This window comes from Mycobacterium sp. TKK-01-0059 (genome assembly GCF_000709305.1).
Taxonomy (GTDB): Bacteria; Actinomycetota; Actinomycetes; order Mycobacteriales; family Mycobacteriaceae; genus Mycobacterium; species Mycobacterium intracellulare.
On sequence record NZ_KL446993.1, the window covers coordinates 1,747,984 to 2,209,356 of the forward strand.

General features: G+C 66.7%; 428 protein-coding genes, 7 tRNA genes, 8 pseudogenes and 8 riboswitches (2 of these 451 cut by a window edge). Of the genes and pseudogenes, 225 read left to right on the plus strand and 218 right to left on the minus strand.

Annotated elements, in window-relative coordinates:
* The 3 genes from K883_RS08540 to eno all read left to right on the plus strand — a co-directional run.
* Nucleotides 1–683, plus strand: partial view of a DUF1214 domain-containing protein gene (locus tag K883_RS08540; protein ID WP_020823957.1) — the 3' portion only. The gene continues 412 nt to the left of window position 1, outside the view; only the last 683 of its 1,095 coding nucleotides appear in the window; its start codon lies beyond the left edge, outside the window; its stop codon occupies nt 681–683.
* Nucleotides 683–1,855 (plus strand): sulfotransferase family protein, encoded by a 1,173-nt coding sequence (locus K883_RS08545; RefSeq protein WP_036454212.1) that lies wholly within the window; start codon nt 683–685, stop codon nt 1,853–1,855. The genes K883_RS08540 and K883_RS08545 overlap by 1 nt, the downstream gene beginning before the upstream one ends.
* A 370-nt stretch (nt 1,856–2,225) precedes the next feature.
* Nucleotides 2,226–3,497: a phosphopyruvate hydratase gene (gene eno, locus K883_RS08550; RefSeq protein ID WP_020823959.1), complete on the plus strand. Its 1,272-nt coding sequence runs from the start codon at nt 2,226–2,228 to the stop codon at nt 3,495–3,497.
* 24 nt (nt 3,498–3,521) lie between these two features.
* Here the strand turns inward: eno and K883_RS08555 are convergent, their stop codons facing one another.
* The 8 genes from K883_RS08555 to K883_RS08585 form a co-directional block, all read right to left on the minus strand.
* Nucleotides 3,522–5,555, minus strand: a complete 2,034-nt coding sequence (locus K883_RS08555) for a proton-conducting transporter transmembrane domain-containing protein (protein WP_020823960.1) — start codon at nt 5,553–5,555, stop codon at nt 3,522–3,524.
* Nucleotides 5,549–6,349 (minus strand): NADH-quinone oxidoreductase subunit B family protein, encoded by an 801-nt coding sequence (locus tag K883_RS08560; protein ID WP_036454214.1) that lies wholly within the window; start codon nt 6,347–6,349, stop codon nt 5,549–5,551. Before K883_RS08560 ends, K883_RS08555 begins: the two co-directional genes overlap by 7 nt.
* A complete protein-coding gene (locus K883_RS08565) occupies nt 6,350–7,870 on the minus strand; it encodes a hydrogenase large subunit (protein ID WP_020823962.1) in 1,521 nt (506 codons plus the stop codon). It lies immediately after the preceding gene.
* Complete coding sequence (locus K883_RS08570) at nt 7,867–9,378, minus strand: proton-conducting transporter transmembrane domain-containing protein (protein WP_020823963.1); 1,512 nt, start codon at nt 9,376–9,378, stop codon at nt 7,867–7,869. The genes K883_RS08565 and K883_RS08570 overlap by 4 nt, the downstream gene beginning before the upstream one ends.
* A gap of 3 nt (nt 9,379–9,381) precedes the next feature.
* Complete coding sequence (locus K883_RS08575) at nt 9,382–10,065, minus strand: hypothetical protein (RefSeq protein ID WP_020823964.1); 684 nt, start codon at nt 10,063–10,065, stop codon at nt 9,382–9,384.
* Nucleotides 10,065–11,024 carry a respiratory chain complex I subunit 1 family protein gene (locus K883_RS08580; RefSeq protein ID WP_020823965.1) on the minus strand — a complete coding sequence of 320 codons (960 nt, stop codon included), beginning with the start codon at nt 11,022–11,024 and terminating at the stop codon, nt 10,065–10,067. Before K883_RS08580 ends, K883_RS08575 begins: the two co-directional genes overlap by 1 nt.
* A complete protein-coding gene (locus K883_RS26565; protein ID WP_020823966.1) occupies nt 11,024–11,479 on the minus strand; it encodes an NUDIX hydrolase in 456 nt (151 codons plus the stop codon). The genes K883_RS08580 and K883_RS26565 overlap by 1 nt, the downstream gene beginning before the upstream one ends.
* Nucleotides 11,480–11,540: 61 nt before the next feature.
* Nucleotides 11,541–11,615, minus strand: a riboswitch (Fluoride riboswitch).
* The gene (locus K883_RS08585) at nt 11,615–12,463 is read right to left on the minus strand and encodes a metallophosphoesterase family protein (protein WP_036454218.1); all 849 of its coding nucleotides are present in this window, start codon (nt 12,461–12,463) and stop codon (nt 11,615–11,617) included. Its footprint overlaps the riboswitch before it by 1 nt.
* Nucleotides 12,464–12,715: 252 nt before the next feature.
* Nucleotides 12,716–12,788: riboswitch (Fluoride riboswitch) on the plus strand.
* Nucleotides 12,789–12,817: 29 nt separating this feature from the next.
* Here K883_RS08585 and K883_RS26570 point away from each other — a divergent pair.
* The 3 genes from K883_RS26570 to K883_RS08600 all read left to right on the plus strand — a co-directional run bounded on the left by K883_RS26570 (nt 12,818) and on the right by K883_RS08600 (nt 17,130).
* Entirely contained in the window at nt 12,818–13,255 is a 438-nt protein-coding gene (locus K883_RS26570) for a universal stress protein (protein WP_080687384.1), read from the plus strand.
* Between the two features lie 715 nt (nt 13,256–13,970).
* Nucleotides 13,971–14,031: riboswitch (Fluoride riboswitch) on the plus strand.
* 31 nt (nt 14,032–14,062) lie between these two features.
* On the plus strand, nt 14,063–15,598 hold the full coding sequence (locus tag K883_RS08595; RefSeq protein ID WP_020823970.1) for a MutS-related protein: 1,536 nt from the start codon (nt 14,063–14,065) through the stop codon (nt 15,596–15,598).
* 59 nt (nt 15,599–15,657) lie between these two features.
* Nucleotides 15,658–17,130 (plus strand): MutS-related protein, encoded by a 1,473-nt coding sequence (locus K883_RS08600; RefSeq protein ID WP_020823971.1) that lies wholly within the window; start codon nt 15,658–15,660, stop codon nt 17,128–17,130.
* Nucleotides 17,131–17,140: 10 nt separating this feature from the next.
* Here K883_RS08600 and K883_RS08605 read toward each other — a convergent pair whose 3' ends face one another.
* The 4 genes and pseudogenes from K883_RS08605 to K883_RS26580 form a co-directional block, all read right to left on the minus strand.
* Nucleotides 17,141–18,382, minus strand: coding sequence for an MFS transporter (locus K883_RS08605; RefSeq protein ID WP_020823972.1), 1,242 nt, complete (start codon nt 18,380–18,382; stop codon nt 17,141–17,143).
* A complete protein-coding gene (locus tag K883_RS27470; protein ID WP_020823973.1) occupies nt 18,379–18,540 on the minus strand; it encodes a hypothetical protein in 162 nt (53 codons plus the stop codon). The genes K883_RS08605 and K883_RS27470 overlap by 4 nt, the downstream gene beginning before the upstream one ends.
* 82 nt (nt 18,541–18,622) lie before the next feature.
* Complete coding sequence (locus K883_RS08610) at nt 18,623–19,309, minus strand: PhzF family phenazine biosynthesis protein (protein WP_020823974.1); 687 nt, start codon at nt 19,307–19,309, stop codon at nt 18,623–18,625.
* Nucleotides 19,310–19,411: 102 nt separating this feature from the next.
* Nucleotides 19,412–19,605, minus strand: a pseudogene (locus K883_RS26580) (sodium-dependent bicarbonate transport family permease); the annotation flags it as partial.
* Nucleotides 19,606–20,536: 931 nt separating this feature from the next.
* A riboswitch (Fluoride riboswitch) is annotated at nt 20,537–20,601 on the plus strand.
* A gap of 464 nt (nt 20,602–21,065) precedes the next feature.
* Here K883_RS26580 and K883_RS08615 point away from each other — a divergent pair.
* A complete protein-coding gene (locus tag K883_RS08615; protein ID WP_051701149.1) occupies nt 21,066–22,058 on the plus strand; it encodes an ABC transporter ATP-binding protein in 993 nt (330 codons plus the stop codon).
* Nucleotides 22,059–22,121: 63 nt separating this feature from the next.
* Here the strand turns inward: K883_RS08615 and K883_RS28530 are convergent.
* From K883_RS28530 to K883_RS08625, 4 genes and pseudogenes are all read right to left on the minus strand, one after another.
* A pseudogene (locus tag K883_RS28530) lies at nt 22,122–22,310 on the minus strand (hypothetical protein); the annotation flags it as partial.
* A gap of 66 nt (nt 22,311–22,376) precedes the next feature.
* Nucleotides 22,377–23,024: an NUDIX domain-containing protein gene (locus tag K883_RS26585; RefSeq protein ID WP_225337465.1), complete on the minus strand. Its 648-nt coding sequence runs from the start codon at nt 23,022–23,024 to the stop codon at nt 22,377–22,379.
* Entirely contained in the window at nt 23,017–23,814 is a 798-nt protein-coding gene (locus tag K883_RS08620; RefSeq protein ID WP_020823977.1) for a galactan export ABC transporter ATP-binding subunit Wzt/RfbE, read from the minus strand. The genes K883_RS26585 and K883_RS08620 overlap by 8 nt, the downstream gene beginning before the upstream one ends.
* A gap of 377 nt (nt 23,815–24,191) precedes the next feature.
* Entirely contained in the window at nt 24,192–24,434 is a 243-nt protein-coding gene (locus K883_RS08625) for a hypothetical protein (protein ID WP_020823978.1), read from the minus strand.
* A gap of 957 nt (nt 24,435–25,391) precedes the next feature.
* Nucleotides 25,392–25,468, plus strand: a riboswitch (Fluoride riboswitch).
* 23 nt (nt 25,469–25,491) lie between these two features.
* On the opposite strand from K883_RS08625, the gene ettA reads away from it, so the two are divergent.
* The 4 genes from ettA (at nt 25,492) to K883_RS08640 (ending at nt 29,175) form a co-directional block, all read left to right on the plus strand.
* Nucleotides 25,492–27,168: an energy-dependent translational throttle protein EttA gene (gene ettA, locus K883_RS08630; RefSeq protein WP_179945088.1), complete on the plus strand. Its 1,677-nt coding sequence runs from the start codon at nt 25,492–25,494 to the stop codon at nt 27,166–27,168.
* Nucleotides 27,169–27,770: 602 nt separating this feature from the next.
* Nucleotides 27,771–28,031 carry a DUF2795 domain-containing protein gene (locus K883_RS26595; protein ID WP_080687388.1) on the plus strand — a complete coding sequence of 87 codons (261 nt, stop codon included), beginning with the start codon at nt 27,771–27,773 and terminating at the stop codon, nt 28,029–28,031.
* 305 nt (nt 28,032–28,336) lie between these two features.
* Nucleotides 28,337–28,621, plus strand: coding sequence for a DUF211 domain-containing protein (locus tag K883_RS08635; protein ID WP_020823981.1), 285 nt, complete (start codon nt 28,337–28,339; stop codon nt 28,619–28,621).
* A gap of 56 nt (nt 28,622–28,677) precedes the next feature.
* Nucleotides 28,678–29,175 (plus strand): hypothetical protein, encoded by a 498-nt coding sequence (locus tag K883_RS08640; RefSeq protein ID WP_036454227.1) that lies wholly within the window; start codon nt 28,678–28,680, stop codon nt 29,173–29,175.
* A 367-nt stretch (nt 29,176–29,542) separates the two neighbouring features.
* Here the strand turns inward: K883_RS08640 and K883_RS08645 are convergent, their stop codons facing one another.
* The 5 genes from K883_RS08645 to K883_RS08665 form a co-directional block, all read right to left on the minus strand.
* Entirely contained in the window at nt 29,543–30,520 is a 978-nt protein-coding gene (locus K883_RS08645) for an HPP family protein (RefSeq protein ID WP_225337466.1), read from the minus strand.
* Nucleotides 30,521–30,610: 90 nt separating this feature from the next.
* Entirely contained in the window at nt 30,611–30,928 is a 318-nt protein-coding gene (locus tag K883_RS08650; RefSeq protein WP_036454229.1) for a DUF6955 family protein, read from the minus strand.
* A gap of 4 nt (nt 30,929–30,932) precedes the next feature.
* Nucleotides 30,933–32,189, minus strand: a complete 1,257-nt coding sequence (gene sat / locus K883_RS08655) for a sulfate adenylyltransferase (protein WP_036454231.1) — start codon at nt 32,187–32,189, stop codon at nt 30,933–30,935.
* A gap of 961 nt (nt 32,190–33,150) precedes the next feature.
* Nucleotides 33,151–34,224, minus strand: coding sequence for a DUF190 domain-containing protein (locus K883_RS08660; RefSeq protein WP_036455347.1), 1,074 nt, complete (start codon nt 34,222–34,224; stop codon nt 33,151–33,153).
* Between the two features lie 1,055 nt (nt 34,225–35,279).
* Nucleotides 35,280–35,768, minus strand: coding sequence for an inorganic diphosphatase (locus K883_RS08665; protein WP_020823986.1), 489 nt, complete (start codon nt 35,766–35,768; stop codon nt 35,280–35,282).
* A gap of 667 nt (nt 35,769–36,435) precedes the next feature.
* A riboswitch (Fluoride riboswitch) is annotated at nt 36,436–36,497 on the minus strand.
* 875 nt (nt 36,498–37,372) lie between these two features.
* Between K883_RS08665 and K883_RS08670 the strand changes: the two genes are divergently transcribed.
* From K883_RS08670 to K883_RS08710, 10 genes are all read left to right on the plus strand, one after another.
* On the plus strand, nt 37,373–38,824 hold the full coding sequence (locus tag K883_RS08670) for an MFS transporter (RefSeq protein WP_020823988.1): 1,452 nt from the start codon (nt 37,373–37,375) through the stop codon (nt 38,822–38,824).
* A gap of 87 nt (nt 38,825–38,911) precedes the next feature.
* On the plus strand, nt 38,912–39,685 hold the full coding sequence (gene cysQ / locus K883_RS08675; RefSeq protein ID WP_020823989.1) for a 3'(2'),5'-bisphosphate nucleotidase CysQ: 774 nt from the start codon (nt 38,912–38,914) through the stop codon (nt 39,683–39,685).
* A gap of 389 nt (nt 39,686–40,074) precedes the next feature.
* Nucleotides 40,075–40,773 (plus strand): adenylyl-sulfate kinase, encoded by a 699-nt coding sequence (gene cysC, locus K883_RS26600; protein WP_020823990.1) that lies wholly within the window; start codon nt 40,075–40,077, stop codon nt 40,771–40,773.
* 67 nt (nt 40,774–40,840) lie between these two features.
* Nucleotides 40,841–41,767, plus strand: a complete 927-nt coding sequence (locus tag K883_RS08685) for a sulfotransferase domain-containing protein (RefSeq protein WP_020823991.1) — start codon at nt 40,841–40,843, stop codon at nt 41,765–41,767.
* 207 nt (nt 41,768–41,974) lie between these two features.
* On the plus strand, nt 41,975–43,207 hold the full coding sequence (locus tag K883_RS08690) for a PPE family protein (RefSeq protein WP_036455349.1): 1,233 nt from the start codon (nt 41,975–41,977) through the stop codon (nt 43,205–43,207).
* A 503-nt stretch (nt 43,208–43,710) separates the two neighbouring features.
* Complete coding sequence (locus tag K883_RS08695; RefSeq protein WP_020823994.1) at nt 43,711–45,093, plus strand: PPE family protein; 1,383 nt, start codon at nt 43,711–43,713, stop codon at nt 45,091–45,093.
* A 90-nt stretch (nt 45,094–45,183) separates the two neighbouring features.
* On the plus strand, nt 45,184–45,756 hold the full coding sequence (locus K883_RS08700) for a histidine phosphatase family protein (RefSeq protein WP_036454236.1): 573 nt from the start codon (nt 45,184–45,186) through the stop codon (nt 45,754–45,756).
* Between the two features lie 68 nt (nt 45,757–45,824).
* Nucleotides 45,825–46,259 carry a universal stress protein gene (locus K883_RS26605; protein ID WP_080687305.1) on the plus strand — a complete coding sequence of 145 codons (435 nt, stop codon included), beginning with the start codon at nt 45,825–45,827 and terminating at the stop codon, nt 46,257–46,259.
* 789 nt (nt 46,260–47,048) lie between these two features.
* A complete protein-coding gene (locus tag K883_RS08705; RefSeq protein ID WP_036455351.1) occupies nt 47,049–48,266 on the plus strand; it encodes a PPE family protein in 1,218 nt (405 codons plus the stop codon).
* A gap of 87 nt (nt 48,267–48,353) precedes the next feature.
* A complete protein-coding gene (locus K883_RS08710; protein ID WP_036454238.1) occupies nt 48,354–49,520 on the plus strand; it encodes a PPE family protein in 1,167 nt (388 codons plus the stop codon).
* A gap of 93 nt (nt 49,521–49,613) precedes the next feature.
* On the opposite strand, the gene K883_RS26610 is transcribed toward K883_RS08710, so the two are convergent.
* Nucleotides 49,614–50,771 carry a PPE family protein gene (locus K883_RS26610; RefSeq protein WP_081914355.1) on the minus strand — a complete coding sequence of 386 codons (1,158 nt, stop codon included), beginning with the start codon at nt 50,769–50,771 and terminating at the stop codon, nt 49,614–49,616.
* 164 nt (nt 50,772–50,935) lie between these two features.
* The gene (locus K883_RS26615; RefSeq protein ID WP_156035627.1) at nt 50,936–52,084 is read right to left on the minus strand and encodes a PPE family protein; all 1,149 of its coding nucleotides are present in this window, start codon (nt 52,082–52,084) and stop codon (nt 50,936–50,938) included.
* Between the two features lie 500 nt (nt 52,085–52,584).
* Nucleotides 52,585–52,647, minus strand: a riboswitch (Fluoride riboswitch).
* 234 nt (nt 52,648–52,881) lie between these two features.
* Nucleotides 52,882–52,945, plus strand: a riboswitch (Fluoride riboswitch).
* A gap of 308 nt (nt 52,946–53,253) precedes the next feature.
* Between K883_RS26615 and K883_RS08720 the strand changes: the two genes are divergently transcribed.
* From K883_RS08720 to K883_RS08745, 6 genes are all read left to right on the plus strand, one after another.
* The gene (locus K883_RS08720) at nt 53,254–53,553 is read left to right on the plus strand and encodes a PE family protein (protein ID WP_003876474.1); all 300 of its coding nucleotides are present in this window, start codon (nt 53,254–53,256) and stop codon (nt 53,551–53,553) included.
* 87 nt (nt 53,554–53,640) lie between these two features.
* A complete protein-coding gene (locus K883_RS08725) occupies nt 53,641–53,937 on the plus strand; it encodes a WXG100 family type VII secretion target (protein ID WP_036454244.1) in 297 nt (98 codons plus the stop codon).
* Nucleotides 53,938–53,978: 41 nt separating this feature from the next.
* Nucleotides 53,979–54,263 (plus strand): WXG100 family type VII secretion target, encoded by a 285-nt coding sequence (locus K883_RS08730; protein WP_020824001.1) that lies wholly within the window; start codon nt 53,979–53,981, stop codon nt 54,261–54,263.
* 564 nt (nt 54,264–54,827) lie between these two features.
* Nucleotides 54,828–56,951: an AAA family ATPase gene (locus K883_RS08735; protein WP_036454246.1), complete on the plus strand. Its 2,124-nt coding sequence runs from the start codon at nt 54,828–54,830 to the stop codon at nt 56,949–56,951.
* A gap of 1,392 nt (nt 56,952–58,343) precedes the next feature.
* Nucleotides 58,344–59,423, plus strand: a complete 1,080-nt coding sequence (locus K883_RS08740; protein ID WP_020824004.1) for a DUF190 domain-containing protein — start codon at nt 58,344–58,346, stop codon at nt 59,421–59,423.
* A 500-nt stretch (nt 59,424–59,923) separates the two neighbouring features.
* Nucleotides 59,924–60,628 carry an LmeA family phospholipid-binding protein gene (locus K883_RS08745; protein ID WP_020824005.1) on the plus strand — a complete coding sequence of 235 codons (705 nt, stop codon included), beginning with the start codon at nt 59,924–59,926 and terminating at the stop codon, nt 60,626–60,628.
* A 34-nt stretch (nt 60,629–60,662) separates the two neighbouring features.
* Here the strand turns inward: K883_RS08745 and K883_RS08750 are convergent, their stop codons facing one another.
* Nucleotides 60,663–61,556, minus strand: a complete 894-nt coding sequence (locus tag K883_RS08750; RefSeq protein WP_020824006.1) for a fructose bisphosphate aldolase — start codon at nt 61,554–61,556, stop codon at nt 60,663–60,665.
* A 608-nt stretch (nt 61,557–62,164) separates the two neighbouring features.
* On the opposite strand from K883_RS08750, the gene K883_RS08755 reads away from it, so the two are divergent.
* A complete protein-coding gene (locus K883_RS08755) occupies nt 62,165–62,542 on the plus strand; it encodes an STAS domain-containing protein (protein WP_009953136.1) in 378 nt (125 codons plus the stop codon).
* 60 nt (nt 62,543–62,602) lie between these two features.
* A complete protein-coding gene (locus K883_RS08760; RefSeq protein WP_051197844.1) occupies nt 62,603–63,046 on the plus strand; it encodes an ATP-binding protein in 444 nt (147 codons plus the stop codon).
* A gap of 4 nt (nt 63,047–63,050) precedes the next feature.
* Here the strand turns inward: K883_RS08760 and K883_RS08765 are convergent, their stop codons facing one another.
* Entirely contained in the window at nt 63,051–64,130 is a 1,080-nt protein-coding gene (locus tag K883_RS08765; RefSeq protein WP_020824008.1) for a phosphotransferase family protein, read from the minus strand.
* Nucleotides 64,127–65,263: an Rv3169 family protein gene (locus K883_RS08770; RefSeq protein WP_179945089.1), complete on the minus strand. Its 1,137-nt coding sequence runs from the start codon at nt 65,261–65,263 to the stop codon at nt 64,127–64,129. The genes K883_RS08765 and K883_RS08770 overlap by 4 nt, the downstream gene beginning before the upstream one ends.
* A gap of 121 nt (nt 65,264–65,384) precedes the next feature.
* Between K883_RS08770 and K883_RS08775 the strand changes: the two genes are divergently transcribed.
* The 5 genes from K883_RS08775 (at nt 65,385) to K883_RS08795 (ending at nt 70,926) form a co-directional block, all read left to right on the plus strand.
* Nucleotides 65,385–66,005: a TetR/AcrR family transcriptional regulator gene (locus K883_RS08775; protein ID WP_020824010.1), complete on the plus strand. Its 621-nt coding sequence runs from the start codon at nt 65,385–65,387 to the stop codon at nt 66,003–66,005.
* A 102-nt stretch (nt 66,006–66,107) separates the two neighbouring features.
* Complete coding sequence (locus K883_RS08780; protein ID WP_036455361.1) at nt 66,108–67,253, plus strand: phosphotransferase; 1,146 nt, start codon at nt 66,108–66,110, stop codon at nt 67,251–67,253.
* 126 nt (nt 67,254–67,379) lie between these two features.
* Nucleotides 67,380–69,140, plus strand: coding sequence for an N-acyl-D-amino-acid deacylase family protein (locus K883_RS08785; RefSeq protein WP_036454251.1), 1,761 nt, complete (start codon nt 67,380–67,382; stop codon nt 69,138–69,140).
* Between the two features lie 12 nt (nt 69,141–69,152).
* Nucleotides 69,153–70,481, plus strand: a complete 1,329-nt coding sequence (locus K883_RS08790; protein ID WP_036454253.1) for an aromatic ring-hydroxylating oxygenase subunit alpha — start codon at nt 69,153–69,155, stop codon at nt 70,479–70,481.
* 184 nt (nt 70,482–70,665) lie between these two features.
* On the plus strand, nt 70,666–70,926 hold the full coding sequence (locus tag K883_RS08795) for a hypothetical protein (RefSeq protein ID WP_014381536.1): 261 nt from the start codon (nt 70,666–70,668) through the stop codon (nt 70,924–70,926).
* Nucleotides 70,927–70,930: 4 nt separating this feature from the next.
* On the opposite strand, the gene K883_RS08800 is transcribed toward K883_RS08795, so the two are convergent.
* On the minus strand, nt 70,931–71,587 hold the full coding sequence (locus K883_RS08800) for a response regulator (protein WP_036454255.1): 657 nt from the start codon (nt 71,585–71,587) through the stop codon (nt 70,931–70,933).
* A complete protein-coding gene (locus K883_RS08805; RefSeq protein ID WP_036454256.1) occupies nt 71,584–72,801 on the minus strand; it encodes a sensor histidine kinase in 1,218 nt (405 codons plus the stop codon). Before K883_RS08805 ends, K883_RS08800 begins: the two co-directional genes overlap by 4 nt.
* 133 nt (nt 72,802–72,934) lie before the next feature.
* Between K883_RS08805 and K883_RS08810 the strand changes: the two genes are divergently transcribed.
* Both K883_RS08810 and K883_RS08815 read left to right on the plus strand, forming a co-directional pair.
* Nucleotides 72,935–73,315, plus strand: coding sequence for a hypothetical protein (locus K883_RS08810; protein ID WP_036454258.1), 381 nt, complete (start codon nt 72,935–72,937; stop codon nt 73,313–73,315).
* Nucleotides 73,308–76,163 (plus strand): MMPL/RND family transporter, encoded by a 2,856-nt coding sequence (locus K883_RS08815; protein WP_036454260.1) that lies wholly within the window; start codon nt 73,308–73,310, stop codon nt 76,161–76,163. Before K883_RS08810 ends, K883_RS08815 begins: the two co-directional genes overlap by 8 nt.
* Here K883_RS08815 and K883_RS08820 read toward each other — a convergent pair.
* From K883_RS08820 to K883_RS08870, 13 genes are all read right to left on the minus strand, one after another.
* Nucleotides 76,144–80,358 carry a type VII secretion protein EccC gene (locus K883_RS08820; protein WP_036454263.1) on the minus strand — a complete coding sequence of 1,405 codons (4,215 nt, stop codon included), beginning with the start codon at nt 80,356–80,358 and terminating at the stop codon, nt 76,144–76,146. The genes K883_RS08815 and K883_RS08820 overlap by 20 nt on opposite strands.
* A gap of 3 nt (nt 80,359–80,361) precedes the next feature.
* Entirely contained in the window at nt 80,362–81,849 is a 1,488-nt protein-coding gene (eccB, locus tag K883_RS08825; protein ID WP_036454265.1) for a type VII secretion protein EccB, read from the minus strand.
* 2 nt (nt 81,850–81,851) lie between these two features.
* Complete coding sequence (locus tag K883_RS08830) at nt 81,852–82,688, minus strand: transglycosylase SLT domain-containing protein (RefSeq protein WP_081914356.1); 837 nt, start codon at nt 82,686–82,688, stop codon at nt 81,852–81,854.
* A gap of 273 nt (nt 82,689–82,961) precedes the next feature.
* Nucleotides 82,962–83,747: a hypothetical protein gene (locus K883_RS08835; RefSeq protein ID WP_036454271.1), complete on the minus strand. Its 786-nt coding sequence runs from the start codon at nt 83,745–83,747 to the stop codon at nt 82,962–82,964.
* A 211-nt stretch (nt 83,748–83,958) separates the two neighbouring features.
* A complete protein-coding gene (locus tag K883_RS28175) occupies nt 83,959–84,825 on the minus strand; it encodes a DUF5631 domain-containing protein (protein ID WP_240619083.1) in 867 nt (288 codons plus the stop codon).
* A gap of 1,276 nt (nt 84,826–86,101) precedes the next feature.
* Entirely contained in the window at nt 86,102–86,455 is a 354-nt protein-coding gene (locus tag K883_RS28535) for a hypothetical protein (protein ID WP_369798863.1), read from the minus strand.
* Nucleotides 86,456–87,308: 853 nt separating this feature from the next.
* Nucleotides 87,309–87,863, minus strand: a complete 555-nt coding sequence (locus K883_RS26630) for a hypothetical protein (RefSeq protein ID WP_081914359.1) — start codon at nt 87,861–87,863, stop codon at nt 87,309–87,311.
* A gap of 134 nt (nt 87,864–87,997) precedes the next feature.
* Complete coding sequence (locus tag K883_RS27475) at nt 87,998–88,261, minus strand: hypothetical protein (protein ID WP_131820941.1); 264 nt, start codon at nt 88,259–88,261, stop codon at nt 87,998–88,000.
* A 414-nt stretch (nt 88,262–88,675) separates the two neighbouring features.
* A complete protein-coding gene (locus K883_RS28540; RefSeq protein ID WP_081914360.1) occupies nt 88,676–89,236 on the minus strand; it encodes a hypothetical protein in 561 nt (186 codons plus the stop codon).
* A 9-nt stretch (nt 89,237–89,245) separates the two neighbouring features.
* A complete protein-coding gene (locus tag K883_RS08855; protein WP_036454275.1) occupies nt 89,246–89,575 on the minus strand; it encodes a DUF2563 family protein in 330 nt (109 codons plus the stop codon).
* Between the two features lie 119 nt (nt 89,576–89,694).
* Nucleotides 89,695–91,674 carry a putative alpha/beta hydrolase gene (locus K883_RS08860; protein WP_036455372.1) on the minus strand — a complete coding sequence of 660 codons (1,980 nt, stop codon included), beginning with the start codon at nt 91,672–91,674 and terminating at the stop codon, nt 89,695–89,697.
* A 39-nt stretch (nt 91,675–91,713) separates the two neighbouring features.
* Entirely contained in the window at nt 91,714–92,223 is a 510-nt protein-coding gene (locus K883_RS08865) for a hypothetical protein (RefSeq protein ID WP_036454278.1), read from the minus strand.
* A gap of 24 nt (nt 92,224–92,247) precedes the next feature.
* On the minus strand, nt 92,248–93,690 hold the full coding sequence (locus K883_RS08870; RefSeq protein ID WP_020824028.1) for a CCA tRNA nucleotidyltransferase: 1,443 nt from the start codon (nt 93,688–93,690) through the stop codon (nt 92,248–92,250).
* Nucleotides 93,691–93,910: 220 nt separating this feature from the next.
* Here K883_RS08870 and K883_RS08875 point away from each other — a divergent pair, with 220 nt between their 5' ends.
* The 10 genes from K883_RS08875 to K883_RS08920 all read left to right on the plus strand — a co-directional run bounded on the left by K883_RS08875 (nt 93,911) and on the right by K883_RS08920 (nt 105,640).
* Entirely contained in the window at nt 93,911–94,153 is a 243-nt protein-coding gene (locus K883_RS08875; RefSeq protein WP_036455374.1) for a hypothetical protein, read from the plus strand.
* A 65-nt stretch (nt 94,154–94,218) separates the two neighbouring features.
* Complete coding sequence (locus K883_RS08880) at nt 94,219–94,461, plus strand: hypothetical protein (protein ID WP_020188382.1); 243 nt, start codon at nt 94,219–94,221, stop codon at nt 94,459–94,461.
* Between the two features lie 94 nt (nt 94,462–94,555).
* On the plus strand, nt 94,556–95,290 hold the full coding sequence (locus K883_RS08885; RefSeq protein WP_036454280.1) for an NUDIX hydrolase: 735 nt from the start codon (nt 94,556–94,558) through the stop codon (nt 95,288–95,290).
* Nucleotides 95,287–97,689: a hypothetical protein gene (locus K883_RS08890; RefSeq protein ID WP_036454282.1), complete on the plus strand. Its 2,403-nt coding sequence runs from the start codon at nt 95,287–95,289 to the stop codon at nt 97,687–97,689. The genes K883_RS08885 and K883_RS08890 overlap by 4 nt, the downstream gene beginning before the upstream one ends.
* A gap of 65 nt (nt 97,690–97,754) precedes the next feature.
* Entirely contained in the window at nt 97,755–101,324 is a 3,570-nt protein-coding gene (locus K883_RS08895) for a murein biosynthesis integral membrane protein MurJ (RefSeq protein ID WP_036455376.1), read from the plus strand.
* 78 nt (nt 101,325–101,402) lie between these two features.
* Nucleotides 101,403–101,990 carry an RNA polymerase sigma factor SigM gene (gene sigM / locus K883_RS08900; protein WP_036454285.1) on the plus strand — a complete coding sequence of 196 codons (588 nt, stop codon included), beginning with the start codon at nt 101,403–101,405 and terminating at the stop codon, nt 101,988–101,990.
* A 60-nt stretch (nt 101,991–102,050) separates the two neighbouring features.
* Nucleotides 102,051–102,821, plus strand: a complete 771-nt coding sequence (locus K883_RS08905) for an anti-sigma factor (RefSeq protein ID WP_020824035.1) — start codon at nt 102,051–102,053, stop codon at nt 102,819–102,821.
* A gap of 103 nt (nt 102,822–102,924) precedes the next feature.
* Nucleotides 102,925–103,935: a thioredoxin-disulfide reductase gene (gene trxB, locus K883_RS08910; RefSeq protein WP_020824036.1), complete on the plus strand. Its 1,011-nt coding sequence runs from the start codon at nt 102,925–102,927 to the stop codon at nt 103,933–103,935.
* A complete protein-coding gene (gene trxA, locus K883_RS08915) occupies nt 103,932–104,285 on the plus strand; it encodes a thioredoxin (RefSeq protein WP_008262471.1) in 354 nt (117 codons plus the stop codon). The genes trxB and trxA overlap by 4 nt, the downstream gene beginning before the upstream one ends.
* Before the next feature lie 131 nt (nt 104,286–104,416).
* Complete coding sequence (locus K883_RS08920) at nt 104,417–105,640, plus strand: N-acetylmuramoyl-L-alanine amidase (protein ID WP_008262474.1); 1,224 nt, start codon at nt 104,417–104,419, stop codon at nt 105,638–105,640.
* Between the two features lie 4 nt (nt 105,641–105,644).
* On the opposite strand, the gene K883_RS08925 is transcribed toward K883_RS08920, so the two are convergent.
* The 9 genes from K883_RS08925 to rpmH all read right to left on the minus strand — a co-directional run bounded on the left by K883_RS08925 (nt 105,645) and on the right by rpmH (nt 112,085).
* Entirely contained in the window at nt 105,645–106,397 is a 753-nt protein-coding gene (locus K883_RS08925; protein ID WP_014381551.1) for a hypothetical protein, read from the minus strand.
* Between the two features lie 263 nt (nt 106,398–106,660).
* On the minus strand, nt 106,661–107,656 hold the full coding sequence (locus K883_RS08930; protein ID WP_036454288.1) for a ParB/RepB/Spo0J family partition protein: 996 nt from the start codon (nt 107,654–107,656) through the stop codon (nt 106,661–106,663).
* A gap of 23 nt (nt 107,657–107,679) precedes the next feature.
* Nucleotides 107,680–108,672 carry a ParA family protein gene (locus tag K883_RS08935; protein ID WP_369798864.1) on the minus strand — a complete coding sequence of 331 codons (993 nt, stop codon included), beginning with the start codon at nt 108,670–108,672 and terminating at the stop codon, nt 107,680–107,682.
* Nucleotides 108,669–109,409: a 16S rRNA (guanine(527)-N(7))-methyltransferase RsmG gene (rsmG, locus tag K883_RS08940; protein ID WP_020824039.1), complete on the minus strand. Its 741-nt coding sequence runs from the start codon at nt 109,407–109,409 to the stop codon at nt 108,669–108,671. The genes K883_RS08935 and rsmG overlap by 4 nt, the downstream gene beginning before the upstream one ends.
* 77 nt (nt 109,410–109,486) lie before the next feature.
* Nucleotides 109,487–110,053, minus strand: coding sequence for a Jag family protein (locus K883_RS08945; protein ID WP_009952226.1), 567 nt, complete (start codon nt 110,051–110,053; stop codon nt 109,487–109,489).
* A gap of 81 nt (nt 110,054–110,134) precedes the next feature.
* Nucleotides 110,135–111,232 (minus strand): membrane protein insertase YidC, encoded by a 1,098-nt coding sequence (yidC, locus tag K883_RS08950; protein ID WP_014381554.1) that lies wholly within the window; start codon nt 111,230–111,232, stop codon nt 110,135–110,137.
* Nucleotides 111,213–111,563, minus strand: coding sequence for a membrane protein insertion efficiency factor YidD (gene yidD, locus K883_RS26640; protein WP_009952229.1), 351 nt, complete (start codon nt 111,561–111,563; stop codon nt 111,213–111,215). Before yidD ends, yidC begins: the two co-directional genes overlap by 20 nt.
* On the minus strand, nt 111,560–111,919 hold the full coding sequence (gene rnpA / locus K883_RS08960) for a ribonuclease P protein component (RefSeq protein WP_026071092.1): 360 nt from the start codon (nt 111,917–111,919) through the stop codon (nt 111,560–111,562). Before rnpA ends, yidD begins: the two co-directional genes overlap by 4 nt.
* 22 nt (nt 111,920–111,941) lie before the next feature.
* On the minus strand, nt 111,942–112,085 hold the full coding sequence (gene rpmH, locus K883_RS26645) for a 50S ribosomal protein L34 (protein ID WP_003874369.1): 144 nt from the start codon (nt 112,083–112,085) through the stop codon (nt 111,942–111,944).
* Nucleotides 112,086–112,685: 600 nt separating this feature from the next.
* On the opposite strand from rpmH, the gene dnaA reads away from it, so the two are divergent.
* From dnaA to K883_RS09005, 9 genes are all read left to right on the plus strand, one after another.
* Nucleotides 112,686–114,221, plus strand: coding sequence for a chromosomal replication initiator protein DnaA (gene dnaA, locus K883_RS08965; RefSeq protein WP_036454291.1), 1,536 nt, complete (start codon nt 112,686–112,688; stop codon nt 114,219–114,221).
* 535 nt (nt 114,222–114,756) lie between these two features.
* Nucleotides 114,757–115,956: a DNA polymerase III subunit beta gene (gene dnaN / locus K883_RS08970; RefSeq protein WP_036454294.1), complete on the plus strand. Its 1,200-nt coding sequence runs from the start codon at nt 114,757–114,759 to the stop codon at nt 115,954–115,956.
* Nucleotides 115,957–117,114: a DNA replication/repair protein RecF gene (recF, locus tag K883_RS08975; RefSeq protein ID WP_008262508.1), complete on the plus strand. Its 1,158-nt coding sequence runs from the start codon at nt 115,957–115,959 to the stop codon at nt 117,112–117,114. It begins immediately after the preceding gene.
* On the plus strand, nt 117,111–117,674 hold the full coding sequence (locus tag K883_RS08980) for a DUF721 family protein (protein ID WP_008262510.1): 564 nt from the start codon (nt 117,111–117,113) through the stop codon (nt 117,672–117,674). The genes recF and K883_RS08980 overlap by 4 nt, the downstream gene beginning before the upstream one ends.
* 257 nt (nt 117,675–117,931) lie before the next feature.
* Nucleotides 117,932–119,965, plus strand: a complete 2,034-nt coding sequence (gyrB, locus tag K883_RS08985) for a DNA topoisomerase (ATP-hydrolyzing) subunit B (RefSeq protein ID WP_009954877.1) — start codon at nt 117,932–117,934, stop codon at nt 119,963–119,965.
* 51 nt (nt 119,966–120,016) lie between these two features.
* On the plus strand, nt 120,017–122,533 hold the full coding sequence (gene gyrA / locus K883_RS08990) for a DNA gyrase subunit A (RefSeq protein ID WP_020821255.1): 2,517 nt from the start codon (nt 120,017–120,019) through the stop codon (nt 122,531–122,533).
* 146 nt (nt 122,534–122,679) lie between these two features.
* Entirely contained in the window at nt 122,680–123,555 is an 876-nt protein-coding gene (locus K883_RS08995) for a DUF3566 domain-containing protein (protein ID WP_020821256.1), read from the plus strand.
* An 81-nt stretch (nt 123,556–123,636) separates the two neighbouring features.
* Nucleotides 123,637–123,710, plus strand: a tRNA-Ile gene (locus K883_RS09000).
* Between the two features lie 148 nt (nt 123,711–123,858).
* A tRNA-Ala gene (locus K883_RS09005) sits at nt 123,859–123,931 on the plus strand.
* Nucleotides 123,932–123,947: 16 nt separating this feature from the next.
* Here K883_RS09005 and K883_RS09010 read toward each other — a convergent pair.
* Complete coding sequence (locus K883_RS09010; RefSeq protein WP_020821257.1) at nt 123,948–124,502, minus strand: TetR/AcrR family transcriptional regulator; 555 nt, start codon at nt 124,500–124,502, stop codon at nt 123,948–123,950.
* Between the two features lie 196 nt (nt 124,503–124,698).
* On the opposite strand from K883_RS09010, the gene K883_RS09015 reads away from it, so the two are divergent.
* Nucleotides 124,699–125,913, plus strand: a complete 1,215-nt coding sequence (locus K883_RS09015) for a cytochrome P450 (protein ID WP_036454299.1) — start codon at nt 124,699–124,701, stop codon at nt 125,911–125,913.
* 2 nt (nt 125,914–125,915) lie between these two features.
* On the opposite strand, the gene cwsA is transcribed toward K883_RS09015, so the two are convergent.
* On the minus strand, nt 125,916–126,350 hold the full coding sequence (gene cwsA / locus K883_RS09020; protein WP_036454301.1) for a cell wall synthesis protein CwsA: 435 nt from the start codon (nt 126,348–126,350) through the stop codon (nt 125,916–125,918).
* A gap of 160 nt (nt 126,351–126,510) precedes the next feature.
* Between cwsA and K883_RS09025 the strand changes: the two genes are divergently transcribed.
* A complete protein-coding gene (locus K883_RS09025) occupies nt 126,511–127,059 on the plus strand; it encodes a peptidylprolyl isomerase (RefSeq protein ID WP_008262529.1) in 549 nt (182 codons plus the stop codon).
* A 22-nt stretch (nt 127,060–127,081) separates the two neighbouring features.
* On the opposite strand, the gene K883_RS26650 is transcribed toward K883_RS09025, so the two are convergent.
* Nucleotides 127,082–127,507, minus strand: coding sequence for a PH domain-containing protein (locus K883_RS26650; RefSeq protein WP_081656300.1), 426 nt, complete (start codon nt 127,505–127,507; stop codon nt 127,082–127,084).
* A 155-nt stretch (nt 127,508–127,662) separates the two neighbouring features.
* On the minus strand, nt 127,663–127,944 hold the full coding sequence (gene crgA / locus K883_RS09035) for a cell division protein CrgA (protein ID WP_003872098.1): 282 nt from the start codon (nt 127,942–127,944) through the stop codon (nt 127,663–127,665).
* A gap of 129 nt (nt 127,945–128,073) precedes the next feature.
* Here crgA and K883_RS09040 point away from each other — a divergent pair, with 129 nt between their 5' ends.
* Together K883_RS09040 and K883_RS09045 are read left to right on the plus strand one after the other, a co-directional pair.
* Nucleotides 128,074–128,817, plus strand: a complete 744-nt coding sequence (locus K883_RS09040) for a DUF881 domain-containing protein (protein ID WP_020821260.1) — start codon at nt 128,074–128,076, stop codon at nt 128,815–128,817.
* Nucleotides 128,818–128,861: 44 nt separating this feature from the next.
* The gene (locus K883_RS09045; RefSeq protein ID WP_020821261.1) at nt 128,862–129,548 is read left to right on the plus strand and encodes an aminodeoxychorismate/anthranilate synthase component II; all 687 of its coding nucleotides are present in this window, start codon (nt 128,862–128,864) and stop codon (nt 129,546–129,548) included.
* On the opposite strand, the gene pknB is transcribed toward K883_RS09045, so the two are convergent.
* The 7 genes from pknB to K883_RS09080 form a co-directional block, all read right to left on the minus strand.
* Nucleotides 129,526–131,406, minus strand: coding sequence for a Stk1 family PASTA domain-containing Ser/Thr kinase (gene pknB, locus K883_RS09050; RefSeq protein ID WP_008262551.1), 1,881 nt, complete (start codon nt 131,404–131,406; stop codon nt 129,526–129,528). The two genes, K883_RS09045 and pknB, sit on opposite strands and share 23 nt — an antisense overlap.
* Complete coding sequence (locus tag K883_RS09055) at nt 131,403–132,674, minus strand: serine/threonine-protein kinase (RefSeq protein WP_036429717.1); 1,272 nt, start codon at nt 132,672–132,674, stop codon at nt 131,403–131,405. Before K883_RS09055 ends, pknB begins: the two co-directional genes overlap by 4 nt.
* The gene (gene pbpA / locus K883_RS09060; RefSeq protein ID WP_008262554.1) at nt 132,671–134,149 is read right to left on the minus strand and encodes a D,D-transpeptidase PbpA; all 1,479 of its coding nucleotides are present in this window, start codon (nt 134,147–134,149) and stop codon (nt 132,671–132,673) included. The genes K883_RS09055 and pbpA overlap by 4 nt, the downstream gene beginning before the upstream one ends.
* The gene (locus K883_RS09065; protein WP_008262556.1) at nt 134,146–135,555 is read right to left on the minus strand and encodes an FtsW/RodA/SpoVE family cell cycle protein; all 1,410 of its coding nucleotides are present in this window, start codon (nt 135,553–135,555) and stop codon (nt 134,146–134,148) included. The genes pbpA and K883_RS09065 overlap by 4 nt, the downstream gene beginning before the upstream one ends.
* On the minus strand, nt 135,552–137,057 hold the full coding sequence (locus tag K883_RS09070; protein WP_020821262.1) for a PP2C family protein-serine/threonine phosphatase: 1,506 nt from the start codon (nt 137,055–137,057) through the stop codon (nt 135,552–135,554). Before K883_RS09070 ends, K883_RS09065 begins: the two co-directional genes overlap by 4 nt.
* Nucleotides 137,058–137,121: 64 nt before the next feature.
* Complete coding sequence (locus K883_RS09075; RefSeq protein ID WP_007771646.1) at nt 137,122–137,589, minus strand: FHA domain-containing protein FhaB/FipA; 468 nt, start codon at nt 137,587–137,589, stop codon at nt 137,122–137,124.
* Between the two features lie 124 nt (nt 137,590–137,713).
* Nucleotides 137,714–139,324: a DUF3662 and FHA domain-containing protein gene (locus tag K883_RS09080; RefSeq protein WP_008262561.1), complete on the minus strand. Its 1,611-nt coding sequence runs from the start codon at nt 139,322–139,324 to the stop codon at nt 137,714–137,716.
* 251 nt (nt 139,325–139,575) lie between these two features.
* Between K883_RS09080 and K883_RS09085 the strand changes: the two genes are divergently transcribed.
* Nucleotides 139,576–139,658, plus strand: a tRNA-Leu gene (locus K883_RS09085).
* Nucleotides 139,659–139,734: 76 nt separating this feature from the next.
* Here K883_RS09085 and K883_RS09090 read toward each other — a convergent pair.
* Nucleotides 139,735–140,093, minus strand: a pseudogene (locus K883_RS09090) (nuclear transport factor 2 family protein).
* Nucleotides 140,094–140,158: 65 nt separating this feature from the next.
* Nucleotides 140,159–140,617 (minus strand): DinB family protein, encoded by a 459-nt coding sequence (locus K883_RS09095; protein WP_036429866.1) that lies wholly within the window; start codon nt 140,615–140,617, stop codon nt 140,159–140,161.
* Nucleotides 140,618–140,881: 264 nt separating this feature from the next.
* Here K883_RS09095 and K883_RS09100 point away from each other — a divergent pair, with 264 nt between their 5' ends.
* On the plus strand, nt 140,882–141,145 hold the full coding sequence (locus K883_RS09100; protein WP_050989361.1) for an acyl carrier protein: 264 nt from the start codon (nt 140,882–140,884) through the stop codon (nt 141,143–141,145).
* Nucleotides 141,142–142,701, plus strand: a complete 1,560-nt coding sequence (gene mbtM / locus K883_RS09105; RefSeq protein ID WP_020821265.1) for a long-chain-fatty acid--ACP ligase MbtM — start codon at nt 141,142–141,144, stop codon at nt 142,699–142,701. The genes K883_RS09100 and mbtM overlap by 4 nt, the downstream gene beginning before the upstream one ends.
* A 12-nt stretch (nt 142,702–142,713) precedes the next feature.
* Here mbtM and K883_RS09110 read toward each other — a convergent pair whose 3' ends face one another.
* A complete protein-coding gene (locus tag K883_RS09110; protein ID WP_008262570.1) occupies nt 142,714–143,301 on the minus strand; it encodes a GNAT family N-acetyltransferase in 588 nt (195 codons plus the stop codon).
* Between the two features lie 297 nt (nt 143,302–143,598).
* Here K883_RS09110 and K883_RS09115 point away from each other — a divergent pair, with 297 nt between their 5' ends.
* The gene (locus K883_RS09115; RefSeq protein WP_020821266.1) at nt 143,599–145,521 is read left to right on the plus strand and encodes a TNT domain-containing protein; all 1,923 of its coding nucleotides are present in this window, start codon (nt 143,599–143,601) and stop codon (nt 145,519–145,521) included.
* Nucleotides 145,521–145,997: a hypothetical protein gene (locus K883_RS28180; protein ID WP_231504819.1), complete on the plus strand. Its 477-nt coding sequence runs from the start codon at nt 145,521–145,523 to the stop codon at nt 145,995–145,997. The genes K883_RS09115 and K883_RS28180 overlap by 1 nt, the downstream gene beginning before the upstream one ends.
* Nucleotides 145,998–146,029: 32 nt before the next feature.
* Here the strand turns inward: K883_RS28180 and K883_RS09125 are convergent, their stop codons facing one another.
* From K883_RS09125 to K883_RS09140, 4 genes are all read right to left on the minus strand, one after another.
* Nucleotides 146,030–146,359 carry a GNAT family N-acetyltransferase gene (locus tag K883_RS09125; protein ID WP_008262573.1) on the minus strand — a complete coding sequence of 110 codons (330 nt, stop codon included), beginning with the start codon at nt 146,357–146,359 and terminating at the stop codon, nt 146,030–146,032.
* A complete protein-coding gene (locus tag K883_RS09130) occupies nt 146,346–147,341 on the minus strand; it encodes a pirin family protein (RefSeq protein WP_020821268.1) in 996 nt (331 codons plus the stop codon). The genes K883_RS09125 and K883_RS09130 overlap by 14 nt, the downstream gene beginning before the upstream one ends.
* 61 nt (nt 147,342–147,402) lie before the next feature.
* Complete coding sequence (locus tag K883_RS09135) at nt 147,403–148,785, minus strand: acyl-CoA dehydrogenase family protein (protein ID WP_020821269.1); 1,383 nt, start codon at nt 148,783–148,785, stop codon at nt 147,403–147,405.
* Between the two features lie 95 nt (nt 148,786–148,880).
* On the minus strand, nt 148,881–149,297 hold the full coding sequence (locus tag K883_RS09140; RefSeq protein WP_036454304.1) for a WhiB family transcriptional regulator: 417 nt from the start codon (nt 149,295–149,297) through the stop codon (nt 148,881–148,883).
* Between the two features lie 144 nt (nt 149,298–149,441).
* Here K883_RS09140 and K883_RS09145 point away from each other — a divergent pair, with 144 nt between their 5' ends.
* From K883_RS09145 to K883_RS09170, 6 genes are all read left to right on the plus strand, one after another.
* Nucleotides 149,442–150,230 carry a helix-turn-helix domain-containing protein gene (locus tag K883_RS09145; protein WP_036455380.1) on the plus strand — a complete coding sequence of 263 codons (789 nt, stop codon included), beginning with the start codon at nt 149,442–149,444 and terminating at the stop codon, nt 150,228–150,230.
* Nucleotides 150,227–151,045, plus strand: coding sequence for a C40 family peptidase (locus K883_RS09150; protein WP_020821272.1), 819 nt, complete (start codon nt 150,227–150,229; stop codon nt 151,043–151,045). The genes K883_RS09145 and K883_RS09150 overlap by 4 nt, the downstream gene beginning before the upstream one ends.
* A gap of 48 nt (nt 151,046–151,093) precedes the next feature.
* Nucleotides 151,094–151,456 carry a DUF4226 domain-containing protein gene (locus K883_RS09155; RefSeq protein ID WP_020821273.1) on the plus strand — a complete coding sequence of 121 codons (363 nt, stop codon included), beginning with the start codon at nt 151,094–151,096 and terminating at the stop codon, nt 151,454–151,456.
* Between the two features lie 130 nt (nt 151,457–151,586).
* A complete protein-coding gene (locus tag K883_RS09160; protein WP_020821274.1) occupies nt 151,587–153,044 on the plus strand; it encodes a DUF4226 domain-containing protein in 1,458 nt (485 codons plus the stop codon).
* Between the two features lie 50 nt (nt 153,045–153,094).
* Nucleotides 153,095–153,412, plus strand: a complete 318-nt coding sequence (locus tag K883_RS09165; protein WP_008262603.1) for an ESX-1 secretion-associated protein — start codon at nt 153,095–153,097, stop codon at nt 153,410–153,412.
* Nucleotides 153,409–153,720 (plus strand): DUF2694 family protein, encoded by a 312-nt coding sequence (locus K883_RS09170; protein ID WP_020821275.1) that lies wholly within the window; start codon nt 153,409–153,411, stop codon nt 153,718–153,720. Before K883_RS09165 ends, K883_RS09170 begins: the two co-directional genes overlap by 4 nt.
* 33 nt (nt 153,721–153,753) lie before the next feature.
* Here K883_RS09170 and K883_RS27870 read toward each other — a convergent pair whose 3' ends face one another.
* Nucleotides 153,754–153,897 (minus strand): hypothetical protein, encoded by a 144-nt coding sequence (locus K883_RS27870; RefSeq protein WP_014378759.1) that lies wholly within the window; start codon nt 153,895–153,897, stop codon nt 153,754–153,756.
* An 82-nt stretch (nt 153,898–153,979) separates the two neighbouring features.
* Between K883_RS27870 and K883_RS09175 the strand changes: the two genes are divergently transcribed.
* Together K883_RS09175 and K883_RS09180 are read left to right on the plus strand one after the other, a co-directional pair.
* Nucleotides 153,980–155,734: a DUF5631 domain-containing protein gene (locus tag K883_RS09175; RefSeq protein WP_020821276.1), complete on the plus strand. Its 1,755-nt coding sequence runs from the start codon at nt 153,980–153,982 to the stop codon at nt 155,732–155,734.
* Nucleotides 155,735–155,785: 51 nt separating this feature from the next.
* Nucleotides 155,786–156,112 (plus strand): DUF2710 family protein, encoded by a 327-nt coding sequence (locus K883_RS09180; RefSeq protein WP_172417549.1) that lies wholly within the window; start codon nt 155,786–155,788, stop codon nt 156,110–156,112.
* 259 nt (nt 156,113–156,371) lie between these two features.
* Here the strand turns inward: K883_RS09180 and K883_RS09185 are convergent, their stop codons facing one another.
* Nucleotides 156,372–157,145 (minus strand): TIGR03084 family metal-binding protein, encoded by a 774-nt coding sequence (locus K883_RS09185; RefSeq protein ID WP_036454307.1) that lies wholly within the window; start codon nt 157,143–157,145, stop codon nt 156,372–156,374.
* Between the two features lie 50 nt (nt 157,146–157,195).
* Nucleotides 157,196–158,482: an MFS transporter gene (locus K883_RS09190; RefSeq protein ID WP_020821278.1), complete on the minus strand. Its 1,287-nt coding sequence runs from the start codon at nt 158,480–158,482 to the stop codon at nt 157,196–157,198.
* A 145-nt stretch (nt 158,483–158,627) separates the two neighbouring features.
* On the opposite strand from K883_RS09190, the gene K883_RS09195 reads away from it, so the two are divergent.
* A complete protein-coding gene (locus K883_RS09195; RefSeq protein ID WP_008262619.1) occupies nt 158,628–159,233 on the plus strand; it encodes a YqgE/AlgH family protein in 606 nt (201 codons plus the stop codon).
* Between the two features lie 18 nt (nt 159,234–159,251).
* Here the strand turns inward: K883_RS09195 and K883_RS09200 are convergent, their stop codons facing one another.
* Both K883_RS09200 and K883_RS09205 read right to left on the minus strand, forming a co-directional pair.
* Complete coding sequence (locus tag K883_RS09200; protein ID WP_008262622.1) at nt 159,252–159,593, minus strand: hypothetical protein; 342 nt, start codon at nt 159,591–159,593, stop codon at nt 159,252–159,254.
* A 66-nt stretch (nt 159,594–159,659) separates the two neighbouring features.
* Nucleotides 159,660–160,844, minus strand: a complete 1,185-nt coding sequence (locus K883_RS09205) for an LpqN/LpqT family lipoprotein (RefSeq protein ID WP_036454309.1) — start codon at nt 160,842–160,844, stop codon at nt 159,660–159,662.
* A 184-nt stretch (nt 160,845–161,028) separates the two neighbouring features.
* Here K883_RS09205 and leuS point away from each other — a divergent pair, with 184 nt between their 5' ends.
* Nucleotides 161,029–163,932 (plus strand): leucine--tRNA ligase, encoded by a 2,904-nt coding sequence (gene leuS, locus K883_RS09210; protein WP_020821280.1) that lies wholly within the window; start codon nt 161,029–161,031, stop codon nt 163,930–163,932.
* Nucleotides 163,933–163,937: 5 nt separating this feature from the next.
* Here leuS and K883_RS09215 read toward each other — a convergent pair whose 3' ends face one another.
* The 7 genes from K883_RS09215 to K883_RS09245 all read right to left on the minus strand — a co-directional run bounded on the left by K883_RS09215 (nt 163,938) and on the right by K883_RS09245 (nt 170,707).
* Nucleotides 163,938–164,609 (minus strand): SDR family oxidoreductase, encoded by a 672-nt coding sequence (locus tag K883_RS09215; protein WP_008262630.1) that lies wholly within the window; start codon nt 164,607–164,609, stop codon nt 163,938–163,940.
* 58 nt (nt 164,610–164,667) lie between these two features.
* Nucleotides 164,668–165,171, minus strand: coding sequence for a MarR family winged helix-turn-helix transcriptional regulator (locus tag K883_RS09220; RefSeq protein WP_008262632.1), 504 nt, complete (start codon nt 165,169–165,171; stop codon nt 164,668–164,670).
* A gap of 65 nt (nt 165,172–165,236) precedes the next feature.
* Nucleotides 165,237–165,986, minus strand: coding sequence for an amino acid ABC transporter ATP-binding protein (locus tag K883_RS09225; protein WP_008262634.1), 750 nt, complete (start codon nt 165,984–165,986; stop codon nt 165,237–165,239).
* Nucleotides 165,983–167,800 (minus strand): ABC transporter substrate-binding protein/permease, encoded by a 1,818-nt coding sequence (locus K883_RS09230; RefSeq protein WP_008262636.1) that lies wholly within the window; start codon nt 167,798–167,800, stop codon nt 165,983–165,985. Before K883_RS09230 ends, K883_RS09225 begins: the two co-directional genes overlap by 4 nt.
* A 50-nt stretch (nt 167,801–167,850) precedes the next feature.
* Nucleotides 167,851–168,591 (minus strand): GntR family transcriptional regulator, encoded by a 741-nt coding sequence (locus tag K883_RS09235; RefSeq protein WP_014710756.1) that lies wholly within the window; start codon nt 168,589–168,591, stop codon nt 167,851–167,853.
* A gap of 120 nt (nt 168,592–168,711) precedes the next feature.
* Nucleotides 168,712–169,497, minus strand: a complete 786-nt coding sequence (locus K883_RS09240; RefSeq protein ID WP_020821284.1) for an LLM class F420-dependent oxidoreductase — start codon at nt 169,495–169,497, stop codon at nt 168,712–168,714.
* Nucleotides 169,498–169,516: 19 nt separating this feature from the next.
* On the minus strand, nt 169,517–170,707 hold the full coding sequence (locus tag K883_RS09245) for an NADH:flavin oxidoreductase (protein WP_036454311.1): 1,191 nt from the start codon (nt 170,705–170,707) through the stop codon (nt 169,517–169,519).
* 50 nt (nt 170,708–170,757) lie between these two features.
* Between K883_RS09245 and K883_RS09250 the strand changes: the two genes are divergently transcribed.
* Nucleotides 170,758–171,771, plus strand: a complete 1,014-nt coding sequence (locus K883_RS09250; protein WP_036454313.1) for an NAD-dependent epimerase/dehydratase family protein — start codon at nt 170,758–170,760, stop codon at nt 171,769–171,771.
* On the opposite strand, the gene K883_RS09255 is transcribed toward K883_RS09250, so the two are convergent.
* From K883_RS09255 to K883_RS09295, 9 genes are all read right to left on the minus strand, one after another.
* Complete coding sequence (locus K883_RS09255; RefSeq protein WP_036454316.1) at nt 171,712–172,317, minus strand: TetR/AcrR family transcriptional regulator; 606 nt, start codon at nt 172,315–172,317, stop codon at nt 171,712–171,714. The genes K883_RS09250 and K883_RS09255 overlap by 60 nt on opposite strands.
* 6 nt (nt 172,318–172,323) lie before the next feature.
* The gene (locus K883_RS09260) at nt 172,324–173,244 is read right to left on the minus strand and encodes an alpha/beta fold hydrolase (RefSeq protein WP_020821287.1); all 921 of its coding nucleotides are present in this window, start codon (nt 173,242–173,244) and stop codon (nt 172,324–172,326) included.
* Between the two features lie 15 nt (nt 173,245–173,259).
* The gene (locus tag K883_RS09265) at nt 173,260–174,468 is read right to left on the minus strand and encodes a DUF1214 domain-containing protein (protein WP_020821288.1); all 1,209 of its coding nucleotides are present in this window, start codon (nt 174,466–174,468) and stop codon (nt 173,260–173,262) included.
* A 2-nt stretch (nt 174,469–174,470) separates the two neighbouring features.
* Nucleotides 174,471–175,274 (minus strand): sugar phosphate isomerase/epimerase family protein, encoded by an 804-nt coding sequence (locus K883_RS09270; RefSeq protein ID WP_020821289.1) that lies wholly within the window; start codon nt 175,272–175,274, stop codon nt 174,471–174,473.
* 1 nt (nt 175,275) lies between these two features.
* On the minus strand, nt 175,276–176,445 hold the full coding sequence (locus tag K883_RS09275) for a sulfotransferase family protein (RefSeq protein ID WP_020821290.1): 1,170 nt from the start codon (nt 176,443–176,445) through the stop codon (nt 175,276–175,278).
* Complete coding sequence (locus K883_RS09280) at nt 176,442–177,569, minus strand: LLM class flavin-dependent oxidoreductase (RefSeq protein WP_036454317.1); 1,128 nt, start codon at nt 177,567–177,569, stop codon at nt 176,442–176,444. Before K883_RS09280 ends, K883_RS09275 begins: the two co-directional genes overlap by 4 nt.
* Nucleotides 177,570–177,759: 190 nt before the next feature.
* Nucleotides 177,760–178,854, minus strand: a complete 1,095-nt coding sequence (locus tag K883_RS09285; protein WP_008262662.1) for an inositol-3-phosphate synthase — start codon at nt 178,852–178,854, stop codon at nt 177,760–177,762.
* 56 nt (nt 178,855–178,910) lie between these two features.
* A complete protein-coding gene (locus K883_RS09290; protein ID WP_008262664.1) occupies nt 178,911–179,453 on the minus strand; it encodes a PadR family transcriptional regulator in 543 nt (180 codons plus the stop codon).
* A gap of 158 nt (nt 179,454–179,611) precedes the next feature.
* A complete protein-coding gene (locus tag K883_RS09295; protein ID WP_008262667.1) occupies nt 179,612–180,490 on the minus strand; it encodes a DUF1707 SHOCT-like domain-containing protein in 879 nt (292 codons plus the stop codon).
* Nucleotides 180,491–180,610: 120 nt separating this feature from the next.
* On the opposite strand from K883_RS09295, the gene K883_RS09300 reads away from it, so the two are divergent.
* From K883_RS09300 to K883_RS09340, 9 genes are all read left to right on the plus strand, one after another.
* On the plus strand, nt 180,611–181,045 hold the full coding sequence (locus K883_RS09300; RefSeq protein ID WP_036389608.1) for a DUF5318 family protein: 435 nt from the start codon (nt 180,611–180,613) through the stop codon (nt 181,043–181,045).
* Entirely contained in the window at nt 181,042–183,639 is a 2,598-nt protein-coding gene (locus K883_RS09305; protein ID WP_136244689.1) for a transglycosylase domain-containing protein, read from the plus strand. Before K883_RS09300 ends, K883_RS09305 begins: the two co-directional genes overlap by 4 nt.
* Nucleotides 183,636–185,282 (plus strand): glycosyltransferase family 87 protein, encoded by a 1,647-nt coding sequence (locus tag K883_RS09310; RefSeq protein ID WP_008262687.1) that lies wholly within the window; start codon nt 183,636–183,638, stop codon nt 185,280–185,282. The genes K883_RS09305 and K883_RS09310 overlap by 4 nt, the downstream gene beginning before the upstream one ends.
* 1 nt (nt 185,283) lies before the next feature.
* Nucleotides 185,284–185,925 (plus strand): DJ-1/PfpI family protein, encoded by a 642-nt coding sequence (locus tag K883_RS09315; protein WP_008262689.1) that lies wholly within the window; start codon nt 185,284–185,286, stop codon nt 185,923–185,925.
* Between the two features lie 133 nt (nt 185,926–186,058).
* On the plus strand, nt 186,059–186,349 hold the full coding sequence (gene rpsF / locus K883_RS09320) for a 30S ribosomal protein S6 (protein WP_007771721.1): 291 nt from the start codon (nt 186,059–186,061) through the stop codon (nt 186,347–186,349).
* Between the two features lie 117 nt (nt 186,350–186,466).
* Nucleotides 186,467–186,985, plus strand: coding sequence for a single-stranded DNA-binding protein (locus tag K883_RS09325; RefSeq protein ID WP_008262692.1), 519 nt, complete (start codon nt 186,467–186,469; stop codon nt 186,983–186,985).
* Between the two features lie 36 nt (nt 186,986–187,021).
* Nucleotides 187,022–187,276 (plus strand): 30S ribosomal protein S18, encoded by a 255-nt coding sequence (rpsR, locus tag K883_RS09330; protein ID WP_003874730.1) that lies wholly within the window; start codon nt 187,022–187,024, stop codon nt 187,274–187,276.
* A 30-nt stretch (nt 187,277–187,306) separates the two neighbouring features.
* Nucleotides 187,307–187,765, plus strand: a complete 459-nt coding sequence (gene rplI, locus K883_RS09335) for a 50S ribosomal protein L9 (RefSeq protein ID WP_008262694.1) — start codon at nt 187,307–187,309, stop codon at nt 187,763–187,765.
* A gap of 529 nt (nt 187,766–188,294) precedes the next feature.
* Nucleotides 188,295–191,381 (plus strand): replicative DNA helicase, encoded by a 3,087-nt coding sequence (locus K883_RS09340; protein WP_008262695.1) that lies wholly within the window; start codon nt 188,295–188,297, stop codon nt 191,379–191,381.
* A 27-nt stretch (nt 191,382–191,408) separates the two neighbouring features.
* Here the strand turns inward: K883_RS09340 and K883_RS09345 are convergent, their stop codons facing one another.
* From K883_RS09345 to K883_RS09355, 3 genes are read right to left on the minus strand one after another with little or no spacing between them, the layout of a single operon-like run.
* A complete protein-coding gene (locus tag K883_RS09345) occupies nt 191,409–192,098 on the minus strand; it encodes a TetR/AcrR family transcriptional regulator (RefSeq protein ID WP_008262697.1) in 690 nt (229 codons plus the stop codon).
* Between the two features lie 5 nt (nt 192,099–192,103).
* Nucleotides 192,104–194,989 carry an MMPL/RND family transporter gene (locus K883_RS09350; protein ID WP_008262699.1) on the minus strand — a complete coding sequence of 962 codons (2,886 nt, stop codon included), beginning with the start codon at nt 194,987–194,989 and terminating at the stop codon, nt 192,104–192,106.
* On the minus strand, nt 194,986–195,408 hold the full coding sequence (locus K883_RS09355; protein WP_014381581.1) for an MmpS family transport accessory protein: 423 nt from the start codon (nt 195,406–195,408) through the stop codon (nt 194,986–194,988). The genes K883_RS09350 and K883_RS09355 overlap by 4 nt, the downstream gene beginning before the upstream one ends.
* A 450-nt stretch (nt 195,409–195,858) precedes the next feature.
* Between K883_RS09355 and K883_RS09360 the strand changes: the two genes are divergently transcribed.
* Entirely contained in the window at nt 195,859–196,062 is a 204-nt protein-coding gene (locus K883_RS09360) for a cold-shock protein (RefSeq protein ID WP_008262707.1), read from the plus strand.
* Between the two features lie 411 nt (nt 196,063–196,473).
* On the opposite strand, the gene K883_RS09365 is transcribed toward K883_RS09360, so the two are convergent.
* Both K883_RS09365 and K883_RS09370 read right to left on the minus strand, forming a co-directional pair.
* Nucleotides 196,474–197,103, minus strand: a complete 630-nt coding sequence (locus tag K883_RS09365; RefSeq protein WP_008262709.1) for a hypothetical protein — start codon at nt 197,101–197,103, stop codon at nt 196,474–196,476.
* Nucleotides 197,104–197,187: 84 nt separating this feature from the next.
* Nucleotides 197,188–198,102 carry an MBL fold metallo-hydrolase gene (locus K883_RS09370; protein ID WP_008262710.1) on the minus strand — a complete coding sequence of 305 codons (915 nt, stop codon included), beginning with the start codon at nt 198,100–198,102 and terminating at the stop codon, nt 197,188–197,190.
* Nucleotides 198,103–198,393: 291 nt separating this feature from the next.
* Here K883_RS09370 and K883_RS09375 point away from each other — a divergent pair, with 291 nt between their 5' ends.
* Nucleotides 198,394–198,951: a nuclear transport factor 2 family protein gene (locus K883_RS09375; RefSeq protein ID WP_008262711.1), complete on the plus strand. Its 558-nt coding sequence runs from the start codon at nt 198,394–198,396 to the stop codon at nt 198,949–198,951.
* A complete protein-coding gene (locus K883_RS09380; protein WP_008262712.1) occupies nt 198,945–199,730 on the plus strand; it encodes an SDR family oxidoreductase in 786 nt (261 codons plus the stop codon). The genes K883_RS09375 and K883_RS09380 overlap by 7 nt, the downstream gene beginning before the upstream one ends.
* Nucleotides 199,731–199,741: 11 nt before the next feature.
* Here K883_RS09380 and K883_RS09385 read toward each other — a convergent pair whose 3' ends face one another.
* On the minus strand, nt 199,742–200,938 hold the full coding sequence (locus K883_RS09385) for a cytochrome P450 (protein WP_008262713.1): 1,197 nt from the start codon (nt 200,936–200,938) through the stop codon (nt 199,742–199,744).
* A 98-nt stretch (nt 200,939–201,036) separates the two neighbouring features.
* Between K883_RS09385 and K883_RS09390 the strand changes: the two genes are divergently transcribed.
* Nucleotides 201,037–201,894, plus strand: a complete 858-nt coding sequence (locus K883_RS09390; RefSeq protein WP_008262716.1) for a TIGR03619 family F420-dependent LLM class oxidoreductase — start codon at nt 201,037–201,039, stop codon at nt 201,892–201,894.
* A 7-nt stretch (nt 201,895–201,901) separates the two neighbouring features.
* Here K883_RS09390 and K883_RS09395 read toward each other — a convergent pair whose 3' ends face one another.
* Together K883_RS09395 and K883_RS09400 are read right to left on the minus strand one after the other, a co-directional pair.
* Nucleotides 201,902–202,330: a VOC family protein gene (locus K883_RS09395; RefSeq protein WP_008262718.1), complete on the minus strand. Its 429-nt coding sequence runs from the start codon at nt 202,328–202,330 to the stop codon at nt 201,902–201,904.
* A gap of 18 nt (nt 202,331–202,348) precedes the next feature.
* Complete coding sequence (locus tag K883_RS09400; RefSeq protein ID WP_008262720.1) at nt 202,349–203,119, minus strand: SDR family NAD(P)-dependent oxidoreductase; 771 nt, start codon at nt 203,117–203,119, stop codon at nt 202,349–202,351.
* A gap of 128 nt (nt 203,120–203,247) precedes the next feature.
* On the opposite strand from K883_RS09400, the gene K883_RS09405 reads away from it, so the two are divergent.
* The 7 genes from K883_RS09405 (at nt 203,248) to K883_RS09435 (ending at nt 209,986) form a co-directional block, all read left to right on the plus strand.
* The gene (locus K883_RS09405; protein WP_008262722.1) at nt 203,248–203,934 is read left to right on the plus strand and encodes a nitroreductase family protein; all 687 of its coding nucleotides are present in this window, start codon (nt 203,248–203,250) and stop codon (nt 203,932–203,934) included.
* Nucleotides 203,935–204,040: 106 nt separating this feature from the next.
* Entirely contained in the window at nt 204,041–204,784 is a 744-nt protein-coding gene (locus K883_RS09410) for an SDR family NAD(P)-dependent oxidoreductase (RefSeq protein ID WP_008262724.1), read from the plus strand.
* Between the two features lie 36 nt (nt 204,785–204,820).
* Complete coding sequence (locus K883_RS09415) at nt 204,821–205,054, plus strand: ferredoxin (protein WP_008262726.1); 234 nt, start codon at nt 204,821–204,823, stop codon at nt 205,052–205,054.
* Nucleotides 205,051–206,409 (plus strand): cytochrome P450, encoded by a 1,359-nt coding sequence (locus K883_RS09420; protein WP_008262728.1) that lies wholly within the window; start codon nt 205,051–205,053, stop codon nt 206,407–206,409. Before K883_RS09415 ends, K883_RS09420 begins: the two co-directional genes overlap by 4 nt.
* A gap of 39 nt (nt 206,410–206,448) precedes the next feature.
* Nucleotides 206,449–207,636: a cytochrome P450 gene (locus K883_RS09425; protein WP_008262729.1), complete on the plus strand. Its 1,188-nt coding sequence runs from the start codon at nt 206,449–206,451 to the stop codon at nt 207,634–207,636.
* 22 nt (nt 207,637–207,658) lie between these two features.
* Entirely contained in the window at nt 207,659–208,522 is an 864-nt protein-coding gene (locus tag K883_RS09430; RefSeq protein WP_008262731.1) for an SDR family NAD(P)-dependent oxidoreductase, read from the plus strand.
* Nucleotides 208,523–208,609: 87 nt separating this feature from the next.
* Nucleotides 208,610–209,986, plus strand: coding sequence for an LLM class flavin-dependent oxidoreductase (locus tag K883_RS09435; RefSeq protein WP_008262739.1), 1,377 nt, complete (start codon nt 208,610–208,612; stop codon nt 209,984–209,986).
* A 94-nt stretch (nt 209,987–210,080) separates the two neighbouring features.
* Here K883_RS09435 and K883_RS09440 read toward each other — a convergent pair whose 3' ends face one another.
* The 4 genes from K883_RS09440 to K883_RS26660 form a co-directional block, all read right to left on the minus strand.
* Complete coding sequence (locus tag K883_RS09440; RefSeq protein ID WP_008262740.1) at nt 210,081–210,923, minus strand: TauD/TfdA dioxygenase family protein; 843 nt, start codon at nt 210,921–210,923, stop codon at nt 210,081–210,083.
* Between the two features lie 112 nt (nt 210,924–211,035).
* Nucleotides 211,036–211,617 (minus strand): TetR family transcriptional regulator, encoded by a 582-nt coding sequence (locus K883_RS09445; protein WP_008262742.1) that lies wholly within the window; start codon nt 211,615–211,617, stop codon nt 211,036–211,038.
* Between the two features lie 19 nt (nt 211,618–211,636).
* On the minus strand, nt 211,637–212,266 hold the full coding sequence (locus K883_RS09450; RefSeq protein WP_008262744.1) for a TetR/AcrR family transcriptional regulator: 630 nt from the start codon (nt 212,264–212,266) through the stop codon (nt 211,637–211,639).
* Nucleotides 212,267–212,392: 126 nt separating this feature from the next.
* Nucleotides 212,393–212,575 (minus strand): hypothetical protein, encoded by a 183-nt coding sequence (locus K883_RS26660; RefSeq protein WP_008262746.1) that lies wholly within the window; start codon nt 212,573–212,575, stop codon nt 212,393–212,395.
* On the opposite strand from K883_RS26660, the gene K883_RS09455 reads away from it, so the two are divergent.
* From K883_RS09455 to K883_RS09480, 7 genes are all read left to right on the plus strand, one after another.
* Nucleotides 212,574–212,996: an Hsp20/alpha crystallin family protein gene (locus tag K883_RS09455; protein WP_008262748.1), complete on the plus strand. Its 423-nt coding sequence runs from the start codon at nt 212,574–212,576 to the stop codon at nt 212,994–212,996. The two genes, K883_RS26660 and K883_RS09455, sit on opposite strands and share 2 nt — an antisense overlap.
* A gap of 572 nt (nt 212,997–213,568) precedes the next feature.
* Nucleotides 213,569–213,766, plus strand: a complete 198-nt coding sequence (locus K883_RS09460; RefSeq protein WP_008262749.1) for a hypothetical protein — start codon at nt 213,569–213,571, stop codon at nt 213,764–213,766.
* A 132-nt stretch (nt 213,767–213,898) separates the two neighbouring features.
* Nucleotides 213,899–214,174, plus strand: coding sequence for a hypothetical protein (locus K883_RS09465; RefSeq protein WP_008262750.1), 276 nt, complete (start codon nt 213,899–213,901; stop codon nt 214,172–214,174).
* A 57-nt stretch (nt 214,175–214,231) separates the two neighbouring features.
* Nucleotides 214,232–214,972: an SDR family NAD(P)-dependent oxidoreductase gene (locus tag K883_RS09470; protein WP_008262751.1), complete on the plus strand. Its 741-nt coding sequence runs from the start codon at nt 214,232–214,234 to the stop codon at nt 214,970–214,972.
* Nucleotides 214,973–215,071: 99 nt separating this feature from the next.
* Complete coding sequence (locus K883_RS09475) at nt 215,072–216,505, plus strand: FAD-binding oxidoreductase (RefSeq protein WP_008262753.1); 1,434 nt, start codon at nt 215,072–215,074, stop codon at nt 216,503–216,505.
* Between the two features lie 127 nt (nt 216,506–216,632).
* On the plus strand, nt 216,633–216,761 hold the full coding sequence (locus K883_RS28185) for a hypothetical protein (RefSeq protein WP_008262754.1): 129 nt from the start codon (nt 216,633–216,635) through the stop codon (nt 216,759–216,761).
* A 128-nt stretch (nt 216,762–216,889) separates the two neighbouring features.
* The gene (locus tag K883_RS09480; protein WP_008262755.1) at nt 216,890–217,567 is read left to right on the plus strand and encodes a Crp/Fnr family transcriptional regulator; all 678 of its coding nucleotides are present in this window, start codon (nt 216,890–216,892) and stop codon (nt 217,565–217,567) included.
* Here the strand turns inward: K883_RS09480 and K883_RS09485 are convergent.
* Nucleotides 217,564–218,319, minus strand: coding sequence for an alpha/beta fold hydrolase (locus K883_RS09485; protein ID WP_008262756.1), 756 nt, complete (start codon nt 218,317–218,319; stop codon nt 217,564–217,566). The genes K883_RS09480 and K883_RS09485 overlap by 4 nt on opposite strands.
* Nucleotides 218,320–218,828: 509 nt before the next feature.
* Between K883_RS09485 and K883_RS09490 the strand changes: the two genes are divergently transcribed.
* From K883_RS09490 to K883_RS09505, 4 genes and pseudogenes are all read left to right on the plus strand, one after another.
* Nucleotides 218,829–220,217 carry an FAD-dependent oxidoreductase gene (locus tag K883_RS09490; RefSeq protein WP_020821300.1) on the plus strand — a complete coding sequence of 463 codons (1,389 nt, stop codon included), beginning with the start codon at nt 218,829–218,831 and terminating at the stop codon, nt 220,215–220,217.
* Nucleotides 220,214–220,645, plus strand: a complete 432-nt coding sequence (locus K883_RS09495; RefSeq protein WP_008262765.1) for an SgcJ/EcaC family oxidoreductase — start codon at nt 220,214–220,216, stop codon at nt 220,643–220,645. The genes K883_RS09490 and K883_RS09495 overlap by 4 nt, the downstream gene beginning before the upstream one ends.
* A 55-nt stretch (nt 220,646–220,700) precedes the next feature.
* On the plus strand, nt 220,701–221,285 hold the full coding sequence (locus K883_RS09500) for an arsinothricin resistance N-acetyltransferase ArsN1 family B (protein WP_036429872.1): 585 nt from the start codon (nt 220,701–220,703) through the stop codon (nt 221,283–221,285).
* Nucleotides 221,282–222,236, plus strand: a pseudogene (locus tag K883_RS09505) (dipeptidase). Before K883_RS09500 ends, K883_RS09505 begins: the two are co-directional and overlap by 4 nt.
* 21 nt (nt 222,237–222,257) lie before the next feature.
* On the opposite strand, the gene K883_RS09510 reads toward K883_RS09505, so the two are convergent.
* Nucleotides 222,258–222,896: a hypothetical protein gene (locus K883_RS09510; RefSeq protein WP_036429732.1), complete on the minus strand. Its 639-nt coding sequence runs from the start codon at nt 222,894–222,896 to the stop codon at nt 222,258–222,260.
* On the minus strand, nt 222,896–223,507 hold the full coding sequence (locus tag K883_RS09515) for a hypothetical protein (protein WP_036429876.1): 612 nt from the start codon (nt 223,505–223,507) through the stop codon (nt 222,896–222,898). The genes K883_RS09510 and K883_RS09515 overlap by 1 nt, the downstream gene beginning before the upstream one ends.
* 328 nt (nt 223,508–223,835) lie before the next feature.
* Between K883_RS09515 and K883_RS09520 the strand changes: the two genes are divergently transcribed.
* The 13 genes from K883_RS09520 to K883_RS09580 all read left to right on the plus strand — a co-directional run bounded on the left by K883_RS09520 (nt 223,836) and on the right by K883_RS09580 (nt 236,556).
* Nucleotides 223,836–224,705 (plus strand): MlaE family ABC transporter permease, encoded by an 870-nt coding sequence (locus K883_RS09520; protein WP_008262772.1) that lies wholly within the window; start codon nt 223,836–223,838, stop codon nt 224,703–224,705.
* Nucleotide 224,706: 1 nt separating this feature from the next.
* Entirely contained in the window at nt 224,707–225,564 is an 858-nt protein-coding gene (locus tag K883_RS09525) for an ABC transporter permease (protein WP_009952080.1), read from the plus strand.
* A complete protein-coding gene (locus K883_RS09530; RefSeq protein ID WP_014378793.1) occupies nt 225,565–227,136 on the plus strand; it encodes an MlaD family protein in 1,572 nt (523 codons plus the stop codon). It abuts the gene before it with no gap.
* Nucleotides 227,133–228,212, plus strand: a complete 1,080-nt coding sequence (locus K883_RS09535; RefSeq protein WP_014378794.1) for an MlaD family protein — start codon at nt 227,133–227,135, stop codon at nt 228,210–228,212. The genes K883_RS09530 and K883_RS09535 overlap by 4 nt, the downstream gene beginning before the upstream one ends.
* Nucleotides 228,205–229,251, plus strand: coding sequence for an MCE family protein (locus K883_RS09540; protein ID WP_009955638.1), 1,047 nt, complete (start codon nt 228,205–228,207; stop codon nt 229,249–229,251). Before K883_RS09535 ends, K883_RS09540 begins: the two co-directional genes overlap by 8 nt.
* Nucleotides 229,248–230,363: an MCE family protein gene (locus K883_RS09545; RefSeq protein ID WP_014378795.1), complete on the plus strand. Its 1,116-nt coding sequence runs from the start codon at nt 229,248–229,250 to the stop codon at nt 230,361–230,363. Before K883_RS09540 ends, K883_RS09545 begins: the two co-directional genes overlap by 4 nt.
* 2 nt (nt 230,364–230,365) lie before the next feature.
* The gene (locus K883_RS09550) at nt 230,366–231,598 is read left to right on the plus strand and encodes an MlaD family protein (RefSeq protein ID WP_014378796.1); all 1,233 of its coding nucleotides are present in this window, start codon (nt 230,366–230,368) and stop codon (nt 231,596–231,598) included.
* Nucleotides 231,595–232,845, plus strand: a complete 1,251-nt coding sequence (locus K883_RS09555) for an MlaD family protein (RefSeq protein WP_014381598.1) — start codon at nt 231,595–231,597, stop codon at nt 232,843–232,845. Before K883_RS09550 ends, K883_RS09555 begins: the two co-directional genes overlap by 4 nt.
* Nucleotides 232,846–232,876: 31 nt before the next feature.
* On the plus strand, nt 232,877–233,470 hold the full coding sequence (locus K883_RS09560; protein WP_014710779.1) for a hypothetical protein: 594 nt from the start codon (nt 232,877–232,879) through the stop codon (nt 233,468–233,470).
* A gap of 12 nt (nt 233,471–233,482) precedes the next feature.
* Nucleotides 233,483–234,286 carry a mannan-binding protein gene (locus tag K883_RS09565; RefSeq protein WP_020821304.1) on the plus strand — a complete coding sequence of 268 codons (804 nt, stop codon included), beginning with the start codon at nt 233,483–233,485 and terminating at the stop codon, nt 234,284–234,286.
* A 129-nt stretch (nt 234,287–234,415) separates the two neighbouring features.
* A complete protein-coding gene (locus tag K883_RS09570; protein ID WP_008262788.1) occupies nt 234,416–235,675 on the plus strand; it encodes a TetR/AcrR family transcriptional regulator in 1,260 nt (419 codons plus the stop codon).
* A gap of 271 nt (nt 235,676–235,946) precedes the next feature.
* A complete protein-coding gene (locus tag K883_RS09575) occupies nt 235,947–236,171 on the plus strand; it encodes a hypothetical protein (RefSeq protein WP_008262789.1) in 225 nt (74 codons plus the stop codon).
* 13 nt (nt 236,172–236,184) lie between these two features.
* The gene (locus K883_RS09580; protein WP_008262790.1) at nt 236,185–236,556 is read left to right on the plus strand and encodes a hypothetical protein; all 372 of its coding nucleotides are present in this window, start codon (nt 236,185–236,187) and stop codon (nt 236,554–236,556) included.
* Between the two features lie 53 nt (nt 236,557–236,609).
* On the opposite strand, the gene K883_RS27875 is transcribed toward K883_RS09580, so the two are convergent.
* The 3 genes from K883_RS27875 to K883_RS09590 form a co-directional block, all read right to left on the minus strand.
* The gene (locus tag K883_RS27875; protein ID WP_008262791.1) at nt 236,610–236,777 is read right to left on the minus strand and encodes a hypothetical protein; all 168 of its coding nucleotides are present in this window, start codon (nt 236,775–236,777) and stop codon (nt 236,610–236,612) included.
* Nucleotides 236,778–236,844: 67 nt separating this feature from the next.
* The gene (locus tag K883_RS09585) at nt 236,845–237,630 is read right to left on the minus strand and encodes a hypothetical protein (protein WP_008262792.1); all 786 of its coding nucleotides are present in this window, start codon (nt 237,628–237,630) and stop codon (nt 236,845–236,847) included.
* The gene (locus K883_RS09590) at nt 237,627–238,052 is read right to left on the minus strand and encodes a hypothetical protein (protein WP_008262793.1); all 426 of its coding nucleotides are present in this window, start codon (nt 238,050–238,052) and stop codon (nt 237,627–237,629) included. Before K883_RS09590 ends, K883_RS09585 begins: the two co-directional genes overlap by 4 nt.
* A gap of 71 nt (nt 238,053–238,123) precedes the next feature.
* On the opposite strand from K883_RS09590, the gene K883_RS09595 reads away from it, so the two are divergent.
* From K883_RS09595 to K883_RS09605, 3 genes are read left to right on the plus strand one after another with little or no spacing between them, the layout of a single operon-like run.
* On the plus strand, nt 238,124–238,669 hold the full coding sequence (locus K883_RS09595) for a hypothetical protein (protein ID WP_008262794.1): 546 nt from the start codon (nt 238,124–238,126) through the stop codon (nt 238,667–238,669).
* Entirely contained in the window at nt 238,666–238,974 is a 309-nt protein-coding gene (locus K883_RS09600) for a PE family protein (protein WP_008262795.1), read from the plus strand. Before K883_RS09595 ends, K883_RS09600 begins: the two co-directional genes overlap by 4 nt.
* 2 nt (nt 238,975–238,976) lie before the next feature.
* Complete coding sequence (locus K883_RS09605; protein ID WP_369798871.1) at nt 238,977–240,584, plus strand: PPE domain-containing protein; 1,608 nt, start codon at nt 238,977–238,979, stop codon at nt 240,582–240,584.
* Between the two features lie 9 nt (nt 240,585–240,593).
* On the opposite strand, the gene K883_RS09610 is transcribed toward K883_RS09605, so the two are convergent.
* Both K883_RS09610 and K883_RS09615 read right to left on the minus strand, forming a co-directional pair.
* Nucleotides 240,594–241,283, minus strand: coding sequence for a class I SAM-dependent methyltransferase (locus K883_RS09610; protein WP_014378803.1), 690 nt, complete (start codon nt 241,281–241,283; stop codon nt 240,594–240,596).
* 86 nt (nt 241,284–241,369) lie between these two features.
* A complete protein-coding gene (locus K883_RS09615) occupies nt 241,370–242,269 on the minus strand; it encodes a class I SAM-dependent methyltransferase (RefSeq protein ID WP_008262811.1) in 900 nt (299 codons plus the stop codon).
* A 103-nt stretch (nt 242,270–242,372) separates the two neighbouring features.
* Here K883_RS09615 and K883_RS09620 point away from each other — a divergent pair, with 103 nt between their 5' ends.
* Complete coding sequence (locus K883_RS09620) at nt 242,373–242,795, plus strand: nitroreductase family deazaflavin-dependent oxidoreductase (RefSeq protein WP_008262818.1); 423 nt, start codon at nt 242,373–242,375, stop codon at nt 242,793–242,795.
* Between the two features lie 279 nt (nt 242,796–243,074).
* Nucleotides 243,075–244,622, plus strand: a complete 1,548-nt coding sequence (locus tag K883_RS09625; RefSeq protein WP_008262821.1) for a SulP family inorganic anion transporter — start codon at nt 243,075–243,077, stop codon at nt 244,620–244,622.
* A 9-nt stretch (nt 244,623–244,631) separates the two neighbouring features.
* Here the strand turns inward: K883_RS09625 and K883_RS09630 are convergent, their stop codons facing one another.
* Nucleotides 244,632–245,489 carry an LLM class F420-dependent oxidoreductase gene (locus K883_RS09630; protein WP_008262823.1) on the minus strand — a complete coding sequence of 286 codons (858 nt, stop codon included), beginning with the start codon at nt 245,487–245,489 and terminating at the stop codon, nt 244,632–244,634.
* A gap of 84 nt (nt 245,490–245,573) precedes the next feature.
* Between K883_RS09630 and K883_RS09635 the strand changes: the two genes are divergently transcribed.
* Both K883_RS09635 and K883_RS09640 read left to right on the plus strand, forming a co-directional pair.
* On the plus strand, nt 245,574–246,545 hold the full coding sequence (locus K883_RS09635) for a 2-hydroxyacid dehydrogenase (RefSeq protein WP_020821307.1): 972 nt from the start codon (nt 245,574–245,576) through the stop codon (nt 246,543–246,545).
* A gap of 141 nt (nt 246,546–246,686) precedes the next feature.
* On the plus strand, nt 246,687–247,106 hold the full coding sequence (locus tag K883_RS09640) for an ATP-binding protein (protein ID WP_008262834.1): 420 nt from the start codon (nt 246,687–246,689) through the stop codon (nt 247,104–247,106).
* 20 nt (nt 247,107–247,126) lie between these two features.
* On the opposite strand, the gene K883_RS09645 is transcribed toward K883_RS09640, so the two are convergent.
* The 4 genes from K883_RS09645 to K883_RS09660 form a co-directional block, all read right to left on the minus strand.
* A complete protein-coding gene (locus K883_RS09645) occupies nt 247,127–248,344 on the minus strand; it encodes a cytochrome P450 (RefSeq protein ID WP_008262836.1) in 1,218 nt (405 codons plus the stop codon).
* Nucleotides 248,345–248,422: 78 nt separating this feature from the next.
* Entirely contained in the window at nt 248,423–250,096 is a 1,674-nt protein-coding gene (locus K883_RS09650; protein WP_008262842.1) for a nitric oxide reductase activation protein NorD, read from the minus strand.
* Complete coding sequence (locus tag K883_RS09655; protein ID WP_008262844.1) at nt 250,096–250,914, minus strand: CbbQ/NirQ/NorQ/GpvN family protein; 819 nt, start codon at nt 250,912–250,914, stop codon at nt 250,096–250,098. The genes K883_RS09650 and K883_RS09655 overlap by 1 nt, the downstream gene beginning before the upstream one ends.
* Nucleotides 250,915–252,093, minus strand: a complete 1,179-nt coding sequence (locus tag K883_RS09660) for a spirocyclase AveC family protein (protein WP_157884953.1) — start codon at nt 252,091–252,093, stop codon at nt 250,915–250,917.
* 104 nt (nt 252,094–252,197) lie between these two features.
* Between K883_RS09660 and K883_RS09665 the strand changes: the two genes are divergently transcribed.
* Nucleotides 252,198–252,800, plus strand: a complete 603-nt coding sequence (locus K883_RS09665; RefSeq protein ID WP_008262849.1) for a TetR/AcrR family transcriptional regulator — start codon at nt 252,198–252,200, stop codon at nt 252,798–252,800.
* A 35-nt stretch (nt 252,801–252,835) separates the two neighbouring features.
* On the opposite strand, the gene K883_RS09670 is transcribed toward K883_RS09665, so the two are convergent.
* The 3 genes from K883_RS09670 to K883_RS09680 form a co-directional block, all read right to left on the minus strand.
* Nucleotides 252,836–254,191 carry a WS/DGAT/MGAT family O-acyltransferase gene (locus K883_RS09670; protein WP_008262850.1) on the minus strand — a complete coding sequence of 452 codons (1,356 nt, stop codon included), beginning with the start codon at nt 254,189–254,191 and terminating at the stop codon, nt 252,836–252,838.
* A gap of 109 nt (nt 254,192–254,300) precedes the next feature.
* Nucleotides 254,301–255,629: an MFS transporter gene (locus tag K883_RS09675; RefSeq protein WP_008262852.1), complete on the minus strand. Its 1,329-nt coding sequence runs from the start codon at nt 255,627–255,629 to the stop codon at nt 254,301–254,303.
* A 289-nt stretch (nt 255,630–255,918) separates the two neighbouring features.
* The gene (locus tag K883_RS09680; RefSeq protein ID WP_008262854.1) at nt 255,919–256,491 is read right to left on the minus strand and encodes a hemerythrin domain-containing protein; all 573 of its coding nucleotides are present in this window, start codon (nt 256,489–256,491) and stop codon (nt 255,919–255,921) included.
* 341 nt (nt 256,492–256,832) lie between these two features.
* Here K883_RS09680 and K883_RS09685 point away from each other — a divergent pair, with 341 nt between their 5' ends.
* The 3 genes from K883_RS09685 (at nt 256,833) to K883_RS09695 (ending at nt 258,779) form a co-directional block, all read left to right on the plus strand.
* Nucleotides 256,833–257,717 carry a cyclopropane mycolic acid synthase family methyltransferase gene (locus K883_RS09685; protein WP_008262860.1) on the plus strand — a complete coding sequence of 295 codons (885 nt, stop codon included), beginning with the start codon at nt 256,833–256,835 and terminating at the stop codon, nt 257,715–257,717.
* 83 nt (nt 257,718–257,800) lie between these two features.
* Nucleotides 257,801–258,355, plus strand: coding sequence for a hypothetical protein (locus tag K883_RS09690; protein WP_008262862.1), 555 nt, complete (start codon nt 257,801–257,803; stop codon nt 258,353–258,355).
* A 70-nt stretch (nt 258,356–258,425) separates the two neighbouring features.
* The gene (locus tag K883_RS09695; protein ID WP_008262864.1) at nt 258,426–258,779 is read left to right on the plus strand and encodes a VOC family protein; all 354 of its coding nucleotides are present in this window, start codon (nt 258,426–258,428) and stop codon (nt 258,777–258,779) included.
* A 7-nt stretch (nt 258,780–258,786) separates the two neighbouring features.
* Here K883_RS09695 and K883_RS09700 read toward each other — a convergent pair whose 3' ends face one another.
* Together K883_RS09700 and K883_RS09705 are read right to left on the minus strand one after the other, a co-directional pair.
* Entirely contained in the window at nt 258,787–259,053 is a 267-nt protein-coding gene (locus K883_RS09700; RefSeq protein WP_008262866.1) for a YdeI/OmpD-associated family protein, read from the minus strand.
* A complete protein-coding gene (locus K883_RS09705) occupies nt 259,050–259,943 on the minus strand; it encodes an SCO6745 family protein (protein WP_008262867.1) in 894 nt (297 codons plus the stop codon). The genes K883_RS09700 and K883_RS09705 overlap by 4 nt, the downstream gene beginning before the upstream one ends.
* A 72-nt stretch (nt 259,944–260,015) precedes the next feature.
* Between K883_RS09705 and K883_RS09710 the strand changes: the two genes are divergently transcribed.
* A complete protein-coding gene (locus K883_RS09710) occupies nt 260,016–260,735 on the plus strand; it encodes an NUDIX hydrolase (RefSeq protein WP_008262868.1) in 720 nt (239 codons plus the stop codon).
* A 32-nt stretch (nt 260,736–260,767) separates the two neighbouring features.
* Here K883_RS09710 and K883_RS09715 read toward each other — a convergent pair whose 3' ends face one another.
* Entirely contained in the window at nt 260,768–261,523 is a 756-nt protein-coding gene (locus K883_RS09715) for a haloacid dehalogenase type II (protein ID WP_008262869.1), read from the minus strand.
* Nucleotides 261,524–261,614: 91 nt separating this feature from the next.
* On the opposite strand from K883_RS09715, the gene K883_RS09720 reads away from it, so the two are divergent.
* Complete coding sequence (locus K883_RS09720) at nt 261,615–262,523, plus strand: SAM-dependent methyltransferase (RefSeq protein ID WP_008262871.1); 909 nt, start codon at nt 261,615–261,617, stop codon at nt 262,521–262,523.
* Here K883_RS09720 and K883_RS09725 read toward each other — a convergent pair.
* Nucleotides 262,483–263,055: a PadR family transcriptional regulator gene (locus K883_RS09725; protein ID WP_008262872.1), complete on the minus strand. Its 573-nt coding sequence runs from the start codon at nt 263,053–263,055 to the stop codon at nt 262,483–262,485. The genes K883_RS09720 and K883_RS09725 overlap by 41 nt on opposite strands.
* Before the next feature lie 120 nt (nt 263,056–263,175).
* Between K883_RS09725 and K883_RS09730 the strand changes: the two genes are divergently transcribed.
* Nucleotides 263,176–263,598, plus strand: coding sequence for a nuclear transport factor 2 family protein (locus tag K883_RS09730; protein WP_008262873.1), 423 nt, complete (start codon nt 263,176–263,178; stop codon nt 263,596–263,598).
* Nucleotides 263,599–263,609: 11 nt separating this feature from the next.
* On the plus strand, nt 263,610–264,647 hold the full coding sequence (locus tag K883_RS09735; protein WP_008262874.1) for an LLM class F420-dependent oxidoreductase: 1,038 nt from the start codon (nt 263,610–263,612) through the stop codon (nt 264,645–264,647).
* A gap of 19 nt (nt 264,648–264,666) precedes the next feature.
* Here the strand turns inward: K883_RS09735 and K883_RS28545 are convergent.
* Nucleotides 264,667–265,813, minus strand: a pseudogene (locus K883_RS28545) (MFS transporter).
* Between K883_RS28545 and K883_RS28200 the strand changes: the two are divergent.
* Both K883_RS28200 and K883_RS09745 read left to right on the plus strand, forming a co-directional pair.
* Nucleotides 265,695–265,997: a hypothetical protein gene (locus tag K883_RS28200; RefSeq protein WP_231504915.1), complete on the plus strand. Its 303-nt coding sequence runs from the start codon at nt 265,695–265,697 to the stop codon at nt 265,995–265,997. The pseudogene K883_RS28545 and the gene K883_RS28200 sit on opposite strands and share 119 nt — an antisense overlap.
* 63 nt (nt 265,998–266,060) lie before the next feature.
* Nucleotides 266,061–266,339: a hypothetical protein gene (locus K883_RS09745; RefSeq protein WP_008262877.1), complete on the plus strand. Its 279-nt coding sequence runs from the start codon at nt 266,061–266,063 to the stop codon at nt 266,337–266,339.
* Between the two features lie 50 nt (nt 266,340–266,389).
* On the opposite strand, the gene K883_RS09750 is transcribed toward K883_RS09745, so the two are convergent.
* The 4 genes from K883_RS09750 to K883_RS09765 all read right to left on the minus strand — a co-directional run bounded on the left by K883_RS09750 (nt 266,390) and on the right by K883_RS09765 (nt 270,499).
* Nucleotides 266,390–267,337: an NAD(P)/FAD-dependent oxidoreductase gene (locus tag K883_RS09750; RefSeq protein ID WP_036429742.1), complete on the minus strand. Its 948-nt coding sequence runs from the start codon at nt 267,335–267,337 to the stop codon at nt 266,390–266,392.
* Nucleotides 267,338–267,354: 17 nt separating this feature from the next.
* Entirely contained in the window at nt 267,355–268,572 is a 1,218-nt protein-coding gene (locus tag K883_RS09755) for a GNAT family N-acetyltransferase (protein ID WP_008262880.1), read from the minus strand.
* 68 nt (nt 268,573–268,640) lie between these two features.
* On the minus strand, nt 268,641–269,852 hold the full coding sequence (locus K883_RS09760; RefSeq protein WP_008262881.1) for an acyl-CoA dehydrogenase family protein: 1,212 nt from the start codon (nt 269,850–269,852) through the stop codon (nt 268,641–268,643).
* Entirely contained in the window at nt 269,849–270,499 is a 651-nt protein-coding gene (locus K883_RS09765; RefSeq protein ID WP_008262882.1) for a TetR/AcrR family transcriptional regulator, read from the minus strand. The genes K883_RS09760 and K883_RS09765 overlap by 4 nt, the downstream gene beginning before the upstream one ends.
* A gap of 230 nt (nt 270,500–270,729) precedes the next feature.
* On the opposite strand from K883_RS09765, the gene K883_RS09770 reads away from it, so the two are divergent.
* The 11 genes from K883_RS09770 to eccA2 all read left to right on the plus strand — a co-directional run bounded on the left by K883_RS09770 (nt 270,730) and on the right by eccA2 (nt 283,572).
* Nucleotides 270,730–272,058 carry a sensor histidine kinase gene (locus K883_RS09770; RefSeq protein ID WP_008262884.1) on the plus strand — a complete coding sequence of 443 codons (1,329 nt, stop codon included), beginning with the start codon at nt 270,730–270,732 and terminating at the stop codon, nt 272,056–272,058.
* A 403-nt stretch (nt 272,059–272,461) separates the two neighbouring features.
* Entirely contained in the window at nt 272,462–272,767 is a 306-nt protein-coding gene (locus K883_RS09775) for a PE domain-containing protein (protein ID WP_008262885.1), read from the plus strand.
* Nucleotides 272,768–272,797: 30 nt separating this feature from the next.
* The gene (locus K883_RS09780) at nt 272,798–273,970 is read left to right on the plus strand and encodes a PPE family protein (protein WP_008262886.1); all 1,173 of its coding nucleotides are present in this window, start codon (nt 272,798–272,800) and stop codon (nt 273,968–273,970) included.
* A 101-nt stretch (nt 273,971–274,071) separates the two neighbouring features.
* Entirely contained in the window at nt 274,072–274,386 is a 315-nt protein-coding gene (locus tag K883_RS09785) for a WXG100 family type VII secretion target (protein ID WP_008262887.1), read from the plus strand.
* Nucleotides 274,387–274,437: 51 nt separating this feature from the next.
* Entirely contained in the window at nt 274,438–274,725 is a 288-nt protein-coding gene (locus tag K883_RS09790) for a WXG100 family type VII secretion target (RefSeq protein WP_008262888.1), read from the plus strand.
* Nucleotides 274,726–274,840: 115 nt separating this feature from the next.
* On the plus strand, nt 274,841–275,671 hold the full coding sequence (locus K883_RS09795) for an ESX secretion-associated protein EspG (protein WP_008262889.1): 831 nt from the start codon (nt 274,841–274,843) through the stop codon (nt 275,669–275,671).
* Nucleotides 275,672–275,795: 124 nt separating this feature from the next.
* Nucleotides 275,796–276,821, plus strand: coding sequence for a MinD/ParA family ATP-binding protein (locus K883_RS09800; RefSeq protein WP_008262890.1), 1,026 nt, complete (start codon nt 275,796–275,798; stop codon nt 276,819–276,821).
* Nucleotides 276,818–278,347, plus strand: coding sequence for a type VII secretion integral membrane protein EccD (gene eccD, locus K883_RS09805; RefSeq protein WP_008262892.1), 1,530 nt, complete (start codon nt 276,818–276,820; stop codon nt 278,345–278,347). Before K883_RS09800 ends, eccD begins: the two co-directional genes overlap by 4 nt.
* Nucleotides 278,332–279,990: a type VII secretion system ESX-2 serine protease mycosin MycP2 gene (gene mycP2 / locus K883_RS09810; protein WP_014381603.1), complete on the plus strand. Its 1,659-nt coding sequence runs from the start codon at nt 278,332–278,334 to the stop codon at nt 279,988–279,990. The genes eccD and mycP2 overlap by 16 nt, the downstream gene beginning before the upstream one ends.
* Nucleotides 279,987–281,609, plus strand: a complete 1,623-nt coding sequence (eccE, locus tag K883_RS09815; RefSeq protein WP_020821312.1) for a type VII secretion protein EccE — start codon at nt 279,987–279,989, stop codon at nt 281,607–281,609. Before mycP2 ends, eccE begins: the two co-directional genes overlap by 4 nt.
* A gap of 112 nt (nt 281,610–281,721) precedes the next feature.
* Nucleotides 281,722–283,572, plus strand: a complete 1,851-nt coding sequence (gene eccA2 / locus K883_RS09820) for a type VII secretion system ESX-2 AAA family ATPase EccA2 (protein WP_170320649.1) — start codon at nt 281,722–281,724, stop codon at nt 283,570–283,572.
* Nucleotides 283,573–283,581: 9 nt separating this feature from the next.
* Here eccA2 and K883_RS09825 read toward each other — a convergent pair whose 3' ends face one another.
* Nucleotides 283,582–284,022 (minus strand): nitroreductase family deazaflavin-dependent oxidoreductase, encoded by a 441-nt coding sequence (locus K883_RS09825; RefSeq protein ID WP_008262900.1) that lies wholly within the window; start codon nt 284,020–284,022, stop codon nt 283,582–283,584.
* Nucleotide 284,023: 1 nt separating this feature from the next.
* A complete protein-coding gene (locus K883_RS09830; RefSeq protein WP_020821314.1) occupies nt 284,024–284,875 on the minus strand; it encodes an NAD(P)H-binding protein in 852 nt (283 codons plus the stop codon).
* 110 nt (nt 284,876–284,985) lie between these two features.
* Here K883_RS09830 and sigI point away from each other — a divergent pair, with 110 nt between their 5' ends.
* On the plus strand, nt 284,986–285,864 hold the full coding sequence (gene sigI / locus K883_RS09835; RefSeq protein ID WP_020821315.1) for an RNA polymerase sigma factor SigI: 879 nt from the start codon (nt 284,986–284,988) through the stop codon (nt 285,862–285,864).
* On the opposite strand, the gene K883_RS09840 is transcribed toward sigI, so the two are convergent.
* Together K883_RS09840 and K883_RS27880 are read right to left on the minus strand one after the other, a co-directional pair.
* Entirely contained in the window at nt 285,861–287,033 is a 1,173-nt protein-coding gene (locus K883_RS09840; protein ID WP_236626370.1) for a MinD/ParA family ATP-binding protein, read from the minus strand. The genes sigI and K883_RS09840 overlap by 4 nt on opposite strands.
* A gap of 105 nt (nt 287,034–287,138) precedes the next feature.
* Nucleotides 287,139–287,384, minus strand: coding sequence for a hypothetical protein (locus K883_RS27880; RefSeq protein WP_179945053.1), 246 nt, complete (start codon nt 287,382–287,384; stop codon nt 287,139–287,141).
* 273 nt (nt 287,385–287,657) lie between these two features.
* Here K883_RS27880 and gltB point away from each other — a divergent pair, with 273 nt between their 5' ends.
* Both gltB and K883_RS09850 read left to right on the plus strand, forming a co-directional pair.
* On the plus strand, nt 287,658–292,241 hold the full coding sequence (gene gltB, locus K883_RS09845; RefSeq protein WP_036454321.1) for a glutamate synthase large subunit: 4,584 nt from the start codon (nt 287,658–287,660) through the stop codon (nt 292,239–292,241).
* The gene (locus K883_RS09850) at nt 292,234–293,709 is read left to right on the plus strand and encodes a glutamate synthase subunit beta (RefSeq protein ID WP_020821318.1); all 1,476 of its coding nucleotides are present in this window, start codon (nt 292,234–292,236) and stop codon (nt 293,707–293,709) included. Before gltB ends, K883_RS09850 begins: the two co-directional genes overlap by 8 nt.
* 394 nt (nt 293,710–294,103) lie before the next feature.
* Here K883_RS09850 and K883_RS09855 read toward each other — a convergent pair whose 3' ends face one another.
* Complete coding sequence (locus K883_RS09855) at nt 294,104–294,955, minus strand: LLM class F420-dependent oxidoreductase (RefSeq protein ID WP_020821320.1); 852 nt, start codon at nt 294,953–294,955, stop codon at nt 294,104–294,106.
* 51 nt (nt 294,956–295,006) lie between these two features.
* Here K883_RS09855 and K883_RS09860 point away from each other — a divergent pair, with 51 nt between their 5' ends.
* Both K883_RS09860 and K883_RS09865 read left to right on the plus strand, forming a co-directional pair.
* Nucleotides 295,007–295,447: a hypothetical protein gene (locus K883_RS09860; RefSeq protein ID WP_008262917.1), complete on the plus strand. Its 441-nt coding sequence runs from the start codon at nt 295,007–295,009 to the stop codon at nt 295,445–295,447.
* A gap of 31 nt (nt 295,448–295,478) precedes the next feature.
* Complete coding sequence (locus tag K883_RS09865; RefSeq protein WP_009956993.1) at nt 295,479–296,486, plus strand: PHP domain-containing protein; 1,008 nt, start codon at nt 295,479–295,481, stop codon at nt 296,484–296,486.
* Between the two features lie 8 nt (nt 296,487–296,494).
* Here the strand turns inward: K883_RS09865 and K883_RS09870 are convergent, their stop codons facing one another.
* From K883_RS09870 to K883_RS09880, 3 genes are all read right to left on the minus strand, one after another.
* Complete coding sequence (locus K883_RS09870) at nt 296,495–297,250, minus strand: YoaK family protein (RefSeq protein ID WP_036454323.1); 756 nt, start codon at nt 297,248–297,250, stop codon at nt 296,495–296,497.
* A gap of 159 nt (nt 297,251–297,409) precedes the next feature.
* Complete coding sequence (gene dinB, locus K883_RS09875) at nt 297,410–298,636, minus strand: DNA polymerase IV (RefSeq protein ID WP_020821323.1); 1,227 nt, start codon at nt 298,634–298,636, stop codon at nt 297,410–297,412.
* A gap of 30 nt (nt 298,637–298,666) precedes the next feature.
* Nucleotides 298,667–299,305, minus strand: a complete 639-nt coding sequence (locus tag K883_RS09880; RefSeq protein WP_020821324.1) for a TetR/AcrR family transcriptional regulator — start codon at nt 299,303–299,305, stop codon at nt 298,667–298,669.
* A 76-nt stretch (nt 299,306–299,381) separates the two neighbouring features.
* On the opposite strand from K883_RS09880, the gene K883_RS09885 reads away from it, so the two are divergent.
* On the plus strand, nt 299,382–300,851 hold the full coding sequence (locus tag K883_RS09885) for a flavin-containing monooxygenase (RefSeq protein WP_036454326.1): 1,470 nt from the start codon (nt 299,382–299,384) through the stop codon (nt 300,849–300,851).
* Here the strand turns inward: K883_RS09885 and rraA are convergent.
* The 9 genes from rraA to K883_RS27885 form a co-directional block, all read right to left on the minus strand.
* Nucleotides 300,848–301,333 carry a ribonuclease E activity regulator RraA gene (gene rraA, locus K883_RS09890; protein WP_008262937.1) on the minus strand — a complete coding sequence of 162 codons (486 nt, stop codon included), beginning with the start codon at nt 301,331–301,333 and terminating at the stop codon, nt 300,848–300,850. The two genes, K883_RS09885 and rraA, sit on opposite strands and share 4 nt — an antisense overlap.
* A gap of 25 nt (nt 301,334–301,358) precedes the next feature.
* Nucleotides 301,359–301,799, minus strand: coding sequence for an Rv3852 family protein (locus K883_RS09895; RefSeq protein WP_008262940.1), 441 nt, complete (start codon nt 301,797–301,799; stop codon nt 301,359–301,361).
* Nucleotides 301,800–301,887: 88 nt separating this feature from the next.
* A complete protein-coding gene (locus K883_RS09900; protein WP_020821326.1) occupies nt 301,888–302,382 on the minus strand; it encodes a copper resistance CopC family protein in 495 nt (164 codons plus the stop codon).
* On the minus strand, nt 302,379–303,047 hold the full coding sequence (locus K883_RS09905) for a YcnI family copper-binding membrane protein (RefSeq protein ID WP_020821327.1): 669 nt from the start codon (nt 303,045–303,047) through the stop codon (nt 302,379–302,381). The genes K883_RS09900 and K883_RS09905 overlap by 4 nt, the downstream gene beginning before the upstream one ends.
* 28 nt (nt 303,048–303,075) lie before the next feature.
* On the minus strand, nt 303,076–303,732 hold the full coding sequence (locus K883_RS09910; protein WP_036454328.1) for a DUF6474 family protein: 657 nt from the start codon (nt 303,730–303,732) through the stop codon (nt 303,076–303,078).
* Between the two features lie 120 nt (nt 303,733–303,852).
* Nucleotides 303,853–304,251, minus strand: coding sequence for a secretion protein EspR (locus K883_RS09915; protein ID WP_008262950.1), 399 nt, complete (start codon nt 304,249–304,251; stop codon nt 303,853–303,855).
* Nucleotides 304,252–304,836: 585 nt separating this feature from the next.
* A complete protein-coding gene (locus tag K883_RS09920; protein ID WP_008262953.1) occupies nt 304,837–305,370 on the minus strand; it encodes a hypothetical protein in 534 nt (177 codons plus the stop codon).
* Nucleotides 305,371–305,565: 195 nt separating this feature from the next.
* Entirely contained in the window at nt 305,566–306,189 is a 624-nt protein-coding gene (locus K883_RS09925; protein ID WP_007771867.1) for a superoxide dismutase, read from the minus strand.
* Between the two features lie 145 nt (nt 306,190–306,334).
* Nucleotides 306,335–306,490 carry a hypothetical protein gene (locus K883_RS27885; protein ID WP_008262955.1) on the minus strand — a complete coding sequence of 52 codons (156 nt, stop codon included), beginning with the start codon at nt 306,488–306,490 and terminating at the stop codon, nt 306,335–306,337.
* A gap of 466 nt (nt 306,491–306,956) precedes the next feature.
* Between K883_RS27885 and K883_RS09930 the strand changes: the two genes are divergently transcribed.
* A complete protein-coding gene (locus tag K883_RS09930; protein ID WP_193375013.1) occupies nt 306,957–307,994 on the plus strand; it encodes a DUF4328 domain-containing protein in 1,038 nt (345 codons plus the stop codon).
* A gap of 4 nt (nt 307,995–307,998) precedes the next feature.
* Nucleotides 307,999–308,823: a glycerophosphodiester phosphodiesterase gene (locus K883_RS09935; protein ID WP_014710805.1), complete on the plus strand. Its 825-nt coding sequence runs from the start codon at nt 307,999–308,001 to the stop codon at nt 308,821–308,823.
* Between the two features lie 9 nt (nt 308,824–308,832).
* Here K883_RS09935 and K883_RS09940 read toward each other — a convergent pair whose 3' ends face one another.
* Together K883_RS09940 and K883_RS09945 are read right to left on the minus strand one after the other, a co-directional pair.
* The gene (locus tag K883_RS09940) at nt 308,833–310,017 is read right to left on the minus strand and encodes an LCP family protein (RefSeq protein ID WP_020821330.1); all 1,185 of its coding nucleotides are present in this window, start codon (nt 310,015–310,017) and stop codon (nt 308,833–308,835) included.
* A gap of 44 nt (nt 310,018–310,061) precedes the next feature.
* Entirely contained in the window at nt 310,062–310,850 is a 789-nt protein-coding gene (locus tag K883_RS09945) for a DUF2470 domain-containing protein (protein ID WP_008262966.1), read from the minus strand.
* 90 nt (nt 310,851–310,940) lie between these two features.
* On the opposite strand from K883_RS09945, the gene pheA reads away from it, so the two are divergent.
* A complete protein-coding gene (gene pheA, locus K883_RS09950) occupies nt 310,941–311,891 on the plus strand; it encodes a prephenate dehydratase (RefSeq protein WP_020821331.1) in 951 nt (316 codons plus the stop codon).
* The gene (locus K883_RS09955; protein ID WP_008262970.1) at nt 311,888–312,574 is read left to right on the plus strand and encodes a histidine phosphatase family protein; all 687 of its coding nucleotides are present in this window, start codon (nt 311,888–311,890) and stop codon (nt 312,572–312,574) included. The genes pheA and K883_RS09955 overlap by 4 nt, the downstream gene beginning before the upstream one ends.
* A 7-nt stretch (nt 312,575–312,581) precedes the next feature.
* Here K883_RS09955 and K883_RS09960 read toward each other — a convergent pair whose 3' ends face one another.
* The 3 genes and pseudogenes from K883_RS09960 to K883_RS09970 form a co-directional block, all read right to left on the minus strand.
* Nucleotides 312,582–312,773, minus strand: coding sequence for a hypothetical protein (locus K883_RS09960; RefSeq protein WP_009956962.1), 192 nt, complete (start codon nt 312,771–312,773; stop codon nt 312,582–312,584).
* Nucleotides 312,770–313,172 (minus strand): annotated as a pseudogene (locus K883_RS09965) (metallopeptidase family protein). Before K883_RS09965 ends, K883_RS09960 begins: the two are co-directional and overlap by 4 nt.
* 4 nt (nt 313,173–313,176) lie before the next feature.
* Nucleotides 313,177–314,547: a septum formation family protein gene (locus K883_RS09970; RefSeq protein ID WP_020821332.1), complete on the minus strand. Its 1,371-nt coding sequence runs from the start codon at nt 314,545–314,547 to the stop codon at nt 313,177–313,179.
* A gap of 112 nt (nt 314,548–314,659) precedes the next feature.
* On the opposite strand from K883_RS09970, the gene serS reads away from it, so the two are divergent.
* A complete protein-coding gene (gene serS / locus K883_RS09975) occupies nt 314,660–315,919 on the plus strand; it encodes a serine--tRNA ligase (RefSeq protein WP_020821333.1) in 1,260 nt (419 codons plus the stop codon).
* On the opposite strand, the gene K883_RS09980 is transcribed toward serS, so the two are convergent.
* Complete coding sequence (locus tag K883_RS09980; RefSeq protein ID WP_014381609.1) at nt 315,920–316,666, minus strand: AraC family transcriptional regulator; 747 nt, start codon at nt 316,664–316,666, stop codon at nt 315,920–315,922.
* A 55-nt stretch (nt 316,667–316,721) separates the two neighbouring features.
* Between K883_RS09980 and K883_RS09985 the strand changes: the two genes are divergently transcribed.
* A complete protein-coding gene (locus K883_RS09985) occupies nt 316,722–317,291 on the plus strand; it encodes a class I SAM-dependent methyltransferase (protein ID WP_020821334.1) in 570 nt (189 codons plus the stop codon).
* On the opposite strand, the gene K883_RS09990 is transcribed toward K883_RS09985, so the two are convergent.
* Nucleotides 317,288–317,785 (minus strand): DUF2834 domain-containing protein, encoded by a 498-nt coding sequence (locus K883_RS09990; RefSeq protein ID WP_036454333.1) that lies wholly within the window; start codon nt 317,783–317,785, stop codon nt 317,288–317,290. The genes K883_RS09985 and K883_RS09990 overlap by 4 nt on opposite strands.
* 88 nt (nt 317,786–317,873) lie before the next feature.
* Between K883_RS09990 and K883_RS09995 the strand changes: the two genes are divergently transcribed.
* Nucleotides 317,874–318,512 (plus strand): TetR/AcrR family transcriptional regulator, encoded by a 639-nt coding sequence (locus K883_RS09995; protein ID WP_014381611.1) that lies wholly within the window; start codon nt 317,874–317,876, stop codon nt 318,510–318,512.
* 49 nt (nt 318,513–318,561) lie between these two features.
* Nucleotides 318,562–320,133, plus strand: a complete 1,572-nt coding sequence (locus K883_RS10000; protein ID WP_020821336.1) for a phytoene desaturase family protein — start codon at nt 318,562–318,564, stop codon at nt 320,131–320,133.
* Here the strand turns inward: K883_RS10000 and K883_RS10005 are convergent.
* Nucleotides 320,130–320,480: a hypothetical protein gene (locus K883_RS10005; protein ID WP_020821337.1), complete on the minus strand. Its 351-nt coding sequence runs from the start codon at nt 320,478–320,480 to the stop codon at nt 320,130–320,132. The two genes, K883_RS10000 and K883_RS10005, sit on opposite strands and share 4 nt — an antisense overlap.
* Complete coding sequence (locus K883_RS10010; RefSeq protein ID WP_020821338.1) at nt 320,477–322,027, minus strand: MBL fold metallo-hydrolase; 1,551 nt, start codon at nt 322,025–322,027, stop codon at nt 320,477–320,479. The genes K883_RS10005 and K883_RS10010 overlap by 4 nt, the downstream gene beginning before the upstream one ends.
* Nucleotides 322,028–322,157: 130 nt before the next feature.
* Between K883_RS10010 and K883_RS10015 the strand changes: the two genes are divergently transcribed.
* The 4 genes from K883_RS10015 to K883_RS10030 are packed head-to-tail and all read left to right on the plus strand — an operon-like array spanning nt 322,158 to nt 325,331.
* Nucleotides 322,158–322,928, plus strand: coding sequence for a lysophospholipid acyltransferase family protein (locus K883_RS10015; RefSeq protein ID WP_008262996.1), 771 nt, complete (start codon nt 322,158–322,160; stop codon nt 322,926–322,928).
* Nucleotides 322,929–322,931: 3 nt separating this feature from the next.
* On the plus strand, nt 322,932–323,699 hold the full coding sequence (locus K883_RS10020) for a lysophospholipid acyltransferase family protein (RefSeq protein WP_020821339.1): 768 nt from the start codon (nt 322,932–322,934) through the stop codon (nt 323,697–323,699).
* 14 nt (nt 323,700–323,713) lie between these two features.
* Complete coding sequence (locus tag K883_RS10025; RefSeq protein ID WP_014378849.1) at nt 323,714–324,499, plus strand: lysophospholipid acyltransferase family protein; 786 nt, start codon at nt 323,714–323,716, stop codon at nt 324,497–324,499.
* A gap of 19 nt (nt 324,500–324,518) precedes the next feature.
* On the plus strand, nt 324,519–325,331 hold the full coding sequence (locus K883_RS10030) for a Cof-type HAD-IIB family hydrolase (RefSeq protein ID WP_020821340.1): 813 nt from the start codon (nt 324,519–324,521) through the stop codon (nt 325,329–325,331).
* Nucleotides 325,332–325,337: 6 nt separating this feature from the next.
* Here the strand turns inward: K883_RS10030 and K883_RS10035 are convergent, their stop codons facing one another.
* Nucleotides 325,338–326,984, minus strand: coding sequence for an LGFP repeat-containing protein (locus K883_RS10035; protein ID WP_179945054.1), 1,647 nt, complete (start codon nt 326,982–326,984; stop codon nt 325,338–325,340).
* A gap of 132 nt (nt 326,985–327,116) precedes the next feature.
* Complete coding sequence (locus K883_RS27490) at nt 327,117–328,148, minus strand: PirG (RefSeq protein ID WP_179945055.1); 1,032 nt, start codon at nt 328,146–328,148, stop codon at nt 327,117–327,119.
* 275 nt (nt 328,149–328,423) lie between these two features.
* On the opposite strand from K883_RS27490, the gene glf reads away from it, so the two are divergent.
* From glf to K883_RS10095, 11 genes are all read left to right on the plus strand, one after another.
* Nucleotides 328,424–329,614, plus strand: coding sequence for a UDP-galactopyranose mutase (glf, locus tag K883_RS10045; RefSeq protein ID WP_020821344.1), 1,191 nt, complete (start codon nt 328,424–328,426; stop codon nt 329,612–329,614).
* 49 nt (nt 329,615–329,663) lie between these two features.
* Nucleotides 329,664–331,550 (plus strand): glycosyltransferase, encoded by a 1,887-nt coding sequence (locus tag K883_RS10050; protein ID WP_020821345.1) that lies wholly within the window; start codon nt 329,664–329,666, stop codon nt 331,548–331,550.
* On the plus strand, nt 331,543–332,091 hold the full coding sequence (locus tag K883_RS10055; RefSeq protein ID WP_179945056.1) for a phosphatase PAP2 family protein: 549 nt from the start codon (nt 331,543–331,545) through the stop codon (nt 332,089–332,091). The genes K883_RS10050 and K883_RS10055 overlap by 8 nt, the downstream gene beginning before the upstream one ends.
* Entirely contained in the window at nt 332,088–333,014 is a 927-nt protein-coding gene (locus tag K883_RS10060; protein WP_020821347.1) for a decaprenyl-phosphate phosphoribosyltransferase, read from the plus strand. Before K883_RS10055 ends, K883_RS10060 begins: the two co-directional genes overlap by 4 nt.
* Nucleotides 333,001–334,971 carry a terminal beta-(1->2)-arabinofuranosyltransferase gene (gene aftB / locus K883_RS10065; protein ID WP_269769385.1) on the plus strand — a complete coding sequence of 657 codons (1,971 nt, stop codon included), beginning with the start codon at nt 333,001–333,003 and terminating at the stop codon, nt 334,969–334,971. The genes K883_RS10060 and aftB overlap by 14 nt, the downstream gene beginning before the upstream one ends.
* A 391-nt stretch (nt 334,972–335,362) precedes the next feature.
* On the plus strand, nt 335,363–336,406 hold the full coding sequence (gene ag85A, locus K883_RS10070; RefSeq protein ID WP_020188359.1) for a diacylglycerol acyltransferase/mycolyltransferase Ag85A: 1,044 nt from the start codon (nt 335,363–335,365) through the stop codon (nt 336,404–336,406).
* Between the two features lie 162 nt (nt 336,407–336,568).
* On the plus strand, nt 336,569–337,471 hold the full coding sequence (locus tag K883_RS10075; protein ID WP_036455384.1) for an esterase family protein: 903 nt from the start codon (nt 336,569–336,571) through the stop codon (nt 337,469–337,471).
* Nucleotides 337,472–337,603: 132 nt separating this feature from the next.
* Nucleotides 337,604–338,614, plus strand: coding sequence for a carboxylesterase Culp6 (locus K883_RS10080; RefSeq protein WP_008263025.1), 1,011 nt, complete (start codon nt 337,604–337,606; stop codon nt 338,612–338,614).
* 306 nt (nt 338,615–338,920) lie between these two features.
* The gene (gene fadD32 / locus K883_RS10085; RefSeq protein ID WP_008263031.1) at nt 338,921–340,819 is read left to right on the plus strand and encodes a long-chain-fatty-acid--AMP ligase FadD32; all 1,899 of its coding nucleotides are present in this window, start codon (nt 338,921–338,923) and stop codon (nt 340,817–340,819) included.
* Between the two features lie 11 nt (nt 340,820–340,830).
* Complete coding sequence (gene pks13, locus K883_RS10090) at nt 340,831–346,152, plus strand: polyketide synthase Pks13 (protein WP_008263033.1); 5,322 nt, start codon at nt 340,831–340,833, stop codon at nt 346,150–346,152.
* 8 nt (nt 346,153–346,160) lie between these two features.
* Nucleotides 346,161–347,726 (plus strand): acyl-CoA carboxylase subunit beta, encoded by a 1,566-nt coding sequence (locus K883_RS10095; protein ID WP_014378854.1) that lies wholly within the window; start codon nt 346,161–346,163, stop codon nt 347,724–347,726.
* Here the strand turns inward: K883_RS10095 and K883_RS10100 are convergent.
* From K883_RS10100 to K883_RS10175, 16 genes are all read right to left on the minus strand, one after another.
* Nucleotides 347,723–349,507 (minus strand): acyl-CoA dehydrogenase family protein, encoded by a 1,785-nt coding sequence (locus K883_RS10100; protein ID WP_036454343.1) that lies wholly within the window; start codon nt 349,505–349,507, stop codon nt 347,723–347,725. The genes K883_RS10095 and K883_RS10100 overlap by 4 nt on opposite strands.
* A gap of 10 nt (nt 349,508–349,517) precedes the next feature.
* Nucleotides 349,518–350,177: a Crp/Fnr family transcriptional regulator gene (locus K883_RS10105; RefSeq protein WP_036454345.1), complete on the minus strand. Its 660-nt coding sequence runs from the start codon at nt 350,175–350,177 to the stop codon at nt 349,518–349,520.
* Between the two features lie 7 nt (nt 350,178–350,184).
* Nucleotides 350,185–350,643, minus strand: coding sequence for an FHA domain-containing protein (locus K883_RS10110; RefSeq protein ID WP_036454347.1), 459 nt, complete (start codon nt 350,641–350,643; stop codon nt 350,185–350,187).
* 18 nt (nt 350,644–350,661) lie between these two features.
* Nucleotides 350,662–351,177 (minus strand): hypothetical protein, encoded by a 516-nt coding sequence (locus K883_RS10115; RefSeq protein WP_008263050.1) that lies wholly within the window; start codon nt 351,175–351,177, stop codon nt 350,662–350,664.
* 183 nt (nt 351,178–351,360) lie between these two features.
* Nucleotides 351,361–354,570, minus strand: coding sequence for an arabinosyltransferase EmbB (embB, locus tag K883_RS10120; RefSeq protein ID WP_026071071.1), 3,210 nt, complete (start codon nt 354,568–354,570; stop codon nt 351,361–351,363).
* Complete coding sequence (locus K883_RS10125; protein WP_009956772.1) at nt 354,567–357,893, minus strand: arabinosyltransferase domain-containing protein; 3,327 nt, start codon at nt 357,891–357,893, stop codon at nt 354,567–354,569. The genes embB and K883_RS10125 overlap by 4 nt, the downstream gene beginning before the upstream one ends.
* 65 nt (nt 357,894–357,958) lie before the next feature.
* Nucleotides 357,959–358,582 carry a maleylpyruvate isomerase family mycothiol-dependent enzyme gene (locus K883_RS10130; RefSeq protein ID WP_014378861.1) on the minus strand — a complete coding sequence of 208 codons (624 nt, stop codon included), beginning with the start codon at nt 358,580–358,582 and terminating at the stop codon, nt 357,959–357,961.
* Nucleotides 358,579–359,067, minus strand: a complete 489-nt coding sequence (locus K883_RS10135; protein ID WP_014378862.1) for an SRPBCC family protein — start codon at nt 359,065–359,067, stop codon at nt 358,579–358,581. Before K883_RS10135 ends, K883_RS10130 begins: the two co-directional genes overlap by 4 nt.
* A complete protein-coding gene (locus K883_RS10140) occupies nt 359,064–359,387 on the minus strand; it encodes an ArsR/SmtB family transcription factor (RefSeq protein ID WP_009956770.1) in 324 nt (107 codons plus the stop codon). Before K883_RS10140 ends, K883_RS10135 begins: the two co-directional genes overlap by 4 nt.
* Nucleotides 359,388–359,440: 53 nt before the next feature.
* The gene (locus K883_RS10145) at nt 359,441–362,719 is read right to left on the minus strand and encodes an arabinosyltransferase domain-containing protein (RefSeq protein ID WP_085981082.1); all 3,279 of its coding nucleotides are present in this window, start codon (nt 362,717–362,719) and stop codon (nt 359,441–359,443) included.
* 6 nt (nt 362,720–362,725) lie between these two features.
* On the minus strand, nt 362,726–364,606 hold the full coding sequence (locus K883_RS10150; protein WP_008263063.1) for a galactan 5-O-arabinofuranosyltransferase: 1,881 nt from the start codon (nt 364,604–364,606) through the stop codon (nt 362,726–362,728).
* A gap of 2 nt (nt 364,607–364,608) precedes the next feature.
* Nucleotides 364,609–365,373: a decaprenylphospho-beta-D-erythro-pentofuranosid-2-ulose 2-reductase gene (locus K883_RS10155; protein WP_008263064.1), complete on the minus strand. Its 765-nt coding sequence runs from the start codon at nt 365,371–365,373 to the stop codon at nt 364,609–364,611.
* A gap of 11 nt (nt 365,374–365,384) precedes the next feature.
* Nucleotides 365,385–366,776: an FAD-binding oxidoreductase gene (locus K883_RS10160; RefSeq protein ID WP_036454349.1), complete on the minus strand. Its 1,392-nt coding sequence runs from the start codon at nt 366,774–366,776 to the stop codon at nt 365,385–365,387.
* A gap of 91 nt (nt 366,777–366,867) precedes the next feature.
* Nucleotides 366,868–367,290: a GtrA family protein gene (locus K883_RS10165; protein WP_009956764.1), complete on the minus strand. Its 423-nt coding sequence runs from the start codon at nt 367,288–367,290 to the stop codon at nt 366,868–366,870.
* Between the two features lie 42 nt (nt 367,291–367,332).
* Complete coding sequence (locus K883_RS10170) at nt 367,333–367,812, minus strand: GreA/GreB family elongation factor (protein ID WP_008263067.1); 480 nt, start codon at nt 367,810–367,812, stop codon at nt 367,333–367,335.
* Between the two features lie 91 nt (nt 367,813–367,903).
* On the minus strand, nt 367,904–368,188 hold the full coding sequence (locus K883_RS10175; RefSeq protein WP_369798876.1) for a hypothetical protein: 285 nt from the start codon (nt 368,186–368,188) through the stop codon (nt 367,904–367,906).
* A gap of 255 nt (nt 368,189–368,443) precedes the next feature.
* Here K883_RS10175 and K883_RS27495 point away from each other — a divergent pair, with 255 nt between their 5' ends.
* The 5 genes from K883_RS27495 to K883_RS10190 all read left to right on the plus strand — a co-directional run bounded on the left by K883_RS27495 (nt 368,444) and on the right by K883_RS10190 (nt 373,905).
* Nucleotides 368,444–368,617 carry a hypothetical protein gene (locus K883_RS27495; RefSeq protein ID WP_156035629.1) on the plus strand — a complete coding sequence of 58 codons (174 nt, stop codon included), beginning with the start codon at nt 368,444–368,446 and terminating at the stop codon, nt 368,615–368,617.
* Between the two features lie 12 nt (nt 368,618–368,629).
* Nucleotides 368,630–369,841, plus strand: a complete 1,212-nt coding sequence (locus tag K883_RS26695; protein ID WP_156035631.1) for a transposase — start codon at nt 368,630–368,632, stop codon at nt 369,839–369,841.
* A complete protein-coding gene (locus tag K883_RS10180) occupies nt 369,816–370,424 on the plus strand; it encodes a TetR/AcrR family transcriptional regulator (RefSeq protein ID WP_036455386.1) in 609 nt (202 codons plus the stop codon). The genes K883_RS26695 and K883_RS10180 overlap by 26 nt, the downstream gene beginning before the upstream one ends.
* 182 nt (nt 370,425–370,606) lie before the next feature.
* Nucleotides 370,607–371,011 carry an MmpS family transport accessory protein gene (locus K883_RS10185; protein ID WP_020822383.1) on the plus strand — a complete coding sequence of 135 codons (405 nt, stop codon included), beginning with the start codon at nt 370,607–370,609 and terminating at the stop codon, nt 371,009–371,011.
* Nucleotides 371,008–373,905 (plus strand): MMPL/RND family transporter, encoded by a 2,898-nt coding sequence (locus tag K883_RS10190; protein WP_036454352.1) that lies wholly within the window; start codon nt 371,008–371,010, stop codon nt 373,903–373,905. Before K883_RS10185 ends, K883_RS10190 begins: the two co-directional genes overlap by 4 nt.
* 333 nt (nt 373,906–374,238) lie before the next feature.
* Here K883_RS10190 and K883_RS10195 read toward each other — a convergent pair whose 3' ends face one another.
* From K883_RS10195 to K883_RS10205, 3 genes are all read right to left on the minus strand, one after another.
* On the minus strand, nt 374,239–374,757 hold the full coding sequence (locus tag K883_RS10195; protein ID WP_369798878.1) for a twin-arginine translocation pathway signal: 519 nt from the start codon (nt 374,755–374,757) through the stop codon (nt 374,239–374,241).
* A gap of 119 nt (nt 374,758–374,876) precedes the next feature.
* Nucleotides 374,877–375,596 (minus strand): creatininase family protein, encoded by a 720-nt coding sequence (locus K883_RS10200; protein WP_036454354.1) that lies wholly within the window; start codon nt 375,594–375,596, stop codon nt 374,877–374,879.
* On the minus strand, nt 375,593–376,741 hold the full coding sequence (locus tag K883_RS10205; RefSeq protein WP_240619081.1) for a hypothetical protein: 1,149 nt from the start codon (nt 376,739–376,741) through the stop codon (nt 375,593–375,595). Before K883_RS10205 ends, K883_RS10200 begins: the two co-directional genes overlap by 4 nt.
* Nucleotides 376,742–376,959: 218 nt before the next feature.
* Between K883_RS10205 and K883_RS10210 the strand changes: the two genes are divergently transcribed.
* From K883_RS10210 to K883_RS10220, 3 genes are all read left to right on the plus strand, one after another.
* Complete coding sequence (locus K883_RS10210) at nt 376,960–377,301, plus strand: SCO3933 family regulatory protein (RefSeq protein WP_036454356.1); 342 nt, start codon at nt 376,960–376,962, stop codon at nt 377,299–377,301.
* Between the two features lie 97 nt (nt 377,302–377,398).
* Entirely contained in the window at nt 377,399–378,847 is a 1,449-nt protein-coding gene (locus K883_RS10215) for an FtsK/SpoIIIE domain-containing protein (RefSeq protein WP_036454358.1), read from the plus strand.
* A gap of 26 nt (nt 378,848–378,873) precedes the next feature.
* Complete coding sequence (locus K883_RS10220; RefSeq protein ID WP_036455391.1) at nt 378,874–380,463, plus strand: replication initiator; 1,590 nt, start codon at nt 378,874–378,876, stop codon at nt 380,461–380,463.
* 193 nt (nt 380,464–380,656) lie between these two features.
* Here K883_RS10220 and K883_RS10225 read toward each other — a convergent pair whose 3' ends face one another.
* The 7 genes from K883_RS10225 to K883_RS10255 all read right to left on the minus strand — a co-directional run bounded on the left by K883_RS10225 (nt 380,657) and on the right by K883_RS10255 (nt 388,361).
* Nucleotides 380,657–382,096: a recombinase family protein gene (locus K883_RS10225; RefSeq protein ID WP_051701151.1), complete on the minus strand. Its 1,440-nt coding sequence runs from the start codon at nt 382,094–382,096 to the stop codon at nt 380,657–380,659.
* 15 nt (nt 382,097–382,111) lie between these two features.
* Nucleotides 382,112–383,203, minus strand: coding sequence for an HNH endonuclease signature motif containing protein (locus K883_RS10230; RefSeq protein ID WP_036455393.1), 1,092 nt, complete (start codon nt 383,201–383,203; stop codon nt 382,112–382,114).
* A gap of 41 nt (nt 383,204–383,244) precedes the next feature.
* Entirely contained in the window at nt 383,245–384,075 is an 831-nt protein-coding gene (locus tag K883_RS10235) for a galactan export ABC transporter permease subunit Wzm/RfbD (RefSeq protein WP_036454360.1), read from the minus strand.
* A gap of 49 nt (nt 384,076–384,124) precedes the next feature.
* Nucleotides 384,125–385,042 (minus strand): galactofuranosyltransferase GlfT1, encoded by a 918-nt coding sequence (locus K883_RS10240; RefSeq protein ID WP_036454362.1) that lies wholly within the window; start codon nt 385,040–385,042, stop codon nt 384,125–384,127.
* Nucleotides 385,039–385,836 carry a galactan export ABC transporter ATP-binding subunit Wzt/RfbE gene (locus K883_RS10245; protein ID WP_008263074.1) on the minus strand — a complete coding sequence of 266 codons (798 nt, stop codon included), beginning with the start codon at nt 385,834–385,836 and terminating at the stop codon, nt 385,039–385,041. Before K883_RS10245 ends, K883_RS10240 begins: the two co-directional genes overlap by 4 nt.
* A 20-nt stretch (nt 385,837–385,856) precedes the next feature.
* On the minus strand, nt 385,857–386,309 hold the full coding sequence (locus K883_RS10250; RefSeq protein ID WP_225336822.1) for a bacterial proteasome activator family protein: 453 nt from the start codon (nt 386,307–386,309) through the stop codon (nt 385,857–385,859).
* A 78-nt stretch (nt 386,310–386,387) separates the two neighbouring features.
* Nucleotides 386,388–388,361, minus strand: coding sequence for a DUF6541 family protein (locus K883_RS10255; RefSeq protein WP_036454366.1), 1,974 nt, complete (start codon nt 388,359–388,361; stop codon nt 386,388–386,390).
* A 129-nt stretch (nt 388,362–388,490) separates the two neighbouring features.
* On the opposite strand from K883_RS10255, the gene K883_RS10260 reads away from it, so the two are divergent.
* A complete protein-coding gene (locus tag K883_RS10260) occupies nt 388,491–389,687 on the plus strand; it encodes a cysteine desulfurase-like protein (protein WP_014378869.1) in 1,197 nt (398 codons plus the stop codon).
* Here the strand turns inward: K883_RS10260 and K883_RS10265 are convergent.
* Complete coding sequence (locus K883_RS10265) at nt 389,684–390,661, minus strand: NAD(P)H-quinone oxidoreductase (protein WP_036455394.1); 978 nt, start codon at nt 390,659–390,661, stop codon at nt 389,684–389,686. The two genes, K883_RS10260 and K883_RS10265, sit on opposite strands and share 4 nt — an antisense overlap.
* A gap of 37 nt (nt 390,662–390,698) precedes the next feature.
* Between K883_RS10265 and K883_RS10270 the strand changes: the two genes are divergently transcribed.
* Nucleotides 390,699–390,785 (plus strand) — tRNA-Ser (locus K883_RS10270).
* A 17-nt stretch (nt 390,786–390,802) separates the two neighbouring features.
* On the opposite strand, the gene K883_RS10275 is transcribed toward K883_RS10270, so the two are convergent.
* From K883_RS10275 to K883_RS10290, 4 genes are read right to left on the minus strand one after another with little or no spacing between them, the layout of a single operon-like run.
* On the minus strand, nt 390,803–391,909 hold the full coding sequence (locus K883_RS10275) for an Rv2629 family ribosome hibernation factor (protein WP_036454369.1): 1,107 nt from the start codon (nt 391,907–391,909) through the stop codon (nt 390,803–390,805).
* A gap of 39 nt (nt 391,910–391,948) precedes the next feature.
* Complete coding sequence (locus tag K883_RS10280; protein ID WP_008263089.1) at nt 391,949–392,137, minus strand: hypothetical protein; 189 nt, start codon at nt 392,135–392,137, stop codon at nt 391,949–391,951.
* Nucleotides 392,138–392,165: 28 nt separating this feature from the next.
* Nucleotides 392,166–393,404: a lipase LipE gene (gene lipE / locus K883_RS10285; RefSeq protein WP_036454370.1), complete on the minus strand. Its 1,239-nt coding sequence runs from the start codon at nt 393,402–393,404 to the stop codon at nt 392,166–392,168.
* Between the two features lie 25 nt (nt 393,405–393,429).
* Nucleotides 393,430–394,254, minus strand: coding sequence for a crotonase/enoyl-CoA hydratase family protein (locus K883_RS10290; protein ID WP_014381625.1), 825 nt, complete (start codon nt 394,252–394,254; stop codon nt 393,430–393,432).
* Nucleotides 394,255–394,277: 23 nt separating this feature from the next.
* Between K883_RS10290 and K883_RS10295 the strand changes: the two genes are divergently transcribed.
* Nucleotides 394,278–394,862, plus strand: a complete 585-nt coding sequence (locus K883_RS10295; RefSeq protein WP_081914363.1) for a TIGR03086 family metal-binding protein — start codon at nt 394,278–394,280, stop codon at nt 394,860–394,862.
* Between the two features lie 81 nt (nt 394,863–394,943).
* Here the strand turns inward: K883_RS10295 and K883_RS10300 are convergent.
* From K883_RS10300 to hisC, 5 genes and pseudogenes are all read right to left on the minus strand, one after another.
* Nucleotides 394,944–395,486 (minus strand): annotated as a pseudogene (locus tag K883_RS10300) (IS30 family transposase); the annotation flags it as partial.
* A 68-nt stretch (nt 395,487–395,554) separates the two neighbouring features.
* Complete coding sequence (locus tag K883_RS10305; RefSeq protein ID WP_008258297.1) at nt 395,555–396,787, minus strand: IS256-like element ISMysp7 family transposase; 1,233 nt, start codon at nt 396,785–396,787, stop codon at nt 395,555–395,557.
* A gap of 77 nt (nt 396,788–396,864) precedes the next feature.
* The gene (locus K883_RS10310) at nt 396,865–397,605 is read right to left on the minus strand and encodes a helix-turn-helix domain-containing protein (protein WP_255358929.1); all 741 of its coding nucleotides are present in this window, start codon (nt 397,603–397,605) and stop codon (nt 396,865–396,867) included.
* A 113-nt stretch (nt 397,606–397,718) separates the two neighbouring features.
* A complete protein-coding gene (locus tag K883_RS10315; RefSeq protein WP_036454374.1) occupies nt 397,719–398,192 on the minus strand; it encodes a DUF4334 domain-containing protein in 474 nt (157 codons plus the stop codon).
* 9 nt (nt 398,193–398,201) lie between these two features.
* Nucleotides 398,202–399,269 carry a histidinol-phosphate transaminase gene (hisC, locus tag K883_RS10320; RefSeq protein WP_036454376.1) on the minus strand — a complete coding sequence of 356 codons (1,068 nt, stop codon included), beginning with the start codon at nt 399,267–399,269 and terminating at the stop codon, nt 398,202–398,204.
* Nucleotides 399,270–399,353: 84 nt separating this feature from the next.
* Between hisC and K883_RS10325 the strand changes: the two genes are divergently transcribed.
* From K883_RS10325 to K883_RS10335, 3 genes are all read left to right on the plus strand, one after another.
* Nucleotides 399,354–399,442, plus strand: a tRNA-Ser gene (locus K883_RS10325).
* Nucleotides 399,443–399,484: 42 nt separating this feature from the next.
* Nucleotides 399,485–399,557, plus strand: a tRNA-Arg gene (locus K883_RS10330).
* A gap of 113 nt (nt 399,558–399,670) precedes the next feature.
* A complete protein-coding gene (locus tag K883_RS10335; protein ID WP_036429757.1) occupies nt 399,671–400,858 on the plus strand; it encodes an IS481 family transposase in 1,188 nt (395 codons plus the stop codon).
* A 363-nt stretch (nt 400,859–401,221) separates the two neighbouring features.
* Here the strand turns inward: K883_RS10335 and K883_RS10340 are convergent, their stop codons facing one another.
* From K883_RS10340 to K883_RS10350, 3 genes are read right to left on the minus strand one after another with little or no spacing between them, the layout of a single operon-like run.
* Nucleotides 401,222–401,713: a hypothetical protein gene (locus K883_RS10340; RefSeq protein WP_036454378.1), complete on the minus strand. Its 492-nt coding sequence runs from the start codon at nt 401,711–401,713 to the stop codon at nt 401,222–401,224.
* Nucleotides 401,714–401,731: 18 nt separating this feature from the next.
* Nucleotides 401,732–402,730: a phosphotransferase family protein gene (locus K883_RS10345; protein WP_009956749.1), complete on the minus strand. Its 999-nt coding sequence runs from the start codon at nt 402,728–402,730 to the stop codon at nt 401,732–401,734.
* Between the two features lie 39 nt (nt 402,731–402,769).
* Nucleotides 402,770–403,129, minus strand: coding sequence for a nuclear transport factor 2 family protein (locus K883_RS10350; protein ID WP_036454380.1), 360 nt, complete (start codon nt 403,127–403,129; stop codon nt 402,770–402,772).
* Nucleotides 403,130–403,254: 125 nt separating this feature from the next.
* Here K883_RS10350 and K883_RS10355 point away from each other — a divergent pair, with 125 nt between their 5' ends.
* From K883_RS10355 to K883_RS10370, 5 genes are all read left to right on the plus strand, one after another.
* Nucleotides 403,255–404,199 (plus strand): class I SAM-dependent methyltransferase, encoded by a 945-nt coding sequence (locus K883_RS10355; protein WP_036454382.1) that lies wholly within the window; start codon nt 403,255–403,257, stop codon nt 404,197–404,199.
* A gap of 278 nt (nt 404,200–404,477) precedes the next feature.
* Nucleotides 404,478–404,717 (plus strand): hypothetical protein, encoded by a 240-nt coding sequence (locus K883_RS10360; protein ID WP_008263104.1) that lies wholly within the window; start codon nt 404,478–404,480, stop codon nt 404,715–404,717.
* Between the two features lie 22 nt (nt 404,718–404,739).
* Complete coding sequence (locus tag K883_RS27500) at nt 404,740–404,895, plus strand: DUF6131 family protein (RefSeq protein ID WP_008263106.1); 156 nt, start codon at nt 404,740–404,742, stop codon at nt 404,893–404,895.
* 153 nt (nt 404,896–405,048) lie between these two features.
* Nucleotides 405,049–405,753 carry a two-component system response regulator TcrX gene (tcrX, locus tag K883_RS10365; protein ID WP_036454385.1) on the plus strand — a complete coding sequence of 235 codons (705 nt, stop codon included), beginning with the start codon at nt 405,049–405,051 and terminating at the stop codon, nt 405,751–405,753.
* Nucleotides 405,731–407,251: a sensor histidine kinase gene (locus K883_RS10370; RefSeq protein ID WP_036454387.1), complete on the plus strand. Its 1,521-nt coding sequence runs from the start codon at nt 405,731–405,733 to the stop codon at nt 407,249–407,251. Before tcrX ends, K883_RS10370 begins: the two co-directional genes overlap by 23 nt.
* Here the strand turns inward: K883_RS10370 and K883_RS10375 are convergent.
* Nucleotides 407,248–407,739, minus strand: coding sequence for a lipoprotein LpqH (locus K883_RS10375; protein ID WP_036454389.1), 492 nt, complete (start codon nt 407,737–407,739; stop codon nt 407,248–407,250). The two genes, K883_RS10370 and K883_RS10375, sit on opposite strands and share 4 nt — an antisense overlap.
* Nucleotides 407,740–407,865: 126 nt before the next feature.
* On the opposite strand from K883_RS10375, the gene K883_RS10380 reads away from it, so the two are divergent.
* Entirely contained in the window at nt 407,866–409,782 is a 1,917-nt protein-coding gene (locus tag K883_RS10380; RefSeq protein WP_051701152.1) for an alkyl/aryl-sulfatase, read from the plus strand.
* A gap of 7 nt (nt 409,783–409,789) precedes the next feature.
* Here the strand turns inward: K883_RS10380 and K883_RS10385 are convergent, their stop codons facing one another.
* The 6 genes from K883_RS10385 to K883_RS10410 form a co-directional block, all read right to left on the minus strand.
* The gene (locus K883_RS10385) at nt 409,790–410,758 is read right to left on the minus strand and encodes an NADPH:quinone oxidoreductase family protein (protein WP_020821363.1); all 969 of its coding nucleotides are present in this window, start codon (nt 410,756–410,758) and stop codon (nt 409,790–409,792) included.
* The gene (locus K883_RS10390; RefSeq protein ID WP_020821364.1) at nt 410,758–411,381 is read right to left on the minus strand and encodes a TetR/AcrR family transcriptional regulator; all 624 of its coding nucleotides are present in this window, start codon (nt 411,379–411,381) and stop codon (nt 410,758–410,760) included. The genes K883_RS10385 and K883_RS10390 overlap by 1 nt, the downstream gene beginning before the upstream one ends.
* Nucleotides 411,362–412,645: an acyl-CoA dehydrogenase family protein gene (locus K883_RS10395; protein WP_020821365.1), complete on the minus strand. Its 1,284-nt coding sequence runs from the start codon at nt 412,643–412,645 to the stop codon at nt 411,362–411,364. Before K883_RS10395 ends, K883_RS10390 begins: the two co-directional genes overlap by 20 nt.
* Before the next feature lie 71 nt (nt 412,646–412,716).
* Complete coding sequence (locus tag K883_RS10400; RefSeq protein ID WP_020821366.1) at nt 412,717–413,481, minus strand: SDR family NAD(P)-dependent oxidoreductase; 765 nt, start codon at nt 413,479–413,481, stop codon at nt 412,717–412,719.
* Nucleotides 413,482–413,491: 10 nt separating this feature from the next.
* Nucleotides 413,492–414,544: a phosphotransferase family protein gene (locus tag K883_RS10405; protein ID WP_020821367.1), complete on the minus strand. Its 1,053-nt coding sequence runs from the start codon at nt 414,542–414,544 to the stop codon at nt 413,492–413,494.
* 57 nt (nt 414,545–414,601) lie between these two features.
* Nucleotides 414,602–415,264 carry a class I SAM-dependent methyltransferase gene (locus K883_RS10410; protein WP_020821368.1) on the minus strand — a complete coding sequence of 221 codons (663 nt, stop codon included), beginning with the start codon at nt 415,262–415,264 and terminating at the stop codon, nt 414,602–414,604.
* A 77-nt stretch (nt 415,265–415,341) separates the two neighbouring features.
* On the opposite strand from K883_RS10410, the gene K883_RS10415 reads away from it, so the two are divergent.
* Together K883_RS10415 and K883_RS10420 are read left to right on the plus strand one after the other, a co-directional pair.
* Complete coding sequence (locus K883_RS10415; RefSeq protein WP_014381638.1) at nt 415,342–415,980, plus strand: histidine phosphatase family protein; 639 nt, start codon at nt 415,342–415,344, stop codon at nt 415,978–415,980.
* 63 nt (nt 415,981–416,043) lie between these two features.
* Nucleotides 416,044–417,096, plus strand: coding sequence for a phosphotransferase family protein (locus K883_RS10420; protein ID WP_009956732.1), 1,053 nt, complete (start codon nt 416,044–416,046; stop codon nt 417,094–417,096).
* Here K883_RS10420 and K883_RS10425 read toward each other — a convergent pair.
* Nucleotides 417,093–417,443, minus strand: a complete 351-nt coding sequence (locus tag K883_RS10425; RefSeq protein ID WP_008263131.1) for a LapA family protein — start codon at nt 417,441–417,443, stop codon at nt 417,093–417,095. The genes K883_RS10420 and K883_RS10425 overlap by 4 nt on opposite strands.
* A 99-nt stretch (nt 417,444–417,542) precedes the next feature.
* Here K883_RS10425 and K883_RS10430 point away from each other — a divergent pair, with 99 nt between their 5' ends.
* From K883_RS10430 to K883_RS10450, 5 genes are read left to right on the plus strand one after another with little or no spacing between them, the layout of a single operon-like run.
* Nucleotides 417,543–418,490: an ABC transporter substrate-binding protein gene (locus tag K883_RS10430; protein ID WP_020821369.1), complete on the plus strand. Its 948-nt coding sequence runs from the start codon at nt 417,543–417,545 to the stop codon at nt 418,488–418,490.
* Between the two features lies 1 nt (nt 418,491).
* Nucleotides 418,492–419,586, plus strand: a complete 1,095-nt coding sequence (locus K883_RS10435) for an ABC transporter ATP-binding protein (protein ID WP_020821370.1) — start codon at nt 418,492–418,494, stop codon at nt 419,584–419,586.
* On the plus strand, nt 419,586–420,272 hold the full coding sequence (locus tag K883_RS10440) for an ABC transporter permease (RefSeq protein WP_008263134.1): 687 nt from the start codon (nt 419,586–419,588) through the stop codon (nt 420,270–420,272). Before K883_RS10435 ends, K883_RS10440 begins: the two co-directional genes overlap by 1 nt.
* Complete coding sequence (locus K883_RS10445; RefSeq protein WP_020821371.1) at nt 420,269–420,985, plus strand: ABC transporter permease; 717 nt, start codon at nt 420,269–420,271, stop codon at nt 420,983–420,985. Before K883_RS10440 ends, K883_RS10445 begins: the two co-directional genes overlap by 4 nt.
* Nucleotides 420,986–421,585, plus strand: coding sequence for a putative glycolipid-binding domain-containing protein (locus K883_RS10450; RefSeq protein ID WP_036454391.1), 600 nt, complete (start codon nt 420,986–420,988; stop codon nt 421,583–421,585). It abuts the gene before it with no gap.
* On the opposite strand, the gene K883_RS10455 is transcribed toward K883_RS10450, so the two are convergent.
* Entirely contained in the window at nt 421,548–422,492 is a 945-nt protein-coding gene (locus K883_RS10455; RefSeq protein ID WP_081656305.1) for a prephenate dehydrogenase, read from the minus strand. The genes K883_RS10450 and K883_RS10455 overlap by 38 nt on opposite strands.
* A 129-nt stretch (nt 422,493–422,621) precedes the next feature.
* Here K883_RS10455 and K883_RS10460 point away from each other — a divergent pair, with 129 nt between their 5' ends.
* From K883_RS10460 to K883_RS10485, 6 genes are all read left to right on the plus strand, one after another.
* On the plus strand, nt 422,622–423,146 hold the full coding sequence (locus K883_RS10460; RefSeq protein ID WP_026071065.1) for a tRNA adenosine deaminase-associated protein: 525 nt from the start codon (nt 422,622–422,624) through the stop codon (nt 423,144–423,146).
* A gap of 106 nt (nt 423,147–423,252) precedes the next feature.
* A complete protein-coding gene (locus tag K883_RS10465; RefSeq protein WP_020821374.1) occupies nt 423,253–423,711 on the plus strand; it encodes a nucleoside deaminase in 459 nt (152 codons plus the stop codon).
* A 29-nt stretch (nt 423,712–423,740) separates the two neighbouring features.
* Nucleotides 423,741–423,830, plus strand: a tRNA-Ser gene (locus K883_RS10470).
* A gap of 119 nt (nt 423,831–423,949) precedes the next feature.
* Nucleotides 423,950–424,954: a glycoside hydrolase family 6 protein gene (locus tag K883_RS10475; RefSeq protein ID WP_020821375.1), complete on the plus strand. Its 1,005-nt coding sequence runs from the start codon at nt 423,950–423,952 to the stop codon at nt 424,952–424,954.
* A 131-nt stretch (nt 424,955–425,085) separates the two neighbouring features.
* Nucleotides 425,086–425,559: a CAP domain-containing protein gene (locus K883_RS10480; protein WP_179945091.1), complete on the plus strand. Its 474-nt coding sequence runs from the start codon at nt 425,086–425,088 to the stop codon at nt 425,557–425,559.
* Between the two features lie 304 nt (nt 425,560–425,863).
* The gene (locus K883_RS10485; protein ID WP_020821377.1) at nt 425,864–427,069 is read left to right on the plus strand and encodes a hypothetical protein; all 1,206 of its coding nucleotides are present in this window, start codon (nt 425,864–425,866) and stop codon (nt 427,067–427,069) included.
* 682 nt (nt 427,070–427,751) lie between these two features.
* On the opposite strand, the gene K883_RS28205 is transcribed toward K883_RS10485, so the two are convergent.
* The 4 genes from K883_RS28205 to K883_RS10500 all read right to left on the minus strand — a co-directional run bounded on the left by K883_RS28205 (nt 427,752) and on the right by K883_RS10500 (nt 431,255).
* The gene (locus K883_RS28205) at nt 427,752–428,012 is read right to left on the minus strand and encodes a hypothetical protein (protein WP_236626371.1); all 261 of its coding nucleotides are present in this window, start codon (nt 428,010–428,012) and stop codon (nt 427,752–427,754) included.
* A gap of 34 nt (nt 428,013–428,046) precedes the next feature.
* Nucleotides 428,047–429,240: a putative alpha/beta hydrolase gene (locus tag K883_RS26245; protein ID WP_020821378.1), complete on the minus strand. Its 1,194-nt coding sequence runs from the start codon at nt 429,238–429,240 to the stop codon at nt 428,047–428,049.
* Between the two features lie 138 nt (nt 429,241–429,378).
* Nucleotides 429,379–430,512: a cellulase family glycosylhydrolase gene (locus tag K883_RS10495; protein ID WP_009956722.1), complete on the minus strand. Its 1,134-nt coding sequence runs from the start codon at nt 430,510–430,512 to the stop codon at nt 429,379–429,381.
* A gap of 257 nt (nt 430,513–430,769) precedes the next feature.
* Nucleotides 430,770–431,255 carry an NINE protein gene (locus K883_RS10500; protein WP_036454392.1) on the minus strand — a complete coding sequence of 162 codons (486 nt, stop codon included), beginning with the start codon at nt 431,253–431,255 and terminating at the stop codon, nt 430,770–430,772.
* A 137-nt stretch (nt 431,256–431,392) separates the two neighbouring features.
* Here K883_RS10500 and K883_RS10505 point away from each other — a divergent pair, with 137 nt between their 5' ends.
* From K883_RS10505 to K883_RS10520, 4 genes and pseudogenes are all read left to right on the plus strand, one after another.
* Nucleotides 431,393–431,779 carry a DUF2237 family protein gene (locus K883_RS10505; protein ID WP_008263157.1) on the plus strand — a complete coding sequence of 129 codons (387 nt, stop codon included), beginning with the start codon at nt 431,393–431,395 and terminating at the stop codon, nt 431,777–431,779.
* A gap of 100 nt (nt 431,780–431,879) precedes the next feature.
* On the plus strand, nt 431,880–433,151 hold the full coding sequence (locus K883_RS10510; protein WP_036454395.1) for a sulfotransferase family protein: 1,272 nt from the start codon (nt 431,880–431,882) through the stop codon (nt 433,149–433,151).
* 13 nt (nt 433,152–433,164) lie between these two features.
* Nucleotides 433,165–434,403, plus strand: a pseudogene (locus K883_RS10515) (MBL fold metallo-hydrolase).
* Between the two features lies 1 nt (nt 434,404).
* Nucleotides 434,405–435,355 (plus strand): LLM class flavin-dependent oxidoreductase, encoded by a 951-nt coding sequence (locus K883_RS10520; RefSeq protein WP_036454397.1) that lies wholly within the window; start codon nt 434,405–434,407, stop codon nt 435,353–435,355.
* Here K883_RS10520 and K883_RS10525 read toward each other — a convergent pair.
* Nucleotides 435,352–436,011 carry a GntR family transcriptional regulator gene (locus K883_RS10525; RefSeq protein ID WP_008263165.1) on the minus strand — a complete coding sequence of 220 codons (660 nt, stop codon included), beginning with the start codon at nt 436,009–436,011 and terminating at the stop codon, nt 435,352–435,354. The genes K883_RS10520 and K883_RS10525 overlap by 4 nt on opposite strands.
* A gap of 67 nt (nt 436,012–436,078) precedes the next feature.
* Between K883_RS10525 and K883_RS10530 the strand changes: the two genes are divergently transcribed.
* Genes K883_RS10530 through K883_RS10540 form a run of 3 tightly spaced genes read left to right on the plus strand, consistent with a single transcriptional unit; the run spans nt 436,079 to nt 439,557 of the window.
* Nucleotides 436,079–437,443 carry an LLM class flavin-dependent oxidoreductase gene (locus tag K883_RS10530; protein ID WP_014381651.1) on the plus strand — a complete coding sequence of 455 codons (1,365 nt, stop codon included), beginning with the start codon at nt 436,079–436,081 and terminating at the stop codon, nt 437,441–437,443.
* Nucleotides 437,436–438,620 carry a CaiB/BaiF CoA transferase family protein gene (locus K883_RS10535; protein WP_036454399.1) on the plus strand — a complete coding sequence of 395 codons (1,185 nt, stop codon included), beginning with the start codon at nt 437,436–437,438 and terminating at the stop codon, nt 438,618–438,620. The genes K883_RS10530 and K883_RS10535 overlap by 8 nt, the downstream gene beginning before the upstream one ends.
* Before the next feature lie 25 nt (nt 438,621–438,645).
* The gene (locus K883_RS10540; RefSeq protein WP_036454401.1) at nt 438,646–439,557 is read left to right on the plus strand and encodes an HpcH/HpaI aldolase/citrate lyase family protein; all 912 of its coding nucleotides are present in this window, start codon (nt 438,646–438,648) and stop codon (nt 439,555–439,557) included.
* Between the two features lie 10 nt (nt 439,558–439,567).
* On the opposite strand, the gene K883_RS10545 is transcribed toward K883_RS10540, so the two are convergent.
* The 4 genes from K883_RS10545 to prpD are packed head-to-tail and all read right to left on the minus strand — an operon-like array spanning nt 439,568 to nt 446,503.
* Nucleotides 439,568–442,951: a pyruvate carboxylase gene (locus K883_RS10545; protein WP_036454403.1), complete on the minus strand. Its 3,384-nt coding sequence runs from the start codon at nt 442,949–442,951 to the stop codon at nt 439,568–439,570.
* Nucleotides 442,952–442,956: 5 nt separating this feature from the next.
* Nucleotides 442,957–444,084, minus strand: a complete 1,128-nt coding sequence (locus tag K883_RS10550; RefSeq protein WP_036454405.1) for a bifunctional 2-methylcitrate synthase/citrate synthase — start codon at nt 444,082–444,084, stop codon at nt 442,957–442,959.
* Complete coding sequence (gene prpB / locus K883_RS10555) at nt 444,081–444,998, minus strand: methylisocitrate lyase (protein WP_036454406.1); 918 nt, start codon at nt 444,996–444,998, stop codon at nt 444,081–444,083. Before prpB ends, K883_RS10550 begins: the two co-directional genes overlap by 4 nt.
* A complete protein-coding gene (gene prpD / locus K883_RS10560) occupies nt 444,998–446,503 on the minus strand; it encodes a 2-methylcitrate dehydratase PrpD (RefSeq protein ID WP_036454408.1) in 1,506 nt (501 codons plus the stop codon). The genes prpB and prpD overlap by 1 nt, the downstream gene beginning before the upstream one ends.
* Nucleotides 446,504–446,622: 119 nt before the next feature.
* Between prpD and K883_RS10565 the strand changes: the two genes are divergently transcribed.
* Nucleotides 446,623–448,047, plus strand: a complete 1,425-nt coding sequence (locus K883_RS10565; protein ID WP_036455405.1) for a short-chain fatty acyl-CoA regulator family protein — start codon at nt 446,623–446,625, stop codon at nt 448,045–448,047.
* On the opposite strand, the gene K883_RS10570 is transcribed toward K883_RS10565, so the two are convergent.
* The gene (locus tag K883_RS10570; protein ID WP_036454410.1) at nt 448,037–448,915 is read right to left on the minus strand and encodes a PfkB family carbohydrate kinase; all 879 of its coding nucleotides are present in this window, start codon (nt 448,913–448,915) and stop codon (nt 448,037–448,039) included. The genes K883_RS10565 and K883_RS10570 overlap by 11 nt on opposite strands.
* A 54-nt stretch (nt 448,916–448,969) precedes the next feature.
* Here K883_RS10570 and K883_RS10575 point away from each other — a divergent pair, with 54 nt between their 5' ends.
* Entirely contained in the window at nt 448,970–449,959 is a 990-nt protein-coding gene (locus K883_RS10575; RefSeq protein WP_020821391.1) for a D-2-hydroxyacid dehydrogenase family protein, read from the plus strand.
* Nucleotides 449,960–449,963: 4 nt separating this feature from the next.
* Here K883_RS10575 and K883_RS10580 read toward each other — a convergent pair whose 3' ends face one another.
* The 4 genes from K883_RS10580 to K883_RS10595 are packed head-to-tail and all read right to left on the minus strand — an operon-like array spanning nt 449,964 to nt 452,912.
* Complete coding sequence (locus K883_RS10580; protein WP_036454414.1) at nt 449,964–450,572, minus strand: TetR/AcrR family transcriptional regulator; 609 nt, start codon at nt 450,570–450,572, stop codon at nt 449,964–449,966.
* Nucleotides 450,569–451,342, minus strand: coding sequence for an SDR family NAD(P)-dependent oxidoreductase (locus tag K883_RS10585; protein ID WP_036454417.1), 774 nt, complete (start codon nt 451,340–451,342; stop codon nt 450,569–450,571). The genes K883_RS10580 and K883_RS10585 overlap by 4 nt, the downstream gene beginning before the upstream one ends.
* The gene (locus K883_RS10590; protein WP_036454420.1) at nt 451,339–451,830 is read right to left on the minus strand and encodes a VOC family protein; all 492 of its coding nucleotides are present in this window, start codon (nt 451,828–451,830) and stop codon (nt 451,339–451,341) included. Before K883_RS10590 ends, K883_RS10585 begins: the two co-directional genes overlap by 4 nt.
* Nucleotides 451,827–452,912, minus strand: a complete 1,086-nt coding sequence (locus tag K883_RS10595) for an NAD(P)H-dependent amine dehydrogenase family protein (RefSeq protein ID WP_036455407.1) — start codon at nt 452,910–452,912, stop codon at nt 451,827–451,829. Before K883_RS10595 ends, K883_RS10590 begins: the two co-directional genes overlap by 4 nt.
* 114 nt (nt 452,913–453,026) lie before the next feature.
* On the opposite strand from K883_RS10595, the gene K883_RS10600 reads away from it, so the two are divergent.
* The 5 genes from K883_RS10600 (at nt 453,027) to K883_RS10620 (ending at nt 458,079) form a co-directional block, all read left to right on the plus strand.
* Nucleotides 453,027–453,884: an SDR family NAD(P)-dependent oxidoreductase gene (locus K883_RS10600; protein ID WP_036455409.1), complete on the plus strand. Its 858-nt coding sequence runs from the start codon at nt 453,027–453,029 to the stop codon at nt 453,882–453,884.
* 162 nt (nt 453,885–454,046) lie between these two features.
* Nucleotides 454,047–455,402, plus strand: coding sequence for a WS/DGAT/MGAT family O-acyltransferase (locus tag K883_RS10605; RefSeq protein WP_036454425.1), 1,356 nt, complete (start codon nt 454,047–454,049; stop codon nt 455,400–455,402).
* 6 nt (nt 455,403–455,408) lie between these two features.
* A complete protein-coding gene (locus tag K883_RS10610) occupies nt 455,409–455,894 on the plus strand; it encodes an NUDIX hydrolase (RefSeq protein ID WP_020821397.1) in 486 nt (161 codons plus the stop codon).
* Nucleotide 455,895: 1 nt separating this feature from the next.
* Nucleotides 455,896–456,801 carry a haloalkane dehalogenase gene (locus K883_RS10615; protein ID WP_020821398.1) on the plus strand — a complete coding sequence of 302 codons (906 nt, stop codon included), beginning with the start codon at nt 455,896–455,898 and terminating at the stop codon, nt 456,799–456,801.
* 42 nt (nt 456,802–456,843) lie between these two features.
* Complete coding sequence (locus K883_RS10620; protein WP_020821399.1) at nt 456,844–458,079, plus strand: cytochrome P450; 1,236 nt, start codon at nt 456,844–456,846, stop codon at nt 458,077–458,079.
* A gap of 16 nt (nt 458,080–458,095) precedes the next feature.
* On the opposite strand, the gene K883_RS10625 is transcribed toward K883_RS10620, so the two are convergent.
* A complete protein-coding gene (locus K883_RS10625) occupies nt 458,096–458,461 on the minus strand; it encodes a hypothetical protein (protein WP_020821400.1) in 366 nt (121 codons plus the stop codon).
* Nucleotides 458,462–458,609: 148 nt separating this feature from the next.
* Here K883_RS10625 and K883_RS10630 point away from each other — a divergent pair, with 148 nt between their 5' ends.
* Together K883_RS10630 and K883_RS10635 are read left to right on the plus strand one after the other, a co-directional pair.
* A complete protein-coding gene (locus K883_RS10630; protein WP_036454428.1) occupies nt 458,610–459,869 on the plus strand; it encodes an HNH endonuclease signature motif containing protein in 1,260 nt (419 codons plus the stop codon).
* A gap of 326 nt (nt 459,870–460,195) precedes the next feature.
* Entirely contained in the window at nt 460,196–460,657 is a 462-nt protein-coding gene (locus K883_RS10635) for a DUF2834 domain-containing protein (RefSeq protein WP_036454431.1), read from the plus strand.
* A 221-nt stretch (nt 460,658–460,878) separates the two neighbouring features.
* Here the strand turns inward: K883_RS10635 and K883_RS10640 are convergent, their stop codons facing one another.
* Nucleotides 460,879–461,373, minus strand: the final stretch of a protein-coding gene (locus K883_RS10640) for an ATP-dependent DNA ligase (RefSeq protein ID WP_036454433.1). The gene runs 576 nt beyond the window's last position; only the last 495 of its 1,071 coding nucleotides appear in the window; its start codon lies beyond the right edge, outside the window; its stop codon occupies nt 460,879–460,881.

The window sequence follows — 461,373 nt, forward strand, 5'->3', positions numbered from 1 at the left end:
TCCTAAACTCCGGCAACTTCGCGCTGGTGCTCTCCGCCGACGAACCGCCCGACCTGGCCGGCGCGCAGTGGGTGAAGATCCCCGCCGACGCGTCGTCGGTGGTCGTGCGCGAGTACATCGGCGACCGGGCCGACGAGGAATTGGCCGCGCTGCGCATCGAGGCGCTGGACCCGGGCCCGCTGACGACGCTGACCGACGAGGAACTCGCCGACCAGTTCACCGCGATGGCATGGTCCCTGATGAAACTCACGACCCTGCACCGCACCATCAAGCCCGAACTCCTGCAGACCCCGAACACGTTGTTGACGGCCCAGGCCGCCGATCTGGGCGCGGCCGACACCACGCCCGACAACCTCTACATGATGGGGACCTTCCGGCTCGAGCCCGGCCAGTCCCTCGTTCTCGACATCGCGCCGCCCGACACGCGGTACTGGAACGTCACCCTGGAAAGCATCTGGCACGAATGCCTGGAGCCGCGCCGCCGGCACAGCTCGGTGACGAATCGCGGTGTGCGGCCCGACGCCGACGGGCGCGTGCAAATCGCGATCTCCGCCGAGGACCTCGGGTTTGGCCACTGGCTCGACACCGGCGGCCGGCACCGCGGCTTCATCGTCCTGCGTTGGCTGGACAATCCGAGCCCACCCGACGTGACGGTATCGGTGCGCCAAGGACAGGAGCGGTGATGACACTGCAGGACCGATTCGCCCCGGAACGGCTGATCGCCGCCGCCTGCGAGGAAGCCGGCAGCGACGACTTCGGCGCCGAGGGCTGGCGCCCCGGGCTGCACCGCGTCACCGACGGGTTGATCAACGATGCGCGGCTATCCGACATCGGCGTCGAGATCGCCCACCTCGACATCATGCGCGCACTGAAGAACCGCCTCGGCGTAATCGCCTGGCGCAAACAACATCCCGAGATCGCCGAGCAGAAGATCACGGCGCCCATATTCATCGTCGGACAGCCGCGCACCGGGACCACGATCCTCTACGACCTGCTCGCCCAGGATCCCGCGCTGCGCGCCCCGCTGACCTGGGAGGTCGACGAGCCCTGTCCGGTCCCGCAACCCGACACCTACCGCGACGATCCGCGCATCGCCCAAATCCAGGCCAGCATCGACATGTCCGAACAGATCATGCCCGGCTTCTTGGCTTTTCATCCGATGGGCGCCCTGGTCGGGCAGGAGTGCGTGCGCATCACCGCGGCCGAGTTCGTCAGCATGATCTTCTCGGTGCAGTACCGACTACCCGGCTACTATCGCTGGCTGCTGTATGAGGCCGACCACGCGGGGGCGTATCGCTTCCATCGAATCTTCCTGCAGCACTTGCAGTCCGGCGTGCCCGGCCAGTGGTTGCTGAAGTCGCCCGCGCACCTGTGGCAGCTGGATGCGCTCCTGGCCGAATACCCGGACGCGCTGATCGTGCAGACACACCGCGATCCGGTCAATGTCATCTCGTCGATCGCCGCGCTCACCCATCACCTGCGCCAGATGTGCAGCGACGAATCCAGCATCACCGAGTGCGCGGACCAATCCTACGAGGAGATCGTCGTCGGCCTGGAGCGCGAGATGGCGTTGCGCGACAGCGGCGCCGTGCCCGCGGGGCGGGTCATCGACGTGCAGTTCGCGGACTTCATGACCGATCCGTGGACCACGATCAAAGACATTTACCAGCGGCTGGACCGCGAGCTGCGTCCCGACACCGAGCAGCGGATGCGCGATTTCCTCGCCTCCCATCCCTCCGACGGCGGGCACAGCCGCTACACCTGGTCGGACACCGGGCTCGTCGCCGGCGAGGTCCGCGAGCGGGTACGCGCGTATCAGGACCGCTACGGGGTGCCTTCCGAACCGCTGCGGTGAGGTAGCCCGCTATAACGGTATCGACAGCGCGGGGTGCTTGCAGGACACTGGTCGCAATGCCTCACTGCTCGTAAAGTTCGAGCATCATCTCGGCCAGAAAGCGGTCACGCTACGTCGCCGCTCGTCACAATCGGCGCCAAGTTTGAGGGGATCCTCCTCCATCGCTTCTTGCCGTTGTCGGGCAAGAGTTTTCGAGACATCAATCAAGGTATGTCTAGTTGCGTTTTGGGTATGCTATAAAGGGCGAACGCAACATGGCGGTGGGGCTCGCCACAAAAGCGCGTCGAGATCGACAGCCAACGGTCCCTGCGAACACATCGATATTCGGATGGTCGATCGCCCCAGCCGAATGTGACGCGGAGGAAGAAACGTGGCCATTCAATTTTCGTCGATATCTGCACTCGAAATACTCGATTCCCGTGGCCGGCCAACGCTTTCGGTGACCGCGACGCTGACCGATGGCCGAAGCGTAGGTGCGGGTGTTCCGGCTGGGGCGTCGACCGGCAGCCGAGAGGCCGTCGAATTGCGCGATCATGATGAGCGCTACGACGGTTTGGGTGTGCGCCATGCGGTGGCCAATGTCAACGGGCCGATCGCTGAATTGCTGACAAACCGACTGTTCACCGCGGTGGAGCAGATTGACCAGGAGCTGCAAGCGCTGGATGGCACACCCGATAAGTCTCGATTGGGGGCCAATGCGATTGTTGGTGTCTCGATGGCTGCCGCTCGGGCTTTCGCTCTTGAGTCTGGACAATCGCTGTGGCAGTGGCTGACTCGCGCCGGTGTACATCCTAGGCTGCCGGTTCCTCACTTCAACGTCATCAATGGTGGTGCTCATGCGGTCAATGACCTCGACTTCCAGGAATTCATGATCGCCCCGATCGGGGCGCCGTCGTTTTCAGAAGCATTGCGCGCCGGCGCCGAGATCTATCGCCAACTGCGTTCGACTCTGACCGATCGCGGCTTGGCAACCGGGCTGGGGGATGAGGGCGGTTTTGCTCCCGAGATCAGTTGTCCCGAAGATGTTTTGGCGTTGCTGACCCAGGCGATTGGCGACGCCGGTTACATCGCAGGTGGGGGTGGTGTCGCGATAGCGCTCGACCCGGCCGCGAACGGCTTTTATCGTGACGGTCGCTATCAAATCGACGGCCAGACGTTGTCTAGCGAGGATCTCATCGATCGCTACGCCGCCATGGTCGATCGTTACCCGATATGGAGCATCGAGGACGGAATGGACGAACGCGACGTCGGAGGTTGGCGGAAGTTGACGAGCGCGCTGCGAGGTAAGGTGCAATTGGTCGGCGACGACAATTTGGTGACCAACCCAGATTTGATCGCCTTTGCTGTGCGCGCGGGCATCGGCAACGCTGCGCTGATCAAGGTCAACCAGATTGGAACAGTGTCGGAAACCCTTGAGGCGCTTGCTCTGTGTCGGGAAGCAGGGTATGGCGCGATGATTTCTCACCGTTCCGGAGAAACCGGCGATTCGTTCATCGCCGACCTTGCGGTGGCATCGGGGAGCGGTCAGATCAAATCGGGAGCCCCTGCCCGAGGGGAACGCGTCGCGAAATACAACCGGCTCCTCGAAATCGAAGCGGCGGCCAAAGAGTTGCCGTTCGGGTTGCCCCCGCCCATCGTCTGACCCTACCGGTCTGACGGATCTGAATCATGATGTCGCGATCACGACGGCGAGAACGGCCAGGACTGCGATGAGCATATAAGCCATGTACGCATCCAGGCGACCGGACTGAAGCTTTTTCGCGGTGCGTGACACGCCGAGAACGCCGCGGGTCAACGGCCGGTAAAAGTAACGCTCGACGACGTCGACGACATCGATGCGGTAGGTATATCGGTGCGGCGAATCCTGGTGGTTATGGGGCTCTTCCTCGGCCTCCAAGAGGGCCGTTCGGGTCAGCAGGACGGTAGCCAGCACGTTGCGCACCGGGTTGGCATAACCGGAGGACGTGTAGCCGACGCCACGGTCGACCCCCGGTGAAGCCGAGGACCACGGTGTGACGGTACGAGCCCGGAACGGGTTGCGGCCGGCGAATACTGCGGCACAGCCCGCGATGAACGCGGCCATCGCGGGCAGCACGATCCATAGCCACGAGGGCGACAACGCGGAAAACTTCGCGAAAACAGGCTGCAAGACCCACGGCTCGGCGTTAGCGCCAGCGGCCTGATCTCCTACGATTGGCCACAGGCCGCGTGCGATCAAGCCCACCTCCAGTGGCGCAACCGCCGCGGCTCCCAGGCAGCCGGTTACCAGCACAGCTATACCGAACCGGTAGGGCCACTGGCGATCCACGCGCGCGGCCATGGGAATCAGTTGGGGCTCATCGATGCGAGCCGGGCCAAATGCGGTGAGCGCGACGACCCGCACGAAGGTCACTCCAGCGATACCGATGGTCAACGCGATCAACGCGCCAGTGACGGCGGTGGACAGTTGCATTGCCAGACTGGTGACTCTGAACTGTTGCATCAGCGACTCGAGGGTGAACCATTCGGAGGCGAAGCCCGCGGTCAGCGGTAGTCCGGCCAGTGTCAGCGAGCCGATCACCAGTCCGGTGCCCGCCCAGGGCAGCCGACGCACGATTCCGCCGAGTCGGTCGAGCGCGGTGGTGGCGGTGGCGTGTTCGATCGTCGATGCGGAGACGAACATCAGTGTCTTGCCTAATGCATGGGCCATCACCTGGGCGGTGCCGGCGATGAGTCCCGTTGCCACCAGCTTGGGTTCGCTGGCAGCAGCACCCACGAGCGCCACGCCGTACCCGGCGGTGATCATGCCGGCGTTTTCCACACTAGACCACGAGATCAAGGTGGCCAGATCGGGATTGACCGCGGCGTGGGCGATACCGAGAATGGCGGTGACGCCGCCGATGACGAGCACGCCGCAGACCAACCAAACCGGTGGAGCACCAAAGACATTGAGGGCACGCCACATACCGTAGAAGCCGACGTTGACGGCAGCGCCAGCGATCAGCGCGCGGGCGGGGCCAGGCGCTGCGGAATATCCCCGCGGCATCCAAATGTGGGCCGGCACTAAACCGACTTTGATGCCGAACCCCAAGAGCAGCAGCGCATAAGAGGCTTGGCCTGCGGCACTGTGAGAGTCGATTGCGCCGGCGGTGAAGGCGAAGGTGTGGGTGTGCGCAGTCAGCAGTAAAGCGCCCATCAACAGCGCCGCGCCGCTGGCCTTACCGAATATCACGGTGATGACGGAGCCGCGTGCCCTGCCGGGGAGGTCGCGGTCGTATCCCGATACCAGGTAGAACGCGACGGTCAGGAGCTCCCATCCGAAGAGCAGAACAAACAGGTTGTCGGCCGCGAGAATGATCGCGACAGCGGCCAATGTGGCGGCGATGGCGGCCGGTAGGCGTGGACGGAGTCGGTTAGCCGATGCGGCCGCGGCGATCAGGGCCGGGACGGCGACCCCGAATGACACGATGAGGAACAGCCCTGATAACGCGTCTACGCGCAGTGCAGCCGGACCAAATCCCGCCAATCCGCCGAGGCCGATTCGTTGCGGATGACCGGCCACCGCCCAGGCACCGGCGGTAACCATGATCGCGGCGCCAGCCGTGTTCGCGGTCCACGCCGCAGCGTCTAAACGCCGTTGCGTGACGCGACGGAGGCGGCGTGTTGTGCATGCGCTGATCCACGCCGCCGCAGCCAGTAGCGCCAGTCCAGCGATCAACATGACGTGCTCCGGGCGGGGACCAGAGGAGCGCGGCCCAAAGCCAACAGGATGCCGTGCAGGATGCTAAACGGAGAGGCCGGCGCACCGGGTATCCACACGTCGACGGGCACTACATCGGAGATCCCGACGCCGCCCGTGTATCCGCCGCCGATCAATCCTCCACTGACAGCGTCGGTTCCGACAGCGATCACGACCGTTGGCGCCGGCATGGCTTCGAACGTACGTCGCAGTGGCTCAATCATTCCTGCCGCCCCTATTCCGGTGACCAACAGGATGTCGGCGTGGCGAGGACTGGCGGTGAAGAAGATTCCCAGCCGGTGCAGGTCGTAGACCGGATTGGTCAGGGCCTGAATTTCCCATTCGTCGCTGCCGTCCGAACCTGTGTCGATGTGGCGCAGATGCACCGAACGGCGTAGGCGGCGCACGCGCTTGGCCAAAGCCACCCGCAGCTCCACGAGCGCCTCATCACTCCCGTCAACGTCTTTGACGACGAGGGTTTCTCGGGACAATCGTGCGATGGCCGCTCCGGAGTCCCAGGCAAACCACTGGGGGGCCACTTCCACGCAGCGTCCACACAGGATGCAGCGTCCGCGGTCCAGCTCTGGTTGCGGCTCAATCGATATAGCAGCGGTTGGGCAGACCTCAGCGGCCGCGGCTGCAGGCAAACTAGAACGGGTGTCCGGGTTTGCGGTGACCCGCACTGCTGCAGGGGATCGATCGAAGTAGTCATCGGCGTGTTTGGGCCAGCGGCTGGTGATGATGCCGTCACGGAGCCCTCGGAATACCCACGGCATCTACATCGCCACCCCGGCGTAGCACAACCCGAAACTGGCTTCGATAAACGGGAAGTCGGTGAAGATGTCACCGCCGAACACATCGTGGAAGAGCAGCATGTTATGCAGGGAGGCCGAGCGGGCAAAGCACCGCCGGATCATGCCCTCACGGACCTCCAAGCCGTAGAGCACCTCGCCCTGGGCCGCTTCGGCCCACCCGAGTGCGAAACCGTCGACTGCCTCGACCGGCGCCAGGATCGCCGTCTCGGCGATCGGCGAGAGCCGATCGCAGGCGCGACGGATCAGCTCGGCGGCGATGTCGATCTCGCCCCACCGGACCCGCAGCCGAGCCAGCGCATCACCGCGATCGTCGACGACGGCGCCGTCGACAACGGGGAGTTCTGCGTAGCCGTCGTAAGGGCGTTTGCGTGCATCGTCGTCACAGGCAGACGCGCGGCCTACTGGACCCAGCGCCCCATGCGATACCGCCAACGAAGGGTCCAGACGCCCGGTTCCGCGCAGCCGGTCGAGGAACGAAGCGTCCACCATCAGTGCGTCGCGGTCACGACGGATCTTTTGTACGACCGCCGCCAGTCGGGTGGAGAGCTCGGCCGGTTTCAGCCCGGGCGGGGCGCTGATTCCGCCGACCCGCACGACCGAGCGACCAAATCGATTGCCGCACAGGGCAGAGACCAAGCGCATAGTGCTTTCTTTGTGCCACCCGAACCGGGCCAGAGGGACAGCGAGTCCTGCGGCGTCACATAGCCGCGTAACCACGTCGAGATGGTTGGCGATGCGCTCGAGTTCGGCGTGGATCACCCGAACCAGTCGCGCACGCCGTGGCGGAGTTGCGCCGGTGAGGTCTTCGACTGCATGGGCGAAAGCGAGCGCATGCGCCACTGACGAGATTCCTTCGACGCGTTCGGCGACCAGGATCCCGTCGGCAACGGGCAACGTTTCGAACCGCTTTGCGATTCCGCGGTGCTTATAGTGTGGCCGGATGTTGAGGTGGGGTATGTCCTCCCCGGGCGTCTCGATGAGAAATTCGATGGATTCGAAAACCCCCGATCGCACTGGACCTAACGGCAAGGTGAAGATGCCGCCGCCGCCGACATCGACCGGTCCACGTGGTTCGGCGGCGCTGGAACGGACGTGGTGATCCAGCGCGGCGTGGTTGATGTAGCCAGGCCGCGGTGATGGCTGCCCGGGTTGGCGGGCCAACAGCAGAGGGTCGAGCCTGGGGTGCCCGATGGGCACTATGCCGGACAGGTCGTGCAGAGCCCGCTCGTACCAAAACGCGGCCGGCACATCGGGGGTCAGTGACGGGTACGACATCGCGCCCTCGGAGTCCGGGGTCAACCGGGTGCGAAGGCAGCTGACCCGGGCACCACCAACCAGCAGAGCATGCAATTGTGCGGTCTGCACATCGTGGGAGGCGTACACGGCGGCAAAGCGACAGCCAGCGTGCACGTGTTCGATGACGTCGGCCCGCCAGCGTTCCAGCGGCAGGTCGACGGCGTCCGTCGTCGCCGCCGAGGTCATCGGCCACCAGCCGCGAGTTCGCTGGCGCCATGGTTGAGCAGGTCGACCAAGTCGGCTGGGGGTGCAAGCCCGAGCATCAGCAGGACGAGGACTCCTGCGACAACGGGGGTGACCATCCACCGACTGGGTTCACCCGGGATCTGTGGCGATTCGGCAGCGGCCGGGTCGACGGGGTGAGGGCGGAAAAGGATTCGGGTCGTTGCGAGGGTCAAGCCGAGAAATGCCAGGGTGACCAGACAGACGAGCACGGCTGCTGCGGCATTGCGGGCGTGGGCAAATCCACCCGAGACGATCTGGAATTCGCTGCGAAACAAGCCGAAAGGCGGCATCGCCGATAGCGCCAGGACAGCGACCAAGAACAGCGGGCCCGACCAGGGCAAGACGCCGATGCCGTCCGCCATTCGTGCTAGTTCCTTGGTGCCGAATTTGCGCACCAGCACGCCCGCACCCATGAACGCGTTGCCCTTAGCCGCGGCGTGGGCCAGCACGTGGAGCAGCACGCCGGACAGGGCAATCGGTGCGCCGAAGCTCATGCCGATCGCAAGGATGCCCATGTGCTCGACACTCGAATATGCAAGTAGCCGTTTGATATCCCGCTGCTCGAGCAGATAAAGCGCAGCCAAAAGCAGCGAGAGCACTCCGAAGACCAACAGCACCATTTGAGGGAAGCGGGGTCCTAATGCGGCCACTGTGATCTGGTAATAGCGCAGGATCGCATAAAAACTCACAGCCAGAAGCGATCCCGACAGTAGCGCCGAGACCGGTGTGGGAGCCTCCGCGTGCGCATCGGGAAGCCAGGTGTGCACGGGGAAAAATCCCACTTTGGTGCCGTAGCCCACCACCGCGAGCACGAACGCTAACCGTACCGGTGTGTGGGGTGATTGGCCGGCCGCGGCAATCATGGGGTCGAACGCCAAGTCATACGACTGACCCAGTACCTGCGCGCCTGCGTAATACATGAAGATCGTTGCCAGCAGCGCGATCCCAAGCCCCGAGGAGGCGATCAGCACGTACTTCCATGCAGCCTCCGTCGCCCCTTCGGTGTCGTCCAATGCGACCAATAGCGCCGAAATGACCGTGGTGATCTCGATTGCGATCCATAACAGCGCAAGCCCATTGACCAACGGCGCACAGATCATCGACCATGCGAAGGCGTTGAGGCCCATGTAGAAGCGGGCACTGTGGCGAGCAAACCGGGCTTGCTGATCGACTGATTGTGTGCGGACCACGCGCTCTTCATCGGCGAGGTAGCCGACGGAATAGATCCCGACTGCGGCGTAAAGGAAGCAAGTGCCGAGAAGAAAGATCAGTGACAGTGAGTCGGCCCTCAGGTAGCGCAATGCCGTGATCGTGTGGCCGACGCCGGCCGGTATCAGTGCGACGGCCAGGATAAAGGCGGCAACACCGGTTAACGCCGTCACCGTGGCCGCGACGCGATGCGGTGCGCGCAGGCACACCAGTGTCGTAATCAGCGGCAAGATGACCAGCAGCACAACGACAATCGACATGGACTATCCCCGCAACCGGTCGAGTGTCTGGGTAGAAAGCGACTGTGTTCGGCGGTGATGGGTACGCATCAGGACCCCGAAAACCACCACGGCGACAAGTAGGTCGAACAAGAATGCAACTTCGAGGATGAGCGGCATCCCGGCAGCCACTACCAGGCTGGCCAACGAGACACCGTTTTCCAGTGAGAAGAAGCCGATTGCCTGGCTGACGACGTCGCGGCGGACGATCATCAGGATGAAGGCCACCAAGATCACGGCCACCGACAGACTGAGCGCGGCGGTGGGCAGCACGGGGGAATGGATTCCGAGCACGCCGACGGCGAAAAATCCGAAGGCCGCCACGGCAATCGAGATCAGCACCTCGTTGGCGACCCCGAGTGCGCCGCTGCCGGCGATTTCTTGGTTGGCCTCCCGCAGAAGTCCTACCACTAGCAGCGGTACCACGATGACTTTCAGTAGCAGCGAAAGTACCGCCAACGCATAGAGTTCGGGGACGTCGCGCCCGAACGCAACGACAGCGGCCAAGACGCTGACGGCCAGTGATTGGCCAGCGTACAGGCGCACCTGGCCCCGCAGTAGTGCGGCGCGCAGCATCCCGAACTCAAGCAGCAAGACGATCAGCGCGACGGTATTCGCGACGCCTTCGTATACTGTCGGGACCGACTCCGTTGCTGCGAGCACGAGCATCAGCCGCCTCCCAAGTAAAGCGTAAATAGTGCCAGGATCGCCAACAGTAAGGCTGCAGAAACGAATTCGGTGATTTTGAACAGCCGTAGCTTGGCGTAGCTGTTATCGATCACCGCGACCAGGCAGCCCAAGAGTGCCGCCTTAGCCAGCAATGCGAGGATTGCCAGTCCGACTGCGGCTGGGCTCGTGGTGGAGGCCATCCCCCAGGGGGCGACAAAGACATTGAGCAAAATCACATACAGGACGAATTGCTTGGCTGCGGCACCCCAATGCAGCAGGGCAAGATCCGGCCCAGAGTGCTCAAAGGAGCGTCCTGTCTCGATCATTCCGAATTCCGTTGTACCGGTGTGTGTTTCGACAGGGATCCGTGCTGTCTCGTACAGGATCACCATGAAGAGCGCGGCTGAAGCCAACAGGTGAGCGGGTCGCACGATCTGGTCGGGGCCGCTGCGCACGGTGGCTCCCAGGACGTAGGGAAGATCGGTGGTGGTGATCAGCGCCACCGTGAACACCACAAGCAACACCACCGGTTCGGTAATCGCCGCAAACGTCTTGGCGCGACTGGATGCAAGCTGCGCGTAGGCATCGCCGGTTTCGGCGGCAGCGACGGCAACCAGGAAGCTGGCGAATGCCAGGACCAGGCCCCCGCCTTGGATATCACCCATATAGCCCAGCGGCAACGCGTAACTGGTGAGCACGGGAATCAGCATGGGAACAGTGAGATAGCAGGCGAAGGATGCCAGGGGCGCCAGCCGGAAAAACGGGCCGGCGCCGCGCGGCACCAACGTCTCTTTCCCGAAGAATTTCCGCAGGTCGAAATACGGCTGCAGAATCCGTGGTCCGCGACGGCCTTGCAAACGCGCTTCGAACCAAGCAATGAAGCCGCTGATGCCTGGTGCACCGCCGGCAACAGTGAGGACCTGTAACCCTTGAATGACCGGTAGCGGCAGACTCGTCATTAGGTAACCGGTCCTGGCCGCCACAGATTGCCCAAGTATCGGGCGTGTCGACCGTCCCCCCGGGATAGGTCCCGAAGGAAGCCGGCGATGGGTGGGTGCAGTGCTACACCCTTCAGATCTTCCCACGACACCCACGTCGGCGTCCGGCCCGGCTCGCCCCCTGTCGGCGCATCGGAATCGAACTGGCCTGCAACAAAGACCAATTCGACGATTCGTCGGCGGCTGTGCGGATCGTTGACTTCCAGTACCAGCGCGCAGCCCAGGGGTTCAATATCCAGGCCGGTTTCTTCGCGGGTTTCTCGCCGCACACATGAGCCCATGCTCTCGTGCGCGCGCGGCCGGCCGCCCGGCAGCACCCAATCCCCGTCGTCACGCTGCAACAGCAGTACCGCGTCCTTACGGAGGATTGCCATGGCGCAACGCAATTCGACAAGGGATTCGTCGGCCGATTTCATCGCGACGCCGAACGTATCGGGCTTGCGCGACTCAAGACACAAGCCACCTGCGACTCCTTCAAAGGTTGCAGGTGCCATCAGCCTTGCGGCGGTTCGAAAGCAACGCTTTCTGGCGGACTCCATCGCCGATGTCAGTTAACCAACGGCGATTCGGTTGGTCAAGTCAGAATGGGCTGGTCGCGTGCTGTTCGGAGTACTGAGTCGGTGAGCGCCGAGCTGCGCCAGATTGACCACCACCATGTTGTTGTCGATCGGATCACCGTTTTTGCCCAGACCATCAACGACGGTGCGATATCCATTACCCTGCAGCACCGCTTGGTAGCGGTGGTGGAAGTGCCCGTGCCACAATCGCGCCGGACGGACCATGTCGACGACGGACCGTAACCGTACTCGGTACAGCTCGGAGCGCTGCAGCTCCTGAGCCGGGAATCCGAACCGGTCGCGTGACGCGCCCGGAACGGTGATTCCGGCCGGACAGTCGTGGCAAAACATCACATCGACAGTCCCGGAGATTCCGGCGTCGCGAGCTTGCCGAGCTGTGATGCATTCCTGCGCCCACCACGATCGTCCGGGCTTGCGCAGAAAGCGGTCGATGGAGTACGCGCCGCCGAGCGCCAGACATCTGGTCCCGGCCCACTGCCAGCGAAATCCCCGCGGCAAATGGACGACGTGTTCGCGCAGCTGACGGAGGCCGTCAGCGCCAACGGGCCAGCTGTACAGCCGGTCGAAGTTCTCGTGATTGCCATCGATGAATCCCAAGACGATGCCGCAGCGATCCGCCGCGCGGTCAAGCGAATCCAAGAAGTGGTCGGTGAAGTTGTAGCCGAAGTCCCCGAGGTGAAGCAGCACTGTGGCATTACGCCTGGCGGCGTGCTCTATGGCTCCCACCGCGTAGTCGGTGTCGGCGTGCCAGTCACCGGCGATCGCGATCCGCGACGGCGGAGACAGGATCGAATGCGATAGCACTTGCCCAGGGTGTGGCATTGGTACGGGTAATGATGACCGGTTCATGATCGGCTCCTGGGTCCATTGGCGCCGCGCAACGTGTCTGAACGCGCTACGCGAACGGCACTGGTCAACTCCCAGGGACCGTTGGCAACCGCCAGGCTCTCCTAGCGCCCAGGTACGGTGGCAAATTTGACGGGCCCCACCGCCTGTCCTCTCGAAGGCTACGCGCCTGTTCCGAACCAGGTCAATCGTATTGGCGCTGGCCTCTACCGGGGCCAAACGGCTAGCCTGATCGTTGGCGATGGATCTCCGCCTGGGCTGTGCCCGAACCGCCAACTCGGCTGATGGCTCCTGTTCATTTGGGCATACACGGGGCGAGGGGTTCGCGCTATGGCATTGGTCGTCGGGTATGACCGCCACCCCGCTAGCCGGGCCGCAGTGCTCTTCGCTAGTGAATTGGCCGGCGCCCTGAACGTACCTGTTCACGTTGTCCATGTAGTCGACATTTCCGACGGCGCCATTTCCGGATCATCGGGTCAGTCGGCTGACGCCCTCAAACGAAAGCTCGACACCGAACGTCAGCATGTCGGCGAAGCTCTCAACGCGGCCCATGTGGAGTGGGAATATCACCTTCTCAACGGTGATCCGGTTAAGGCTCTTCTCAAGACCGCAGATGATTGCGCCGCGACCTTGATTGTGGTGGGCCGCCCCCAGCACGGAATCGGTCCCACCCTAAGCCACATCGTGACCGGCACCGTGACGCGAAACCTCTTGCGTCATAGCACCCGGCCAGTCGCCGTGGTTCCTGGGTTTGCGGACAGCTCGTGAAAGCAGCTGACCTTCCGCATGGGAGGCGTCCGTGCCGAGAAAGCAGACCGCGCGTCGCACCTACGCAGCTAGATTTCTCACTGGACCGTTGAAGTCAGCGCACGGCGACTTGCAAGCAGCCGGGCCGAGTCGACCGAGTTGGCGTGGGATCGCTACAACGTTGTCGCCGAATGACTCTGGCCTGTAGCAGGCTTGTGGTTGAGGTAGGTCATCAGAACGTCTTCCGCACGATGGTATTGCAGTGAATCCACCCACAGTCGCCGAGTCGGATGCCGCCGCAAATTGCGACTCAGCGTTCCGCCCGGGGTTGCCACATACCCGCCGATGCCTGCATCCGCGAGTCGATCCAGCACAGGGCCGACGTCGCTAGCGTCAAGGTCGGCCAACTCTGCCCAATACGCTGCAAAAATCTCATTGTCGATACCGCCCGGCGGTAGCCAAAACATGACGTTGTACCGCGCCGGATTCCCCATCCCGCGGCATGGAGAACTCATCGACATTTCCTTAGCTTTGAGATGGGCATTGCATCCTCGCTGGTAGCTACCCAGGAGCCATTGGCGACAATCCGCGATTCGGCGAGCTCCACCGCCGCATCTCCCATCATCACCCGCAGAAGATGAGTACGCCAGGGCTCTTGTGCGACACGACGAACCCCACAACAATCGCCGTCAGACAGCTCGCTGCGCCAGCTGCGCAGGTGATCTCGGGGTAACATGGACAACACGGCGATGAAGCTCGCCACAACTGCCGCGCCGGCTGATGGCTTCTACCATGGACGACTTACGGTAGAAGGCGGGTGAGCGCAAGATGGCCATCTTCACCAGCATCCTTGACCCCGGAGTGGATGACCGCGGCAGTAGCTCGCCACCCTCACCAGACTTCCTCGCCGACCTTCATCTCGACCAGATCTTCGCCGCGGTGACGGCTGGGTATGGCGACAGTGAGATCGCGAGTACTTTCTGTGCACCCCTCCATGACCTGCGGGCTGTGCAGTACCGCCAGCAAGTGTTCCGTGACCTCGAGGACGAGCACACACGGTCATCGATACAAAACTTCGTCGACGGCATCCGTGCCATGCGCGGTCGACTTACCGTGGCGAGGAACGCGTGGCACCGCCTGCAACGACAGGGTTGGCTAATCGCTGCGATCGAGATTTATTGCCGCACAATAGAACTGCTAGGCAATAATGTCGCCGACATGAGAATGCGTTCGCCGGGCTTGCGCAACTTCGCTGAGCACGTTACGGGCTACATCAATGGCGAGGCTTTCAAGACGCTGGCCGCCGAGACCCAAACGATGCGAGACCATCTGCGCAGAGTGCGATACATGGTGCACATTGAGGGCCTTCAAGTTCATGTCCAAAAGTTCAACGAACAAAGTGATTACAGTACGGCCATCGCTGAAACGTTTGAACGTTTCGCGACGGAGGTCAGCAAGGACTACCGTGTCGCGCTTCCGGAATTCAACGATATGAACCATATCGAGGAGCAGATTCTCGAATGCGTCGCTAGACTTCATCCGGAAGCCTTTAGGCTTCTCGATAGCTTCTGCCACAATCACGAACACTTTATAGAACCGATTGTTGCGAGATTTGAGCACGAGATCCACTTCTATCTCTCATATCTGATGTTCATCGGCCGTTTCAGGACGCTGGGACTCGCGTTTTGTTATCCGGACATGACCGACGATCCCGGCGTGATGAATGTTGGCGACGCTTTCGACCTTGCGCTGGCCATCAGTATGGTCCAGGAACAAAATCGCCCTGTCACCAACGACTTCTATCTGTCGGGATCCGAACGCACCTTCGTCGTTACCGGCCCAAACCAGGGGGGCAAAACGACGTTCGCCCGGACGATCGGCCAGTGCGCTTACCTCGCGTCGATTGGCTGTCCGATACCTGCCAGCGTCGCCCGCCTGACCTTGCCCGACCAGATCTTTACCCACTTCGAGCGACAAGAAGATCTCTCGACGCTGCATGGAAAACTCGATGACGAGCTGGTGCGCATTCATGACATTCTCTCGCGCGCGACCGATACCAGCATCCTAGTCATGAACGAAAGCTTCTCGTCGACCACCGTCAACGATGCCTTGTTAATTGGTCGAGAGGTGCTCGAACGAATCGTCACACTGGGTTGCATCGCGGTCTATGTCAGTTTCCTCGACGAACTTTCCACACTGGATCCGATGTGCGTCAGCATGGTTGGTGAAGTCGCTCGAGATGACCCGACCCAGCGGACCTTTAAGTTCACTCGCCGTCCCGCTGACGGCCTGGCATATGCTGCTGCGCTCGCCAACAAATACGGCTTGAGCTACGACGCACTGGGGCGGAGGATCAGCCAATGAGAGTCCGGCTCCTAGACCCGGTTCACGACCCCGATCTATTACCGCGGCTGCCTTGGCGCTTGCAGGACCTCGTCGATGAGGACCTCGAACTGCGGCGCGTTTACAACGCCATGGCCGGCGGCGACGACTTTTTACTCGAGACAGCGAAAAAAATTGTGCCGCTTTCGGTTACCGATCCTGACGTCATAGTCTACCGCCAACAAGTCCTGGCGGATTGTCTCGCCAACCGCGCGGTAGTGCAGCATATGTACGACATCGCGGTCGACGGCGTCCAGGTCCGGCGCAAGGTGTTCCTCGGGGGATTAATGTCCCGGGACCCGCAAGCCATACTGCGCCGCTCCGTCCGTGTCCTCGAACTATTAGTAGGCAACCTTCGACAGCTGCGGGCAGTATGCAGCGAACAAGGCCATGGTTTCAGCTCGGTCGGGTTTCGACAGTTGCTTGACATGATCAGCACTCAGGTCTGCGACGAGTACCTCAAGCAGCTCGATGCAGACCTTCGCGAGCTGCATCTCCCGCGAGGGGTAATGCTCAGCGCTTCACTGAGTCTGGGCAACAAGGGCACAGATTATCTTCTTCATCAGCCGCCCGCGCGCAACTGGTGGGACAGATTGACCGGAAACCACAGTGGCAGCTGTGGATTCGTCGTTGATGACCGCGACGAGGCCGGCGCGAAGGCGCTCACCGAATTGGCCGGTCGTGCCATCAACGACGTCGCCAACACGGTCACACGATCCGCGGACCACGTCGAGGGCTTCTTCGGCCGCTTACGCACCGAACTCGGCTTCTATTTAGCATGTACCAACCTCTACGAACAACTCACGAAAGCAGACGCACCCACCTGCTTTCCGACCCCCATACCAGTAGGCCTGCCTCAGTTCTCTTGCCGTGATCTGCGCGATGTGGGCTTGTGCCTTACCGGCACAAGTCCAGTCGTCGGAAACGACATCGATGCTGCCGGGAGGACGTTGATCGTGATAACGGGGGCTAATGAAGGCGGTAAGTCGACCTGCTTACGCAGCATGGGTGTCGCGCAGGTGATGATGCAAGCTGGCATGTTTGTTGCCGCGGCCTCGTTTCATGCCAACGTCCGCGACGGTGTCTTCACACACTTCAAACGCGAAGAAGACGACACCAACGTCCGCGGCAAGCTCGAAGAAGAACTTGCTCGCATGAGTGACATCGCCGACGTGGTTGGCTCGACATCATTGTTGTTGTGCAATGAGTCCTTTGCCTCGACCAATGAGAGGGAGGGGTCTCAGATCGCACGCGATGTAATACGAGCCATGGTGGAAAACGGGGTCAAAATCGTGTTTGTGACTCATTTGTACGGCCTCGCGCGTCACCTCAGTTCGCAAGGCGATCCGAGCTATCTCTTCTTGCGGGCCCAACGTCGCGACGACGGCTTACGAACGTTCCGATTAAAGCCGGGACACCCGGAGCCCACCAGCTATGGTCAGGACTCATTTCGGCGGGTCTTCGGCAACGTCCCACAACGTGAGGCCATCTCCGAAATCGTGGGATCCGATTGACCGATGGACATTATCGTCGCGACGGGCGCAACCTACCGGCAACGAAGACAGCGGCTACCATCCACACGGCCGCATATGCGAAGGCAGCTTGCGCGCTGACTGCCGTGTAAAGGATCCCGGCCACGACCGTCGCCACCAAGTCGCCCATCGCTTGAACAGCACCCAACACGCCGAACCCGGAGCCGCGCAAGTGATCTGGAAGACGCTGGGAGACAACCGCCGACTGGGTTGGCTCGGCCAGCCCGATACCGGCTCCGGCCAACGAAAAGCCCACCGCCACGATGAGCGCGCTGTGCGACCCAGCAGCGAACAGTACGTAAGAAATGACGTAAAGACCCGCGCCCGTGGCAAAGACTACGCGTGGCCCGGCCCGGTCATACCATCTGCCAGCCACCAGCGAAGCGACCGTGGCCACGATGTTGTGCGCGGCATAAATCAGAATTGCCAGCGACGCTGCCGCGGTGATCGCGCGTTGCGGCGAGCTCAACAATTGCGTTGCGCGAAGGATCAACAGCGTGGTCGCGAGGTTCCCAAACTCGAATACTGCCACTGGTAACAGTGCACGCAGCATGCCGGCGTCGCGCAATGCGGCGAACTCGAAGCGCCGCGCGACGGAGCGGCTGTCGGCCGGGGTTGCTCGACGAGCTCGTCGTGCGGCCACGGTGATCGCCACTGCGGCAAACAAACCGGGGATGGCGGCGAGGAAAAGCGCCGGTCGCACGCCGAGCCAGGCCACCAGCGCCGCGGCCAACAATGGGCCTGCGACGGCGCCGAGGTTGTCACCCGCCCGTTCAAGCCCAAATGCGCGACCGTGGGCCGACTCTGGGCTCAGTGAAGCCAACAGCGCGTCGCGTGCCGGGGATCGCAAGCCGCGAGACAGCCAAGCGAAGGCGCGCAGGATGCCGGCTTGCCACACCGTCATGGCCGCGCCGATCGCGCCCGTCGCCAAGGCGGTACCGAGATAGCCGCCCGAGGCAGTCCGTCCCCGTTTGTCGGGGTCATTGGCTAGTGGACCGCCGACCAACTTCATGACGCCGATTAATGCGTCGCTGATTCCGTCGATGACGCCGAGCGCGGCCGCCGAGGCGCCGAGGGTACCGGTCAGGAAGGCGGGTAACACCGATGTCGTGATCTCGTGGCCGGTATCGGAGAAGAAGCTGGTCGCCCCCACAGCACCGACTCCGGCAGTGAGCCACGTTTCGCGAGATTCTCCGTTCGGTTTGCGACAGTCGTCGCTGAAGTCGGCGCTCATGCGTTGCGGGCGTGTAGGTTTCCGGCCTGGAAGCCGTCGGCCCCGCGCACATGGCTGCTCTCGAGCTGTGCGGCCCGCCACGGCCGGCGCTGGACGCTTGTCGACGCTGTCGACGGCTCGTCACTGTTGTTCAACGTCAGTCCTATTCGTCGAATCATGCTCTTAATGGTGCCTTCGCACAGAGCGAGTGGATGACGCATGCGAACCTCTTTCATCTCCGTAGATCAGGGCCTGGCCCGGTTAGGCAAAATGAGCGATACCTGAGCAAAGGACACGACCACCCAGGCATACCCAGCCGGTGGCGCTCCATTCGGTATGGATTACGGATCCTTTGCCCTGCGTAATGGTCAGATCTCGGCTTAGGTGCTCGCTGATGCGTATTGCCGCCGCGCCTGTGGCTTCGTCCTCCCGCACGCCAAGCTCTGGCGCAAACGATCGCGAGCGCACATGCCCCGCGTCCCGGTTGATCCATGCCCATACGTAGTGCGGGAAGTCATCGAGATAGTCACTGGGGTCAGCGTCGACGACATCCTGCGGCGACATCAGGTGGTGCATCACGAATTCAGGAGTCCAGTCCGCGAAAGCCCGGATGATAGTTAGCTTGGCGGTGTACTCGACTTCGACAACGCCGACCGGCAGCTGCAGGCTCCGGACGGGCGTGCCGCGGTCTCGCAGCCACCACGCCGCCCCCAGGGCGGGATGGCCGACGAATGGCGATTCCACGGCAGGGGTGAAGATGTGGGCCGCTGCCGTGGGCTTTCCCGGCGCCGGCAGGTGAACGAAAATTGTTTCGCTGTAACCGAGTTGAGCAGCGATGCGCTGGCGGTCAGATGCTGGGACTGCTGCAGCGTCGATTACGCCGAGCAGGTTACCGAATCTGCCATTGCTATCAGTGAAAACCCGCAGCACGGTCACGTCGACAGCCATCAGGCCTCCGCTCCTTGGCCGCTGACGTCCTGCGTCGCCGGGCAGGGTCGAGCGGTGAGTTCCGGGTCTGTCATGACAATCTCTTCGACATGGCGGTTTGGGTTACGGGCTGTATTGCCCAAGGATTCTGACAATTTCAACGTAGAGCGGGATCCCGATGGTGACGTTGTAGCAAAACGTCAGGCCGAGCGACGCGGCTAGGGGCTCAGACTGGCCTCGGGGATGGCCAATCGGTGGACAGCGGGGACGGCGATGTAAGCGGCCGCAGCGCATCGCACCGCGAGTAGCACAAAGGTTGAAGTTGTGCCAGAACTCGTCAAGCATCGACGGCTCCTCTAGAGGATGCTCCGAGCTGGCTCACCGTCGGTGGCGCGCAGGGGCTGTAATCAAGTCGCGTCGCTGCGAGTCGCCTGGCATGTGGCACGGTTGCCATCGGCCGTTGTTTGCGGCTTCCCCAAAGAGGACACCCGCGGCACGCCCGGTTTGCCGGGCGGATCACGCACGAGGGCCTAGGGATTCCACCTGGGCCCTCCGTGGACCACACAGTGCCGGCATAGAGCGTCAGCAAGTGTCGTGATTCTCGAGGAGCCCATGAAACCCGGTACGACAGAGGACGTTTGGGCAACGGAGCCTGCCTAACGACCTGGGTACGGCCGGTACAAGGTCTAGGGGCTGCGTTTGGAGAACATCGCCGGCGGTGCGACACCACAGCAGCGGCCACGGAACTAGTGGCTGGGGCTACAGCGCGATTTGGTCGATGACCGCCATCGGGTGCGCGACCCGCCGAAACACAACGCTGCATATGACGAACTCCTACCCATCCGGGTGGGTCGCGCATCGACAACCCACGGGTAGGAGCCATTAGCACTATCGGGTCGGTGAAATCTGACCGCAAACAGCGCGTAGAGCGAGCCCCATCGCTTTATTGCATGTCTTCTTGACATTACACAACTACCGACCTAGAAAACACCTGGCTCTCCTGTTTGCTGAACTGCCACCTGCCTTGACGTCGCCCCTGATCAGGCAGGTGACTAGCCGGAGACCCGCGCCCTGACCTCCGGATGAGTGTCTGGTGAGGTTGAGCTGCGGCCGGCACGGCTCGCCGCATTAGTTTCAGCCGTGTTCGGACCGATACCTCGATGCTGGTGGCGGGGCCCGCACGGGAGGCATTCGATGTTGGCTCAGCACCGGTGTTGCTGCTAGCGTTGGAAGCGACCGCTTTTCGAATCGGTGGCCGGCGATGAGGCTCGCCGTTACGCACGCCACTCGGCGTTGATGGCTTCTACCCGTAGTTCAGTTGGACGGCAGACCTGCCCTCCAACACAACTGGGGAGGAGCTGCGCGTGGATGCCGAATCACCGAATCTCGCTTTGCCTAATCGCCCCGGCCACGTTGCCGACCGTGAGAGCTTCCTCGCCACCAAGAGCCGCATCGCCTCGCGACAGCTAGCTCGGGATCCCTCTAACGGGTCCTCGTCAAGTCCCGCTGTGCAGCAGAGCAGTCAACCTCATCTGCGACGGTGCGCGCGCAGCGCAACACGGCTCGCGCTGGATGGGCCTGTTTGTCTCGGTCCTGTAACTCCTGCGGGAAGGTGTCGAGCAGTGTTGGGAGCGAGTGGCGCGAACGTGCCGAGCAGCCACGGCCGCCAGGCGGTGCGTGGTGTCTCGACATGTTTCCAATACGTGGGAAGCCGTACGCCCTTGCCAAAGTGGCGACGCGGCCGTCAACGGTGTTGTCGAGTTGGGAGTTGGGGGCTATGGGCATCGCAGTGAATGTTGAGGGCCTGACTAAATCATTTGGTAGTCATCGAATTTGGGAAGATATCACGCTGTCGTTGCCAGCTGGGGAGGTCAGCGCCTTGCTGGGCCCGTCCGGCACGGGGAAGTCAGTGTTTTTGAAGGCCCTGGTAGGGCTGATTCACCCAGAACAGGGCAGGATTGTCATCGATGGCACCGACATCGTCGCCTGTTCAGGCAAGCAGCTCTATGAAATCCGTACTTTGTTCGGGGTGATGTTTCAGGACGGTGCGTTGTTCGGGTCTATGACGTTGTATGACAACACGGCCTTTCCGTTGCGCGAACATACCAAAAAGAAGGAAAGCGAGATCCGCAGGATCGCCATGGAGAAGCTGGAAATGGTTGGCCTTAGCGGCGATGAGGGTAAGTTCCCGGGCGAGATTTCCGGCGGCATGCGCAAACGGGCAAGTTTGGCGCGTGCTTTGGTGCTTGAGCCTCAGATCATCCTCGTCGATGAGCCAGACTCGGGTCTGGATCCAGTCCGCACGGCTTATCTGAGCCAGTTGCTCATCGATATCAACGCCCAAATCGACTGCACGCTTTTGATTGTCACTCACAACGTCAACATCGCCCGGACGATGCCCGATAACATCGGCATGCTATTTCACCGTAAGTTGGTCATGTTTGGGCCTCGTGAAGTGCTGTTGACCAGCGACGATCCAGTAGTGCGGCAATTCCTCAACGGCCGCCGGGTCGGTCCGATCGGGATGTCAGAAGAGAAGGACGCCGCGACCCTGGCCCAGGAGCAAGCTATGGTTGATGCTGGCCATCCTGATGGCGGTGTTGATGAAATCGAGGGTGTGCCAGAGCAAATCAACGCTACGCCGGGCATGCCGGAACGCAAAGCCGTCGCGCGCCATCGCGCCCGGGTGCATGAGATCCTCGATACACTGCCGGCCAAGGCGCAGAAAGCCATACGCGATGGGCTTGATTTCAGCGACTTTTCGCCTTAGCGGCGCGTATTCCGCGGTCTTCCGTCGCTTCCAGCGCGGTTCGTTCTCTGCTTCGAGTGTGGATCACTGGTGACCGTACATCGTGGGTCGCGTGGGCTTCGGCCGACCGGCGAGCAGCGCGCCGATGAAGTCTCGTCCCGTTGGACGGTCAGCAGGCCGGGTAAACGTCATGTCACTGTCGCCCCGTGCTGGCCGCTTGTCCGCGAGCACTTGATTGATCCCCATCCGGTTGGCCGCGAAGGCCAGCGCCGAGCTTTTCGAGATCGCGTGGTCACATCAACGTGGATGGTCATCTTTCTCTCCTCCCTGAGCGCCTAGCTATGCGGGCCAGGTCCAGGCGAAGCCGTCCCATGCATGGAGATCGAGTGTCGTTGGGGTTGGCGCAGCGATGCAATTCGAGAGGTGTTGGGGCAGTGTATCCTGGCCCCGCTCGAGCAATGTTTGCGTGAGATTTATTGCCGCTGTCGCGATCTGGCCTTCATCAGCATGGGTTAGCCGTGACGGCAACGCCTCGAGCGGTACCCACGCAACATCGGTGACTTCGTGGTCGTCGCCTATCGCCACTGCAGCTTCGCGAAACCGCAGCAGGTAATGGTGGACCGTCTTGTGCAACCATGGCAACCGCTGCGCGGAACCAGTAGTCCACGCTGCCCAGGGGGCCATCACGTCACCGCGAATGCCGGTTTCTTCGGCTATCTCGCGAACTGCGGTCTGGTCGGGGCGCTCACCTATTTCAACGTGGCCCTTGGGTAACAACCACAGGGTGCGGCCGCGCCGACCAACCCGACCGATGATCACCCCGAATTGGCGACTGGTGCCAGTGCCGTGGGCAGGCAGCCCGCCCGCAGAGAACTCGCGCACCGTGGGCAACTGCTTCGATGTGACGCCGAAATCGCGGGCACCACTACGGCGGTTCCTTCGGCGTTGCCTTCCTGACCGGAGTGGCTGTTCGTCCGACTTATTCATTCGGGGTGACCTCCGCACTGCTGCGAGCGACATGGCGTGCAGCTTGTACGCCCTCATACGCCTCGATCACATCCCGTAGCTTTCCGGTCATCCTAATTTTGCCGTGGTCTATCCATATGGCGGTTTTGCAAAGCCGGGCGAGGAAGTCATTGGAGTGGCTGGCGAACACCAGGATCCCCGACCTGGCTACCAGCTGCTGCAACCGAACCAATGCCTTGTGGAGGAAGTCGATATCGACCGAACCTATTGCCTCGTCGAGCAGCAGAATTTGCGGGTCAATGCTCGTGACCACTCCCATCGCCAGCCGCACTCGCATGCCGGTGGAGTAGGTGCGCAGTGGCATCGACAGGTAATCGCCGAGCTCGGTAAACGCGGCGATCTCATCGACTTTGGATCGCATTGCCTCGCGGGTTTCGCCGAGGAACAATCCCCGGATGATGATGTTCTCATAGCCTGAGATTTCAGGATCCATACCGATCCCGAGATCGAAGATTGGCGCGACCCGGCCCCGGACGATGGCGGAGCCGCGCGTTGGTTCGTAGATGCCCGACAGCAGTCGCAGCAGCGTGGACTTCCCGGCGCCGTTGTGTCCGACCAGGCCAACTCGGTCCCCCATATGCAGCGAAAGGGTGATGTCACGCAGCGCTTCGATGACGGGCACGCTGGCCGGAATGTCTCCAATGGCCCGGCTCGCACTGCCCAGGAACGCCTTTTTCAGCGACCGTCTTTTCGCGTCGAAAGTGGGGAACTCAACCCACGCATTGTGGATCTCAACATTTACCGGCGACATCGAGTGTGCTTCTCCGGCCAGCGGGCGCCGGCTACCTAGCCGCTTCGATACGGACATGACTCCCTCTGCTGAGGCCGAACGCTCTGTTGTTTAAGGGTGCTTGTGCCATAACGCAGGCCGGCTGTTCTCGATCAGACTCTTTGTGGCGAGATGCGCTTGTGGAAATGAGGCGGATGTTGTCAACTGCAAACCGGATCGCCAATAATGGTCGCGGCGGCCGTGGCCGGTCTTGCGTCCGTCTGTTTCGAGGTCGTGAGCAGCTTGAAAGCCTTCTTCCGCTGCGCCACATTGGTTCTCCGCATCCTGCATCATCTCCGCAATAGCCGCCCAGGGTGCGGTGCAGTCGGACAACGAGGGGGACCATTAGCAGCGCCAGATCATGACTCAAGCGTGATGTGGAATCCAAATAGCGCCACTCCCTCCTCGTCGATGAATACACCTTTAGCTGCGATTACCTCCTCTCCCGCCATCGAGCAGCGCCGCATCGTCACCGTCAAATGGTCGACGGCCGCAGAGCCACTGGCGGCCGCGCACGCAGCCTCGTAGCTGTTGTAGACCGAGACGGTGTCTGCGCGGCCCGAACACGTATCTCCGAAATTCGTAACGGTCAGTACGTACATTTCCGGCCCCAATCTCCTCGGCGAGAGGACCTACGCCATGGTGCCGCCGCGGGTCAGCGTAGTAACTACTGCTCGAAACTATTGCAGGACAACATATTCCCGGGCACATCGGCGTCCTAGCCGATCCGAGAAGTATCTGGGCCGAGCAGATCAAGAAGCCGTGCGCAGGGCCATTGGGCTCGGCGGCGCACCGTCTCGTCAAAGGTCTCATCGAGCGTGAGTCGATAGTCGTCTGGCTCGCTCCAACGCCCACATCCGGCATAGAGGGGCGCGCGCTACTAGGGGGTTGCCCCCATGGTGCACAGCCGGGTCTTTTTCCAGACCGAAACTGACGCAGGGCGCGCCATAGCAGCAACACTTCGATCTTGCTGACGGCCGCCATTAGCGTGTCCCTCTGCGCGAATGGACGCGTTCATCCCTGTCGTCGTCAGGGCGCTGCTGCGTGGCGAGGATCGTGATGTTATTGCTCAGCACCCGTGGACCTCCGACGTGAGGGCGTCGATGGCTGTGCGGAAGGCTCCGCAGTCGGCGACCGGGCCCCGCCGTCCGATTCCCGTAGCGACCCATCGGCTGCCCTTGCGCCGAACTCGACCCACCACGACACCGTCGACAGCGACTATCCGGATGATCGAGCTTTCGGGGAACAGCCGGGTCCACACAAGTGAGGATGTTTGCGCTAACCTCTGCGCGGCACGCTCCTCGTAGACTCGCCACTTTTCCCGGTAGAGAACGCGCTCGGCGACCCTAACCACCTCGACATCAGGGGCATTACGCGTATCCATGGCTCCTCCCTCGCCTCGAAACGCAGACTGGGTCTGCGAGCGACACCTAATGCGGGGTAGAAGCCATCAGCGCCGGACGGCGCGAAATAGGCGGAGCCTCATCGCCGACCGCGAACCGAAGTTGCGGCTGGTTTCGACGCTAGCAGAAGCTCGGCGCGACGAGCTAGGCTTAGTGCAGAAATTTGGCGGTGGAACTCGCCACCTAACCGCGGCCATATGTATCGAGCGGTCGCCGATGGTTCCTGCAGACGAATCGCGATTCGTGGCGGGAGGCAATTGTGCGGTGGATCTACCAACTGGAGCGGGCGCGGGTGGTGCGCGGCGACAAGGTGATTCTCGAGGACGTCACCCTCTCATTTCTGCCGGGTGCGAAGATCGGTGTCGTTGGCCCCAACGGAGCGGGCAAATCGACACTGTTACAGGTGATGGCTGGCCTCAAGCAACCCTCAAACGGAGACGGCCGATTGGCGCCAGACGTCTCGGTCGGGCTGCTGGCGCAAGAGCCCGTGTTAGACGAGACCCAGAATGTGCTGGACAACATCCGGGCGGCCGTCGCCGACACCGACGCCTTGTTGGCTCACTTTGGCGAAATCACCGCCGCGCTGGCCGACGAAGCCAGCGACGAACTCATGGCCGAAATGGGTTGCCTGCAAGAACAACTAGACCACCGCAATGCGTGGGATCTCGACGCTCGTCTCGAGCAGGCCATGGACGCGCTACGCTGCCCTCAGCCAGACGCCGACATCCAACAGCTATCTGGCGGGGAACGGCGCCGCGTGGCGTTGTGCCGCTTGTTGTTACAGCAGCCCGACCTATTGCTCCTCGATGAGCCGACCAATCATCTCGACGCCGAAAGCGTCCAATGGCTCGAACAACACCTGGCTGCCTATCCAGGCACGGTCGTTGCCGTTACCCATGACCGTTACTTTCTCAACAATCTCGCCGAATGGATCCTCGAGCTTGACCGCGGCCATACCTACCCCTATCAGGGCAACTACGCGACCTACCTGGACACCAAAGCCGCGCGGCTCCAGGTGGAAGGCCGCAAGGACGCCAAGCGGCTGCGTCAGCTACGGGGCGAACTGGAATGGGTGCGCTCCGGCGCTAAGGCGCGTCAGGCGAAAAGCGGTGCGCGGCTGCGCCGCTACGAAGAGATGGCGGCCGAGGCAGCCAAGGCCCAACGGCTGGACTTCGAGGAGATTCACATCCCACCGGGTCCACGGCTGGGCAGCACGGTTATCGAGATCGACCACCTGAGCAAAGGGTTCGCTGACCGCAAGTTGTTTGATGACTTCTCGTTCACGTTGCCACGCAATGGGATTGTCGGTGTCATCGGCCCCAACGGTGTCGGTAAGACCACATTGTTTCAGATGCTCACCGGCAATGAGGAACCCGACAGCGGCACCATCCGCATCGGCGAGACTGTACGAATCTCCTACGTGGACCAAAACCGTGCTCACATCGATCCGGGTCAGACCGCCTGGGAAGTCGTCTCAGGCGGCGATGATGTGCTGCAAATCGGATCGGTACAAGTACCGTCGCGTGCCTACATCGCCGCTTTCGGCTTCAAGGGCGCCGATCAACAAAAGCCCGCGCGCTTCTTCTCGGGTGGCGAACGCAACCGACTCAACCTGGCACTCACCCTCAAGCAGGGTGGCAATGTGCTGCTGCTGGACGAGCCAACCAACGACCTCGATACCGAGACCCTCGCCTCGCTGGAGAATGCCATCGCCGAATTCCCCGGCTGCGTCGTCGTCACCGCGCATGACCGCTGGTTCCTCGACCGTATTGCCACCCACATACTCGCCTGGGAAGGTACTGACGCGTCCCCGCCCCAATGGTATTGGTTCGAGGGAAACTACGCCGGCTATGAACAGCACAAAGTCGTAAGGGCCGGGCCCGAAGCAGCCCGCCCATACCGTCTCACCCACCGTCGGCTCACCCGCGACTGATCGAAAGAGCCCCAGATGTCAGACCTCAATGTGCACAATCACTACCGAATTATGACGCGTCAGGACGTCGCGGACGAGCTACGTCGGTTAGCTACCAAACTCGACTCGCAGGGTCACCTTCCCTACGCCGGGGGCGCTGTAGCCGTGCCCAGCCGGGTCGAACGGGAATTTATCATCGACCAGCATGGTCACGGTTCTACATGCATATTCGAGTACCGTATTAAGTGGCCCGGCGCGTGATAACTAGCTATACATGCGAAATTATTTCCCGCCCAACGTGTTCTGAACAGGCTCCGCAGATCTCCCCCATCTCCGTCGCGAATAATTTTGCAGCAGCCGAGTTGATCGGCACCCGCTCGCGCAGAGGCCGTCAAGCTACCTGTCGGCATGTCGCGCACACCACAGGCCCAGATAGCGTGGGTGCGCCACCGCGCATTCGTCGTAAGCTTGGCAAAGCGTGATGACGGTGGATCTCGCAGTCACACAGGAGACTATTGGCACCGTAGTCCCGCTGGCGCTCCCCCGGCTACACGGCTTGACTGTAGCGGAAGAGCTGGGCGTTACCGATGGTTAACGATCGCTTCAATCCGGAAGGCCAATAAATGATTGCATCCACCACCGAAGCTCGACTTCGCACGTGTTTGAGTGGTATCCGGTTTCCCGCCAACCGAAACGATTTGCTGGCCGCAGCGATCGCAAATGGCTGCGACGAGGAGACCGCAGATGCCTTGCGTGACATTTCCCCCTTAACATATGCGAACTTGAAGCAAGTACTCGCCTCAATCACCGTCATCGACGACCCGAGTGATGCGCGCGCACCGCGCCCTCCTGACCGCGAAGACGCAGATGACACGCGTGACTAGTCATCAGCACGCCAGGAGACGAGCGTGAACGGATCGCAGGTCGATCTCGCGATGAAGCCACGCTCTGCAAATACGTTGGCGCCTAGGGTTACTCGCTGGCAGCACGTAGCTTCGTGGGTGTTCCTGCTATCGATGTTGGAGTTCCTACCGCGCCGGCGATCCCCCGCAGGAGCTGCGGACTCATGTTTGGAACCAAAGACGCGCGCGGTGCCGCGGGGTCGGCCTCACGCTGATTCGACCACATCGGAGCTTGGTGAGGAGCAGACAATTTTCTTGCAACAGGGCAGACCGGCAGAGGAGTCACGATGAACATTCGCCGCATGCAGTTGGACGTCGATAAAGCAATCACTAGGCCAGATCTGCTGGAGCTGGCCGCGGCGATCAATGACGTTTCCGGCGTTGAGGCGCTCAACATCACCGTGGCAGAAATTGATCTGGAGACAGTCGGCCTTGAGGTCACGGTCGAAGGCAAATCCATTGATGCGGCGCAATTGATAAGGCAGATCGAAAAGGCTGGTGCGGCGGTGCACAGTATCGATGAGCTTGTTGTGGGCGATCGGATCATCGAACGGGTACCTCGAACCCGATGAAAGTTTTGCGGCTTCGGGCGACGCGCCTTCGCCGCTCGGGAAGGTTTGTTTTCGCTATGGCGCTTGGCGTGTCGGATGGAATCCTGAATGCGCTTACCCTGGCGGCAGCATCGGTGCTCCATGGCGTCGGTCTGGGCCTGCGCTTGAGCGCCCGAGTTGGGGTTGTCGCCCTTGTTACCGCGATTGTCACCCTCTTCATCGCGGAATACACCCAGAACCGATTGGAGTTGCTACGCGCCGAACGACAGCTGATGTTTACTCAGTCGGGTCGTCTGGCCGCCACAAGCCTTGGTAGAGCGGTCTTTCGCGACTCGATTGCCGCGGCACTGGTGGCAGGAGCGTCCAGCTTTGCGGGCGCGGCTCTCCCGCTATTCATTGGTACGTTGCTCCCACGGCTGTCCTGGATTGCCCTGGTCGCTTCGGCCGCTGCTCTCGCTCTTCTGGGCGTGGTCTTGGGATCTCATGTAGGCGGCCGCCGGATCGTATGGGCGGCCGCCCTCGCCGTTGCCGGCGTCGTCGTGACGATTATTGGTATGCAGCTGGACCTTGTGTGACGAAGCATTACTGCCGGCCTACTGCGGCTGCGGCCGTTAGACCACGGTGTGCAGTCGGCATCGACGGCGGCCGCACAATACTCGAGGGCATGGCGGCCTTGCCCGGTGTGCACGACGATAGTTCCAGATGCGATCGAGATTGCTTATTGGTCGTCGAAACATGTTACACAGCTTGCTCTCTCACCCCGATTGCCGCTCACAGTTCGCATCCGTCCGCGACCGCGAGCGCCGCGGCGAGGTCGGCACCATCCATCCATTCGAAACTGCCCGGCGTCAGTTCCGTCACCCAGCGCGACGTCGGCCAGATTCCTGCAGACCCCTTTGGGTTGGCTCAATTTTCGTGCAGACCAACCTGACTGCGGCCAAGCTATTGGAAACTCCCTCCTTCTGATTTTGTCGGGAAATCACGGCCAAGGTGGCCGGCGAACACGCGTTGGTATAGCTGGTACATGATGGTTAGCGCCGCGGCACCGATAGCCACAGAGATCGGATACTTGATACTGGGAGGGCCGATGACGAGCGGAAGAAGTCCGATCGCTAACGCGGGCGGCATGCGAAGCCGTAGCAGCCAAAGCGCGATAACACCGGATGCAAGTCCGCATCCAGCCGCTACACCACCGCTTCCAAACAGGCGCACGGCAACCCATCCGGTGGTCGCTGTCAGCAGGCACGCCACGGGGAGCGCCAGAGGCTTCCCGGCCCACGGACACGTGGTGGGATGGGCGAACATCTCGTAGGCCATAACGATGAGCGGAGGGAACAGCATAAGTCGTAAGTCCCAGGCCGCGGCACAGAAGGCCGTTGCCGTCACGAACGCGAAGAACGGCAGGGGCCACGTATGCCCGCTCGGGAGCGTCTCGAGAACATCATCCGGGTTCGCGTCGGGCGCCTGCTGCCCGTACTGTCGACGACAATACCGTTGCCAGATCACAAGAATGGCAACCAAGACGAAGAGGCTCAGCGCGATTGAGGCGGGATAGAGCCAACTCTTCACCTCCAGGTAGAGCGGTAGCGCCCCCGCCGCCAGCGCCGGGGCGATGTTCGACTTGAGCAGCGTGAGAAGTAGTAGGCACGAGGTGACGACGAGCAGAATCGCCAGCACACCGTAAGGCAAGGCGCGGGTAATCAACATCCCAGCAATGGCGCCCAAAACCGGCGTCACGATAAGGCGTAACGGCTGAGCCGCCCACTTGCCCCACGGCCGGGTCAACACGTCATGCGAGAGGGCCGCAAGGCCGGGAAAGAAGAAATAATGCCAACCGTGACATCGGGCCGCCGTCACGATATAGATCAGTATTACTGCCTCCATGACGAGACGGCCGCGGAGTGGCAAGCCTTTACCCACGATGAAGTATGGGACTTAACAGCGCGCCGCCGGACTCTGCGCTGGAACAAACGTCCCGCGACAACGCCACGTCGCTCGCGTTTACACGGATCAGGATTGCGCTTCCTGAAGAAAGCGGTCCACCACATCGGGACCGGTCGAATGCATCTTGATGGAGAGGTCTAAGAGTCTGTCTTTCACCTTCTTGGGAAGCAACTCAATAGATTTGGTAGTAGCGGAATCGTACTTGGCTCCCGGGAACCGCTGCAGCACGACGTTCTTCTGCTCCTCAGTTGCATAGATCTCCAGCAGTTTCATGCCGGCAAAAGCTTCCGTTGCAGAGTCGGCCATTCCTGCATCTGCCAGTGCATTTAAGCGTTCTTCGTTGATCCACACATTGACTTTGATTCTTTCTGGTGTGCTACTCATGGATTTAGTCCCCTAATTGGTTCAGTGTAAATACTGGCCGCCGAGTCTTGAGATACTCTTCCGTAACGAATGGTGAACCTTTGCCGTACCTGGCAGCACACTCCATGACAACGCCAAATACTTCATGCCGCATAACCTTTTGAGTCGGCTTTACTTCGTCCGTCAGAATGCTTCGTATGAGGCTGCCGCTGAAACTTTGTGCTTGGGAGTCATGGCCGCAGAGCGTAGAGTTGGTCACTTCCAAGCATTTCGGGCAGTACCAGTTCTCCCTCAGAAACACCGGTTTGATGCTCAACTCGGACCTGTGCTGACTTAGTAGGTTCTGCGCATCGTACGGCTTGTAGAAGTCGCCCACACCGGCGTGGTCGCGGCCGAACATGTGGTGGGTGCATCCGAGATTTGTCCTCAGAATCGCATGGAAGATCGCCTCTCGCGGACCTGCGTAGCGCATATCCCAGAGCGTGAAAGAAACCTGATGGACGTTGTCGCGGAAATACCCGCTCGTTCTCAGCACGTTTTGTGCCAAAAGTATCGCCTCGTCGATGTAGTCTCCGACACGCTTCTGGCCGATGATCGCATTGACCAGCACACCCGTACTCAAATCGCTAACGGGCATGTCTTCGTTGGCCGCGAACCAGGCTTGCTTCATCAAGGCTTCGTGGCCGGTATGTGGAACGTTTCGCGTTTGATGTGCAACCAGGTTCTTCCAGTGCTTCTGGCTCAACATATCCATGTGCTGTCTAGGGGTGAGCCAAAAGCTTTTGAACGGATCGCTGAAGGTCGGCTCGTTGATGAGGGTGATGTCGCCACCGATGAACCGATCCTTGTACGCGAACGCTTTTTTGACGCCCGGGTGACGAGGATCGATTGTGCCGTACGTCTTTTCGGCCATGCGCGTGAGGTCGTATTCGTAGATCTCAGTGACATCAAGGACAGCCATAGGTGCGCCCAGATATTCCAGGACGATGCTGCCTCCAACTGTTATGTTCAACTTTTCGATGGCGTCGGTAGGCATGTCGAGGACGATGGGTATGCTCCACAACGTTCCATCTGGAAGGCGCATTTTGTCTAAGGTTCCATCGACCTCGTGTCGACCCATGAACCCTGTCAGCGGAGTGAAGAAGCCGTATGCAAGGCTGATCACCTCGTGCGCGGTTGCCTTCGAAATGGGCACCCGCGGCATGCCTTCAATCCGAGCAGCGCCATTTGCTGTGGAAACTCGTTCCACGATCTGCTTTCCGTTATGACCCGTGTAATCCATGCCATCACCTTGTTTCTCGCATTGTGCTTTCCATTGCCAGCATCCTCGCGTCGCCTGCTGCGTCAGGGAACGCCGCCGACGTGACCCGGACCCAGTGATGCCGTTCGCTGTCGTCAGGGTCCAGCGCGCGACCGCGCTCCTTGCAGACCGATGGAATCGGCTTGTACACCCCCCCCCCCCCTTGGCCCCGCCGCAACGGGCGAACAATGCGACGAAGCCGACGGTGTAACCGCACATGGTCAGCGTCGCCACGGGCCTGCCGCGACTTCGGATGCGCTCCAGGCCGCCACGTCTTCTAGATCCCGCACCACGATGCGGTGGGAACACGACAACCGGTACCTCCCTCTCCACGTGAGTCTGCAGGACGGTCGAATTATCCTTATCCCCAACGCGAGAGACTTCTGCTCGGCTGAACGACAATTCAGCACTTACCGGTCCAAGTCGATCGGCATGCGGTTTGATTCGGGGGCACTGTCGTCAGGGTCGGCCAATCTATGGCTGCTCATGGCGTACAGGCCATCAAGCTGGAAGAAATCAATAGACGAAATCTCAACGGCCACTTACTGTCCTCCGCGTCACAGTCGGCCATGCAAAACCTAGCCGAGTACTGATCTGTTCCGCAGGGACCGTTGGCCGTCGAGAGTGACGGGCAGTTTTGGCGAGCCCCACCGCCATCGTGCGCTGACAACCTCGGTTAGACCACGGCAGCAACGCACCTTTACACCATCGCCCTCAGTTAACCTGAATTTTTCCCGTAACACAAGCTAAGATGGTCAACTTAGGGAAATTTTTGGTGGAGCCATTCATACGTCTAGCTGTCTGTGCATCCCATAGCGACCGTCACGTAAGCCCTTGTTGCGCTCGGATTTCCATACTCTGCGAGGCATGCCCCCTCGGTGCCCGCTGAGATCAGAATGTGTGCAGTTGGCGCCGGCTCAACCAGACGATCGTTCGCGGGCTGCTAGTACCGGTGACTTGCCAGAGGCGGTCTACCGTGATCGTCGTCGTCAGAAGCTAGCGCGGGCACCATCTCGCTAGTAACCAGCCCTTCGTTGCGTGTCAGTTCGTCGATCACGTCGAAGGACTCGGCGATGTTGGCCGGTGTGTCGACGACGATGGTGACAACGGGAACGTGACGGGCCAGCGAGAGCAGCTTGTCACCGTGGGGTTGGTGGTCTCCATGGAAACCCCAGATGCCGCGTAGGACGGTCGCCCCATCCGGCGACTTGCGCTGTCGAAGGCGCTGGACAATGGCGCGGTGAATTGACACGCGGCCGTAGCGGGCAGATTCAGAGGTGTAGATCATCAGCTTCTGAAATAGAGGCAGGCCGTGTTCGTCTACTCCGGGCAAAGCGTGGGGACGTTCCAGTAGTTCACCGTCGCGCTTGCATAAGCGAACTCTTTCCAGGGTGAACAAGGGTCGCCGAAGCAGGCCGCCCAGTTCGGGCAGCACCTGGCCAATGCGCTCACCGGACCCAACGGCAATGATCATCATCGGGACATCGGCATTGCGGCCAAAAAAATGCGCACGCTCACGTTGACCATGAGCGATGCCGTCGACGCCTAAAAATACCGATGCGCCGGCGAGGCGACGCCGATACATCAAGTCGCAGATCGCTGTGTAGGCAGGCACTCCGTAGACTTGTTCCTTGCGGCCAACATAGATCGTCAGTTTGACGGCTTCGTGTAGCTCATCGGGTAGGTCCACCGGCCGGATGTCCTCGCGAAGCAGCCGTGCACGTTCGAGGGTGATTAAGCCGCGCTGTTTGATGGCCAATACAGGGTCGAGCAGCGCTTCGATCTTGGTTCTGGTGTCGACCGCGGTGATGGCGACGGGCGGGTCTTCGGACAACGTAAGGGATTGATCGCTTCTGTAGTGGCGCCCCGTACCGAAACCCGCAATGCCTCGTAGCACAACGCTGCTAGCGATGCTGTGCTGCTCGTACAGGCCGAGCAATACGTCGGAGACAAACGCGTCGCCAGTCCGGCGGCGCTCGGCTAGATACGCGGTCAGCTTGAGGCAATCCTCGTCCATCAATGACTCCTTTGGATTGGCCGTGTATTGGTGGGGATCAAAGGATGGCGAAGTTTGGTCGATGCCGGGAGTCAGCGCGACGCCAGATCCCGCTGCGGCGGTGGTAATTCCATCGCCAAACCCAACGCTCGGCACTGTTGCATTCGCCACTCACGAGTGAACCGTTGAGAGCCAGAGCCAACGGCGAACGGTAGCCACGCTCAGCAAACCTGAGCGCCCCACCGACGCCAGCCCAGGGCAGCCGTTGCGCAACGGCACTCAGGACCGAGCTCTGTTGTTGCCATGGCGCGTTCAAGGGCTGAGCCGCCAGAACCGTGGCTGCCTTGCGCATCGCGGAGGCCATCAACACGCTGTGCCGGCCACCGGCGCGGCTGCGATTGGCTTTCGTTGCCCTGCTGCAGCAGCTACTAAGGCTGCATCGAAGTCGGCAATGCTTATGCTCGCGTTTGCCGCACTGAACCACGAGATCAACCGCACCAGAAGTGGATTAAGTGTTGTGTGGTCGACGAGGATCTCGGTAGCGCAGCCGAGAATCGATGCCACGCACATCAGCCGGATGGCGGGAGTGCCAAAGTCGCTCGGAGTACGCCACATTTCGTCGAAATCAATGCCCGCCCGGGCCGCTGCTATCAGCGCATGGGGACGGAGCGCAGAGGGACAGCCTGCGTTCGCCCAAATGTGTTGGAACCCCGGTTCACTCTCAATGCCAGGGCCCAAGAGCAATGCGACATCACGAGGCTGGCCAACTGGGCTTCGGTGATTCATCATGCCGGCGGCGTAGCGACAAGTGGCGGTCGGTTCTAAAGGCAACAATGGGCTATACCTCCAGATTTGCCGGATACACCTGTGGCAGCCGATCGGGCTGTCGGGCCAGTCGGTTATCCACTGAGTAGCAGGCGCGATCGCGCTCTCGGCTGGGCCTCGTGGCCGCAATACTATGTGCCACAGTCAGTTCCGATGAAGAACGCGAAGACACGAGGCCATGGCTGCGGTTGAACCCGACAAGGGCAACGCTCTCGGAACGCCTCGCTTCGGCGCCTAACGAAATTAAAATGTCAGTGACCGTCTGCGCGAAATCGCTCCAATGATCGTTTTACTTCGACTTCTGCCGCTTGCCTATCAGTCCAGTTGCCCGCGTTGACGAACTTCCCCGGCTCAAGGTCTTTGTAATGAATGAAGAAGTGTTCGATGGTCTCCAACTCGTACGATGGTACGTCCTTGATGTCATCGACCTGATTCCATCGCGGGTCCCTGGCCGGCACGCAGAGCACTTTGTCATCACCACCAGCCTCATCGACCATCCGGAACATACCGACCGGCCGGACTGTAATCATCACGCCCGGAAATACCGGCTCCGGAAGCAGAACGAGCGCATCCAGAGGGTCCCCATCCTCACCAAGACTATTTTCGATGTAGCCGTAATCTGCGGGATAACCCATCGACGTGTACAGGTAGCGGTCAAGTCGGATGCGACCGGTGTTGTGGTCCGCCTGGTACTTGTTCCGCTGCCCTTTGGGGATTTCGATGGTGACGTCAAATTCCATGGCACTGCTCCTTACTGTTTTTTGGCCGATCGCGCGGTCAGGGCGTTCGATCATTTGCTGTGACTGGCCGTGGATGGCCACTTATCGACCTCAGGCCAGCGCACCCGACGTATCGGAGGTCGGTGGTGGTGGAACGAACGGGCGTCCGGTCGTGACCATAACCAGGTCGTATTCCTGGCGCGAGAAATCACGATTCGCCTCCGTGGCACCTTCCACCGCACGCGACGATTCCTCTGCTGCGGCTGCATTGCTACGGCACCATAAGAGGCTCAGGCGATTACACACGCTGCGAGCCCTCGCGATAGAGATTCGATCTGACCCGGCTTGCAACGGCGGGCGCCGCCGGTCGGATGCTGCCCCGCGGTCGGGACCATCGACGAATTGGACTGCACGCCCCCGCCTAACCGAGGTGCCGCGACCCGACGAGCACGTCGGTGCAGCTGAACGGTGGCCGCCCTTTCCCGCCGTCGCATCTGTATGCACACCGCAGCTACTAGCGGGGTGCGCCCTATCGTCGGGCCGGGATCTCGACGATAAGGCCGTGACGAGCCGGAGATCCCAAGCAGCACAATGTATTACGGGTTTAGCAGCCATCTCGCGAGACGTCATGAGTCATCGCGCGAACAGAGATACATGCTTATGGCGACGCGCTTCAACTGCGACTCCTTTGTTCGCAGGGGCCATCAGCCGTGTCGGCGGTTTAGGGCGGGCTCCATCGCCTGTGTCAGTCAACCAAGAGTAATTCAGTTGGGTCAAGGGCGATCTCAGTCACCGACAGGAGAGGGCTCGCGCGAGTGCTCGCGCTCTAAACGTGCATACGTCGGGCGACTGGCAGGCGGCGGCCCCTATACCTGCCCGAGTCGATCTGGATGAGCGGTCGCAGAAAGCTGGCAACTTGCTGTGCGTCAGCGCTGTGGTGCTGTCACCCGATCGCGGTTCGCGCTAGTGTCAAGGGATAAGATCATGTAAGTTTTAATTGTGTTAGCGTGACGTTAACGCACTATGGCGGTGGGGCTCGCCACAACCGTCCGTCGCGTCAGCGATGGCCAACGGTCCCTGCGGAACAGAACCAGTACTCAGCTGGCTAAACATGCAGCTGAAGCTGACGCGGAGGACCATAAGTGGCCGTTGATATTTCGTGCGCCCCTGCGATTCGATGTTGTCGCGGCGGTGCTTCTTGGCGCAAAGTGTCGGCGTCTGGCGCCCCAGGCAGAGCAAGCCCAGCGGCGCATACCGCTTGCACGGCGAATTTGCAAGTCACCACTCTTGAGACGCATGTAGGTGTCGGCGAGCCTTTCGCCACTGTGCACCCCTTTTGGCGGACCAGGACGGCCCGCGCATCGTCGAAGGCTAGCCGGCGGCCTCGCTGGCTGGCTTCGCCAATGCCCATGTGCGTGGGCGTCATCTCCTGGCCGCCCCTAAGGTGCAGAGCACCAGCCGTCGCAAACGGCAGTCCAGGCTTGGATGAAAGCGCCGAGAGATTTCTGCTGTTTCGAGCATCGGTATCTGAATAGCCAACGCGCCCAACGCAAGTAGCTGACTCCCAAGCTGGCTAATAGTCGGTAGAAGGCCACACCAACGTCTCACCGAAAGGTAAGTGATACATGGTGCGTACGCGCATCGCCAATTGGAATCCCGAGGACACTGCAGCTTGGAACGGCGGCAACCGTGCCATCGCTCGTCGAAACCTGGCTTGGCTGGTGGTGAATGTCCATGTCGCCTTTTCCATTTGGTATCTGTGGTCGGTGATGGTGCTGTTCATGCCGCAGTCTGTCTATGGCTTCTCGACTGGCGACAAGCTGCTGATTGATGCCATCGCTTCTCTGGTAGGCGCGTTGGTGCGGATACCTTATGCGATGGCGGCCAACTGGTTTGGCGGACGCACGTGGACAACCATGTCATCGCTGGTGCTGTTGATCCCGACCGCCGGCGCTATGGTGCTGTTGGCACACCCGGGCCTGCCGTTGTGGCCATATCTGGTGTGCGCGGCATTAACGGGGCTGGGTGGCGGAAGCTATTCGGCGTCGTTGGCCAAGGTCGATGGCTTATATCCGCAGCGGCTCAAGGGTTCAACGCTGGGACTGACCGGTGGAATTGCCAATCTAGGATCGGCATCCATCCAGGCGGTCGGGTTGGTGGTGCTTGCCACTGTCGGCCACCAGGCGCCCTATTGGGTCTGCGCTATCTACTTGGTACTGCTCGCCTTCGCCGGTGTCGGCGCGGCGCTGTTTATGGATGACGTCACTGCACACCGCGCCGGACTGTCGATCGCCAACCTTCGGGCCATCCTTTCGGTACCCGACACGTGGATACTCTCGTTCTTTTACATGTGCGCGTCAGGATCCTTCCTTGGATTCGCGTTTGCTTTCGGGCAGGTGTTGCAGCACGACTTCACAGCCGCCGGGGAAGGTCAGGCACAGGCATCGTTACACGCAGCCCAGATCGCGTTCATTGGACCATTATTGGGATCGCTGGCGCGGATCGTAGGCGGCAAACTCAGCGATCGTTTCGGTGGGGGTCGCGTCGTCCTCGGTGTCTTCGCCGGGGCCATCGTGGCGGGTGGGTTATTGGTTGCGATCAGCACTCACAACGACCTCACTGGTGGGAGCGACGGGTCTTTCACCACGCTGACGATGGTTGGTTACGTCATCGGTTTTATCGCGCTCTTCACCTTCTGCGGTGCGGGCAAGGGGCCGGTATACCAGCTGATCCCGTCGGTGTTTGAGGCTCGTAGCCATACGCAGGGACTAAACGACGACGACCGCCGCGACTGGGCACGGGTCAGATCGTCGTCGTTGATCGGGTTCGCCGGCGCATTCGGCGCGCTCGGAGGGGTCGGAATCAACGTTGCTCTCCGACAGTCCTACGACACAACCGGGACTGCGACCCCCGCCTACTGGATCTTTTTGTTGTGCTACATAGCTGCTGCGATCTTGTCCTGGTCGCGCTATGTGCGCCCGGGCGGTCCGCTTTCCTCCGCTGGAAAAGTTGCCGAGGGCCAGATGGCACAGCCCGATCAAGACATGACTCCGTCCGGCAGTTGGGGAAGGACGTGAGCCATTCCTGGAGCCAATAACAACCGACACGTAATCCAGCCGCACGAAGCTGTGAAATAGAGACGACCGGAGGGAGTAGTCGAGCCTGTGAACGGAAACCCCATTGAGTACCTCGAAGAAGTCACCGCGATAGCGGTCGAGGCCGGCCGACTTACTCTCACGCATCGCCATGACCCGCGCATGACAGAAAAGGGCGATCACCCTGGTGACGCATCACCGTTGACCGTTGCCGATTTGGCGTCAAATCAATACATAGCCGAGCGCCTCGCAATACTAGATCCACGGGTCCCGATCATCTCTGAAGAAACCAAGCCCGCCGACTATGAGACCCGAAAGGCGTGGCCACGCTTTTGGCTAGTGGATCCTTTGGATGGAACCAAAGAATTTGTGAAAGGCAGTGACGAGTTCACCGTCAACATCGCGCTTATCGACAACGGCGAGCCGACCATCGGCGTCATCTATGTGCCCGCGCGAGATTTGCTCTACTATGCCGAAAAGGGACGTGGTAGCTGGAAGCGGCAGGGTACGGAGCCGCCCGTTCAAATATTCTCCACGCTTCCCGATCTGAGTAAAGGGCTTACCGTCGTGGAGAGTAAGTCACACCCTTCAGCGGAACTAGAGAACTACTTAAAGGCGTTCTCGATCAAAGAACGGATTACCGCGGGCAGTTCGCTGAAGTTCTGCCTGGTCGCAGAGGGCCTCGCCGACATCTATCCGCGAATGAACCCCACGATGGAATGGGATGTGGCGGCGGGCGATTGTATCTACCGGAATTCCGGGAGGGACCGACAACGGTCGTCCTCATTGACATACAACAAGCCCACGCTTAAAAACCACCGTTTTGTCATCGGGTTCGGCTAGCCGAACCTACCTTGGCGACGGCCACAAATCGTCCCGAAGACAGGAATCTCACAGAGATACGGACTGGTGATTACTATGATGAAGAGAACAACGTTTGTACCGAAGTCAATAAGAACAGCTTGGAAAAAGCACTCTTCCCATGTAAATGGCTTTCAGGGGTTAATAACCTACGACGGCTGTAACACCGGCGCCCACGGTCCTGACTTCTCTCACGCCTGGCGCATGAAGTCTCATGCTGCCATGGCCGAGTGCGGCTTCGTGGCTCCTCGTCATAGGACACTGGTCGCCCACGTTCTTTATCGAGTCCCGCCAGTTCTTGGTTTCGGAACGTCACTTCCCGTCAGCAAAAGCACACATCGGACTATCCATATTGCTCACGGAGTTTCTATATGAGCTCAAATATCACGTGGCACGACACCACGGTTTCTCGCCGCCAACGCGAGACCCTCAACGGCCACCGCGGGTGTGTCCTTTGGTTTACCGGCCTCAGTGCAAGCGGTAAGAGCACCGTAGCCAATCTCGTCGACCAAAAGCTGTATATGCGAAAGATCCACAGCTACCTCCTCGATGGCGATAACGTCCGATACGGCCTCAACGCCGGCCCTGAAACCTTGGAAGAGCGCCACGGCAGGGAATTCGCCAAGCGTTTCGGTTTAGGGTTTTCCGCCGAAGACCGCGAAGAGAATATCCGCCGAATTGGCTCCGTTGCAAAATTGTTTTGCGATGCCGGGGTAATAGCTTTAACCGCCTTTATCAGCCCCTATCGCCGTGACCGCGACGCCGTACGCGCCACTCTCGAGCAAGGCGACTTTGTAGAGATATTCGTTGACACTCCGATCGAAGTATGCGAGCAACGCGACCCCAAAGGCCTCTACAAAAAATCCCGCGCCGGGCAAATCAAGGCGTTCACCGGAATCGACGATCCATACGAGTTGCCGCCGAAGCCTGAATTGCATCTCGACGGTCAGAACCACGACGCCGATGCACTGGCTAATGACGTAACTTCCTACCTGGAAAAGGTGGGGATCATTCCTGACTTCCGCGATAGAGAAAGTTATTGGAAAGGACGCGGTTTGTTTAGTCGATAAGCGCGATTGATCCAGCGCATATTTAAGCAGAAATCCACATTCGATACTACATAGAAGGGCGGACGACGTGGCGAAGCAGTTACTTTCCCCGACCAGAATACAGCGCGACTACCTGAACAACTCCTTGGTGTGGGAAGACTTCCTGGCTCAAGGCGGCTTTACGGATGGGGACATCGTAGTGGCCGACCCATTTAAGGCCGGCACCACGTGGACCCAGCGCATCCTGCAGCAAATACTTAGTAATGGCGAAGAGCACGACGCTGGGCTCTCGGATACCTCGCCGTGGCTCGACTCGAGCTGGGGCAATCATGCGGAAATGCTCAATGTGCTCAAAGAGCAGCGCGCGACCGGGCACCGACGCGTCATCAAATCGCACTTGCCCGCGGATGCACTTCCAATCGGCTCCGAAGCCCGCTACGTATTCGTCGGCCGCAATGGCAAGGACCTGGGGATCAGCTTCCATAATTATCTCTACAATTTCTCTGAATCAACAATGGCTGATATCAATCGCATCCACGCCGAATGGTCCGGTGACCCTACTCCTTTGGTGATTCCCGAAGATATGCGGCAGTTCTTTGACTTGTGGCTAGACACAAATGGGTACCAGTGCTGCGACTTGCTCGACATCATGGCGTCCTGGTGGAAGCTCAAGGACGAGCCGAACGTGCTGTTGGTCCACTACCAGAACCTCAAAGATGATCTGCCAGGCCAGATCACGCGGATTGCGGAGTTCCTTTCCGTTGATCCTAAATCGTTGCGCATGGATGCCATCGTCAAACACTGCTCCTTCGAGTACATGAGCGGTCGCGCGGAGAAGATGGCTCCGTTTGGTGGCGAACACATGTCCAACGCAAAAGCCTTCTTCCACAAAGGTCCCAAGCGTGATTTCCGCACCGAACTGACTTTCGAGCAGATCCAGCGCTTCGATCGCGTGGCCCTCGAAAAGCTTGGCCCGGAATGCGCCAAGTGGTTGGAGACAGGCGGAAATGTTTGAACCCGTCGGCCGCAACTGGCGCCTCCGGTGTCCTGGCACATGACCTAGCCGCTGTTTCCGTTGCGGCAGTGCTGATACGGAATTGAAAACGCCAGGCGTAAAAGCCATTCGGTCGAGCAGGGAGGGGCAGGGGCCACGACTACAGCCTCTTTGAGAGGCAGTGCGAAGCAAGTTGCGGCGGCGTGAGGAAAGGGGGCTTCGATGGCAATCGATTTCGGAATGTTGCCGCCGGAAATCAACTCCGGCCGTATGTACACGGGCGCTGGCCCGGGGCCTCTGCTAGCCGTCGCGGCAACTTGGGACGCGTTGGCTGCGGAGCTGCACTCTGCGGCAGCGGTGTATTCGTCGGCGATCTCGGGTCTGCTTACCCTGTGGCAAGGGACAGCGGCGTTGACGATGGCGACTGCGGCCGCACCATACGGAGCCTGGATGAGCGCTACCGCGGCGCGTGCTGAGCAGACAGCCACTCAAGCCAAGGTGGCTGCCGCAGCCTTCGAAACTGCTTTTGCGGCAACAGTTCCGCCATCGGTCATCGCTGCCAACCGTGCGCAGTTGCTGACTCTGGTCGCGACGAACTTCTTCGGTCAAAACACACCGGCAATCATGGCCACTCAGGCGGACTACGGCGAGATGTGGGCTCAGGATGCCGCAGCGATGTATGGCTATGCCGGCTCCTCGGCAGCTGCCTCACAGCTCGCGCCGTTCAGGCCGCCGCCGCAGATCACCAATCCAGGTGGGAGTGCATCGCAAGCCGCTGCGGTTGGCCGCGCCACCGGAACGGTCTCCGGGGCGCACGCGCAGACCTTGCCGCAATTGATGACTGCGACGCATTCCTCGTTGCAGAGCCTTGCGAATCCGCTCTCTGCCGCGGTGCCTTCGGCAGACCCTCCGTCCCCGTCTTCGCTCGCCTCTTCCCTGAGCAACCTCAATAGTTTCATCACCGGGCCGCTGTCCCCGTTGTCGCTCTTCTCCATCGGGGGCACTCCTGAGCTCTTAGGCGCCCAGTGCTACCTGCTTCCTCAGGCGGGAGTGAATTTGACCAGCGCCGCGGACAAACTGGCGGCAACCCCCGCGGCGAGCGGCGCGGGATTGGTCGTCTCACCGACACCTGCGCTGGGTACCGGGGTATCGGCGGGACTGGGCCGCGCGGGATTCGTCGGGGGTTTGTCGGTGCCCCAAGGCTGGGCGGCAGCCGCCCCTGCTGTCAAACCGGTGGCTGCGGTGTTCGCCGAAACCAGCCCCGCGGGCTCTGCGGTGGCGGCAGCGGCGCCCGGCGAGGGAACACTATTCGGCAACATGGCCTTGTCAAGTTTGGCCGGGCGGGCAATCGCCGGTAGCGGTAGTACTCCTGCGCGGTCAGCGGGCACCGGCCTGGGCCCGGCTGCCGCTGAGGCCAGCGGTCCGGTCAATATCTTTATCGTCCCGGCGGCCCCGCAATGACCGCCATTGCCTGCATCGCCTCATGTTCCTCTCAGGCTTTCAGGCCGGCCAACTGCCCGATAGTGCAACAACTTTCACTAGCCCGATGAGGAGTCTGCACATGTCGCCCACACCAGAACATAAAATGCCAACGACGGCGGCAGGTGAGTCTGGACCGGCCGCTTCGTTCGCTAGCGCGCATGGCAAGTCTGGGTCGGTCCCGCCGCTGCAGGTGTATTCGACAGCAGAGCTTGTGATGTCGAGGCTGACCGCGCTGCGGTTGGACACTTATGCGCAGGCCCTGCGCGCACTCAGTCCGCCAACCGTTGTCGCCCCGCCCGCGCGCGACGAGGTGTCGGCACTTACCGCGCTCAGTTCGGCGCCTATGCCCAGATGTTGCAGAATGTCAGCACTCGCATCGCCGCGACCCATGAACAACTGATGAAATACCTTGCAAATACGGTAGATCCGGATGCGATCGAGGATCCTGGCGATTCGACGTCGAGCAGCTAGGAAACAGTGCAATGTATTACGCGTTATTGCCGCCGGAGATCAACTCGAGTCGTATGTACGCCGGGGCCGGCTCGGGGCCACTGTTGAGCGCGGCCGAAGCTTGGGGTGCGCTGGCTGCCCAACTGCACGCAACCGCACAGGCCTACTCCTCGGTAATTTCCGCATTGACCACGACGTGGCGAGGCCCCTCGTCGATATCGATGGCTGCCGCGGTCGCACCGTATGTGTCATGGATCAGCAGCACGGCCGGCCAAGCTGAGCAGACTGCTGCGCAGGCCAGCGCGGCGGCCGCGGCCTTCGAGGCAGCGTTCGCCGCAACCGTACCGCCGATGGTGGTCGCTGAGAATCGTAGTGAGCTGGCATCCTTGGTGGCCACCAACGTCTTTGGGCAAAATGCCCTGGCGATTGCGGCCAATGAAGCCCAATACAGCCGGATGTGGGCGCAAGACGTCTCGGCGATGTCGACCTACGCCGGCCAGTCCGCAGCCGCCAGTACGGTAACGCCATTCACCGAGCCGACAACGACCACTGATCCCGGCGGCGTGCTCGCGCAGGTCCGGGCTGCGAACACCGGGGTCGCGTCGGTCGCCTCCAGTGTGCGATCGGAATTATCACAGCCCTTCAGTGCGGTACCCAGGGCCCTGCAGAGCTTCGCCTCGACTCCCACGAATCCGTTGCCAAACCTGCTGACAACCCTGCAGGACTTCGCCGGGTCACAGAGCCTGAGCTCGATCGCCTCGGACCTCGAATTCGGCCCCAAACTGATCCTCGTGGCGAACTCCGTCTTGGTCAACACGATCATGGGCATCGTGATCCAGACAGCTCACCTCAACGGATTGGCGGCCGCGGGCGCTGAAGCCGGAGGAGCGGCGGCGGGCCTTGCATCGAGCGGCCCTCTGATCGGCGCGTCCGGGCTCGGTGGCGCGGTCGTAGCAAATGCTGGTCAAGCCGGCTTGGTGGGAGCGATGTCGGTCCCACCAAGCTGGGCAACGGCCACCCCTGCGATCCGAACTGTCGCCGCAGTACTTTCCGGCGCGATGCAGGGGCCAGTACCGGCCGGCGCTGTGAGCGAAGGGACCCTCCTGAGCGGGATCGCGGCAGCGGGCATGGCCGGAGGCGCTGTGGGAGCAGCCGCTCCGAGTGCTTTCGGCGGTGCCGGTGCCCGGTTTCGTTCCACGTCGCTCAAAGACGGGTCACCTAAAAGAGGTGAGTCGGCAGAAAATCTACAGCGCCTGGTGGGTGAAATGGCCGACAAGCCAGACAACGTCCAACACTGGCATACCGATACCGCGGGGCTGCAAAGCCTTGTCGCGAAGTTGAAGAAAATGCCCGGCATCCACGCAGTGCACCTGACCGACGGTGATGCAAATATGCCGTTACCGCACATCGGCTAGGAGAATTCCCATGCCCTCACGCGTGAGCGCCCAAGTCATCGACCCCCATCCGAAGAGCGGTCCCCGACTTCCCGAGTTTGGAGGCAAGTAATGAACGTTCACAGCGTGACTCGCGTCTATTTGACCCGGCACGGTCGTACCGCACTAAACGCGGATGGACGACTTCGTGGACTCAGTGACCCGCCACTAGATGAGGTCGGGATTGCTGAGGTGGCAAGGCTCGCAGACGCCCTGGCGGCCCACCACCCGCAGGCGGTGATCTCAAGTCCGCTGCAGCGGGCCGTCGCGACGGCGCAGGCGATCGGCCGCGCTGCGGTCGCGCCAGTCACCATCGACGCCCGGCTGATTGACCGCGACTACGGTCCCATGACCGGGGTTAGCCGTGCGGACGTAGAGCGCCGTTACGGCAGCGTTGATTTCGCGCCGGGTGTGGAAGGCAGAACCGCACTGGCTGAGCGTGCCCGCCGCGCCTTCTTCGAGTTAACATCCGAATTTGCCTCGGGACCAATTGTTCTGGTTTCTCACGATGCCTTCAACACCGCGCTATTGGGACAGCTCGATCCGACGCTTGGCCAAATCGGCCAGCGTACCGCGTGCTGGAATGAGCTCAGCCTGGTCGACGGAGCATGGCGCGTAGATGCTTACGACGTTGTAGCCCAATGATTCCTGTACACGCACGGCTAGTAGTCGACGTTAGCCACGTTGGCCGGCCCGAATAGGAAGGCCCTGTGATGGCCAGATCTGAGCCGGTCATTGTCGTCGGGGTCGACGGCTCTCAGGCCAGCGAGGACGCGCTGCGTTGGGCGGCCGGCCAAGCCCAACTCACTGGCGGTGAACTGCACGCGGTGATCACTTGGCAAACACCATCCGCTTATGGGTATTACGTCGATTACTCTGATGCCGACGCGGCCTCAGACGCGCAAAAGATCTTGAAAACCGCGGTTACCTGCACGCTGGGCAAGTCACAGTCAGTGTCACCCACTCTCCGCGTGGTCAAAGGTCAACCAGCGGACGTACTTATCGAGGCGTCTCGGTCAGCCGACTTGCTTGTCGTAGGTAGTCGGGGGCGTGGCGCGTTCACCGGAATGCTGCTGGGCTCAGTCAGTCAACACTGTGTGCAACACGCCCTCTGTCCCGTCGTGGTCATCCGTACCGCTGGTGAATAAAGAACGCGGGGCCCGAAGGCGTGCTTTCCCTGACGTTCTACACGACATCCGCACTGATCAACTGACCATCGCGTCCGAAACCTCAACCATCGCAGGGGAGAGCACGCTGACATACTGACTGAGCTCGCGCTGTTGAGCATCAAGCTTCCGGTTGCAATCGCGATGGCGCACAGCGGGCTCGCCCGCAACCATCGCCCGTTGTCGAGATTCGCGGTCTCGAGAGTCTGGATCCGGACCTGCGTGGACTATCTCGCTGTGACACCCGGTGGCGCGAGGGCGGCGGCCACAAACCTTCTGTGCATCAGCCGGATACGGTTGTCATACCTTGTCTCTTTGGGTATAAATAGTAGAAAGGTAAGTGAAGTTGCGTAGCTAGTCGCAAGCGACCTAGTTATGCGCAACGGCGGTGGGGCCCGCCATAATTGCTCGTCGTTAGTGGGCGGCCAACGGTCCCTGCGGAACACATGTAGTACTTGGTTTGCCGTGTGCAGCCAAGCGTGACGCAGGAGGAGCCGTCTCGTGGCTATACGTTGTGCCTACATATCTGCTCGCAAACTCAGTTATTTCTGTGCTGGGCCGACTCGTGTGATGTCGTCGCCTCAAGCTGTCGTCAGCGGGTGCGCTCATATGCATCGAGGCATTGCTGGGTAGTTGTCAGAAGCTGTCGTTGCCAGCCATGACTACGAGCGCCAGAGATTTAAAGCCTTTGGGAGACCGCGTCTTTGATGTCGGTCCGGTCTACTCGCGGTGGCGCCTTCTCAGTGGTCGGCTGATGAAGGGTGAATGCTGATGCTGGATTATGGGGCGCTAGCGCCAGAGATTAATTCGGTCAGGATGTATTCAGGTCCGGGTTCGGGGCCGATGGTGGCCGCCGCCACGGCGTGGGACACCTTGGCTAATGAGTTGGAGACGGTCTCCCGTGGCTACTCGTCGATCATCACCCAATTGCAGGGTGGAAGCTGGTCTGGCGGTGCCTCTGTTGCGATGGCGAGCGCGGCGGCACCGTATGTCGCGTGGATGGCAACAGCAGGGGTGCAGGCAGAGGAGGCAGCCAGTCAGGCTCGGGCGGCGGCGATCGCTTATGAGACCGCCTTCGCCGCCACAGTGCCGCCGGGGTTGGTAGCAGCTAATCGCACCCTGCTGGCTCAGCTAATCGCAACCAACATTCTTGGGCAGAACACCGCGATGATCGGGACGACCGAAGCCTCTTATCAAGAAATGTGGGCCCAGGATGCTGCTGCGATGTATGGCTACGCCGCATCCTCGTCGGGAGCGACCAGGCTGACCCAATTCAACCAGCCTCCGCAGACCACTACCTCCTCCGGGCCGTCCGCGCAAGCCGCGGCAGTAGCCCAGGCAACTGGCACCTCGGCGGCCGGGAAGTCTCAGACCACTCTTTCTCAGTTCATGTCGGCGGTGCCAAAACAGTTGCAAAGCCTCGCCACAACTGGGTCTTCGGGTTCGTCGTCTTCGTCGGCGCTCACGGGTTTTAGCGACTTCAACACGGTGACCTCCCCGATCAATCTCGGCGATGGCATTAGCCGCACGATCACATCGGGGGGAAGCTTTGGCACCGGGCTGTTCCGGTCGAATCTGCAGGATGCCGCGGCGTCGGCCGCCGACGCTTCCAAGGCCGCCGACGCCGCCCGCGCGGCCGAAGGTGCCGCGAACGCGGCCCGGGGCGCCACAGCGTCCGCAGTGACACGCGGTCCGGTGCTGGCCGGTCTCGGTAGTGGGACATCGGTGGGGGGGTTGTCGGTGCCACAGAGTTGGGCGGCGACGAATCCGGCGGTTACCACTATTGCTGAGACGCACTGGTTGTCGGATGCGGAGCTCGAGGGGGGGCCGTCGTGGCATGAGGCCGGCCCGGCTGCCGGCGTGTGGAACGGTGCGCCTGCAGCGGGCGCCGGCGCCGCTTCGGGCCTCGTGTCGCGGCCCATGGTCAACAACGTGCTGCGTGTGACGCCACGGCAGTTCAAGATGCCCCGTCCTTCGTCCGGCGGATAGCTACCCGGACCCCTCTTCAGTGCAGCAGCACCGTCAGCAACTGCTGGGTTACGGGTGACGGTCGGACCAGCGTTGAAAGGATTGCCGATGTTTGATTTTGGGGCGCTACCGCCCGAGATCAACTCGGCCAGAATGTATTCCGGTCCGGGCTCGGCACCGATGATCGCGACCGCATCGGCGTGGGACGCGCTGGCCGCACAACTGGAACTATACGCGGCTGGGTATTCGTCGACGCTCGCAGAGCTGCAGGGCCAGTGGATGGGGGATTCGTCAATGGCGATGGCAAGCGCGGTTGCACCCTATATGGACTGGGCAACGACGACCGCGGTGCAGGCGGAGCAAGCCGCTGGCCAGGCCCGCGCGGCGGTGGTGGCCTACGAAACGGCATTCGCCATGACGGTGCCTCCCCCTGTAATCGCCGCCAACCGTACGCAGCTCGCGATTCTTGTCGCCACAAACTTCTTCGGACAGAACACACCGGCGATCGCGGCCAACGAGACTGAATACGCCGAAATGTGGGCCCAGGACGCGACCGCCATGTACGGATATGCCGCGTCCTCGTCGGCTGCGTCCAGGCTGACTCCCTTCACTGAACCGCCGCAGACCACGAACACGGGCGGTGAATCATCCCAAGCAGCAGCGGTAACCCAACTCGCGAGTAGCCCTACCGGACAGGCACAGGTGAACCTGTCGCAGCTGATGTCGAGTCTGCCGCAGCAGCTGCACACCCTTGCAGTGGGAGGGGCCGGGAACGCCTCGGCGGCGGACCCTTCGCCGGGGGCGACGTCAATAGTCAACGCTTTCAGCGTGTTCAACACCCTGGTCACCAATCCGGCGCAACCCTTCTGGTCGACGACCTACTCCGTGCTTTCCGCGGGACAATTCGGTACTGGACTTAATTTGGCGAACATGCAGGCGGCCAAGGCCGCCGCCAAGGCGGCCGCTTCTACAGCTGATGCGCTGACTCCCGTTGCCCCCCGTGGTCAGGTGCTGGCAAGTATGGGCCAGGCGACGCCGGTGGGGCGATTGTCGGTCCCGCAGACTTGGGCGACGAGCCCGGCTGCCAGTGCCCTCAATGAGCCAATCCCACTGTCGGGCACAGACTTTAAACTAGCCCCAGTCCAGGGGAGCACAGCGGCCAACGAGCTAGGTCCGATGCCAATGGTGCGCTCTGCAAGTCAACAAACGGGCGCCCCCGTGTTGCGCAACGGACGTCGGGTCTTCACGATGCCGCGTCCCGCCCACGGCGGATAGACATCATCGGCTGCCGGCGTTAAGCATTCTGACTCGGTTGGACCGCCGCGACCAGAGTGGTCTCTCTGAGGCAATCGCTCCCCGTCGTTGCGGTCAACCAGCGGCCGGCGAGCGGGGAACGACGCTGGGCGTGCGCTTCTTGGCAGCGGCATTGCTGACGGCTCGCCCGGCAAGCGTGCCGAGCAGCGACTCTCCGAACAGGGTCGCTGGCATGGCGCCCGGAGCAGCCGTGGCGGCTGGTGCGCTGGCTGCCGCCAGCGCCGCGGGGGTAGCCGTCACCGGAGTTGCTGTGGCCGACCATGTTTGAGGCACCGACAATCCTCCCGCTAGTGTGGCGCGGCCCATGGCAGCTGAAACGTTTGGGCCGCCAGGCCCTGCTGCTGTGGGCGCAAGCGGTCCGACCGGTTCGCCAAGGAACGGCCCTATGCCTTGAGCGGTATCGCGTTCGGCCGCGATGGCAATGGCGTGGTTCGTGGTACCTATGGAGCTTCCGGAGAATGACGAGCTGGTTACCGACGCGGATGCGCTACCGGCGTCCACCGAGTTGCCGAAAACGTCGGCGGGGGTGAAACCTAAGGGGTTGGCCGCCGCGCTGGGATCAGGGGAATCCTGCGCCACCGCGTTGTGTACCTGCGAAAGGGCTTGCGAGCTCGTTGACTGGGCCTGGGCCGCGGGTGTGCCCGAGGCTTGATTGACTGCGGCGGCTTGCCTTGCTTGCCCGTCGGGATTGGTAGTTCTCGGCGGATCGCCAAACGGCGTGAGCTGCGCTGCGCTCGCCGACGAACCTGCATAGTTGTACATCGCTTCGGCGTCCTGAGCCCACATCGCATCGTAGTCGGCTTCGGTGGCCGCGATCGCCGGGCTGTTTTGCCCGAAATAGTTGGTCCGAACCAGCGACGCCAATTGGGTTCGGTTATATGCGATCAGGGCCGGCGGCACGGTAGTCGAGAAAGCGGTCTGATACGCGGCCGCCGCCGTTCGGGCCTGGGTGGCGCTCTGCTCGGCCTGAACCGCGGCGCTGTGCATCCATGCAACATACGGGGCGACCGCGTCACTCATCACGGCCGACGACGGGCCCTGCCACCCGCCAACCGTCAGGATGCCGATGACCGAACGGTACGCGGAGGCTGACGAGTTCAATTCGGTTGCCAGGTTGTCCCAGGCGTCGGCGGCGGCCAACATGGAGGCCGAGCCCGGACCCGAATACATTTTGGACGAGTTGACTTCTGGGGGAAGCGCGCCGTAATCCATTTGGGTAAGCCCTTTCTTACTCGTATATCGATGGTTCGAGTGTTGAGCGATCGTTCATGAGCTGTGCCCTCGCGGGACGCCAACGTGTCGAACTCCCGCACCTGCCATGCAGAAGGATGGTGACGTCCGAATTCACCAAAGGTCTGTACATTTCGTCTTCCTCCTTATCCGGCGGCCGGTGAACGCACGATGATGGGACGACTCTTCTGGCGCCGCGCATCAGCCCCCTCCTCCCGAGAAAGTGTTCCCAGCAGCGCCTGGCTGAACGAATTTCCAGTAGCTTGCGGCACATTCGCGACGGTGCCGGTGGTGGGAACGGGGCTATCCGGTAATGCCAGCGCAACGTGGCGGACATCGGGCGCCGCTGTGGTCCATGCCGAAGGGACCGACAACGAACCTACCGGGGCCGCGCGGCCCAGCGCCGCTGACACCATCGATATGCCAGGTCGGGTGCCGGATCCTGCTGCTCCCCTGCTTCCGGGCGGCGAGGCGGCATCACGGGCATCTTGAAATGCCAGACGCTCGTCAACGATGGCGATCCCGCGCCCTGACGTGGCGGCGCTGCTATATCCCAACGCCATATTGACAAACCGTGGGGGAGTGAGTGCGGCGATGACCAAGGCCTGTGGGGTCACTAGCGGGTCCGATGCCGCCGCAGGCGCGAAGAGCTGCGCCGGCGCAGTTGACGCCTGCGAGCTCAGCTGGACCAGCGTCATAGGTTGAGGTACCGCGGAGTCGCTGACAGCTTGTGCGGCGGCTTCGGATTGGGCGGTCAATCCAGAGCGATTCGTAGTCGGCCCTGGCGGGTGAAATGGCACTAAAACTCTTGCTGCGGACGATGTTTCGGCGTAGTCGTACATAGCCACCGCATCTTGGACCCACATCTCCGCGTACTGCGCCTCGGTGGCTGCGATCGCAGGGGAGTTTTGCCCGAAGAAGTTGGTTGCAACCAAGGTCATCAACAGGCTGCGGTTCGCGGCGATCACAGATGGGGGCACCGTCATCACGAAAGCGAGTTCGTAGGCGGCCGCAGCTTCTTTGGCCTGAGAAGCGGTCCGCTCGGCTTGCTGCGCCGTATCGTGTAGCCACGCGATGTAGGGTGCCGCTGCCGCCGCCATTGACACAGACGACGGGCCCCGCCATTGGCCACCAGTCAGTTCGGTGACAATCGACCAGTAGCTCGTAGCTACCAAGGACAACTCGACTGCGAGCGTGTCCCAGGTCACCGCGGCAGCCAACATCGATGCCGAACCAGGGCCGGAATACATTCTGGCAGAGTTGATTTCTGGTGGGAGAGCTCCAAAATCCAGCACTGGCGGTCGCTTCAGATCACGAGGGCGGTGGCAGCGGCGTCCCCTGCCGAATTGACTTGACTTGGGTCGCCTGCCGCCGTGGACGGCACTCTGCACGGACTAGGGACAGACGGCGTCGCAGGTGTTCTCGATATGCGTCAAGGAGGGCGGGCGATTGGTCGTATAGGAAGGCGTGCACGGTCGACCGGTTACATGCCTTTGCTCGCCGCTCCCCGGGACCGAGTGATGACCGGACCGCCAAAAGCACCGGGCCGTCGTGGCGCTTTCGCTGCACAGCTGTGGTCCGAGTGCACGCTGCCCCTTTCGTGGCGGCGTGCTCACCACGGTTGAGGACTACTGATTCATCGAACGCAGCGGACGTATTAGGTCCCCCGTGCACGCGAAGGCGTCCGGCGGGGCCTGACGGTTGCGCACGGCCCCGGTGAAACTCGTCGGCATTACTCCCGGTGAGAATCAGGTTGTGCGTCACCGAGCCAGCCCCGCCTTCTACCCCAACACAGTTACGGGTAGAAGCCATCAGCCGGTGCCGGCGGTCAAAGGCGAGCCTCATCGCCTAAACGCGATGTTAACTGCGGCATAACGTTTAGTGCAACGAGGCGCATGCAATTGGTCAACGTGCTTGTGCGGGTGTGAAGAGAGACCACGGTAGCCTTCAGTCGCGGCGAATCCCGCCTGCAATCCGCTGGCAAATCAGCCTGCCCTGCCTGCGAAGGCAACACTCGCGGGTCCACGGTAGCCGTGGCATTTTCTGGCCGCCGGCATGCTGCGCTGCTATCATTGGCGAAGCCCGCAGTTACTTGGCGGCTGGCGATGAGGCTCGCCACGATCGCGCCCCCCGGCGCTAATGGCTTCTACCCCGCACGAAAGCAATCGTCGACGCAGCTATGCGTCGAAGCGAGGGAGGGGCAGCCCATGGTCCATGGTTTCTCAATCGGGTCGGCAATGACTGACTCTGTTTCTGGCACGACCGGCCGATTCGCGCTATTAACAGCCTTAGATCGCAGCGAAATTGCCCCGACTTGGGGCTTCAGCAAGCATGGGACGCAAGGGCACCGAATATTCCAGCCTGCCGCTCGGCGGCTTCCGGGTTGCGATGAACGTCGCGGGTCGCTTCCCGCTTACGGCACTTCGGAATCAATGATTCAAATTAATTTGGGAGGGAAACAATCATGTCGTTTGTGACCACACAGCCGGAGGCTTTGGCCGCGGCGGCCGGGAACCTGCAGGCTATCGGGTCGACCTTGAGCGCCCAGAACGCGGCCGCTGCAGCCCCAACGACGGGGGTGGTACCCGCTGCCGCCGACGAGGTGTCGGCATTGACGGCGGCTCAGTTCGCCGCGCACGCGCAGATGTACCAGGCGGTGAGCGCCCAGGCTGCGGCCATCCACGAGGCGTTCGTGAACACCCTGTCCACCAGCTCCGGTTCGTACGCTGCGACCGAGGCAGCCAACGCCGCCGCGGCACTCTAGGGGACGGGCGGTCAGGCTCGGGTAAACGATCCGGCCACCGTCTTAAACCACACCAACCACTCATTACGTACTAAGGAGACAGCCGACATGGCAACACGTTTTATGACCGACCCGCACGAGATGCGGGCGATGGCGGGCCGTTTCGAGGTCCACGCCCAGACCGTCGAGGACGAGGCCCGCAAGATGTGGGCGTCGTCGATGAACATCGCCGGCGCGGGCTGGAGCGGCCAGGCGCAGGCGACGTCGTATGACACCATGGGCCAGGTCAACCAGGCCTTCCGCAACATCGTCAACATGCTCCACTCGGTGCGCGACGGGCTGATCCGCGACGCGAACAACTACGAGCAGCAAGAGCAGGCCTCGCAGCAGATCCTCAGCAGCTAGCCCAGACCTGCTGCTGCCCAATACTTTTAAGGAGCCAAGCAATGAGCATCAATTACCAGTTCGGCGACGTAGACGCCCACGGTGCCCTGATCCGCGCCCAGGCCGCGTCCTTGGAGGCCGAGCACCAGGCCATCGTTCGCGATGTGCTTGCTGCCGGAGACTTCTGGGGCGGTGCCGGTTCGGTCGCGTGCCAGGAGTTCATCACCCAGTTGGGTCGCAACTTCCAGGTGATCTACGAGCAGGCCAACTCCCACGGACAGAAGGTTCAGTCCGCGGGCAACAACATGGCCAGCACCGACAGCGCCGTCGGGTCCAGCTGGGCCTGACACCGAGACCACAGGCGCGGCAGCACACCACCCGTCGGTGTGCTGCCGCGTCTTGCGGTAACCATCTCGAACGAGTCTTGCCCCACTCTGTATGGGGCAGCGTGCAGTGGCCCTGGCTCGGTTGGCGATGAGGTTCTACCACATCACGGCAAGGCGGCTGGGAAGTTGATGGAGGTCCTCTCGAAGGCGCAATGCTGAGAAAATATGGTGACCGTACCGGTAAACCGCCGCCCTATTCCCAAGTTAGAGAAGGTGAATCGGGTGCGACGCAACAAGGCGGCTCCGCTAATCGGTCAATAAGCGTCGACTTTCAAATTGCGCTGCCACGCGGCACTGGGGAATACCACATTTCCATGGTCGCTTGCAAGCGCGGTGCGGAACAAGCCGCGTCGGCGATGTCGGTCACGGTGTAGCCGCCCAGGGCACGTAGCGGTCCGACTGTCTGGCGGGTCAGCGCTTCCAACAGCACATCTTCCCTTCCAAATACAGCCTCCGTCTGTTCTTGTGGATGTACGCAAGGCACCCACGGAGTGGTGCCTTTCTGGAAGATAGGCGCTCGTGCGGATGAACGACACCTCGACTAAGGATCTGGTGATTGAGATCCGCGACTGCAACAGCATCACCGATGCGAGAATCGCGCTGCGACAATCCGCCCTGAATATCAAGTACGGCGCCAACGGCGTCGGAAAGAGCACGATCGCCCGGGCGCTCCAGCTGCTTACCGGCGGCGACGGCTCGCTTGATCCTCTGGTGCCGTTCAAGTACCGAGGGGTCAATGGTGCTCCGCCCCCTAGGGTGGTCGGCGCCGATGCGATCGAGAAGGTGCTTGTCTTCGACGAAGACTATGTTTTGCAGTTCGTCTTTCAGCCCGATGAGGTGCTTAAGGACAGCTTCGAGGTTTTCATCAACACCGACGAGTACAAGCACGGCCTCGCTCAAATCGACGCCCTTTTCCAAGCGCTCAATGACACCTTTTCCCAGCAGGATGAGTTCGACGCTGCATTAGATGCCTTCAAATCGCTGCGCGATGCGTTCGGTGTGACCAAGACGGGGGCGATCGCCAAGACCAGCCGAGGGTTCAAAGCCCTAGGGATGGGCGGGAAGATGGCTCATATCCCTGAACCGCTCCAAGGCTACAAACAGTTCCTCGAAAGCGAGGACCCGGCCACCTGGATCACATGGCAGGCCAAGGGGAAGGCCTTCCTCGACCGCTCGGAAAACTGCCCGTTCTGCTCCAGCCCGAGTCTGAACAAGCAGATTGCAATGCAAGTCTCCGAAGAGTACGAGTCTGCCGCAGTCAAGAATCTGAGCGCACTCCGCCAGGTGATCGACCAACTCGGCGATTACTTTGAGGAAAGCAAGCGCGAACTTCTGAAGGGGCTACTCACCTCCCTCGGCGAGCTGTCGCCGGAGCAAAGTAACTTCCTCGCCAATCTCCGCGCACAGGTGCAGACCTTCCTAGGAAAGTTGACAGACTTGCGCGCGCTCTCCTTCCACACGCTCCGAGACGCCGCCGACGTCAACGAGTTTCTTCTGAACCTCAAGATCGACCTACCTCTACTCGATGCGTTCAACTCCGAGAAGACCGCCTCCGTCGTCGGCCTGATCAACGACAAGCTCGACGAAGTCGCAGGGCGGATCAACGAACTACGCGCCGAGCTCGGGAAACAAAACAGCCGGGTATCCAACCTCATCAAGGTGAACCAAGACGCCGTCAACGAGTTCCTACGCTCAGCCGGCTATCGGTACACCGTGAAGATCGAGAACACCGAGGACTCGTACCGGATGATCGTGGAGCATCAGGACTCCCCCGGGCACCTCGAATCCGCGAACCGCCACCTGAGCTACGGCGAGAAGAACGCGTTCGCATTGGTGCTCTTTATGCACCACGTCCGGAAGGAACGGCCGGACCTCGTCGTGCTAGACGACCCGGTATCCAGCTTCGACAAGACGAAAAAGTACGCCATCCTCCACCAGCTGTTCCACGGGAAGAACAGCATCCGTGAATTCACGACGCTGCTTCTGACTCACGACATCGAACCGGTGATCGACATCGTGCTCAACCCCACGGCCGGGCAGTTCACCATGATGAAGCCAGTGGCGCACTTTCTTGAGAGCCAGGCAGGTACGGTGCGCGAGTCCGTCATCGAGAAGCACCACATCTCGACCTTCTCGCAAGTCTGTGCGGCGAACATCAAAGCGTCTTCGGACGATGTCATCAAGTGCATCTACCTCCGGCGGCTCTATGAAGTGCACGGCGATCGCGGCAGCGAATACCAGATCTTGTCGAGCCTGCTCCATGCCCGCGACGTTGCTGGGACGAAGGGGCCGGACGGTGAATTCACCCCGCTATCGGCGGAACAGTTCGCCGCTGGCATGCAGAAAATACAGGAGCAGATCCCGGCGCTCGACTACGACAAGGTCGTGCAGGAACTCAAGGACCCCGCAGTCGTGAAAGCGAAGTTCGACGCAACGGATGTCGGGTACGAGAAGGTTCAACTGTTCCGTGTTCTTCTCGCCGACGAGAACTGGGCGAAGAACGGAGACAAAGCGTTCCAAAAGTTCGTGAACGAGTCATACCACATCGAGAACGAGTACGTGATGCAGCTGAATCCACGCCAGTTTGATGCGGTACCTGAGCACATGATTAAAGCGTGCGAAGCCCGCCTGACTGAAGCTGTCGGCTAACAAACTCTCAAACGGTCGCGCGAGAGCTAACCGATTTTGATTGGGGCCAACAGGATATCCTCACTCTCGTTTCATGAGATTCGAGACCCCGCCTGTGGTTAACGTCGGTTACAGCTCCACCCGCTGGTCAATACACTCTCAGTTCTGCAGGCGCCGTTCGCTGGTGTCTGGTCGCGAAGGGGTCCAAAGCCTTCCGGGCACAGCTTGGATAAATCCTGGATCAATCCGGGACGGCTGTTTCACGTAGCGGCCTATGGCTGGGCTGCGACCTCCGCGTGGTGCTGGGTGGTGTTGTAACTGAAGTTAAGAAGCTTGGCGGTTAGCGGTTAGGGCGGCGCAGTGCGGAGGGTGCTGCTGATCGGTGATCCGAACCGGCTTGTTCACGCGAATCTTGTGCGGTGGTGTGTGTACTCAGCCAGCTAGCTGAAAACTTGATCACTTATCTCTTCTTCGGCTTGTCGCGCGCCAAGCACACTCCTCAGGTGGGTGGCCGCGATGTCGTTACCGGCGTTGTCGAAGGCCTGATGCCAGCAGGTGCCTTCACTCTGGCGAGTGCTTCCACGTCAGGATGCTTGCAGGCCGTTCAGTGTGGCACACCACATCGACGATCGGGCCATGCCTTGTGGGGGATGCGCGGCGTCGATCTCATCGTGGCGGTCAGACCAGCTCGGAGGGCGCTTGGGCACAGGTTCTGCGACGGTAGAAATCGCCTTTGGCTTTCGCAACGTCCACGGCGAATCTTACCCATCAGAGCACCCAGAACAGCTGTGCGACAGTGCTTTTCCGCTAGCCCGGCCGGAAGTGTCACCGTAACGGAACGTGGCTACAACAGGCCCCTGCTCTGCCACGCTATCCATTTGACCGTAGGATCGGTGCGGCCGCCGACGGAACAGGGCGACATCGACGTCCTCCGGGAGCGCGGCGGACTGTCCGCAGTCGCCACGCCAGATGTCTAACGCATTGGCCGACGGCACAGTTGAAGCTGAATACCTGACCCTGTGTACGTGCTGCTCATCGACTCTGTTGCTTAACGAATCGATCTGGATGAGTACAAAGAACGAGTTTTGAACGCCCGCCCTGGCGACACTTTTTCGATGTTTAGACATCTTCGGCTTACCCATAGATCCGTATTAGGCCGCGGCCTGAAGCGCAAATCGATTGAGGGGGAATAGTATCCGAACTCCTAGGCCTCGATGGGCTATCCCGCCAGTAGAAGGTGTTCTGCGCACAATGATGCAAGGCATCACTGTTGATCTCCGAGGGACCTAAATACCCTAGGCTGGTAGGTTATGTATTGTCGGCGGCGGGCCGGGTGACGTGTTGAAAAGGCTCAGCTGAATTCGACTCTGATCGGCATGAAAGCTTCTGTGTCGCAACGATTGAGGAGCGGTGGTGGACGAAGACTGCTTGAAGCTCACCACGTATTTGTCCGAACGCCGGCGCACCCACGACGGCTTTGTCTCCGACGTGCTGCTCGGCCTGTACGAGCGCCACCGCATCGCTTGTAGCGTGGTGCTGCGCGGTATCAGCGGCTTCGGCACCATGCGCCGTTTTCGCACCGATCAGTCGTTGACGTTGTCCGAGGATCCGCCCGTGGCGATCATCGCGACCGACACGAGAACGAAAATCGAGCCGTTACTGGATCCGGTGCTGTCCATCAAACAACGAGGCCTGGCGACCTTGGAGCGCGCACGGCTGTTGCGCGAGGACATCGCGGCCGCAGAGCTTCCCGACGATTTGCGTGAATCGGTCAAGTTGACGATTTTCGTAGGGCGCAAAGAGCGCGTCTACGGGGTGCCGGCCTACATCGCCATCTGCGATTTGATGTATCGCCGCCGAATCGCCGGTGCGTCGGTGCTTTTGGGCGTCGACGGCGTCGCCCACGGGCAACGCCAACGTGCTCACTTCCTCAGCCGCAATGCCGACGTCCCGATGATAATCGTCGCCGTCGGGTCCGGTGAGCACATCGGTCGCGTGTTACCGGAGCTTGGGGGATTACTGCACCGGCCGATGTTCACTCTCGAACGGGTCCGCGTCTGCAAGCGCGACGGTGAGTTACTGGAGCGACCGCATGCCCTGCCGGGGACGGATGAACATGGCTTGCCGCTATGGCAGAAGCTGACGATCTACACCTCCGAATCGGCACACCACGGCGGTATGCCGATTCACCGCGCGATCGTCCAGCGGCTGCGCCAGGCCAAAACCGTCGGCGGGGCCACCGTGCTGCGCGGCGTGTGGGGTTTTCACGGTGACCACCAGCCCCATGGTGACAAGCTGCTCTCGCTGACGCGCCGCGTGCCCATCGTCACCATCGTGATCGACACCCCGGCCAACATCGCCGAATCCTTCGCCGTCATCGACGAATTGACGAACACCGAGGGACTAGTCACCAGCGAAATGGTGCCCGCGCTGGTGTCGGACGAAGGCGATAACGGGGAGGGGCCGCCGCGCATGGCCCAGCACCGCTACTAGCTCTTGGTGTGCGGCGACGCCTTTTAGGACGCCGCCTGATAACTAGCCGGTAATCCCAGCGGCCGCGATCGCGAAGGAGCACCGGTAGACCGCTGCGAACGCCTTCAGCTTGATGCGGCACCATTGCGCTGGTGACGACTCCGCAAGGGCCCTCGCGCGGCGACTCGCCGGAATGGAATCGCCCCTCCAAGCCCCCTGGCCCCGGTAGGGGGCCGGTACCCCCAAGGCCGCGGCCTGTGCCTCCTGGTCCTCCGACTCCGCAGATTCCTCAGGGCGGTCGACCATACCCACCAAGGCCTTCCCCCCGCCCACCGGCGCCGCAGCCGCATTGGCCAGGCCAGTCGCCGGCCCCGCGGCAGGGCCCTTCCGGCCCGCCGCCAAGGCAGCCGGCGCAGGCCGCCGCTCGGCTGTCCACTCAGCCGCCGCCGAACGAGGCTCCGGCGCGAACCCGACGCCGCTTGTTGGGAAACGGGCGGTCGAAAGCTCTGGTCCTGGGCGTCGTGCTGGTCGTCGTCCTGGCCGTCGTGGTCGGTGCTGAACTAGTCGTCCGCCACCTGGCCGGCAGCAAGCTGGCAAGCGCAGTGGCGTGCGAGGTACAGGACAGCGTTAGCGTGTCGTTTGCCCCTATGCCACCGATGCTCTGGCAGTACACCAGCAGCAACTACCCCGACATCTCTGTGCAGACTGCCGGCAATCAGGTGCGCGGAGCCAAGGGCATGAAAGTCCACATCGATATCAAGGACCTCCGCCTCAGCGACACCAACAACTCCAAGGGCACCATCGGCGCGCTGAACGGCACCATCGCCTGGTCATCCGACGGCATCAAGGCATCAATCCAGGACGCCATCCCGGTACTGGGCAGTTTTGTGACCAGCAAAGTCACCACCAACACCGGCGACGGAACCATCCAATTGAAGGGTTTCCTCGACAGCGCCACCCTCAAGCCCCAGATCGCGAACAACGGCCTGTCGCTGCAGGTGGTCAGCTTGACCGCGCTGGGCTCAACCATGTCGACGGATACGGTGCAGAAGGACCTCGACAGTTTCACGTCCAAAGCCACCCAGAACTATCCGTTGGACATCCACGCCGACAGCGTCAAGGTCACCGATAGCGGCGTGGAAGCTGCGTTTTCCTCCAGTAACGCGACCATCCCGGCGGCATCGTCGTCGGCACAGACCGGTCAGAACTGCTTCAGCGGACTCTGATTCGGCCCACCCCGTCGAGCGGGGCCAAGCTGACTCAGCCGGCGACCGAGGCGTCGTAGATCGACTGGATCGCCTTGTCCAGCGTGGTGTTGAACTGCTCGTCGGACTGGTCGGCCGAAAGCCCCTCGGTGAGCGCGCGGCTGAAGCTGGCGATCAGGCCGGTGTTCTTGGCCAGCAGCTCGTTGGCCTCCTCGCGCGAGTAGCCACCGGAGAGCGCGACCACCCGCATCACCTTCGGATGCTCGATCAGCGGACGGTAGAAGTTGGCCTCGGTGGGCAGGCTCAACTTGAGCATCACGCGCTGCCCCTCGGGCACGCCGTCGAGTTGCTTGGTGATCTCGTCGCGCAGGATGCTCTCGGCCTCGGCTTTGTCCGAGATCGAGATGGTGACCTCGGGCTCGATGATCGGCACCAGCCCGTGCGAGAGCACCTGGCGTGCCACCTCGAACTGCTGCGCGACCACGGCGGCGATGCCCTCGGCGTTGGCGCCGCCGATCACCGACCGCTCCTTGGTTCCGAACACGCCCTTGCCCACGGCCCGCTCCAGCAGGTCGTCCAGCCCCGGCATGGGCTTCATCAGCTGGACGTCGTTGGAGGCGTCCGCCAGCCCCTTGTCGATCTTGAGGATCGGCACCACGCCCTTGGTCTCCCAAAGGTAGGTGGTCGACGGCTTGCCCTCGATCTCACGGTCCATGGTCTGTTCGAACAGGATCGCCGCCAGCACCCGGTCACCGGTGAACGACGGGGCGGTGATGATCCGCGAACGCATCTCGTGGATGAGGTCGAACATCTCCTTGTCGGAGGAGTACGCGCTGTCCTCGATGCCGTACAGGCGCAGCGCCTTCGGCGTCGAGCCGCCGCTTTGGTCGAGCGCCGCGATGAATCCCTTGCCCGACGTCATCCGGTCCGCTTGCTGCTGGTTCGACATTGAACTCTTCACTCCCTCGTAATGGGCGCACCAGCCGAGGAGGCCGCGCGCTCAAGCCTGAATCGTGCCGATCATATTCGGCCAGCCCCAACCGGACGAGACAGGCCGTCGGTCCGGTCCGACCCCGGGCCTGGGCCGGCTGCCCCGATGCCGGCGGCCGTCCAGCCGGCCCGCCAGAAAACGAACACCTGGGATCGGTGCCCGCGCAGTCGTCGCATCGCCTGGCACCCACCGGCGCGATCACCGGGCGCCACGGGCCGCCGCCCCGCCGAATTGCGCAGGTCGCGCCGCGCGGACCGCGGACGAAACGGGCGGGGGCACGCCAGGCCCTGCCGACAGCATCCGCAGTTTGTCCCGTCGCCCCGCGCCGAGCAGGAACCTCATCTCGACGCGGCAAATCGTTCAGCATTTGAAGGCGCGATTGGTGCGTGTCCTACCATTGACCAAACACTTGTAGCTGTATCTGCACTTAGCAGGGCAGATCGACGGGGCGCACCCTCGGTAGGCAAGCGTGTTCCCGAGGGGTTGAATCAGCAGCCCCCGGATATGGCAGTGGCTGTACGAGAGCTAGCAGTGTCCCGCACGGGACCGAATGTGAGTGATGGACCATGGGCGAACAATCCGGCGATGTCGTCGATCCAACCGCTTTTGAAGTGGGCAAACACCAGGTAGATCAGGCGGTCGTGCTTACCGTCTCGGGTGAGGTGGACATGCTCAGCTCCCCGCAGCTGGCCGACGCCATCCAGACTGCGCTGGCCACCAAACCCGCGGCACTGATCGTCGATCTGTCGAAGGTCGGCTTCTTGGCATCGGCCGGCATGACCGTGCTGGTGACCGCGCAGGCCGAGGTCGAGCCGCCGACGAAGTTCGCGGTCGTCGCCAACGGCTCGGCCACGAGCAGGCCCATCAAGCTGATGGGGATTGACAGCGTGCTCGCGCTGTACAGCAGCCTGGACGGCGCGTTGAGCGGCATCGCTGGGGAATGAGCCCCGGCACGAGTGAGGACACACCTGGGGACGATGGGTCGCTCGGATCAGCCTCATAACCTGTCGCGCGTCGATGACCGCACCCTTTTCGTGCGCTCGCGCGTGGCGGCTGACGCGCGCAGCGCCGCCCGCATCCGCGCCGAATTCGGGGCGTGGCTGAACGGCCATTTCTCCCTGTGCGCCGACCGCTCCAGCGATCTGCTCCTGGCGGTCTACGAAGCGATCGCCAATGCCGCGGAGTTCGCGTATGTCGACGCGGCGCAGCGCGGGACCGTGGATGTGCGAGCTTCCTACGACGGCGACGCCGACGCCCTCGCCGTGACCGTCGGCGATCGGGGTCGTTGGCGGCAGAAGGTCCCGGCGCAACACCACCAGCAGATGCGCGGCCGCGGCATCCCGTTGATGGAGGCCCTCGCCGACGAAGTGGCCATCGACCGGACTCCGCAGGGCACCCGCGTCACCCTGGTATGGACCGGCCTGACGCGGTCCGCCTGCAACGCCTGAACGCCTACCCGGCCAGCACCTGCGCGATGCGGTCGTCGCGCGGCAGCACCGGCCCGTCGTCGAGGGGTTCGTCGATGCCCAGGTCGGTGAGCCCGGCTTTGGTCATCAGCGAGGTGCCGTAGGCGGCGAGCACGAGTTTTTGATCGTCGCTGTGGCCGTCCTCGACGAGCATCGCGCCTATTAGGCAGATGACGGCCATCTTGAAGGCGTTGAAGGCCCGGTACCAGGCTCGGTTGGCGACGCTGATCCCGCTGGCCGACTCGTAGTGCGCCAGCATGGCCTCGATGGGCAGGGCCGCGGGGTGGCTGTTGATCCCGACCGGCTGCATCCACAGCATCTCGAGCCAGCCGATGTCGGTGAGCGGGTCACCGACGGTCGTCATCTCCCAATCGAAGACGGCGCTCACCTCACCGGCGGTGAAGGCGAAGTTTCCCGGCTTCGCGTCGCCGTGCACCAGCGAAACCGTGGGGCACGGGTCCGGCTTGCCGGCGAGCAAGGCCCCATGAAGGCGCTCCAGGGCGGGCAGGCGGTCGCGCTTGACCCGGTTCATCTCCGCGGCCCAGTGGCCCAGTTCGCGCTCCAGGTGGTCGGCGCCGTCGTCCAGGGTGGCCAGCCCGGTCCTGGTGAGGTCGACGGTGTGGATGGCGGCAAGTTGTTCGACCAGGCTCTGGCACATCCGGACCACCGTGTGGTCGGCCGCACCGGTGGGTGGCTCCATTTCGTACACGTCGCCGGCGACGTGTCCCATCACGAAGAACGGCCGGCCGAGGACCTCGCCGGTCGGCTCGAGCCACAGCGCCGGCGGGACGCGGACCGGCGTGCCGGCCAGGGCGCGCAGGATGGCGAACTGGCGCGCGAGGTCGTAGGGCTCCAGCAGCGCGGGTGGCCGGGGCCGCAGCCGCAACACCACGTCGCGCCGGTCGTCGCGGCCGGCGCGCCGGGTGACGACGCTGAGCGTCATCATCTCGGCCGAGTGCCCGAAGCTCACCCGGTCGATGCCCTCGAGGCAGACGTCGTCGGCGTCGGGCACCTGGGTGCGCACCCAATCGGTCAACCGCCGTTCCCGATCGACGTCCAGGGTCATCGCCGCACCCCGTCGCTGTCCTCCTGCAAGCGATCGACCGGGGTCTTGTCCTGGGTGAAGGCGGACATGTCCATCGCGGTCCAGTTGGGGTAGCGGGCATAGCCCCGCCCGCCGAGCAGCAATTCGAAGATGCCCCAACCGGTCTCGCCGTCCCGCTCGAATCGCATCAGCTGGTCGAGCGCCATCGATTTGCTCTCGGTCTCGGACAGCTGGTCGGGATCGCTACTGTCCCAAGCGAAATGGATGAAATAGGCGCCCCCACCGAGGTCTTCGTATTGGCAGTGCGCCATCGGCAGGCCGTAGTAGGCGTTGACCTGCTGGTGGGGTGCCTCGGCGATCACGCGATGGGCGTGGCCGTCTTCATCGGTGAACACGAGAGCGGCGCCGGTGGGTCGCTTGCGGTCTCCGTCGAATTCGACGTCGTGCTCGATCTTGACGAATCGTTTCGACAGCCTCCCATCCGCGTAGGTGATGCCGCCGTCGACGTAATTAACTGTGCCGTCGGCCGATTCGATGATCCACGCTTCGATGGCATGGTCGTCGAAGCCGGCGTCGAGCCACAACCAGAAGTCGATCTTGTCCGAGACCCGCACGCCGAAGGTGCGGTCGCGGCCACCGTGAAAGCCGTCGACGCTGATACGTTCCCCATCGATCGTCACCCAGCCGCTCCATCTCCCGGGTTCTTTCATGTGGTACATGTCGGCGAGCAGCTCGCCGTTTTTGCCGCGCACCTTCATGGGCAACAGCTCCCACATCGGCGCGGTGGGTTCGTAGTAGAGCTCCCACTCGATTCCGGAGTTGTTGGGCTCGACGTCCAGCCGCCACTTCTTCAGCGGCTCGACGCAGGTCCAGCGCATCGGTCCGGCGCTCAGGTCGCCGCGGTCGCCGCCGGTGACGGGCCGCCCGGACAGCAGGTCCCAGTGCCGGCCGTCGGCGAGGCTGACCTTGACGTAGCCCAGCCCGGTGCCGGTGTTCGGGTTGTTGCCGTAGCCGCTGGCCAGCAGCAGGGTGCCGTCCGGTGACGCGGCGAAGAAATAGCAGCGATCCGACCACGTCGGGTCGGCATTGTGCACCTGGTCGAACGTGCTGGGGAGCTGATGGGTGAACGATTCGTCGGCGGCGGAATACGCCATCATTCGGCCTTTCTGGCGAGGTTTGTCGTTGCGCTGCAAGGCGTTTCGGCGAAGGACTGCGGCCGGGCCGATTTGGCATCCGATACCGAAGCAGCACAACGCATCCCGTAACATCGCCGCCATGGAACCGAGCCGTCGGTGGGGCGACGACCGCGCGATCCTCGACGACGAGGAGGCCCGTAGGCGGATCCTGGATGCCGCCGGGCGCTGCATCGTCCGGCGCGGCAACACCCAGTTCCGCATGGGCGAAGTCGCCGACGAGGCCGGGGTGTCGCGCTCGACGGTGTACCGCTACTTTCCCGGTCGCGACGACGTCCTGCTGGGGCTGATGCTGGCGCGGATCGACACCGCGCTCGGCGAGTTGGTGCGCTCGCTGCCCGCGCCCGACGACCCCGTTCGGTCGGTGCCCGAGATGGTGCTGGCAAGGGTCGAATCGGTGGACGGCAACCCGCTGAACGAAGCGCTGTTCGCGGCCGAGAGCACCGCGGTGGCCTCGGCGCTCGAGAAGGGTTCCGAACCGATCGTCGAACTGCTGTTGCAGCATTACGGGCCGTTGCTCGACCGTTGGAAGGCGGCCGGGCTGCTCTACCCGGATGTCGATTTCCGCTCGATCGTCCAGTGGCTGCACGCCGCGACCCTGTTCCTGCTGGCGCCCTCGTGGCGCTACCGCCCCGCGGCCGACAAACGCGAATTCGTCGAACAGCTCGTGGTGAGGGCCCTGGTTCCACAGATCAGACAATAATCGTATATTGTCTGATGTCCAGACGTTCGATTGGTTTTCTCCGACGGCGTTGGTGTCGCTGGCGCGGCGCCGACGTCGGGTTGAGAGCCGGGATGGATGGACATGAAAAACCCTGTGGGACACGCGTTTTCCTTCGTCGGCCTGGCTGCGCACCTGGGCCGGGGCGCGGGTCGGGTGGCGACAGACGCGGTGGTGGGTGGCCGGTTCGGCTTGCCTCGGTCGGCCGACGAGATCACTCCCGCGGTCCTGTCCCGCGTCATGGGAACCACCGTCCGGTCGGTGCGCGTGCTGAGCAGGGACGCGGGCACGTCCTCGCGCGCGCGGCTGGTGCTGACCGGCAAGAACGTCCCGGAGTCGGTGTTCGTCAAGGTCGCGGCGCAGACCGCCGCCACCCGCCTGATGGGTGAGCTCGGCCGGCTCGGGCACACCGAGGTGCGTTTCTACCGCCAGCTCGCGCCGCAGGTCATCGGCGTTCCCTACTGCTACGGCGCGGCCTTCGACCCGTGGACGGGCCGGTACCTGCTGGTGCTGGAGGATCTCCCGGCAGAGTCGTGCGAGTTCCCCGACACCTTGCACCCGCTGTCGACCGACCAGGCCGGCCTCATCGTCGAACTGCTCGCCGAACTGCACGCCACGTTCTGGGACCGGCTGCCGCGCGACGGGCGCGGGCCGCTGGGCTGGCTGTACACGCCGTCCGGCGACGTGACGTCGTTGTTGACCGGCTCGCTGATGCACACCTCGATCAAGCGCCTTGCCGAGCGCGCTTCTTCAGTCGACGTCCCCGTCGACGCGGGGGCGTTCATCGCCGACAACTACCGTGCCGTCGCCGCGCTCATCGACACTCCGCCGCACACCGTCATGCACGGCGACGCCCATCCCGGCAACATGTACTTCCACGGCGGCAAGGCCGGGCTGCTGGACTGGCAGGCGGTGCGGCGCGGGCACCCCAGCCGCGAGCTCGCCTACACCCTGATCACCAGCCTGACCCCGGAGGACCGGCGGGCCAGCCAACGCGAGCTGCTCGACGACTACCGGCGGGCGCTGGTGGCGGCGGGCGGCCCCGAGCTGGATCGCGACGACCTGTGGCTGCGGTTCCGCCAGGGCGCGCTGTACGCCTATGTCGCCCCGCTGATCACCACCGGGATGGGCGGCATGCAGGTCGACGACATCGCCATGGAAGGCCTGCGCCGGGGCGTCGCCGCGCTCGACGATCTGGAAACCGTCGCCGCGCTGAAGAGTTGTTTGTAGGGCTTGCGAATTCGGCCGAAGCTATTGCCTTCGCCACGCCACGAGTTACGCTACCTACCGTAGCGAAATGCTGTGCGCCTTCCGCTCAGCCCTCCGAGACAGCCCGCGGCGGCGAAGAGGAGTCTCATGTTCGACCTGAAGATCACCGGTGGAACCATCGTCGACGGCACGGGCGCCGAGCGCTACCGCGCCGACATCGGCATCAAGGACGGCAAGATCGTCGACGTCGTCCGCCGCTCCGCCGACGGCCCCGAGATGGGCGGGGAGGCGGCCGAAACCATCGACGCCACAGGGCATGTGGTGGCCCCCGGCTTCGTCGACATCCACACGCACTACGACGGTCAGGTGACCTGGGACGGCCTGCTGGAGCCGTCCAGCGGCCACGGCGTCACGACGATCGTGACCGGCAACTGCGGCGTCGGCTTCGCCCCGGTGCGGCCCGGCACCGAGCAGTGGCTGATCGAACTGATGGAGGGTGTCGAAGACATCCCCGGCACCGCGCTGACCGAGGGCATCACCTGGGGCTGGGAAACCTACCCCGAGTACCTCGACGCGATCGACAAGCACAAGTTCTCCGTCGACGTGGGCAGCCAGGTCGCGCACGGCGCGATTCGCGCCTACGCGATGGGCGAGCGGGGGGCGCGCAACGAGCCCGCGACCCCCGACGACATCGAGGCAATGGGTCGGCTGGTTCGCGAGGCGATCGAGGCCGGCGCGCTCGGCTTCTCGACGTCACGCACGATGGGGCACCGCGCGATGGACGGCGAGCCCGTACCCGGCACGTTCGCCGCCGAGGAAGAACTGTTCGGCCTCGGCCGCGCCATGGCCGCCGGCGGCCGGGCAGTGTTCGAGCTGGCCCCGCAGGGCGCCGCGGGTGAAGACATCATCGGCCCCAAGAAGGAACTCGAGTGGATGCGGCGGCTGAGCGGCGAGATCGACCGCCCGGTGTCGTTTGCGCTGATCCAGGTGGACGCTGACCCGAACCTGTGGCGCGAGATGCTCGACCTGTCCGCGGACGCGCACGCCGCGGGCGCGCGCCTGTATCCGCAGATCGCGGCGCGCCCGTTCGGCATGATGATCGGTTTCCAGGGCCACCACGGCTTCAGCCACCGGCCCACCTACCGCCGGTTGAAGGCCGAGTGCAGCCGCGAGGAGCTCGCGCGGCGGCTCGCCGATCCCGCGGTGAAGGCGGCGATCCTGTCCGAGGACGACCTGCCGGTGGACCCGACCCTGTTGTTCGACGGGATGTTCGCTTTGGTGCAGCACTCGCTGGGGCGGCTCTACTCGCTGGGTAACCCGCCCGACTACGAACCCACCCCGGACCGAACCGTCGCCGCGATCGCCCAGGCCCGCGGTGAGGACCCGCTGTCCACGCTGTACGACCTCATGCTCGAGGCCGACGCGACCAACATGCTGATGCTGCCGCTGTTCAACTACGCCGACGGAAACTGCGACGCGATCCGCGAGATGATGCTGCACCCCGCCGGCGTGCTCGGACTGTCCGACGGCGGCGCGCACTGCGGGATGATCTGCGACGCTTCCTATCCGACGTTCCTGCTGACGCACTGGGCGCGGGATCGTAAGCGGGGCGAGAAGCTGTCGCTCGAATACGTGATCCGCAAACAGTCCCGCGACACCGCCCATCTGTTCGGCCTCACCGATCGCGGCACCATCGAGCCCGGCAAGAAGGCCGACATCAACGTCATCGACATGGACGCGCTGAGGCTGCACCCGGCGGCGATGGCGTTCGACCTGCCGGCCGGGGGAAACCGGATCCTGCAGGGCGCCAGCGGTTATGCGGCGACCATCGTCAGCGGGACCGTCACCCGCCGCAAGGACGCCGACACCGGGGCCCGCCCCGGACGCCTGGTTCGCGGAGCCCGCTGAGAGCTCCGAACCATGGCAACGGCGCGCACCCGCTCGCACGTCCAGCAGGATGCGATCGGCGCCCCGCCCGAAAAGCCGACGCTGGTGCCGGCCGAGCGGTACTACTCCCCCGCCTTCGCCGCACTCGAGGTGGAGCGGATGTGGCCGAGGGTGTGGCAGCTCGCGTGCATGGTCGACCACATCGCGGCGCCCGGTGACTATTTCGACTACCGCTGCGGGCCGTACGGGGTGCTGATCGTCCGCGACGACGACGGGGAGATCCGCGCGTTCCAGAACGTGTGCCGGCATCGCGGCAATTCGTTGTGCACGGGCTCGGGTTCGGGCCTGCGCGAACTCAAGTGCGGCTATCACGGGTGGACCTGGGACCTGGCCGGCGCGCTGAAACGGGTGCCGAACCGCAAGGGCTTCGGTTCGCTGCGCATGTCCGACTTTCCGCTGATACCGGCCCGGGTAGAGACGTGGGCGGGACTCGTCTTCGTCAACCTCGACCTCGACGCGATGCCCCTGATCGACTACCTGGAGGCGGTGCCCGACGACATCGCCTGGTGCCGGCTGGGGGACTTCCGCTGCTACGCCACGCTCACGGTCGACGTCGACGCCAATTGGAAGACGATCGCGGACGGCTACAGCGAGACCTACCACATCCAGACCCTGCATCCCGAGCTGCTGCGTTGCGTCGACGACATCCATGCGCCGCAACGGATTTGGGGCCATACCGGCAAGTCGGATCAGCCCTACGGCGTGCCGAGCCCTCGCCTGGGCGGCGCGCTGAGCGACGAAGAGGTGTGGGACGCCTACGTCTACACGCAGGGAGCGCTGATGGGCGCGGCCGAGGGCACCCCCTTTCCCGCCGAGGAACGCCGGCCCGGGCAGACGGTGGCCGACCTGATCGCCGAGCGAACCCGGGCCTTCGCCGCGGGTCGCGGCGTCGATCTCGACTGGGCCGACACCGACCGAATGACCCGATTGCACCAGTACAACGTGTTTCCCAACATGACCTTGTTAGCCAACGCCGACCACCTGACCGTCATGTGTTCGCGCCCCGGCGCCGACCCCGATAAGGGCGAGCTGGTGATGTTCTTGACGACCCGGATGCCGCCGGGCGCGCCGCGCGCCAAGCCGGCCGATGTGCGCATGGCCGCCGACGCGGCCGAGCCGGGCATCGTGCTCACCCAGGACATCGCGGTGCTCCCCGGCCTGCAGCGCGGCATGCACCAGCCCGGCTTCACTCACTTGGTGTTGTCCAGCGAGGAACGCCGCGTGATCAACATGCACCGCAACCTGGAGCGCTACCTCGACCTGCCGACCGCCCAGCAAATGAGCGGCGGCGGAGCGAAATGATCTCTCGCAACATAATTCGTGTACACAGGGCGAAAGTGCCCTCGGGCGATTTAGAATCCCGCTTGTGATGACCCCGTCTTACCCCTGGGGGGACGATCGAGGGCAACTTGCGCGGCAGCTACGGCTGCCGTATCACACACTCCGCCGGAGACGGGAGCGACGTCTGTGCCACAGTTTCGCGCGGGTGGGCGTCCGCACGGCGCCGGAGCGGCTGCGGGCCATGCTCGAGGGCGCGCCGCTGGCCGCTCACGAAATGATCAACCTGAATTTTGCGTTGATCGCGATCCGGCTCGACCGCGAGTCGCGTGCCGCGAGGTACAAGCGGCTCCGGCAACGCGGCGCCCGTTCGCTGATGTTCGCGGGCCTGGTCATGGTGGTGCTCAACTTCCTGGTGTGCATGGCCTACCTCCTGCTGAACCTCGCGGAGCCGACGGCGCCGCTGTAGCTCCTCAGCGCGGGGCGACGATGCCGTTGTCGTACGCATAGACGATCGCGGCCGCGCGATCTCGCAGGTCGAGCTTGCCGAAGATCCGCCCGATGTGGCTCTTGACGGTGACGCCGGAAATGCAGAGTTCGCCGGCGATTTCGGTATTGGACAGGCCCTGGCCGATCAATGTCAGGACGTCGAGCTCGCGGGTCGTCAGCTCGGCGATCGCCGCACCGCGCGGGCCGGGAGCCGCCTTGCGGTACGTGGTGAGCACCCGCGAGGTCACCGCGGGATCCAGGTAACTGTCTCCCCTGGCGACCGCGCGCACCGCGCGGATCAGCTCCTCGGCCGAGGAGTCTTTGAGTACGAAACCGGCCGCCCCGGCGCGCAGCGCCCCCGACAGCAGCTCGTCCTCGTTGAAGGTGGTGAGCGCAAGCACCGGCGGCCTGCCGCCCAGCCTGCGGGTCGCCTCGATGCCGTCGACGCGGCGCATCCGCAGATCCATCACGACCACGTCGGGCCGATGCTCGGCCACCGCGGCGGGCACCTCGTCACCGTCGGCACACTCCGCGACGATGACGAAACCGTCCTTACGGCGCAGGATTCGGCGTAGGCCCGAACGCACCAGGTCTTGGTCGTCCACGAGAAGGACGGTGATCTCGGGCGCCGGGTCGGTCACAGCTTGCACCACCGCGGGCGCCAGGTGGTGTCGCCTTCGTGCAGCGGGATCTCGGCGCGCACCGACCACCCGTCCCGGGTCGGGCCGACGTCGAGGGCGCCGCCGAGCAGGTCGACGCGCTGGCGCATGCCGCGCAAGCCACGCCCCTCCGCCGATTTCGCGGCCACCACGGCGGCCGGGAGCAGATTGCTGACCGCGAGCCGTGCCGACGCCGGCGAAATGTCGAGCACCACACTGGCTTTCGACTCCGGCGCGTGCTTGGCGATGTTGGCCAGCGACTCCTGGGTGATGCGGTAGAGCGCGAGACCCACCGCGGCCGAGACGTGGTCTGTGGGCCCTTCGACGCACAGCGTGACGGCCAGGCCCGCTTGCTGAAAGCCCGCGACGAGCGCCGGGACGTCGTCGATGCCGGGTTCGGGCGTGGTCTGCGCCGTTTTGGTCGGCCAGTTGTCGAGCAGGCCGACGGTGCGGCGGATGTCGGCCATCGCCTGCCGGCCGAGCTTCTCGGCCTGCTCCAGCGCATCGACCGCGTCATCGACGTCGCGATCCTGCTGCAGCGCGCGGCGCGCGCCCGTCACGTGCAACAGGGTGATGCTGAGCGAATGCGCGATGACGTCGTGCACTTCGCGCGCGATGCGGCGGCGTTCGTCGGCGGCGGCGTGCTCGGCCAATGCCTCTTGTGCCGCGATCTGTTCGGCCAGCAGCAGCCGCTGAGTGCGCATCAGGTAGCCGAGCAGCCAGGCCACCGCGATGAATCCCAGGTACAGCACTATCGCATCCAGGCGGTGCAGCGCTGACGCCGCGAGCAACAGCGCCGCCGCCGAGGCGGTCGCCAGCAAGCCGCCGGCAACCGACGCCAATGTCGCGACGACCAAGACCATCAGGACCAGCAACGCCGGGGCGAAATCGGCGTGAATGGGCGTGGACGTACCAAACAGTGTCAATGCGGTCGAGGCCGACCAGGTGGCCCACAACGGGCCCGGGGTCATCTTCATGTTGAAGACCAAGAACGCGAACGAGGGTGACAAAGCCAGGGCGAACGCAGTCAGCGCCACGGGCAGGTCGGAGGCGGGCCGCTGCAGCGTCCCGATCACGCCGCCCAGCACAAGGGCGAGATCGACCGAGATCAGCGCCGCCCAGGTGATGCCGACGGGAATCAGCTCGCCTCGTCGGCGAAGCAGTTCCCGCAGGTGATCCACTGCGGCGCGCAACATCGTCCAATCCTAGAAGAGCCCCCTGCCTCCTCACATCATGCTAAGGTCGGCACCCGCCTCCTCCCGTGGTAGGAGACAAAGACTGCACTTCGGCACGACGCGCAGCCAGGGCCCGCATTCCTAACGTCGAGTCATGACATGGACACTGCTGCACGACCGCATGGCCTTCATGGCCGAAGTGATCAGGGCCGCCGACACGGACCCGCAGGCGGCACTTGCGTTGATCGACAACTCATCCGAGGTGCCCGAGCTGTTCGGCGACGAGGAAGGCCTGATGCTGTCGCTCGGCCAGCGCTGGATCACCATGCTGGTGGCCAAGCTGGACCAGGCGGCCTACGAGGGCGCGTCGGCCGAACAGGTGCGGGCCGATCTCGAAGCCGCCGAGCCCGGCCTGCACGCTCTGGTGAAGATCGGCTCGCGCCGGTCGATCCGGGTGCGGTCACTGTCTCGCGGCGAACACGTGGCGGTGGGCCTCTTCGGCGGCCCGACCGGCGATCGGCAGACCGTTGCATGACCGCACCGGATTGCTCGCGCGACTGACCGGTCGGTACGCGGTTCTGGTCGTCGGTCTATGGGTGCTGGCGGCCGCCGCCGCCAATCTGGCGGTCCCCCAACTGGAGCGAATCGTCGACTCCCACGCCCGCTCCTTCATGCCCCCCGAGGCACCGAGCGCGGTGGCCGCCGCCCGGGCGGCCCAGCTGTTCAACCAGACGCCCAGCAACAACTTCGTTTACGTTGTGCTGGAACGCAATCAGCGGCTGGCCCCGGGCGACCGCCAGTTCTATGATGCGCTGACGACGAAGCTGGGTTCCGATCACCGTCACGTGTATGCGGTGACCGATCTCTGGTCGCAACCCGCGACGGCCGCCGGCGCGCAGAGCTCCGACGGTCGGGCCGTCAGCGTGATGGTGCGGCTCGCAGGAATGCTCGGCACCTCCCAGGCGCGCGACTCGGTGAATTCCGTGCGCGCCGCCATCCAGAACCTCTCGCCGCCGGCCGGCCTCGAAGTCCATGTCACGGGTCCCGGCGCCACGATCGTCGACGAGTTCTCCGCGATCGACCGGCAGATGCTCGGAATCACCGCCGCCACCATCGCTCTCATCCTGCTGTTGTTGCTGCTCGTGTACCGCTCGCCGGTGGCCGCCGCGATTCCGCTGATCTCGGTCGGGCTCGCCCTCGCGCTGGCTCGCGCGATCGTCGCCGCGCTGGGACAGGCCAATATCGTTGAGGTGTCGTTATTTTCGGTGGCGCTCATGGCAGCGATGACGCTGGGCGCCGGCACCGACTACGCGATCTTCCTGGTCGGACGCTATCACGAAGGCCGTCGCCACGGCGTCGCGCCGGAACAGGCGCTGACGCAGGCCTACCGTTCTGTCGCGCCCGTAATCATCGGATCGGCGCTGACCGTGTCGGTGGCACTGGCGTGCCTGGTATTCACGAAGGTGGGTGCGTTCCGTAGCGCCGGATTGCCCTGTTCCATCGGGATTCTGACAACCATGGTCGCCGCCCTGACCCTGACGCCCGCGCTGATGGGTCTGGCGATACGCCGCGGGTATCTGGAACCGCGGGCGTCGAAGACCGCGCGGCGCTGGCGCCGCGTCGGCACGGCCGTCGCGCGCTGGCCGGCGCCGATTTTGGTGACCGCGTTGGGGTTGACCCTGTTGGTCGCGCTGCCGTTGACCGGCATGCGGGTCGGCTTCAACGAACCCGCCGCCACACCGCCGGACACCGACTCCAACCGCGGCTACGCCAGCGCAGACCGGCATTTCGCGCCGAACGCGCTGTTGCCGGACGTCATCGCGATCCAGGCCGACCATGATCTGCGCAACCCGGCGGGACTGATCGCCATCGAGCGGATCACCCGCCACATCATGGCCGTACCGGGTGTGCGGGCGGTCCAGTCCGCCAGCCGCCCCGACGGCAAGGTGCCCGAACAGGCCACGCTCAGCTATCAGGCGGGCGTGCTGGGCCGTCAGTTCGGCGACACCATGGACTCGCTGACGCGTCGCCTGCAGCGGGTCTCCGAACTGGACGGCGCGTTGGCGCAGACGCAGGCCGCGGTCGATGATCTCGGCAATGGGTTGCGCGGCGGCAGTGCGGGGTTGGCCGACATGTCGGGGGCCGCCGAAGACATGCGCGCCGGCATGGACGGCTTGCAGCGCAATGTCACGACGGTGTCGGGCTATCTCGACCCGCTGCGCGACATCGTCGGGCGGACCCCCGACTGCGCCGCCAATCCGATCTGCTCGACGGTGGACCGGGTGCTGCAGCCCGTCGACAGCCTGGTGCAGACCTCCGCGCGGCTCGATGCCGGAGCGACGGAACTGACCAGCGGCTCGAGCACCGCCGCCGCGGCGATGGCCGGCCTGCCGCAAAGTGTGTCAGCAATGAAAGGCGCTTTGGGACAAGCGCGTTCGGCCACCCATGACCTGCTCAGGCTCACCGATACGCTCGGGCCGCAGATGCGTCAGTTGACCGACTACATGAACGAGATCGCCACGCAATTTCAGGGCAGCGCCGCGGCGGATTTCTACATGCCGCAGCGCGCGCTGACCGACCCGCGCTACACCGCCGTCCTGGACCATTTGATCTCCGAGAATGGCCGCGCCGCTTACCTCCTCGTCTACGGCGACGGGTCGGAGTGGGGCGCCGACGGCGCCAACCGGGCGGACCAGGTTCGCGCCGCCATCAAGGAGGCCACCAAGGAGGGCACCCTGACGCCGGTCGAGGTCGACCTCGCCGGGGTCGGGCCGGTGACTTCCGATCTGCAGCGCTTCGTCGCCGGCGACACCACCCTGCTGGTCGGCGCCGCGCTGGTGCTCATCTTCTTGATCGTCACCGCGATGCTGCGCAGCCCCGTCGCCGGACTCGTCGTCGTCGGCACCGTCGTGTTGTCCTACGCGTCGGCCGTTGGCGCCAGCGTGCTGATTTGGCAACACCTGTTTCGTCATGACCTGCACTGGGCCGTAGCACCTTTCGCGTTCATCGCGCTGGTTGCCGTCGGCGCGGACTACAACCTGTTGCTGGCGTTGCGCATCAAGCAGGAAGCGGCCGCAGGTCTCAAGACCGGCATCATCCGCGCCTTCGGCGGCACCGGCGGCGTGGTCACCGTTGCCGGTATCGTCTTCGGGCTGACCATGATGGCCCTGCTGACCAGCAGCGTGCTCAGCATCGCCCAGATCGGCATGACCGTCGCCGTCGGTCTGCTGCTGGACACCCTGGTGGTGCGGGCGTTCGTCGTGCCATCCGTCGTGGCCCTGCTGGGCCGGTGGTTCTGGTGGCCGAGTCCACTTCCCCGCCGCGTCGTGGCGCCGACGGTGAAAACGCCTGAGCCGCAGCTGGTTACTGCTGCGGCGGTATGACCGACGACGGGAGTCCGACCAAAACGCCTTCGACGTCGCCGTCGGCGCTCACCAGCAGGCCGCGTCCCGGCGGTAGCGCCTGGGCACGCACGTTGCGGTTGATCCGGTTCTGCGGGTCGTTATCCATATAAAGCTGGGCGACTTTCGCCGAGTTCTGGAACCTGATCCATGGATCCATTTGCAGCGTGGCCCAGTTCGCACTGTTGCGGGTGGTGAACACGTGCAGGCCGATCTGGCGGGCGCGCTCCATCAGCTTCCACAACGCGGCACCCACCGGCGGCTTGGGCGGGTAACTCTGATCCGGGCGCAGGTCTCCGATGTCGTCGATGAGCACGAAATGCCTTGGCCCTTCCCACGGCTTGAGCGCGCGCAGCTCCTCCTGGCTCAGGCCCTTGGGGGGGAGCCGGGGCAGCAGCACCTGCTGCGCCAAGGCGGTGATCACCTCGTCGATCTCGTCCTGGTCGTAGGCGTAGGCGCGCACGTAGCCCGGCCCGTGCAGATCGCGCAGGCCGTGCGGGGCGGTCTTGGGGTCGATCAGGGTCAGCTGCGCTTCCTCGGGGCTGAAGCGGTTCATGATCGCCTCGCCAATTGAGACCAGCGACAGGGTCTTTCCGCAGCCCTGCCGGCCCAGGATCATCACGCCCGGGCTTTCGCGCAGCTTGATCGGCACCGGCCCGAGTTCGTGGCGCTCTCCGATGGCAAACGAGATCGACAGATGGTCGCCGGTCGGGTGGGCGGCCTCGTATTCCAGGATCGCCTTGAGTTCCACCCGCTGCGGCAGCCGCTGCAGGGTTGCGTGCTTGGTGACGCCGGCGACGTCCGCGATGCGGGCTCCGACGTCGACGATGCTGACCATCGCGCCGGTGGCCGGGTCGGTCAAGGCCGGCACGCCGACGCGCAGCTCGTGCAGGCTGTCGGTCAGACCGAAGCCGGGGCGGTTCAGTGTCCGGCGGGCCGCGTCGCGCGACTCGAGCGACGAGTGCCCCATCTGGCTTTCGCTCGGGTCGGCCAGGCGCAATTGGATTCGCGCCGTGGCGTTTTGCAGCAGGCTTTGCCGTTGCCCGTGAATCCAGCCGCCGGCGCTGCACATGACGTGCACCCCGTACTCGGGACCCCGGCTGCTCAACGAGATGATGCGGTCACCCAGAACAGTGTCCTTCGAATACAGGTCGTCGTAGTCGTCCACCACCACGAAGACATCGCCGAACGGGTCGTTCGCGTCGGTGCCGCCCAGCCCGTCGCTGCCGGGCGCGAACCGGCGCTCGCGGAACCCGTCGAGGTCGATCTTGAGCCGCCGGAACGAATCTTCGCGGGCATCGATCAGCGCGTCCATGCTGCTCAAAATGCGTTCGATGCCCTCGGCGTCCTTCGGTGACACGATGTCGGTGACGTGCGGCAGCGACGCGGCTTGGGCGAGGGTCGCCCCGCCGATGCAGAAGAACGTGACGCGGGCGGGGCTGTACATCGTTGCCGCCGAACACATCAGCGTCATCAAGGTGGTCGTCTTGCCGCGCTGCTTGGCGCCGACCACGATCACGTTGCTGCGCAGCGCGTCGACCGCGTGCACCACCTGCTTGGACTCTTCGGGGATGTCCATGACACCCACCGGGAACATCAGGCCCGGGTTTTGCCCGTAGTCGACGTGCCAGGGCTTGCCCCGGTAACCCGCGACCAGAACGTCGATTGGCTCCGGATCCTCCAGGGGCTCCAGCCACGGCCGGCGCGGCGAGCGGTGCGGCACGTTGTGCAACGACTCCCGCAGCACGTCCACGATCTTCTTCCGCTTGAAACCGTCGTCGTAGTACAGGAATTCGTCGGGCTCGGCGTCCACGGCGGCGGCGGCTTCCAACGCCGTGGCGTCCGCGGCGTCCAACGGCTGGAACTGCCAGTTGTACAGGCGGGGCTTGGTCAGCGTCATGTCGACCGTCTCGGCGACTTCCTTGGTCTTCGGCACCACGAACGGGGCGGAGAGGTAGAAGCAGCGGAACGGCTCCAGATCGCGCGGCCCCACCTTCAGCAGGCCGAAGCCGTTCTCCTTCGACGGCAGGTGGTAGGCGGCGTCCGAGCCGATCACCTCGCGGCTGTCGTCGCCGGACTCGGCGCGCAGCGCGATGCGGAAGGCGATGTTGGACTTGACCTTTTGCAGCGAGGACAGGTCCAGGCGCTGGCCGCCCAGCATGAAGAACACGTTGGCGCCGCGGCCTTCCTGACCGATGTGGATGATGAGGTTGATCCACTTCTCGTGGTTGGCGAACAGCTCCAGGTACTCGTCGACGATGACGAGCAGCACCGGTACCGGGGGCAGGTCGCGTCCGGCGAGGCGGATCTCCTCGTAGTCGTTCGCGTCGCGGGCGCCCACCGAGGTGAAAAGCTCGTAGCGCTGCTTGATCTCACCGTCGATGACCCGACGCATCCGCTCGGCCAGGTGGCGCTCGTCCTTGCCGAGGTTGGACAGCGCGGCCACCACGTGGGGGATGCCCAGGATGTCCTGGGCCGCCGACTCGAACTTCATGTCGACGAAGATCACGTTGAACGTCTCCGGGGAGTGGGTCAGCGCGATGCCGTAAACCAGCGACAAGAAGAACTCCGACTTGCCCGACCCGCTGGTGCCGATCACCACCGAGTGGAAACCGAAGCCGCCGAAGTCCTTGGCGCGGATGGTGATGTTCTGTAGCTCACCGTTGGGTTTGGCGCCGACCGGAACCTCGCACCAGCGCTCGTCGCCGCGGCCGCGCCGCTCGGCCCATAGCCGGTCGACGTCCAGGTCGCGCGGGTCGCTGATCCCCAGGGCGCGCAGCAATTCGGTTGCGCCGCTGACGGAATCGGCGATCTCGCTGCGGCTGGTCGGTGACCAGCGTGCCATCGCGCGCGCGTAGCGGTAGGCGCGGTGCACCGACAGCTGGTCGGCGTGCGCGAAGAACTTGTTGCGCACGCGCAGCAGGGGCGCGGGGCGGCCGTCTTCCCCGTCGGAGTCCGAACCGTTGCGGTGCAGGGCGACTTCGCCGTTGACCGAACCGTTGGGTGAGCTGTGCCGCTCGCTGAGCTCGAACACCTGGTCGGTGGCGAAGCCCACGCCGGTGCCCACGCGTGAGGCGATGCGCAGCAGCGTGATTCCCGCCTTGCCGACCTGGCCGACGACGCTCTCCCAGGCGTCGGGGCTGCCGGTGTTGTCATCGACGATCACCAGGTGCGGTCCCAAATCGACGGCGTCCGTGGCGGTTTCCAGGGCCGAGCCCATGGCGGTGGGGCTGGCCGCGGCCAGCGGAGTCCAGGCGCCGCGCTTGCCCTTCATGTGCAGCTCGGCGCCCAGCGTCTCTTCCAATTCCTCCGGCGTGGCGAAGACCAGGCGCCGAAAACCGCACGCGTCGAATAGCTCGTCGTGCAAGTTATGCGGCAGCCACACGATCCACGACCACACCTCGGGGTTGCGGGTCACCACCATCAGCTTGACGTCGCGCGGGTTGTGAAACACCGCCAGCGAGCACAACACGGAGCGCATCAGTGACCGCAGCCGGTCCAGGTCCTCGCCCACGAAGCTGAATCCCGGCGCCGACCGCAGGTTCACCACCTTGGCGATGTCGCGAATCTTGCGCTGCTCCAAGATGAAATCGCGCAGCGCCTGCCCGGTGACGGGTTCGAGCTCCTCGTCGGACGCGATGTCGGGCCAGGTCACCGACAGCACCGAGTCCGGGGCGTGCTGGACCCCTGTGCCGAGCCGCACCTCCAGGAAGTCCGCGTCGGCGCGGCCGCGTTCCCACATGCGTGGGCCGCCGATGATGGCGCCCAAGCCGCGCGGGTCGGAGTGCACGGAGTTCTGCCACTCGCGTTGCGCGCACACGGCGGTCTGGATTTCGTCGCGGTTGCTGTCGAGGTCGCGAAGGTAGCGTCGACGGCCCTTTTCCATTTCGCCCCAGGTGATCTTGCGGGCTCGGCCGAAGCGCCCGGAGAACGCCAGCATGCTGAAGGCGCCGATGCCCATCAGTGGGAAGAAGCCGGTGGTCAGGCTGCGGACGCCGGAGACATAGAGCATGACGATGGTGCCGATGAGCGCGACGATCAGCGCCGGCACACCGATCATCACCCAGATGTTGCGGGGCTCGCGTTCCGGCAGCGCGATGGGCGCGCTGGGTGCTACCCGAACCGGTTTCGGCGGCTCGATCTTGACGCGGTTGATGGGGAACGCTTTCTTGGACATTCTCTAGCCTCCCGGCTTCGCCGATGTCGTCACCACAGCCACCTTGCCCAGCGCCGGCACAGTGTCGCGCGCCAAAAGCGCTGCCTCCCTGGACAGCGCGGGACCCGCAGCGAAAGTCCGCAGCAGCGGCCAGGGCGCCTGGACCGCCGAGCCCGGGTCAAGCCCGAGCGCCCGCAGCGTGGTCTCGTCGTTCGCGATCCCGAACCGAACCCCGTTGTCGGACACCCAGAACAGCGATTCGCGCGAGTCCGAGGTGACCACGCCGCTGGTCGATGTCACGAAGTTCGCCGCGCCCGGCAACACCAGCACCTGGTTGGCGACCACCGATGCCGGGTCGTTGTCGTCACGCACCAAATGGACGATGCGGTTGTCCAGGTAAGAGGGTGTCGGCAGACCGCGCCCGTTATAGACCACGACGCGCGCCCGCGGATCCGTCGACGCCTTCTCCCAGCCGACGCAGGTGGTCGGATCAGCCGCCGTGTCAATGAAATTCAGACGCTTGGTCGGGTAGTAGTCGACGGCCAGCGACGTCACCTCGGGGATGTTGACCAGCACGTCGGGGGTCACCACGCGCGGCGCCGTCGACCCGTAGGAGTTGGCGCTGCGCAACAGGTCGGCCACGAAGCTGGTGATCTTTTGCACGCCCTCGGGCAGCAAGACGTAGAACTGCTTGCCGCCGCTGGCGGTTTGGGCCTGCAGCACCGCGCCCACCTGTGATCCCGAGACCCATGTCGACGGGGTCCCCGCCAGGGGCACTTGCGGGACGCCGAGCGGTTCGGTCGCCGGCAGCGCGTCATACAGGGCCCGCGAAATCTCAACCGGCAGCGTCACTCCCGGGTCGAGTCCCAGGCTCAGCGTGACCGCCCGGTTGACCGGATCGATCTGGGAGCGTTTGCCGCCCCAGATCACATAGGTGTTGCCCTCGAACGTGACCAGCAGCCCGGCGTCGTCGCGTAGCGGAGTGGCGCGGTCGTAGGCGTCGAGCTGGCCGGCGATCGAGGTCACCACCGGTCTTTCCGGGCTGCGCGGGCGTCCCGCTGTGTCGCACACCGCCCAGGCCGAGGTGGCGCCCCGATGGACCGGCATCGCCGCCGGCGCGCCGGGGATACCGACCAGCGGCCCGGTCGGATACTTCGCTATCTCAGCGGGTTTCACCCACGTCGGCTGGTTCGCCGTTCCTGTCGCCAGTCGCGCGGACGTCAAATTCAGCGCCGGGTAGAGCCGACCATCGATCTTGGCGTAGAGCGCTCCGGAGTCGCGGTCGCCGATGATCGCCGAATCACCCACGATGCCAGTGGGTTTCAGCACGTTCAGCAGAAGCATCCAGCCCGACGCGATGGCCACGAGGAGTACGGACAGCACCAGCGCGGCCGTCTGCTTGCGGTCGTCGTGTTTCATGCGGACCGAGAACCGGGTGGTCGCCGCCCGCAGCCGCCGGTTGTAGAACAGGTGCCCGGAGTTCTGGTCGCGATTAGACAAACTCAGCGGCATGCTCAGTACCCCTTGGGTGATCGGCGAGGATCGGCCTGCTGAATCCGATCGGCGAGATTCGACGCGTCAACCGCAACCCCGTAGCGGCCCATCGCGTAGTTGATGAACGCGCACGCCTGCGCGACGAGGTTGTGAATGTCGCGCGAGGTCCCCGGCTGGTGGTAGGCCGCGAACGTGGGCGCGATGAATTGAAAGGCGCCCTTGCTGGGGGTTCCCCGCGCCGCGTTGGAATCCCAGTTGTTGATCGCGTTTGCGTTGTAGTTGGACTCGCGGCGGGCGACCAGGTCCATCCCGCGTTCCCAGCGGGCGCGCGCCGCCGGGTCATGAATGCCTTTGATATCCAGCGCTTTACGGATGGCCGCCAAGACCGCCTGGCGCCCGCTGGCGTGATTTCCGTGCATCGACCGCCTCTGCGGGTAGTGCAGGCGTCGTAGTCGCCGCGCGAGCAGCTTTGCGCGCCGTCGTGCTTCGATGACGTGGCGGTGTTGGGTCCGCAGCCGTGTCGCCATGCGCGCCATGGCTTCCCGCCGTCCCATCGGCGTATCGGCGGCCGGGGTTACGTCCGATTCGGCGGCTTCGAGCACCGCGCGCGTCGCCGCCCGAGCGTGCGCGTGATCGGCGCGCGCCGCCGCGATGATGTCCCCCACCGTCCGGTCGGCGTGGCTTGAGTGGTTCAGCAGTTTTATCGAGGCGCCCGAGCGTGCGGACGCCGTTTTCGGTAGCCCTGCGGCGTGGCGCGCTATCGCGTGTGTCTGCTCCGCCACGTCACCGATGTGCGGGCTGCTCGGGGTGCCCGCGAACAGATTATGGGCGCGGACCAATGCCGCGACCGCTTGCATTCTCAGGGGATCGGTCATCGACGTCCCCGCCCCAATCCACCTGTGCGCCGCCACGGCGCCGCATCCTTGCCGGACACTCGAGCTAGTACTCCCACACCCTCCTGGCCGCGGATTCCGCGGTCGCTGCAGACGTACCTCATAGCATGCACGTATCGACAGTTCCGCTGTCAATAACGGGCAACCCAATATGACTTGGGGCCGGCCGGCCGCGATTACGTAGCGACCCTACTGCCGGACGGACTACCGAACCACTCACCTATCGGTCGGTTGGGACTAGTCCTTCGGCTCGTCCTCGGACGGCATGATCACGATCCGGCGATTGGGCCTGTTGGTAACCACCGTCGGCTTAGCCTCGCCGGATTTGCTGCCCGGGGCGCTCGGCGGGACCGTCAGGCGGCCCTTGACCGGCTGGCCGTTGGGCACGCCCGGGGCGGTCACCCGCTTTTCGACCGGCTTGTCCTTGTTGCCGCCTTCGCCACCGGCGCCCATCGCACCTGGCGGCATCATTGGCATGCCGGTCATTCCCGTCTGTCCGGGCATGGCGGGCATGCCGCCGGTTGCCGGCATTATCGGGGCCTTCGCGCCGGCCGGTGTCGTCGGTGGCGACGATGTCGGCACGGGCGGCGGACCCAGTGAGCTGGCCGGAACCGTGCCGCCTCCACCGAGGCCGGCGCCGCCACCGGAACCGCCGCCGAGTCCGGCGCCGCCGGATCCGACACTGTCGACCAGGTGCGCGCTGTCGGCGAGGGAGGCTGCGCCGTGCGCGCCCTGTACCGCGCTCATCAGCGGCTGGAGGGCGCTCTGGCCGGCCTGCATCGCCTGCTGGGGAAGCTGGGTCATCGGCCCCATGACGCCGCCCATAGCGCCGCCCATGGCGCCCGTCACGCTGGACAGCATTTGCTGAATCATCTGCATCTCTTGCTGCCCGTTTGCCTCGTTGGCCGGGAATTTGGCAGCGGCATCGGCGGCGTGCGCGCGGCGGTCCGCGTCGGCCGCTTCGGCATCTGCGGCGTCTTGCGGGACGCCGGCGTTGCCGGCTGCTCCGATTGCCCCTTGCATACCGCCGACCGGCGATGGGTCGCCCGGCGCAGCAGGACCCGGCCTCGGAATCGACGCCGGGGGTCCGCCGACTAGGCCGTTGGTAGAGAACGGGTCACTTCTGATTCCACCGCCCACGTCTCACCTCCACCCCATTAGGCAGTTTCGATTACTCGTACCGTCATTTTGGCATAAGACGCCCGGAACGGTATTCACCCGAGATTGAGGGGCGCTACGAACCGCCGCGGTGGCTGATCGCCTCAAACCAGGCCAGGTGGTAATTCGTAAGGTATTCGTGCCCATCGATCAACGCCTCAATCGCCGCTAAGAGCATCCAATCCCCGACGGCCGCTGGATCGTGATGAGGATATGCGGCCAGCACCGAGTGCTGAAGGTCGGCGACGCATTCGCGCAGCATCTCGATTTCGCTTTCCAGCACACCTGTCTTTCGCACCGCGGGCGCCGCGACGGCTTGCGCAATTCGCGGTAGTCCGTCGCGTCGGCGCACCGCTTCAACCAGGGTGGGCCCGAGTTCGTCGACTTGGGGCGCGGCCGAGCGCGCCGGCCGGTCGCCGCTGAGCGCGGGTTCGTCGGAACCCGGTTCTGCGACATAGGTGTTGGCGTGGTGGGCGGCCGCAACCGTGATGGCGCCGAGCAGGTCGACGACGTTGGCGTCATGGCGCCGCGCCGACGGCTCGAGCAGGGTTACGTGGGCGGGCAACCGGATGTGGGGCGGAATCCACCCGCCTGCGAGGTCGGTGACGAGCAGCGTGGTGGTGCCGTCGTCGCGGAGCCCGGCCGCCCACGACAGGCGCGGCTCCTGGCGGGCGACCGCATCGACGAGCCGCTGGAGGCGCTGTTGTTCGGCAGCCCTTGCGGATGTCGCGCCGGCGGTCGCGCCCGTTGCCGCGGACGCTGCCGATGCGCTGGCCATCGCTGACGAGCCCGTGCCGGCCTGCGCGGCGGCTGCCCCGGATGCCGTGCGCTCCACCGGCGAGACCAGCGGTCCGCCCGCCGACGGGGACGACGCCGGCGACGGTGCTACCGGCGCGCCCGAGATCGGACCAGCCGGGGCGGACGGCACGGACGGCGGTGCCACGACGGGCGGACGTAGGTCAGAGCCGTAGGCGGGCAACGATCCTGATGGGATGGAGGACCCGCCAACTGGCGCCGCGGACGACGACCACGAACTACCGGTCATGACCGCAGGCGTTACCGAAGTGGCTCCGCCAGTTGTCATTGGCGCGGGCGCCGCGGGTGGCTGCGCGTCGACGGGAGGCGTTCCCGCGACGAACGCTCCGGCGCTAGGCACGGTCGGCGCAACTGCCGGTACACCCTGCGCGGTTTGCGGCGCCCCGCCATCGAACGCGTTCAGCGGCCCGGCCGAAAGTGCTTGCCCCCCAGGGCCTGTCGATTGGCCCGTGGCGAAGCCGGACGTGAAGGATTGGGCCAGGTTGGGCTGACCGCCTTGGCCGATACCGGCTGGCGACATGGACATACCGCCGCCGCTCTGCACGCCTGGCATCCCTGGCGATACTGTTCCGCCGCCGCCAGGCATGTGAACACCTGCTGACGATGGCGGAGCGGTACCGACCGGAAGGCTGGAGCGAACACCGTCACTACTTATTGGCGCTGCCGGTGCGCCGCCGGTCGAACCCGTGTGTAATCCACTTCCACCGCCACGTATCCCCCCACTACCAGCCGCCGATGGTGCATGCGCCGGTGAACCCCCAGATGGGGGCACTCCTCCATCGCCGCGCACCCCGCTGGCACCAGCACCGCCTGTTACCGAATTCAGGTCATGTTCACCGATCGGGTTCGGCGGCGAGGCGTCACTGACGTTGAAGCCGTTTGCACGTGCCCAGCTCCGAGCATCACCGCCAATACCATCAATATCGAGGATCTTTTGTGTCGCCGCCATCATCTTGTCGACCGAGTCCCGACTGGCGTTTCCGGCATCGGCGTTGCAGCGCACCTGCACAGCTTGTATTTCCGCTAGCTTCTCCGGAAGCGGCTTCTTCGATGCGAGGATGTCGTTGATCTCTTTGTTACCCGCATTCGCTATGTCCGACAACCGGCTTCGGGCATAATCGGTCGCGTCGGCAGCCGAATTGAAAGCCGCAGCTTTTGTCTGATACTTCTCAGCGAGATCCAGGTGAAACTTTTCGCCCCGCTGAAACCGGTCTATAAGGTCGTCCGCTGTGTGACCCTGATTGTGAGCCGCGAATAACGTCCACTGAGTGCGCAGGGTCTGGGAATAGAGTTGTTGCTCCGCACACGCTTCGCTCCAATATTGGGCACCGGCCCGTAGAGCCGTCGACGGTGCCGGCCACCAAGGCCCAATCAGCGCCGCTGTCCATGTGCCTGGCGGAAGGTCAACCCACACCACATACCTTTTTCATTGCTGCGTCCTTGGCGTTCACGTCGGCGACAGCATCCTGAAACTCGGAATCCGTCGCAACCCCCTCGCTGCTCTTCGCCGTGTCCGTCAGGTATGCCGTAGCTAGCGCCTCGGCGGCGCTGCGGTGCTCGTCGTCCAGGGCAGGATTGTTGGATGCGTTGTAAAGCATGATCGCGGAATTCGTAAGGGCAATGCGCGCAAACGACTTATCGCTGCCATTCGTATCAACTTGTACGGCCCTGGCGGCCAACCTGTAGGTCTCGCAAAGCCGCTGGCGTGCCGTTGCAGTTTCGGTAGCGGCACGTGTCGACGCCGTCGGAGTGGTCACCGACGATTGCGTAGGCGCCGGCCGTGTTAGCGCCACAATCAGTGCACCGACAGCCATTACGGCGGTCACCGCCACGGCAATCGGCAGCCATGGGCGCGGTCGTGGTGCCTGCTGCCCGAGGTGCGGTGGTGACCAATTTCCCGCAGCCGGCGGGGCTGTAGGGATCTCGCCAAACTCCGAAGGCAGGTCTCCCGCCATACAGTCCTCCTCTGGTCCGCAAAGTCCCATATGCGACAGCTTGCAAGTTGTCCTGGCGCGGGTTTACCCCTTTAATAGTGGAGCAGGCGACGACGCGCCAGGCAATTCACTATGCCTAGGTTCGCCCTGATTCAGAGGCAACCGGAGGCGTACAGCACATCTTTGTCGGCGGGGATCACCCTTCGCCGCATATCCATCTCATAGCTGCGTCCTCGCAGTGGCATCATCGTTAAGGACGGCCCCCCTACTGCATCTGTGACGACGCCTTACAGTGAGCGTCGATACCGTGCCGTAGGCGGCCCCATCTACGCGCGGCAACATCGCAGTTGGGCGACGAGACCCCGGTTGCTGGGCGCTGTAGGCCACCGCGACGGCGTTTTCCCCGCAACCAAGAAGTGCGTTGTTGCGACTCTGCGGCTCCTATCATGCAGAGCGGCCTCGTAGGTGTCACACAACCGTCGTTGCGGAGGACGATGCCGACATCGCTAACAGTTGTTCTTCCTGTAACGCTTCGTCGGCAGGCACACAGCGTCTTTTGGGGCGGCCCCTGTTCCAATTGCAGATTTCGCATCTCAACGGTTCCGGTCAACGGAGAACCGATACCTGATCTAATCCGCCTTTCGTATTCGCGAAGCGGCGGCGACCCACGCGACGTTCAGCCGCCACCGCATACTCGCTTCATCGCCGCATCTTTCGCGTTTATGTCGTCGAGTGCGGCTTGGAACTGTGCATCGGTCGCGACATCCCTATTTCCCATAGCCGTTCCTTTGCGATAAGACGCGGCTAGCGCGCGGGCAGGCTCGCGATATGTTGCGTCGAGCGCTGGATCGGCGGCCGCGTTATCGAGCATCGCCGCAGCGTTGGTAAGCGCGATGCGACCCAGAGCGACGTCGTGGCCGTTCGTATCGACCTGCACGGCCTGCGCTCCTAGCCTGTACGTATCGCATAGTCGTTGTTCGGCTGCCGAGGTCTCGGCAGCACTCGGGGTCGGCGCAGTGGTCGTAGCAGCTGGTTGCGTAGCTGTCGGCCGTGTCAGAGCCACCATCAGTGCAACAATCGCAACTATGGTGGCAACTCCGGCCAAAAGCATTGCTAGCCATGCCCGCTGACGTGGTCGTGGCTGAGCGGGAAACACGGGTGCCCACGGCGCCGAACTGGGCGGCCCCCCGATTGACCCGCCCCCGGGAGTGGGAGGCAAATCCGCCGCCATAAGCCCTCCTCATAGTTGTCAGCAGCGATCCGAAGGCGGCAGCGCTGCTGACTACGCCATCCGCTTAACTAGTGGACCAGCGAATCGAGCAGCAGGCAATCACCATGCTTCGGCGCGGTCGAAATTACCCGCCGTTACATATTCACTTCGTGACCCCCGTCCTTAGCGTTGACATCGTCGATCTCCGACCGAAACACGGGATCGTAGCGCCACACTGCGCTCCCCATGGCCGTGGCTTTGGTGTAGGCCGCTGCCAACGTAAGTGCGGCGTCTCGATCGCCGGACGGCATCGCCGAAGCTGAACTAACTGCCTGTTGCGGCAGCACTGCCGCATTTGCACTAACGGCATCAGCGAACGCGCGATCATCGGTGTTTGTGTCGATGTCGACCGAAAGCACGGCCAGCCCATACGTGTAACACGACTTCAGATTCGCAGCCGCAGCTTCCTCCGCGGTATAGGTAGGCGACATCGACGTGCTGGAGAAAGCTGCGGATGAGCTGCTCGCGGGGCGCGTAGCGCGGCAAAGAGGGCTGCCGCACCCGGTAAGACGGCGACCGCAACCAACGCGATCGCTAACCATGCCGTGGACGGGGCGGTTGCTGCATTGGAAAAGGCGGTGTCCACTGCATTGAGCTCGGCCGCGGGCCGGTTATTGCGCCACCCTCAGCAGGTGAAGGCAAATCCGCCGCCATACACCCTCATTAGTTGTCAAGTAGCTACCCAAGTCAGAGGTCCACATAACCGGTGGACAATTCGCCAAACTAGTGGACCCGCCAATCGGGTAACCAGCAATAACTAGCGCTTTGCACAATTAACCGCCCCCACACACCTTTTGCATCGCGGCATCATTGGCATTGGCATTGCTCAGCGCTGACTGCCATACCGGATCATCGCTTCCCGTTGCCAAGCTAGTTGTGGCTACGACATTGCTGTATGACCCCGCTACGGCGAGCGCAGCCGCGCGGTCGCCGGTTGTGATCGCCGGATTCGCGTTAACTGCGTGTTCCAGTGTTACCGCTCCGTTTAACGTCGCGAGGTTTGCACGGTCCGAGTTCTTGCCATTTGTCTCAATCTGCACCGCCCGCGCAACGCGCTTGTAAGCATCACACAACTTTTGGTGCCCCGCGGCGACTTCGGCAGCACTGTAGATAGACGCGGACGTGGTAGGCGCCGAACCAGACGCCGGCGAGCGGGTCGTAACCACAACCAGTGCAGCGACGGCCACAACCGTCGCGACTATCGCCATAACAAATGCGCCCACAGCGAGTGCCGGCCAGAACCGGGAGCGCTGCGGTGGCGGTGGCGGATAGCCCGGCGCCCACTGCCCGAAAGGCGGGCCCGCAACCGGATTAGAGGGGTGCTCTTCCGCCACGCGCCTTCCTCAGGCGTTCAGCGCCGACGGGCCCGAACTCGGCCGCACCGCCTTCAGCTCTTCAGCGTTGTGCTGATCCATATTGGTGAACCCGTTAGCCGCGTGGTGTGCCTTCGTCCCGACACTGGTGAGCGTCTCGCTGTGGCCCTGCAGGTTTTTCACGTGCTGCCCGTGCGCGGTGGTTACGGCGTTGTGGAAGGAGTTGGCCGCTTCGAAGTCACCGAACATCCCCGATTCCAGGGTTCCGCCGGCGAGGTGATCTGCCCCTTCTTGGGCGTGCCCACCAGCGCGGTGGGACTGGTTGCCTCCCGAGTGCAATTGCTCCGTATTGACGAACATTGGCACTCCTTCCAAACTTCGACCGGCATGGCCTAAAGGCCTTTTGAGCAGCCTAAAAGCGAGCCGGTCAGTGGTCAATTCACCGGGTGTCGGTCCGGCGAATCGCAGCCTCCATCGCCCTAAAAGCCATGCCCGTTGGTGACGGCCCGCCCGGGGCGATCCCATTCCGGGTCGACGGCGATGGGCATCTGAATATCGACGCGGGGTAGCGAGACCGTCCCCCACGGCAGCTGGACCTGGCGAGGGATCGCGATCCGCGCCTGGGCTCGATCGGCCGCCAGCATGCCTTCGGCCGCCAACCGATCGCCGTGCCCGGTGACGATTTGCGTCATGTTGTGCAGCGCTTCGCTGCCCACGTCGTAATAGTGCGCGTGGTCGGTGAACCATGGCGTGAGGCTGTGCGAGCCGGCGACTTCGGCGCGGAAGCGCACCGCTCCGAAAGCCTCGTGGGCCGGGTCGGCGCCCAGCCCGGCCCACGGCCCTAGCGGTCCCCCGAGCGTCTTGTTCAGCCCGTTCGGCAGCCCGTTACCTGACTCCCCGATCCAGCTGATCGCATCGGTCGACGCGGCGCCAACATAGACCCTGCCGCCGTCAAGGTGTAAGTCCGCGGCATGGTGCGCCAAATCGGTTCCCGGGCAACCGGTTAGCACGGCATCATTGGCGCGCATACCGCTGTTGACAAAGGCATCGGCTACGGTCGTGGATCCGTAGGAATGCCCGAGGACGGTGACATGGCTCGGTGTTGACGCCTCGTGGGTTGCCGCCAGGCCGTTGACATCGGCGGCCAGCAGCGCCCCCGCCTGCCGTGCCCTCCATGGAGTGCCGACCTGCTCCAGTTCGGCCGGCTCGGTGAGGGTTCGCTGCCAATGCGGATGGTCGAATTCCGGTGCGTCATAGCCCATCCACGCCAACACCGCGGTGGTGTGCAAGGGGTCGGCCTTCGCCGCCTGCTCGTAGAGATTGATGGCGTCGTCGGGCCCGTCGGACATCCACCCTCCCCTAACGCTGCTATTGGTCCCCGGAACCATGACGGCCGTGTTCCGGGACTTGTCCGGGTTGCCGATCGCGATCGCCGCCCTGCCCTTGCCGCCGAACGCCAGCGGGTCATAGGCCCACAACATGATCGGGAGCCCGTGCTGGGGCGCGGATCCCTCGTCGCGCTGGAGAAAGTCGTTGGCCTTCACCGCGTTCTGGTACCTGGTGATGTCGGTGACGCATAGGCCATACTCTGCGGGGTTGGCGAACACATCGGCATCCCGGTTGTTGAGCGCGTTGTCTCGAAGCGCGTCCGGGACCATCCCGCGCCGACGGACGGCATCTTCGACCCGGCGCAAGTCGTCGTTCATCGCCGCCTGGTTCACCGAGTCCCGCACGTCGGCCGGAATCCCGTTGAGGTTGCCCAATTCGGGCGGATGCTGATCGGTCAAAAGCCGCTTCTGGTTGGCGCTCAACGAGTCCCACCACCGTTTGACGCGATCCGCGCTGGCGTCCGATGGCGGAATCAACAGTTCGTCGACACCACTGATCTCGGCCGGGTCGGCTCCGTCTGTTCGCAGACGGTCCAGCGCGGCGCGGAGCGTCGACGCATACCGATCGCGAATCTGGCCGAGCGCGAACACGATCGCCCTCGTCTCGTCGACGGCCTCCCCGCGCAGACCGTCGACGCCGCAGTGGTTCCCATCGGCAAGGGCTTCGCAAATCTCGTCGTCGATGTCTTCGAGGTCGTAATCCAGCGCGACGATGTACCCCGCGGCCTCCCGTTGGGCTTCGGCCAGCGTTGCGGCAATCACCTCCAAATCGATTGCGATCTTCGGTAATTGCGCGGCTTGCAGACCGAGCGACCGGAACACGCGTTGCACCTCATCGGAGTCATTGATGGGACGCTCGCCGTTCCGGTGATTCCACGCCGCGTCGAACCGTCGGCGGGCTGCCTCGAACGCGGCGGCGGCCTCGCTAGTGCTGGTCCCGGCGGCACGGAAGGCCCGCGCTAGATCGGAGATCCGTGCGGGGCGGCCGGCCTGCAGGCCGGCGTTGAGCGACCACGGATCACCGCCGGCCTCGGCGACGAGAAACGGGATGCTGATGTGGCGGAGTTCCATCGCGACGGCCATTGAAGCGAAATCGCTACGCCAGCAACCTCATAGGGAGCTCGCGCCGTCGGCGAGACCGTCGCCGTCGCTGTCGGTCAGCCGGACGTTCCACTTGCCGTCGCCGTCGGTGTCGACGTATCCGGTCACACCGGCGTCGTCGGAGCGCAGCACCCGATCGGCCAGCCCGTCACCGTCGGTATCGAGGAGCCGGTCATCCGCACGCCCGTGGCCGTCGAGATCGACCAGCGGGCCGCCGGTGTGCTCGACACCGTCGAGGCCGAACCAGCGCAGTTGCCCGCCACGGTCCATCGCCACCGCCCACGTCCCGGATCCATCGTCGGTGAAGTAGGCCTCGGGCGTGCCGTCGTTGTCGACGTCGAGCACGGCGTGATCGACGAGGCCGTCGCCGTCGAGATCGGCGAGCGCGTCGTCGCGCAGCCCGTCATGGTCGAAGTCCATCCCGATCGATTCGAAGCGGCCGTCACCGTCGAGGTCGAGGTCGGGTTGGCCGTGCCAGATCGCCGCCGCGCCATTATCACCAGCCAAGCAGTAGTCCACGACTAGTCGGACGCAACCCCGCCGCTAAGCGTTCCCCCGAGATCGCCACCACGCCAACAGTTCCGCGGTGGCCTCGTCGGTGTCCAACGGGCCGCGCTCGAGGCGCAGCTCCTTCAAGAACCGCCATGCCTCGCCGACCTGGGGACCCGCGGGGATGCCGAGCAGTTCCATGATCTGGTTGCCGTCCAGGTCGGGGCGCACCCGCGCCAAATCCTCCTGGGCGGCCAGCTCGGCGATCCGCGTCTCGAGCCGGTCGTAGCTGGACTGCAGCCGCGCGGCCCGCCGCTTGTTGCGGGTCGTGCAGTCGGCGCGCACCAGCTTGTGCAGCCGCGGCAGCAACGGGCCGGCGTCAGTGACGTAGCGCCGCACCGCAGAATCGGTCCACTTGCCATCGCCGTAGCCGTGGAACCGCAGATGCAGATACACCAGCTGCGAGATGTCCTCTACCATCTGCTTGGAATACTTCAAGGCGCGCAACCGCTTTCGGACCATCTTGGCGCCGACAACCTCGTGGTGGTGAAAGCTCACCCCGCCGTTGGCTTCGTGGCGCCGCGTGGCCGGCTTGCCGATGTCGTGCAGCAGCGCGGCCCAGCGCAGCACCAGATCCGGTCCATCGTCTTCGAGGGCGATCGCCTGGCGCAGCACGGTCAGCGAGTGCTGGTAGACGTCCTTGTGCTGGTGGTGTTCGTCGATGGCCATCTGCATGCCACCGATCTCGGGGAGTACCACCTCACCCATGCCGGTTTGGACCAGCAGATCGATCCCGGCCGTTGGGTCGTCGCCGAGCACCAGTTTGTCCAACTCGGCGGCTACCCGTTCGGCGCTGATCCGGCCCAGCTGCGAAGCCATCTGTTCGATCGCTGCGCGCACCCGCGGCGCGACGGTGAAGCCGAGCTGGGAGACGAACCGCGCCGCCCTCAGCATCCGCAACGGATCGTCGCCGAAGGACACCTCGGGTGCGGCCGGGGTATCCAGCACCCTCTCGCGCAGCGCCGCCAAACCGCCTAGCGGATCGAGGAATTCGCCCGGACCCTCCGGCGTGATACGCACGGCCATCGCGTTGGCCGTGAAGTCGCGGCGCACCAGATCGTCCTCGAGGCGATCGCCGTACTGCACGTCGGGGTTTCGCGACACCTGGTCGTAGGTGTCGGCGCGGAACGTGGTGATCTCCAAGCGATGGTCGCCCTTGCCGACCCCGACCGTGCCGAATTGGATGCCGGTGTCCCACAGGTTGTCGGCCCATCGCCGCAGGATGTTTTGCACCTGCTCGGGGCGCGCGTCGGTGGTGAAGTCGAGGTCGGGACTCAACCTGCCCAGCAAGGCATCCCGCACCGAACCGCCGACGAGGTAGAGCTGGTGGCCCGCGGCCTCGAACGCGGAGCCCAGCTCGGCCAGCATGGGCGCATGCCGATTGAGCGCGACCGCGGCGGCGGTCAACAGTTCGGCATCCTGGGCGGCGTCAGGCACGTTCGATCAGCCTAGTCGGCTGGAAACGAAAAGCCCGTGTGAGGAGCCTCGCACCCGCGACGTGGCACCAAAGTGCGCATCAAACCTGAATTGACCGGCCATTGCGCGTCAGTAGTCTCACGAAGCTATGGCGTCGTCTGTCCGGCCGAAAGGTTTCGATGCCCCCGTTTGGCGCACGGCGACGCTGTCCGCGCCGTTCATGGTTCAAGCGGTGCTGGCAGTGTTGCTCATCGCTATGTGGCTGCTGGGCAAGTGGCCGTTCGAAACGCATAGTGCGTACGCCGGTGAACGCGCGTGGATGCTGACCGCCACCGCCATCACAACCCTGACGTCGCTCTTGGTCAGCGCCGCACTGCTCAGGTCGCGGTCGCCGCGCAATCGCGGCCTCGGTCTCAGCCTCGCGAGCTGTTCAGTCGTTGTACTGGCGGGCGGCACGATTTTCGCCTATATGGTGCTGCGCTGATGACCGATAACGAAACAATGCACACATCGATGGGCCTATACGGTCCGCTGACTTTTGCAGTAGCCATGGTCCACGTTTTCGCGGTCGACCTTGCCACCTGGCTGTTCGTTCTGCCGATGTGGCCCTTCGTATTTATCGTTCTTCCAATAACGCTGGCGTACATCGGCGTCAGCGCGCTGGTTGCTAGGGCACCAGGTCGATGGGGCCAGGTTGGCCGCGGAATGATGATTGGCAGCCTGTCCGGACCACTCTCACTCTTGGTCTTCATTCCCGCTTTCATCATCGCCGGGGCGATAGGCCCGCTCTGACGCGACGGAACCGTTGCGGCTACTGCGCCATCGCACACCCACCCAGCGGCGAGTATGTCCAGGAGAGCATGCCGTGCCAGCTACTATCGCTTGGGTGTCGGACGGCGAACAAGGCAAACCACGTCGGCGCCGGGGACGGCGCCGCGGTCGTGGCGCTGCAGCTTCGTCCGAGAAGCAGACCAGCGGTCAAGTAAACGGCGATTCGACAGCGACCAAACCGCGCCGATCGCGCGGGTCCCGCCGCGGGCCGGAGCGGTTGCGCACGGTCCACGAGACATCCGCGGGCGGGCTGGTCATCGACGGGCTCGACGGACCGCGCGACTCGCAGGTGGCCGCCCTGATCGGTCGCATCGACCGGCGCGGACGGATGTTGTGGTCGCTGCCCAAGGGCCACATCGAACTCGGTGAGACGGCCGAACAGACAGCCATTAGAGAAGTAGCCGAAGAAACCGGCATCAAGGGCAGCGTGCTGGCCGCGCTTGGGCGCATCGACTACTGGTTCGTCACCGACGGCCGCCGCGTGCACAAGACCGTGCACCACTACTTAATGCGCTTCTCCGGCGGCGAGCTCTCCGACGAGGACCTTGAAGTCGCCGAAGTGGCCTGGGTGCCCATGCAAGAACTGCCGTCGCGGCTGGCCTACGCCGACGAACGCCGCCTGGCCCGCGTCGCCGACGAACTGATCGACAAGCTGCAAAGCGACGGCCCGTCCGCGCTTCCCCCGCTGCCGCCCAGCGCGCCGCGGCGCCGCCCGCAGACGCATTCGCGGACCCGGCATTCTGACAAACCGGCCACGGGCCGGAAGAACGGCCACGGACCGGGGCCGTGACGGCGCCGCTTCTCCGTCGGGCCGGCCTGCTGCGCATCGCGGCCGTGCTTGGCATCGTGGCCGGACTCGCGGTACTCGCCGGCCCGGTGGTTCCACCCGCGGCCGCGGGCGAGCCGGGGGTGACGCCGTTCGTGCGGGTTCGCATCGACCAGGTCACCCCGGACGTGGTCACCACGACCAGTCCACCAGTTGTGACGGTCAGCGGCATGGTGATCAACATCGGCGACCGCCCCGTTCGCGACGTCATGGTCCGCCTCGAGCACGCCGGCGCGGTCACCACGTCCGCGGGCTTGCGCACCACTCTGGACGGCGACACCGACCGGTACGAGGCGGCCGCCGATTTCCTCACCGTGGCGCCCGAACTGCAGCGCGGGCAAAAGGTCGGCTTCACCCTGTCGGCCCCGCTCCGCGCGCTGACCAAACCGTCGCTGGGAGCCGAAAAACCCGGCATCTACCCGGTTTTGGTCAACGTCAACGGCACGCCCGACTACGGCGCTCCCGCCCGGCTGGACAACGCGCGCTTCCTGTTGCCCGTCGTCGGGGTGCCCCCCGACCGCGCCGACGACGTGGGCTCCGCCGTCGCGCCCGATACCTCCAAACCCGTGGGGATCACCATGCTGTGGCCGCTGGCCGATCGGCCACGGCTGGCCCCCGGCGTGCCCGGGGGAACCATCCCGGTCCGGCTGGTCGACGACGACCTGGCCACCTCGCTGGCCAGCGGTGGGCGGCTCGACATCCTGTTGTCGGCGGCCGAGGTCGCGACCAGTCACGACGTCGACCCCGACGGCGCCGTCGGTCGCGCGCTGTGTTTGGCGATCGACCCCGACCTGCTGGTCACCGTCAACGCGATGACCGCGGGTTACGTCGTGTCCAATTCGCCCGACGGCCCGGGTCAAATTCCGGGCACCCCGACCCACGCCGGCACGGGACAGGCCACCGCGGCCGAATGGCTGAACCGCCTGCGCGCGCTCGCGCGCCGGACCTGCGTGGCCCCGCTGCCCTATGCGCAAACCGACCTGGACGCCTTGCAGCGCGTCAACGATCCAGGTCTCACCGCCACGGCCACCACCACCGGCAACAGCATCGTCGACAAAATCCTGGACGTCTCGTCAGTCGGCGGCGCCACGCTGGTGCCCGACGCCCCGCTGACCAACCGCGCGGTCGCGCTGCTCGGCGCCAACGAGGGCACGGTCGCGATCGCCCCCGCCGACCTTTCGGCCGCCGACGCGCAGGGCTCCTCGGAGACCGCCGTCGCCACCGCGCCCCGGCGATTGTCCCCACAGGTCGCGGTCGCGCCGTTCGATCCGGCCGTCGGGGCGGCGCTGGCGGGCGCGGGATCTAGCCCCGAGGTGCCCACCTACCTGGACCCGTCCCTGACGGTCCGGCTGGCGCACGATTCGGTGACCGCGCGCCGCCAGGACGCCTTGGGCTCGATCTTCTGGCACGCGCTCCGGCCCGACGACGCGCCGCGCACCCAGATCCTGGTCCCGCCGGCCACGTGGAACCTGCAGGCCGACGACGCGCAGGTCATGCTCACCGCGCTGAGCACCTCCATCCGCTCCGGTCTGGCCGTGCCGCGCCCCCTGCCGGCGGTAATCGCCGACGCCTCGTCGCGCACCGAACCCCCCGAGGAAGCCGGCGCCTACGCCTCCGCGCGCGGGCAGTTCAACGACGACGTCACCGCCGCGATCGCCGGCCAGGTCGGCCGGCTGTCGGGATTGACGTCCGCACTGATGACCGACGACCGCACAGGGCTGACCGGCGTCCAATACACGGCGCCGCTGCGCGAGGACATGCTGCGCGCGCTGAGCCAGTCCGAACCGCCCGACTCCCGCAACGGGTTGGCGCAAGAGCGCCTGGCCGTGGTCGGTAAGACGATCAACGACCTGTTCGGGGCCGTCACGATCGTCAACCCGGGTGGCTCGTACACGCTGGCCACCGAGCACAGCCCGCTGCCGTTGGCGCTACACAACGGCCTGAGTGTTCCGATCCGGGTGCGGGTGCACGTGGACGCCCCGCCGGGGATGAACGTCACCGACGTCGGTCAGATCGAACTGCCACCCGGCTACCTCCCGCTGCGTATTCCGATCGAGGTGAACTTCACCCAACGCGTCGCCGTCGACGTGACCTTGCGGACGTCGGACGGTCTGCGGCTGGGCGAGCCGGTGCGGCTGTCCGTGCATTCCAACGCCTATGGCAAGGTCCTGTTCGCGATCACGCTGTCGGCCGCGGCGGTGCTGGTCCTGCTGGCGGGCCGGCGGCTGTGGCACCGCTTCCGCGGCCAGCCCGATCCCGCCGACCTGGATCGCCCCGACCCACCCCACGCCCGGCACGTGGCCGAATCCGGCGCCACGCACGACGATGCCGACCAACGGGTCGAACAAGAGCACCGAGTATGACCTCCGCCTACCGGCAGGCCCCCTCGCACCACCACCGCCCGCCACAGCCGCCGCGCCGTTCCCCGATGCAGGGCTCGCCGCCGACCGGGCCGCTGCCGCCCGTGCCCGCCGGGATCGATCGTCGACGCCCGGAACTGTCGGACGCCGCGCTGGTGTCGCGGTCCTGGGCGATGGCCTTCGCGACATTGATCAGCCGGCTCACCGGCTTCGCCCGGGTGGTGCTGCTCGCCGCGATCCTGGGCGCCGCGTTGTCCAGCGCGTTCTCGGTGGCCAATCAGCTGCCCAACCTGGTGGCGGCGCTCGTCCTGGAGGCGACGTTCACCGCGATCTTCGTGCCGGTGCTCGCGCGCGCCGAGCAGGGCGACCCCGACGGCGGGGCTGCGTTCGTGCGGCGCCTGGTCACGCTGACGACCGCGCTGCTGGTCTTCGCCACCGCGGTCTCGGTGCTGGCCGCCCCGCTGCTGGTGCGGCTGATGCTGGGCCGCGACCCGCAAGTCAACGAGCCGCTGACCGTCGCCTTCGCCTACCTGCTTCTCCCCCAGGTCCTCGCCTACGGACTCACCTCGGTGTTCATGGCGATCCTCAACACCCGCAACGTGTTTGGGCCCACCGCGTGGGCGCCCGTCGTCAACAACGTCGTGGCGCTGGCCACCCTGGCGATCTATGCGGCCGTCCCCGGTGAGCTGTCGGTCGATCCCGTGCGGATGGGCAACGCCAAGCTGCTGGTGCTCGCCATCGGCACCACGCTCGGCGTCTTCGCGCAAACCGGGATGCTGCTGGTCGCGCTGCGCCGGCAACGCGTCGACCTGCGCCCGCTGTGGGGCATCGACGCACGCCTCAAACGGTTCGGCACCATGGCCGCCGCGATGGTGCTCTACGTGCTGATCAGCCAGCTCGGCCTGGTGGTCGGCAACCAGATCGCCAGCACCGCAGCGGCGTCCGGGCCCGCGATCTACAACTACACGTGGATGGTCCTGATGCTGCCGTTCGGCATGATCGGGGTGACGGTGTTGACGGTGGTGATGCCGCGGCTGAGCCGCAACGCAGCCGCCGACGACACCAAAGCCGTGCTCGCCGACCTGTCGCTGGCCACCCGGCTGACGTTGATCACGCTGATCCCGATCGTGGCCTTCATGACCGTCGGCGGCCCGGCGATGGGCAGCGCGCTCTTCGCCTACGGTCATTTCGGGAACGTCGACGCGGGATACCTGGGCGCGGCGATCGCGCTCTCGGCCTTCACGCTCATCCCGTACGGCCTGGTGCTCTTGCAGCTGCGGGTGTTCTACGCGCGCGAACAGCCCTGGACGCCGATCGTGATCATCCTCGTCATCACCGCGGTCAAAATCCTCGGCTCGGTGCTGGCGCCCCACCTCACCGACGACCCCAAGCTGGTCGCCGGTTTCCTGGGGATGGCCAACGGCGTCGGCTTCCTCGCCGGCGCTCTCGTCGGCTACCTGTTGCTGCGACGCGCGCTGTTGCCCGCGGGCGGCCACCTGATCGGCGTCGCCGAGGTGCGCACGATCCTGGTGACGCTCACCGCATCGATGCTGGCCGGGTTGATCGCGCACGTCGCGGATCGGCTGTTCGGGCTCGACGGGCTGACCGACCACGGCGGCGCCGGCTCGTTGCTTCGCCTGTTGGTGCTGGGGCTCATCATGCTGCCGATCACGGCCACGGTCATGCTGCGCGCGCAGGTCCCCGAAGCGCAGGCCGCGTTGGACGCCGTGCGGTTCCGCATCACCGGCCGGGGGCCGCGGCCCCGCAGACCGAAGCCAGCGGATCGATCGTCTCACCGGCGCCCGGTCACGTACCCTGAGCAGAGGAATTCGTCCCCGCCTGGGGTCAATGCGGTCCAGGAGCCGATCCGGCGCAGGCCTCCGGAGCGGGCAAACCGAGCCCGGCTAGCGAAAGGACCGGAGGTGACCGACCGCCCGATGGAGAGCCCCGCATCCAGCGCCGGGCCCGGCACAGGGTCAGGGACTTCGCGGCCGGTCGCCGACGACTTCCAGCCCGACATCCCCGCCGACGAGCCGCAACGCTCGACGCCCCGCCCGCCCGAACCCGCCAACGGCGACATCGGCGGCGAATCCCGGCGCGGGCCGGCCTCTTTCGACGCGCCGCGCGAGCGCGCCGCGGACTCACCGGGCGACGACGTCCACCTGGTGCCCGGCGCCCGGATCGCCGGCGGCCGCTATCGGTTGCTGGTGTTCCACGGCGGCGCCCCACCGCTGCAGTTCTGGCAGGCGCTGGACACCGCGCTGGACCGGCAGGTGGCGCTGACGTTCGTCGACCCGGACGGCGCACTGCCCGACGAGGTGCTGCAGGAGATCCTGTCCCGCACGCTGCGGCTCAGCCGCATCGACAAACCCGGCATCGCCCGCGTGCTCGACGTGGTGCACACCGGCTCCGGCGGCCTCGTGGTCTCCGAGTGGATCCGGGGCGGCTCGTTGCAGGAGGTCGCCGACACCGCACCGTCACCGGTGGGCGCCGTGCGGGCCATGCAATCGCTGGCCGCCGCCGCCGACGCGGCCCACCGCGCCGGCGTCGCGCTGTCGATCGACCACCCCAGCCGGGTGCGGGTCAGCATCGAAGGCGACGTCGTGCTGGCCTACCCGGCGACCATGCCCGACGCCAACCCCCAAGACGACATCCGCGGCATCGGCGCCGCGCTCTATGCCCTGCTGGTCAACCGGTGGCCCTTGCGGGAGAGCGGGGTGCGCAGCGGGCTCGCGCCGGCCGAACGCGACTCCTCGGGCAATCCCGTCGAACCCATGGCCGTCGACCGCGACATCCCGTTCCAGATCTCCGCGGTCGCCGTCCGGGCGGTCCAGGAGGACGGCGGAATCCGCAGCGCCTCAACGCTTTTGAACCTCCTCCAGCAGGCCACCGCGGTCGCCGACCGCACCGAGGTGCTCGGCCCGATCGACGATTCGCCCTCGCCGTCGACGGCGCTCATCTCACCCGGTCAGGAGCAGGCGACCTTCGCGCGGCGGCGGCGCAACGTGCTCATCGGCGCGGGCGCCGGCCTGGCCGTCATCGTGGTGGCCCTGCTGGTGCTGGCGTCGGTGGTGAGCAAGATCTTCGGCAATGTCGGCGGTGGCCTGAACAAGGACGAACTCGGGCTGAACGGCCCCTCGGCGTCCGCGTCGGCGTCATCGTCGACCACCACGTCCGCGGCCGCGGGCAGCGTCGTGAAACCCACCCGGGCGAGCGTCTACTCCCCCGACGGCGAGGTCGACAACCCGGGCACCGCCGGACAGGCGATCGACGGCGACCCCTCCACCGCGTGGGCCACCGAGGTGTACACCGACGCCGTCCCCTTCCCCAGCTTCAAGCAGGGCGAGGGCCTGATCCTGCAACTGCCCAACCCCACCGTCGTCGGCCAGGTCACCATCGACACGCCCAGCTCGGGGACCAAGGTCGAGATCCGCGCCGCCTCCTCGTCGGCGCCGGCCTCCCTCAACGACACCAAGCTGCTGGCTCAGGCCTTCACGCTCAAGCCCGGCCACAACGTCATCCCGGTCCGAGCCGGTTCGCCGACGTCGAATCTGCTGGTCTGGATCTCCACGCTGGGAACCACGAACGGCAAGAGCCAGGCCGGCTTTTTCGAGATCACGGTGCAGGCCGCGTCCTGATCCGCCCGCGTTCCACACACTCACACGACCGATCCTGAGTGAAGTGCCGCCCGATACCGGATTAGTTAATGTCCGCCCGTGGGCTTCGGGGGAAACGTCAAGCGGGACCGCAGTGACGCCGAGCTGCTGGCGGCCCATGTGGCCGGTGACCGCTACGCATTCAGCGAGCTCTTCCTGCGTCACCAGCGCCACCTGCACCGGCTTGCCCGGCTCACCACTCGCACCCCCGAGGACGCCGAAGACGCGCTGCAAGACGCCATGCTCTCCGCGCACCGCGGCGCCGGCGCGTTCCGGCACGACGCCGCCGTCGGCAGCTGGCTGCACCGCATCGTGGTCAACGCCTGCCTGGACCGGCTACGCCGCACCAAGGCCCACCCGACCGTTCCGCTGGAGGACGTCTACCCGGTCGCCGATCGGACCGCCCAGGTCGAGACGACGATGGCGGTGCAGCGGGCCTTGATGCGCCTTCCCGTCGAGCAACGGGCCGCGGTGGTGGCCGTCGATATGCAGGGCTACTCGGTCGCCGACACCGCCAGGCTGCTCGGCGTCGCCGAAGGCACGGTCAAGAGCCGGTGTGCTCGCGGCCGCGGCCGCCTCGCGGAACTACTCGGCTACCTCAACGCCGGCGCCCACGCCGCACCGGAGGGCGCCGCCGGCCAGGCCTGACCGGTCGCCGCGCGGGCCCATCCGTGGCCATCCGCCGGCGCATGACGGACACTGGGTCCGATGGATGCGGCGGACAACGACGGGGCGGATCACCGCAGCGCGGAATCGGACCCGCCGCTGACCGTCGAACTGCTCGCCGATCTGCAGGCCGGCGCGCTCGACGACGAGGCCGCCGCCCGGGTCCGCCGGCAGGTCCGTGCCGACCCCCAGGCCGCGGGCGTGCTCGCCGCGCTGAACCGTGTCCGCCGCGACGTCGCCGCCGTCGGCGCCGACCCCGGCTGCGCGCCGGACCCGCCCCCGCGGGTCGCCGCCCGGATCTCGGCGGCTTTGCGATCGGCGGAGCCCCCACCCGGGCGGGCCGCCCACTCCGCCCGCCCGCGTCTGCGCCCGGCGCGCCTCATCGCGGCGGCCGCCGGTCTGTGTGCCGCGCTGGCCGCGATCGGCTTCGGCACGGTCGCGCTCCTGCACGCCCCCCAACCCGCCCCGAGCACCCCGGACGACGTCCAGCACATCACGGTGTCGACGCCGCCGATGGAGGTCCCGCTCTCCCCGGACGAAATCCTCGGCCTGCTCGGCCGCGCACCCGACTTCGGCTCGTCCGGCGGCACGCTCAGCGACCCCGCCCGCCGCGCCTCCTGCCTCACCGGCCTCGGCTATCCGGCCGCCACACAGGTACTGGGCGCGCGCCCGGTCGAGATCAACGCCCGCCCCGGCATCGTTCTGGTGATACCCGGCGACAGCCCGCACGTCCTGGCCGTCTACGTCGTGTCACCGAACTGCAGCGCCGCCGATACCGGGCTATTGGCCAATACCCAGGTGCCGCGCCCCTAATGTGGTGCCATGCGCGGCGCCCCCGCTATCGCGAACACCCGGGAACAGCCGTGCCTACGCTGACGTTTATACGGGTCCAGAGACGATTGCTCGAAAGGTTTTCATGACCGCCGACACTGTGCATGACGTGATCATTATTGGTTCGGGTCCTGCGGGGTATACCGCGGCGTTGTATGCGGCGCGGGCGCAGTTGGCGCCGGTGGTGTTTGAGGGGACGTCGTTTGGTGGGGCGTTGATGACGACGACCGAGGTGGAGAATTATCCGGGTTTTCGTGACGCGATCATGGGTCCGGAGTTGATGGATCAGATGCGTGAGCAGGCGCTGCGCTTTGGTGCCGATCTGCGGATGGAAGACGTCGAATCGGTCGCGCTGCAGGGTCCGGTGAAGTCGGTGACCACCAGCGAGGGTGAGACGGTGCGCGCGCGGGCGGTGATCTTGGCGATGGGGGCCGCGGCCCGGTATTTGGGGGTGCCGGGTGAGCAGGAGTTGTTGGGTCGTGGGGTGTCCTCGTGTGCGACCTGTGATGGGTTCTTTTTCAAGGATCACGACATCGCGGTGATCGGTGGTGGGGATTCGGCGATGGAGGAGGCCACGTTTTTGACCCGGTTTGCCCGCAGTGTGACGGTGGTGCATCGCCGCGAGGAATTTCGGGCGTCGCGGATCATGTTGGAGCGGGCCCGGGCCAACGACAAGATCACCTTTGTGACCAATCAGGCGGTTGAGGCGGTGGAGGGTGCTGAGACGGTGACGGGGTTGCGGTTGCGTGACACGGTCAGCGGTGAGGAGTCGACGCTGGCGGTGAGCGGGGTGTTCGTGGCGATTGGGCATGACCCGCGTTCGGAGTTGGTGCGCGAGGTGCTCGAGACCGACCCCGACGGGTATGTGTTGGTGCGTGGGCGTACTACCAGTACCTCGATCGAGGGGGTGTTTGCCGCCGGGGATCTGGTGGATCGCACCTACCGCCAGGCCGTGACCGCCGCGGGCAGCGGCTGCGCGGCCGCCATCGACGCCGAACGCTGGCTCGCCGACCACGAGGAGTCCAGCGCCGCCGCCCAGGGCGACGCAACCGAATTACCGGGCAGTACCGACACATTGATTGGAGCACGACAATGACCGATGCCGAAAAGGCCGGGGCCACAATAGAAGTCTCGGACGCATCATTTTCGACCGAGGTATTGTCCAGCAATAAGCCTGTGCTGGTGGACTTTTGGGCCACATGGTGCGGACCCTGCAAAATGGTGGCGCCGGTCCTCGAGGAGATCGCGGGCGAGCGCAGCGATCACCTCACCGTCGCCAAGCTCGACGTGGACGCCAACCCCGAAACCGCCCAGAACTTCCAGGTCGTTTCCATCCCCACCATGATCTTGTTCAAGGATGGCCAACCGGTGAAGCGCATCGTCGGCGCCAAGGGCAAGGCGGCGCTGCTGCGCGAGCTTTCTGACGCGGTCCCCGGCCTCAGCTAATCGCCTTCGATCGTCGCACCACACCCCGGCGCATAGCCTGGGGTTTTCTGGAATTCGCGAACCGTCTGCGACAATACGGTTAGCTGTTGCCCATCTATGAGCGTGTCAGTTTGTCCCGGAGGGCCCTTGGTATGTCGAGTCCGCGCCGCGAATACGGCGACGCGCTGCGCTGTGGTGACCGCAGCGCCGCTGTGACCGAGATCCGGGCCACCCTCGCCTCATTGGGGATGCTGGACGGCTCCGACGACGAGGATCTCACTACCGGCCGGCACGTGGCCCTGGAACTCTTCGACGCCGAACTTGACCAGGCAGTTCGCGCTTTCCAACAGCATCGCGGGCTGCTCGTGGACGGCATCGTCGGCGAGGCCACCTACCGCGCGCTCAAGGAGGCGTCGTACCGACTGGGCGCGCGCACGTTGTATCACCAATTCGGCGCTCCCCTCTTCGGTGACGACGTCGCCACGCTGCAGGCACGGCTGCAGGATCTCGGTTTTTACACCGGCCTGGTCGACGGCTATTTCGGGTTGCAGACACACAACGCTTTGATGTCGTATCAGCGTGAGTACGGGCTGTCGGCCGACGGTATCTGCGGCCCGGAAACGTTGCGCTCCTTGTACTTTCTGAGTTCACGGGTCACCGGCGGATCGCCCCACGCGCTTCGCGAAGAAGAACTGGTGCGCCGTTCGGGCCCCAAGCTGTCGGGCAAGCGCATCATCATCGATCCGGGCCGCGGCGGTGCGGATCACGGCCTGATCGTGCACGGTGCGTCCGGTCCGGTCAGCGAAGCGGATGTGTTGTGGGACTTGGCGAGTCGACTTGAGGGCCGGATGACCGCCATCGGGATGGAGACCTTTCTGTCCCGTCCGGTCAACAGCAGCCCCTCGGACGCCGAGCGTGCGGCCACCGCCAACAATGTCGGCGCCGACCTGATGATCAGCCTGCGCTGCGAAAGTCAGCTCAGCGCCGCGGCCAACGGGGTGGCATCCTTTCACTTCGGCAACTCCCATGGTTCGGTGTCCACCATCGGCCGCAATCTGGCCGACTTCATTCAGCGAGAAGTGGTGGCACGCACCGGTTTACGGGATTGCCGCACGCACGGCCGGACGTGGGATCTGCTGCGTCTGACCCGCATGCCGACGGTCCAGGTCGACATCGGATACATCACCAACCCGCGCGACCGCGCCATGCTGGTCTCTACCCAGACCCGCGATGCCATCGCCGAGGGAATCCTCGCCGCGGTCAAGCGGCTCTACCTGCTGGGCAAGAACGATCGGCCCACGGGCACATTCACTTTCGCTGAGCTACTGGCCCACGAATTGTCAGTGGAGCGCACCAGCCAGCTGGGCGGTTCGTAGCCGCTCAACCACCCAGGGTGGTTCCCAACGCATTCCCCGCCGTGGAGCCGGCCCCGACCGGCTGCTCCAGATGCGCGCTTTCCAGCAGACGTTCCAGGGCCGCCTCGACTTCGGCCTTCCATCCCAGGCCCTTGTCGAGCTCGAGCCGCAGTCGCGGGAAATACGTATGTGGTGCCACCACAACGAATCCCGCGTCTTTCAAGAATTCCGCGTCCATCACACAGCGCTCTACCGAGCAATCGCCGACGGCTTCCAACACCGCCCGCACATCGGGACCCACCAGTCGCGGATCCTGTAATTCCGACGCCGCCGGGGTGCGGCCGAACGCCTCGAGCGCCCGCACGCCGCGTCGCACCAACTCGTCGATGACCCGGGCGATCAAGCCGTGCGGCAGGTCGTCGGCGGCGGGGCCGGGTTCGATGCCCATCGACGTCAGCATCACCGCGTCCGCGGACACCGGGCCGGTCGGAAATCGTTGCGCCCGCGGCACCGCCCGCGGCGGCGCGTAGAACACATAGCCCAGGCACGGCGGCTCGGCCTGGCTTCGCTCGTCGGGTATCGCGGTCGCCACCTGACCGCACGAGCCCCACTCCAGCATGACCATGGACAGCCACGCTTCTTTTTCGAATTCGGGGTCGGTGAGGTGATCCTGGTTGCCGAGGGTCGCCGGATCGACTTCCCAGAACACGCACCGGCGCGCGTGCTTGGGAAGCTGCTCGAAGGCCTCGAGCCGCAGCGGCATGATTCGAGCGGACACTAGCCTCCTGCTCCTGTGCGGTACGGCAGCCATCTGCACCGACAACCCCTCCAGGATAGGAGAGGTGGTCGTGATCGGGCCAGCTTTAGCCCGGCCACACGCGTCGGGGCGTCCGAACCGCCGCCATAACGCGGTCGCGGACCGTCGATCATCGAAAGTCGTTGCTACCCATGCTGTTTCGCCAAACCGTGGCATCGGGGGGCAAAAATTTCTCGCCGCGTCGGCCCCAGTGTCACAGTGACGTAATTACACCGTGTCCTAGCTCAGGCCTTCGGCGGGGACATGACGTCGATGATCCGCTGGAGGTCGTCCACCGACCCGAACTCGACGACGATCTTGCCCTTGCGTTTGCCCAGGCTGACCGTCACTCGGGTATCGAAGACGGTCGAGAGCCGGTCGGCGACATCTTGCAGGCCGGGCATCTGGATCGGCTTGCGCCGCGGGGGCGTCGGCGCGGTCGCGCCGGACCGGTTGGCCAGCGTGACCGCCTCCTCCGTGGCCCGCACCGACAATCCCTCCGCGACGATGCGGGTGGCCAGCTCCTCTTGGGCCTCGGGACCGGCCTCGAGAGACAGCAGTGCGCGGGCATGACCGGCGGACAGGACCCCGGCGGCCACACGCCGCTGCACCGCGATCGGCAGCTTGAGCAACCGGATCATGTTGGTGATCAACGGCCGCGACCGCCCGATGCGGGCCGCCAGTTCATCGTGGGTGACCCCGAACTCGTCGAGCAGCTGCTGGTAGGCGGCCGCCTCTTCCAAGGGGTTCAGCTGCACGCGGTGGATGTTTTCCAACAGGGCGTCGCGCAGCAGATCGTCGTCGCCGGTCTCGCGCACGATCGCGGGGATGGTCGCCAGCCCGGCCTCCTGGGCCGCCCGCCAGCGCCGCTCCCCCATCACGATCTGGTAGCGCGCACCGCTGGCCGAATCCTTGACGGCCCGCACCACGATCGGCTGCAAGAGCCCGAACTCGCGGATGGAGTGCACCAGTTCCGCCAGCGCTTCCTCGTCGAAGACCTGACGGGGCTGACGGGGGTTGCGCTCGATATCGGCCGGCGCGATCTCGCGGTAGACCGCCCCCATGGAAGCGGTTGCCGACGCGTCCTGCGGCGCCGGTCCGCCGATCAAGACGTCGGCGGCCGCGTCCCCCATCCGGGGGCCGAGGGTCGCCGGACCGGAATCACCTTCCGCGGGACCGGTCGGAATTAGCGAAGCCAGGCCCCGGCCGAGGCCACCCTTTTTGCGTAACGGCTGCGTCATGGTCGTCCCTTCACGGATGGTGGTCAATCGCGCTCGGCGAGTTCGCGGCTCGCGTCGAGGTAGCTCATCGCCCCGCGGGAACCGGGGTCGTAATCGATGATGGTCATGCTGTAGCCCGGCGCCTCGGAAACCTTCACGCTGCGCGGAATCACCGTCCGCAGCACCTTGGCCCCGAAGTAGCGGCGCACCTCCTCGGCGACCTGGTCCGCCAGCTTGGTGCGGCCGTCGTACATGGTCAGCACCACGGTGCTCACCTCGAGCTTCGGGTTGAGGTGGGCCTTGACCATCTCGATGTTGCGCATCAGCTGCGAGACGCCCTCGAGGGCGTAGTACTCGCACTGGATAGGGATCATGACTTCCGGCGCCGCGACGAGCGCGTTGATGGTCAGCAGGCCGAGCGACGGCGGGCAATCGATGAAGACGCAATCGAAGTCGAGGCTGTCGAGGTCGGCCAAAGCGGTACGCAACCGATTCTCGCGCGCAACCATGCTCACCAATTCGATCTCGGCGCCCGCCAGGTCGATGGTCGCGGGGATGCAGAACAGCCGGTCGTTGTGCGGGCTCTGCCGCAGGGCATCGTGGACGGAGACCTCACCCAACAACACCTCGTACGACGACGGCGTCCCCGACTTCCGGTCGGTGATGCCCAGCGCCGTGCTCGCGTTGCCCTGGGGGTCGAGGTCGATGACGAGGGTCTTGAGGCCTTGGAGCGCGAGGGCCGCGGCGAGGTTGACCGCCGTGGTCGTCTTGCCCACGCCGCCCTTCTGGTTCGCGACGGTGAAGACGCGGCGCCGGGCCGGCCGGCGCAGCGGCGGATACGTGGTGTGCAGGACCCGCATCGCCCGTTCGGCGGCCGCGCCGATCGGGGTGTCGTATTCGGCGCTTGTTTCACGTGAAACATTCGGCTGTGCGGCCGGTGCGGCCGCCGGCTCGGCCGGGGGCGCCGGCGTGGGAGCCGCCTGCGGGGCGGCCTCGGGCGGCTGTGCGGTCACCGGCCTGTCTTCTGGAAAAGTCATCGCGTTCGGGCCTTCCCGGTCCGTGCCGACTTGCGGTGCGGCGGCTGCCCGCGTCGCGCTGAAACTACGGTTGCGGGGGGACGCAAATAGTTCGCGCCACATGTCACCACCCTGACATCAGCGGCGCCCGATGCTGCCATCACACGCCGGAATTGTTCAACTTCCTCGGACGCCCGCTCCCCCTTGATGGCCAGCATCCGACCGTCTGGGCGTAGCAACGGCATGCTCCACTTCGTCAGTTTGTCCAACGCCGCAACCGCTCGTGAGACCGCCGCATCCCTCGACCCGAACCGGTCACGCACCCCCGGATCTTCCGCGCGGCCGCGGACCACCTCGACGGCTAACCCTAGTTCGTCGACAACCTCGTTGAGAAATTCGCTGCGTCGCAGGAGCGGTTCGAGCAACACGACCTCGAGATCGGGCCGTGCGATCGCCAGCGGTATCCCGGGCAAGCCCGCCCCGCTGCCGATGTCGATGACGCGCTCGCCCGTGCCGAGGAGTTCGGCGACCGCGGCGCTATTCAATATGTGGCGGTCCCATATCCGGTCGACTTCCCGCGGCCCCAGCAGCCCGCGCTCCACGCCCGCACCCGCCAGGAGCGTGGCGTACCGCTGCGCGATTCCGAGGTGCTCGCCGAAGGCGGCGGCCGCCGAATCAGGAGCGGCGCCCATGCCCGGGTGCGAGCCCGCGCACTCCCCCGCGGCTTCGGCCGGGCCGCCATGTTTCACGTGAAACATCCTCGAGTTGGCGCGTGCACTTTCAACCTTCGGCCGCCCTCCGCACGAGACGAACTACACCGCTGTAACTCTGGGCGTCAGTCGTGCAGCACGACCACGCGGCGCGACGGCTCGACGCCCTCGCTCTCGCTGTGGACTCCGGGAACCGCCGCGACGGCGTCGTGCACGATCTTCCGTTCGAAAGGTGTCATCGGTGCCAGCTCTTCGCGCTCCCCCGACTCGAGCACCCGCCGCGCCACCTTGTCGCCCAGCGCCGCCAACTCTTCGCGCCGGCGCCGGCGCCAACTCGCGATGTCGAGCATCAACCGACTCCGCACGCCGGTCTTCTGGTGCACCGCCAACCGGGTGAGCTCCTGAAGCGCGTCGAGCACCTCGCCGCCGCGGCCGACCAACTTGTTCAAGTCGTCGCCGCCATCGATGCTCACCACGGCCCGGCTCCCCTCGACGTCCAGGTCGATGTCGCCGTCGAAGTCCAAGAGGTCCAACAACTCCTCGAGGTAGTCGCCGGCGATCTCGCCCTCGGCGACCAACCGCTCCTCCAGGTCGTCGCCCTCCTCGGCGTCACCCTGGACGGTGTCCTCGGCCGCCGCTTGGGTCTCGAGGTCCGTGTCCACGTCGCGCTCGGTGGTGTCGGCGTCTGTCATGTCTTTCTCTCCCTCATCCATGGGTCTGAGCCCGGTTGGGGCCGCCCTGCCCAGGGTCGCCCCGGTAGCTTGTCCGCCGTATCAGCGTTTGCGTTTCTTCGGTCGCGCGCCCGGCCGCGGGGTGCGATTGCTCGGAGTGTCGGTGGCTTCGGGCGCCTGCCCGTCGGCGTCATCGGACTCCGCCTCCGCCGAACCGGACCCCTCGGTATCCCCACCGGCCTTCGCCGAACCGTTCCCGCCCGGCGCTGCCGCCTTCGGTGTGCGCTTCGGCTTCGCTCCGGGAGCCGGCGCGTTGGCCGCCCGGCGCGCGATCGCTTCCTGCTTCTTGGCTTCGTCTTCTTTTTCGATCATCCCGAAGACGTAGTGCTGCTGCCCGAAGGTCCAGATGTTGTTGGCGAACCAGTACAGGATGATCGCCAGCGGAAGGAACGGCCCACCGACCACCACGCCGAGCGGAAACACATACAGCGCAAGCTTGTTCATCATCGCGGTCTGCGGGTTGGCCGCCGCCTCCGGGCTCTGCCTCGCCACCGACGCCCGACTGTTGAAGTACGTCGCCACCCCGGCCAGGATCATCACCGGCAGCCCCACGGCGATCACGGCCGGCCGGCTGAAAACGGTGAACGCGTCCAGGCCCGTGCGCTGCGTCATGAACGCGCCGATCGGTGCGCCGAACAAGTTGGCGTCCAGGAAATGCGCGACGTCCGTCGGGGTGAAGACGTAGTTTCCGGTGAGCCGGTTCTCGGCCACCGACAGGTGCGGCTGCCCGAACCCACCGGTGGTTCGGTTGAACGAGCGCAACACGTGATACAGACCGATGAACACCGGGATCTGCGCCAGCATCGGCAGGCAGCCGAGAATCGGGTTGAAGCCGTGTTCGCGCTGCAGCTTCTGCATCTCGAGCGCCATGCGCTGCCGGTCCTTGCCGTACTTCTTCTGCAGCGCCTTGATCTGCGGTTGCAACTCCTGCATCTGGCGCGTGGTCCGGATCTGTCGCACGAAGGGCTTGTAGAGCAACGCGCGCAGGCTAAAGACCAAGAACATCACCGACAGCGCCCAGGCGAAGAAGTTCGACGGCCCCAGCATGGAGGCGAACAACTTGTACCAAACCCACATGATCCACGACACCGGGTAGTAGACGAAGTCGAGGCTGAAAACGTCAAACGACAAAAGACTCACTCTCCCCTCGCGTCGCTCGGACCACCCGAGCGTCGCTGGCGTCTTGGCAATCCCCTTGGCAGCCGGGGCGATCCGGTATCGGATCCCATCCGCCCTCGTGCCATGGTCCGCACTTGGCGAGCCTGACCGCAGCCAACCAGCTCCCCCGGATCAACCCGTACTCGTTCAGCGCATCGACCGCGTACTGGCTGCAGGTCGGAACGAAGCGACAGGTCGCCGGGCGCAGCGGCGACACCATATGCCGATAGAGCTGGATGAGGAAAATCAATCCCCGCGCCACGGACCGTCCAACGGTGTGGGTCAACGCACCCACCGCAGAGCGTCCGGTCACGGTGCGATCCCCGTCGCCGGCATCCGTCGCAAACACCGCCGCAGTTCCTGTTCCAACCGGGCCGACGACGCGGTCCGGCTACTGGGCAGCGCCCGGATCACCAGCCGGTCGGAATCCTGAAGGTCACCGAGAATCGTGCGGGCCACATGTCGCAGCCGGCGGGCGACCCGGTGACGTTCCACCGCCGACCCGACGGGCTTGCCGACAACGAGTCCGACGTGGGGCGCCGTCGCGTCGCCGCCGTCGGTTTCGCGCCGGAAGTGCACGACAATGTCGGGCTGTGCCATGCGGATCCCGTGCTTCACCGTCGCGTCAAACTCAATTGACCGCGTCATGCGGTTGCGTGCGGGAAGCACCGCCGAAAGACCTGACCCGCGATCAGGCAGATAGCGCGCGGCGGCCCTTGCGACGCCGACCGGACACGATCGCGCGTCCGGCACGAGTGCGCATCCGCAAGCGGAAGCCATGCACGCGGGCTCGGCGCCGGTTATTCGGCTGGAAGGTCCGCTTGCCCTTGGCCACGACGTTCTCCTCGTTGTTTGCCATCCGGCCGCTCAGACGGTTCGCTTCGGGCTCGTCTGCGGTCCGACCGGAGGTGGTCTTGCTGCTGCTGGCCGGCGCGGTCCCCGGGTGGTTCCGGGTCGCAGCCGTATCGCCGACTTTCGGGCGACTGTTTGAGGGTACTGACGAGCCCTCGCCTGGTCAAACCTGGCCTGCCGCAACGCCGCCGCGCGGACCCGGCGCAAGATTTTCCGTTCCGGTCACACTCGGGTCCGGGGTGACTACGATAACGACCCGAACCAAGGCCCCACTCACCCTAAACGACCCGATTGGAATGCAGCGGAACGGTTGGCAGCCGCACGGAAAACTGTTAGCTTCTGCCAAAGTCGTTTTAGACTGAAACAGCTCGACAACGAAGCGAGGATGGTGGATCGACTAGCTGCCTAGACAACCTTTTTGGGTTTTCTTCCAGCGCGGAGATCGCGAGCCGTCGCCGGTAGGTTGTGGCTTGCAGACGACCACCCTGTCCACACCTGTGTATAACTATGTGGACAGCCGTTTCGTCGCCAAGCGTGAGTTGTACTTCGACCCGGGACGTTCGAGAACCAGGGAGATGCGTCGTTGACCGATGACCCCGGTTCAGGCTTCACGACAGTGTGGAATGCGGTCGTTTCCGAGCTCAACGGTGACCCCACCGCGGACGGCGTAGCCGCCAACCGCACGACCTTGGTCACTCCCCTCACCCCGCAGCAACGGGCGTGGCTGAATTTGGTCCGGCCGCTGACGATCGTCGAGGGATTTGCCCTGCTGTCGGTCCCGAGCAGCTTCGTGCAAAACGAGATCGAACGGCATCTGCGGGCTCCGATCACCGATGCGCTCAGCCGCCGCCTCGGACAACAGATCCAGCTGGGAGTCCGCATCGCTCCCCCACCCGACGATGTCGAGGACGCCCTGATCCCGCCGGCGGAGCCGTTCCCGGGATCCGACGGCTCCTTTCCCGGCGATGACGCCGCGCTCGACACCGACGAGCCGTTGGAAAACGGCGAGGCCGTCGACGGCGCCCAGCCGGGCTGGCCGAATTACTTCACCGAGCGGCCGCACGCCATCGACCCCGCCGTCGCCGCCGGCACGAGCCTCAACCGCCGCTACACGTTCGACACGTTCGTCATCGGCGCCTCCAACCGGTTCGCCCATGCCGCGGCCCTGGCGATCGCCGAGGCCCCGGCCCGCGCATACAACCCCCTCTTCATCTGGGGCGAATCCGGTCTCGGCAAGACCCACTTGCTGCACGCCGCCGGCAATTACGCCCAGCGCCTGTTCCCGGGGATGCGGGTCAAGTACGTCTCCACCGAAGAATTCACCAACGACTTCATCAACTCGCTGCGCGACGACCGCAAGGTGGCCTTCAAGCGCAGCTATCGCGACGTCGACGTGCTGCTCGTCGATGACATTCAGTTCATCGAGGGCAAGGAAGGTATCCAGGAGGAGTTCTTCCACACCTTCAACACGCTGCATAACGCCAACAAGCAGATCGTCATCTCCTCGGACCGGCCGCCCAAGCAGCTCGCCACCCTGGAAGACCGGCTGCGAACACGGTTCGAATGGGGTCTGATCACCGACGTGCAGCCGCCGGAGCTGGAAACCCGGATCGCCATCCTGCGCAAGAAAGCTCAAATGGAGCGGCTCGCGGTCCCCGACGACGTCCTCGAACTCATCGCCAGCAGCATCGAGCGCAACATCCGCGAGCTCGAGGGCGCCCTGATCCGGGTGACCGCCTTCGCCTCGCTGAACAAGACCCCGATCGACAAGGCGCTGGCCGAAATCGTGCTCCGCGATTTGATCGCCGACGCGAGCACCATGCAGATCAGTGCGGCCACCATCATGGCCGCCACCGCCGAATACTTCGACACCACCGTGGAGGAACTCCGCGGCCCCGGCAAGACGCGGGCGCTCGCCCAGTCACGCCAGATCGCGATGTACCTGTGCCGTGAGCTCACCGATCTGTCGCTGCCCAAGATCGGGCAGGCCTTCGGCCGCGACCACACCACGGTCATGTACGCGCAACGCAAGATCCTGTCCGAAATGGCCGAGCGGCGTGAGGTTTTTGATCACGTCAAGGAGCTCACCACCCGCATCCGGCAGCGCTCCAAGCGCTGAATCCCGGGTTTTCGGCGCCCCTGCGCGCAATTTTTTCGAGAAACTTCTCGCGCGTCCGTCACATCCGCAACACCTAGGGCATGTGCGCAGCCCTGTGCACACAGCCTTCAAACTCCGGTGCAGTACCGGGCGTTCCGTGCACACCCGTCGTTCGTCCCCACTGGACCAACACCCGACTCACAGGCGACGCCGCGACGATCCACATCCCGATCGTCGCGCTAGCTGGGCCGGGGCGACGCTGTCCCCAGAATGCACAGGCCTTAATACTGTTACTGAGATCTCTACATCGGTTCTTCTTTGCAATACAGGCCTGGGGACGTTCGGTGCACACCCCTCGCCGAGGCCGTCCTCAGATCGTTTTGTCGGCCTTCGCGATTAGCTTTCAAGATGGCCCCGGAGGATCTACGGTTGTTCTTCGACTGCCGTTACGGTCGTCGTCGGCGCGTTGCGTCGCCGGCGCTCGTGGCGGGGCCCCGTGCTAGCGGGGGGAGGCTAGCCACAATGGATTCGAAAACGCTGAAGGTGAAGGGACGCTATGGACGCGGCGACGACAACGGCTGGCCTCAGCGACTTGAAGTTTCGTTTGGTGCGGGAGTCTTTCGCCGACGCGGTGTCGTGGGTGGCGAAGAACCTGCCGTCCAGACCCGCGGTGCCGATCCTGTCCGGCGTGCTGCTGTCCGGGACCGATGACGGCCTGACGATCTCCGGATTCGATTACGAGGTATCCGCGGAAGCTCAGGTCGCGGCCGAAATCGCTTCTCCCGGAAGCGTTTTGGTCTCCGGACGGCTCTTGTCAGACATCGTTCGGGCGTTGCCGAACAAGCCGATCGACTTCTACGTCGACGGTAACCGGGTGGCGCTGAACTGCGGAAATGCCAGGTTCTCGTTGCCGACGATGGCGGTCGAGGATTACCCGACACTGCCGGCCCTCCCGGACGAGACCGGGACGCTGCCCGCCGATCTGTTCGCCGAGGCGATCAGCCAGGTGGCCATCGCGGCCGGGCGCGACGACACGTTGCCCATGTTGACCGGGATCCGGGTTGAGATTTCGGGCGACACGGTGGTGCTGGCCGCCACCGACAGGTTCCGGTTGGCGGTTCGCGAGCTGACCTGGTCGGCGGCCTCGCCGGACATCGAAGCCGCGGTCCTGGTGCCGGCCAAGACGCTGGCCGAAGCCGCCCGGGCCGGCACCGACGGCGCTGAGGTTCGGTTGTCGTTGGGCGCGGGTGCCGGCGTCGGAAAGGACGGGTTGCTCGGCATCAGCGGGAACGGCAAGCGCAGCACCACGCGCCTGCTCGATGCGGAATTCCCGAAGTTCCGCCAGCTGCTGCCGGCCGAGCACACGGCCGTCGCGACGATCAACGTGGCGGAGTTGACCGAGGCCATCAAGTTGGTCGCGCTGGTCGCCGACCGCGGGGCGCAGGTGCGGATGGAATTCAGCGAGGGATCGCTGCGGCTGTCCGCGGGGGCCGACGACGTCGGCCGGGCCGAAGAAGACCTGGCGATCGATTTCGCCGGCGAACCGCTGACCATCGCCTTCAATCCGACGTACTTGACCGACGGACTGGGTTCGGTGCATTCCGAGCGGGTGTCGTTTGGTTTCACGACTCCGGGCAAGCCGGCGTTGCTGCGCCCGGCGCTGGACGACGACAGCCACCCGACCGGGCCGGGACCGTTCAGCGCCCTGCCGACCGATTACGTCTACCTGTTGATGCCTGTCCGGTTGCCTGGCTAGGTGTACGTCCGGCATTTAGGACTGCGCGACTTCCGGTCCTGGGCACACGCCGACCTCGAATTGCAACCCGGTCGGACGGTCTTCATCGGTTCCAACGGGTTTGGGAAGACGAATCTCCTTGAGGCGCTGTGGTATTCGAGCACTCTGGGTTCACACCGGGTGGGAACTGATGCGCCGTTGATCCGGGCCGGCGCCGCCCGGGCGGTCGTTTCCACGATCGTGGTCAACGACGGCAGGGAATGCGCCGTAGATCTGGAAATCGCTGCGGGGCGGGCGAATAAGGCGCGGCTGAATCGCTCACCGGTGCGCAGCACCCGCGAGGTCATCGGGGTCTTACGCGCGGTGTTGTTCGCCCCCGAGGACTTGGCGCTGGTGCGCGGCGACCCGTCGGAGCGACGCCGCTACCTCGACGACCTGGCGACGCTGCGCCGGCCGGCCGTGGCGGCGGTGCGCGCCGACTACGAGAGAGTGCTGCGGCAGCGGACCGCGCTGTTGAAATCCCTGTCTGGCGCGCGGTACCGGGGCGATCACGGGGCGCTGGACACGCTCGACGTGTGGGACAGTCGCCTCGCCGAACATGGGGCCCAATTGATGTCCGCCCGTATCGATTTGGTGAACCAGCTGACGCCCGAGGTGGAGAAGGCCTATCAACTGCTGGCCCCGGGATCACGTGCCGCGTCGATCAGCTACCGTTCCAGCCTGGGCGCCGACGCCGCGGCGGACATCGCCGGCGGGGACCGCGAATTCCTCGAGGCCGCTCTGTTGGCCGCTTTGGCGGAGCGCCGCGGTGCGGAGCTGGAGCGCGGCATGTGTTTGGTCGGTCCGCACCGGGACGACCTGGAGCTGTGGCTCGGCGATCAGCCGGCGAAAGGCTTTGCCAGCCATGGGGAATCGTGGTCGTTCGCGTTGGCGCTGCGACTCGCCGCCTACGAGCTGCTGCGCGCCGACGAAAGCGACCCCGTATTGTTGCTCGACGACGTCTTCGCCGAACTCGACGCGACCCGGCGCTGCGCCCTGGCAACCGTGGCCGAATCGGCCGAGCAGGTGCTGGTCACCGCCGCGGTCGTCGAGGACATCCCGGCGGGCTGGGACGCCCGACGGGTCTACGTCGACCTGCATGACAGCGACTCCGGCCGGGTATCGGAGATGCGCGCATGACCGGCACGGGAGAGGGTCCGGGCCGCGACCCCGGCGGGCCGTCGGGCGAGATGAGCGGGATCGACTTGGTCAGGCGCACCCTCGAGGAGGCCCGGGCGGCGGCGCGCGCGCAGGGGAAGGACCCCGGCCGCGGCCGCGCCGTATCGCCTTCCCCGCGCCGGGTGGCGGGCCAGCGGCGAAGCTGGTCGGGGCCCGGGCCGGACGGGCGCGACCCGCAACCGCTGGGCAGATTGGCGCGCGACCTGGCGAAAAAGCGGGGCTGGTCCGCGCAAGTCGCCGAGGGCACCGTGCTGGGCAACTGGACATCGGTGGTCGGCCACCAGATCGCCGACCACGCCGTCCCGACCGCCCTCAAGGACGGCGTGCTGAGCGTCTCCGCGGAATCGACGGCGTGGGCCACGCAGTTGCGGATGATTCAGGCGCAGTTGTTGGCGAAGATCGCCGCCGCGGTCGGCAACGGGGTGGTGACGTCGCTGAAGATCACCGGGCCGGCCGCGCCGTCGTGGCGCAAGGGGCCGCGCCACATCGCCGGGAGAGGCCCGCGGGACACTTACGGTTAGCGCCGTTCGGGGCGCCGCCCGATCCCCGGGCAGACGTTTATCCACAGGCCGCTCAAATCGGCCACAATCCCGTAGACACCCTTGATGCACGTCGGGACGCGGCCAGAATAAAGAAATCGTCCGCACGGCGCGGTTAGCTGGGTAGAAACGCGGCTAGAAAATCGGTGCGGACGGGGGATCACGCTAGACTAGCCGCATGCGACTGTTGCGGTGATGAGGAACCGCCCGCATGAAACCCCAAGGAGAGCATTCCGACCGTGGCTGCCCAGAAGAAGAAGGCGCAAGACGATTACGGCGCTTCAGCGATCACCGTGCTCGAAGGCCTCGAAGCCGTCCGCAAACGCCCCGGCATGTACATCGGGTCCACCGGCGAGCGTGGTCTGCACCACCTCATCTGGGAGGTGGTCGACAACTCCGTCGACGAGGCGATGGCCGGCTATGCCAACAAGGTCGACGTGCGGATACTCGACGACGGCAGCGTCGAGGTCGCCGACAACGGGCGCGGCATCCCGGTCGCGATGCACGCGACCGGCGCCCCCACCGTCGACGTCGTGATGACCCAACTTCACGCCGGCGGCAAGTTCGGCGGTGAGAACAGCGGTTACAACGTCAGCGGTGGCCTGCACGGCGTCGGCGTCTCGGTGGTCAACGCGCTGTCGACCCGGCTCGAGGTGGACATCGCCCGCGATGGCTACGAATGGTCGCAGTTCTACGACCACGCCGTACCCGGAACGCTCAAACAGGGTGAGGCCACCAAGCGGACGGGCACCACGATCAGGTTCTGGGCCGACCCCGACATCTTCGAGACCACCGAGTACGACTTCGAGACGGTGGCGCGCCGGCTGCAGGAAATGGCGTTCCTCAACAAGGGGTTGACCATCAACCTCACCGACGAGCGGGTGAGCAACGAGGAGGTTGTCGACGAGGTCGTCAGCGACACCGCCGACGCACCCAAGTCCGCCCAGGAAAAGGCGGCGGAATCGACTGCGCCACATAAGGTTAAGCACCGCACCTTCCACTACCCCGGCGGTCTGGTCGACTTCGTCAAGCACATCAACCGCACCAAGAGCCCGATCCAGCAGAGCATCATCGACTTCGACGGCAAAGGCCCCGGCCACGAGGTCGAGATCGCGATGCAGTGGAACGGCGGCTACTCGGAATCCGTGCACACCTTCGCCAACACCATCAACACCCACGAGGGCGGCACCCACGAAGAGGGTTTCCGCAGCGCGCTGACGTCGGTGGTGAACAAGTACGCCAAAGACAAGAAGCTGCTGAAAGACAAGGACCCGAACCTCACCGGCGACGACATTCGCGAAGGCCTGGCCGCGGTGATCTCGGTCAAGGTCAGCGAACCGCAGTTCGAGGGCCAGACCAAGACCAAGCTGGGCAACACCGAAGTGAAGTCGTTCGTGCAGAAGGTCTGCAACGAACAGCTCACCCACTGGTTCGAGGCCAACCCCGCGGACGCCAAGGTGGTGGTCAACAAGGCGGTGTCGTCGGCGCAGGCCCGGATCGCGGCGCGCAAGGCGCGAGAGTTGGTGCGCCGCAAGAGCGCGACCGATCTGGGCGGGCTGCCCGGCAAGCTCGCCGATTGCCGCTCGACGGATCCGCGCAAGTCGGAACTGTATGTGGTGGAGGGTGATTCGGCTGGCGGCTCGGCGAAAAGCGGCCGCGACTCGATGTTCCAGGCCATCCTGCCGCTGCGCGGCAAGATCATCAACGTCGAGAAGGCCCGCATCGACCGGGTGTTGAAGAACACCGAGGTGCAGGCCATCATCACCGCCCTGGGCACCGGCATCCACGACGAGTTCGACATCACCAAGCTGCGCTATCACAAGATCGTGCTGATGGCCGACGCCGACGTCGACGGCCAGCACATCTCGACGCTGTTGTTGACGCTGCTCTTCCGCTTCATGCGCCCCCTGATCGAAAACGGCCACGTGTTCTTGGCGCAACCGCCGCTGTACAAGCTGAAGTGGCAGCGCAGCGACCCCGAATTCGCCTACTCCGACCGCGAGCGCGACGGTTTGTTGGAGGCGGGGCAGAAGGCCGGCAAGAAGATCAACAAGGACGACGGCATTCAGCGCTACAAGGGTCTCGGTGAGATGGATGCGAAGGAATTGTGGGAAACCACAATGGATCCAACCGTCCGGGTGTTGCGCCAAGTGACGCTGGACGACGCCGCGGCCGCCGACGAGCTGTTCTCGATCCTGATGGGCGAGGACGTCGACGCGCGCCGCAGCTTTATTACCCGTAACGCCAAGGACGTTCGCTTCTTAGATGTCTAAGACGGCTGAGCGATTCAGACCTGCCACCGTTGACCGACCAACGAGGAATACATGACTGACACCACGCTGCCGCCAGGTGACGACTCCGTCGACCGGATCCAGCCGGTCGACATTCAGCAGGAGATGCAGCGCAGCTACATCGATTACGCGATGAGCGTCATCGTCGGCCGCGCGCTGCCCGAGGTGCGCGACGGCCTCAAGCCGGTGCACCGCCGGGTGCTCTATGCGATGTATGACTCCGGCTTCCGCCCGGACCGCAGCCACGCGAAGTCGGCACGGTCGGTCGCCGAGACGATGGGTAACTACCACCCGCATGGCGACGCCTCGATCTACGACACCCTGGTGCGCATGGCGCAGCCGTGGTCGCTGCGCTATCCCCTGGTCGACGGGCAGGGCAACTTCGGTTCGCCGGGCAACGACCCACCAGCGGCGATGCGCTACACCGAGGCGCGGCTGACCCCGCTCGCGATGGAAATGTTGCGCGAAATCGATGAGGAGACAGTCGATTTCATCCCCAACTACGACGGCCGGGTGCAGGAGCCGACCGTCCTGCCCAGCCGGTTCCCGAACCTGCTCGCCAACGGTTCGGGCGGCATCGCGGTCGGGATGGCGACCAACATCCCGCCGCACAACCTGCGCGAGCTGGCCGAGGCCGTCTACTGGTGCCTGGACAACCACGAGGCCGACGAGGAGGCAACCCTCACCGCGGTCTGCGAGCGGGTCAAGGGCCCGGACTTCCCCACCCACGGCCTGATCGTCGGCTCGCAGGGCATTCACGACGCGTACACCACGGGTCGCGGCTCGATCCGGATGCGCGGAGTCGTTGAGGTGGAAGAGGATTCACGCGGACGCACCTCGTTGGTCATCACCGAGCTGCCGTACCAGGTGAACCACGACAACTTCATCACCTCGATCGCCGAGCAGGTCCGCGACGGCAAGCTCGCCGGCATCTCCAACATCGAGGACCAGTCCAGCGACCGGGTCGGCTTGCGCATCGTCGTGGAGATCAAGCGCGACGCCGTTGCCAAAGTGGTGCTGAACAACCTCTACAAGCACACCCAGCTGCAGACCAGCTTCGGCGCGAACATGTTGGCCATCGTCGACGGGGTACCGCGCACTTTGCGCCTCGACCAGATGATCCGCCACTACGTCAATCACCAACTCGACGTGATCGTCCGGCGCACCACCTACCGGCTGCGCAAGGCCAACGAACGCGCGCACATCTTGCGCGGACTGGTCAAGGCGCTCGACGCGCTCGACGAGGTCATCGCCTTGATCCGCGCGTCGGAGACCGTGGACATCGCCAGGGCCGGCCTGATCGAGCTGCTCGAAATCGACGAAATCCAGGCCCAGGCGATCCTGGACATGCAGCTGCGCCGACTGGCCGCCCTGGAGCGCCAGCGCATCATCGACGACCTGGCCAAGATCGAAGCCGAGATCGCCGACCTCGAGGACATCCTCGCCAAGCCCGAGCGGCAGCGCGCCATCGTGCACGACGAGCTGTCCGAGATCGTCGACAAGCACGGCGACGAGCGGCGCACCCGGATCATCGCCGCCGATGGGGACGTCAACGACGAGGACCTGATCGCCCGCGAGGACGTCGTCGTCACCATCACCGAGACCGGCTACGCCAAGCGCACCAAAACCGACCTGTACCGCAGCCAGAAACGCGGCGGCAAGGGCGTCCAGGGTGCGGGGCTCAAGCAGGACGACATCGTGCGGCACTTCTTCGTGTGCTCAACGCACGACTGGATCCTGTTCTTCACCACGCAGGGGCGGGTCTACCGGGCCAAGGCCTACGAGCTGCCGGAGGCGTCGCGCACCGCGCGCGGTCAGCATGTCGCCAACCTGCTGGCGTTCCAGCCCGAGGAGCGAATCGCCCAGGTCATCCAGATCCGCGGCTACGAGGATGCGCCGTACCTGGTGCTGGCCACCCGCAACGGCCTGGTGAAGAAGACCAAGCTGACCGATTTCGACTCGAACCGGTCGGGCGGAATCGTGGCGGTCAACCTGCGCGACGGCGACGAGCTGGTCGGTGCGGTGCTCTGCTCCGCCGAGGATGACTTGCTTCTGGTGTCGGCCAACGGCCAGTCCATCCGGTTCTCGGCGACCGACGAAGCGCTGCGCCCGATGGGCCGCGCCACCTCCGGCGTGCAGGGCATGCGCTTCAATGCCGACGATTATCTGTTGTCGCTCAACGTCGTTCGTGAAGGCACCTACCTGTTGGTGGCGACCTCCGGCGGGTACGCCAAGCGCACCGCGATCGAGGAGTATCCGGTGCAGGGCCGCGGCGGCAAGGGCGTCTTGACGGTGATGTATGACCGTCGGCGCGGCAGGCTGGTCGGCGCGTTGATCGTCGACGAGGACAGCGAGCTGTACGCGATCACCTCGGGCGGGGGCGTCATCCGGACCGCGGCCGGCCAGGTCCGCAAGGCGGGACGGCAGACCAAGGGCGTGCGGCTGATGAACCTGGGTGAAGAAAACACGCTGTTGGCCATCGCTCGCAATGCCGAAGCAAACGCGGACGAAGCCGTCGAGGAAGTCGAGGGCGCCGAGTCGGAGAGCTAGTCGGAATTAAGCCACTAGACTCAGCCCGATGACGATGCGGGCCGCGGCGCGGCCCGAGGAGGAACGGGGCATTTAGACTCAGCCCGATCAGACATGACGCGACTGCACCGCCTGCGCGGCCGGGGTAGCAGACCTAAGGAGTCGGGGTGACTTCACCGAACGAGCCGGGCGCCCCCAAAAAGGGAGACGTTCCCAACGGGGATGGTGCGGCCGAGCGCGCCGGGGTGCGCCGCGCGGCGCCATCCGCGCAGGGTGGCCGGCCCCAGGAGCCCGGGGACGGACCGCCGTGGCAGCGTGGCGGAACCCGGCCCCAGCAGCCGCCGCCCCGCCAGAACGAGCCCCCCACCGAGAAGCGACCGGCCAGCGGGGTCGAGGCGAGGCTGAACCGTTTCATCTCCGGCACCGCGGCACCCGGGGCCGGCGCCGCGGCGCATGCGAAAGACGCCGACGCGGCACCAGCCCGCGAAGGATCGCCCGCTGAGGCCTACGCCAGCGAGTTGCCGGACCTGTCCGGCCCGCTACCGCGCGGCCCACACCGCAAGCCCGCACCCGAACAGCGGACGCCGGAGAGTCCGTCGGGAGCCGGCCGGCCTTCGACCACGGAAAGCCGGGAGGCTCGGGAGAACCGCGACCGCGTGCAGGTGTCACGGCGGACGCGAGGACCCGTCCGGGCCAGCATGCAGATCCGCCGGATCGACCCGTGGAGCACGTTGAAGGTGTCGCTGCTGTTGTCGGTGGCGTTGTTCTTCGTGTGGATGATCGCCGTCGCGTTCCTCTACCTCGTGCTCGGCGGCATGGGCGTGTGGTCGAAGTTGAACAGCAACGTCGGTGACTTGCTGAACAACACCAGCGGCAGCAGCGGCGAACTGGTATCCAGCGGCACGATTTTCGGCGGCGCCGTCCTGATCGGCCTGGTCAACATCGTGCTGCTGACCGCGATGGCGACCATCGCCGCGTTCGTCTACAACCTGACCACCGATCTGATCGGCGGCATCGAAGTGACGCTGGCGGATCGCGACTAGCCGATGGCCGGCTCTGGTGCTGCGTTTTTGGGAGACGGGCGGCTCGTGCGGTAATCTCGTCGCTCGGCCGTACGCGAGTACGGGCCTATAGCTCAGGCGGTTAGAGCGCTTCGCTGATAACGAAGAGGTCGGAGGTTCGAGTCCTCCTAGGCCCACAACCATGTGCCCGTCAAGACGTTGCGTACGACTCGCACTGCCACTGGCACTGATCGCCGTATCGGCAGCGGTGGCGTGGTCACGACGTGGAGTCGAGGTCTGGCACGTGGCTGTGGATGACCCCGGTCAACCACCCAGTCACGATGAGGGGCCTTAGCTCAGTTGGTAGAGCACCGCCTTTGCAAGGCGGGTGTCAGGGGTTCGATTCCCCTAGGCTCCACAAGCCAATTCCTCTGTCACGCACAGCCTGCGTACGACGACCCGAGGAAGCGTTCCACCAAGGCGCGCTCGCCTGCCGGGTCCTTGAGCGGCCAGCCCCACAGCGCCAGGAAAACACGAATTAGCCACTGCGCGGCCAGCGGGTCATCGTTGTCGGGCCCCAGCATCTCGGCGGCCAAGGCGGTCACCGCGGGCGAGTTGATGACCCAGTCGCTGACCGGGGCCGCGTGAATCGAGCGCATGAGCTGAGCGAGCGGATCGGAGCGCAGGCGTTCCAACGCCATGATCGTGGCCGTCACGACCCGCTCGCGACCAGTGAGGTCCTTGATCGCTTCCCGGGTCTTATCGATGATGCGCGCGGCTTGCATACGGATCACGGCGTCGCGGATGGTCGCCTTGCCGCCGGCATGCCGGTATATCGTCGCCGGCGAGCAGTGCACCCGGGCCGCCAACGCCTCGATCGTGAAACCGTCATATCCGTGGCGCGCGATGAGGTCGGCGGCCGCGCTGTAAATCCGTTCGGTGGCTTCGCTACCACGATCGCGGCCCACCAACCAGTCGTCGCGCGTCATCCACCCATGCTCCCCCACTCTGCGTGGCGCAAGAAATCATTTCGCAGCATGAGAATTTTGAGGCTTCTCTTCTCACGGATACCGCCTGTTCGTGCCGGGTCGACGAAGTCGTCCGCCGGGGAACCCGGCCGCGACGGCTCCTCAACTTCTCGGCATCCCGTTGACGCTGCGACCAGCGGCATCGAGCCTGAGACGCATGGCGGTGCTCGACAGCGCGATCAGGTTCTTCGGCCGAGACGCGATACAGGATCCTTACCCCCTGTATGACCGGATGCGGGCCGAGGCGCCGGTGCACCGGATCGGCGACTCCGTGTTCTACGCCGTGTGCGGCTGGCAGGCGGTCCAGGAGGCCGTGGATCGGGTCGAGGATTTTTCGTCGAACCTCACGGCGACGATGGTCTTCCACGAGGACGGCACCGTCGCCCCGCTCGACATGGGACCTCCGGGAGGTCCGATGCATGCATTGGCCACCGCCGATGACCCCGTGCATGCGATGCATCGCAAACTTTTGTTGCCTCACCTGTCGGCCAAGCGCGTCCGGATCATCGAGGAATTCGCGATCCAGACCGCCGACCGTCTCTGGGAAGAAAACCTGCGCGACGGCCAGATCGAATGGATGAGCGCGATCGCCAACCGGTTGCCGATGATGGTGGTCTGCAAACTCCTGGGCCTCCCCGACGACGACGCCGACACACTCATCCGGCTGGGGTACGCCACGACCACGCTGCTCGACGGGATTGTCACGCCCGAACAGGTCGAGCAGGCCGGACTGGCCGCGATGCAGCTGTCCGGCTATGTGATGGAGCATTTCGAAAAGGCCCGCGGCAAACCAGATTCCGGGCTGATAGGCGACCTGGCAGCGCGCTACGCATCGGGTGAACTCGAGCAACTGCCGGCGCTGGGAATCATGCTCACGCTCTTCAGCGCGGCTGGCGAGTCAACGGCTTCGCTGCTGGGCAGCGCGGCGTGGATTCTGGCCGACCGTCCGGCGATCCAACGTCAACTGCGCGAAAAGCCGGAATTGCTAAGCGCTTTCATCGAAGAGACACTTCGCTTCGAAGCGCCGTTTCGGGGACATTACCGGCACGTGTGGCGCGACACCACGCTCGGCGGCGTCGACGTGCCGGCCGACTCCCACCTGCTGTTGATGTGGGGAGCCGCTAACCGCGACCCCGCGCACTTTGACGCGCCACACGAATTCCGCCTCGACCGCGCCGGCGGCAAAAGTCACATGAGCTTCGGCAAGGGCGTGCATTTCTGCGTGGGTGCCGCACTGGCCCGCTTGGAGGCCCACATCGTGTTGCGGACGCTGCTCGAGCGCACAACCTGGATCGACGCCGCCGAGGTCGGAGAATGGTTGCCCAGCATCCTGGTTCGGCGCCGCGAACGATTGCGCCTCAGCGTGCGGTGAACCTACGGGCGCGGCTGTACCTCGACACTGGGCGGGCGCGACTGCGGCTCCTGAGGTTTCGCCCGCACCGAGCGCCGGACGATGCTGAACGCCACGGCGCCACCGGCGAGGACCGCGACGGCCGCCGCCGCAATGATCAACGGTCGCTTGCCACGACGCTGCGCTCGCCGCGCGCCCTGCAGTGCCTGGGGCAGGTTGGTGACCACTTCCTGCGCGGCGGCCAGCTCCTGGGCGAGGGCCTCTTGGGCCGCCGCGATGTCGGCGGCCAAGCGCCCCTCCCGATACCGGCGACGCAGCTGCGCCGCGGTCGACTGCGCCGACTGGACGCTGAGGCCGACGACCCCGCGGGTGACGTCCACCGGCCCCCTCGCCGAATAGGTCAGGCCGCGGGCCAGTCGCTCCCGGGGGGTCAGTCGGGACTCCGTCTTCGCGCTCATCTGCCGCCCTTCTGTTCCGCCGGCGACGCCTGTCGTGAAGCCGGCCCCGATACCTGAACAGACTGCCAGCATAGGGACGTCGGCGGCGCGGGTGCGCGTTCGCGGGGTTTTCGCCGGCGGGTCGGATGGGTGGCACCGCGTGCGGGCGCGCTCACCCGTAGTGGCAGACTCTCATGCCGTGACTAACAGCCCCTTTCAGACTGCTACCGCCACGCTCCACACCAACCGCGGCGACATCAAGGTCGCCCTGTTCGGAAACCACGCGCCCAAGACCGTCGCCAACTTCGTCGGCCTGGCGCAGGGGACCAAGGAGTACTCGACCCAGAACGCATCGGGAGGCTCGTCCGGCCCGTTCTACGATGGCGCGGTCTTTCACCGGGTGATCCGGGGCTTCATGATCCAGGGCGGCGACCCGACCGGCACGGGCCGCGGTGGCCCGGGGTACAAGTTCGCCGACGAGTTCCACCCCGAACTGCAATTCGACAAGCCCTACCTGCTGGCGATGGCGAACGCGGGCCCGGGCACCAACGGCTCGCAGTTCTTCATCACGGTCGACAAGACGCCGCACCTGAACCGGCGCCACACGATCTTCGGCGAGGTGACCGACCCGGATTCCCAGCAGGTGGTCGACGCGATCGCCACGACGAGCACCGACGGCAACGACCGCCCCTCCGAGCCGGTCGTCATCGAGTCGATCACCATCTCGTAACCGACCCGCCCGCGCGGGGCGTTCAGGGCTGCGAACGGCCCGCGTAGCCGGCTGCGGTGAGCGCGTCCAGCACGTCCAGCGGGTCGGTCCCAAGGTCCCAGCGGGAGAACAGCACCAGGCCGCCATCGGCGGTCTCGACCTCCAGCAGCCGCACTTTGCGTCCGTAACGGCGGAACTCGATGATGCGGATGATCTTGATGTCGGATTGCTGCAATAGCTGCGTCCGGAACCAGCCGCGCAACGCCAGGCCGTCGGGCGTGATTGCCAGTTTCGGGCGCGCGCGCCACGACATCCCCGCAAACAACAGCAGACCCCCCGCGGCAACGCCCGCCAGAACCCGCCCCGGCGGGTCTGTGATTAGGGTCACACTGGCGATAGCCAACAAGACGCCCGCGGCTCCACAACCTGCGATTCCGGTCGCGTGTGGCTCCCATTGAGTTTGCTGCATGCGGTCTTTAGCCCCTCCCACCACTGCCGATGCAGTTATCCACAATCTCTATCAACAGTGGGGATAAATCACACGCGTGTGATTGGGTGGTCGGAAAGTTGCTGGCGCAATGACAAATCAGCCCGAAAATGAATTCATTCCGTCGGTCGCGCTGCTCAGTGCCAGCGCATCGTGAGCAACAAACCGGTGATCATGAAAGCGAACGCGATGGCGTAGTTCCAGGGGCCCAGTTGCGCCATCCAGTTCAACGCGGTCGGCGCCTGGGATCCGACGGCGGCCAACTGAAACACCATCAGCCAGACGAGCCCGATCAGCATGAGGCCGATGAACAGCGCGACAAACCACACGCTGGACGGTCCGACCTTGACCTTCACCGGGGTGCGGCTGACCGCGCTGACGGTGAAGTCGTTCTTCTTGCGGACCTTGGACTTGGGCATGATTACCTCGCGGATTACCTCAACGACACGGTGAGCGGGACGGGGTGCAACGATGAACACGGCAGCTGCACCCATAGCTTGGCTACGAGACTAACGCACCTGGGGCGGTGACCAGGAAATGGAGACTCGATGATCCAGACGCGCCAGTCGCCATGGCGCTTCGGCGTCCCGGTGGTGTGCGCGCTGGCGGGATTGCTGCTCGCCGCCACGCACGGGGTATCCGGCGGCGCCGAGATCCGGGGCAGCGACGCCCCGCGGCTGGTGGACCTGGTCCGTGAGACCCAGTCGTCGGTGAACCGCCTCAACGCCGAACGCGAGGAACTCGCGAAGAAGATCGACACGGCGCACGGGCGCTCTTCGGACGCCGCGCTGGCCGCGATGCTGCGGCGCTCCGCGCAGCTCGCCGGTCAGGCGGACATGAACCCGGTGCACGGCCCGGGCCTGGTGGTCACCCTCGAGGACGCGCAGCGCGACGCCAACGGCCGGTTCCCGCGCGACGCGTCACCCGACGACCTGGTGGTGCACCAGCAAGACATCCAGGCCGTGCTCAACGCGCTGTGGAGCGCGGGCGCCGAGGCGGTCCAGATGCAAGACCAGCGGCTCATCGCCACCTCGGTGCCCCGCTGCGTGGGCAATACGCTGCTGCTCAACGGGCGCACCTACAGCCCGCCGTACACCATCACCGCGATCGGCAACTCCGCGGCCATGCAAGCCGCCCTCGCCGCCGCTCCCCTGGTGGTCCTCTACAAGCAGTACGTGGTCCGGTTCGGCCTCGGCTACCGCGAAGAGGTCAAATCCGACGTGCAGGTCGTCGGGCACTTCGAGCCCGACCGGCTGCATTACGCGCAGCCCAACGGCCCGATCGCCTACTGACGCCGCCCGACCGGTGGCGCGCCCTCGGGCGGTAACCTGGCACGATGCGGATCCTGGTTGTCGACAACTACGACAGCTTCGTGTTCAACCTGGTGCAGTACCTCGGGCAGCTGGGTGTGGACGCGGACGTCTGGCGCAATGACGACAACCGGCTCTCCGACGAGACCGCGGCCGCCCGGCAGTTCGACGGCGTGCTGCTCAGTCCGGGGCCGGGCACCCCGGAGCGCGCGGGCGCTTCCATCGGGATGGTTCGCGCCTGTGCCGCCGAGCAGACCCCGCTGCTCGGGGTCTGCCTGGGGCACCAAGCCATCGGCGTGGCCTTCGGCGCCACCGTCGACCGCGCCCCCGAACTGCTGCACGGCAAGACCAGCAGCGTTCACCACACCAATGTCGGTGTGTTGCAAGGGCTTCCGGATCCCTTCACGGCGACCCGCTACCACTCGCTGACCATCCTGCCCGAATCGCTGCCGCCGGTTCTCGAGGTCACCGCCCACACCGACAGCGGCGTGATCATGGGGGTGCGCCACACCGAACTGCCGATTCACGGCGTGCAGTTCCACCCGGAGTCGATCCTGACCGAGGGCGGCCATCGCATGCTGGCGAACTGGCTGGCCGTGTGCGGGTTGGTGCGCAACGACACGCTGGTGCGCCGGCTCGAGAATGACGTGCACGCCGCGGTGCGGCCGTATTTCCCGGCCGACCCGGCGGCTACTGACCGAACTTCAGCGTGATGATCCCGTCCCGGTTCACCCCGGAGCCCGCCGGCGGGTTCTGATACACCACCCGGTGGGACTGGGAGCCACCGGCGTCGACGTCGGCGCCCTTGTCGAGGATGCCCGTCCAGCCCAGCGCCCGCAGCCGCGGTTCGGCGTCCGTCCAGAACATGCCGGACAGGTCGGGCATGACGAACTGATTGCCCTTGGACACCTGCAGCTCGATGACCGAGTCCACCGGAACCATCTGTCCCTTGGGCGGATTGGTCCCGATCACTTCACCGGCCGGCCGGGGGCTGTCCACCTGCACCTGGGTCACCTTGCTGAACCCGTAGACGGTGAGGTTGCGTTGCGCGATGTCCACGGTCTGGCCCGCGATGTCGGGAACCTGCTTGGTCTCCGGCCCGGAGCCGACGATGACGGTGATGACGTTGGTGATCGCCGACGTCTGGTTGGCCGGCGGGTTGGTCCCGATCACCTTGCCCAGCAGCTCCGGTGTCGACGGCGAATTGGCCTGCTTGAACTTGGTGAATCCCGCGGCTTTGAGCTTGGTGACCGCGTCGGAGTAACTCAACGAGGACACGTCGGGCACCTCGCGTTGCTCCGGGCCGGTGGAGACGTTGACGGTGATCTCGTCGCCGGCGCTCACCGACGCGTTGGCGCCGGGGTCGGTGCCGATGACGTGGTCGGGCGGAACGATCGAATCCGGCTTTTGCAGCGTGCGCGTTTTGAAGCCGCGGTTTTGCAGCGCCGCGATGGCGTCGGCGGACACCTGCCCGCGCACGTCGGGCACCTGAACGTCACGAGCCCCGCCACCGAAGGTGTTGAACGCGATCACCACAACGATCGTCAGGACGGCCAGTGCCGCCACCGCGACGATCCAGCGACCGACCGACCCGACGGTGCGGTCCTCGCCCGCGTCGGCGAGAACCTGGCGAGGCAGCGGATCGGTCCGGGGCGGGCCGGCGCTGCCGGGGCTCGACGACAGCATCGAGCTTCGGTCGGCGTCGGTGAAAACCTTGGGCGCTTCGGGCTTTTCGCCGTTGTGCACCCGGACCAGATCGGCGCGCATCTCCGCCGCGGTCTGATAGCGGTTTTCCGGATTCTTGGCCAGCGCCTTGAGCACGACGGCGTCGAGATCGGGCGAGATGCCCTCGTGGCGCTGCGACGGCGGCACGGGGTCCTCGCGGACATGTTGGTAGGCAACCGCGACCGGCGAGTCTCCGACGAAAGGTGGTTCGCCCGTGAGGATTTCGTAAAGGACGCACCCCAACGAATACACATCGGAGCGGGCGTCGACGGCGTCGCCGCGGGCTTGCTCGGGCGAGAGGTACTGCGCGGTTCCGATCACCGCGGCGGTCTGGGTGACGCTGTTGCCGCTGTCGGCGATCGCGCGGGCGATCCCGAAATCCATCACCTTGACCGCATTGGTGGTGCTGATCATGATGTTGGCCGGCTTGACGTCGCGGTGGATGATGCCGTTCTGATGACTGAAGTTCAGCGCCTGGCACGCGTCGGCGATGATCTCGATCGCCCGCCGCGGCGGCAGCGGCCCGTCCGTGTGCACGATGTCGCGCAGGGTGACGCCGTCGACGTACTCCATGACGATGTAGGGCAGCGGCCCGGTGGGGGTCTCGGCCTCGCCGGTGTCGTAGACGGCGACGATGGACGGGTGATTCAGCGCGGCGGCGTTTTGCGCCTCCCGCCGAAAGCGTAGGTAGAAGCTGGGATCGCGGGCCAGATCCGCGCGCAGCACCTTGACCGCGACGTCGCGATGCAGGCGGAGGTCGCGGGCCAGGTGAACCTCGGACATCCCCCCGAAACCGAGGATCTCCCCGAGCTCATAACGATCGGACAGGTGCTGCGGGGTGGTCATTGCGATGTCCCGTGTCCCGCCGGCCCACCGCGGAATCCCGACATCCCTATCGTGCCGTCATCCGGCCACTCGAGACGCATGCCTGCCGAACCGCTCGGGGTGTTGGTCGGCGGGGGCGCCGATGCCGGCGGGGTGCCGGTGTCGGTGACCGTCGGGGGCTGTTGCTGCTGATCCCCCCGGGAATTGATGACGATGAGCACCGCGATGATGATCGCCAGCGCGCCGAGTACCCCGGCGGCCCAGAGCAGCGCGCGCTGCCCCGACGAGAAGGTGCGCCGGGCCGGGGGCGGGCGGTGCCCGCCGGTGGTCGGGCGGGATCGACGCGGCGCCGCGCTGCGCGGGGACACCGCCGCCGCCCGGGTCGTCGGGCTGGACGGTATCGCCGCCGGCGAGGCCCGGCCCGGAGGCGGTGACTGGCTGGGGCGGGGCGGACGGCGACCGGCGCGCACCGCCGCGACGGCGTCGGCGAACGGTCCCCCGCTGCGGTACCGCATCGCCGGGTTCTTGACCAGCGTGATCTCGATGAGTTCTCGCACGTTGGGCGGCAGCTCCGCAGGCAGCGGCGGCGGGGGTTCCTTGATGTGCTTCATCGCCACGGTCAGGGCGCCGTCACCGGTGAACGGCCGCTTGCCCGAAACAACCTCGTAGCCAACAACTCCCAGCGAGTACACGTCACTGGACGGGGTGGCGTCGTGCCCGAGCGCCTGTTCGGGCGCGATGTATTGGGCGGTGCCCATGACCATGCCGGTCTGGGTCACCGGCGCGGCGTCGACGGCCTTGGCGATGCCGAAGTCGGTGATCTTCACCTGGCCGGTCGGGGTGATCAGGATGTTGCCCGGCTTGACGTCGCGGTGGACCAGCCCGGCGGCGTGCGCGACCTGCAGCGCGCGACCGGTCTGCTCGAGCATGTCCAGGGCGTGCCGCAGCGAGAGCCGGCCGGTGCGTTTGAGCACCGAGTTCAGAGGCTCGCCGTTGACCAGCTCCATCACCAGGTAGGCGGTGCGGCCCTCCCCGTCCAGCTGGCTCTCGCCGTAATCGTGGACCGCCGCGATCCCGGGGTGATTGAGCATCGCCGTGGTCCGCGCCTCAGCGCGGAAGCGCTCGATGAACTCGGGGTCTTGGGAGAACTCCTGCTTGAGCACCTTGACCGCGACGCGTCGGCCCAGGCGGCTGTCCACGGCCTCCCAGACCTGACCCATGCCGCCGGTGGCGATCAGGCGCTGCAGGCGGTATCTGCCAGACAGCGTCACACCAACTCGCGGGCTCATGGTCCTCCCTGTAGCGCGGCCTGGATCACAGCCCGTCCGATCGGCGCGGCGAGTGCACCCCCCGTCGCGGACAGGCGGTCGGCGCCATTCTCCACCAACACCGCCACGGCGACTTTCGGGGTCTGTGCGGGCGCGAAAGCGATGTACCACGCGTGCGGCGGTGTGTGCCGCGGATCGGTGCCATGTTCTGCGGTACCCGTCTTGGATGCGATCTGCACGCCGGGAATGGCCCCTTTCTGCTGTGCGACCTTCTCGGCGCCGACCATCAGCTCTGTTAGCTTAGCGGCGACCTGCGGCGACACGGCGCGCCGCTGCTCATACGGTGCCGTGGTGCTGATCGTGGTCAGGTCCGGCCCCTTGAGGCTGTCGATCAGGTACGGCTGCATCGTCACCCCGCCGTTCGCGATGGTCGCGGCGATCTCGGCGTTCTGCAGGGGCGTCAGCGCGACATCCTTTTGCCCGATGCTCGACATGCCCAGGGCGGCTGCGTCCGGGATGATCCCGATGGTCGACTCCGCGACCTGAAGCGGGATGACGCTCGGGGTGCTGTCCAGGCCGAATGAGCGCGCCATGCCACGCAGCGCGTCGGACCCGGTGAGCATGCCGAGTTGGACGAACGCGGTGTTGCAGGACAGGGCGAAGGCCTGCTGCAAGGACACGGTCGGCTCGTTGCCACACGACTGTCCACCGTAGTTCTCCAGCGTCGCGGTGCTGTTCGGCAGCGGAATCGACGGCGCGGCGGTCAGCTGCTCGGTGTCGGAGGCGCCGGCCTGCAGCGCGGCCGCGGTGGTGATCACCTTGAAGGTGGAGCCGGGCGGGTAGGTCTCCGAGATGGCACGGTTGGTCATCGGGTTGTCGGGATCGTCGCGCAGCAGCTGCCAGGCCTTGGCCTGCACCTCGGGATCGTGCGACGACAGCAGGTTGGGGTCGTAGGACGGCGACGACACCATCGCCAAGATCTTGCCGGTGGACGGTTCGAGGGCGACCACGGCGCCTTTGCACGGCGGACCGCCGCAGCCCTGCTGCATCCCGTCCCAGGCGGCCTGCTGGACGCGCGGCTTGATCGTGGTGTCGACGTTGGCCCCCCGCGGGTCGCGGCCGGTGAAGAAGTCGGCCAGCCGGCGCCCGAACAGCCGCTCGTCGGAGCCGTTCAACAGCGGGTCCTCGGCGCGTTCCAGGCCGGTGCTGGAATAGCGCAGCGAGTAGAACCCGGTGACCGGCGCGTACGTCGCGGGGTTGGGGTAGACCCTTAAGAAGCGGAAGCGGTTATCGGTGGCGACGGAGTAGGCCAACAGCTGTCCGCCCGCCACGATCTGGCCGCGCTGGCGCGAATACTCGTCGAGCAGGACGCGCTGGTTGCGCGGGTCGGCGCGCAGCGAGTCGGCGGCGAAGACCTGCGTCATCGTGGCGTTGATCAACAGCAGCACGATCAACGCCATCACGGTCACCGAGATCCGGCGCAGGGAGGCGTTCATACTTTCTCGATCACCTCGGTGCCGGCCGCCGCGATCGGCGGCTCATGGCGCGCGGGGGCGCGCAGGGGACGACGGGCGCTGTGCGAGATGCGCGCCAGGATGGCCAACAGCACGTAGTTCGCCAGCAACGACGAACCGCCATAGGACATCCACGGGGTGGTCAACCCGGTCAGCGGAATGAGTTGCGTTACCCCGCCGACGACGATGAACAACTGTAGGGCCAGCGTCGACGCCAGGCCCGCCGCCAGCAGCTTGCCGAAGCTGTCCCGGGTGGCGATCGCCGTGCGCATGCCCCGCACGATGACGATGGTGTAGAGCATCAAGATGCTCGCCAGGCCCACCAATCCCAACTCTTCGCCGAACGCCGCGATGATGAAGTCGGTCGACGCGGCGGGCACGGTGTCGGGCTGACCGTTGCCGAGCCCGGTGCCGAAAATCCCGCCGGTGGCAAAGCTGAAGAGCGACTGCACAATCTGATAGCCGCTGCCGTCGGGGTCGGAGAACGGGTCCCACCACATCTGCACCCGGACCCGGACGTGGCTGAAAATGAAATACGCGACAACGCTTCCCGCGACGAACAGGACCAGACCGATCCCCACCCAGCTGAACCGCTGGGTGGCGAGGTAGACCACCACCAAAAACGATGTGTACAGCAATAGCGAAGTGCCAAGGTCTTTTTCGAAGGCCATCACGCCGACCGAGATCACCCAGGCCGCCAGCAGGGGCGCGAGGTCACGGGGGCGGGGCAGGGTCAAGCCCATGAAGTGCTTGCCGACGCTTGTGAACAGGCCGCGTTTGGCGATCAGCACCGCGGAGAAGAAGATCAGGAGCAGGATTTTGGAGAACTCAGCGGGCTGAATTGAGAAGCCGGGCAAGCGAATCCAGATCTTGGCGCCGTTCTGTTCGGACAGCGAGGCCGGCAACAGGGCGGGAATCACCAGCAAGACCAGACCGACGAGTCCGCAGATGTAACCGTAGCGCGCGAGCTGGCGATGGTCTTTCAAGAAGGTGACCACCAGGGCAAAGGTCACCACCCCGACCAGGGTCCACAGCATCTGCTGGGTTGCGCTGGGGTGGTGACGGCCGCTGAGCTGATTGGTGACCAGATCGAGCCGGTGGATCATCACCAGGCCAAGCCCGTTGAGTAGAGCCACGATTGGCAACAGCAGCGGATCGGTATACGGCGCGAAGCGCCGGATCGCCATGTGCGCCGATCCGAAGACGACGAGAAACACCAGCCCGTAGTTGATCGCGTCCCAGTGCAGATCGCGGGTTTGATTCGCCTCGACGATCAGCAGCGCGGCGACGGTGATCAGCGAGGCGAAGCCCAGCAGCAACAGCTCGGCATTGCGCCGGGTAGGCAGAGGAGGTGTGACCGCGACCGGCGGTTGAAGCTGTGTCGTCATGCCACCGTCCGGCAATCGATGCCCGGTTGGGGTGGGGGCCCGGGGAGAGCGGTCACCGTTTGCGAGGTGGTCGTCGGACCTGCCGGTGATGGGGTCGCGGGGCCGTTGGAGGCGCTTGTGCTGGGTGGGGGGCTGGCGCTGGTGGAACTGGTGGTCGGGGGTGATGGCGTTGCGGTGGTGCTGGATTGGGGTGTACCGCCGGTGGACGGGGATCCGGGCGGAGAGGTGGCGCGCGGCGGCGGACAGATCGGCAGCAGGTATTCGGCCAGCAACTGGCGCAGCTGCGATTCCGCTTGGTCCAGGCTGCCGCCCGGCAGTCCGGTTTGGACCTGGACCTGTCCGGGACGGCGCAGATCTTGCAGGGTCATGAGCTGGCAATTGGGATGGCCGGATTGTCCGTAGCTGACCAGGGACAGTTCGTTGCGCGCGTTGAGGCAGCCGACCAGGTAAGGCCGTTGCAACGGGACGCCCAGCAGCGTTCCCTGGATGCCCCGGACGATGGAGACCCTGCCGTTGTATTCGGCGACGTAATAGTTGCGCTGGATGACCCACCACCCCACGGTGAGGCCCGCGATGACCAGCAGCACCGCCAGCGCGGCGACGACGACCATCCGTCGCCGGGACCACCGCGGCCGGTGTGGCGTTTCGGGTTGCGGCGCAACACGTTTGGCCGCCTCGTCGCGCGGCCTGATCGCCGAGGCCCGCCCGGCCGAGGTGTTGGGCAGCGTCATTTGATCCTCGTCACCCGAGACCGCGCCGGCCAGAATCGGTTGGGTCTGCCCGTAGTCGTAGTCGACGACGTCGGCGACCACGACGGTGACGTTGTCCGGCCCGCCGCCACGCAGCGCCAACTCGATGAGGCGATAGGCGGCCTCGGCGACGTCGGGAATCTGCAATGCCTCGAGGATGGTCTCGTCGCTGACCGGGTCCGACAGCCCGTCGGAACACAGCAGATAACGGTCGCCGGCGCGCGCTTCTCGCATGGTCAGCGTCGGCTCGACCTCGTGGCCGGTGAGCGCCCGCATGATCAGCGACCGCTGCGGGTGGCTGTGCGCCTCTTCCCGGGTGATGCGGCCCTCGTCGACCAGGGTCTGAACGAAGGTGTCGTCCTTGGTGATCTGGCTCAGTTCGCCGTCGCGCAGCAGGTAGCCCCGCGAATCGCCGATGTGTACCAATCCAATTCGGTCGCCCGCGAACAGGATCGCGGTAAGAGTGGTGCCCATCCCCTCGAGTTCGGGCTCCGCCTCTACCTGCGCTGCGATGGCCGCGTTGCCGGAGCGCACCGCGTTGTCGAGCTTGGCCAGCAGGTCGCCGCCCGGCTCGTCGTCATCGAGGTGGGCCAGCGCGGCGATCACCAACTGGGACGCCACCTCGCCGGCCGCATGGCCGCCCATGCCGTCGGCCAGGGCCAGCAGCCGGGCGCCGGCATAGACAGAGTCTTCGTTGTTGGCGCGCACCAGGCCACGGTCGCTCCGGGCGGCGTATCGCAGGACCAGGGTCACGGGCGCCACTCCTCGATCCCGGCTGGAAAATCTGCCGAGCCGGCATCATTGTCATTGGCGCGGGTCACGGGCGTAACTCGATCGCCGTTTTACCGATTCGAATCGGCGTTCCTATCGGGACTCGTACCGCTGTCGTCACTTTCGCCCTGTCAAGGTAAGTACCGTTGGTCGATCCTAGATCCTCGACGTACCACTCCGAGCCGCGCTGAGACAGCCGGGCGTGCCGGGTTGAGGCGTAGTCGTCGGTGAGCACCAGGGTGGAGTCGTCGGCCCGTCCGATCAGCACCGGCTGGCCGCTCAGCGTGATGCGCCCCCCCGCCAGCGCGCCTTCGGTCACCACCAGATAGCGGGCCGCGTGCCGGCGCTGCCGCGACGGAAGCAGCGTGCTGCGCAGCGCCAGCCCGCGACGCACCATGACGGCACCGGTCGGGGCGTAGATATCGGTCCGCAGGATTCGCAGCACGGACCAGATGAATACCCAGAGCAACATCAAAAATCCGGCGCGCGTCAGCTGCAGTACCAATCCCTGCATCTGGCGTCCTTTCCGTCCTAGCGTCGTGTCCCCGGCGCCCGTGACTCCGCGCACATCGGCTACGTCACGATACTTGGACGGTGGTCGACACGGGGCGAAGCACGGCAGCGTTGAGCCCAGCGACTTAGTGGATCCGGACGATGATTTCCGAATGGCCCAAACGGATGACGTCGCCGTCGGCCAACTGCCACTCCTGGACCGGCGCGTTGTTCACGGTGGTGCCGTTGGTGGAGTTCAGGTCCGACAGCAGGGCGACCTGCCCGTCCCAGCGGATCTCCAGGTGGCGCCGTGACACGCCCGTATCGGGCAGCCGGAACTGCGCGTCTTGCCCGCGGCCGATGATGTTGGAGCCATCGCGCAACTGATAGGTGCGGCCGCTGCCGTCGTCGAGCTGAAGGGTGATCGTGGTGCCCGTCGCGCCGTAGCCGCCCGGCCCGTATCCGCCGTAGCCGCCCGCCTGTTGGCCGTAGTCGGCGGGCTGGCCGTACTCCGCCTGCTGGCCGTAGTCGGGCTGCTGACCGTAGTCGTACTCGGGGCTGGCGGCCTCGGGGTATCCCCCGCCCTGGCCGCCGTACGTCGTGCCCTGCGCGTGCTCGGCGTACTGGGTGTATTCGGGCGAGCCGTAATCCTGGCGGGCGTATCCCCCGCCCTGTTGGTAACCCTGGTCGTACCCACCACCCTGCTCGGGGTAGGCGGGGCGTTGTTCCGGCGGGGCGTAGCCGCCCTCGTCCTGGCGGGCCGGTCCGCGACCGTAGTCGGCGTAGCCGCCACCGTAGCCCTGCGGGCCACCGCCGGGCTGGCCGGCGGGAGGGCCGTAACCGCCCTGGCGGTATCCCTGCTCGTAGCCTTGCCCACCGCCATACCCGCCCGGCGCGGGCGGGCGCTGCTCATACGACTGCGGGTAGCCGCTCTGCCCCTGGTCGGGGTAGCCGCGCTGGTCCTGGTAGCCCTGCTGCGGCGGGTAGCCGCCGTGCCCCTGGTCGGGGTAGCCAGCCTGTCCCTGGTAACCGCCCTGGTCTTGGTAGCCCTGTTGCGGCGGGTAGCCGCCTTGCTCCGGGTAGCCGCCCTGCTCGGGCTGGCGCGGCGGGTAGCCCTGCTGAGGTGGGTAGCCGCCCTGCTCAGGCGGATATCCCCCGCGGGGGTCGGGTGCACCCTGCGGGTCCGGGCCACCGCGCGCGTCGTCCTGGGGACGCCGGTAGCGGTCGTCGTAATACTCGTCGCCGGGCCGCCCCGGCCCCTGATCCCCGCGGTAGCTCGAATTGTCAGTCATTGGTGCTACTCCTCGTTCATCGCCGAACGCGTTATTTGATTGTGGCCGGACGGCGTCTTTGACCGTCGGGCGGGGCTGGACATCGGGGTTGACAGCACCACGGGCGCGGTACTGGCCGGTACGCAGGTTCGACGACTGCTCGAACCGGACGACCACCTCACCATACGTTTGCCACCCCTGTTCGTGGATGTAGTCAGCCAAGTACCTCGCGAAAGAGCTCGACGTGAGATCGGGATCGGTGCTCACCTTTCCGAAGTCGTGCATACCGAGGGTAATGATGTATTCGTTGGGGGCCAAAAGGCGATTTCCGTGAAGCTTCTGAACTCCGTCGCGGGCCTCGCGGCACAACAGGGCTTCTACCTCTTGCGGGACGATCGATCCGCCGAACACCCGGGCGAAGGCGTTGTCCACCGACGCCTCGAGTTTGCGCTCGATCCGCGCGGCCAGCCCCCGTTGGCTACTCATGTCCTACCGTTCGCCTGCACTTGCAGAAGGTATTGCCGGTGCGCGGCAAACGAATCGCCCGCGTGCTGGTTCACTCCCGCATGGTATCGGCACATCGCAACGGCGCGGCACTGTCGAAACAGTGAGAACTGGGTCCCCGCAGATCAGGGGTGCGCCTGCGGCGAGGGCAGGGCGCCGGACGGGATCCAGGCCCGCTGCGGCGGTTCGGGAATCGGGCCATTACAGTGGTATGGTCCATCGGTTGTTTTTCCGGGCGAGTGGCGGAATGGCAGACGCGCTGGCTTCAGGTGCCAGTGTCCTTCGGGACGTGGGGGTTCAAGTCCCCCTTCGCCCACATTGAGCGGTGCTACGCAAAGTCACGACCTCGCAAGGGGTCGTGGCTTTCGTGTTTGGGGAGATCGGGACTCGGGCTATGAGCAGTCGCTGCGATACGTCCCATGGCCCTCGACGATCGCGTCGCCGTCGAAGATCAGGACCTCGTTGACGAGGTCGCCGTTCTGGTTGCGGTAGGCGATCACGATTGTGTTGACGCCTTGGTAGACGCCTTCGACGGTGAACCGGAGATCCGGAATGCGTTCGAGGGTGGCGATCCAGTACCGACGTAGCGCCGCCTTGCCGCGGACCACCCCCTGCGTTTCCGGCAGGAGGTTGGCGGCCACGGGCGATGTGAACACACGTCGTCATGGAAGTCGTCGAGGACGGCGTCGACGTTGTGGGCGTTCCAGTGTTGCGCCCATCGTTTCGAAAAGGCGTCCGCGTCGACGTTCATGGCCGGCACTGTAACGCAGGTGAATTGGGCCGCCGAGCGGCTTTGATGCGCATCGTGTGTGGCGGTCACAGTTGGCGGCGAATGTCGAGAAGGTGGTGCTGGAGTTCGTGCACGGTGTGTACTGCGACCCAGCGCAGCGACCGCTCGTGGGTCTCCGGATAGTGGTAAATCACCGTTCGGTCCCAGTCATCGTCGGATAGCCGAGCGAGGACATTGCTGAATAGTGCTGCCGCGTCGGCAAGTTGACGAGCGACCTCGGCCGGATCCTGTTCGCTGTACCCGTCGTGTTCGGCGCGCTCGTCGCGCCCCATGGACGCACAATCATGGCCGTTCGCGCGCCGTGCTGCGAGCACGCGCTCGCGTTGCACCAGCAGCACGTCTCGCACATGGCATGCGTACTCCAGCGGTGACCACACGTCGGGACACGAGCGGGACCGCACGCCGATCTCGTTGTTAGACAGAAGTACAACGGCTTCGGACGCCAACGCCCGGATGTCGTGGCCCGCTGATGTGGCTCGGCGCAGGTCATAGGCGAAACCGCACCCCGCGCAAGGTTCTGTCACAGCACCATCATTTCAGCGGGCTCAACACGAAGCTGGTTGGCCATTCGCAACCGATCACGCGGCGTTCAAAGTCCTTGTGCCTGCGGGACAATCGTCGGCGCGGGCAAGCCGCAGCTGGCCGACGTCAACGGGCAGCCCATCGCTGTCGGCCTCGACGGTGAGACAACCCACACAATAACCACTGAGGGTAGCCTTACCTAAATCAGCGCGGTATGGTCGCGGCTCATGACCTCCTCCAATCCCCCTGTGCCCAGCACCGTCGACGATCAGTTGGTCAGCGTCCTTCGGGATGACCTGGACCTCAAATTCGAATCCGTCACTGCCGCAACGCGTCTGATAGACGACCTGGGAATGGACTCCGTCGCCTTTGCCGCCGGCCTGGTTGCCATCGAAGAACGGTTCGGAACGCAATTGAGCGAGGAAGACCTGTTGACCTGCACGACCGTCGGTGACTTGCAGGCCGCGATCGGAGTCGGAGTCGACGCATGAACGTTCTCGCGGCCGCCATACGCGATGCGATGACGCGATCGCCCCATGACTTGGTCGTCCTGGACAAAGAAGCCGACAAATGGATCGCCCGCCCCTGGCCCGAGGTCCACGGGATGGCCGAAAGCATCGCAACGCATCTGCTCCAGCAGGACCGCCTCGGTGCCGTGGGAATTGTCGGTGAACCGACCGTCGAGCTGGTCGCCGCCATACAGGGCGCGTGGCTGGCGGGTGCCGCCGTATCAATTCTGCCCCGTCCCAGGCGCGGTGCCGACCCGGCCGAGTGGGCGCACAGCACCCTGAGTCGGTTCAGCGGAATCGGAGTCAGCACGGTATTCAGTCACGGTGCGACCCTGCGCACGCTCGGCGATGCGGAGTCGACGCTGTCTGTCTCCAGCCTTGCCGAGGCCGCTCGCACCCCGGCGTCGAATGACCTTCAAAGTCACTACGATTCGAACGCCGCGATCCTCCAGGGTACTGCCGGCTCGACCGGTGATCCGCGCACTGCCGTCTTGTCGCCGGAGGCCGTGCTGAACAATATGCGCGGCCTCATCGAGCGGCTACAACTCGACGGCTCCGACCGGGCGTGTTCGTGGCTGCCGATCTACCACGACATGGGCTTGGCCTTCCTGTTGACCGCCGTCCTGAGCGGGATGCCGCTTTGGCAGGCGCCGACGGGCGCGTTCTCTGCGGCACCGCTTCGCTGGGCGGATTGGCTTTCGGCCAGCGCGGCAACCTTCACCGCCGGACCCAATTTCGGGTACTCCATGCTCGGTCGCTACTCCGGCCGGGTTTCGGATGTGGACCTGGGGGCGCTGCGGATTGCCATCAATGGCGGCGAACCCGTTGATTGCGAGGGGTTTCAGCGATTCGCCGACGCGATGGCTCCGTTCGGATTGCGGGCGTCGGCGGCGACGCCGGCGTATGGGATGGCCGAGTCAACCTGCGCCGTGACGATGCCCGCCTGCGGGCAGGGGTTGCGCATCGATGAGCGGACGGAATCGGATGTGCGGCAACGCTATGCGCTGTTGGGGCGCCCCATCCCCGGTATGGAGCTACGCATTAGCCCGACGCATCGATCAACGGATGATGGTGTTGGGGAAGTCGAGATCCGCGGCTCATCGATGATGACGAAATATTTCGGCGACCCCGCCACAGGATCCGATCACGGTGCGGAATGGTTCCGCACCGGAGACATCGGTTATCTGGTCGACGGTGAGCTGGTTATCTGCGGTCGGTCCAAAGAGGTCATCACGATCGCCGGCCGCAACATCTTTCCCACCGAAATCGAGCAGGTGGCCGCGCAGGTGGATGGGGTGCGACACGGTGGCGTGGTTGCGGTCGGTTCGAAATCCGGTGCCGCCCAGTCGCGGTTGCTCATCGCCGCCGAATTCGTGGGGCAGAATCACGACGTGACCCGCAGCGCTGTCATCAAGCGGGTCATCTCGGTGTGCGGGGTGACTCCGGCCGATGTCGTCTTGATGCCACCAGGCTCATTACCGCGTACGTCGTCGGGCAAGCTCAGACGGCTGGAGGTCCGCAGCCAACTACAGGGCTGAGCGCGAACGCCGTTACGGCGCTGGCCGATTCAGGGCGTAGAGCGCCATCCTGCGGTTCGGCATGTCGTGTTCGCCGAGGAATTCACAGCGCAGGAACTCGCAGAGCCGCCGCACCATCACATTGCGGTGGTCGGGGTCAAACATGATTCGTTGGCACGCCGGGTCGGCGGCCAGGATGCTGGCGATCACCTTCCGGAGGATCAGCGGGCCCAGCCCCCGGTTCACGAGCTCCTCGTCTGCGATCGCCCCGTGCAGGCCAAGGTCGTGTGGCCGGCTGTCGTAGCAGCGGGCGATGGAATCCTTGGCAGCACGGTAGATCTCCATGTACGCGCGGTCGACACCATTGATGCTGAGGATCAGCGGTCGCGAGTAGGCGCCATCGACCTGCGCGCGCAAGTGGTTACGCCAACGCGCGACCGGCCAGTCGTACTCCCACGTGGTGACCAAGTGGGGCCGGTTCATCCACTCGGCAACCAATTCCGCGTCCGCTCCGTCGGGATCGGCGACGCGAATTCGGCTCGGCGGCAGCAGTTCAGGTACGGGAGGCGCCGGCACCTGCCGGACGCTGTCGGTGATGTCGGTGAGTTCACGAGCGAGCACAGCCCCGGGGGCGCCTGTCACGAGAGCGCCCTCGTCCCCGGGGCCGTTCTCACCGCGGTACGCGTAACGCCGATATGCACTGAGCCGCTCCTTCTAACGGTTGCGAGGTCAGGTTCATCGTTTCATGTGTAACTCAAGGCTTCCAGCGGTAAGTGACTAGCGAGGCGTTTCGATCGGTCGTGAATTGACGAGCGCGTTTGCGCCAGTAGCCTTATGAGCTAGCTCAGGGAGGGTTGGAATGCGCGCAATGCAATCACTAGGACCGGAGTTTATTGCTGCGCGGCGACCAGCGGTGCTGTGGGACTTCCGTATATAGATGAGCAGGCGCTGATCGCCGAGGCCGGTGGTGACCCCTGGGCGATCAACGCCAGCCTGCAGGCGGGTAGCCCACTGGAGATTTCCAATCTGGCCGGAGCCTTTCACCGCGCGGGCCGATGCACGGCGGAGGCCGAGAACGCTTTCCAGCAAGCACGCGCACGCTTCGAGGCCGCCTGGAACCACCACGACGGCGGCGGTCATCCCATCAACGATTCCGACGAAGTTCAGCGCGTCACGAAATCCCTAGGGGCGCAGTCGTTACAGCTGCCCAAAATCGCTGCGGACCTGGAAAACATCGCCGCGTCGCTGGCCGATGCGCAAAAGGCCGGGGCCGCGCGCATCGCCACCTTAGAAGCCCAGTTGAAGAACATCTCGGACATGGTCAGCCAGGCCGTCTCCATCTTGCAAAACGACAAAAGCCTCAGCGCAGGGGAAAAGGACGCGCTGCATGCCCTCATCAACACTTGTGAGGACGACGCGCTGCGTGACACCAAAGCTGCGCTCGCAGCCCTGCAATCGATCCGCAACAGATACGCCGATGGCCTTCAGAAATCGCTGGATAACCTTCACGCCGAAGGGTACGACGGCGCCCCGCTGCATGGTGTCGACGCTGACGGCGTGGCCCCACCGTCTCCCGCCCAGGAGGCCGCATTGGCTGGCATTCGCCAAGCCACCAACCAGGCCGTCGTGGACCAAATGGCCAAGGTGCGCGCCGCGCAGGAGGCGCTCAGTAAAGCCGCGGCCGACCTGTATACCCATGGCCCGGGTTCGCCGGAAGGCGACGCGGCCAGCGCCAAACTGCCCAAGCTCAAGGCGGACCTCGCGCGTGCCCTCGACGACCTGGGCAAGATCCCCGACTACAACAGCATTGACCCCGCGTCCGTAAGCGTTTCCCCCGACGGGCATTTCACGTTCACCTACAAGGTCAACGGGCAGCCGGTGCAGGCTTACGGCCAGCTCAAGAACGGCACGGGCGAGTTCTTCGACCAAGCCACTGGCACGTACTACACCTTCAACGGCGGCAAATTGACCGGCATGCGCACACCGGATCCCGGGAAAGTGGAAGCGACTGCCGAACCCCTCTTTACGGCCGTCACCCTGGCGACCGGGGCGCCAGCGCTCAAGGCGGGTGGCGAGGCGGCCTTTCAGGGCCTGAAGATGCTTTTCAGCCGCGAGATGTTGGAAGGTGTGACGGCTGACAACGTGTTCCCCCGCGCACTCGCCGGGGCCGAGGCACGCGTCCAAGCCGCAGAACAGAACCTGGCTTCCCATGCACCGCTGCCCGGAGACCCGGTCCCGGGCACACACCCTCTCGAGCCGCCGCTGGTCGAACACACGCCGCCCGCCCCGCACGGCGACGTACCCGTCGAACATGCGCCGGCCGGGCCTCACGTAGGGGCCTTACCTGATAGCCCGGCGCCGGTACCGCCTGACGCTCCGCCGCCTCCACCCCTGTCTTCGGACCACCCGCGGTTCGACGGATACCATCCGGTCGACCCTGGCCCGGAGTTCACCAACGCCGACGGCAGCTTGCGATATCCCGACGACACGCTGGCCACCAAACCGTACGCAGTGCCCGGCACCATCGTTCCGGACGTCCATCTGCCCGAGGGGACGGTGATCGGCCGTTTCGGCTACCCCGTCGGCGGATACCTAGCGCCCGAAGGAACCCCGTTTGCCGAATTGGCACTCCCACCAGGTAGTGCCGGCAAACCTTTCTTCCAATACGTTGTGGATGACCCATCTCGCCTTCCGCCGGGCTGGCACATCGAACAATCGGAAGTGGCGCCATGGTTCCATCAGCCCGGCGGAGGCCAGCAGTACCGCATCATCAACGAAGATGGGGAGACAGGCGATGTCACGGAATTGCTCAAGTGGGGATACTTAAAAAGGATTAACTGATGGTCGATTTCTCTCGCTTATCAGCCAATTGGTACCGCTGGGCGCCCGGATTAGGTGGAGGCGATATATATGTCACCACCGAATGCCAAGACTGTCTGATTTCCTTCAGGACCGACGACTATTCTGTTCATCTTCGTGTCGACGGGCATTGGTGGGTAGTGGACACAGTTAACGATCGCGGGCAACGGCGCGACGCTGTCGCCAAGCTATCGAGTTTTCAGCTCGCAGAAAAATACCTCATCTGGGACTGGGCTACGACTGCGCGCTCCGACCTCGCATCCGGGTCGCTCGGCGCCGACCTTGCCAAACAAGGATTTGCGTCGAATGTAGCGGTATCCAAAGTCGAGACCAAATATGAAATCTGCTCTAATGACGATTGCGCGGTCTTATCTGCGGTGAATGCCACCATTTTCAGTCACCTCATGGGAAGGTCCGTGGACGAGATCGAAAAGATGGTCACCGCGACGTCCGGATGACCGCCGGGCTCGTCGAGCCTTCAGCTCTTCCCCTAAGACCGCACCCACTGTGTGATTTCCGGAGTGACCGGGTCCGTGATGTCATCGAACTCGGGATGCTTCTTGAGCACGGTGCCGATCATCGAGCACACCGGAACAATGCGCTTGCCCTCATCGCGCGCCTCGTTGAGCGCCTCCTCGACGAGGATCGTCGCCAGGCCACGTCCGCCGTAGGCCGGATCGATTTCGGTGTGGTAGAAGACGCGTTGCTCGCCGCGGTCGGCGAAATCGGCGAGCCCCACCGTCTTGCCTTCGACGGCGATCGTGTACTTGCCGTCCTCAAGGGTGACCGTGGTTTCCGCGCCGGTCTTATCGGTTGTCATTTGTGCTTTCCTTTCGTCGGGGTATCGGTCGAGGCCGCAGCCGAGCGGTCGGCAGCGGCGGGGCGGGCAGTCGGGCGAGCGCTCCGCGGTACCCGTGCACGGCGCCGAAGCGGTCGTCGCCGTCCTCCCACAGTCGGCGGTAGTTGACGATGTCCTCGTGGCTTCGTCCGACGAAGTTCCACCACATCACCAACTCTTCGGTGAACGGCGTGCCGCCGAGCAACAACATCCGCGCGGGCCGCTCCCCCACGTTGCGTAGGTGCAGCTGCGTGCGGCCGGGACTTAGGTAGGCCAGGTCGGCGGTCGCCAGGGACGTCCCATCGACCTGGGCGGTGCCCGAATCGCAGAGCACTCCGTGCTCGAAGGTGGGATCCACGTCGATATCGAAACCTGCGTCGGCGTCGAGGTCGAGTTGGGCGCCCAGCAACGGACTGAATGTCTTTGTGGGCGAACGACTCCCGGCCAGCTCGCCGAGGAACACGCGCGCCTGGGCGCCCGGTAGCGAGACCACGGGGGGTGCGTAGTGGGCAAAGTCTCGCGACGTGTGGCGGGCGGCAGCGGGAAGCGCCACCCAGAGCTGGACGCCGTGCAGGACCGGCCCTGCGTCAACCGACACCTCGGAGTGGCAAATGCCGGCACCGGCGGTCATCAGATTCAGCTCGCCGGGCCGAACGACCGCACGAACGCCGGCGCTGTCACGGTGCTCCACTTCCCCACTGAACAACCAACTCACGGTTTGTAGTCCCGTATGCGGGTGCGGCGGCACATCCATCCTCGCCGCGACGGGACCGTAGTGGTCGATGAAACACCACGCACCGATCAGCGAACGCTCGCGTTGCGGCAACGTGCGTTGCACCCGGATCGCCCTGGGGCCGCCCAAGGGAACCTCCCGCGGATGCAGCACCTCCACCCTGGGCGAGGCGTCCCGGCGTTGCGAAGCGGCGCAGGCGACTTCGGCCGGCGCGGCTTCCAGGTTGCTCATCGCCCATCCTCCGTCGCAGCCTCGCCAACGGCGCCGTCATCCGCGACCGTACCCGGCCATCTCACTTGCCCGGTGGCCGCAGCACCTTCATGGCCAGCCGCATGACGGGCTCGGGCACCCGATCCTGCATGGACAGGGCGGTGTCGGCGACGCGGGACCGCAACGGCGTACCCCGCCCGAAGACCCGATTCAGCGGTCCCCCGGACGGCTCGAGGACCACATGCAGCGGCGGGGTGCCGACGGCGGCGCCCAGGGCGTTGGAGATGACCATCCGCTGGATCTCGCTGGTTCCTTCAAAAATGGTGTACAGCTTGGCATCCCGATACCACTTCTCAACCGGGTGATCGGTGATATAGCCCCAGCCGCCCATGGTTTGGATCGCGCGCTCGGTGGCCTTGACCGCTACCTCGCTGGCGGCCATCTTCGACATCGAGCCCTCACCCCGTTCGAAGGGGACGTTGTTGGCCGCCATCCAGGAGGCGCGCCAGGTGAGCAGCCGAGCCGCGTCGATCTGAGTGGCCAGTTCCGCGAGCGGGAACGCGATGCCCTGGTTGTCGATGATGGGTGCGCCGAACGCCTCCCGCTCGGTGGCATACGCCGTCGCGTACTCCAACGCCGCCCGGGCGATCCCGATGGCTTGGGCGGCGACCATGGGTCGCGTCTGCTCGAAGGTTCCCAATGTCGCTGAACCGGAGCGCTTTCCACCCGCCACGACTTCTCGCGCCTTGGCGAGTTTGTGTTCGAGTTTTTCCTCCCCGCCGAGCAAGTTGGCGCGCGGCACGCGCACACCTTCGAAGAGCAGCTCGGCGGTGTGGGAGGCGCGGCAGCCCAGCTTGTCGAGCTTTCGCAGCAGTTTCAGCCCGGGCCTGCCGCCCGGCACCACGAACAGCGCCTGACCCCGATGGCCGAGATCCTCGTCGACCACCGCGTTGACCACGTGCACATTGGCGATCCCGCCGTTGCCGATCCACATCTTGTGGCCGTCGATGATCCAGTCATCACCGTCACGACGTGCACGCGTGCGCAGGTTGCGTACATCGCTGCCGCCTTCGGGCTCGGAGATCGCCAGCGCGGCGAGCTTGAGATCGCCTGGCGTGCCGAAACATTCGGGTGCCCACTCCAGCATCTGTTCCGGGGAGGCGGCCTGGCCGATCGCCGAGAGCGCCAGGGCCGGCATGACGATAGCTAGCCCGATCCCGGCGCACCCCCAGAACAGTTCCTCCATGAACATGGGCAGGGAGATACCGGTCGGATCGCCGATCAGGTCGCGATAGAACAGCGGGCTATAGAAACCTTGCTGGGCCGCCTCCTCGAGCACCGGCCAGGGGAACTCCTGGCGCTGGTCATAGTCGAGGGCTACCGGGCGTATTACGGATTCGGCGAACTCATGCGTGCGTCGGGCCAGATCATGTTGTGCGGCCGTCGGGGTCAGGTCGAACGTCATGGGCGCGCCTTTAAGGTCGACAGACTGGTCTTGCCGACCCCGACTACCCCATTGATCGGTTCAACAAACTGCCGAGCTGGGATTTCGACGGAAGGTCAGGCGGCCGTACGAGGCCCGACCTGGGCCAGCGGCAGATGCAACACGACCGCGGCCACCGGGACCGCCTCGTGTTCGTGCCGCGCCAGCAGCGCCGCGTTCTCGGGCAGCTGCCGGGAGTTGATTTCCCCGGACGCGATACGCCGCAGGACGTCGTGGGCGTGCGTGAGCTGGTCACGCTTGCGGTACTGGCCGCCCGGCAGCTTCACGCCTGCCCACACGCCGTACTCCTCGCGGTGCGCGATGGCGTGCTGGGCGCAGCGGCGCTGTTGCGCCAGTGGGCAGCGCCGCAGGCATTGCAGGCGCGCCTCGGTGGCCGACCGTTCGTATGCGCGCGCCTTCGCCGCGCCGTCACCACCGTCGTCGTCGGGGTAGCCAAACCAAAGCTCCGGATTGGCTGCGCACGGGTGTCCCATGTCGGTCTCCTTGTCGAGCGTGAAACGTAGGCAAAAGCGTATATGTCGAGACGGGTTCAACGCAAGAGAAACATCGACAAAAACGTATATCCGCATATCCGAGACCCTGGCTGTGTACTATCCGGCCTATGGCCGGAGCGTGTGGTGAGCCGTGAGTCGGCCGGCGCGGCGATCCGCGCGTTGCGAGAATCGCGGGATTGGTCACTAGCCGACCTCGCCGCCGCGACCGGGGTCAGCATCATGGGGCTCAGCTTTTTGGAACGGGGCGCCCGCAAACCGCACAAAAGCACAGTTCAGAAGATCGAAAACGGGCTCGGCCTGCCGCCGGGCACCTACTCCCGGCTGTTGGTGGCCGCCGATCCGGATGCCGAATTGGTGCGCCTGATGGCCGCGCCGGCGACCGCGATGGCGGCGCGGCGCACCGGACCCGTGGTCGTCGACCGCCACAGCGACACCGAAGTGCTGGAAGGTTATGCCGAAGCCCAGCTCGACGCCCTCAAATCCGTCATCGATCGGCTGCCTGCGACAACATCAAACGAATATGAGACGTATATTCTGTCTGTGATCGCTCAGTGCGTGAAGGCGGAGATGCTCGCCGCCAGCTCCTGGCGGGTGGCCGTGAGCGCGGGCGCGGATTCGACCGACCGGCTGATGGAGCATCTGCAGGCCCTCGAGGCGACGCGCACGGCCCTGCTGAAGCGGATGCCCGGCAGCCTTAGCGCGCGTTTCGACCGGGCCTGCGCGCAGTCCTCGTTGCCGGAGACGATCATCGCCGCGCTGGTCGGCGTCGACGTCGACGAGATGTGGGACATCCGCAATCGCGGGGTCATTTCGCCGGGCGCCCTCCCCCGCGTGCGCGCCTTCACCGAGGCGGTCGAGACGGCGGGCCAAGAACAACAGGGAAGCCACGACGGCGCCGAGGGGGCACAGTGAGCCGTAGCGAAGTCGAGGCGTTGAGCCGCGCGCATCAACTCTTCGCCGGCAGCACGACGCCTGCGTCCCTGGACGCCGACACCGGGCACTATCGCAGCCTGTTGCGCCGCGCCGCCCGACTGAACGACGGATTGGCCCACGGCGGCTACCAGCTCGCGGTGGACCACGGTCGCCAACGCCTCTCGTCGGCGGCCGGGACCGACGCCGCCGTCACCGACGTGCTCGCCGGAGCCCACCGAGACCGCGCGCAGGCGCGCGACCTGACCCAAAACGTCCTCGACGCGGCCCGCGCCGATGCCAACACGCTCCCGTCGACCCCGTTGGCGCAGCGAGAGGCGATGCGCCGCCGCGTGGCGCGACTGCGCACGCAACGGGCCCACGTCGTATCGGCGAGGTTGCGTGCGCGACGGCACCACGCGGCGCTGCTGGCCCTTCGGTATCGGCTGCGGCATGGGCGCGGCCTCGGGTTGCCGCCGAACGATCGGGCCGCGGTCGCGGTGCGGGCGGCGTTGTCGCGGCTGGGCCGCCCCTACGTCTGGGGCGCCAGCGGCCCGGAGGCGTTCGACTGCTCCGGGCTCGTTCAGTGGAGCTACGCGCGGGCCGGTATTCACTTGGACCGCACCACATATCAGCAGATCAACGACGGCATTCCGGTTCCGCGTGCGCAGGTGCGACCGGGAGATCTGGTCTTTCCGCACGCCGGTCACGTCCAGATCGCTATCGGCAACAACCTGGTTGTCGAGGCGCCGTACTCAGGGGCGTCGGTGCGAATAAGCCGACTGGGCAACAACGTTGCGATCCGCCGACCGTTATGACACGCCAACTTCGCCCGGCGATACGGGCACGACGAGAAGGGTGAGCCGATGCCGGAACAACCCGGGCACTCGTTAGAGGCCGTCGAAGCACGGCGATCGACGCTGGCGAGCCAGCACGGCGCCGCGTCCGAAGCCGACCTTGTGCTGACCGACGTGCTGAACACCGCTCACAGCGCAGCGCGCGAAAGCGTCCGGCGACTGGACGCCATCGCCGAACAGATCGACCACGCGGTCGTCCAGCAAGCGAACCTCGCCGTGGATACACCCATGGGAGCGCGAGAGTTTCACAAGTTCCTGCTGGACAAGCAGCGCGAGATCGCCGCAGTCGTCGCCGGGGCGCGCGAACTCGCTCAGGCGAAAAGGGCTGCGTTGGAGAACCTTCGGGCGCAGTACACCACGGGCCGCAGTTAACCGGAACTAGTCCACAACCATGCTGCTCAGTGAATTGTCGGCAGGAACGCCCCCCACTACTGTCGCCGGACATGGAGGGGTCGCGTCACTTTCCGCAGCGAGTGCCGCTGCAGCGCCGGCTGCGCGGCTGATGTCGGCGTACGACGACCTGCTGGCCACGGTCAAGTCCGTCCGAGACCGCACCGGCGATCCCAACGCGTGGCAGACGGGATTGGCGCCGACCGAAGTCTCCGCTGTGATCACGCCGACCACCCGCACCGACCAACTCGAGGCAATCGCAGCCAAGATCCGCCGACAGCACGCGGACGTTTTCGGCGCCGTGCCCGCGAGCGGCCCGCCGACGGGTCGATCCCTGGCGGGAACCGCGACACCGCCGGACCGGGAATCGGGTGCGGCGGCGGACGCCATCGCCAGCGCCGAAGCCGCTCTCGCACAGCAGAATTCCGCGAGTTCGCAACTGGACATGCAAGTGGTGTCGGCCATCCTGAACGCGCACCTGAGTGCGGTCGACGGCAGAGAAGCGCTCACCAAGTTGCAGCACGAAACCGAAGCCGCGGTGCTGATGAGATCGGACCTGGACACTCCGGCGGGAGCGCGCGATTTCCAACGTTTCCTGATCGGCAAGCTCAGGGACATTCGCGCGGTGGTCCTGAACGCCAGCCTGGACGACACGTCGAAGTCGGCGCTGATGGCCGCCTGGACGTCGCTCTACGACGCGTCCAAGAATGAACCGAACCGGCCGGGGGAACACGCGCCGGCGGCGTCCGTTGGTGATGCGCCCGCGCTCGGTTCGGCCGCCGAATCGAGCGATACCGACGCCGAATGGGATCCGCTGCTGGACTCGCTGTTGGCCGATGATGACGGACTGTGGCCCGAAGACGCTCCGGCGCCAGATCCGGCGGCGGGCGCCCCGATCCCAACGGCGACGGAAACGCCGATGGCGCCCCCGATGCCCAACTTCGGTGGTGGGCCACTTCCGGGCCTGGGCACCATGCCCGCCTCCACGGCGGGATGGGAAGCGCCCGGCGGCCTTCCCTTTTCGGGCGGCGACGCGGACGATCCGGCGCTGCAGGACCTGGCCGCCGAAGAACTACCGGATGCCCAAGAGGAAGACCCCAGCGCGCACGACGCCTCGGACAACCCCGACGAGAACAACGACCCACAGGACGCGTCATCCGATGAGCCAGCGGCTGGCCCTACGCCGGTGACCCTGCCCGACGGCGAGACAGTGACCGCCGCCAGCCCACAGTTGGCAGCGGCGATCCAGGCCGCCGTCGGCGGCACGCCGATCGCGGAAGCCTTCCAACAACAGGGAATTACCATTCCCCCACCGGGGACGGCGGTCGCCAACCCAATCGATGCCCTACGGGTGGGCCCGGGCGACATCGGTATGTTCACGGACCGTCACGCCCTTGCCCTGGGCCCTGGCAAGGCGCTTCTCGATGGCCAAATTCAGCACATCGCCACCGTGAGCGGACCGAACTTTCTAGGCTGGGAGCATCCGCCGGCGGCGGCCGCGCCCGCGACCACGCCGACTAAGCCTGAACCACCGACACCTACCCGGCCGGCAACCTCGTCGACCACCTGAGAAAAATGAACTCGCCGGCACGTACGGCGGTCGTCAACAGGAGACAGCGGATGGCAGATTCGATACATGTGGTGCCCGCGCACTTACGTCAGGCCGCCGCGCATCATCAGGACACGTCGGAGTACTTACGCACCGTTCCGTCGTCGCACGCCGCGATCCAGGAGAGCCTCGATTCGCTCGGGCCGATCTTTAGTGAGCTTCGCGATGCCGGCCGCGAGCTGCTCGAGCTGCGACGGCAGTGCTATGAGCAGCAGGCCGCTGACCACGCGGATTTGGCCGACCAATTGACCGTATCGGCGACGATGTGGGAACAGCACGAGCAGGAGGCTGCACGCAAGTTCGGCGACGTCGTCGACCGCGGTCGATGACCGACGCGAATCCCGCTTTCGACACCGTTCACCCGAGTGGGCACATCCTGGTCCGCTCTTGCCGCGGCGGATACATGCACAGCGTCGCGCTGAGCGAAGAGGCGATGGAAACCGACGCCGAGACTTTGGCGCAGGGCATCGTGCTCACCGCGGATGTGTCGTGCCTCAAGGCGTTGCTGGAGATCCGCGACGAGATTGTCGCGGCAGGGCACACCCCTTCCGCCGAGGTTCCGACCCCCCGGGACCTCGACGCCGCCATCGAGAAGTTGCTGGCGCACAAACTGCGCCGCCGCGATGGCGGACGCTAGCCGTCCTGCACGAATCTCACATGCGACGCGGGCCTAGCGCAGCCACGGCTTAGCTGCGCTGGGATCGGGAGCGATCCCCGTGGGCGGCTCGACGGGATTGGGGCCGAACAACTCTCGCGCGCGGGCGAGTAGGGCGCGCACCTCGTCGAGTTGCTGCTGCAGTGCAGATTCAGCCATGGCCCCACGCTACCCAGGCCGTTGCGGGCGCACAATTCACTGACCGCACAAGTCGAACGCCCGCTGCCGGTACGCTTAGCTGGTGGCGATCTTCGGTCGGATGACGGCGCGTCAGCGCCTCCGGAGGGCTACCCGGGAGTCGCTGGCGATTCCGGCTTTCAGCTCTCCGATCGACTGCACCCCTTGGGTGACAGGCGGGCTGTGGCCTGCCGAATTGTCGACGGTCACCGCCGAAACCGCAACTCTCGCAGAGTATCTCAAGGCCGACCTGCAGCGAATCGCCAACGGCGCCAACGACCAACTCAAGATGCTCAAGCGGGCGGGCATGACCGACCCGGCGCGGCAGGCGGCCGAGGCGCGAGTCATCGAGGAGGCCCGCGGCCGCGCCGTGCGCCGAGTCGAATCGACGATCCGCTATCTGCATACGGTGCAGAGCGGTGCGCAGCGCCCCGCCGCAGCCCCGCCCACCCTCGAGGGTCCGGGCGCTGACCTGGAAAGGACGCAGGTGCTGCCCGCGGTCCGCGAGCTCGACGACGTCGCCGAGCCACCCCCGCCGCCGCCGAGATGGCGTCCCCGCCCGGCCGAACCAGTCGAACCAGCCGAACCGGTCGAACCGGAGGCGGGCGAACCAGCCCAACCGGTCGAACCGGAGGCGGGCGAACCGGAAGCCGCCCGCGCTGAGGAGCCGGCCGCGGCCCCCGATGTGTCCCATCTCGAGGAGACTCAGGTCATCCCGGTCGTCTCCGAAGCGGAGCCGGTCGTCGAGACGCCCGTGGACCGCGAGGCCGAGCCGGTCGAGGAGCCCGTCGCAACCGGCCGCCACCATGCGGTGGTGGACGAGCCCGCTACCGGCGACGAGCCGGCGGCCGAGCCGGAGCCCACCCCCGGCGAGGACGAGCCGGCCGATGTCGCCGACGCGTCGCACCTCGAGGAGACGCAGGTCATTCCGGTAGTCACCGACGCGGAGCCCCCGTTCGCGGCGCCGGCCGATCGCGCGCCGGCGCCCGTCGAGGAACCCGTCGAACCCGTCGAGGGCGGGCGCCACCACGCGCCCGCGGAGGAACCGGCGGAGGACACCCGCGACGAGCCGGCCGCGGTGAGCGAGGAAGTTCCCGTCGAGCCGGCCGCGGTGAGCCAGGAAGCCCCGGCCGAGGAGGCCGAACCCGTCGTAGCCGCGCCGACCGCCATCGAAAAACCGGTGACCCCAACGGGTTTCGACAACGCCCGGCTGAACCGGCTGCTTGAGTTCGTGGTCCGGCAAGAGCCACGGCTGAGTTGGGCGATCGGGGATCGCGCCGACGGGACCACGGTCTTGGTCACCGACCTCGCCCACGGCTGGATCCCGTCTGGCATCAGCCTTCCCGCAGGCGTGCGGCTGTTGGAACCCGAGCGACGCGGCGGCAGGGTCGCCGCACTGATCGGCGACACGACACGCGTCGTCACTTACGCTCCCGGTGATTCGTTGCGCCGCTCGGCCGACTTCGCCGCGACACGGTCGTCGGTGGACCCGCGCCAGCTGCCGGCCATCGATGACCTGGCAAGGGTGCTCAGCCAGGTCACCCGCGCGCACGCCGAACTGCCCAAGATCGTGACGCGGCTGGCCGATGCCGCGGCCGCGGGCACGTTTGTCGTCGATCAGGAGGTCGACGTGCTACGCGTGCACCTCGACACGGCGCGCTATCAGCTGCTGGTTCAGTATCCGAACGTCAATCCGGGATTGCTGCTCAAATGCATGCTGATGGCCGCCACCGAAGGCATTGCCAGCGGCGACACGGTGTCGGCGAACTATCACCTCGCGTGGTATCGCATGCTCGCCGCGTCGACGCCCGGCGGTTGAGTCGAGAACCCATCGCGTATGAATTGACGCTGGTCGGAGGGGTCGACGATACTGTTCCTCGTGTCGGGTTCGGGCAGTCGCGCGAATCTCAGCGATAAGGATCTCGTCGAATCGGTTCTTCGGGAACTGAGCGAAGCGGCCGACAAGTGGGAAGCCCTTGTGGCGCAGGCCGAGGCGGTGACCTACAGCGTCGACCTGGGCGACGTGTACGCCGTGGCGAATTCCGACGGTCGCCTGCTGAAACTGACCCTCCATCCCGGTGTGATGACCGGGTACGGCCACGGCGAGTTGGCCGACAGGCTGAACCTCGCGATCACGGCGCTGCGAGAAGAGGCCGAGGCCGAAAACCGGGCGAGTTACGGCGGCCCCCTGCACTGACGGCGCTTACGCGCTCATCGCGCGGGCTCGGTTGACGGGCCCGCCGCGTTGGTCATACCGGTCGCATACGCTTCTCCGGGAAGGGACATGCCTGGTGCCCACCTCGTAGCGACACCGTGCGTTCGACGGGCCGGCGGCACCGCGCTGGATTTTGTCGCTGTGAGGCGGGCAAAGGACGGGTGCCGACTCCGAGCGACGCATGAGACAGAAGTGGCGCTCCGCGTGACCGGCACCCGCGGCTCCCGCCGAAATCGCGCGCTCATCGCCCGGCGCCGGGAGGTCCCGCGAAAGCCTGCGCGATCTCCAGCCAGCGCCGCGCGTCGGCGCCTTGGGCCGTGATGTCCAGGGCGCTCAGCGGGCGCCGCTGGGTGACCAGGTAGCAGAAATCCTCCGCGGAGCCGCTGACCCGTTGCTCAGCCCCCGGCGGTCCCCAGGACCAAATGTCACCGCCGGGTCCGCGCAGTTCGACCAGGAACGGTTCGGCCGGGGGCGCGAGATTGTTGACGGCGAAGGCGAAGTCGCGAGTGCGGACCCCCAGATGAGCGATCGACCGTAGGCGGTCGGTCGCGGGCCGCGTGACGCCGAGCGCGTCGGCGACGTCGAGACCGTGCGCCCACGTCTCCATCAACCGCGCGGTGGCCATCGAGGCCGCACTCATCGGTGGGCCGAACCACGGGAGTTTGCGGCCGGCGGTGACCCCGAGCAGCTCCTCGTGCAGCCGGTTTCGCGTGGCGCGCCAGTCGGCGAGCAGCTCGGCCGGCGCCAGGGCCGCAAGTTCTTCGGCACCCTTGTCGACGAAGCCCGTCGGGTCGGCGGCCGCACCCGCGAGCACGTCGGCGAATCCAGGCTCGTCGGTCACCGCGATCAGGGCGACGCGGTCGGTCCACAACAGGTGTCCGATCTGGTGCGCGATGGTCCAGCCGGGCGCGGGCGTCGGGTCGGCCCAGCGCTCGGGCTGCAACGGCGCGACCAGGGCGTCGAGCGCCTCGCTCTCGGCGCGCAGGTCCTCGACCATCGGTGCGGGGCCGGTCATCGCTGCGCTCCCCTGCCGGCGGCGGCCGTCGGACACCTCACGTCGTCACCCTAGCGATCGTTCGCCTGCTCGCCGCGGCGACCGATGAAGCTGTGCACCGCGAGGCCGGCCAGGTAGAGCACCGAGCCGAACAGTGCGAACGCGGGCGCGTGTCCGTCGCCGGGGATCAACATTCCGGCGACCGTGATCGCGACGATGAACGCCACCCAAAACAGCGCGTCCTGCACGGCGAACACATGCCCGCGAAGGGCGTCGTCGACATCCATCTGGATCGCCGTGTCAGCGCAGAGTTTGACCACCTGACCGGTGACGCCGAGGAGAAAGCCACACGCCACCATGACGGGGACCAGCAGCTGGGCGCCGGCGATCTCGATGATCGCCGAGGCCGCCAACGCGCCGTTTGCCGTGGCATAGCGCCCCCAGCGCCGGATCGCGGGCGGTGTCAGCAGGTTGGCCAGGAAGGCGCCCAAGCCCGCCGCGCCGAAGAACAGCAGCGCGGTGCCGAATCCCCCGCCATCGGCGTCGGGCATGTGATGGACCAGCAACAGGACCAGCAGCGAGTTGATGCCGACCACCATCCGGTGCGAGGCCAGCCCGGACAGCGTGGCGCCGACCGTCGGGCGTTGCGCCACCGTGCGCGCGCCGTGCAGCCAGCCGGTGACCACCGCGTAGATGACCGGGCCGTGGATCGCGCGCCGGGTGTCGTCGGGGCCCAGCGCCCCCGCACCGAACCGCCACGACAACAGCAACGCGATCGCCACGGGAATCGCCGTGATGAAGACGATGGCCGAGGCGCCCTTGTCGCCGGCGCCGAAGACGAACCGCGGCACCAGCATGAAGTTTGCGCCGACGAACGCCGCGATGGCACCGACCGCGGTGGCCACCGAGTTCATCGTCACCACCTGCTCGCGCGGCACCACGTGCGGCAGCGACGCGGACAGCCCGGACCCGACGAATCGGGCTAAGCCGTTGGCGAACAACGCGCCCAGCAGCAGGGGCAGGTCGCCCGCCCGGACCGCCAGGATCGTGCCGATGGCGGCGATGAGGATCAGGCGGCCCGCGTTGGCTCCGACGAGCACGAGCCGGCGGTCCCACCGATCCATCAGTGCGCCGGCGAACGGCCCTAGCAGCGAGTAGGGCAGAAACAGGACCGTGAAGGCGCGCGCGATGGAAAGCGGATCGGCCGCGCGATCCGGGTTGAACAGCAGCGCTCCGGCCAGCGCCGCCTGAAACAGTCCGTCACCGAACTGGCTTGCCATGCGCACCTGCAGCAGCCGCCAGAAGTCTGGCAAACCGCGCACGGACCGCCAGATTTCGACGGGTGCGCTGGACTGCATCCGGGTTGGGATCACCGAAACCGACTTCCGCGATTGGGGCTGGCAAACTCGTGCGCTCAGAGCTGTCCCAACAACAGTACAAATCGCCGTGGCCCGCGGTCTCGATTGCCCTGGGCGACGATCGGCCGGATGCGATGATGGTGGGGTGCCGCCGCCGGAGGATCCAGAGGACTATGTCGCACCCGCCGCGCAACGGGTGCGCGCGGGCACTTTGCTGCTCGCCAACACGGACCTTCTCGAACCGACGTTTCGGCGCAGCGTGATCTACATCGTCGAGCACAACGACGGCGGCACGCTGGGTGTGGTGCTCAACCGCGCCAGCGAAACCGCGGTGTACAACGTGCTGCCCCAGTGGACCAACCTGGCGGCGAAGCCGAAGACGATGTTCATCGGGGGCCCGGTGAAGCGTGACGCCGCGCTGTGTCTGGCGACGTTGCGGGTCGGCGCCGATCCGCACGACGTGCCGGGCTTGCGGCATGTGGACGGCCGGGTGGTGATGGTCGATTTGGACGCCGACCCCGACGCGATCGCACCGCTGGTGGAGGGCGTGCGGATCTTCGCCGGGTACTCCGGCTGGACAATCGGTCAACTCGAAGGCGAGATCGAACGCGACGACTGGATTGTCTTGTCCGCCTTGCCATCCGACGTTCTCGTCGGGCCGAGGTCAGATTTGTGGGGTCACGTCCTGCGCCGGCAGCCGTTGCCGCTGTCGCTGCTCGCGACCCACCCGATCGACATCAGCCGAAACTAGGCCTCCCCAGCTAGAAGGTCAGTGGCACGACTGCGTGCAGCCGGCGCAGCTGCCCGCGCACGCGGGCGCCGCCGCTTCCTGGCGCAGCGCGAAACGCGCGCTCTGCCAGGAGCCCGCGGCCAGCGTCCCCAGCGCCCCCGCGACACACACGATCAGCACCACCAGTGCGGTGTGCGGGACCGCGGCCAGCGCCACCACACCACCGGCGCCCAGCATCACCGCGGCCGCCAACTGGGTGGGTGCCATGGCGCGCAACGCGAGCGCCGTGGCGCCGAAATTCCGATTGTGCGCAAGCGACCAGGTGCCGAACCCCGCCGAGGCCACCGCCGCACACATGCACAGCACGCCCGCAATCAGCATGGGCCCGCAATACGAGCCGGGTTGGCCGCCCGCTCATCCGGCTCTGCGGGGTGGGTGCCGCCGGGCTCAGTGCTGGAGGAACGAAAAGTTCGGCAGCGGCGGCAAGCCGGGCACCATGGCCAGCAGGCTGGGCGTGTGCTGCTGGTTGGGCAGCGGAGTCTGCGCGGGGAGCCGGGCCGGGGCCGCGGGTGTCGTCTGGGCGAGCGGCACCAACGGGGCCGTGGCGGGGGCTGGGGCGACCGGGGCAATCGGAGCCGCCGGGGCGACCGGGGCCGCTGGGGTGGCCGGGGCAGCCGGAGCCGGGGCGACCGGAGCGGCCGGGGCGGTGGCGGGTGCCGGAGCGACGGGTGGCTGGGCGGGTCGCCCGACCGGGGAGGCGGCCGGGGCCTGCGCCGGCGCCGGGGCGGCCCCACCGGGGGCGGCGACCCGGAAACCGTTGATGATGGCGTCGGTCGCCGGGGCGTCGGCGACGCTGACCGCGCGGTCGGTGGTCACCGCGAGCGAGACGAGGTATTTGTCGGGTCCCGACGTGGCGATGACGTGGCGCCGGGACGTGTTCAGCGTCAGGTCCCCGTCGCGGTAGGTGCCCTCGACGATGGACGACGGGAAGCCACCGAAGTCGGCCATCGAGGCATTGGTGGGCTGCCACGCCGGCAGTTTCTGGCTGTCGACGTAGCCGTGGGTGATCGCCTCTTTCGGATCGAAATCCCCGAGCAGCTTGTACACCACCACCTGGGCGTTGGAGGAATAGATGCTGCTGCCGCGCCGATCGGCGATGACCGCGAACGCGTCGGGCACGTTCGGGTCGGGCACCTGGGTCCAGCGGGCGGGCACCGGCAGCGTGATGTCGAGCGCCTTGAAGTTCTGCGGCTTCTGCGCCTCGAGCTTGACGCCCTTCGACTGCAGGAATTCACGAATCGTGCCGGAGGTCGCGGGAACGGGAGCCGGGGCCGCAGCCGGGGCCGGAGCGGCAGCCGGGGCGGCCGCGGCGGGTGCCGTCGTTCCTGGAGTCCCGGCGGTGGCCGGCGGCGCCAGGGGAGTGGCCGCCTGCGGCGCGGCGAGGTATCTGCTCGGAGGCACCAGCTCGGGCCCGAGGTTCTGCGGCGCCTGCGCGGGGACGGCGGGAACCGGTGCCGGCGCCGGGGGCAACGGGTCCGCCGATGCGGTGCCGCTCGCAACAACCGCCAAACCCATCAGGCCGGCGACTATGCCGCCGAGAAGTGCCCGGTGGACGGGGACGATGTCTATCATCTGCGTCGGTCCTTCCCATGGCTCAAATACCAGAAGCCGTCGATAGTGGCCGACTGTAACTAGAGGTCAAAGGCGGTGAACAGGCCCGAAATACACCTGGGATGAACCCCTGATCGGCGCGCAACGGAACCGAGACCAACCTGTGGCCGGCGAACGGCCGTGTCGGCCCTTATACCCTGTTCAGGTGACCGAATCCCCGACCACTTCGACAGGCAGCGGCCCTGGCGCCGCCCAGCCGGACACCGACGCGCCGCCGCATCGTTACACCGCGGCGCTGGCGGGCCGGATCGAGGGCGCGTGGCAGGACAACTGGGCGAAGCTGGGGACGTTCAATGTGCCCAACCCGGTCGGATCGCTGGCGCCGGCAGACGGGTCTTCGGTCCCCGACGACAAGTTGTTCGTGCAGGACATGTTCCCCTACCCGTCGGGGGAGGGGCTGCACGTCGGCCACCCGCTGGGCTACATCGCGACGGATGTGTACGCCCGCTATTTCCGGATGACGGGCCGTAACGTGCTGCACGCGTTGGGGTTTGACGCGTTCGGGCTGCCCGCCGAGCAGTACGCCGTGCAAACCGGCACCCACCCGCGCACCCGCACCGAGGCCAACGTCGTCAATTTCCGGCGCCAGCTGGGCCGCCTGGGGCTGGGCCACGACAGCCGACGCAGCTTCTCGACCACCGACGTCGAGTTCTACAAGTGGACGCAGTGGATCTTCCTGCAGATCTACAACGCCTGGTTCGACACCGCCGCCAACAAGGCGCGTCCCATCGCCGAGCTGGTCGCCGAATTCGATTCCGGGGCGCGCCGGCTCGAGGACGGGCGGGACTGGGCCGCTCTGTCGGCGGGGGAGCGGGCCGACGTGGTCGATAGTCACCGGCTGGTCTACCGGGCCGACTCGATGGTGAACTGGTGCCCCGGGTTGGGCACCGTGCTGGCCAACGAAGAGGTGACCGCCGACGGCCGCAGCGACCGCGGCAACTTCCCGGTGTTCCGGAAGCGGTTGCGGCAGTGGATGATGCGGATCACCGCCTATTCCGACCGGCTGCTCGACGACCTCGAACTGCTGGACTGGCCGGAGCCGGTCAAGGCCATGCAGCGCAACTGGATCGGCCGGTCCACCGGCGCGAAGGCGCTGTTCGCGGCGACCAGGGCAGATGGCGAGGCGGTCGACATCGAGGTGTTCACCACCCGGCCCGACACGCTGTTCGGCGCCACCTATCTGGTGCTGGCCCCCGAGCACGACCTGGTCGACGAGCTGGTCGCCGCCGCCTGGCCCGACGGGACCGACCCGCGTTGGACGTATCGCGCCGCGACGCCCGGCGAAGCCGTCGCCGCCTACCGCAAGGCCATCGCCTCGAAGTCGGACCTCGAGCGCCAGGAGAGCAAGGCGAAGACCGGCGTCTTTTTGGGCAGCTACGCCACCAACCCCACCAACGGCAAACCCGTGCCGATCTTCATCGCCGACTACGTCCTGGCCGGGTACGGCACCGGGGCCATCATGGCCGTCCCCGGCCACGACCAGCGGGACTGGGACTTCGCCCACGAGTTCGGCCTGCCCATCGTGGAAGTCATTGCCGGCGGGGATATTTCGGAAGCCGCCTATGCCGGTGACGGGGTGCTGGTCAACTCCGGTTACCTCGACGGCCTGGACGTGGCTGCCGCCAAGGAAAAGATCACCGCCCGCCTGGAGTCCGAAGGCCGGGGCCGGGCCCGCATCGAATTCAAGTTGCGCGACTGGCTTTTCGCCCGCCAGCGGTACTGGGGTGAACCGTTCCCGATCGTCTACGACAGCGACGGGCGCGCGCACGCACTCGACGAAGCCGCCCTGCCGGTCGAGCTGCCCGACGTGCCGGACTACTCGCCCGTGCTGTTCGACCCCGACGACGCCGACAGCGAGCCCTCGCCGCCGCTGGCCAAAGCCACCGAATGGGTGCACGTCGAGCTGGATCTCGGCGACGGCCTCAAGCCCTACACCCGCGACACCAACGTGATGCCGCAGTGGGCCGGCAGCTCCTGGTACGAACTGCGCTACACCGACCCGCACAACTCGGAACGGTTCTGCGCCAAGGAGAATGAGGCCTACTGGATGGGCCCGCGGCCGGCCGAGCACGGACCGCAGGATCCCGGCGGAGTCGACCTGTACGTCGGCGGCGCCGAACACGCCGTGCTGCACCTGCTCTATGCGCGGTTCTGGCACAAGGTTCTCTACGACCTGGGACACGTCAGTTCGCGGGAGCCCTACCGCCGGCTGGTCAACCAGGGCTACATCCAGGCCTTCGCCTACACGGACGCCCGAGGGTCGTACGTGCCGGCCGAAGAGGTGGTCGAGCGGGACGGCCGTTTCGTCTACCCGGGACCCGGAGGAGAGGTCGAAGTCTTTCAGGAGTTCGGCAAAATCGGTAAGAGCCTCAAGAATTCGATCTCGCCCGACGAGATCTGCGACGACTACGGCGCCGACACGCTGCGGGTCTACGAGATGTCGATGGGTCCGCTGGAGGCCTCCCGGCCCTGGGCGACCAAGGACGTCGTCGGGGCCCACCGATTCCTGCAGCGCGTGTGGCGGCTGGTGGTCGACGAACAGACCGGTGAGACGCGGGTGCTCGACGGGCAGGAGCTCGCCACCGGCACCCTGCGGATGCTGCACCGCACAATCGCCGGAGTCGCGGAAGACTATGCCGCACTGCGCAATAACACGGCCGCGGCCAAGCTGATCGAATACACCAACCACCTCACCAAGGAGCACCGTGAGGCGGTGCCCCGCGCGGCGGTCGAGCCGCTGGTGTTGATGCTGGCGCCCCTGGCTCCGCACCTGGCCGAGGAATTGTGGTTGCGGCTGGGTCACACCACCTCGCTGGCGCACGGGCCGTTCCCGGTGGCCGACCCCGCGTACCTCGTCGACGACACGGTGGAATACCCGGTGCAGGTGAACGGCAAGGTCCGTGGACGCGTGACGGTGGCAGCCGACGCCGACCAGGACACGTTGAAGGCCGCCGCGCTGGCCGACGAGAAGGTTCAGGCGTTCCTGGCGGGCACGAACCCGCGCAAGGTGATCGTGGTGCCCGGCCGGCTGGTCAACCTGGTCGTGTAACGCCGCTACCGACCGGCCGGCCGAAGCATCACCTCGTGGACGTGCCCGTCGGGTGGGGTGGCCACCACGTTGGCGACCGCGGCCGCAACGGTTTCCGGCTTCAAGAACTTGGCGGGATCGTAGCTTCCGCCTTCGAATTCGATGAGTTCGCGTTGCATGTCGGTGTCGGTGCGGCCCGGATAGACCGTGGTGACGCGCAAGTCCGGCTCGTCGTTGCGCAGGGAGTCCGCGAAGGCGCGGACGGCGAACTTGCTGGCCGAATAGGAGGCCATGCCGGGCGAGACGTTGCGGCCCGCTCCGGAGTTGATGAAGATGACCTGGCCACGGGCGCGTCGCAGCGCGGGCAACAGCGCCAGCGTGAGTTCCACCGGCCCAAAGACGTTGACGGCGAAGGTGGCACGCCACTCGTCGACGTGGGAATCGGCGACATTCCCGGGGATCGACAGTCCCGCGTTGTGCACGAGCACGTCGAGTTCGTCCACGATTTCGCAGGCGGCCTCGATGTCGCCCCCGTCGGTCAGGTCCAGTGGAAAGGTGGTGGCATCGAGTCGCTCCGCGACCCCGTCGAGGCGATCGGATGGACGGCCGGCCAGCAGCAGGGTGTGCGTCGGCGCCAGCGCCGTCGCGATCGCCGTACCGATCCCGCGTCCGGCGCCGGTGATGAGTGCAGTGGGCATGTGGGAAAGTCTACCCAGACCGGAACGGCAGGCGAAAAGCGTTGAACGCCAGCAGCTTTCAGGCTTCCTGGCGGGCGGGCGGCACCCCGGCCGGCCCGGATGTGGGATCGCCGGAGGCCAACCGCTCCAGCGGTGCCAGCGCCTTCATCAGGGTGTCGAGGTCGTCGGTGGGGAGCTGGCTGAGCATCGCGGCCAGGGCCGCGCGGCGGTTGGCCAGCGACTCACCGTGGACGGCTCGCCCGCGCGGGGTGATGTCGACCAGGACCGCCCGCAGGTCGGACGGGTCGCGGGAACGCTTGACCAACCCCACCTTCTCGAGCCGCCGGATCGCCACGGTCGTGGTGGGGGTCCGCACCCGTTCGTGTGCCGCCAGATCGGTCATCCGGATCGGCCCCTGATCGAGCAGGGTGACCAGGATCGACAGCTGCGCGAGGGTAAGTTCCCCGGCGGCGGCCCCGCTGGGGTCCCCACGCCGGAGCATGGCAAACAATTTGGACAGCGCACGGTGCAAACCTTCGGCGAGCTCGGCAACCTCGGCCGGGTTCGATTCGCTGTCTGCCATAAATCGGGAGTCTAACCCGTTATCAGATGCTTACAAGGTAGCTATTGCCCATTAGGCGGTGGGGATCAAAGCACTTGGGACAAAAACCGCTGCAGCCGTTCGGTCTCGGCGGCTTCGAATATCTGCTCGGGCGGACCCGATTCCACGACCTTGCCGTGATCCATGAAAACCACCGCGTCGGATGCCGACCGGGCGAAACCCATTTCGTGGGTTACGACAACCATTGTCATGCCGTCGGCACCGAGGTCGGCAATGAGTTCCAGGATTCCCTTGACCATTTCGGGATCCAGCGCCGAGGTCGCCTCGTCGAAAAACATCACCTGCGGCGACATCGCCAGGGCGCGGGCGATCGCCACGCGCTGCTGTTGGCCTCCCGATAGCATGCCGGGGCGGGAACCGGCCTTGTGTTTCAGGCCAACTCGGTCCAGCTGCGTCAGCGCCAGATCGCGCGCCCGGTCGGCGGGCAGACGCCGCAACTTGCGCGGTGCCAGGGCCACGTTGTCCAGTACGGTGCGATGCGGGAACAGATTGAAATGCTGGAACACCATGCCGATCCGCTGGCGTAGCTGATCGGGATCGTCTTTCAACACCGACCTGCCGTCGAGCAGGATGTCGCCGCTGTCCGGCTCATGCAAGCGGTTGAGCGTGCGCAGCAGCGTCGACTTGCCCGAGCCGGACGGCCCGATGACCGCCACCGTGCTGCCCGCGGGGACGTCGATATCGACGCCGCGAAGCACCGCGGTGCCGTCCAGTGTTTTGTGAATACCGTTGCACGCCAAAGAGACTGGCGAACGGGCGACGACGCTGGAACTCACGTGATCTCCTGGCCGAACGTCGAGGTGAGCATGTCGGGCCGGTCCTCGGGGTCGACCGCGGCGCGACCGCGGCGCAGCCGAGCGTCGATGTAGTTCACCAAATGCGTTAACGGCACAGTCAATATCAGGTAGAAGGCGCCGGCGGCGACGAGCGGCGACAGGTTGCCGGTCTGCGCGTTGAGGTCGCGGCCCACCTGGAACAGCTCCCGCTGGTCGGCGACCAGGCCCAGGAAGTACACCAGCGCAGAGGCTTTCAGCAATGCGATGAATTGATTGACCAGCGCCGGCAGCACCCGTCGCACGCCCTGGGGCACCACCACCAACCGCATCGCCACCGGATAGCTGAACCCCAGCGCGCGGGACGCTTCCAACTGGCCGGGATCGACGCTCTGGATCCCCGAGCGCAGGATTTCGCCGATGTAGGCGGCGGCCATCATCCCCAACGCGGCAACGCCGATCGGATACGGGTTGTTGTTGGTCAGCCCGCCCACTATCGGCCCGACACCGAGCCCGATGATCAGGATGATCACCACTTCCGGGAGCCCCCGGAAAACGTCGGTGTACACGCGCGCCGGCCAGCGCAGCCACCGCGACTGTGATATCCCGGCGATGGCCAGCAGCATGCCCAGCGTCAGCCCGATCGCGCTGGCGCTGCTGGTCAGGATCAACGTGTTGGGCAGCCCCGTGCTGAACAGAGCGGGAATGGCCTGCCGGTACATCTCCCAGTCGAAGAACGAGTCACGCAACTGCGCAAGCGTCGACTTGGGCGCGGCCGGGCCCACGTTCTTGTGGTGTTGACTCGCCGCGATGGCGGCGAAATCCGGCAGGACCGGCGGGGGCGCGGCCAGCGATCCGGGCTTCCAGCCCGGCGGCAGGGTGCGGGGAACCCACTGCGAGTACAGGTTTGACCAGGTGCCGTCGGCGATCACGGCGTCGAGCCCGGAATTCAGTGCGTCCACCAAAGGCTTGTTGTCCTTGGCCACCGCGTACGCCACGAAGCCCTCGTTGCTGAAGGCGTGCGCCACGATCACCGCCGGATCGCCCCGCTGGATCGTGCTGGCCGCCTCCCCGGCCGGCGCCACCCACGCGTCGATCTGGCGCGTCTTGAGGCTGGCATACACCGTGGCGAAGTCGGGGTACTTCACCGGCTGCAAATGCAGATTGTCGACGACGTAGGACTCTTCGACGGTGCCCTGCACGACGCCGATGCGCTGCCGCGCGGTCAGATTGCTGAAGTCTTTTATGGCGGAGCCGGGGGGCACCACCAGCGAGTAGTAGCCGAAGTCGTAGCCGTTGGTGAAGGCGACGGTCCGGCGGCGCTCCTCGGTGGCCTTGATCGACGAGGACCCGACGTCGAAGCGGTGCGTCGCCACCTGTGCGAGCAGCCCGGCGAAATCCGTGCCGACGAAACGGACTTGAAGACCGAGCTTGCGGGCGATCGCCCGCAGCAGCTGGTTGTCGAACCCGCTGTACTGGCCGGTGGGGGTGATGCAGATGTGGGGCGGAGCGCCCGAGAGGGTGCCGACGGTCAACACCCCCGGCGTGCCCAAACCCAGGGTGTCGACGTTCACCGAACTCAACGGCTCGACGCCGGGCGTGGTGTGCTCGTCGGGCCGGCCCATGGCGCCACTATGGGCCAGTTCCTCCGGTAACACGGCCGCGCTCTTCGGGCCGGCGGGCGCGCATTGGTTCCGATCGGCCGCCGCGGGACCGGCCAGCGTGATCGACGTCGACCCCCACACCACCAGCAATGTCGAGGCCAATGCGAACAGCTTGGCAAGGCGCGTGGCGCGCCGGCGCACGGGCAAACTCATCACTGCCACCGTATCGACCCGGCGGCGGCACGGCCCGGACAGCGCCGGTTCTACAGCGCCAACGACGCTTCGGCCGAGATCGCCTCGCCGCCGGTAATCACTTGAAGGGGGCCGGCAGCCACGCGTCCGATGTCGTCGGACGGCGTGAAGACCCTGCGCCGAACCAGCTCGGCAAGCATGGTCTGGGCCATCAGGTAGGAGCGGTCGACGCAGGCCGCCCGCGCGGCGTCGGGATCGCGGCGGTGTATCGCGGAGTTCTCGTCCTCGTAGAACGGCAGTATTTCCTCGCGTCCGCCCTGATAGGTCGTCCAGAACAGGCGGGGGATGAGGTTTTGCGAGGCGCGGATCGTCGCGTGCAGCCGCGGCCCGGCGTACTCGTCGTTGACGGTGCGCCGATATTCGGCGGCGATATCGCTGAACGCGCGCGCATCCTTGGCGGCGCGCAGCGAGCGCATGAGGGTGTCGAGCTGCCCCAGGATCCGCGGGGTGGGACTGGTCGCCGCGCGTGCGGACGCGATCCCGTTGAGCAGCCCGTCCAGTTCGTGGTGCTCGAGGACGGTGGCTTCATCGAAACGCTCGACAAAGGCGCCGCGGTGGTACCGGGTGGACACAATGCCGTCGTGCTCGAGTTGGACCAGTGCCTCCTGAATGGGGACCCGACTGACTCCCAAGCCCAGCGCAATTTCGTTGCGGTCGACGCGGTCCCCGCTGCGCAGCTTGCCGGTCAACAACAGGTGGAGGATGTGCGAAACAACCAGGTCCTTTTCTTTGACCCCGTATTTCTTCGGCATCTTTTTGTCGAATCTCTTTCGCGCCGGTTCGGCCATCTGGCGCTGAGAGTTTCTCACGAATTGACGCGCGCGTTCACGAGTTTGGCGAATGAACCCGGAGCAAAGCCGGCGGCCACCCATTCAGCGGTTATTGCGCCACTTGCATAACGCTTCGGCGTCGCTCAGGTCGTAACCCGGGCCGTCGCATCCCACGGTCAGCAGTGTGACGCCGAGGCCGACCAGCGTTTCGGCGTTCGCCAGCAGTTCGCCGCCGTTTTTCACGGCCGCCGAGCGTTCGATGCCGGCCGGATCGCGACCGACGTCGGCGCAGTGGCGCGCCAGGACCTCCGACTTGGCCGGGAACTCGTCGGCGGCGGTGAAGCTGTGCCAGATGTGCGCGTGTTCGGCGACCAGTCGCAGCGTCTTGCGTTCGCCCCCGCCGCCGATCAGGATCGGGATCTCCCGGGTGGGCGCCGGGTTCAGCTTGGCCAGCCGGTTTTTGATCCGGGGGAGCGCGGTCGCCAGGTCGTCGAGGCGACTGCCGGCGGTGCCGAATTCGTAGCCGTACTCGTCGTAGTCCTTTTGCTTCCACCCCGAACCGATGCCGAGGATCAGTCGCCCGTCGGAGATGTGGTCGACGGTGCGGGCCATATCGGCGAGCAGTTCCGGGTTGCGGTAGGAGTTACATGTCACCAGCGCACCAATCTGAATGCGCGACGTCTGCTCGGCCCAAGCCCCGAGCATCGTCCAGCATTCGAAATGCGCGCCGTCCGGATCGCCGTAGAGCGGGAAGAAGTGGTCCCAGTTGAAGGCGATGTCCACGCCGATGTCCTCGCACCGGCGCACGGCGTCGCGGATCTGACCGTACTGCGGAGCGTGTTGGGGTTGTAGCTGCACACCGATACGAACAGGAAGCTCAGAAGTCATGGCTCCACCGTAGGCCCCGTCAGGCCACCGGCGCCGCCTCGATCCGTTCGCGCACCACGCAATGCGTTCCGCTGTACACGGTGGGCATGCATTTCATGCAGTGGATGCACAACCCTTCGGTGGCGGAACCCTCTCGAAAACGGTTGACCAGGAAGGGATCTCGTAGCAGTGCGCGGGCCATGGCGACGAACTCGAACCCCTCGGCCAGGGCGTCTTCGACCGTGTCGAGCCGGTTGATGCCGCCGAGAAGGATCAAGGGCATCGACATCGCCGCGCGGAACTGGCGCGCAAGTGCTGAGAAGAACGCCTCTTCGAACGGATAGGCCCGGAACAGCCGCCGGCCCATCACGCGCAGACCCAGGCCGACCGGGCGGGGTTGGGAGGCGATGAATTCGTCCATGGGGACGTCGCCGCGAAAGTAGTACATCGGGTTGAGTAGCGAGCTGCCGCCGGTCAACTGCAACGCGTCGAGGTGCCCGTCGGACTCCAGCAGCCGCGCCGTGGGGATGCTGTCGTTGAGCCAGAAGCCGCCCCGCACCCCGTCGTCCATGTTGAACTTGGCGGTGACGGCAACGGAGTCACCGACGGTGGCCCGGACCCGTTCGGCGACGCGACGGGCCAGTTCGGCGCGGCGCACGGTGTCGCCGCCGTAGCGGTCGGTGCGCCTGTTCAGATTCGGGCTGAAGAACGAACTGAGCAAATAGCCATGGCCCATGTGGATTTCGAGCGCGTCGAATCCGGCGTCGACCGCGTTTTGGGCCGCTGTCCCGAAGCCGTCGACGACCGCGTCGAGTTGTTCGGCGGTGGCCGCGCGAACCAGTCCCATGGCCGGCGCGCTCACCCGGGTGGACGGCGCCAGCGTCGGCGTCCGGTTCGACAGCGTGTTGGCGACCAGCCCGGCGTGGCCGATCTGGGCGCACACGAGCGCACCCGCAGCATGCACGGCCTCGGTCAGCCGGCGCAGCTGGGGCACGCGGTCGCGGTCCAGCACGACGGTGTCGCGGTGAACGCGGCCGCCCGGGGAGATCGCGCAGTAGGCCACGGTCGTCATCGCGGCCCCGCCGCGCGCGACCTCGGTGTGGAAGTCGATCAGCGCGTCGCTGACGGTGCCGCGCGGCATCACGCCCTCGAACGTCGCCGCCTTGATGAAGCGGTTCTTCAGGGTGAGGGGACCCAGCCGCAGCGGGCTGAATGCCAGTTTCGATACCATTGGCACCGAAATATAGCACGACGGGCTGATCACAGAGCGGAGAACCACGCATGCGCGTAGCGGTGACGGGCGGAACCGGATATCTCGGCGCGCATACGGTGCGCGCATTGATCCAGGCCGGTCACGAGGTGAAGCTGTTGGCCGCCCCCACCGACCCCACCGCCGTCCTCGACCGGCTACGAACGCTCGGTCCCGTGACGGTATTGACTGGTGACGTGAGGTCCGCCGCGACCGTCGAGGAACTCCTCGCCGGAGCCGACGCCCTATTGCACGCCGCCGGCGTCGTGGGCACCGACGAACGCCGCGCGCAGTTGATGTGGGACGTCAATGCCTATGCGACGGAAGCGATCCTGACCCGCGCGGTCGCCCTCGCGCTCGACCCGGTGGTGTTGGTCAGCAGCTACAGCGCGCTGTTCCCGCCGCCCGACGGCGTCATTTCGCCCGACTCGCCCACGGCGTGCGGCCGCAGCGCGTACGCGAAGACCAAGGGGTACGCCGACCGGGTCGCGCGGCGGTTGCAGGAGACCGGCGCGCCCGTGGTGGTGACGTACCCCTCGAGCGTCGTGGGACCGGCCTTCGGCACCGCCCCCGGCGTCACCGAACAAGGGTGGGCGCCGATCGTGCGGTGGGCGGTGGCACCGAAGGTTCGCGGCGGCATGCAGATGGTCGACGTCCGTGACGTCGCCGACGTGCATGCGCGGATCATGCGGGCCGGCCGCGGCCCGCGCCGCTATGTGTGCGGTGGGCAGCTAGTCACCTTCGACGAGATGATCGACGCGCTCGAAGAGGGGCTGGGCCGGCGGGTGCGGCGCGTGCGGCTATCGCCGGGCGCGTTGCGCGGTATCGGCCGCCTGGCCGACGTCGCCGGCCGATACATCGCGCTCGGCGACGGCCTCAGTTACGAAGCGGCGCTGCTGCTGACGGCCGCAACCCCCACCGACGACAGCAAGACCGTGGGCGACCTCGGAATCACGTGGCGATCCCCGAAAGCCGCGATCGTCGAGTCACTGCGGGTGGGACGCGGCGACGGCCGTGATCAACAGCTGCGCGATCCGGTTTCGTAGGGTCTCGGAGTCGTCCTCGACGGCGACCGTCGTGACGAACAGCGCGGCCCCCGCCGCCATCGCCAGGGTTGCCCGGCCGTCGACGTCGGCTCGGCGGCGCTTGGCGGGCGTCGTCGCCTGCACGTCGTCGGCGAAAAGCTGCACGGCCGGCCCGCTGAACCTTGCCCACAGGTCCCGGCGTAAGTCGTCGTTTTCGCCGAGGGCCAGCAGCAGACCCGGGACCGCGGCCCGCACGTCGGGCCTGGCGAACAGCTCGTGACTTCCGCGCACCACCCAGTCGATCCAGCCGGTCAGATCGGTACCGGAAAACGGTGCCAGATCAGGGGTTTCACCGAGGATGGCGTGCAGCACCAGTTCCGCCTTGGACGACCAGCGACGGTTGAGGCTGGATCGCCCGACGCCGGTCCGCGCCGCCACGAGGCGCATGCTCAACCCGTCCCACCCGACCTCGACCAGCAGGTCACGGGTCACCGACAGCACGCGCTCGTCGATCGAGGTGTCACGCGGCCGCCCGGAGGCCCTGGCGCTGCGGTCGTGGTCGGTCATGACGGCTCAGGGTGCGTCGAGCACCCCGCGCAGCAGGTCGATCAGCGCGAGGGGTTGGTCGCTCTGCACGGAGTGCCCCGAGTTCTCGACCACGTGGGCGGCGCGGAAATGCCTTGCGCGACGGGCGAGTTCGGCCGCGTCATCGTCGCTGACGAAGCCCGAACTGCCACCGCGCACGAGCGTCACGGGTGCGGACAACGCGTCGACGTCGTCCCACAGGCCGGAGAAGTCGGGGAAGGTGCGGATGGCGTCGTAGCGCCACGTCCAGCTGCCGTTGTCGAGCTTGCGGGAGTTGTGGAACACCCCGCGGCGCAGCGCCTTCACCTCGCGGTGCGGCGCGGCGGCGATCGTCAGGTCCAGCATGGCCTGGAAGCTGGGGAACTCCCGTTCGCCGTGCATCAGCGCGACCGTGCCCTGCTGCTCCTTGGTCATCTCGGAATGGCGTTGCAGCGCCGAGGGGGTGACGTCGATCAGCACGAGTTCCTTGACCAACTCGGGTGCCACCGCGCCCAGCCGGATCGCGGTCAGCCCGCCGAGCGACATGCCGACGACGAGGTCGGCCGACGGCGCGTGCTCGCGCAGGATTGGCAGCAAGGTGTCGGCGTTGAGCCGCGGCGAATAGTCGCCGTCCTCGCGCCAGGCGGAGTGGCCGTGGCCGGGAAGGTCGACCGCCAGCGCGGGCTCACCGAGGCCGACGATGACCGTGTCCCAGGTATGCGCGTTCTGTCCGCCGCCGTGGATGAACACGATGCGCGGCGCAGCGCCGCCCCAGCGCAGCGCGCTGACCTTGCCTTCACCCGTGCCCGATTCGACGCGTTCGACGTCGGGCAGCGGGCCGGACACCCCGGCCTGCTCGGCGTTCTCATGCAACAGCGCGAATTCAGGTAGCTGCGCCAGTTCGTCCTCAGATACGTCGGTCACGATCATTGACCCTAGACCGCTCTAGAGGACATAGCGGCGGCGAATGCCGCGGAAGCGTTCCCACATCTGGGCGGCGCGTTCTTCGGCGCTCACCATGGCGGTTCCTTCGGGGAGCGCGCCGCGCAGCGCGTCATACTTGACCACCCGGGTGTCCAGGGCGGCGGGTTGGCCCTCGAGCATGTGCCGATAGGTCAGGTTGCCGCGTTCGAAGCCCTGGGTGTCCAGCCAGTTGTGCACGCCGGGATCACGGTGAGCCATCACCAGCCGGATGCGTCCGTCGCGGTCGATCCTGGTGCGGCTCGGCGTGTAGCTGACCGGGCGGTACAGGTAGTCCATGCTGTTGAAGAAGACGCCCATGTTGGTGAACATCCACAACCCGTCGTGAGCGTCGAATTCGACGATCAGCGCCTCGTCGGCGGCCAGCTCCCAATACATGTTGGTGGCGGCTCGGCCGCGCTTGGTGTCGGCGTCGGTCGCCCCGGCGCCGGGAAACCTGTTCGGGTGGTCGGCGTCGACGCCGCCGTATTGGAATGGGAACTCGGGCCAATCCGACATCAGGCCGGTGACGAAATCGCCGGCCCACCGCATCGCCTCGACCATGTCGGCGGGTGTGGGCAGTGGTTTGGGGCCGGCCATGTCGACTCGCTCGATGCGTAGCTGCGCGGGGAGCTCGTCCCAGCGGTCAAACCCTTGGCGGATGAACAGCTTTCGTGAGTCCGGTGTGGTGGGCAGCCAGTTCGGCCCGCGCTCCGGACCGCCGATGTAGAGCTCGAACGCCCCGTCTGCGCCGGTGCGGAGCTGATGGCCGAGCAGGTTGGCTTCCGGTGTGTCACCGAAGGGTTCGTGCAGCACGCCGGGTCCGGGGGTGCGTCGGCCCTGCACGGTGACGTTGAAGAACCGCGCGGTGCCGCGGGTGCCGGTGAGCCGGTAGGTCGAGTGCCCGTCGATCCAGGCCTGCTGATAGGTGAAGTCGGCGCAGTCACCGCCGAGCTTGCGGGTGGGGCCGCTGAAGGTGTGCAGCGCGGGGTAGCCGGTGTCGCGAGTTTCGAGGGCCAGATCGAAGGCCTGGCCGAGGTTTTGGGTGAGGAACCGGTAGGCGTCGACGCGATGACTGCCCGACGTGGGGTTGGGGTCCTTGAAGACGCGCTCGCCCGCGCGCCGCAGCCGCTCGCAGAATTCGGCCCACGCCGCCTGCAGGGCCGTGTCGTCCGGACCGTCACCGAAGGCCATGCTCACGCCCCCAGCCTGGCCAGCATCGCGCCGACGACATCGCATGCGCGCCGGGACGATTCGAGCCTGCCCTCGCGGTCGATGCGCGGCCCGATGAGCTCCAGGTCGAAGCCGTGCTTGTAGCCGCCGGCGAGCACCCGGGCCACGAACGTTTCGATGGGGATGGCGCCGTCGCCGGGGACCGCCCGGTTCGGCAGCGCCCGGTCGCCGAGCACGTAGTCGCTCAGCTGGATGAGCGCCGTGCGCGGTAGCGCCCGCTGCACCTGGGCATCGAAATCGCCTTCGGCCCAGCAGTGAAACACGTCGATGCACACCTGTAAGTCGCACATCTCCGCCAGGGCGACGGTGTCTCGCAGGGTGTGGGCGAGGTGGATGTCGGCGTACAGGCTGGACGCGTTCTCGATCGCCAGCGCCACTCCGGCGGCCTTCGCGCGCGCGGCGCACGGCGCGACCATCTCGCAGAAGCGCTCGGCGCCCTGGTTCCAGGTCAGCTCGCCGCGTCCGCCGGTGAGCATGTAGACCGTGTGCGCGCCCACCTCGGCCGCCGCGTCGATGACGGCGGACAGCGCATCCCGGGCGGCGTGGGCGTCGGAGGTCAGGCAGCCCTCGGCGAAGAGGTGGTACACCGCCTCCACGGTATAGTTGTTGTGCCGCACCAGGTTTGACAACTCCGGGTCGAGCAGCTGGCCGTCCAGGATGCTCAGCCGGGATACGCCGAGCGCCGCCCAGTGCTCGTGCAGCTCGGCCAGCGAAGCGCCGTAGAAGGTGACGTTGTGGACGGACAGACGGTGGTGTGCGCCCGTCATGTCAGCCCCGGTTTTCGATCGCGACGCCGAACCGGTCGCGGAAGGGCTTGAATTCGGCGTGCAGGGCGTCGAGGTCTTCTCCGATGTCGGTGAGCAGTTGCGTGGAGTAGTGGAACTTGCCGTAGCGGTCGCCGCGATTGTCGGCCAGGTACGCGCGCATCGCCGCCTCGGCCTCGGCGGTCAGTTCGCGACCGCAGAACGTGTAGTAACGCCGCACGGCGCCAACGTGATCGGTGATGAAGTCGGCGTAGCGGAGGTGCAGGATGCGGGGATCATCGACCAGCGGGTTGCTCATGGTGTTGGCGACGCCGGCCCGCGTCAACTCCAGATGCATCTTGGCCAAGGCGTGCAGGTCGACGGGGCCGACCATGCCTTCGGCGATGTCGGCCATCATCATGGTGCGTGAGGCGGCGACCTGCACGGGGTCGCGGTGCAACCAGACCATCCGCGCGTCGGGATAGGTGTCGAACAGCTCCTTGAGCCGGAATCCGTGAAAGCCCTTCAGCACCCAATACTTTCGCGGCCTGCGGTATTGCAGCTGTTGCAGCATGGCCTTGTGTAGCCGGTACTGTGCGGCTGGGTCGGTGGCCAGGCCGCCGACCAGTGACTGCATGGGCACCCGCCACCACGCGGTGGGTGTCATGACGCGGAAGTCGAATGCCCAGGTGCGTTCGTCCTCGGGCAGGCCGTCGCCCAGCATGTCGTTGTAGGGATGGCTGCGCAGCCATTTGGGCATCTTCGCGTTGATCTCGCGCCAGTCGGCGTCGGCGCGTGCCCGGCGCTCGTCGCTGGGTCCCGCAAGTCCCGGCGGCGGGGACGGATACATCACCTCCCAGAACCGTAGCGCCCGAGCGTCCGGGTCGACCGACATCAGGGCGTGCATCAGCGTTGTCCCCGAGCGGGGTTCGCCCGTGACGAACATCGGCGAATCGATCACTTCCTCGGCGATCGGGTATCGGTTGCGGTCTTCGATGAGTTCGAGCCGCGAGGTCAGCAGCCATCGACATACCTGCGCGGCTTCGAATCTGCCGTCGGCGTCCAGGCCGAGGCCGTTGAGATGGTCGACGGCGACGGCGAAGCGCTCCGGCAATGTCGGGTCGCCGTAGTCGTGCAGTCCGGTTTCGGCCGCGGCGGCGGCGAGCAACTCCGTGGCGTCCAAAAGCGTTGTCACGACGGGTCTCCGCAGAGCCGCATGAGTTCGTCCTCGGCGGCACGGACGTTCGCCGCCGAGGTCTGCGCGTAGGCCAATCCGGCCATGGCGCCGTAGTCGAGGATCTTGGGTACGCGCAGGCCGGCGTCCACATAGGTCTTGACGATTCTGGCGACCTCTTTCGGTGTCCCGTGGGGCACGACGGACAGCACCATCTCGGGCCGCACCTTGCCGAGGAACTCGACGATGCGGTCTCGGTTGAGGATCGCGGGGTCGATGTCCTGAAAGCCACGCCAACCGTCGCCCATGGGGTGTTCGAAACCGAAGTCGCGCAACGTCTTCGCGGACACCTGCAGCAGAAACGCCTTGACCAGGGGAGCCTGCAGGATCTCGGCGAGGGCCGCGTCGTCCTCGCCGATCAGGCACACCTGGATGAACGACGGTGTGATCGCCATCGGGTCCCGGCCGGAGCGTTCCGCTGATGTCCTCACCGCGGTGAGCATCTCGGCGTAGTGCTCGGGAGTCCAGGCGCCCGCCGGCCACCACCCGTCGGCGTGCCTGCCGGCGATGTCGAGCATCCGCGGGCCGCTGGCGCCGATCCAGATCTGCGGAGGCCGGCCCTCGTAGGGTTCGGTGTCCAGTCGGGCGTGGTGCAGCGAGTAGAACTGGCCGTCGAAATCGACCGGGCCGTCGCTGCGCCAGAGCAGCCGGATCACCGTCAATGCCTCCTCGAAACGGCTGACCGGACGGGAGAAGTCGAAGCCGTAGGGCAGCGTGTTTTCGCTCTCGCCGCTGCCCAGGCCGAGGATGAAGCGCCCCTTGGCGAGGTGATCGATGGTCAGCGCCGTCTGTGCGAGCATCACGGGATGGCGGCGCACGGTGTCGACCACGGCGCTGACGATCGGCACCCGCTCGGTCAGCACGGCCGCCGCGGCCGCGACCGCGAGCCCGTCGAGGTGACGGTGCGGCGATGGGGACGCGGTAGCCAGGTCGGTGAACTCGGGAGTCCAGATCGAGTCGGGCCAGAAGCTGACCATGTGGTCGGGCAGCCAAATCGAGTGGTAGCGGCCGCTGTCGAGTTCGCCGAGCCGCGACAGGTCGAGGGGCAGCGTCGTGCGGAGGAACGCCGCGGGTTGAACGGTCATCGAGAGATGATGCTAAGCACCCGCACAGCGTTGTGTCGATGAATCGGCTATTGCGCCCTCAACCCCGGCCGAAGTGGGCCCTCAACCCCGGCCGAAGTACGCCCTCAACCCCGGCCGAACGTCGAGTTGTTGGGCGCCTGCACGGCGTGTCGCCGCAACAACTCGACGTTCGCGGAGCAAGAAAGGAGCGTTAGCCCGAAATGAACTCTTCGAGCTGGGTGCGCGCGATGTCGTCGGGCAGCTGCTGCGGCGGGCTCTTCATCAGGTAGGCCGACGCCGGGATCACCGGGCCGCCGATGCCGCGGTCCTTGGCGATCTTGGCGGCGCGCACCGCGTCGATGATGACGCCGGCGGAGTTCGGCGAGTCCCAGACCTCGAGCTTGTACTCCAGGTTCAGCGGCACGTCACCGAAGGCCCGGCCCTCGAGCCGGACGTAGGCCCACTTGCGGTCGTCGAGCCAGCCGACGTGATCGGACGGGCCGATGTGCACGTCTTTGGTCTTGAACTCGCGCTGCAGGTTGGAGGTCACGGCCTGCGTCTTGGAGATCTTCTTGGACTCCAGCCGCTCGCGCTCGAGCATGTTGAGGAAGTCCATGTTGCCGCCGACGTTGAGCTGCATGGTGCGGTCCAGCTGCACGCCGCGGTCCTCGAACAGCTTGGCCATCACGCGGTGGGTGATGGTCGCGCCGACCTGGCTCTTGATGTCGTCGCCCACGATCGGCACACCGGCGTCGGCGAACTTCTTGGCCCACACCGGGTCCGAGGCGATGAACACCGGCAGCGCGTTGACGAACGCCACGCCGGCGTCGATGGCGCACTGGGCGTAGAACTTGTCGGCCTCCTCCGAGCCCACCGGCAGGTAGGACACCAGCACGTCGACGTTGGCCTCGCGCAGCGCTTTGACCACGTCGACGGGGTCGGCGTCGGACACCTCGATGGTGTCGGCGTAGTACTTGCCGATGCCGTCCAGCGTCGGGCCGCGCTGCACCGTCACGTTGGTGGGGGGCACGTCGGCGATCTTGATGGTGTTGTTCTCCGAGGCGAAGATGGCCTCGGACAGGTCGAACCCGACCTTCTTGGCGTCCACGTCGAACGCGGCGACGAACTTCACGTCGCGCACGTGGTACTGGCCGAACTTCACGTGCATCAAGCCGGGCACGGTGCTGTTCTCGTCGGCGTCGTAGTAGTACTGCACGCCCTGAACCAGCGAAGACGCGCAGTTACCGACGCCGACAATGGCGACTCGTACCTCCGTCGACGCAAGCGGCGCGTTCTGCTCACTCATATGGGCGTTCTCCTAACCTCTGACCTCTGACTGGGATGCTGGGTTCGTGCGGGGGATTATGTTTGCTCGGAGAGGCCGGGCATAGCCCGCTCCGCAGCAATGAGCTCGTTGAGCCACTTGACTTCGCGCTCACTGGACTCGAGCCCCAATTGATGAAGCTGGCGGGTGTAGCGGTCGAACGAGCTACTGGCCCGCGCCACGGCTTCACGCAGGCCCTCCCGCCGTTCCTCGACCTGACGGCGGCGGCCTTCCAGAATGCGCATCCGCGCCTCTGCCGGAGTCCGGTTGAAGAAGGCCAGGTGTACCCCGAAGCCGTCGTCGGTGTAGTTGTGCGGACCGGTGTCGGCCACCAGCTCACCGAAACGCCGACGGCCCTCGTCGGTCAACTGGTAAACGCGCCGGGCCCGCCGGACAGGCGTCCCGGCCGGCGCGGCGTCCTCGGCGATCAACCCTTCGCCCTGCATGCGACGCAGGGCCGGGTAGAGCGAACCGTACGAAAACGCCCGGAACGCGCCGAGTAAACCGGTCAGCCGTTTGCGCAACTCGTAGCCGTGCATGGGCGACTCGATGAGGAGACCCAGGATGGCAAGCTCCAGCACGATTCACCCCCTCACAAGACGGTTTGCATGGCTAGTTACGACGGTCCGACGCCTCGCGCAATCGTATCGTCCCGATATATTAGCCACAACACCACTCGGTGTTGGTTTGCAATTCGTCACAGCCCACGAGGGGGTCGAGTTACGCCGGGGGACAGGCGTTACGTGGGCAAACTCATCTGTTTGACGGTGCCGTCACCGCCGAATGCGATGTAGCCGCCGCCGTAGTCACTGGAGACATAGAGCGACAGCGTCAGCGCCCCGGGTGTGGTCGGGTCTTTTGCCGGCTCGACGATCAGGTACGTCGATTTCACGTCGGACGGCTTCATGCGCAGGGTCTGCGGGGCGCCGCGCATGATGCCCACCGCCGCGTTGACGTCGAATTTGCTCAGGTCGACCGGCGCCGGACCGTCCGAGGAACTCTTGGCCGAGCTGGTCGGATCGCCCCATCCGCCCCGGTAGGTGTAGGCGAGGATCCGCCGGTCGTCGGAGGGGTCCGGGCGGTCCAACGCCGCATACGTCGGGTAGATCACCAGCCGGTAGCCCATGGTGTCGCCGAACCGTTTGCGCATCTGCTCGAGCAATCCCGTGAGCCCGCCGACCGAGTGCAGTTGCGTCGGCGGCGTCAGGACCACGGCGGCGACGCCGTCGGGCTTCGCTCCCGGGTCCGTGGTGAAGTCCAGCGGCGAGCGGGTGTTGCCGTAGAGGCCCCATCCGATGCCCATGCCCAGCAGGACCGAGACGACGAAGGCGGCGGCCGGTGTGGCCCACCCGCCCAGCCGCGATCGCCGGGGCCGCGAGTCGAGGGCGGGCAGTTCCCGCCCGGTGTTGGATTGCAGATCGCGCACCAGAGCCTGCAGGTCGCCCAGCGTCACCGCCTTGGTGGCCGCGCTGACCCTTTCCCGATGCTCCTCGGCGGAGACCTCGCCGTCGCTCAGCGCGTTGTCGAGGATCGTGCAGGTGTCCTGACGGTCGCTGTCCCTGGCGCGGGTGGACGCCGTCAACCCGCCGGCCAGCGGTGTCCCGAGCCATTTCGCCACGGGATGATCGTAGAAGTCCGGCTCGGGTTGGGCGCAGAAATCGACACCGAGCACCGCGGCAGGCCCGCCACAGTTTTGGTTGCGTATCACTGGTCGGGATGGCGTCGTACTCTGGTGGGCGTGCGACTGCAGCGACAAGTGGTGGATTACGCGCTTCGGCGGCGCTCACTGCTGGCCCAGGTGTATTCGGGCCGGACGGGCGTGTCCGAGGTGTGTGACGCGAACCCGTATCTGCTGCGCGCCGCCAAGTTTCACGGGAAACCGAGCCAGGTCATGTGCCCGATCTGCCGCAAGGAGCAGCTGACCCTGGTCTCGTGGGTGTTCGGCGAACACCTGGGCCCGGTCTCGGGCTCGGCGCGGACCGCCGAGGAGTTGGTGATGCTGGCCACCCGCTTCGAGGAGTTCGCGGTCCACGTGGTGGAGGTGTGCCGCACGTGCAGCTGGAACCACCTCGTCAAGTCATACGTGCTCGGCGCGGCGCGCCCGGCATCTCCTCCCAGGGGCAGCGGGCGCTCGCGGGCGGCGCGCAACGGCGCCCGCACGGCCACTGAATGAGCTCGAATGACGAAGGACGGCACAGCCAGTCGTCCGGTGACGAACGTGGGCCAGGGGCCGAGCGGGTGGGCAACCGCGACAACGACGACCGTCCGCAGGATCCCGGACAGCGCAATGCGCCGCGACCGTCCAACCGCCGCCGGCAGGGGCCGCCCGACGATCGCCTGACCACGATCCTGCCGGCGGTCAGAGACGACCGGGCGCCGCGGCGCTCCGACCCGATCGACGAAGTCAAAGCCGCCTTGGCCGGCCCGCCGTCGGCGCCCTTGCGCCGTGACGCGATCGACGAGGTCAAGGCCGCCTTGGACAGCCGCGGGCCGGCGTCGGGCCGGCAGCAGCGCGCCGGCTCCGGAGGTCGCCCACCCGGCGGACCTCCTCCGCCGCCGCGGCCTGGGCGGCCCGGCGGATCCGACGGGCCGGGCAGGCGGGCGGCCGGGCCGTGGCGCGACTGGGCCTGGACCCAGCAGATCAACTGGCTGTGGGTGCGCCGCGCCGCCTACCTGTGTGCGGCCGTGCTGGTGCTGTTACCGATCGTCACCTTCGCGATGGCGTACTTCATCGTCGACATTCCCAAGCCGGGGGACCTTCGCACCAACCAGGTGTCGACCATCCTGGCCAGCGACGGCTCGGAGATCGCCAAAATCATTCCGCCGGAAGGTAATCGGGTCGACGTCAACCTCAACCAAGTGCCCGTGCACGTCCGCCAGGCGGTGATCGCCGCCGAAGACCGCAACTTTTATTCCAACCCCGGCTTCGACTTCAGCGGCTTCGCACGGGCGGTGAACAACAACCTCTTCGGCAGCGGGGACCTGCAGGGTGGATCGACGATCACCCAGCAATACGTGAAGAACGCCCTCGTCGGGTCGGCGCAGCACGGCATCAGCGGCCTGATGCGCAAGGCCAAGGAGTTGGTCATCGCCACCAAGATGTCGGGGGAGTGGTCGAAAGACGAAGTGCTGCAGTCCTATCTGAACATCATCTACTTCGGGCGCGGCGCGTACGGCATCTCCGCGGCATCGAAGGCCTACTTCGACAAGCCGGTCGAGCAGCTCACCGTATCGGAGGGGGCACTGCTGGCGGCCCTCATTCGGCGGCCCTCCACCCTGGACCCGGCCGTCGACCCCAAGGGCGCCCTGGCGCGGTGGAACTGGGTGCTCGACGGCATGGTGGAGACCAAGGCGCTGTCGTCGAACGACCGTGCCGCGCAGGTGTTCCCGCAGACCGTGCCGCCCGATCAGGCGCGCGCACAGAACCAGACGACCGGGCCCAACGGGCTCATCGAGCGCCAGGTGACCCGAGAACTGATGGATCTGTTCAACATCGACGAACGGACGCTGAACACCCAGGGGCTTCAGGTCACCACCACCATCGACCCCAAGGCCCAGCAGGCCGCCGAGAAGGCCGTGTCGAAATACCTCGACGGCCAAGACCCCGACATGCGCACGGCGGTGGTGTCGGTCGATCCGCACGACGGCTCGATCCGCGCCTACTACGGCGGCAGCGACGCCAACGGCTTCGACTTCGCTCAGGCCGGATTGCAGACTGGGTCCTCGTTCAAGGTGTTCTGCCTGATCGCCGCGCTCGAGCAGGGGATCGGCCTGGGTTATCAGGTGGACAGTTCGCCGTTGACCGTCGACGGCATCAAGATCACGAACGTCGAGGGCGAAAGCTGCGGGACGTGCAACATCGCCCAGGCGCTCAAGCAATCGTTGAACACCTCGTATTACCGGCTGATGCTCAAGCTCAAGGGCGGACCGCAGGCCGTGGCCGACGCCGCGCACCGGGCCGGCGTCGCGACCAGCTTCCCCGGCGTCCCCCACACCCTGTCCGAGGACGGCAAGGGCGGACCACCGAACAACGGAATCGTGCTGGGCCAGTATCAAACCCGGGTGATCGACATGGCCTCGGCGTATGCCACGCTAGCCGCCTCCGGCGTCTATCATCGGCCGCATTTCGTGCAGAAGGTGGTCAATTCCGACGGCCAGGTGCTGTTCGATGCGAGCAAGTCCGAGGACAACGGCGAGCAGCGCATCCCCAAGGCCGTCGCCGACAACGTCACCGCCGCCATGGCACCGATCGCCAGCTACTCGCGCGGCCACGCGCTGGCCGGCGGCAGGCCATCGGCGGCCAAGACCGGCACCACGCAGCTGGGTGACACCAACTCGGACAAGGACGCCTGGATGGTCGGCTACACGCCGTCGCTGTCGACGGCCGTGTGGCTGGGCACCGCCAAAGGTGACGAACCGCTCGTAACGGCTTCGGGCGCACCGGTTTACGGCTCGGGGCTGCCATCCGATATCTGGAAGGCCACCATGGACGGCGCGCTCAAGGGCACGTCCAATGAATCCTTCCCCAAGCCGACCGAGATCGGCGGCTACGCGGGCGTGCCGGCGCCGCCGCCCCCGCCGAAGCCGCCGGCCGAAACCGTCATTCAGCCGACCATCGAAGTGGCGCCGGGCATCACCATCCCGGTCGGACCGCCCACGACGATCACGCTCGCGCCACCGCCGCCCGGCGGCGGCCCGCCGGGTGCTCCGGAGCCGGGCGGCGGTGTCCCGCCGGGTGGGCCCCAAGCGCCGCCCCCGCCGCCGTGACCGGGGACGCGGAACACGGCGCCACCATTTCACCGCGGCCGTTGGCCGCGGACCTGCGCAGCGCCGACAACCGAGACTGCCCGAGCCGCACCGACTTTCTGGGCGCCGCGCTCGCCGATGTCGTCGGGGGTCCCGTCGGCCGCCACGCGCTGATCGGCCGCGCTCGGTTGATGACGCCGCTGCGGGTGATGTTCCTGATCGGGCTGGTCTTCTTGGCGCTCGGCTGGTCGACCAAGGCGGCCTGCCTGCAAAGCACCGGCACCGGCACCGGCGATCAGCGCGTGGCCAATTGGGACAACCAGCGCGCCTACTACGAGCTGTGCTATTCCGACACGGTGCCGCTCTACGGCGCGGAGCTGTTGAGCCAGGGCAAATTTCCGTACAAGTCGAGCTGGATCGAGACCGACTCCACCGGCGCCCAGCAGATCCGCTACGACGGCAGGCCCGCGGTGCGGTACATGGAGTATCCCGTGCTGACGGGGATGTACCAGTACGTGTCGATGGCGCTGGCCAAGACCTACACGGCGCTGAGCAAGCTGGCCCCGCTTCCAGTGGTCGCCGAGGTCGTGATGTTCTTCAACGTCTCGGCGTTCGGACTCGCGCTGGCCTGGCTGGCCACCGTCTGGGCGTCCGCGGGCCTGGCCGGGCGGCGGGTCTGGGATGCGGCCCTGGTGGCGGCGTCGCCGGTGCTGATCTTTCAGATCTTCACGAACTTCGACGCGCTGGCAACGGGTTTCGCGATGGCCGGATTGCTGGCCTGGGCGCGGCGCAGGCCGATGCTGGCCGGTGTGCTGATCGGGTTGGGGGCGGCGGCAAAGCTGTACCCGTTGCTGTTCTTGGGTCCCATGCTGCTGCTGGGAATCCGGACCGGGCGGCTGCGGGCGTGGGGCCGCACCGCGGCGGCGGCCGTGGTGACCTGGCTGCTGGTGAACCTGCCCGTGCTGGTGTTCTTTCCGCGCGGATGGTCGGAGTTCTTCCGGCTCAATACGCGACGCGGCGACGACATGGACTCGTTGTACAACGTCGTGAAGTCGTTCACCGGCTGGCGGGGTTTCGATCCCAAGCTGGGTTTCTGGCAACCGCCGACGGTGTTGAACACGGTCGTCGCTGTGCTGTTCGTGACGTGTTGTGCGGCAATCGCATTCATCATCCTGACCGCTCCGCGGCGACCGCGCGTGGCGCAGGTCGTGTTCTTGGTGGTGGCGGCTTTCCTGCTGACCAACAAGGTGTGGAGTCCGCAGTTCTCGCTGTGGCTGGTGCCCCTGGCGGTGCTGGCTCTGCCGCATCGCCGGGTGCTCTTGGCGTGGATGACCATCGACGCGCTGGTGTGGGTGCCGCGGATGTATTACCTGTACGGCAATCCCAATCGTTCGCTGCCCGAGCAGTTCTTCACCACCACGGTGCTGTTGCGTGACGTCGCCGTCATCGCGTTGTGCGCGCTGGTGATCCGCCAGATCTACCGGCCCGACGAGGATTTGGTGCGCTGGGGCGGACGGGTGGACGACCCGGCGGGCGGGCCGTTCGACCGCGCACCCGACGCCCCGCCGGGCTGGCTTCCGGACTGGCTGCGGCCGGTGGGCTCACGCCGCGCGAGCGCCCCCGTGCCCGAGGACGCCGACGAACAACCGGCACTGGCGCCATGACATGACCCAGGTCGCCATCCCGATCTTTCCGCGCTTCACCGCTCTGGACGCGGTGGGGCCCTACGAGGTGCTGCAACGCATTCCGTCGATCGAGGTCGCATTCGTCGGGCACCGCCGCGGTGAGGTGCGGACCGACAACGGAATGCTCGGCGTCACCTGCGACGCCACTTTCGATGAGGTGAGCGCCCCGGAGGTGGTGGTGTTTCCCGGCGGCATCGGTACCCGCCAACTGATCCACGACGAGGCCATCCGGGACTGGCTGCGGGCGGTGCATCCGAACACCAGGTTCACCACCTCGGTCTGCACCGGCTCATTGCTGTTGGCTGCGGCCGGACTGCTCGAGGGGTTGACCGCCACCACCCACTGGGGCGCCGCCGACCTGCTCAACAATTTGGGCGCGCGCTACGTGCCCGAGCGGGTCGTCGAGCACCTGCCGCAGCGGATCATCACCGCGGCCGGGGTGTCCAGCGGCATCGACATGGCGTTGCGGCTGGTGGAGTTGCTCGTCGACCGCCAGGGGGCGCAGGCCGCCCAGCTGCTCATCGAATACGACCCGCAGCCGCCCTTCGATTCCGGTGCGCTCGCCAAGGCCGATCCGGCGACGCTGGCCAGGGTCAAGGAATACATGGCCGCCCGGCGGTAGCGGGGTTGTCCCGTCGCGCGGATTTTCTGGTCAGCCCGGTATCCGGTAGCCTGGGGCGGTTGCCGACGCAGGCGACCCTCCTGCCACGGATCGACCGTGGCCGCTTGAGACCAGAGGAGGTGGTGAGGTTTCCATGCGTCCATACGAAATCATGGTCATTCTTGACCCCACGCTCGACGAGCGCACCGTTGCCCCGTCCTTGGAGACGTTCCTGAACGTCGTCCGCAAGGATGGCGGATCCGTCGACAAGGTCGACATCTGGGGCCGGCGCCGGCTGGCCTACGAGATCGCCAAGCACGCCGAAGGCATCTACGTTGTCGTCGACCTGAAAGCCGAGCCCGCGACGGTGTCCGAGCTCGACCGCCAGCTCAGCCTCAACGAGTCGGTATTGCGCACCAAGGTGATGCGCACCGACAAGCACTAACAATCGTGGCCGCGCCGTGGACCCACGGCGGGGTGCACCTGCGTAGGCTCAGCGAGGACACGCTCATGACATCCACTACCGGAGCGGCGAGCAACAGCGTGGAACGAGGAGGAAACTGTGGCTGGTGACACCACTATCACCGTCGTCGGAAACCTGACCGCAGACCCTGAACTGCGGTTCACTCCGTCGGGTGCCGCCGTCGCGAATTTCACAGTGGCGTCGACGCCTCGGATCTATGACCGCCAGAGCGGGGAGTGGAAGGACGGCGAGGCGCTGTTCCTGCGATGCAACATCTGGCGGGAAGCCGCAGAGAACGTCGCCGAAAGCCTCACCCGCGGCTCCCGTGTGATCGTCACGGGCCGGCTCAAGCAGCGTTCGTTCGAGACCCGCGAAGGTGAGAAGCGCACCGTCGTCGAGGTCGAGGTCGACGAGATCGGCCCCTCGCTGCGCTATGCCACGGCCAAGGTCAACAAGGCCTCGCGCAGTGGCGGTGGCGGCGGCGGCTTCGGCGGTGGTGGCGGCGGCGGATCCCGCCAGCAGGCGGCGCCCGCGACCAGCGCACCGGCCGACGACCCGTGGGGCAGCGCGCCGGCATCGGGCTCGTTCGGCGGCGGCGACGACGAACCGCCCTTCTAAGAACTTCAGCAGTAGAAAAGGGAAAGAAAGACAGACATGGCCAAGTCCAACAAGCGGCGCCCGGCTCCGGAAAAGCCGGTCAAGGCGCGGAAGTGTGTCTTCTGCGCCAAGAAGGATCAAGCGATCGACTACAAGGACACCGCGCTGCTGCGCACCTACATCAGTGAGCGCGGCAAGATCCGTGCGCGTCGCGTCACCGGCAACTGTGTGCAGCACCAACGCGACATCGCCATCGCGGTGAAGAATGCCCGCGAAGTGGCGCTGCTGCCCTTCACCTCCTCGGCGCGGTAGGCGCCGAAGGCCAACTGAAAGTTACAAACGATGAAGCTGATTCTGACGGCTGACGTCGACCACCTCGGTACCGTCGGCGACACTGTCGAGGTCAAGGATGGCTACGGCCGCAACTACCTGCTCCCGCGCGGACTGGCGATCGTGGCCTCGCGGGGCGCGCAGAAGCAGGCCGACGACATCCGCCGGGCCCGCGAAACCAAGGCGGTGCGCGACCTCGGCCACGCCAACGAACTCAAGACGGCGATCGAGGCGCTGGGACCGGTCTCGCTGCCGGTGAAGACCGCGGCCGATTCCGGGAAGCTGTTCGGCTCGGTGACCGCCGGCGACGTCGTCGCCGCGATCAAGAAGGCCGGCGGTCCCAACCTGGACAAACGGATCGTCCGGCTGCCGAAGTCGCACATCAAAGCCCTCGGTACGCACCCGGTGGCGGTGCACCTGCACCCCGAGGTCGACGTCGAGGTCGCGCTCGAAGTGGTCGCGCAGAGCTAAGCGCCCGACATTTGCTCATTCCCGGCGGTGGCCCTGATCGGCCGCCGCCGGGCTTCGTTGCACTGCGTGCTTGCGGCCGCCGTTTGCCCCGGGCGGTCGCGGACGTGCTCCCTAGCGAACTATTTCTGGGGTCCAGCCGAACGGCCCGCGTTACCGGCCCGTAACGCTGGGAAAATGTGGCGGAAAGCCAACACGCCCGGGACGGTAACCGGGCCCGACACGCCGTAGAGATTCTTGTCCACATGGTTTTCATGGCGTTGTATGGCCGGTATCTGCACCGATGTCCTGGCCCTTTGCTTTAATCCACAGGTTCTCCACACCCCGCTCAACACAGGTGTCGATGTATATGCACACACGATGCACAGCTTCATGAACAGCACCCCTTTTACCTAGTAGCCAGCAACGTCTAACGTCGTCCCGGCGCCGAGCGTGAGGCGCTCTGAGGCGGAGGTGTCAGGACCTCGACCTACCCTCAATGTCGGCTATCGAATGTATGTTCGGATGAGTGGAGCACGGGAGAAGGGGATCCATGGCGGTCGTCGATGATCTGACGTCGGGCATGGATGCGTCGTCGCCCAGCGAGGACTTCGGACGTCAGCCACCGCAGGACCTCGCGGCCGAACAGGCCGTGCTCGGCGGCATGCTGCTGAGCAAGGACGCCATCGCCGACGTGCTCGAGCGGCTGCGGCCCGGGGACTTCTACCGCCCCGCGCACCAGAACGTCTACGACGCGATCCTGGACCTGTACGGGCGCGGTGAGCCGGCCGACGCCGTCACGGTCGCCGCGGAATTGGACCGCCGCAACCTGCTGCGCCGGATCGGCGGCGCGCCGTATCTGCACACACTGATCTCGACGGTGCCCACCGCCGCGAACGCGGGCTACTACGCGACCATCGTCGCCGAGAAGGCGCTACTGCGGCGCCTGGTCGAGGCCGGCACCCGCGTGGTGCAGTACGGCTACGCGGGCGCCGAGGGTGCCGATGTGGCCGAGGTGGTCGACCGCGCGCAGGCCGAGATTTACGAGGTGGCCGACCGGCGGACGACGGAGGATTTCGTTCCGCTCGAGGATCTGCTGCAGCCGACGATGGACGAGATCGACGCGATCGCGTCGAACGGCGGTGTGGCGCGCGGCGTGCCGACGGGTTTCACCGAACTCGACGAGGTGACCAACGGTCTGCACGCCGGGCAGATGATCATCGTGGCGGCGAGGCCTGGCGTGGGGAAGGCCCTGGCATTGGGTACGCCGCTGCCCACGCCGACCGGGTGGACGACGATGGGTGATGTCGCGGTCGGTGATGAGCTGCTTGGCGCCGACGGGACGCCGACGCGGGTGGTGGCCGCCACCGAGGTGATGCTGGGACGGCCGTGCTACGAGGTGGAATTCTCCGACGGGACGGTGATCGTCGCCGACGCCGCGCATCAGTGGCCGACCTCTGGTGGCATTCGCACGTCGGCACAATTGCGCTCCGGTGCGGACAGAATCGTCGTAGCGGGGTCCGCCGGTGGGTACGCCGAACAGCGGTCCGCCACCGGGCTGCTCGTTCCGGTAGTACAGATCGAGTCGGCACGCCGAGTGGCCAGCGTGCCGGTCCGCTGCGTCGAGGTGGACAATCCCGCGCACCTGTACCTGGCGGGTCGCGGGATGGTGCCGACGCACAATTCGACGCTAGGGCTGGACTTTTTGCGGTCGTGTTCGATCAAGCACCGGATGGCCAGCGTCATCTTCTCCCTGGAGATGAGCAAGTCCGAGATCGTCATGCGATTGCTGTCGGCGGAGGCGAAAATCAAGCTCGCGGATATGCGTTCGGGCCGGATGAGCGACGAGGACTGGACGCGTCTGGCGCGGCGGATGAGCGAAATCAGTGAGGCCCCACTGTATATCGACGACTCGCCGAACCTGACCATGATGGAGATCCGCGCCAAAGCGCGCCGGCTGCGGCAGAAAGCTGACCTGCGCCTGGTCGTGGTCGACTATCTGCAGCTGATGTCGTCGGGAAAGAAGGTCGAGTCGCGACAGCTCGAGGTGTCCGAATTCTCGCGCCACCTCAAGCTCTTGGCCAAGGAGCTCGAGGTTCCCGTCGTCGCCATCAGCCAGCTCAACCGTGGTCCCGAGCAGCGCACCGACAAGAAGCCGATGCTGTCCGATCTCCGTGAGTCGGGGTGTCTGACCGCCTCGACGCGAGTCTTGCGCGCCGACACCGGTGTCGAGGTCACATTCGGTGAGCTCATGCGGACCGGCGAGCGCCCCATGGTGTGGTCTCTGGACGAGCGGCTGCGCATGGTTGCCCGCCCGATGATCAACGTGTTCCCAAGCGGCCGGAAAGAGGTATTTCGGCTGCGGCTGGCCTCCGGACGTGAAGTGGAGGCCACGGGGAACCACCCCTTCATGAAACTTGATGGCTGGACTCCATTGGAGCGATTGCAGATTGGTGATCGTATCGCCGCGCCCCGGCGGGTTCCGGAGCCCATCGATACCCAGCGAATGGATGACGCGGAAGTAATTTTGCTCGCGCACATGATCGGCGATGGTTCATGTGTGAAAAGGCAACCTATCCGGTATGCGTCCGTCGACGAGGCGAACCTGGTCGCGGTGACCTGCTCGGCCGCGCATTTTGGTGTGAAGGCGGTTCGAGACGAGTATCCCGCGGCGCGAGTCACAACGTTGCGGTTGCCGGCGCCGGATCGCTTAGCGCGTGGTAGGCGCAACCCCATCGCGGCGTGGCTCGACGGATTAGGCCTGTTCGGAAAGCGCAGTCACGAGAAGCATGTGCCGGAAGCTGTTTTCCGTGCACCCAACGACCAGGTGGCGTTGTTCCTGCGTCACCTGTGGGCGACCGATGGCTCGGTCAGGTGGGACGCCAAGGTTGGTCAAGGGCGGATCTTCTATGCGTCAACCAGCCGACGGCTCATTGACGATGTAGCGCAATTGCTGTTGCGGGTGGGTGTATTCGCGCGGATCAAGCGTGCACAAAAGGTTGGTTACCGGGACTCATGGCACCTGCACATCTACGGGGCGCAGAATCAAGCCAAGTTCCTTCGGCATGTCGGAGTGCACGGTGCGAAAGCGGTGGCCGCGCAGCAGGTCCTGGCTCACCTGGACGGCTTGGTGCGGAATCCAAACCTGGACACTGTGCCCCGAGAGGTCTGGAAGCGCGTGCGGAATGTTCTGGCTGACAGGGAGATAACCCATCGCCAGTTCGCCTCGGCGATGGCAATCCAGTTCTGCGGATCGACGATGTGGAAGCACTCGCCGAGCCGGTCCAGGCTGCATCGTGCTGCGGCATTAATCGACGACCGTGAAATTCATGCGTTGGCAACAAGCGACGTGTATTGGGACACACTTGTAGAGATTACGAGTCTTGGAGAACAAGACGTCTACGACGGGACCGTCAGCGGCACACATAATTTCGTCGCCAACAGCATCAGCGTGCATAACTCGTTGGAGCAGGATGCGGACATGGTGATCCTGCTGAACCGGCCGGACGCGTTCGAGCGCGACGACCCGCGCGGGGGAGAGGCGGATTTCATTCTCGCCAAACACCGCAACGGCCCGACCAAGACGGTGACCGTCGCCCACCAGTTGCATCTCTCGCGCTTCGCCAACATGGCGCGGTGACGTCCGACGTCGTCTGTCGAACAGGCGCTACTTTGCGCTCCCGCCACCATCTTTGGTGTTCGCCGCGCAGACAGCAGGCAGGATGAGCGTGTCGATGACTTTCCGGACGAACTTCGCGTCGACGGTTTGACCGCTGATGACCCGCATCAGCCCCATCCCCGTCAAGGTGTCGGCGATAAGGGTCCAGTCCCCGTCGGGTGCGACCTCGCCGCGAGCCGCGGCCTGTCGGAGGATGGCCGTCACCACGCGCCTGCCCTTCAGCAGCATCAACTCGTCGAGGGCCGATGCGAGCTGCTGATCGTGCATCGCCTCCATCGCCACTCGCAGCACCAGATCGCTGGAGATCAGGTCATCATCGGCGCGCGCCACACGTTCAACCACCGCGTCGAAGTCACCGGCAAGGCTGCCGGTGTCCGGGGCATCGTCGTCGATGAGGTCGGGCCGCCAATACACAAGCGCATCGGTCATCAACGCGGCCTTCGACGCCCAGCGGCGGTATATCGCCGCTTTACCAACACCCGCTCGCGCGGCGATGTCGTTCATATTGGTGTCGTTGTAACCGTTTTCGGCCAATGCGGCCAGCGCGGCGTCGAGGATCGCGGGATCGCGGGATCGATCGAGCCGGCCTTGGGTGCGTTGGCGCAGTTTTGATTGTGTGTCTGACAAGCATTCCGCGGCGGCGACCAACCCCGCCGCCAGCTTGCCAGACTCGGTCACGGCTCTCACGCCCTCGCTGTCGCAAGGGGCGCGGTGTTGTCGTCGTCGACCGGAGTTGGTTCGGGTCCGCCACGGCGATGCCTGGTGATCTCAAAGGTGTTGAGCGGCCACCAGAACCAGCGGCCCAGCGCGGCGGCGATAGAGGGGGTCATAAACGCCCGCACGATCAACGTATCGACCACCAGGCCGATGCCGATGGTCATGCCGAGCTGACCGACCACGCGCAGATCGCTGACGATCATCGCCATCATCGTGAAGGCGAACACCAGGCCGGCCGCCGTGACGACGCGTCCGGTCGCCCCGATGCCACGGATGATGCCCGTGTTGAGCCCGGCGTGTATCTCTTCCCTGAAGCGCGAGACCACCAGGAGATTGTAGTCCGAACCCACTGCCAGCAGGATCACCATCGACAACGGGATCACGATCCACTGCACGCCCAGCCCCAGGATGTCCTGCCAGAGCAGCACCGACAAACCACACGCGGTACCCAAGGATGCGGCGACGGTGCAGACGATCACGAGGGCGGCCACCACACTGCGCGTGATCAACAGCATGATCGCGAAAATCAGGATCATCGCTGCGATGATCGCAATCATGAGGTCGGTGACGACGCCGTCCTGCATGTCGGCATACAGCGATGCCGTGCCGGCCAGTGAGACCTTGGCATTGCTCAGCGGGGTGCCCTTGAGGGCGTCTGCGACAACACCTTTGAGGCCCCGCACGTGTTCGATACCCTCCACCGAGGCCGGGTCGCCCTGGTGGGTGATGATCATCCGGACTGCCTTGCCATCGGGCGACATGAACATCTTCATGCCACGTTTGAAGTCGGGATTGTCGAACACGTCTGGTGGCAGGTAGAACAAGTCGTCATTCTTGGCCTGGTCGAAGTACAGGCCTATCTCCGTCGCGCCTTTGGCCAGTTCCTGCTGCTGGGCCTGGGTGCCGGCCTGGGTGCTATGGGTCGCGATCATGAAGTCGCGCATTTTCGTCATCGAGGTGATGGTGTTCTGCAGCACCGGCAACATCTGCGGCAGCAAATGATCCAACCGATCCAAATCGGTAGTGAGGCCTTGTATTTGGTCGGCGAGGGCGTCGATTCCGTCCAGGGTGTCGAAGCCTGACCGCAGTGAAAAGCAGATCGGGATGTCGTAGCAGTGCTTTTCCCAGTAGAAGTAGCTGCGAATGGGTCTGAAGAAATCCTCGAAATCGGCGAGGCTTTGCCGCAATTCGTTGGTGGTGTCCACCATCTCGTGGGTCCTGCCAACCATGCTGTGCGTGGTTTCGGTCATCTCCTTGGTGATGGTGTACATGCGTTGCATGTTGGCGATGGTCCGGCTCATCTCGTCGGCCTGTTCGAGCATCTGCGCCGAGTTGTCGTTGTTGAACTTCGCGGCCTGCAGAGTGCCGGCGTTTTGCGCACCGAGCAGGAAGGGGATCGAGCTGTGCTCGATCGGTGCGCCCAGCGGGCGGGTGATGGTCTGCACCCGATCGATGCCCCGCATGCGAAAGACATTCTTGGCGACCTTTTCGATCACGAGCATGTCGGCGGGGGTACGCAGATCGTGATCGGCCTCGAGCATCAACAGCTCGGGGTTCATGCGGGCCTGGGAGAAATGCCGGTCCGCGACGCCCATGGCCTGGTTGGCGGGCATATCGGCGGGGGTGAACTTCTGGTCGTTGTACTGCGGCACATACGTCATCAAGGCGACGAAACCCACGACGGCGATCACGCAGGTCACCAAGACGATCGGAATGGGCCAGCGCACCACGGAGGTACCGACCTTACGCCAACCCGGCGAGGAAACCACGTTGTGCTTGGGGTCGAGCAAACCGAACTTCGAGGCCACCGTCAGGATCGCAGGCGCCAGCGTCAGGGCTGCGGCGATGATCACCCCAACCGCGATCGCGCAGGGCAGACCCATGGTCTGGAAGTAGGGCAGCGTGGTCATGGTGAGGCACAAGCAGGCACCGACGATGGTCAGCCCGGAACCCAGGATGACGTGCGAGACACCGCTATAGGCGACATAGAACGCCTCTTCGGAATCGAGGCCTTTCGATCTCTCCTCGTGATATCGCCCGAGTAGGAAGATCACGTAGTCCGTCCCGGCGGCCAAGGCCAGCATGGTCACCATGCTCACCGCGTACGGGGTCAAGCCGATGATGTTCAGGTTGCCCGCTGTGGCCGTAATGCCCTGTGCGGCAAATAGTTCCAGCCCGATGATGACCATAGACACCAGCATCGTCACGACAGAGCGGTAGACGATGAGCAGCATCACGATGATGACGCCGACCGACACCAGCTCCATGATCGCCATGCTTTGATGCCCGGCCACGCTGGTGTCGGCGTTCAGCACGGTATTGCCAGCGACATGGGCCTTGATACCCGGCGGCGCTGGTACCGACGCAACGATGTCACGCACCGCTGCCACCGACTCGTGGCTGGGTGTCGTGCCCTGGGGGCCATTGAGGAAGATCTGCACGTAGGCGGATTTGCCGTCCACGCTCTGAGAGCCCGCCGCGGTGAGCGGATCACTCCAGAAGTCCTGGACGTTCTGCACGTGCTCGTGATCGGCTTCCAGCTTGGCGACGATCTTGTCGTAGAACTTGTGCGCGGCATCGCCGAGCTTGTCCTTGCCCTCCAGCACGACCATCGCTGTGGAGTCGGAATCGTACTGCTGAAACACCTTGCCGATGTGCAGCATCGCCCGATACGAATCCGAATTGGTGGGGCTGATCGGCACTGAACGCGTCGCCGCGACGGCATCGAGCGACGGGGTCAAGATGCCCAGGCCCACCGCGACGAGCACCCAGAACACGATGATCGGTAACGAGAAGATCCGCACCATCCGACCTATGAACGGGCGGTGCGGCTGCGTGTGCATGTTGCTCATACGGATTTCACCAAGCAGTAGATGAACGGTTTGATGGCGTCGGTGCTCGCCCTGCTGTCACGCACCTGACCGTCGACGGTCACCTGACACCGAAGATCGTGGGTGCCCCGATCGCCCTGGGCCAAGATGTTGGCCGACATCGACGGCAGCGTCGTCACGATCGTGAAAGACCAGGGCAGCGGGGCATTTTCGATGAGATGGGGTTGCCCGTTCTCGTCGAGGTAGTTGAGATTCGCGGTCCCGCCCGCGCCGGTGACCTCGTACCTGATGTGCTTCGGATTGAAGTTCGCGGTAATTCCGGATCCCTCCGCAAGATTCGGGCCGTGATGCCCGGTGGACTCCCGGATGCGGGTGATCGCGTATGCGCCTAGTGCCACGACCACCACCAGTAGCAGCGGGATCCAGAACCGTCTCAACACTCGAAACACCGCGTGCGTTCCCCCAGCTTTCGTTGCGTTCAGTCAGACGCCGGACAGCCCGGTTGACGCGAGAAGATGGCTGCCAACCGATGCGAAACTCGGGTTCCGAGTCAGCGACGGTGGCTACGCTAACACCGTCGCGTCAACCACGCCAACCGACCCGGGGGGCCTTGACGGGGTGGCGAGCTGTGTGTGCAACGGAGCCGTGATCGCATGGCCTCCACGTCGGAGCCGGTCGATTGGCATCGCGTCGAGTGGCGCGTAAGGGAGTCGCCCACCGCCACGCCGTTTGGCAACCTACGGTGATGATCGCCGCGGAAATCTCGTCCGGCGGGTGCCCCCGGCGCGGCTCCAGCGTCGAAGACGGATTTAGGGACCCCCATTGTGGGGTAGGCTGAACGGCGAATGCGTTCTGCATTCGCGAAAGTAAACGAAAGAAGTACAAGAAATATGACGCAAGGAACCGTGAAATGGTTCAACGGCGAAAAGGGCTTCGGCTTCATCGCCCCCGATGACGGCAGTGCGGACGTCTTCGTCCACTACTCCGAGATCCAGGGCGGTGGCTACCGCACGCTGGAGGAGAATCAGCGGGTTCAGTTCGAGGTAGGACAGGGCGCCAAGGGCCCCCAGGCCACCGGAGTGACCGCGGTCTGATCTTTACGTAATCTGTGGGCCGGCAAGGGATTACTCTTGTCGGCCCACAGATCGTTTACGGCCGGGGCCGGCGGCCCCGCGGCTCGGTCGAGAAGCTGCGCGACGTATTTGCGACCCATGCCGCGGTGGGCTTCGGTCGGCAGCTTCGTCGACCTCAATCACCGGACGGGATCCTCGAACTCTCCTGGCGCGCCGACCAATTGCACCCCATAGGTGCCGGCCCCAATCCTGGCCTCAATCGCGAACAGCCGGGTCGTATCACACTCGAAGTACTAATGTCCATCAAATTCTATTGGCAGAACGATGTTTTCGGCGACGCACTGGTTGAGCGGTGGAAGTTCGTCGAGGGTAGGACCATCCCTGATTCCGAAACCCGAGCAGCGGGATAGCGACGGAAGCTGTGCGACTGGTTCACTCTGGAGGCGGTGGTGCCTCGCCGCAATCGGTAAGCCTCGGCTGGGAAAACGTCACCGAGCCGACACCGCCGAGGGTCATACCGTTGTCCGCGAGCGTCATGGTGGTCGTGTACGGGCAGGTCTGAATTCCCGTCAGCCCGGTCAAGAACTCGACTTCGTAGGCGTACAGGAACGAACGCACGAGCTGGTCGGCATTCCACGGCACATCCAGCGCGAAGCCGAGGGATGACGCCGAGCGTGCTCCGAGGACCCGTGGTCCCACCTCGCCGATCCCTGGTGTCAGGCGGAACGGGGTTCCGTCCTGCTTCGTGCCCGACACACTGCCGCTGCGGATGCGGTAACCGGTGGCGCCCGAAGGTACGAGCGGGCCTCTCGGGATCTTGGTGCTGAACAGAATCGAGTAGTTCGTACCTCCGGCGATGGCCGTTGTGCTGAAACTCGTCGAGGTGAATTCCTGGGGTAGCTGCACCGCGCAGTTGCCGACCATGCCGGATGGATCGCTGCACTCCGAAGGCTCGGCCAACGCGGCGGGTACGACGAGCGCGGCGCCCACGACCGGCACCGATAACGCGGCGCCCCGCATGAACACGCGGCGGGAGAAAGCGTCGTTGATGATGTCGGTCAATGCGACCGCCTCCTTCGTGTGTCGGCCGACGCTACCGCGATAGCCTAGTCCGGCAGCGACGATGGCGCGACCACCCGGGAGCGGTCAGTAATCCCAGACGGTCGGTACGCACCGAAAGACGTTGCCGGCGACCGCGACCCGGCACACTGACGGGAACGGCAAGTGGGTGGCCACCAGCGACTCGCCTGTCGAGGCCAACTCCCGCAGGAGACGCACCCGAACGCGGGCCGCCTCCTCGGGGTCGTGCTCGAATCCGTTGTGCCACTCGGGGTTTTCGAATCCGACCTGGAACACGGCGTCACCGGCGAATGTCAGCCGGTCGCCGCCCGAAGCCAGGCGGACCACACTGTGCCCGGGGGTGTGACCGCCGGTGCGGGTGACGAACACGCCCGCCGCCACCTCGTAGTCCGTCTCGAACGTCCGGAGCCGGTCGCGGTACTCGTCCAGGAATCGCGAGGCGACCGAGCGAAGCACGTCCGGTATCGGCTCCGGCATGGTGGTGTGGGAGAAGTCGGGCGCCTCCCAGAAATCGGCTTCTGCGGCCGCCACGTGGATCCGCAGGTCCGGACGCAGCCGGTCCTTCAGCCCTTCGGTGAGCAGCCCGCCCACGTGATCCATGTGCAGGTGGGTGAGCACCACGTCGGTCACGGATTCCAGATCGACCCCGGCGGCCTCCAGTCGCTTCGCCGTTTGCCCCGCCCGCGGGAAGTCCGGGAACTCCAGGCCCAGCCCGGCGTCGACCAGGATGGTCCGGTCACCACTACGCACCACGACCACGTTCAGCGGCCAGTCGACCACCTCAGGCGGCAGGAAGTTATCGCCCAGCCAGCCTGCCAGCTCGGCGGGGTCGGCGTTGGTGGCCAACGTCGAGGTGGTTATCGGTAGCACCCCATCGCTGATCACCAGCACGTCAATCTCGCCGACCCGCACCGCGTAGCGCGACGGCACCAGCTCGTCGGCCGGGGCCATCCGGGCGTGTGAGGCGTGCGCCAGGCTCATTCTCGTCTCCTCGATAGTTGAAATGGCGGACCCGAACGGGCCGGCGAGGAATGGTGGAAAATTCATGCCGGTCCGGGTCGCACGGCATGAGATTCGCGTGTCCAGGCAGTCCTTCGCGCCCTTGAAAGTGCGTAGTCCGTGTCCCGGCGTGCGTAGTCGAACACGCGCCCTCGCAGGTTGATCACAACGAGGCCAGCCGTCCTGAACGAACACGCCCGGCTTGGTGAGGTCGACGGCGCGGTGTGCTATACAGATGTACAGCGCAGCCACTACTTCAGCGGAAGGACCGTCATGACCAACGGCGACGAGCTCAAGCAACTGCGGCAGCGGGTGCAGTACCTCGAGGATCGCACCGCCATCCTCGACTGCGTGATGAACCAGTCCCGTGGGCATGACCGCCACGACACGGAACTGATGGGCAGCGTCTATTTCGAGGACGGCGTGGACGAACACGGCCCGACCGTGAAACTCGGCCCCGAATACGGGGATTGGGCCAACAACGCGCACAGCATGGTCTTCGAGGACCACCTGCACAACATCACCACCCACACCTGCGAGATCAGCGGCGACGAAGCCCATGCGGAGAGCTATGTCATCGGGGCGATGCGGGCCAAGGGCGGCAAGGTCGTGTCGCTGATGGGCGGCCGTTACCTCGATCGCCTCGAGCGCCGCGACGGGGTCTGGAAGATCGCGCTGCGCCGCTGCACCCTCGAGTGGATGATGAGCGGCGATTCCTCGGTGATGGCATCCGGCGCCGTCAAGGGCTTCATCAAGGGCAAGTGGGACCGGACCGATCCCTCCTACGCCCGTCCGCTGACGATCGAAGACGTCCCCGCCGACCGGTGGTGATCGACGGGCGCGTGGCGCTGGTGACCGGCGGTGGCTCGGGCATCGGTCGCGCCACGGCGCAGCTGTTGGCCCGCCACGGCATGCGGGTGTGTGTGGTCGACATCGACGAAGCCTCCGCAGGTGCGGTCGCCGACGAAATCGGTGGCCTCGGCGTGGGTTGCGACGTCTCGAACCCCCAGGAGGTCGATGCCGCGTTTGCGTCCTGCGTCGATGAGCTCGGCAGCCTGGAACTGGCGTTCCTTAACGCGGGCATCAGCGTTCGCTGGTCCGGGGACATCGCCGCCCTGGAGGACGCCGACTACCGCCGCTCCCTCGGAGTGAACCTCGACGGCGTTGTCTTCGGCGCCAGGGCCGCCGTCCGCACGATGCGGGCCTGTCCCGCCACCGGTGGACGCGCGATCGTGGCGGCCGCGTCGCTGGCCGGCATCCTGCCCTGGCATCCCGACCCGGTCTACTCGTTGGGCAAGCACGCCGTCGTCGGTTTCATGCGGGCCATCGCTCCCAACCTGTCGCCGGAAGGCATTGCGGTGCATACCATCTGCCCGGGAATCACCGAAACCGGTGTGCTCGGAAGCCGCCGCCGACTGGTCGAGGGAGCAGGGGTGCCGGTGATGGAGCCGCAGGCGATCGCCGATGCGGTCCTCGGCGCAGTGACGGCGCCCCTCGATGCCACCGGCTCGACGTGGATCGTGCAGCACGGGAAACCCGCCTGGGCAATGCAATTCGCCGATGTCCCCGGGCCCGACAGTCTGCTGAACGTCCCGGTCAACACCCGCTGACGGGGCCTCGGTCAGCCGAGTATTGTCGGCATGCTGTCCCAGCCCCGGACGGTCGCGGTGGGCGCGCGCACCGCGCTGTCCATGTCGACGGTCCAGTCCGGCCAGCGTTTCAGAATCTCCTCGAGGGCGACCCGGCCTTCCAGCCGGGCCAGCGAGGCGCCGAGGCAGAAATGTGTACCTCGCCCGAACGCCAGGTGATTGACGCTGCGCTGGATGTCGAAGCGGTCGGGGTTCTCGATGCGCCGCTCGTCGCGGTTGGCGGCGCCGGTCATCAGCAGCAGGGAGCTCCCGGCCGGAACGGTATGACCATGGTATTCAACGTCTTTTGCGACGTAACGGGCAATGTTGTGGACGGGCGGCTCGAACCGCAGCACCTCCTCAACGGCGCTCGCAATCAGGTCGGGATTCTCGACGAGTTGACGGCGTTGGTCGGGATACTCACCGAGCAGCTTGCCGAGCCAGCCGAACAGCCGGCCGACCGTCTCGGTGCCGGCGTTGGCGATGACGCCGAGGAGAACCAGCAGTTCTTCGGTCGACAACCGGCGCACCTCGTCGTTGACGTCCCGGAACTCGGCCGCCAACAGTTCGGTGACCAGATCGTCGGATGGGTTCTGCTCGCGCCACTGCACATAGTCGCGGAACATGTTGCCGTTGAAGTAATTGTCCTTGCTCACCGGTAGCGGCTCTCCGGGCTTGTTACGCAGCCGCTGCCCGGCCACCTTGCGGACGCTGCGCTGCAGGGAGTCGGGCATGCCGACCAGCATCCCGATCACCCGCATCGGCATCTGGGCACCCAGATCGACAGTGAAGTCGAGACGGTCCCCGGACGACAGCGGGTCCAGGCACGCCGCGCAGAATGCCCGCACCTGGTCCTCGATCGCCTTCATCTTCCGGGGTGTGAATGCGCGCGACACCAATAACCGGTGCATGGTGTGCAGTGGCGGATCCTCGTTGATGAAGACGCCGGCCGGCATCACCGGTTCCGCTTTGACCACTTCGAGGATGTCACCCTTGGCGGAGCTGAGGTTGTCGATATCGCGCAGGGCGTCGTCGACGTCGGTGAAGCGACTCAGTGCCCAGAAGTCGAACCGTTCGTTGTAGTAGAGCGGCGACTCGTCACGAAGCCGTCGGTAGGTGGGGTACGGGTCGGCGTCGATTTCGACGTTGTACGGATCGTAGGAGATCTGACCCTCAGTCAGCGCGTGCATTCCACTCCCTCGCCATGGCGGGACCTATGCTATCCGTCTGCTATACGATCGTATAGCAGACGGCGGCGCGCCGTGCGAGTTGGCCCGAAGGAGATTCGATGGAGCTGGGATACGTCTCGCTGAACACGCCGGGGGACGTCGCCGCCGCCGCGCTGGGTCCGGCGCTCGAATCGCGTGGGTTCGAATCGCTGTGGGTCGGGGAGCACCCGCAGATCCCGGTTTCCGCTGCCGGCGGGTTCCATCCCGCGTTGCTGGAGGCCCAAAGGCGCGTCTTGGATCCGTTCCTGTCGCTGGCCACCGCGGCCGCGACCACGTCGACGCTGCGCTTGGGCACCGCGGTCGTCCTTCCGTTGGAACGCGAGTTGTTCACCCTGGCCAAGGAGGTCGCGACGCTCGACCAGGTCAGCGCCGGGCGGTTGATGTTGGGTGTGGGGGTGGGGTTTCGCGCCGAACTCGAGGTCGCTCGGCCCGCCATTGCGTGGACCGACCGCTACCGGTTGCTCGGCGAGACCGTAGGCGCGCTTCGGAAGCTGTGGAGCGACGACGAGGCCGAATACCACGGGGATTTCATCGATTTCGAACCCGTCTGGTCGAACCCAAAGCCGATGCAGCGACCCCATCCGCCGCTGTTGGCCGCCGCGACCGGCGCCAAGGCCATCCGCAGCTGCCTGCCGTGGGCCGACGGCTGGCTGCCCGGTGACGCGGCCTTTCGCGATCTGCCGACCGCGCTGGCCGAGTTCCGTCGCACGGCCCACGACCTCGCCCGCGACGCGGGCGACCTCGATCTGACGATCATGGCCTGGGGCGACCCCTCGCTCAAGCGGCTGGCGAGCTACCGGGACCTGGGTTTCACCCGAGCGGTCCTGGGCGGTGGCCGCCGCGATGCGCTCGACCCGTCGACGACGTTGTCGTTCCTTGACCGGTACGCCGAAATGGCCGAGGAGCTCCGTACCTGAGCGGGACTCAGTTCTTCGGCACCGGCCGGACGCTGGAGTGGACCAGCTCGAGCAGCTGTCCTTCGGGGTCGCGCACCATGCATGCGAAACCGCCGCCCGGATCGGCGATCACGCTGCCACCGGCCGCCTTCACCGCCGCCTGCGCCGCCGGGAAATCATCGACCGCAATGGACAGATGCGTCAGCCCCGCTCCGACCATCGTCCGTTCCGGCTCCTCCGGTGCCGGATGCCCGGAGAACGTGAGCAGTTGCAGCACGAAGCCGTCGTTGTCCAGATAGACGGCCTCGAATCCGATCGGCGGCTCTAATCCCAGCAGGGCGCCGGCGAGCTTGTCCGGCACGGTCAGGCGGTTCATCTCCCGAAATCCGAGCGCCTCGTAGAACCGCTGCACCTTCGGCAGATCGCGGACTCGCAGTCCCAGGTGACTGACATTCATGGGCATCTCCCGTGTGTCTCAGACGCCGGCGGGGCCCGGCCCGCCGTGCATGTACAGCGTCTGGCCCGAGCAGTAGCTCGACGCATCGGAGGCGAAAAACAGTACGCCGTAACCAATCTCATCCGGCTCCGCGATGCGCCCTGAGGCGTTGGTCTGTCCGATCATGTTGATGTCGAAGCCCTGACGTTCGGCGTCGGCTTCCAGGCCAGGCGTGCGGATGGCGCCGCAGGCGATGCAGTTGACCCGCACGCCCTTGCGGGTCCAGTCCGCGGCCATCGAGCCGGTGAGGTTGTTCAGCCCGGCCTTCGCGGCGGCATACACCGGCGCCTGGGGCATTGCCAACAGGCTGGCGCCGGACGAGATGTTGACGATGGCGCCCTTGCCCGCGGCGATCATCGGCTTGGCGGCCGCGCGCGACAGATACCACGCGCTGGACAGGTTCAGGTCCAGCACCTGGTGCCACTCGTCGTCGGTCCACTTCATCAGGGATTTGGTCTCACCGCCACCGGCATTGTTCAAAAGCACGTCCAGACGGCCGAATTCGGCCAACGTGGTATCGACAAGGGACTGGCACGCCGCGGCATCGGTCACGTCGGTCGACACGGCCAGCGCCCGCCGTCCCAGTGCCTCGATCTCGCCGGCCGTCGCCTTCAGCGGCTCCTCTCGCCGTCCGGCGAGCACGACGTCGGCGCCGTGTTCGGCGAGCACCAGTGCCGATGCCCGGCCGATCCCAGTGCCACCGCCGGTGATGACGGCAACCCGTCCTTGCATCGAGAACCTGTCGTCCACAACACCACTTCCCATCGTTGCCACCCGGAACAAACGCAATACGACTGTACAGCATCAGCGAAAACCGGCCATGCGATTCGCGACCGACCCCCCTCGACACGCCCGTTCGGGTCGAGTACACCTGGGGCATGCCGGATTCCACCGATGACGTCTGGGAAGTGCTCTCGACCGCGCGATCGATGCGCAGGTTCACCGACGACCCCGTCGACGACGAGACGCTGAACCGCTGCCTAGAGGCCGCCACATGGGCCCCCAACGGCGCCAACGCGCAATTGTGGCGGTTCGTCGTCCTGTCCGCGCCGCAACAGCGTGCCGCCGTCGCCGACGCCGCGCAGTCAGCGTTGCGCACGATCGAAAAGATTTACGGGATGACCCGACCATCGGCCGACGATCACGGCCGCGCCGCCCGCAACAACCGCGCCACCTACGAGTTGCACGACCGCGCCGGGGAGTACACCTCGGTGCTGTTCACCGCCTACAAGAACGAATTCGCCTCCGAATTCCTGCAGGGCGGCTCCATCTACCCGGCGATGCAGAATTTCTACTTGGCCGCCCGCGCACAGGGTTTGGGAGCATGCTTGACGAGCTGGGCTTCCTACGACGGCGAACGGATCCTGCGCGAGGCCATCGGCGTGCCCGACGAATGGTTCCTGGCCGGGCACATCGTCGTCGGCTGGCCACGCGGTCACCATGGCCCGGTGCGCCGACGGCCCATCGGCGACGTGGTCTTCCGGGATCGGTGGGACCCCGAGCGTGCCGACATCGTGTACGGGGGAGGCGCACGCCCCAAGCGCGCCAAGAGGCCTGCCGACTGACCGATCTATCCAGGGGCGCAGCGGTCGCGCTTGCCGCCTTGTGCGCGGCGCCACCATCGGCTATACAGTCGTATAGCATTTGTGGTTGGCGAGGAGCGTGTCTGACATGAACCGCGTGGCGGTGGTGACCGGTGGTGGATCGGGCCTGGGTCAGTCGATCTGCACGACGCTCGCCGCCGACGGGCACCGGGTGGCTGTCCTCGACCTGAACGAGGAGGCAGCCGCCAAGGTCGTCGCCGAAGTCCACGCGGCGGGAGGCAAAGCCGTCGCGGTCGGTGTCGACGTATCGAAGGAAGCTTCGGTTCACGCCGCTTTCGACACGGTGCGAGCACAGTTCGGCCCTGTCGAGATCCTGGTGACCAGCGCGGCCATCGGCGGCTTCACGCGGTTCGACCAGATCACCCTGGCGGAGTGGAATCGGTTCCTCGCGGTGAATTTGACCGGCACCTTCCTGAGCCTGCAGGCCGGCCTTGCGGACATGGTGCCCGCCGGGTGGGGGCGCATCGTCACCATCTCCTCGGCGGCCGGCCAGCAGGGCGCGCCGCGTCAGGGTCATTACTCGGCCACCAAGGGCGGGGTGATCGCGTTGACGAAGACCGTCGCGCGGGACTATGCCGGAAAAGGCATTACCGCCAACACCATTCCGCCGTTCGCGATCGACACCCCGATGCTGCGCGAACAACAGCGGCTGGAAAAGCTGCCTCCGACCGAGTACCTCACGCGGGCGATTCCCGCCGGCCACCTTGGCTCGCCCGAGGACGTCGCCGGGCTGTGCTCCTACCTGTGCACCGATGGCGCGGGGTACATCACCGGTCAGGTGATCGGGGTCAACGGCGGCGCGGTCATCTAGGCCGGACGTCAAAATCTCTGACAGACAAGGAACATCGTGAAGGTACGCGTCGAATCGGCCCGCTGCCAAGGCCACACCCTGTGCGCGATGATCGCTCCTGGGGTCTTCGAGCTCGACGACATCGACGGCCATGCCCAACCGATCAACGAACGGGTCCCCGGCGAACTGCGCCAGCAGGTACGTGACGCGGCCCGCTCGTGCCCCGAGCAGGCGATCACCTTCGAGGTGGACCGCACCGCCGCACCCGCTTCGAACGCGGCGCGCCTATGAGCGCGCTCAACGAGCGCGCCCATGTCGAGGATGTTCCGCGCTACCACTTCGACCGGCACCACCCGCAATATCGCGAGAAGTTCCTCGATATCACCCATGAGATGCAGCAAAAGTGCCCGATGGCATGGACGGAGACGTACGACGGCCATTGGGTGGCGGCCGGCAGCGCCGAGGTATTCGAATTGGCGCGTTGTCCCCACGTCTCCAACGACCACGACATCAACAACGAACGCCGGGGCTACAAGGGCATTTCCATCCCCACCATGATCGGGGCGGAGAACTTCCGCGGCGGCATGCTCGAGATGGACGACCCGGAACACCGCTACTACCGCACCGCGCTGAACCCCTACCTGTCTCCGGCGGCGGTCAAGCGATGGGAACCGTTCGTTGGGGAGATCGTGCGCGCCTGCCTCGACGAGCGCATCGAAACCGGCCAGATCGATTTCGTCGACGACCTGGCCAACGTGGTACCCGCGGTGCTGACGCTGGCGATGCTCGGGGTGCGGCTGGACAAGTGGACCATCTACAACGAGCCCGCACACGCCTTGGTCTACACCCCGCCGGACTCCCCGGACGCCGAACGGGTCCGCGAACTGTACATGGCGATGGGCATGGATCTATTCGCCAACCTCGTCGAGATCCGGGAGAACCCGCGGCCCGGGGTCATCGACGCGCTGGCAAAACTGCGCATCGACGGCGAGGCGCCACCGGACATCGAATTGGTCGGCATGCTCAACCTGCTGATCGGTGGCGGGTTCGACACGACGACCGCGCTGACCGCGCATGCCCTGGAATGGCTCGCACAGAATCCGAACGAACGCACCCGGCTCAGCGAGCAGCGCGACACGCTGCTGAACCCCGCCACCGAGGAGTTCCTGCGGTACTTCACCCCCGCCCCCGGCGATGCCCGAACCATCTCCGAGGACATGAACCTCAACGGGACCGCGCTCAAAGAAGGCGACCGGCTGTGGCTGTCCTGGGCGATGGCCAACCGTGACCCCGCGGTGTTTTCCGAGCCCGACCGGGTGGTGATGGATCGAAAAGGCAATCGCCACTTCAGCTTCGGGCTGGGCGTGCACCGCTGCATCGGTTCGAACGTGGCACGCACCGTGTTCAAGGCCATGCTCACCGCCGTGCTGGACCGGATGCCCGATTACGAGTGCGTCGCGGAGGGCACCGTCCACTACGACAGCATCGGCGTGATCCAGGGCATGCGCCACCTGCCCGCGACCTTCACCCCGGGCCCACGCCTGGGCCCCGGCCTGGCCGAGACGTTGGACGCCCTGCAGCGCGCCTGCGACGAGCAGGGTCTGGCGCGACCGATCACCGAACGTAAAGAGTCCGCCGACATTTGATCGGATCGGCTTGACCCGCAATAACTTTGGAGGCAACAGATGGACGACCTGTACTACGATCCCTGGGATGTCGAGATCGACCTCGACCCCTACCCGACGTATCGCCGGCTTCGCGACGAATCCCCGCTCTATTACAACGAGCGGCACAACTTCTGGGGCATCAGCCGCTACGCCGACGTCGACGCAGCACTCAAGGACACCACTCGCCTGAGCTCGGCCAAGGGCGACATCCTCGAAGTCGTGCTCACCGATCCGGTGATCCCGGCAGGCGTCTTCATCAATGAAGATCCCCCGGTGCACACCATCCACCGCGCCATCGTGTCCCGCGCATTCACACCGAAGAAGATGCGCGCCATCGAGGACAAGGTGCGCGCGTTCTGCACCGCCTGCCTCGATCCGCTGGTTGGCGGTGAACGCTTCGACTTCGTCCAGGACCTCGGGGCCGAACTCCCGATGAAAACGATCGGGATGCTCGCCGGCATCCCGGATTCCGAGCAGCCCGCGGTGCGCGCCCACGCCAACGCGGTGCTGCGCAACGAAGCCGGCAAGCCTATGCACGTCGACAAGGAGCACTACTTCACCGGCGAGATGTTCGGCGAATACGTCGAGTGGCGCGAGAAGCACCCGTCCGACGACCTGATCACCGAGCTGCTGAACGTCGAATTCGACGACGAAACCGGAACTACGCGCAAGTTGACCAAGCAAGAGCTGGTCATCTTCCTCGCCGTCGTCGCCGGCGCCGGCGTCGAGACCACCGGTCGGCTGTTCGGGTGGATGGGCAAGGTCCTGGCCGAACACCCCGACCAACGCAAGGAACTCGCCGAAGACCACTCCTTGATCCCGACGGCGATCGAGGAACTGCTGCGCTTCGAGCCGCCCGGGCCGCACGTCGCGCGCTACGTCGCGGCCGAGGATGTCGCGTTCCAGGAGCAGATCGTGCCGGCCGGCAGCGCGATACTGCTGATGCTCGCCTCGGCCAATCGCGACGAACGCCACTTCGAGGACCCCGACCGGTTCGACATCCGCCGTAAGCCCGGCGGACACCTCACCTTCGGTCGCGGCGCCCACTTCTGCGTCGGCTCACCACTGGCCCGCCTCGAGGGCCGCGTCGCGCTCGAGGAGGTGCTCAAGCGATTTCCCGAGTGGACCATCGACATGGACAACGCGCGTCGTTCGCGCACTTCGACCGTCCGGGGCTGGGACTCCATGCCCGCGATCGTCGGCTGACCCGACAGACAGGAGAACTCTCATGTCGTCCGCACCGTGCGTGGCCGTCGTGACCGGAGCCAGCCGCGGCGCCGGAGCCGGCATCGCCCACGCCCTCGGACAGCACGGCGCCACCGTGTACGTCACCGGCCGCAGCGAGAACGCCGGCGACGCCGCCCTGCCCGGCACGATCCACCGGACGGCCGAAATGGTCAGCGCCGCAGGGGGACAGGGCATCGCCGTGCGTGTCGATCACGGCGACGACGAACAGGTCAAGGCGCTGTTCACCCGGATCGAGCAGGAACAGGGCCGCATCGACATCCTGGTGAACAACGCCGCCCTCATCCGCGACGAAATGATGGGGCGCACCAAGTTCTGGGAAGAGCCGCTCAATGTCATCGACACCCTGGATGTCGGCGTGCGCAGCAGCTACGTCGCCACCGTCTATGCCGCACCCCTGATGCTCCCGCAGCGACGCGGCCTGGTGGCCTTCACCTCCTCGTCGGGCTCGGTGCACTATGCCTTCGGACCCGCCTACGGAGTGCCGAAGGCCGCCGTCGACAAGATGGCCGCCGACATGGCCGTCGACTTCAAAGACACTGGGATCACGGCGGTATCGATCTGGATGGGATCGCTGCTCACCGACCGCGTCCGCGCCATCATCGCCAGCAACCCCGAGAAATTCGGGCACATCCTCGACAGCGCCGAAACACCCGAGCTCACCGGACATGTGATCTGGGCGCTCTACAACGACCCCCAATGCGTCGAACTCAGCGGCCAGACGCTCATCGGCGCGGAACTGGCCGTCAAGTACGGCATCCACGATGAAGACGGCCGGCAACCACCCTCCTACCGCGACCTGTTCGACGTCCATCCGCACACCCAGTGTGCGCACGTGATGCGCTAGCCCAGGCGGTTGACCACGGTGCCCAGGCATTGCTATACAGTCGTACAGCAATTCGAGTGATTCGGTCCTTCGAAAAGAGCGCGCTTTATGTCCAAACGCATGATCTTCACCTTGCTCGTGATGGATGCGATCGGCCACAACTTCCACGGCAGCTGGCGACACCCGCGAGCCGGAAACCGCGAATTCAAGTCCGCCGACATGTGGGTCGACCTCGCCAAGAAGGCCGAGCAGGCTAAGGTCGACGCGTTCTTCTTCACCGACGTCGTCGGCGTGCAGGGCGAGTACCGCGGTTCGCGCGACATCGTCTTCGAGATGGCGATGAACGTGCCGATCGGCGATTGCACGATGCTCATCCCGGCGATGGCCTACGAAACCCAGAACATCGGATTCCTCTACACAAGCTCCGTCATCTCGCATCACCCGTTCGTCTTCTCCCGCGCGGTGTCGACCCTGGACCATCTTTCCGGTGGCCGCATCGGTTGGAACATCGTTACCTCGGCCAACGAGAGCGCATTCCGCAACCTCGGGCTACCGGGCAATCTCTCGCACGAGGAGCGCTACGCCTGGGCCGACGAATACGTCGATGTCACCTACAAACTGTGGGAAGGATCCTGGGACGTCGACGCCATCGTCAACGATCCCGCCAAGGGGATCTACGCCGATCCGGCCAAGGTGCACAACATCAACCATGCGGGCAAGCGGTACAGCGTCGAAGGTTTCAACCTCATGGAGCCCTCGCCACAACGCACCCCGGTGCTGGCCCAGGCGGGCGGATCGCCGGCTGGCCTCGAATTCGCCAGCGGCCACGCTGAGCTGATGTTCCTTTCGGCGATGTCGTTGGAGACGATCGCCCAGCAGATCGCCACCGTGCGCGACCTGGCGGGCCAACGCGGCCGCCGCGACGCCGACATCCTGTTCTTGCAGGGCATGATGTTCGTCATCGGCTCCACCGACGAGGAGGCCTACCGCAAGTGGGCCGAACTCGAGGAGTACCGCAGCCCGGAGGCTCAAACGGCGTACTTCTCCAGCCTCAGCGGTATGGACCTCGGACGGTTTGACCCGTCGGCCCCGCTGCGCGACATCCTCGATGAAATTCCCGGCATCCGAGGAGCGTTCCTGGCGATGATCAACGCTTGGCCGGAGGGGTCGACCCCCACGGTGAAGGATTTCCTAAGCTCGCTGTCACTGCCGCAGATGGTCGTCGGATCCCCCGAAACCATCGCCGCTCGCCTGCTGGAATACCAGGGCGCCGGTGTGGACGGGGTTCAGGTCATGAATGCCCTGCTGCCGCAGAGCTACGATGAGTTCTTCGAATATCTCGTGCCCGTGCTCCAGGGCATTGGACTGATGCAGAAGCAGTACCGGCCAGGAACCCTGCGCGAGAAGCTTTTCGACACCACGTCTCCGCATGTCAACGAACGCCATCCGGCACACAGCTACCGAGGCATGTTCTGCGATCAATGAGCCGAACGTGCTCCGCCACTAGGATTCTCGTTCTCGTCGGTAGCCTGCGCGCGGTCGTCGCCGGTTTGGCCGACGAGGTACGGGCGTCCGAAGGTTAGGCGGCGGCGACGGGTTCCTCGCCGGCCAGCGTCGTGCGGTGCATCAGGCGCACCGACGTCGGTTCGAAAGGCAATGCGCGGTGCAGCATTCCGGTGTTGTCCCACATCACGAGATCTCCGACGCGCCACTGGTGGCGGATGCTGAACTGCGGCTGAGTCGACCAGTCCAGCAGGCGGTCCAGCATCTCGCGGCTTCGGGCCGGCGGCCACCCGACCACCTCGTCGGCGGTCGCCCCCAACAGCATCGACTTGCGGCCGTCGCGGTGCGTCCACACCAGCGGGTGAATGCGGGCGGGAACCCGGTTCCATTGCGCGCGCTGCTCTTCGGTGGCATCCGGGTTGGCCAGCGACTGGGCATGGGCGAAGGTATGCACGACCTGCAGCCCGCAGATCTGCGCCTTTTGCTCCTCGGGCAACGCCTCGTAGGCGGCGTAGGTGCTGGAGAATTCGGTGTCCCCGCCGGCGGGATCGACGGCACGGGCGGTCAACAGGGTGCCCTTCTGCGGCGTTTCGTCGGTGGCGCCGTCGATGTGCCAGTGGAAGTTGCCCTGACGGTAGGAGGCCAGCAGCGCGTTGGTCTTCGCCGGATCCAGTGTGATGGTCTGGATCTCCGGATAGCGGTGTTCGCCGGTCGGCTGCACCACGAGCGTCCCCAGCATCCGGCTCAACTCCAGCAGGCCCTCGTCGTTGATGTTGACCTCGCGGTACACCACCACACCGTGTCGATCCAGCGCCGCCTGTGCCGCATCGGCGCCAGCCCGAGTCACCAGGTCATTGCTGGTCATGCCGGTGATTTCGAGCCCCAGGGCCGCAGAGATGGGGTGGGAATGGACCGCCATAACGCCTCCAATGGACTTTGGTGATTTGTACAAGAATAGCGTGTTCGGCCGCGGAACGTCCATTCTCTCGCGCGCGGATCGTGGGGTGCGCGGCCGCGAATGGGGCCGAGCGTCAGGCGGTGGGAGGTTCGACCTGGTCGAGGAATCGTTCGACCAGAGCGGTGGCTTCGGCATGGCCGGTGACGGTGCCGAGGCTCTCTTCGAGGTAGATCATCCGCGGGATGCACGAGAGCAGGAACAGCACGGCGGCGGGCGGCAAAGCGTTTTCGTCGAGACCGTAGGCGGCCCAGCGGGATCGGATCGTCGTCAGCAAGGCCTGGCGGACGCGCTCACCGCCCTCGCCGATGACGGCACGCACCGCGCTGCGGTGATTGGCCAGTGCCATGAATTCCATCAGCAGCGCGGTGCCGGCGGCGTTGTTGGCGTATGCCCATGCGCCGCGTAGTGGTTGGTCGGATTCGGAGGCGCGCTGTAGGTCGGCGATGAGGCGATCGGTTGCCGAACGCAGCACCGCCACGAATAGGTCGTCCAGGGACGGAAAGTAGTACTGCACAAGGCCCGCGGCCACGCCCGCAGCGTTGGCCACGCTGCGAAAGGTCACCGCGCCGTAGCCCTGATCGAGCATCAGTGCTTCGGTGGCGGCCAGGATGCCCTGCAGCTTGGCTGACTGGCGAGCGCCGCTACGGGATGCCATGAACAGTCCGCCCTGAACGCTACGGTGAACGCCGTTGGGCGGTCTTACGTTTCGGCGCTGGTGCCGGTTCGATCGAGTCCAGGTACTTCTCGAAGGCGTTGGTGACTTCCTTGTGGGCGGTCTTGACGCCGATGCCCTCTTCGAGGTTGAGGAACTTGGGCAGCCCGGAGATCAGCAGTTGCAGGGCGGGTAGCGAGAAGTGTCCACCCGGGCGTGCGCTCTTGCCGAATTTGGCGACGAGCGCATCGACCTGACGTTTGCGGTTGGCCTGGGTCACCGCGGCGATCTCGGCCTGGATGGATTTGCGGTGGTTGCCCAGAGCCATGAATTCCGTCATCAACGCGCCCGATGCCTCGGTACGGCTGAACTCCCACAATGCGCGGAGTGGATCATCGGGGCGCGATTCGAGCACTTTGTCGAGGAGCCGTCGGCTGCGTTCGGAATAGCGGCGGATCGCCGAGAGAAAAATGTCGTCGAGTGTCGGGAAGTAGTATTGGACCAGGCTGGGCGTGACCCCGGCGGCCGAGGCCAGGGCGCGGTAGGTCACGCTCGCGTATCCCTCGTCGAGCATCATTTTCTCGACATGGTCGAGCAGGGTGTCCCGGGTCTTGGACGTCTCGGCGCCCACACGCCGCGCGGATGCTGCCATGTTCTCCTCGTTCAGCCGGTTCGTTGTATTGTGACACCGGTGGCACGCTGTACAGACGTACAGTGCCGGGCGATTCTGCGATTGCGGCGCGGGGGTCTTGCGCCGAATGGGGGCGCCGTCGCCCGGTCACGTCAACCCGATCTCCCGCTGCATGCGGTGGCCGGCAACATCTCTCGGCAACTGGCCGCCGAAAACCTTCGCCAGACCCTTGCCAAGATCGCCGACCCGAGCTATATAAAAACTATGCCGCAAGGCATAGATAACCGATGCGAACAGACACCAGATGGGAGTGTTGGAGGTGACGACCATGTTGGTTCGTAGCGATCCGTTTCGTGACCTCGACCGCTTCACTCAGCAGCTATCGGGCACCGCGGCACGTCCGGCCGCGATGCCGATGGATGCCTGGCGCGACGGCGAGCAATTCGTGGTCGAATTCGATCTGCCGGGAATCGATGAGCAGTCGCTGGACCTCGACATCGAGCGCAATGTGGTGACGGTGCGCGCCGAGCGCCCCGACGTCGATCCAAGCCGGGAGATGCTGGCAACCGAACGGGCGCGTGGGGTGTTCAGTCGGCAACTGGTGCTCGGCGACAATCTCGACACCGAACATATCGACGCGTGTTACGACGCCGGGGTACTGCGGTTGCGTATCCCTGTGGCCGAGAAGGCCAAGCCACGCAAGATCGCGGTCAACCGCGGGGATAGGCAGCAGACCGCAATCAGCGCCTGATGGGCCGGTGCCATGCTGACAGAACGTGAGTTGGTGATGACGCACTGCGGCACCGGGACAGCGGCGCCCGGCACCGACGCCGAGGGATCACCAGGCCGGCAGACGGGGCTCTTGCTGGCCGATGATCCGGAGGTGGCGGTCCTGATTGCCGAGGTCGACGCCATCTTGTGCGCGGCGTCAGTCACCCTGCTTCGTCGGCCACCGGCGCCACCAGTGGCCGGGTGCGCCCTGCTTGGGCCCCGGTCACCTGGTCGGTCCTGGGAGGTATGCGCACCGCCATGGCGCGCGCCCACGCCCAATGTGCGCGCCGTGCAGCGCAGCCCTCCGCGGCGACCGTCGGCCAAGCCCGGTAACACCAGGATGGAGAAAGGCAGGTGATGAGATCACAACGAGGATGAATGGGCCAGTCCGCCGGCCCGGGCAATTCCGTGGGCACTACCTCGATCCTGCACGGATGAGGTTCGGCCACTGCCATAGCCAGGCGACTCGTCCGGGGGCGGGCGGCCCACCCTCACAAAGCCAAACATATTGACAGTCGGGGCTATTCATCAGTCGCGAAGGAGAGGGTAACCGTGATCGAACAAGCCATGCTCAACAGCCGTGCGCGCAGATACTTCGGTGCGTGGGATAGCTTTTTGCCGGTGGAGGCCGACCCCGCCGACTGGGCAGAACAGCAACTGTCGGTGTCCCTGCCAGACGACGAATATCCCCATCTCGGTGGTGACCGCCGCGTCCTGGTCTCGATGTCGGGCGGCGCCGACATCGACTGATATCGCATTGCGTTGAGGTCCAGCTTGTTTGAATCGGCAGGTTCCGTGCCTCACGACCTGGCCTGAGACTTGTTGGCCGGAGTGTGGCCGGCGTGTGACCCTCCCGCGACCGTGACGAAGGACGCTCATCACGTGACGGTAATCGCGGCGATCTGCGCGCTCGCGACAGCGACGTGCATCGGCTACTACGTCGGCCGCCGTGCGCGTCCCGCGCGGCCAAGCTGGAAGAAGCGCACCGGCAGGATCGCGCTGGGCAAGCTGGCGATCAACCTGGTCGCGGTGGTCACGGCCCGCCGACTTCAGCAGAGCCTGCAGCTCGAGCGGATGTTCGCGAGTAGGCGAAGATCGAGACCGGTTGCCCCACTTGACCTTCTGCGGGGTAGCGTCGTGCGGATGCGGTCCTACTAGCCTGCCCGAAGCATGCACGCCGCATCGAACTCGCCGCGACGAAGGAAGAGAGCTGGCATGGCTGCGCTGCAGGACAAGGTGGCATTGGTGACGGGCGCGTCGTCGGGACTGGGCGCGGAAACCGCCAAACTGTTCTCGCGGCAGGGCGCAACGGTTTTCGGCATCGGTCGCGACGCCGGACGCCTGGCCGGCGTCTTCGCCGACGTGGAACGCGGCCGCCACGCATCGGTGGACATCGCTTCGCCCCGGGCCTGCAGGGACGCGGTCGAGCAGTGCGTCAGCGAATTCGGCGGCTTAGACATTCTCGTCAACGTCGCCGGCAAACACCAGATGCGCCGCACGGAGTCGATGTCCGACGCCGACTGGGAGCAGGATGTCGCCGTCAACCTGAACGGCCCCTTCTTTCTCTGCCGGGCCGCGCTGCCCCACCTGCTGGAGCGAGGCGGAAACATCGTCAACGTCAGCTCGATCGCCGGTGTCGAGGGCCAGGCGTACTCGGCCGGCTACTGCGCCGCCAAGCATGGGCTGATTGGCCTTACCCGCGCGCTGGCCGTCGAATACACGGCGGATCGCCTGCGGGTCAACGCGGTGTGCCCGGGCGGGATGCTCACACCCCAAATCGAACAGTTCAGCGCCCCGAACAATCCGAACTACGACCTGATCATGCGCACGGCCTCCCCACGCGGCATGATGCAGCCGCTCGACGTCGCCAACGTGATCGCCTTCCTTGCCAGCGACGCCGCCGCGGCCATCCACGGCGCCGTCTATCGCGTCGACAACGGCAAGGGCGCCGGATAACGGTTGGGGCACGTTTCGGTCAACCGTCGACATGTCATGCGCCGCCACGGTTCTCGTGGCCGACAATTCGGGACATGAGGCAGTCGCGGGAGCCCGACGTTGGCGCGTGAGATCTCACGGCAGACGTTTCTGCGGGGCGCCGTCGGGGCGCTAGCCGCGGGGGCGGTGCTCGGCTCACCCCGCGCTTTCGCCGATCCCAGGCCGTCCGGGTGGGAAGGCCTTTCCACCGCGCTCGGCGGCAAGGTGCTGCTCCCGGACAGCCCCCAATTCGCCAGTGCCAAACAGGTTTTCAACACCAACTACAACGGCTCCACGCCGGCGGCCGTCGTCACCCCCACGTCGGCGGCCGACGTGCAGAAGGCGATGGCGTTCGCCGCCGCCCACAACCTCAAGGTCGCTCCGCGCAGTGGCGGGCACTCCTACATAGGAGCGTCGACCGCCAACGGGACCATGGTGCTCGATCTGCGCCAACTGCCCGGGGACGCCAACTACGACGCGGCCACGGGGCAGGTCACGGTGACGCCGGCCACCAGCCTCTACACGATGCACCGGACGCTTGCCGCGGCCGGCCGGGGCGTCCCGACGGGTACCTGCCCATCGGTCGGCGCCGCGGGGCACGCGCTGGGCGGCGGCCTGGGCGCCCAGTCCCGGCATGCGGGTCTGCTCTGCGACCAGCTGACATCGGCGTCGGTGGTGCTGCCCAACGGCCAGGCGGTCACCGCATCCGCGGCCAGCAACCCCGACCTGTTCTGGGCGCTGCGCGGCGGCGGTGGCGGCAACTTCGGTGTGACGACCTCGCTGACCTTCGCGACGTTCCCCACCAAGGACGTCGACGTCGTCAACCTCAACTTCCCGCCGGAGTCGTTCGCCCAGGTCCTCGTCGGATGGCAGAACTGGCTGCGCACCGCGGACCGAAACAGCTGGGCGCTGGCCGACGCCACCGTCGACACGACGGGCACGCATTGCCGAATCATGGCGACCTCCCCGGCCGGATCCGGCAACAGCACGGCGGCGGCCATCACCCAGGCGGTCGGAATGCAGCCCTCCGGCACCGAGAACCACACCTTCAACTACATGGACCTGGTGAACTACCTGGCGGTCGGGAACCTCAACCCGTCACCGCTCGGCTACGTCGGCGGATCCGACGTCTTCGCCACCGTCAACGCGGGCGTCGCGCAGGGGATCGCCGCGGCGGTCAACGCCTTTCCCCGCGGAGCCGGGCGCATGTTGGCGATCATGCACGCGCTCGACGGCGCCCTTGCCACCGTGGCGCCGGGGGCGACGGCCTTTCCCTGGCGCCGACAGTCGGCGCTGGTGCAGTGGTACGTCGAGACCGGCGATCCCGCGGCCGCGACGAACTGGCTCGGCACGGCACACCAAGCGGTGCAACAGTATTCGGTCGGTGGCTACGTGAACTACATCGAGGCCGGCCAGTCGCCGGCGCGCTACTTCGGCCCGAACCTGTCTCGGCTGAGCGCGGTGCGGCAAAAGTATGATCCCGGTCGGGTGATGTTCTCCGGGCTGAATTACTAGGCGGCGGGCAGGGGCTCGCAAGTCGGTGATTAGACCAGCTTTGCACGGGGTACTTCCACTGCATCTGTGCGAATGAGGGGTTTGGTGAATGGCAGTGGAACACGGTCGCGCACGGTGCCCGCGATGCATGGCATGGGCGCAGTACAGCTTTCTAGAGCGCGACGACAAGCTCGAGTATCAGGTCCGTTGCGATGCGTGCGGCAACGTCTACTCCGAAGTCACCACCGCGTCGACCGCCACGACGCCGGCCGCCTAGCCGCCCGACCTGCTGCGTTACGGAATTTAACCCTCGTGTAAAGTCGAGGACGCGAGCCAAGACGCCCCCAACCCGGAGTAGCGCCTAGTGCGCGCAAACGCCGTGCGGAACGCGTTGAAAGGGGCGGCGTGGACGACATTTTGGCGCGAGCCGGTATCTTCCAGGGAATTGCACCCGACGCGGTCGCCGCGTTGGCCCGCCACCTGCAGCACGTCTCCTTCCCGCGCAGGCGCACGGTCTTCGTCGAGGGCGAGGCGGGCGACGACCTCTTCGTGATCTTGGCGGGTTCGGTGAAGATCCGTCATCAGACCGGCGACGGCCGTGAAACCGTCTTCGCGGTGCTGGGCCCCGGCGACGTGTTCGGCGAGCTCGCACTGTTCGATCCGGGCCCGCGAACCTCGACGGTGATCACGCTGACCGAGGTGGAGACCGTCAGGATGGACCGCCACGCCCTGCGAACATGGATGGCCGAACGCCCCGAAATCTCCGAGCAGCTCCTACGGGTGCTGGCGCGTCGGCTCCGGCACACCAACAACACGCTGTGCGACTTGATCTTCACCGATGTGCCCGCCCGGGTCGCCAAGCAAATCCTCGATCTGGCAATGCGTTTCGGTACCAACAGCGGGGGACCGGTGCGCGTCGAGCATCACCTCACGCAAAAGGAGCTCGCTCAACTCGTCGGTTCCTCGCGCGAAACGGTCAACAAGGCGCTATCGGATTTCACCCAGCGCGGCTGGATCCGGCAGCAGGGCAAGGCCCTCATTATCGACCAGCCCGCGAAGCTGGCCCGCCGCGCACGGGCCTAGGTGATCGACCAGAATTCCAGCAGCGTCCGTAGCGTCGCAACCAGGGGAAGCGGCTGATCCAGCATCGGGTGATGACCGGCTTCGGCCAGCTCGACAAACGGGCCCCTCAGCTGCAGGAGGGAGCGGATCCGTTCGGCCATGGCGGGCGGCACCAATCCGGCCTCGCAACGCAAATACCCTACGCGGCAGCGCATTGCGGCGAGCATGCTCTCTAACGATTCCTCGTCGGCGGGCGTCGGATCGAGATACTCACCGCCGTAAATCGCCGGATCGAATTTCCAAACCCAGCCCCCGTCGGACTTGCGTACCGACTCCGCCGCGATATGCCGGCGGACATAGGGGAGGATCAACTCCTGCGACGGCACGGCCGTAAACCGGGCCAGGATCTCGTCTTTCGTCCGATATTGGGTGTGTTTGTGCCGGCGTAGGCGTTCTTCCTCCGGCGCACGCTCCCACAGCGGCGAATCGATCACCAACATGCTGTTGATCTGCCGGCTATGGTGCATCGCCGTTGTGGATGCGACCCAACCGCCCATGCTGTGGCCGACGATGGTCGGCCTCCCGGCGGGGCCCGCGGCGGACGCGGCGGCCATCACTTCGCTCGCCCAGATCCGCAGGTCATAGTTGGCGCGCGACCCGCTGTCGCCATGGCCGGACAGATCCAGCGCAATCACCCGGTGGGTACGGGAAATGAACGGCGCGATGTGGTCCCACCAACCGGAGTGGGCTCCGCCGCCGTGGATCAGCACCACCGGCGGCTGGTCGGCGGCACCCCAAATGCGTAGGTGGATACGGCAGCCGTCGACATCGACCTCGCCGTGCTCGGGCTGTTGATCGAGTGCGGCAGTGAACCACGCCGGTGTAACGGGTAGCTGGCGCGAACGGGAGAACAGTTTGACCCTCCCTATTCGCGATGCAGGTCAGCCGCGCCGACGCCCCACTTTAACTGCAGCGGAACCATTTCGGAAGCATGCTCGAGCATCCACGGCGGCCCTGTGGGTGGCAGCGAATCATCGGAATGGACGCCAGGAGGGCCAACCGCGTCCCAAAAGCTGTACATAGATCCAACTTTCACCGTGTTGAGGTGCGTGCCGTTGTCCGGGAGGGACTGCGATCTCCACGGATCCCGCCGGTCGGCCGTGGCGGAAGCCGTATTATCATCGCCTTAATATTCTTACCATAACCTTAGATTTGCGGTATGCTGCTGCGGCATGGGTCACACCACAAACCGTGTGGGCTCCTCTGTTCACAGGCCTGTGCCGTGAACGCCTCGCGTGAGCACGCCGTTGTGTTAGGTGCGGGGATCGCGGGTCTGCTTGCCGCGCGGGTACTTTCGGATGTCTACGACTCGGTGTGCGTCATCGAGCGTGACAAGACTCTCGGCCTTCCCATTCACCGGAAGGGTGTGCCACAAGGGCGTCACATCCACAATTTCCTGAGCCGCGGCACGCAGGTGCTCGCCGAACTGTTTCCCGGGCTGATTGACGAGCTGGGCGCCGCCGGTGCGGTTGTCATCGACGACGGCGACTTGTCGCGGCTTTATGTGCGGGCGGGCCGCTACGAGCTCCAACGTGCGGGCACGTTGACCGATCCCACGGCGGTGACGTTGTGCCTGGCGACTCGACCTTTTGTGGAGTCCCATGTGCATCGACGCGTCGCGAATCTGCCCAACGTGCGGTTTCTCGAGGGCCATGAGGTGATCGAGCCGCTCACCGAGGCAAATGCCATTGCCGGCGTGCGAATAGTGCAGCACGACAACGGCACGCCGGGGGACCTGGCCGCCGATCTGGTCGTCGACGCGATGGGCCGGTCCGCCCGCACCCCGGCGTTTTTAGACGGGATGGGCTACGGACGCCCGCCCGAGACACGCTCCACTGCCATGCTGGGCTATTCCAGCCAACTGCTGAGCATCCCTAACGGATGCATCAACGAGCAGATGGTCGTGTTCAACCTCGGGCTTCGTGGCAAGCCCGGCGGGCTGCTGCTGGCCTGCGAGAACGACACCTGGATGTTCGCGGTCGCCCGCACCATCGACACGGGCGGGGCGCCACCCGATTTCGCCACCATGCTTGCGCTGGCCGAGGGTGCATTGCCCCCGGAAATCATGGACGGGCTACGCCGCGCGCACCCGCTCGCGGAGATTGCCACCTTCCGCAATCCCGCGGCGGTTTGGCGGCGCTACGACCACATGCCGAGACTCCCCCGCGGACTGCTCGTCATCGGCGATGCGCTCTGCAGCCCTAACCCGGTGTACGGGCAAGGCATGACAATGGCGGCGCAGCAAGCGCTGGCACTGCGTGACTGCCTACGCGGCGGCGACGCCGACTTGGCCCAGCGCTTCTTCCTCATGGCGGCACGCGGCATCCGGCCGACATGGGCGATGAATCAGGCCAACGACCGCAACCGGTCGTCGAACCGCAAGCCTTCCCTGCAACGGCGGCTGCGGGGCCGTCTGGTCGGGGCGATGCTGAACGCCGCCGGCGACGACACCGCGGTCACCGAACGCCTGCTGCGGGTCACTCACCTCGTCGACCCACCGGTGCGGCTGCAGGACCCCTCGTTGTTGCTTCGCGTCCTTCGAGCCAACTTGCGGCAACGATTCCGACGGGCGCAGCAGCATCGACACCATCGATTGCGGGAGGCATTGTGACGACCGGTGAGCGGCGGGCCGACGAAGACGCGATCCGCGGGCTGATCGATCAGCAGGTAAGGGGTTGGGCGGCAGGCGATCCCGACGCCTATGCCAGTGTCTTCACCGCGGATGCGGACTACGTCACCTTTCTGGGCGCCCACCATACGGGCCGCGACGCGATTGCGGCGTCGTACGCCACGCTGTTCCGCAAGCTCCTCAAGGGCACCCGGCTACACATCGACGTCGCCCAGCTCCGGTTTCTCACACCCGACGTGGCGCTGATTCACGCGAACGCGACGGTGGTGAGGCGGCGACGCAATCGGCGCAATGCTCGGGTGAACACGAGTGTCGCCGTGCGCAGCGACGGGCGCTGGTTGCTTGCCGCTTCGCAAAACACGACGCATCGTCCGTTCGCAGAAGCCCTTATGGCCAGGTTCTTTTCCTGAAGGCCGCGACCATCCGGAGCCGTGCGGCTAGCCTTCTGTGGTCGTGAGGCTAAGAATCGCCACGCCTGAGGACGCGGGCGCCATCGCTGACATCTATCTGCCGTATGTGCGGGACACGGCCGTGTCCTTCGAGACCGTCGCCCCCAGCGTCCAGGAGATGCGGTCGAGGATGACCACCACGCTGGCAACGCTGCCCTGGCTGGTCGTCGCGGACAGTCGAGGCCCCAAGGGTTACGCCTACGCAAGCCCACACCGGTCACGGGACGCCTACCGTTGGTGCGTCGATGTGTCGGTGTACCTCGACACATCCGTTCAGGGCCGGGGGCATGGCCGCCGAATTTACACGGCGCTGCTGAATGTGCTTGTCGCACAGGGGTACATCCATGCCTATGCCGGCATCACGCTTCCCAACGCTGCCAGTGTCGGTCTGCACGAAGCCTTGGGCTTCACCCCGGTCGGCGTCTTTCGCGACGTGGGCTTCAAGCGACAAAGATGGTGGGATGTCGGCTGGTGGCATCGTCGCTTGGCCGACCCCCCCGCGTCCCCGCGCGAACCGAGGCCCTGGCCCGAACTTGCCGATCGGGCCGTCGACTCCGCGCTCGAGGGTAACGGCTCGCCTCGGGAGAGTTCACCACCATGACAGCCCTGTTGTGGGACCAGCACACGTGCCTGCCGCTCGACACCGACGCCGACATCGGGCCGTTGACTCGTTACCAATACGCCGGCGGCACTGTGCTTTCGGTCAACGGGATATTCACCACACGGCTTCAGCGACGCCGTGGCCCTCCTGCACCACTTTCGTGCCGCAATCGACGCTCACCCCGACCTGGAACTGGCGGCCACCCTCGGTGAGGTAGACGCGGCGACCCAAGCCGGGCGCATCGCGGTCGTCTTCGACCTGGAAGACTCACGCCCGCTTGACGACGACTTGGAGAATGTGCGCAAGCTGGCGAACCTGGGAGTGCGCACCCTGTTGCCGACCTATAACAACGCCAACCGCGCGGGCAGCGGCTGCCTCGACCGCACCGACGGCGGCCTCACCGCCTGGGGCCGTACGATCGTCGCGGAACTGAACACGGTCGGCATCGTTCCCGACGGGTCTCACTGCAGTGCGCGCACCGGTCTTGACATGTGCGAGGTATCGACCGGCCCGGTCATTTACAGCCACTCATGCATGCGCGCGTTGTGGGACCATCCCCGCAACATCACCGACGATCAGGCCCGGGCCTGCGCGCAGACGGGCGGTGTCATCGGCATCACCGGCGTCGGCATCTTCCTCGGGCCCAACACGCCCACGCTGGAAGCGATGACACGGCACCTCGAATACGCCGTCGACCTCGTCGGCATCGAGCACGTCGGCATCAGCACCGACTTCTGTTTCGACGTCGCCGATTTCACCAACGAGCTGCGCCGCAATCCCCACCTGTTCGACGCCAGCTACACCCGCTGGGGCCCGATCCAGTGGGTGCCGCCGGAAACCTTTGTGACACTCGGTGAGTACCTGCGGGGAAGGGGATGGAACGGTCGTGACATCCAAGCGGTGCTCGGTGGCAACTTCTATCGGGTGGCCAAACAAGCCTGGCGCGCCTGAACAGGCCACCGGCGCATCAGTTCACGGCAGTTCGACCTTGCTGGCCAGCCATCGGCCGTCCACCTTTTCCATCGTCATCTTTACCCTGCTGCGGTCAAGCTGAGGTGCCGGCGCCGCACCGTTGCTCACCGACTGATCCACGAACAGCACGACGTCCACCTTGTCCTCGGTCGCCGACTGGACCGCCGCGTCGATGACGTTGCCGTGCGCCGCCGCCTTGTTGTCGATGAGCGTTTGGCGCAGCTGGGCGCTGGATTTCGTGTACATGTCCTTGAACTCGCCGGTCGAGCCGTCGAGAACTTCGGCGAAGTTCTTGTCGATCGCGTTGGCGTCCACGCTGGTCAGCGCGAGGATGTATTTCTTTGCAGCAGTGAGTGCTTGGGCCGCCGCCACGTCCTTCTGGTGATGCTGGAACAGCAACCAGCCCTCGTATCCGGCGCCGGCGAGTACGACCGTCAGCATCAGAGCGGCCGCCCAACGAGCGACGTTGATCCGCCGGCCCTTTCGCTTGCTCGGCCGCTGATCGTCTTCCCCATCGGCAGAGCCCTCACCGGGGTCCGTGTCTTCGGCAACTTCTGTGCCTTCTGCGGCGATGCGGAAGCGACTTACCAACCACGTCCCTGGGTTGCCGACTGTTCGTAGCGATGGGCGATGGTTCATCAGTCACATGCGCCGGAGTCACGCAGCGCGTTCGCCCAGCCGATGGCCGAGACGATATTCGCGTGGGTGACGCCCGACGGATCCTTTCTCTTGATGCTGTCGCTGATCCGGGACAACTGAAATGCCAAGTGGGCCATGGATTCCCCGCCGTATAACGGCGAATAGGGGCCGAAGTTGTCGGGTTCGTTGGTGATGATCAGTGGCTTCACCCGCGGGCCCAGAAAGGCCGTCGACCGATCGATGTTGGCGACAACGGCATCGGCGGTCCGCTGCACGCCACCGGCCGTATAGTCGTCGTGTTGGTCGCCGAGGTAGCGATTGAAGTCGTTGATCTGGCCCATCAATGGATCGAACTGGGTCTTGAACCATTGGCAGGAGTCGGACATTCCGCCGATCATCTCGGGGGTCACCCGAGAGGTGAACGTGTTGTAGGGCCAGACGTCGAAGTTCGGTGACCAATCGCTGGGCGCGGGGGTGAACGCCGGCTGCGGTGGGGGAGGTTCACCCGGATCGGCGTAGGCGGTGCCGGAAAGCACGAGGGCGGTCGCGAGCAGCGCCGGGCCGGCACACACGATGCCTCCGCCCGCCTGTCGCAACCTCGCCAGAATCATCCGCGCCTTCCCCGAGAACACGATAACTCGCGACCGCTCTAACCAACCATTTAGTCGACAAATGTCCAGTAACATCTGTGGCCCGGAACGGGATCTTCTCGCGAAGTCAGCGTCGCGTCAAGGGCGCGCTGGCAGGCGAAGATGCAAAGTGACCACGGGTCATAGCGGCACCAGGCGGGACAATTGAGCGCCAAATCTGCACAAAGTGCAAAGTGAGATCTTTCGTACAGCCTGAATAGCGGTTAACATAGCCGCCCGTGGGGGCACAGCAAAGGTTCACCAATGAACAGCCGTACCGGCGAGTGGCCGCGCTGAGGCGCATCCGGCGATGACCGCCCAGGACGATCGCCCGCTCACCGAGGACCGGGCGCCCGACAGTGTGGCCACCATCCAGGAGTGGTCCGCGGGCTATGTGGTGCGGCACCCCCTCGCCTCGCTGAACACACTGGGCGAGCAGTACATCCTCGCGGTCCGCACGGTCGAGTACTGCATGGTCGACCTGTTCACCGGCCGCTTCCAGTGGGCGGAGTTCGTGCGGCAGGGGGCCTTCATGGCGGCGACCGCCGTGCTGCCCACGGTCCTGGTGGCGCTGCCGATCGGGGTGACGCTGTCCATCCAGTTCGCCCTGTTGGCTAACCAGGTCGGCGCGACCTCGCTGGCGGGCGCCGCCAGTGGGCTCGCCGTGATCCGTCAGGCCGCCTCGCTGGTGGCCGCGGTGCTGATGGCATCGGCCGTCGGGTCCGCCATCACGGCGGACCTCGGGTCTCGGACCATGCGCGAAGAAACCGACGCCATGGAGGTCATGGGGGTCTCGGTGATCCGCCGCCTGGTCGTCCCTCGCTTCGCCGCCGCCATCATGGTCGGCGTGGCGCTGACCGGAATCACCTGCTTCGTCGGCTTTTTGGCCAGTTATCTGTTCAACGTCTACTTCCAACGTGGCGCACCGGGAAGTTTCGTGGCGACGTTTTCGTCGTTCGCCACCACGGAGGACATGATCGTCGCGCTGCTCAAGGCCGTGATCTACGGAGCCATCGTGGCGGTAATCGCCTGCCAAAAAGGGCTTTTCACCAAGGGCGGGCCGGCGGGCGTGGCCAACTCGGTGAACGCGGCCGTGGTGGAGTCGATTTTGGTGCTGATGATCGTCAACGTCGGGATCAGCCAGTTGTACAACACGCTGTTCCCCAGGACGGGACTGTGAAATGACGGCCTCCGCATACGTTCCCGGACTCGCACGACCGTTCATCGGCGCATACCGGGTCGCGGCCGCACCTACCATGCGCCTGGGACACATGCTGGTCTTCTTCGTCCGTGCCGTGCTCGCGGTGCCGATCGTGCTTCGGCAATACCGCACGGAATTCCTACGATTGCTGTCGAACATCGCCTGGGGCAACGGCTCGATCGTGGTCGGCGGCGGCACCGCCGGCGTCGCGGTGGTCCTCGGCTTCACCGCCGGCGCACTGGTGGCCGTGGAGGGATACAACTTTCTCAACCTGCTCGGCCTCGGCCCCGCCACCGGGATCATCTCGTCACTGGTCAACACCCGCGAACTGGCGCCCATCATGGCCTCCCTGGCGTTCGCGATGCAGGCCGGCTGCCGGTTCACCGCCCAACTCGGCGCCATGCGCATCGCCGAAGAGATCGACGCCCTGGAATCCCTGGCGATACGCCCCATCCCGTTCCTGGTCACGACGAGGTTGATGGCCTCCGTCATCGCCGTCATCCCGCTCTACATCGCCTGCCTCGCCGTCACCTACCTCACGTGCCAGGTGGTCGCCAACATCATCAGCGGCGGATCGATCGGCCCGTACCTGCACTACTTCACCATGATGCTCAGCACCAAGGACATCGCCTACTCGGTACTCAAATGCGTTGTCTTCGTGTGGCTTTCCTCCACCGTGCAGTGTTACTACGGGTTCTACGCCGCGGGCGGACCCGAGGGCGTGGGCGTCGCGGCCGGCCATGCCATGCGGGCGAGCATCACCGTCGTGATCATGGTCAACATGTTGCTCACGATGGCGCTGTGGAGCATCGACGCCGGCGCGAGATTCGGTGGCTGAATGGCCAATTCGCTAGATTTCGACGGGCGGGGCCCCACCGACCAACAGCTGGTGGCCCTGGGCGCGACGGTGCTGCTGATCGCGGGACTGATCACGGGAAGCCTGCTGCTGAAGTCCACCGGCCGGCTCAACGACTACATCCGCGTGGTCGCCGAGCTGACGAACGTGGGCGATGGGCTGCCGGCGCGGTCCGATGTCAAATACCACGGGCTGCTCGTCGGCGCCGTCGACAACGTCGTCCCGGCGGCCTACGGCAAGCCGAACTACGTGCACATCAACCTCAAACCCGAATACGCCAAGGACATCCCGAGCGCGGTGACCGCGCGCGTGGTGCCCAGCAACGTGTTCGCGGTCTCGTCGGTGCAACTCGTCGACGGCGCCCCGAGCCCGAGCATCCGCAACGGGACGCGCATCCCCGAGGACCTGCAGCTGTCGACGGTGATCTTCCAGACCACGATCAGCAAGCTACGCGACATCCTGGCCGCGACCGGCCGGGGCCGCGAAGACCACAGTGTCGGCATCCTGGCCGCCGTCGCGGCCGCCACCAACAACCGGCGCGGCACCTTGCTCAACGCCGGCGCGCAGCTGACCCGGGTGCTCGACGAGCTCAATGCCATCGTGACCACCTACCCCGGCCCGTCCACGGTCTCCGCGCTGCTGGACGCCACCCGCGGCCTGCAGGCCACCGCGCCCGACCTCGTCGACGTCTTGCACGACGCGGTCAAACCGATGCAAACCCTGGCCGAAAAGCACGAGCAATTCCGGTCTCTGGTCACCGGCTCGCGCCACACCTTCGGCGTGAACCGGCAAGCGTTCGACAACCACACCGACCAGCTGATCGAGATGAGCCAGAACCTCACGCCCGCCCTCGGCGTGTTCGCCCTGAACAGCGACAAATTCGTCCCCATCTTCACTCGGCTGAACCGGCTGTCCGACAAGTTCTTCGAAGAGGTGTGGGACCCGGAAATGGACACCGGGAACATGCGAGTCAATCTGGCGCTCACCCCGACCTACACCTACACCCGCGCCGATTGCCCGCGGTATGGTCAGTTGCTCGGGCCGAGCTGCTACACCGCCCCGACCATCGCGGTGCGCCCGGACCTGCCCGAGGTGTTGTTGCCGCAGAACTACCACGCGCCAGCGGATTTGGCGCCGCCCCCGGGCACGCAGATCGGACCCGATGGCAACCTCACCGCGGTGGGCCCGCCCCTGTTCAACCCGAATCCCAGCCTGGAAGACCCCAACCCGCCGTTGCCGTGGTGGCCGTGGCAGATCGGCCCGACACCCCGCGTCCCGGGGACCGCCGACCCCGACGACGCGCCGCCGGCACCGGCGCCGGGACCGCCTCCCCCGAGTCCGGGCCCGCCCGACGCGGCCGCGCCGGCGGCCTACGGCGGCAACGTCGGCCCGGTGGGCAGCCAACACGAACGTGACCAACTCGGCGCGATCACCGGCCAGGGTCGTCCGGCGTCGGTGGCGACGCAACTGCTGCTGGGCCCGGTGGCGCGCGGCGCCACGGTCTCCCTGAAACCACGGCAACCGCAGCCGGCGCCGGGTGGTGAGCCGAAATGAAGGTACGCGGACCGCTGATCGGGCTGTCGCTGTTCATGGCGATCGCCATCGCCGTGACGTGGATGGTGTACGCCACCCTGCGGCGCGACGTGGCTGGGCCGACCACGCGGTACGCGGCGATGTTCACCGACGTGTATGGACTACGCATCGGTGACGACGTCCGCATGGCCGGCGTGCGGGTGGGCCGCGTCGAAAACATCGAACTGGCCGGCAAATTGGCGAAGGCCTCGTTCATCGTCGAGAACGACCAGCACCTGTACGGCAACACGGTCGCATCGGTGACCTACCAGAACATCATCGGGCAGCGGTATCTGGGGTTGTCGCTCGGCGAAACCGGCAGCAGGGGAACGCTTTCGGCGGGCAGCGTGATACCGGTGCAGCAGACCGACCCCTCCTTTGACGTCGGCAAGCTGCTCAACGGTTTCGAGCCGCTGTTCACCCTGCTCAACCCCAAAGACGCCGACGACCTGACCAAGGGGGTCCTGCAGTCGCTGCAAGGCGACCAGGCGTCCATTCCGCTGCTGGTGCAGCAGACCTCGACGATCACGCGGACGCTGTCGGCGCGCGACCAGTCGTTGGGCGACCTCATCAGCAATCTCACCAAGGTCACCGACACCGTCGCGCGGCAAAACGACGACCTCGACCACGCCCTCGATCAAACCCGCTCCGCGGTAGCCAATTTCGATGCCCGCCGCCCGGCGCTGCAGGACTCGGTGGGTTCGATCGCCCGGGTTACCCGCCGCCTCGCGGCGATCGCCGACGACGTCGACCCGTCATTGAACCAGCTGATCACCCGGGAGCCGGGATTCAGCAAGCACCTGGCCGGAATCGAGCCCCAGCTGGCGTTCACCGGTGACAACCTCCCCCTATTGCTCAAGGGTTTCGCGCGGGCGCTCAGCGAGGGTTCCTACGGCAACGCCTACGCGTGTGACCTGAACGCGACGGGCTTCTTCCCCGGGCTCAACGACATCACCACGTTCATCGTCAACGCGGCCACGCCCGGAAACGCGTATCCGATCACCACGAAGAACATGGGGTGGCACACCCCGCGATGCAGGAACATGGCCAATGGCTGACGCACTGAGAACCCGATGGCTGCGCTGGCGACCGCTCGAGTCCTACAACAGGACCTGGCTCGGGCTGGGCGGGCTGGCGGTGGTCGCGGTCCTCGTCGCGGTGTCGCTGGGGATCAAGCTTCTCGGCGTCGGTTACACCCATTACACCGCCGAATTCCTGCAAGCCGCCACGCTGCGGCCCGGAAACCCCATCACCATCGCCGGGATCGAGGTCGGGCACGTCACCAGCATGAAACTCGACGGCGATCACGTCGAAGCGGGCTTGAGCGTGCGGGACAACGTCGCGCTGGGCAAGGACACCCGGGCGGTCATCAAGGTGATGACCATCCTTGGATCGCGCTATCTGGAGCTGGTGCCCGACGGCCCGGGATCGATTCCGGGCAAGACGATCACCCTGTCCCACACGGCGGTGCCCTACGACCTGCAGTCTCTGCTCGAAGACGCCACCACCACATTCGAGCAGGTCGATTCCGACCAGTTCGCGCAGTCGCTCGCCGTGCTGGGCAAGCAACTGGGCGGGGTGCCCCCGCTGGTTCCGCAGGCGGTCGCGAACCTGCAGACGTTGTCGACGATCACCGCCGACCGCCGGGGACAGCTCGGCACGCTGCTGAAAAGCACTCAGCGAGTGGTCAATACGCTGCGGCGCCAGCAGACCAACATCGGGCATCTGATGGATCAAGGGCAGGACCTGCTCGGCCACCTGGTGGCCCGCCAGGCCACCTTCCACGCTATGTTCGCGGCGCTGACCGAGCTGGTCGATCAGCTCGACAAGGTCGTCGTCACCAACCGCCCCATGCTCGACGAATTGTTCGTCAACCTGCATGACCTGACGAACATGATCGGCCAGCACGACGACTTGGTGCGCAACACGCTGCAGGTCGCCCCGGTGGCGCTGCGGGGCTTGACGAACGCCACCGGCTACGGTCCGGTCGTCGAATTCAACCTGCCCAACGGGCTCGCCATCGACTCGTGGATGTGCGCCATCAGTGGGCGCGCGAAGGAATTCAAGATGATCCAGTACTTCAAGGACTGCAAATGATTTCCGGTCGGCGCAGGCTCATCGCCGTCGCGGCCGTGGCAGCCGCGGCGGCGGCCGTCGCCATCGGCTTGGTAGGGCACTATGTCAAATCCCGACTAGACACGATGACCGTGATCGCTCAATTCGACAGCGCCGCCGGCCTTTACGAGGGAAACGTGGTAGCGGTGCTCGGCATGCCGGTGGGGAAGGTCAGCAAGGTCACGTCCAAAGGCAGTTACGTCGAGGCCGAGCTGACGCTGGACAAGAAGGTCAAGATCCCCGCCGCGGTCCGTGCCGTCACGATCACCACCTCGATACTCACCGACCGCCAGGTTGAATTGACCCCGCCATACCGGAGCGGACCGGTGCTCAAGAACCACGACACCATCGGACTGACCAGGACGAAGACGCCCGTGGCGTTCGACCGCGTGCTCGACATGCTCGACAAAGTCTCCAAATCGCTCAAGGGCGACGGGAAAGGCGGCGGCCCGGTCGCCGACCTGAGCGACGCGGCGGTCGCCATCACCGATGGGAACGGCAAGAAGATCCTGGCCGCCCTCGACGAGCTTTCCAAAGCGCTGCGCCTCAGCTCCGAGCGTGGCGTCACCACCCGCGAGCAACTGACCACCATCATCACCGACCTCAGCTCGATCACCGAGGCGGCCGCGCGCAACGACGCCAAGGTACGCGAGTTCGGTTCCACCACACGGCAGCTCAGCCAGATCCTGGCGGACGAGAAGTTCGGCACCGGCGCCACCGGGCGGACCATCAACCGGATACTCGAAGAAGTCACCACGCTGATCGAGAACAATCGCGACAACCTCAAGCAGGCCGTCCGCAACGGGGACACGGTCGCCAAGACGGTTGTCGCGGATCAGCGCGTCGTGGCCGAGATGCTGGACGTGCTCCCGCTGACACTGGAAAACCTGTACAACACCGTCGACCGCACCAATGGCGCGATCCGTGTGCACGGCCTGCTCGACAAGGCGCTCACCGACAGCCAGTCGGCCAAGGAGCTGTGCAATCTGATGCACCTGCGCCAATTGGGCTGCAGCACAGGGACGCTCCAGGATTACGGCCCGGACTTCGGGCTGACCTACATCCTCGACGGCCTCTCGGCGATGGGGCAGTAGCGATGACCTGGGGCAAGCACAAGGCAGCGGCGGCGGCGCTGAGCGCGGTGATGGTCAGTGCGGGCTGTGCCACCAACGGCCTGGCCAGTTTGCCGCTGCCGGCACCGGGAATCGGCGGCGGTGGATATTTGCTCAACGCCGTGTTCTCCAACGCCCTGAATCTGCCCGCCCATGCCAAGGTCAAACTCGCCGGAGCCGACGTCGGGCAACTCGAGAAGATGGTCGCGCGCAACTACACCGCGGTGACCACCCTGCGCATCATGGACGGCGTGCGCATCCCCGTCGGCAGCACCGCGGAGCTGCGATCCGCGACACCGCTCGGCGACGTGTTCGTCGCCATCAAGCCACCGACCCCGGTGGACCCGAATGCGCCGCTGCTCAAGGGCGGCGAAACCATCGGGCTGCCGGCCACCCGCGCCGCCGCCACCGTCGAGAGCGTGCTCAGCTCGGCCGCGCTGCTCGTCAACGGCGGTGCGGTCCGCAACTTCACCAACATCGTCAACGGCGCCGGGAAGGCGACAGGCGACCAGGGACGCGCGTTCGGCGACCTGATCAACCGGACCAATCTATTGCTGGGCAAGCTCAACGCCCGATCGGAGCAGATCGACGCGGCGGTGACCGAGACGGCGGGCCTGGCCGATCGCCTGGATGAGAAGAACCAGGCGATCACCGAGGTCTTGCAGGCCGTCGGCCCGGCCACGAACGTGTTGTCCAGCAACGCCGATGAAATCGCCGACGTGGTCGACGAACTCGGCGCCACGACCCGGCAGCTCTCCAAATTCCCCTCCATCGCCGGCACCGACAAGACAGGCCGCAGCGTCATCAAGGACGCCAACACCATCGCCGCCGCCTGGAACGACGTGGTGCTGAGCCCCGATACCAGCCTCGCCGCGCTGAACCGGCTGATCCCGCCGTTCGTGAAAACCACGTCCAGCGACGCCATTTCGGTACGCGGAAGCTTCGACCGGCTGGTCATGGGATCGCGACCCGGTACCGGGGCGGAGACCGGGGGGTTCAAGGGCGACCCGGCATTTCACGGACCCATGCGCCGCGACTGGAACTACATGATCGGCTCCATCAAGTACGTGCTGTGGCGCCTGCAGGAACGCGTCGTGGGTCGCGGGCCGCAAACGCCGATGGGCCAGACCCCGTGGACGCCGAGCGGTCCGCCCCTCCCCCCGGCGCCCGGGGGAGAAGCGCCGCCCGATCCCATCAACCCGGAGCCACCGCGATGATCGACACCCTCGCTCGAATCATCGTCGCCGCGGTCCGAGCCGGCCACCGCCAGCGCGCCTGGCTGTCCGGCCTCGCCTTGGTGCTCACCCTCGTGGTCGGCCTGGCCTACCTGGCGATCGGCGCACTGCGCATCAATCCGCTGGACTCCACCTTCCAGGTCACGATCCGGCTGCCCGAATCCGGCGGGTTGCTGGCCAACCAGGACGTCTCCGTCCGCGGGATCCGGGTCGGGCGGATTCAGTCGCTGCGACCCACACCCACCGGTGTCGAGGTGATCGCAAACATCAACGCGAACACCAAGATTCCCGCTGTCAGCCCGGTGCGGGTGTCCGGACTCTCGCCCGCCGGCGAACAGTACATCGATTTCGAGCCCGCCTCCAACAGCGGACCGTTCCTGTCGAACGGCAGCGTGATCGGCCCACAGCGGACCACGACTCCCATCCCGCTGTCCCAGGTGCTGGCCGACGCCGATGGGATGCTCGCCCAAGCCGACCCGAAGAAGCTCGAAATCGTGAAGCGCGAACTGAGTTTGAGCAAGGAGGGCCCGCAAAAGCTCACCGACATCATCGACGGTTCGACGTTCCTGCTCTCCACGATGGACCCGGTGCTGCCGCAGACCGTCAGCATGCTCAAGACCAGTCGCGTCGTCCTGACCACCCTCTCCGACAAGAATGCCGGGCTCGCGGTCGCCGCACGCAATGTCGGCGACCTCATGACCGGTGTGAACAAAATGGACCGCGGCTATCGCAAATTCGTCGACCAGACACCGCACGCGATGTCGTCGGTGGACAACCTGTTCGACGACAACTCCGACACCATGGTCGGGCTGCTGGCCAACCTGGTGACCACCGCGCGGATCATCTATGTCCGGGTTCCTGCCTTGAACGCGGTCTTCCCGAACTACCGGGGGTCCACGCTCGAGGCCCTGATGACGACCATGCACGAGCACGGGCTGTGGGCGACAGCCGACATCTACCCGCGCTACACCTGTGACTACGGCACCCCGCGCCGGCCGTCGTCGTCGGCGGACTACCCCGAACCGTTCCTGTACACCTATTGCCGCGACGACGATCCCCAGGTGTTGATCCGCGGCGCCAAGAACGCCCCCCGGCCGGGCGGCGACGACACCGCGGGCCCCCCGGCCGGCGCCGACCTCGGCCAAACCGCGGATCCAACGCCCAAGGGCCGGTTCACCATTCCCACGCCGTACGGCGGACCGGTGCTGCCGATCGAACCACCCCACTGACCTACCGACGCCCAGACCTCGAGGAGAAACCGTGACCGTGACCGCCGACCAAGAATGCGACACCACCGAGGACATCGAGAAGCCGCCCGACGACGGCGAAGACGCGTCGGATGCCGGGGAGAAGGGCCCGAAAACCGCGGCGCGCCAGTGGAAAAGGTACGCCGGCGTCGCCGTGGTGGCCGCCGTCTACCTGGGCGCATTCGGCCTTGCGGGCGGGCTGGGCTGGAAGCTGTGGGATGAGCACACGGTGACTCAGGCCGGGCAGGCGGCCCAGCGAACCGCGATCGATTATGCCCAGGTGCTGACCAGCATCGACTCCAACCAGGTCGACCAGAACTTCTCCGCCGTACTCGACCGCGCCACAGGGGAATTCAAGGACACCTACACCAAGGCCAGCGTGCAGCTTCGGCAGCTGCTGGTCGACAACAAGGCCACCGCGCACGGCACGGTCGTCGACTCCGCGATCGAATCCCTGAGCAAAACCAGGGTGGTGGTGTTGTTGATGGTCGACCAGACGGTCAGCAATGCCGTGCGTCCCGACGGCCGCGTCGACCGGAGTCGGATGAAGATCACGATGGACAATGTCGGCGGCCATTGGCTGGCCAGCAAAGTCGAACTCCCCTAGGGCGTTTCGGTCATGCGGATTATCCGGCTCTCGGCCAGTGTCGCGGCGGTGGCCGCGGCGGTGGCCGCGGCGGTGTTGACCGCGCCGTCGGCGTCGGCGTCGGCGTCGGCGCAGGCGTTTTGCGGCGACCTCGGCGGGGACTGGGACGGACAGTACTGCCACGCCTCGGTGACATCCGAGCGAAAAGCCGTGCGCGACATCAAGATGGCCCTGCCGGGCGATCTGGTCGAAAACCCGACCAGCGGCCCCGCGATCCGCGAGTACCTGCACACCCTGATGAACAACTGGCGCGCGAAGGGCGCCTCGATGGTCCAAGACAGCTGGGGCGAGGAGAACTTCCAAGTCTTCTCGCATGGGCGCGCGCTCAGCGTCGCCTTCCACGAGGACTACCACGCCGACGGGCCGTCGTTCAACAACGCCTATCGCACGTTCACCTTCGACATGGCGTCCGGACGGCGGCTGCAGCTGGCTGACATCACCAAACCCGGTGTCGACCCGCTGACCGCTATCCCTCCGTTGGCCGAACCGTTCATTCAGGAGGCGCTCGACCGCGCCGCGTGGCAACACACCCCGGGGACATATCCGTTCACCGTCGACCGCTGGACACCGGACAACGTGTTCTCCGGGGGCTACAAGGCGTGGGCGCTCACGCCCGACGAGCTGATTCTCTACATGCCGGACTACCCGGTCGGGCACGACTCCCCGATCCAGTACGGGCAGTCCCAGCAATGGTTTATGGACGGAGGCACCGCCCAGCCACACATCCCGCTCAGCGCGCTCAGCCCGGTGCTGCGGCCGGAATTCGGCGGGGCGTAACGGGGTTAGACGTCCAATGACCTCGCGTACGACGCTGCGCCCGGGCGCGCGGCCCCAACTTGCCGTCCCCACAAAACCGGCGGTCCACCGATCGCCCGATCAGCCGCCGCTGCGGCTACGGTGATCTGTATGCCATCGGCTAGCCGCTCGTCTGCGGATCACGTCAAGCGGCGCCCGAAGGACCGCAAGATCCAGATCGCCCGCGCCGCCACCGATGCCTTCAGCGAGCTGGGCTACCACGCCGTCAGCATGGAGAATATCGCGGCGAGGGTCGGGATTTCCGCGGCCGCGCTGTACCGGCATTCGCAAGGCAAATACGACCTGTTCCGCGATGTCGTCTTGGCGCTGGGCCAGCAACTGGTCGACGCGACGGCGTTCGCCGACGACGTGCCCGCCGACGCCGATCCCGAAAAGGTCCTCAGCGCGCTCACCCGTGCGCTGATCGACACCACGATCGTCAACCGCACCACCGGCGGGCTGTATCGGTGGGAAGGCCGCTATCTGCGCGGGGACGACCAACGCGCTTCGGCGGAGCAGATCAAGCTGATCAACCGGCGCCTGCAGCGGCCGTTGGTCAGGCTGCGCCCCAAACTCACATCGCGGCAACGCTGGTTGCTGTCGGCGGCCACGTTGAGCGTCATCGGCAGCATCACCGACCATCGGTCCCGCCTCGGCAACGCGGAGATCCGGGCGGCGCTCACCGATATCGCGACCGCGGTGCTGCACGCCGAGTTGCCGGCGCAGCACCGACGCGGCTCCGAACCGCTGCGGACGTCGACGCTGACCAGCGCCGCGGGCAGCTACGAGCTGCTGCTCCACGAGTCAATGCGCCTGTTCAACGAACGCGGTTACCGCGAGACCGCGATGGAGGACATCGCCGCCGCGGTGGGCATACCGGTTGCCAGCATCTACCAATACTTTCCGGGGAAGGCCGCCATCTTGGCGGTCTACTACCGGCGCGCCGCCGACCAACTCTCCGGCGACCTGTCCAGCATCCTGGCCACCAGCGACGACCCGGAGCAGGCGCTCGCCCGGCTCATCGACGCCTATGTGACCCGGTCCTTCGCCAACCCCGAGCTCGCGTGCGTCTATTACACCGAGCGTCACAACCTGCCCGAGTCAGATGCGGTGCTGCTCTACAACATTCAGCGCTCGACCGTCGAATCCTGGGCCCGGTTGGCCGTCGCCGCCAGGCCGGAACTCACCCTGGGACGCGCGCGGTACGCCGTGCACGCCGCGTTCGCGCTCGCGGTGGACATCGGGCGACTCGTGTACCCCGACACCAGCCTGTCCGCCACGCTCACGGTTCGTCGCCTGATGGAAGTGACGGTGCTGGGGCGGCCGGCCGCATCGCCCGACGCGGTCGGCGAGATCCGACAACGTCGCTGACAGACAATTCAATCCGAAGAACCGCGCTGCACTTGCTGTGATGCGTGCGTAGCGATCGACGAGTCGGCGGTGCTGAACGTGCCGTTGCAGCAGCATATCTCCGCGTGAAGCCGTCGTGCCGATCACCGCCGGCCGGTCCCCTGCACTACCAAAACGTGCGAATCGGGATTAACATATTCAGCGTCTAGTCCGCGCGCCGGAATGTGGTGGTCCTCATCGCTTGGTGTGGGTCGGCGGCAATTCCGGCAGCGCCCGCGCGAAAGGGACGCTCATGCTCAGCAGGCTCCGCAAGCTCCTCGAGTATCAGTTGAGCATCGCCGAACTGCTGGGACTGGGCATCCTGCTGGGTACGCCGTACCTGATCGTCGGCGTGATCTGGTCGAGCACCCACACGGCGCATCTGCACGACATGCACGGCGTCGATTTGGTGGTGTCGTTCCTCGGCTCGATCGTGTCCTGGCCGGTGCTGCTTTTCGCCAACGTGTGCATGACCTAGGGGGCTCAGGGGGATGATCACCCGCGGACCGCTCATTGTCTTCGCGGCGGTGGTGTTCTTGGCCGGCGGACTTTTCGCGCTCCGGTTCCCGGTTTTCATCGAGGCCTACGACCAGTTCGGCTGGCAAGTCAAATGCGGCAGCGGTTTTACCACCGATCTGACCCAGGCCTTCAACGCGGAGAAGAAACCGCCCGGCCAAAAGGCAAGCGCCGGCGCGCCGCACGCGGCGGGCAGCAACTACGTGCGTCAGTGCAATAACGCGCTGATGGCCCGGCGCGTGTGGGCGATCCCCGCGGCGGCCCTCGGGGGCCTGACCCTGACCTGGGTGGCGGTCGCGGCGCTCGCCCACGATCGCCGAGCCCGCATCGAGCACAGCGAAGGCTGATCGACAATAACGGAGATCCGAAATCCATTGGTAATCAACAGTTGTCGGTGACCCTATCGCGTGGTCTCATCGGGGGTGTCGTGCCGCGACTGGTGCAAACCCGGCGCGTGGGGGTCTTCGTGCTGGTGCTCGAGTTGTTCCTGGAGTTTGCGTTGTTCCTCGGTTGTCTTCCGCGCGTCCTGGGGCGCAGCGGGCGAGTCGGCGTTGACTTCCTGATCCACCGGGATCTCCTCCGAACGTCTGCGATGGCTCCTGTCAGGGTCGCCCGAATCGCATGCGTCGAAACACTCAATACCGTTTGACCACGGCGCGCGGGGCGGTGCGCCAGGTTCTACCGCCCTCGTCCTGACCGCGCGGTGGCTCGAGAAGCAGCACGGCCAGTCCGTCGAGCAGCACCGGGCGCACCCAGTCGCCCAGTTCGATCACCTCGCCGGGTGTCGGCTGGCGGTGCAGGTCGTCGCGGGCGAGATCGATCGGTGTCAGGGTGCGGACGGTGTCGAGCGTGGCGTGGTGGGGCAGCTTGCGGATGCCGGGCAGGGTGATGAAAAGGCCGTCGTTGCCGGACAGGTGCAGTCCGATCGCCGCCAGCGCGCCGGTCATGCCCTCCCGGGTGCCGCCGTGTCCCGACAGATGCACCCCGAGAGCTGGGGCGAGTTCGCGGGCTTCGCTGGGATGCAACACCTCTCGTTTGGCGCGGCGACCGAACTCGATGAGTGGCGCTGCGTCGTCGAGATCCCCAGGAATGACGACGGCGAGGCCGGGGTCGGCGTCGGGTGGGCAGACCCGTTCCAGGAATCGCCCGGCGAGTTCGATGATTTCGCCTCGTGCCCCGTGGGGGTCGCCGTCGGCGCTGCGCCAGGCCAGGCAGGCGCTCGAATTGTGGGACGTATAGGGGATCCGGTCGTCGACGAGCAGCTGGTGACGGGTGGCGCCGGCGGGCGCGCCGAGGCCCGCCGCCGCCAACTCGCGAAGCAGCGCGCGGGCGCGCCGACCGGTGCCGGGTGTGTAGGCGTTGTCGGTGTCGTCGATGCCGACGAGCAGGTCCACACCGGCGAGCGCGAGAGCTTCGGTCATGGGTTGACCACCAGGGCGGTGACATCGCGAACCCATTGATCGCGGCTGAGCCGCGCGCCCGTCAGCTTGAGCGTGTTGCGTTTGGTGAAGCTGAGGATGGTCTGATCGTCGAGCGCGGCGGCGATCAGCGTCTGGGCCGGGTCACGCCCCTCGACCCGGACCCGGGTGGCGTCGGCCGCGCCCGCCGCGTTGAGAATCGAGCGCACGCTGGGCCCCTTCTGGGCCTGCGCTCCGTGCGATTGCGGCGTGGTGATCTCCACCTGGGGGAGCTGCTGCAGCTGCGCGATGGTGAACTGGTCGAGGACGCGGTGGTTGTCCTGGACGACGAGCCGGTTGTCGGTCCCGGAGGGGCCGCACGCCGCGATCCCAGCGCTGACGGCCAGGACCGCGACTGCCCGAAGCGACGGCATATAGCTGCGCATTTTCGGATCTTATCCTGTGAATACGCCGCAAATGAGGGCCAGGCTAGCCGCTCGCAATTTATGCTTTCCGGATGACCGTGATGCAACGCCCTGCGGCCGGCTTCATGGCCGTCCGCGAGGCGGTGTTCCCCCTGCTTGCGGCCGCCACGATCGTCGCCTCCACCGATGTCCGGATCCCGCTGGGCCTGCCCGGGCACCGTGGATTGGTCTGGCTGACCCTATTGGTGGCGGTGGCGCTGGTAGCCGTCCGGCGCGAGACGGTGCTCGTGGTCGGGGCGGCCTCCACGGTGGCGACGTTGCCGATGCACGGGTGGGGCGAGCCGTTGTGGAGTAGTCGCTATGTGGCCGCGGCGGCGTTGCTGTACGCCGCCGCCGCGCTGCCGGCGGTGCGGGTGCGGCGATGGTTGCTGGCGCCAGCCGCCGGCCCGATTCATCTTGTCGCACTGGCTAGTTCGGTGTTCGGCCTGCGCGCCGGCGGTCATGTGTCGATTTGGGTGTCGAGCGGGCTGCTCGAAAAGGCCGGCTGGCATCTGGTTTTCGGATTGTCAGCCGGTCTGCTCGCCTGGGTGGCGGCGACGTTCATGGGCAGAAACCGATGTGAGGAGTGGCCGCTATGACGCTACGAGTCCTTCCCGAGGGCCTGGCCGCGACGAGCGCGGCGGTGGAGGCGATCACCGCCCAGCTCGCGGCCGCGCATGCGGCCGCCGCCCCGGTGGTCTCGGCGGTGGTTCCACCGGCGGCCGATCCGGTATCGCTCGGAGCCGCCGCGGTTTTCAGCGGCAGGGGCAGCCAGCATACGGCCGCGGCGGCCAAGGGCGTCGAGGTGTTGGGCCGGGCCGGGCTGGGTGTGAGCCTCGCGGGCATCGGTTACGAAACCCAGGACGCGGCGGACGCGGCGACGTACCTGGGGGCAGGCGGCTGACGATGACCGCTCCGGTATGGATGGCGCTGCCCCCCGAGGTGCATTCGACGTTGCTGAGCAGTGGTCCCGGGCCGGGCCCGCTGCTCGCCGCCGCGGGCACCTGGGCCGCCCTGAGCTCCCAATACCAGTCGGCGGCAACGGAATTGACGGCGGTACTGACCGGATCGGCCGGGGCGTGGGATGGCCCGACCGCGGAAACGTATGTCGCCGCGCACATGCCGTACCTGGCCTGGCTGGAGCTGGCCGGCACGCTGAGCGCCGAGGCGGCCGCCCAACATCAGGGGGTGGCCACCGCTTACGCGGCCGCCCTGGCCGCGATGCCGACGCTGCCCGAGTTGGCCGCCAACCATGCCATGCACGCCGCCTTGGTGGCAACGAATTTCTTTGGGGTCAATACGATTCCGATTGCGCTCAACGAGGCCGACTACGCGCGGATGTGGACCCAGGCGGCCACCACGATGAGCACCTATCAGGTCACGACCGAAGCCGTGCAATTGACCAGCGGCGCCGGCTCGGGCGGTGGCAAGGGAACCGGTAGTGGAACCGGGACCGAGACCGGAACTGGGGCGGGCGGCGGGACCGGAACCGGATCGGGCGGCGGCGGCGGTGGCGGGCAGGGGTCGTTCCAATTGCCCACACCCGAAGAGATCTGGGAGATGCTCTTCGGGCCCGACGGCGAAAAGATCCCCGGCCAGGGACAGCCGAACTGGAGCCCGTCGGAGTATCTGCAGAATCTGGGGAACTTCTTCAACGGAAACGCCCAGGCCCTGGCGTGGCTTCAGCAGAACGCGTCAGGTCTGCTCAACCCGTCCACATTCCCGGCGCTGATGAATTATTTCATCGCCTGGCAGACCTTCCGGATCATCAACTGGACGATCAGGACGCTGCGGTTCATCCTCCAGGAGCTGCCGCTGCTGTTGCAGGTCGGCTTGAGCCTGTCCATCACCAGCCTGGGAGGACTCGCCGGACTGGCGGGCCTGGCGGGGCTGGCCGGGGTGGCTGCGCCGGCCCCGGCGCCCGTGGCCGCCCCGCAACCCGCCGTGGTGGGGATGCAGCCGCCGCTGGTGTCGGTTGCGCCGGCGATGGCTCCGATGGCCCCGACCTCCCCGGCGGCCCCGGTCACGTCGATGACATCGGCCCCGGCGACCACGGTCTCCACCGTCGCGCCGCCCGCGGCGCCCCCCACGCCCCCCGCTCCGGTGACCGGCGCCGAGGGCTTCGGCTACATGGTGGGCGGCCTCGGCCTCGGCATGGGTTCGAAAGCGCAGAGCCGCACCAGAACCGGGCTACCGGCCGCGCAGGCCGCCGCGGCGGCGGCGCGCGCGAGCGCGCCGGAACGGGAGCGGGCACGGTCGCGGCGCCGCCCGCGTTCGGTCATCGACCCCGGCCACCGGTACGAATTCATCGAGGCCGACGACGATTCCGGCGCGGTGAGCGCGTCCCAGCCCGACCGGGCCCTGGCGTCGGACTCCCCCGGTGCGATCGAGGGTTTCACCGGGACGCTGCCCAAGCCCGACGTGCGGGCGGGAGGCCTGATCAGGTTGGCCGGCAATCAGCCCGGTGACGGCGCCCGTCTGCCGATGTTGCCGGAGAGCTGGGACGGCCCGTAGGTCGCGCCGCTAGCCGAGATGCGCGGACAGTAACCAGGCCCCTACGGACTTGCGGCCGTTGCCCTCGTCACGGATGTCGGCACCGGCGAAGGCCTGGAAGCCTTCCAGAAAGCTCTCCGGCACGTTGGCGTGGATGCGGGCCGGGCGGATCTCGTCGATCACCCAGTACTTGGAGACCGCGTCGCGCAGTTCGTCTTCGGTGACCGCATTGACCGGGCCATCGGCCGGCATGGCGGCGCGGTCAAAGACCAGCACGAAGTACGACGCTCCGGGCGCGGCGGCCCGCACGATCGACTGCTGATAGCCGTCGCGCAGCTCGACGGGCATCGAGTGGAACAGGGTGCTGTCGACGATGGTTCCGAAGCGGCCGTCGTACCCGGTGAAGGCACTGATGTCCGCGACGTCGAAGCTGGCGCTGGTCAGGCCGCGCCGGGCGGCCTTCTCGCGCGCCAACTCGATGGCGGTGGGCGACTGGTCCAGGCCCACCGTGGTGAAACCGCGTTCGGCCAGGTACAGCGACACCGCCGCCTCACCGCAACCGGCGTCGAGCACGTCGCCGTGGAACTTGCCGGCCTCGATGAGGGCCGCGATCTCGGGCTGCGGCTCACCGATGCTCCATGGCGGCCGGTTGCCCTCGCCCATCTCGGGGGCCTCGCCCCGGTAAGCAGCTTCGAACATCTCTTGCGTTGGCTGAGTCATACCACCATTGATATCAACCACCCTGATATGTGTCAACAAAGTTGATATAGCGGGGATCGGCGCGCCGGCGATGCCCGTGGTGGCCGCTACCGAAGTGTCGCGGTCAGGTAGCCCGACGCGTCGCCGAACGAGGCCAGCTCATCGTTGGGCACGCCGAACCCCTGGGCGGCGAAGGCCTGCTCGGTGGTCCGTACGTCGGTCCGCCACCCGCGCGCGGCGAGGTATTCGGCCGCGGTGTTGCGCTCGCCGGTGTAGAAAAGCTCGGCCAGATTGATGCTGGACCCGATGCGCCGTGACCGCTCGGTCAGCTTCTGTGCCCAATCCGACGGAATCTTGCGCAGGTCCAAGTGTTCTGTGGCGATCCGGCTGCCGGTCGCCGACGCGGCGGCGATGTTGTCGAACAGGCGGTCTTGCGCCTCGGGCGGCAAGTAGACGAGCAGGCCCTCGGCGCTCCAGGCGGTCGGTTGCGCGGCGTCGAATCCGGCTTCCGCGAGCGCCGTCGGCCAATCGTCTCGCAGGTCGATCGGAACCGTCCGCCGCTCCGCGGCCGGCGTGGCACCCAGGCCGGCCAGCGTCCGCGTCTTGAACTCGATGACCTCGGGTTGGTCGATCTCGTAGACGATCGTGCCCGCGGGCCAGGCCAGCCGGTAGGCCCTGGTGTCCAGTCCGGACGCCAGGATGACGGCCTGCCGGATGCCCGAGCCCGTCGCCTGCAGGAAGAAGTCGTCGAAAAACCGGGTGCGCACCGTGATCTGTTCCTTGACGGCCTGGCGGTTCAGCAGCGGATCGTCGCTGCGGTCGAGCGGGCTGTCGAGGAGCTTGATGAAGGTCTCGGTGCCGACGGCGCGCACGAGCGGGTCGGCCCAGGGGTCGTTCAGCAGGGCGTCCGGGCCTTGGGAGGCGATCGCGCGCTGTGCGGCGACCGCTGTCGCGGTGGCTCCGACGCTGGACGCCAGATCCCACGTGTCGTTCTCGGTGCGGGCCACGCCAATCTCCTCTCGGCCACGAACGCCTGATTAGTTAGCTTATGTAAGTGACGACTCGACTGTACCCGCTCCGCCGGAGCAGGCGGTGGTGTTCACTGTCGTTATGGGCGACCACATCGAGCTGAGCCCCAGGGGCTGGGTCCGCGAGCAGACCGAACAAATCCTGAGTCGCGGCACCACCGACGGGGTCGAGGTCTTCGACCGGCCCATCGTCCTGCTGACCGTCACGGGGGCGAAGTCCGGCAAACAGCGTTACGTACCGCTGATGCGGGTCGAGAAGGACGGCCGCTACGTCATCGTCGCGTCCCACGGTGGCGCCCCCGAGCATCCCGCGTGGTACGCCAACGTCAAGGCGAACCCGACGGTGACGCTGCAAGACGGCGACAAGGTCGCCACGCTCACGGCTCGCGAACTCGAGGGGCCCGAGCGCGACGAGTGGTGGCAGCGGGCCGTTGAGGCCTTTCCTCCCTACGCGGAATACCAAACCAAGACGGCACGACAGATCCCGGTCTTCGTTCTGGAATGAGAAATTTGCGGCACCGCTGACGGGCCCGCGCAAACATTTGCATTCGATATGCGCCAGGCCCGTCCGGTTGACCGGTCTTGGTTGCCCACCTACTTTCGTACGCAGAGGCCAGGCACGCCCTGCTGAACAATGATGTTCAGTGAATTTGAATCGCCTGGGCCGCACGGCTTTACGAAGTGTTCCGGTTGCCGTTGTCGGATGGATACCCCAAAAGTCCACCGTCATTGACGAATTCAGGAGAAGCTCTTGCAACACGCTGAATCGTCGGGTCGGCAAGGGGTGGAGCAGGGCGTATCGTCCCGCATTGACCGGTTCCGCGAGATCGCCCAATACGACCTGCCCGCATCGCTGGTGGTTTTCCTGGTGGCGCTCCCGTTGTCCCTCGGGATCGCAATCGCTTCGGATGCGCCCGTTCTCGCCGGCTTGATCGCGGCGATCGTCGGGGGCATCGTCGGAGGATGGATCGGCGGGTCGCCCCTGCAGGTCAGTGGGCCCGCCGCCGGACTGACCGTCATCGTCGCCGATGTCGTCCATCAGTTCGGCTGGGGCATCACATGTTTCATCACGGTCGTCGCCGGAATCCTGCAAGTTGTGTTGGGATTCAGCCGAATTGCACGCGCCGCACTGGCGATCTCGCCGGTCGTCGTGCACGCCATGCTGGCCGGCATCGGGATCACGATTGCGCTACAGCAAGTGCACGTGCTGCTGGGTGGCGCCTCGGAAAGCTCGGCATGGAGCAACGTCACCGGGCTGCCCGCGCAGATTGTCGGCGCTCACCGGCCGGGGCTGGTGCTGGGGCTGCTGGTGATCGCCATCCTCGTTGCCTGGCGCTGGGTTCCGGCGCGGGTGGCCAGCATCCCCGGGCCACTGGTCGCCATCGTGGTGGTCACGGCGATCTCGGTGGTGTTCCCCTTCCACGTATCCCGGATCGTGCTGAACGGCTCGGTGCTCGACGCGCTGCAATTACCGACGCTGCCGCACGGGAATTGGGGCGCCGTGGTGATCGCCGTCATCACGGTCACCCTGATCACCAGCGTCCAGAGCCTGCTGACTGCGGTATCGATCGACCGCATGCACAACGGACCGCGAACCGACTTCAACCGCGAGCTGATCGGGCAGGGCGCCGCGAACATCGCGTCGGGCGCGATCGGTGGGCTGCCCATCGCCGGTGTCATCGTGCGCAGCGCGGCCAACGTGAACGCCGGTGCGAGAACGCGCGCCTCGACGATCATGCACGGGTTCTGGATCCTGCTCTTCGCCGTGCCCTTCGCCGGGCTGGTCGAAAAGATCCCGACCGCTGCGCTTGCCGGCCTACTCATCGTCATCGGGATCGAACTGCTCAAACCGGCGCACATCGAAACCGCCCTGCGCAACGGTGATCTCGCCGTCTACCTGGTGACCATCACCAGCGTCGTCTTTCTCAACCTGCTGCACGGCGTCATGATCGGACTCGCCTTGGCGGTCATCGTGACCGGTTGGCGGGTGGTGCGCGCCCGGATCGAGGCCAAGCCCGTGGGGGATGGATGGCACGTCGTCGTCGAGGGGGCGTGCACGTTCCTGTCGTTGCCGAGGCTGACCGGTGTCCTGGCGTCCATCCCGGAACGCACGTCGGTGACGCTGCACCTGCTCACGAGTTATCTCGACCATGCGGCCCATCAGGCGATCAGCGACTGGCAGCGGCGGCATACCGCCACGGGCGGGGAGGTTCATCTCCGCGAAACGCTCGAGACGGAATCCGTTGGGGACGAGGGCAAGCCGTCAAAACCCCACCGCCGCAACGCGCACCTGAGCCTGGTCGCTCAGCTCTCCGCGGACGCTCGCGCCTGACGCGGGACGCTAGGTCAGGTCGGCGGCCACTCGTTCCAATGCGGCGAGGTGGTCGTCGACGTGCGCGAAACCGGCCTTCATGGTGTTCACCGACAGATGGCTGGCCCCGGCGGCTTTCCACGCGGCGATGTCGGCGGCGAGCTTGTCGGGGTCGCCGGTCCAGCTGACCCGGCCTTCCATGCCGATGCTCCGCGGGTCCCGGCCCGCCGCCTCGGCCGCCCGGTTCACCTGCGCGAGCGCGTGGTCCAGGTCGGGGCCCGGCGCGGTCATCGGAAACCACCCGTCGCCGAGGCGGCCGGCGCGTTCGTAGGCCCGATCGGAGGCCGCCCCGAACCACACCGGGATCGGCCGCCGGGTGGGCAGCGGGGCCAGGCCCGCGCCGGTCACGGTGTGGTACTTGCCCTTGAAGGTGACCGATCGCTGCGTCCAGAGCATGCGCATGAGCTCGACCTGTTCCTCGGAACGTTTTCCGCGGTTGGTGAATGTCTCCCCGAGCGCTTCGTACTCCACGGCGTTCCAGCCCAATCCGACACCGAGCCGCAAGCGCCCGCCGGTGAGCAGGTCGACCTCGGCGGCCTGCTTGGCCACCAGCACCGACTGCCGCTGCGGCAAAATGATGACGCCCGTGACGAGTTCCAGGCTGGTGACCGCGGCCAGGTAGCCCATCATGACGAAGGGCTCGTGAAACGTCGAGTCGATGTCGTAGGGGCCCTCGAAGCCCCGGTGCACGGTCGTGTCGGCGCCGACGACATGGTCGTAGGCCAGGATGTGGGCGAACCCGAGCTCCTCGACGCGCTCGGCGTAGGCGCGTAGGACGGCGGGATCCGGTCCGAGCTCGGTCTGCGGGAAGACGACTCCGATGCGCATTCGCGGTTCAACCGTCCCGCATCGCGATTGCTTCCCACGCGGCCCGTCGCTCGATACCGCGCGGGCTTCACGCATGATGGGGACGTGACGGCCAAGGATCTGAGCGGCGTGCTGAGGGTCGGCGAGCTGGAGCCGACGCTGGCAGAAGAACTGGCGGCGCGCTACGAGATTGCGAAGCTTCCCGACGGCCCGGCGCGGGCCCGATTCCTGGCCGAGCACGGCGCCGACGTGCGCGTGCTGCTGACGTGGGGACCGCCGGGCGTCGACGCCGACACCATCGCCGCGCTGCCCAACCTCGAGGCCATCGTCAACGACGGGGCCGGGGTGGACCTGATCGACCTGGAGGCGGCGAAGCGCCGCGGCATCGGCGTGAGCAACACCCCGGACGTGCTGTCGGACACGGTCGCCGACACGGCGCTGGGCCTGATGCTGATGACCCTGCGCCGCTTCGGCGCCGCCGACCGCTACGTGCGGGCGGGCCGCTGGGCGCGCGAGGGCCGGTTCCCGTACGCCCGAGACGTCAGCGGCCTCCAGGTGGGCATCCTCGGCCTGGGCCGCATCGGTTCGGCGATCGCCGCCAGGCTGCTCGGATTCGATTGCGCCATCGCGTATCACAACCGGCATCGCATCGACGGGTCGCCCTACCGCTACGCCGCGTCGGCTGTGGAGCTCGCCGAGTCGGTCGACGTGCTGGTCGTCGCCACCACGGGCGACCACGAGTCCCACAAGCTGGTCGACCGCTCCGTGCTGGCGGCCTTGGGTCCCGAGGGGTATCTGATCAACATCGCCCGGGGCAGCGTCGTCGATCAGGACGCGCTGGTGGAGCTGCTCGTCGGCGGCGAGCTGGCGGGGGCCGGCTTGGACGTCTACGCCGACGAGCCGCAGGTGCCGGCCGAACTGTGCGACCTGGACAACGTGGTCCTTCTCCCGCACATCGGCAGCGCCACGGCCCGGACCCGCCGGGCGATGGCGCAGCTGGCGATCCGCAACCTCGACAGCTACCTCGACACCGGCGAACTCGTGACGCCGGTGCTGACGCCGCGCCGTCGGCACTGACCGCCTCCCGGCGTCGTGACCAGGCGATCCTGGATGGAAACCGGTCTGTGGCCGAAGCGATACCGCGAGAAGGTTATCGCCGCAACCGCATCTGGGTATCCGGCTCTCATGAGTCCGCTACTGCAGGAGACAGCCGCGCCGGTGCGCTTGACGCTCGCGGGCACAGCGCGCCCCGATACGGCGGCGAAGTGGCGCCATGTTTTGCAACACTGGCTGCGGCACGAGGTGCGCGCGTCGGAGGACATTCGTGAGGACGTCGTTCTGGGGGTGAACGAGGCGTTGGCCAATTGCGTCGAGCACGCCTACCGCTCCCGTCGCGAGGCCGGCGCAATGAAATTGCAGGCCAGCTACGATCCCGCCGCCGAGTCAATCCGGGTATGCGTCAGCGATCGCGGAAGTTGGCGCAAGCCCTCGTCGAGGCAGACCACCGATCCCCGCGCCTCGCGCGGCATCACGCTGATGCACCGCCTCGCCGATCACTGCACGATCCACGCCCGCCCCAACGGCACCAGCGTCTATTTAGACTACACGACCGACGCGGATAGCGCTGTCCAGCAATAACTTTCACGCAGGAACCGAGCTCAGCCGCCCGAGGGCGCCGAGGGCGTGAACGTGACCGGCATGCGCTCGAGGCCGCTGACGAAGTTGGCCGGCCGCAGCGGCAGCGGGTCCTGAGACGCCAACTCCATGTCGGGCAGGCGTTTGAGTAGTCGCTCGAGCATCATCGAGAGCTCCAGACGCGCCAGCTGGTTGCCCAGGCAGAAATGGGTTCCGAAGCCGAATGCCAGATGGTTGTTGGGGTAGCGGTCGATCCGGAAGCTCTCGGGATCCCCGAACACGGCCTCGTCGAAGTTCGCCGATTCGAAGAGCAGGATGATCTTCTCGCCCCGCGCGAGCTGGGTGCCGTGGAACTCGAGATCGGCGGTCATGGTGCGGGCCATGTTCTTGACCGGCGCGGTCCACCTCAGCATCTCTTCGATCGCGTTGGGCAGCAGCGCCACGTCGTCGACCAGTTGCCGGTGCTGTTGCGGGTGGCGCAGGATCTGCGCGGTGCCGCCGGACAGCGTGTGCCGGGTGGTCTCGTCGCCGCCGATGAGCAACAACAGCACCTCGGTCACGATCTCGTGGTCGGCGAGCTTCTCGCCGTCCACCTCCGCGTGCACCAGCACGCTGACCAAGTCATCGGTCGGCTCGGCCTTGCGCGCCGCGATCATGCTCGTCATGTATTCGGTGTAGGCGGCGAAGGCGTCGATGGAGACCTGGAAGTCCTCTTGCGCGGTCGTGCTGCTGAGCATGGTGACCATGTCGTCGGACCAGCGCAGAAACATCTGCCGCTCCTCGGGCAGGACCCCGAGCATGTCGCCGATGACCGCCATGGGCAGCGGGGCGGCGAGGTCCCAGACGAAGTCGCACTCGCCGCGTTCGCAGACGTTGTCGATCAGGGCGTCGCACAGCGCGCCGATCGAGGCCTCCCGGTCCTTGACGCGTTTCCGGGTGAAGCCCGCGTTGACGAGTTTGCGCCGCAACAGGTGGGCGGGGTCATCCATCGCGATCATCATGGGCGGCGCGTCCTGGTCCGGCCGGATACCGCCGGCGTTGGAGAACAGCTCGGGCGCCCGCTCGGCGTCGATCACGGCCTGATACGTCGCCGCGGCGGCCAACCCGTTGCGGTCCCGAAAGACCGGCTCGTTCTCGCGCATCCACCGATAGACCGGGCGCGAGTCGCCCGCGTAGAAGGCGCCATCGGTCAGATCGACGTCGGGCCGTGGCTGATGTCGCGTGTCAACAGTGCTTGGCATGGCTCACCCTTCCCCAAAGCGGGCATGCGCAGTCTTACCGTGGACCTTACAGTAGGCGTCGTGGTAGCAATCCCACCCTCACGCCGGCCCCGGTGCGGCGCGCTCACGTAGCGCCGTCAGGAACATCTCGTCCATCCGCGGACTCACCTCGGCCAGGGTCGCGGCGCTGACGTAGCGCGCGGAGCCGAAGACGCGCTCGAGCTCTTCGGCGGCGGTGGCGCTCCCGATCGACAGGCACAAACAGGCCACTCCGTCGCCACGGAGTTCCTCGAGCGCCTTGTTCGCGTCGGCCTCCGCGTAGCGACCGTCGTAGCCGTCGTCGTAGGGGCACCCGTCGGACAGGACAAGCAGCAGCCGGTTGGGTGTGCGGGCTTCGGTGTTGAGTATCTCGCCCGCGCCGCGGATCGCCGCACCTAGGCGCGTATACCCCGACGGCTCAAGCTGATTGAGCCGGGCGCGTTGCGGGGCGCCGAAGCGCTGTCCGAACGTTTTTATCGCCGGCAGGTGCACGGCGTGCCGCCCGTGGGATCGAAACGCGTAGATGGCCACGCGGTCGCCGAGTTCCTCCAGGGTCATCGCCACGGTTGCCGCCGCGCGCCGCTGGTGGTCGTGGACCCTGTTCCCCCGCAGGTCGGCGTCGGTGGCCGATCCGGACGCGTCGAGCAGGATGAGGACGCCGAGGTTCCGAACGACGTTGCGGCGCTGGGTGTAGACAGCCTCCGTGGGTGAACAACCGGAGCGCAGGTCGACGAAGAGATCGACGAGCGCCTCGATGTCGATCTCGTCACCGTCGGGGCGCGCGCGTAAGAGCTTGGGGCCGAGACCGACGCGTGCCAATCGCCGCCGCAGCTCGTCGTCGTGCGAGACGTGCGCGGCCGAGATGTGGGTGGGCTTGGTGAGCGGAAAATCGATGACGCGGCACCAGTCCGCCCGATAGCGGTTGTTGAAGACGTCCCATTCCGGATGCAGTGCACCGCCGATTCCCAGAGCAGCGCCGGGCCGGTCGCCGACGAAATTGATGCGCGTCGGAAGTGGACGGGCTGACGCGCCGACCGCTCGTGCCGGCCGGATCGAGCGCGCCTCAAACTCCCCGCCCGACGAGTCGTCGCCGCGCGACGGCGCCTCGCCCAACAGTTTTCGCAGAAAGTCCATCAGTGCCCGCGAACGCAGCAGCGGATTCTCGAACAGCTTGAGGACCTTGCTTTCCTCGGAGGCGGCGTCGTCCTCGTCGTCGGGCTCCCGCTCGGCGACGAGCTCGATCGCCGTCCGCAGGTCCGTATCCGTGGCCGGCGCGGCCCGGCTGTCGGACGACGCCAGTAGTTGCGCCGGACGGATGACACCGAACCACGCCGGAGGGTCCGCGATTCGGCTTGTGCCCCTGGCCATTTCGAGGGACCCGTCCGCGGTCGCGGTGCGGGGATCACCGTCGGGGCGAAGTGCCGCCGCCAGCGCAACGGTGGGGGCGAGTTCGGCGAGCACCCGGTGGCCTTCCAGCGCGAGGTAGCGGCGCGCGATCGCCGGCCGGCCTCGCAGCCGCTTCACCAGCCGCCGATCCAGGCTGCCCGCGCCGAGCAGGGCGGCCTGGACCAGCACCTGCCGGCGCTGCTGCCCGGCTGGGTCGGCGGCCGGGACGAAGATGACGGCGCCGTTCGTGTAGGCGTCCTGGCCGGGCGCCGCCCGGGCGACGTCGACGGCCCGGCCGGCCAGGTAGGTGGCGAGGAGCCGATACCGTTGCGGGCCAACGGGATCCATCACCTTGGAGGCAGCAGGGAATCGACGAGCTCGCCGAGTGCCGTGACGACCTCCCGGTCATCGGAGAGGATCCGCACGATCGCCGCCTGGACGGCGCTGCGCAGGCTGAGTCCTTCGGCGACCAGGCTGCCGGCCAGGATCAGCGTGCGGGTGGACGACACCTCGCGCAGCGGTGAGCCATCGAGCTTTCGGATCGCGTTGCCCACGGTGACCAGGGCGCGTGCCGTCGCATCGTCGATTCCCGCTTCGTGGGCAACGACTTCCGTCTCGGCCTCGACGGGCGGGAAGTCGAGTTCGATGGCCACGAATCGCTGCCGGGTCGACTCTTTGATGTTCTTCAGCACGCTCTGGTAGCCGGGATTGTAGGAAATGACCAGTTGAAATCCCGGTGCCGCGGGCACGGTCGTTCCCAGGCGGTCGACCAGAAGCTCGCGGCGATGATCGGCGAGCGGATGGATGACCACCGTGGTGTCCTGGCGCGCCTCGACGATCTCGTCCAGGTAGCAGATCGCGCCCTCGCGAACGGCCCGCGTCAACGGCCCATCCACCCAGACCGTTTCCCCCCCTTTGAGAAGGAAACGCCCGACCAAGTCGGCCGACGTCATGTCTTCGTGCGCCGCGACGGTGATCAGGTTGCGGCCGAGCGCGTGGGCCATCGCCTCCACGAACCGGGTCTTGCCACATCCCGTCGGGCCCTTCAGCAGCACCGGCAGGCCGCGGCGCGCGGCGGCGCGGAACACCTCCACCTCATCGCCGGCGGGCCGATAGAACGGTGCCTCCGACGCCGGGCGCACGGTGGGCTGGGAATCCGTCAGCACCTAGCGCCCTCGCGCGCCCTCGAAGGGGACGACCTCCGGCAGCTGGCCGCCCGGCGGGAGGACGAGATGGCCGTGCACGTCGACGTATCCGGAACGCTTGGTGGGTATGGGCAGGGCGGGATTCGGGCATGGCGTGTCCGTGCCGTCGCCGCAGATGCCGCCGTTGAAGTACGAACGCTTCTGGTGGTCTTGGGGCCACGGGTCGGAGTGCATTCCGATCCATTGCGCGGGCACGTTGTAGAAGAAAAAGAAGCACGAGCTGACGCCGGCGAAGATCGCCAGGAAGCGCGTGAACTGCTGTCTGGCGAATCCGCCTCGCACGTGGTCCAATCCGCGCTCGACGACGGTGCGGCCGCGATCGTCGGTGAAGAAGCGCAGACAGCACAGCGCGGCCTGCACACCACCCCACATCAGGCCTTCGTAGACCGGCCATTGGTAGTAGGTGTCGGCATTGAGCGACACGGACCTGATGGCGCCGGGGTAGGTGTAGAAGCCGATCGGTAGCAGGACCAGACCCTCCATGACGAAATCGAAGACAAACGCGAGCGCGTAGGTGACGAGGACCAACCGAAGATTGCTGATGTTCGGCCAGCGCGTCTTGATTTTGCGCATGATCCAACACCCGACGATCGTGATCAGCAGGACGCCGTAGGCGTAACCCGGAGCGTTGGTCAACAGCGGCTCGGACACCTGACGGCCCGGCTCCTCCGGGGAAACCCAACCCGGAATGTTCGACGACCAGGAGCCGCGGTTGAACAGCCAGGTGTTGTAGGTGCACCACGTGTTGAAGTAGTTCAGCAGCGGATCCTGGAAGAACATCAGGCCCATCGACAGCACGAGCATGCCGTCCAGCGTGATCCGCCGCTCGCGCCGCCACGGCCGGATGAAGAACCACCACACGACGACCGGCAGCGCGATCCATAGCACCACCGCGTTCGCCATCAGCGGCACCTTCATGTACATCGGCGGCTCGCTCGGTCCCGACGGCACCCGCTCGAAATACGGGCCGGTGATCCACCGGATCCACACGTAGAGCTGGAGCACCAGCAGCGCGCCACCGGCGGCGGCCCAAATCTTGATCGGTCGCACCGGCGACGCGGCCTGCGCGCCGAGTTCGCCCGCGCCGGGCAGTGGCTCGGTGACGGACGACGGCTGGTTCCTGTTCGCGAGATCGCTCATGACGCTGGTGTCCTCCGGGGTCGGCATTCCACGCTCCGAGCAATATACTCACGAGTATCTGAGAAACGGAATAGCTTCTCGCAAGCTCTGGCAGAATCTGGCGCATGGTTGAGCGTTGGACGCGAGAGCGCCGCCTCGAGCACACTCGCTCGCTATTGGTCGATGCCGCCGAGGAAGTCTTCGGCGAAAAGGGGTTCGTCGCCGCGACGCTCGACGACATCGCCCACGCCGCCGGGTACACGAAAGGCGCGATCTACAAACACTTCTCGACGAAGGAAGACCTGTTTCTGGCGGTCAGCGACCGCTACTGGCGCCGGTACTTCGTCAACTTCACCGAGGTGATGGCGCCGGCGACGCAGGTCGGTGCGCGCGAACTCGACGAGATCGCCAAGCGCTGGAGCCAGCTCAGCCGCGATCGCGGGGCGGAGCACGCCGCGCTGGGTCACGAGTTCATGCTGTACCTGCTGCGCAACCCCGAGGCGCGGGAACGCGTGGCCGCCAAGCGATCAGAGGCCGTCGAGGCGCTGGCCAAGTTCATCGTGGCGGGCATCGACCGGCTCGGCGGGACGTTGCTGATCCCCGCGTCGACGTTCGCCCAGGTCCTCGTCGCCACCAGCGACTCGGTGGTGTTGGGCAGTCAACTCGATGACGTGGACCTCTTCCGCCCGATCGTCGAGATGTACGTGTCCGTGATCAAGCTGCCCTGACCGCCGATCCGAAAAGGACTGTGGCGCACGGCGTCTCAGGCACCCGTGGCGATCTCCAGGTCCTTCAACGACTCCTCTAGATGACCGAGCATCCGCTGCAGGTGCGGGACGCTGCGCCGGCAGCCGACCAGGCCGAAGTCGAGGTTGTCGGCGTTGTTGGTCACCGTGATGTTGACCGCCTGGCCGTCGAGGGGGATGGACAGCGGATAGTTTCCGTCCAGGCGGGCCCCGCGCCAGTACAGCTGCTCCGAGCGACCCGTCGACACGTTCGAGATGACGATGTTGAACGGCGGCGAGGCCGCGGAAAGGTAGCCGGGGACCAACCCGAGGAACAGGCCCCCGATGTTGAAGGCGGACAGGGCCAACTGCTGAACCGGCGGCAACTGCCAGAACACCTCTTTGGTGTCGCGAATGGATGCGCTGATGATCTCGAGCCGTCTCGCCGGATCGTCGAGATCGGTGGCGAGGTTGCACAGGAAGGTGCCGACCATGTTCCCGCCGCGGTCGTCGTCGTCCTTGCGCAGATTCACCGGAACCATCGCGGTCAGTGGGGCGTCCGGCAGCGCGTTCTGATCCAGCAGGTAGGCGCGCAGGGCCCCGGCCGACATGGCGAGAATGACGTCGTTGACCGTGACGCCGGCGGCCGCCTTGACCGCGTTGATGCGCTCCAACGCCCAGGACTGGGCCGCCACCCGCCGCGCACCGCCGATCCGGACGTTGAACATCGACCGCGGCGCCTGGAACGGGAGCGTGAGTTGTTGTTCGAGCAGCGCGGCCCGCGCGAGCTTCAGCGTGGACGGCGCCAACGCCAGCGCCGACCCCGCGGTGCGGCCCACCCGCCCGAACAGCGACGGACTTCTGCGTCCGCCGCGCTTGCGCGGCGCAATGCTCCACGGGACCCGCACCTCGTCGTCGTCGGGATCGGAGGTGAAGGCCCGCTGCATCAGGCGAAGCGCCGAGACGCCGTCCATCAGGGAGTGGTGGTACTTGGTGTACACGGCGTACCGCCCGTCCTGCAGGCCCTCGACCAGGTGCGCCTCCCACATCGGGCGGTGCCGGTCCAGCAGGCTGCCGTGCAGCCGGGAAACCAGCTCCAGGAGGTCTCGCACCCGTCCCGGTTCCGGAAGCGCGGAACGGCGAAGGTGGTAGTCGAGTTCGACTTCCTTGTCGAAGGACCACGCGACGTTGGTGACCCCGCCGAAGAACGCCGGACGCTTGCTGAAGGCCGGTTGCACGTCGGTGCATTCGAGCATCGCCTGATAGGACTCGCGGACGAAATGCGGGCCGGCATCCTCGGGCGGCTCGAAGAGCTGCAGCGCGCCCACGTGCATCGGATGTTCGCGTGATTCGCCGAGGAGGAACAGCGCATCCGTCGGTGATATCGGTTCCATGCGTGTCGCCCCCAACTGTTGCCGTCGCGCCGCCCACCGCAGGGACGGCCTACCTCCTAATAGCCACAGCGGGTGGCGGCCCAAACAGCCATCCGCCCCGGGACGGTCGCTAGCGGACGTCGTCGGCGAGCGCGCGAGCCTCCCGCTCGGTTTCGACCGCGGGCCCGGAGCCCGGCAACGGCTTGCCGGCGACTTCGGGGGTGAACAGCAGCGTGATCGCGCCCACCACGCCCCCGAAGATCAGCATGTAGGCCGGCACCATCACGTTGCCGGTGCCCGAAACGAGAGCCTGGGCGATCAGCGGCGTGATGCCGCCGACTAGCGAAATCGAGATGTTGTAGGAGATGGCCAGCGCGCCGTAGCGCACGTTGGTGGGGAACAGCGCCGGCAGCATGGCCGGCCCGGTGCTGTCGAAGCACAGCTCCATCAAACCGATCAGCAGCACCCCGATGAAGATCACCGGGTAGATGCCGCCGAAGCGGATGAGCAGGAACGCCGGGATGGAGGCGACGATCAGCAGGCCGCACCCCGTCCACATGATCGGTTTGACGCCGATGCGATCGGACAAGGCCGCGACGAGCACCACCGTGCCCATCAGGATCGCCAACGTGGTCACGATCATGACGAGTCCGGCGGTGCGGCCCACACGCACGAACAGCCGCAGGTACGTCGGCAGGTATCCGGTGAGCATGAAGTCGGCGACCTGGGAAGTCAGCACCAGCGCCGCGCAGATCAGCATGGGCCGCCACTGCTCGACGATGGTGCGGTGAATCTGCTGCCGGCCCTGGTCGCCCGCGTGCGCGTCGTCATGGGCGCTCTGATAGGCAGAGGACTCCTCCAGCCGCAGCCGCAGGAACAGCGCCACCAGCCCGAAAGGCAAGCCCAACAGCAGCGGAATCCGCCAGCCGTAGGTCAGCATGGCGTCCTCGGGCAGCCAGGTCTGCAGCCCGGTCACCAGCAAGCCCGCCAGGACGAACCCCACCAGATTGCCCATCGGCAGGAACCCGACCATCATGCCGCGTTTGTGATCGGGGGCCTGCTCGACGAGATAGGTCATGGCGCCGACGTATTCACCACCGGTCGACAGGCCCTGGAATATTCGCGCGAGGACGAGCAGGATCGGCGCCCAGATGCCGATGGTGCTGTAGGTGGGCAGCAGGCCGGTCACAGTCGTGCTCACCGTCATCATCAGGATGGTGACCACCAGGACGCGGTGGCGCCCGATCCGGTCGCCCAGCGGACCGAAGATGAACCCGCCGAGCGGACGCACGACGAACGCCGCCGCGAGCGTTCCAAAGGTCGCGATGAGGTGGACTCCGCTGACGTTCTTGCCGGGATAGAACACCTGGGCGATCGTGGTCGCGATGTAGCCGTAGACCCCGAAGTCGTACCACTCCATGAAGTTCCCGATCGCGGTGCCCATGATGGTTCGGCGCATCGCGGGGTCGGCGACCCTGATTTCTCTACGTGCCCATTTCCTCCGGCGGCGTCGAATAACCATCGAATCAAGACTTACCCACAACTTTCTCAGGGACAACCGGCGGGGTGGGCTTCACGGCCCTGACGTGGGACGACCGGCGGCGATCGCCGCGATCCCGCTCGGCCACGATCGCGTGCGACAAACGCCAGCTAGAACGGGTCGCCGGCATTCACGTCGGCGGCACCGCCGCGCCGCCGGAGGTGACGCGGGGTTATCCCCGTCACGTTCGCCCGGTCACGGGCGCGCGTCACTGGCCTTTCAGGCTGCCGATGCGCAACGAGAAGTCCCCGGGCCCGGGGCGGGGGGCCTCCACCTGCTCGACATAGCGACGCGGGTCCCGGTCCGTGATGGGCAGCCCCTCGGTGGTCGGGTGCTCGGCCATGAACTCGCTGTATTGGCGCCCGAGCGCTTCGCGAAGGCCGATCGGGGCGTTGCGGCGGAAGTCCGAGAGCCCTTCGCGTTCCTCCTCGCCCATGTGATCGTCGTTGGCCTCGCGGGTGCGCCCGACCGCCGCCCACCATTGCTCGCTGCCGAGTTCGGCCGCGTCGGCGTCGCGCACCCCGTCGCGGATGTCGTTGTGGTCACCGATGGCGTCGAGGGTTTCGCCCTCGGCGTCCTCGCCACCCCGTTTGAGCAGTTGGGGGTAGAAGATCTTCTCCTCGATGTAGGCGTGCACGTCGAGCTTGTCGGCGAGCGGTCGCCACACCCGTTCGAGACCGGTGCGGTCGGCCGGCTGCTGTGCCTGGAGGTAATCCAGCCGGGCGAACTGTTCGCGGAACCAATCGTGGTCGGCGAGGATCAACATGGTGATGTCGGCCATCGGTGAGCCTCCGCCCCTGTGACGCCGGTCAGCCGGCTGGGTTAGCGCGTTCGACACCATTTAAGAACGCCAGCCTCGTCTTACCCGCTTGCGGGGTCGATGTAACGACCCCGTAGGCACCGCATCGATGTGCTCGCCCGAGTTGCTCTGCGCCGCAGGGGATTAGCAAATTTGCACCGACGTAAGTGTTCTGGCAGGCTGAGAGCCATTTCGGCGGCACTAAGCTGGTCGGAAACTCGGCGGAGGGGCACGGTGTGCCGGCCGGATACACTGGGGCGTCCGTGCGGCGATCGATTCGATCGCGCCGTTGAACCCGATATGAATAAGTCAGAGGTTGTGCCTTGTCCGAAAATCCCGGCGATGCCGTCAGCTTGGAACCGCATTTCGAGGACGTACAAGCGCACTACGACCTGTCCGACGAGTTCTTCGCGCTCTTCCTGGACCCGACGCGGACCTACAGCTGCGCGTATTTCGAGCGCGAGGACATGACGCTGGAAGAGGCGCAGATCGCCAAGGTCGACCTCTCGCTGGGCAAGCTGGGATTGCAGCCGGGCATGACGTTGCTCGACGTCGGGTGCGGCTGGGGCACCACGATCGTCCGCGCGCTCGAGTGCTATGACGTCAACGTCGTCGGGCTCACGCTGAGCCGCAATCAGCAGGCGCACGTGCAGCGCCGCCTCGACGCGCATCCGTCCGCGCGGTCCAAGCGGGTGCTGCTGCAGGGCTGGGAGCAGTTCGACGACAAGGTCGACCGCATCGTGTCGATCGGCGCCTTCGAGCACTTCGGGCGTGACCGCTACGACGATTTCTTCAAGACCGCCTATGAGGCTCTTCCGGCGGACGGCGTGATGATGCTGCACACCATCATCAAGCCGAGCGACGAGGAATTCGCCGAGCGCGGGCTGCCCATCACCATGACCAAGCTGCGCTTCATGAAATTCATCATGGACGAGATCTTCCCGGGCGGGGATCTACCCCAGGCCAAGGGCGTCGTGGAGCACGCCCAGCGTGCCGGCTTCGGGGTGAAGCTGGTGCAGCCGCTGCGCCTGCACTACGCGCGCACCCTCGACACCTGGGCGGCCGCACTCGAGGCGCGCCGCGACGAGGCGATCGAGATTCAGTCCGAAGAGGTCTACGACCGGTACATGAAGTACCTGACCGGCTGCGCGGACCTGTTCCGTGAGGGCTACACCGACGTCGCGCAGTTCACCCTGACCAAAGGCTGACGCCCGTCCTGTGCCCCCATCCCGGGGGCGCCCGGTTTACCGGCATAGCACGGCGGGTAATTCCACGGCAACAACCTGATTCGGTGGGTGTCGATGTCCTTCGGCGCAAGCCGCAGGAAGGACGGATCGTGGCCGCCAAACACCGCATGCCGGAGTCGCTGCAGCAAACCCAGACGCCGACCGATCGAGGTCAGCGTATGTCCGGTGCGGCGAAGGTGTGCGAGATCGTCTGCGCTGCCCTGATATGCGCGGCGTGCCTGACGGCGTTGGTGCTCAACGGGGTCCGCGCCGACAAACGAACCGTGACCGCCGAGGTCAGTCCGCCTTCCGTTTCGCAGCCGGTGAAGCAGGAGGGCACCGTGATCGCCGTGACGGTGGACTCGGTCACCATGCGCAGCCCCGACGGGTACACCCAGACCTATCGCTTCACCCCGGACACCACCGTCATCACCCATCGCGGCAGCCAACCCGCCGTCGCGGCACCGCAATTCACCGTCAACGACCGGGTGGTTGTGGTGGGCACCATCGAAGGTGGCTCGGCGCTGGCGACCGCGGTGGCCTACCGCGGCGCGGGACACGGGGAGGCGCCGCCGATGGATTACCTTGAGGGGCAGCCGGTTCCGTCCGACGCCGCCTGAGCCGCTCCCCGGTTCTCCGCGGGATGCCCGCCCGCCTAGGCTGATAGCGATCCAGCCATACGGAGGCGCCATGAGCGAGCACGAAGCCAAGATGATCATCCTGTCCACCGACGACCTGGACGAGTCGATCCGGTTCTACAGCCAGACCCTGGGCATGCCGTTGAAGTTTCGCGACGGGGCGCACTTCGCGGCCCTGGATGCGGGCCCGGTCACGTTGGCGCTGGCGACCGCCGTGGACCATCCCATCCCCGGCCAGGTCGTCGTCGGCATCAAGACCGCGGACGTCGACGCCGCGGCGAAGGCTGTCGAGGCCGGCGGTGGTGGCATCGTCAAGGGCCCCTACGACGACGCCCACGAACGACGCGCCGTGGTCTATGACAACAAGGGCAACGGCCTGGTCTTCTACAAACCGCTGGGACGCTAGCGGGCGCCTACCTTCCGGTGCGTTCGCGGTGTTTGCAGCCCGGCCAGCAGCACGGCCGGCGTTTGCCTTCCTCCAGCTCCTCCTTGGTGCGGCGGATGCGGCGCGCCCGGGTGGCCTCCTGCTTGGCGTCCTCGACCCAGCAGATGAACTCGTTTCGGGCCAGCGGCGTGATGTCGTTCCAGGCGGCCAGGGCCGTAGGGTTGGCGAGCAACGACTCGCGCAGGTCGGCGGGCAGCTTGTGCACCACCCCGCCGGGCACTCGCCGGGCGCTCATCGGTCCACCAAATGTGCGTCGTCATCGTGCAATTCGTCGCGGCGTAACGCCATCGGGGTCCCTGCGGGGATATCGCCGGCGGCGACCACGGCGCGGGTGATGGGGGACAGCGCCCGAAACAGCGTTTCGACCTCGTCGTCGCTGAGCGCGTCGAGCGCCGACAGGGAAAGGGCGTCGGTGCTCGACTCGATGTGGTCCTTCAGTTCGCGCCCGGCGGCGGTCAGCGTTCCGTCATCGCTCAGCAACCCCCGCTCGGCGAGGCGCTGTTCGTGATGGCGCCATGCCGCCTCGTCGTAATCGCGGGTGCGGGCGATGTAGTCGCGCGCGACGTTGCCCGCCGCGGCGTGTAAGACGTTGGATTCACGTCCGGAGATGCCGGCCGCCGCCAGCACCGCCACGTGCCCGTCACCGCGCTGTTCGCGCAGCAGCGTCGTGGCGTGCCACAGCGCGGCCAGGGGATCGTCGGGCCAGGGCAGGGCCAGATTAGCGGCGAACAGCGGGCGGGCATCGAGCGGCGCGTGGCGCGCCGCCTTCCCGGCGAGTTCGGCTGCCACGCGGACGTTTTCGTCCGACCCGAGGCCGTAGCGGCGCAGCGCCGCCACCGCGGACTCCTGGCGCGCCCGCAATGCGGCCTCCGGACCCGCGATCTCCCACGCCGTCGGCAACGCCTTGGCAACCCGTTCGGGTGCGAAGTTGTAGAAGACTGAGGTCACGACCTCCCGCGGCACCATGCCCAGCGGCGCGGAGCGGGCCGCGAAATAGCCCATCCAGAAACCCCGGTAACCCAACGCGTCCAACGCCGCACGGGCCTCGGGCGCGAAATACGTCACCGCGTGCACCGGCTCGTAGCGATCGAAGAAGCGCCGGGCCAACTCGGGTTGTCGTCGCATGCTGGCAGTTAACCACCGGTGACGGGTGGGGACCAAGCACGCGGCCCGGGCGACCCCGCCTAGGCTCGAGCGGTGACCATCCCCTATGACCGGGTACTACACGAGCGGATCCGGAGCAATCTCGCCGGCCATGAGCGTCGAATCGTGGCCGATCCGGCCAAGCGGCACGCCGCCGTGGCGGTGGTGCTCGTCGACTCCGATGTCGGGGAGGACCGGGTGGATCCGGCGCCGGTGGACGACTGGAACGCCGATCGAGGGCTGCCCGCGGCCGGCCTCGACGGCCGCATGGTCGACGTGTCGGGCGGGGCGGCTTTCCTGCTGTGCCGCAGGGCTTCTCGACTCACCTCGCACGCCGCGCAATGGGCGTTACCCGGTGGCCGCCTCGACCCGGGCGAGACCGCCGTCGAGGCCGCGCTGCGGGAATTGCGCGAGGAGGTCGGCATCGAACTCCCCGACGCGGCCGTCCTGGGACTGCTCGACGATTACCCGACCCGGTCCGGATATGTCATTACGCCGGTGGTGATTTGGGGAGGCGGCCGCCTGGATCCGCGCCCATCGCCCGACGAGGTCGTCGCGGTGTACCGGGTGGGCCTGCACCAACTGCAACGTGACGATTCGCCGCGATTCATCGCCATCCCGGAGAGCCCGCGGCCGGTTGTCCAGATTCCGTTGGGGGGCGACCTGATCCACGCGCCCACCGGGGCGGTGCTCCTGCAGCTGCGGTGGCTGGGACTGGAAGGCCGCCACGACCCGGTCGACGGGCTGGAACAACCCGTTTTCGCCTGGAAGTAGCTATCGCGCAACCTCTTCGAAAGTCGGGGCACTCAAGGTTGGCCCTGCGCACCGAACAGCGACCGCGCCAGTTCGACCAGCGATGCGCCCGAGACGTCCCAGGCGCCCGGGGGCGCGGAGGCGGGCAGCGGGTCCGGCCCGTACTCCCGCGGGCGCGCGACGAAACCGGTCGCCAGGCCGCTATCGCGGGCCGCCTCGAGATCGGCGGTGTGCGCCGCCACCAGCATCACCTCACCGGGCTCCAGGCCCAGCAATCGCGCGGGAGTCCGGTAGGCCCGCGGGTCGGGCTTGTAGGCCTGACTGACGTCGGAACCCAGGACCACATCCCACGGCAGGCCCGCGTACTTCGCCATCTCGACCAGCAGCCCGGTGTTGCCGTTGGACAACGGCCCGACGATGACATGCCGCTTCATGGCGGCGATGCCGTCGACGCTGTCCGGCCACGGTGGCAACCAGCGCCACGACCGGGCGAGTGCCTGCACCTCGTCGCCGGGCAGCGCGTCGGCACTGACGCCGAACTTCGCGAGCGATGCGACGAGGTTCTCTCGATGCAGAACGTCCAGCGACACGAATTCCCGTCGGCCCGAGCGAATCTCGGACATAGAGGGCAGGTATCGACTGCGCCACTGAAGCGCGAACGCGTCGGGGTCGACGTCGATGTGGTGGCGCTGCGCGAAACGCCGCACCGAGGCGGCGATCCCCGAGCGCCAGTCGACGACCGTTCCGAACGTATCGAACAGAACTGCACGCACTACCCGACCGGTCGACGGCGAGCGGTAGTCGGTCATGCCTCAGGCTAACGCCGTGTGCAGGCGCGGCGTACAGTATCGTTAGCAGTGCGAACGAATTATTGGACGTCCTGATTGAAGGGAGGCCGTTGTGGCCCGAAGCGCCGGCGATACCTGGGATATCGTGACGAGCGTCGGCTTCACCGCCTTGGCGGTGTGTGCGGCGCGGGCCCTCGACGCGGGCCTGCGGCCGCCGTTGGCGAACGACGACTTCGCCGCCGGCTTCGTCGCCGCCGCCGGTGAACCGAATCTGATTGCGGCCGTGGACAACGCCGACATGAGCAGTGCCGCGGCCTTCAACGCGCAGTGGGTAGGGGTGCGGACGCGGTTCTTCGACGAGTTTTTCGCCGATGCCACCCGATCGGGGACGCGCCAGGCGGTCATCTTGGCGGCCGGATTGGATTCCCGGGCGTACCGGCTGGACTGGCCCGCGGGCCACACGGTTTACGAAGTGGATCAGCCTCGGGTGCTCGAGTTCAAGCAACAGGTCCTCGACCGGCAGGGTGCCGTGCCCTCGACGAGGCGCGTCACCGTCGCCACGGATTTACGGGATGACTGGGCCGGCGCGCTGATTGCGGCCGGCTTCGACCCCGACCGGCCGACGGCGTGGGCGCTCGAGGGCCTGCTGCCGTATTTGCCCGGGCCGGCCCAGGATGCGCTGTTCGAAAGGCTGCACGAGTTGTCGGCGACCGGTAGCCACATTGCCGCCGAACTCGGTCCCGCCCCGGGCGAAGTGCGCGAATTCGCCGACAATGTCCCCACCATCAGCCAAGACACCGGTCAGCCTCCGGTGGCCGAGCTGTGGTACGACGATGCGCGCAGCGACACCAAAGAGTTTCTGGCCCAGCGGCATTGGCGTGTCAGGGCCGTGAACCTGGTCGACAAGGCGGCCACCGAGTATGGCCGGCCCTTCCACGAATTGCCGGCGGTCTTCGACCGGTTGATGCGCACCAAGTTCTTCATCGCGGTCCGCGAATCGCCGACAGGCGACGTTCGATGATGGCCAGGGCTTGCTCGGCCCATCGAATGTTCTCCTCCTCGAACGAGATTCCGCGGACCAACGTCAGGTAGGGGCCGACCCGGTCGGCGTGTGCCAGGTACTCGTTCTCGGTGCGACCGTCCATCATGCGCGCCCGCAACCGTTCGTAGCGTTGCAGTTTGGCCCGCGCCCATTGCAGCCGTTCGAGGATGGACTCGCGCACAGCCGGCATGTCTCCGGCGTCGGCGGCCTGGACCTTGACCAACAGCTCGTCGCGGATCACCGAGGGTTTCGGCGCCTTCGCGGTGAACTGCCGGATCGCCTCGCGCCCGGCCTCGGTCAGCGAGAACATCCGCTTGTTGGGCCGCCGTTCTTGACGCACGACCCGTGCCCGGATGAGGCCCTGCTCGGCCAGTCGATCCAGTTCGCGATACAGCTGCTGCGGGGTGGCCGGCCAGAAATTCGCGACCGAGGCGTCGAAACCCTTGGCCAGGTCGTATCCCGACGACTCGCCCTCGAGGAGGGCCGCCAACACCGCGTCACGCAGCGACACCGGCCGATCGTACAGCGATGCGACTAGTCAACAAAGTGACGAACAGCACCCTGGACAATTCCCGACGGCGGCCTTAGCGTCGACCTCATTACTCAACAAGTTGACTATGCGAGGTCGCTGATGCATCCGTTCCGCACGGCCGTCGAAGAGCGCGATGAACAGGCCATCCAGGCGATGCTGGCCGACACCGTGGTGTTCACCAGCCCGGTGGCGTTCAAGCCGTATGTCGGCAAGCCGATCACCGCGGCCATCCTGCGCGGTGTGTTGCGCGTCTTCGAGGACTTCCGCTACATCCGGGAGATTCACGACCCGGGCGGCCGCGACCACGCCTTCGTTTTCGAGACCGGGATCGTCGGGGCGCCCGGGGTGAAGATCACCGGCTGCGACTTCTTGCATTTCACCGACGACGGGCTGATCGACGACTTCATGGTGATGGTGCGGCCGCTGTCGGGAGCGACGGCATTGTCGGAGGCGATGGGCGCCCAGTTCGACCGCATCCAGCGGGAGGCGCTGGAGTTGGCCAATCAATCCGGCACCGCGTAGAAGTAGGGACCATGCGGATTGGATTGAGCGTCAACTATGCGGGCGGTTTCAAGGACGTGGCCGCCGAAGTGGCCGACCTGGAACGCGCCGGGTTGGATATTGTTTTTGTCCCCGAGGCGTATTCGTTCGACGCGGTGAGCGCGCTCGGCTACCTGGGGGCCAGCACGCAGCGGGTCGGGCTGGCGTCGGGCATCCTGCAGCTCTACACCCGCACGCCCACCCTGACCGCGATGACCGCGGCGGGCCTGGATTACGTCTCCGACGGCCGGTTCACCCTCGGCCTGGGCGCGTCCGGTCCGCAGGTCATCGAGGGCTTCCACGGTGTGCCCTACGACGCCCCGATCGGCCGGACGCGTGAAGTCATCGACATCTGCCGCCAGGTGTGGCGGCGCGAGACCGTGCGCCACCAGGGCAAGCACTACACGATCCCGCTGCCGCCCGACCGGGGGACCGGGCTGGGGAAGCCCCTCAAGCTCATCAATTCCCCAGTGCGTGAACGCATCCCGATACTGGTAGCCGCGCTGGGGCCGAAGAACGTCGAACTGGCGGCCGAGATCGCCGAGGGTTGGCAACCGATCTTCTACCTGCCCGAAAAGGCGCAGTACGTCTGGGGGGAGGCGCTGGCCGCCGGGCGGGCCAAGCGGGACCCCGCGCTGGGCGAGCTCGACGTCTACGCCGGACCCGTCCTGGCCATCGGCGAAAACGTCGAGCCGCTAAGGGAATTCGTCAAACCGCACCTGGCCCTCTACATCGGCGGGATGGGCGCCAAGGGCAAGAACTTTTACCACACCCTGGCCACCAAGTACGGGTACGGCCCGCAGGCCGACCGGATCCAGGAGCTCTACCTTGCCGGCGACAAGGACGGCGCCGCCAAGGTGGTGCCCGACGATCTGGTGCGCGACGTCAACTTGATCGGCTCCCGAGGGTTCGTCAAGGAACGTCTGGCGGCCTACCGCGAGGCGGGGGTAACCACGCTGAACGTGGCGCCCATCGCGTCGACGACGGCCGAGCGGATCAAGCTCATCGAAACGCTGCGCGAACTGGTGTGACGGCCGCTGTGGAGCCAAATCAGTTCTGGCGGTGACTATCTCGTCGCAGCCGCATCGCCCTGCCGACCGCGCTCACCGACGCCAGCGCCGCCATGGCCGACAGGATCGCGGCCGAGACGCCAGGCTCGGCGGTCGCCAACAACAGTGGCAGCGCGAAGCCGATGTACGTGACGACGTAGAACACCCCGGTCAGAGCGCCCCGCAGGTGTTGCGGCGCCGCGGCCTCCAGATCGATCAAGCCCTCCCGCAGGCACAGGCCCGAAGCGCAGCCCAGGATCAACAACAGCGGTATCCCGACCGCGGGCGTCAGGGCCGGTGGCGTCGTCGCGGCCACCACGTAGCCGACCGCGGCCAGAGCCGCGCCGGCGGTCCCGGTCTGTGGCCCCCACCGGCGCGTGCGGGCCAGGACCTGAACGACACCGCTGACCCCGTTGACGATCAGGGTGGCCGTGCCCGCCGCGATCGGGGCCGCCAGCGCGGTGTGCAACCGCGTTGGGGATGGTGACGAAACCCAGTGTCGCCGAGGCGTATACCCACGGTGCGAGCGGCATGGCCCAACTCAGGGCCCGCGACACTCCCTGCGCCGCCGGTCCCGTCGGGCCCGCGTCGGGGGGCGGCGCCGGCCGGGCCACGTGTGCGGCGGGTGTGGCCGCGACGGCGACGGCAAGCGATGCCAGCACGACGATCGCGGCGGCGACGGCGAACGACACCTGGATGCCGGACTGCCCGGCCCACGCGAATCCCCCACCGGCGAACGGCCCGATGGCGAAGCCGGCGGTGAGTACCGCGCCGGCGGTCCCGGCGCCGGCCGGGCCCCTCAGGTCGGACGCCCACGCGGTGCCGGAGCTGATGGCAAGGCCCACACCGACCCCGACGATGAGGCGGCCCACCAGCAGCGCGCCGGTGTGCTGCGACAGCAGCATCGCCACCGTCCCCGCCACGGTGGCGGCCGCGCCCGCCAGCGCCATTGGCCGCCGGCCCAACGCGTCCGACGCGCGGCCGCCGATCAGCAACCCGGGGAGCAGCCCGAGCGCGTAGATGCCGAAGATGCCATCGAGGGTCGCGGTGCTGAGGTGTTCGCGGTCGCTGATCACCGGCATCAACGCGACGAAGTGGTTGGCGACCCATCCCGTCGCCAGCAGCAACGCCAGCACGCTGACGAACAGGGCGCGGGTGGCGGCCCGGCCGTTACGCGCTCGGCGGTTGCGGCCGCTGCGCACGCTCGACGAGATCACTGGTCTTCTCCCCCTCCAACGCGCGGCCGACGATCGTAGAACGCGACGCCACCCGGGTGGTTATTCCCGTGGACGTGATCGCGCCGCCGCCGCGGGCGCGGACTTCGCGGTGTGAAGGGGTTTGAGATCAGCGGATTTGGTGTACTGATACCACTACTCGCACCCAGGAAGGCACACGATGAAGTACATTGCGGCAGCCACGATCGCGATCTCCGTCTTGTTGTCCAGCGCGTGTTCGGCCTCACAGGTCATCAACACCGGCGGCGACACAAAGTGCAAAGACTTCACCACGCAGGACGAGAAGAAGCAGAACGACGAAGTCAGCAAGATGCTCAAGGACAAGAGCGGCGCAGACCCGAGCAACGTCGAGATCTCGGCGACGCGGCTCTCGGTGACGACGTACTGCCAGACGCTCGGAAAGCCGGACACGAAGATCTCCGAGGCGCCGCACGGCTGACGGACCCGGTCGGTGACGTGGGTTACGTTGCCGCCCTTGGTGTTTAGCGCCTAGTCCAGGAGCAACTGGGCGGGCACCTCGTCTTCCAGCACGGCCCGCGCCAGCAGTTCACCGAGCAGCGGCCCGAATTTCATGAGATTGCTACCGACGAACGCCAGCACGCGCCCACGCTGCGCCACCGTCCAGCCGTCGCCGCCCGGATCGAGCCACGGGGCGCGGACACTGACGCAGTCCACCTGGTCCACCGGCGACAGTGACGGGAACAGCGCGCGCACGGTCGCGGGGTCCGCCACCTCCTGGCCGAACGCCCACCGGCCGGTACTGCCGAGCGGCAATCCGTAGCCCTCGGGCGCGGACAGGCACGCCGCGCCGACCGCGTCCGCGCCGCGGTAGGTGAACCGGGTGTGCGGAACGAAGCCAACTGAGAGCGGACCGAACAGGTCTGAAGTGTGCGCGCCCGCACAGATCAGCACCCGGTCGCCGCGCAGCACGGTGCCGTCGGCGAGCGTCGTCGCGCCGTCGTCGGCCACCGACAGCACGTGCGCGTTGCGGATGGCGACGCGGCGCGCCAACGCGCTCAGGGCGCGGCGGATGCGCAGGCTGCCGCCGAGGGGATCGAAAACTCCTGTCTCCCAAGGCACGACCGCGAACGGAATCCGTGCCGCGATTTCGGAACGCCCGAGCCGGGAGAACTGCGCGCCGGCGGAGCTCATGGCCGCCGCGACGTCGTCGCAGGCGCCGGCGGCGATGAAGCCCTCGGAGCCCAGCAGTCGCCCCGCGCCGAACTCGGATTCCCACCGTTGCCAGCCCGTTCGCGCCGTCAGCGCCAACCGGCAGAGCGCCGGGCGCCGATGCGCGACCCGGAATATCCGCGCCAGCCCGGCGGATTGCTCCCCGAATGGCCGCCCGCGCTCCAGCACGACGACGTCGTGGCCGCGCCGCGAAAGCTCGTAGGCCGCCGCCAGGCCACATATTCCCGCGCCGATGACGACGATCATCCGCATCACCCCCGCCCTCAGAAGTAGAACCCGGCGTGGGGCGCCTCGGGCACGGCAAACAATCGATCGGCCGCCGTCAGCGCTTCGGGATCGTCGGCACGGGCCAGCCCGGCCACGGCGAGATCGCGCCACGTGGTGCCGCCCAACAGGACGGCGCCCAGCCCCTCGACGTCGACGGTGACGTCGGGTTGCCGGTCGGTGACCGTGACGCCGTCGGCCGCGACGGCGAACCGTGCCGAATTGGCCGGCAGTTCAGGGTCATTGACCACGATGGTGACGGCACCGTCGCCACCGTAGCTGCGGGCGGACAGCGCCGCCGCCACATCGATGATGCGCAGCCATGTTTCGTCGTGCACGGCGGTGACCCGCACGGCGCGCCGGTCGGCAACCAGCCAGGGCAGCGGATCGTCCAGCGGCAGCATCCAAAACAGCACGCGGTCAACAAGATCCAGTCCGAGCAGAAAGCGCAGCAACCCCAGATAGGCCTCGGCGGTGGGCGCGAAGAAATCCTCGACCACGATGGTGCGCTGGTCGCTGACGAACCACCGCTCGGTGTCGATCGGGCGGTATCGGACGAAGCCGGATTCGGATCCCGGCTCGCCGTGCACGGCGACATAGGCGGCCCCCGGGTCGGATTCGGCGCGCAGCCGCACGCCCTGCCACCACGACTGTGGGCGGTCGATGGTGCCCGGGCGGGCGGGACGGTTCTCGGCATAGATGCGCGGCAGCAACTCCCACGCCTGCGCGGTGTCGAGCAGGCGCACCCGACCGCCGGTCCCGACGTCGCGCCGCAGCCCCGCCCGCGCGGTGTGGACCTCGACAGATTGCGACGAGCTCGCGACGCCGTAGCCGTAGCGCCCGTAGATCGTCGCCTCCGAGGCCCGCAGCGTCGCCACCACCTCACCGCGTGCGGCGAAGTCGCGCAGCTGGTGACGGATCAGCTCGGTGGCGATGCCTCGCCGGGTGAACGACGGCAGCACCCCGATGTGGGTGACGGCGGCGTGACCCACGATCGCGGGGCCGGGCAGCGTCAACCGGCTCGTCACGGCGTCGGCGGTGCCGACGAGTTGACCGTCGGCGAATGCCCCCACGGTCCGTCCCGGTTCGAGGAGCGTCGTGATCTGGCCGGGGGCGAGCCCCGTAAGCGGCGGAAACCCCACCATCGCCGTGCGAAACACGTTCGCGGCGGCGATCAGGTCGTCCTCGCTGTCGAGCACCCGGATCTCGGTAGCCATCCCGCCATCATGTCGCGTTCCCCGGCCGGCACGGGCCGCGGGCCGCGCGACGCGTCAAGCGGCGATCGTCACCGGATGGGCAAACCCGTCAGCGCCCGGGAGACCACCAGCCGCTGGATCTCGCTGGTGCCCTCGAAGATCGTGAAGATCTTCGCGTCGCGGTGCATCCTCTCGACGGGGTAGTCGCGGGTGTACCCGTTGCCGCCCAGGATCTGGATCGCCTCGTCGGTGACATAGACCGCGGTTTCGCTGGCCACCAGCTTGGCCATCGACCCCTCCGCGGAGTCGAAGGATTGGTTGTTGCGGGCCATCCATCCCGCGCGCCACACCAGCAGGCGGGCGGCGTCGATGCGGCACTTCATGTCCGCCAGTTTGAAGGCCACCGCCTGAAATTCGCCGATCTTGCGGCCGAATTGCTCACGCTGGCAGGCATAGTCGAGCGCGTACTCGTAGGCGGCCCGCGCCACGCCGACGGCCATCGCGCCGACGGTGGGCCGGGTGCGCTCGAAGGTCTTCATCGCCGCCTGCCCGCGCGCGGAGGCCCCGGACTTGACGCGGGCGATGCGCGCCTCGAACTTCTCCCGGCCCCCGAGGATGTGGTCCTCGGGCAGCCGGACGTCGTCGAGCACCACCTCGGCGGTGTGGGAGGCGCGGATCCCGTGCTTCTTGAATTTCTGGCCCTGCGCCAGGCCCTTGACGCCCGCCGGGATGACGAACGTCGCCTGGCCGCGCGTGCCGAGCTCGGGGTAGACCGACGCCACCACGATGTGCACGTTGGCGATGCCGCCGTTGGTCGCCCACGTCTTGGTGCCGTTGAGGACCCACTCGGAGGTCGCCTCGTCGTAGCGCGCGCGGGTGCGGATGGCGCCGACGTCGGAACCCGCGTCGGGCTCCGACGAGCAGAACGCGCCCAGCTTGGGTTCGTCGGCGGTGCCGAACATCTCGGGCAGCCAGCGGCCCAGCTGTTCGGGGGTTCCGTTGCCCGCCAGCGCCGCCGCGGCGAGTCCCGTCCCCATGATGGACAGGGCGATACCCGCGTCGCCCCAGAACAATTCCTCGAACACCGTCAGCATGCCCAGGCCCGTCGGCTCGGCCGCCTGCTGGGCGAACAGGTCGGGGGAGTACAGCCCCACCTTCGCGGCTTCCTGGATCACCGGCCACGGTGTTTCCTCGCGCTCGTCCCATTCCGCGGCGGCGGGCCGCACGACGTCGGCCGCGAATTTGTGCACCCAGTCGCGGACTTCGATCACGTCGTCGGACAGTTGTAGTGAGAACGTCACTGCTGGTCTCCTGAATCGTTGGTGTTCAAAGGGTTTCGGGGATTCGCGTACTGGGCCAGGACGCTGACGGTCTGGTTGACCCACGCCTCGAAATACCGTTCTTCGTCGGTGTTGCCGGGCAGGCGGCCGGTGAGCGCTTGCAGGGTCGCGGCGTAGGACAGCGAGCCGATCGCGACCGCCGCGGCCGCTTCGGGGTCGGGAATGCTGGTGCGCCCGGAGCGATTCGACGCGGCCAGTTCGTCGGCGAAGCGTTGGTAGGCGTTGTCGGTGATGACCTGCCACGTCTTCTCGTCGAGGTCGCCGAGCTCGTCGGGCTCGCGCAGCATGACCTTGAGCAGATCCTCGCTGTGATTGAGGTTGCTCCAGATCAGCTGCCCGGCGGTGCGCACCGCGTGCTCGACGCTGCCCGGTTGTCCCGCGTCGTACTGCTCGCGGGCCGCCACGATGCTGTCGATCCGGTGCGCGACCGCGGCCTCGAGCAACTCGCGTTTGGAACCGAAGTGCTTGTAGAGCGCGCCCGAGCCGGGCGCCAGGCCCGATTCGCGCTGGATGTCGGCCACCGACGTGGCCGCGTACCCCTTAGCGGCGAACAGGCGTAACGCCGCGGAAAGCAGGCGGTCACGTCCGCGGCCGGGCCCGGTGAGCATGGTGAGAGAGTACTCACTCACCATGCGGGCGAGCAAAACGGCGTCCGGTCCCCGGCCGGCGGCGGGCACGGGTGCGGCGCGGTTGACGGTAAATTCTTGCGAAACGCCATCGCGCTTGAACGTGCCGAACCCCCGCGGCTGTGAGGGTTGTACTCAGGCTGGTCGTCACGAACCCACTCGAACCCACAAAGGAGCCCGACATCCGCGTCTTCCCGCGTGTACAGCTGCCGATGCGGGTGCTGTCGCTGCGCACGATCCTCATCGTCGCCGCCATCTCGGTGATGACGCTGGTCGTCCTGCTGGGCACCTGGGTGTGGGTGGGCGTCACCAACGACCAGTACAGCCAGCTCGATCGCCGGCTCGATTCGGTCAGCAGCCTGGGCGACATCAGCAGCCTGCTCAACACCGCGCCGCCCGCCACCCCCGACCGGCACATGCCGGACGGCAACCTGGTGCGCACCGCGCGCATCGGCGGGGTGACCGTCTCGGCGCCCAGCAGCATCGTGTTGCCCCAACTGCCCGACGGCTACGCCAACACGACCATCAACGGGGTGCAGTACCGCGTTCGCACCTTCACCGCGGGTCCCGCCTCGATAGCGTTGGCCGCGCCGCTGGCCGAGGCCCAGCACCGGATCAACGAACTGCACCTGCGAGTGTTGCTGATCTGCGCCAGCGTCATCGGCGGCACGGTCGTGGTGGGCTGGGTGATCTCGTTGATCATGGTCAATCCCTTCCTGCTGCTGGCCCAGCAGGCCCGCGCGATCAACGCCCAGTCCAGCCCAGACGAGGTCCAGGTGCGCGGCGTGCGCGAGGCGGTGGAGATCGCCGAGGCGGTGGAGGGGATGCTGGCCCGCATCGGCAAGGAACAGCAGCGCACCAAGGCGGCGCTCGAGTCGGCGCGCGACTTCGCGGCGGTCGCCTCCCACGAGCTGCGCACGCCGTTGACGGCCATGCGCACCAATCTTGAGGTGTTGTCCACCCTGGACCTGCCGCCCGAGCAGCGGCACGAGGTCATCGGCGACGTCATCCGCACCCAGAGCCGCATCGAAGGAACGCTGACGGCGCTGGAGCGGCTGGCCCAGGGCGAACTGACCACCGTCGACGATTTCGTCCCCTTCGACATCACCGAGCTGCTGGACCGCGCCGCGCACGACGCGCTGCGCATCTACCCCGACGTCGAGGTCTCCCTGGTGCCCTCCCCGACGGTGCTGATGGTCGGGCTGCCAACCGGACTGCGGCTGGTGATCGACAACGCCATCGCCAACGCCGTCAAGCACGGCAACGCCGGCAAGATCCAGCTGACCGTCAGCAGTTCCGGCGAGGGCGTGGAGATCGCGATCGACGACGACGGCACCGGCGTCCCGGAATCCGAACGTGCCACGGTGTTCGAGCGCTTCGCCCGCGGATCGACGGCCTCGCGTTCGGGATCGGGGCTGGGCCTGGCGCTGGTCGCCCAGCAGGCCGAATTGCACGGCGGCACAGCGGCATTGCAGACCAGCCCACTCGGTGGCACGCGACTTCTGTTGCGGCTCGCCGGCGACGGGCGTGGCCCGGCCTAGCCGCCTGCCTGGACCGACGGAGCCGTTCTTAACGCGCCGCGAAATGTTTACTCCGATAACCTTGACAGCCGGCGCGCACTCACCCGCCCGCCATTTCCCGCAAATATCCCCGACACCATTACGCCGCCGTTCGGAACCTGCCATTCGGCATCAAACTCGACGCCCCGGCGAGAAAAGACGGGGATTTTGTGACTGCCGAGTCTCGAGTGGCGATTGAGGTTTATTAACGACTCTTTGTGGGAAATCACCAGTTTCGCGCTTGGGACCAGCCTTAATTACCGAAATCAGGGGCCACGGATCCGGCCGATAGGCAGTGAATACAAGATCAACCAATCCGCACTACACTAAGGCCCCAAGAAGGCCCCGAGCACGTGGCTTTGGCGTTGAGGGTTCGGAGGGAATCATGGTTGTTTCGGTGCAGTCGGAGGCGGTGCTGGCGTCTGCAGCCGCCGAGTCGGCGATCAGCGCGGAGACCGAGGCCGCGGCCTCGGCGGCGTCGCCGGTCCTGCTGGGAGTGCTGCCGATGGGCGGCGACCCCGACTCGGCGATGTTCGCGGCGGCGCTAAACGCGTGCGGCGCGAGCTATCTGGGCGTGGTTTCCGAGCACGCCGCCCAGCGCGGCTTGTTCTCCGGCACGCAGACCCTCGCCTCGGGGACCTATGTGGTCACCGAGCTCATGCGCAGCCTGACGCTGGCTATTGGCGCTTAGTCGCTAGCAACGTTTAAAGGGGGAGTGCGCATGGCCGATCCTGGGTGGGCTGCGCGTACGCCTGAGGAAAACGACCTGCTGCTCAAGGCCGGCGCGGGTGTCGTGACTCATCTGGCCAACCAGGCAGCCTGGACCGCGCTGGCGGCCACCCATCACGGCTCCAGCATCGCCTCGACGATCAACACCGTCGCGACGTCGGCCAGCTGGACCGGCGCCGGTTCGTTGGCCTCGGCGGCCAACGCCACCGCGCTCAACGCGTCGCTGCACGGGCTCGCCGGCTGGGTCGACGTGAAGCCGGCGGTGGTTTCGACGGCGGTCTCGGCGTATCAGATGGCGTACGGCTCGATGCGCCCCGCGCCCGAATGCATCGAAAACCGCACCGAGACCGCCACCGACTACGGCATCAACCCGCTCGTGCTCGGCGCGCTCACCCCACGGATCACGTCGCTGGAGCTCGAGTACTTCGGGTCGATGTGGCCGAACAACTCCGCGGTCGGGGCCAGCTACGGATCGATCCTCACGGCCTTGTCCTCGAGCCTGACCATTCCGCCGCCGATCGCGACCATGGGCGCCTCGCCGGCGGCGCCGGCGCAGGCCGCGGCGGCGGTGGGGGAGTCCGCCGCGCAAATGGGCGCGGGCGACGGCATGCGCGCCGCCATGCAGGGCGCCCAGACCGGCACGCAGGGCGCGGGGCAGGCGACCTCGGGAGCCCAGGACTTCATGGGCCAGGCCGGCACGTTCATGCAGCCCGTGCAGCAGATGATGGGGGCGGCCCCGCAGATGATGCAGGCTCCCATGCAGGCGATGCAGGCCCCGATGCAGATGATGCAGCCGCTGATGGGCATGTTCGCCAATCCCGGCGCCATGGGCATGGGCGGGGCGACGCCCGCGGTCTCCGCGGTCTCGGCCACCGGGCTTTCGGCGGCGGAGGCCGGCGGGGGCGCGTCCCTGGGTAGCGCGGGCGTCCCCGCGAGCACTTTCACCCGTCCGGTCAGCGCATTCGAGCCCGCCACCAGTGGCCGGCCGGTGGGGTTGCGCCCGGCCGGTGCGTTGGGAGCCGAGGCCATGCGACCGCAGACCACGACGACGGGCGGCGCCGCGATGGGCGGCATGCCCGTGGGGCACGCGGCGGGAGGCGACCGCGGATCCCGTGACAAAGCCGAACAGCCGGCGACCGTGCGGGTTGTCGACGCCAGAGTCTGAAGCACACCCCCTGGTGAAAGGTGAATCGACAGGTCCGAATAGCCGCCATACACTTCGCTTCATGCCCTCACGGGGGCGGCCAACCGCAGAAGGAGAATTCCGTGACAATCAAGGTGACCCCGCAAATGCTTCGCGATACTTCGAACGCGATTCAGGCAAACATGGAACATGCGATCGGGATCGGGCAGGGATACGTCGCAAATCAGGAAAATGTGATGAACCCGGCCACCTGGTCCGGTGACGCGGTCGCCGCGTCGCACGCGACGGCCATCGAGGTTCAAAACGACTTGAACAAAGTGTTGACCGGCGGCACCCGCCTGGCCGAGGGCCTCACCAAGGCGGCGGCACTGATGGAAGGCCACGAGGCGGATTCCTCGCACGCCTTTACCGCCCTATTCGGCGGCCACGGCTCCTGACCCGCCCACCCATTCGTCAATTCATAAAGGTCTTTTGAAAGGAAATTCACCATGTCCGACCCGATCACTTACAACCCGGGTGCCGTAGCCGACTTCGCCACCGACGTCGCCTCCCGCGCCGGCCAGTTGCAGTCCATTTTCGACGACACCTCCAACCGGACGCACGCGCTGCAGGAATTCTTCGCCGGCCACGGCGCGTCAGGCTTCTTCGAGGCGCAGGCGCAGATGCTGTCGGGGTTGCAGGGCCTCATCGACACCATCCGCCAGCACGGCCAGACGACCTCGCACGTGCTCGACAGCGCGCTCAGCACCGACCAGCACATCGCCGGCCTGTTCTGAGCCCGCTCGACCACCGGGACCAGCGAAGGTGGGGCAGATGCGCCGAGCGTATGTGCCCCACCTTCGGTCTCTGCTACGCCGATTCGAGGGAGTCGCTGATTAAGGGCGGGGCGACATGCTGACGACGACGGTCGATGGCCTATGGGTGTTGCAGGCGATCACCGGTGTCGAGCAAACGTGCCCTGAGCTGGGGTTGCGGCCGATGCTGCCGCGGCTGGACACCCCCGAACGCGCGCTGGGCCACCCCGCGGCCGCCGACCTGATCGCCGCCGGCGCACTCGATGAGGCCGGCAACGTCGACCCGATGATCCGCGAATGGCTCACGGTCCTGCTGCGGCGCGACCTGGGTCTGGTCGTGATGATGGGCGTGCCGGGTCGCGAGCCGACGCGCGCGTCGATCAACCGCTTCGCCACGTGGTGGGTGGTCTTGGAGCGGCACGGTGAGATGGTGCGTCTGTACCCCGCCGGCACGGCCAGCAACGAATCCTCGGCCAGCGAGCTCGTGGTGGGTCAGATCGAGCGGCTGTGCGGCGTGGCCGAGGCGGCGCCGCTGCGGCCGATCACCCTGGACACCGAGCAATTGCTGAACTCGGTGCGCGACACCGCCAGCCTGCGCGCATTCCTGCTCGAACAGCGCCTCGACGCCGACCAGCTGCAGGTGGTTCTCACCGCCGCCGATCCCGCGCGCTCGGCGCACGCGAACATCGTCGCGCTGCAGGCGGGCGTCGGGCCCGACGAACTGGCGCGCGTGGCCGTCGGCGATGCGACGGTGTCGATCGTCGACACCCCCGGGGGCCGCGTGTGCATCGAAAGCGTCATCTCGGGGCAGCGCCGCTACCAGATTCTTTCGCCCGGCTCGCGCAGCGACATCGGCAGAGCGGTGCAACGGCTCATCCGCCGGCTGCCCGCCGGCGACGAGTGGCACTCGTATCGGCGGGTGGTGTGACGGTGTTATCGGATGCCGAAGTAACTTAGTTAACCAAAGTCTTGTAATAACAACGCCTGTCGCGCTTGATGGGTGGTTTCTCAACGGGTAAACGCGGTATCGCGAACCGTGTTAGCATCTCGTCGTGACGAGCCCTTGGAATGACCCGAATATGTCGGACGAAGGAGCGCTCAGACGGGGGGATCCGTCAGGGGGCAGCAACTTCCCGGATTCGGTATCCGACACGATGCGAATTACCGATCTGGCCGCACCACGAAAGATTCCACCGGGGTCAGGATGGCGTAAATTCATTTACGCCATCTCATTTCGACAAATAAATCTCGGTGAATCGCCCCGAGAACGGCACTACCGTGATTTACAAAACCGCATCCGCCGGCATATTCGACGGCAGTATGTGATCACCGTGGTCTCCGGCAAGGGCGGCGTCGGGGTCACGACGCTCACGGCCTGCCTCGGTGGCGTGTTCCGGGAATGCCGCCCGCAGAACGTGATTGCGATCGACGCCGTCCCCGGATTCGGCACCCTGGCCGACCGCATCGACGACTCCCCGCCGGGCGACTACACCGCGATCATCAACGACACCGATGTCCAGGGCTACGCTGATATCCGAGAACATCTGGGGCAGAACGCAATCGGCCTCGACGTGCTGGCCGGCAACCGGACCTCGGACCAACCCCGGCCGCTGGTGCCGGCGATGTTCTCCGGGGTGCTGTCGCGGCTGCGGCGCACCCACACGGTGATGATCGTCGACACCTCTCCCGATCTCGAACACGAAGTGATGAAGCCGGTATTGGAGAACACCGACACCCTGGTGTTCGTTTCGGGGATCACCGCGGACCGCTCGCGTCCGGTGCTGCGGGCGGTGGATTACCTGCGGTCGCAGGGCTACCACGAGTTGGTCTCGCGCAGCACCGTGATCGTGAACCACACCGACCAGATCACCGACAAGGACGCGCTGGCGTACCTGACCGAGCGGTTCACCAAGGTCGGCGCGACCGTCGAGGCGCTGCCGTTTGATCCGCACCTCGCCAAAGGCGGCATCATCGACACGGTTCACGAGTTGAAGAAAAAGACGCGGTTGCGCCTCTTTGAAATCACCGCGGGGCTGGCCGACAAATACATTCCAGACGCCGAGCGGGCGGTACCGTGACCTCGCCGCATAAGGTCGCTTTTCCGGCGCGTTGTGCGGTCAACATTTCTTACGAGAAGCATCTGTGTTCCCAAGTCTTCCCCGCCGGAATTCCGATGGAGGGATTCTTCGAGGGAATGGTCGAGCTGTTCGACGCGGACCTGAAGCGCAAAGGTTTTGACGGCATTTCGTTGCCGGCCGGCAGCTACGAACTCCACAAGATCAATGGGGTCCGGCTCGATATCAATAAGAGCCTCGACGAGCTCGGCGTCCAGGACGGCGACACCCTGGTGCTGGTGCCCAGGGTCGACGGGGAGTCGTTCGAACCGCAGTACGAGTCCCTGTCGACGGGCCTGGCCGCGATGGGCAAGTGGCTGGGCCGCGACGGCGGGGATCGGATGTTCGCGCCGGTGACGCCGCTGACGGCCGCGCACACGGCGGTCGCGGTCATCGCGATGGCGGTCTCGGTGGTGGTGGCCCTGACGCTGCGGGCACGGACCTTCACCGACGGCCCGATCCCGGCGGCGGTGGCGGGCGGGGTCGGCGTCCTGTTGGTCATCGCGACCCTGGTGGTGCGAAGCGGATGGCGGGAGCGGCGCGATCTGTTCAGCGGGTTCGCCTGGCTCGCGGTGGTCTCGCTGGCCACCGCCGGCGCCTGCGCGCCGCCGGGTGTGCTGGGCGCGGCGCACGGGCTGATCGGCGCGGTGGTGGTGATCCTGGGTGCCGTCGCCATCGGGGTGACGGCGCGCAACCGGTGGCAGACCGCGGTGGTCACCGCCGTCGTGACGGTGTGCGGCGTCCTGGCTGTCGTTGCCGCCGTCCGGATGTTCCGCCCCGCCTCGGCGCAGGTGCTGGCGGTGTGCGTGTTGGTCGGATTGCTGGTCCTCGTCCGGATGACCCCGCTGATCGCGTTGTGGGTGGCCCGGGTCAGGCCGCCGCACTTCGGATCGATCACCGGACGGGACCTGTTCGCGCGGCGCGAGGGGATGCCGGTCGACACCGTGTCCCCGGTCAGCGAGGACGAATCCGAGGACGAGGACAACGAACTCACCGACATCACCGCGCGCGGCGCCGCGATCGCCGCCTCGGCGCGCTTGGTCAACGCGGTCCAGGTGGGACTGTGCGTCGGGGTCTCGATCGTGCTGCCCGCCGCGGTCTGGGGGGTGTTGACGCCGGGCCGCCCGTGGGCGTGGTTGGCGCTGGTGGTCGCCGGCCTGGTGGTGGGGATCTTCATCACCCAGGGCCGCGGATTCGCCGCCAAATACCAGGCCGTCGCGCTGGTGTGCGGGGCGTCGGCCGCGGTGTGCGCGGGGGTGGTCAAATACGCCGTCGCCGGGGCCCACGACGCCATGGCGGGATTGCTGTGGCCGGTGGTGGCGGTGGCGACGTTCGCCGGATTGGGTTTGGCCGCAGCGCTTTTGGTGCCGGCCATGCGGTTCAGACCGTTCATCCGGTTGACCGTGGAATGGGTGGAAGTGCTCGCATTCATCGTTCTGCTGCCGGCGGCGGCGGCCCTGGGAGGGCTCTTCACGTGGATTCGCCACTGAGAACCGTTGCGGCGCTGACCGCCGCCCTGACCCTGGTCGCGTTATCCGCCAATATCCCTGCCGCCCAAGCGATCACACCGCCCTCGGTGGATCCGGGGATGGTGCCCCCCGATGGACCGCCGCGGCCCGAACAGCCGATGCGCCGGGCCAACAGCTGTTCGTCGCCGATCGTCGTGCGAAACCCCGACGTGGCGCAGCTGGCTCCGGGGTTCAACCTGCTCAACATCGCCAAGGCGTGGCAATACAGCACCGGCAACGGTGTGCCCGTCGCGGTGATCGACACCGGGGTGACGCCGAACCCGCGGCTGCCGGTGGTGCCCGGTGGCGACTACATCATGGGCGAGGACGGCCTGATGGACTGCGACGCCCACGGCACCATTGTCAGCTCGATCATCGGCGCTGCGCCGCAAGGGATTTTGCCGATGCCGCGGCCCATGCCGGCCACTCCCGCGTTCCCGCCGCCGGCCGGGCCGCCGCCGGTCGCCGGGGCGCCTCCGCCACCGGTCGAGGTGCCGCCCCCGATGGCGCCGCCGCCCCCGCCGCCGCCGGTGACGATCACCCAGGTCCTTCCGCCGCCGCCCCCGCCGCCCCCACCGCCGGAGGGCGGCGGCGCCACCGCCGCATCGAACGGGCCACCCGATCCGCAGACCGAGGAAGAACCCGCGGTGCCGCCGCTTCCCCCGGGGGCCCCCGACGGGGTGGTGGGTGTGGCCCCGCACGCGACGATCATCTCGATCCGGCAGTCCTCGCGGGCCTTCGAACCGGTCAACCCGCCGCCGGGGGATCCCAACTCCGACGAGAAGGTCAAGGCCGGCACGCTGAATTCGGTTGCGCGCGCGGTGGTTCACGCCGCGAACATGGGTGCGAAGGTGATCAACATCTCGGTCACCGCGTGCCTGCCCGCGGCGGCCCCGGCCGATCAACGGGCCCTGGGCGCGGCGCTGTGGTACGCGGCCACCGCGAAGGACGCGGTGATCGTGGCGGCGGCCGGCAACGACGGGGAAGCCGGTTGCAACAACAACCCGATGTACGACCCGCTGGACCCGTCGGATCCGCGGGACTGGCATCAGGTGAAGGTCGTCTCGGCGCCGTCGTGGTTCTCCGATTACGTCCTGTCGGTGGGCGCCGTCGATGCCAGTGGCGCCGCCCTGGACAAGAGCATGTCGGGGCCGTGGGTCGGCGTCGCCGCACCGGGGACGCACATCATGGGTCTCTCGCCCCAGGGCGGCGGGCCGGTCAACGCCTACCCGCCGTCGAGGCCGGGCGAGAAGAACATGCCGTTCTGGGGAACCAGCTTCTCGGCGGCCTACGTCAGCGGCGTCGCGGCGTTGGTGCGCGCGAAGTACCCCGACCTGTCCGCGCACCAGGTGATCAATCGGATCGTGCAGTCGGCCCACAATCCGCCCGCCGGGGTCGACAACAAGGTCGGCTACGGGCTGGTGGACCCGGTCGCCGCGTTGACCTTCAACATCCCGCCGGGTGACCGGATGCCGCCGGGCGCGCAGAGCCGGGTCATCACCCCGGCGGCGCCGCCCCCACCGCCGGACCACCGGGCGCGCAACATCGCCATCGGATTCCTGGGGGTGGTGGCCGCCGGCGTGCTCGTGTTCGCGATCGCCGCGCGGTTGCGGAGGGCGCGATGAGGCCCAACCTCACCGGGTTCAGCCGCGGCAGCAATCGCCGGGTCGTCGGGGTGTGGGTGGTGTTCGTGCTCGCGCTCGCGAGTTGGCTGCTGGCCGGCTACATCGGCGCCGCGGTCGCCGTGGTGGTGGGCATCGCGCTGGTGTTCGTGCGCTGGTGGGGCCAGCCGGCGTGGTCGTGGGCCGTGCTGTGGCGGCGCGGTCGGCGCCCGATCGACTGGTCGGCCCCAATCACCGTGGCCAACAACCGATCCGGTGGCGGCGTGCGCGTGCAGGACGGCGTCGCCGTGGTCGCGGTGCAGCTGCTGGGCAGAGCGCATCGGGCCACCATGGTGACCGGGTCGGTGACCGTCGAGACCGAAAACGTGCTCGACGTCGTCGAATTGGTGCCGATGCTGCGCCAGGCCCTCGGCCTGCAGCTCGACTCGATCAGCGTCGTCAGCATCGGTTCCCGGCACGGAACGGTCGGCGACTATCCGCGGGTGTACGACTCCGAGATCGGCACCCCGCCGTACGCGGGCCGGCGCGAAACATGGCTGATCATGCGGCTGGCGGTGCTCGACAACGCGCACGCGTTGGTGTGGCGCACGACCGTTGGCGCGGCGGCGATTTCGGTCGCGCAGCGCATCGCGGGCCTGCTGCGCTGCGAAGGCCTGCGGGCCAAGGTGGCCAACGCCACCGATTTGATCGAACTCGATCGCCGGCTCGGCTGGGACGCGGTGTCGGGACCGGCGCAGCGATGGAAAGCCATCCGCGGGGAAGCGGGCTGGCTGACCACCTATGCGTATCCGCCCGAGGCGATCACGTCGCGCCACCTGTCGCAGGCGTGGACGCTGCGCGCCGACGAGGTCATCCAGAACATCACGGTGTATCCGGACGGGCAGTGCACCGCGACGATCACGGTGCGCACGCCGACACCCGCGCCCACCCCGCCCAGCGTGATCTTGCGCCGGCTCAACGGCGAGCAGGCCGCGGCGGCGTCGGCCAACATGTGCGGCCCCCGGCCGCACCTGCGCGGAATCCGGTCCAGCCCGCTGCCCGCGGAGCTGGTCACCGAGATCGGGCCCTCGGGCGTGCTGATCGGGAAACTCAGCAACGGCGACCGGCTGCTGGTGCCGGTCACCGACGCCGGTGAACTGTCGCGCGTATTCGTCGCCGCCGACGACCCGATCGCCAAGCGGATCGTGATCCGCACCGCGGGCGCCGGGGAACGAGTCTGCGTGCACACCCGTGACATGGCGCGCTGGGTCAGCGTGCGGATGCCGGAGATCAGCGTCGTCAACGGCTCGCGCCCGGCACCGCGCACCACCGTCAGTGTGGTGGAATACGCCGCGCGGCGGGGCAGGGACGGCAACGGGGCCCCCGACGGCGGGGGCACCGACATTCGGGACGCCGCGATCTCGCCCACCCCCCGGCCGGCAACGGTGATCACCATCGCGCCCGCGGGCGTCAGGCTCTCCGAGGGGCAGCGCCACGGGTTCGAGGTGATCATCGAGCAAGTAGGACCCTCGGTGGTGAATGTCAGTGCCGCGGGGAAGAATTGGCTTGCCGAGATGGACATGTTCCGCGCCGAGCACCGCTACGTCAGCCTGGATCCGGTCACCATGTCGGTCGGCACGTAGAAGTTCGGCAACGCGAGTTTGAGGCATAGTTTGATGAGCGCACGCGGCGGCAGCTCGGTCCGGCCAAGGGCGGCTACCAGCAACTCCGATGACCACGGTCGCGGCGCTCGCGATGGGGGATGTGATGGGTGATTTACAAACGGCCCGAAGGCATTTCGACCGGGCCATGGGGATCATGGGCCGGCAGGGCCGGGCGGCGGCCCTGCCGGAGTTCGTCGCGGCCACCGACGCCGACGCGTCGATGGCCGATGCGTGGCTGGGGCGCATCGCCTGCGGCGACAGCGACCTGGACTCGTTGCGGCGTCTCTATGCCACCAGCGAATGGCTGCACCGGGAGACCACGCGGATCGGGCAGACGCTGGCCGCGGAGATCCAGCTGGGCCCCTACATCGGCATCACCGTCACCGACGCATCGCAGGTCGGGCTGGCGCTCTCGTCCGCGTTGACGATCGCCGGGGAGTACGCCGAGGCGGACCGGCTGCTGGCCAACCGGGACCTGCTGGACTCCTGGACCAACTACCAGTGGCACCAGCTGGCCCGCACCTTCCTGATGTACCGGACGCAACGCTGGCCCGACGTCCTGCTGGCGGCCGCCGAGGAGTTGCCCCCGCAGGCGATCGTGATGTCGGCGGTGACGGCGTCGATCTGCGCGCTGGCCGCGCACGCCGCCGCCCACCTCGGCCAGGGCCGGGTCGCCCTCGACTGGCTGGACCGCGTCGACGTGATCGGGCACACCCAGTCGTCGTCCCGCTTCGACGCCGACGTGCTGACCGCGTCGATCGGCCCGGCCGACATTCCGCTGCTCGTCGCCGATCTCGCGTACGTGCGCGGGATGGTGCACCGCCAGCTGCGCGAGGAGGACAAGGCCCAGATCTGGCTGTCCAAGGCCACCATCAACGGGGTGCTGACCGCGGCGGCCAAAGAAGCGCTGGCCGACCCGAACCTGCACCTGGTGGTCACCGACGAAGAGACCATCGACAGCCGCACCGACCGTTGGGACGCCTCGACGGCCAAGAGCCGCGACGAACTCGACGACGACGCCACCGCCGACCGGAGGGCCGAGCTGCTGGCCGAGGGGCGCAAGCTGCTGGCCAAGCAGGTGGGGCTGGCCGCCGTCAAGCAGGCCGTCGCGGCGCTGGAAGACCAGCTCGAGGTGCGGATGATGCGTCTCGAGCACGGCCTGCCGGTGGAAGGACAGACCAACCACATGCTGCTGGTCGGTCCGCCGGGTACCGGTAAGACGACCACCGCCGAGGCGCTGGGCAAGATCTACGCGGGCATGGGGATCGTGCGCCACCCCGAGATCCGGGAGGTGCGCCGTTCGGATTTCTGCGGCCACTTCATCGGGGAGTCGGGACCCAAGACCAACGAACTGATCGAAAAGTCGCTCGGCCGAATCATTTTCATGGACGAGTTCTACTCCCTGATCGAGCGCCACCAGGACGGCACGCCCGACATGATCGGCATGGAGGCCGTCAACCAGCTCCTCGTCGCGCTGGAAACGCACCGATTCGATTTTTGTTTCATCGGCGCGGGCTACGAAGACCAGGTGGACCAATTCCTCACCGTGAACCCGGGTTTGGCCGGCCGGTTCAACCGCAAGCTGCGCTTCGAGTCCTACTCACCGGCGGAGATCGTCGAGATCGCGCACCGTTACGCGACGCCGCGCGCCAGCCTGCTCGACGACGCCGCGCGCGAGAAGTTCCTGGACGCGGCCACGACCATCCGCAACTACACCACTCCCGGTGGGCGCCACGGCATCGACGCCATGCAGAACGGCCGGTTCGCCCGCAATGTCGTCGAACGTGCCGAGGGCTTCCGCGACACCCGGGTGGTCGCGCAAAAGCGGGCGGGCCAACCGGTGACGGTCGAGGACCTGCAGATCATCTCCGCCGACGATATCGAGGCGGCGGTGCGCAGCGTGTGTTCGGACAACCGCGACATGGCCGCCATCGTCTGGTGACCCGGCGCGTCACGCCGGTTCGAAGCGGAAGACGGCGAGTCGGCCCGCCAGGGCTTCGAATTCGTCCGCGGTGCCGTCGCGCACCATCCCGGAACGTTTCGCGAACGCCACGCCGACCGGCACTTTGGCGGGGAACTCCCGTAGCACCGGCCGGGCCTCGCCGGCGGACAGTTCGACGATCCGGACCCGGCGTGAGCGACGGCCGCGGCGCAACGTGCCGGTGCCCGCCGCCCGGGCGTTTGCCGCCCAGTCGGCCCCGGGATAGCCGGCCACCACATAGAGGCCGCCCTGGAAGTCGAACGGCGTCATCGGCGTGCTGCGCGGTTGACCCGTCTTGCGCCCGGGCACGGTGAGCACCATGGCCGGCCCGGTCGGGATGCCCAGCCGTTGCACGGCCATCATGAACTTGTTCATGGGCTTGAGGTAGCGCGGGGGACGCGGTTCGGTCATGTCAGGCTCCCTGGTTCTCGTTGGTGAAGACGTCGCGGTGCTCGGCGACCCAGTGGCCGAACGGAAGGGCCGGGCGGCCGAGGACTTTCTCGACGTCGTGGGTGACCAGCGCGGGCTTGTCGAGCGATTCGGCGAGCATGGCGATGTAGGCGTCGGCGAATCCGGCGCTGAATCCCAAGCCCAGGAAGCGTTGCCGCACAGCGTCCGTGGGGACCTCCAGGTATTGGAGCGGCCGGCCCAGCACGGCGCCGATGACGCCCACCAGCTCCGAGTTGGTGAAAGCCTGCGGGCCCGTCAACGGAATGCGCTGTCCGGCAAGCTCGTCGGTGAGCAACGCGCGCGCCGCAACCGCGGCGATGTCCGTCTCGACGATCGGCGCCGTCGACGCCGCGGCGTACGGCCCCGCGACCACGTCTCCGGCGCGCAGCTGCGCCGACCACATGCCGGCGAAGTTCGACGCGAACACGCTGGGCCGCAGGCTCACCCAGGCCAGCCCGGAGTCGACGGCGAGCCGTTCGACCTCCCTGTTGCGGTCGCCGCGAAATCGGGACGGCTGGCGGGACAAGTCGTCGTCGGCGTTGATCGCCGACAGGGCGACCAGCTTCCCGACGCCGGCGCGCCCGCATTCGGCCACCACTTCTTCGAGCTGCCCGCCGAGCGCGCGGGAGTTCAGAAAGACCGCCGACGCGCCCGGCAGCGCCTCGGTGGCCGACGCGAACACCTCGACCTCGGGGGGAAATCCGGCCGGCCCCGGCTGTCGGGTGATCGCGCGCACACGCGCGCCTGCGGCAAGCAGGTCCGCGACGAGCGGGCGCCCGACGTTACCGGTCGCGCCGGTGACGACGATTGTCATGGGACGGTTCCTTTCGTGGATTTGTGCACTGCTGCAAGGACGGGGCAAAAGGTGGGAAAGTTACACGACAGAACCTGTAACTTTTCGGGGCGGCGAATCGTCGAAGAGACATGAACCAGTCGCAGTCAACGGGCGACCAGGTCGCCGAGGCCTGGCGCCGTCACCGCCCGTATCTGGTCAACCTCGCCTACCAGATGCTGGGCGACGTCGGCGACGCGGAAGACGTTGCGCAGGAGGCATTCCTGCGGCTCTCACGCGCCGAGGTCGGCGACATCGAGGATGTCCGGGGCTGGCTGACCGTAGTCGCGAGCCGGCTCTGCCTCGACCAGGTGCGCTCCGCGCGCGCCCGTTACGAACGCCCCGGCGACGTCGAGGAGCGGCCGGCACCACGCCGGTCCGACCCGGCCGACCGGATCACCCTCGACGACGAGATCCGCAGCGCGCTGTTGGAGGTCCTGCGGAGGCTCAGCCCCGGTGAGCGCGTGAGCTTCGTGCTGCACGACGTGTTCGGCGTTCCCTTCGACTCGATCGCGGAAACCGTGGGCCGTCCCGTCGGCACCTGCCGCCAGCTGGCGCGGCGGGCGCGAGCCAAATTCGTTGCCGCGCAACCGAATATGAATGACGTGGCCGTAGCCGAGCATCAGCTCGTCACGGAGAAGTTCATCACCGCGTGCGCCAACGGCGATCTCGCCGCGCTGGCCGCCGTCCTGGATCCGACGGTCTGGGGTGTGGGCACGATTCTCGCCGACCCGGCGCCGCCACCACAGGTCAACCACGGGCCCGACGCGGTGGCGACCAACCTGCTGCGCTACCTGTGGCCGGACGTGACGCTGGTCGGCGGTCCGGTCGGGGCGCCGGTGTTGCTGGCCTTCAGCGATCGTCGATTGTTCGCCGTTATCGTGCTGACGATCCGCGGCGCGCGCGTGACCAAAATCGAGGCGATCGCCGACCCGTCGGCGCGGGCGGGCAACGCTGCCGAGAACGCCTAGGCCTGTTGGTCTTTCGGCCTGCGCTCGCTGGGGCGGTGGGGGCGCGCCGCGAAATAGCCGGCGATGGTCGCGGTGATCTCGAGGAACTTGCGCCGCGTGGCCGGGGCCATTTCCCGGGCCACGTCGATGACCCCGCCCGGTCGCAGGTGCGGGTCGAACGGCACCTCGATGACCGGCCGCCCGTGATCGGTGAACTCGCGGGCCAGCAACGCCCGGGTGCGTTTGTCCGCGTGGCCATCCGAATCGTTGAGCACCACGATGCTGTGCTGCAACAGCGTCGTCAGGCCCTGATCCGCCAGCCATTCCATGGTCCGCGCGGCGGCGGACGCGCCGTCGGCCCAGGGCGAGGACACCACGATCAGCGCGTCCAGATCGCGCAGCACCTCCTGGGTCAGCGGCGCGTCCATCGTCGAACCGCAGTCGATGACCGAGATCGTGAAATGGCGATCCAGCCGCAGCGCGGCCTCCCGGTAGATCGCGGGATCGAGCACGCGGCGCGGTCCGGACGCCGGTTCGCCGCCGAGCACGTGCAGGCCCGCGGAATTGCGGCCCAGGCGCGCCACCACATCGTCGAAGGACCGCAGGTTCTTGTCGGCGGTGAGCTCCCAGAACGAGCGCGTCGATCCCGGATCGATGCGGCTGCTGAGGCGCCCGAAGGCGGTGTCGGCGTCGATCGCCACGACGTGGTCTTGCCGGCGGAGTTGGGCGAACAGCGAGCCGACACTGGCGGCCACCGAGGTCTTGCCCACGCCGCCCTTGCCCAGCACGCCGACCTTGTAGTTGCCGTGCAGGCGGGTCTGGATGGTCTCCTCGAATTGAGCCTCCTGCCGCTGGGCCGGGGAAGGGCCCAGGGTGATCAGGCCGAAGGTGGCGATCCGCAGGACGCGTCGCCAACCGCGGTCGGGGAGGTCCGGTGAGGGCGGCGGCGCAGGGGCGGGTTGCTGCGGCGCCACGGCGGGTGGTGGCCGGAAGGACGGGGCGGCGGCGGGAGGCGGGGGCGCCGGTGCCCAGCCCTGCGGCGCAGCGGACGGCCGGGGCGGGGCGGGGGCCGGGGCCGGTGGCCGCGGGGCGGCGTGGGGCCCGTGCGCAGGGGGGCCAGGCGGGCGGGCCGCCGCGGTTTTCCGCTCGGGCTGCAGACGGTCCCGCAGGAATTCGTCGCGCTCGTTCATGGGCTCCTCAGGTGCCGGGCGGTCGGTCGTCGCGCCGTGTTACGTGATAAGCGCCACGGTCCGGCGTGCGACGCCGGACGTGACCAATACCGGTCCAGTATCTCCTCACGCGGGCGGCGTGGGAACCCGCAAACCCGGCCCGGTTCGCTGCGGGATCGGCGCGCCGCCGCGATCGCGGCGCTGAGCACGTCGATCCCCCGCGCAGGCGCCGTGACCACCGAAACCGCAAAGCGCCAGCAGCAAACTTATCGCGGCCCGTTGATCGAGGCCGAGAGCGCGCGGTGGAAGGCCGGCGGTGGTGGAAATCACCGGCCCGAACCGCGGCGCCGCACGAGTGCCGATCAGCGGCAACCGCGAAATTTACGGGGGTGCCCGCCGACGGTTTAGACTTGACGAAGTTGGCATGTCAGGCGGGTATTGTCATATCGTTTTACGACTTGTCGAGACCGGTTCCAGGCCACCGTTCAGAGCTGCACGGACATCCCGAACAGGATCATCTCCGCCTGGGGCACAGCCTATCGAGACAAGACCGAAGGGATATTCGCCCGCAACGTCCGGGGTGCGATCTCATCGGGGCCGCTGGTAACGGCCGCGCAGAACGTTCAGGTGAAGGGTCAGGTGCATATGACGCCCAAGCGCGTCGGGTTATACAACCCCGCGTTCGAGCACGACGCGTGCGGGGTAGCCATGGTCGTCGATATGCACGGCCGCCGCAGCCGCGACATCGTCGATAAGGCAATCACCGCGCTGCTCAACCTCGAACATCGGGGTGCCCAGGGCGCCGAGCCGCGCAGCGGCGACGGTGCCGGCATCATGCTTCAGGTTCCCGATGCCTTCCTGCGCGAAGTCGTGGACTTCGAGTTGCCGCCGGCGGGCAGCTACGCCACCGGCATCGCCTTCCTGCCGCAATCGTCCAAGGACGCCGCGACCGCGTGCGCCGCGGTGGAGAAGATCGCCGAAGCCGAGGGCCTGACCGTGCTGGGCTGGCGCAACGTCCCCACCGACGACTCGTCGCTGGGCGCGCTGTCGCGCGACGCCATGCCCACCTTCCGGCAGGTGTTCATGGCGGGGGCGTCCGGTATGACGCTGGAGCGCCGGGCCTACGTGGTCCGCAAGCGCGCCGAGCACGAACTGGGCACCAAGGGCCCGGGCCAAGACGGCCCCGGCCGCGAAACCGTTTACTTCCCGAGCCTTTCGGGTCAGACCCTGGTCTACAAGGGCATGCTGACCACCCCGCAGCTCAAGGCGTTTTACCTTGACCTGCAAGACAATCGGTTGACCAGCGCCCTGGGAATCGTGCACTCGCGGTTCTCCACCAACACTTTTCCGTCGTGGCCGCTGGCGCATCCGTTCCGCCGCGTCGCCCACAACGGTGAGATCAACACCGTCACCGGCAACGAGAACTGGATGCGGGCCCGCGAGGCGTTGATCAAGACCGACGTGTTCGGCTCGGAAGCCGACGTCGAGAAGTTGTTCCCGATCTGCACGCCGGGCGCGTCCGACACCGCGCGCTTCGACGAGGCGCTCGAGCTGCTGCACCTGGGCGGGCGCAGCCTGGCCCACGCCGTGCTGATGATGATTCCCGAGGCGTGGGAGCGCAACGAGTCGATGGACCCCGCGCGCCGCGCGTTCTACCGCTACCACGCCTCGCTGATGGAGCCGTGGGACGGACCGGCGTCGATCACCTTCACCGACGGCACGATCATCGGCGCGGTGCTCGACCGTAATGGCTTGCGCCCCTCGCGGATCTGGGTCACCGAAGACGGTTTGGTGGTGATGGCGTCCGAGGCCGGCGTGCTGGACCTGGACCCGGCCAAGGTGGTGCGCCGGATGCGGCTGCAGCCCGGCCGCATGTTCCTGGTGGACACCGCGCAGGGCCGCATCGTCTCCGACGAGGAGATCAAAGCGGAGCTGGCCGCCGAGCACCCCTACCAGGAGTGGCTGGACAAGAACCTGGTCCCCCTCGACGACCTGCCGCAGGGCCACTACAAGCGGATGCCGCATGACCGACTGGTCAAGCGCCAGCAGACATTTGGCTACACCTACGAGGAACTCAACCTGTTGGTGGCGCCGATGGTGCGCAGCGGCGCCGAGCCGATCGGGTCGATGGGCACCGACACCCCGGTCGCGGTGCTCTCCCAGCGGCCCCGGATGCTCTACGACTACTTCCAGCAGCTGTTCGCGCAGGTGACCAACCCGCCGCTGGACGCCATCCGTGAGGAGGTGGTGACCAGCCTGCAGGGCACCACCGGCGGCGAGCGTGACCTGCTCACCCCGACCGAGCTCTCGTGTCACCAGATCGCGCTGCCGCAGCCGATCCTGCGCAACCGGGAGCTGGCGAAGCTGATCAACCTCAACCCGGACGACGAGGTCAACGGACGCCCGCATGGCATGCGTTCCAAGGTGATTCGCTGCCTGTACCCGGTGGCCGAAGGTGGCGCCGGGCTGGCCGCCGCCCTCGAGGACGTGCGCGCGCAGGCATCGGCGGCGATCGCCGACGGCGCGCGGGTGATCATCCTGTCCGACCGCGAATCCGACGAACTGATGGCGCCCATTCCGTCGCTGCTCGCGGTGGCGGGGGTGCACCACCACCTGGTGCGCGACCGGACACGCACCCACGTGGGTCTGGTGGTGGAGACCGGCGACGCCCGCGAGGTCCACCACATGGCGGCGCTGGTCAGCTTCGGCGCCGCGGCGATCAACCCGTACCTGGCGTTCGAGTCGATCGAGGACATGCTCGACCGGGGCGTGATCGAGGGCATCGACCGCAAGACGGCGCTGAACAACTACATCAAGGCGGCCGGCAAGGGTGTGCTGAAAGTGATGTCCAAGATGGGCATTTCGACGCTCGCCTCCTACACCGGTGCGCAGTTGTTCCAGGCGGTCGGCATCTCCGAGGATGTGCTCAACGAATACTTCACCGGGTTGAGCTGTCCCATCGGCGGGATCACCCTGGACGACATCGCCGCCGACGTCGCCGCCCGCCACGCCCTGGCCTACCTGGACCGGCCGGGCGAACGCGCCCACCGCGAGCTCGAGGTGGGCGGGGAATACCAGTGGCGCCGCGAGGGCGAGTACCACCTGTTCAACCCCGAGACCGTCTTCAAGCTGCAGCACGCCACGCGCACCGGCCAGTACAAGGTGTTCAAGGACTACACCCGCCTGGTCGACGACCAGAGCGAGCGCATGGCGTCCCTGCGCGGCCTGCTCAAGTTCCGCGCCGGTGTGCGGGAACCGATCCCGCTCGAAGAGGTCGAGCCCGCAAGCGAAATCGTCAAACGCTTCTCCACCGGGGCGATGAGCTACGGCTCGATCTCAGCGGAGGCCCACGAGACGCTGGCCATCGCGATGAACCGGCTCGGCGGCCGGTCCAACAGCGGCGAGGGCGGCGAGGACGTCAAGCGCTTCGACCGCGACCCCGACGGGGCCTGGCGGCGCAGCGCGATCAAGCAGGTCGCCTCGGGCCGGTTCGGTGTCACCTCGCACTACCTGACGAACTGCACCGACATCCAGATCAAGATGGCCCAGGGCGCGAAACCCGGTGAGGGAGGCCAGCTTCCGGGGCACAAGGTGTACCCGTGGGTCGCCGAAGTCCGCCATTCCACCCCCGGCGTCGGCCTGATCTCACCGCCGCCGCACCACGACATCTACTCCATCGAGGACCTGGCACAGCTGATCCACGACCTGAAGAACGCCAACCCGGCGGCGCGCGTGCACGTCAAGCTGGTCTCCGAAAACGGCGTCGGCACGGTGGCGGCGGGCGTGTCCAAGGCCCATGCCGACGTGGTCCTGATCTCCGGGCACGACGGCGGCACCGGCGCGACGCCGATGACCTCGATGAAGCACGCCGGGGCGCCGTGGGAGCTGGGGCTGGCCGAGACGCAGCAGACGTTGCTGCTCAACGGGTTACGCGACCGAATCGTGGTCCAGGTCGACGGCCAGCTCAAGACGGGTCGCGACGTGATGATCGCGGCGCTGCTCGGCGCCGAGGAATTCGGCTTCGCCACCGCGCCGCTGGTGGTGTCCGGCTGCATCATGATGCGGGTCTGCCACCTCGACACCTGCCCCGTCGGGGTGGCCACCCAGAACCCGGTGCTGCGCGAACGTTTCACCGGCAAGCCCGAGTTCGTCGAGAACTTCTTCATGTTCATCGCCGAAGAGGTCCGCGAATACATGGCGCAGTTGGGATTCCGCACCCTCAACGAGGCGATCGGCCAGGTCAAGGCACTCGACACCACGCTGGCGCGCGCCCACTGGAAGGCGCACCGGCTCGACCTGGACCCGGTCCTGCACGAGCCGGAATCGGCGTTCATGAACCAGGACCTGTACTGCACCTCGCGTCAGGACCACGGCCTGGACAAGGCACTCGACCAGCAGTTGATCGTGATGAGCCGCGAGGCACTGGATTCCGGTACGCCGGTGCGCTTCTCGACCACGATCAGCAACGTCAACCGCACGGTGGGCACCATGCTCGGCCACGAGGTCACCAAAGCCTATGGCGGTCAAGGGTTGCCGGACGGGACCATCGACATCACCTTCGACGGCTCGGCGGGCAACAGCTTCGGTGCGTTCGTGCCGCGCGGCATCACCCTGCGCGTCTACGGCGACGCCAACGACTACGTCGGCAAGGGTCTGTCCGGTGGCCGGATCGTGGTTCGGCCGTCGGACGACGCCCCGCAGGACTACGTGGCCGAGGACAACATCATCGGCGGCAACGTGATCCTGTTCGGCGCGACCAGCGGTGAGGCGTACCTGCGCGGTGTCGTCGGCGAGCGGTTCGCGGTCCGCAACTCCGGGGCGCACGCCGTCGTCGAGGGCGTCGGGGACCACGGGTGTGAATACATGACCGGCGGCAAGGTCGTCGTCCTCGGTCGCACCGGCCGCAACTTCGCGGCCGGCATGTCCGGCGGGGTGGCGTACATCTACGACCCGCACGGCGAATTGCCAGGAAATCTCAACACGGAGATGGTCGAGCTCGAGAGCTTGGATGAAGATGACAACGAGTGGTTGCACGGCATGATCCAGGCACACGTGGATGCCACCGATTCCGCTGTGGGTCAGCGCATTCTGGGTGACTGGCCACAGGAGCGCCGGCATTTCGCCAAGGTGATGCCGCGCGACTTCAAGCGGGTGCTGCAGGCCATCGCCGACGCGGAACGCGACGGCGCCGATGTCGACAAGGCGATCATGGCGGCCGCCCATGGCTGATCCGAGCGGCTTCCTGAAATACACGCACCGGGAATTGCCGAAGCGCCGGCCGGTCCCGCTGCGGTTGCGCGACTGGCGCGAGGTCTACGAGGATTTCGACAACGAGACCCTGCGCGAGCAGGCGACCCGCTGCATGGACTGCGGTATTCCGTTCTGTCACAACGGTTGTCCGCTGGGCAACCTGATTCCGGAGTGGAATGACCTGGTCCGCAGGGACCAGTGGCAGGCCGCGATCGAACGGCTGCACGCCACCAACAACTTCCCGGACTTCACCGGCCGGCTGTGCCCGGCGCCGTGTGAGCCGGCCTGTGTGCTCGGCATCAACCAGGATCCGGTGACGATCAAGCAGATCGAGCTGGAGATCATCGACAAGGCCTTCGACGAGGGCTGGGTGCGGCCGCTTCCGCCGGAGAAGTTGACCGGGAAAAAGGTCGCCGTGGTCGGTTCCGGACCCGCGGGCCTGGCCGCCGCTCAGCAGCTGACCCGCGCCGGCCACAGCGTCACCGTCTTCGAGCGGGCCGACCGCATCGGCGGATTGCTGCGCTACGGCATCCCGGAATTCAAGATGGAAAAGCGCGTCCTCGACCGCCGGTTGGACCAGATGCGCGCCGAAGGAACCGAGTTCCGGGCGGGGGTCAACGTCGGGGTCGACATCAGCGCCGAACAGCTGCGCTCCGACTTCGACTCGGTGGTGCTGGCCGGCGGTGCGACCGCCTGGCGCGATCTGCCCGTTCCCGGCCGGGAATTGGACGGCATCCACCAGGCGATGGAATTCCTGCCCTGGGGCAACCGGCAAGCGTTGGGTGATCTGGGCGAAGGCGAGGTGGACGCCGACGGGCAACCGCCGCTCACCGCCAAAGGCAAGAAGGTCATCATCATCGGTGGCGGTGACACCGGCGCCGATTGCCTGGGCACCGTGCACCGGCAGGGCGCCACCGAGGTGCACCAGTTCGAGATCATGCCGCGCCCACCGGAGACGCGCGCCCCGTCCACCCCGTGGCCGACCTACCCGCTGATGTACCGGGTCTCCGCGGCGCACGAAGAGGGCGGCGAGCGGGTGTTCTCCGTCAACACCGAGGAGTTCGTCGGCCGGGACGGTCGCGTCACGGCGCTCAAGGCGCACGAGGTCACCATGGAGGGCGGCAAGTTCGTCAAGGTCGACGGCTCCGATTTCGAACTCGAGGCCGACCTGGTGTTGCTGGCGATGGGATTCGTCGGACCCGAGAAGGAGGGCCTGCTCACCGAGCTCGGGGTCAAGCTCACCGAGCGCGGCAACGTCGCGCGCGGCGCCGACTTCGAGACGTCGGTTCCGGGCGTCTTCGTAGCCGGGGACATGGGTCGCGGCCAGTCATTGATCGTTTGGGCGATTGCTGAGGGCAGGGCGGCCGCCGCGGCGGCGGACCGGTTCATGATGGGTTCCACCGCGCTGCCGGCGCCGATCAAGCCCACCGCGGTACCGCTTCAGTAGTAACACCAGTCACACCAGAAACACGCGCTGGTTCGTTCGGCGCGTCTTCCGCAGTTTGCCAGACGGTGGGTGTCTAATAATCTCCTGTGAGCCCGCTCACAGGGGGGTCACACTGTTTCCCGGATGGACGGACCGATTGCAGGAGTGGTTTTTGTGCATATCCACCCAGTACCCCGGACGCGGATGGGGCGAATGGCCTGGTCATGGTTGCGTCACCCGGTAAAAAGTCGCGAGTTCCCCGCCAAGCACGAGCGGCTGGTCACCGCCCAGGATCTACTGCTCTTCGGCGCGTGACCACACTGCCGGCGCGCCTGCGGGCGCCCGGCGGGTTTGCTCCGCGCCCGGCGGCCGGGATTTTCGGCCTGAGCGCCAGGGGCGGGGCCCGAGATCGGGGCTATCCGTCGAGTAACCCCGAATCGCGGATCGCCTCGGCGAGCGGTTCCAGCACGGCGGGGTCGTGCGGCGGGGGCAGGTAGACGATCCCGAGGTCGAGCCCTTCGGCGGCGAGTCCGGCGGCGTCCGCGACGACCTTCCCGTAGTCGAGGTCCGGCTCGAGGCGCAGGTGCGCCGAGAGGGTGATCTCCTTCGGATCGCGGCCGATGTCCGCGCAGTGTGCGGCGAGGACGTCACGCTTGTGGGCGAAAACGTCGGGCGGCCCGCCGACGAAGTTCCAGTGCTGGGCGTAGCGGGCGGTGATCCGCAGCGTGCGCTTCTCGCCGCTGCCGCCGATGCAGATCGGGGGGCGCGGACGCTGCGGGCCCTTGGGCTCGTTGCGGGCACCCTTGAGCTGATAGAACCTGCCGTCAAAGTCGGTGGTCTCCTCGCTGAGCAGGCTGGTCAGCACCTCGCAGGCTTCCTCGAAGCGGTCGAAGCGCTCCTTGATGCTGCCCAGCTCGATGCCGTAGGCACCGGATTCCTCCTCGTTCCAGCCGGCGCCGATCCCCAGCTCGAGGCGCCCGTTGGAAATGATGTCGAGGGCGGCCGCCATGTTGGCCAGCACCGCGGGGTGGCGGTAGTGGATCCCGGTGACCAGGGTGCCCAGCCGCAATCGCGTGGTGGCCTGTGCCAGCGCCGTCAGCGTCGTCCACCCCTCCAGGCAGGGCCCGCTGCTGTCGGAGAAGATCGGGTAGAAGTGGTCGAACGTCCACCCGGATTCGTAGACGTCGATGTCGTCTGCGGCCTGCCAAACGGCCAGCATCTGGGCCCAGGTGGTGTTCTGCGGAGAAGTCTTGAAGGCGAATCGCATGTCAACGACGTTAGTCGGCGTTTATGAAGGGCAACTAAACTCGACCGCGCTATGACTTGCCCTTGTTGCTCCCTGGGAATCGACACCAAGCTCACGCTGCTGGCGGCGGGCCTGATCTTCCTGCTCGCGCTCGTTCTCGGGATCTGGAAATACCGCGGGATGATGACCTCCGAGAATCATCTGGCGCATCCCTACGTCGACATCGCGCATCGCGCGGCGCTGCTGTATTCGTTCGCGACACTGCTGCTCGCGGTCTTCGTGCAACTGAGCGCCTGGCCGGTGTGGGTGAACCTGACGGCCGCCGGCGTCGTCGTCTTCTTCTTCGTGGCGGCCATCGCCGCCTACATCACCCACGGGGCACGGCGCGACACCGTCAACCAATTCGAAAACGCCGACCGCAGCACCGAATTGGCGATGGCCGCGCTGATCGTCGGGGAAATCGGCGGGTTCGGCGTGCTGCTCGCCGGGTTCGTGGTCGGCCAACTGCTGTAACTCGCCGAGGTCTGGCGGGCACACTGGAGTCATGGATCCGGTAGCGGCCCTGCGGCAGATCGCCTACTACAAGGACCGGAGCCGTCACGACCCGAGACGCGTGATGGCCTACCGCAACGCGGCCGACATCATCGAGGGCCTCGACGACGCGGCGCGCGAACGCCACGGCCAGGCCAACAGCTGGCAGTCGCTGCCGGGAATCGGCCCCAAAACCGCCAAGGTCATCGACCAGGCGTGGTCCGGCCGAGAACCCGACCTGCTGGTCGAATTGCGTTCCACCGCAGAAGATCTCGGTGGCGGTGACATTCGTGCCGCGCTGCGCGGCGACCTGCACCTGCACTCCAACTGGTCGGACGGCTCCGCTCCGATCGAGGAGATGATGGCCGCGGCGGCGGCGCTGGGCCACGAATACTGCGCGCTGACCGACCATTCGCCGCGGCTGACCATCGCCAACGGCCTGTCGCCGGAGCGGTTACGCAAGCAGCTCGACGTGATCGACCGGCTGCAGGAGACGTTCGCGCCGATGCGCATCCTCACCGGGATCGAGGTCGACATCCTCGACGACGGCAGCCTGGACCAGGAACCCGAACTGCTGGAACGCCTCGACGTCGTGGTGGCCAGCGTGCACTCCAAGTTGTCGATGGATTCCGCCGCGATGACCCGGCGCATGCTGCGCGCGGTCGAAAACCCGCACGCCGACGTGCTCGGCCACTGCACCGGCCGGCTGGTGTCCGGCAACCGCGGCATCCGGCCGGAATCCAAGTTCGACGCCGAGGCGGTGTTCACGGCGTGCCGCGAGTCCGGCACCGCGGTGGAGATCAACTCCCGGCCGGAGCGGCGCGACCCGCCGACCCGCCTGCTCAACCTGGCGCTGGAGATCGGTTGCGTGTTCAGCATCGACACCGACGCCCACGCCCCCGGCCAGTTGGACTTCCTCGGTTACGGCGCGCAGCGCGCCCTGGACGCGGGCGTTCCCCCCGACCGGATCGTGAACACCTGGCCGGCCGACCGGCTACTGGAGTGGACCGGGTCGAACTGAGACGCCGCTCAGACCCGCACCCGTTCGGCGCGCTCGGGAACCGGTGCGGCGCTGCGGACGGTGCCCTGAAGCAAGTTTGCGGCGCCGACGGTCGCGCAGACCGCGGCCGGGATGAGCAGCGCGTAACCCCCCAACTGAGCCCCGAACATGATCCCGGCCACGCCGCCGCCGAGGAATAACACCAGGGTGGCGGCCAGTATCGCCGTTTTCCAGTTCTTGATTCCGTGTATCCGGCTGCGGCCGAGGATCAGCCCGAGGTCGGTGATGGTTCCGGTGAAGTGCGTGGTGCGGATCGCCATCCCGCGAAAGCTCGATGTCATCCCGTTCTGCAGGCCGAGCGCCGCGGCGGCGAACAGCGCCTGCACCGCGGTCTGCTCGACGCCCAGGGCGTTGATCTGTGCCCTGACGACGGTCTCCGCTCCCCCGGCCGCGGCGAGCACGAGCAAGCCTGCCTCGAGGTACAGCACGGCGGCGTGGCGTGGGCCCGCAAGAGCATCGGTGGGTGCGAGGATCGCCCCGGCTATGGCCGCTCCCATCAGGAAGCCCAGAAAGATTGCGCCGAGCACGTGGCCTTCGTACAGCCACGGGTTGGCCGTGTGCATGCCCAGCTGGGTGGTGATCCCGGTCAGATTGCCGACGGGCACCGCCAAGATCAGCAGCGCCACGGCATTGACGAAGCCCGCGGATAAGGCGAGTAACGCGCTGTAACCGAGCAGGAGACCTTCGCGGGGCAGGCCGGTGTCGCGGGATTGGTGCGGCGGCATCGGGTTCAGTTGCTCACTTTCGAGGTCGGGTTTCCGCCAATCTAACAAGCGGGCCGCCGCACAAGCGGCGTCGCGAGGCTGATTCAAATCAACCTCAAATCATCGAAAAGGCATGTGGCAAAGAGTAATTGAATAACTAGTGAAAACACCGACGACCCGTCAGTCGGGCAAGTGCGGCATCTCGAAGCCCGGATCGCGGCCCAATAGCACCGCGGGCTGCAGCGCCGACTTGCCATAGCGCCGGCGCACCCGGTCGATGGCGGCGTCGATGTCCGCGTCGATGTCATTGCCGGCCGCGCGCCGGTTCGCTTCGCCGAAAGGCAGCGTCAGCTGCTGGGCGCCGCTGCGGTCGATGCCCGACACCGCGAACCCGACCAGCGTCAGGCCGCGCTGCGCGATCAGCGGCGCCGCGCCCGCGACCAGGCGCCGCGCGGCGGCCAGGATGGGTGCCGTGGCCGACGTGGCCCACGGCAGGGTGTGCGAGCGCGTGGCCCTGGTGAAGTCGTCGAAGCGCAGCCGCAGCACCACGGTGCGGCCCGTCCGCCCGGCGGCCCGCATGCGGCCGGTGATGCGGTCGATCAAGTTCACCACCACGGCGTCGATCTCGTTGGGCGACATGGTATTACCGGAGCGGCCCAGGGCTCGCTGGGCACCGACGGAGCGGCGTCGAACGCCGACGGTGACGCGCCGGCGGTCGACATTGCGCGACAGCGCATAGAGTTGGCGGCCCATCGCGCCGCCGACCATCGAGCCCAGCGCCGACTCGCTGAGCTCGGCGACGTCGGCCACGGTCACGATGCCATGCGCATGCAGCTTCTCGGCCGTCACCGCACCCACGCCCCAGAGCCGGCGCACCGGCAGCGGCCGCAAAAACGTCAACTCCTGATCGGGGGGCACCAGCAGCAGTCCGTCGGGCTTGGCCTCCTGGCTGGCGACCTTGGCCAGGAATTTCGTCCGGGCGATCCCGACGGTGATCGGCAGCCCGACCCGCTCGCGCACGTCGGCGCGCAACCGCTCGGCGATCGCCACCGGCGTGCCGCTGACCCGACGCAGCCCGCCGACGTCGAGGAAGGCCTCGTCGACCGACAGCGCCTCCACGATCGGGGTGCAATCGCGGAACACCTCGAAGACGGCGTCGCTGGCGCGGCTGTAGGCGCTCATCCGCGGCGGCACCACCACGGCGGCCGGGCACAACCGCCGCGCCTGCGCCCCGCCCATGGCCGTGCGCACGCCGTCGGCCTTGGCCTCGTAGCTCGCGGCCAGCACCACGCCGCCGCCGACGATCACCGGGCGCCCGCGCAGGGCCGGGTCATCGCGCTGTTCGACGGACGCGTAGAAGGAATCCAGGTCCGCGTGCAGGATGGACGCGTCGCACCGCACGAACATATGTTCGCACGGGGTCACGACAAACCCGTTTCAGCAGGCCTCGCCGTACACGCTGCTGACCCAGATGTGCACCAGCGTGTCGAGCAGTTGCTCGCTGGGCACCGACGGTCGTCCGCCGGCGAACGCGCTGAGCATGACCTTTTCGTTGAGCAAGTTCAGTGCCGCGGACAGGTTGCGCGCCGGCAGTGTCACCGGCGCGGCGCCCCGCGCGCGCTCGGCTTCGATCACGGTGGTGATGTGGTCGACCCATTTCTGCATGAAGCGTGACCACAGCTCGCCGACGTCCTTGTTGGTGCGCGCGGCATCGGCGGCCAGCGACACCGCGCGATGCGTGCCGAAGGTCTCGACAAACACGTTGATCCCGATGCGCCACAACGCTTTCAGGTCGGCGGGCGGGCTGGCGACCAGCGACTCCAGCGCGGAGTCTGCCTCCATGATCACCCGCTCGAACAGGGTGAACAGCACCGCGTCCTTGGACGGGAAATAGAAGTAGAACGTCGGCCGGGACAGCCCGGCCCCCTTGGCGAGGTCGTCGACGGAGATGTCGGCGAGCGGGCGTTCCTGCAGCAACCGTTCGGCGGTGCTCAAAATGGCCAGTTCGCGGTCGTCGCCGGACGGGCGCGCCGAGCGCCTGCCCCGGTGGGTGCGGGCGGAACCGACGGTAGTCACGGCCGCTACTTTACACGGCGTCGAGAGTTTCGACACGGTGTTGACCGATTCAACACGGTGTTGATAACGTGGCCGTATGACTGAGCAACTTGACGTCCTCATCGTGGGCGCCGGCATCTCCGGTGTGAGCGCGGCCTGGCACCTGCAGGAACGCTGCCCGACCAAGAGCTACGCCATCCTCGAGCGCCGCGCCGACCTCGGCGGCACCTGGGACCTCTTCAAGTACCCGGGCATCCGATCGGACTCGGACATGTTCACCCTCGGCTTCCGGTTCAAGCCCTGGCGTTCGGCGAAGTCGATCGCCGACGGCGCGTCGATCAAGGCCTACATCAGGGAGGCCGCGGTCGAGAACCGGATCGAGCCGCACATCCGCTACAACCACCGGGTGGTGGCCGCCGACTGGTCCGACGTCGACAACCGCTGGACGCTGACGGTCGAGAACGACGGCCGCACCAGCGAGATGACCTGTTCGTTCCTGTTCGCCTGCACCGGTTACTACAACTACGACGAGGGGTTCTCGCCCACCTTCGAAGGCTCCGACGACTTCGGGGGCACCATCGTGCATCCGCAGCACTGGCCGGAGGACCTGGACTACGCGGGCAAGCGGATCGTCGTCATCGGATCCGGCGCGACCGCGATCACCCTGATCCCCGCCCTGGTGAACTCCGGTGCCGGCCACGTCACGATGCTGCAGCGCTCGCCGACCTACATCGGGTCGCTGCCCGGCGTCGACCCCTTCGCCGAGAAGGCCAACCGCCTGCTGCCCGAGCACCTCGCGCACATGGCCAACCGCTGGAAAGCCATCGCGTTCAGCACTTTCCAGTACCAGCTGTCCCGCAAGGCCCCGGCCTACATGCGCAAGACGTTGATGACCATGGCGCAGCGACGGCTGCCGCAGGGCTACGACGTCGAGAAGCACTTCGGGCCGCGCTACAACGTCTGGGACGAACGGCTGTGCCTGGCGCCCGACGGCGACTTCTTCCGGACCATCCGGCACGGCAAGGCCGACGTCGTCACCGACACGATCGACCGGTTCACCAAGACCGGCATCAAGCTCACCTCGGGTGAGGAGTTGGCGGCCGACATCATCATCACCGCAACGGGATTGAACATGCAGTTGCTGGGCGGGGTGAAGCCGACCCGCAACGGCGAGGACATCGACCTGACCTCGCTGATGACCTACAAGGGCCTGATGTTCTCCGGCGTGCCGAATTTCGCCATCACCTTCGGCTACACCAACGCGTCCTGGACGCTGAAGGCCGACCTGGTCTCCGAATTCGTCTGCCGACTGCTGAACTACATGGATGCCAAGGGTTTTGACTTCGTGGAGCCGCAGCATCCGGGCAACGACGTGGACGAGCTGCCGTTCATGGACTTCACTCCCGGCTACTTCCGGCGGTCGATGCACCTGCTGCCCAAGTCGGGATCGCGGGCGCCGTGGCGACTCAAGCAGAACTACTTCTTCGACATGCGCACCATCCGGCGCGGCAAGGTCGACGACGAGGGCTTGAAGTTCGCGAAAAAGCCTGCGCCGGTAGCGGTTTAGGGGACTGTGGCGACGACGACGATCCCGTCGTCGTCGCTGTAGGCGATCTCACCGGGCACGAACGTCACACCGCCCAGGGTGATTTCGACATCTCGTTCGCCGGCGCCGGTCTTGGTGCTCTTGCGCGGATTGGTGCCCAGCGCCTTGATGCCGATGTCCATGCCCCGCAACGCGGCGGAGTCCCGCACCGCGCCGTTGATGATGAGCCCGGCCCAGCCGTTGGACCGCGCGAGCTCGGCGATGACGTCGCCCACCAGCGCGGTGTGCAGCGAGCCTGCGCCGTCGATCACCAATATCCCGCCGTCACCGGGCTCCGAGAGCACCGACTTCAGCAGCGCGTTGTCTTCAAAGCAGCGCACGGTACTGATCGGGCCGGCGAACTCGGCTCGCCCGCCGAGCTGGCGGAATTGGGTGTCGCAGCTGCGCACGTCGGGGCCGATGCTGTCGACGAGGTCGGCGGTCGGCCGGAATGGCACCGTCACTTCTGACATGTAAACGCCCGCGCCCTCAGCGACGGCGCAGCTGGCGGATGAGCAGGATGGCCAGCAGGCTGACGGCCACCGCGACGATCAGCGGCACCGGGGATTGGCCCACCGCGGAGCCCGGGACGGCGGGAGAGACCGGGTTGTTGGCGGCTTCCACGGTGGACTTCGCCTGTGCGGCAGCGTCTTTGGCGGCGGCCGTGAGGTCGCCATTGGTTTCGGCCCGCTGCTGCACGCCGGCCGGCGGCCCGGGTGGCCCCGGGGGTGCGGGTTCGGCGTTCTTGGCCGGCGCCTTTTTCGCGGGCGCTTTCTTGGCGGGCGCCTTTTTGGCGGGGGCCTTCTTCGCAGGTGCCTTCTTGGCCGGCGCCTTCGCGGTCTTTTTCGCCGCCTTGGCGGGCGGTTTCTTCTCCGGCGGAGTGCCGGCGCCGTCGGGCGCGCTGTTGGTGGGGTCCTGCGGGTCTGCCATGCGGCCGCTCCTTGAGCTTCCTCTGTCGTCGTTTCCCTAGCTCAGGGATCTCGACCCCATCATGCCAGCACGTGTGACGGCGCCTCGATCACCGCCTGTGCCGCACCGCCCACCAGGCGCCGCCCGCGACGAGCGCCAACGCGGCCGCGACGAACGGCCAGACGGGGACGTCACCGCCGCCGCCGGCAACCGGCGGCCCGGGCGTGCCGGTGCCGGACACCGTGAGCTGGAACGACCAGGACCCGGACACCACGTGGCCGTCCGCGGAGGTCACCCGGTAGTTCACCGTGTACGTGCCGGACGGTCCCAGTGGACGCAGGGCGATGCTGACCATCGCGCCGGCCACGGTGGGCTCGCCGGCGGACCACACGTTGCCGTCCGGGCCGACCACCGTCATCGCGGCGAACGTGGTCTGCAACTGCTCGTTGAAGGTCGCGCTGACCCGCTGCGGGGCGGAGGCCAGCACCGCGTTGGCCGCGGGGTCGGTGGCGATCCGCGTGGCGTGCGCCGACGACACCGGCGCGGTGAGCGTGGCCATCGCGAACATGGCGCTCAGGCACGCGCCGAACGCCAGCCGTTTCACGGGCGGCGGCGGATCAACGCGATCGCGACGCCCAGCGCCGCGACCACCAGCGCGGCGCCGCCCAACAACCGCGCGGTGTTGTCGGCCGCGTGGGGCCGCGCCGGTTCGGTCGCTTGATCGGGCGTCCCATGGTGGTGGTGTGACCCCGCCGGCCCGGTGGCAAGGGTGAGCATGGGTGCCGGGCGTTCGGGCTCGCCGCCGTCGGGCAGCGGCGCCTGATCCCACTTCACGACGGTCCCGTCGGCGTAGGACTGCGTGGCCGGGAAGCTGACGGTGTCGGTGTCGGGCAACTTCACGGACAACCGGAACAGCGCGAATTGGTCTGCGGCGATCCCCCCGCCGGGGGCGGCCGTCCATGTCACCGAGCGGACGGCACCGGACGCCGCGTCGCGGTCGAGCCTGGCCGTCCAGCCCGGCATGCTTTCGGTGCGCGCCGAGGCGACGCCGGGCAGGGCGACGGTCAAGGCGGTGGTGGCGGCCCCGACGTTCGATTCGTTGGGCACCTGGAAGGTGACCAGGGCCATGGCGCCGCGCACCGGATTGTCGCTGCTGGCGTGGACGTGCGCCGACGCCGTCGGCGACTGCAGCGCCGACCCGAGGGCCAGGACGACGACCGCGCCGGCCGCGATCAGGATGCGCGGGATCCACCTGCCGTGGATTGACATGGGAGGAGATTGCCTTTCGTGGGGTCGGTCAGCTCAACCCGAGGCGGGCCATCAGATCGGCCTCGATGCCTTCGAGCTGCGACGTGATCGCGGCGTGGGCTGCCCGGCGGCGCGCGGCGGGCAGATTCTCCGCGGCGGTGACGGCCGCCGATAGATCGGTGAGCCGCTCGGTGATGGCGGCCACGAACGCCTTCGTCTCGGCGTCCTTGGGCTTCTTGTCCTGCACCGACCGCAACGACCTCTCGGCCCCCGCGATGCGGGCCGACAGCTGGGCGCCGGGGCCGGAGAACTGGCCGATCTGAGCCAGCGGGATCCCGAGCCGGTCCGCGCGGCGCTGATCGATCAGCGCGCGCGCCGAGACGGCCAACCGGTAGATCACCGGGGTGAGGATCGGTGCGAGCAGCCGCGAGACCGTCAGCACGCGGCGGATCCGGGTCGGGGAGAAGATCTTGCCCTCCCGCGCCGCCTTGAGTTGGGCCTCAGCGACTTTGAGCGCGTTGCGGTCGCTGTCGCGCTGCGCCTTGATCTGGGCCCTGAGCGCCTTGTTCTCCGCCCGTTGGGCGGACTTGGCGCGCCGCACCTCGTTTTTCGCGGCCAGCTTGGCCTCGAGCTTCGCGCGGGCCTTGATGGCGCGGGCTTCAGCGCGACGCGTCGCGCGGCTCTTTCGCTTGCCGAACAGGGACATTCCCGGCCGCCTCCCGGTATCTCGCTGGCAATCGTCGTCTAACGCTCTCGCGTTCGCGATCCGTTTGCCAACCCTAATCGGAATGGGCGGGCGCCAGCCCCCCAGGGCTGGCCGGGGCCGCTAGGCGTCCAGGTGCTCCGCGCGGCGCAGCTCGTTGACGCGCTCCATGACCTCGCGCTGGGCCTCGGGGGAGAGCTCGGCCGTGCGCATCGCGATGCGGCGCACGTTGTCGTCGCGCGCCGTGGCCAGCCACGACAATTCCTTGTCGAGCTTCTCGTAGTACTCGTCGTCGGTGAAGTAGGCCGGCTTGATGCGGAAGAAGTTGGCCAGGGCGGCCATCGTCGCCGAGGACGGGTTGGTGCGGTTGCCGGAACGCAACTGCGACAAGTAGGGAGCCGACATCGTTATGCCCTCCGCCTTGAGCGCCGCGATCACTTCCGCGGAGGTGTGCGCACCGCGTCCAGGCGGATACACCGTGTCGAACAGGCGGTTCAGGCGAGCAGCGAACGTCGTGCTCATTGATATGACCTCCACTGGGCTGTAGAAGCGAACTATTACCTAGGTGTATTTGCTGATCATGGTAGCGAGGCTTGGTAAGGGTAACCAGGTGCAAACCCCGAAGGATTCCCGAGCGGCACAGCCGACGCTCACCAACTCCCCACTTGACGAGCGTCTAACTGATTCGCTGAGGTGTCCACCAAATCCATGGAACTCACAGGTTATCCGCAGGATCGGACACCCGTCCCGAAGTGGCGGGCCGGACGCCTCGTGGGGGCCGTTGCGAGCACCCGCGCCGTGCTGGGCGATTGCACCGCAACGGACCGGCAAGCTGGCCCGATCCGGTACGCCATTTGCTGCCGGTCCCGAAACCTAGCCATCGAGGGCGCGCCGCAACCCGCCGGCCGCATGGTGGACACCGATGGTCGAGGGGCCGTTAACTTAGTGGGCGCCGTCGGGGGCGCGGTCATCCACGACCGGTCCACCGCTGACCGCCGCCCGACGTGACGGTCGCCAGAGCGGTCCGGTCGCGTGATTCCCGCGGGCGCGAAGCGCCTCCTCGCGGCCGGGAAGGCGAATCGCCATTCGCGCGCCGCCGCGTTCTCGCTAGGCGGCGAGCAGCATCGCCAAAATCGCCGTGTCGGGATGGCTGATCGGATCGACGCCGACACGGCTCACCATCGACGTGATGGTGCCGTCGGCTTCTGCCTCCACCCAGGCCGCCCGGTGTTCCAGGCCGAGATAGGGCAACCCGGGCAGCAATACGCATCCCGATGCCGCCCCCGTGCATTCGGGCAGCGACGGCGTCGTTTCCGACGGCGGATGCAGCATGAGTAGCGCGGGGGGCTGATGGTCGGCGAAATAGCCTGGCTGGATTGCCGATTCACCAAAGACCGTGCCCTCGGCCAGCACCAGGCCGACCGTGTCCGGTTCGGGTTCGTCGGGCAGTTCTTCGCGGGCGCCGAACACCGTTGTGGTGGAGAGCAACCCGGGCAACGACGCGATCCGGACCGCGACCATGAGCAGCTGGGCCCATTCTTTCGTCGAATCGGGCCAACGGCCGGAGATCAGGAACCCCTTCAGGGACCCACGAGAATGGAACGGGGAGACCCCGATCGGTCGATCCGACCCAGTTTCCATCTCCGACCTCCGCGCGACGCCTCCGTTGGGAATAACCACACTGGTAGTCCGAATAATTAAGAATGCCTGCGGATTAGGCGCCGTGCAACACGACACGGTCAGCGTCGCGGATCTTCAGATCGACCCCTCCGGGGCCGCACAAACGACTGGGGCGCCGCGCAGTCCGCGCGACGCCCCCGCCGATCGAAATAAAAGTCAGCCGAAAATCAGGCCCTGGGTTTTCGAGGTCGCCGCGGCGTAGCGCTTCTGCACGTCGGCCCAGTTGACGACGTTCCAGAACGCCTTGACGTAGTCCGCCTTGACGTTCTTGTACTGCAGGTAAAAAGCGTGCTCCCACATGTCGACCTGCAGCAGCGGAATGATGCCCAGCGGCACGTTGGCCTGCTGGTCGTAGAGCTGGAAGGTCAGCAGCCGGTTGCCGAGGGTGTCGTAGCCCAGCACCGCCCAGCCTGACCCCTGCAGGCCGTTGGCGGCCGCGCTGAACTGCGCGCGGAACCGGTCGAAGGATCCGAAGGCGTCATCGATCGCGGCGGCCAATTCGCCGGTCGGCTTGTCGCCGCCGTCCGGCGACAGGTTCTTCCACCAGATGGAGTGGTTGACGTGGCCGCCCAGGTGAAAGGCCAGGTTCTTTTCGTTCAGGAAGATCGCAGCGTGATCTTCGTTGGCACGGGCCTCTTCGAGCTTGGACAGAGCGTCGTTCACGCCTTTGACGTAGGTGGCGTGGTGCTTACTGTGGTGGATCTCGTTGATCTGACCTGAGATGTGCGGTTCCAACGCTGCGTAGTCCCAGTCCAAGTCGGGCAGGGTGTATTCAGCCACGGCGTTCCTTTCTTCGATTATCGTCTTGACGCTCAGTCACGGGGCGCCTTGCGGCGGCCGACCGTTATCAACCCTGCTCCATGAGCGCGCGCACCGCAAGAATGACCCCTCTGAGCCGCAGGGCGGATACCCGCTCGGGGTCAGTTCAGAACAAGACGATGACCGCGAGCACGGCCAGTAAGGCCAGTGCGATCAGTCCGGCGCGCAGCGCCGCGATGGTGTAGCTGTGATTCCACGCGGGCGAGCCGCAATACGACTTCGACGCGGCCGGTGAACCCGGACCGAACGAATGCGTGGCCATCAATCGCCTTCCACCCCCCGGTGCACCTCACGGTGAGTGAGGTGAGTCACAAACACTTACGAGAACGCGATCATAGCGCTTTGCGGCGAAGTTGAAAAAATAGCGCCCTGAGCTGCGGGTTAGCGAGGACCGGGACGTGGGTGATTGCAAGACGTCGGGACGGGAAACGGGGCGGCGTGGGCGCCGCCGCGCCGATGCTTAGCGGGGCAATCCATTTCGCTCACACGGGCGCCTTGGACTGTTTAAGACACGCGTGCAACACCGCGATGTTATCCACAGTTACACCACAGTTCGGCGCCAGAGGCAGTAGCGATGGTTCTCTGTACCCCGGGGGCCTATGTGGATAAACCTGTGGAAACTGTGGATAGTCCGCGGCGGCCGATTACGTTGCCCACGCCCCCTCGAGCGCCGCTCCTCAGCGCCCCGCGTTCCGCGGCGCGCATGGTCGCGGCGCTAGTCTGGTCCGGTGATCCAGGTGTGCTCCCAGTGCGGCACCCGCTGGAACGTGCGCGACCGGCAACGCGAGTGGTGTCCCCGCTGCCGCGGCGCCCTCATGGCGCCCCAGTCCCCGCCCGCCGACCCGCGATGGGCCTCTGCGGGCGCCCCGCCGCCGGCCGGACCCCAGCGGTCTCCGGGGTGGCAGCGCACCCCACCACGGCTGCCGCCCGGCTATCGCTGGATCGCGGTGCGTCCCGGCGCCGCGCCGCCCGCCCGACACGCCCGGCGCCCCCTCGGGCCCACGCCGCGCTACACGGTGATACCGCGTTGGAGTTTGGCGGACCGCGTCGAGCAGGCACCCGCCGCCGCAGCGCCCGGGGCGCCGGGGCCGACGGGGCAGGTCATCCGCACCACCTCATTCGTGAGCGTGCTGGTCCTCAGCATCGCCGCCCTGGTTTACGTCGTCCGCTATGTGCTGCTGGTCATCAACCGGAACACCCTGCTGAATTCGTGGGTCGCCCTCGCGGCCGACTGGCTGGGCGTGCTCGCCAGCGTGGGCGCGGGCGCGGCGGTGATCGCGTCGGGCGTGCTCCTGATCCGTTGGCTGATCGCGCGGCGTGCCGCCGCGTTCGCCCATCACGGGCTGCCGGAGCCGCGCTCGCCGCGGGCACTGTGGGCCGGCTGCGTCGTGCCGCTGGCCAATCTCTTGTGGGCTCCGGTCTACGTGATCGAGCTGGCCCTGCTCGAAGACCACTGGGCGCGGCTACGCGGACCCGTCCTGCAGTGGTGGACCGCGTGGGTCTGCAGCTACGCCGTCTCCATCGCGGCCATCGTGACCAGCTTCGCCACCGACGCGCAGGGCATCGCCAACAACACCGTCCTGATGGTCGTCGCCTACCTGCTCGCGGCCGCCACCCTGGCCGCCGCGACCCGCATTTTCGAGGGCTTCCATCGCAAACCCGTCGCGCGTCCCGCGCACCGCTGGGTCATGGTTCCCGACGACGGCGCCCCCGCACCGGCTTCGGCCGGCCCAGTTGAGTTAGAGGGGCAGGAACCGGCAGCATAGGGATATGACGTGGGCCGACGAGGTGCTCGCCGGGCATCCGTATGTCGTCGCCCACCGCGGTGCTTCGGCGGCGCGTCCCGAACACACGCTGGCCGCCTACGATCTCGCGCTCAAAGAGGGCGCCGACGGCGTGGAATGTGATGTGCGGTTGACCCGCGACGGCCATCTCGTGTGCGTGCACGACCGCCGGCTGGACCGCACCTCGACCGGAGCCGGCCTGGTCAGCACGATGACGCTGGCTCAGCTGCGCGAGCTCGAGTACGGCGCGTGGCACGACAGCTGGCGCGAGGACGGCACGCACGGCGACACCAGTCTGCTGACGCTGGACGCGCTGGTTTCGCTGGTGCTGGATTGGCATCGGCCGGTAAAGCTGTTCATCGAAACCAAGCACCCCGTCCGGTACGGCTCGCTGGTGGAGACCAAGCTCCTGGCGTTGCTGCACCGTTTCGGCATCGCCGCGCCCGCCTCGGCCGATCGGTCCCGCGCCGTGGTGATGTCGTTCTCGGCGTCCGCGATCTGGCGGATCCGGCGGGCGGCGCCGCTGCTGCCCACCGTGCTGCTGGGCAAAACGGCGCGCTACCTGACCAGCGGCGCGCCCACCGCCGTCGGCGCCACCGCCGTCGGGCCCTCGCTGCTGACGTTGAAGGAATATCCCCAACTGGCGGACCGCGCCATCGCCCAGGGCAGGGCGGTGTACTGCTGGAACGTCGACGAGTACGACGACATCGACTTCTGCCGCGACGTCGGCGTGGCCTGGCTGGCCACCCACCACCCGGGCCGCACCAAGGCGTGGCTCCGCGGCGATCCCGCCGGCCAGGTCAGCATCTAGGTCGGTCCGCTACTGCTGGCCCTCCGCGGCGGTGGGCGGCAGCGGCGCGTCGGCGGCCAACGCGTCGAACAACCGGCCGGCCGCGTCGTGATTCCACACCACCACCGCGCCGGCGTCACCGCTGGTGAACTCCCCGATCGGGACGGTCATGGTGGCGGTGGGCCCGTGCAACGCCCAGCCCAGCCGAGCCAGGTCCCAGGTGTGGTCGTCCTGGTCGACGGTCAGGGCGTCGGCGGCCGCGCGCGGGACCGAATACCAGCGCCGGGGATCGAGCCACACCGCCGGGCTGCCGGCGCGATGCAGCAGTTCGGCCACGAACTGACGCTGATTGACCATGCGGGCCAGGTCGGCCCGCGGGGTGTCGCGTGTCCGGACGTATCCGAGCGCTTGCCGGCCGTCGAGCCTCTGGCAGCCGGCCGGCAGGTCGATGCCGGCCAGCGGGTCATCGATCGGGGTCGTCGGGCACGCCGTCACCCCGCCGAGCGCGTCGACCAGCGCGGCGAACCCGCCGAATCCGATCTCGGCATAGTGATCGATGCGCAATCCGGTCGCCTGTTCCAGGGTGCGGACCAACAACCGCGCGCCACCCATCGAGAACGCCGCGTTGACCTTGTCCTTCCCGTGATCCGGGATCGGCACCAAAGAATCGCGGGGTATCGACACCAGCGCCGTCGGAACGCTGGACCCGACCCCCGGCACGTGAACCAGCAGGATCGTGTCGGTGCGGCCGTCCCCGATGTCGCCGCCGGTGGCCAAGTCCTGTTGCTGCGCGGCGCTCAGGCTCTGGCGGCTGTCCGAGCCGACGATGAGCCAGTTGGTGCCGCGGCCGGGCGCGGGGCGTTCGGGATAGTCGGCGAGCACCTGCTCGCGGTGCAGTTTGGTGTCGAACCAGACGGCGCCGGCGACCAGGCCACCGCCGATCAGCAGCACGGTCACGACCAAGAACGACACCATGGTTCGGATCCAGCGGCGCCGCTTGCGGGGCGCGCGTGGTCGGGGCGGGCGCGGTCGCTGCGCCGGGGCGACGCCCGCCGGAGCCGGTGGCGCCGGGCGGTGCAAGGGTTGGGTCTCCGCGGTCGGCGACGGCGGCGGGGCGCCCTCGCGGCGGATCACCTGCGGCGGCTCGGGGCGCGGCAGGACCGGCGGGCCCGGCGGAGCGGGCCGCCGACGCTGCGGTGCGCGGTCGCGGTTCACCTGGCTAACGTACGTGCCCGGCGGCGCACCGCGATCAGGACTAGTTAGCCGCGGGCACGCAGCCCATTGATGAACGGGCACCCCATCAGCACCCGAATGGCCTGGCGCAGGCCGGTCATGTCGTCCACCGGTTTGTGGAACGGAAGCCGGACGTCGTGGTCCTGGTCGGTGCCCTCGACGCGGAACCGCACGCCGTAGCGGTCGAGCCCCAGCGGTCGCACGTGCCCGCGGCGCAGGGGAGCCGGCAGCCGGGATACCAACCGCGCCAGGACGTCGCCGTGGGCGGCGTCCAGGTGCCGCAGCAGGCTCGACTCGAGCGCGCAGAACGGGTCGGGGCGGGCGGCGAGAAGGTCGTCGACGGCCACCGGCTCCGCGCCGGTCGCGTCGGTGACCACGACCGAGGCGATCTCGAGCCGCAGCAGCGTGTACCGCTGCTCCTGCCCGCCGGGGGGCGCGCACCTCGGCGTGTCGACGCCGAGCAACGCCGGATTCGGGCATTCGGCGGCGATCACGTCGAGCGTGGAGAGGATCTCGGCCGGGGGCACCTGCTGCAGGCGTCCGCGCACCCACACCAGCGAACGGACGGGTTCGCGCAGGGGAAGCGGTGCGTAGTCGGTCAGCTCCAGCAGCGCTTGCGATCCCGCGATGGGCCGCCCGCGTTGCTGTTCGACGGGCAGCGCCAGCGCGAAGGAGCCGTCGTCCATCAGGTGGTGCACGGGCGTGGGGACCGGGTCGTCGTGCTCGATCGCCAGGAGCGCGCCGCCGGCGCGCACGCACGCGCTGCGGATCCGTTCGGCGGTGGTCGGGGCGTGGCAGCTCAGCGGTAATACCATTCTCATCCTTATGCTTAGGTAAGCCTAAGTTAACTTACGCCGGTTGGCGTCGCAAGGGTTTTCTGTGCGGCGCGCCGCTAGGGTTGGGACGTGGCCCGCATCGCTTACCTCGGTCCGGAAGGGACCTTCACCGAGGCGGCGCTGCGGCAGATCACGGCCGCCGGCATGGTTCCCGCCCCGCACTCCGACGGGGTGCAGTCGGTGCCGTTCGACAGCACCTCCGCGGCGTTGGCCGCGGTGCGCGACGGCGCCGCGGACTACGCGTGCGTCCCGATCGAGAACTCGATCGACGGTTCGGTGACGCCGACCCTGGACAGCTTGGCCATGGGCTCACCGCTGCAGGTCTTCGCCGAGACGACGCTGGACGTCGCGTTCAGCATCGTCGTCAAACGGGGATGCCGCGCCGCCGACGTGCGCACGTTGGCCGCCTTCGGGGTGGCCGCGGCGCAGGTGCGGCAGTGGGTGGCCGCGAACCTGGCGGATGCCGAACTGCGGCCGGCGTACTCCAACGCTGACGCCGCCCAGCAGGTCGCCGAGGGGCGGGTCGATGCCGCGGTGACCTCGCCGCTGGCGGCCACCCACTGGGGCCTGGACACCCTGGCCGACGGTGTGGTCGACGAGCCCAATGCCCGCACCCGCTTCGTTTTGGTCGGACTGCCGGGCCGCCCGCCGGCCCGCACCGGAGCCGATCGGACCTCGGTGGTGCTGCGCATCGACAACGCGCCGGGCGCCCTGCTGGCGGCGCTCGCCGAGTTCGCCGTCCGCGGCATCGATCTGACCCGGATCGAATCCCGGCCGACCAGAACCGGACTCGGCACCTACCGGTTTTTTGCCGATTGCGTCGGACACATCGACGACGACGCCGTGGCCGAGGCACTCAAGGCGCTGCACCGTCGTTGTGCCGATGTGCGATATCTCGGATCTTGGCCCACCGGTTCGCCCGCCGGGGCCCTGCCGCCGTCCGCCGACGAGGCGTTGCGCTGGCTGGCGCGCGTCCGCGACGGAAAGCCCGACGATCCTGCCGGGGGGTCGCACCGGTGAGCGGTCGCTTGATCCTGGTGCGCCACGGCCAGTCCTATGGCAACGTCGAGCGCCGGCTGGACACCCGCCCGCCCGGGGCGGAGCTGACGCCGTTGGGCCGCGACCAGGCCCGGGCGTTCGCCCGCGGCTCGGGCCGGCCGGCGATGCTCGCGCACTCGGTGGCCACCCGGGCATCGCAGACCGCGGCGGTGATCGCGGACCAGCTCGCCATGTCGGCCATCGAGGTGCCCGGCATCCACGAGGTGCAGGTCGGCCGGCTCGAAGACCGCAACGACGACGAGGCGGTCGCGGAGTTCAATGCCATCTACGACCGCTGGCATCGCGGCGAGCTCGACGTGCCGCTGCCCGGCGGCGAGACCGGCAACGACGTGCTGGACCGCTACGTGCCGGTGCTCACCGACCTGCGCCTGCGCTACCTCGACAACCACGACTTCCACGGCGACATCGTGGTCGTCAGCCACGGCGCCGCGATCCGGCTGGCCGCCGCGGTCCTGGCCGGCGTGGAGGCCGACTTCGCGCTCGACAACCATCTCGAGAACGCCCAATCGGTGGCCCTGACCCCGATCACCGACGGCCGGTGGAGTTGCGTGCGCTGGGGGACGTTGACCCCGCCCTTTTATCCGGAGGCCGAGGCCACCCCGGTCGCGGACGCGGTGCGATCAAGCACCGACCCGATGGGTTAGACGTCGATCAGACGGCCAGCGCGATCACTTCGGTGCAGGCACAGCCCACGGCTTCGCAGTCGATGACGAAGGCGTGCGGCAACAGTTCGGGGCTGAAGCAGTCCGGCTCGGTGCACTCCGACCGGTGCAGCGCGTGGTGAATGATGGTGCCGTGACAGTGATCTAAGCCTGCCCGGCAGTCGCGGCAGTCAGTGCTCATAACGCGTTCATAGCACCCGCCGGGGACAAATCCGGGACGCCGCGCCAGTCAGGCCCAGCCGAGTTCGTGCAGCCGGTCGTCGTCGATGCCGAAGTGGTGCGCGATTTCGTGGATCACCGTGATGGCCACCTCCTCGACGACCTCGGCCTCGGACTCGCACACGTCCAGCAGCGCCTCGCGGTAGATGGTGATGGCGTCGGGCAGCGCGCCGGCGTAGTCGGAGTCGCGCTCGGTCAGCGCCACCCCCTCGTACAGCCCGAGCAGTTCGGCGTCCTCGGGATGGCGATCCTCGACCAGCACGACGACGTTGTCCATCGCGGCGGCCAGCTCGGGCGGTATCAGATCGAGGGCGTCGGAGACCAGTTCGTCGAAGCGCCGCGGGTCCATCCGCACGGGCACCCGGCTAGCCACCCGGTGGGGGCTCGGCGGGCGGGGCTGGCGGCGGGGGCGCCTCGGGTGCCGGGTTCGCGGGCGGTGCGCCGTTGTCCGCCGGCGGGGGCGGTGCTTGCGGCGCGGGAGGCTGCTGCTGGGGGGCCTGCTGGGGTTGCGGTGGCTGCTGGGGCTGCGTCACCACGGGTTGCTGGCCGGGCAGGTGCTGATTGTTCGGCGGCATCTCCGGCGCCGTGGTGGACTGGTTGGACGGCGCCTGCGCCGGGACCTGCAGCGGAATCGGCGGCATGGTCAGGCGCTCTTCGGGAATGTCGGGCGGCGGCACCGGGGGCTGGCCGTTGATCAGCAGCTGACCCTTGGCGCTGTTCAGCAGGGTGGCCCAGCCCCCGTTGCCCAGCGTTGCGCCGATGCTGCAGGCCACCTCGCGGCTGCCGGCCGTCCAGCTCGCCAGCGGTACCGTGGGGTAGATCAGGGTCAGCGTGGTGGTGCGCAGCTTGACCGGCGCCAGGTAGGCGTCGGTCATCTTGGTGCACGAATCCTTGATGAAGCTGTCCTGGTCCGGCTCGGCGGGCAGGGCGTCGGGAAACCTCTCGGCCAGGTTGACCGTGCCGGTGACCTCCATCGCGTGCGGGGCCGCGCAGTCCACCGGCACATCGGTCGGCTGGTTGGTCGCCGGATCGATGCCCAGGCAGGTGCCGGCCGGCCAGACCTTGGACTGGTCGACGTCGGCGACCTTGCCCTTGAACGCCTGCTGCTGGTTGTTCGTGGCGGGCAGTTGCAGGCCGCACAGCATGCGGCGATCGCCGGACTGACGCCACGCGCGGTCGCCGGGCCACAGCAGGCTGACGGTGAACTTGCTGTTCGGGTCGAACTTGAGTCCGAGGTAGTTGCGGACGGACGCCTCGCACTGCTCCTGGGTGATCTGCTGGATGCGGGCGGGCGTCGGGGGCGCGGCGTTGGGCCCGTACTCCGAGCCCGGGAACGTGCGCATGTCAATGGATTCGGCCACTTCGAACTTGTGGTCGTCGCCGCAGTTGACGATCTTCGCCGACTCCGGTGTGGCGTCGGGCCACATCAGGCATTCGCCGCGGGAGGCGCGGTTGAGGGCGGCGTCGCTCTTGGCCCCGGTGCTGCGCACGGGGCTGCTGTCGAGGAGTCGCCCCGATTCGGTGCTGACCGGGATCGCGGTCACCAGCCCGGCGATCAACAGGCCCCCGAGCGCGGTCAGCAGCAGCGCCCGGCGGGTGGCCCGGGCCTGCAGGCTGCGCGGCCACAAGAAGGCCGACGGCTGCTGTCCGGACGGCTCACCGGTCGAGGCGGCGGGCGTCTCGACGGCGGGGCCTTCCGAACGTTCCTTCTCGGGCGCTTGCGACATCGGGTCCATTCTGACAGGACGACCTGAGGCGCGTGACAAAAGTTACTGATGTGAGTCCTGAGCCGGGCCGGCGGGGACGCTGTGCCGGTCGGGCGGTGCCGGTGAAAGTAGTGTCAGGGCCGTGATCGACCTGAAGCTGCTCCGGGAAGACCCCGACGCCGTGCGCCGCTCCCAGCTCAGCCGCGGTGAAGACCCGACGCTGGTGGACACGCTGCTGTCGGCCGACGCCGCACGCCGGGCCGCCATCTCCTCCGCCGACGCGCTGCGCGCCGACCAGAAGTCCGCGAGCAAGAGCGTCGGCGCCGCGTCGCCCGACGAGCGGCCCGCGTTGCTCGCGCGCGCCAAGGAACTGGCCGAGCAGGTGAAGGCCGCCGAGGCCGCCCAGGCCGAGGCGGAGGCGGCGTTCACCGCGGCGCACATGGCCATCTCGAACGTCGTCATCGACGGCGTCCCGGCCGGCGGGGAGGACGACTTCGCCGTCCTCGACACCGTCGGCGAACCCCCGGCGCTCGATGACCCCAAGGACCACCTCGAGCTGGGCGAGTCGCTGGGCCTGATCGACATGCAGCGCGGCGCCAAGGTGTCCGGCTCGCGGTTCTACTTTTTGACCGGCCAGGGCGCGCTGCTGCAGCTGGGCCTGCTGCAGCTGGCGGCGCAGCTGGCAGTCAGCAACGGTTTCACCCTGATCATCCCGCCGGTGCTGGTGCGTCCAGAAGTGATGTCGGGCACCGGATTCCTCGGCGCCCACGCAGAAGAGGTGTATCACCTCTGCGCCGATGATCTTTACCTCGTCGGCACGTCCGAGGTGCCGCTCGCCGGCTACCACGCCAACGAGATCCTCGACCTGTCCGGCGGACCGCTGCGCTATGCGGGCTGGTCGTCGTGCTTCCGGCGCGAGGCCGGCAGCCACGGCAAGGACACCCGCGGCATCATCCGGGTGCATCAGTTCGACAAGGTCGAAGGCTTCGTCTACTGCACGCCCGCCGACGCCGAGGCCGAACACCAGCGGCTGCTGGGCTGGCAGCGCGAGATGCTGGCCCGCATCGAGGTGCCGTATCGGGTGATCGACGTGGCCGCAGGCGATCTCGGCTCGTCGGCCGCCCGCAAGTTCGACTGCGAGGCGTGGGTTCCCACGCAGGGCACCTATCGCGAGCTGACGTCGACGTCGAACTGCACCACGTTCCAGGCGCGCCGGCTGTCCACCCGCTACCGCGACGGGAACGGCAAGCCCCAGACCGCGGCCACGCTCAACGGCACGCTGGGCACCACCCGCTGGCTGGTGGCGATCCTGGAGAACCACCAGCGGCCCGACGGCAGTGTGCGGGTTCCCGAGGCGCTGGTGCCGTTCGTCGGCGCCGAGGTGCTCGAGCCGGGTGGGTAGCTAGCGCCCGCCGGCCAGCTGCCCCGGGGTGTGGCCGAACGCCCGCCGGTAGGTGTCGATGAACGCACTCGCTGTGGCCCAACCACATTCGGCTGCCACCGACGTGACATCGCGCCGATCGGCGAGCAACACGAGGGCGTGCTGCAGCCGGACCTGGGTGCGCCATTGGGGGAACGTCATGGCCAGCTCGTCGCTGAACAAACGGCTCAGCGTGCGTTGGCCGACGCCGACCCGATCGCCGATCTGCTGCAGCGTCAACGGCTCGCGCAGGTTGTCGGCGATCAGTGCGCACGCCTGGCGCAGCCGGGGGTCGACGGGCGTGGGGATCCACAGCGGCTCCGCGACGCCGGTCGCCCGCACCTGGTCGTGGAGGACGGCCAGCATCCGGTGATGCTCGGCGGTCTCGGTGCCGTCGGCCTGCGAACACGCGATGATCAGTTCGCGCATCAGCGGGCTGACCGCCAGCACGGCCGGCGCCCGCGGGCCGCGGCGGTAGCGGCCGGGATCCAGTGCGACGCCGTGAAATTGCGTCGTGCCGTGGAACTTGTGTTCGTGCCAGCATCCGGCCGGTATCCAGATGGCGCGATTCGCCGGCGTGATCCACGTCCCGGCCGGGGTGGTCACCGACACCGCGCCCGAGGACGGGTACACGATCTGGTGTTGCGGATGGCGGTGCCGTTCGATCCGCGCACCCGGCGGCAGCGTCTGCGCCGACGTGACCAGTCCGTGGTGGCTGATTTCCGACATATCTCGGCAGGATATCGGAATCACGCACCCGCCGTCGCGGCCTAGCGTGGGCGGTATGGCGATGAATCTGATCCACCGACGGCGCTGCAGCTCCCCGTCCTGGGAAAGGGCGGTGGCCGATCAGCTGCTGCCGTGGGCGCTCCACGGCGTCGAATTGGGCACGCGCACTGTGGAAATCGGCCCCGGATACGGCGCGACGCTGCGCGCCCTGCTCGATCGCACGGAATCACTCACGGCCGTTGAACTCGACGGCGCGATGGCCGATCGCCTGCAGCGCCGCTACGGCGAGCGGGCCCGGATCATCCAGGCGAGCGGCACCGAAACCGGCCTGCCCGCGGCCGATTTCACGTCGGTGGTGTGCTTCACGATGCTGCACCACGTTCCCACCGCCGCGTTGCAGGATCAGCTCTTCGCCGAAGCGTTCAGGCTGCTGCGGCCGGGCGGGGTGTTCGCCGGTAGCGACGGCGTCCCGTCGCTGGCGTTCCGACTGATCCACGTTGCCGACACCTACAACCCCATCGCGCCGAAGGACTTGCCCGGCCGGCTTCGCGCCGCGGGATTCACCGACATCGACACCGACGTCAAGCGTGGCCGGCAGCGATGGCGGGCCGCCAAACCTGGCTAGGCGCTGATCTTCGGCGCGGCCTCGCCGGTGACCTGCGCGTGCCGGCGCTGCCGTTCCATCGTCGCGAAGTAGAAGGCGAACGCGAACGCGAAGCTGGTGAACAGGCTGGACACGAAGTACAGCCAGGGGTGGCGCAGCCCGCGCCGGTAGCCGTCCACGATCGTAAAGATCGGCAGCAGAATCACATTCGCGATCGTGTAGTCCTGGCTGGCCGAGCTCGCGGCGGGGTTGGTGAACATCAGCTTGATGTATTCGGCCCAGCTTCCGTGTTCGCCCCACAGGGGATTGGTGGAGCCCTGCGAGTATTCGTGCACGAACGTGATGTTGAAATACCAGCCGAGCGCCACGGACGCGATGCCGACGACGTAGTAGACGATTTCCATCGGCGAAAACAGTGGGCCGTTGGCCGGCCGGGCGAAGACCTTCGAGTTCGACATGACGATCCAACCGATGACCGCCAGTCCGAGCACCGCGTGAGTGAGTAGCGAGACCATGGGCGCAGTCTCACCCGCGCCGCAAAGTTTTGTCAATATTGACACAACAAACCGAATGGCCAAACCGAAGTGTTGGTATCTTGCTGCAATGGTCAGGCCCGCTCAGACGGCGCGCAGCGAGCGCACGCGCGAAGCGTTGCGCCAGGCCGCCCTGGTGCGGTTCCTCGCCCAGGGCGTCGAGGACACGTCGGCCGAACAGATCGCCGCCGACGCCGGGGTGTCGCTGCGGACGTTCTATCGCCACTTCAGCTCGAAGCACGACCTGTTGTTCGCCGATTACACGGGGCTGCACTGGTTTCGCGCTGCCCTGGACGCCAGGCCGGCCGACGAACCGATCATCGACTCGGTGCAGTCGGCCATCTTCTCGTTCCCGTACGACGTCGACGCCGTCACCAAGATCGCCGCGCTGCGCCAGGACGAGCTCGACCCCGGCCGCATCGTCCGCCACATCCGGGAGGTCCAGGCCGACTTCGCCGACGCCATTGCGGCACAGCTGCAACGGCGTGGCCGCGGTAACGCGGAGCCGACGGCCGACCAGCGGGTGCGCACCGCGGTGACCGCGCGGTGCATCGCGGCGGCCGTCTTCGGCGCGATGGAGGTCTGGATGGTCGGCGACGAGCGGTCTCTGGGCGAACTCGCGCGGCTGTGCCACGCGGCGTTGGAGTCGCTGCGGGCGGGGATCACCGACTCCTGGCTCACCGCGACCTCCGGGCAAGTTTCGTCATAATTGACAAAACTTTGGGGCCGTGCGAGCCTCCTTTGCGGAGGGCAAGAACATGACTGGATATGACGCGATCGTCATCGGCGCGGGGCACAACGGTCTGACCGCGGCGGTGCTGCTGGCCAAGGCCGGGCTGCGGACGGTGTGCCTGGATCCCAAGCTCTACGCGGGCGGGATGGCTTCCACCGTCGAGCTTTTCGACGGGTATCAGTTCGAGATCGCCGGCTCGGTGCAGTTCCCGACGTCACAGGTGGTGGTCGACGAGCTGGGCCTGGACACCCTGCCGACGATCGACCTGGACGTGATGTCGGTGGCGGTGCGCGGGGTCGGCGACGATCCGCTGGTTCAATACAGCGACCCGGTCAAGCTGTTCACCCACCTCAACGAGGTGCACGGGGCCGACGCCGTCAACGGGATGGCGGGGCTGATGGCGTGGAGCCAGGGCCCGACCCGCGCGCTGGGCCGCTTCGAAGCCGGCACCCCACCCAAGAGCATCGACGAGATGTATGCCTGCGCCACAAACGAATTCGAGCGCGCGGCCATCGACGACATGCTGTTCGGCTCGGTCACCGACGTGCTGGACCGCTACCTGCCCGACCGCGAGAAACACGGCGCGCTGCGCGGTTCGATGACCGTGCTGGCCGTCAACACGCTCTACCGGGGCCCGGCCACGCCGGGCAGCGCGGCCGCGCTCGCCTTCGGCCTCGGCGTTCCCGACGGCGACACGATGCAGATGAAGAAGCTGCGCGGTGGCATCGGCGCGCTCACCTCGTACCTGTGCGACGTGCTGGAAAGCCACGGCGGGGAGGTTCGGCTGCGCACCAAGGTGACCGAGATCCTCGTCGCGGACGGCCGGGTGACCGGGGTGCGCACCGAGGCGGGGGAGACGCTGCACGCCCCGATCGTCGTTTCGGGCATCGCCCCGGACACCACGCTCAACGACCTGATCGATCCCGCCGCGCTGCCCGCCGATATCCGGGCGCGCTATGCGCGCATCGACCACCGCGGCAGCTACCTGCAGATGCACTTCGCGCTGGACGAGGCCCCCGCCTTCGCCGCGCCGTATGAGGCCCTCAACGCACCGGCCATGCAGGCCTCCATCGGCCTGTTCTGCACGCCGGAAGAGGTCCAGCAGCAGTGGGAGGACGCGCGGCGCGGGATCGTTCCGGCCGATCCCACGGTGGTGCTGCAGATCCCCTCGCAGAACGACCCGGACCTCGCCCCGGCGGGCAAGCACGCCGCGTCGGCGTTCGCGTTGTTCTTCCCGATCGAGGGGGACCCAAACAAGGCAAGCTATGGGCAGGCGAAGGTCGAAATGGGTCAGCGGGTGATCGACAAGATCACCCGGCTCGCACCGAATTTCGAACGCAGCATCATCCGGCACACCACCTTCACGCCCAAGCACATGGGGGTGATGTTCGGCGCCCCGGGCGGCGACTACTGCCACGGTCTGTTGAACGCGAATCAGGTCGGCCCCAACCGGCCGGGACCCAGGGGCTTTCTGGGCCAGCCGATCCCGATCGAGGGGCTGTACCTGGGCAGCGCGGGATGCCACGGCGGACCCGGCATCACGTTCATCCCCGGCTACAACGCGGCGCGACAGGCGCTCGCCGACTGCGGACTCTAGCCGCGGGCGGCCAGCAGTGCGTCGAGCAGCGCGGTGAACTCGTCGGGACGCGCCGGCGTGAACGCGGGGCTGGGCCAGGTGCCCGGTACGTCCAGGGTGATCAGCGTCGACCGCAGCGGCCGTCGGATGTCCAGGGGGAGCCAGCGGCGGAAATCGGAGCTGCCCCAGATTCGGAGCCGCTGCGTGAACAGGCCCAGGCTTTCGGCTTTGTAACCGCGGATCGAGTCGAGCGCGATGACCTTCGATGTGCCCGACGGAAAGTGGTAGCGGCGCAGCGTGATCGCCGCGCGATCCAGCTGAACCAGCCCATCGTCGTAGGAGTCGTAGGAGCGGTGGGAGTCGTTCACGCGCGGCGACTCCGCAGCTGGTGGCCCCGCGCGGTCAGGCACCGCCCGTCGTCCAATCGCCACTGCCACCCGTGCAGGTTGCAGGTCAACGTGTCTCCTTCGACCACACCGAATTTCGACAGGTCGGCCTTGAGGTGGGGACAACGGCGCTGGATCTCCCAGCCGTCCAGCGTGACCGACGCCGAGTCGTCGTGGGTTTCGGCGAACCAGCCGTCGGCGTAGGCGATGCGTTCGTCGGTCAGGCACTTGAAGAAGGTGTAGAGGTACTCGTTGTAGCCGCCGACCCGCCACGCCCGAAAGCGGGTGGACAAGAAGATGGTGTTGACCCAGTCGGGTTCGCGGTCGCGCAGCACGGTGCGCACCAGCTCCGGTGCGATCTCGAATCCGTAGCGGACCTTCTCGTCCGGAATCCGTTCCCGCACGGCGCGTTTCGGGAAGTCCAGGATCACGGTCTCCGGACCGAGTACCAGTTCGACGGGGTAGCCGATCCCGTCGCAGATCTCGTCGCTTTGGGACATGATCGGCTCGAACAACGCGCGCAGCGGTTCCAGGAGGGGCTCCCCGGCCGCGGGGGCCCAGCTCGTCCGCTCGGCGGCGACGACGGGCGCCATCCGCTCGGCGTACGCGGCGATGTAGTCGGCCTTGCCCGTGGTGAAGATGGCCTCGACCTCGTCGGTGGGCAGCGGGTGGCGCAGCGAATTCAGGGTGGACCCGGTGAAGTCGGCGGTCGACCCGGGCATCATCAGCAGGCCGCCGTCGTGGCCGTGCGTGCGCATCTGGTCCAGGAACACCATCTGGTCCGGAAAGATGTTGGCCGGATCCGCGTGGTCGTCGTTGAGGTGGCGCAACTCGGGATCCAGGAAGCACGGCGGCCCCGCGGACGGGACGACCCACGTAGCCCCGACCTGGGCGAGGTACTGGCGGGCGCGGTCCATCTGCCGTTGCCGCTTCTGGACGCCGAAGGACTCCTTGGCGCGCGCCGGCATGTCGTAGACCATCGGGTACCAGATCGCCCCGGAGTACTGCAGCAGGTGCACATCGATGTGCCCGAACTCGGCGGCCAGCACGTCCAGGTCGACGGGCCGGGCGTCGTTCATGTTGAAAACCGTTGTGGCGCCGTCGCAGACCAGCAGCGCCGAATCGCCGATCGGGCCGTCGGCGGGCGCCCGCAGGGCGATGATCATGACGTCCAGGCCGCCACGGGGACCGTCGATCCGATGCTTGACCGAATCGCTGGTCTCGAAGAATCGGTGAAAGCCCAATTCCTGCAACGCGTTTCGCAGGTCGGGCACGGGAAAGTCCGGCAGCAGGACCGTCGCGTCCTTGTTGACGTGTTCGGCCAGGTTCTTCGCGTCGAAGTGGTCCTTGTGCAGGTGCGAGACGTACAGGTAGTCGCAGGCGCCCAGCTTGTCCCAGTCCAGCGTGCTGTTGTCCGGGAACGGGAACCAGGAGGCGAAGTAGGCCGGATTGACCCAGGGGTCGCAAAGGATGCTGCCCGCTTGGGTCTCGATCAGAAATCCGGCGTGGCCTACGCTGGTGACCTGCACTAATACCTTTCCGGGGGGCGCTGGGGACCGAGTCGGGGTCGGCCGGCGGTGACGGTTTTTGCGCCCCCGAGCTTAGCGCGAGGCGCCATCCGGGGGCGCCGCGCAGCCCGGAGCACTAGGCTGATGAGCTGTGGAACCGGTTTACGGGACTGTCATCGCACTAGCCCGCTTGGTGTGGCGCGCGCAGGGGCTGAAGATCACGGTCACGGGTGTGGAGAACCTCCCGACGAGCGGCGGTGCGGTCATCGCGATCAACCACACCGGCTACCTGGACTTCACGTTCGCGGGGTTGCCCGCCTACAAGCAGGGCCTGGGCCGCAAGGTGCGGTTCATGGCCAAGCAGGAGGTCTTCGACCACAAGGTCACCGGGCCCATCATGCGCAGCCTGCGCCACATCTCGGTGAATCGGCAGGACGGCGCCGCCTCCTACGAGGCTGCCGTCCGGCACCTGAAAGACGGTGAGCTGGTCGGGGTTTACCCCGAGGCCACCATCAGCCGCAGCTTCGAGATCAAGGAGTTCAAATCGGGCGCGGCCCGCATGGCGGTCGAGGCCGGGGTGCCGATCGTCCCGCACATCGTCTGGGGCGCCCAGCGCATCTGGACCAAGGACCACCCGAAGAAGCTCTGGCGGCCGAAGGTGCCGATCGTCGTGGTGGTCGGGGAGCCGATCGAGCCGACGCTGGGCATCGAGGAATTGAAGGGCCTCCTGCATTCCCGGATGCAGCACCTGCTCGAACGCGCGCAGGAACTCTACGGCGCCCATCCCGCCGGGGAGTTCTGGGTGCCGCACCGGTTGGGTGGGGGCGCCCCGTCGCTGGCGGAAGCGGCCCGGCTGGAAGCCGAGGAGGCGGCCGCGCGGGCGGCGCGCCGGGCGCGCCCCGCAGGGGCGCCGGAGCAGTGATCGATGGTGGAGCCGACCTTCCGCACGCTGGAGCTCCTGGCCCAACTGGCGGTGACGGCCACCGGCACCAAAATCACCTACCGCGGCGAGCAGCACATCCCTGAGCGGGGTGGGGCCGTGGTGGCGATCAACCACACCAGCTACGTCGACTTTTTGCCCGCAGGCCTGGCCGTGCACCGCCGGGGGCGGCGTTTGCGGTTCATGATCAAGGCCGAGATGCAGCAGGTCGGGGTGGTCAACTTCCTGATCAAGCACACCCGCACGATCCCGGTGGACCGGGGCGCCGGCGCGGGCGCCTACGCGGTGGCCGTGCAACGGCTGCGTGAGGGTGAGCTGGTGGGCGTGTACCCCGAAGCGACGATTAGTCGCAGCTTCGAGCTCAAGGAGTTCAAGACGGGCGCCGCGCGGATGGCGCTGGAGGCGAACGTCCCGATCGTCCCGGTGATCGTGTGGGGGGCGCAGCGCATCTGGACCAAGGACCACCCGCGTAAACTGGGTCGGGCCAAAATTCCTGTCACCGTGCAGGTGGGCGCGCCGTTGGAGGTGCGCGAAGACATTGCGCAGACCGACGCTGCCCTGCGCGACTCGATGACGACGTTGCTGCACGAGGCGCAACGGGACTATCCGCACGAGCCCGGGGCGTACTGGGTGCCGCACCGGCTGGGCGGGACGGCCCCGACCCGCGCGGAGGCCGCGCGCATCGAGGCCGACGAGGCGGCGGCCCGATCGGCCAAGAAGGCCGCCAACCGGGCCGACCGCCCGTCGCAGTAGGCGAAGGAGACAACATGCCTGAGGGGTTCTACCGGCTGGCGGAGTGGATCGTGCCGCCGATGGTCGCCATGCAGGGAACCAAGTTCACCTATGAGGGCCTCGAGAACATCCCCGAGCGGGGCGGCGCCCTGCTGGCCCAAAACCACACCAGTTACTTGGACTGGCTTCCCACGCTGATGGCCGTCCGGGAGCGCCGGCGGCGCGCGTATTTCATGATCAAGGCGGAGATGGCCGACGTGAAGGCGGTCAACTACGTCATCAAGCACGCCCGGCTGATCCCGGTGGATCGCAGGTCGGGTCACGACGCCTTCGACGCGGCGGTGCAACGCATGCGCGAGGGCGAGCTGATCGGGACGCACCCCGAGGCCACCATCAGCCGCAGTTTCGAGCTGCGGGAATTCAAGACCGGGGCCGCGCGCATGGCGCTGGAAGCGCAGGTGCCGATCGTCCCGGTGATCGTGTGGGGCGCCCACCGGATCTGGCCCAAGGACCATCCGAAAAAGGTGCTGCGCAACAAGGTTCCGATCACCGTGGTCGCCGGGCGCCCGCTGCCACCGCGGGGCACGCCCGAGCAGCTCAACGCGGTGTTGCGTGAGGCGATGAATGCCCTGCTGTATCGGGTGCAGGAGGAATACCCGCACCCGAAGGACGAATTCTGGGTGCCGCGCCGATTGGGGGGCGGCGCGCCCACCCAGGAGGATTCCCGGGCCATCCGGTTGTCGGAATTGCAGGAGCGGATGCAGAAGTACGGAACCGACGGCGTCACGCGCCCGGGGCAGACGCAAAGCGGATTGCATTGAGCGGTCGGGCCCGAGGACGATGAAGCCGACGCTCATCGCCTGCGACGTCGACGGCACCCTGTTCGACGACGACGAAAAGATCACCCCGCGCACCCGCGACGCCATTCGCGCCGCGGTGGACGCCGGTGCGCAGTTCGTCGTGGCGACCGGGCGCCCGCCCCGGTGGATACGTCCCGTCGTCGACGCGCTGGGCTTCGCCCCAATTGCGGTGTGCGCCAACGGCGCCGTGATCTATGACTCCGCCTCCGACCGGGTGATGTCGACGCGCACGCTGTCCGTCGACACCCTCGCCGAGTTGGCGGAGCTGGCGACTCGCGTCATCCCCGGCGCGGGTCTGGCCGTCGAGCGGATCGGCGAACGCGCCCACGACACGGCGACCCCGCAGTTCATCAGCTCGCCGGGCTACGAGCATGCCTGGCTCAACCCCGACAACACCGAGGTGTCGATCGAGGACCTGCTCAGCGCCCCGGCGATCAAGCTGCTCATTCGCCGGGCCGGGGCCCGTAGCTCCGACATGGCCGCCGAGCTGGCCAAGCACGTCGGCATAGAGGGCGACATCACCTACTCCACCGACAACGGCCTGGTCGAGATCGTGCCACTGGGGATCAGCAAGGCCACCGGGGTGGACGAGATCGCCAGGCCGCTGCAGATCGCTCGCGAGGAGGTGGTGGCGTTCGGCGACATGCCCAACGACCTGCCGATCCTGCGCTGGGCGGGTCACGGCGTGGCGATGGGCAACGCCCATCCCGACGTGCAGGCCGCCGCCGACGAGGTGACCGCCGCCAACAACGACGACGGCGTGGGGCGGGTGCTGGAACGTTGGTGGCTTTAACGCGCCTCAGGTGGCGCCGGGGTGCGCGGGTAGCGAGAAGTGCTCGGCGGGCACCGTTGGGCCGCTTGGCAATTGGGTGGCCAGCGGCGTCGTGATGCCGTCCACCACCTGGGTGACGTTTCCGGTCAGCCGCTCGAAGTTCAGCGTCCCGTGCTGGAAGTTCTGCGTAATCTGCAGCGGCTCTTGTATTTCCGCGCTGGTCGGCAACCCGAGCGGGCCGCGCTCGTAGCTCTGCGATCCCCAGGCGTCGTAGATGGCGCCGGTGACCGGCTGGGGGCCGGTCTCGGGTGACCAATACATGGCGCCCCGGGCGAAGGTGACAAAACGGGCGTCACCGGCCGCGCTGTCCTCGGGCGCGGTCGGCGCACCCAGCACGCTGTTCATCCCGCCGATCGCCTGCCAGTGATCGTAGATCGCGCCGCCCTGCAGCGCCTTGATCAGTTCCTCCGGCGGGTCGTTGAAATGCGCTGCGATGTCCCGTATCTCGTCCATCAGCGCGTAGGCGGCGTTGCCCGGGCAGTCGGTGTTGCCGACGTCACGGTGGGTGAAGATGGTCGGCAGCGTCGCGACCGAACCCGCCGGGAAGGTGGTGTAGTGGCTGCCGGCCGACTCCAGTTGCACCGTGCCCTTGGGGTCGACGCCGTCGATGCCCAGCCGCCAACCGAGCAGGCGGCCGACGGTGCGCAGTTGGATCGGTGTCGGGGGCACGTCGTCGAAGTTGCCGATCATCGACACACCCCAGGTGTTGCGGTTGAACCCGCCGGTGTGGAAGGCCTCGACCGCCTTGGTGAGCCCGCCGGCGCTGCCCTCGAACACCTGGCCGTACTTGTCCACCAGCGCGTTGTAGGCGATGTCGCACCAGCCCAGCGTCTTGCTGTGGTAGGTGTAAATGGCCTTGACGATCCCGGCCGATTCCAGCGGCGAATAGTCGTTACTGCCCGCGGTGTGATGGATGACCGCGGCGCGAATCCCGTTGTCGTACTGCGGGCTACCGCATCGCAGCGATTCGTCGGCACCCCATTCCGCGCGGCTGATGATGGGGGGCGCCTGCCCCGGCATTACCACGCCCGACGGCGGCGTCCACTGCGTTTGGTTCGGCGCTTGGGGCGGGGAGATGAGGACGGCGGAGATGTTCTGCCCGAAGGGCTGTTCCCTCGACGCCGGTTTGTACCCCAGATCCTTCGCTTCAGTCGGGGACGCCGGGGGCGGCTGCGTCGCCTTCGCGTCGAGCGGTCGGGTCACCGCGATCTGGACGGTGGTCGTGGTGCCGACGAAGACCGGGTCCGTGCCGCGCGGCCCCTCCGCGACGCCGGCCGGATGGGCGGCCCCCGAAGGGTCGGGCGCCGCGGTTTCGTACTCCGTCTGATACCAGGGGCCCCACGAGCCGTCGGAGTGTCTGGCGCGCACCCGGGTCGACGTGCCGGCCAGGTCGCCGGTCAGCGCCACCAACGAGAACGGAGTGTCCTGACCGATTTCGCGAACCGTGACTCCGGCGCCCAGTCCGATCAGCGGTTGCTCGACGAGCTGGGTGCCGCGCGCCGGCGCCGGGCCGGCGGCAACGCGACCGCGCGTCGCGTCCCCCACCCACGAGACGATGACGACGGTCGCCGCGATGGCGGTGAGCATCATCGTCGGCGCGCGACTGCGAGACACCAGCCGATGTTACGTGTGTTTCTAATGTTATCTATGAGACGACACGAGGTTGGGCGCGGCCGATTCTCGACCAAAATCGACGGCACCGCAGATGATTCTGCGGTGCCGTCTGGTGGAGGGTTCGGGTAAAGGTCAGACCGGGGGCAGTGCCGGCACCGCGCCCGCGGCTGCCGGCAGCGCACCGGCGGCACCCGCGGCGGCCGGGAGTGCTCCCGCCGCGGCACCGGGCAGGGCGCCCGCGGCGCCCGGCAATGCACCCGCGGCGCCCGGCAGAGCGCCCGCGGCGGCACCCGGGAGGGCGCCCGCGGCCCCGCCGCCCTGCATGCCCTGCGTGATGGCCGGCATCACCAAGCCCTTGAGCAGGTCGATCGCCTGACCGGCGCCCAACTGGTTGGCCGCCTGCATGACGTCGTTGACCAGGCCGCCACTGGCGCCGGATCCAGAGCCACCGCCCAGCCCGGTGCCGCCGCCGATGGGCGAAGCGTTACCGAACGTCGACGGGTCGCCGAGGATCGGGTAGGTGCCGCCGACGCCCGGGTCCAGGCCGGCCCCGGAGTCGATGGGAACTTCGCTCGGCGACAGGGTCGGGCTGCCCAGCCCCGGCGCCACCCCGGCCGGGCTGGTCAGCCCGGGGTTGGACAGCGCGGGGTTCAGCCCGGCGCCCGGGGTCGCGATCCCCGCGCCCGGGGTGGCCGGCAGCGCACCGGGCGCGGTGAGCCCGGGCGTCGTAGGAGCCGCGCCGGGGTTCGTGAGGCCCGGGCTCGCCAGCCCGGGGCTGGTCAAACCGGGGCTCGTCAGGCCGGGGCTGGTCAAACCGGGGCTTGTCAGGCCGGGATTGGTCAGGCCCGTCGTCCCCAGCCCGGGGGACCCGAGGCCCGGAGTGCCCAGGCCGGGACTGGCGAGACCGGGTGTGGTCGCGCCCCCGCTCAGGGCGGGAACCGGAGGCATGTTGATCCCGAATTGCGACAGCCCCTGGGACAGCGCGCCCATCAGCTCGCCGGGCAGGTCGCTCATCACCGCGGCCTGCTTGAACTCGTGATGCTCGGGCGCCTTGTTGTCGGCCGTCGATTCGTAAACAAGGAAGTATGCGCACGGACTCGCCACTGCCAGGGCGGCAACCGCGCTCATGGCTGTCGAGAGCTTGCGTCGGCGTCGGTTCGGCACGGAAGTCTCCTCTATCTGACTATGTGTTGTGTCGGCGGTCCCGCCGGTCCTGTCTGGCTGGAATCACACACAGTCGATGGTACGAGTGGGGACCCTGTTACTAGAGTGGTGATATTGAATCGTGAGGCAATTGCGACCAGGACTGTGATCGCGAGCCCGGGACCTCCCACCGGCCCCCGCGAAGGCCCCCGCGACGGCGCCCGTCAAACGGCCGGCCCTCTCCGTGGCCTCGCCAAATGGGTTAGGGCCCCGCGGTCGGATACCCTAAGCAACCGATGACAGCTCGTTTCGATCTTTTCGTCGTCGGCTCTGGATTCTTCGGACTGACCATTGCCGAGCGCGTGGCTACCCAGCTTCAGAAGCGTGTACTCGTGGTGGACCGCCGTCCGCACATCGGCGGCAACGCCTATTCGGAAGCCGAGCCGCACACCGGCATCGAGGTGCACAAGTACGGCGCCCACCTGTTCCACACCTCAAACAAGAGGGTCTGGGACTACGTGCGGCAGTTCACCGAGTTCACCGACTACCGGCACCGGGTCTTCGCCATGCACAACGGGCAGGCCTACCAATTCCCGATGGGGCTGGGCCTGGTGTCGCAGTTCTTCGGCAAGTACTTCACCCCCGACGAGGCCCGCAAGCTCATCGCCGAACAGGCCGCCGAGATCAAGACCGAGGATGCGCAGAACCTCGAGGAAAAGGCGATCTCGCTGATCGGCCGCCCGCTCTACGAGGCGTTCGTCAAGGGCTACACCGCCAAGCAGTGGCAGACCGACCCCAAGGAGCTGCCCGCGTCGAACATCACCCGGCTGCCGGTGCGCTACACCTTCGACAACCGCTATTTTTCCGACACCTACGAGGGCCTGCCGGTCGACGGGTACACGGCGTGGCTGCAGAACATGGCGGCCGACGACCGCATCGAGGTCCGGCTGGGCACCGACTGGTTCGACGTGCGCGATCGGCTGCGGGCGGACAGCCCCGACGCGCCGGTCGTCTACACCGGCCCGCTGGACCGCTACTTCGACTACGCCGAGGGCCGGCTGGGCTGGCGCACGCTGGACTTCGAGCTGGAAGTGCTTCCGATCGGGGATTTCCAGGGCACACCGGTGATGAACTACAACGACGCCGACGTGCCCTACACCCGCATCCACGAGTTCCGGCACTTCCACACCGAGCGCGACTATCCGGCCGACAAGACCGTGATCATGCGCGAATATTCGCGGTTCGCCGAGGACGACGACGAGCCCTACTACCCGATCAACACCGAGGCCGACCGCGCCGTGCTGGCCGCCTACCGGGCCAGGGCGAAGTCCGAAACCGCTTCGGCGAAGGTGCTTTTCGGCGGTCGGTTGGGCACCTACCAGTATCTGGACATGCACATGGCCATCGCCAGCGCACTGAACATGTACGACAACGTCCTCGCGCCGCACCTGCGCGACGGCAAAGCTCTAGTGGGGGAGAGCGACTGATGCGTGCCACGACGATGCAGAGCGAAGCGATGAGGAGGAGTGGCGCCTGATGACTGCCGTAAGCCTGTTGTCCCGAATCATCCTGCCGCGTCCCGGCGAGCCGCTCGACGTGCGCAAGCTGTACCTGGAGGAGTCGACGACCAACGCCCGGCGTGCGCATGCCACCAGCCGCACCTCGCTGGAGATCGGCAAAGAGTCCGAGGTGTCGTTCGCCACCTACTTCAACGCGTTCCCCGCGAGCTACTGGCGGCGCTGGTCGATCTGCAGTTCGGTCGTGTTGCGCGTCGAGCTGACCGGGACCGGACGCGTCGACGTCTACCGGACCAAGGCCACCGGGGTGCGAATCTCGGTGGAGGGCCGCCAATTCGTCGGCACCGACGAGCAGCCGGCCGTCGTGGAGATCGAGGTGGCCCTGCGGCCGTTCGAGGACGGCGGCTGGATCTGGTTCGACATCACCACCGACACCGAGGTCAACCTGATCAGCGGCGGCTGGTATGCGACCGAGCCGGCCCCGGGCACGGCCAACATCGCCGTCGGCATCCCCACCTTCAACCGCCCCGCCGACTGCGTCAACGCGCTGGCCGACCTCACCGCAGACCCGTTGGTGGACAAGGTGATCGGCGCGGTGATCGTTCCGGACCAGGGCACCCGCAAGGTGCGCGACCACCCGGACTTCCCGGCGGCGGCCGCCGGCCTGGGCGATCGGCTGTCCATCCACGACCAGCCCAACCTCGGCGGCTCCGGCGGCTACAGCCGGGTGATGTACGAGGCGCTGAAAAACACCGACTGCCAACAGATCCTGTTCATGGACGACGACATCCGCATCGAGCCGGACACGATCCTGCGGGTGCTGGCCCTGCACCGCTTCGCCAAGACACCGATGCTCATCGGCGGCCAGATGCTGAACCTGCAGGAGCCGTCCCACCTGCACATCATGGGCGAGGTCGTCGACCAGTCGAACTTCATGTGGACCGCCGCGCCGCACGCCGAATACGACCACGACTTCGCGCAATTTCCGTTGAACGACAAGAACCCTCGCAGCGCACTGCTGCACCGGCGCATCGACGTCGACTTCAACGGCTGGTGGACGTGCATGATCCCCCGGCAGGTCGCCGAGGAACTGGGCCAGCCGCTGCCGCTGTTCATCAAATGGGACGACGCCGAATACGGCCTGCGCGCCGGCGAGCACGGCTATCCGACCGTCACCCTGCCCGGCGCCGCGATCTGGCACATGGCCTGGAGCGACAAGGACGACGCCATCGACTGGCAGGCCTACTTCCACCTGCGCAACCGGCTGGTGGTCGCGGCGCTGCACTGGGACGGTGACATCACCGGGCTGGTCCGCAGCCACCTCAAGGCGACACTGAAACACCTTGCCTGCCTTGAATATTCGACGGTGGCGATCCAGAACAGGGCCATCGACGACTTCCTCGCCGGGCCCGAGCACATCTTCTCGATCCTGGAATCCGCGCTGCCGGAGGTGCATCGCCTGCGCAAGGAGTACCCGGACGCGGTGGTGCTGCCGGCGGCCAGCGAGCTACCGCAGCCGCGCTACCAGAGCAAGGTGATGAACCCGCCGGTCAACCCGGTGTCGATCGGTTACCGGCTGGCCCGCGGGATCCTGCACAACGCGACCAGGGCCGACACCGAGGCGCACCGGACCCCGGAGTACAACGTGCCGACCCAGGACGCGCGCTGGTTCCGCTTGTGCACCGTCGACGGCGTGACGGTCACGACGGCCGACGGATGCGGCGTGGTCTACCGACAGCGGGACCGGCGAAAGATGTTCTCGCTGTTGTTCAAATCGTTGCGCCGGCAGCGTCAGCTGCTCAGCCGGTTCGACGAGATGCGCAGGGTCTATCGCGACGCACTGCCGGTGTTGTCCAGCAAGCAGAAGTGGGAGACGGCGTTGCTGCCAGCTGCGGAACATGCCTGAGGCCTCTGCTGCGCAGGCCCCGCGCGGTGAGGTGGCCGCGCTGGTCGCCGTCCAGGCGGCGCTGGGCGATCGGCCCGGGGCGTTATCGGTGGCGCGCGCGCTGTCCCACTTCGGCGAGCACAGCGTCGGGTGGGTGGCCGTGGCCCTGCTCGGCGCGGTCCTGTCGCCGAAGCGGCGCGGTGACTGGCTGATCGCCGGGGCCGGAGCCTTCGTCGCCCACGCCGCCGCCGTGGTCGTCAAGCGGATCGTGCGACGCAAGCGGCCGCACGATCCCGCCGTCGTGGTGAACGTCGGCACGCCCAGCCAGTTGAGTTTTCCGTCCGCGCATGCCACTTCCACCACCGCCGCCGCCATCCTGATGGGCCGTACCACCGGCCTGCCGCTACCGGCGGTCCTGGTGCCGCCGATGGCGTTGTCGCGAATGTTGCTGGGCGTGCACTACCCCAGCGACGTGGCCTGCGGCATCGCCCTGGGTGCCGTCATCGCGGCGATCGCACGCCGCGCAGGACAGGTGCAAGAGGTTGTGAGAGGTAACGCATGACCAAGGAAACTGGCGAAACCGAGGAAGTGGTGGCCGGGCCGCCCAGCAACCTGGTCGCCGGGGTGATCAAGGCGCTCCGCCCGCGCCAGTGGGTGAAGAACGTCTTGGTGCTGGCCGCGCCGGTGGCCGGGCTGGGCAGCGGGATTCGATACGACTACGGGCAGATGCTCACTCAGGTCGGGTTGGCGTTCGTGGTGTTCAGCCTGGCGGCGTCGTCGATCTATCTGGTCAACGACGTGCGCGACGTCGAGGCCGACCGCGAACACCCCACCAAGAGGTTCCGCCCGATCGCGGCGGGGGTGGTGCCCGAGTGGCTGGCCTACGCAATGGCGGTGCTGCTGGGTGCGGCCTCGCTGGGCATCGCATGGATGGTGACGCCGAACCTGGCCTTGGTGATGGCCGTCTACCTCGGCATGCAGCTGGCGTACTGCTTCGGGCTCAAACATCAAGCGGTGCTTGACATCTGCGTCGTGTCGTCGGCGTACCTGCTGCGCGCCATCGCCGGCGGCGTGGCCACCGAAATCCCGCTGTCACAATGGTTTTTGCTCTCGGCGGCGTTCGCGTCGCTGTTCATGGTGGCCGGCAAGCGTTACGCCGAACTGCAATTGGCCGAACGCACCGGCGCCAAGATCCGCAAGTCGTTGGAGAGCTACACCAGCACGTACCTGAGGTTCGTCTGGACCATGTCCGCCACCGCGGTGGTGGTCTGTTACGGCTTGTGGGCGTTCGAGCGCGACCACCATTCGGGGTCCTGGTTCGCGGTCTCCATGGTCCCGTTCACCATCGCGATCCTGCGCTACGCGGTCGACGTGGACGGCGGTCTGGCCGGGGAGCCCGAAGACATCGCGTTGCGGGACCGGGTGTTGCAGCTGCTGGCGGTGGCGTGGATCGCGACCATTGGAGCCGCCGTTGCCTTCGGTTAGCCCCGAGCTGCAGGCGCTCAAGGCGCGCATGATGCGTAGCCGGCCGGTGATCAGGCGGCCCGGCTGGCCGGTGTTCCCGTACACGACCATGGTGCGGACCAGCCTGTGGATCGGCGTCGCGGTCGTCGCCGTCCTGTTCGGTTGGGGCGCCTGGCAGCGGCGGTGGATCGCCGACGACGGGCTCATCGTGTTGCGCACCGTGCGCAACCTGCTCGCCGGCAACGGGCCGGTCTTCAACCAGGGCGAGCGGGTCGAGGCCAACACCTCCACCGCCTGGACGTACCTGATGTACGCCGGCAGCTGGGTCGGCGGCCCGCTGCGCATGGAGTACGTGGCTTTGGCTCTGGCGCTGGTGCTTTCGGTGCTCGGTGTGGCGCTGCTGATGCTGGGCGCCGCGCGGCTGTACGCGCCCAGCCTGCGCGGGCGCAAAGCGATCATGTTGCCCGCCGGGGCACTGGTGTACATCGCCCTGCCGCCGGCGCGCGACTTCGCCACCTCGGGCCTGGAAAGCGGTTTGGCGCTGGCCTACCTCGGGCTGCTGTGGTGGATGATGGTCTGCTGGGCGCAGCCCGTGCGCAACCGCCCGGACAAGAACGTGTTCGTCGGCGCGCTGGCGTTCGTCGCCGGGTTCAGCGTCCTGGTCCGGCCCGAGCTGGCGCTCATGGGTGGGCTGGCGCTGATCATGATGCTGATCGCCGCCCGGACCTGGCGGCGCCGCGCGCTGATCGTGGCGGCCGGTGGTCTCCTGCCGGTCGGCTACGAGATCTTCCGGATGGGCTACTACGGCCTGCTGGTGCCGGGCACCGCCCTGGCCAAGGACGCGGCCGGGGACAAGTGGTCCCAGGGCATGATCTACCTCTCGAACTTCGACGCCCCGTACGCGGTGTGGATACCCGTGGTGCTGCTCGTGCCGCTGGGCGTGCTGCTGTTCGCCGCCCGGCGCCGGCCCTCGTTCCTGCGGCCCGCGCTGGCGCCCGACTACGGGCGGGTGGCCCGGGCCGTGCACAGCCCGCCGGCGGTGGTCGCGTGGGTCCTGATCAGCGGCCTGTTGCAGGCCCTGTACTGGATCCGCCAAGGCGGCGACTTCATGCACGCGCGGGTGCTGCTGGCGCCCGTGTTCTGCCTGCTGGCCCCGGTGGCCGTCGTCCCGGTCGCCATCCCCGACGGCCAGGACTATTCGCGCGAGACCGGTAACTGGGTGGCCGGCGCGGCCGCCGCGTTGTGGCTGGGGGTGGCCGGCTGGTCGCTGTGGGCCGCGAATTCACCCGGCATGGGCGACGACGCCACCCACGTCACGTACTCGGGCATCGTCGACGAACGGCGCTTCTACGCCCAGGCCACCGGTCACGCACATCCGCTGACCGCCGCGGACTACCTGGGCTATCCGCGGATGGCCGCCATCCTGACGGCCCTGAACGACACCCCCGACGGCGCGCTGCTGCTGCCGTCGGGCAACTACATCCAATGGGACCTGGTGCCGCAGGCCCAGCCCGCGCCGGGCGACAAACCGCAAAAGCCGCAGCACGCGGTGTTTTTCACCAACCTCGGCATGGTCGGCATGAACGTCGGGCTCGACGTCCGGGTCATCGACCAGATCGGGCTGGCGAATCCACTGGCGCAACACACCGAGCGGCTCAAGCACGGCCGCATCGGGCATGACAAGAACCTCTTCCCGGACTGGGTGATCGCCGACGGCCCCTGGGTGAAGGTGTATCCGGGAATTCCGGGCTACCTGGACGCGCAGTGGGTCGCCGACGCGGTCGCGGCGCTGAAATGCCCCGACACCCAGGCGGTGCTCGGCTCGGTGCGCGCGCCGATGAACCCGCATCGGTTCCTGTCCAACGTGCTGCACTCCTTCCAGTTCACCAGGTACCGCATCGACCGGGTCCCGCTCTACGAGCTGGCGCGGTGCGGGCTTCCGATACCCGAACAGGCGCCCCCGCCGCCTCGCGAGTAAGCGCTGCGCAGAAGAAATTTCGGCAGATTTCACCCCGATTACGGCCGGCCCGTCACGAAAAAATGGCAGCAACATCACATTTGGCCCCTCACCAGCTGGCAATGGCGGTCAAGCACATGCGCAATGCTCGCCTTTTCTACACGTGTTTGACATGAAAACCGCTGGGTAGGTGGGCCGCTCGCCGGTTCGGGGGCCCGCCTCGATGCGAACGAATGGGGCAAGGTGTGGTTGACTACACGGGCACTCCTGCGCTTCGCGCGGTGACGATGCGGGCCGACCGGTTCGACGAGGAGCCGTGCAAGTGGGTACGCGCAGGCAGTTCGACCCAATCAGGAAAGCGCCCAAACGGACGAATGCGCCGGGAGGCCGCAAGAAGGATGAGGAAGCAAGGATGACGCTTGTCGACAGATTGCGCGGCGCCGTGGCGAGTATGCCGCGCCGGCTCGTGGTGGGGGCCGCCAGCGCGGCGCTGCTGACGGGCCTGATTGGCGCCGTCGGGGGCTCGGCGACCGCCGGTGCCTTCTCGCGCCCGGGTCTGCCGGTGGAGTACCTGCAGGTTCCGTCCGCCGGGATGGGCCGCGACATCAAGGTTCAGTTCCAAAGCGGCGGCGCGAACTCGCCGGCTCTGTACCTGCTCGACGGCATGCGTGCGCAGGACGACTTCAACGGCTGGGACATCAACACCCCGGCGTTCGAGTGGTACAACCAGTCGGGCATCTCGGTCGCCATGCCGGTGGGTGGCCAGTCCAGCTTCTACTCCGACTGGTACAAGCCCGCCTGCGGTAAGGCCGGCTGCACCACCTACAAGTGGGAGACCTTCCTGACCAGCGAGCTCCCCGCGTATCTGCAGAGCCAGAAGCAGGTCAAGCCGACCGGCAGCGCCGTCGTCGGCCTGTCGATGGCCGGATCGTCGGCGCTGATCCTGGCCGCCTACCACCCCGAGCAGTTCGTCTACGCCGGATCGCTGTCGGCGCTGCTGGACCCGTCCCAGGGCATGGGCCCGTCGCTGATCGGTCTGGCCATGGGTGACGCCGGTGGCTACAAGGCCGCCGACATGTGGGGCCCGAAGGAAGACCCGGCCTGGGCACGCAACGACCCGTCGCTTCAGGTGGGCAAGCTCGTCGCCAACAACACCCGCATCTGGGTGTACTGCGGTAACGGCAAGCCGTCCGACCTCGGTGGCGACAACCTGCCCGCGAAGTTCCTCGAGGGCTTCGTGCGGACTTCCAACCTGAAGTTCCAAGACGCCTACAACGCCGCCGGCGGCCACAACGCGTTCTGGAACTTCGACGCCAACGGCACCCACGACTGGCCCTACTGGGGCGCGCAGCTGCAGGCGATGAAGCCTGACATGCAGTCGGTTCTGGGCGCCACCCCGGGTGCGGGCCCGGCCACTGCCTCGGCCGCCGGTAACGGAACCGGCCAGGGCACCTAAAACACGCCAAGCACCACGACTCGCGGCGGGAACCCTTCGGGGTTTCCGCCGTTAGTCGTTCGCGGCACGTGTGACGTGTTTCACTACCCGGCGAGCGCGGGTACCGGCCCGCTGGCTAATGTGCTTTCAGCGACTAGACGATGGAGGGTGGACATGACGGTCGTGCGGGGTGTGCCAGCGCTTCTTCGGGCGTTCTGCTTGGCCGCGCTAGCGGTCGGGCTGGCCTTTGTCTCACCGGCGGTCGGGGCCGTCGGCAAAGCCAGGGCCGCGGGCTACGAAAGCCTGATGGTTCCGTCGGCGGCCATGGGCCGGGACATCCCGGTGGCCTTCCTCGCCGGCGGCCCGCACGCGGTGTACCTGTTGGACGCCTTCAACGCGGCGCCCGACGTGAGCAACTGGGTCACCGCCGGCAACGCGATGAACACGCTGAGCGGCAAGGGCATCTCGGTGGTGGCCCCGGCCGGCGGCGCGTGGAGCATGTACACCAACTGGGAGCAGGACGGCAGCAAGCAGTGGGACACGTTCCTGTCCAGCGAGCTGCCCGATTGGCTGGCCGCCAACAAGGGCCTCGCGCCCGGTGGCCACGCCGCCGTCGGCGCCTCCCAGGGCGGCTACGGCGCGATGGCGCTGGCCGCCTTCCACCCCGACCGCTTCGGCTTCGCCGGCTCGCTGTCGGGCTTCCTGTACCCGTCGGACACCACGACGAGCGGCTCGATTTTGGCCGGGCTGCAGCAGTTCGGCGGCGTGGACGGCAACGGCATGTGGGGTGCGCCGCAGCTGGGCCGGTGGAAGTGGCACGACCCGTACGTGCACTCGGCGCTGCTCGCGCAGAACAACACCCGGGTCTGGGTCTACAGCCCGACGAACATGGGCGGCGACGACGCCGCCATGATCGGCCAGGCCGGCCAGGCCATGGGCAACAGCCGCATGTTCTACCAGCAGTACCGGAGCAACGGCGGGCACAACGGCCACTTCGACTTCCCGGGCGGCGGCGACAACGGCTGGGGCTCGTGGTCGGGGCAACTGGGGGCCATGTCGGGCGACATCGTCGGCGCCATCCGCTAGCAGCGCGCGGCGGGTCGCGGCCCGGATTGGCCTAGCCGGAGAGCCGGTACCGTGTAGGAGTGCAGCAGGGGTCGCGAGGGCCGCTTGCCCGGATCCGAGCTGCGAATCCACCGACTCTGCTGGCAGGAGAACATGGCTAACAGCGCCCGGCGTAAGCGTCGCCGCACCCTCGCCTGGGTTGCCGCCCTTTCGGTCGCCGGTGTCGTCCTGTTGGTCATCGTCGCCGTCGTCACCGTGCTGCGCGGGCGCGAGTCGCAGCCCAGCGCGGTGCCGCCCGGGGTCTTGCCCCCGTCGTCGACGACATCGCACCCGCACAAGCCGCGACCCGCGTCCCAGGACGCCTCGTGTCCCGACGTGCTGCTGGTCAACGTTCCCGGCACGTGGGAGTCCGCCCCGCAGGATGACCCCGCCAACCCGCTGCAGTTCCCGAACGCGTTGCTGCACAAGGTGACCGCGAGCCTCACCCAGGACTTCCCCGCGTCGCGGGTGCAGGCGTACACCACCCCGTACACCGCTCAGTTCCACAATCCGCTGAGCGGCGACACGCAGATGTCCTACAACGCCAGCCGCGCCGAAGGCACCCGCGCCACCGTGGCGGCGATGACCGACATGAACACCAGGTGCCCGCTGACCAGCTATGTGCTGATGGGCTTTTCGCAGGGCGCGGTGATCATGGGCGACATCGCCAGCGATATCGGCAACGGCCGCGGGCCCGTCGACGAAGACCTGGTGCTGGGTGTGACGTTGATCGCCGACGGGCGTCGTCAGCTCGGGGTGGGTAACGACATCGGGCCCAACCCGCCGGGCCAGGGCGCCGAGGTCACGCTGCACGAGGTGCCGATCTTGTCCGGGCTGGGTCTCACCATGACCGGCGCCCGCCCGGGTGGCTTCGGTGACCTCAACGGCAGGACCAACGAGATCTGCGCCCCGGGCGACCTCATCTGCGCCGCACCGGAAGAGGCCTTCAGCATCGCCAACCTGCCGAGCACGCTGAACACGTTGGCCGGCGGCGCCGCCCAACCGGTCCACGCGTTGTACGCGACGACCCAGTGCTGGAGCGTCGACGGGGCCCCGGCGACCGACTGGACGTTGAACTGGGCTCACGGGCTGATTGCAAATGCGCCACAACCGAAACACGGATGACCGGGGCGGTGGGACACAGGCTTTAGGTAGCGGTTGCCGGTGGCTATCAGCGGTACCTTGTGATTTGGTCTGCCGTGGGCAGGCCCGTAACATTAAGAGGAATTTAAGAGCTACCAGACTTTGTCGCGGACCCGGGTCGGGGTCGATGCCGGCTGGGACTGGCACGTGACCGCCGTTCTGGCCCGCGCGTAGACATGTAACGGTCGGCGGTAGCCGGCCAGAGCTAGGACCGAAACGTCGGCGGAGCCGACCGAGATAACAACGTCGGCGGAGCCGACCTAGATACAGGTGTGACAGGAGAGCGGCATGGCGTACCACAACCCGTTCATCGTGAATGGAAAGATCAAGTTCCCCGACAACACGAACTTGGTCAAGCACGTTGAGAAGTGGGCGCGGGTGCGTGGCGACAAGCTCGCCTACCGATTTGTCGACTTCTCCACCGAACGCGACGGCGAGTACCGCGACATCGTGTGGCGTGACTTCAGCGCCCGCAACCGGGCCGTGGGCGCCCGCCTGCAGCAGGTCACCCAGCCGGGCGACCGCATCGCCGTGCTGTGCCCGCAGAACCTGGATTACCTCATCGCGTTCTTCGGCGCGCTGTACGCCGGCCGGATCGCGGTGCCGCTGTTCGACCCCGCCGAGCCGGGTCACGTCGGCCGGCTGCACGCCGTCCTCGACGACTGCTCCCCCTCGACGATCCTGACCACCACCGACGCCGCCGAAGGCGTCCGCAAGTTCATCCGCGCCCGTTCGGCCAAGGAGCGGCCCCGCGTCATCGCCGTCGACGCGGTCCCCAACGAGGTCGCGTCCACGTGGGAGCCGCCCGAGGCCGACGAGAACACCATCGCCTACCTGCAGTACACGTCCGGCTCCACCCGGACCCCGACGGGCGTGCAGATCACCCACCTCAACCTGCCCACCAACGTGCTGCAGGTGCTCAACGGCCTGGAGGGCAAGGAGGGCGACCGCGGGCTGAGTTGGTTGCCGTTCTTCCACGACATGGGGCTGATCACGGCGCTGCTGTCGCCGGTGCTCGGCCACAACTTCACCTTCATGACGCCGGCCGCCTTCGTGCGCCGGCCGGGCCGGTGGATCCGCGAGATGGCGCGCAAGCCCGAGGACGCTCCCGACAGCGAGGTCTTCACCGTCGCCCCGAACTTCGCCTTCGAGCACGCGGCGGTGCGCGGGGTGCCCAAGGAGGGTGAGCCGCCGCTGGACCTGAGCAACGTCAAGGCGATCCTCAACGGCAGCGAACCGGTGTCCCCGGCGTCGATGCGCAAGTTCTACGAGGCGTTCTCCCCCTACGGTCTGCGGGAGACCGCGATCAAGCCGTCCTACGGCCTGGCCGAGGCGACGCTGTTCGTCTCCACCACGCCGATGGACCAGGCGCCCACGGTCATCCACGTCGACCGTGACGAGCTGAACAAGCAGCGCTTCGTCGAGGTGCCCGCCGATTCGCCGAAGGCCGTTCCGCAGGTCTCGGCCGGCACCATCGGTGTTGACGAGTGGGCCGTCATCGTCGACCCCGAGACGGCGAGCGAGCTGCCGGACGGTCAGATCGGCGAGATCTGGCTGCACGGCAACAACCTGGGCACCGGCTACTGGGGCCGCGAGCAGGAGACCAACGACATCTTCCGCAACATCCTCAAGTCGCGGATCAGCCAGTCGCACGCCGAGGGCGCCCCCGACGACGGCATGTGGGTCAAGACCGGCGACTACGGCACCTATTACAAGGGCCACCTCTATATCGCGGGTCGCATCAAGGACCTGGTCATCATCGACGGCCGCAACCACTACCCGCAGGACCTCGAGTACTCGGCGCAGGAAGCCAGCAAGGCGCTGCGCACCGGCTACGTCGCCGCCTTCTCGGTGCCGGCGAACCAGCTGCCGAAGGAAGTGTTCGACAACCCGCACACCGGCCTCAAGTACGACCCGGATGACAGCTCCGAGCAGCTGGTGATCGTCGCCGAGCGGGCCGCGGGCTCGCACAAGCTGGACTACCAGCCCATCGCCGACGACATCCGGGCGGCGATCGCCGTGCGCCACGGCGTCACGGTCCGCGACCTGCTGCTGGTGCAGTCGGGCACGATCCCGCGGACCTCCAGCGGCAAGATCGGGCACCGCGCGTGCCGCGCCGCCTACCTCGACGGCAGTCTGCGAAGCGGCGTCGGATCCCCGACCGCGTTCGCCAATTCCACCGACTGAGCTACAGGACCATGGCTGACACCGAGCACCCCGAAAGCACCGATCACCCGCCCGCCGCCAAGGGGACCGACATGACCGTCCCCGAGATGCGCCAGTGGCTGCGCAACTGGGTGGGCAAGGCGGTCGGCCGGTCACCGGACGAGATCGACGAGTCGGTGCCGATGGTCGAGCTGGGCCTGTCGTCGCGCGACGCGGTGGCGATGGCCGCCGACATCGAGGACATGACCGGAGTCACGCTGTCGGTCGCGGTGGCCTTCCAGCATCCGACGATCGAGTCGCTGGCCACCCGCATCGTCGAGGGCGAGCCCGAAATAGACACCGCCGCCGACGACGCTATGGACTGGACCCGCACCGGCCCGGCCGAGCGCGTCGACATCGCGATCGTGGGGCTGTCCACCCGGCTACCCGGCGACATGAACAGCCCCGACGAAACCTGGCAAGCGCTCATGGAGGGCCGCGACGCCATCACCGACCTGCCCGAGGGCCGCTGGTCGGAGTTTCTCGAAGAACCGCGCATCGCGGCGCGCGTCGACGCCGCCCGCACCCGCGGCGGCTACCTGAAGGACATTAAGGGCTTCGACTCGGAGTTCTTCGCGGTCGCCAAGACCGAGGCCGACAACATCGACCCGCAGCAGCGGATGGCGCTGGAGCTGACCTGGGAGGCGCTCGAGCACGCCCGCATCCCGGCGTCGAGCTTGCGCGGCGAGGCCGTCGGCGTGTACGTCGGCTTCTCGAACAACGACTACCAATTCCTCGCGGTCTCCGACCCGACCGTTGCCCACCCGTACGCGATCACCGGCACCGCCAGCTCGATCATCGCCAACCGGGTGTCCTACTTCTACGACTTCCGCGGCCCGTCGGTCGCGCTGGACACCGCCTGCTCGAGCTCGCTGGTGGCGACGCACCAGGCGGTGCAGGCGCTGCGCAACGGCGAATGCGACGTCGCGGTCGCCGGCGGCGTCAACGCGCTGCTGACGCCGTTGGTCACACTCGGTTTCGACGAGATCGGTCAGGTGCTTTCCCCCGACGGCCGGATCAAGTCGTTCTCGTCGGACGCCGACGGCTACACCCGCTCCGAGGGTGGCGGCATGTTCGTGCTCAAGCGGGTCGACGACGCCCGCCGCGACGGCGACCAGATCCTGGCCGTGATCGCCGGCAGCGCGGTCAACCACGACGGCCGCTCCAACGGGCTGATCGCCCCCAACCAGGACGCCCAGGCCGAGGTGTTGCGCCGGGCCTACAAGGACGCCGGGATCGACCCGCGGACCGTGGACTACATCGAGGCGCACGGCACCGGCACCGTCCTGGGTGACCCGATCGAGGCGGAGGCGCTGGGCCGCATCGTCGGCCGCGGCCGCCCCGCCGACCGCCCGGCGCTGCTGGGTGCGGTGAAAACCAATGTGGGACACCTGGAGTCGGCCGCCGGCGCGGCGAGCCTGGCCAAGGTGGTGCTGGCGCTGCAGCACGACAAGCTGCCGCCGTCCATCAACTTCGCCAGCCCCAGCCCCTACATCGACTTCGACGGCATGCGCCTGAAAGTCGTTGACAGCGCGACTGATTGGCCGCGCTACGGCGGTTACGCGCTGGCCGGGGTGTCCAGCTTCGGCTTCGGTGGGGCCAACGCGCACCTGGTGGTGCGCGAGGTCTTGCCGCGCGACGTGGTGGAGCGCGAGCCCGAGCCCGCCCCCCAGGCAGAGGCCGCCGCAGCCGCCGAGGCGGCCGAGGCCCCCACCCTCGAGGCCCACTCGCTGCGATTCGACGACTTCGGCAACATCATCCCCGACGCCGAGGCGCCCGATGAAGAGGAAGACTACGAGCTGCCGGGCGTGACCGAAGAGGCGCTGCGCCTCAAGGCGATCGCGCTGGAAGAGCTTGCCGCGCAAGAGGAGGCGGAGCCGACCAGGCCGCTGATTCCGCTCGCGGTGTCGGGCTTTTTGACCTCGCGCAAGAAGGCCGCGGCCGCCGAGCTCGCGGACTGGATGGAAAGCCCGGAGGGGCAGGCGTCGTCGCTGGAATCGATCGGCCGGGCGCTGTCGCGGCGCAACCACGGCCGCTCGCGCGCGGTGGTGCTGGCCCACGATCACGAGGAGGCCGTCAAGGGCCTGCGGGCGGTCGCCGAGGGCAAGCAGCGACCGAACGTGTTCAGCGTCGACGGTCCGGTGACCAGCGGCCCGGTCTGGGCGATGGCCGGTTTCGGTGCGCAGCACCGCAAGATGGGCAAAAACCTGTACCTGCGCAACGAGGTCTTCGCCGAGTGGATCGAGAAGGTCGACGCGCTGATTCAGGACGAGCGCGGCTACTCGGTGCTCGAGCTGATCCTCGACGACTCGCACGAGTACGGCATCGAAACCTCCAACGTCGTCATCTTTGCCATCCAGATCGCGCTGGGCGAGCTGCTCAAGCATCACGGCGCGAAACCCGCTGCGGTGGTGGGTCAGTCGCTGGGTGAGCCCGCGTCGGCGTACTTCGCCGGCGGGCTGTCGCTGCGCGACGCCGCCCGCGTGATCGCCTCGCGCTCGCACCTGATGGGTGAGGGCGAGGCCATGCTGTTCGGCGAGTACATCCGGTTCATGGCGCTCGTCGAGTACTCCGCCGACGAGCTCAAGACGGTGTTCGCCGACTTCCCCGGCCTGGAGGTGTGCGTCTACGCCGCGCCCAGCCAGACCGTGATCGGCGGTCCGCCCGAGCAGATCGACGCCATCGTCGCCCGCGCCGAGTCCGAGGGCCGCTTCGCCCGAAAGCTGCAGACCAAGGGCGCCGGCCACACCTCGCAGATGGATCCGCTGCTCGGTGAGTTCTCCGCGGAACTGCAGGGCATCAAGCCGATGAGCCCCACCGTCGGGATCTTCTCGACGGTGCACGAGGGCAGCTACATCAAGCCCGGCGGCGAGCCGATCCACGACGTCGCGTACTGGGTCAAGGGAATGCGGCATTCGGTCTACTTCACCCACGGCGTGCGCAACGCCGTCGACAGCGGCCACACCACGTTCCTGGAGCTGGCGCCCAACCCGGTGGCGCTGATGCAGATCGGTTTGACCACCGCGGCCGCGGGTTTGCATGACGCCCAACTGATTCCGACGCTGGCCAAAAAGCAGGACGACGTCGAGTCGATGATCTCGGCCATGGCCCAGCTCTACGTGCACGGCCACGACCTGGACATCCGGACGCTGTTCACCCGTGCTCAAGGCCCCGAGGACTACGCGAACATCCCGCCGACGAGGTTCAAGCGCAAAGAGCACTGGCTGGACGTGCACTTCTCCGGCGACGGCTCGGTGATCATGCCCGGCACCCACGTCGCACTGCCGGACGGCCGGCACGTCTGGGAGTACGCGCCGCGCAACGGCGAGACCGACCTGGCCGCGTTGGTGAGATCGGCCGCGACACAGGTGCTTTCGGATGCCCAATTGGTGGTGTCCGAGCAGCGCGCGGTGCCCGGCGCCGGCGCCCGGCTGGTGACGACCATGACCCGGCACCCGGGCGGCGCCTCGGTCCAGGTGCACGCCCGCATCGACGAGTCCTTCACCCTGGTCTACGACGCGCTGGTGTCGCGGGCCGGCCAGAGCGTGGCCGCGCTGCCGACCGCGGTGGGCGCCGGTGCGGCGATTGCGGCCCCGGTGACCGACGGGCCGGTGGCGGAAGCCCCCGCCGAGGAGACCGACGCCGAGACGCTGTCGGACAGCCTGACCAACCGGTACCTGCCGTCGAGCGTCGGCAGGTGGTCGCCGGACTCCGGTGAGACCATCGGCGAGCGGCTGGGCCTGATCGTCTCGGCGGCCATGGGCTACGAGCCCGAGGACCTGCCGTGGGAGGTGCCGCTGATCGAGCTCGGCCTGGACTCGCTGATGGCGGTGCGGATCAAGAACCGCGTCGAATACGACTTCGACCTGCCGCCCATCCAGTTGACCGCGGTGCGCGACGCCAACCTGTACAACATCGAGACGCTGATCCAGTACGCGGTCGAGCACCGCGACGAGGTCGAGCAGCTGCACGAGCACCAGAAGACGCTGACCGCCGACGAGATCGCGCAGGAACAGGCGCGGTTGCTCAGCGGCGCGACCGTCGACTCGGTGACCGCGCCGGCGCCCGACCCGCAGGCCGAGCCGCAGACCCAGCCGGCACCGCCGTCGTCGGACGCGCCGATTCCGCCGCCGCCGACGGATCCGTCGGGACCATCGGGCAACGGCGCCACGGCGAACCTGGCGGGAGCGCTCAGCCAGGAAGCGGTGTCCAAGGCGCTCAATTCCGATGTGCCCCCGCGTGACGCCGCCGAGCGGGTCACCTTCGCCACCTGGGCGATCGTCACCGGCAAGTCGCCGGGCGGCATCTTCAACCCGCTGCCCAAGCTCGACGAGGACACCGCGGCCAAGATGGCGCAGCGCCTCTCGGAGCGTGCCGACGGCACGATCACCGCCGAGGACGTGCTGACGTCGGAGACCATTGAGGAGCTGGCCGAAAAGGTCCGCCAGTACCTGGAGGCCGGTCAGATCGACGGCTTCGTCCGCACCATCCGGGCCCCGGAGAACGACTCGCAGATACCGGTGTTCGTGTTCCACCCGGCCGGCGGGTCGACCGTGGTCTACGAGCCGCTGCTCAACCGGCTGCCGGCGGGCACCCCGATGTACGGGCTCGAGCGCGTGGAGGGCACCATCCAGGAGCGGGCCGCCCAGTACGTGCCCAAGCTGCTGGAGATGAACGACGGCAAGCCGTTCATCCTGGCCGGCTGGTCGCTCGGTGGCGCCCTGGCGTACGCGTGCGCCATCGGGCTGAAGCGGGCCGGCGCCGACGTGCGGTTCGTCGGGATGATCGACACGGTGCGCCCCGGCGAGGAGATCCCCCAGACCAAGGAGGAGACCCGCAAGCGCTGGGACCGCTACGCCAGATTCGCGGAGCGCACCTTCAACGTCGAGATCCCCGCGATCCCCTACGAGCAGCTCGAAGAGCTCGACGACGAGGGGCAGGTCAAATTCGTCCTCGACATCGTCCAGCAGAGCGGCGTGCAGATCCCGGGCGGCATCGTCGAGCACCAGCGGACGTCGTACCTGGACAACCGGGCGCTCGAGACCGTCGTGATCGAGCCCTACGACGGCCACGTGACCCTCTACATGGCCGACCGCTACCACGACGACGTCATCGAGTTCGAGCCGCGCTATGCGATCCGCCAGCCCGACGGCGGCTGGGGCGAGTACGTGGCGGACCTGGAGGTGGTCCCCATCGGTGGTGAGCACATCCAGGCCATCGACGAGCCGATCATCGGCAAGGTGGGCGCACACCTGACCGAGGTGCTGAATAAGGTGGACGCGGAAAGCACCCAGACAAGTGAGGTAGGCAAGTAGTGACGGAGATGGCGCCGGCCCCCATCCAGCACACCACCGCCGAGAAGCTGGCCGAGCTCCATCGCCGCCTGGAACTGGCCCAGGAGCCCGGCGGTGAGAAGGCCGTCGCCAAGCGCGACAAGAAGGGCATCCCCAGCGCCCGCGCCCGCGTGCACGCGTTGGTCGACCCGGGCACCTTCCTGGAGACCGGGGCGCTGGCCAAGACGCCGAACGACCCGAACGCGCTCTACGGTGACGGGTGCGTCACCGGGCACGCCATGATCGACGGCCGCCCGGTCGGGGTGTTCTCCCACGACCAGACGGTCTTCCAGGGCACCGTCGGCGAGATGTTCGGCCGCAAGGTCGCCCGGTTGATGGAGTGGTGCGCGATGATCGGGTGCCCCATCATCGGCATCCAGGACTCCGGTGGCGCCCGGATCCAGGACGCGGTCACCTCGCTGGCGTGGTACGCCGAGCTGGGCCGCCGGCACGAGGCTTTGAGCGGCCTGGTGCCCCAGATCTCCTTGATCTTCGGCAAATGCGCTGGGGGAGCGGTGTATTCACCGATCCAGGACGACCTGCTGGTCTCGGTGCGCGACCAGGGCTACTTCTTCGTCACCGGCCCCGACGTGATCCGCGAGGTCACCGGCGAGGAGGTCACCCTCGACGAGCTCGGTGGCTCCGACGCGCAGGCCCGCTACGGCAACATCCACCAGGTGGTGAACTCCGAGGCCGAGGCGTTCCAGTACGTGCGCGACTTCCTGTCGTTCCTGCCGTCGAGCACCTTCGGCAAGCCGCCGGTGGTCAACCCCGGCCTGGAGCCGGAGATCACCCCGACCGACCTCGAGCTCGACTCGATCGTGCCCGACTCGGACAACATGGCCTACGACATGCACGAGATCCTGCTGCGGATCTTCGACGACGGCGACTTCCTCGACGTCGCCGCGCAGCACGGGCCGGCCATCATCACCGGCTACGCCCGGGTCGACGGCCACCCCGTGGGCGTGATCGCCAATCAGCCCATGTACATGTCCGGGTCGATCGACAACGAGGCCTCCGACAAGGCGGCGCGGTTCATCCGGTTCTGCGACGCGTTCAACATCCCGCTGGTTTTCGTGGTGGATACCCCCGGGTTCCTGCCGGGCGCCGAGGAGGAGAAGCGGGGAATCATCAAGCGCGGCGGGCGATTCCTCTACTCCGTGGTCGAGGCCGACGTGCCCAAGGTAACGATCACCGTGCGCAAGTCCTACGGCGGCGCGTACGCGGTGATGGGCTCGCGGCAGCTGACCGCCGACTTCAACTTCGCCTGGCCCACGGCGCGGATCGCGGTGATCGGCGCCGAGGGGGCCGCGCAGCTGCTGATGAAGCGGTTCCCCGACCCGACCACCCCCGAGGCGCAGCAGATCAAGAAGGACTTCATCGAGGGCTACAACCTCAACATGGCGATCCCGTGGACCGCCGCCGAACGCGGCTTCATCGACGCGGTCATCGACCCGCACCAGACCAGGCTGTTGCTGCGCAAGTCGATGAAGCTGTTGCGGGACAAGCAGTTGTGGTTCCGCACGGCCCGCAAGCACGGGCTCATCCCGATCTAGTCCGCACCGCCGTCGGTGAAGGCGCCCTCGAGCAACTCGTCGAAGCGCTCCAGCGCCTCGTCGGAGTCGGCATCGATACCGCGCAGCGCCCCGCGATCGGCCAGATAGCGCTGCGCGTAGAGCCGCGCCACCAGCGCCTTGCGCCCGCCGCCGCGGGTGGCGCGCTCCCAGGCGGCCTGCTCGATGAGCAACGCGCCGCCGTAGACGTCGCCCATGAATTGCGCCAGTCCGAACAGCCGCGCCTCGGCCAGCTCCCGGTCAAGTTTGGACCACGCGGTGATCGCCGCGTCGAGATCCTCGATCCGGCCGGCGACCAGCCTGGTGGCTTCGTCGTCGTCGGCGACCGACACGGCGTCGCGCAGCCGGGCCAGCAGCGTCTCGTGCGCGCGGGTCTGCTCGATTCCGCGGCGCACGTCCAGGCACAGGATGTTGTCCGGGCCCTCCCAGATGGTGTTGACCTGCGCGTCACGCAAAAGCCTTGCCACCGGCCAGGTCTCGATGTAGCCGTTGCCGCCGTGGATCTCGATCGCGTCCGACGCCGCGGTGATCCCGAGCCGGCACACCTTCAGCTTGGTGACCGGCACCGCGATGCGCTGCCGCAGGCTGCGCGGCTGGCGATGGTTGGTGGCGCCGGTGCCGTCGAACACCAGCGCCTGGGCGGCCTCGACATCGACGATCATCTCGGCGAGCTTGCGCCGCATCAACGGCTTGTCGATCAGCGCCGCGCCGAAGGCGCGCCGCTGCCGCGCGTAGCACAGCGACTCCACCAGGGCGCGCCGCGCATTGCCGAGCCCGAACAACGCGATGCCCAGCCGCGCGGCGTTGGTCAGCTCCATCATGCGGCCCAGCCCCTTGCCGTCGGAGGGGCCGGACTCGGCGGTGGGTTCGCTGGACAGCAGGAACGCCTCGGCGTCGACGAACTCGACCTCGCCCGAGGCCACCGAACGGGTGCCGAGCTTGTCCTTCAGGCGCCGGACCCGCACCCCGTTGCGGGAGCCGTCGCGGCGGGTGCGCAGCACCAGGAAATTGGCGACGCCCCGCGAAGAGTCCGGTGCGCCTTCGGGTTTGGCCAGGACGACGAACGCCTCCCCGGCGCAGTTGGACGCAAACCACTTGAACCCGTTCAGCAGCCACGAGTCGCCGTGACGGGTGGCGGTCGTCTCGAGGGCTCCCAGGTCGGAGCCGCCGGTGCGCTCGGTGAGCAGCTGCGCCGTCTCGCCGGCCCACTCGCCGGAGGCGAATTTGGCCAGCACGTGTTCGGCCACGTCGGCCGGCGCGTAGGCCGCCACCAGCGACTGGACCATGCCGCCGCCGGTGCCCAGCGCGCAGCCCATGCCGATATCGGCTTGATTGAGCAGATAATTCGACGCGAACAGCGTCAGCGACGAGCTCATCTTCGCCTCGCGCGCCTCGGTCCGCAGCGCCCGCTGGGCGTCCAGGACGGCCCGCTTGGACTGGGTGAACGACGTCGGCATGACCACCTCGCTGACGTCGTGGCCCCACCGGTCGTAGCGCTGAAGCCGCGGCGGGTTGCGGTCGGTCTCCTCGGCCCACCGCGCCACCGGGCCGCCCATCAGCTCGCCGATGCGCGTCAGGTGGCGCTCGGCCAGCTTCAGCTCGTCGGGCTGCAGGTAGTAGGCCATGGTGAACTGCAGCGTGGGATCGGTGCTGTACCAATTGAGACCGACGGCCCCGCCGTAGTTCTCCGTCGCGTAGCGCTGCGATTTTTCCTCGGTGGAGAACGGCAGCCTGTCCACCGCCTCCACGGCGTAGTCGCTCATGGGACAGACGCTACGCGCCGAGCCGATCGTCGTGGGGTAGGGCGTAGCGGGTGCCGTCGGCGCCCCCGACGTCCCCGGCGCGTCTAGCCAGCGCGTCGGGGTTGATGATCACAACGGTCTTGCCTCTCAACGAGATCCAGCCGCGTGTCGTGAAGCTGCCCAATGCCTTGTTCACCGACACCCGGTCGGCGCCCACCAGCTGGGCCAGCTCGTCCTGGCTGAGTTCATGCGCGACCCGCAGCGCGCCGCCCTCGCGGGTGCCGAACCGCCTGCCCAGCGCCAACAGCTGGCGGGCGACGCGGGCGTTGACGTCGCTGGAAACCAATTCGACGAGTTGTCGTTCGGCGGCCCGCACTCGCCGGGTCAGCGCCCGCAGCAGCTGTTCGGCGAGCGCCGGATCTCGCGCCATCGACGCGCGCAGGGTGGCGCGGTCCAGCCACAGGGCTCGCACCTCGGTGAGCGCCGTGGCGGTGCACGCGCGAGGGGCGGGATCGAACACCGCCAGCTCGCCGAAGATGTCCGTGGGTCCCAGGATGGCCCGCACGCCGGTGCGGCCCGCGGGGTCGCGGAGGCTGATCGTCACCGTGCCTTCGGCGATCAGATAGATCCGGTCACCCGGGTCGCCCTGGGCGAAGATCGTTTGGCCGGGCCGGAATTCGCAGGTGTACATCGTCGGATCACGGCGTCTGGGCGGCGAGGAACACCAGCCGGAAATTGCCGATCTGCAGCACGTCGCCGTTGGCCAGCGCCGCGGAGTCGACGGCTTCGCGGTTGCGATAGGTGCCGTTGAGGCTGCCGAGGTCGACGACGCGGAATTCGCCGTTCTCGCTGCGGAATTCGGCATGCCGTCGGCTGACCGTGATGTCGTCGAGGTAGATGTCGCTGGCCGGGTGGCGTCCGGCGGTCATGACGGGCTGGTTCAGGACGAAGTGCGATCCGACGTTGGGTCCCCGTTTGACCACGAGCATGGCCGAGCCGCGCTCCAGCGCCGCCGCCTCGGCCGCCGCCGACGACGTGTCGATCTCCTCGGGGACACCGTCAGCAGGCAACGGGGAGCCCCGGACCGCGGACAGGTCGCCGGTGGCGTCATCGGCCGCGATTCGCTGCTGTCGTGTGTCCCGTTGGGATGCGGACACTTTCGCCTCTCATCTGCCCTACGCCCTCACCGGCACGACGAACTCGGAGGTGTAGAACTCCGCCGGGCTCTGCGCGTGGGCGTTCGGTTGCTCGATGATCACCCACACACCGGTCGTGCCGGGCCGGATGCTGTCCTGGACGGTCGTGTTCCCGCTACCCGCCCCGTCGGTGTCCAGGCCGGCGAAGGCGGTCCCGGGGTCGCCGGGCCCGCACGGGGCGGAGGCGGGGCGGGGCACCTGGATCAGTCCCACGTCGAAATGGGTGCCGGGCTCCGGCGGGTTCACCAAATGGACGTCCGCGACCACCCTCGACCCGGCCGTGCGCACGACGGCGTACCCCGTCCCCAGCGAGGGGTGCGGCACCTGCACCGCAAAACTCACCAGGCTGAAATCGCAACGCCGAAGTTTGGCGTCGAAAACGACGGTGGTGCCGGCGCCCTCGGCCCCCGCCGTGCCGATGGCGAATGTCGTGGCCGGCAAAACCAGCACCGTGAGCGCGGCCGCGGGGGTTTTCAGGCGTGTCTGCGTGCGCATCGGGACTACCCCTTACCGTCGTGTGAACTGGATCACATCGGAATGAGTATTGTCCCGCGATTGGCCGATTCAAACCCTCGCCCAGCAATTACTCAGGCGTTAATTCGGCGCGTTATTCCGCGGAGGAATTGCGGCCGCGGCACGCCATTTAGACACGCCGATAATTGACGCTTTTCGCCGCGGTTACGGCTTGATGCGGATCGGGCCCGGCGACCACCACCCGGTGCGGGTGGCGGTTCCGAGATCGAGCTGCGCGGGATGCGCGTCGGCGATGGTGTCGAATTTGCGCAGCGACCCCCAGTCGCGGCCCCAGTCGTGGGACAGGTACGTCGACATCACGTGGGCCCGCAGCAGCAGGTCGGTGATGCCCAGCAGCCCCCCGTTGGTTCCGTCTTCCCAGGTGTCGGTGTCCATCTTCTTGGCCGTGTAGTCCGGGGTGATGCGGAATTTGGGGATCTCGGTGACGCCGTTGACGTGCAGCATCGGCTGCTGGCAGGGGAAGGCCAACCCGACCGCCCAGTCCATCAGCACCGGCTGCGTCGAGCCGACGTACTCCTGCAGCGAACGCATCTCCGGCACCCGCGGCGGGGTCACCGCGATCCAGTCCTCAGGCGTCAGGGACAGGTCCTCGGCCACCACCCGCACGGCGACAGCGTCCGCCGGCATGTCGGAGCGGGCGAAACGCAGGTTGCGCCAGGCCTTTGGCTGCTCGCCGTTCAGGTCGTAGGGCACCAGCCGCCCGGCGGGCACGATGCCGGCCCCGGTGTCACCCGCGGGCCCGGGCCGCCCGTACTCGAGCACCACCTTCTGGCCGTCGGTGTGGTGGTGCAGCACGCTGTTGCCGTCGATCTTGCCGGCGGCGGACACCACCACGAGCGGATGCCCGGCATCGGGTTTGGGCAACCGGTACCACGCCGAGGTGAGCCTGCTCTGCTGCTGCGCCGCGGTGGTGTAGCTGCCGGCCAGCGGAACCCGATCGGGATCCAGGCCGTAGGGCAGCGGCACCGTCGAGCCGTTGATGCCCGGCGCGCTCAGCTTGGTCGGCGCGTCCCAGTCGTAGTCGGTTCCGGGTTGATTCGGGGTGATCCGAATGGCTTCGGCGACAATGTGTTCGGGCACACCGTTGGGGCTGAATCCCACCGGGTGCTCCCCGCCCAGCGGCCCCAGCGGCCCGTAGTTGCCGGGTAGCGGCGCCATGTAGCCGACGTTGCTGTCCGGCTCGACGAGCACGTCGTCGGCCAGGCCGCAGCCCCCGCTGAACTCGCGCAGGTTGTCCCAGGCGTTGGAGTAGGTGGGGTACTGGCGCACGATGCCGGCCACCATCGACGCGATGAACACCAGCGCCATGAATCCCGCCGCGATGGGCACCGGTGCGGCCGTCAGCGCCCGCGCCACCCGGCCCTCCCCGCGGTCGCGGGACGCGAAGTGCAACCAGATCGCGTACAGCACTGCGAGCACGAACAGCGCGAAAAAGATTGTGCTGACCGAGATTCCGCCGATCTTCGGCATGGTGCTGTTGAACGGGACGCCGTAGCTGGAGACGTACCACCAGCCGTTGGTGGTGGCGAAGCACAGCGCCATCAGGAACAGCACCGCCGCCAGGAACGCCATCCTGTTGCGCGACCACCGCAGCACCGCCGGCGAGACCAGCACCGTGGTCAGCGCGGCCATCGCCGCCCCCACCGCGGCGAACAGGCCGAAGTGGTGCACCCACTTGGTGGGCGTGAACATCAGGAAGAACATGGTGCCGAAGATGACGCCCATCAGCCGCCACGCCGGGCCGCGGGCCACACCCGGAACCCGCTTGCGCCGCAACATGATGAACACGGCGGTGAACAGGCACAGCGCGGTGATCAGGAAGCCGAAGCGGCGCGACAGCGAACCGTCGACGGTGGGCAGGATCAGGTAGTAGTAGCGCAGGTTCTCGGTGTACCACGCCTGGCTCGGCCCGATCGCGGTCCGAATCCTGGTGGCTTCCAACACCGCCCGCAGCGTCTGGTCGGCGAACACCACGGTCAGGATGACCGTGCCGGCGGCCAGCATGGGCGCCACCAGCGGCCACGTGCCCACCAGGCGATGACGGCGGACCAGGATGCGCAGGATCGGACGGCCACCGGCGACCAAGGCGGCCACGGCGATCAGGCCGGTGGGCTGCACACCGAGCGTGAACGCGGCGGTGATGACCGCCAGCGCCGCGGGAGTCAGCCGGCTGTACCGCATGGAACGTTCGATCAGCACGTAGGTGACCAGCGAACCGAGCGCGATGATCGGCTCGGGGCGCAGACCGTTGTCGAACGGCATCCACGCCGTCAGCAACACCATGCCCGCCGCCCAGTTCGCCGGCTTGCTGGCGGCCACCGCAGGCCCCAGCCGGGGCAGCACCTCGCGAGACAGCAACAGCCAGCACACGATTCCGGCGAACAGGTCCGGCAGTCGCATCCACAGGCTGGCGTCGCTGACGTGGGTCATCAGCGCCAGCAGGTTGTAGTACCAGCCGAAGGGGTCCTCGGGGCTGCCGAACCAGCGGAAGTAGTTCGACATGTAGCCGGCGCGATCGGCCACCCGCGCCATGCCGAGGATGTAGCCGTCGTCGGACGAGTTCGCCCCGATCACGTGCCAGAGCACGAACCCGAAGATCACCGCGACGTCGGCGAGGGTGAACGTGCGCCAATTCGCCGGAATGAGCCGGCGCATCCGCCGCCCGTCCAGCTGGTCGAGTCGCCACAACGCGACCAGCGCAACGATGGTCGCCACGATCGCCAACACCATCGCGACCAGTTTCAAAGTGGTTGGGGTGGTGGAGAACCGGGTGTCGATGGTCGCCGACAGCGTCAAGCCGGCCGGGGCCGGACCGGTCAGGTCGGTGAACACACCGACGATCTGCGGTCGCAGGTTCGGGTCGGGGAATCCGCCACCGATCGGTTTGCCCGCCGAATCATTGAGCCCGACAAAGGTGGCGAACGTGCCGGCCTTCGTCGAGGTGATCTCGATGCGCTGGCACTGTGGCGACATCGCCTGGTCCCGGGACACGCTGGCGATCACCACATTGCGGTCGGTGACGTCGACGCGCTTGCCGTTGACGACGACGAACAGCGCGTTGAGCGCGGCGTCCTTGCCCTTCTTGGGCCCGGTGCCGACCACCACCCCGCCCTCCGGTGGCAGGTCGCGCACCAGCGAGCAGGGAACGGTGGCGGTCATGTCGACCGGGGTCAGCGAAATCAACGGTGCCGTAACGCTGTTCAGCTGTCCGTTCTGGGGCCAGTTCAGCGTCGCGGTCGTCTGCACGACGGGCAGCAGCGGGGTGGCGACGGACAGCACGAACCCGATCAGGCCGGCGATGGTCGCCACCCAACGCGTCGTTCGCACGTCGTCGCGCATCCTCGGCGCGCTCATGGCAACGCCCGAATCGGTCCCTGCCGGCTCCAGCCGTGCACTGTCATCACACCCTGTTCAATCGCGGCGTCCGGCGCCAAATCAGCCGGCACCAACCGGAAGTACTGCTCCACGGATCCCCAGTCGCGATACCAATCGCCGCGCAGATACGTCGAGATCGTCGACGTGCGCAGCAGCGCCTGGGCGAACAGGAAGGGCCCGCCGGCCTCGCTGGACTGCCACAGGTTCGACGACGCCGCCGTCTGCTTGCGGTCGGGAAGGATGCGGTACCCCGGAAGTTCGGCAACGCCAAGGTGTTCGGAGAACGGCCGCTGGCACGGGAAGTTGGCGGCGGTCGCGATGTCCATCAGCACCGGCGTCTGCGACCCGACCAGTTGCTGCAGGGTTTCCAGCACCGGCACCCGCGGCGGCGTGAACGCGAACCACTGCTCGGAGCTCAGGTTCGGGTCGTAGGCGACGATGCGCGCCACGTTCGCCTCCGGCGGCGCCCACGCCAGCGGGAAACGCAGGTTGCGCCACGCCGGCTGCGGGCCGATGTCGATCGGCTGCACCTCGGCCAGCGGCTGGGTGGTGCCGTCCGGGCGGGTGACGCCCCATTGCAGCTTCAGCGATTGCCCGTAGGTGAAGGTGCCGTCCTCCTTGTAGGACCAGATCGCGCCGGCGGCGGAGACGACCACCAGGGGCCGGTCGGGGGTGCGCGCGGGCAGCTGGTACCAGGCCGAGGTGGCGGTGGCGGCCAGCGTGTTCTCGCCGTAGCTGCCCATCACCGGGGTGCGGGCCGGGTCCAGCCCGAACGGCAGCGCCGCGTGGGAGCCGTTGACCCCGACCGGGCCCTTGCCGCCGGCGGTGCCCGCCGAGTCGCTGTAGGCGACGTTCGGCTTGTTCGGGGAGGCGTCGGAGTTGACCAGTCCCGGCTTGGTCACCACCGGGTCGGATTGCAGGTCCTCGCCCACGCCTTCGGGTTTGAAGCCCACCGGATTGACGCCCCCGAGCGGCCCGTCGGGCCCGAAGGTCTGGCCCGGTGCCGGGGCCAGCATGCCCGCGTTGGGGTCGGGCTCGGCCAGCACGTCGTCGGCCATGGCGCAGCTGGTGGCGGACAGGCCCGAAGTGATCGCGGCGAGGTTGGCCTTGCCGGTGGTGTAGAGCGGGTAGCGGAACACCGCGCCCTTGGTCAGCGAGGCGACCTCGCCGACGACCATGATGGTCGCGACCACCAGCAGCGGGGTCGACGCCAGGACGCGGTTGCGCCGGTTGTCCTTGACCTCGGTGTGGCCGGCGTAGTCCATCCGGAAGTGCTGCCAGGCGGCCAGCAGTCCGGTGATGATCGACAACGTCAGGAACATCGACGTCACCGGGTGGCTGGCGACGACCGGTTGGATGTCGTACCACGGCACCCCGTAGTTGCCGACGTAGAACCAGCCGTTGATGCCGGAGGTGGCCCACGCCAGCACGAACAGCAGCGCGGTGACGTACAGGGTCAGGTTGCGGCGGTTGTGCAGGCCGATCCGCGAGCAGGCGAACGCGGTGACCGCGCCCAGCGCCCCGGCCAGTCCCGCGAAGGCACCGAACTGGATCGCCCACTTCGTCGGGGTGAACGTGACGAGCAGCAGGCCGATCGCGGTGGTGCCGATCAGCCGCCAGGCCGGGCCGCTGGCCACGCCGGGAACGTGGCCGCGGCGCAGCAGGATGACGAGCATCCCGAACAGGCACAGCAGCAGGATCAGCACCGCGAACCGCCGCGCCATCGATCCGTCGGGGTTGGACTCGACCGTGAGGAAGTAGTAGCGCAGCCAGTCCTGGTACCAGGCGATCGTCGGCCCGACCTTGTATTTGATGCGGGCGGACTCCAGCACCGTGGCCAGCGTCTGGCTGCGGAACACCACCACGAGGATCACCGAGAGCGACGCGCCCAGCACCGCCAGCGGCGCCAGCAGCCCGTCGGTCGCCCGGCGGCGCCGGATCGTCTGGGCGACGGCCCGCGCCCCGGTCAGCAGCGCGGCCACGGCGATCAGACCCTGCGGCGCCAGCGTCGCGCTCAGCAGCGCCACGATGATGGCCACCGCGGCCGGGGCGAGCCGCCGCAGGGCGATCGCGCGTTCCACCAGCATCCAGGTGACCAGCACGCCGAGGGCGATCAGTGGTTCGGGCCGCAGCCCGTTGTTGAACGGCAGCCAGGCCGCGACGAAAACCGCGCCCGCGGTGAAGACCGCGACGCGGTTGGCCGCCAGTCCATCCCTGCCGGGGCCCAGCCGGCGCAGCATCCAATGGCCGATGATCAGCCAGCAGCCGATCCCGGCCAGCGTGGCGGGCAGCCGCATCCAGACGCCCGCCGTGCTCACCGAGGCGAGCTTCGACAGCACCCCGAGATACCAGTCGAAGGGGGCGTCGGTGGTACCGAAGTAGCGGTAGTAGTTGGCGACGTAACCGGCGCGCGGAGCGACGCGGGCGACGGTCAGGTTGTAGCCGTCGTCCGATGTGGTGGCGCCAATGATGTGCCACAGCAACAGGGTTGCGATCACCCCGGCGTCGGCGATCCACGTCGCCAGCCCGACGCGCCGCCAGTTCGCCAGGTGCGTGCCGGGCCGGTACCGGGACAGCCAGGCGATGGGGGAGCGCCAGTTGAGCAGCGTGCCGCCGCCCCGGCTGCGGCGGTCCAGCACCGCGAGCGCCACGATGGCCGTCAGCACGGACAGGACGCCCAGCGCCATCACAATCTTCTTGACCGCGGTGGGCGCGGTGATGAATCGGGTGTCGATGTCGACCCGGGCCGAAAGCCCCGGCCCCGCGGGCACCTTCAGATCGGTGAAGATCCCGCCGACCTGGGGCTTCTTTTCGGCCGGCAGGACGCCGGTGGCGCCGGGTATGCCGACGAACTCGGCGCCGGCCGCCCCGACGCCGGCCCAGGCGTGCAGCACGCTGCAGGCCCCGGCGGCGATGGCCGAGCGCTGCGCCACCGCCGCGACGGTGTCGCGGAACGCCACGACGACGACGTCCTTGTTCGCGCGCACGAACAGCCCGTTCTTCCCGGCGTCCATCCCGCCGGGCGGCAGCGTCGAGACCACCAAACCCCCGCTGGCGGGCAGGGTCGCGATGTCCGGGCAGGGAATGGAGATGTCCAGCGCGCGGGGCGCCCCCGACACCAGGGGCGCGGTGATCTGGCTGACGTGCCCGTCCACCGTGCCCTGCGGCCACAGCACCGTCGCCGTGGTCTGTTTCGCCGGAAGCACCGGGACGAGGAGGCACAACAACAGCCCCGCGATTCCCGCGACCGCGGCCACCGATCGTGGGATGCGCTGCGATCGCTCATTACGGTCGTGGGGCACGAGGCTCGATCGTAAGCGACGCGGCTTTGTGCCATCTGGACGCGGGGCCGCGCAGCGGGGCGCTGCTATCCGCCGAGCCGGGCCGCCAGGGTCGCGTGCCCGGGACCGTCGAGGTCGGCGAGCGCGGCCGGGCGCCCGGACATCGCCATGAGCAGCGCCTCGCCGGGGCCGGTCACCTCGGGCCCGTCGCCGTGCGTCCACTCGACGTCGGTGGCGCGCAGGCGCAGACCCCTGATCCGCCGTCCCGCGCCGATCCTGGGGTTGCCGGGCACCAGGGAGAGGACCCGCTCCAGGCGGTCGGGCGGGATCTCGCGCGGCCGGTCCAGCGCGCGGCGGATGTCCTGGTGATGGATCGTGCCGTCGACGAGGGCGATCATTCCCCCGAAACCCGCTGTCAATCCGCGTGGTTCGAGGTGGTTGCGCAGAAACTCCAGCAATTGTTGCGGGGTCAGGTGCGAGAATTCATCGACGCCCACCTGGTTGGCCCGCACCACCAGGCCCTTCGCGAATCGCTTCACCAGCCCCAGGGCGCCGAGCTCCTCGTAGCTGATCACATGCGCGACAACGTCTTTCACGCTCCATCGCGCGCACAGGCTGGGCGCCTCCCAGTCCCGCGGCGCCAGGGTGGCCAAAAAGTCCGCCAGGTCGGCCCGTTCGGCGCGGGCCATGGGCATCAGGTCGGCGGTCATCGCGGGTCACCGCCCCTCAGCACGTCGGCGTAGCGGGCCAGGTAGAGGGGCCATCCCGCATCGCCGTCGACCCCGTCGGCCACCGAGGGCCAGCCCGGCCCGTGGCGGTCGAGATGGCGGTGTTCGAGGTCCACCCGGGTGCGTCGGTCGGCCTGGGCGGTGAAGCGGACGTCGACCTCGCTGGTCTTGGCCGGGTCGGCTTCCAGCTGCCACGTCGGGCCGATGTCCCAGCTGAACACCACGCGATGCGGCGGCTCGTAGACCAGGATCCGCGCCCACCGGCACACGCTTCCGTCGACGCCGCGGTCGTAGATGTGGCCGCCGACGCGGGGCTCGAACACGGTCTCGGCGATGGGGACCGCCAAGAGATTGTGCTCGCGCGGCTTGAACGCGCCGAACTGCTGCGTGAAGACCGTGAACGCGCGCTCGATGGGGGCGTTGACGACGACGTGGTGGGTGACGTTGGGCGTCCGCTGGGATGTCATGTCGATCCTTCGTTGGTCTCGTCGATGGCCCGCGCATAGCCGGCGAGCGCCTGGGTCCAGAACCGGTCGAGGTCGGCGCGGAGCGCCTCGAGACCGGTGGGGTCGAGCTGATAGACGCGACGGGTTCCCGCGGCCCGGTCGCGCACCAGCCCGGCGGACTTGAGCACCTTGAGGTGTTGCGACACGGCGGGTCTGCTGACCGGCAGGTCGCGCGCCAACTCACCGACCGCCGACGGGCCGTGCGCGAGCCGTTCCACGATGGCCCGCCGCGTCCCGTCCGCCAACGCCAGCCACGCGTCAGCGGTTTGGTAAGTGGTCACGAACCGTAAGCATAGGCTTACGGATATCCGCGTTCAAGGGCCCGCGACGGCGCCTACGTCTTGCGCAGCGGCGCCGGGTTCCACAGACCGCTGCGCGTCGCCGTTCCCAGCAGTAGGTCGGCGGGTTGCGCGCCGGGGTAATACGGCGTCAGCCGCTGCAGCGAGCCCCAGTCGCGGGACCAGTCGTCCTTGAGATAGGTGGCCATCGTGGTGGCTTTCACCAGGAGTTCGGTGACGCCCAACGGGCCGCCGCCGTTGTTGTCCATCACGGGCGAGTTGGCCTCGGCGCCGAACCGGTCGGGCAGGATGCGCCACTTCGGTGTCTCGTCGACGCCGTTCTGATGGCCGAACGGTCGCTGACACGGGAAGGCCAGCCCGACGAGCCAGTCCAGGAACACGGGGTCGGCGGAGCCCACCACGTCCTGCAGGGTGCGCAGCCGCGGAATGCGCGGCGGTGTCAGGGCGATCCAGTGCTGCGGCGCCAGGTCTTCGTCGTCGGCGACCAACCGAATCTGGGTGGCGGAGTCGGGGATCGCCGACAGCGCCAGGCGCAGGTTGCGCCAGGCCGGGGACGCGCCCACGTCGGCGAATTGGAACGAGCCGCCGGGGTGCCCGCCGGCCGCCTGCTCGTCGGTGGCCCACTGCACCTGGACCTCACGGGGGTCGAAACGCCCGGCCGCGCTCACCACCAGCAGCGGTCCCGCCTTGTCGCGCGCGGGCAGGCGATACCACCCGGACCGCAGGTGCGCGGGAATCTGGATGCCCGAGCGCCAGCTGCCGAGCACCGGTGTGCGCGCGGGGTCGAGGTTGAAGGGCAGCTGGGCCGACGATCCGTTGATCCCCGGCGCGGGGGTGGTGCCGCCCTCGGTTCCCGCCTGGTTGCTGCCGGTCTTCTCCTCGTCGTTGACGAAGCTGCGGTCACCCGGCCGTTCCATCACCGGGTCGGCGCGGACGTCGGCGGGAATTCCGTTGGGCGTGAAGGCTTCCGACAGGCCGGCGCCGAGGGCGTCCGCCGCCGAGGCGCCCACCGGCGAGAGCATGCCCGCGTTCGGGTCCTGCTCCACCAGCACGTCCTCGGCCAGCCCGCACGTCTTGCCGGTCAGCGCCTGCAGGTTGGAGCGGCCGACCGACCAGGCCGGATACTGGTCGGTCATCGCCAGGGTCAGCGACGCCACCTCGAACACCACTAGCACCCACGTCGCAATTGCCAACGGGGACTGGATGATTCCCGCCACGCGTGCGCCCAGACGGGTCTTGGGTGGCCCGTTCTCGGGGGCGACGAAGTGGAACCACGCCGCCGCCAGCAGCACCACCACGGTCAGCCCGAGCAGGGCGGTGGCGAACGCGTAATGCCACGCCGGGAACGCATTCGACCAGGGCACACCGAAATTCGAGACGTACCACCAGCCGTTGACGCTGGCGAACGACAGCGCCACCAGGAACAGCACCACGGCGGCGTACACGGTGCGGTTGCGCCGTGACCGCATGGCCACCGCGGTCACCGCGACCGCGGCGAGCGCGCCCAGCGGCCCGGCGAGCCCGGCGAACACGCCGAAGTGGTGGGTCCACTTGGTGGGGGTGAACATCATCGCGACGAACGAGATGATGGTGATCCCGACGATGCGGCGGCTCGGCCCGGCGGCGGTGCCCGGAATCCGGCCCTTGCGCAACGACATTGCGACCGTGACCCCGAGCGCGAGCACCAGCGCCAGCACGGCGAAGCGGCGGGCGACCGACCCGTCGGGGCTGGCCATGAACAGCCGCTCGTAGCGGATGTGTTCGTCGAACCAACTCAGGCTGGGGCCGACGGCCCGCTTGAGCATGGTGGCCTGGACCTCGCCGGCCAGCGTCTGGTCGCGGAAGATCAGGATGCCGGTGACGGTGACCGCGGCCAGCAACGGCAGCACCAGCGGCAGCGCACCGAACCGGGTGATCCTGCGGTGCAGGATGGTGCGCAGCGGCCCGATGGCGACCAGCAGGGCGCCGATCGAGGCGATGCCCGTCGGTCCGGAAAAGAGGGTCAGCGCGCCGATGATGCACGCGATCGCCACCGGCAGCAGCCGGCTGGTGGCCACCGCGCGCTCCACCGAACACCACGTCAGCAGGATGCCCAGGGCGATGATCGGCTCGGGGCGCAGCCCGTTGTCGAGCGGGAGCCAGACCGCCAGGAACGTGCCCGCCGCGGTCCAGGCCGCCGCGCGGTTCTGCTTGACCGCATGGCCCAGGCGGGGCATGACCTCCCGGCTGATCACCCACCAGCACGTCAGCGCCATCACCAGGGTCGGCAACCGCATCCAGATGCTGGTGGTGCTCACGTGGGCCCACAGCGCCAGCAGGTCGTAGTACCAGCCGAACGGTGCCTCGGGCGTGCCGAACCAGCGGTAGTAGTTGGCCATGTAGCCGGCGTGCTCGGACACCCGGGCCATGGTCAGGATGTAGCCGTCGTCGGAGGTGTTGGCGCCGACGAAATGCCACCACACCAGCACCGCGATCACCAGGGCGTCCAGCGCGCCGATGGACCACCACCGCGCCGGCAGGAAGCGGCGGTGCCGGGTTCCGTCGGCGGTGTCGAGCCGGTGCAGCGCGACCAGGGAGGCGGCGGTCAGCACCAGCCCCAGGATCATCGCCGCCATCTTCAGCGGGGTGGGGCTGCTGCTGTAGCGGGTGTCGACGGTCGCCGCGAAGCTCAGCCCGGGCGGCGTCGGCCCGCTGAGATCGGTGAAGACGCCGACGATCTGCGGCCGGAAGTCGTAGCCGCTCTTCTCCCCCCGCAGCGGCGAGCCGGGATGCTCGGAATTGCGTCCCTGGGTCAGCCCGACGAACTCGGCGGTCACCCGGTCGGCGTGCGCGGTGAACGTCAGCCGCTGGCAGGCCGGGCCGAGCACCTGGCTCAGCGGCGCGCTCACCACCGGGACGTTGCGCACCACCAGCACCAGCTCGTCGTTGGCCCGCACGATCAGCAGGCCCCGGTCGACGGCCTTGGGCGCCTGCTTGGGCACCGTCGACAGCAACACCGTCTTGCCGGCGTTACCCCCGCCGGTCAGCCCGGCGGCGGCCTGACACGGGACGGTGATGTTCAAATCGGTGGCCACGTAACCGATCAGGGGCGCCTCGACGCTGCCGAAGGTCCCGTTCTGTGGCCAGTTCAGCTGGGCGGTGGTCTGGTCGACCGGCAGCAGCGGGGTGGCGATCGCCAGCAGCACGCCGAGCAGCCCGGCGACGGAAGCAACCAGCCGGGCGATCCGGTGATTGGTTTCCGTGGCTGACACGGTGCTAGATGCTAGTTCTTCCGCGGTGTGCGGCCCCGTTTGAGGCGTGGTCTCGGTGCTCATCGGTGGTTACGCCCCCGGTTTGCGGATGGCCAGCACGAAGGGGCCGACGCTGCGGACGTCGAAGCGCGGGCTGTCGAACAGGGCGCCGCGCAGATCGACGGTGTAGCGGCGCACGTTGGGCTGGTTGGGGTAGACGTCCTCGGCCAGCCGCAGGGTGTAGTTGCCGTTAGCACCGCGGCGCATCAAAAAGACCGTCGGAGGTGGCCAGGGGCAGGCATCCAGGGCGTGGATCAGCTCGTCGGCGGTCTTGAGTTTGGACCACTTGTCGATCTGCGCGGCCCGCAGGTCGAATTGCGCGAGCGGGTTGGCGTAGTGCGAGGTGAGCCCCTGGAATCCCCAGTAGGGGTAGAACGACAGGAAGCTGTAATCGGCCGTCATCACCACGGTCTGGTCGCGCGGCTTGCCGGTCACCTGCGTGATGTCGTGATCGATTGTCGCATAGAACTTTTCGGCGCTGGGCGGCCGCCGGTCGCCGCGCTGCCCGTTGCCGTCGGTGTCGGTGTAGGCGATGGTGAGGTCGGGGCGTAGCACGTCGGGGATGTCCTGGCTGAACGCGATCGCGGCGGTTAGGCCGATGGCGCCGGCCACCGGGACGATCGCGCGGCCGCGCGGCTTGAGGGCCAGCGTCGCCTCGAGGAAACCGAAGGCCCCGGCGGCCACCAGCAGCACGCTCAGCGTCGGCTGCAGCCGGAACGACAACAGAGTGACGCGCGCCAGCGTGGTGAGCATCGACAACAGCGACCACAGGTAGATCGCCACCACGCCGATGGCCAGCGCACCGGCCCGCACCGAGGAGCGCGCCCGCACCACCAGCCACAGGGTGCCGATCATGGCGACCACACCGAGCAGCGTGAACTGCAGCATCGGGAAGGTGAGCTCGGCCCCGTCGGCCGGCAGGTAGTGGGCGGCGCCCCCGGTGTTGCTGATCGGACTGCGCGCCGCTCGCACCAGGAACGGCAACCAGGTCGTGCAGCCGATCACCACGGCGATGCCGGCGATGACCGCCAGGCGTCGCAGCGGATCGAGCGCGGCCTTCACGCCGTCCCGGTGCCACCGCACCCCGGCCAGCCACAGCGCCATCAGCCCGATCGCGAACGCGCTGAACCCGAACAGCAGCGTGTACCAGGTGGCCGTCCACCCCAGGAAAATCCCTGCGCCGATCACCGCGCCCCAGCCCGCGCGCCGGCCCGCGTCCGGACGGTCCGCGGCCCGCAGCCCCGACCAGGTCAGCACCAGCACCGGCGGCAACAGCACGGTGATCATTGCCGAGTAGGGCTCGGGCGAGCCGTACGCCAGCGTGACCGCGGCCGTCGCGGCGGTGACGATCAGCGCGTACTCGAACCGGACCATCCGCCACCACAGCACCAGCGCGACCGCGACCGCGACGGCGATCGAGGTGATGGCCCACGGTTTGAAGACCTCCCACGCCGGCGTCCCGGACAGCGCCGCCGCGCGCCCGCCGATCCAGAACCAGCCGGGCGGGTAGAACGGCGGCAGCCCAAGGTAGGTCATGTCGCGCAGGGCGGGGCTGTCGGCGAGCCGGGTGACGTATTCGGTGCGGAACTGCTGGTCGACGGAGATGCCGAACAGATACAGCTTGGTGGCCCCCAGCGGCATGCCCAGGGTGACGACAGTGAACGCGGACACGAACACCAGCCCGCCCAGCTGGGCGATCAGCCGGTGCCCGCGCCGCCACACCCATCCGGTGGCGACCAGGCCGGCCAGGCAGCCGACCTGCCCGACGGTGGTCAGCGCGTGCAGTTGGTTGGACGACGGAAAGGCCGGCCACTGCACGCCAGAGATGGCGATCAGCGACACCACCGCGACGGCCACCGCAACCAGCGCCGCCAAGGCCATCTGGCCGAGGGTGGCCAGCGCGTTGCGCATGATCAGATTGGCAGCTTGCGGAAGATGGGACGCGGGACGTGTCGCAACACCATCATCACGTAACGGAATGCTGCTGGTGCCCAAACCAATTCCTTACCCTTTGCGGCCGCGGTGACCGCGAGGTTGGCGACGTACTCCTTGTCGACGGTCAGCGGCGCTTCCTTGACGTGCGCGCTCATCCGGGTACGCACCTGGCCGGGGCGAATCACCAGGACACGAACCCCGAACTCGCGCAACGCTTCTCCTAGCCCCAGGTAGAAGCCGTCCAGGCCCGCCTTGGTGGAGCCGTAGACGAAGTTGGACCGTCGCACCCGCTCACCGGCCGCCGAACTCATCGCGATGATCTGGCCGAAGCCCTGCGCCCGCATCTTCTCGGCTAACAGCACGCCCACCGAAACCGCTGCGGTGTAGTTGATTTCGGCGGCCAGCACGGCCTTGTGCTGGTTTTGCCACAGCTCCTCGGCGTCACCGAGGATGCCGAAGGCGACGATGGCCACATCGACATCACCGTTGGCGAACGCCTGATCGATCATCTTCGGGTGGGTGTCGGGGTCGGTGGCCTCGAAATCGATCAGCTCCACCGACCGCGCACCGGCGGCCTTCATCTGCGCCACGGCGGCGTCGCGGCCCGGGTCGTTGGGCATGGCGGCCAGCACGATTCGCGCGTGCGCGTTCTGCAGGTAGCGCTCGCAAATGGCCAGCCCGATCTCGGAGGTGCCGCCGAGCAGCAGGATCGTCTGCGGATTCCCCACGGCGTCTAAAACCATTGGCGCACCATCTAGAGCAGCTCCAAACGTCGGGCCATGTCCGAGGCGAACACCCGTAAGGGGTCGACCTTGCGGCGTACCGCGATCCATTCGTCGATGCGCGGATACATGGCGTGGAAGGTTTCTGCGCTGACACGGGAGTCCTTGGCGGTGTAGACCCGTCCGCCGAATTCCAGTGCGCGCCGGTCGAGTTCGTTGAGGAACTCGTCGATCCCGGGCTTGTTGGGGAAGTCCATCGCGACGTTCCAACCGGCCATCGGGAAACTCAGTGGTGCGCGGTTGCCCGGGCCGAAAAGCTTGAACACGTTCAGCGCCGAGTAGTGGCCCGTGGTTTGGATCCAGCGGATGATGTCCTTGAATTCGTCCATCGCGTTCGGCGGGACCAGGAACTGATGCTGGGCGAAACCCCTTGGGCCGTAGGCGTTATTCCAGCCGCTGACCAGATCCAGCATGTGGTAGAACTGCGACAGGTTCTGGATCTTGCCCGAGTAGGTTCCGCCCAGCCGGTAATACGTCTCGCCGATGGCCATGAACGACAGCTTGTTCATCGCGCTCACCGGAAACACGTTCGGCACCGTCAACAGCTGCGGCGCATCGAATTTCAGCGGGTTCTTGGCGAGCTTCTTCGGCAATTGGTCCAGCTTCGCCAGGCTGCCGCGGCTCACCGCGGCCCGGCCGAGCTTCGGGGGCGGACTGATCAGGTCGAACCAGGCGCTGGAGTAGGTGTAGTTGGCTTCGCTGCCGTCCAGGTGCACGGCCACCGTCTCGTCGAGATCCTTGGTGGCCACGCCGTCGGCGATGAAATATGCCGTCTCCGTGGGCGTCATGGCGATGGTGGCGCGCAGCACGATCCCGGTCAGGCCGTTGCCTCCGACGGTGGCCCAGAACAGCTCGGCGTCTGAGGAGTCCGGGCCGTCGGGGGTGATGGTGCGCACGGACCCGTCGGCCATGAGCAGGTCCATCGACCGCACGTGGTTGCCGAAGCTGCCCGCGCTGTGATGGTTCTTGCCGTGGATGTCGCAGGCGATCGCCCCGCCGACGGTGACCTGGCGGGTGCCCGGCAGCACCGGGACCCAGAGCCCGAACGGCAGCGCCGCCTTCATCAATTGGTCAAGGCTGACCCCGGCGTCGACATCGACCAGCCGGGTGTCGGCGCTGATCGAGTGAATGCGGTTGAGCGCGGTCATGTCGATCACCAGGCCGCCGCCGTTTTGCGCGTTGTCGCCGTAGGAGCGGCCCAGCCCCCGGGCGATCACGCCCCGGCCGCCCGAGTCGGCCGCCCGGGCCACCGCCTTGGCGATCACCTCCGGATCGCGGGTGGACAGCACCTGGGCCACCGACGGTGCGGTGCGCCCAAAGCCCATCAGCCGGGTGGGCTTGGTCACGGGATCGGTGCTCGACATCGTCAAAGAGGGTACCGCCTGCTCCGGCGACCATGCGGGACGCAGGCGTCCCGCTGAGGAGGCGGGCAATCCCGGCTGGGCCGGACGCGGCTCAGTGGATGCGGAAGATCACGGCCCGCTGCACGACGAAGTTGATCACCGTCGCGGTGCCCTGCGCGATCACGAACGCGACCGGGATCGCCCACGCTTGGTAGTGCAGAAACGCCAGGCACAGGTGGTTCAGCCCGACCTGCACGGCGAAGGTGATGGCGTAGAGGACCATGACCGCGACGAACCGGGCGGTGCTGGGGGGCGCCTGGAAGGTCCACCGGCGGTTGATCAGGTAGGCGGTGATGGTGCCGACGATGAAGCTGATGGACTTGGCCACGTCGACCTGTACGTGCGCCGCTTTGAACAGCAGCAAGTAGAGCCCGAAGTCCACGATCCCCGCCAGGCCGCCGGTGACCACGAAGCGCGTGACCTGTGTCGTCAGACTCAGGCGCGCCGGCGCGGCCGGGGACTCGGGGGGAAGCATTGGGGGGAGTCTAACGGGGCCGCCGGGCACCGGCGGGCAGCGTCAGCGGGGCAGTTTGACCGCGATCAACTCGACCTGGTTCTCGCCCTGCGGCGTCGAGTACGTCACCGTGTCGCCCGGCTTGCGCCCGGCCAGGGCCTGGGCCAGCGGGCTGCGCGCGGTCAGCGTCTCGGCCTCCCGGCCGACGGGCGTCTCCTCGACGATCGAGATCACGTGCATGGTGACCACTTCGCCGTCGGCGAACCGCAGTGTCACCTCGGTGCCGCCGGGCAGCGTCGCCGAGGAGTCGGAGTCCGGCGGCCCGGCCCGCAGACGCCGGTCAAGTTCGTTGATCCGATCGGAAAGCACCACGAGTTCGTCGGCGCGCTGGATCGCCTCGGCCGCGTCGCCGTGATCGCCCACCATCCCGCGGTCGTTCTTGACTTCGGCCTCGAGGCGGTCGCGCCGCTGCCGCAGCCGGTCCAGCTCGGCTTCGAGGTTGTTCCGCGCGGCGTCCGCTGCCGATGGGGCTTTCTTGCTCACGTCCGTGGACCTTTCGCCCGGTGTGCTCAGGTGGCGTACCAGTGTGACACCACGATGAGCGGCCCGCCACCATCTGCGGGAGAACCGGACATCAGAAGGGCGGCGGGTCGTTGTTGTGGGGGGCCGACCGCTCGGCGTGACGCGCCGCCTCGGCGCTGATGCGGGCCTCGTTGATGCCGCGCTCCCAGCGGACCCGGGCGGCGCGATCCTCGGCGCGGGTTCGCTGCCGGACGGGCATCATGACCCCGCGGTTCTGCGAGGGTGCGGGCGCGACGGCCGGCAGTGTCAGCGTCCCGGTCGGGACCGCCAGCGCCGGAAAGTACAGGCTGCCACCAGGTTTGGTGATGTACGTATGTCCCGTCGGCGACGTCCACACCACGGTGCCGTCGGGCAGCTGGCGATCCCGCCAGCCGTCGGGGCCCGTATAGAACGTCTTGAGCAGGTGATGGTGGCGGCAGAGCAGCTTGAGGTTGTTGACAAGTCATTAATCTATCCCCAGGCTGGCGCGCTGCGCTGAGGGTCCTGTCCCTGCGGCGGTGTAAAAGGGTTCGGACGCCTAGGCGATTAGGAACCCACGTCCGTGTGGAAGAGAGTATCGCCTGCGCAGCGGTTGCAAGCTCAGATTGATGAGGTGTTCGCCGTCGGCGAGGAGCTGGCGCGTGCGATCGGGCAGGTCGCGGTGCTCGGTGCCCCGTTGCTGTTGCAGGCCGCGATCGAGGCCGAGGTGAGCGCGTGCCTTGGCCGGGACCGCTATGAGCGGGCCGCGGGCTGTGAGGACGTTCGCGCCGGGATGCGCAACGGGTAAGGTCCGATCACGGTGAAGACCACCGCGGGGCCGGTGACACTGCAGCGGCTGAAGGTGCGCGGCACCACCGAGCGCTTCGCCTCCCAGTTGTTCGGGAAGGGCGTTACCAAGACGAATGCGCTGGAGTCGCTGGTGATCGTCGGGTTTGTGCGCGGGCTGTCGGTCCGTGACGTGGAGGCCACCTTGGTGGAAGGGCTCGGCAAGGCCGCAATGTCGAAATCGACGGTGTCGCGGGTGTGCGAAGACATCAAGACCCAGTTGGAGGCGTGGTCGGCGCGGCTTCCTGACGAGGTGCAGCTGGATTATCTGGTCGTCGACGGTAGCCATTTCAAGTACCACGCGAGCGCGTCGGCCGAGCCGGTGCAGGCCGCGTGGGGCATCGACACCGACGGCAAACCGGTGTTCGTCGGGCTGGAGGTGGCCACCAGCGAGTCCGGTGACGCGTGGGAGGGGTTGCCTCACCGGGCCCGGCGGGCGTGGGTTGGCGTGTCCGCTGCTGGTGATCAGCGACGGCGCGGCCGGGTTGATCGGCGCGGTCGAGCGCACCATGGGCGCGGCGCTGCGGCAGGGGTGTCTGGTGCATCGCGCTATAACGTGTTGGCCAAGGTGCCCAAGAACGCCCAAGCGGAGGTGAAGGCCGATTACTGGGCGATCTTTGAGGTGCCAGACTCGATCGAGCCTGGCCCCGACGCGGTCGCCTACGTGCAGAAGCGGATCGACCAGTTCGAAAAGCGTTGGCGCGACTCGTATCCGGCGGCGGTGCGGTGCCTGCTCGATGACCGTTACTCGCTGACGGTGTACCTGCGGTTTCCGCGTGAGCACTGGACCCGGGTGCGGCACTCCAATTTCATCGTTATCTCGAGTCTTCGATTAAGAGGGGCTATTGACCTGAAAGTCTGCGTTGTAGACCCGGAGTGGACGATGACCGCGGCGTCGGGGCTGCCGTGGTCGCCCCGGTCCGGTCGCGGCCTGGGCCTCCCGATTTCGGTGACCAGCCCGTCGCGCCGTCGTGGTTGCGCGTCAGCACTGGGCCGGTGTGCTGGCGGCGGTGTCGGGGGACAGCGGCGCGGGTGCTTGCCTGCGCAGCCGCGGAGATGTCAAGGACGTCGACTGTGCTGGCCTGGCCACCGGCTGCGACATCGACGAATCGGTGTGAGTGCAACGGTACGTTACTGGCCGGTGCTGCCCCGACGGTTCTATTGTGGTGGCTGTGACTATTGCTGATCGCGCGACAACGGAGTTGTCACCGTGGTCGCCCAGGGAGACCGAGTTGCTGGCGGTGACGTTGCGGCTGCTGCAGGAGCATGGGTATGACCGGTTGACGGTGGATGCGGTCGCAGCGAGCGCCCGAGCCAGCAAGGCCACCGTGTATCGGCGCTGGCCGTCCAAAGCCGAACTGGTGTTGGCGGCGTTCACCGAGGGCATCCGCCAGGTCGCGGTTGCGCCCGAGACCGGCACATTGCGGGGCGATCTGCTGCGACTGGGGGAGGTGGTATGCCAGGAGGCGCGCCAGCACGCCAGCACCATCCGCGCGGTGCTCATCGAGGTGTCGCGCAACCGGGCGCTCAACGACGTCATGCAGCACCAGTTCATCGAGCAGCGGAAAGCCTTGATCCGCCACGTCCTGCAGCGGGCCGTCGACCGCGGTGAGATCGAGGAGGCCGCCATCAGCGACGAACTCTGGGATCTGCTGCCCGGCTACCTCATCTTCCGGTCCATCATCTCCAGCCGACCGCCCACCCGCCAGACCGTGCCGACCCTCGTCGACGACGTCATCATCCCCAGCCTGACCCGGCCCGCCGGATAAGGGCTCGGTCATCGCGCGCCCGGCCAATGCGTACGGTGTTCGTCTCTTGTCCTGTCCGGCCCCGTACCGTACCGTCATAGGCGATCGATCCCCGCTTGACGCGCAGGAAGATGTGTCACCGGTCATCGAAAGGCCAACGGGTGAAGGGTATTTCAGTTAGCCGCCTGGTCAGGCGCGGCTGGATGATGCTGGTCACCGTGGTCGTGGTCGCGGTCGCGGGGTTCGGCGTCTTCCGACTGCATGGTGCCTTCGGGGCGCACAAGAGCACTTCGGCCACCGGCGCCGTCTCGGAAGAAATCGAGCCTTTCAACCCTAAGCGCATCACCCTTGAGGTCTTCGGCGAACCCGGGAAGGTGGCAACCATCAACTACTTGGACATCAATGTTCAGCCCCAGCAAGTCCTCGACGCGGCCCTGCCGTGGTCGTTGACCATGATTACGACACAGCCCGGGGCCTTTGCCAACCTGATGGCACAGGGCGACAGCAATCCCCTTGGCTGCCGCATCATCGTGGACGGCGAGGTCAAGGACGAGAGAGTCTTTAACGAAGTGAACGCCTATACCTTCTGCCTGGTGAAGTCCGCATGAGCGACCGTGACGGCCGGCGGTCCTTCTTGGCGCACACCATCCGCCGGCTTTCGGTGCCGCTCGTGCTGCTGTGGCTGGCGCTGGCTGGCGTCACCAATATTGCCGTGCCGAACTTGGAGGCGGTTGCAGAAGCGCACACGGTGGGGATGAGCTCCAACGATGCGCCGTCGCTGCAGGCGATGAAACGCATGGGCAAACTCTTTCACGAGTTCGATTCCGACAATTCGGCCATGGTCCTCCTAGAGGGCGATAAGCCGCTGGGCGACGACGCCCACCGGTTTTACGACACCGTGGTCCGCAAGCTCGAAGCCGATATCAAGCACGTCCAGCACGTCCAGGACTTTTGGGGGGATCCGCTGACGGCGGCGGGCTCGCAAAGCAACGACGGCAAGGCCGCCTACGTTCAAGTGTATTTGTCCGGCAACCAAGGACAGAGCTTGGCGACCGAGTCTGTCAACGCCGTCCGTGCCATCGTGGACCATACGCCACCACCACCGGGGGTCAAGGCCTATGTGACCGGCCTGGGGCCGGTGATCTCGGATCAGTTCAGCGCGGGCCAGAAAAGTCTTCTGAAGGTCACCCTGATCACGGGCCTGGTGATCTTGGTCATGTTGTTTTCCCTGTACCGGTCTGTCGTCACCGTCGCGCTGGTGCTGGCCGTGGTTTTGATCGAGGTGGCCTGCGCCCGCGGAATCGTCGCGGTCCTTGGAAACTACGGGATCATCGAACTTTCGACGTTCTCGGTCAATATTCTCACATTGCTGGCCATCGCCGCCGGGACGGACTACGCGATATTTGTCGTCGGCCGTTATCACGAGGCCCGGCAAGCGGGCGAGGATCGCGAAGCAGCCTACTATACGATGTCGCACGGGACGGCCCACGTTATCTTGGGATCGGGACTGACTATTGCCGGCGCGGTGTTTTGTCTGGGCTTTACCCGGTCGCCCTACTTTCAAAGCATGGGCATTCCCGGCGTGGTGGGCATGCTGACCGCGGTTGCAGCCGCGCTCACGCTGGCCCCGGCCGTGCTGACCGTGGCCAGCTTTTTTGGGTTCTTAGACCCCAAGCGCGCGATGAGGACCCGGGTGTGGCGGCGCATCGGCACGGCCATCGTCCGCTGGCCGGGCCCCATACTGGTGGTGACCTGTGGCGTCGCCTTGGTCGGTCTGCTCGCCTTACCGGGGTATCAAACCAGTTACGACGCCAAGGCCTATATGCCCTCATCGGTTCCGGCAAAGGTCGGGTATGCGGCGGCGGAACGGCACTTTTCTCCAGCCCGGCTAAATCCCGAACTGCTGATGATCGAGGCCGATCACGATATGCGCGACCCGGCCGACATGATCAACCTGGAGCGGGTAGCCAAGGCGGTCTTTCACACTCCCGGTATCGCCCGGGTTCAGTCCATGACCAGGCCGCTGGGAACCCCGATCGATCACACCTCGCTAGCTTTCCAGATCAGCGCGGGAAACGTCGGCCAGATCCAGAACCTGCATTACCAGAAAGAACGCGCGGAAGACCTGTTGAAGCAGGCCGACCTGCTGAGAAATACGATCAACATCTTGAACCGGCAGTACGCCCTGCAGAAAGAGCTCGCAGCCGCTACCCACGCCGAGACCCAGAACTTTCACGACACGATCGCAACGACCAATGACCTGCGCGATAAGATCGCGAATTTCGACGACTTCTTCAGGCCGATTCGCAGCTATTTCTATTGGGAAAGGCACTGCTACGATATCCCCGTCTGTTCTGCGCTCAGAAACGTCTTTGACGCACTCGACGGTATCGACAAGCTCAGCGAACAGTTTCAAAACCTCACCGCATCGTTGGATAAATTGGATGCCGGCCAGCAGCAACTGCTCACGCTGCTACCGCCGCAGATCGCCGACCAGGAGAAAAATCTGGAACTGACGCTGTCCAGCTACGCCACCAACTTCGGGATCAACGCCCAAACGCGGGCCTCGACTGACAACGCGACTGCCCTGGGACAAGCGTATGACGCCGCCAAAAATGACGATTCCTTCTACTTACCGCCGGAGGCTTTCGACAACCCCGAGTTCAAAAGAGGTCTGAAACTATTCCTCTCCCCCGACGGCAAGGCCGCCCGCATGATCATCTCCCATGAAGGCGATCCCGCGACCCCCGAGGGTATCTCGCATGTCGATCCGATCAAGAAAGCAGCCCACGAGGCCGTGAAGGGCACCCCCCTGGCGGACGCCCACATCTACCTCGCCGGCACCGCGGCAACCTACAAAGACATCCACGACATGGCCAATTACGACCTCATGATCGCCGGTCTGGCCGCGCTGAGCCTGATACTGCTGATCATGCTGTTCATCACCCGAAGCCTGGTGGCCGCGGTGGTCATCGTGGGCACCGTGGCACTTTCGCTGGGCACCTCGTTCGGGCTGTCGGTACTGGTTTGGCAAGACCTTTTGGGCATCAAACTCTACTGGGTGGTGCTTGCGCTGTCTGTCATCATCCTCTTGGCGGTGGGATCCGACTACAACCTGCTGCTGATCTCGAGGTTCAAAGAAGAAATACACGCTGGATTAAAGACCGGCATCATCCGAGCGATGGCCGGCTCCGGCTCGGTGGTAACCTCTGCGGGCCTAGTGTTCGCCGCCACCATGGCCTCCTTCATGTTCAGCTCGCTGGTGATCCTTGGTCAGGTGGGGACCACCATCGGTCTAGGTCTGCTGTTCGACACGCTGATCGTGCGGTCGTTCATGACCCCGTCCATCGCCACACTTCTCGGGCGTTGGTTCTGGTGGCCCCAACGGGTGCGGCCGCGTCCAGCCAGCCAAATGCTTCGGCCCTACGGGCCACGTCCCGCAGTTCGCCAACTGCTGCTGTGGGAAGACGGAGACCCAGCGGTGACTTCCCAATCAGCATGAGGTCTACGGGTCGATCCACCGCTGCCACCGCAGGAAGCAACCGTCGAGGAGCTGATCTACTTTAGATCCGGCGCTGCCTGTCAGGCCGCCGACACTGGCCGGGGTTGACAGCGAGGGATTCTGCGTGGTGATTCGTAACGCGATGTTCGTATCCTAAAGGACCGCCGCAAAATTGCAGTCAGCATGGATCAACGAGTGCTCCTTTAGGAATCCGGCCCACGCGCAGCTGGCTTCCCCGCAACCTCATCTCGGCGCTCGAAGCGCAACTCCCGCTGGCCGATGCGATCGCGATGAAGTACCAGAGCATGGCGAACCGGACACCGCATCGTGGTCTTAGACAGGCTCAAACGACGAAATGAGCCATTGACCATGAGCTTTCGTCAATGTGGCCAGAACGCTGCTCGTGGTCAATGTCGGTTCTGGCCGATCCAAGCTCACCGTGCGTTGGTTGACGAACATCAACACGACAGCCGAGTCCGGATGCAACTCCGACACGGCGGCACGAAGTACTACCGCGGTCGTCTTCAAGGACTTCGGCTTGGCAGCCAGCGCGACGATCTGCTGGCTGAACTGGTTGTAGTAGGACAAGAAGTCGCCAGTCAAGTGGGATTTGGCTGAAGAAAAGTCGCGGTCGAGAGTGTCCGAAGAATACGACAGGATGGCGACCGTTCCACCAGTAGCCGCCGTGATTGCGGACTTAGCGGCCGCGGCGTCGGTGGCACGGTCTGGCAGGTATTGGAAGTAGATCAGTCCAGCCGCCAACCCCACGGAAGTCACGACCGACAACGCCAAGAGTGCAGTGAATATTTTGCCCGACACACGCTGCTTGATACCAGTAAAGAAAGTTCTCACACAGCAGTTCAGTGGTGGCGGCTGGTGGACTTCGGCGGCGTAGGGGGCTGGGGATGTGGCGGGGCGGCGGACGGCAGCGCCAGCGGACGGTAGCCGCCCCGCTCGGCAGCTGGTTCGGCTTACTGGGCGGTGGTGAGTTCGATCAGGGTGGCCGCATTGCGGCCGAGGTGGTCGAGGGCTTTGTTGCCTTTGGTTTCGGTGGCCTGCGATGGGGAGCCGATGACGCCGGTAGGTGTGTAGGCGTGGATGCCGAGGGTGGTGAGGTAGCGGCGGTCGCTGGCCGTGTGATCGCTGGTTTGCCATCCGTCGCGGAGATAGTCGGGGCAGGCGGCGAGCAGGATGGAGGTTTCTAGTTCGCCGGCGTGCATGTCGTCGTGGTTGCTGCTTTTGATTCCTGCAGCGATGCGGGCCTCAGCCCAGTCCTCGCGGCTGGGGTACAGCCCGACCTTGATCGGGGTCCGCGCATGGTTGGCTTGCTGCACGACGTTGGTGAGGACGGCGTTGCCGCCGTGGCCGTTAACGACGATCAACGCGGCGATGTTTTGGTGGGCAAGTGATTCGATGATGTCGACGACGATTGCGGCGAGCGCGGTCGCGCTGACGCTCACGGTGCCGGGATAGGCGGCGTGCTCGTGGGAACAGCCGAATGCGACGGGCGGTAGCTGAAACACGTTGTGATGCTGACTGATTGATGATGCGATAGCGCAGGCGATGAGGGTATCGGTACCCAACGGTAGGTAGGGGCCGTGCTGCTCGAACGAGCCGACGGGCAGGACCGCGACGGTTCTTGTTGCCGCGGAGTCTGCGGTGGTGGTGTCGGGGATGACTCGGCGACTCACGTGATGACTCCTTGGGTGGCGTTCTTTATACGTCCGGCGAGCTGTTGCAGCACCGGGCTTTTGTTGCGTCGTCGGCGATCCCTGACGATTGTGCCTGCCTTGGCGAGGTGAAGTCGGGCTCGCTGAGAGGGTGCGGACAGGTAGCCCGGGATCGCTGTGACGGTCAGCGTCAGCGCTTGCTGGTACTCGCCAACAGCGATGTAGGCATGCAAAAGCCGCATATCGGCCACGGCCCGGTCGCGGTGCTGGTCTGATGTCCAGGCGTGATGATGGCCGGCAAGCAGGGTTACCGCCTTGTCCGCGTCGCCGATGCGTAGGTAGCCGGAGGCGATCTCGCTGGCAACGTAGGCACCGTGGGCGTAGATCGCGCGGTCGTGGGTGGTGGAATCGACGTCGCTGAGGTCTAACGCCGTGGCGGCGTGGCGGTGGAACGCCGGCTCATTGTGGTTGGCCAGCTCAGCGAGGGCTTGTTGGCGGGCGATGCTTGCTGCCAGGCGACCTACGTCTTGCCCATCAATGAGTTCGGCGGCGTCGGCGGCCAGGTCAGCGGCGAGGTCGGGGTTGGTGCGGGCAAGGATGTTGGACTGTCGCATGAGGATCATCGCATTGAGTTCCGGGCCGGCCGACCGTAGGTGCAGGGCGGCGGTGTTGGTGAGTTTTTCCGCGGCGGTGTGATCGCCGAGGTCTTGGGCGATCCATCCCGCGACCTCGGCGATTGTCCCGGCGGCGTGCCGCATCTGTGGTTTGAGCCGCGGCGGCGCATGGGCGATCAGGGATTCGATCGTGACCAGATCGGACTCGACGAGTGGGCGGGCGTGCTGGGGGCCGAAGGCGTGTTCGGCGCGGATATGAGCATGTTGCTGAACCTGGATGACATCAACAACGTCGCTGTCGACGGGAAGTTGCGGCAACAGGGGGTGCGGCAACTGGCTTTCGATCGGCACGATGAAGAACTCATCGGGTTGGACACCGAACACTGCGGCCAGGTCTTCACGCCACATCGGTCCGACCTTGCCGGTCGCCAGGACGTGAGAAATCTCGCGCTTGAGGGCTTCGCGGGTAGGGACGTTGTCGTCGCCGCGCAGCCGGCGAACATTCTCGGCCTCGATTGCCAGCTCACGAAGGCTGTAGCCGTACCGGTCCATGGCATCGCGGAGCCGTTGGGCGTTGCGTGCCCGGATCGGGTCAGCTGCGGCCATGGCTTTGATCATGCCGCACGCATCGGCGCAGGTCAGCTATGCGCGCGCGTTTTCGGTTATCACCCCCATCACTGGCTGTCACTTCCGGCAACATCCGGGGTGGCGCTGTCCTTGAGTCGCGGCCGAACAGACCGTGTGAACACCACCAGGAAGGACAGCAATCCATGAAGTTGCGAATCGAAACCACCGGCGTGACGTTCCTGTGCACCCGGGTTCCCGAGCAGCGCACCAATTTCGACACCGGTGCACCACGCATCGATAAAGCGACTGGGCAGGCGTTGTGGCAGGTCCAGTTGATCGCCCTGGATGCCACCGGCGGGGAGGTGCTGGCGGTGACCGTGGTTGGCGAGCCCAAAGTGATTGTCGGCCAACCGGTTGCGGTGTCGGGTCTGGTGGCGTTGCCGTGGTCGCAGGATGGCCGCTCGGGCATCGCGTATCGCGCCGAAACCATCACCCCGGCCACCGACCCGGGTGCGGGCGCCAAGGCGGGCCAGCAGGCCCGATAGCGGCGGTCTGGCCCGGCAGCACCCGCAAGAGCGCGGGGCGGCTGCCGGGCCAGGCTCCGGACCACCCAACAATCCGTCGCAGGGAAAGCGTGGCATCATGCCGAACACCTCAAACCCTAAGAACCGCAACACTAATCAGTCCTCTGATGATGAATGGATCGGCGAGCTGATCTGGTCGCTGGCCAAAGCCGCCGGTTATCTGCTGTGGTGGGCAATCCTGTTCCCCGCCCTCAGCATCCCGGCCATCCTGGCGACCTGGGTCGCCATCGCCCACGGCGCCCGCGCGGGCCTGCTGACCGCCGCCCTCGCTACCGCGGCGTACACCGGCTGGGCGATCGTGGAGCCGTCCTCGTTTAGCGCGTGGGTGACCAACCCGGTGCGGCACCGCTTTTTGTCGTGGTGGCGCTATGGCCGCACCTGGGAGTCGGTGTGCACCCTGCACGGGTTGACCGCCCGGCTCGGTGACCGCACTCTGGTGCCCGCGCTGCGGTCCGTGGAGATCGGCAGTCACTCCGACGTGCTGACCTTGCGGGTGGTGGCAGGGCAATCGATCAACGACTGGCAGAAGCGCGGCGACGCGCTGGCGGCGGCGTGGCGGGCTGAGCGAGTCACGATCCGCGCCACCACTCCCGGCGAGCTGCGGATGATCATCAGTCGCGGTGACGTGCTCGCCCAACCCATCAGCCTGCCCATGCCGACGCGAGCAACCCCGGTCAACCTGGCCGCGGTGCGGGTCGGAATCACCGAGACACGGACCTGGTGGCAACTGCCTGTGTTGGGACAGCACATCCTGATCGCCGGTGCCACCGGGGCGGGCAAAGGATCGGTGCTGTGGTCGCTGATCGCCGGACTGGCACCACAGGTCACGACAGGCCGGGTGCGGTTATGCGTAATTGACCCCAAAGGCGGCATGGAACTGGGTGCGGGCGCACCGATGTTCTCCCAGTTCTGCCACCACACCGGCGAACCCACGGTCGAGCTGCTGCGCCAGCTGGCGGCGTTGATGCAGGCGCGGGCTAACCGGCTGCGCGGACATACCCGCTTGCACACCCCCACCCCGGCCGAGCCGTTGATCGTGGTGGTCATCGATGAGATCGCCGCGCTGACCGCCTACGTCACCGACCGCAAGGTTCGCGCCGAGATCGAACAGCTGCTCGGCCTGCTGCTCTCCCAAGGCCGCGCGGTCGGGATTTCGGTGGTGGCCGCGGTTCAAGACCCTGCCAAAGACACCCTGCCGGTGCGGCAGTTGTTCACCGTGCGGATCGGGCTGCGCATGACCGAAGCCACCCAGACCGCGATGGTATTGGGCCAAGGAGCACGCGATGCCGGCGCCGAGTGCGACCTTATCGCCGATGCCACACCTGGTGTCGGGTACGTGATGATCGACGGTACCGCCGACCCGATGCGGGTGCGGGCGTTTCACGTCAGCGACCGTGACATCACCGCCTTGGCCCGAACCTTTCCCGCACCCCGCCCCCGCACACCACGCACGACGGGGAACGGAACAGACCGCTCGGACTACCGAGGCAGTCAGGGGCAGCGGTGAGGACCGACACTGTGGACGGCCGGGCGATGGTGTTGCCGGGGCTGCCGACCACCGTTGATCCCGGGCCGGTGATCGCTCAGATGTTGCGCCGTGCCTCCTCGGCGGGTTTCGGGTTGTGGTGGCATCGGGTCGAATCGGTCGGCTTTTGCGCCCACCCGATCCAACTGTCGGGCACCGACACCGCCGGGCGTCGGCACACTGTGTGGACACGCTGCAACAACCGCCGCACTGCGGTGTGTCCGTCGTGCTCAGACCTCTACGCCCGCGACACTTGGCAACTCGTACACGCCGGAGCCGCCGGGGGCCACCACAACATCCCGGTTGAGGTCGCCAACCGTCCGCAAGTGTTCGCCACCTTGACCGCCCCCAGTTACGGGGCCGTGCACAACGCCACCGGAACAGCCTGCCACCCCAATGCGATTGGGTCGGTAGGCCACTGCGGGCACGGAAACCCACTGCGCTGCACCATAACCCACGCCATTGATGACCCGGCGGTGGGCCAGCCGCTGTGCCGGCAGTGCTACGACTATCTGGGGCATGTTCTGTTTACCTGGTGTCTGCCCGAGCTGTGGCGACGGTTCACCATCGCACTACGACGCGTCGTGACAACACACCTGAAAAGCGTTGGCGTCAAGCCCGGTTCGGTTCGGGTCAGTTTCGTCAAAGTCACCGAACTGCAAGCCCGCGCCATCCCGCACATCCACGCCCTGATCCGCCTCGACCCACCATCGGACCACACCACGACATCAGGTGACCACGATCCTCACGGCCCCGCCGCCCCTCGGGGTGGTGGGGAGACCCGTCCGGTAGCCGACCAGCACACCGACTGGTCGTCGCCGCTCACCGCCGCAGAGCTGGCCGCCCTAATCCAGCGGGCCGCACGCCACGTCAGCATCGACGTAACCACCGGCGCCGGCGGCTCCGACCAACAGGCAGTGCGGACGCTGCGGTTCGGCACCCAGATCGACACCCAACCACTGACCCCCGAAACCCCAACAGCCGCAGACAATTCCACAATAGACGACACTGCGCGCACTTCGGTCTCGCGGCTCTCGCCACGTAGGGTCGCGGCGTACCTGGCCAAATACGTCACCAAATCGTTGCACGACTTCGGCATCACCGCCCGTCGCCTCACCGCCGAAGCGATCCGCGACCTGGATGTCAGCGAGCATGTGCGCGCCATCTTGGCCACCATCGCCGAGCTCGCCGAACACGGCGGCAGCGCGTTGGTGGGGATCGGGCGCTGGCTGCACACCCTGGGCTACCGCGGCCACATCACCACCAAATCGCGACGCTACTCGACCACCATGGGCGCCCTGCGCGCCGCCCGCGCCACCTGGACCCGCCACCAGATGACTAAACACCCTGTGCAACATGCTGATACGCAATTGGCCCATCCGGTCCAACACGTGACCGGGGCCGCCGTTGGCCGGCACGAACCGATCGACACCGATGAGGTGCTGTGGGAATTCGATCACGCCGGACACGCCAGCGCCGGGGACCGCGTCCTGGTCATCTCAGCAGCCCTGCGCCACATCGGCGCCCGGATCATCGCTGTCACCGAATCCCGGCCTGACGCCAGCCGTATCGCGCCAGCACGGCCAGGGGCCGGGTAATGGCCAAGACGCCCCGGCAAACCGTCGGCGACCAGGATGGTGGCGCGGTGCCGCTGCATGAGCGCCCCGAATTCACCGCATGGCTGACCGCATCGTGTCAACGCCAGGGCCTGCCGGTCACCATCACCGACCCGATCGTGATCGACCGGATCGCAACCCTGCTTGGAGCGAACTCGAAGGCGCGGCCAGCGGTTCACACCCGCCACACCGGTCGTACCCGCCCGATGTCAAGGCTGCGCGAACCAGGTGTCCCCGGAGCTATGACGGCGTGATCGAGCACGGATTTGATGACTGCTTGTTGGCGGTCGATGTCCAAGCTGTCCCACTGCTCGCGTAGCAGACGCCCGGTGCCGGCCAACTCCTGCACATCAGCGGTATCGGTGGCAGCTGCTATCGCTCGGCGCGTTTCGGCGATGCGGGCGGTGATCGGGTCACGCGCGGCGATCCACTCCCGCGCGGTCACGGCACCGTCCGCATACAGGCCCGCCAGCTCATCCAAGCGGGTGGTGTCGGCGTCAAGCTGAGCCGACAACGCCGCCACATCGGCATCCACGCTGACCTTGCCTGCCAGCGCATCGGCCAGTGCCGGCGAGTCCAGCCGGGTCAGCACCGCATCCGTCAACAGTTCCTCGACAGGTTGGGCCACCACCGTCAGCCGTCCGCAGCCGCCCTGATCCGGGCCACTCAGGCACACATAGCGACGCACCCGATTCTCGGGATTGACATGGCGGGCTTGGGAATACAAGCGGTTGCCGCAGCGCCCGCAGCGCAGCAACCCCGACAGCAGGTAGGTGCGCGGTGCGCGGGTCTTCGTGAGCGCGCGGGCCGCCATGCGGGCCAGCACCTGGTCCCGCTGCGCCGGGGCGATGATCGCCGGCCACGCCGCCTCACCGATCACCTGGCCGTGATGCTCGCGCAGCCCGGCGATGCGGCCCGAGCACAGGATTTGGCGCACCGCCGAGGTCCGCCACGTCTTCGATGCCGCCGGCGCGATCCCGGATTCGTTGAGCCACATCGTCAATGACCGGATCGAGGCGCCCGCCAGATACCGGTCCACCATCTCACGCACGACGGCAGCCTCATCGCTACGCACGGTGATCTTGTCGGGTTCGTAGCCGAACGGGCGCACCGAGCCGTGCGGCCGCCCTTGTTCGGCGTTCTGCAACATCTTGCGGCGGATACGAGCCGATTTGCGGCCGGACTCCTTCGCGGCGAACGCGGCGAAAATCCGGGCCATGAACAACCCGTCATCATTGCCCAGATCAATATCGGCGGTCACGGTAGCCACATCGCGCACACCCACCGACTCACACAACGCAACGAACTCTTCCAGCTCGACCGGGCGGCGATGCAACCGGTCCAAGTTGTAGACGATCACCGCATCCCGAGCGCCCGATTTCAGATCGGCCAACATCCGTGCATACTCGCGGCGCGGTTTGCCGGAGAAGGCCGACACATCATTATCGACATACTCATCACCGACCGGCCAGCCGCGATCGGCGGCCAACTTGCGACAGTCCTCCAACTGGCGCGCGACGCCCAGCCCGGTGCCCTCCACGTCCGCGGAGATACGCGCGTAGATCGCCGCCGACTGAACCCCGCCTCGCTGACCAGTGGCTTTCCGACATGACATGAGGGTAGTTTAACATCATCTAAGCTTGGACGGATGCGTGGGGCCGAGCGGAAACGGCACCGTGTGGTCGATGTCGCAGACGTCGGCCGGCGCGTCGCAGCCGGGGAATCGGCATGTCAGGTCGCGGAAGCGGACGAATTCGGCCAGCGCGGTCGACGGCCGGTACCCCGTCTCCGCGCGATCCGGCGGCACCGAGAGCGGCTTGGTCTTCGCTACTCCGGCCAAGTCTCGCAGCGAGCCCGTCGGCAACGGACCGAACCCCGGCAGCAGCGCCGGCGCGCACGCCTCGCCGGCGACCGCGGCCGGCTCGGCCAGCACATGGACCATGACATTGGTTCCCGGGGGCCGCTGCGGCGCAGGGCAATCCGGGCTGCCACAGTCGCAGCGCAAGACGGTCAGCCCGGCGGCCATCGCGCCCATCGCATCGGCGCGACGCTGGGCCTTGGTGCGGGAATCGTTCCGGCACACCGAATCGGCCAACGCGTCGAGCGCGCGGTCCACCGCGGCCGCATCGGTGGGATGCACCCTCGCCGAGATTTCCGCCAGCCCGGGGCTGATCGGCCCGATCTCGACACGGCGATCTTGACTGCGCATCCCCGGCACACGCACCCCCGCGGGATCGATGCGGGCCACCCACATGTCAATGCGCTCGGCCATTTTCGGCCCCGACAGCCGCATCCATTTCGGGGCGTGCCGGGCGACCGCGGCGTCCAACCGGGCGATCAACTCGGGGTCCTCGATCAGCTCGGTGCGGTACACCACCGCCGCCATCAGCCGGAAATCGATGCGGCCCTGGGCGAAGACCTCAGCGACCCGGGGCAGCCGCTCACGCAACGCGATCGCATAGTGCAAGCGCCCGGACGCGCGGCCCCGACTGATGCCCAGCGCGGCCGCCACCTCGGCGACCACGTTCTCGTGTCCGTCGACCGCCCAATTGAAACGGTCGGCGTCGTCGTCCGGCGCCCGACGCGCATACAGCTCGCCGATCGCCGCCAACTCGCGCGCGCAGTGCGCGTTCTGCGCCCGGGCCGCCGCGGTGACGCGATCCAGCACACCGGCGTCGTCGACGCCCTGAAACGCCAGGTCACACGGCATTGCTTCGAACATACGTTCGATAATAACCCCGCCCTGTGACAAGCCAGGAAACGCTAAACCCAGTAGGGCACCCGGGCGCGATACTGGCGCATCGCGAAGGCCGCGAACACCCAACCGACGGCCGTCAACACCAGCACCACGGCCCAGTGCCGCAGCTCCTGGTGCGCCCCGAGTAGCGGCGCGCGAACGATGTCGAGGTAGTGCAGCAGCGGGTTGAGTTCGACGATGCGGGACCACCGCCCGGCGCCCTGCTGGCGCAAGGTGTCGTCGTTCCAGATGATCGGCGTCATGAAGAACAGCAACTGCACGACGGAGAACAGCAGCGGACCGATGTCGCGGTAGCGGGTCGCGAGGATGCCGAAACACAGTGACACCCAAATGCAATTGAGCACGATCAGCGCCAGTGCCGGGAGCACCGCGAGGTCGGCCCACGACCACGGCTTGGGATAGATCACCGCGATCACCGCGTAGATGACGATGTTGTGCGCGAACAGGATGACCTGCCGCCACACCAGCCGGTAGACATGCACGCTCAGCGGGGTGGGCAACTGCTTGATCAACCCCTCGTTGGCGACGAACACGTCGGCGCCCTCCAGGATGGCGGCGTTGATCAGGTTCCAGATGATCAGGCCCAGCGTCACGTACGGCAGATGCACGGACAGCTCGAGGTGAAACAGCTTGGAGTACAGGCCACCCATGGCCACGGCGGTGGTGCCCGTCGCGATGGTGATCCAGAACGGCCCCAGCACCGAGCGCCGGTAACGCTGCTTGATGTCCTGCCAGCCCAGGTGCAGCCAGAGCTCGTGACGACGGAAGCCGTCGACCAGGTCGCGGCGTGCCCGGGTGAATGTCCGCGACTGCGCCGCCGCGTCAAGGAACGTCACGGGCGCCACTCCTCCTCATCGCTTTGCTCTGCATCGTCGTCGGGGCGCGTCATGGGCGCCCTCCTCCCGGCTTCCCGAACTGTTCACGACGCCCCAAGCGCCGCAACCGGATCCACTCGGCCAGGCCACGGGGGTCGCGACGGGTCACCAGAAAGAACCAGCCGAACCGGACCCATTCCTGCACCACCAACTTGCGCAGCCCCGGCTGTGACTGCAGGTAGCCGCGGTTGCGGTAGGTGAAGAACCGCTTGGTGGCATTGTCGGGATATTGGGTGTGCATCCGGCCGCCGAGAATTGGGCGGAACTCGTCGGATCCGCACGGATGCAGGTAGACCGCGTCCAGGCAGGTTCCGAACGGCAGGCCGGAACGCACCAGCCGCCGGTGCATTTCGACCTCGTCGCCCCGGATGAACAGCCGCAGATCCGGGACGCCGACCGATTCCAGCGTGGCGGCCCGGAACAGCGCGCCGTTGAACAACGAGGCGATCCCGCGCAACAGGTCCTGCCCGGTTTCGGTGCGCAATTCGCTTGCGCGCCTGCGCCATACCAGGCCGCGGCGCAACGGAAACGCCAACCGCTCGGCATCGTCCATGTTGCAGACCATCGGTGACACCTCGGCCAGGCCGTGCTTGTCCGCGCACGCCAGCAGGGTGGCAAGGACATGCGAATCCTGCGGGCGCCCGTCGTCGTCGGCCAGCCACACCCAATCGGCGCCCAGGGCCAACGCGTGCAGCATGCCCAGCGCGAAACCGCCGGCTCCGCCGAGGTTGCGTCGCGATCCCAGATAGGTGGTCGGAATGGGTTGTCCCGCAACCAGTTCGCGGACACGGCCGTCACCGGAGAAATCGTTGTCCACAACGATGAGGTGGTCGGGCAGCCGCGTTTGCGTGCTCAGCACATCGAGGGACTTGGCCAGCTCGTCGGGGCGCCGGTGGGTGACGACGACGGCGACGACGGTGTCGCTCATGGCTGTCCGGCCGTCTCGGCCAGCACCTCGCGCACGTGCCGGGCCGCATCCTCCCCCTCGTACGCCCGCACGACGTCCTCGATGCCGCCGGTCATGCGGATCACACCGTGGTCGATCCACATCGCCGTCTTGCATAGCCGGGCCAGAAATTCGTTGGAGTGGCTGGCGAACACCAAGATTCCGGACCGCTCCACCAGCCCCTGCAACCGCGACTGCGCCTTCTTCATGAAGTCGGCGTCCACCGCGCCCAGCCCCTCGTCGAGCAACAGGATCTCGGGATCGATGCTGGTGACCACGCCCATCGCCAGCCGGACCCGCATGCCGGTGGAGTAGGTGCGCAGCGGCATCGACAGGTAGTCACCCAGCTCGGTGAACTCGGCGATCTCGTCGACCTTGGACTGCATCTGCTTTCGGGTCTGCCCGAGGAACAGGCCGCGGATGATGATGTTCTCGTAGCCGGAGATCTCGGGGTCCATCCCGACGCCGAGGTCGAAGATCGGCGCCACCCGCCCGGTGACCTGCGCCCAGCCCCGGGTGGGCTCGTAGATGCCCGAAAGTAGGCGCAGCAGTGTCGATTTCCCCGCCCCATTGTGGCCGACCAGGCCGACCCGGTCGCCCAGCTCGAGGGACATGGTGATGTCCCGCAACGCTTCGACGACGACCACGTTGGAGTTGTTGCGTCCGATCGTGCCGCCCGCCTTGCCCAAGAAGGCCTTCTTCAACGAACGCGACTTGGCGTCGAAGATGGGAAATTCGACCCACGCGTTGTGCGTCTTGATGTGAGGACCCGACACCGTGAACTACTCGAGGTCGCTTACAGGTACTGGCCGTGCCCGGGCGCGCCGCCCGCCTTGCCGACGCCCGGGGGAAGCGCGCCCTGGCGCATCTTTTCCAGCTGGGCTCGGGCGGCCATCTGCTGGGCGAACAGCGCGGTCTGGATGCCGTGGAACAACCCCTCCAGCCAGCCCACCAACTGCGCTTGGGCGATGCGCAATTCGGCGTCCGACGGCGCGGCGTCCTCGTTGAAGGGCAGGGTGAGGCGGTCGAGTTCCTCACGCAGTTCCGGCGCCAGGCCCTCTTCCAGTTCCCGGATGCTGGTGGCGTGGATCTCGCGCAGCCGGTTGCGGCTGGCGTCATCCAGCGGCGCGGCGCGCACTTCCTCGAGCAGTTGCTTGATCATGGTCCCGATTCGCATCACCTTTGCCGGCTGCTCGACCAGATCGGTCAGGGAGCGCTCGTCGGAGTCATCGTCGGCGATCGCCATCATCCGCGGGTCGACGCCGCCGATGATTTCGACGTCGTCGTCATCGTTGCGGGTACTCAAAACTTCACCATCCTTCGTGGACTATGGGTGTGGCGTCGTGCCGCTTGGTCGCCATTCATAAATTCGGGCGCCGCCATTGTCGTAGATCAACGCCCACGACTTCGACTTATCCAATGACACTAGTCCGTCGGGTACGGCGAACCCCCGGACAGTCGGCGCACTCGTGTAGATGTACCGGATATTGAGCGCCTTAATCGCTTCGAGGACCCTCGGATCGGAATCGCCCTGCCGCGCCGAGGTCCAGAAGATGTAGCGGTTGGGACCGGGCCCCATCTGTTGCGGGTAGTCGTAGTGCGTCCAGAGCGGGTGCAGATCGGCGACGGCGTACATCCACGCGGTGCCGTCGGTGTTGGCGTTGCCGATCAGGGTCTCGCGGGCCCCGGGGAGCGTGGCCAGATAAGCCATGGCCATCAGATCGCGTTGGTCGATCATCACCGAGTCGTATTTGTCGCCGAACAACCACAAATGCCGATAGAGGTAGTGGCGCGCGCTGAGCACCGTGGTCGCCACCAGCAGCACCGCGGTGACCGACACCCAGACCGGGGCGGGCAGCGGTTTGAACCGGTCCGACACCCGTCGGGCCCCGGCCACGACGCCCATCACGATCGCGAACAGCGCGATGCCGGCCATCGGCTCCAGCAGCAGGGTGGTGGCGGCCGCGATCCGGCGCGGATCCTTGTAGAAGAACTCGCCGAACATCCCGGCCACCGCGCCGATCGGGCCGCCGATCGGATTTCCTGCGTCGACGTTCACCACGATCAGCAGCAGCCACAGGGCCAGCGGCCACCAGATCCGCTTGACCAGCAGGATGACGCCGCCGATGGCGGCCAGCGCGATCAGCCCGTATTGGACCGGGAAGTCGTTGAGATGGCGGGAGTGCTGGAAGACGGCGTCGAACAGCCCCCGCTTCTTGCTGAGGTAGGTGAGGAACGAGTGCCCGGCGATGATGTCTTCCTGCTCCTGCACGCTGATGAACTGCGGCAACAGGATCAGCCCCGACACCACCGCGACGCACGCCAGGGCCGCCACATCGGCCAGCCTGCCGCGCACGGGACGCCACAGCGCATCGAGGAGCCACCAGGCCAGCAGCAACAGCAGCACGATCACACCGCCGGTGATGTGCACCGACATGACACCCACCAGCGCCAGCACGGCCGCGGGGATGCGGTCGCGGTGCCGCAACGTGGAGGTGATCAGCACGAACGCCGGCACCGCGGCGCCGTAGGCGGCCAGGTTGGGCATCGCGGCGACGGCGAACTCGACGTAGGGGACCGCCGTGAACGACGCGGCCAGCGTGGCTGCGGTCGCCGCGGCCCCCGCGCTGCGCCATTCGCCCCAGGTCGGGCGCAGCACCCGCCAGGTCAGCATCGCCGCGCCGGTCGGAAACAGCCACACCGATGCGGCGACCGAGCTCAACGTGTAACCCGTGGTCGGCGCCGCCCCGGTCAGCTGGCAGAACACCGCGGTCAGCGCGTGGAACACCGACGGGTAGTACAGCGTGTGGTGCGTCTCGACGTTGCGCAGCTCGCCCATGTGGGTGGACGACGCCTGGCCGGTGTCGAGGATGAACCGCACCTCGTTGGCGTGCCACACCGCATCCCAGGTGCTCGGGATGGTCTGCCAATGACCGTCCAGGCCGCGGTAGGCGGCCCACATGATGAGCAATGCCCCCAGCGCCACCCCGGCCGCCACCATGATCGCCGGCCAGCGGCCGACCCTGCGGGTCTCGGCGTCGCGGTCGCGGTAGCGGCCGAGCAGCAGCTGGAAACCGATCATCACCAGGCACATGACGACCAGCGCGGCCAGCGCGGTCCAGCCGTTCCACGGTATTCCGATGGCACCAAACGGAATAATGGCGAGCGCAACCACGCCGTAGGTCAGCGCCGGGCCCACCGCAACGGCGATCGGCCAAGACAACTGACTGATACGTGCGATGATCGCCCCGGGCGCTATCAGCAAAAACAATGCAATGAGCGTTCCGAACCAGAGCCCCACTCGACTAGTATGGCTGGCCGGGTGCCCTGGCTCGGGAGGCCACCGACTGGCCGGAACGGCTTGGACCCTTTCAAGGCACCCGCTACCGTCGCAGTTTCGCAAAAACGCGAAAGCTTTAAGGTGGCCCACATGGCATACGATGTCGCCCGGGTGCGCGGACTCCATCCGTCGCTGGGTGACGGGTGGGTGCACTTCGACGCTCCCGCCGGGATGCTGATTCCCGACTCCGTCGCGACGACGGTGTCGACGGCTTTCCGCAGGTCTGCGCCCACCACCGTGGGGGCGCACCCCTCGGCGCAGCGCAGCGCCGCCATCTTGGAGGCGGCCCGGGCGGCCGTTGCCGATCTGTTCAACGTCGAACCCGCCGGCGTCGTGCTGGGCGCCGATCGCGCGATCCTGCTGTCCGCGCTGGCCGAGGCGTCGTCGTCACGCGCCGGCCTGGGCTACGAGGTCATCGTCAGCCGCCTGGACGAGGAAGCCAACATCGCCCCCTGGCTGCGGGCGGCGCACCGGTACGGGGCCAAGGTCAAGTGGGCCGAGATCGACATAGAGACGGGCGAGCTGCCGACGTGGCAGTGGGAGGGCCTGATCGGGAAGTCGACTCGGCTGGTCGCCGTCGCCTCGGCGTCCGCGACGATGGGCACGGTCACCGACCTGCGGGCGATGACCAAGCTGGTGCACGACGTCGGCGGCCTGGTGGTGGTCGACCATTCCGCCGCGGCGCCCTACCGGCTGCTCGACATGAGGGAAACCGACGCCGACGTGGTGGCGGTGAACGCCGCCGCGTGGGGCGGCCCGCCGATCGGCGCGATCGTGTTCCGCGATCCGGTGCTACTCAACTCGTTCCATTCCATCTCGGCCGACCCCAAGGCGACCGGCGCCGCGCGTCTGGAGATCGGTGCGCACCAGTTCGGGCTGCTGGCCGGGGTGGTCGCCAGCATCGAGTACCTGGCGTCGCTCGACGAATCCGCCCGCGGCACCCGGCGCGAACGCCTGGCGGTGTCGATGCAGTCCGCCACCTCGTACCTGAATCGGATCTATGACTACCTGATGGTGTCGTTGCGCTCGTTGCCGTTGGTGATGGTCATCGGCCGCCCGGAGGTGCGGATCCCGGTGGTCAGCTTCGTTTTGAACGGCGTGCCCGCCGAACGGGTGGTGCAGCGGTTGGCGGACAACGGGATTCTGGCCGTCACCAACGAAAGCTCCCGCGCGCTCGACGTGCTGGGCGTCAACGACATCGGCGGCGCGGTCACCGTCGGGCTGGCGCACTATTCGACGACGGCCGAGGTCGACCAGTTGGTGCGCGCGCTGGCTTCCCTGGGCTAGACCGTCAGGACGATCTTCCCGGTCACCTTGCCGTCCACCAGTCGCTGGTGCGCGTCGCCGGCCTGCTGAATGGGCAACCGGGCGCCGATGATCGGCCGCACGCGGCCGTCGGCGATCATCGGCCACACCGAGGCCGTCACCGCCTGGACGATGTCGCTTTTGCTGTTCGGCCCGGTGGCCGGACGCCCCCGCAGCGTGGTGCCGATGACCCGCGCCCGCTTGGCGAGCAGTTTGCCGATGTTGAGCTCGCCCTTGACGCCGCCCTGCATGCCGATGATGACGAGCTGCCCGTCGCTGGCCAGGGCGTCGATGTTGCGATCCAGGTAGGCCGCGCCCATGATGTCGAGGATCACGTTGGCCCCGGCGCCGTTGGTCTCGTCGCGCAGCCGCGCGACGAAGTCTTCGTCGCGGTAGTTGACGGTGATGTCGGCGCCCAGGTCGCGGCAGAATTCGAGCTTTTCCGTCGAGCCGGCGGTGACCGCCACCCGGGCCCCGAGCGCCCGCGCGATCTGGATCGCGTGGCTGCCGATGCCGCTGGCCCCGCCGTGCGCGAGCAGCAGCTGGCCCCGGCTCAGGCCCGCGATGAGCACCACGTTCGACCACACCGTGCAGGCCACCTCCGGCAGCCCGGCCGCATCGACGAGATCCACACCGGACGGAATCGTCAGCACCTGGCCGGCGGGAACGGCGACGTACTCGGCGTACCCCCCGCCCGCCAGCAGCGCGCAAACCTGTTGCCCCACAGACCATTCCGTGACACCGTCGCCGACTTCGGCGATGACGCCGGACACCTCCATGCCGATGATCTCGCTCGCCCCGGGCGGGGGTGGGTACTTACCGGCGGCCTGCAGCACGTCGGCGCGGTTCACACCGGCGGCGGCCACCTTGATGACGACCTCGCCGGGCCGAGCGGACACGTCGGCCACTTCTTGCCAGGACAGTTGATCGGAGGATTCGGCGACGATGGCTCGCATGGCGGCCACGCTACCGGCCCCCGTTACCCTTGTCCGTGGTGGCGTGGCAGAGCGGCCTAATGCACTCGCCTTGAAAGCGAGAGACGGCTAAAACCGTCCGGGGGTTCAAATCCCTCCGCCACCGCTGGTGAGTCGAGGCTCTCAGTGCAACGTCGGCGCGTAGCGCAGCACCGCACCGATCCCGTCGGCCGGGGAGATCCGCTCGTCGGTGTGCACCAGGGCCGCGCCGACCGAAATCGCCGATACCGGCAGCGCTTCGTCGGCCCGCAGCGTCTTGGCGGGAGCGGCGCCCTGCTCGGACAGCACGTTTTCGTTGGGGGCGACGGTCGTCAGGCCCTCGTCGGCCACCACGGTGGCGTCGCCGATGTCGCCGATGATCAGTGTCTCCACCGCGCCCTGGCGCAGCGCCGAGCACACCGGACCGAGCCCCTCGGCCGCCAGCCCGGACTGCCGCCCGATTTCGGCGGTAAACCGTTGTGCCGCATCGTCAATCGTGCGCAGCTGGCGCTTGACGAATTCGTCCTCGATGGCCTGCTCGATCTCGCCGAAGTCATGGCCGCTGTGCCGCGCCCCGACCTCGAGGGCCACCGCGCGATCGTGCAGTCGTTCCGGCAGCGCGGCCAGCAGGTCGGAGCGCGACCGCACCTCACCGACCACGAAGATCACCTCGATCGCCTTGTCGTCGGCGAGTTCGGCGACGCGATCGGCGACCGCGCGCACGTTCTTGCGGGCGGCCTCGTCGGTGCGCAGCTGGGGGTCGCCGTATCCGGCGGTCTCGGCTCCCGCGGCCTTGTGCACGGGGTAGCCGCCGCCGTCGACCGTCTCGGTGCGCAGCGTCCCGCCGAGGTGGGTCGTGATGTCGGCGCCGCTGTGGTCGACGACCACCAGGACGTAGTCCGGGTGATCGAAGCTCTGCTCCAGAATCGGTACCAGGTAAGGCAATTCGGACACCCGGACCACGCTCGCGGCGGGGCCGCGGGCCAGGTGCTCGTTGATCACCACACCGTCGGCGCCGGCGATCACCGCCCGTCCACTCCGGCCGATCGGGGGGCGCAGGTTCATGGCCGCGTCCTCGATCGCGGCGATCACCGCGGCGTCGGCGCGTGCGCGTTCGAGGTCTTCTTTGATCGCCCGCCACTTGAGCTCGAGTTGAGCCTCGGCGTCATGGGTGTCGTGCGAGTCGTCGAAATACACCGAAACGAACGGCCCCGGTGCGTCCAGCAGCTTGCGGAAGCGTTGCGAGTCCATGCCTTGTTGGTTGCCCCGCGAGCCGGAGCACAAACACCGTCAGCTTCGATCGCCCTCGCTGTCGTCGAAGAAATGCCAGTCGCCGTCGTGCTCGACTTCCATGCGCCAGCCGAGCTCGCTGTTGTCGGCCTTGTTGTCGACGAACCATGCGTGTGCGTCGTCGGCGCTGTCGATGTCTTTCGTCGCGACGACGTCGCCTTTCGGATTGAGCACTCGATAGGTAGCCATGCCGGCAGGGTTCCCACTGCCGTGGCCGTTAACCGGTGGGGATTTCGGCGGCGATCGTGTCCATCAGGGCCGTGTACCGGCGGGCTTCGGGATCCCGCCCGGGTTTGCCGCTGCTCACCACGCCGGCCGCCAGCCCGCGCGCGGGGTCGGCCCAAATCGCGATGTTGACCAGGCCGAGGTTGCCGAAGGCGTGCGGCGCGTTGCGCCCGAAGGGTCCCCACCGGTTGGTGCCGAGGATGTAGCCGGTGCCCCAACGAGCCGGTTGCAGCCCGACCGCGAAATCCGGTCGCAGCCTTCGGCATTCGGCTATCGCGCCATGCATGGTCTCCGGTCTGATGACCCGCACACCGTCGAGTTCGCCTCCGCGACGCCAGATCTCGGCGAACCGCGACATCTCCTGTGCGTTCGACACCGTGTTGGACGACGGGATGATGGTGGTCAAGAACAACTTGGAGTTCGTGTACGGAATGATCTCGTGCACGGTTCCGCCGATCGCCTTGCGGAAGATCTGGGCGACCACCGGCGGTAGCGTCCGCCCGGTGGCGTGGCTCGGCGCCACCAGCGCCACGTCCTTCTCGGCGACGCCGAAGTTGGTCCAGCGGAAGCCGAGCGGGTCGAGGATCTCGGTGCCCAGGATTTCGCGAATTTCCTTGCCGGTGGCCGCATACACGATCTCGCGCACCAGCGGACCCCAGGTCAGCGCGTGGTACATGTGGAACAGCCCGGGACGGTACAGGGGCCGCAATTCGCCGAGCTTGCGCTGCGCGTACTCGTGGTCGTCGGCGCGCGTGACGTCCGGCCGCGGGCCGGTCGGGAACGGCAGCCCAGCGCTGTGCGTCATCACGTGCCGGATGGTGATCCGGTGCTTGCCGTGGCTGGTGAAGGTGGGGATGTAGTCGCAGACCCGGTCGTCGAGTGAGAAGACGCCGCGCTCGGCGAGCATGTGCACCACGGTCGCCGCCATCCCCTTGGCCGCCGAGTACACGCAAAACGGGGTATCGGGCGTGACGGGGATCCGCTCGGCGTCCGGCGGATCGCTCGGGGCGTTGCCCCAGCCGTGGCCGATCGCCCGGTTCAGCACGACGCGGCCGTGCCGGCGGATGCACAACTGGATCGCCGGATGGAACCCGGCCCGGTACCAATGCCGCGCCGCCTCCCAGATCCGGTCGACGGCGGCGCTGTCGATTTCGGAATGGTCTTCCGCGCCGATCGTCGTCACCGCGTCGAGGTCGGCCGGGACGCGGATCTTGCCGTCAGGGGTGGTCACCTCAGCGAGGGTACGTGCCGCCGGACTACTCCCCGGTGAACTGCGGTGGGCGCTTCTCGAAGGTCGCCGTGATGCCCTCGGTCAGGTCCTTGGACGGCAGGAAGGCAGCGTTCCAGGCCGCCACGTATCGCAGGCTCTCCGAGACCGCCGCGATGCGCTGCTGGTCGAGGACGTCCTTGACGCCGTGGACGGTCAGCGGGGGATTGGCGGCGATCTCCGCGGCGGTGGCGTGGGCCGCGGCCAGCGTGGCCTCGGCGTCGGCGTACACGTCGTTGACCAGCCCGATCTTCTCGGCGCGGGCCGCGTCGATGTCCTTGCCGGTGAGCGCCAGCTCACGCAGGTGCCCGTCGTTGAGGATCAGCGGGAGGCGGGCCAGGCTGCCGACGTCGGCCACGATGGCGAGTTTGACCTCGCGCACCGAGAACTTGGCGTCTGCGCTGGCGTAGCGGATGTCCACCGCCGAGATCAGGTCGACGCCGCCGCCAATGCACCAGCCGTGCACCGCGGCGATGGTGGGGGTGCGGCAGTCGGCGACCGCGTTGATCGCGCCCTGCATGCGCAGCACCGTTCGGTGAAATTCGGCCCGCGGCCGCGCCGAGGCGCCCTCACCCAGCACCCCGGACAGCGTCCCGCCCATCGCGGCCAGGTCCAGGCCGTAGCTGAAGTTGCGGCCCGAACCGGTGAGCACGATGGCCCGCACCTCGGGGTCGGCGTCCAGCTCCGGAAACAGCTCGGGCAGCTCGGACCAGAAGGCGGGCCCCATCGCATTGCCCTTGCCGGGCCCGATCAGCGTCACCTGCGCGACGTGGTCTTTCTTCTCCACGGTGACGGATTCGTATGCTTGCGCCATATCGAGACCGTAGCGTGGCGAATATGGCTCCTGACTTGCGACCCGGCCCGCATTCACCGCCGACCGACGAGCTGCACAGCGCCGAGGACACCCTGGGGGTGCTGCAGCGGGTCCTGCACACCATCGCCGCCGACGACCTGTCGCGGCCGACGCCATGCGCGGATTTCGACGTCGCGCAGCTGACCGGGCACCTGCTGAATTCGATCAAAGCCCTCGGGGGCATGGTGGGCGCCGACGTTCCCGAACCCGCCGAAGGCGATTCGGTGGAGCGCCAGGTGGTGGCCGCGGCGCGGCCGGCGCTGGACGCCTGGCACCGCCGCGGCCTGGGCGGGACGGTGCCGTTCGGCAAGGGCGAGATGCCCGCCCGGGCGGCATGCGGAGTCCTGTCGATCGAATTCCTGGTGCACGCCTGGGATTACGCGGCCGCGACGAAGCGCGAGGTCGACGCCCCCGAGCCGCTGTCCGAATACGTGCTGGGCCTGGCCCGCCAGATCATCAGGCCGGAGCTACGCGGTCAAGCCGGGTTCGACGAGCCGGTCGACGTACCCGCCGACGCCGGCGCCCTCGAGCAGCTGGTCGCGTTCACCGGCCGCAACCCGGCGCGATAGTCCGCCCTTCGGCTCTCGGACCGTCGAGGGTGAAGCCTGGGCTTTGGCGGTGAAGCCACGGCGGGTCCGCGCGGGGCGGTTTCAAGGTTTGGTTGCAACAGTGGTTTCTGTTGGCGGTGACTGTAGTAGTTGGTTGAGGCGGTTGGTGGGGTTGTCCCAGTCGAATCGTTTTCGGGGTCGTTCGTTGAGTTCGGCGGCGACTTCTGCCAGGTAGTCCGCGGAGTGCACGGATAGGTCGGTGCCTTTCGGGAAGTATTGGCGCAATAGGCCGTTGGTGTTCTCGTTGCTGCCGCGCTGCCAGGGTGAATGTGGATCGCAGAAGTAGATGTCGATGCCGGCATCGACGCTGATACGGGCATGAGCAGCCATCTCGCTGCCTTGGTCCCAGGTCAGCGTCTTGCGCAACGTCTCGGGCAAGGCCTGGATGGTCGTGACCATCACCTCGGCCACAGTCTCAGGATCTCGTCGAGTGGGCAGATGCAAAAGTTGCACGAATCCCGTGGAACGCTCGACCAACGTGCCGATCTGGGAGCGCTGGTTTTTGCCGATGATCAGATCGCCTTCCCAGTGCCCTGGCACCGCACGGTCAGCAGCCTCGACGGGGCGCTCACTGATGTTGACCATGCCCGGAATGCGGCCGCTGGGGCTTGTCAAGATAACTGTGTAAGGTGTTGCAGCCGTTTATCTTTGGGTCATAGTGGGAGTCGGTCGGGGAATTGGATGGCGAAGGTGTTCAGTGCTTCGGTCCAGCGGTAGGTGCCTGGTCCGTGTGTTGATCCTCGTTTCTGGTTGATGTTGCGGATGGCCAAATACAGCAGCTTCATTGCTGCGGCGTCTGAGGGGAACGAGCCGCGGGCCTTGGTGACTTTGCGCAGCTGGTAGTTCAGCGATTCGATGGCGTTGGTGGTGTAGATGATCTTGCGGATCTCGACCGGGAATGCCAGGAAAGGCACGAACTCAGCCCAGGCCCGATCCCAGACAGCGATGGCTCCGGGGGATTTGGTGCGCCACTGGGCGCGGAACTCCTCGAGGGCCAGTTTGGCGGCCTCTTCGGTGGGTGCGGTGTAGATCGGACGCAGCGCGGTGGCCATCTTGCGGCGGTCGGCGTAGGAGGCATAACGCATCGAGGAGCGCAGCAGATGCACCACGCAGGTCTGGATCACCGCGGCCGGCCAGACCGCCGCGATCGATTCGGGCAGGCCGGCCAACCCGTCGCAACACACGAACAGCGCATCGCGGCACCCGCGATTGCGCAGTTCGGTGAGCACCCCGTGCCAGAATTTGGCGCCCTCGCTCTGCTGGATCCAGATGCCCAGGACCTGCTTGATTCCCTCGACATCGACGCCGATGACCACGTGGGCGGCCTTGTTGGCCACCACGCCGCCGTCGCGGATCTTGATGCGGATCGCGTCGATATACAAGATCGGATACACCGGATCGACCGGCCGGGATTGCCAGGCGGCGATCTCCTCGGTGACCACGTCGGTGACCCGCGAAATCGTGGCCGCCGACACGCGGGCGCCATAGACCTCGCCGAGGTGCTCGGTGATATCGCGCGTCGACATGCCCCGGGCATACAGCGACAAGATCATGTCCTCAACCTGGCCCAGGCGGCGTTTGCGCTTGGGCACGATCGCCGGGCTAAACGTGGCGTTGCGGTCACGGGGCACTTCCAGCTCGACCGGCCCGGCCGTGGTCAACACGGTTTTGCGGCCATGGCCGTTACGGGAATTGCCCGAGCCATGCCCTGCCGGATCGCCGTGCTCATAGCCCAGGTGATCGGCGATTTCGACGTCCAAAGCGCGTTCGAGCACCGCCTTGGTCATCTGCGCGAGCAACCCCTCGGGGCCATCAATCGGGGTGCCAGACGCTTCAGCGTCGGCCAACAAGGCATCGACTGCCGCCGGCGGCAACAACTCGGCCAACTGGGCGGCAGCATCATCTCTTGACGAATCAGATTGCGGCAATGGAACTCTCCTGTCCGGTGGTCAGCCACCACCATTCAGGCCGAACCCCTTACACAGTCAATAAGACACGCCCGGCCGCTGCCCGCACGGGACCGGTGGCGAGGCTTGCGCAGGGCACGCCCGGTCCGCAGACACTTGGTCAACTCGCGGCGTAATTCCCCGCGTCCTTGCACATAGAGCGCTTTATAGATGGTTTCGTGGGACACCTGCATCTCCGGGCGATCAGGGTAAGTCCTGGCCAACTCCCCAGCAATCTGTTCGGGGCTGAACTTCTTGACCAACCACGCTTGCACCTCGGTGCGCAGCGCCGGGCAACGCCCCAGCTTGCCGGTCTTGGGACGCCGCGCGCGCTGCTCACTGCGCAGCTGAGCAATCCGCGCCGAATACCCCGATTTTGCGTCCCAGCCGGCCCGGCGAGCCCCGAAGCGATACCGGGCACGATAACGGCCAACATGCCCGCGCATCACGCCGTTGTGGGCGATCTCGCGCATCACCGTCGAGGGGGCCCGACCCAACCGGGCCGCCATCGAGCGGATCGACTCACCCTGCGCGGTACCGATCATGATCTGTTCACGCTCATCAATCGACAACCGCGGCCGCTTCTGCCCCTGAGGGGCAACCCATCGTGGATTCACACCACCAAACCTGCGAAACCACTTGCTACCGCACGTCGCCGACACGCCGACCGCAACCCCGGCATCCTCCGAAGACACCCCCGCTGCGATCAACTCCCAAAACCGACGTTGCACCGACAACAGCTGCGGCTCACCCGACATCAACACCCCTAACTACGAAGTGTTGCAATCACCCCTTGAGCCCAAGCGGCGTGTCGTCACCCTGGACGCACGATCAAAGCCGTCAGTTCACACTCGACGGCTCGGCTCGGAAGCTAGACGCGCTCGAGGTAGAAGTAGTAGTACTTGCCCACCCCGCCCTGGAAGTCCCGAACGCCCTTGCCGTTCATGATCCCCATCACGGCGTTGTCGTCGATCTTCTTGAAGTGATCGTGCACCGGCTGGCCGTCGTAGACCATGGTGGCGGTGACCTCCCCGCGGAAGTCCTCCAGCCACAGGCTGGCCTCGCCCTTGCCCATTTCCACGTTCGAGAACTTGTTGCCGTCGGCGTCCAGGCAGACGAGCGGCTGCACGTCGCTGACGGATTTGAAGGTCTTGCCGTACCACCCGGCTTTTTCCAGTTGGCCGTTCATCTTGTGGCCGGTCTGGAACTCGCCGCCCTTCCACTCGCCGAGCATCCCGTCGAGGGTTGCGGGCGAAAGCCCGGCCCAGAATTCGTCGAGCTCGGAATCCGCGATGTCGCCGCTGCGCTCTTTGAACTCGGTGAACTTCTTTCGGGCGAGGTCCACGGCGTCTCCTCAGGATTCGGTGCGGGCTATCCAATCGCGGGCGAAACGCAGCAGAGCGTCATTTTCGTCCGGAGCACCAATGGTGACACGAACGCCTTCGTCCGCGAACGGCCGCACCACCAGGTGCGCTTCGGCGGCCTGCTCGGTGAAGTCCATGGTGCGCGACCCCAGTGGTAGCCAGACGAAGTTCGACTGCGACGGCGGCAGCTCGAACCCGGCCTCGCGCAGGGCGTCACTCACGCGGGTGCGCTCGCCGACCAGTGCGTCGGTGCGGGCCATCAACTCGGCCGACGCGTCTAGCGACGCGATGGCGGCCGCCTGCGCGACGTTCGTCACCGCAAACGGCATGACGACCTTGTCCAGGGCGGTGATCAGGTCGGGGTGGGCGACCGCATAGCCGACCCGCAAGCCCGCCAACCCGTACGCCTTCGAAAAGGTCCGCAGCACAACGACATTGCTGCGGGTGAGGGCCAGCTCGAGGCTGTTGGGCAGCATGCCGTCGCGGACGTACTCGACGTAGGCCTCGTCGAGGGCGACGAGGATGTGCGACGGAACGGCGTCCACGAATCGGGCCAGCGCGTCCGGGTCGACGACCGTGGACGTCGGGTTGTTTGGGTTGCAGACGAAGATCAGCCGGGTGCGGTCGGTGATCGCCGCGAGCATCGCGTCGAGGTCATGCGTGTGATCGGTGAGCGGCACCCGCACGGTCGTCGCGCCGGACACCTGAATGATGGGCAGGTAGCACTCGAAGCTGCGCCAGCCGATCATCACCTCGTCGCCGGCCGCGGCGGTGATCTGAACGAGCTGCTGGCACAAGGTGACCGAACCGCTGCCGACCGCGATGTGCTCGGGGGCGACGTCGGAACCCAGGTGCATGGCCAGCGCCGCCTTGAGGTCCACGCTGGCGTTGTCCGGGTAGCGGTTGACGACGGCGATGGCCCGCTCGATCGCCGCGTGCACGCTGGGTAGCGGGCCGTAAACGGTCTCGTTGCTGGCCAGCTTGATCGAGCCCGGCACGTTCTTGCCGGGCACATACACTGGCAGTCCGGCCAGTTCGGAGCGCAGACGGGCGGTCACTTCGACAGTTTATGTCTCAACTGTGTACAGTATGGCCGGTTCCGCGAGACCGGAAAGGGGTCGGTACCCTCAGAAAGTCCAAAGGGAGGCGTGCCAGAGCGGCCGAATGGGGCTCACTGCTAATGAGTTGTCCCCCTCAAAGGGGACCGGAGGTTCAAATCCTCTCGCCTCCGCTGGGTCCTTGAACGGAACACGGAACGACAACTGAAGAACAGGCGCCCGTAGCTCAACGGATAGAGCATCTGACTACGGATCAGAAGGTTAGGGGTTCGAATCCCTTCGGGCGCGCTCAGCCATTGTATGACGTCGGGTGATGCGTGACATTTTGCCTTCGGTTGATGCGTGTCAGTGTTTCGGCTGATGCATGACAGTTGTTTCGGTTGATCGGTGACACTCCCTAGATGAGGGAGTTAAGTGTGGCTGAGCAGCGGTATCAGGCCGTGATGGCGGTGATCGGCGACGGGTTGTCGGTGTCACAGGCCGCAGAGAAGACCGGGGTGGCGCGTCAGACGCTGCACCGATGGCTGGCCCGTTATGAAGCCGCGGGCTTGGAAGGACTGGTGGATCGGTCGCATCGGCCGGTGTCGTGTCCGCATCAGATGCCCGGGCAGGTGGAGGCCGAGATGCTCGAGCTGCGCCGCTCGCGACCGTATTGGGGGCCGCGGCGGTTGGTGTTCGAGTTGGCCAAACGAGGTGTCCATCCGGTGCCGTCGGAGTCGGCGGTGTATCGAGCGCTGGTGCGGGCCGGTCTGATCGACCCCGCGATGCGAGATCGACGGTCGCGCAAATGGAAGCGCTGGGAGCGTGGGGCGCCGATGGAGCTGTGGCAGATGGACATCGTCGGCGGGTTCGCGTTGGCTGACGGCACCAGCGCCAAAGCCTTGACCGGTATTGATGATCATTCCCGGATGTGTGTGTGCGCCAAGTTGATGGCTCGTGAGCGCACCCGTGCGGTCTGCGACGGATTACGGGCGGCGCTGGCGGCTTACGGCGTGCCTGAGCAGATCTTGACCGATAACGGCAAGGTGTTCACCGGGCGGTTCTTTCATCCACCGGTCGAGGTGCTCTTTGATGCGATCTGCCGCGAGCACGGCATCGAGCACGTGTTGACCCAGCCGCGAAGTCCGACCACGACGGGCAAAATCGAGCGGTTTCACCGCAGTCTGCGTGCTGAGTTCCTCAGCGGCCGTGAGCCTTTCACCAACCTCAAGGTCGCTCAGCAGGCGCTCGATGAGTGGGTCGAGGACTACAACACCACCCGGCCGCACCAAGCCCTGAAGATGACCACACCGGCTCAACGGTTTCACGCCGGTGCGCCGGCATCACCGCCCTCGAACTCGTGTGCCCGACACGTCGACCGCAGTGGCGATGATTGGGTAAGTCGACGGGTGTGCTCCAACGGCATCGTGTGCGTGTCCTGGCAGCAGGTCTGTATCGGGCGCCACTATGCCGGCGCGCGCTGCGATGTCCACGTCGATGGGGACCTGCTGCGGTTTTGGGTCGGCGATGATCTGGTCAAAACCGCCGCGCGCACCAGCCGCGGCGAGGTACGAAACAAACGGGCCCTGCGCACCAGCGCACCGGCCTAAACCACAACACAGAGTGTCACCGATCAACCGACATAGAAATGTCACCGATCAACCGACTCTGAACAGGCGCGCTCAGCCATTTTCGTGCGTCAAACGTGTCACAGGCAGCGCGGTCTGCGCGTAATATCATCGGCCTCGGGCCTCAGTTCAGTTCCGTGCGAACATCGGAGTTGAGTCATGTCCCGTGTCACCAAAATCCTCGCCGCCCTGGTCATCGCCTCCAGCGCCCTGCTGACGTCTGCATGCGGTTGCAGTACAAGCGCAGCAGGTGTCACCACTTGCACCTTGTTGTAAGCGGCCGAATTATGTTGTGCCCTCGGGTTTGATGGAACCCGGGCACACCCGCGCCGCCGGCGCCGACCGCTAGCGTCCGCCGAACGGTCCGCCGAACGGCCCCCGACGGGGCGGCTCGGTCACCGTTTGGGTGACGGTGCTGGTCTCGGTGCTCGGCGTCACGGTGACCGTGCTGGGCGAGACGGTCGTCGTGGGAATGTCGGTGCTCGGTGGCGGGACGGTCTCGGTGACCGTCTCGGTCGGGCCACCACCGCCGCCGCCGTGGTGCCGGGGTGGCTCCGTCGTCGTGGTGGTCACCGGCGCGGTGGTGGACGGCGCCGGCGTCGTCGTGGTTGCCGGGCTGGGCGCCGGCGAATTGCTCGCGAGCTTGACCGCCGCGAAGACGACCGCGCCGAGCAGGAGCGCGCCGATGGCTCCTGCTGCGACCAGCGCCGCCGGGCGGCGGTACCAGGGCGTCGGGGGCTCGGGTGGCTCCGGCGCGGCGTCGTAATAGCCGCCGCCGTACCGCGCGGCCGCGGTGGGCTCGGAGTAGTAATCCGGTTCCTCGGGATAGGGCGGCACGAGACGAATGCTAGTAGGTCAGCCTTCGTTGTCGATGAGGCGCAGCGCCCGCTCGAACAGATGCACGGTGGCGGCGTGCAATTGGTCGCCTACCTCCCTCTCCGCCTTTCCCGCGCAGGCCCGGGCCAGCGTCCCCTCGATCACGATCCCGAGCTTGAAGCAGGCCAGCACGGTGTACCAGGTGATGTGTGACAGGTCGCGGGTGGTGTTGGCGGCGTAGCGCTGGAAAAGCTCGTCGGTACTGGCCAATCCGTCCTGGCCGCCCAGGGCGTGGCTGAACACGCTGGAGCCGTCGGGCTGGCGCCAGGTGGCCAGCAGCCAGCCCAGGTCCAGCAGCGGATCGCCGATCGTGCACATCTCCCAGTCGACGATCGCGACCACCTCCGGCCCCGTGCGCGAGAACATCACGTTGGCCGCGTGGTAGTCGCCGTGCATGATGCCCGGCGTCCAGTGCGCCGGCCGGTGCCGGTCCAACCAGGTCGACACCTCCTCGATGCCGGGGATCTGCGGCCCGGGATAACCCTCGTAGTCGTTGTAGGACTCGAGCTCGGAAAGCCAGCGCGGCACCTGGCGCTCCAAAAAGCCCTCCGGCTTACCGAATTCGGCGAGGCCGACGGCGACATGGTCGACGGCACCGAGCTTGGCCAACGCGTCGGCCATCGACAGCCCCATGCCATGGCGCACCTTCGCGTCGCCCGCGTGCAAAGGCGGCAGGCCCTCGCCGGCGTTGAATCCGTCGACGGGATCCATCAGGTAGAAGACCGCGTCGCCCAGCACGGCGGGGTCCTCGCAGACGGCGATCAGGTGTGGATGGGGCACATCGGAACCTGCCAGCGCCGCAAGGACTTTCGTTTCCCGCAGGATCACGCTGTTGCTGCGCGGACGCAGGTGCCGGGGCCCGCGCCGCAGCACATAGGGCCGCCCGGCCCTGCTGAACCGCAGCATGACGTTCTGCGTTCCGCCGGTGACGTTGGAGACGCCTTCCAGCGGGCCCTCGCCGAGCCCCTGCCCGGACATCCATTCCGCTACGGCTTGAAGGTTCACGGAGTCCACTGCTCAGCCCTTCGGGTGGGGCGTGTATCGCACGGTCTGCGCCGCGATCATGCCGTCGCGGAACACGAAGGTGTCAACGCCGTCGGCGACCCGGCTGACCGCCGAATCGGCGGCCCATTCCAGGAACAGCACATCGCCGTCGAAGAGCTGGGTCTTCAAGTCCCAGTTGGCATCCGGGATATCGGCGAGCAGTTGCGCGAAGACCCGGCGGATGGCCTGCCCGCCGCGCGCGACGCCGGCGGGCGTGATCAGCACGGAGTCCTCGGCGTAGTCGGTGAGGATTTCGTCGAGGTCGCCCGCGGCCAGCGCGGCGCCGTGGTGGGCGAACACTTCCTGCGGCGTACGCGACGGGGTGGGCGTCATGGCACTCCCTTGCAACCTGTGGACCGTCTGGGAAAAAGACTAGGGCAGGGGCGACGGGAGGCGGCCGGTGGCGGCGGCTGGAAGAATAGTGTGCATAACTTACTTTCTGGGGAAGGGAACTGGCGATGCCGCGGACCGACAACGATTCCTGGGAAATCACCCAAAGCGTCGGCGCCACCGCGCTCGGCGTCGCCGCAGCTCGCGCCGCGGAGACCGAGAGTGAGAACCCGCTGATCAACGACCCGTTCGCGCGGGTGTTCGTCGACGCCGCGGGCGAGGGGATGTGGAGCATCTATGCCAACCCGGCGTTGCTGGCCAAGGCGGCCGACATCGAGCCCGATCTGCGGGCGCGGCTGCAGCTGATGGTCGACTTCATGGCCACCCGGACGGCATTCTTCGACGAGTTCTTCCTGGGCGCGGCCGACGCCGGCGTGCGCCAGGTGGTGATCCTGGCGGCCGGACTGGACGCGCGCAGCTGGCGGCTGCCGTGGCCCGACGGCACGGTCGTGTACGAGCTCGACCAGCCCAAGGTGCTGGAATTCAAATCCAACACGCTGCGCGAACACGGCGCGGAGCCGACCGCGCAGCTGGTCAACGTGCCGATCGACCTGCGCCAGGATTGGCCGAAAGCGTTGCGGGAAGCGGGGTTTGATGCTTCGCGACCTGCGGTGTGGTCGGCCGAAGGGCTCGTTCGCTACCTACCGGCGCAGGCCCAGGACTTGCTGTTCGAGCGGATCGATTCGCTGAGCGCCGAGGGCAGCTGGCTGGCGTCCAACGTGCCCGAAGCGGGTTTCACCGACCCCGACCGTGTGCAACGCCAGCGCGAGGACATGCGGCGCATGCGGGCGGCGGCAGCAGAGCTGGTCAACGCCGAGATCACGGACTTCGACGACCTGTGGTACCCGGAGGAGCGCACGCCCGTCGACGGCTGGCTGCGCGGCCGCGGCTGGGACGTCACGACCGCGACGTTCGCCGAGTTGATGGCCCGGTATGACCGCCGGATCCCGCAGGGCGCGGAGGATTCGATGCCGCCCACCCTCTATGTGTCCGCACAGCGGCGGCCGGGCTGACCGGACGCCGAGATGGAAAGTGCCGCTGCTAATTTAGCGGCTCAGGCACGCCATTTCGATAGGAACGCCTCGGATCGGGGTGGGTCCTCGAGTTAGCTGAGCTAATCCAGCGGGCACGCCCCTCCCGGCCGTGGGTGGCGCGGACCGCCGGCCGCCGCGTCGACCGCCTCTGACGTGCCGGGATGTGCCGACAAGCGCTGCCGCATAACCCATTGCATGTTTAGGCATAAGTCGAATGGGTAACTTCAGCACCACGAGAAAACTTCTTCTCGCTCACAATGGAGGTCACGATGCGTGGCAGCGGGATCATCGGAACGGTTGCTTTGGTGTGGTTGCTGATCGGAGCCTTCGCGGCGTGGCAACGGGATTACTTCAAAAACGACCAGACGACATGCGCCTCCGCGGGCACGGTTGCGGTGACCGTGATCGCCGGACCCCTGAATTACTTCGGGGTCAACCCGAAAGTCACGGATTGCCATCTGCCGCAACCAAGTTCAATGCAATCGGTCAACCTCTAACCCTCACCCGAAGGAAGTCGAAATGGTTATCTTAGGAATTGTCCTGCTTGTTCTCGGGTATTTCTTCCACGTACCCGTGCTGACCACGCTGGGAATCGTGCTGCTGGTGATCGGCGCGATCCTCTGGATTCTGGGCTCGATCGGGCGTCCGGTCGCCGGCCGGCGCTACTGGTATTAACCGCTACGGCCGAACACCACGATCGCGCGACTGCTCCGGCAGTCGCGCGTTTCGTTTCACAGCGCGCGCATAGGTTCGTCATAGTCTCGGCTCAGTCGGTGACGGATACTGGAGCTTGTGACGCAGCCCCGAGCCTCTGTAGAGCGGGTTGTCATGCGCCGTGCGGACGGCAACCCCATCAACGTGCTGGTCGTGGACGACGAACCCGTCCTGGCCGAAATGGTGTCGATGGCGCTGCGGTACGAGGGCTGGAACATCTCCACCGCCGGGGACGGGGAATCGGCGATCGCGGCCGCCCGCAACCAGCGTCCGGACGTCGTCGTCCTCGACGTGATGCTGCCCGACATGAGCGGCCTCGACGTCTTGCACAAGCTGCGCGGGGAGGTCCCGCAGCTGCCGGTGCTGCTGTTGACGGCCAAGGACGCGGTGGAGGATCGCATCGCCGGCCTGACCGCCGGCGGCGACGATTACGTCACCAAACCGTTCAGCATCGAAGAGGTCGTGCTGCGGTTGCGGGCGCTGTTGCGCCGCACCGGGGTGACGACCGTGGACAGCGGCGCACAGCTGGTGGTCGGGGATCTGGTGCTCGACGAGGACAGCCACGAGGTCACCCGCGCCGGGGAGCCAATCTCGTTGACGTCGACCGAATTCGAGCTGTTGCGGTTCATGATGCGCAACTCCAAGCGGGTGCTGAGCAAGGCCCAAATCCTGGACAGGGTATGGAGTTACGACTTCGGCGGCCGGTCCAACATCGTCGAGCTCTACATTTCCTACCTGCGCAAGAAGATCGACAACGGTCGCGATCCGATGATCCACACACTGCGCGGCGCGGGTTATGTCCTCAAGCCGGCCCGCTGACCCGCGAAGGGTCTGGTCCCTTCGGCTGCGGCTGCTGGTCGGCCAGATCGTCGTCCTGGCGATCGTCTGCGTCGGCATCACCGCGGTGACCGAACTGGCGCTCAACCATCACCTGGTCAAGCAGCTCGACGGCCAACTCGCCGGGACCTCGTTCCGCTCGGCGCTGATGTACCCCGAGCCGAACCACCCGGGTTGGCACCACCACCAGCACTCCTACTATCCGAGGCCGGGCCCCGGCCCGCGGTTCCTGGACGCCCCGGGTCAGCCGGCAGGCATGGTGGCGGCGGTGGTCAGCCACGGCAAGACGGTTGACGCCGGCTACCTGACCAGCAGCGGCACCAGGGACGACCTGACCCCGACCGCCCAGGCCCAACTGGAACAGATCGCCGGCAACCGCGCGCCGGTCACGCTCAACCTGGACGGCCTCGGCCGCTACCGCGTCGTCGCGGCGCCGAGCCGAAACGGTAGCGACATCATCGTCACCGGCCTGTCGATGTCCAACATCGACGCCACCCTGATCCGGATGCTCGTCATCTTCGGGATCGTCACCGCGGTCGCGCTGGCGGCCGCGACGATCGCCGGGGTGGTGATCATCAGGCGGGCGCTGGCACCGTTGCGCCGCGTCGCCCAAACCGCGGGCCAGGTCGCCGATTTGCCGCTGTCGCGCGGCGAGGTCGAATTGCCTGTGCGCGTGCGCGAATCCGACGCGAACCCCGCCACCGAGGTGGGACAGCTCGGTGCCTCGCTCAACCGGATGCTCGACCACATCGCGGAAGCGCTGTCGGCGCGCCAGGCCAGCGAGACTCGCGTTCGCCAGTTCGTCGCCGACGCCAGCCATGAGCTGCGCACGCCCCTCGCCGCGATCCGCGGCTATACCGAACTGACGCAACGGATGGGCGACGACCGCGAGGCGGTGGCGCAGGCGATGAGCCGGGTGGCGTCCGAGACCGAGCGGATGACGCGGCTCGTCGAGGACCTGCTGCTGCTGGCCCGCCTGGATTCCGGCCGGCCGCTGGAACGCGAATCGGTCGATTTGTCGCGGTTGGCGGTGGATGCGGTCAACGACGCGCACGTCGCGGGACCGGATCATCAGTGGGAACTCGACCTGCCCGAAGAACCGGTGGTCGTCACCGGCGACGCGGCGCGGCTCCACCAGGTCCTGACGAATCTGCTTGCCAACGCCCGCGTCCACACCGGCGCGGGCACCGTGGTGACGACGCGGTTGAGCACCGAGCCGTCGCACACCGTGCTACAGGTCATCGACAACGGGCCCGGCATTCCGGCGGCGCTGCAGTCGGAGGTCTTCGAACGGTTCGCCCGCGGTGATTCCTCGCGCTCGCGCAAGGGGGGCAGCACCGGGCTTGGATTGGCGATCGTCTCGGCCGTGGTGAGGGCGCACAACGGGACGATCGCGGTCGACAGCTCACCGGGCCGCACCGAGTTCACGGTGCGGTTGCCAACCAACGGATGGCAACCGCCCGCATCGTCACCGAGCTAGCTGTTACAGGTCACATTGATTTCGAACGGCTTGTTCACCGGCTGCATGGGGTTGGCCATGTCCACCCCGGTGGCCGTGCCGCTGATCTTGTAGCTGTTGCCATCCTTGCTGGCGGTGGCGTTGCCCTGGCCGGTGCCCGAGGTGTAGCCCAGCGTCACGCCGTTGACATTGCCCAGCCCAACGGATTTCACCTGTGGGGGGTTGCCGTCGCTGAGCACGGCGGCGATGCCGGTCGCTGTGCCACCGATCGCGATGTTGATGGTGCCACCCGCATTTGTGCACACGACGGAACCGGAGACGTTCTGGTCCTTGCCGTCGATCGTGACCTTCGTGCCGGCGGCGCCGCCGGTGCTTGCCGACGCGCTCGTACCCGAGCTACTGGCGGAACTGCTCGCGCTCGTTCCCGACTTGTTACCACCCGAACATCCGGAAATGCCCGCGGCGAGAATCGCCGCCCCGGCCACCGCGACCGTCAATTGACGCTTCACCTGTTCTCCTTTGCCCGATAGTTGCGGTCCTCGGCATTGAGGGCCGTCTGGGCAGTATGCGGGTTAACTGGACCGAGAATCCAGAACCCCGAGAAATTGTTGCTGTATTCATTATTCGTCGGTGAAATGCCTTTCGGGGCCCGCCGCATCACTGGCAAGGTGGAGAAGGTGGATCACAAGCCTCCCACTCCCGTCATCGAGTCCGCCCACCGCGGACAGGTCCTGCCGTTCCAGGACGACGCCGATTTCCGCGCCGCGGACCGCGGATTCATTGCGGCCTTGTCGCCGTGCGTGATTCGGGCGGCAGACGGCCGAATCGTCTGGGACAACGATGCCTACGCCTTCCTGGACGGACCCGCGCCGACGTCGGTGCATCCCAGCCTGTGGCGGCAGTCGACGCTGGCCGCCAAACAAGGCCTCTACGAAGTGGTGCCGGGCATCTACCAGGTCCGCGGGTTGGACATCTCCAACGTGACGTTCGTGGAAACCGACAACGGCATCATCGTCATCGACCCCCTGATTTCCACCGAGGTCGCCGCGGCGGCCCTGGCGCTCTACCGCGAGCATCGCGGCGGCGACCGGCCCGTCGTCGCGGTGATCTACACCCACAGCCATGTCGATCACTTCGGCGGCGTCCTGGGCGTCACCTCGCAGGCCGACGTGGATGCGGGCGCGGTGTCGGTGCTGGCGCCGGAGGGCTTCATTGAGCACGCGGTGCAGGAGAACGTCTACGCCGGACCGGCAATGACGCGGCGGGCAACCTACATGTACGGCACCCTGCTGCCGCGCGGGCCGATGGGTCAGGTCGGCTGCGGGCTCGGCCAGGCGCCATCCACCGGCGAGGTCGCCGTCATCGTCCCCACCGTCGACATCGAAACTACCGGTGAAACCCACACGATCGACGGCGTGGAGATCGAGTTCCAGATGGCGCCCGGCACCGAGGCGCCCGCCGAAATGCACTTCTATTTCCCGCGTTTCCGCGCGCTGTGCATGGCCGAGAACGCGACCCACAACCTGCACAACCTGCTGACCCTGCGCGGCGCGGTGGTGCGCGACCCGCACGCCTGGTCCGGTTATCTCACCGAGGCGATCGACACCTTCGCCGACCGCGCCGACGTCGTATTCGCCTCCCACCACTGGCCGACCTGGGGGCGCGACAGCATCGTCGAGTTCCTGTCCTTGCAGCGCGATCTGTATGCGTACCTGCACGACCAGACGCTGAGGTTGCTGAACCAGGGTTACACCGGCGTCGAGATCGCCGAAATGTTCGAGATGCCACCGGCACTCGAGCGGGCCTGGCACACGCACGGTTACTACGGTTCGGTGAGCCACAACGTCAAGGCCGTCTATCAGCGGTACATGGGCTGGTTCGACGGCAACCCGGCCCGGCTGTGGCCGCACCCGCCCGAGGCGCTCGCGCCGCGCTATGTCGAGGCGTTGGGCGGCATCGACCGGGTCGTCGACCTTGCGCAAAAGGCATTCGACTCCGGTGACTATCGTTGGGCCGCAACCCTGTTGGATCATGCTGTCTTCACCGACAGCGCGCATGCCGGCGCTCGCGCGCTGTACTCGGACACGCTCGAGCAACTCGCCTACGGCGCCGAAAACGCGACCTGGCGCAATTTCTTCCTGACGGGGGCAATGGAGTTGCGCGACGGCAACGTCGGCACCGCTACCACCACAACGTCGCCGTCCATGCTGACCCAGCTGACCCCGGAGCAGATCTTCGACAGCCTGTCCATCCGGGTCAACGGCCCGCGCAGCTGGGATCTCGACCTCGCCATCGACGTCACCTTGGCCGACACGGCGGTCAACTATCGACTCACCCTGCGCAACGGGGTGCTCGTCCACCGCAAGGCGGCGCCCGATCCCGCAACGGCGACAGTTACGGTCAAGCTGGCCGGCAAGATTCGGCTCCTGAGCCTGGCGGCGGGTGACTTCTCCTCGCCCGGCCTGCAGCTGTCCGGTGACCGGGGCGCGCTGCAGGCCTTGGTGGATGTGCTCGACGGGCCGGACCCGAGTTTCAACATCGTCACACCGTGACGCGGCGTCACCCGACGTCGATCACCACCTTGCCCAGCACCTTGCGGTCGGCGACATGCCGCAGCGCGGCGGCGGTCTGCGACAGCGGGAATCGCGCGCCGATGTAGGGCCGGACCGTGCCGGCGGCGAACATCCGCGACAGCTCCTTGATGTCGCGGACGGCATTGTCGGGGTAATCGCTCATAAAGGTGCGGATCTCCATGCCCCGCACGCAGATGTCTTTGAGCAGAATGAGATTGAGCGGTATCGCCGGGATCGCGCCCGCCGCGTATCCCAGCGTGACGAAGGTGCCGCCACGCGCGAGCCCGCGCAGCGCCGGTTCCGAATACGATCCACCGACCGGGTCCAGGACGACCCGGGCGCTGTCGCCGGTGAGTTCACGGATCCGCGACTTCAGGTCCTCCCGGTCGTAGTCGACGGTCGCCTCGGCGCCGCGCCGCCGGCACAGCTCCAGCTTTTCCGGACTCGACGCCGCGGCCAGCACCCGCGCCTTCATCGCCACGGCCAGATCGACGGCGGCCAGGCCGACGCCGCCCGCGGCGCCGAGCACGACGACCCAATTTCCTTCCGCGACAGCGGCGGTCGAGCGCAGCGCGTGATAGGCGGTGCGGTAGGTCACCCCGAAGGCGGCCGCCGTCGCGAAGTCGGCGTCGTCCGGCACGGGCTCGGCCTGGCTCGCATCGAGCAGCGCCAGCTCGGCGAACGCCCCGAAGGTGGTCCCGGACACGCGCTGTCCAGGACGGAACGGCGCGCCGTCGCCGGCGGCGATGACTTCGCCGGCGATCTCGTTGCCCGGGATGAACGGCGGCGGGATCTTCACCTGGTACTTGCCGGCGATGAACAGCACGTCGGGGAAGTTGACCGCGGCCGCGCGCACCCGCACCAGCAGCTGGCCCGGCCCGGGGGAGGGGTCGGGCACCTCGTCGATCACCAGGTCCTCGGGTGTGCCGTAGGAACGACAGATCACCGCGCGCATCAATTGGCCCCCAGTCCACGTAAACAGAACCGCACCACGTGTGCGATGTCGTCGGGCCCCGGCTCGTCGGCCGAGCCCACATAGCGGCGCAGGGTCGCCGCCGTGCAGCTGAACACCGCCTCGACGTCGCGCTCGACGTCGCTACTACCCAGCGCCGCAACGGGTTCGACGAGCAGCGCGCGAAGCGGCCGCATCATTTCCTGGTCGGCCGCGCGCCAACTCGTGCCGGCCGACATCTGTCCGGCCGCCGCTCGGGTCATGCTGATCAGATGCGGGTCGGCCACCTGCGCCAGCGTGCCCTCGATCCACCGCGCGACCTTGTCGCGGGGCTTGGACTCCTTGGCCATCTGATGTTCGAGGTAGGACACGACAATGGCCACCCCGCGTTCCATGACGGCCAGAATGAGATCGCCCTTGCCGGCGAAATAGCGGTAGAACGCCTTGTTCGACGAACCCGCCTCGGCGACGATGTCGCTGACCCGGGGCGGCTCGGGCGCCACGCGTTCCATGACGCGCACCGCCGCCGCCAGGATGCGTTCCACCTCCTCGGTGGCTTCCCGCTGGCGGTCGTCCAGCGCCCGCTCGACGGCCGCGGCGACCCGGTTAGAGGTCAACGAGGTCACCGTATTTGGCGCGGGCGGCCGCGCGCCGCACGTCGAGCATCGCGCTGGGCCAGTCGCCTTCTTCGGCCTCGTACCCCTTGAGCAGCATCCGCGCCAGGTTGACCTTGTGCGCCTCGGTAGGACCGTCCGCCAGGCCCAGCGCGATGCCGCCGAGCAACACGTTGACCAGGGGCAGCTGGTCGGTGAGCCCCAGCGCGCCGTGCACCTGGATGGCCCGCAGGGCAATCGATTTGAGCACCTGGGAGGCCAGGATCTTGCAGGCGGCGATCTCCGCTCGCGCGCCGCGCTCGTCGCCCTGGTCGATCAGCCAGGCGGCGTGCAACACCGTCAGCCGGAACGGGATCAACTCGGTGTAGGAATCGGCGATGAACTCCTGCACGAGTTGCTTGTCGGCCAGCAGACTGCCTTGCGTGAAGCGGCTTTTCGCCCGCCGCGACATGATCTCGACAGCACGCTGGGCCATCCCGATGGACCGCATCGCGTGATGCAGCCTCCCGCCGGCCAGCCGGGTCTGCAGGATCAGGAAGCCCTGACCGGGCTCGCCCAGCAGGGCGTCGGCGGGCACGCGCACGTCGTTGTAGTGCACCAGGGAATGCCCGGGCTCGTGCGGATCCGCGCCGACCAGGTGGTGGTTGGCTTCCAGGACCAGTCCCTCGGTGCCGGCCGGGATCAGGAACGTCGATGCGCCGGTGTGCACCGGCACGTCGGGATCGGTGATCGCGACGACGATGAAGAAGGAGGCGACGGAGGCGTTGGAGGAGAAGTACTTTCGGCCGGTGATCACCCAGTCGTCACCGTCCCGGACCGCGCGGGTGGTGAAGACCCGCGGGTCGGCACCGCCTTGCGGCTCGGTCATCGAGAAGCAGGAGAAGATCTCACCCGACAGCAGCCCCGACAGGTAGCGGTCCTTCTGCTCCTGGGTTCCGAAGCGGGCGATGATCTCGGCGTTGCCGGTGTCGGGGGCCTGCGTTCCGAACACGATCGGCGCCCACGGGCTGCGGCCCAGGATCTCGTTGATCAGCGTCAGCTTGACCGCGCCGAAGCCCTGCCCGCCGAGCTCGGGCCCCAGATGCGGCGCCCACAGACCCTTGTCGCGGACCCGCTGCTTGAGCGGGTCGACGATCTTGCGCCGCTCGTCGTTCAGAGGCAGGAATTCGCAGCCGGGGAACAACACCTCCAGCGGCTCCACTTCCTCGCGCACGAACTCGCGGATCCACTCCAGCTTCTTTTCGAACTCCGGTTCGGTGGAGAAGTCCCAAGACATCGAATGCTCCTACTCGTTCATTGGTGGCGACCCACTGCGCCCGGTCTCGCCGCGCTTGTGATCGCCACGTGTTAAGGAATGCCGCCGTCGGCGCGCAATATCGATCCGGTGGTGAAGCTGGACGCGTCGGAGGCGAGAAACAGTGCGGCACCGACGATCTCGCGCGGATCGCCGGCACGCTCCAACGCCAGATGCCTGAAGGGCTTCTCGGTCGCCTGGTCGAGATTCCACGCCTTGCTCACGTCGGTGAGAAACGGCCCGGCCATCAGCGTGTTGACCCGCACCGCCGGCCCGAAACCCTTCGCCATCGCCTCGGTCATGGCGTTGAGCCCGGCCTTGGACGCGGCGTAGGGAATGATGTCCGGCGTCGGACGCAGCGACCCGGCCGTACTCACGTTGATGATCGACCCCCGGCCCGCCGCCACCATGCGCTCACCGACCAACGCGGACAAGCGGAAGGGGCCCTTGAGATTCAGGTTGACCACGGCGTCGAACAGCTTCTCGGTCACGTCGGTGAGCTTGTCGTACAGCGGCGACATGCCCGCGTTGTTGATCAGCGTGTCGACCTTGCCGAAGCGCTCGTACGTCGCGTCGACCAAGCCGTCGAGCTGGTCCCAGCGGCCCACGTGCACCTGATACGGCATGGCGCAGCGGCCGGTCTCGGCCTCGATCTCCTTGGCCGTGGCGACGCAGTTGTCGATGTTGCGGCTGGCGATCACCACGTCCGCGCCGCAGCGGGCCGCGCCGAACGCCATCTCACGTCCCAGCCCGCGGCTGCCGCCGGTGATCAGGACGACCCGGCCGGTCAGATCGAAAAGCTGGTCGGCATAACCCATTTCAGCATCCCTAGGTTGTCAGCGATCGGGCGAGGTCGGCCGCGGTGGCGATGAGCGAAAGGATCATCGGCCCGAACGCGTCGGTGATCTTGGGGTCGACCCCTCCTTTTTGGGGCCCGGTGCGCACGCCGGCCGCATACGTCTTCTCCAGCACGATGCCGAGCTTCCAGTTGGCCAGCACCAGGTAGTAGTCGATGTTCTCGGTCGACAACCCGCTGACGGTTTCGTAGCGATCCAACAGCTCGCTGCGCGAGGGCATGCCGCGCATGTCGAGATAAAACCCGTCCTCGCGCGGGTTTTCACCGTCATAGCCCAGCAGGCACCACGCCAGGTCGAGCAGCGGGTCGCCGACCGTCGTCATCTCCCAGTCCACGATCGCCGCCAGGCGGGCCGGCGAACCGTGGGCGAACATCACGTTGGCGAACTGGTAGTCGCCGTGCATGATGCCCGCCCGGTAATGGGCCGGCCGGTTGCGGCGCAACCAGTCCGAGGCCTCGTCGAGGCCCGGCAGCTCGCGCACCTTGTAGGCGTCGAGGAACGCCAGCCAGCGATCGACCTGGCGCTCGTGGAATCCGTCGGGGCGGCCGAAGCCCTCGAGCCCTTGCGCGCGCCAGTCCACCCGGCCCAACCTGGCGGCGCCCTCGACGAGTTGGAACGCCAGGCCGCGGCGGGCGGCGAGATCGGTGTCGAACGGCGGGGCCCAGCCGCCGTCCATCGGGCTCCACCCCTCGATCGCCTGCATGACGTAGAAGGGCATGCCGAGCACGGTGCCGGTGTCGTCGGCGGCGATCAGCGCCGCGTGCGGCACGTCGGTACCGGACAGCGCCCGCACCAGCCGGATCTCGCGCAGCAGGCCGTCGATGCGCGCGGCGTCGGCCCGGGCGCCGGGCATTCGCAGCACCATCCGGTGCCCGCCCCGCTCCACCAGACAGAGGGTGTTCTGCGAGCCGCCCTTCAGCTGGGTCAGCCGCGGCCGTTCGCCACCGCCGGGTGCGTCGTTCGCGTCCAGCCAGCGGGCGAGGACGTCCGCATCCAGCCCCGATTCAGTCACGCGCTCGGCCATCGCTGCACACCCCAATCTCCGTAGGGAGAATAGCATTCTCCACGGTGGCGGCAACGCTTAGCCGGGTTTGTGAGCGCTCAGCAGGAAGCCGGGCGCCATGAAGTGGCCCTCGTCGTCGTGTTCGAGATGTGCCAGCGAGCCGTCCGAAGACTCGTCCTTGCCGTAGACCTTGGCCACGCGAATGTCATCGACCCGCCACAGCGTCGAGACGGCGTCGTGCAACTCTGTTTCGGCGAAGCCCGGCGGGCCCGGCCGGTCCGGGTGGGCCTGGTCCAACGCCCCCGCGGCGAAGGCCAGGATGTACAACGCCGCCCCGGGCGCCGCGGCCCGAAAGATGGACTGCACGTAATCCTGGCGCCGTTCCGGCGCCAGCGCGTGGAAAAGGCCGCTGTCCAGGATGGTGGAGAAGCGGCCGTCATAGCCACGAAACGTGGTGACGTCGGCCTGCGCGAAGCTCGCGGTGTTCAGCCCCTGCTCGGCGGCCGCCGCGGCCGCCGCCTGGACCGCGGTCGCGCTCGCGTCGAGGCCGACGACGGTGTAGCCGCGCGCCGCGAGCGCCAGCGAAAGTGCGGCATGGCCGCAGCCGGAGTCCAGCACCTCGCTGCGGACAAGGCCCTGATCGATGAGGCGCGCCAGCTCCGGTTGGGGCCGGCCGATGCTCCACGGGGGCGGCGCCGCCTGCCGGTAGGCGGCGTCCCAATCCCGATCCGGTTGCGTCATAAAGAATCCTCCAGGGGATTGGCGGCACGCACGCGATGAGAAACTGGCGCTGCCACCTTCGAACGACAGGAAGAAATATGCAAGTGCTTCTGGTCCGGCACGCCCTGCCGCTGCGCAGCGAACACGGCCAAGGTTCCGATCCGGACCTGTCGGCGGAGGGGTTGGCCCAAATCGAGCGACTGCCCAAGGCGCTCGCGAGGTTTCCCATCTCGCGGGTGGTGAGCAGCCCGCAGCGCCGGGCCATCCAGACCGCCGAACCGGTCGCGGCGGATCGGGGGCTGACCGTCGAGATCGACGACCGCTTCGCCGAGTATGACCGCGACCTTCCGGTGTACATCCCCGTCGAGCAGATCCGCGCGGAGATGCCCGAGGAGTGGGCGCGCCTGGCCCAGGGGCATTTGCCCAGCGCGGTCGACGAGGATGCGTTTCGTGCCCGGGTGCGCGCAGCGGTCGACGGCCTCGTCGCGAGCGCCGAACCCGAAGACACCGTCGCGGTGTTCAGCCACGGCGGGGTGATCAACGTGCTGCTGCACGAGATCCTCGGTACAGCGCGACTGCTGTCCTTTCCCGTCGACTATGCGTCGGTCACGCGACTGTTGTTCTCCCGGTCCGGTCAGGCGACGGTCGCCGCGGTCAACACCACCGAGCACGTCTGGGATCTGTTGCCGCGAAACCAGCGGCTGCTCGACGATGACGCGAACCGCGGGACGGCCTGACCGGGACGCCGGCAAATCGCAGGTGGTGAACCGGGTCGTGGCCCGCGATGGTAGACAAGTTCGGTGACTTCAGCTGACCAACTCGAGGGGCTTGACCTGGCCTCGCTGGACTCCTACCTGCGTTCACTCGGGATCGGGCGCGACGGGGAGTTACGGGCGGAGTTCATTTCCGGTGGCCGCTCCAACCTGACGTTCCGCGTCTACGACGACGCGACCAGCTGGCTGGTGCGCCGACCGCCGCTGCACGGGTTGACGCCGTCGGCCCACGACATGGCCCGCGAGTACCGGGTAGTCGCTGCGCTGCAGGACACGCCGGTTCCGGTGGCGCGCACGATCGGGCTGTGCGAAGACGATTCGGTGCTGGGCGCCCCGTTCCAGATCGTCGAATTCGTTGCCGGCCAGGTGGTGCGCCGCCGCGCCCAACTCGAGTCGTTCAGCCACACCGTCATCGGCGGCTGCGTCGACTCGCTGATCCGGGTGCTCGTCGACCTCCACAATGTCGATCCCAACGCCGTCGGCCTGGCCGACTTCGGCAAGCCCAGCGGGTATCTTGAGCGACAGGTGCGGCGGTGGGGCTCGCAATGGGATCTGGTGCGGCTGCCCGAGGACCGTCGCGACTCCGATGTTCAGCGGCTGCATTCCGGTCTGGGCGAGGCGATTCCGCAGCAGAGCCGCACGTCGATCGTGCACGGCGACTACCGGATCGACAACACGATCCTGGATGCCGACGACCCGACAAAGGTTCGGGCCGTGGTGGACTGGGAGCTCTCGACACTGGGGGATCCGCTGTCCGACGCGGCCCTGATGTGCGTGTACCGCGACCCCGCGCTGGACCTGATCGTCAATGCGCAGGCCGCGTGGACCTCACCGCTGCTGCCGACGGCCGACGAGCTGGCCGACCGCTATTCGCTGGTGGCCGGTTTACCGCTGGCGCACTGGGAGTTCTACATGGCGCTGGCGTATTTCAAACTCGCGATCATCGCCGCCGGCATCGACTTCCGGCGCCGGATGTCGGATCAGGCTCGCGGCGCGGGCGACGCCGCCGAGCACACGCCCGAGGTGGTGGCGCCGCTGATCTCCCGCGGCCTGGCCGAACTGGCCAAGCTGCCCGGCTAGCGCGGTGGGGCCGTGTGGTGCTTTTTCGCCACGCGGCGCAGCTGCAAGATCCGAGCGGTGCCGACCGCCACCGTGATCAGACCGCCGACGACGGCGGCCAGCAAGATCGCCACACCCAGGGGCAGGGTCCAGTGCCAGCCCAAGAACCGAAAGTCCGTCGGCGCCGTGTTCTGGGTGATGAAAATCAGCAACAGAATCAGGATCACGAAGCCGGCGAACAGCGACGACCACAGCGCACCGGCGCGAGTGAATCCGATAGCGGGTTCCTTGGTGGATGCGCCGGTCTTGTCCCCGTGGGTGGGCTTGGGGGACGGCTGTCCGGGCGACGCAGGGTTGGGGCTGCTCATAATGTCATCTTTGCCCGATCCGGGCCAGAATGAAACCGATTCGGGCAACCGATCCTCGCAGGCCAGCGTGCGCCCGGTTGGGGCGTTAGGGTCGGCGGTATGACGCTAGCGCCGCGCCCGCACGGCGTGATCGTGCGCGCGGCAGCGCTGCTGACGGCGATGTGCGTTGTCGCGGCCTGCAGCAATTCCGACCCGCTGGGGGCGCAGGTCAAAAATCCCTCGTCCATCGTTGTCGGTTCCGGGGACTTTCCGGAATCACAGATCATCGCCGAGATCTACGCACAAGCCCTGCAAGCCAACGGGTTTGACATCGGAAGGCGGATGGGGATCGGCAGCCGGGAGACGTATATCCCTGCGCTCAAGGACCATTCCATCGATCTGGTGCCCGAATACATCGGAAATCTGCTGCTGTATTTCGCACCGGACTCGGAGGCGACCACTCTCGATGTCGTCGAGCTGGAGCTCCGCCGCCGCCTCCCGGGCGATTTTTCGATCCTGACGCCCGCGCCCGCGACCGACACCGACACCGTCACCGTGACCAGTCAAACGGCGAACGCGTGGAACCTGAAGACCATCGCCGACTTGGCCGCGCATTCGGCCGAGGTGCGCTTCGGGGCGCCGTCGGCGTTCGCGACCAGGCCGGCCGGGCTGCCCGGCCTGCGACAGAAATACGGGCTCGACATCCGGCCGGGCAACTTTGTCGCCATCGACGACGGCGGCGGCGCGGTCACCGTGCGCGCCTTGCTCGACGGAAGGGTGAACGCCGCCAACGTTTTCACCACCTCACCGGCCATACCGCAGGGCCACCTGGTGGTGCTCGACGACCCGGAGCACAATTTCGTGGCGGGAAACATTGTGCCGCTGGTCAATTCGCAAAAGAACTCCCGCCTGCTCAAAGATGTACTGGACGCGGTGTCGGCGAAGCTGACGACCTCCGGGGTTGCCGGGCTCAACGCTGCGGTGTCGGGAAACTCGGGTATCGATCCCGACGAGGCGGCCCGAAACTGGATACGGGACAACGGCTTCAACCACCCGATCGGCGGATGACGTGATCACCTTCGATGAGGTCAGCAAGGTCTTCGGCGACGGGACCACCGCGGTGGACCGCCTCAACCTGGAGGTGCCCAGTGGAAAGCTGACCGTGTTCGTCGGGTCCTCCGGCAGCGGCAAGACGACGGCCCTGCGCATGATCAACCGGATGATCGAACCGACGTCGGGCACCATCGCGATCGACGGCGTCGACGTCGCCACCCGAGACCCGGTGAAACTGCGGCTCGGGATCGGCTACGTCATCCAGCACGCGGGCCTGATGCCCCACCAGCGGGTGATCGACAACGTGGCAACGGTTCCGGTGTTGCGGGGGCAGTCCCGCCGCGCCGCCCGCAAGGCCGGCTACGAGGTGCTCGAGCGGGTCGGGCTGGACGTCAAGCTCGCCCGCCGCTATCCCGCGCAGCTCTCGGGTGGTGAACAGCAACGGGTGGGCGTGGCCCGCGCCTTGGCCGCCGACCCGCCGATCCTGCTCATGGACGAGCCGTTCTCCGCCGTCGACCCGGTGGTCCGTCACGAGCTGCAGAACGAAATACTGCGCCTGCAAAGCGATCTGCACAAGACGATCGTTTTCGTCACGCACGACATCGACGAGGCGCTGCGGCTCGGCGAACGGGTGGCGGTATTCAAGGGCGGATCATTACAGCAGTACGAGGAACCGGCTCGGCTGCTGTCGCGACCCGCGAACGACTTCGTGTCGAGATTCATCGGTCTGGGCCGCGGCTATCGCTGGCTGCAACGGCTCGACGCGGCCGGACTGCCGCTGCACGACGTCACGCGGATCACGCCCGAGACGCTTTCCGGGACGGGGCTTTCCGACGGCTGGGCGGTGGTGGTCGACGGCGGGGGAGCGCCGCTGGGCTGGATCGACGCCGAAGGCGCGCGGCGGCACCGCGACGGCGCACCGTTGTCGGACTGCATGAGCGGGGCGGGATCGCTGTTTCGGCCGCGGGGCAATCTGAGCCAGGCGCTCGACGCCGCGCTGTCGTCGCCGTCGGGGGTCGGCATCGCCGTCGACGACGGCGGCAAGGTGATCGGCGGGGTGCTGGCCGCCGACGTGCTGGCCGCGGTGGAATCCCAACGGGAGAAACGATAATGCACTATCTGCTCACCCATCTCGACGACGCCTGGTGGCTGACGATCGTGCACCTGCGGCTGTCGTTGGTGCCGGTGGTGATCGGGTTGGCGATCGCGCTGCCGCTGGGCCTGGCCGTGCAGCGCACGCGGATCGCCCGCACGCTCACGACCGCTGCCGCCAGCGTCGTGTTCACCATCCCGTCGCTGGCGCTGTTCGTGGTGTTGCCGATGATCATCGGAACGCGCATCCTCGACGAGGCGAACGTGATCGTCGCGCTGACCGCCTACACCGCCGCGCTGCTGGTGCGCGCGGTGCTCGAGGCGCTGGACGCGGTCCCCGCCCAGACCCGCGACGCCGCCGTCGCGGTCGGCTACCCGCCCATCACGCGGATCGTGAAAGTCGATCTCCCGCTTGCGGTTCCGGTCCTCATCGCCGGCCTGCGGGTAGTGGTGGTGACCAACATCGCGATGGTCTCGGTCGGCTCGGTCATCGGGATCGGCGGGCTGGGCAGCTGGTTCACGCAGGGGTATCAAACCGACAAGAGCGATCAGATCCTGGCCGGCATCATCGCGCTGTTCGCGCTGGCGGTCGTCATCGATGTGCTCATCGTGTGCGCCGGCCGGCTGGCCACACCCTGGGTCCGCGCCGTAGATACCGCCGGCCGCCGCTCGGTCGTCGCGCCCGTTGTGGGTGGCGCGCGATGAACTTCGTCGATCGGGCTATCTCGTACGTGTTGACCGTCGACAACTGGACCGGGCCGGTCGGACTCGCGGCCCGCATCCTCGAGCACCTCGAATACACCGCCATCGCGGTGGGCGCCTCGGCGCTGATCGCCGTTCCCGTCGGGCTCGTCATCGGGCACACCGGCCGCGGCACCCTGTTCGTGGTGGGCGCCGTCAACGGGCTGCGCTCCCTGCCGACGCTGGGCGTGCTGCTGTTCGGGACGCTGCTGTTCGGGTTGGGCCTGGGACCGTCGCTGGTGGCCCTGATGCTGCTGGGTGTGCCCGCGCTGCTGGCCGGCACGTACGCGGGGATCGCCAATGTCGACCCGACGGTCATCGACGCCGCCCGGGCGATGGGCATGACCGAGGCCCAGGTGCTGCTGCGCGTCGAGGTGCCCAATGCGCTGCCGTTGATGCTCGGTGGGCTGCGCAACGCGACGCTGCAGGTGGTCGCCACCGCAACGGTGGCCGCGTATGCCAGCCTCGGCGGTTTGGGGCGGTACCTGATCGACGGGATCAAGGAACGCGAGTTTCACCTGGCCCTGGTCGGGGCGCTGATGGTGGCCGCATTGGCGCTGGTGCTCGACGGACTGCTGGCGTTGCTGGTGTGGGCGTCGGTGCCGGGCACCGGGCGCCTGCGACGCACTTACCGGACACTTCCGCAGCGGTTCGCGGGGACGTCTTACGGTAGATGAGTGAACGCAGCCCCCTCCGACCCGTCTCGCCGCGTGTGGCAGGCGATGCTCACCTGGCGCGCACAGGACGTCTCCCGGATGGAATCGGTACGACTCCAGGTGTCCGGCAAGAGAATCAAGGCCAACGGCCGCATCGTCGCGGCCGCCACCGAGGCCAATCCGGCGTTCGGCGCCTACTACGACCTGTTGACCGATGAAACCGGCGCCACCAAGCGGCTCGGGATGACCGTCACCCTGGCCGAGCGCGAACGCGTCTTCTCCTTCGCGCGCGACGAAGAGAACATGTGGTTGGTCACCGACCATCAGGGCGAGCACCGCGCAGCCTACAACGGCGCCCTGGACGTGGACGTGGAGTTCAGCCCCTTCTTCAACGCGCTGCCGATCCGGCGGCTCGGCCTGCACGAGCAGGCGGCGTCGGTCACGCTGCCCGTCGTCTACGTCAACGTGCCCGAGATGTCCATCATCGCGGACACGGTGAGCTACAGCAGCGCGGGCAGTCGCGGCGAGATCAAGGTGCACACGCCGATCGCCGACACCACGGTGAGCGTCGACGGCGAAGGATTCATCGTCGACTATCCAGGCTTGGCAGAGCGGATCTGATCACCCCGCCCGCGCGGCCCGCGGCGGCCAGTTCCTGGCGCCAGTTCTCCGCGCCGACGACGACGTGGAAGATGTCGCTGCGCGGGAAGCTGTCGTAACGCGTTCGCGCGGCGTGGCCCGCTTCGATGAGGTCGGCGACCGAGTTGTGGTGGGCCAGCGAATCGCGGGCGCGACTCAGCAGTTCGATGACGCGGTCGACCGTGGGCACCAGCTGGTCGCAGTTGCCCTCGCACATCGCCCGCACCAGATCCGGGGCGCTGGCCGCCACCCGGGTCCCGTCTCGGAATGACCCGGCGGCCAGCGCGAACGCCAACGGGACGTCCCCGGCGACGACCGCCAGCGCCTCGGCGAGCAGGTGGGGCAGATGCGAGATGGCGGCCGCGGCGGCGTCGTGTTCATCGGATCTGGCGGGCACCACCACCGCGCCGCAGTCCAGCGCCAACGTCATCACCATCGACCAGACCGTCGGGTCGACATGATCGTCGACGCTGACCACCCACGGCGCCCCGGCGAACAACCCGGCGTAGCCGGCGGTCCAGCCCGAATGCGCGGTGCCCGCCATGGGGTGGCCCCCGACGAAGCGTTCCTGCAGACCCGCCGCGACGACCTCGTCGAGCACCGCCTTTTTGACGCTGGTGACGTCGGTCAACGGGCACGCCGGGGCCGTGTCCTTGATGTGCGCGAGCATGCCCGCCATCGCCGGCATCGGTACCGCGAGCACGATCAACGCGCCGGAGCCGGCGGCGCGGGTCAGGGTCTCGGTGAGCTCCGTGAAGGCGTCAAAGCCGTCGGCGGCCGCGGCCTGCGCGCCCTCCACGGAGCGGTTATAGCCGAAGACTTCACGGCCCGCCGCCGTGGCGGCCCGCATGATCGAGCCACCGATCAGCCCCAGCCCGAGCACACACACCGGTGTCTTAGAAGGAGGGCTTGCCACATTTCAAGGTTGGCACATCAGTTCGGATAGGTCGCTGTCAGATGTCGCCGCTACCAGGCTCCATCTGGTCAGGGGCCTGGTCAGGGACTACCGTAAGCGGCCATGGGAGCACAACAACGGGCCTCCGCCCAGGGCCTGTCCGCAGATGTGCCGGACGGCTTCGGCGTCGCGGTCGTGCGTGAAGAGGGACAGTGGCGCTGTGCTCCAATGGCCCGCAAGTCGCTGACGAGCCTGGCGGCCGCCGAGACGGAGCTGCGTGAATTGCGCAGCGCCGGGGCTGTCTTCGGCCTGCTCGACGTCGACGACGAATTCTTCGTCATCGTGCGGCCCGCGCCGTCGGGGACGCGGCTGCTGCTCTCGGACGCCACCGCAGCGCTGGACTACGACATCGCCGCGGAAGTGCTCGACAAGCTCGACGCCGACATCGATCCCGACGACCTCGAGGATTCCGATCCCTTCGAAGAGGGTGACCTGGGGCTGCTGTCCGACATCGGGCTGCCCGAGGCGGTCTTGGGGGTCATCCTCGACGAGACCGACCTGTATGCCGACGAGCAGCTGGGCCGCATCGCCCGAGAGATGGGCTTCGCCGATCAGCTGTCGGCGGTGATCGACCGCCTCGGTCGGTGATCGCAAGCGCGGCCGTGGCGATCGCAAGCGCGGCGGAGCCGGGCGCAGCGGGTCGCCACCACTGATGGAGCCTGGCGCAGCGGGTCGCCGCCATCAGGATCGGTCGGTGATTCCTGACGAACAGCTGATCCGCTCCGCGCTGTCGGTCGCCGCGACGGCGGGTCCCCGCGATGTGCCCATCGGCGCGGTCGTGATCAGTGCCGACGGCACCGAGCTGGCCCGCGCCGTGAATGCCCGCGAGGCCCTGGGCGACCCGACGGCCCACGCCGAGATCCTCGCGCTGCGCGCGGCCGCCGAGGTGCTCGGCGACGGGTGGCGGCTCGAGGGCGCCACGCTGGCCGTCACCGTCGAACCGTGCACCATGTGCGCGGGTGCGCTGGTGCTGGCGCGCATCGGCCGGCTGGTGTTCGGCGCCTGGGAACCCAAGACGGGAGCGGTCGGATCGCTGTGGGACGTGGTCCGTGACCGGCGGCTCAATCACCGGCCGGAAGTGCGCGGCGGTGTGCTGGCACAGGAGTGCGCGGCGCCGCTGGAGGCGTTCTTCGCCCGCCAGCGATTGGGGTGAGAGGCGTGCCGTTCGGTAAGCTGCTCGGCGGTGGCGTGTCCGAGCGGCCTAAGGAGCACGCCTCGAAAGCGTGTGACGGCTAAAACCGTCCGAGGGTTCAAATCCCTCCGCCACCGCCAAAAACTACCGGCGCCCCGTCGCAGGTAGATCGTGCTCTCACGATGCACCGATCGTGCGCGCGCCGATCGCTCGCCACCCTCGTTGGCGCTCGATGGTTCGACCCACTAATTTTCCTGAGGTGACGTTCTCAGCTGCTCGTGCAGTCGCACGATGGATCACTCCCTTCCTGACGATCACGGCCGTCGCCGGCATCGGTCTTGTCTGCGACCCGGTGCCGGTCCGTCCCGCCCCGACGGTGCGTTTGGCCTCCGATGGCAACCCACTGGACGGGGCGCCGTTCTACGTCAACCCCACGTCGGCGGCCATGCGCGCCGCCCAGAGCGCCGATCCGCCGAGTGCCGAGTTGACCGCGATCGCCAATACGCCGCAGGCATACTGGATCGTCCCGGGCGGTTCCGCAGCAACGGTCGGGAAGTACGTCGGCGACGCGGCCGCCGCCGGCGCCATCCCGGTGCTGGCGATCTATGGAATCCCCCATCGCGACTGCGGCAGCTTCGCAGCGGGCGGCATGGGGTCGGGCGCCGACTACCGGAGCTGGATCGACGGCATCGCCGGCGGAGTGGGCACCTCGCGGGTGGCGATCATCGTCGAACCCGATGCGCTCGCCATGGCCGACTGCCTCTCGGGTGATCAGCGCCAAGAACGGTTCGATCTGGTTCATTACGCCGTCGACACGCTGACGAAGGATCCGAACGCAGCCGTGTACATCGACGCGGGTCACCTGCGTTGGCACAGTGCCGAGGACATGGCCGCCAGGCTGAATCAGGCCGGCATCGGCCACGCGCGGGGCTTCAGCGTCAACACCGCGAACTTCTTCACCACCGAGGACGAAATCGGTTACGGCGAAGCGATTTCGGGACTCACCAATGGTTCGCACTACGTGATCGACACGTCGCGCAACGGTGCCGGACCGGCCCCCGATTCCGAGCTCAACTGGTGCAACCCCAGCGGCCGAGCGTTGGGCACCCCGCCCACCGCCTCGACCGCGGGTGCGCACGCCGACGCCTACCTGTGGATCAAACGTCCCGGCGAATCCGACGGGACGTGCGGCAAGGGTGATCCGCCGGCGGGTCACTTCGTGAATCAGTACGCCATCGATCTGGCCCACAACACCGGCCACTAGCAGGGCCTTTGGCTTAGCCTCGCCGTCGGCGGCTGTCGAACGGATCTGTTATTCGCGACCGTCGATGGTTGCAAGTGGGTAACATTTTGTTACCTGAAACAGATAAAGCCAGTATGCGGTACGAGGCAAACATGACGAGGAAAGTTGCGTTCTACGCAATCTTCTCGATCTGCACTGCCTTCATTACTGTTTCCGGTGCAGACGGGTTCGTTGCGCACGCCGACGATGCGGGGAGCGCGGTGTACAGCGGCGTCAACCAGCTTCGCCAGGGATGCGGACCGATCAGCGACGACCCGCGTCTGACGGAAGCCGCCCAGCGACATGCCGACGACATGCTGCGCAGCGGGGTCAGCGGACACATCGGCTCGGACGGCTCGTCGCCGCAGGCGCGGATCGCGCAGGCGGGCTATCGGAGCCGCTCCACGGGTGAAATCGTCTTCTGGGGCACCGGATCCGCCGCGAATCCCCGTGAGGCCCTGGACATGTGGATGCAAAGTCCCCCGCACCGGGCGATCATCCTGAATTGCGCATTCAACGCAGGCGGCTTCGCCACCGCACGGAACGGCAACAAAATGACCGTCGTCGGTGACTTCGCGGCGTCGTAAACCCTTTTGGGTCAGAATGTTTCGGATCGCCGTCGGGGCCTACTGCACCGGTAGTCGCGTGGCGTCCCTGAGTCGACACATTCGGATTGTGCGCTTGAACGTTCCACGACGAGGCGAATGCGTGGTGTCGGCCCGGGGCGGCTTAGCCCGCGCAATGGTGGCGCTCGGCGTTGCAGCGGGGCTTGTTGTAACCAGTGGCGCATGCACAACCCAGACGCAGCGCGCGACTCCAGCAACGCTTACGGCTGCGCCTGCTGAACTGGGTGTATGTGAACCGGATCAATTGGCCCGGTGCGTCCCCGGGTTGGCCGACCTCGAGGAGAACCTCTTCGGCGGAGTCGCTGTGTACGAGTCCGATTCGGATTTCAGCTCGGTGTCACCCTCGGCCGCACGGGAGGCCGCACCCAAAGAGTGCCAGCATCTGCCGAGACTCGGAGCCAGCGACAGTCCGGAACTCGATGTCGAGTACCAGCCCGCAAAGGACACCGATGGGAAGCCGCTGAGCAATCGCTTCCCCGCGAATGGCGGCGAGTACGTCCGGGTCCGGTTCACCGTCGGCCACAACGGCTATGACGTGACAAGGGCTATGGGCGTTTGGGCGCATCGCTGCCCGATGTGGGGCTTTGCTCAATCGATGAGTGACAACGACATCCACGGCTGGCTGGTCGCCGAGTCCGCCGCGTCGCTGAGCAGGTACCAAGCGGGCGACGTCGACTACCAGTGGCCCGCTGTCATCGACACGGCGGCGACAATGCTGTCCAACAAGGTGATCGTGCAGGTGTGGTACAGCACCAACGATCCGTCCGCGGCATCAAGGAACCAGCTCCTGTCTCAGTTGATCGGTGCGGTGGGCCGACCACGGCCACGCTCTACCCTGCCGCCTACGCTCATCGGTTGGAGCCAAGCCCAGATTTCGTCACTGCTTCCGGCGCTGTCGATAGACGTGGGCATCGACACAGCGACCGGTGACAAGCGGCCGCTCGGCGCGGAGCCGGGCGGTCAGTTCTGGTCGCTCTGCCCGTCAGGTGACCATGCCTGGACCCCACGCTACGATCCCCTCGCCAGCTGGCAAAACTTTGACCAATCGCGGTGGGATAAGCCGGGAAAGCCACCGCGACCCAGACTGATGATCAGCCGCGCGCACGGCGGTGATGATTTCCTTGGCGATCTGCGGCACGAGATCGCCGATTGCAGTTCGCATTTGGCGGAAAGACCCGCAGTGTGCGGAGACCGAAAGAATCAGCAATTCTTGCAAGCGGATTCGGCTGTAGCCGAGGGCGAGGACGCGGTGCGGTTCACACATCGGTGGATGCGCGAGGTCGAGGTCCGCGGTCATAGCGTCTGCGGTGAAGGCGTCGAGGCGATGAGGGTCGCACAGCTAAAGGGACTGGTCGTTATCGCTAGCGCAAGCGACGGGGGCTGGCTATTCAAAGAGGATACACCGCCGCTGCCGCTAAGTACTCTCGATGAGCTTCTGGCCGAGACCATACGGCGAATTAAGGGCGCATAGCCCCGCATTCGTTGGATGACAATAGTTTTCAATCATCCAGCGTAGATCGGTGACGTTGCATGGAAATCTCCGCAGAATCGAAGCCCGCGTCTACAAGACTCCGGGGCGATTCGACGCGTCCGGTTGTGCTCAAAAAGCCACGCTGCCAGAGGGTTTCAGCACAAATCCGTGCTGGCCGCGTGTGGTGTCCAAGCATGCGACGAGGTGGTCTGACCCCACTGCGCATGTCGCATTTAGGGCGGTCACCTTCTGCCCGACATTTAAAAGCTTCCCGTGTGAGAATTGCGCGCCACACGCTTCGCTCGTCCGGCTCAACCCGTAAGCCGGCCCCATACCGGCCGCCGCTGCTCTGCCGACAACGCACGATCCCTGGTCCATTCCCGGAATCTCGCCATTGCAAGTAATCCCTTGTCCGGCCCACGCCGGTATAACCTCGCTTGCCTCGAAGAAGCACGCAATGTTGTAAGGAGTCGAAAAGTACGCGAACGACGGGCCTTTCTCAGGCGGTTCGATGTAAGCCTCGACTGGGACAGGCGTGAAGCTGCCGAGATCGGGGAAGCCGGGCGGTTGTGCGACGGCGTGTTGCGGCGCCGATGTACACGACATGGACAGTACGGCTGTCGTTACAGCCGCCAACCGCTTGGTCGCACTTGCTATGGCGCGCATTCGAATGCTCCTCAAATCAGGGGGTGACTGTAAACGTCGTTGTGTAGGTGCGCGGATCGTAGTGGCCGTCACCATAAGTGCTGACCCGCATCGAAATCACTTCCTTGCCGTTGATCTCTTGTATGCCGGTGATTGTCGGCCCGTAAACTTGCGGCAAATCCCTCGGATTTACAAGCGCTGTCGGTGTGGCGGTCAACAATCCTTGCGGAGTACTAGCAGTGACCGCCTGAATCGGTAAGGTCTGGTGATTGGGAGTCTCACCGGCCCCGACTGCCATGAAGCCCCCTTTGGGCAGAGCGACAATCTGACTTTCACGGTTCCCGTTCATCGCGCCGGAGAACGTTCCCTGCTGCTGCAAGGTATTGCCCCATGCAGAATTCTGGTTGAGGGGGGCGGATTGCCAGAGCGCGTTGTCCATTCTGCGTGTTGCCGAGAATTACCATCCGTCCGGACTTGGGGTCATACGCCCCGCTAGCTTGCGAGACACCCTGCAGGGTGAACAGAGGCGTCTCCGGGTGGCGCAAATCCACAACAACCGTATCGGGAGATGTATAGCTCTTGTTGGGACTGCCGTCTGGGTTGTGGTACGGCACAATGGCATAGAATGCATATTGCTCGCCGTTCGGCCCGATTGCGGTACCAGTCGGTAGCGGCCGACTATCCGGGGGCACCGGCAACGGATTCTTGCCGTCGTACACACCGGGCACATGGATATGCGGAAACCCATGTTTGCCGTCCCCACCTAGAGCGATGCCCGTCCCGGGAATTGACACATCTAAGTCGTCCTGATCCCCGGTGTTTTGACCCTCCATCTTGGGTGGCGTGGCAGGGCCATCAATGCTCGGTCCCGCGCCGTGCGGAGGGGGCCTTTGAGGTTGGTGTCCGTCAACACCCCAGATGAGGGAAGGGTCGTATCCGTCTCCCGCCAACGTGCCCCGCGAGGTGTCTAGGACGTCGGTATACAAGCCGCGGATCATCAGCATCTGCTTGAGAGCATCTCGAACATCGTCCACGGCATCGGCGTGAGCGTCGTTGATCAGTTTCTCCAGTTTCTCGCGTTCGTTAGCGGGAAGGGCGAGCGTCAAATCCTTCTTTGCCGCGCCGATCAATACGTCGAGCACATGTAGCTGGCGATCCAACGCGGCGATTTCGTCGGCGCCCGCCCTTTGCGCCGCGGCCAGGGCCGTCGCGACGTTTTCCAAATCAAGACCAATCTTTGGCAACTTCTCGGACTGGTAGCCCAGCGCTTTGGTTACCTGCTGCACCTCTTCGGACTCGTTGATCGGGTGGGGACCTTCCTCGTGGGTCCAAGCCGCCTCGAAGCGTTTCCGTGCTTGCGCAAACTCCTCGCTGGCCGCAGCGGTACACCGGCCCGCGTTATGAAACGCTTGCGCCAATCGGTCGATCTGAAACGGGCTACCCGCCTGCAAGCTCTGGTTGATCGCCCACGGATCGCCGCCGGCCGACGCGATCAGTTCCGCTTCGCTCAGGTTCGCCAGCGTCATGGCGTCGTGGGCAGATGGCCAACACCGACGATCATCGCCGCCCCCTTCTGAGCTGGCATAAACGCTACTACTGGCAGCGCGACGGCGATCGTTGAATGGTCAAAGCCCAGGCCGGGCCCGTTGGCCCGCCTCTGCTTGTCAGGCCTGGCTTCCGGCCAGCTTCCGGACGGTCAAAACCTCGATGTCTTGGAACGGACGTCCCTCGGGCCGGATCAAGTCGTGGAACCACACTTTCGGAACCGTCGTGGCCGGGTGATCCCACGTTTCCCAGGGGAAGTAGGTCTGGGTCTTTCCGGCAACCAGGCCCCAGTTGATCGCGCCGACGTTGTGGCGCTTGGCGACGGGCAGGATGCTCTGCACGGTGCTGCCCCGGGGCCGGGCCATGTATTCCGTGCACAGGATCGGTCGGCCCATCGGCGTCAGCTCGTTGATGCGCGACTCGAACCCGGCGGCCTCAGCGTAGGAATGGAAGGTGACCACGTCGGAGTTGGCGAGCTGGATGTCGCTGATCGCGCTGCGGCCCTGGGGTTGTCCCCAGTCGCCCCGCCACACCCCACTCGTGAGCGGCTGGCTCGGATCCACCGCGCGCGCCCACCGAAACACCTGGGGGAGCAGGTCGGCGACGAGTTGCTCCTTATCGCTTCTTTCGGTGTTGCGGTATTGGCGCGCCGGGTTGTCCGGTTCATTCCAGAGATCCCAGCCCAAAACCCGGTTGTCGTTACGGAATTGGGTCATCACCGCGGTGACGTAGTCGCGCATCACCGGGACGTAGCGGGGGTCGCCGAGGCGCTCGGCACCCGGGCTCTGCGCCCAGCCCGAGTTGTGCACACCGGGGCGCGGCGCGCGCTGTCGACCCGCGCGGGGTTGCGGATCCCAGCAGGAGTCGAAGAAGACAAACAGCGGTTTGATGTGATGACGGGCCGCGATGTCGACGAATTGCCCTAGGCGCGTTTGGAACCCGCGCTGGTCGGCGGCCCACAGCTGATCGTGGAGGAAGACCCGCGCGGTGTTGTGGCCATAGAACTGAGCCCAGCCGAGCTCGGTGTCGATGCGCCGCGGGTCGAAGGTATCGGCCTGAAACATCTCGAACTGATTGATGGCGCTCGCGGGAATGTAGTTTGCTCCGACGAGCCAGCCCTGCGCCTGATACCACCGGTTGGCGCGATCGGGGGACCACCGGCCCGCTTCCTCCGCGGAGGCCCTGGGTACCCGGGTAACTGCGGCGCCCGCCGCCAACAGCAGAGGGAGTTTCAGGGCCGTTCGTCGTTCCACGATGTGACGATAAGTTTCCGGGGCGATTTCCCTGGGATTTGCTCAGCGCGTCGCGAGAGCTTGAGATAACAATTGTTCCTGCACCGTAATCGGGGTCGCCGAAAGTCGGCACCCACCCGCCATCGTGACCAATCCGTAACCATCGACTCCGGCGCGCCCCGGGCCGCCGTGCATGCCGGCCGGGTTAAAATGTCCCCGACTGTGCGCCAAAACCGTTGCAGGCCAACCGAACCCGATAGCCCTCTTATATGGAGGGCCTAGCGCAGCTTGCGGCCGTGGTTGTCTTTGACGCTGCCGGTGATGATCAGGATCGCGTCGACGATCGCCCAGATGATCCCGCCGAGCAGGACCGGGAATCCCAGAAAACAGAACAGGCTGAAGACAATTCCGAACAGCCCCACGCACAGCTGGGCCACGGCGATCTGAGTCGAGTCGATGTAAAAGCGGCCGACACCGAACAGGCCGAGGAAGAGCTGAAGCAAGCCGGCGGTGGTGGCGGACTTATCCGACACGGGCAGCCCGGTAACGGGATCACGGCCGAACGGCGCCTGCGGGTCGACGTAGCCCGGGTACCCGCCATAGCCCGGATAGCCCGGGTACCCGGGGTAACCCTGCGGCGACGGATACCCCGGCGGTGGCGGAGGCGGGCCCTGCGGATTCGGCTGCGGACCGTAACCGGGCGGCTGCCATCCCCACGGTGGTTCATCGGCGGGATTTCCGGGCAGGTTGGGCGGCGTCGACATCGATTCGAGTTAACACGCCCGCTGTCCGGCCGTCCACAAGGGCCTCCGTGGGCTCCAAGGCGCCGGCGCGGAAAATCCTTTGGGCGCAGTCGGCAAATTGCTTCAAACTTCACCACCGCGAGAGCGATACTGGACGGGTGCCTGATCGAAATGTGCTGGGCGGTCCGCTGGAACCGTGCGGCACAGACCCGCTGACCGGTTTCTACCGCGACGGCTGTTGCTCAACCGGGCCTCAGGACCTTGGACGGCACACCATTTGCGCGGTGATGACCGCCGAGTTCCTGGAGCACCAGCGCTCCATTGGCAACGACCTGTTGACGCCGGTTCCCGAGTATCGGTTTCCCGGTCTGCTGCCCGGCGACCGCTGGTGCGTGACCGCGCTGAATTGGCTGCGGGCACACCACGACGGGTGTGCGGCGCCGGTGGTGCTGGCATCCACGCACGAGAGCACCCTCGAGGTGGTCCCCCTGGAGGCGCTGCAGGCGCACAAGATCGACGTGCCCGACGATCTGGCCAACCTGTAGCCGGGTGACCGCTGGCCGGGATGGTGGGTGAACCACGGAATCGCGCCGCGTCTAGCCTCGGTGTCATCTTTCTCACCTGACGCGTCGAAGAGGGGTTGCGGTGGGTTCTGCGGTTGACGACATCGACTTCGACGACCTGACCGCGCCCCGGCTGACCGACGTCCAGCGCCAGATCCTGGAGTTCACCGAGTCCAAGCGCGTCGACCTCGACATCGACCGGATGCTCGCGGAGGCCGTCGAACAGACCGGCCTGGCGACCGCGGCCGCCGATCTTGACGACGCCGACGGCTTCGCTGACCGGCTGCGCGCGCACGTCGCGGCGATCGAAGCCGACGAGGGCCTGCGCCAGCTCACCCGCGGTTCGCTGCGGCAGCGGATCGTCCGCCTGCTGCGTAACCGGTTGTCGCTCACCGAGCTGATCACGCGGTACCCTGAGATCGAATCCATCCCGATCGAGCGGCCTTTCATCGTGGTCGGGATGCCGCGGTCGGGCACCACGCACCTGGTGAATCTCATTGCCGCCGACCCGCGCAGGCGCGCGCTGCCGTACTGGGAGAGCCAGGATCCCATCCCCGCCCGTGGGCAGGGCCCCGACGTCTTCGGCGTGGACCCCCGCTACGCGCGAGCCAAAGCAGAACACGAGGCGCTGATGGCCAGCGCGCCCGCGGTGGCCGCCATGCATGACCGCTTCCCCGAGGCGATCGAGGAGGAGGTGGAACTCCTCGACCTCGATCTGGCCTCCTATGTCCTGGAATGGCATGCGCGGGTGCCGGATTGGCGGGACTACTACCTGAGCCTGGACCAAACCCGCCACTACGCCTACCTTCGCAAGGTGCTGCAGGCGCTGACCTTTCTGCGGGGTCCGCGCACGTGGGTCCTCAAGAGTCCGCAGCACTGCGAGCAGCTCGGCCCCTTGATGGCGACGTTCCCCGACGCGACGGTGGCTTTCACGCACCGCGACCCCGTCGCGGTGATCCAATCGGCGATCACGATGATGGCCTACTCGGATCGGCTGCGCCGCAACAGCATTGATCCGCAGTGGCTGCTGGAGTATTGGAGCGATCGCGTGCATCGTCTGCTGAGCGCATGCGTGCGCGACCGCGACCTGGTGGACACCGAACGCAGCATCGACGTCAACTTCCACCAGCTGGGTGGCAACGAGATGCCGGTGCTCGAGCGGCTGTATCACTGCGGCGGTGTCGAATTGCCGCGGCAGGTGCGCGACGGTTTCCAGCGCTACCTGGACGGCAATCCACGCGGCAAGCACGGCCGCATCCATTACGAACTGCAACGGCACTTCGGCGTCTCCGCCGACGATCTCCGGGGCCGTTTCGGCTTCTATTTCGACAAGTTCGACGTCCGACCCGAATAAGGAGTCAGCAGCGATGACCGAACCCGTCTATCGCGGCAGGCCCGGCGCCGACGCGATGCGCCCGGCGTCCGCGGAGAAGGCGGATAAGATCGCCCCGGGATTGTGGTGCTCGCCCGGGCTGTCCAACTCGTACCTGCTCACCACCGCGCAGGGGCGGGTGATCGTCAACACCGGCATGGGTTTCGAGGGGCCGGTGCATCGCGCCAACTTCGACGCCGTGGACTCCTCGCCGGTGCGCTACATCATCTTCACCTAGGGCCACGTCGATCATGTCGGCGGCCTGGACAGCGTGCGCGACCCCGACACGACCGTTGTCGCGCAAGCGAACTGGACGGCGTGGCGAGACGACAACGAACGATTGATCCCCTACCGCGCCAGCCGCAGCGCGTTCGCGTTCAAAGACACGCTGGCCGACGGCATCCAAGCCATCCAACGGCGCCTGGGGACCGCGCAGCTGGCGGGCCAGAGCGTGCCCGTCGTGGACCTCGACTTCGAGGACACGCTGACGCTGGAGCTCGGCGGCCGGCGGATGGAACTGATCTCGGTGCCCGGTGGGGAGACCACCGACTCGCTGGTGGTCTGGCTCCCCGAGGAGCGAATCTGCCTGTGCGGAAACACCTTCGGCCCCCTGTTCGGGCACATCCCCAACCTCGTCACCATGCGGGGCGACCGCTACCGGGACGCGTTGACGGCCATTGCCTCGGTGGAACGGGTCCGCGACCTGCACCCCGAGCTGCTCGTGACGGGTCACTTCGCGCCCGTCGCGGGGGCCGAGCGCATCAACGCCGAGCTGACCCGGCTGCGCAACGCCATCCAGTACATCCACGATCAGACGATCGCCGGAATGAATGCCGGAAAGGATGTCCGCACCCTGATGCGCGAGATCACGTTGCCCGCGGAATACGAAGTGGGCCAGGGCTATGGGAAGGTCGCCTGGGACGTGCGGGCCGTCTGGGAGAACTACTCGGGCTGGTTCCACCACGAGTCGACCACCGAGCTGTACCCCGTCGGATTCGACGCCGTCGCGGCCGACGTGGTCGAGTTGGCCGGCGCCGATGCGCTCCTGGATCGCGCCCGGGCGCACCTGGCCGCCGATCGGGCGCTGCACGCCATCCACCTCGCCCAGCTCGTGCCCGCCGAGCATTCGGGGGCCCGCGATGTGCTCCGGCAGGCGCATGAAAAGCTTCTCGCAAGCAGCACGAACTTCTGGGAAAGCGCGTGGCTGCACAACCAGATTGCGAGGAACTCATAGCATGTTGCTGACGGTCCTGCGCTTCAATTTCGCCTCGCCGCAGGGGGATCCGCGCGTGCAGGGCGAACTGCTGTCCGCCGCGCTCGAACTGGCGCAGTGGGGTGAGTCGCACGGCATCACGTCGATCAGTGTCGACGAGCATCACGCGACCGGGCACGGGTGGAGCTGCAACCCGATCATGGCCGCGGCGATGTTCTTGGCCCGCACCTCGACACTGATCGCCAGCGTCGATTGCGCGTTGGGCCCGCTGTGGAACCCCGTCCGCCTTGCCGAAGACATCGCGCTCGTCGACAACATGAGCCGCGGCCGGCTGCACACCACGGTGGGCCTGGGATACCGCACGGTCGAATACGACGCGCTGGGGGCCGATTTCACGCGACGTGGCGCGCTGATGGACGGCCTGCTCGAGCGGATGCTGGCGGTGTGGTCCGACATTGGCACGTGGACCCGGCCGCATCCACCGCTGTACGTCGGCGGCGGCGCGCGCGCCACGGCGCGGCGCGCCGCCCGGTTCCGGCTGCCGCTCAGCCTGGCCGATCACCTGCCCGAGATCGCCGCGTACTACCGCGAGCTGTGCGCCGAGGCCGGCATGGCGCCGTTCATTCTCATGCCGGGACCGATCAACCGCGGAATGATCTACCTGCACGAGGACCCCGAGCGGGCGTGGGCGGAACTGGGCGATCACATCCTCTGGGAGGCAGTCACTTACGGCGGATGGTCCACCGATCAACGCTCGCTCATGCACCTTCCGGGTGTGCAGACCCTGGATCAGGTCAGGGCATCGGGGCGATACCGCTTCCTGACTCCAGATCAGCTGATCGCGGAGGTGCGCGAGGCCGAGAACTACGGGCCGCTCGTCATGCACCCCCTGGTCGGTGGCATGCCGGTCGACGAAGCGTGGAAGTCGGTGCAATTGCTCACCGACAAGGTGCTGCCCGCGCTGGCGGGCTAGACGTCGCGGCGCTGCTCGAGCCAGTCGGCCAGCGAGCGGCCGGCATCCAAGACGTGCCGTTCGGCGATCGCACGGGCGCGTTCGGCGTCCTTGTCGCCCAGCGCATCGAGGAGCTGTTGATGTTCGTCGAGCGAATGCTTTTCGTGCTCGGGGAACAGGGTGAGGAAGTTGCTCGGCACCACGCGCGCGACCTGCTTGATCTGGTTCAGCAGGCGAGGGGAGTGCGCCGCGCGATGGATCATCTGATGGAAATGCCAGTTGGCCTCTCCGATGGAGTCGTCACCGGATCGCGCGACCACGTCGGCCGCGAGTTCCCGGAGGGTGGCGAGTTCGGCGGGTTCGATCCGCTCGGCGGCCCACGCCGCGGCCTGCCCGGTCAGCACGCCGAGAATCGTGAAGCTGTCCAGGACGTCGCCCGGGCTGATGCCGACCACCGTCACCCCGCTGCGCGGGGCGACCTGAACCAGGCCCTCGAACGACAGCTCCAGCAACGCCTCGCGCACCGGCGTGCGGCTGGTCGCGAATTCCTCGGTGATGGCGTCGAGATCGACCCGGGAGCCGGCCGGCAGCACGCCGGTCAGAATGCGGTCGCGAAGCTCGCGGGCGGCGCGCTCTCGGACCGTCCCGGAGATGTCGATCCCTGAGGTCGAAGCCACCTGGGCACAATACCAAACGACAGATCTAGCATTTGATATCTGAAATATCAGATGTTACGTTTCAAGCATGCGCACCGACAAAATGGCCCTCGTGGCCTTCATGCAGGCCGGCAGCACCTCGGTCTACGCGGGCTCGTGGCGGCACCCCGCGACCGAACACCGGTACCTGGACGCGTCCTACTACGCGAAGATCGGCCGCCAGCTCGAAGAGGGTTGCTTCGACCTGATGTTCTTCGACGACCGCCTGGCCATGCCCGGCGTCTACGGCGGATCGGTGGGCGAGGCCGTGCATTACGGCGCCCGCCCGGTCAAGCTGGACCTCAGTGTGATCCTCGGGGTGCTGGCACAAGCCACGTCCAAGATTGGGCTGGGCGCCACCTACTCGACCACCTACTACCAGCCGTTCCACGTGGCGCGCACGTTCGCCTCGCTCGACCACCTGTCGGGCGGCCGCGCGGCGTGGAACGTGGTCACCTCCGTCAACGACAGCGAGGCGCAAAACTTCGGCGTCGACGCCCACCTCGGTCACGACGAACGGTACGACCGCGCCGACGAATTCATGGACGTGGTGACCGGCCTGTGGGACACCTGGGAGGACGAAGCCGTCCTGCACGACCGGGCCTCCGGGCAGTTCGCCGACCCCAGCAAGGTGCACGAGCTGGGACACGTCGGCCAGTTCTTCTCCGCCCGTGGACCGTTGACGGTGCCGCGGACCCCGCAGGGCCGTCCGGTCATCATCCAGGCCGGTTCGTCGGGCCGGGGCCGCGAATTCGCTTCTCGGTGGGCCGAATTGATCTTCACCGGCGACCCGGGCATCGAGGTGGCGCGCAGCCACTACGCCGATCAAAAGGACCGCATCGCCGACGCGGGCCGCGATCCGGCCGCCGTGCGCATCTGCCCCATGGCCTACGCGGTGGTGGGCGAATCCGAGGCCCATGCCAAGGATCGCGAGGCGATGTTCCTCAACGATCTAGTACATCCGATGGCGTCGCTGACGCTGCTGTCCGAGCTGATGAACTATGACTTCGCGCAACACGATCTCGACGACCCGGTGACCGACGAACTGCTCGCCTCGGTCTCCGGAATCCGCGGCCTGGTGCAGAACCTGCGCACCCATATCGGCGGGGACACGGTCACCTTGCGCGACCTCGCCAACCATCGCGCCACCCTGCTGCAGGGGCCGCGCTTCGTCGGCACCGGCGAACAGGTCGCCGATCAGATGGCGGACTGGTTCGAAAGCGGCGCGTGTGACGGATTCGTCTTGGCCGCAACGCATCTGCCCGGCGCATTCGAGGACGTCGTGCGCATGGTGGTGCCAGAGCTGCAGCGCCGCGGCCTGTTCCGCACGGAATACGAATCCTCCACTCTGCGCGGCCATCTCGGGCTGCAGCGTCCGTCGAACAGCCGGGTGGCCGCCGGTGCCCATGCTTGACGGGCTGCGGGTGCTCGACCTCGCCACGTTGGCCGCCGCGCCGTTGGTGGCCACCTATCTCGGGGAGTTCGGCGCCGACGTGATCAAGGTCGAAGAACCGCGCCACGGCGACCCGATCCGCGGCTGGGGCAACCAGCGCGACGGTGTCGGCCTGATGTGGAAGTCGATCGCGCGCAACAAGCGGTCGATCACGCTTGACATGCGGTGCGCCGAAGGGCAGGAGCTGGTGCGCCGCCTGGTGGAGCACGCCGATGTCGCCATCTTCAACACCCGCCCTCAGACCTTGCGGAAGTGGGGCCTCGACTACGAGAGCCTGCGCGCGGTCAACGAGCGGATCGTGATGCTGCACATCACCGGGTACGGGCTGAGCGGGCCGAAGAGCGAGCGCCCGGGCTTCGGCACGCTGGGCGAGGCGATGAGCGGGTTCGCGCACATCACGGGTCAGGCCGGTGGGCCGCCGACGTTGCCGCCGTTCATGTTGGCCGACGGCGTCGCTTCGCTGAACGCCGCGTACGCGGTGATGATGGCGCTGTATCACCGGGACGTGCATGGCGGGCCCGGACAACTGATCGACGTCAACCTGATCGACCCGCTGGCCCGGCTGCTGGAACAGACGCTGCTGGGCTATGACCAGTTGGGCCTGGTGCCCGAGCGGGCCGGCAACCGGTGGGACATTTCGGCGCCGCGCAACACCTATCGCACCGCGGACGGCAAGTGGCTGGCCATGTCCGGCAGTTCGCCGGCGTTGGCGCTGCGGGTGTTCCGGGCGATCGGCCGCCACGATCTGCTCGACGACGCCGACTTCTCCGACCCCCAGCGACGCCTGGCGCGGGCCCGCGAGGTCGATGCCGTGGTCGCCGATTGGGTTGCCACTAAAACACTTTCGGAGGCGATGGCCGCCTTCGAGACGCACGAGGTGGCCGCGGCGCCGGTGTATGACATCAGCGACCTGGTGGCCGACGAACAGTTGGCGCATCGTGAGGTGTTCATCTCCGTCGACGACCAACAGCTTGGACCCATGACGGTGCAGGCCCCCGTGCCGCGTTTCTCGTCGTCGCCCGGCACGGTCGGGCATCTGGGACCGCGCCTCGGCGAGCACAACACCGAGGTATACGGGGAGCTGCTCGGCATGAGCCACGACGAAATCGACGACCTGCGCGCCCGCGGCGTGTTGTGACACAAGGACACTGAAGGAAGCAACCATGACGAAACTTCTCCGCCGCTCCGAGCTCGCGGTGCCCGCCTGCAACGACAACATGTTCGACAAGGCCGCCGGGTGCGGCGCCGACCTGGTGTTCCTCGACCTCGAGGATGCGACGCCCGCCGCGTTCAAGGAGGAATCGCGCGGCAAGGCGGTCAGCGCGCTCAACGACCTGAACTGGGGCCGCACCGCGCGGGCGGTGCGGATCAACGGCCTGGACACCCGGTGGTGCCACGACGACGTCATCGACGTGGTGACCAGGGCCGGCCGCAACCTCGACACCATCATCATCCCCAAGGCGCGCACCGCGCGCGACGTGTGGTGGGTGGATGTCCTGCTCACCCAGCTGGAATCAAAGCTGAACCTGGGCAAGCGGATTCGCCTCGAGGTGCTGATCGAAGAAGTCGAAGGCCTGGCCAACGCCGAAGAGATCGCGGCGGCCAGCCCCCGCCTGGACGCCCTGATCTTCGGGGTGGGCGATTTCTCGCTGTCACAGGGCGCGCGGGTGGACACCAACTTCGTCCCGCTGGGCGAGTATCCGGGTGAGTTCTGGGCCTACGCGCGCAACAAGGTGATCGTCGCCGCGCGCATCGCGGGCATCGACGCGATCGACGCGCCGTACCCCGACTACCGCGACCTCGCCGGGTATGAGCGCGACGCCCGGCGCGCGTCGCTGCTCGGCTACACCGGGAAGTGGGCCATCCACCCCGACCAGGTTCCGGTCGCCAACGAGGTCTACGCCCCGACCGCCGACGAGATCGCCCGCGCCGAAGCCAACGTCGCCGCCTACCGGGAGGCCGAGGCCAAGGGCCGGGGAGCCGTCGGGGTGAACGGCGTCCTAGTCGACGCCGCCCACGTCAAGCAGGCGGAGCAGACGCTGGCGCGCGCTGCCCTGATCAACGGCACCGGCTAGTCGATCGTCGCTAGTCGATCACCACCAGGAGGTCGCCGCCCTCGACTTGTGCGGTGCGTGACACCGCGATTCGCGCGACCTTGCCGGCCTTGGGGGTGGTGACGGCGGCCTCCATCTTCATGGCCTCGATCGTCGCGATCGTCTGGCCGGCCTCGACCTCCTCGCCGACCTCGGCGGTGACCGTGACGACGCCGGCAAAGGGGGCGGCGACGTGATCGGGATTGGCGCGGTCGGCCTTCTCGGCGGCAGGGACGTCGGTGGCGATGCTGCGGTCGCGCACCACGACGGGCCGCAGCTGACCGTTGAGGATGCACATCACGGTGCGCATTCCGCGTTCGTCGGGGTCGGAGATGGCCTCCAACCCGATCAGCAGCTCCACACCGCGCTCCAGCTCCACGCGATGCTCGTCCCCCTGGCGCAGCCCGTAGAAGAACTGGTTGGCGCTCAATCCGGAGGTGTCGCCGTAGGCCTCGCGGTGGTCCTCGAGCTCTTTGGCCGGCCCGGGGAACAGCAGCCGGTTCAGCGCCGCCTGCCGTTCGGCACCCGGTGTGGCCAACGCCTTTTCATCGTCGGCTATCAGCGGCTGCTCGGGCTTGGCCGGGCCGCGGCCGTCTAACGCCTTGGTACGCAACGGCTCCGGCCAGCCGCCGGGCGGATCGCCGAGTTCGCCGCGCAGGAACCCGATGACCGAATCCGGGATGTCATAGCGCGCGGGATCTTCGGCGAAGTCTTGCGCGCTGACGCCCGCCCCGACCAGCGCCAGCGCCAGGTCGCCGACCACCTTGCTCGACGGCGTGACCTTGACGAGGTGCCCGAGGATGGCGTCGGCGCCGGCGTAGGCGTTTTCGATGTCCTCGAACCGGTCGCCGAGACCCAGCGCGATGGCCTGCTGGCGCAGGTTCGACAGTTGGCCACCGGGGATCTCGTGGTGGTAGACGCGGCCCGTCGGGGACGGCAGCCCGGATTCGAACGGCGCGTACACCTTTCGCAGCGCCTCCCAGTACGGTTCCAGGTCGCACACCGCCGGCAGCGACAACCCGGTGTCGTAGTCGGTGTTGGCGGCGGCGGCCACGATCGATGACAGCGCGGGCTGGCTGGTGGTCCCCGCGAGCGGGGCAGCGGCACCGTCGACGGCGTCGGCCCCCGCGTGCCAGGCCGCCACGTAGCTCGCGAGTTGTCCGCCCGGGGTGTCGTGGGTATGCACGTGCACCGGCAGGTCGAACCGGGATTTGAGCGCCGAGACCAGCGTCGCGGCGGCCGGCACGCGTAACAACCCGGCCATGTCCTTGATCGCCAGGACGTGCGCGCCCGCTTCGACGATCTGTTCGGCCAACTTGAGGTAATAGTCGAGCGTGTAAAGCTTTTCGGCCGGATCGCTGAGATCCCCGGTGTAGGACATCGCCACCTCGGCCACCGCCGCCCCGGTGTCGCGCACCGCGTCGATGGCCGGGCGCATCGAGTCGACGTTGTTCAACGCGTCGAAGATCCGGAAGATGTCGATGCCGGTGGCCGTCGCCTCCTCGACGAACGCCGTCGTCACCGTCTCCGGATAGGGCGTGTAGCCGACGGTGTTGCGCCCGCGCAGCAGCATCTGCAGGCAGATGTTGGGCATCGCCTCCCGCAGCGCCGCCAGCCGCTCCCACGGGTCCTCCTTCAAGAACCGCAGCGCCACATCGTAAGTCGCGCCGCCCCAGCACTCCACCGACAACAGTTGCGGCATGGTCCGCGCGAGGTAGGGCGCGACCTTGATCAGGCCGCTGGTGCGGACGCGGGTCGCCAGCAGCGACTGGTGCGCGTCGCGGAACGTGGTGTCCGTGACGGCGACGCCGCGCGACTCGCGGAGCCAGGCCGCGAATCGCTGGGGTCCGAGTTCGGTCAGACGCTGCTTGGAGCCCGGGGGTGGGTCGGTCGACAGGTCGATGTCGGGCAGCTTGTCGTGCGGGTACACCGTTGACGGGCGCTCACCGTGGGGCTTGTTGACGGTGACGTCGGCCAGGTAGTTGAGGATCTTGGTGCCGCGGTCGGCCGAGCTGCGCGCGGTGAGCAGCTGCGGGCGTTCCTCGATGAACGACGTGGTGATGCGCCCGGCCTGGAAGTCGGGGTCGTCCAGGACCGCTTGCAGGAAGGGGATGTTCGTCGACACACCGCGGATGCGGAACTCCGCGACCGCCCGCCGGGCGCGGCGCACCGCGGTGGGGAAGTCGCGGCCCCGGCAACTGAGCTTGATCAGCATCGAGTCGAAATGCGCGCTGATCTCCGCGCCCAGGGTGGTGCCGCCGTCCAGTCGTATTCCCGCGCCGCCCGGGGTGCGGTAGGCGGTGATGCGGCCGGTGTCCGGGCGGAAACCGTTCGCCGGGTCTTCGGTGGTGATGCGGCATTGCAGCGCCGCGCCGTGCGGGACGATCGAATCCTGGTGCAGGCCAATCTCTTCCAGCGTTTGACCGGACGCGATGCGCAGCTGGGCGGACACCAGGTCGACGTCGGTGATCTCCTCGGTCACCGTGTGCTCCACCTGGATGCGGGGATTCATCTCGATGAACACGTGATTGCCGCGCTCGTCGAGCAAGAACTCGACCGTGCCCGCGCAGGTGTAGCCGATGCTTTGCGCGAACGCCACCGCATCGGCGCAAATACTCATCCGCAGTTGTGGATCCAGGTTCGGCGCCGGGGCGATCTCGATCACCTTCTGGTGCCGCCGCTGCACGCTGCAGTCCCGTTCGTAGAGGTGGATCACGTTGCCGTGGTTGTCCGCCAGGATCTGGACCTCGATGTGGCGCGGGTTGATCACCGCCTGTTCGAGAAACACCGAGGCATCCCCGAAGGCGGATTCGGCCTCCCGGCTGGCCGCCTCGATCGCCTCCGGCAGCGCCGCGGGGTCGGTGACCCGACGCATCCCGCGGCCGCCACCACCGGCGACCGCCTTGACGAACAGCGGAAACGTCATCGACTCGGCGGCCGTCACCAGCTCGTCCACCGATGTCGAGGGCGCCGAGGACGCCAGCACCGGCAGGCCCGCCGCCCGCGCCGCCGCGATCGCGCGCGCCTTGTTGCCGGTGAGCTCGAGCACCTCGGCGGTCGGGCCGACGAACGTGATGCCCGCCGCCGCGCACGCCGCCGCCAGGTCCGGGTTCTCGGACAGGAACCCGTAGCCCGGGTAGATGGCGTCCGCCCCGCACGCCAGCGCCGTGGCGACGATGTCGTCGACCGACAGGTAGGCGCGGACCGGGTGACCCTCCTCGCCGATCTGGTACGACTCGTCGGCCTTGAGCCGGTGCACCGAATTGCGGTCCTCGTAGGGGTAGACCGCCACGGTGGCCATTTCCAGTTCGTAGGCGGCGCGGAAGGCGCGGATCGCGATCTCGCCGCGATTGGCGACCAGGACTTTCGTCAACACGGTACTTACGATAGAGCGCGTTGCGGCGGTCCGACATACTCGCTCAGCGGACGGATCAACGCGTTCGACGCGGTCTGCTCGATGATGTGCGCCGTCCATCCGGTGATCCGGCTCATCACGAAAATCGGGGTGAAGGCCCCGATGTCGAAGCCCATCAGGTAATAGGCCGGGCCGGTGGGAAAGTCCAGGTTCGGCTTGATGCCATTGGCTTGGGCCATCCCCTTTTCCAGGACCTCGTAGATGTCGAGCCACTTTTGACCGTCGCGCGCGGCGGCGACGCGCGTGAGCGCCGCCTTCATGGTCGGCACCCGGGAGTCGCCGTTCTTGTAGACGCGGTGACCGAAGCCCATGATCTTGTCGCCGCGATCCAGCTTGCCAGACAACCACTCCGAAGCCCGTTCGGCGCTTCCGATTTCGATCATGTCGTGCATGACCGCTTCGTTGGCCCCGCCGTGCAGCGAGCCCTTGAGCGCGCCGATGGCGGCCGTGACCGCGCTGTAGATGTCGGACTGGGTCGAGGTGACCACGCGCGCGGCGAAGGTGGATGCGTTGAAGCTGTGCTCGGCGTAGAGCACCATCGACTGTTCGAACGCGTCGACGATCACCTGCTCCGGGACGTCGCCGAAGCACATGTGCAGGAAATTCTGGGCGTAGCTCATGTGGCTGTGGGGCGCGATGGGTTCCAGTCCGCGCTGGCGGCGCATGTCGGCCGCGACGACGGTGGGCAGCACCGCGAACATCCGCAAGGCCTTGGCGTAGTTGGCCGCCGGGCTGTTGTCGTCCTCGTCGGGGTCTTCGGCGCCCATCGAGCTGATGAAGGTGCGCACGACGTCCATGGGGTGGCAGGTGTCGGGCAATTTGGTCAGCAGCGACAGCTGGGACCGGTTCAGCCGACGCGCCGCTCGTTCCCGCTGGGTGAACAGCGCCAGCTGCTGCTCGTCGGGCAGCTCGCCGTGCCACAGCAGGTAGGCGACCTGCTCGAAGCTGCACGCGGCCGCGAGGTCCTGTACGGCGTACCCGCGGTAGGTCAGGGAGTTGGTCTCCGGGACGACCTTGGAGATGGCGGTGGTGTCGACGACGACGCCGGCCAGGCCTTTGTAAATGCGGGGCTGGTTGTCTTCGACGATGCTCATGGCGCGACTCCTTGGACGGAAAAGTTGTAGAGGTCGGAATCGAATTGGCTGTAATCGGCGTAGCGCAGCAATTCGTAGAGGCGGCTGCGGTGCTGCATCCGCTCGGTCAGGCCGGATTGTGTTCCGGTCTCGGCGATTTCGCGAAGGCCCGCCTCGACGGCGTGCATGGCCAGCCGCAGCGTGGTGACGGGGTAGATCACCACGTTGTAGCCGATGTCGGACAGCTGTTGGGTGGTCAGCAGCGGCGACTTGCCGAACTCGGTCATGTTGGCCAGCAAGGGTGTGTCCACCGCGGCGCGGAACCGCTCGAATTCCGTTGGGCTGCCTAAGGCTTCGGTGAAGATCAGGTCCGCACCCGCGTCGGCGTAGGCCTTGGCGCGCTCGATCGCCGCCCCCACCCCCTCGATGCCGGCGGCATCGGTGCGGGCGCAGACGATGAAATTCGGGTCGCGGCGCGCGGAGACGGCGGCCCGCAGCCGTTTGATCATCTCGCCGGCCGGCACCACGGCCTTGCCGTCGAGATGCCCGCAGCGCTTGGGGTTTTCCTGGTCCTCCAGGTGGCAGCCCGCGAGGCCGGCGTCCTCGAGCACCGTCACCGTGCGCGCCGCGCTCATCGGCTCACCGAAGCCGGTGTCGGCGTCGATCAGGGTGGGCAGGTCGCTCACCCCCGCGATCTGGGCGCCTCGCCCGCTGACCTCGGTCAGGGTGGTCAGGCCGATGTCGGGCAGGCCGAGGTCGGCCGAGAGCGCCGCGCCCGACACGTACACGCCGTCGAACCCGAGCTCGGCGACAAGCTTGGCCACCAGTGGTGAGAAGGCGCCCGGGAACCGTTGCAGCCGACCGCTTTCCAGCGTGGCGCGGAACCGCGCCCGCTTGTCGGTCGCCGGCACGGCCCCGCCGATCAGCCCGCCCATCAGAAGATCCCCGGCCCGATCGCGGGGGCCTTGTCGAGTATCAGCGGAGCGACCGTGATGTTGAGCGCGCCCACAGCGCCCGCCTGCAGGTCCGCCAGGGCTTCGGCCGCCGACAGGAACCGCTGCTGCTCGGCCTCGCCGACCACGCCCTCGGCCAGCTCGGTGAACTTCCCGATGTACTGCTTGCGCTCGAATGGCCGCGCCCCCAGCGGATGAGCGTCGGCGACGGCGATCTCGTCGACGATGACCTCGCCGTTTTTGAGGGTGACCTCCGCGCGCGCGCCGAACGCCTTCTCCGCCGGATCGGTGGAGTGGTAGCGCCGGGTCCATTCGGGATCCTCGACCGTCGAGATCTTGTGCCACAGCTCGACGGTGTCGGGGCGGCGCGCCCGCTGCGGAGCATACGAGCGCTCGTGATGCCAGGCGCCGTCCTGCAGCGCGACCGCGAAGATGTACATCACCGAGTGATCCAGCGTCTCGCGCGAAGCGTCGGGATCGAACTTCTGCGGATCGCCCGACCCGGTGCCGATCACGTAGTGGGTGTGATGGCTGGTGTGCAGAACGATCGTCGCGACCTGGTTCAGATCGCCGATCCGTTCGCGCATCCGGCGCGCGAGGTCGATCAGCGCCTGACTCTGATACTCCGCCGAGTGTTCCTTGGTGTAGCTGTCGAGGATGGCGCGCTTGGGCTCGCCGGGCTCGGGCAGCGGGACGTGATAGGTGTGCTCGCGCCCCGAAAGCAGCCAGGCGATCACCCCGTCCTCGCCCTCCCAGATCGGGGCCGGCGCACCCTCACCGCGCATGGCGCGGTCGACGGCCTCGATGGCGACCTTGCCCGCCCAGGCGGGCGCGTACGCCTTCCAGCTCGAGATCAGGCCCTTGCGCGACTGCCGGGTCGACGTCGTAAGGTGCAGCGCCTGGCCGATGGCCTGATAGATCGTCTCTTTGTCCAGGCCCAACATCGTGCCCAGGCCGGCCGCCACCGACGGGCCCAGGTGCGCGACGTGGTCAATCTTGTGCTCGTGCAGGCAGATTCCCTTGACCAGGTCGATCTGGATCTCGTAGCCGGTCGCGATGCCCCGGATCAGGTCGGCGCCGCCGATCCCCAGGTGCTGCGCCACCGCCACCAGGGCGGGAATGTTGTCGCCCGGATGCGAGTACTCGGCGGCCAGAAACGTGTCGTGGAAATCCAATTCGCGCACCGCGACGCCGTTGGCCCAGGCCGTCCACTCCGGGGAGTAGTCGCCCTCGATCCCGAAAACCTTGGCGCCCTTGGCCGCGGCGGGGTGCGCCCGCGCCTGAGCCCGCGCGACCGCCACCGGCCGGCGGACCAGCGAGGCGGCCGAGACGGCGGCGTTGTCGATGATGCGGTTGATCACCATCGCCTCGACGTCGACGGGCACGGCGACCGGGTCGGCCGCGACCTCGGCGATCTTCCACGCGAGGTGTTCACTGCGGGGGAAGTCGTCGGCGCTACGACGCGTCCGAACATCGTGAATGCGCATAACTCGCACAGTACGCAGGGCTGAAGTCGGCGTAAATCCCCTGTAAAAGCGTAAACTTGTGTCCTTCTCCGCGGCAGTTTGCGAATGTTGTGAAAGGGGTTGGGCGTACGGTGGGATCCGTGGCGAAGACGTTCGCCGGCGCGCGGCTACGGCGATTGCGCGAGGAACAGGGGCTGACCCAGGTGGCGCTGGCCCGCGTCCTGGGGCTGTCGACCAGCTACGTCAACCAGCTGGAAAATGACCAGCGCCCGATCACCGTTCCGGTACTGCTCACGCTCACCGAACGATTCGACCTGCCGAGCCAGTACTTCGCGCCGGAGTCCGACGCCCGCTTGATCTCCGACCTGCGGGAGGTGCTCGCCGAGGCGCCCGCGACGGCCGGGCAGGTCGAGGAGCTCGTCGCCCGCATGCCCGCGATAGGTCAGACCCTGGTCAACCTGCACAGGCGGCTGCACGACACGACGGCCGACCTGGAGGCCCTGCACAGTCGCGCGAATTCGGAAGCCTCGGACGCGTCGTCGCTGTCCCAGCAGCCGATGCCGTTCGAAGAGGTTCGCGATTTCTTCTACGACCGCAAGAACTACATCGGCGAACTGGATCTCGCGGCCGAAGAGCTGTTCACCAAGAACCACTTGCGAATCGGCGGACTCGACGGCCAGCTCGCGGAGCTGCTCGCCGAACAGCTCGGCGTCTCGGTGGTGATCGACGACGGTCAGGTGTTGGATCCCAACTCCAAACGCCGGTTCGCGCCCGAATCGAAAACCCTGTACCTGGCTCGGTGGCTGCATCCGGGCCAGCGTGCCTTTCAACTCGCCACCCAGATCGCCCTGCTCACCCAGGCCAAGTTGATCACCGGGATCATCGCCGGCGACGACCAGCTCAGCGACGACGCCCGCAGCGTGGCGCGTATCGGGCTGGCCAACTATTTCGCCGGCGCCCTGCTGCTTCCCTACCTGAGATTCCTCGAGGCCGCCGAGGACGTCCGCTACGACATCGACCAGCTGGCAAGGCGATTCGAGGTGGGATTCGAAACCATCTGCCACCGGCTGTCCACCCTGCAGCGCCCGAACGCGCGGGGCGTGCCGTTCATCTTCGTCCGCACCGACAGCGCCGGCAACATCTCTAAACGCCAGTCCGCCACCGCTTTTCACTTCTCACGCGTCGGCGGCAACTGTCCGCTGTGGGTGGTCCACCACGCATTCTCCCGGCCCGGCCAGTTTCTGACCCAAGTCGCGCAGATGCCCGACGAGCGCACCTACTTCTGGGTCGCGCGAACCACCACGACGGAGCCGAGCCGATACCTCGGCCCGGACAAGAGTTTCGCCATCGGACTGGGGTGCGACGTCGCGCACGCGGAGAAGCTGATCTACTCCGTCGGCATCGATTTGGGCGACGCCGAGTCGATCGTGCCGATCGGCGCCGGCTGCAAGATCTGCGACCGGCCCGCGTGCCCGCAACGCGCGTTCCCATACCTCGGCCACCCGGTGTACGTCGACCCCCACAGCAGCACCGATCTGCCGTACCCGCCGGCGATCACGTATTGAGCGCGGTCAGGTCGGGCCGGCCGCCGAGGCGCTGAACGGTGGCGCTGGCGGCCGCGGCCGCCAGTTCACCGGCCTCCGGTGGTGCGGCGCCATCACGCAGCGCGGCGATCAGCCCGGCCACGAACGCGTCGCCCGCGCCGGTCGGATCCACCACGTCGACGTCGGCGAATTCGAAGAGCCGGCTGCCACCGTCCCACGCCACCAGGTCACCGACCTTCGGAACCGCGAGGGCGACCAGTCCCGGACCGCAGGTCAACAGGCGGTCGGCCAGCTCGCGCGCCTGCGCCGCCGTGCCGATCTCCCGGCCCGCGATGAGCGAGGCTTCCGTGGCGTCGGCGCGGATCACGTCGACCGCCGCGAGCAGGTCGGCCCGAATGTGCTCGGCGGGCGCGCCGTCGGCCACGACGCGCAGACCCCGCCGCCGAGCGCGTTGCGCGGCTTCCAACGCGGTGGCCGGCGGCTGCTGCAGCTGAATGGAAACGGTGTCGGCGGTGTCGAACGCGGACCGATCGAGGTCGGCGACTTGGATCAGCGAGCTTTCGGGCACGTCTTCGAGGAGCATGCGTTCCGGCGGTTTTGGGACCACATCGATCAACAGCGCCGTGGTGCCGCGACGCGCGACGCCGCCGACGTCGATGCCGTCCCGTTGGGCCTGCGCCAGGACCGACGCCCCCGCATCGTCGTCACCGGCCACCGCGATGAGGGCGACCGGCACACCCAGCTGCGCCAGGCCGACCGCCTGATTGGCGCCCTTGCCGCCCAGCAGCTCCTTGCGCTGCAGGATCGTGGTGGAATCGTCGGTCGTCGGCGGCCCATCGGTACGCAGCACCAGATCGCGTGCGATCTGGCCGATCACGACAACGCCCATGGGTCCACAGTGCCCGGTCTTGACGGGCACGGCAACGCGATGATCGAGTGAGCCATGCCCAAGGTCGCGGTACTCGACGACTACGCGGGAGTGGCATTGCAGGTCGCCGACTGGTCACCCGTGCAGACACGCTCGGAGGTAACCGTTTTCGATCGCCACCTCTCCGAGGACGCGGCCGCCGAAGCGCTGCGGCCGTTCGACGTGGTGTGCACCCTGCGCGAGCGGATGGCGTTTCCGTCGACCCTCATCGCGCGGCTGCCGAACCTGAAACTGATCACCATCGTCGGCAAGAGCCTGCCGAACCTGGACCTGGCCGCCGCCACCGAGCACGGGATCCTGGTCGCTCACTCCGATTTCGCGCATCCCCGATTCAGGGCAATGCGCGATGCGACACCGGAACTCGCGTGGGGGCTGATGATCGCGACGGTGCGCAATCTCGCCGAAGAGCATCGCAACATGCGCGACGGCGGCTGGCAGAGCGCCGCGGGTATCACGCTGGCGGGCAAGACGCTCGGCCTGCTCGGTCTCGGCAGGGTCGGCAAACGAATGGCCGAGTATGCCAAGGCGTTCGGCATGGACGTGATCGCGTGGAGCCAAAATCTCACGGCGGACACGGCCGCGAGCGTGGGGGCCCGGCGCGTGCAGAAGGCGGAGCTGTTCGCCGCCTCCGACGTGGTCTCCATCCATGTGGTGCTCTCGGAGCGCACCCGGGGGCTGGTCGGCGCGTCCGAGCTGGCCTTGATGAGGCCGCACGCCTACCTGATCAACACGTCGCGGGGTCCGATCGTCGACGAGGCGGCGCTGCTCGCCGTGTTGGAGTCCGGGCGTATCGCCGGCGCCGGGCTGGACGTGTTCGACGTCGAACCGCTGCCCGGCGATCACCGGTTGCGGCGGCTGCCGAATGTGACGCTGTCTCCCCACCTGGGGTACGTCACCCGGGAGATGCTCGGCGCCTTCTACTCCGACACCGTGGAGTCAGTGGTGGCATGGCTGGACGGGACGCCCGTTCGGATCGCCAATCCCGAGGTGTTGCACCGACGCTGACCGCTCACTTCCGTTTCCAGTGCGGGCTTTTGACCGCGTCGAGAGCCTCGGTGACGTAGCGGTCGAGCGGCCGCGGCTTTCCCGATTGTCGTACCCATTGCTGGAAGGCGAAATCCGCCGCCGCGAAGGCCAGTTGGACCAGCAAGCCGGGACGCAGATCGTCGTCGGCGTTGACGCCCATTCGTTCGGCGATGAGTTTGGTCGCCCGGTCCTTGTCGGCGGGCCGGTGCACCGTGACCTTGTCAAGCAGGTCGGTGGCCACCAGCAGGGCTTCGCGCCATTCCTCGGTGTCGGCCTGCTCGAACGAGCGGGTGCGGGTGACGATGGCGTTGATCAGCGCAATGTCGGGTGGTTCGGCGGCCGGGCGGCCTTCGAGGAGGTTGACGATCGCGGCGCCGCCATAGCGCACCGGCGCGAGCAGCAGCTCCTCCTTCGCCGGCACGTGGCGGAAGAAGGTGCGCGGGGAAACGCCCGCGGCCGTGGCGATTTCCTCCGTCGTCACCGCGTCATACCCGCGCTCCACGAACAGCCGGAACGCCGCGCGCCGGATGTCGGCGCGGATCTGCGCGCGCTGCCGATCGCGGAGCGACTCTGGTCGGGTGGGCGAGGTCACCGGAAGCAGCCGATCCCGCCGTCGACGTGGATGGTCTGCCCGGTGATGAACGTCGCGTCACCGCCGAGCAGGAACGCCACCAGCGCGCCCACGTCGGTGCGGACGTCGCCGATGCGCTTCATCGGGACGCGGCCCACGGCCTTCTCGTATTCCTTGGGCGCGAACGACTTCCAGTACTTGACGCCGTCCGACTCGGCGAATGGGCAGATGACGTTGACGCGGATGTTGTCGCGTCCCCATTCGAGCGCCGCGACCTTGGACAGCCCGCGGATGCCTTCCTTGGCGGCCGCGTACCCGCCCCACTTGGGCTCGCCGCCGGTACCCGTCCCGGAGCCGAGGTTGACGATCGACCCGCCGCCCTCCCTGACCATCAGCGGGTGCACGGCCTGCATGAGCAGGAAGGTCGCCCGGGGCCCGACGTCGTAGCCGAGCGCGAGGTCTTCGGTGGTGATGTCGACGAACGCCTTGGGCTCGTTGGTGGCGATCGCGTTGTTCACCAGGCCGTGCACGGCACCGAAGGCGTCGATCGCGGCGGCCGCGATCCGCGGCGCACTGTCGGGGTCGCGCAGGTCGGCGACGAGCCGTTCGACCCGTCCGATCGCGGCGAGTTCGGTGGTGGTCGCCTCGAGGGCTTCCTCCTGGATGTCGACCAGCAGCACCGCCGCGCCGCGTTCGAGCAACGCGGTGGCCACGCCCTTGCCGACCCCCTGGGCGGCGCCGGTGACGATCGCGACGTGTCCGCGCATCGAATCGGGGTGGCTGTAGCTCATTCGGCGGGTCCCATCTGCAGCGCCACGCCCCGGTGCAGTTCGTAGGTGCTCCGCGCGCCGTTGGGCAGTTCGATGAACTCCACCGGGGTCCCGTCCGGATCCTTGACGAAAAACATTCGGACACCACCGATCTCGAAGGGGTCCTGGTCGGGGGTGTAACCGGCGGAGACGATGCGGCGATGGGTGTCGTCGAGGTCGGGCACCGACAGCGAGACGTTATGGATCCCGGTGATGCCCCGTCGCGGTTTGTGTTCGGTCGCATTGGTGCCGATCGACAGCAGCTCGATCATCAACCCGCCCAGCAGCCCGCCGACGACGCGCCCCTCCTGCTTGCGGGTCGCGTGCAACACCGCATCGAAAGGCTCTCCGGAGATGAGCGTTTCGAAGACCACGTCCATGCCCAGGACGTCGCGGTAGAACGCCAGCGCGCGGTCCATGTCGGTGACGCCGACGACGAGGTGGCAGAACGACACGTCCTCGAGGGTCATGGCCTGACCGCCGCAAGATTCGGGGCCGGGCGGCCGGCGAACAACGGCAGATCGAGGTAGGTCTTGATGCCCGGTTCGGAGGCGCAGACGTCGGGAACGGCGTTGATGCAGTGGTTGGCGGTGACCACGACGCCCGGATTCTTGATCAGCCCTTCGGCGATCGTCTCCGGCTGCAGCCCCTTGAAGGTGAGGCTCACGTCGGGGTCGCCGGTGATGTCGACCTCGAAGCGTTCGCCGCGCCCGCCGAAATCCCAGGCGGGATCCAGGTTTTCCTCACCCATCAGCCAGTTGACCGCCGCGGTGATGACCGGCTCGCCATCGACCAGCGCTTGCCAGCGGAAGCGGCGCGCCGCCACGGTGCCGACGGTGATCGGGAAGGGGTCGTAGTCGATCTCCGCGGTCGCCACCGCGACATCTTGGATGGTTCTGATGTTGGGATCGATGCGAAATCCCATGTGATCGGCGATCATCCGCACCGACTGCTTGAAGCCCCCGTCGAGCAGTCCGGCCATCGGTCCCTGGGTGGCCTCCTCGGGCGTGCCGCCGAATCCCATGATGTGGCGGACCACGTCGGGTGCGTTGTAGGTGCGGATGTCGGAGAACTCCTCGGCGCGCACGTGCGTGATCGCCGACGACAACGAGGACACCATGAGCGGGAATCGCTCCGTGATGCCCCCGGGGTGGATCCCCGAACCATGCAGCGTGACACCGTTTTCCGCCGCGGCGTCGGCGACGGCCCGGTGGCGCGGGTTGGCCGGATCGGGGTAGACCCAGCCGACCGGTGTGACGACGTTCTTGCCGGACCGCAGAATCGCGATGACCTCGTCGTCGTTCGGGATCAGCGGGCTGTACATGACGCAGTCGGCGTCCAGCGCCAGCACCTCGTCGATGCTGGTGGTGGCCGTGACACCGAGATCCTGGGTGCCGATGATCCGCCCGACGTCGACACCGTTCTTGTCCGCGCTGTGCACCCAGCACCCGACGAGTTCCAGCTGTGGGTGATTGAGGACGCACTGGATCGCCGCCTTACCCACACCGCCGGTGGCCCACTGGATGACACGAAGTTTGGACGGGCTACTCATCATTGACCTCCCGGACGGCGGTGCGCGACCTTTACACATCGGCGAACAAAATGGCAGGCTATGACTTGCTGACAGTGACTGTCAATGATCGCCTACTTCGGGAAGGGTCTGTTGATGAGCGTCCTCGACGGGAAGATCGCGATCGTGACCGGCACCAGCCGCGGCGTGGGCGTCGGCATCGCCCACGAGCTGCTGCGGGCGGGCGCGACGGTCATCGGCTGCTCGCGTTCGCCGCTCGATGGCCTCCCCGGCATCGAAAACGACTGGGCGCCCCGCGCTTTCCAGAGGGTCTGCGATCAGGGTGACTATCGGTCGATCGACTCGTTCGTCGCGGACGTCGTGGCCGCCCACGGCCGGGTCGACATCCTGGTGAACAACGCCGGCGGCACCGTTCCGGCGCCGCACGTCGAGAGCATTCCCGAACTGGTGCAACGCATTCAGGGCGCGCCCGCCAGCGACGACGAGTACGCGCGCACCGCCCTGTTCCATGCGTTCGCGGTGCAGATGAACCTGATCAGCCCGCTGTGGTTCGCCATCCGCGCCTATCGGCAGATGCAGACCCAGGACGGCGTCGGTTGCATCATCAACATCTCCAGCGGCGCGGGACATCCGGCGGGATCGCCGACGCTGGTCTCCTACGGCGCGGCCAAAAGCGGCCTCAACCACCTCACCCGATCCCTGGCCGAGGAGTGGGGGCCGAAGGTCCGCGTCAACTGCGTGGCGTTGGGCCCGACGATGACGGAAAACTTCCGGTCGTTTGTGCTGCCCAAGGACGATCCGACCGGAGAGAAGTACTTCGCCGCCGTTCCGCTGCGCCGCGCCGGCGAGCCCGCGGAGGTGGGGCGGGTGTGCGTGTTCCTCGCGGGCGGGCAGGCCGACTTCGTCAACGGCACCACCATCGAATGTGACGGCGGGATGCTGCCCGGTGTGCTCTATGACGCGGGGCTGAAGACGATCACCGACCTGTTGTGACCGGCTGGTAGCTGGAACCCTTCTGGGACAACGGGACTCGCGCGATCACCGCACGACCCACTGCCGCGTTCGCGGTCACCGCGACCGACCGGCGGCGAATCGGCTCGTCGCCGATCTGGGCAGACATGCACACAGCGGCGTCAGTCGCGGTCTAATGGGTGGATGGAACTGATGATGCCCACCGACGCGATCTTTCTCCTGGGAGAGTCTCGCGAACATCCCATGCACGTCGGAGGCTTGCAGTTGTTCGAGCCCCCGCCGGGTGCGGGGCGCGGCTTCGCCCGTGAGCTGCACAAGCAACTGACCGCTCAGCGGGAGTTCCAACCCACGTTTCGCAAGCATCCCGCGAAGTTCGTCGGCGGCATCGCGAACCTGGGGTGGTCGTATGACGACGACATCGATGTCGACTATCACGTCCGGCGTTCGGCGCTGCCGTCACCCAAACGGGTCCGCGAACTGCTCGAGCTGACGTCGCGGTGGCACAGCACGCTGCTGGACCGTCATCGCCCGTTGTGGGAGACGCACATCGTCGAAGGCCTCAAGGACGGCCGGTTCGCCATCTACACCAAGGTGCACCATGCACTGATCGACGGCGTCTCGGCGCAGAAGCTGATGCAGCGCGCGCTGTCCACCGACCCCGACGACCCCGAGATCCGCGCCCCGTGGAGCCTGAGCAAACCCAAGCGCAGATCCAGCACGTCGTCTCGCTTGAGTTCATTGGCCCGTGCGGCGGGATCCGTTGCGGCACTTGCTCCCTCGACGGTGGGACTGGCGCGCGCCGCGCTACTCGAGCAGCAGCTGACGTTGCCGTTCGGCGCGCCGAAGACCATGTTGAACGTCAAGATCGGCGGCGCTCGCCGCTGCGCCGCGCAGTCCTGGTCGCTGGACCGCATCAAAAGCGTGAAGCGGGCCGCGGGCGTCACGGTGAACGACGTCGTCTTGGCGATGTGTTCGGGGGCCCTGCGCTATTACCTGCTCGAGCAGAACGCGCTGCCGGACACGCCGCTGATCGCGATGGTCCCGGTGAGCCTGCGCACCGAGGAGGAGGCCGACGCCGGTGGCAACATGGTCGGAGCCATCCTGTGCAACCTCGCGACCGACACCGACGATCCCGCGCAGCGTCTGCTGACCATCAGCGATTCGATGTGCAGCAACAAGAAAGTCTTCTCGCAGTTGCCGCGGCTTCAGGCGCTGGCGCTGTCCGCCGTCAACACGTCGGCGCTGGCGTTGGCGGCGGTGCCGGGCTGGGTGGCGTCGACGTCGCCGCCTTTCAACATCATCATTTCGAACGTGCCGGGGCCCACGCAGCCGATCTACTACGGGGGAGCGCGGCTCGACGGCAACTATCCGCTGTCCATCGCGCTGGACGGCCAGGCGCTGAACATCACCCTGGCCAGCAACGCCGGCAATCTGGACTTCGGTCTGGTGGGGTGCCGGCGCAGCGTGCCACACCTGCAGCGCCTGCTCGCGCATCTGGAATCCTCGCTCAAGGATCTGGAACGCGCTGTGGGGGAATAGAAGTCGATGGCAAAGCTGAGCGCGGGTGTGATGCTGTACCGGACCTGCGACGGCGTCGTCGAGGTCTTGCTCGCGCACCCGGGTGGGCCGTTCTGGGCCCGCAAGGACGACGGCGCGTGGTCGATCCCGAAAGGTGAGTACGCCGACGGGGAGGATCCCTGGGCGGCCGCGCAGCGCGAGTTCGCCGAGGAGCTGGGGTTGCCGCTGCCGGCCGGGCCGCGTGTCGACCTCGGTCAGCTGAAACAATCCGGCGCCAAGGTGGTGACCGCCTTCGCCGTGCACAGCGACCTCGACATCACCGACGCGCGCAGCAACACGTTCGAACTGGAGTGGCCAAAGGGGTCGGGCACGCTGCGGGAGTTTCCCGAGGTCGATCGGGTGGGCTGGTTCGCGGTGGGGGCGGCGCGCACCAAGTTGCTGAAGGGCCAGCACGGTTTTCTCGACCGCTTGATGGCGGATCCTGCTGTGGCCGGACTATCCGAAGGGACCTGACATGCAGACGCTGCGCACACCCGACGACCGGTTCGACGAGATTCCTGATTTCCCCTATGCGCCAAGGTATTGCGAACTGCCCGACGATGACGGCGGTGCGCTGCGCGTCGCCTGGATCGAAGACGGACCAGGAGATGCGGATCCGGTTCTCATGCTGCACGGCGAGCCGTCGTGGTCGTACCTGTACCGCAAGATGGTTCCGATACTGGTGGCCGACGGTCACCGCGTCGTCTGCCCGGACCTGGTGGGCTTCGGCCGTTCGGACAAGCCGACCCGGCTCGACGACCACAGCTATGCGCGCCACGTCGAATGGATGCGCGCGCTGGCGTTCGATGTCCTCGACCTCCGCAACGTCACCCTGGTCGGTCAGGACTGGGGCGGGCTGATCGGATTGCGGCTCGCCGCAGAGCATCCCGAGCGGTTTGCCCGGATCGTCGTCGCCAACACCGGGCTCCCGAACGGGGACCAGCCGATGGCCGACATCTGGTGGCGCTTCCGGGAGGCCATCACCTCGGCGCCGGCGCTCGACATCGGCGCGTTTGTGCAGGGCGGCTGTCGCCGGCCGATGAGCGATGCCGAACGCGCGGGCTACGACGCGCCGTTTCCCGCTGACGAGTACTGCATCGGCCCGCGGGCCATGCCCGGGCTGGTGCCCACCTCTCCGGACGATCCCGCCGCGGCGGCCAACAAGGCCGCGTGGGCCAAGCTGTCGGTGAGTCCGACGCCGATGCTGGTCGCCTTCAGTGACAGCGACCCCATCACCGGGCCGATGGCCGCGATCTTTCAGCGCGAGATGCGCGGCGCGCAGGGGATCGACCACCCGGTGATCCGCGGCGCCGGACACTTCCTGCAGGAGGACGCCGGCGAAGAACTGGCCCGCCACATCGTGGCGTTCCTGCGCCGCTGAACGGGCGCGGCCCGGCGGATCGGGGGCGGGCACAATGTCAGGATGACGACCGCGCCCACCGAAGCCGCCGAATCCCAGGGGCTATTGCTGCAGCTGCTGGACCCCGCCAACCGGGCCGACCCGTATCGGCTGTGCGCGCAGTTCCGCGACCGCGGGCCGTTGCAGCTGCCCGACGCCAACCTGGCGGTCTTCTTGAGCTACCGCGACTGCGACGAGGTGTTGCGGCACCCGTCGTCGAGCAGCGAGAACGCCAACTCGACGGTCGCGAAGCGGCAGGCCGAGGCCGGCACCGCGCCGCCCAGGCAGGGCCCGCCGGGATTCTTGTTCCTCGACCCGCCCGATCACACCCGGCTGCGCAAGCTGGTCAGCAAGGCGTTCGCGCCGAGGGTGGTGAGCGCGCTGCAACCCGACATCCGGTCGCTGGTCGACGGATTGCTCGACCGGGTCGCCGAGAAGGGCCAGTTCGAAGTCGTCGAGGATTTCGCCTATCCCCTGCCGGTCGCGGTCATCTGCCGGTTGCTCGGTGTGCCCCTCGAGGACGAGCCGCAGTTCAGCCGCGCGTCGGCGTTGCTCGCCCAGGCGCTGGACCCGTTTTCGACGATCACCGGCGTGCCGGCGGAATTCGCCAATGAGCGACAACAGGCCGGTACGTGGCTGCGTGATTACTTCCACGGCCTGATCGACAAGCGCCGGTCACGACCCGGTGAGGACCTGCTGTCGGGGTTGATCGCCGTGGAGGAGTCGGGGGATCAACTGACCGAGGAAGAGATCGTCTCGACCTGCAACCTGCTGCTCATCGCGGGTCACGAGACCACGGTGAACCTCATCGGGAACGCCGTGTTGGCCATGCTACGCAACCCAGGTCAGTGGGCAGCCCTGGGCGCCGACGTCGACCGAGCGCCCGCGATCGTGGAGGAGACCCTGCGCTACGACCCGCCCGTACAGCTGGCCGGTCGAATTGCGCTCGCCGACATGGTGATTGGGGGAGTCGAGGTGCCCGCGGGTGATGTCATGATGCTGCTGCTCGCCGGCGCCAACCGTGACCCCGCCGAATACGACCGGCCCGATGTGTTCGATCCGGAACGGAAGAACCTGCGGCACTTGGGATTCGGCCGCGGGGCGCATTACTGCCTTGGTGCGCCGCTGGCCCGGCTGGAGGCCAGCGTGGCGCTGGCGGCGGTCGCCGCGCGTTTCCCGAACGCACGGTTGGACGGCGAACCGCAGTACAAGACCAACGTCACGCTGCGCGGACTGTCGCAGCTGACGCTCGCGATCTGATCGGCGCTCCCAGGGTTCAGCGCTCCCAGGGAGGGCTTTCGTCCATCTTCCTGTAGTACTTCGCCAGGTGGCTTTTGACCCGATCGACATCGGAGTGCGGCACGTCGATGCCGCCGCGCGCGCCGTCCATGATCGCGCCGGCGGCCATCACCCCGCGCGGCACCGCCTTGAGGGTTCCTCCGATGACGTCGGCGATCAGTAGCTTGTAGCCGGTGAAATTGTCCTTGTTGTCGCCGTCGTACCAGACGTGGGCGTCGCGGTACTTCTGGTTCGGGGCGTCCTCGGCGCCGGCCCACTTGCGGACCCGTTTCTCCGCGGCGCCACCGTCCCATTTCCGGTCGCGGTCGGCCAACGGCAGGTCTTGAAACGCTGTGACTGACATACGGGCCGCGTGCCCGCTTCGGCGGGCGTTAAACGGCCGATCTGGAAGTTATCCACAGTTGGAAGTTCGTCCACAGGTTTGCTTTTGGGCCGACATCGGCGCGATTTGGTCGGCCGGTTTTGTCGGTGGCGGTGGCGATGATGGCGTTATGTCTTCGATCGCATCTGCTGAGGCCGTGGTAGTGACTGCCAGTGACCGTCTTGAGGTGTTGTTCGAGGAGTTGGCGGAGTTGAGCGGTCAGCGCAATGCGATTGATGGGCGCATCGTGCAGATCGTCGCTGAGATCGATCGCGACCAATTGTGGGGCGTGACCGGTGCGCGCTCGGTGCCGGCGTTGGTGGCCTGGAAGCTGGGCTGTTCGTCGGGCAACGCCCACACGCTCAGTACGATCGCGGGCCGGCTCGAGGAGTTCCCGCGCTGCACCGCGGGTATGCGTGAGGGTCGGCTGTCGGCCGATCAGGTCGGGGTGATCGCCGCCCACGCGGGCCCGGGATCCGATGAGCATTACGCCCAGCTGGCCGCGGTCGCCACGGTCAACCAGTTGCGCACCGCGGTCAAACTCGAACCGCGACCCCAACCAGGACCCCGCCCCGAGCCTGAGCCTTCGCTCACCACGACCACCACCGAGGCGGGCAGCTGCTATCGGATCACCCTGGGCCACCATGATGCGGCGAAATTCGATGCCGCGTTGGCGTCTCACCGTGATGCGCTGATCGCCGAATGGAAACACGACCACGACGAGCGCGCCGGCGGCCAGGACGTTTCCGATCAGCGGCCGCCGTTGCCGAGCACCGCCGAGGCGTTCATGCGCCTGGTCGAGGCGGGCTGGGACGCCGAGGCCACCCGCCGCCCGCATGGGCAGCACACCACCGTGGTGGCACACCTTGACATCGAGCGCCGCGTTGCCGCGCTGCATCTGGGTCCACTGCTCACCGACGCCGAACGCCAATACCTGACCTGTGATGCCACCTGTGAGGTCTGGTTCGAGCGCCACGGCGAACCCATCGGCGCCGCCCGGACCACGCGGGTGATCAATCGGCGGCTGCGCCGCGCCCTGGAGTACCGCGACCGCTCGTGTGTGGTGCCCGGTTGTGGGGCCACCCGGGGTTTGCATGCCCATCACCTGTGGCATTGGGAAGACGGTGGCCCCACCGAGTTGGCCAACCTGGTGCTGGTCTGCCCCTATCACCACCGGGCACACCACCGGGGCGAGATCACCCTCACCGGACCCGCCGACGCCGTGACCGTCACCGACGACGACGGCCAAATCCTGAGCCCGGGATCGCTGGCACGCCCACCAACCGGGCCCCCGCCCGCGGTAGCGCCGTGTCCGGGACCTACCGGCGAACGCGCCGATTGGTGGTGGTATGACCCCTTCCAACCCCAACCACCACCGACAACCAACTAGCTGGCGGACTCAATCCTCCTACGGGTTTGGGGCATCAACGGATTCGTTCCCGACCCGCGCCGACGCGCGCACCAATGCGGATCAAGCCTGGTGTTAGGACAGAATCACCGAATTAACATGCACCGGAGCATTAACCACGCCCTTGGACCAGCCCACCATCGGCATATCGGCAATGTCCGCTAATGCCTGAGGGCTGCGCTAGAGCGAAGTGTTTTTGTCGAGTCGATTGCCTTGCGCCGCATACACCATTGGCAACGCAGGCTCCGGGTTACGGGTGAATGGGCCATTTTGTGCCATCGCCCGTTTGGTTCGTTCTACCTTGAGGCATGACTACACCCGACCGAGCGGACCAAGCATCATCGGTCCCTACGTCCCGCAAAATTCTTTGCATCGTATACGGCGCTATCGCGGTCGCCGCGCTCATCGCGACGTGGAGCCAGACAATCACGTACGTTCACAGCCCGACCGACTTTTTCGTTAATTTCTGGCGCGACACCAAAACGACTGCGGCCTCGCGCAATATCACAGCCGACGCCCTGATGCTGGCCCTGAGTGCCGTCATTCTGATGGTGATCGAAGCCAGGAAATACAACCTGCGATTCGTCTGGCTTTACATTGTGGGATCGTTCTTCATCGCCGTCAGCGTGATGTTCCCGCTCTTCCTGATCGCGCGCGAATTGCGCCTGCGCACAGCCGACGTGCCACGCCTTGGCAGGACAGACACAATTCTGCTCGCGGTTGTCGCCGTCTTGACCCTGGCCCTGACTATCAGGATCGACATGCGGTGACCACTTAACGCGACCTTTCACTTGTGCGACTGACAGTGCTCTGACGGCACCACGGTGTGGATATGACCCCAAGCTGACCTTGAACAGCCGCCCGGGCACCTGGCTCTTATGTCCGAAGGTATGCCCCGCGGAGGCTAACTAACCAGTGCCGCAAGGCGTTTCAGATCCGCGGGAGATCGCGGGTCGTGAAGGCCGCAGCGCCGCGGAAGCGCCCCTCCCTTTTAGCCCGGGCCGAGGCCCGGCACGATCTCGCCGAGGCTGAACGTCACCGGCTGTTCCAGCTGCTGGTAGGTGCACGAGCGCGGGTCGCGGTCCGGACGCCACCGATTGAACTGCGCGGTATGACGAAAACGCCGACCCTCCATGTGGTCGTAGCGGACTTCGACCACGCGCTCGGGCCGCAGCGGCACGAACGAGAGGTCCTTGCCGGCGTTCCACCGCGAGTATTCGTTCTTGCGGGGCGTTCGCTCGCCGGCCTCGTGGGCGGCCCAGTTCCACGGATGGTCCGCGAAGTCGGTGACGAGCGGCTGCAATTCGGTGAACAGCCGGCGCCGCTCGGCCATCGGGAACGCGCCGATGACGCCGACGGACGCGAGCTGGCCGTCGTCCTGGTAGAGCCCCAGCAAAAGCGACCCGATCGCGTCGGCGCCGGACTTGTGCACCCGATAGCCGGCGACCACACAGTCCGCGGTCCGTTCGTGCTTGATCTTGAACAT

Coding starts and splice junctions, on each gene's coding strand:
- K883_RS08545 (WP_036454212.1), top strand. CDS start 683: ATGACACTGCAGGACCGATTCGCCCCGGAACGGCTGATCGCCGCCGCC.
- K883_RS08555 (WP_020823960.1), bottom strand. CDS start 5,555: ATGTTGATCGCTGGACTGGCGCTACTGGCTGCGGCGGCGTGGATCAGC.
- K883_RS08560 (WP_036454214.1), bottom strand. CDS start 6,349: ATGCCGTGGGTATTCCGAGGGCTCCGTGACGGCATCATCACCAGCCGC.
- K883_RS08565 (WP_020823962.1), bottom strand. CDS start 7,870: ATGACCTCGGCGGCGACGACGGACGCCGTCGACCTGCCGCTGGAACGC.
- K883_RS08570 (WP_020823963.1), bottom strand. CDS start 9,378: ATGTCGATTGTCGTTGTGCTGCTGGTCATCTTGCCGCTGATTACGACA.
- K883_RS08575 (WP_020823964.1), bottom strand. CDS start 10,065: ATGCTCGTGCTCGCAGCAACGGAGTCGGTCCCGACAGTATACGAAGGC.
- K883_RS08580 (WP_020823965.1), bottom strand. CDS start 11,024: ATGACGAGTCTGCCGCTACCGGTCATTCAAGGGTTACAGGTCCTCACT.
- K883_RS26565 (WP_020823966.1), bottom strand. CDS start 11,479: ATGAAATCGGCCGACGAATCCCTTGTCGAATTGCGTTGCGCCATGGCA.
- K883_RS08585 (WP_036454218.1), bottom strand. CDS start 12,463: ATGCCACACCCTGGGCAAGTGCTATCGCATTCGATCCTGTCTCCGCCG.
- K883_RS26570 (WP_080687384.1), top strand. CDS start 12,818: ATGGCATTGGTCGTCGGGTATGACCGCCACCCCGCTAGCCGGGCCGCA.
- K883_RS08595 (WP_020823970.1), top strand. CDS start 14,063: ATGGCCATCTTCACCAGCATCCTTGACCCCGGAGTGGATGACCGCGGC.
- K883_RS08605 (WP_020823972.1), bottom strand. CDS start 18,382: ATGAGCGCCGACTTCAGCGACGACTGTCGCAAACCGAACGGAGAATCT.
- K883_RS27470 (WP_020823973.1), bottom strand. CDS start 18,540: ATGATTCGACGAATAGGACTGACGTTGAACAACAGTGACGAGCCGTCG.
- K883_RS08610 (WP_020823974.1), bottom strand. CDS start 19,309: ATGGCTGTCGACGTGACCGTGCTGCGGGTTTTCACTGATAGCAATGGC.
- K883_RS08615 (WP_051701149.1), top strand. CDS start 21,066: ATGGGCATCGCAGTGAATGTTGAGGGCCTGACTAAATCATTTGGTAGT.
- K883_RS26585 (WP_225337465.1), bottom strand. CDS start 23,024: ATGAATAAGTCGGACGAACAGCCACTCCGGTCAGGAAGGCAACGCCGA.
- K883_RS08620 (WP_020823977.1), bottom strand. CDS start 23,814: ATGTCGCCGGTAAATGTTGAGATCCACAATGCGTGGGTTGAGTTCCCC.
- K883_RS08625 (WP_020823978.1), bottom strand. CDS start 24,434: ATGTACGTACTGACCGTTACGAATTTCGGAGATACGTGTTCGGGCCGC.
- K883_RS26595 (WP_080687388.1), top strand. CDS start 27,771: ATGATTGCATCCACCACCGAAGCTCGACTTCGCACGTGTTTGAGTGGT.
- K883_RS08635 (WP_020823981.1), top strand. CDS start 28,337: ATGAACATTCGCCGCATGCAGTTGGACGTCGATAAAGCAATCACTAGG.
- K883_RS08640 (WP_036454227.1), top strand. CDS start 28,678: ATGGCGCTTGGCGTGTCGGATGGAATCCTGAATGCGCTTACCCTGGCG.
- K883_RS08650 (WP_036454229.1), bottom strand. CDS start 30,928: ATGAGTAGCACACCAGAAAGAATCAAAGTCAATGTGTGGATCAACGAA.
- sat (WP_036454231.1), bottom strand. CDS start 32,189: ATGGATTACACGGGTCATAACGGAAAGCAGATCGTGGAACGAGTTTCC.
- K883_RS08660 (WP_036455347.1), bottom strand. CDS start 34,224: ATGGACGAGGATTGCCTCAAGCTGACCGCGTATCTAGCCGAGCGCCGC.
- K883_RS08665 (WP_020823986.1), bottom strand. CDS start 35,768: ATGGAATTTGACGTCACCATCGAAATCCCCAAAGGGCAGCGGAACAAG.
- K883_RS08670 (WP_020823988.1), top strand. CDS start 37,373: ATGGTGCGTACGCGCATCGCCAATTGGAATCCCGAGGACACTGCAGCT.
- cysC (WP_020823990.1), top strand. CDS start 40,075: ATGAGCTCAAATATCACGTGGCACGACACCACGGTTTCTCGCCGCCAA.
- K883_RS08695 (WP_020823994.1), top strand. CDS start 43,711: ATGTATTACGCGTTATTGCCGCCGGAGATCAACTCGAGTCGTATGTAC.
- K883_RS08700 (WP_036454236.1), top strand. CDS start 45,184: ATGAACGTTCACAGCGTGACTCGCGTCTATTTGACCCGGCACGGTCGT.
- K883_RS26605 (WP_080687305.1), top strand. CDS start 45,825: ATGGCCAGATCTGAGCCGGTCATTGTCGTCGGGGTCGACGGCTCTCAG.
- K883_RS08705 (WP_036455351.1), top strand. CDS start 47,049: ATGCTGGATTATGGGGCGCTAGCGCCAGAGATTAATTCGGTCAGGATG.
- K883_RS08710 (WP_036454238.1), top strand. CDS start 48,354: ATGTTTGATTTTGGGGCGCTACCGCCCGAGATCAACTCGGCCAGAATG.
- K883_RS26610 (WP_081914355.1), bottom strand. CDS start 50,771: ATGGATTACGGCGCGCTTCCCCCAGAAGTCAACTCGTCCAAAATGTAT.
- K883_RS08720 (WP_003876474.1), top strand. CDS start 53,254: ATGTCGTTTGTGACCACACAGCCGGAGGCTTTGGCCGCGGCGGCCGGG.
- K883_RS08725 (WP_036454244.1), top strand. CDS start 53,641: ATGGCAACACGTTTTATGACCGACCCGCACGAGATGCGGGCGATGGCG.
- K883_RS08730 (WP_020824001.1), top strand. CDS start 53,979: ATGAGCATCAATTACCAGTTCGGCGACGTAGACGCCCACGGTGCCCTG.
- K883_RS08735 (WP_036454246.1), top strand. CDS start 54,828: ATGAACGACACCTCGACTAAGGATCTGGTGATTGAGATCCGCGACTGC.
- K883_RS08750 (WP_020824006.1), bottom strand. CDS start 61,556: ATGTCGAACCAGCAGCAAGCGGACCGGATGACGTCGGGCAAGGGATTC.
- K883_RS08755 (WP_009953136.1), top strand. CDS start 62,165: ATGGGCGAACAATCCGGCGATGTCGTCGATCCAACCGCTTTTGAAGTG.
- K883_RS08765 (WP_020824008.1), bottom strand. CDS start 64,130: ATGACCCTGGACGTCGATCGGGAACGGCGGTTGACCGATTGGGTGCGC.
- K883_RS08770 (WP_179945089.1), bottom strand. CDS start 65,263: ATGGCGTATTCCGCCGCCGACGAATCGTTCACCCATCAGCTCCCCAGC.
- K883_RS08775 (WP_020824010.1), top strand. CDS start 65,385: ATGGAACCGAGCCGTCGGTGGGGCGACGACCGCGCGATCCTCGACGAC.
- K883_RS08780 (WP_036455361.1), top strand. CDS start 66,108: ATGAAAAACCCTGTGGGACACGCGTTTTCCTTCGTCGGCCTGGCTGCG.
- K883_RS08785 (WP_036454251.1), top strand. CDS start 67,380: ATGTTCGACCTGAAGATCACCGGTGGAACCATCGTCGACGGCACGGGC.
- K883_RS08790 (WP_036454253.1), top strand. CDS start 69,153: ATGGCAACGGCGCGCACCCGCTCGCACGTCCAGCAGGATGCGATCGGC.
- K883_RS08805 (WP_036454256.1), bottom strand. CDS start 72,801: ATGTTGCGCGCCGCAGTGGATCACCTGCGGGAACTGCTTCGCCGACGA.
- K883_RS08810 (WP_036454258.1), top strand. CDS start 72,935: ATGACATGGACACTGCTGCACGACCGCATGGCCTTCATGGCCGAAGTG.
- K883_RS08820 (WP_036454263.1), bottom strand. CDS start 80,358: ATGTCCAAGAAAGCGTTCCCCATCAACCGCGTCAAGATCGAGCCGCCG.
- eccB (WP_036454265.1), bottom strand. CDS start 81,849: ATGCCGCTGAGTTTGTCTAATCGCGACCAGAACTCCGGGCACCTGTTC.
- K883_RS08830 (WP_081914356.1), bottom strand. CDS start 82,688: ATGCAAGCGGTCGCGGCATTGGTCCGCGCCCATAATCTGTTCGCGGGC.
- K883_RS08835 (WP_036454271.1), bottom strand. CDS start 83,747: ATGCAAGGGGCAATCGGAGCAGCCGGCAACGCCGGCGTCCCGCAAGAC.
- K883_RS26630 (WP_081914359.1), bottom strand. CDS start 87,863: ATGGCGGCGGATTTGCCTCCCACTCCCGGGGGCGGGTCAATCGGGGGG.
- K883_RS08855 (WP_036454275.1), bottom strand. CDS start 89,575: ATGTTCGTCAATACGGAGCAATTGCACTCGGGAGGCAACCAGTCCCAC.
- K883_RS08860 (WP_036455372.1), bottom strand. CDS start 91,674: ATGGAACTCCGCCACATCAGCATCCCGTTTCTCGTCGCCGAGGCCGGC.
- K883_RS08880 (WP_020188382.1), top strand. CDS start 94,219: ATGGTCCACGTTTTCGCGGTCGACCTTGCCACCTGGCTGTTCGTTCTG.
- K883_RS08895 (WP_036455376.1), top strand. CDS start 97,755: ATGCAGGGCTCGCCGCCGACCGGGCCGCTGCCGCCCGTGCCCGCCGGG.
- K883_RS08905 (WP_020824035.1), top strand. CDS start 102,051: ATGGATGCGGCGGACAACGACGGGGCGGATCACCGCAGCGCGGAATCG.
- trxB (WP_020824036.1), top strand. CDS start 102,925: ATGACCGCCGACACTGTGCATGACGTGATCATTATTGGTTCGGGTCCT.
- trxA (WP_008262471.1), top strand. CDS start 103,932: ATGACCGATGCCGAAAAGGCCGGGGCCACAATAGAAGTCTCGGACGCA.
- K883_RS08920 (WP_008262474.1), top strand. CDS start 104,417: ATGTCGAGTCCGCGCCGCGAATACGGCGACGCGCTGCGCTGTGGTGAC.
- K883_RS08930 (WP_036454288.1), bottom strand. CDS start 107,656: ATGACGCAGCCGTTACGCAAAAAGGGTGGCCTCGGCCGGGGCCTGGCT.
- K883_RS08935 (WP_369798864.1), bottom strand. CDS start 108,672: ATGACTTTTCCAGAAGACAGGCCGGTGACCGCACAGCCGCCCGAGGCC.
- rsmG (WP_020824039.1), bottom strand. CDS start 109,409: ATGTTTCACGTGAAACATGGCGGCCCGGCCGAAGCCGCGGGGGAGTGC.
- K883_RS08945 (WP_009952226.1), bottom strand. CDS start 110,053: ATGACAGACGCCGACACCACCGAGCGCGACGTGGACACGGACCTCGAG.
- dnaN (WP_036454294.1), top strand. CDS start 114,757: ATGGACGCGGCGACGACAACGGCTGGCCTCAGCGACTTGAAGTTTCGT.
- K883_RS08980 (WP_008262510.1), top strand. CDS start 117,111: ATGACCGGCACGGGAGAGGGTCCGGGCCGCGACCCCGGCGGGCCGTCG.
- gyrA (WP_020821255.1), top strand. CDS start 120,017: ATGACTGACACCACGCTGCCGCCAGGTGACGACTCCGTCGACCGGATC.
- K883_RS09010 (WP_020821257.1), bottom strand. CDS start 124,502: ATGACGCGCGACGACTGGTTGGTGGGCCGCGATCGTGGTAGCGAAGCC.
- K883_RS09015 (WP_036454299.1), top strand. CDS start 124,699: ATGGCGGTGCTCGACAGCGCGATCAGGTTCTTCGGCCGAGACGCGATA.
- cwsA (WP_036454301.1), bottom strand. CDS start 126,350: ATGAGCGCGAAGACGGAGTCCCGACTGACCCCCCGGGAGCGACTGGCC.
- K883_RS26650 (WP_081656300.1), bottom strand. CDS start 127,507: ATGCAGCAAACTCAATGGGAGCCACACGCGACCGGAATCGCAGGTTGT.
- crgA (WP_003872098.1), bottom strand. CDS start 127,944: ATGCCCAAGTCCAAGGTCCGCAAGAAGAACGACTTCACCGTCAGCGCG.
- K883_RS09040 (WP_020821260.1), top strand. CDS start 128,074: ATGATCCAGACGCGCCAGTCGCCATGGCGCTTCGGCGTCCCGGTGGTG.
- K883_RS09045 (WP_020821261.1), top strand. CDS start 128,862: ATGCGGATCCTGGTTGTCGACAACTACGACAGCTTCGTGTTCAACCTG.
- pknB (WP_008262551.1), bottom strand. CDS start 131,406: ATGACCACCCCGCAGCACCTGTCCGATCGTTATGAGCTCGGGGAGATC.
- K883_RS09055 (WP_036429717.1), bottom strand. CDS start 132,674: ATGAGCCCGCGAGTTGGTGTGACGCTGTCTGGCAGATACCGCCTGCAG.
- pbpA (WP_008262554.1), bottom strand. CDS start 134,149: ATGAACGCCTCCCTGCGCCGGATCTCGGTGACCGTGATGGCGTTGATC.
- K883_RS09065 (WP_008262556.1), bottom strand. CDS start 135,555: ATGACGACACAGCTTCAACCGCCGGTCGCGGTCACACCTCCTCTGCCT.
- K883_RS09075 (WP_007771646.1), bottom strand. CDS start 137,589: ATGCAGGGATTGGTACTGCAGCTGACGCGCGCCGGATTTTTGATGTTG.
- K883_RS09080 (WP_008262561.1), bottom strand. CDS start 139,324: ATGAGTAGCCAACGGGGGCTGGCCGCGCGGATCGAGCGCAAACTCGAG.
- K883_RS09100 (WP_050989361.1), top strand. CDS start 140,882: ATGACCTCCTCCAATCCCCCTGTGCCCAGCACCGTCGACGATCAGTTG.
- mbtM (WP_020821265.1), top strand. CDS start 141,142: ATGAACGTTCTCGCGGCCGCCATACGCGATGCGATGACGCGATCGCCC.
- K883_RS28180 (WP_231504819.1), top strand. CDS start 145,521: ATGGTCGATTTCTCTCGCTTATCAGCCAATTGGTACCGCTGGGCGCCC.
- K883_RS09125 (WP_008262573.1), bottom strand. CDS start 146,359: ATGACAACCGATAAGACCGGCGCGGAAACCACGGTCACCCTTGAGGAC.
- K883_RS09130 (WP_020821268.1), bottom strand. CDS start 147,341: ATGAGCAACCTGGAAGCCGCGCCGGCCGAAGTCGCCTGCGCCGCTTCG.
- K883_RS09135 (WP_020821269.1), bottom strand. CDS start 148,785: ATGACGTTCGACCTGACCCCGACGGCCGCACAACATGATCTGGCCCGA.
- K883_RS09140 (WP_036454304.1), bottom strand. CDS start 149,297: ATGGGACACCCGTGCGCAGCCAATCCGGAGCTTTGGTTTGGCTACCCC.
- K883_RS09155 (WP_020821273.1), top strand. CDS start 151,094: ATGCCGGAACAACCCGGGCACTCGTTAGAGGCCGTCGAAGCACGGCGA.
- K883_RS09160 (WP_020821274.1), top strand. CDS start 151,587: ATGTCGGCGTACGACGACCTGCTGGCCACGGTCAAGTCCGTCCGAGAC.
- K883_RS09165 (WP_008262603.1), top strand. CDS start 153,095: ATGGCAGATTCGATACATGTGGTGCCCGCGCACTTACGTCAGGCCGCC.
- K883_RS09170 (WP_020821275.1), top strand. CDS start 153,409: ATGACCGACGCGAATCCCGCTTTCGACACCGTTCACCCGAGTGGGCAC.
- K883_RS27870 (WP_014378759.1), bottom strand. CDS start 153,897: ATGGCTGAATCTGCACTGCAGCAGCAACTCGACGAGGTGCGCGCCCTA.
- K883_RS09185 (WP_036454307.1), bottom strand. CDS start 157,145: ATGACCGGCCCCGCACCGATGGTCGAGGACCTGCGCGCCGAGAGCGAG.
- K883_RS09190 (WP_020821278.1), bottom strand. CDS start 158,482: ATGCAGTCCAGCGCACCCGTCGAAATCTGGCGGTCCGTGCGCGGTTTG.
- K883_RS09200 (WP_008262622.1), bottom strand. CDS start 159,593: ATGCTGATTGCGGGCGTGCTGTGCATGTGTGCGGCGGTGGCCTCGGCG.
- K883_RS09205 (WP_036454309.1), bottom strand. CDS start 160,844: ATGATAGACATCGTCCCCGTCCACCGGGCACTTCTCGGCGGCATAGTC.
- K883_RS09215 (WP_008262630.1), bottom strand. CDS start 164,609: ATGCCCACTGCACTCATCACCGGCGCCGGACGCGGGATCGGTACGGCG.
- K883_RS09220 (WP_008262632.1), bottom strand. CDS start 165,171: ATGGCAGACAGCGAATCGAACCCGGCCGAGGTTGCCGAGCTCGCCGAA.
- K883_RS09230 (WP_008262636.1), bottom strand. CDS start 167,800: ATGAGTTTGCCCGTGCGCCGGCGCGCCACGCGCCTTGCCAAGCTGTTC.
- K883_RS09235 (WP_014710756.1), bottom strand. CDS start 168,591: ATGCCGAAGAAATACGGGGTCAAAGAAAAGGACCTGGTTGTTTCGCAC.
- K883_RS09240 (WP_020821284.1), bottom strand. CDS start 169,497: ATGACTTCTGAGCTTCCTGTTCGTATCGGTGTGCAGCTACAACCCCAA.
- K883_RS09245 (WP_036454311.1), bottom strand. CDS start 170,707: ATGGTATCGAAACTGGCATTCAGCCCGCTGCGGCTGGGTCCCCTCACC.
- K883_RS09250 (WP_036454313.1), top strand. CDS start 170,758: ATGCGCGTAGCGGTGACGGGCGGAACCGGATATCTCGGCGCGCATACG.
- K883_RS09255 (WP_036454316.1), bottom strand. CDS start 172,317: ATGACCGACCACGACCGCAGCGCCAGGGCCTCCGGGCGGCCGCGTGAC.
- K883_RS09260 (WP_020821287.1), bottom strand. CDS start 173,244: ATGATCGTGACCGACGTATCTGAGGACGAACTGGCGCAGCTACCTGAA.
- K883_RS09265 (WP_020821288.1), bottom strand. CDS start 174,468: ATGGCCTTCGGTGACGGTCCGGACGACACGGCCCTGCAGGCGGCGTGG.
- K883_RS09270 (WP_020821289.1), bottom strand. CDS start 175,274: ATGACGGGCGCACACCACCGTCTGTCCGTCCACAACGTCACCTTCTAC.
- K883_RS09280 (WP_036454317.1), bottom strand. CDS start 177,569: ATGACCGTTCAACCCGCGGCGTTCCTCCGCACGACGCTGCCCCTCGAC.
- K883_RS09285 (WP_008262662.1), bottom strand. CDS start 178,854: ATGAGTGAGCAGAACGCGCCGCTTGCGTCGACGGAGGTACGAGTCGCC.
- K883_RS09305 (WP_136244689.1), top strand. CDS start 181,042: ATGAGCTCGAATGACGAAGGACGGCACAGCCAGTCGTCCGGTGACGAA.
- K883_RS09315 (WP_008262689.1), top strand. CDS start 185,284: ATGACCCAGGTCGCCATCCCGATCTTTCCGCGCTTCACCGCTCTGGAC.
- rpsF (WP_007771721.1), top strand. CDS start 186,059: ATGCGTCCATACGAAATCATGGTCATTCTTGACCCCACGCTCGACGAG.
- rpsR (WP_003874730.1), top strand. CDS start 187,022: ATGGCCAAGTCCAACAAGCGGCGCCCGGCTCCGGAAAAGCCGGTCAAG.
- rplI (WP_008262694.1), top strand. CDS start 187,307: ATGAAGCTGATTCTGACGGCTGACGTCGACCACCTCGGTACCGTCGGC.
- K883_RS09340 (WP_008262695.1), top strand. CDS start 188,295: ATGGCGGTCGTCGATGATCTGACGTCGGGCATGGATGCGTCGTCGCCC.
- K883_RS09350 (WP_008262699.1), bottom strand. CDS start 194,989: ATGAGCAACATGCACACGCAGCCGCACCGCCCGTTCATAGGTCGGATG.
- K883_RS09360 (WP_008262707.1), top strand. CDS start 195,859: ATGACGCAAGGAACCGTGAAATGGTTCAACGGCGAAAAGGGCTTCGGC.
- K883_RS09370 (WP_008262710.1), bottom strand. CDS start 198,102: ATGAGCCTGGCGCACGCCTCACACGCCCGGATGGCCCCGGCCGACGAG.
- K883_RS09375 (WP_008262711.1), top strand. CDS start 198,394: ATGACCAACGGCGACGAGCTCAAGCAACTGCGGCAGCGGGTGCAGTAC.
- K883_RS09385 (WP_008262713.1), bottom strand. CDS start 200,938: ATGCACGCGCTGACTGAGGGTCAGATCTCCTACGATCCGTACAACGTC.
- K883_RS09390 (WP_008262716.1), top strand. CDS start 201,037: ATGGAGCTGGGATACGTCTCGCTGAACACGCCGGGGGACGTCGCCGCC.
- K883_RS09395 (WP_008262718.1), bottom strand. CDS start 202,330: ATGAATGTCAGTCACCTGGGACTGCGAGTCCGCGATCTGCCGAAGGTG.
- K883_RS09405 (WP_008262722.1), top strand. CDS start 203,248: ATGCCGGATTCCACCGATGACGTCTGGGAAGTGCTCTCGACCGCGCGA.
- K883_RS09410 (WP_008262724.1), top strand. CDS start 204,041: ATGAACCGCGTGGCGGTGGTGACCGGTGGTGGATCGGGCCTGGGTCAG.
- K883_RS09420 (WP_008262728.1), top strand. CDS start 205,051: ATGAGCGCGCTCAACGAGCGCGCCCATGTCGAGGATGTTCCGCGCTAC.
- K883_RS09425 (WP_008262729.1), top strand. CDS start 206,449: ATGGACGACCTGTACTACGATCCCTGGGATGTCGAGATCGACCTCGAC.
- K883_RS09430 (WP_008262731.1), top strand. CDS start 207,659: ATGTCGTCCGCACCGTGCGTGGCCGTCGTGACCGGAGCCAGCCGCGGC.
- K883_RS09435 (WP_008262739.1), top strand. CDS start 208,610: ATGTCCAAACGCATGATCTTCACCTTGCTCGTGATGGATGCGATCGGC.
- K883_RS09440 (WP_008262740.1), bottom strand. CDS start 210,923: ATGGCGGTCCATTCCCACCCCATCTCTGCGGCCCTGGGGCTCGAAATC.
- K883_RS09445 (WP_008262742.1), bottom strand. CDS start 211,617: ATGGCATCCCGTAGCGGCGCTCGCCAGTCAGCCAAGCTGCAGGGCATC.
- K883_RS09450 (WP_008262744.1), bottom strand. CDS start 212,266: ATGGCAGCATCCGCGCGGCGTGTGGGCGCCGAGACGTCCAAGACCCGG.
- K883_RS09455 (WP_008262748.1), top strand. CDS start 212,574: ATGTTGGTTCGTAGCGATCCGTTTCGTGACCTCGACCGCTTCACTCAG.
- K883_RS26660 (WP_008262746.1), bottom strand. CDS start 212,575: ATGGTCGTCACCTCCAACACTCCCATCTGGTGTCTGTTCGCATCGGTT.
- K883_RS09470 (WP_008262751.1), top strand. CDS start 214,232: ATGGCTGCGCTGCAGGACAAGGTGGCATTGGTGACGGGCGCGTCGTCG.
- K883_RS28185 (WP_008262754.1), top strand. CDS start 216,633: ATGGCATGGGCGCAGTACAGCTTTCTAGAGCGCGACGACAAGCTCGAG.
- K883_RS09510 (WP_036429732.1), bottom strand. CDS start 222,896: ATGAACCATCGCCCATCGCTACGAACAGTCGGCAACCCAGGGACGTGG.
- K883_RS09515 (WP_036429876.1), bottom strand. CDS start 223,507: ATGATTCTGGCGAGGTTGCGACAGGCGGGCGGAGGCATCGTGTGTGCC.
- K883_RS09520 (WP_008262772.1), top strand. CDS start 223,836: ATGACCGCCCAGGACGATCGCCCGCTCACCGAGGACCGGGCGCCCGAC.
- K883_RS09525 (WP_009952080.1), top strand. CDS start 224,707: ATGACGGCCTCCGCATACGTTCCCGGACTCGCACGACCGTTCATCGGC.
- K883_RS09530 (WP_014378793.1), top strand. CDS start 225,565: ATGGCCAATTCGCTAGATTTCGACGGGCGGGGCCCCACCGACCAACAG.
- K883_RS09535 (WP_014378794.1), top strand. CDS start 227,133: ATGAAGGTACGCGGACCGCTGATCGGGCTGTCGCTGTTCATGGCGATC.
- K883_RS09540 (WP_009955638.1), top strand. CDS start 228,205: ATGGCTGACGCACTGAGAACCCGATGGCTGCGCTGGCGACCGCTCGAG.
- K883_RS09545 (WP_014378795.1), top strand. CDS start 229,248: ATGATTTCCGGTCGGCGCAGGCTCATCGCCGTCGCGGCCGTGGCAGCC.
- K883_RS09550 (WP_014378796.1), top strand. CDS start 230,366: ATGACCTGGGGCAAGCACAAGGCAGCGGCGGCGGCGCTGAGCGCGGTG.
- K883_RS09555 (WP_014381598.1), top strand. CDS start 231,595: ATGATCGACACCCTCGCTCGAATCATCGTCGCCGCGGTCCGAGCCGGC.
- K883_RS09565 (WP_020821304.1), top strand. CDS start 233,483: ATGCGGATTATCCGGCTCTCGGCCAGTGTCGCGGCGGTGGCCGCGGCG.
- K883_RS09570 (WP_008262788.1), top strand. CDS start 234,416: ATGCCATCGGCTAGCCGCTCGTCTGCGGATCACGTCAAGCGGCGCCCG.
- K883_RS09575 (WP_008262789.1), top strand. CDS start 235,947: ATGCTCAGCAGGCTCCGCAAGCTCCTCGAGTATCAGTTGAGCATCGCC.
- K883_RS09580 (WP_008262790.1), top strand. CDS start 236,185: ATGATCACCCGCGGACCGCTCATTGTCTTCGCGGCGGTGGTGTTCTTG.
- K883_RS09585 (WP_008262792.1), bottom strand. CDS start 237,630: ATGACCGAAGCTCTCGCGCTCGCCGGTGTGGACCTGCTCGTCGGCATC.
- K883_RS09590 (WP_008262793.1), bottom strand. CDS start 238,052: ATGCGCAGCTATATGCCGTCGCTTCGGGCAGTCGCGGTCCTGGCCGTC.
- K883_RS09595 (WP_008262794.1), top strand. CDS start 238,124: ATGACCGTGATGCAACGCCCTGCGGCCGGCTTCATGGCCGTCCGCGAG.
- K883_RS09600 (WP_008262795.1), top strand. CDS start 238,666: ATGACGCTACGAGTCCTTCCCGAGGGCCTGGCCGCGACGAGCGCGGCG.
- K883_RS09605 (WP_369798871.1), top strand. CDS start 238,977: ATGACCGCTCCGGTATGGATGGCGCTGCCCCCCGAGGTGCATTCGACG.
- K883_RS09610 (WP_014378803.1), bottom strand. CDS start 241,283: ATGACTCAGCCAACGCAAGAGATGTTCGAAGCTGCTTACCGGGGCGAG.
- K883_RS09620 (WP_008262818.1), top strand. CDS start 242,373: ATGGGCGACCACATCGAGCTGAGCCCCAGGGGCTGGGTCCGCGAGCAG.
- K883_RS09630 (WP_008262823.1), bottom strand. CDS start 245,489: ATGCGCATCGGAGTCGTCTTCCCGCAGACCGAGCTCGGACCGGATCCC.
- K883_RS09645 (WP_008262836.1), bottom strand. CDS start 248,344: ATGCCAAGCACTGTTGACACGCGACATCAGCCACGGCCCGACGTCGAT.
- K883_RS09650 (WP_008262842.1), bottom strand. CDS start 250,096: ATGGATCCCGTTGGCCCGCAACGGTATCGGCTCCTCGCCACCTACCTG.
- K883_RS09660 (WP_157884953.1), bottom strand. CDS start 252,093: ATGAGCGATCTCGCGAACAGGAACCAGCCGTCGTCCGTCACCGAGCCA.
- K883_RS09665 (WP_008262849.1), top strand. CDS start 252,198: ATGGTTGAGCGTTGGACGCGAGAGCGCCGCCTCGAGCACACTCGCTCG.
- K883_RS09670 (WP_008262850.1), bottom strand. CDS start 254,191: ATGGAACCGATATCACCGACGGATGCGCTGTTCCTCCTCGGCGAATCA.
- K883_RS09675 (WP_008262852.1), bottom strand. CDS start 255,629: ATGCGCCGAACCATCATGGGCACCGCGATCGGGAACTTCATGGAGTGG.
- K883_RS09680 (WP_008262854.1), bottom strand. CDS start 256,491: ATGGCCGACATCACCATGTTGATCCTCGCCGACCACGATTGGTTCCGC.
- K883_RS09695 (WP_008262864.1), top strand. CDS start 258,426: ATGAGCGAGCACGAAGCCAAGATGATCATCCTGTCCACCGACGACCTG.
- K883_RS09700 (WP_008262866.1), bottom strand. CDS start 259,053: ATGAGCGCCCGGCGAGTGCCCGGCGGGGTGGTGCACAAGCTGCCCGCC.
- K883_RS09705 (WP_008262867.1), bottom strand. CDS start 259,943: ATGCGACGACAACCCGAGTTGGCCCGGCGCTTCTTCGATCGCTACGAG.
- K883_RS09715 (WP_008262869.1), bottom strand. CDS start 261,523: ATGACCGACTACCGCTCGCCGTCGACCGGTCGGGTAGTGCGTGCAGTT.
- K883_RS09730 (WP_008262873.1), top strand. CDS start 263,176: ATGCATCCGTTCCGCACGGCCGTCGAAGAGCGCGATGAACAGGCCATC.
- K883_RS09735 (WP_008262874.1), top strand. CDS start 263,610: ATGCGGATTGGATTGAGCGTCAACTATGCGGGCGGTTTCAAGGACGTG.
- K883_RS28200 (WP_231504915.1), top strand. CDS start 265,695: ATGCCATCGAGGGTCGCGGTGCTGAGGTGTTCGCGGTCGCTGATCACC.
- K883_RS09745 (WP_008262877.1), top strand. CDS start 266,061: ATGAAGTACATTGCGGCAGCCACGATCGCGATCTCCGTCTTGTTGTCC.
- K883_RS09750 (WP_036429742.1), bottom strand. CDS start 267,337: ATGATCGTCGTCATCGGCGCGGGAATATGTGGCCTGGCGGCGGCCTAC.
- K883_RS09755 (WP_008262880.1), bottom strand. CDS start 268,572: ATGGCTACCGAGATCCGGGTGCTCGACAGCGAGGACGACCTGATCGCC.
- K883_RS09765 (WP_008262882.1), bottom strand. CDS start 270,499: ATGCTCACCGGGCCCGGCCGCGGACGTGACCGCCTGCTTTCCGCGGCG.
- K883_RS09770 (WP_008262884.1), top strand. CDS start 270,730: ATGCGGGTGCTGTCGCTGCGCACGATCCTCATCGTCGCCGCCATCTCG.
- K883_RS09775 (WP_008262885.1), top strand. CDS start 272,462: ATGGTTGTTTCGGTGCAGTCGGAGGCGGTGCTGGCGTCTGCAGCCGCC.
- K883_RS09780 (WP_008262886.1), top strand. CDS start 272,798: ATGGCCGATCCTGGGTGGGCTGCGCGTACGCCTGAGGAAAACGACCTG.
- K883_RS09790 (WP_008262888.1), top strand. CDS start 274,438: ATGTCCGACCCGATCACTTACAACCCGGGTGCCGTAGCCGACTTCGCC.
- K883_RS09795 (WP_008262889.1), top strand. CDS start 274,841: ATGCTGACGACGACGGTCGATGGCCTATGGGTGTTGCAGGCGATCACC.
- eccE (WP_020821312.1), top strand. CDS start 279,987: ATGAGGCCCAACCTCACCGGGTTCAGCCGCGGCAGCAATCGCCGGGTC.
- eccA2 (WP_170320649.1), top strand. CDS start 281,722: ATGGGGGATGTGATGGGTGATTTACAAACGGCCCGAAGGCATTTCGAC.
- K883_RS09825 (WP_008262900.1), bottom strand. CDS start 284,022: ATGACCGAACCGCGTCCCCCGCGCTACCTCAAGCCCATGAACAAGTTC.
- K883_RS09830 (WP_020821314.1), bottom strand. CDS start 284,875: ATGACAATCGTCGTCACCGGCGCGACCGGTAACGTCGGGCGCCCGCTC.
- sigI (WP_020821315.1), top strand. CDS start 284,986: ATGAACCAGTCGCAGTCAACGGGCGACCAGGTCGCCGAGGCCTGGCGC.
- K883_RS09840 (WP_236626370.1), bottom strand. CDS start 287,033: ATGAACGAGCGCGACGAATTCCTGCGGGACCGTCTGCAGCCCGAGCGG.
- gltB (WP_036454321.1), top strand. CDS start 287,658: ATGACGCCCAAGCGCGTCGGGTTATACAACCCCGCGTTCGAGCACGAC.
- K883_RS09850 (WP_020821318.1), top strand. CDS start 292,234: ATGGCTGATCCGAGCGGCTTCCTGAAATACACGCACCGGGAATTGCCG.
- K883_RS09855 (WP_020821320.1), bottom strand. CDS start 294,955: ATGCGATTCGCCTTCAAGACTTCTCCGCAGAACACCACCTGGGCCCAG.
- K883_RS09860 (WP_008262917.1), top strand. CDS start 295,007: ATGACTTGCCCTTGTTGCTCCCTGGGAATCGACACCAAGCTCACGCTG.
- K883_RS09865 (WP_009956993.1), top strand. CDS start 295,479: ATGGATCCGGTAGCGGCCCTGCGGCAGATCGCCTACTACAAGGACCGG.
- K883_RS09870 (WP_036454323.1), bottom strand. CDS start 297,250: ATGCCGCCGCACCAATCCCGCGACACCGGCCTGCCCCGCGAAGGTCTC.
- dinB (WP_020821323.1), bottom strand. CDS start 298,636: ATGTTCGTGCGGTGCGACGCGTCCATCCTGCACGCGGACCTGGATTCC.
- K883_RS09885 (WP_036454326.1), top strand. CDS start 299,382: ATGACTGAGCAACTTGACGTCCTCATCGTGGGCGCCGGCATCTCCGGT.
- K883_RS09895 (WP_008262940.1), bottom strand. CDS start 301,799: ATGGCAGACCCGCAGGACCCCACCAACAGCGCGCCCGACGGCGCCGGC.
- K883_RS09905 (WP_020821327.1), bottom strand. CDS start 303,047: ATGTCAATCCACGGCAGGTGGATCCCGCGCATCCTGATCGCGGCCGGC.
- K883_RS09910 (WP_036454328.1), bottom strand. CDS start 303,732: ATGTCCCTGTTCGGCAAGCGAAAGAGCCGCGCGACGCGTCGCGCTGAA.
- K883_RS09915 (WP_008262950.1), bottom strand. CDS start 304,251: ATGAGCACGACGTTCGCTGCTCGCCTGAACCGCCTGTTCGACACGGTG.
- K883_RS09920 (WP_008262953.1), bottom strand. CDS start 305,370: ATGGAAACTGGGTCGGATCGACCGATCGGGGTCTCCCCGTTCCATTCT.
- K883_RS27885 (WP_008262955.1), bottom strand. CDS start 306,490: ATGGCCACGCATTCGTTCGGTCCGGGTTCACCGGCCGCGTCGAAGTCG.
- K883_RS09935 (WP_014710805.1), top strand. CDS start 307,999: ATGACGTGGGCCGACGAGGTGCTCGCCGGGCATCCGTATGTCGTCGCC.
- K883_RS09945 (WP_008262966.1), bottom strand. CDS start 310,850: ATGGTATTACCGCTGAGCTGCCACGCCCCGACCACCGCCGAACGGATC.
- K883_RS09960 (WP_009956962.1), bottom strand. CDS start 312,773: ATGAGCACTGACTGCCGCGACTGCCGGGCAGGCTTAGATCACTGTCAC.
- K883_RS09970 (WP_020821332.1), bottom strand. CDS start 314,547: ATGGACCCGATGTCGCAAGCGCCCGAGAAGGAACGTTCGGAAGGCCCC.
- K883_RS09980 (WP_014381609.1), bottom strand. CDS start 316,666: ATGTCGGAAATCAGCCACCACGGACTGGTCACGTCGGCGCAGACGCTG.
- K883_RS09985 (WP_020821334.1), top strand. CDS start 316,722: ATGGCGATGAATCTGATCCACCGACGGCGCTGCAGCTCCCCGTCCTGG.
- K883_RS09990 (WP_036454333.1), bottom strand. CDS start 317,785: ATGGTCTCGCTACTCACTCACGCGGTGCTCGGACTGGCGGTCATCGGT.
- K883_RS09995 (WP_014381611.1), top strand. CDS start 317,874: ATGGTCAGGCCCGCTCAGACGGCGCGCAGCGAGCGCACGCGCGAAGCG.
- K883_RS10000 (WP_020821336.1), top strand. CDS start 318,562: ATGACTGGATATGACGCGATCGTCATCGGCGCGGGGCACAACGGTCTG.
- K883_RS10020 (WP_020821339.1), top strand. CDS start 322,932: ATGGTGGAGCCGACCTTCCGCACGCTGGAGCTCCTGGCCCAACTGGCG.
- K883_RS10025 (WP_014378849.1), top strand. CDS start 323,714: ATGCCTGAGGGGTTCTACCGGCTGGCGGAGTGGATCGTGCCGCCGATG.
- K883_RS10030 (WP_020821340.1), top strand. CDS start 324,519: ATGAAGCCGACGCTCATCGCCTGCGACGTCGACGGCACCCTGTTCGAC.
- glf (WP_020821344.1), top strand. CDS start 328,424: ATGACAGCTCGTTTCGATCTTTTCGTCGTCGGCTCTGGATTCTTCGGA.
- K883_RS10050 (WP_020821345.1), top strand. CDS start 329,664: ATGACTGCCGTAAGCCTGTTGTCCCGAATCATCCTGCCGCGTCCCGGC.
- K883_RS10055 (WP_179945056.1), top strand. CDS start 331,543: ATGCCTGAGGCCTCTGCTGCGCAGGCCCCGCGCGGTGAGGTGGCCGCG.
- K883_RS10060 (WP_020821347.1), top strand. CDS start 332,088: ATGACCAAGGAAACTGGCGAAACCGAGGAAGTGGTGGCCGGGCCGCCC.
- ag85A (WP_020188359.1), top strand. CDS start 335,363: ATGACGCTTGTCGACAGATTGCGCGGCGCCGTGGCGAGTATGCCGCGC.
- K883_RS10080 (WP_008263025.1), top strand. CDS start 337,604: ATGGCTAACAGCGCCCGGCGTAAGCGTCGCCGCACCCTCGCCTGGGTT.
- fadD32 (WP_008263031.1), top strand. CDS start 338,921: ATGGCGTACCACAACCCGTTCATCGTGAATGGAAAGATCAAGTTCCCC.
- pks13 (WP_008263033.1), top strand. CDS start 340,831: ATGGCTGACACCGAGCACCCCGAAAGCACCGATCACCCGCCCGCCGCC.
- K883_RS10095 (WP_014378854.1), top strand. CDS start 346,161: ATGGCGCCGGCCCCCATCCAGCACACCACCGCCGAGAAGCTGGCCGAG.
- K883_RS10100 (WP_036454343.1), bottom strand. CDS start 349,507: ATGAGCGACTACGCCGTGGAGGCGGTGGACAGGCTGCCGTTCTCCACC.
- K883_RS10105 (WP_036454345.1), bottom strand. CDS start 350,177: ATGTACACCTGCGAATTCCGGCCCGGCCAAACGATCTTCGCCCAGGGC.
- K883_RS10115 (WP_008263050.1), bottom strand. CDS start 351,177: ATGCGCACGCAGACACGCCTGAAAACCCCCGCGGCCGCGCTCACGGTG.
- embB (WP_026071071.1), bottom strand. CDS start 354,570: ATGAGCGCGCCGAGGATGCGCGACGACGTGCGAACGACGCGTTGGGTG.
- K883_RS10130 (WP_014378861.1), bottom strand. CDS start 358,582: ATGACCGCCGACCTGATGCCCATGGCCCGCGCCGAACGGGCCGACCTG.
- K883_RS10135 (WP_014378862.1), bottom strand. CDS start 359,067: ATGACATCCCAGCGGACGCCCAACGTCACCCACCACGTCGTCGTCAAC.
- K883_RS10145 (WP_085981082.1), bottom strand. CDS start 362,719: ATGAGCACCGAGACCACGCCTCAAACGGGGCCGCACACCGCGGAAGAA.
- K883_RS10150 (WP_008263063.1), bottom strand. CDS start 364,606: ATGCGCAACGCGCTGGCCACCCTCGGCCAGATGGCCTTGGCGGCGCTG.
- K883_RS10155 (WP_008263064.1), bottom strand. CDS start 365,373: ATGGTTTTAGACGCCGTGGGGAATCCGCAGACGATCCTGCTGCTCGGC.
- K883_RS10160 (WP_036454349.1), bottom strand. CDS start 366,776: ATGTCGAGCACCGATCCCGTGACCAAGCCCACCCGGCTGATGGGCTTT.
- K883_RS10165 (WP_009956764.1), bottom strand. CDS start 367,290: ATGCTTCCCCCCGAGTCCCCGGCCGCGCCGGCGCGCCTGAGTCTGACG.
- K883_RS10185 (WP_020822383.1), top strand. CDS start 370,607: ATGATGCTGGTCACCGTGGTCGTGGTCGCGGTCGCGGGGTTCGGCGTC.
- K883_RS10190 (WP_036454352.1), top strand. CDS start 371,008: ATGAGCGACCGTGACGGCCGGCGGTCCTTCTTGGCGCACACCATCCGC.
- K883_RS10205 (WP_240619081.1), bottom strand. CDS start 376,741: ATGGACCGGTACGGCTACAGCCTTCGTGAGCTGGCAATCGAGGCCGAG.
- K883_RS10210 (WP_036454356.1), top strand. CDS start 376,960: ATGAAGTTGCGAATCGAAACCACCGGCGTGACGTTCCTGTGCACCCGG.
- K883_RS10215 (WP_036454358.1), top strand. CDS start 377,399: ATGCCGAACACCTCAAACCCTAAGAACCGCAACACTAATCAGTCCTCT.
- K883_RS10220 (WP_036455391.1), top strand. CDS start 378,874: ATGGTGTTGCCGGGGCTGCCGACCACCGTTGATCCCGGGCCGGTGATC.
- K883_RS10225 (WP_051701151.1), bottom strand. CDS start 382,096: ATGTCATGTCGGAAAGCCACTGGTCAGCGAGGCGGGGTTCAGTCGGCG.
- K883_RS10230 (WP_036455393.1), bottom strand. CDS start 383,203: ATGTTCGAAGCAATGCCGTGTGACCTGGCGTTTCAGGGCGTCGACGAC.
- K883_RS10240 (WP_036454362.1), bottom strand. CDS start 385,042: ATGAGCGACACCGTCGTCGCCGTCGTCGTCACCCACCGGCGCCCCGAC.
- K883_RS10250 (WP_225336822.1), bottom strand. CDS start 386,309: ATGATGGCGATCGCCGACGATGACTCCGACGAGCGCTCCCTGACCGAT.
- K883_RS10260 (WP_014378869.1), top strand. CDS start 388,491: ATGGCATACGATGTCGCCCGGGTGCGCGGACTCCATCCGTCGCTGGGT.
- K883_RS10265 (WP_036455394.1), bottom strand. CDS start 390,661: ATGCGAGCCATCGTCGCCGAATCCTCCGATCAACTGTCCTGGCAAGAA.
- K883_RS10275 (WP_036454369.1), bottom strand. CDS start 391,909: ATGGACTCGCAACGCTTCCGCAAGCTGCTGGACGCACCGGGGCCGTTC.
- K883_RS10280 (WP_008263089.1), bottom strand. CDS start 392,137: ATGGCTACCTATCGAGTGCTCAATCCGAAAGGCGACGTCGTCGCGACG.
- K883_RS10290 (WP_014381625.1), bottom strand. CDS start 394,254: ATGGCGCAAGCATACGAATCCGTCACCGTGGAGAAGAAAGACCACGTC.
- K883_RS10295 (WP_081914363.1), top strand. CDS start 394,278: ATGGCTCCTGACTTGCGACCCGGCCCGCATTCACCGCCGACCGACGAG.
- K883_RS10310 (WP_255358929.1), bottom strand. CDS start 397,605: ATGTCGGGTGAGCCGCAGCTGTTGTCGGTGCAACGTCGGTTTTGGGAG.
- K883_RS10335 (WP_036429757.1), top strand. CDS start 399,671: ATGAGGGAGTTAAGTGTGGCTGAGCAGCGGTATCAGGCCGTGATGGCG.
- K883_RS10345 (WP_009956749.1), bottom strand. CDS start 402,730: ATGTCCGGGCAGGGGCTCGGCGAGGGCCCGCTGGAAGGCGTCTCCAAC.
- K883_RS10350 (WP_036454380.1), bottom strand. CDS start 403,129: ATGACGCCCACCCCGTCGCGTACGCCGCAGGAAGTGTTCGCCCACCAC.
- K883_RS10355 (WP_036454382.1), top strand. CDS start 403,255: ATGCCGCGGACCGACAACGATTCCTGGGAAATCACCCAAAGCGTCGGC.
- K883_RS10360 (WP_008263104.1), top strand. CDS start 404,478: ATGGAGGTCACGATGCGTGGCAGCGGGATCATCGGAACGGTTGCTTTG.
- K883_RS27500 (WP_008263106.1), top strand. CDS start 404,740: ATGGTTATCTTAGGAATTGTCCTGCTTGTTCTCGGGTATTTCTTCCAC.
- tcrX (WP_036454385.1), top strand. CDS start 405,049: ATGCGCCGTGCGGACGGCAACCCCATCAACGTGCTGGTCGTGGACGAC.
- K883_RS10370 (WP_036454387.1), top strand. CDS start 405,731: ATGTCCTCAAGCCGGCCCGCTGACCCGCGAAGGGTCTGGTCCCTTCGG.
- K883_RS10380 (WP_051701152.1), top strand. CDS start 407,866: ATGCCTTTCGGGGCCCGCCGCATCACTGGCAAGGTGGAGAAGGTGGAT.
- K883_RS10385 (WP_020821363.1), bottom strand. CDS start 410,758: ATGCGCGCGGTGATCTGTCGTTCCTACGGCACACCCGAGGACCTGGTG.
- K883_RS10395 (WP_020821365.1), bottom strand. CDS start 412,645: ATGTCTTGGGACTTCTCCACCGAACCGGAGTTCGAAAAGAAGCTGGAG.
- K883_RS10400 (WP_020821366.1), bottom strand. CDS start 413,481: ATGGGTTATGCCGACCAGCTTTTCGATCTGACCGGCCGGGTCGTCCTG.
- K883_RS10405 (WP_020821367.1), bottom strand. CDS start 414,544: ATGGCCGAGCGCGTGACTGAATCGGGGCTGGATGCGGACGTCCTCGCC.
- K883_RS10410 (WP_020821368.1), bottom strand. CDS start 415,264: ATGACGCAACCGGATCGGGATTGGGACGCCGCCTACCGGCAGGCGGCG.
- K883_RS10415 (WP_014381638.1), top strand. CDS start 415,342: ATGCAAGTGCTTCTGGTCCGGCACGCCCTGCCGCTGCGCAGCGAACAC.
- K883_RS10425 (WP_008263131.1), bottom strand. CDS start 417,443: ATGAGCAGCCCCAACCCTGCGTCGCCCGGACAGCCGTCCCCCAAGCCC.
- K883_RS10430 (WP_020821369.1), top strand. CDS start 417,543: ATGACGCTAGCGCCGCGCCCGCACGGCGTGATCGTGCGCGCGGCAGCG.
- K883_RS10440 (WP_008263134.1), top strand. CDS start 419,586: ATGCACTATCTGCTCACCCATCTCGACGACGCCTGGTGGCTGACGATC.
- K883_RS10445 (WP_020821371.1), top strand. CDS start 420,269: ATGAACTTCGTCGATCGGGCTATCTCGTACGTGTTGACCGTCGACAAC.
- K883_RS10460 (WP_026071065.1), top strand. CDS start 422,622: ATGGGAGCACAACAACGGGCCTCCGCCCAGGGCCTGTCCGCAGATGTG.
- K883_RS10480 (WP_179945091.1), top strand. CDS start 425,086: ATGACGAGGAAAGTTGCGTTCTACGCAATCTTCTCGATCTGCACTGCC.
- K883_RS28205 (WP_236626371.1), bottom strand. CDS start 428,012: ATGGCAGTCGGGGCCGGTGAGACTCCCAATCACCAGACCTTACCGATT.
- K883_RS26245 (WP_020821378.1), bottom strand. CDS start 429,240: ATGACGCTGGCGAACCTGAGCGAAGCGGAACTGATCGCGTCGGCCGGC.
- K883_RS10500 (WP_036454392.1), bottom strand. CDS start 431,255: ATGTCGACGCCGCCCAACCTGCCCGGAAATCCCGCCGATGAACCACCG.
- K883_RS10520 (WP_036454397.1), top strand. CDS start 434,405: ATGTTGCTGACGGTCCTGCGCTTCAATTTCGCCTCGCCGCAGGGGGAT.
- K883_RS10530 (WP_014381651.1), top strand. CDS start 436,079: ATGCGCACCGACAAAATGGCCCTCGTGGCCTTCATGCAGGCCGGCAGC.
- K883_RS10535 (WP_036454399.1), top strand. CDS start 437,436: ATGCTTGACGGGCTGCGGGTGCTCGACCTCGCCACGTTGGCCGCCGCG.
- K883_RS10540 (WP_036454401.1), top strand. CDS start 438,646: ATGACGAAACTTCTCCGCCGCTCCGAGCTCGCGGTGCCCGCCTGCAAC.
- K883_RS10550 (WP_036454405.1), bottom strand. CDS start 444,084: ATGAGCATCGTCGAAGACAACCAGCCCCGCATTTACAAAGGCCTGGCC.
- prpB (WP_036454406.1), bottom strand. CDS start 444,998: ATGGGCGGGCTGATCGGCGGGGCCGTGCCGGCGACCGACAAGCGGGCG.
- prpD (WP_036454408.1), bottom strand. CDS start 446,503: ATGCGCATTCACGATGTTCGGACGCGTCGTAGCGCCGACGACTTCCCC.
- K883_RS10570 (WP_036454410.1), bottom strand. CDS start 448,915: ATGGGCGTTGTCGTGATCGGCCAGATCGCACGCGATCTGGTGCTGCGT.
- K883_RS10575 (WP_020821391.1), top strand. CDS start 448,970: ATGCCCAAGGTCGCGGTACTCGACGACTACGCGGGAGTGGCATTGCAG.
- K883_RS10585 (WP_036454417.1), bottom strand. CDS start 451,342: ATGAGCTACAGCCACCCCGATTCGATGCGCGGACACGTCGCGATCGTC.
- K883_RS10590 (WP_036454420.1), bottom strand. CDS start 451,830: ATGACCCTCGAGGACGTGTCGTTCTGCCACCTCGTCGTCGGCGTCACC.
- K883_RS10595 (WP_036455407.1), bottom strand. CDS start 452,912: ATGAGTAGCCCGTCCAAACTTCGTGTCATCCAGTGGGCCACCGGCGGT.
- K883_RS10600 (WP_036455409.1), top strand. CDS start 453,027: ATGAGCGTCCTCGACGGGAAGATCGCGATCGTGACCGGCACCAGCCGC.
- K883_RS10605 (WP_036454425.1), top strand. CDS start 454,047: ATGGAACTGATGATGCCCACCGACGCGATCTTTCTCCTGGGAGAGTCT.
- K883_RS10610 (WP_020821397.1), top strand. CDS start 455,409: ATGGCAAAGCTGAGCGCGGGTGTGATGCTGTACCGGACCTGCGACGGC.
- K883_RS10615 (WP_020821398.1), top strand. CDS start 455,896: ATGCAGACGCTGCGCACACCCGACGACCGGTTCGACGAGATTCCTGAT.
- K883_RS10620 (WP_020821399.1), top strand. CDS start 456,844: ATGACGACCGCGCCCACCGAAGCCGCCGAATCCCAGGGGCTATTGCTG.
- K883_RS10625 (WP_020821400.1), bottom strand. CDS start 458,461: ATGTCAGTCACAGCGTTTCAAGACCTGCCGTTGGCCGACCGCGACCGG.
- K883_RS10630 (WP_036454428.1), top strand. CDS start 458,610: ATGTCTTCGATCGCATCTGCTGAGGCCGTGGTAGTGACTGCCAGTGAC.
- K883_RS10635 (WP_036454431.1), top strand. CDS start 460,196: ATGACTACACCCGACCGAGCGGACCAAGCATCATCGGTCCCTACGTCC.